Origin of the sequence: Streptococcus oralis Uo5, from assembly GCF_000253155.1 — a bacterium.
Classification (GTDB): Bacteria; Bacillota; Bacilli; order Lactobacillales; family Streptococcaceae; genus Streptococcus; species Streptococcus oralis_L.
Genome location: NC_015291.1, coordinates 635,687 through 1,097,059, shown reverse-complemented (window position 1 = coordinate 1,097,059; position 461,373 = coordinate 635,687). Strand labels below are relative to the sequence as shown.

Here is a 461,373-nt window from a genome sequence, read left to right as displayed (position 1 = left end):
ACATTTTTCGGTCTTTGTCTTGCCTGTATGGGTGTATCCCTTGCAGAAGGTATGTTGATGAACGGTTTGTTCAAATCAGCTGCTCGCCAACCAGACATCATTCCACAATTGCGTAGCTTAATGATCATGGGGATTGCCTTTATCGAAGGAACATTCTTGGTTACCCTCGTCTTTTCATTCGTCATCAAATAGACAAATGGAACGAGAAGAAAAGGGAGGATTCTAGATGGAAGAAAGTATCAATCCAACCATCAATATTGGTCCTGTTACCTTTGATTTAACCATGTTAGCCATGACCTTGTTGATTGTGGGAGTTGTTTTTGGCTTTATCTATTGGGCAAGTCGCAATATGACTTTGAAACCCAAAGGAAAGCAAAATGTACTTGAGTATTTCTATGACTTCGTTATTGGATTTACAGAACCTAACATTGGTAAAAGCTACATGAAAGACTACTCGCTCTTTTTCCTTTGTCTATTTCTATTTATGGTACTGGCAAATAACCTCGGTTTGATGGCCAAACTTCAAACTACAGATGGGACAAACCTTTGGACATCGCCAACTGCAAATCTCCAGTTTGACTTGGCCTTGTCATTTGGAATTATCCTGATGACCCATATTGAAGGGATTCGTCGCCGTGGGATTAAAAAATATCTAAAAGCCTATATCACACCTGGCTTTATGACTCCCATGAATATCTTAGAAGAGTTTACCAACTTTTTATCACTTGCCTTGCGGGTGTTCGGAAATATCTTTGCTGGAGAAGTGATGGCTAGTTTGCTAATCACTCTATCTCATCAAGCTCTATATTGGTATCCAGTTGCTTTTGGTGCTAACTTGGCTTGGACAGCCTTTTCTGTCTTTATTTCCTGCATCCAAGCCTATGTGTTTACCATGTTGTCTTCTATGTACTTAGGAAATAAGATAAATGATGGAGAAGAGTAGAAAGGAGTAACAGATGCACGTAACAGTAGGTGAATTAATTGGTAACTTTATTTTAATCGCTGGCTCTTTTATCCTTTTGATTGTCTTAGTTAAGAAATATGCGTGGTCAAACTTGACAAGTGTCTTCGAAGAAAGGGCAAATAAAATTGCTGCTGATATTGATGGAGCTGAACAGGCTCGTCAAAAAGCAGAAACTCTTGCCCAAAAACGTGAAGATGAATTGGCTGGTAGTCGCAACGAAGCCAAAACAATCATTGAAAATGCTAAAGAGACTGCAGAGAAGAGTAAAGCAGATATTCTGGCAGATGCTAAAGTAGAAGCAGGTCGCTTAAAAGAGAAGGCGAATCAAGAAATTGCTCAGAATAAAGCTGAGGCTTTGCAAAGTGTTAAGGGCGAGGTGGCAGATTTGACGATTAGTCTCGCTGGTAAAATTATCTCAAAAAACCTTGACAGTCATGCTCATAAGGAACTCATTGATCAGTATATCGATCAGCTAGAGGAAGCCTAATGGACAAGAAAACAGCAAAGGTAATTGAAAAGTACAGCATGCCTTTTGTCCAATTAGTGATTGAAAAAGGAGAAGAGGACCGGATTTTTTCAGACTTGGATCAAATCAAGCAAGTCGCAGAAGAAACGGGCTTACCTTCTTTTTTAGCTCAGGTGGCAGTTGATGAGTCTGATAAGGAAAAAACAGTTGTTTTTTTTCAAGACTCTGTCTCACCTTTAATGCAAAACTTTATTCAGGTTCTGATTTACAATCACAGAGCAAATCTTTTTTATGATATCATTGTTGATTGTTTGAATCGTCTTGAAAGAGAAACCAATCATTTTGTAGTCACGATTTCCTCAGCTCATCCTTTAACGGATGATCAGAAGGAACGTTTGCTTCCCTTGATAGAGAAAAAAATGTCTCTGAAAGTACGGAGTATTAAAGAACAAATTGATGAAGGACTCATTGGTGGTTTTGTCATTTTTGCTAATCACAAGACAATTGATGTGAGTATAAAACAACAACTTCGAGTTGTTAAAGAAAATTTGAAATAGAAAGTGGTGTTCTTTTGGCAATTAACGCACAAGAAATCAGCGCTTTAATTAAGCAACAAATTGAAAATTTCAAACCCAATTTTGATGTGTCTGAAACAGGTGTTGTAACCTATATCGGGGATGGAATTGCGCGTGCTCACGGTCTTGAAAATGCCATGAGTGGAGAGTTGTTGATCTTTGAAAACGGCTCTTATGGGATGGCGCAAAACTTGGAGTCTACAGACGTTGGGATTATCATCCTTGGAGACTTTACAGATATTCGTGAAGGTGATACTATTCGCCGTACAGGTAAAATCATGGAAGTACCTGTGGGGGACAGCCTAATCGGACGTGTTGTCGACCCACTTGGTCGTCCAGTTGATGGTCTTGGTGATATCCATACTGACAAGACTCGTCCAGTGGAAGCGCCAGCTCCTGGCGTTATGCAACGTAAGTCTGTATCAGAACCATTGCAAACAGGCTTGAAAGCTATTGACGCCCTTGTTCCGATTGGTCGTGGTCAACGTGAGTTGATTATCGGTGACCGTCAGACAGGGAAAACAACTATTGCGATTGATACAATCTTGAACCAAAAAGGTCAAGATATGATCTGTATCTACGTAGCGATTGGACAAAAAGAATCAACAGTCCGTACACAAGTAGAAACACTTCGCCAGTACGGTGCCTTGGACTACACAATCGTTGTGACAGCCTCTGCTTCACAACCATCTCCATTGCTCTTCCTAGCTCCTTATGCTGGTGTAGCTATGGCAGAAGAATTTATGTACCAAGGCAAGCATGTTTTGATTGTTTATGATGATCTTTCAAAACAAGCGGTCGCTTATCGTGAGCTTTCTCTCTTGCTTCGTCGTCCACCAGGTCGTGAAGCCTTCCCAGGGGATGTTTTCTACCTTCACAGTCGTTTGCTTGAGCGCTCAGCTAAAGTTTCTGATGAGCTTGGTGGTGGATCTATTACAGCCCTACCATTTATCGAGACACAAGCAGGAGATATCTCTGCCTATATCGCAACCAACGTGATTTCTATCACTGATGGACAAATCTTCCTTGGTGATGGTCTCTTCAATGCGGGTATTCGTCCAGCCATTGATGCGGGTTCATCTGTATCCCGTGTAGGGGGTTCGGCACAGATTAAAGCCATGAAGAAAGTTGCTGGTACACTTCGTATCGACCTTGCTTCATACCGTGAGTTGGAAGCCTTCACTAAGTTTGGTTCTGACTTGGATGCAGCAACACAGGCTAAGTTAAACCGTGGACGTCGTACTGTGGAAGTATTGAAACAACCTGTCCATAAACCACTACCTGTTGAGAAACAAGTAACCATTCTCTATGCTTTGACACATGGTTTCTTGGATACGATTCCAGTAGATGACATTGTTCGTTTTGAGGAAGAGTTCCATACTTTCTTTGATGCTCATTATCCAGAGATTTTGGAAACCATTCGTGAAACAAAAGACTTGCCAGAAGAAGCAGTCTTGGATGCTGCGATTACAGAGTTTCTCAATCAATCCAGCTTCCAATAAGAATAGAGGTTTCAGATGGCAGTATCTCTAAATGATATTAAAACAAAAATCGCCTCAACCAAAAATACGAGTCAAATCACTAATGCTATGCAAATGGTATCGGCTGCCAAGTTAGGTCGCTCTGAAGAAGCAGCGCGCAACTTCCAAGTTTACGCTCAGAAAGTTCGTAAGCTTTTAACGGATATTTTGCATGGTAACGGATCTGGTGGTTCAACCAATCCGATGCTCATCAGTCGCCCAGTTAAGAAAACAGGCTATATCGTTATCACTTCAGACCGTGGTTTGGTTGGAGGTTATAATGCTTCCATCCTTAAAGCCGTTATGGAGTTGAAAGAAGAATACCATCCAGATGGTAAAGGTTTTGAGATAATCTGTATCGGTGGTATGGGAGCTGATTTCTTTAAGGCTCGTGGTATTCAGCCAATCTATGAACTACGTGGCTTGGCAGATCAACCTAGTTTTGATGAAGTTCGTAAAATTATTTCAAAAACGATTGAGATGTACCAAAACGAACTTTTTGATGAATTGTATGTCTGCTACAACCATCATGTCAATACTCTCACAAGTCAAATGCGTGTGGAGCAAATGCTGCCGATTGTTGACTTGGATCCAAATGAAGCTGATGAAGAGTATAGTTTGACCTTTGAGTTGGAAACGAGCCGTGATGAAATTCTAGAGCAGTTGTTGCCACAGTATGCCGAAAGTATGATTTACGGGGCTATTATCGATGCCAAGACAGCTGAAAATGCTGCAGGTATGACAGCTATGCAAACGGCGACCGATAATGCCAAAAAGGTCATCAATGATTTGACAATCCAGTATAACCGTGCCAGACAGGCGGCGATTACACAAGAAATTACAGAAATCGTGGCGGGGGCTAGTGCCTTAGAATAAGACTTTACCCCTTGTACGTATCAAAATGAACTTAGGCCCTAGGTAAACTAGGAACCGACAGTATCTTATATAGAATAGGAGAAGGAGATGAGTTCAGGTAAAATTGCTCAGGTTATCGGACCCGTTGTAGATGTTTTGTTTGCAGCAGGGGAAACACTTCCTGAGATTAATAATGCACTTGTCGTCTACAAAAATGACGAAAGAAAAACAAAAATCGTCCTTGAAGTAGCCTTGGAGTTGGGTGATGGTATGGTCCGTACGATCGCCATGGAATCAACAGATGGTTTGACTCGTGGAATGGAAGTTTTGGACACAGGCCGTCCAATCTCTGTACCAGTAGGTAAAGAAACTTTGGGACGTGTCTTCAATGTTTTGGGAGATACCATTGACTTGGATGCTCCTTTCGCTGAAGACGCTGAGCGTCAGCCAATTCATAAGAAAGCTCCAACTTTTGATGAATTGTCTACCTCATCTGAAATCTTAGAAACAGGGATCAAGGTTATCGACCTTCTTGCCCCATACCTTAAAGGTGGTAAAGTTGGACTCTTCGGTGGTGCCGGAGTTGGTAAAACTGTCTTGATCCAAGAATTGATTCACAACATTGCCCAAGAACACGGTGGTATTTCAGTATTTACTGGTGTTGGGGAACGTACTCGTGAAGGGAATGACCTTTACTGGGAAATGAAAGAATCAGGCGTTATCGAGAAAACAGCCATGGTATTTGGTCAGATGAATGAACCACCAGGAGCCCGTATGCGTGTTGCCCTTACTGGTTTGACAATCGCCGAATACTTCCGTGATGTAGAAGGCCAAGATGTGCTTCTCTTTATCGACAATATCTTCCGTTTCACTCAAGCTGGTTCAGAAGTATCTGCCCTTTTGGGTCGTATGCCTTCAGCCGTTGGTTACCAACCAACCCTTGCTACAGAAATGGGTCAATTGCAAGAACGTATCACATCAACCAAGAAGGGTTCTGTAACCTCAATCCAGGCTATCTACGTGCCTGCGGATGACTATACTGACCCTGCGCCGGCAACAGCCTTCGCTCACTTGGATTCAACTACAAACTTGGAACGTAAGTTGGTACAGTTGGGTATCTACCCAGCCGTTGATCCGTTGGCTTCAAGCTCTCGTGCCTTGGCACCTGAGATTGTTGGTGAGGAGCACTACGCAGTTGCTGCTGAGGTTAAACGTGTTCTTCAACGTTACCATGAATTGCAAGATATCATTGCTATCCTTGGTATGGATGAACTTTCTGATGAAGAAAAGACCTTGGTTGCACGTGCCCGTCGTATCCAGTTCTTCTTGTCTCAAAACTTTAACGTTGCAGAACAATTTACTGGTCAACCTGGTTCTTATGTACCAGTAGCGGAAACAGTTCGTGGCTTTAAGGAAATCCTTGAAGGAAAACACGACCAGTTACCAGAAGATGCCTTCCGTGGTGTCGGTTCAATCGAAGACGTCATTGCTAAGGCAGAGAAAATGGGATTTTAAGAGGTGATCTATGGCTCATTTAACTGTCCAGATCGTGACACCAGATGGCCTCGTCTATGATCACCATGCCAGCTTTGTATCGGTACGAACTCTGGATGGTGAGATGGGGATCTTGCCACGACATGAAAATATGATTGCGGTTTTAGCGGTTGATGAAGTGAAGGTAAAACGTATCGATGATGATACTCATGTGAACTGGATTGCAGTGAACGGAGGAATTATCGAGATTGCTAATGATATCATTACTATTGTAGCAGACTCTGCAGAGCGTGCTCGTGATATTGACATCAGTCGTGCAGAACGTGCGAAACTTCGAGCTGAACGAGAAATCGAAGAAGCCCATGACAAGCATTTGATTGACCAAGAGCGTCGTGCAAAAATCGCATTGCAACGTGCTATCAACCGTATCAATGTCGGAAATAGACTATAAAAAAATAACTTGAAACTCAAGTTCTATTTTTTTTAATGTGGAAAGTTGATGCAGACTGCTTCAGGGACATGGAAGTCGTTAGAAAGCTCTGCAAGACGACCACTTTTAGGATTGCGCTTAAAGACGGTTGCGTTATCAGAATCTTGATGAACAGCAATGAGAAACTCTTGATCAGGAGTTAGGTCGAAATCACGTGGATTTTTACCATGACTTGGTACAATCTCTAATAATTCCAAGCTACCATCAGCGAGGATTGTATAGACTGCAATGGAATCATGACCTCGGTTGGATGCATAGAGGTATTTGCCATCTTTTGAAAGACGAATGGCAGCAGTAGCATTAAAGCCTTCGTATCCATCTGGTAAGGTTGAAATAACTTGCATGCGTTCAAATTCACCAACTCCATCATAAATCAAGACCTCTATAGTGCTATTAAGTTCGCAGATGAGATAGGCAATCTTATAGTGGTGGTGGAAAACGATGTGGCGAGCCCCTGCTCCAGCTTGGCTGTGATAAGTGTAGAGTTTATTTAGTTTTCCCTCTAAGCTAACATCATAGGTTGTTACCTCATCTGTTCCTAGATCACATGTGACAAGGTACTGGTCAGGTGTTAGATCCGTAAAGTGTACATGTGGGGAAGCTTGGTTTTCATGAGGACCTTGTCCACTATGCTGATCTAGATCTGTTTGGATGAGGTTACCATCCGTTTGACGTTTATAAACCAGAACTTGACCCTTATGATAGTTGGCCCCATAAACGAGACCACGCTTTTCATCCACTGCCACATAACAATGGGGGGCGCCTTCTTCAACCACATGATTTAGCAAAGTACCATCAGTCTTGTAAGCAGCGATTCCACCTAAGCCATCCTGGCTCCCTACAGTGTATAAGTGTTTCTGCTGGTCAAAGGCAAGGTAGGTTGGACTTGGTTCAGCAGCAAAAAGTTCAAGATTTGCAAGCTGGCCTGTTTCTGTATCAAAATCTGCCTTGTAAATCCCTTTAGATAAGCGACGAGTGTAAGTTCCAAAATAAACAGTTTCTTTCATGTCCATACCTCTTAATAATGATAAGTTCATTATACCACAAAATTGGCAGTCATGAAGCACTAGATTCATCCATGTAAGCACTTTAAAAAAGAGTTATTTTAGTCTAAAAATGGTATAATGAGTGAATGACAGAAAGGATGTATTTATGGAACATAAAGAGAAACATTTTAGCCTATCTTGGTTTTTTAAGTGGTTTTTAGATAATAAAGCCATCACTGTATTTTTAGTAACCTTGTTACTGGGGCTAAACATTTTTATTCTAAGTAAGATTAGTTTTATCTTTTTACCGGTTTTGGATTTTCTAGGAGTTGTCATGTTGCCAGTTATTTTATCTGGTTTACTTTATTATCTCCTCAATCCGATTGTTGACTGGATGGAGAAACACAAGATCAATCGTGTTCTTGCTATCAGTATAGTTTTTGTCATTATTGGACTTTTTATCATTTGGGGATTGGCAGTCGCAATTCCTAATCTGCAACGTCAAGTCTTAAATTTTGCGAAGAATGTGCCGACATACCTGGAAGATGCTGATAAGGTGATCAATGACCTTGTAACCAAACGCTTGCCAGATGATTTTAGACCACAGTTGGAGCAGGTTCTTTCCAATGTTTCTAGTGAGGCGACCATGTGGGCCAGCAAAATCTCTTCTCAAGCTGTTAACTGGGTTAGCGCCTTTATCAGTAGCGTTTCTCAGGTGATTGTAGCGGTCATTATCGTACCCTTTATGCTCTTCTATCTCTTGCGTGATGGAAAAGGCTTGCGAGATTACCTGACTAAATTCATCCCAAACAAGTTAAAAGAACCTGTCGGACAAGTTTTGTCAGATGTTAATAAACAGTTATCAAACTACGTTAGAGGGCAGGTTACAGTTGCTATTATCGTGGCAATTATGTTTATTATCTTCTTTAAGATTATTGGTCTCAGATATGCTGTGACTCTTGGTATTACGGCTGGTATCCTCAATCTAGTACCTTACTTGGGTAGTTTTCTAGCGATGTTGCCTGCTCTGGTTTTGGGCTTAATAGCGGGCCCTGTCATGCTTTTGAAAGTAATTATTGTCTTTATTATTGAACAAACGATTGAAGGTCGCTTCGTTTCTCCGCTTATTTTAGGTAGTCAGCTAAACATCCATCCAATCAATGTCCTCTTTGTTCTCCTAACTTCAGGTTCTATGTTTGGTATTTGGGGAGTCTTGCTGGGAATCCCTGTCTATGCCTCTGCCAAGGTCGTTATTTCAGCTATCTTTAACTGGTATAAAAAAGTCAGCGGTCTGTATGAAGAAGAAGGGGAGGAAATCAAGAGTGAACAATAGTCAACGCATGCTCCAGGCTTTGGATGAACAGGATTTAACCAAAGCAGATCATTATTTTCACAAAGCCCTCGAAACAGATTCAAGTGAAGTTCTTTACGAACTAGCAAGCTATTTAGAGGGAATTGGCTTTTATCCTCAAGCTAAAGAAATTTACCAAAAAATCGTTACAGAATTTCCAGAAGTGAATCTGAATTTAGCAAGCATTGCTAGTGAGGATGGCAATGTTGAGGAAGCTTTTGCTTACCTTGAGGAAATCACACCCGAAAGTGACTGGTACGTGTCGGCCTTGGCCTTGAAGGCTGACCTCTATCAATTGGAAGGATTGACAGATGTAGCGCGTGAAAAGTTACTGGAAGCCTTAAATTACTCAGATGATACCTTATTAGTTTTTGGTTTGGCTGAGTTGGATAGCGAGCTAGGGAATTATCAGGAAGCTATTCAGGGGTATGCTCAATTAGACAATCGCTCTATCTATGAGCAAACGGGTGTCTCAACTTATCAACGAATTGGCTATGCTTATGCCCAGTTAGGTAAGTTTGAAGCTGCAACAGAATTCTTAGAAAAAGCTTTAGAATTAGAATACGATGACCAAACTGCCTTTGAACTGGCTAGCCTTTACTTTGACCAAGAAGAGTATCAAAAATCTGTTCTTTACTTTAAGCAAATTGATACCATTTCACCTGATTTTGAAGGATATGAATATGGTTATAGTCAAGCATTGCACAAGGAACATCAGGTGGAAGAGGCCCTTCGTATCGTTAAACAAGGTTTGGAGAAAAATCCATTTGAAACTCGGCTCTTGCTAGCTGCTTCACAGTTTTCGTATGAATTGCATGATCCTAGTGGTGCTGAGCAGTTTCTCCTTACTGCAAAAGAAGATGCAGAGGATACAGAAGAAATATTTCTTCGCCTTGCAACCATTTATATGGAACAAGAGCGGTACGAAGATATCATCGCTCTCCAAAGTCAAGAACCTGAAAACCTCCTGACCAAGTGGATGATTGCCCGTTCTTATCAGGAAATTGAGGATTTAGATAAGGCCTATGAGTTCTATCAGGAACTATCGCTTGATCTCAAGGATAATCCTGAATTTCTGGAGCAGTATACTTATCTTTTGCGTGAATTGGGGTATTTTGAAGAAGCCAAAGTGCAAGCTGAAGCTTATTTAAAACTCATTCCAGATGATGTTCAGATGCAAGAACTCTTAGAAACACTTTAAGGATTTCTGATTTTTGTAAAATCTTGTTAACAGAAACGAATGACTTTAAATGAATGATTTGAAAGACCTCATAGGTCTTTTTTTTACTAATATAATATAAATGTTAGAATTTCTTATAGCTAATTTAGATGAAGTTTTGAACGATGAAAGCCTGCTACACCCTATAAAATAAGAGTTTAAAGGTATGATTTGAACATCGAACTACTATGAAATACTTGACAAATTTATATAAGAATATATAATAATAAATAGGGGAATCTATCCCCAAAAATAAAGGAGGCAAATGTTGTGAAAAAGATTAATAAAAAACTTTCTCATGCATTCATGGCACTATTGTTAGTAGCTTCAGTATTTATCCCAGTACTAAGAACTAGCAATGTGGTTAAAGCTGCTGAACTACCATCTAGTAGCTATACGCTAACGACAGTACCGACAATTAACAATAATAAGTTAGTTGACGGTGCAGAGTATGGTGAAGGGAAATTTTACCTTCAAACCACTTACAAATTCGACAACTCAACAACGTTGAAGAATGGTGACTTTATGGTTTATAAAGTTCCAAATGAATTCAAAATTGAATCAGATTCAACTACTGAAATCTTTGGTAACGATGGAGTCACTAAGGTTGCTGAATTAACGACAAATAAGTCTGCAAATACAGCGACTGTAACGGTAAGTAACGAAGATTATTTTGCTAACTTACCTGAAGAGAAACAAATTTCGGCCTTATTTACTGTTGTATGGGCTGATAATGTTGAACTCAATAAATCTTATCCAATCGACATTCCTGGAGCAGGAGTATACAATTTGACTCGTATTGTTCCAGATGAGGATCCAACAGGATTTACTAAATGGGGAGTTCAAGATACGAACGATCCAAATTATATTAATTGGTATATTCGCGTAAACAAATATGCTAATCCTTATGAAGGTGTTTCGATTCAAGATACAATCCCTGAAGGACAAGTATTAGCTAGTGAGATTACAGGTTACTACTTTACTGAATGGGGTAAGGATGAGCATCATCCTCTTTTGAATCCAAGTCACATTGTTGTTCAAGATTCTAATCACTTCACTATTACTCCAAATGGTAATGGTGATCTAACCAACCAAGGTTTGTATGTAGTTTATAAGACTCGTATCACCGCACCAGTTGATAATACAACAAAGAAAGCTTTCAATAACGTTAAAATTACGACTTCAACTGAAAACTTTGATGTAGAAGGTTTTGCACCATTAACTACAACTGAAGGTATTAGTTCAGGTTCACGCTCTACAGAAGTTTCATTTGAGGTTTCTAAGCAGTTAAAAGGAAAAGACTTAGCTGCTGAAGAATTTAGCTTCCAACTACTTGATCCAAACGGATTAGTTGTTGAAACTGTTAAGAATGATAAAGATAGCAAAGTGAAATTTAAAGCCGTTAAATTCTCTACAGTGGGTACTTATAAGTATCAAATCAAAGAAGTTAATGATCAAAAACCAGGTTTTGCTTACGATGATAAGACTATTAACGCAGAAGTTACTGTAACAGATGTTTATGGTGAGAAGTTTGCAAGTGTTAAATATGACAATAAAGTTTTTGTAAATTCGTATTCTGTTAAATCTGCAACAACTTCAATTACTGCTATAAAAGTCCTAAATGGTAAAACTCTTGAGGCAGATAAATATGAATTTGAATTGAAAGAAGGCGACAAACTTGTAGCTACAGCTAAGAATGCTGCAGACGGAACAGTTGCTTTCCCAGCGATTGAATACACTGCTGCAGGAACTTACACATACACGATCACTGAAAAAGATGGTGGTGAAACTGGTGTAACTTATGATAAAAATGCTTATACAGTAACAGTAAAAGTTGCAGACAATGGTCAAGGTCAACTTGTAGCAACAGTTACAGGTAATAATCCAACCTTCACAAATACTTATGCTGCTGAGACTCCGGGATCTTCTGATAACAAACCTAAACAACCAGAAGAAAATAAAGAACTACCAAATACTGGTACATCTGAAATGACTATGTTGCTTACTGTTGTAGGAGTAGTACTTGCATTTGGTTCCATTCTCTTATTCCGTTTCAAAAAAGTTAAATAATCTAGTTGAAAAATTTTGATGCCTTTGCTATGGCATCATCAAAGAGCCACTTGTATGGATAGTAGAAATGATACTATTCTTATAAAGTGGTTCTTTTTTATATCTCTAGAGGTATGAAGTGAATGATAGAAAACAGCGTTCTGTATCAATGAAATCTTTATAGATATTTGATAAAAAAATTTTTATTATTGTTCTCTCAGAATTAGAAGTTAAACCTATATTTTCGTCCAGAATCCTTATAATTCTTCTAATTTTTTAAGATGATATTTCGCACGGATTTCTTAGATAAAAGTGTATAGTTCAAGAATTATAGAATTTTTTTACAAAAAACCTTGCAAAATTGTTTATTTATGCTATAATAGGAACAATAATTTTTAGGAGGTGCAGTATGTCTTATATGTTTGAGATATTACCAAGTTTATTGAACGGTGCAAGTATGACTCTTCAGGTCTTTGCTCTGGTTTTAATTTTTTCAATTCCTTTAGGTATTGTCGTTGCCTTTGCTTTGCAAGTTCGTTGGAAACCCCTCCATTATCTAATTGACCTTTATATTTGGGTGATGCGAGGGACTCCCTTGCTCTTGCAATTAATCTTTATTTACTATGTTCTCCCTAGCATTGGGATACGTTTAGATCGTTTGCCTGCTGCTGTGATTGCTTTTGTATTGAACTATGCAGCCTACTTTGCTGAAATCTTTCGTGGTGGAATTGAAACCATACCCAAAGGGCAGTATGAAGCCGCAAAAGTGTTAAAATTTAGCCCCTTTTCTACAGTTCGCTATATCATTCTTCCTCAAGTGACAAAGATTGTCTTACCGAGCGTCTTTAATGAAATTATGAGTTTGGTCAAGGATACTTCATTGGTCTATGCTTTGGGGATTTCAGATTTGATTTTGGCAAGTCGGACAGCAGCCAATCGAGATGCTAGTCTTGTTCCTATGTTCTTAGCCGGGGCGATTTATTTGATTATGATTGGTCTTGTAACCATTGTAGCGAAAAAACTTGAGAAGAAGTACAGCTATTACAGATAGGAGGATTGCTATGTTAGAATTACGAAACATTAACAAGGCCTTTGCTGGCAAACAAATCTTAACCAACTTCAGCCTATCTATTCCTGAAAAGCAAATCCTCGCAATCGTAGGTCCATCAGGAGGCGGAAAGACAACCCTATTACGTATGCTAGCTGGACTGGAAACCATCGATTCTGGGGAAATCTACTATAACGGCGAATCGCTAGCTATAGACGAACTAGAAAAGCGCAATCTTCTTGGATTTGTTTTCCAAGATTTTCAACTCTTTCCGCATTTGTCAGTTCTAGATAACTTAACTCTGTCGCCCATAAAAACGATGAGCATGGAGAAGGAAGTTGCTGAGAAGAAGGCGCGTGGTTTGTTAGAACAGCTTGGGTTAGCTGGGCACGCAGATGCCTTTCCATTCTCACTTTCAGGTGGGCAAAAACAGCGGGTGGCCTTAGCGCGTGCCATGATGATAAACCCAGAAATTATTGGATATGATGAGCCTACATCAGCCTTAGACCCAGAATTGCGATTAGAAGTAGAAAAACTTATCCTTCAAAATAAAGAGCGTGGGATGACTCAGATTGTTGTAACCCACGATCTTCAGTTTGCGGAAAACATTGCTGATCAGATCCTTAAGGTTGATCCAAAGTAGGAGTAGGAGGTGCCTATGAAGAGAAAGAAAATTGCCCTTGTACTTGCTCTGTTCTTTAGCTTCTTCCTGACGGCTTGTACGCAGAAGGCAAGTGATCCAAATCAGGATAATTGGGCCAAATATCAAAAGCAGGGAAGCATTACTATTGGCTTTGACAATACCTTTGTTCCCATGGGATTTGAGGAAAAGAATGGCCAGTATGCGGGCTTTGATATTGACCTAGCCCAAGCTGTCTCTGAAAAGCTAGGAATTAAGATTAAATTTCAACCCATCGACTGGGATATGAAAGAAACCGAACTACAAAACGGTACTATTGATGCCATCTGGAATGGCTATACAGCTACAGATGAACGGAAAGAGAAGGTTGCTTTTACCATTCCTTACATGGAAAATCAACAAGTTTTGGTCTCTAAAAAGTCTCAAAATATCCACTCAATTCAGGCTATGACTGACAAAGTTCTAGGGGCCCAGGCAGGATCTTCTGGCTATTTGAATTTTGAAGGACAACCCGAACTACTCAAGAATCGAGTGAAAGACCAGAAGGCTAATCAATACCAAAGTTTCAATGAAGCCTTGATTGATTTGAAAAATGATCGGATTGATGCCTTGTTGATTGACCGGGTATATGCCAATTATTATCTCCAGTCTGAAGGAATATTAAATGACTACAATGTCTTTTCAGCTGGATTTGAAAGTGAAGCTTTTGCAGTGGGTGTTAGACCTGCTGATAAAACCTTGCTAGCTGCTCTGAATCAAGCCCTTGTATCACTATACCAAGAAGGAAAATTCCAGGAAATCAGCCAGAAATGGTTTGGGGAAGATGTAGCCACCAGTCAAGTTAAAAATCAAGAATAAGAAAAGAGATTGAGTTTTTCTCAGTCTCTTTTTGAATCGAAAATCCCCTGGCAAGTACCAGAGGATAAGTGCTTATTTCATTGTCGGGAAAAGCAATACATCACGGATAGTAGTTGTATCAGTGAGGAGCATGCAGAGACGGTCGATACCGATACCCAAACCACCTGTTGGTGGCATACCGTATTCAAGAGCCTCGATGTAGTCGTAATCGATACCTGTTGCTTCATCATCACCAAGTTCTTTAGCTTTAGCTTGAGCTTCAAAACGGCTAAGCTGATCGATTGGGTCGTTCAACTCGGTAAATGCATTACCGTATTCCTTAGTCATGATAAAGAGCTCGAAACGGTCAGTAAAGCGTTCGTCTTCAGGATTTTTCTTAGCGAGTGGAGACACAGCTACTGGATGTCCGTAGACAAAAGTTGGTTGGATTAAGGTTTCTTCAACAAATTCTTCAAAGAAGGCATTGATGATGTGACCAACTTCAGTGTAATGTTTTTCAACTGGAACTTTCTTCTCAGCAGCGATAGCTTTAGCTTCCTCGAAAGTCATGTCTTGCCAGAAGTCTACACCAGTAATTTCCTTGATAGCATCTACCATGTGAACACGTTTAAATGGTTCGTTGATTTTGATTTCAGTCCCTTGATAGTTTACTGGACCATCCCCCTTAACTGCCTTAGCAGCGTGTTGGATGATACCTTCCGTCAAGTCCATGATATCTTGGAAATCTGCATAAGCTTGGTAAACCTCGATAGAAGTAAACTCAGGGTTATGAGTGGCGTCCATTCCTTCATTACGGAAGATACGGCCAATTTCATAGACACGTTCCATACCACCAACGATGAGACGTTTTAAGTGAAGCTCAGTCGCGATACGGAGCACCATGTCAATGTTTTGGGCATTGTGGTGAGTGATAAATGGACGAGCAGCAGCACCACCAGCCTCATTATGAAGAACAGGTGTTTCCACTTCAAGGAAACCTTTTTGATCAAGATAACGACGGATTTCAGAGATGATTTTTGAACGAGTGACAAAGCGTTCAAAACTTTCACGGTTAGAAATCAAGTCAAGGTAACGTTTACGGTAAATTGTTTCAACGTCAGTCAAACCGTGGAATTTCTCAGGAAGCGGGCGAAGTGCTTTAGACAAGTGAGTGATGTGAGTTGCCTTGATAGAAAGTTCTCCCATATCTGTACGCATCACTTCACCTTCGACACCAAGGAAGTCACCGAGGTCAGCCTTTTTAAAGATTTCGTAGTTTTCTTCACCGACTTCGTCTTTACGAACGTAGATCTGGATTTGACCTTCTCGGTCTTGAAGATGGGCAAAGCCAACTTTTCCTTTTCCACGTTTAGTTACTAAACGTCCAGCGATAGTAGCAGTTTCGTTTAAATCATGTAATTGTTCTTTATCAAGTTCTGCAAATTTGTCTTTTAGTTCTTGAGAGTTAGCAGTACGTTCAAAACGTTTTCCGAAGGGATCGATTCCTTGTTCACGGAGCGCAGCCATTTTTTCACGGCGAACGATCTGCTGGTCATTTAGTTCTTCCATATGTTCTGTAGACATGGGTTCCTCCTAATTTTACTCAAAATTTGATACGATGAGTCATTTTTTTCGATACTCCCATTTTATCATAAATAGCAGAGAAATTCACGGATATTCTTTGAAAACTAAAAAGAACTTGACTATTAAGATCAAGTTCCATTATTTTCTTTGATAGGAAGTGTCATTCCATCTTTCCAGAGTGAAGGATTCAAAATCATTGGTCTCTAAAACTGTCAGACTAGCATTTGCCAAGCCCCCATCTTTGCGAAGGTGAGCCTCTTTATAACCTAATAGAGTGCGTAGACTAGCAGTGAGATTTGCCCCATGCCCGACAATCAAAATTCTTTCAGCCGGACTTTCTTTCAGAGATTTGATAAATCGAATAGTACGCTGAGTCGTAGAGTAGAGAGATTCGGCTTCAAACATCCTCGTATCAAACTGGGCCAGATTAGAGCGAAAGGCCTTGATTTGTTGTGGGTAGATGGCATTGAGCGTAGCGATTTTTAATCCCTCTAGTTTTCCAAGTTGCCATTCACGTAGGTCAGGAATGCTTTTTAAAGGACAAGGGGCCTGGAGTTGACTTTGGATAATTTCAGCAGACTTAACTGCTCTGGGTAAATCACTAGAATAAATCGTATCAAAAGGAATTTCCTTGAGATACTGCCCCAGTTGTTTTAAAACGTCAATGGACTCTGGAAGAAGGGGAGAGTCGCCGCTAGCACCTTGAAAACGTCCTTCAAGATTCCAGACAGTCCGACCATGACGGACAAAATAGAGTTTCATCAGTTGTTTTCCTCCAAGATGTCAGCAAAGTCCGCTTTTACAAAGCTGGCTAAGTCTTGAGGTCGGATGATGATACTGTGCCCGACTTCTCCAGCAGAGACAATCATTTTGTCTAAATCCAAAGCAGTCTGATCAATAAAAATGGGATAATTATGTTTTTGGCGAATGCCGACGGGGTTATTAGCCCCATGAATATAGCCTGTCGTTTTTTCTAGGTCTTTTTGAGGAATCATGCTTACTTTTTTATTACCAGAAACCTTTGCTAGTTTTTTCTCAGCGAGGTGTGCTGTTATGGGAACGATTCCGATGATTGGCCCCGTTTTGTCTCCTAATAGAGCCAAGGTTTTAAAGATGTGAGTTCGATCATATTCCGAAGGAAGTTCTCCCTCAAGCGCGTTGATTTGAATACCAGTATGGTCAATACCCGCCTTGGTCAAGATTTGTTCGACCAAGGTTTTTTTAATCTTAACTTTCTTTGCCATTATTTATACTTATCCTCCAATTGACTCATCCAGATACCAAGCCAAATGCCAAGTGCAAAGAAGAAGGCGATGAGAACATAACTCACGATAGAAAGTCCAGTGTATTGGATACTTTCAGCACTTCCAGCATTTGGAATCAAAATCAAGAGGGTGCTTGATAGCACAATTCCAATAATAAAGTGATAAACACGGGAGTGGTAGTTGTTCAAGGCATGGTCCATTAATTTTGAAAAAATGATGAGGGTTGCACCTGCACCAATTCCGATAGGAAGAAAAGTACCGAATAAATCAAAGGTCTTAAAACCAGTTAGCATTGGAGCGTACAGCCCTAAAATCAAGAGTAGATTTGACGGACTTAAACCAGGCACCAAGACACCTAGAGCTAAAAGAGCACCCGCTAAGATGAAACTAGCGAAACTAGCACTGAGAGAACCAACAACAAAGTTTAGCGCGTAGAGTCCTAGGCCTGAAAGGATAAAGGTAGTCCAGAACCAGACTAGGTCAATCTTGTCACGATCAGATTCTCGAGTAGATTCTTTAAGGAGGCTAGGAACTGTACCGATGATAGCTCCAGCAAAACTCCATAAAACATAGACTTGGTAATTTTCTAGCAGATACTCGATTGGATAAGAAAACAAACCAATGCCTAGCAACATCCCGATTGCTACTGGGATAAAGTATAGGACATTCTCTTTAAAATCCTTAAAGGGATGAGCCAGAAAGCTAATCATTCGCTCGTAAATTCCCAAAATAGCTGCTAAAACACCGCCAGAAATTCCGGGTAGGATAAATCCTAAGGCGATGACGATTCCTTTAATAACTCTTGCAATCCATGAAAACATCATAAAATCCTCAACTTCATAAAATTCTTTCTCTATTCTATCAATTATAACACAGACGAGAAGAAAATGAAAAAACAAGTGAAAAAGAGAGCAATTTTCACTTGTCTTATGGTCTTAAAAATAGTTTTCTGAAGGTTTCTTCTTTTTCCTTCAAGGTAGAAATGAGATTAATATCTAAATGATGTTCAAATCCAGCAATTCTTCCTTTTGAAGTATATTGATGGAGGTCATAGTCTAAATCAGTATTAGGCGTGGTTTCAAAGTAACCTGAATCTGTTCCATAAGATGGAATCCAGACAGCAGAGAACTTATCTGTATTGATACTATGCTCTTGCATGAAATAAACACCAATGTAAATTCCGATATTTTTAGCGCCAAGAGCTTCTAGTTTAGCTCGAAAAGCTTCAACACCTTCGTTCATATCAGACATTGTTTTTTCTTCAACATCAAGCCAGTAGTAACTAGGGTTGTATGGAGAAGCAGCATTGTAGAAAACCTCAGCAGCTTTTTCCATTTCTTCCTTGCTGGGGCTAGCTAGATAGGCATAAACAGCAACTGGAACATTCCGCTTTTGAAATTCTGAAATGTGATTTTTATAGGCTTTATCGACACCATTGGCATGGGCGGCATTATTTGTTTCAGTATGCTGAGCCCCATTGTGGACACGAACAATAACACCAGAAATATTTTGAGACAAGGTATCGTAGTTGATTTCCTCAGGTCTTTGCCAACCAGAGACATCAATGATAGGCTTGTCAAGATTATGCAAGGCCTGATTTTCAACCTGGACTGCATTGGGTTTTGACTTGACAGGATGGTCTTCATAAGTTGGTCTATTGAGGATCAAAATAGCTATAAATATAGTAAATAAAGTAAAAATAATAGCTGGATGAATCTTTTTTCCCATATCTAAATAGTTTAACGTAAATAGATAAAAAAAATACAAAGAAAACATCGAAAAAAGTGAATAAATGGGCGTCTTTTCCCTATTTCTCTGTTTGTTTACTCCTAAGAAACTAAATTATGGTATAATATAAGGGAATTTCTAGAGAAAAGAGAAGATTATGTCAAATTATGCCATTATTTTAGCAGCGGGTAAAGGTACTCGCATGAAATCAGATCTTCCAAAGGTACTTCATAAAGTAGCTGGAATTTCGATGTTGGAACATGTTTTTCGTAGTGTTGGTGCTATTCAACCTGAAAAAACAGTCACTGTAGTTGGTCACAAGGCTGAGCTAGTTGAGCAAGTATTGGCAGGTCAGACAGACTTTGTTACCCAATCAGAACAACTAGGAACTGGGCATGCTGTCATGATGGCGGAGCCTATTCTCCAAAATCGTACTGGCCACACCTTGGTTATCGCTGGGGATACTCCTCTGATCACAGGTGAAAGTTTGAAAAACCTCTTGGATTTCCATATCAACCACAAAAATGTGGCAACTATTTTAACAGCTGAAGCAGCTGATCCTTTTGGATATGGTCGAATTGTCCGCAACGATAACGCAGAAGTTCTTCGTATTGTTGAGCAAAAAGATGCCTCTGACTTTGAAAAGCAAATCAAGGAAATCAATACAGGAACTTATGTATTTGACAATGAACGTCTTTTTGAAGCTCTTAAAAACATCAACACCAACAATGCCCAAGGTGAGTACTATATTACTGACGTGATTGGTATTTTCCGTAATGTGGGTGAGAAGGTTGGGGCCTATACTCTCAAGGATTTTGATGAAAGTCTTGGGGTAAATGACCGTGTGGCTCTTGCGACCGCGGAAGCAGTGATGCGTCGTCGTATCAATCAAAAGCACATGGTTAATGGTGTTAGCTTTGTCAATCCTGAAGCAACTTACATTGATATTGATGTCGAGATTGCACCTGAAGTCCAAATCGAAGCCAACGTTACCTTGAAAGGTCAAACGAAGATTGGTGCGGAGACTATTTTAACAAATGGAACTTATATCGTAGATAGTACCGTTGGAGCTGGGGCCGTGATTACCAACTCCATGATTGAGGAAAGTACAGTTGCAGATGGCGTAACTGTCGGCCCCTATGCCCATATCCGTCCAGGTTCAAGCTTAGCTTCCCAAGTTCACATTGGAAACTTTGTTGAAGTAAAAGGATCTTCAATCGGTGAAAATACCAAGGCGGGTCATTTGACCTATATAGGAAACTGTGAAGTGGGTAGCAACGTTAATTTTGGTGCGGGAACTATTACAGTCAACTACGATGGCAAAAATAAATACAAAACTGTCATTGGCAATAATGTCTTTGTTGGATCAAACTCAACTATTATTGCTCCTGTAGAACTTGGGGATAATTCTCTGGTTGGAGCGGGATCAACCATTACCAAGAATGTTCCTGCTGATGCCATTGCTATCGGCCGTGGACGACAAGTCAACAAAGATGAGTACGCAACACGCTTACCTCATCATCCCAAGAACCAGTAGGAGTTTGTCATGGAATTTGAAGAAAAAACGATTAGTCGGAAGGAAATCTATCAAGGTCCTATTTTCAAACTAGTACAAGATCAGGTGGAACTACCAGAAGGAAAGGGTACTGCCCAACGTGACTTGATTTTTCACAATGGAGCTGTTTGTGTACTAGCTGTGACAGCTGAGGACAAAATCGTTCTCGTTAAGCAATACCGAAAGGCTATCGAGGCGGTTTCTTATGAGATTCCTGCTGGTAAACTTGAACTTGGTGAAAATGCTGATCCAATGGCGGCGGCACTTCGTGAATTGGAAGAAGAAGTTGCCTACACGGCTAAGTTAGAACTATTGTACGATTTTTATTCTGCGATTGGATTTTGTAATGAAAAACTAAAACTCTACCTCGCTAGTGATTTGGTCAAGGTGGAAAATCCTCGCCCACAAGATGATGATGAAACCTTGGAAGTCCTAGAAGTAAGCCTAGAGGAAGCCAAGAACCTGATCCAGTCAGGTCATATCTGTGATGCCAAGACCATTATGGCGATCCAGTACTGGGAACTACAAAAGAAATAGAGGAGAAACCCATGGGAAAACCTTTATTAACAGACGAAATGATTGAACGTGCCAACCGAGGTGAGAAAATCTCAGGACCACCTCTTCAAGATGATGAGGAAACAAAGATCCTACCAACGTCTTCACAACATTTTGGTTATTCACGCTCTAGAGACCACGGTTTTAGTCAAGATACCTTAACAATCGAAGTAGAGCCAACGATTCATAAGAGTCGCCGCATTGAGAATACCAAGAGAAATGTTTTTAATTCGAAACTCAATCGTATCTTGTTTGCAGTCATCCTACTTTTGATTTTGTTAATTTTAGCGATGAAACTCTTGTAATTGAAAGGACTTGAAATGAAAATTGGAATCATTGCTGCCATGCCAGAAGAACTCGTATATTTAACTCAGAATTTGGATAAACCTCAAGAAGTCCAAATTCTCGGAAATACTTACTACACTGGCTCTGTTGGCAATACAGAAGTCGTTCTAGTTCAGAGTGGGATTGGGAAGGTCATGTCGGCTATGAGTGTAGCTATTCTAGCTGACCATTTTCAGGTAGAAGCTATCATCAATACAGGATCAGCAGGTGCTCTTGCCGAAGGGATTGCTGTTGGTGATGTCGTGATTGCAGATAGACTAGCTTACCATGATGTGGATGTGACTGCTTTTGGTTATGCTTATGGCCAAATGGCTGGTCAACCTCTTTACTTTGAATCTGATAAGAAGTTTATCGCTAGGATTAAAGAAAACTTATCTCAGTTAGAACTGACCTGGCATCTAGGCTTGATTGCTACAGGAGATAGCTTTATAGCTGGGGAGGATAAGATTGCTAGTATCAAATCCCACTTTCCAGATGTTTTAGCTGTTGAAATGGAGGGTGCAGCCATTGCTCAAGCGGCTCAGGCCCTTGGCCTACCTTTCTTAGTCATTCGTGCTATGAGTGACAATGCCAATCACGAAGCTTCTATCTCATTTGATGAGTTTATCATTGAAGCTGGACGTCGTTCTGCCCAAGTCTTACTAGCCTTTTTAAAGGCCTTGGATTAAGCGGAAATTTGACAGTTTATCTAGCTTATGATAAGATTTAAATAAAGAAAAGCTAGAAAACGTTTCAGAGGATATTATGAGTATTGAAATGACCGTCAGTGAGATTGCAGAGGTCTTAGGATTATCTCGTCAAGCAATCAACAATCGTGTCAAAGAACTTCCAGAAGAGGACACGAAAAAAAATGACAAAGGTGTAACTGTAGTTACTCGAAGTGGCTTAATCAAGCTAGAAGAAATCTACAAAAAAACGATTTTTGAAGATGAACCAGTCAGTGATGATGTCAAACAACGCGAACTGATGGAAATCTTGGTCGATGAGAAGAATGCTGAAATTCTTCGATTGTACGAGCAACTCAAGGCCAAGGACCAGCAGTTGACAGAAAAAGATGAGCAGATGCGCATCAAAGACCGTCAGATTGCAGAAAAGGACAAACAGTTGGATCAACAGCAACAGTTAACTCTTCAAGCTATGAAGGATCAAGAAACCTTGAAACTCGAGTTGGACCAAGCAAAAGAAGAAGTCCAAGCAACCAAAAAAGGCTTTTTTGCTCGCCTTTTTGGAGGAAAATAAAGAAGCTGTTTGGGTTACTCACTAACCTAATGGCTTCTTTTATTATTTATAGTTTAGTTTGGGTAGTAATTGAGGTAAATAATGGAAAAATTAAGAGATTATATCTCCTTTGATTTGGAATTCAATCAACACGAGGGGGTTACCCATTTAATTCAAGTATCGGCAGTCCGCTTTCAAGATGGACAAGAAAGTGCTGCTTTTGATTCTTATGTTTATACTACAGCCCCTTTAAAGAGTTTTATCAATGGTTTGACTGGAATCACAGCTGAAACCTTGAAAGATGCGCCAAAGGTAGAACAAGTTTTAAAGGACTTTCAAGCATTTGTTGGTGACTTACCTATCGTTGGTTACAATGCAGCTAAGAGTGATTTGCCTATTCTCTTGGAGCACGGTATTGATTATCGTGACCAGTATAAGGTTGATCTATATGAGGAGGCTTTTGAACGCCGTAGTTCTGATCTACACGGCATAGCCAATCTTAAATTGCAAACTGTAGCGAATTTTTTAGGATTTCACGGGAAGTCTCATAATAGTTTAGAAGATGCCCGCATGACGGCGCGTGTTTACGAAGCTTTTTTGGAATCGGATGAAGGAAAGCTATTAATAGATGACCAGAGTAGTTTTTCTATGAATAATCCTTTCGGTGGCTTAGATTTATCCCAATTTTTAGACTAGGAGTGCCTATGAAACCTGAAAAACCTAAAAAGCTAGGTTTTAGGAAGATATACTATAACCTAGATAAGATTTTATTTCTATTTTTCTTGATATTTATGATGGTTGAGTTTGTCTGGCTACCATTGAATTCATGGATTGCTGGCATGCTTCTGAGACAAACTGGTTACTTGTTTATCTCCTACAATAACTTTTGGGCGATTATACAAGGCTCGCCTTTTATCAGTTTAGCCTTTCTTATCTTAATTGCAATCAATCTCCTGGTTGCCTATTTCCAGATCTGTCTTTTGTTTATCGGGGCTCGTCACCTTCTCTATCATGAAAAGAGAACTTTAATTGAGTACAGTAGAAAAGTATTTCACCAGAGCTTTCTATTCGTTAAGCGATTGAGCTTTTGTAAGATGGCTTTTGTCTTTTTTTACATTGCTATGCTTTTCCCGTTCATCCGTAAGATCTTAAAAATCTATTACCTCAACAAAATTATTATCCCGGATTTTATTGTGAATTATTGGGAAGGTAAGCATTGGCTGGTAGGACTGATTTTCATAGCATCCGCTTGGATCTTACTCTATATTTCTGTCAGATTTATGTTTGCCCTGCCTAAGATTCTCTTTGAAAGAAAGACAGTAAGAGAAAGTGTGAAATATAGTCTCCAAAAGACGAAGAAAAACGTTCTTTTCTTCTCTTGGCATCTTTTACTCATTATCATTAAAACCTATTTCTTCTTCTTTGGTTTGTTAATTCCCTTGCTTTTTGCGCAAGCAGTGATGGATAATCTAACTCAAAAAGAATCCTTGATTCTCGGTGTGATTAATTTTGTCTTGATTAAAAATTTCCATTATATGACTCTGACTTATTTCCTAGTGAAGTTTGTTTCCTTCCTGACAGGAGAAGAGCTAGAGATCATGCCAAGGCGAAAGAAAGATCATCTGATGAGATGGGGTGTTATGGGGTGTGCAAGCATCTTCTTTGCGATAGAAGGCTACGTTTATCTGGAATCTCCGGATACCAATACACCTTTAGTGATTTCGCACAGAGGAGTAAGTAATAAAAACGGTGTTCAAAATACTGTGCAGTCTTTAGAAAAAACAGCTCAACTAAAACCAGATCTCATCGAAATGGATGTTCAGGAAACGAAAGACGGTCAGTTCGTGATGATGCACGATGCCAACCTCAAAAATTTAACAGGTATTAATGCTACACCGCAAGATTTGACTCTGGATGAATTAACAAATACAGATATTTACGAGAATGGTTATCAAACAAAGATTTCAAGCTTTGATGTCTATTTAGAACGAGCAAATGCTTTAAACCAAAAATTGCTGATTGAGATTAAGACCAGTAAAAAAGATAGTCCGCAAATGATGGACCATTTCCTCGAAAAGTATGGGGCGACTATCAAGAAATATGGACATCAGATGCAATCACTAGACTACCATGTGATTGATAAAGTGTTGACTTATGATTCTGAAATTCCAGTTTACTTCATTCTCCCCTATAACAGTATCTTCCCAAGAACCAAGGCAACGGGTTATACTATGGAGTACTCAACTTTGGATGAATACTTTGTCAATAAACTCTGGACAACTGATCAGAGACTCTATGTTTGGACCGTAAATGGTTCGGAGGCATTTGATAAAGCTGTTCGCCTCGGCGCAGATGGCATGATAACTGATGATCTTGAAATGGTCCAGTCACAAGTCACAACGGCTCAAGACGATCCGGAATATACGGAATTACTCTTAAAGAAAGCAATGGAATTCTTTGACTTCTAATAAAAAAAGAGAAACATCTGTTTCTCTTTTTTTGTGGATTAGAAAGGCAATTTTCCAGCGAAAGCTCCTAGTTTCTTCTTAGTCGTTTCATCAATTTGTTCAAGAGCAGCGTTAATTGCTTGCGCAGTCATGTCAGAAAGGGTTTCGAGATCTTCTGGATCTACAACTGCTGGGTTGAAGTCAATGCTGACAACTTTTTTGTCTCCAGTTAGGGTTGCTTGGACAAGGTCCTGAGCTGATTTTCCAACAAATTCCATGGCAGCGAGTTCTGCTTGGCTCTGTTCCATTTGTTTTTGAAGTTTTTGTGCTTGGCGCATCATGTTTTGCATGTTTATCATGGCGGTTTACAGTTTCCTTTTTCTATTATTTTCCTTTTTTATTTTATCAATTTTAGGTGCAAAAGTCTATTATTTGTTTAATTCATTAGATATATGAACTTTTATAATGAGTCCCTTAAACAACTTTTAAGAAATTTACTATGCACACCTGGTATTCTTTGCGAAACAAATAAATTTCATTTAAGTTTTCTTTAAGGATTCTATTATATTCTAGAGAACTCTATGTTAACCGAACGTTAAGCAGGAAATATAGAGGATAACCTAATTTTATTTCTTAATTTGTTATGGTCTGTCCAGATTTAGTAACACATTGTTCACTTTTTACGATAAATAGTGTGTTAGTTCAACTAAATGGTGCTCTATCTTTTCTTCATGATGGAGGCAGATTGTGATATAATAGATGGTAATGAGTTTTTTAGAATAAACTAAAGGAGAATATAAATGATCTATGCAGGAATCCTAGCCGGAGGAACTGGCACACGCATGGGAATCAGTAATTTACCAAAACAATTCTTGGAGTTGGGTGATCGACCTATTTTGATCCACACAATCGAAAAATTTGTTTTGGAACCAAGTATTGAAAAAATTGTAGTTGGAGTTCATGGAGACTGGGTGTCACACGCTGAGGACCTAGTTGACAAGTATCTTTCTCTCCACAAGGATCGCATCATCATTACCAAAGGTGGGGCTGATCGCAATACCAGTATCGAGAAGATTATAGAAGCCATTAATGCCTATCGTCCAATCACTCCAGAAGATATCGTGGTTACCCACGACTCTGTTCGCCCCTTTATCACACTTCGCATGATTCAGGATAATATCAAACTTGCTCAAGATCATGATGCGGTTGACACAGTAGTAGAAGCGGTTGATACCATTGTTGAAAGTACCAATGGTCAATTTATCACTGATATTCCAAATCGTGCTCACCTATATCAAGGACAAACACCTCAAACCTTCCGATGCAAGGATTTCATGGACTTGTATGGATCCCTATCTGATAAAGAAAAGGAAATCCTGACGGATGCATGTAAGATTTTTGTTATCAAAGGGAAAGACGTTGCCCTAGCTAAAGGGGAATATTCAAACCTTAAAATCACAACTGTGACAGACTTGAAAATCGCGAAAAGCATGATTGAGAAAGACTAAGGCTATGATTAATCAAATTTATCAACTGACAAAACCAAAGTTTATCAATGTAAAATACCAAGAAGAGGACATTGATCAGGAGAATCATATCCTGATTCGTCCAAATTATATGGCGGTTTGTCATGCGGATCAACGTTACTATCAAGGGAAGCGTGATCCAAAGGTATTGGCTAAAAAGCTTCCTATGGCCATGATTCACGAGTCTTGTGGAACTGTTATTTCAGATCCGACTGGGACTTATGAAGTCGGTCAAAAGGTGGTCATGATTCCAAATCAACCGCCTATGCAGAGTGACAAGGAGTTCTACGAGAACTACATGACAGGAACCTACTTCCTATCTAGTGGCTATGATGGCTTTACGAGAGAATTTGTCTCTCTACCAAAAGATCGTGTTGTGTCTTATAATGACATTGAGGACACAGTTGCAGCCATTACTGAGTTTGTGAGTGTTGGTATGCATGCCATGGATCGTTTCTTGCATCTCGCTCATAGTAAGCGAGAGCGTATCGCTGTTATCGGAGATGGTAGTTTGGCCTTTGTTGTTGCAAATATTATCAATTATACCTTGCCAGAAGCAGAGATTATCGTCTTTGGTCGCCATTGGGAAAAACTAGAGCTCTTCTCTTTTGCAAAAGAGTGCTACATTACGGATAATATCCCAGAGGATTTGACCTTTGATCATGGATTTGAGTGTTGCGGTGGCGATGGTACAGGTCCGGCTATCAATGACTTGATTCGCTATATTCGTCCACAGGGAACGATTCTCATGATGGGAGTGAGCGAATACAAGGTTAATATCAATACACGAGATGCTTTGGAAAAAGGATTGTTATTAGTGGGATCGTCTCGTTCAGGACGCGTCGATTTTGAGAAGGCCATTCAAATGATGGAAGTTAAAAAGTTTGCGAATCGTCTGAAGAATATCCTTTATGTTGAAGAGCCTGTGAGAGAAATCAAGGACATTCATCGTGTCTTTGCTACAGACCTTAATACTGCTTTCAAAACAGTATTTAAGTGGGAAGTGTAGAAGATGGAGGTTAATTGTGGAGAAACTCATCAAAGAAAAAATTTCTTCTTTACTATCTGATGAAGAGGAAGTACTCAGTGTTGAACAGTTGGGAGGCATGACCAACCAAAACTATTTGGTTAAAACAACCAACAAACAGTATATTGTGAAATTTTTTGGTAAAGGGACTGAAAAACTCATCAATCGTCAAAATGAAAAGTACAATCTTGAACTTTTAGAGGATTTAGATTTAGATGTTAAAAATTACCTCTTTGATATAGAGTCAGGGATTAAAGTAAATGAATACATCGAATCGGCAGTAACTCTTGATTCAACATCTATCAAGTCCAAGTTTGAAAAGATTGCACCAATTTTACAAACCATCCATGCTTCAGGGAAAGAATTAAGAGGAGAATTTGCTCCCTTTGAGGAAATCAGCAAATATGAATCCTTGATTGAGGGACCTATCCCTTATGAAAACTATGAAGCTGTAAGAAAAGATGTATTTTCACTAGAAAAGAGATTGGCTGATTTGGGTGTTGATAGAAAGTCCTGTCATATCGATCTGGTACCAGAAAACTTTATCGAGTCACCTCAAGGTCGCTTGTATTTGATTGACTGGGAATACTCTTCTATGAATGATCCAATGTGGGACTTGGCAGCACTTTTCTTAGAGTCTGAATTTACAAAGCAAGAGGAGGATGATTTCCTTTCCTACTATGAAAGTGAAAAAACGCATGTATCACGTGAGAAGATTCGTATCTATAAAATCTTGCAAGATACTATCTGGAGTTTGTGGACAGTGTACAAAGAAGCTCAAGGAGCTGACTTTGGAGATTACGGTGTCAACCGTTACCAAAGAGCTGTCGAAGGTTTGACTTATTATGGAGGTTAGGATGAAGAATAAAAATGGTGTTTCTTTTGGTCTGCTCTCTGGTATCTTCTGGGGATTAGGTCTAACGATTAGTGCTTACATCTTTTCAATTTTTACAAATCTTTCACCTTTTGTGGTGGCTGCTGCTCATGATTTCTTGAGTATCTTTATCTTGTTAGCTTTTCTTTTGGTAAAAGAAGGAAAAGTTCGCCTCTCGATTTTCTTAAATATTCGAAATGTGAGTGTTATAATCGGAGCTTTACTAGCAGGACCAATAGGTATGCAAGCCAATCTTTATGCGGTTAAATATATTGGTAGTTCTCTAGCTTCATCCGTATCAGCTATTTACCCAGCAGTTTCAGTTTTACTGGCCTTCTTCATTTTGAAACACAAGGTTTCAAAGAATACAGTATTTGGTGTTTTCTTGATTATTGCAGCGATCATTGCTCAAACCTACAAGGTTGAACAAGTTAACTCGTTTTACATTGGAATTCTTTGTGCCCTTGTCTGTGCAATTGCCTGGGGGAGTGAAAGTGTTCTCAGCTCCTATGCTATGGAAAGTGATTTAAGTGAAATTGAAGCCTTGTTAATCCGACAAGTAACCTCATTCTTGTCCTATCTTGTGATTGTGCTCTTTTCACACCATTCATTTGCAGAAGTGGCAGATGGGCAGTTACTAGGCCTCTTGCTTGTCTTTGCGGCCTTTAACATGATTTCCTACTTAGCTTATTATATCGCCATTAATCGCTTACAACCTGCGAAAGCGACAGGTTTGAATGTGAGCTATGTAGTTTGGACTGTCTTATTTGCAGTTGTTTTCTTGGGTGCACCGCTAGATATGCTGACAATCATCACTTCACTTATTGTTATGGCTGGTGTTTATATTATTATTAAAGAATAAAGGAGATTCGTGTGAAAGCGATTATTTTAGCGGCGGGCTTAGGAACTCGTCTGCGTCCTATGACTGAAAATACCCCAAAAGCTTTGGTTAAGGTTAATCAAAAACCCTTGGTAGAATACCAAATCGAGTTTTTGAAAGAGAGAGGAATTGATGAGATTATCATCGTTGTCGGTTACCTCAAGGAACAATTTGACTATCTAAAAGAAAAATATGGTGTCCGTTTGGTCTTTAACGACAAGTATGCTGATTACAATAACTTTTACTCACTTTATCTAGTAAAAGAAGATTTGGCTAACAGCTACGTCATCGATGCAGATAACTATCTTTTCAAAAATATGTTTCGAAACGATCTTAAACGTTCTACCTATTTTAGCGTTTATCGTGAAGACTGTACCAACGAGTGGTTCTTGGTTTACGGTGATGACTACAAGGTTCAAGACATCATTGTTGATAGCAAGGCTGGTCGCATTCTGAGCGGAGTTTCATTCTGGGATGCACCAACTGCTGAGAAGATTGTTGGCTTTATTGACAAAGCTTACGAAAGTGGTGAATTTGTTGATCTCTACTGGGACAACATGGTTAAGGATAATATCAAAGAATTAGATGTCTATGTCGAAGAATTAGAAGGAAATAGCATCTATGAAATTGATAGTGTAAAAGATTACCATAAATTAGAAGAGATTTTATCTACTATTAAGTAAGGAAATAGAAGAAGGCTTGGGCCTTCTTTTTTTGTGTATTTTATAACAAGAATGTTTGATATTGATTGTATTCTTTAAATGAAAACAAAAAATTAACAAAAAAAATAGAACAAAAATAAAAACAAAAAATTATTGACAACGATTTCATATAGTGTTATACTTATTACATAAAAGATAATTGAAAGAAGGGAAAATGTTATGGGATTAGATCAGTTCTTTGACAAAGACCTGGTGTTTTGCTTAGAAGCGGATAATCAAGAACAACTCTTTGATCAGGTAGCAAGCTTGTTGGAAGAACGAGAAATTGTAACTCCAACTTATCGTGAAGCCTTGATCACGCGTGAAAAGTCATTTCCAACTGGTTTAGATATGGAATTTCTAGGTAAGGACTTGCCAAATGTAGCGATTCCTCATACAGATATTGTTCATAATCTAGCTGAGAAAGTAGTGGTTGTTCGATTAGAAAAACCAGTAACTTTTCACAATATGATAGCTCCTGATAAGGAAGTAGAAGTATCCCTACTCTTCTTTATCATTAACAACTCAAGTTCAAGTCAAACAAATATTCTGGCTCAGTTGATGGACTTTTTCACAGGAAATGGACATCTGGAAGATCTATCAAAAATTTCCGAACCAGAAAAACTTTATGCTTATATTGCTGAAGCAACAGCTTAATCTTGTCTATTAAAATATAAAATCGGAGGAAATCCAAATGATTAAAATTCTTGCTGCCTGCGGTGCAGGTGTTAACTCAAGTCACCAAATTAAAAGTGCTCTAGAAGAAGAACTTTCAAACCGTGGTTATGATGTTCACTGTGATGCAGTCATGGTGAAAGATGTAAACGAAGACCTTATGAAAGGTTACGATATCTTTACACCAATCGCTGCAACTGACCTTGGTTTTGAACCAGGTATTCCAGTAATTGAAGCTGGACCAATCTTGTTCCGTATTCCAGCGATGAGCGCTCCAGTATTTGACAATATTGAAGCAGCTATCAAAGAGCACGGACTAAGCTAATTTATTCTTTATCTTGTTAACATTCATAGAACTAAAAAAAACGGGAGGAACTATTATGGATGTCATTATCGAACTAGCCAATAAGCTGTTCAAACCTATCTTGGATATGGGTGGACCAATCATCATGCTGATCATTTTGACAGTATTGGCCCTACTTTTTGGAGTGAAATTCTCCAAAGCGCTTGAAGGTGGTATTAAACTTGCCATCGCTCTTACTGGTATTGGTGCCATCATCGGTATGCTCAATGGAGCTTTCTCAGCATCACTTGCGAAATTCGTTGAAAACACTGGTATCCAATTGAACATCACTGACGTTGGTTGGGCACCACTTGCTACCATCACTTGGGGTTCTGCATGGACACTTTACTTCTTGCTTGTAATGTTGATTGTCAACGTTGCGATGCTTGCAATGAAGAAAACAGACACACTTGACGTTGATATCTTCGATATCTGGCACTTGTCAATCACTGGTCTTTTGATTAAATGGTACGCAGACAACAATGGAGTTAGCCAAGGGGTTTCACTTTTCATCGCAACTGCAGCAGTTGTCCTTGTAGGTGTTTTGAAGATCATCAACTCTGACTTGATGAAACCAACATTCGACGACCTTCTTAATGCACCAAGTTCATCACCAATGACTTCAACACACATGAACTACATGATGAACCCAGTTATCATGGTTTTGGATAAGATTTTTGAAAAATTCTTCCCTGGCCTTGATAAATATGACTTTGATGCTGCTAAATTGAACAAAAAAATCGGTTTCTGGGGATCTAAATTCTTCATCGGTTTCATCCTAGGTATTGTTATCGGTTTGATGGGTACTCCACATCCTGTTGAAGGACTTAAAGATGCTGCAAACTGGCAAGAAGTTATTAAAGGTTGGTTGTCTCTTGGTTTGACAGCCGGTGTGGCTTTGGAACTCTTCTCACTTATCGGATCTTGGTTCATCGCAGCCGTAGAACCACTTTCACAAGGTATTACAAACGTTGCTACTAAACGTCTTCAAGGACGTAAATTCAACATCGGTCTTGACTGGCCTTTCATCGCTGGTCGTGCTGAAATCTGGGCTTGTGCTAACGTACTTGCTCCAATCATGCTAGTAGAAGCTGTGCTTCTTTCAAACGTCGGAAATGGTATCTTGCCACTTGCAGGTATCATCGCTATGGGTGTGACTCCAGCTCTCTTGGTTGTTACACGTGGTAAATTGCTCCGTATGATTATCTTCGGAACACTCTTGTTGCCACTCTTCCTTCTTTCAGGTACTCTAATCGCTCCATTTGCAACAGAACTTGCTAAAGGTGTAGGTGCCTTCCCAGAAGGTGTGAACCAATCTCAATTGATTACTCACTCAACTCTTGAAGGACCAATTGAAAAACTATTTGGTTGGGCAATCGGTAATGCTACAACAGGTGATATCAAAGCAATCCTTGGTGCAGCAGCCTTCCTTGTATTCTATGTAGGTATCTTTGCTTGGTATAGAAAACAAATGATCAAACGTAACGAAGAATACGCAGCAAATGCTAAATAATTCGCTCCTATAAAATGTAAATTGTGAAAACTAGGTTGTTAATTTCCTACATTGGGAGTGGCAACCTAGTTTTTTATATAAAAATCTAAAAATAGTTGGAGAACATTATGGTAATTGAAATCAAATCAGACCAGTTAACGGTTCAGTTTAAAACCTTAGGTGGCGCCTTGTCGTCAATCAAGGACCGAGAAGGCATTGAGTATTTGTGGCGAGGAGATGCCACTTACTGGAGTGGACAAGCGCCAGTACTTTTTCCAATCTGTGGCTCTTTAAGAGAAGATACAGCCTTCTACAGTCATGCAGATGGAACAGAGACGAAAGGAAACATTCCTCGCCATGGTTTGGTCCGTAAAAAAGAATTTGAATTAGTTGAACAGACAGAAAACAGTGTTACTTTTGCTATCGAAGATGATGAGAATACTTATCAAAACTATCCTTATCATTTCCGCCTTGAAATCACTTATCTAGTGACTGGCAAGACTGTTCGTACTCAATACAAAGTCTTCAATAAAGAAACTAGCAAGGTCATGCCATACTTTATTGGTGGACATCCAGGCTTTAATTGCCCTCTGCTTGATGGCGAAACTTATGAAGACTACTATTTAGAGTTTGAGAAAGAAGAGACTTGCTCTGTTCCCCGTCCTTTCCCAGAAACAGGAATGTTAGACTTCCAAGATAGAAGTCCATGGTTGGATTCACAAAAGGAAGTGGACCTCAGTTACGATCTGTTTAGTATTGATGCAGTGACTTTGGATGAGTTGCAATCCAGAACAATTGCCCTTCGTTCTCATAAACATGAGAAGGGATTAAAAGTACATTTCCAAGAGTTTTCAAATCTCATCATTTGGTCAACTTTGAATAAGGGACCTTTCATTGCCTTTGAACCTTGGTCTGGCTTGTCAACATCTCTTGAAGAAGGAGATCATCTAGAAGATAAGAAGAATGTTTGTCTCCTAGAACCTGGTCAAGTAGATCAGATTGGCTTTGATATTGAAATATTTTAGATAAAAAACCACAAAAACAAACATTTACTGTTGACTTTTTCTATAAATAGGAGTATATTATGTTTGTAAACAACAAATGATGTTTGTAACAAACAAATAATCACTTGTTATATTCTCTATCGCAGAGAAAGTTTCTTTCTAGGAACTTGATTTCCTGGACTTGGATAAGGTGATATTCATCTCATTCAATCAAATTTGTCACTAAACTGCTAGAAAGTCTTTTGTAGGTAAACTGCTAACTATAAAAGTCTTTACTAGCCTAGAAAAATAAAAAGGAGTATACAATATGTCTATTGTTATCGGTGCAGATGCTGCAGGTTTGAGATTGAAAGAAGTTGTGAAAGACTTCTTGGAAAAAGAAAACTTCCACGTTGTGGATGTTACAGCTGAAGGTCAAGACTTTGTTGATGTGACTCTTGCTGTTGCTGCAGAAGTAAACAAAGAAGAACAAAACCTTGGTATCGTGATTGATGCTTATGGGGCTGGTCCATTCATGGTCGCAACTAAAATCAAAGGAATGGTTGCCGCAGAAGTATCTGACGAACGTTCAGCTTATATGACTCGTGGACACAACAACTCACGTATGATCACTATGGGTGCACAACTTGTTGGTGACGAATTGGCCAAAAACATTGCTAAAGGTTTTGTTAATGGTAAATACGATGGTGGTCGTCACCAAATTCGTGTTGATATGTTGAACAAAATGTGCTAATTAGATTACAGTAAGAAAGGTAAGTTAAAAATGAGAATTGCAATTGGATGTGACCACATCGTAACAGATGAAAAAATGGCGGTTTCAGAATTTTTGAAATCAAAAGGATATGAAGTCATCGACTTTGGTACCTATGACCACACACGTACTCACTACCCAATCTTTGGTAAAAAAGTTGGTGAAGCCGTTACAAGCGGTCAAGCTGATCTTGGGGTATGTATCTGTGGTACTGGTGTTGGTATCAACAACGCTGTAAATAAAGTTCCAGGAGTTCGTTCTGCCTTGGTTCGTGATATGACAACAGCTCTTTATGCAAAAGAACAATTGAACGCCAACGTTATTGGTTTTGGTGGTAAAATCACTGGTGAATTGCTCATGTGTGATATCATTGAAGCTTTCATCAATGCTGAATACAAACCATCAGAAGAAAACAAAAAATTGATTGCGAAAATTGAGCACGTTGAAACTCACAATGCTCATCAAGCAGATGCAAACTTCTTTACAGAATTCCTTGAAAAATGGGATCGCGGTGAATACCACGACTAAGAGGTGACGCATGATTTTAACAGTCACAATGAATCCATCCATTGATATTTCTTATCCTTTGGATGAATTGAAAATTGACACTGTCAACCGTGTGGTGGACGTGACCAAGACAGCTGGTGGTAAAGGGCTCAATGTTACACGAGTTCTTTCAGAATTTGGTGATTCTGTTGCAGCTACTGGTTTGGTCGGTGGTAAACTTGGTGAGTTTTTAGTAGAGCATATCGATGATAAAGTAACGAAACGTTTCTTCTCCATTCAAGGAGAGACTCGTAACTGTATCGCTATTCTACACGGTGAAAACCAAACAGAAATCCTTGAAAAAGGTCCCGAAGTTCTGGAACAAGAAGGGCAAGATTTCTTGGCTCATTTCGAAAATCTTCTTGACACTGTGGAAGTAGTAGCCATCTCTGGTAGTCTTCCAGCTGGGCTTCCAGTTGACTACTATGCAAGCTTAGTAGAACTTGCTAATCTCGCAGGAAAACCAGTTGTTCTAGACTGCTCAGGTGCTGCCCTTCAGGCGGTTCTTGAATCACCACATAAACCAACAGTAATCAAACCAAATAACGAAGAATTGTCTCAGCTTCTAGGCAGGGAAGTTTCTGAGGATTTAGATGAATTAAAAGAAGTTCTTCAAGAGCCTTTATTTGCAGGGATTGAGTGGATTATCGTTTCACTTGGTGCAAATGGTGCTTTTGCAAAACATGGTGATACTTTCTACAAGGTAGATATTCCAAGAATTCAGGTAGTTAATCCTGTCGGATCTGGAGATTCTACTGTGGCAGGGATTTCGTCAGGACTTCTTCATAAAGAATCGGATGCAGAACTCCTCATCAAGGCAAATGTTCTTGGTATGCTCAATGCTCAAGAAAAAATGACAGGTCATGTCAATATGGCCAACTATCAAGGTCTATACGACCAACTAATCGTAAAAGAGGTATAAAATGGTTTTAACAGAAAATAAACGCGCTTGCTTGCAAAAACTTTCAGACGAAAATGGCATTATCTCAGCTCTTGCCTTTGACCAACGTGGTGCTTTGAAACGCCTCATGGCTCAATACCAAACAGAAGAGCCAACAGTGGCTCAAATGGAAGAACTCAAAGTATTGGTAGCAGATGAATTAACAAAATACGCATCATCTATGCTCCTTGACCCTGAGTATGGACTTCCAGCTACAAAAGCGCTTGATGCCAACGCCGGCCTTCTCCTTGCTTATGAGAAAACTGGATACGACACAACTAGCACCAAACGCTTGCCAGACTGCTTGGATGTTTGGTCTGCAAAACGCATCAAAGAACAAGGCGCTGATGCTGTCAAGTTCTTGCTTTACTATGACGTAGATAGCTCTGACGAACTCAACCAACAAAAACAAGCTTACATCGAACGCATCGGTTCTGAGTGTGTGGCGGAAGACATTCCATTCTTCCTTGAAATCTTGGCTTACGATGAAAAGATTGCGGACGCAGGTTCTGCAGAATACGCCAAAGTGAAACCACACAAGGTTATTGGTGCTATGAAGGTCTTCTCAGACCCACGCTTTAACATCGATGTCTTGAAAGTAGAAGTTCCAGTCAATGTTAAATACGTTGAAGGCTTTGGTGATGGTAAAATCGTGCATACACGCGAAGAAGCAGCAGCTTTCTTCAAAGCACAAGATGAAGCGACTAACTTGCCATATATCTACTTGAGTGCAGGTGTATCAGCCAAACTCTTCCAAGAAACACTTGTCTTTGCCCACGAATCAGGCGCAAACTTCAACGGCGTTCTTTGTGGCCGTGCAACCTGGGCTGGATCAGTTGAAGCCTACATCAAAGACGGTGAAGCAGCAGCTCGTGAGTGGTTGCGTACAACTGGATTTGAGAACATTGACGAACTCAACAAGGTTCTTCAAACAACAGCGACTTCATGGACTGAACGTGTATAAGTTTTCCCCCTAATCTTAGGAACATTGATCTAAAAAAAATTAAAAAAAGTTGAATGTAAAGGTTTACAAAAAAACTTACTTGTGCTATACTTAAATCACAAGTTAATACAAGGTGAGTGTTACTAAGTAATATTAGGCATGATCACAGGTGGATTAGAAATCAAAAGATTTTCTAGTTCATTTGTGGTCATTTTTTATACTCATATACCTTTAAGATATAAAAGGAGGTTGACATGTATCGAATTCTAAATCCAATGAATCACAATGTTTCACTTGTCAGAAATGACAAAGGAGAAGAGGTGATTGTAATTGGTAAGGGGATTGCATTCGGAAAGAAGAAGGGGGACTTAATTGCTGAAAATCAGGTTGAGAAAATCTTTCGGATGAAGACAGAAGAGTCCAGAGAAAATTTTATGGCTCTGCTCAAAGATGTTCCGCTGGATTTTATCACAGTGACTTATGAGATTATTGATAAGCTTTCTAAGAAATATCATTATCCGATTCAAGAGTATCTCTACGTAACCTTGACAGATCATATTTACTGTTCTTACCAAGCTCTAACACAAGGACGGTACAAGGATAGTAATCTGCCAGATATTTCCAATAAGTATCCTGTCGCTTTTCAAATCGCAAAGGAAGCTTTTGAAATCTATCGTCAGAAGTTGACAGATCATTTCCCGGAGGATGAAATTATTCGGATTGGTTATCATTTCATTAATGCCGAAGGTGAAAATGAAGTGGAACTTGTGGAGTCGATTGATAAGAGGAAAGAAATTCTCAGGAATGTCGAAGAAGTACTAAAGAGTTATGCAATTCAACGAACCAAAGAGAATAATCATTTCTATGATCGTTTTATGATTCATTTGAATTATTTCTTGGATTATTTAGACAGATCTAGAGATGATAACCAATCACTTCTGGATATGGAAGATCATATTAAACAATCCTATCCAAAAGCGTTCGAGATTGGTTCTAAGATCTATGATGTGATTACGCAACATACGGGTCTTGATTTGTATAAAAGTGAACGAGTTTATCTAGTTCTACATATCCAACGTTTATTGTCATAAAAATTTAATTAAAAATACATAAGGAGAATTCTATCATGAATAGAGAAGAAGTAACATTGTTAGGTTTTGAAATTGTTGCCTATGCTGGCGATGCTCGATCAAAACTATTGGAAGCTTTAAAGGCTGCTGAAGCTGGCGATTTTGCGAAAGCGGATAGTTTAGTTGAGGAAGCTGGTGGCTGTATCGCCGAGGCTCATCACGCGCAAACAAGTCTATTGACCAAGGAAGCCGCTGGTGAGGATTTGGCCTATAGTGTAACCATGATGCATGGTCAGGATCACTTGATGACAACCATCTTGCTCAAAGATTTGATGCACCATTTAATCGAACTCTATAAGAGAGGAGTTAAGTAATGAATAAATTAATCGCATTTATCGAGAAAGGAAAACCTTTCTTTGAGAAATTATCTCGTAATATCTATCTTCGTGCTATTCGTGATGGTTTCATTGCAGGTATGCCTGTTATTCTCTTCTCAAGTATCTTTATCTTGATTGCCTTTGTTCCTAACTCATGGGGCTTTAAATGGTCTGATGATGTTGTTAATCTCCTCATGAAACCTTATAGCTATTCAATGGGGATTCTAGCTCTCTTGGTAGCTGGTACAACAGCTAAGTCATTGACCGACTCAGTAAACCGTAGCATGGAGAAAACCAATCAAATCAACTATATGTCAACATTGTTGGCAGCGATTGTTGGTTTGTTGATGTTAGCAGCTGACCCGATTGAAGGTGGTTTTGCGACAGGTTTCCTTGGGACAAAAGGTTTGCTTTCAGCCTTTCTTGCTGCCTTTGTAACCGTAGCAATCTATAAGGTTTGTGTTAAGAACAACGTCACTATTCGAATGCCTGACGAAGTTCCACCCAATATCTCACAAGTCTTTAAAGATGTGATTCCATTCACTCTATCTGTTGTTTCTCTTTACGCCCTTGATTTACTAGCTCGTCATTTTGTTGGAGCAAGCGTAGCAGAATCAATCGGTAAATTCTTTGCACCATTATTCTCTGCAGCTGATGGCTATCTTGGTATTACCATTATCTTTGGTGCCTTTGCCTTCTTCTGGTTTGTTGGTATCCACGGTCCTTCAATCGTCGAGCCAGCAATCGCAGCTATTACCTATGCAAATGCCGAAGTAAACTTGAACCTTCTCCAACAAGGTATGCACGCTGACAAGATTCTTACTTCTGGTACACAAATGTTTATCGTTACCATGGGTGGTACTGGTGCGACACTGGTTGTTCCATTCATGTTCATGTGGTTAACAAAATCAAAACGAAATCGTGCAATCGGACGAGCGTCAGTAGTTCCAACCTTCTTTGGTGTAAATGAACCAATCTTGTTTGGTGCACCACTTGTCTTGAACCCAATCTTCTTTATTCCATTCATCTTTGCGCCAATCGCAAACGTCTGGATCTTTAAATTCTTCATTGAAACGCTTGGCATGAACTCATTTACTGCCAACCTTCCTTGGACAACACCAGGTCCGCTCGGTATTGTTCTCGGTACAAACTTCCAATTCTTGTCATTTGTACTTGCTGCTTTGTTAATCCTTGTTGACGTAGCCATTTACTATCCATTCCTCAAGGTTTATGATGAACAAATCCTTGAAGAAGAACGTTCTGGTAAAGCCAATGATGAATTAAAAGAAAAAGTAGCTGCAAACTTCAATACTGCCAAAGCAGATGCTATTCTTGAAAAAGCTGGTGTAGAAGCAACGCAAAACACAATTACTGAAGAAACCAATGTCTTGGTTCTCTGTGCAGGTGGAGGAACAAGTGGTCTCCTTGCAAATGCTCTAAACAAAGCAGCTGCGGAGTACAAGGTTCCTGTTAAAGCAGCAGCTGGTGGCTATGGTGCTCACCGTGAAATGTTGCCTGAGTTTGATCTGGTTATCCTTGCTCCTCAAGTTGCTTCAAACTTTGAAGACATGAAGGCCGAAACCGACAAACTTGGTATCAAACTTGCCAAGACAGAAGGTGGGCAATACATTAAATTGACTCGCGATGGAAAAGGTGCTCTTGCCTTTGTTCAAGCGCAGTTTGAAGAATAAAAGGTAAATAGCAAAGAAGTGAGATGGCGGAATTCCTCCCAACTCTATCTCCATCTCATTTCTATTTCTTGAAAGGTGAATCAAATGACAAAAACACTTCCAAAAGACTTTATTTTTGGCGGGGCAACAGCAGCCTATCAAGCAGAAGGTGCGACCAATACTGATGGTAAAGGACCAGTTGCCTGGGACAAATACCTCAAAGATAACTACTGGTACACTGCTGAACCAGCCAGTGATTTCTATCACAAATACCCAGTTGACCTCAAACTTGCAGAAGAGTATGGTGTCAATGGTATCCGTATTTCAATCGCTTGGTCACGTATCTTTCCAACTGGTTATGGGAAGGTTAATGACAAGGGGGTTGAGTTCTATCATAATCTATTTGCAGAATGTCACAAACGGCATGTTGAGCCCTTTGTAACTCTTCATCACTTTGATACGCCAGAAGCACTTCATTCAAATGGAGATTTCTTAAACCGTGAAAACATTGAACACTTTGTAGACTACGCGGCTTTTTGTTTTGAAGAATTCCCAGAAGTCAACTATTGGACAACCTTTAATGAAATTGGGCCGATAGGAGATGGTCAATACTTGGTTGGAAAATTCCCTCCAGGTATTCAGTACGACCTTGCCAAAGTCTTCCAATCTCATCACAATATGATGGTGTCGCATGCGCGTGCAGTAAAATTTTTCAAGGATAAGGGATATAAGGGTGAAATTGGTGTGGTTCATGCACTGCCTACTAAGTATCCTCTGGATCCAGATAATCCAGCAGATGTTCGTTCAGCCGAGTTAGAAGATATCATTCACAATAAATTTATTTTGGATGCGACTTATCTAGGACGATATTCCGAAGAAACAATGGAAGGTGTCAACCATATCTTAGCAGTCAATGGTGGAAGCTTAGATCTGCGTGAAGAAGACTTTGCAGTCCTAGAAGCAGCAAAAGACCTGAATGACTTCCTTGGAATTAACTACTACATGAGTGATTGGATGCAAGCCTTTGATGGTGAGACGGAAATCATCCACAATGGAAAAGGTGAAAAAGGAAGTTCTAAATATCAGATTAAGGGAGTTGGACGTCGAGTGGCGCCTGACTATGTCCCACGTACGGATTGGGATTGGATTATCTACCCTCAAGGTTTGTATGACCAAATCATGCGCGTAAAGAAAGATTACCCAAATTACAAGAAGATTTACATCACAGAGAATGGTCTCGGATACAAAGACGAGTTTGTGGATGGAACAGTCTACGATGATGGGCGGATTGATTATGTTAAGAAACATATGGAAGTGATTTCAGATGCAATCTCTGATGGAGCCAAAGTCAAAGGCTACTTTATCTGGTCGCTAATGGATGTCTTTTCTTGGTCAAATGGCTATGAAAAGCGTTACGGTCTCTTCTATGTTGATTTTGAGACTCAGGAGCGCTATCCAAAGAAATCGGCTCACTGGTACAAGAAACTAGCTGAGACACAACTTATTGAATAAAATTCAACAAAAATTCCCCGCCAAAAGGCAGGGGAATTTTTATGGTTTTGATAAAAGAATGGTTGTTTGTTTCGACAGGTCTTCAAATGTCTCCTGACTCAGTTTGGAATCTGAAACGATGGTATCAATTTCTGAGATATTGTAGAAATTGTAAAAATCAAACTTATTAAACTTACTGTGGTCTGCCAGTAAGTATTTTTTATTGGCATTGTTCAAGGCGATTCGTTGTACCTCGCCCTCTTCTTCACTGAAAGTAGCAATTGCCTTATCCTTAATACCATTACAACTTACAAAAGCTTTAGAAAACTGAAGGTTGGTCAAATCCTGCAAGGTGAGTGTTCCTACAAAAGCACCAGTGATAGAGCGATAATTTCCGCCAATCAAAATCAAATCTGTTAGTTTTCGTTCGTTTAGGATGAGAAAGACAGGAAGACTGTTTGTTACAACACGAATATTATCAATTGGGAGCTCACGAGCAAAACATTCTAAGGTTGTTCCTGGCCCGATAAAAATGGTTTCACCTTCGTCAATCAAATGACCCGCAAAACGGCTAATTTCTTGTTTTTCAGCAATCTGCAAGCCTTGTTTTTCAACGTTTGAGCGTTCGTTGTTTAAGAGAGAACCTGTACGAAGTTTTTCAGCACCACCATGCACACGAACCAGCAAATCCTTATCTGCCAATTCTTGTAAGTAGCGACGAGCTGTCATGTCTGACACATCAAGACTCTCCATAATCTCTTTTACAGTAATGGTACCTTTTGTGTTTACTGCTTCTAGAATACTATCTAGTTTTTCTTGCTTTAGCATCCTTATCACCTCGATTTCTACTATTATTATCTTACCATAAAACGCTCAATCAATCAAATAGAAAAAACAAAAACAAAATATCATGGTTGTTTTAAACAAACCATGATATTTTGAATGATTGATCAAATTAGTTCAAACCGTAGTTGTAATCCTCGTCTTGCATGGCTTCAACTTCACCAAGGAGGTAACCATTTCCGACTTGAGAGAAGAAGTCGTGGTTAGAAGTTCCTGTTGAAATACCGTTCATGACGATAGGATTGACATCATCTGCTGAATCAGGGAAGAGTGGATCTTGTCCTAGGTTCATAAGAGCTTTATTGGCATTGTAACGAAGGAAAGTTTTAACTTCTTCGGTCCAACCAACACCGTCATAGAGACTTTCAGTATAACCTTCTTCGTTCTCGTAGAGAGTATAGAGCAGGTCGTACATCCATTCTTTAAGTTTTTCTTGCTCTTCTTCAGGCAATTCATTAAAACCAAGTTGGAATTTGTAACCAATGTAAGTTCCGTGAACAGATTCATCACGGATGATCAGTTTGATGATTTCCGCAACGTTGGCCAGTTTGTTGTTACCAAGATAGTAAAGTGGTGTAAAGAAACCTGAATAGAAGAGGAAGGTTTCAAGGAAGACACTGGCAACCTTCTTTTCAAGAGGCGTACCATTGAGGTAGATCTCATTGATAATTTCTGCTTTTCTTTGTAGGTAAGGGTTGGTGTTGGTCCATTCAAAGATTTCTTCAATCTCAGCCTTGGTGTTTAAGGTAGAGAAGATAGAAGAATAGGATTTTGCGTGGACAGATTCCATAAATTGGATGTTGTTAAAAACAGCTTCCTCATGCGGTGTACGGATGTCGGAACGAAGAGCCTGAACCCCTGTTTCAGATTGCATGGTATCAAGAAGCGTTAAACCACCAAAGACTTTTCCTACCAAGTCTTTTTCCTTGTTTGATAGTTTTCTCCAGTCATCAAGGTCATTTGACAAGGGGATACGCGTATCAAGCCAGAATTGCTCCGTCAGCTTTTCCCAAGTTGATTTGTCGATGACATCTTCGATGGCATTCCAGTTAATGGCTTTGTAGTAAGTTTCCATTTGAAATCTCTTTCTGTATGTAATTATGCGATGATAGAATCTTCTCTATTTTATCATAGTCTGAGAAGAGTATCGCACAAAAAGTCGGAAGACCGACTTTTTAGTTTTTCATAGTATTTAAGATACTTATCAAGTTTTGTCTGGTGGGTAACTTAATCAGTAGTCTGAGAAAATGTGGTTGCCTCAGATAAAAATTAAATCACACAGCTTTCACATTGGTTAGCACCGACTTCTCCACCGTCGTCTGTAAAGGTACGGACGTAGTAAATAGACTTGATACCCTTGTTAAAGGCATAGTTACGAAGGATAGACAAGTCACGTGTGGTTTGTTTATTTTCTTTCTTCCATTCGTAAAGACCTTTTGGAATGTCACTACGCATGAAGAGAGTGAGTGAAAGTCCTTGATCCACGTGCTCAGTCGCAGCCGCGTAAACATCAATCACCTTACGCATATCCATGTCATAAGCAGAAGTGTAGTAAGGAATAGTATCTGTTGACAAGCCTGCAGCAGGGTAGTAGATCTTACCGATTTTCTTCTCTTGACGTTCTTCGATACGTTGTGTAATCGGGTGGATAGAAGCAGAAACATCGTTGATGTAGCTGATAGAACCATTTGGCGCTACAGCTAGACGGTTTTGGTGGTAAAGTCCATCTGCTTGAACCTTTTCGCGAAGTTCAGCCCAATCAGCAGCACTTGGAATAAAGACATCTTTGAAGAGTTCTTTAACACGGTCTGATTTTGGAACAAACTCGCCTGTCACATACTTGTCAAAGTAGCTACCGTTAGCATAGTCTGATTTTTCAAAGTTGTGGAAGGTAATACCACGTTCGCGAGCGATATTGTTTGACTCCACTAAGGTCCAGTAGTTCATAAGCATAAAGTAGATGCTTGTAAATTCAACTGACTCAGGAGATCCGTATTCGATGAGTTGTTGGGCAAGGTAACTGTGAAGTCCCATAGCACCAAGACCAAAGGTGTGAGCCAAACTGTTTCCGTGGTCGATAGTAGGGACAGCTACGATGTGTGAACTATCTGTAACGAAAGTAAGGGCACGAACCATAGCGCGAATAGAACGACCAAAGTCAGGTGAAGTCATCATGTTGACCACGTTTGTTGATCCAAGGTTACATGAAACGTCCGTTCCCATTTGAAGGAATTCTTGAGCATCGTTGATCAAGCTTGGTTCTTGAACTTGAAGAATCTCAGAACACAAGTTACTCATGATAATCTTTCCATCTACTGGATTAGCACGGTTGGCTGTATCAATGTTGACGACATAAGGGTAACCAGATTCTTGTTGCAATTTAGAGATTTCCGTTTCCAAATCACGCGCCTTGATTTTTGTCTTGCGGATATTTGGATTTGCTACTAATTCATCATATTTTTCAGTGATGTCGATGTAGTTGAACGGTACACCATACTCAAGCTCTACAGAGTAAGGGCTAAAGAGATACATTTCTTCATTTTTACGAGCTAATTCGTAGAATTTATCGGGTACTACAACACCAAGTGAAAGGGTCTTCACACGAACTTTTTCATCAGCATTTTCTTTCTTAGTGGAAAGGAAGGCGATGATATCTGGGTGAAAGACGTTGAGGTAGACAACACCAGCACCTTGACGTTGACCAAGTTGGTTTGAGTAGGAGAAACTGTCTTCGAAGAGTTTCATAACTGGAACGACACCAGAAGCTGCTCCTTCATAACCTTTGATAGGAGCTCCAGCTTCACGAAGGTTGCTGAGGGAAATTCCCACACCACCACCGATACGTGAAAGTTGAAGAGCAGAGTTGATGGAACGTCCGATAGAGTTCATGTCATCAGTTACTTGAATCAAGAAACAAGATACCAACTCCCCACGACGAGCACGACCTGCGTTTAAAAAGGAAGGAGTAGCAGGTTGGTAGCGTTGATGGATGATTTCATTGGCAATATCAATCGCAACAGCTTCATCACCATCAGCAAAATAAAGTGCGTTAAAGAAGACACGGTCTTCCATGCTTTCAAGATAGTATTCCCCATCGTTAGTCTTCAAGGCATATTGATTGTAAAACTTATAGGCAGCCATGAATGATTTGAATTGGAAGTTTTGGTCTTTGATGAATTGATGCAATTCTTCCAAGAACTCTGGACGGTACTTCTTGAGAAATGCAGTTTCGATGTAGTTGTGTTCAATGAGGTAGTTGATTTTATCAGTGATTGAATCAAAAACCATGGTATTTGGTACTACATTTTCTTTAAAGAAGGCATCCAAGGCTTCTTTATCTTTATGAAGCATGATTTGTCCATTAACAGGACGGTTGATTTCGTTATTGAGACGGAAGTAGGTCACGTCCTCAAGATGTTTTAATCCCATAAAATTTCCCTTATCTAACTACAAAAGAAAGGCTTCTAAGTTAGCCCTAGAAGCAATCTCTTCTGGATGATGTACTAAGATTATGCTAACTGTTTTAGTTTTCCTGGTTGGAAACCTGAAAAAACTTCAGTTGGTGTTTGGATAATAGGAGCTGCGCTGAAACCGAGCTCTTTAACTTGATCGATGTACTCAGGTTGCTCATCAAGATTAATCTCACGATAAGCCACATTGTTGCTGTCCAAGAAACGCTTGGTCATCTTACATTGGACACAGTTGTTTTTAGAATAAACGGTTACCATTTTCGTAACTCCTCTTTCAAAATTGATTACTTTCTTAGTATATCAGAAAAAAAAACTTTGTCAAACTTTTTAAACTAAATCTTGTGCTAAAAAGTTACAGTTTCAAAAACAAAGCACAAGATATAGTGTTTTGTCAGAGTGTAAAATTGGGTTTTCATTGAACTATCAAAGTTTATCAAAACAAAAAAACTATATACTGTATATTGGTAAGATAAATAGAAGATTTTCAGCAAGTTATCAGAAAGGAAATAGAAGAAAGTCCATAAAACACTTGAAAAATTATCTAGAAGGTGATATAATACAGTCTTGTAAGGGTTATCACATATAATCCAAAAAAGAAATAACTAAAGGAGAGTCAAACTATGGCTTCTAAAGATTTCCACGTAGTGGCAGAAACAGGTATTCATGCACGTCCAGCAACATTGTTGGTTCAAACAGCTAGCAAATTTGCTTCAGATATCACTCTTGAATACAAAGGTAAATCAGTAAACCTTAAATCTATCATGGGTGTTATGAGTCTTGGTGTTGGCCAAGGTGCTGACGTTACAATTTCAGCTGAAGGTGCAGATGCTGACGACGCAATTGCTGCTATCACTGAAACTATGGAAAAAGAAGGATTGGCATAAGGAAAATGACAGAAATGCTTAAAGGAATCGCAGCATCTGATGGTGTTGCAGTTGCAAAAGCATATCTACTCGTTCAACCGGATTTGTCATTTGAGACTATTACAGTCGAAGATACAAACGCAGAAGAAGCTCGCCTTGATGCCGCTCTACAGGCATCACAAGACGAGCTTTCTGTTATTCGCGAGAAAGCAGTAGGTACGCTCGGTGAAGAAGCAGCTCAAGTTTTTGACGCTCACTTAATGGTTCTTGCTGACCCAGAAATGATCAGCCAAATCAAGGAAACAATCCGTGCGAAGAAAGTGAATGCAGAAGCAGGTCTGAAAGAAGTAACAGACATGTTTATCACTATCTTTGAAGGCATGGAAGACAACCCATACATGCAAGAACGCGCTGCGGATATCCGCGACGTGACAAAACGTGTATTGGCAAACCTACTTGGTAAAAAATTACCAAACCCAGCTTCTATCAATGAAGAAGTAATCGTGATTGCGCATGACTTGACTCCTTCAGATACAGCTCAATTGGACAAAAACTTTGTTAAAGCTTTTGTAACAAACATCGGTGGACGTACAAGCCACTCAGCTATCATGGCGCGTACGCTTGAAATTGCAGCAGTATTGGGTACAAACAATATCACTGAAATCGTTAAAGACGGTGACATTCTTGCCGTTAACGGTATCACTGGTGAGGTTATTATCAACCCAACTGATGAGCAAGCGGCTGAATTCAAGGCTGCTGGTGAAGCGTATGCGAAACAAAAAGCTGAATGGGCTCTCTTGAAAGATGCACAAACAGTAACTGCTGATGGCAAACACTTTGAATTGGCTGCCAACATCGGTACTCCAAAAGACGTTGAAGGTGTCAATGACAACGGTGCTGAAGCTGTTGGTCTTTACCGTACAGAGTTCTTGTACATGGATTCTCAAGACTTCCCAACAGAAGACGAGCAGTACGAAGCTTACAAGGCTGTACTTGAAGGAATGAACGGTAAGCCTGTTGTTGTTCGTACAATGGATATCGGTGGAGATAAGGAACTTCCTTACTTCGATATGCCTCACGAAATGAACCCATTCCTTGGATTCCGTGCCCTTCGTATCTCTATCTCTGAGACTGGAGATGCTATGTTCCGCACACAAATCCGTGCCCTTCTTCGTGCGTCTGTTCACGGTCAATTGCGTATCATGTTCCCAATGGTTGCGCTCTTGAAAGAATTCCGTGCAGCGAAAGCAGTCTTTGACGAAGAAAAAGCAAACCTTCTTGCTGAAGGTGTTGCAGTTGCGGATAATATCCAAGTTGGTATCATGATCGAAATCCCAGCAGCAGCAATGCTTGCAGACCAATTTGCTAAAGAAGTTGACTTCTTCTCAATTGGTACAAACGACTTGATCCAATACACAATGGCAGCAGACCGTATGAACGAGCAAGTTTCATACCTTTACCAACCATACAACCCATCAATCCTTCGTTTGATTAACAACGTTATCAAAGCAGCTCACGCTGAAGGTAAATGGGCTGGTATGTGTGGTGAGATGGCTGGTGACCAACAGGCTGTTCCACTTCTTGTCGGAATGGGCTTGGATGAGTTCTCTATGTCAGCAACATCAGTACTTCGTACACGTAGCTTGATGAAGAAACTCGATACAGCTAAGATGGAAGAGTACGCAAACCGTGCCCTTACAGAATGCTCAACAATGGAAGAAGTTCTTGAACTTCAAAAAGAATACGTTAATTTTGATTAATCGAAAAGTCCTTGCAACCCAGTTGCAGGGATTTTTTTAAGAACTTTCAAGAAAATCTTTCTTATATAAACTCCATTCTAGAGAAAGTAGCGGTGAAGAATAAAAAATACTTAACTGGTTCATAAAATTCTTGACAAGTTGCAAATTTAGGAGTAAACTATTAACCAGTTAAGTAATAGAGAGGAGTTTCTGCAATTTAGAAATGAATTGCAACTAGAAATATCAAAAAAGAAAGTGAGTTTCGATGAAAATTAATAAAAAATACCTTGCTGGTTCTGCGGCAGCTTTAATTTTAAGTGTTTGTTCTTACGAGTTGGGACTGTATCAAGCCAGAACAGTCAAAGAAAATAATCGTATTTCCTATATAGATGGAAAACAGGCTGCGCAAAAAACAGAGAATCTGACTCCTGATGAGGTTAGCAAGAAAGAAGGCATCAATGCGGAGCAAATCGTCATCAAGATAACAGACCAGGGCTATGTCACTTCACATGGTGACCACTATCATTATTACAATGGCAAGGTTCCTTATGATGCCATCATCAGTGAAGAGTTGCTGATGAAGGATCCGAACTACCAGCTCAAGGACGAGGATATTGTCAGTGAAATCAAGGGCGGTTATGTGATCAAGGTAGATGGAAAATACTATGTCTACCTTAAGGATGCAGCCCATGCAGATAATGTTCGTACAAAAGAAGAAATCAATCGGCAAAAACAAGAACATAGTCAGCATCGTGAAAGAGGGACTTCAGCAAACGATGGTGCGGTAGCCTTGGCACGTTCACAGGGACGCTACACCACAGATGATGGTTACATCTTTAATGCCTCTGATATCATTGAAGATACTGGTGATGCTTATATCGTTCCTCATGGCAATCATTACCATTACATTCCTAAGAGTGAGTTATCAGCCAGCGAATTGGCTGCAGCAGAAGCTTTTCTATCTGGTAGAAGTGGCCAATCAAACACGCCTACTTATCGCCGTACCAATAACAACAGTGCTAGTAGCGATGTAGATAGATGGACCCCATCCTATAATAACCAAGGCAGTGGCTATACGAACACGAACACATCTAACAACGGTAGCGACGATAGCCAAGCAAGTCAAAATGATGAGGATATTGATGGCCTTCTGAAACAACTTTATGCCTTGCCACTCAGCCAACGACACGTAGAATCTGATGGCCTTGTCTTCGACCCAGCACAGATTACAAGTCGAACAGCTAGAGGAGTTGCTGTGCCTCATGGGAACCATTACCATTTCATTCCTTATTCACAGATGTCTGAATTGGAAGAACGAATCGCTCGTATTATTCCTCTACAGTACAGTTCGAACCATAGGGTGCCGGATTCAAGACCAGAACAACCAAGTCCACAACCGACTCCGGAACCTAGTCCAAGCCCGCAACCTGCACCAAATCCTCAACCATCTCCAAGCAATCCAATTGATGAAAAATTGGTTAAACAGGTGATTCGAAAAGTAGCTGATGGCTATGTATTTGAGGAGAATGGAATCTCTCGTTATATTTCTGCCAAGGAACTTTCAGCAGAAACTGCTGCAGCCATTGATAGTAAACTAGACAAGCAAGAAAGTTTGTCTCATAAACTCGGAGCTAAGAAAACTAACCTCCCATCTGCTAATCGAGGATTTTACAATAAGGCTTATGATTTACTAGCAGCAGTTCATCAAGACTTACTTGCTAATAAAGGGCGTCAAGCTGATTTTGACACTTTGGATAAACTGTTGGAACGTTTAAATGATGAAAGCAGTGATAAAGTCAAGTTGGTGGATGATATCTTGGCCTTTCTAGCACCGATTCGTCATCCAGAACGTTTAGGAAAACCAAATGCGCAAATTGCCTACACTGATGATGAGATTCAGGTAGCCAAGTTGGCAGGCAAGTATACAACAGAAGATGGCTATATCTTTGATCCTCGTGATATCACCAGTGATGAGGGGGATGCCTATGTAACTCCACATATGACCCATAGCCATTGGATTAAAAAAGATAGTTTGTCTGAAGCCGAAAGAGCGGCAGCCCAGGCTTATACTAAAGAGAAAGGTTTGACTCCACCTTCAACAGACCATCAGAATCCAGGAAATACGGAGGCTAAAGGAGCAGAAGCTATCTACAACCGCGTGAAAGCAGCTAAGAAGGTGCCACTTGATCGTATGCCTTACAATCTCCAACATACCGTGGAAGTTAAAAACGGTAGTTTAATCATTCCTCATTATGATCATTACCATAACATCAAATTTGAGTGGTTTGACGAAGGACTTTATGAGGCACCTAAGGGGTATAGTCTAGAAGATCTCTTTGCGACTGTCAAGTACTATGTCGAACATCCAAACGAACGTCCGCATTCAGATAGTGGTTGGGGCAATGCAAGTGACCATGTCCAAAGAAACCAAAATGGTCAAGCTGATACCAATCAAACGGAAAAACCATCAGAGGAGAAACCTCGGACAGACAAACCTGAGGAAGAAAAGCCACGCGAAGAGAAGCCTCAAAGTGAGAAACCAGAATCTCCAAAACCAACTGAGGAGCCGGAAGAAGAATCACCAGAGGAACCAGAAGAACCTCAGGTCGACACTGAAAAGGTTGAAGCGAAGTTGAGAGAGGCTGAGGAGCTACTTGCAAAGATCCAAGACCCCATTATCAAGTCCAATGCCAAAGAAACTCTCACTGGCTTAAAAAATAACCTGCTATTTGGTGCTCAGGATAACAATACCATTATGGCTGAAGCTGAAAAGTTGTTGGCTTTATTAAAGGAGAGCAAGTAAAGGTAGTAGCATTTTCTAACTCCTAAAAACAGGATAGGAGAACTAGAAAAGATTAATCGAAAATGAGAGCAGAATGTGAGTTCTAGTTCTCATTTTTTTCATGAAAATGTGCAAAATATCTTGACATATAGTGTAAATAAAGATAAACTATTTACTAGTTAATTAAATGGTTAAATACTAGTTAAGGAGTAATGATGAAAAAAAGAACATTTCTATTATTAGTGGCAAGTCTGCTGGTTCTTGTCTTAGGAGCATGTGGTCAAAAAGAAAAACAAGAAGCAAAAGGGATGAAGATTGTAACAAGTTTTTACCCAATCTATGCCATGGTAAAAGAGGTATCAGGGGACTTGAATGATGTACGGATGATTCAGTCAAGTAGTGGGATTCACTCCTTTGAACCGTCAGCAAATGACATTGCTGCTATTTATGACGCGGATGTCTTTGTCTACCATTCTCATACGCTCGAATCTTGGGCTGGAAGTCTAGATCCTAACTTGAAAAACTCAAAAGTTAAGGTTTTAGAAGCTTCTGAAGGAATGACGTTGGAGCGTGTACCAGGTTTGGAAGATGTTGAAGCTGGTGACGGTATCGATGAAAAAACACTCTACGACCCTCACACTTGGTTAGATCCAGAAAAAGCAGGTGAAGAAGCTCAGATTATCGCTGACAAACTTTCGGAGATTGATAGTGCTAATAAGGAAACGTATCAAAAGAATGCTAAAAACTTTATTGCTAAAGCCCAAGAATTGACTAAGAAGTACCAGCCTATTTTTGAAAAAGCGAGTCAAAAGACCTTTGTTACACAACACACAGCCTTTTCTTATCTCGCTAAACGCTTTGGTTTGAAACAACTTGGTATAGCAGGGATTTCCCCTGAACAAGAGCCAAGTCCGAGACAACTAACAGAAATTCAAGAATTCGTTAAGACCTATAAGGTTAAAACCATCTTTACTGAGAGCAATGCTTCTTCTAAAGTCGCTGAGACCTTGGTCAAATCAACAGGAGTTAGCCTAAAGACCCTCAATCCTTTAGAAGCAGATCCTGAAAATGACAAAACTTACTTAGAAAATCTTGAAGAAAACATGAATGTTCTTGCAGAAGAATTAAAATGAGGAAATTATGAAAATCAATAAAAAATATCTAGCAGGTTCTGCGGCAGCTTTAATTTTAAGTGTTTGTTCTTACGAGTTGGGACTGTATCAAGCTAGAACAGTCAAGGAAAATAATCGTGTTTCCTATATAGATGGAAAACAACCGAGTCAAAAGGCAGAGACTTTGACACCTGATGAAGTCAGTAAAAAAGAAGGTATAAATGCTGAGCAGATTGTCATCAAGATCACGGATCAAGGTTATGTGACTTCTCACGGAGACCATTATCATTACTATAATGGTAAGGTCCCTTATAATGCTATCATCAGTGAAGAGCTACTGATGAAAGATCCGAATTATCAGTTGAAAGATTCAGATATTGTCAATGAAATCAAGGGTGGTTATGTGATTAAGGTAGACGGGAAATACTATGTTTACCTGAAAGATACGGCTCATGCGGATAATATTCGAACAAAAGAAGAAATTACTCGTCAGAAACAAGAACATAGTAGTAATCACGGAGGAGGTTCTAACGATCAGGCAGTAGTTGTAGCCAGAGCTCAAGGACGCTATACAACAGATGATGGTTATATCTTTAATGCATCTGATATCATCGAAGATACGGGCGATGCTTATATCGTTCCTCATGGTAATCACTTCCACTATATTCCTAAGAGTGACTTGTCTGCCAGTGAATTAGCTGCTGCTCAAGCCTTCTTATCTGGTAAAGGTGGTCAAACAAGCTCAGTTGGGTATCGTCCGTCTACAAATTCTTCTAGTAGCTCATCAGATGCATCGAATAGTAGTTCATACGGACAAACAAATTATAGTAAAGTTGAGACAAATATTAGAGGATGGGCTCCAAGTGTTAGCTCACAAGTGGATAATAGTTATCAAGAAAGTCCAAGTGAAGATGTATCTAGTCTCTTGAAACAACTTTATGCCTTGCCACTTAGTCAACGACACGTGGAATCAGATGGACTAGTCTTTGATCCAGCGCAGATTACAAGAAAAACTGCGAATGGTGTTGCAGTGCCACACGGAGATCATTATCACTTCATCCCTTATTCTCAAATGTCTGACTTAGAGCAGAAGATTGCGAGAATGATTTCTGTAAAAGGACAAAATAACGGAAACAACAGGCCAGTAAATACTCAAAAGCCAACAAACAGTACAGTTGAGCATACATTTTTAGGAAATTCAATTAAGGCTTATGGTAAAGGTCTGGATGGCAAACCATACGATACTAGTGATGGATATGTATTCAGTAAAGATTCTATCTATTCAGTTGATAAATCAGGCATTATAGCAAGACATGGAAATCATTTCCATTATGTGGGATTTGGAGAGTTAGAACAGTTCGAATTAGATGAAGTTAGCAAGTGGATGAAGGAAAAAGGCCAACCTAATGAGAGTGTTATTCCTTCAGAGAATATGGATAACAAAGAAAAACCAAAATTTGATTCAAAAAAAGTGACTGGTAAAGTGACTAAAGATGGTAAAGTAGGCTATGTTCTTAAAGAGAACGGAAAAGAATACTTCTACTCTCGAGATGAACTTGATCTTACTCAAATTGCTTTTTCTGAACAAGAACTCATGCTTAAGGATCGAGATCATTATCGTTATGATATAGTAGACACAGGGATCAAACCGAGATTAGCTGTAGATGTCTCAAGTTTGCCGATGCATGCAGCGAATACTACCTATGATACTGGAAGTTCATTCATTATTCCACACATTGATCATATTCATGTTGTGCCTTACTCATGGTTAGAGCCCGATCAAATTGCGACTATTAAATATGTCATGCAACACCCTGAGGTTCGTCCTGAAGTTTGGTCTAAGCCGGGTCACGAGGATTCAGGTTCCGTTATTGCTAATGTGACTCCTCTTGAAAAACGCGCTGGAATGCAGAATTGGCAAATTATCCATTCTGCTGAAGAAGTTCAGAAAGCTCTAGCAGAAGGTCGATTTGCAACTCCAGATGGTTATATTTTTGATCCGAAAGATGTATTGGCAAAAGAAACTTTTGTATGGGAGGACAAATCATTTAGTATTCCAAGAGCTGGAGGTGGTTCATTGAGAAGTATCACTAAATCCGACTTATCAGAAGTAGAATGGAAACAAGCGCAGGACTTAATAGCCAAAAGAATGAAAGAAAAGGAATCTAAAACTGAAACGTCTACGCGTCCTAATGAAGAATTAAAACCTGATTCAAACAATACTGAAAACAGTGATAAGAATAAGACTACTGTAGATAAAACTGAGGAGCAACCGAAGAAAAATATAGGGGAGAATGAGACTGGTACAACCAACGAAATTCCTTCAAAAAATAAAGAAATTTCCAAAGAAGAAAATGATGATGATTTACCAGATTATGGGTTAGATAAAGTAACTTTAAATGAACATATAGAAAAGTTAGCGAAAATTGCCCAAATTGATCCTAAGTTTCTAATCTTTCAACCAGAAGGGGTTCAGTTTTACAATAAAAACGGTGAATTAGTGATGTATGACATTAAGACACTAAAACAAATAAAACCTTAAAAGATTTTTATTAGTTATAACTATTCGAAAGGATATTGTTCTATTTTTGATAGAATAATGTCCTTTTCTTTGTTAAAAAAGCTGGGGGTTTCTGTCTTAAAAAAATGAATCAAAGAGTCCTAAAACAGTGATTTTATTTTTGGCGATTAAAATCTTGACTTATTAAATAAAAAAGATAAACTATTTACTAGTTAATTAAATGGTTAAACACTAGTTAAGGAGTTATGGTGAAAAAGAGAACGATTTTAGTATTGATGACCAGTGTATTGGTTCTAGTATTAGCTGCTTGTGGTCAAAAGGAAAGTCAGACAGGTAAAGGGATGAAAATTGTGACCAGTTTCTATCCTATCTACGCTATGGTTAAGGAAGTATAATGAGGAGATGATGAAAATGAAGAAGAAATACCTTGCAGCAGGATCGGCTCTTGTCCTTTCCCTAAGCCTTTGTATCTATGCATTGAACCAACACCAGGTAGAAGGAAACAAAGATAATAACCGTGTGTCTTATGTCGATGGGAAGCAAGATTCTCAAAAAACAGAGACCCAGACACCAGATCAAGTTAGCAAAAAAGAAGATATTCAGGCTGAACAAATTGTCGTGAAAATCACCGATCAAGGTTATGTGACTTCACATGGTGATCATTTCCATTATTACAATGGTAAAGTTCCTTTTGACGCGATTTTCAGCGAAGAACTGTTGATGAAAGATGCCAATTATCAACTGAAAGACGCTGATATTGTCAACGAAATCAAAGGTGGCTACATTATCAAGGTTGATGGTAAGTATTATGTCTACCTTAAAGATGCGGCTCATGCTGATAATATTCGTACGAAGGAGGAAATTGAGCGCCAAAAACAAGACCATACTCACGACGCACCAACTTCTAATAGTGCAGTGGCGCTTGCTCAATCTCAAGGTCGCTATACAACTGATGATGGCTACATCTTTAATCCTTCTGATATTATAGAAGATACTGGTGATGCTTATATTGTCCCTCATGGTGGACATTACCACTACATTCCAAAGAGTTCCTTGTCTGCTAGCGAATTGGCTGCTGCCCAAGCCTACCTCTCTGGAACTAGAAAACAAGCAAGTGTGACTGACTATCGTCCTAGTCCAAACGAAACTGGTCAAACTACCAACCCAAGTCAACAGGCTGAAACACCAAGTAATCAAGCTGAGAGTCTTCAGAGTCTATTGCAGCAACTCTATGCACTTCCAAGTACTCAACGTTATGCTGAATCAGATGGCTTGATTTTTGACCCTGCTAAGATTTCAAGTAGAACGCCAAGTGGCGTAGCGATTCCACACGGAAATCACTATCATTTCATCCCATATACAAAGCTTTCTGCCTTGGAAGAAAAGATTGCTCGAATGATTCCTTTATCTAGCGACAGTGGGAAACCAACACCTTTGGAAAGTCCAAGCAAACCAGCAGAGCATCCAGCTCAGCCAAATCATTCTCATGACCAAGACGGTGACCATGGAAGTCAAGGGACCAATCATGAAGATCATGACCATGATGGAGAGGAGCATGACCATCATCATGGTGAAGAACATGATCATGGCTTTGCAGCTGATCGCGTTATCAGTGAGGATGAGCAAGGTTTTGTAGTTTCTCATGGAGATCACGCTCATTATTTCTTTAAGAAGGACTTGACTGCAGCCCAAATCAAAGCTGCCCAAAATCACTTGAAAGAAAATCATCAGCCTCAGCACGTTCAACCACTTGCAAAGACTGTGGAAAGTTTCTCAAGAGATGCTAGCGATGAAGAAAAAATCAAGTATATCTCACAGACCTACGGGGTTCCGCTCGAAGCGATTCGTATTTCAAATGGATTCTTTGTCTTTGGAAATCCGGATCAAGCCTATGATCCAACCCATATCCATCCCTATGCTGTTCGAAAAGAACATGTTCGTATTCCTCTCCAAACTGGGAATCCAGAACTGGATTTCCTAAATGAACTGTATACGACTGCACTACGTGATGGGGTGTCTCCTTATAGTTTGCAAGTAGAAAATGGTAGTTTTGTGATTCATCACGGAGACCACAATCACTACATCAAGGTTCAAACTAAGGGCTATGAAGTAGCTTTGAAAAATAAGATTCCGGCCCTACAATCGACCTATCAACCTGGAGCATTTGATGAACAAACAGTTCTATCTAAGGTGGATCAACTTTTAGCAGATAGCAGAAGTCTCTACAAAGACCAGCCAATCATGCAGAGACGTGTTGAACTTGCTTTGGGGCAGTTCACCGAAAATATGAAAAAACTGGCAACAAACTCAACTGCTGGATACCTAGCAGCCTTGGATCTCTTCGATAAACAATACATCCATGTGGATCAAAGTGTGGCACCGGTTGAAACTTCCCCTTTAGATAAGAAGTACCAAGCCCTTGTAGATAAGATCAATACACTGGATACAGATACTTATGGCTTGCCTAAGAAAGATCTTTTGGTACATTTGCAGGAAGCAAAACTAGCACAGGATGAGGCAGAGTTGGCTGCCATTGAAGCAAAACTGCAAGCCTTGCAAGATTTCCGAGATCGGACAGGGGTTACAACAGTAGAGTACATCAAGTATTTCTATGAACATGTGTCTGATGGTCGTTTGAGAGAAGAACTTCGGAACCGTGTTGCCAAGTTGACATGGGAACTTTACCAGTCACAATCTTTCCTCAAAGCAACCGACTTGAACAAGTTATTCCCAACTATTTACCAAACTAAGCTAGAAGTAGAAGAAGCTCTCAAAGAAGAACCCGTATCTACAAAAGCTGGTAAGACTATTCTAGATACGGAAAAAGTAGATAGTCAAACTGCTAAGACAGCCATCTATGAATTCTTAAAAGAACTCTACGGTGATTTTATGCCAGAAGAGCGGGTTAGCCATGTTAAGAAGGAAGAAGTGGATACTCTCCTAACTAAAGCTGCTCAACTCCTAGCACGTGTCAAAGAAGATGGTGTCAAACAATCCCTAGCTGAAGAAGCAGCTAATATCAAAGCAGCTACTGAAAAGGAAAATGCAGACCTTGACGAAGCTAAAACACAACTTGAGGATCTTTTAAATCGTATTGCAGCGACTATCCAACGAGAGAAAAAAGAAGCGGAACAAGATCCACAAACGGTGATTATTTACCAAAAACTCTATAATGTCTTGCTCTCTCTTCACAAGTACTTAGAGGATAACAAAGGAACAGATGCTGACTTTGAACGTGTTGATGCCCTATTTGATCAACTTGCAGCCAAAAGCAGTGATAAAGAAGGCCTCCTCACTCTAGCTAAAGAAATCATTAGCTTGAACCAGGAACTCCGTTCAAAAGCAAGTAAAACTGATAGCCAATCTAAGTCTGAGAAAGACAGTGAAACAGCTGCTTCTAAACCAACAGAAAAGCAGGCGCAAAGTGAGTCTGAGACAAGTGCTCAACCAAATGAATAAAAAGAAAGGCGAAGTAGCTGAGCTACCTCGTCTTTTTTAGTCTTTATAAGATACAATGCCAATGATGGTATCCACCGCACGCTCCATAGTTTGAAGGCTGACGTATTCAAAACGTCCATGCATGTTTTCACCACCAGCAAAGATATTTGGAGTTGGAATTCCCATAAAGGAAATCTTAGACCCATCAGTCCCACCGCGAATTGGTTCGATAATAGGCGTAATCCCTAGATCTTCCATAACAGCTTTAGCAATAGTAATAGGTGTCATGTCTTTCTCGATGACTTCCTTCATATTGTAGTACTGGTCTGTCAGAGTTAGGGTCACGCGATTATTCCCAAGCTCTTGATTCATCTTGTCAGCAATAGACTGCATAGCTGCTTTACGTGCTTCAAAGGCATCCTTTTCAAAATCGCGAATGATGTAGCTTGCACGCGCCTCCTCGACACTACCTGACACATCCATAAGATGATAGAAACCTTGGTAACCATCTGTCAGTTCAGGTCGGTCATTCTCTGAAAGTTGATTATGAAAATCAATTGCTAGCTGAAGGGCATTGACCATCTGACCTTTAGCAGTACCAGGGTGAACATTGCGTCCTTGGAAATGTAGTTCAGCGGCAGCTGCTGAGAAAGTCTCGTACTGAAGTTCTCCTAGCGGACCACCATCAACAGTATAGGCAAAGTCAACGTCAAAGTCAGCTGCATCAAATTTATTGGCACCAACGCCAATTTCTTCATCGGGGCCAAAACCAACACGGATTTCACAGTGTTTGATTTCGGGATGAGCAGTCAGATATTCAATAGCAGTCATAATTTCAGCAATCCCTGACTTGTCATCAGCCCCCAGCAAGGTCGTGCCATCAGTTGTGATAAGCGTTTGGCCTGGATATTTCTCAAGGCTCTTGAAATCAGCAGGATCGAGTTTAAATCCAGAATCACCCAAGTCGATAACTCCACCATCGTAATTTTCGATGACTTGCGGATTAACTCCTTCAGAATTAAAATCAGCGGTATCCATGTGGGAGATGAAGCCAATCTTGCGTGTCAAGTTTGGATCGTTAGCTGGTAAGGTACCAATCGCAAAACCATTTGGAAGGTAGTAGACGTTTTGCAGACCGACACGTTTCATTTCAGGAATAAGAACATTGGTCGCAAAATCAACCTGGCTTTGCGTACTTGGAGTAGTAGTAGAGTGTTCATCAGAACGCGTATTGACCTTAACGTAGGTCAAGAAACGATCTAAAAGGTTCGGATAAGTCATAAAAACTCCTTTAACAATCATAAAATAGAATGCAAATTTCGGAAAAAACCTTATTCTGAAAATTTCATGAATTTTGAAAAAATATAATAATTCAAATTCAATAGACTTTTAAATGAAATCTTGGATATTTTAGATTAAAATATATGCATCGATATTTTATGAGATTTTTTTATTTCTTTTTTCATTTTACCATAGAATAGTTTGAAAGACAAAGAAGAATCATACCCTTTTATTAATTAACATAATATAAAATTAATCATATTAATTGACACTGCGTGAACTTTATTGTACAATTATCTTGTAAATGTCCTAGATTGATATAGTAACAATATTAGTACATTCTAGTTAAGGAGAATAAAATGAACATTCGCTTCGATTTTAAGAAAGTTCAAATTATTGCGCGCCGTTTAGTTACACTGTTAGCTATTCTGTTTTTGTGTGCTCCGATAAGTCTGTTAAATGCAGATTCTACTACAGAACCTCAGACAACTCTTCATAAAACGATTACTCCGATATCAGGACAGGATGACAAGTATGAGTTGTCATTGGATATCACTTCCAAACTGGGAACGGAGACCCAAACGGATCCCTTGGATGTTGTTTTAGTAGCAGACCTCTCAGGAAGTATGCAGAATCAGGATGTTCAATCTTTTGATGGCCGGACGATCAGTCGGATTGACGCATTGAAAAATACTCTAAGAGGAACGAATGGTCGTAAGGGCTTAATTGATACCATTCTATCCAATTCCAATAACCGCTTATCTATGGTAGGATTTGGTGGGAAAATTGACAATAAAAAGGTTGATCAGTATTGGGATGGAAATAAATGGAGACTTTTTAGACCATACTGGCCCTATGAACGGATGACAAAATACTATGATGGTGTTTCACCATGGGATGATGCTAACACGATTTTAGGATGGAGTAACAATGCTCGTGCTGCTAAAACAGCGGTATACAACATGAGTATTGCAGGAGGTAATTCCATTGGTACTGAGTCAGGGATTGGTACTGGGACCAATATTGGGGCTGGATTAACCTTGGCCAATCAGTTAATGGGAAGTGCAAGATCTAATGCTAAGAAAGTCGTTATTTTGCTTTCAGATGGCTTTGCGAATATGGTCTACGATGCCAATGGTTACACTATATATAACTACAATAACGAGGATCCTAATATCGAAACAGCTCCCCAGTGGTTTTGGGATAGATTAAATAATAATTTAAATAGTCTATCATATAGCTTGGCTCCAACACTTGATGGTTTTTATTCGATTAAATTTCGTTATTCAAACAATGTCGACAGTATTACCAGTCTGCAATATTATATAAGACAACATAATGCCTCCATTCCAAATGAAATATTATCTGCAAATGATGAAGACCAGTTACGGGACAGTTTCAAAAATATCACTGATAAGATTCTGCCACTGGGAGTCCACCACGTGACCATCAAGGATGTTCTTTCTAAGTATGTTCAGTTATTACCTAATGGATCTTCAGAGTTTCGTGTCGTTAAAGAGAAAGATGGTAGCAGTGAAACATTAACCGAAGAGCAAGTAACTTTTGAAACCAAGACAAGTTCAGAAGGTTTAGTGGAGGTTACAGCTAATTTTTCTCCTAATTATTCCTTGGAAGATGGCGCTAGATATGTACTAAAATTTAAAGTTACATCTAGTCAAGATGCTTTGGATGCCATTGCTGGTGATAAGAAGATAGAGGCTGGTGATGCTGAAGGTTCTGATGTCAATAAACTCTATTCCAATAAAGGTGCCAGTGTCACCTATTCCTATGGAATAGGCACCTCCCAAACCAAGACCAAAGAATACTCTGACAACCCAACATTTAAGCCTTCGGATCCATTAACGGTACCAGTGGAAGTTGAATGGCAAGGTGTGACGGGTGCGAGAACTGTTATTACAGCTGATCAACCGAGTAATGTTGAGCTGAAACTGGTTCAAAAGAACAAGAACGGAGGTCCTGATAATCAAGACTATCGAAAGACCAATGTGAATGTTAGTAAAAACGTATCTAATGAAACGAGGAACTTTGAAAAAGTTGCCAAAGGATATCAATACGATTTAATTGCACCGGACGTCCCAGCCTTTACCAAAGAAATAAAAAATGTTGGTACAGAAACTAAACCATCCTTCAAGGTAATCTATAAACAATTGCCAAGTCTGACGATTAAGAAAGTGTTGGAAGCAGAAAACAACTTGAACAAGGAGTTTAGGATTAAGGTAAAACTAACCTCTCCTGATTCTAAGCCATTGAATGGAACTTTTGGCGAGATAACTGTTGTGAATGGAGAAGCGGAGATCCGTGTCGAAAAACGAAAGCGTTGGAAAGGTATTCTAAGCTATCTTCCTCGGGGAACCCATTACAAAGTTGAAGAAGAAGCGGCATCGACGAACGGTTACCACGTTACATATGAGAATCAAGAGGGCGATCTGAATAAAGACGAAACCAGTATTGTCACGAATCACAAGCTTCCAAGTTTATCCGTTACAAAAAAGGTTACTGGGGTATTTGCCAATCTATTAAAATCCTTCAAGATTACGATTAACATAAGGGACGCTCAGAACAGCCCACTGAATGGAACCTATAATGCAACGGTGAATAATAAAAGAACCCCTCTGCAATTTACGAATGGTCGAGCGTCTATTGATCTCAACAAAGACCAAACCATAAAAATTGATGGACTTCCACTCAATAGTCACTATACTATTGAAGAGGAATCAAACTCTTCGCGTGGATATCAGGTATCTTATGAAAATCAAGAAGGCAAGCTAGATGGGGATAAGTCCGCGACAGTCACGAATAATAAGAATAGCGTACCTGAAACCGGAGTTGACTTCCTCAGCAGTACACTCGTGTTAGGAATAATCCTTCCTCTAGGAGGTATCTTCTTTACAATCCTACTCGGCTATCTAGTGGTACATAGGAGAAAATAATGCTACTTAAAAAGAAACATAAGAAAACAGTAACACAAGTCAATCGGGATAAGTCTCCGCCGAGTGTATGGGGAGATATCCTCTACTTAGTCAGTAAGCTTCTGATGGTTGGGTTTGTACTGGCCACGCTTTACTTTTTTGTCTTTGGACTATTGAGATATAATGACGATGGCATGAAACCAGCCTTAAAAGATGGCGACTTGGTTGTCTACTATAGGTTGGATAAACGTTATTCGATTGGTGATCTGCTCGTCTATAGTTATAAGGGCAAGGAAAGAGTGGCGCGTGTCATAGCAACCGAAGGAAGTACGATCGATATAAACGAAAATGGTCTCATCATCAATGGTTCTCCTCAACAAGAGCAGGATATCTACAAAGAAACGCTGCTCTATAAGGAAGGGGCTACCTTCCCAATGAAAGTCCCAGCAGGACAACTCTTTGTCCTCGGAGACAATCGAACAACGGCTGTAGATAGTCGTGCTTTTGGAACCATTCCTATACAGGATACCCATGGCAAGGTGGTAACAGTCCTAAGGCGACGGGGCTTTTGATGACAATTTATGAAAAAAGAAATTTAAAAATAAAAGGAATAATCATGAAAAAAACATTTTTGAAAAAATTAGTTACTGCAAGTATTGCAGCTGTAACCGCCTTGTCGGTCTTTAGAGGAGTGCCAACATTTGCGGATGAAAACTCTGATGCAACCGCAATGTCCAATGGAGAAACAAATGCACAAGTATCCATTAACAAGGTGTTGAATATTGCAGAAGGAATCACTACACCACTAGCTAACTTTACCTTTACTTTCACTCCGAAAAACGGTAACTCGAATAACGGAGTACCATATGAAACAATCAATGCTTCAAACGGTCAAATAGCAGATAAAACAATTAATTATTCTGAAAGAGATGTTTTGCAACCAAATCAAACTAGTATTAAGAAAGAAACTGGAAATATTTTTGCAAACGTGACTTACACACACGCTGGAGAATATGTCTATACTGTAGCTGAAAAACAAAATGACGGTTGGAGAGCAATTCAAAGAGGTGATGATGCAATTGACTCAATGACATATGATAATCGTAGCTATGAAATGCATGTTATTGTAAAAAATAAATCAACGAGTGGTGTGTATATCTCATCTGTGTACTTTAAACAAGAAACAACAGGGGCCACAGCTAAAGTGAAACCATCTGAAAAAGGGCCTACTTACAAATATGATTTGTTCACAAATATCTATCGTAAAAATGCTGGTAAGATAACAGATCCAAATCACCCCCATCCTAATAATCCGCACCTTGCGAAGTTTAATCCTAAAGTTGACTCATTAGTAATTAAAAAAGTTGTTTCAGGAGGAACTGCAGATAAATCGAAAGATTTCACTTTCAAGCTTACTTTCAAAAAAGCATCTACTGAAGATAGAACATCTATTGTAGGAAAAATCGGGAATGTTTCTAAAACTTTCGAATACGGAAAAGAAACAATAATTACACTACACCATGATCAATCCTTAGTATTTGATACAATCCCAGCAGGTACTCGTTATAAATTGGTTGAAACAGGATCTCAGGGCTATACAGCTTCAGCTGCTTATTGGGAAAATGGAGTATCTAAAACTCAAGCAGGCAGAATTTCAGCTGATTTGACTCAAGATAGTATTTTAGTTGGCGAAAAACGAAATGAAAACACAATCACCAATAGCGTTCAAGACGTTACCCCTACTGGTCTCTTGATTGACAACCTTCCTTTCATCTTGATGATTGGTCTTGGTTTGGCTGGATTTGTTGTTTTGTCTAAAAAACGCAGACAAGCTTAGGCAACTGGTTTGAATTATGAAAATCAAGCGTGAGAAACCAAAAAGGAGTTTGTCTAGGCGTCTGGTCCTTGCTGTAGATGCATTGATGAATCATATCTTGCTCCTCTTGACAGCCTTAGTCTTTCTCTTTGGTTTCTACGCCCTTTGGGATGCCAATCAGGTTTATTCTCAGGCTTCATCAAGTGAGTATGAGGCCTATAGACCAGTAAGTACTACTGAGAAGGATGAGCTTGCTAGTTTTTCTGGCTTTCACAAGCTACAGCAAGTCAACCCAGAGGTTCTCGGTTGGATCAATGTCTATGGCACCAATATTGACTATCCCTTAGTCCAAGCTAAAGACAATGAAAAATACTTGAACAAGGATTCCAAGGGAGAATTTGCAGCTACAGGGGCTATTTTCCTTGAGGCTCGAAATGAATCCAAGTTCGAGGACTTTAATACCATCATCTACGGACACCATGTAGAAAATGGGGTTATGTTTGGAGATGTAGCAAAGTTTTCTGATAAGGAATTTTTTGACCAGCATCGCTACGGTAGTATTTACTATAATGGCGTTGAAAAAGGTCTTGAAATCTTTGAAATGCTCGAGGTGGACGCCTATGACTTTAACATCTACGATCCAGGTATTAATGGGGATGATCGGCGCCAAGAATATATCGATCACTTACTCTCGGTTGCCATTCACAAACGAGACATTACACTGGGGCCAAATGACCATATCATCCTTCTCAGTACCTGTTTCCTAGACGTAACAAATGGGAGACATATCGTAGTTGCCAAGATTACGGATACGGTTCCAAAGAACACCTTCCATACGAAAAAATCAAAACCATTCCCTTACAGCGTCTTTGATGATTCGTCGCTCGGACGATTTCTCTCATCGATTCCTTTGTGGATATGGTACATCATCTTGTTTATCTTGCTCTTGCTATTGATCTTCTTGCTCATCATCCTCTACTTAATCTTGCGTCGTAGAAGAGAAGCAAAGGAAGAAGGAGCAGATACCATTACTGACTAAACTACCAATAAAAGAGAAAGGGACAGCCTCTCTTGCTCTTTTATTTTCAAGGCTAGAAAGGAGAAAGAAGGAAATATGAAAACAAGTACGAGTCGCAAAGTTATAAAGGTCATTCTATCCCTCTTTCTAGTTTTTTTCTGTCTTTTTACAGCTGATAGAGTCCTTGCGAGTGACTACGATCATTATAATCCCATTGAAAAGGATGCCAGCAGTACGGGCTTTGAAACCTTGCAGCACCTCAACAAGGATGTTTGTGGTTGGATTAGCCTTGATGGGACCAAGGTAGACTATCCCCTCTTGCAGAGTCAGGACAATGTCAAATACCTTGACCGCAATGCTTTTGGCGATTATACTGTGTCAGGGTCTATTTTTCTAGACTATCGTTTTAACCCCAACTTTACCGACTTTAACACCATCATTTATGGTCACTCCATGGCTTCTGGAGCTATGTTTGGTGAGATACAAAAGTTTGCTAACCAAGAGTTTTTCGAAAATCACCGTTATGGCTCTATCTACTACAATGGTCGAGAACGTGGTCTTGAGATTTTTGGGATTTTAGAAGTGGACGCCTATGACACGGAGATTTACCGAACCTTGAGTTCCAATGACGAGGAACATCAGGCATACTATCAGTATTTGCTAAGTAAAGCCAAGTACAAGCGGGATGTCTCCTTGACTTCAACGGATAAGATTGTTTTATTAAGCACCTGTTTCCTTAACATTACCAACGGACGACATATCCTATTAGCTAAAATAACGGATGCACCAGTAAAAGCTGCACAGGATAAAAGTGGAGAAGCAGTAGGGACACGCTATTTTGACCAAGGAATTCCAACGCATTGGATTTATATCCTTGCCTTTCTTCTCCTGATTATCGTTATTTTACTCCTTGTTGTTATCATCCTAATCATGAGACGAGATAAAAAGACTAAAGAACAAAAGAAATAGTAGACGTCGGAAGCGTTTACTATTTTTCTCTTTCATGATAGAATAGATAGTGAAAATAATATCATAAGGATGATAACATGAAAAAAGCAATATTAATGATGACCTTTGGATCTCCAGAGGAGATTAGTTTTGAAGGAGTAGCAGAATTTTTTACAAACATTCGTCGTGGAGTTAGACCCCAAGACCACGAGATCCAGACTCTCTATGACAACTATGTCCTTATCGGCGGGACACCCTTGCAGCGGATTACACGTGAGGAGGTTGATTTAGTCAAGGAACATTTAGGCGAGGAGTACGGTATCTACTTTGCCAACAAATTTTCTCGTCCCTTTATTCCAGACGTGATCAAGCAGATGGAAACTGATGGTGTTGAAGAATGTATCTGTTTGATTTTGGAACCTCATTATTCTTTTTACTCAGTCATGGGGTATGAAAAGTTTCTGGAAAGCCAGCAGATCCGATTTTTAGTCATTAAGGACTGGTATCAACAGCAGCCTTTGCTGGACTTCTGGACAGATGAGATTAGAAAAATTTTACGAAATGAGGTGGGGGAAGAATCGTTCAAGGTAATCTTTTCAGCACACAGTGTTCCCATTTTTGCCTTAGACTATGGAGATCCATATATCGATCAGATTTTCGATAATAGCAAGCTAATCGCTGAACAACTCGGCCTAACAGCCGACCAGTATACCAATACTTGGCAGAGCGAAAGCGATATTGGAATCCCTTGGATCAAGCCAGATGTTTTAGAATATTTACGAGAACAAAAGCAACATCCCGAGCATTATATTTTTGTCCCGATTAGTTTTATCAGTGAGCACATCGAAGTCCTGTTTGACAACGATGTAGAATGTTATGAGTTGTGTCAAGAATTAGATGTCACCTACCATCGCCCACCTATGCCCAATACGGATATCCGTTTAATTGACGCATTAGTTGCTACTGTAAGAGCGAATGAAGACAAAGAATTTAAAGCTTTTCTCCCAGAAGAAGAAACTTTTGATGAGTTAGCTCCTTCGGCAACTACCAAGGATATCATGGAGGAGACAGACGACCTTCAGATGCCAGAATTTGTCAAAAAACTCATTGAGAAAAAAGGTCGTGAAAATGTGAAGATGCCTTACTTGATTAAGAAAATGCTCGAAAAGGCTGGGAAGTTACCAAAAGAGTAAAGAAAAAAGGATTTAGCTTTAAGCTAGATCCTTTATTTGTTTTATTTTTTTCTCAAGAAGAGCTTTGATTTCTTGAAGAACTTCAAGTTCAGTTGGAGCAGCAGGTGCTTCCTCAACCACTTCCTCTTTCTTACGAAGGTTTTGAGCTTTTTCAATACCTTTGATAACGAAGAAGAGAACTGTACCCACAACAAGGAAGTTGATAACAGCGCTTAAGAATTTACCATATGTAACACCATTCCATGCAAGTTCAGCGATGTTTTGTACTTGCGCAGCTTCCAAGGCTGGGTTTAATAGGAGTGGAGTGATGATATCATTAACAAATGAAGTAACGATAGCACCAAAAGCAGAGGCAATGATCACACCGACAGCAAGGTCAACGACATTACCACGAAGCAAGAATTCTTTAAGATCCTTTAACATTTTCATAAATTCCTTTCCTAATTTTCTAATTTATTATATCCTAAATTGTGACAAAAAGCAACTTGAACGCTCAAAGTGCTCAGTTACCCCCTTTAAAAATATAGATTTTACTGAAAATATAGTTTAAAATGATGATCAAAATTTGTGCTAGGATAGTTTCAATCATATTAACCCTATCTATATTCTGTTCGACAAACTGGCCAATAACATCAGGAAAGGTTGTAACAAAGATATAAGTTAAAAGAAGGTCCAGTCCAAGAGTAGAGAGACGGGCTAAGAAAAATTTAACTAGTCGAATTGGCCAATTCTTCCTCTCTTGTTTAAAAACAAATGTATCATTAGTGATAAAGGCAAAAAGAATCCCGATAATATTTGCGAGGGCAGTTGCGAGGATTTCCTGGTGGCTGATATGGTAAATAACCAAACGTGATACAATAGAAACCAGAGTAGTAGCACCACCAAAAAATAGGTAGGAGAGGATTTCGTTATCAAAGAAAGCTTTTATTAGTTTTTTCATGATTTTAGTATAGCATAAAACTGGCTAATGTGCTATACTAGTAAGGTTGATAACCTCAACCCTTGGTGCTTAGCTTCTTTCACCAAGCATATTTTACGCGGGAAACCGCTAAAGGAGAAAACATGAAAAAATTAACTGTTCGCGACATGGCAGATATTGCTATTGTTGCTGCTATTTATGTAGTTTTGACTATTACGCCACCAATCAATGTTCTTAGTTTTGGGGAGTACCAGTTCCGTATTTCAGAAATGTTGAATTTCTTGGCATTTTACAACCCTAAATACATCATCGGTGTGACAATTGGATGTATGATTGCTAATTTATTTAGTAGTTTTGGATTAATAGATGTCTTTGTTGGTGGAGGTTCTACCCTAGTTTTCCTAAGTCTAGGTGTATGGCTCTTTGCAAAATACAGCAAAGATTACCTCTTTAACGGATTGATTCGAAAAGATCATTTCTTCTTTTCAATCCTCTTCTCCATTTCAATGATTACCATTGCAGCCGAACTTCATATCTTGACAGAAGCTCCCTTCTTCTTCACATGGTTCTCTACTGGAATTGGTGAGTTTGCATCACTCATCGTAGGTGCTATTTTAATCGGAAAATTAGGACGCCGAATCGATCTAACAAGATAAGAAGTTTATAAGCTAGATTCTTGCTAAATCTAGCTTTTTTCATTCCATAAAATTAAAAGAGAGCGCTTGACAAGAACATAGAACTATAGTATACTTTTTAGGTAAGCTGATTTAGCTCAGTTGGCAGAGCGCATCCATGGTAAGGATGAGGTCGCCGGTTCAATCCCGGCAATTAGCATGATAGAAACGAAATAACCTTGGGAAACCAAGGTTATTCTTGTACACTTGTATAAATGAAGTTAAAGCGTTTTGGCTGTTGACAAAAGTGACTCTATCTAGTAGAATAGTAGATGCGATGAGTCGATAGGTAGTCTTCGGACTACTATTGAGCATAAGGAGGTCATAACGCAGGAGCGGACCTTGATGAGTTGTGTGAACCTGCTCATCACATGAAGATGCCTCTTAGTCCCTGGTCAATGACTAGGGATTTTTAATTTTCAGAAAATATAGCCCAAAAATGCTTTTCAATTTCTTGAAAAAGTAGTATAATACATCTATTATAGAAATTTTTAGAAAATTCCGAAAGAGGTTATTTATGGGATATACAGTTGCTGTAGTCGGCGCGACAGGTGCTGTCGGAGCTCAGATGATAAAAATGTTGGAAGAATCAACACTTCCAATCGATAAAATTCGTTACCTTGCTTCTGCACGTTCAGCAGGCAAAACTTTGAAATTTAAAGACCAAGATATTACGATTGAAGAAACGACTGAGACAGCTTTTGAGGGTGTTGATATTGCACTCTTCTCAGCAGGTGGTTCGACATCAGCTAAGTATGCACCATACGCAGTGAAAGCTGGAGCGGTAGTAGTAGATAACACATCTTATTTCCGTCAAAATCCAGACGTACCTTTGGTTGTCCCAGAGGTCAATGCTCATGCACTTGATGCCCACAACGGGATTATTGCCTGCCCTAACTGTTCAACAATCCAAATGATGGTGGCTCTTGAGCCTGTTCGTCAAAAATGGGGCTTGGACCGTATCATCGTTTCAACTTACCAAGCAGTTTCAGGTGCTGGTATGGGAGCAATTCTTGAAACACAACGTGAACTTCGTGAAGTCTTGAATGACGGTGTGAATCCACGTGATTTGCAAGCGGAAATCTTGCCTTCAGGTGGTGATAAGAAACACTATCCTATCGCTTTTAACGCTCTTCCACAAATCGATGTCTTTACTGACAATGATTACACTTACGAAGAGATGAAGATGACTAAGGAAACGAAGAAAATCATGGAAGATGATAGCATCGCAGTGTCTGCAACATGTGTGCGTATTCCAGTCTTGTCAGCTCACTCTGAGTCAGTTTATATCGAAACAAAAGAAGTGGCTCCAATCGAAGAAGTGAAAGCAGCTATTTCAGCCTTCCCAGGTGCTGTTCTTGAGGATGACGTAGCTCATCAAATCTATCCGCAAGCTATCAATGCTGTTGGTTCACGTGATACCTTTGTCGGTCGTATCCGTAAAGACTTGGATGCAGAAAAAGGAATCCACATGTGGGTTGTTTCAGATAACCTTCTCAAAGGTGCTGCTTGGAACTCAGTTCAAATCGCAGAAACGCTTCATGAGCGTGGATTGGTTCGTCCAACAGCTGAGTTGAAATTTGAATTAAAATAGTCATATCGTTTAGGAGTTCAGATGAACTCCTTCTTTGAAATAGAGAGGTGTTTCTCATGTCTTATCAAGATTTAAAAGAGTGTAAAATCATCACAGCCTTTATTACCCCTTTCCATGAGGATGGCTCCATCAACTTTGATGCCATTCCAGCCTTAATTGAGCATTTATTGGCCCATCACACAGACGGCATTCTTCTAGCTGGAACGACTGCTGAGAGTCCGACTCTGACCCACGATGAAGAGTTGGAGCTATTTGCGGCTGTACAAAAGATTGTCAATGGACGTGTTCCTTTGATTGCAGGTGTAGGTACCAATGATACACGTGACTCGATCGAATTTGTCAAAGAAGTCGCAGACTTTGGTGGCTTCGCTGCTGGACTTGCTATCGTACCGTACTACAACAAACCTTCTCAAGAAGGGATGTACCAGCACTTTAAAGCTATTGCGGATGCATCAGATTTACCTATTATCATTTATAACATTCCAGGACGTGTGGTTGTCGAATTGACTCCAGAAACCATGCTTCGTTTGGCTGACCATCCAAATATCATCGGTGTTAAAGAATGTACCAGCTTGGCTAATATGGCTTATTTGATTGAGCACAAGCCAGAAGAGTTCTTGGTCTATACTGGTGAGGATGGAGATGCCTTCCATGCCATGAACCTTGGTGCAGATGGGGTTATTTCTGTTGCATCTCATACAAATGGGGACGAAATGCACGAAATGTTTACTGCCATTGCAGAAAGCGACATGAAGAAAGCTGCAGCTATTCAGCGTAAATTCATCCCTAAGGTTAACGCCCTCTTCTCTTATCCAAGTCCTGCTCCAGTTAAGGCAGTTTTGAACTACATGGGATTTGAAGCTGGACCAACTCGTCTACCTCTAGTTCCAGCACCAGAAGAAGATGCCAAACGCATTATCAAGGTTGTCGTAGATGGCGACTATGAAGCGACTAAGGCAACTGTAACTGGTGTTTTAAGACCAGATTACTAATAACTACAATAAAATCCATGACCGCAAGAACGATCATGGATTTTTCTTATTTTCCTAAACAGAATTGGCTAAAGAGTTGGGTAATGAGTTCATCAGGTGCTGCATCACCAGTAATTTCTCCGAGAATTTCCCAAGTACGAGTTAAGTCAACCTGAAGAAGGTCGACTGGCATACCGAGTTCTAGTCCTTCATTAACTGCTTGCAAGCTTTCAACAGCCTTCTCAATTAAGGAAATATGACGAGCATTAGATAAGTAAGTGGCGTCTTGCTCAACCAAACCAGCATTTTCAAAGAAGAGGTTGTTAATGCGTTCTTCAATCTTATCAATGTTTTGATTTTTAAGAACTGAAATACGAATGACATCTTCTGGAATTTCAGAAGTTTCAATCGCTTCTGGCAGATCAGTCTTGTTAAGAAGAATAATGCGATTAGTGTCTTGACTGATTTCTAGGAGTTGGCGGTCTTGAGCGGCCAGTGGTTCACTGGCATTTAGCACTAGTAGAACTAGATCAGCTTCCTTGAGGGCTTTTTTCGAACGCTCGACTCCGATTTGTTCGACGATGTCATCTGTTTCACGGATTCCAGCTGTATCAATCAATTTTAGAGGAACGCCGTTGATGTTGACGTATTCTTCGATAACATCTCGGGTAGTACCAGCGATATCTGTAACGATGGCCTTGTCCTCACGCAAGAGGTTGTTGAGGAGGCTGGATTTCCCAACGTTGGGGCGTCCGATGATGGCAGTTGAAATTCCCTCACGGAGGATCTTACCGCGACGGGCTGTTCTAAGGAGATTGGTTAGCAATTGTTCAAACTCCCTAGTCTTCTCGCGGACAACAGCAGTAGTAGCTTCCTCAACATCATCATACTCAGGATAGTCGATATTGACCTCAACTTGGGCAAGTGTATTGAGGATTTCTTGGCGAGTATTATTAATGAGGTCAGAAAGGGAACCATCTAGTTGTTTGACAGCAATGTTCATAGCCTTGTCAGTCTTGGCACGGATGATGTCCATCACCGCCTCAGCTTGCGTCAAGTCTACACGACCGTTGAGGAAGGCGCGCTTGGTAAATTCACCAGGTTCTGCTAAGCGAGCTCCTTCTCGGATAGCTAGCTGGAGAATTTCATTGGTGACGGCAATCCCACCGTGGGTGTTAATCTCGATAATATCCTCACGAGTGAAGGTCTTTGGAGACTTCATAGCCCCAACCATAACCTCGTCCATGACCTTACCAGTTTGAGGATCAACGATGTGGCCGTAGTTAAGAGTATGGCTGGCAACCTTACTCAAATCCTTGCCTTTAAAAATCTTTTGCGCAATAGCAAAACTATCTGTTCCGCTCAAACGGACAATACCAATGGCCCCTTCACCTAGTGGAGTAGAGATAGCAGCGATGGTATCAAATTCACGTGTAATCATACTAATTCCTTTTGTATTTCTTTTCTTAGGATATGTATCCAAACATCTCTTCAAATTGTAACAAATTTAGGTTATTTCTTCAATGGATGCTACTTGGAGATTGAAAAAGCCTAAGCAATTCTGCTTAAGCTAGTTTATTTGGTGCGCATTTCCCCTTGTGGGAAGTAAGTTCCTTCTGGCATGTCGTTGATGATGACATGAACGGCTGATTGAGGTGCTCCAGTATTACGGACAACAGCTTCCGTTACTTCCTTAGCAAGAGCTTTCTTTTGCTCGAGCGTGCGTCCTTCAAATAAATCGATGCGTACAAATGGCATAATAGCTTCCTCCACTAGTTTTTGATTTCTTCTATTTTACCACATTTTGCCGTTTAAAGCTTCAGAAAATTATGATATACTAGAATGTAGCAAAAATTTAGAAATGGACGTGAAATAGAAGCATGGCACAGTTGTATTATCGTTATGGGACTATGAACTCTGGTAAGACGATTGAGATTCTTAAGGTAGCCTATAACTATGAAGAGCAAGGAAAAGGTGTTGTCATCATGACCTCTGCTCTGGATACACGTGATGGTGTTGGTTATGTATCCAGTCGGATTGGTATGAAACGCCCAGCAATTGCGATTGAGGAAACAACGGATATCTTCGGCTATATCCGAGATTTACCTGAAAAACCTTACTGTGTGTTGGTCGATGAGGCTCAATTTCTCAAGCGTCACCATGTTTACGATCTAGCTCGTGTTGTTGATGAGTTGGATATACCTGTCATGGCTTTTGGTTTGAAAAATGACTTTCGCAATGAACTGTTCGAAGGTTCAAAATACCTCTTGCTCTTAGCAGACAAGATTGACGAAATCAAGACTATCTGTCAGTATTGTAAGAAAAAGGCGACTATGGTGTTGCGTACGCAGGATGGTGTGCCAGTCTATGATGGTGAACAAATTCAGATCGGTGGCAATGAAACTTATATCTCAGTCTGCCGTAAACATTATTTTGCCCCTGAAATCAATAAGGAGAATGAAGAAAAATGAACATCTATGATCAACTACAAGCTGTAGAAGACCGTTATGAAGAATTAGGAGAATTGCTGAGTGACCCAGATGTCGTCTCAGATACCAAGCGTTTCATGGAGCTTTCGAAAGAAGAAGCTTCTACTCGTGATACGGTAACTGCCTACCGTGAATACAAGCAAGTCCTTCAAAACATCGTTGACGCCGAAGATATGATTAAGGAATCAGGCGGAGATGCGGACTTGGAAGAAATGGCCAAGCAAGAACTCAAAGATGCCAAGGCTGAAAAAGAAGAATACGAAGAAAAACTGAAAATCTTGCTCCTTCCAAAGGATCCAAACGATGATAAGAACATCATCCTTGAAATCCGTGGGGCAGCTGGTGGAGACGAAGCAGCCCTCTTCGCTGGAGATTTGCTAACTATGTACCAAAAGTATGCGGAAGCTCAAGGCTGGCGCTTTGAAGTTATGGAAGCCTCAATGAACGGCGTCGGTGGTTTCAAAGAAGTGGTTGCTATGGTTTCTGGTCAGTCCGTTTACTCTAAGCTTAAGTATGAGTCTGGTGCACATCGTGTGCAACGTGTCCCTGTGACAGAAAGCCAAGGCCGTGTCCACACCTCAACAGCGACAGTTCTAGTCATGCCTGAAGTGGAAGAAGTAGAGTACGATATTGATCCAAAAGACCTTCGTGTTGACATCTACCACGCATCTGGTGCTGGTGGTCAGAACGTCAACAAGGTTGCGACTGCCGTTCGTATTGTTCACTTGCCGACCAATATCAAGGTTGAAATGCAAGAAGAGCGTACCCAGCAGAAGAACCGTGAAAAGGCTATGAAAATCATCCGTGCGCGTGTTGCTGACCATTTTGCTCAGATTGCACAAGACGAACAAGACGCTGAACGTAAGTCTACTATTGGTACTGGTGACCGTTCAGAACGTATCCGTACTTATAATTTCCCTCAAAACCGTGTCACAGACCACCGTATTGGCTTGACCCTCCAAAAACTAGATACGATTTTATCTGGTAAATTGGATGAAGTTGTGGATGCCTTGGTGCTCTATGACCAAACACAAAAATTAGAAGAATTAAACAAATAATGAAATTAGCTCAATTATTTTCAGATTTTGAAGAAGCGTTGATAAGACAAGGAGAGGAAGCAGAAAGCCTCTCTTTTGTCTATCGTAGCTTAAAAAATCTCTCTTTTACAGACTTTGTCTTTGCCCTCCAGCAAGAGGTAACAGAGGAAGAAAACCAATTTGTAGAAGAAATTTATCAGCAGTTAGCGGCTCACAAACCAGCACAGTACATCATCGGACAGGCAGATTTCTTTGGAATGCAGTTAAAAGTAGATGAGCGGGTTTTGATTCCTCGTCCAGAGACAAAAGAGTTGGTGGAGCTTATCTTGGCAGAAAATGCTAAGGAAAGTCTTAAGATTCTAGATATCGGGACTGGAAGTGGTGCCATAGCCCTTGGATTAGCTAAAAACAGACCGGATTGGTCAGTGACAGCAGCAGATATTTCACAAGACGCCTTAGAGCTTGCATCAGAGAATGCTAGAAATCAAAATCTTAATATATTTTTTAAAAAATCTGATTGTTTTGCAGAAATTTCTGAAAAATATGATATAATTGTATCCAATCCACCCTATATCTCTCGTGAAGATGAGTCAGAGGTCGGTTTGAATGTTTTGCATTCGGAGCCTCATCTAGCTCTCTTTGCAGATGAGGATGGCCTAGCTATTTACCGCAGAATTGCGGAAGATGCAAAAGACTATCTCACAGATGGTGGTAAGATTTACCTTGAAATTGGATACAAGCAAGGTCAAAGTGTTCCTGATCTTTTTAGGAAAAATCTTCCTGAAAAAAGAGTACGAACACTCAAGGACCAATTTGGTCAAGATAGGATGGTTGTAGTTGATGATGGACAGGATTAGACAAGAGTTGGAAAAGGGCGGAGCTGTTGTTTTGCCTACAGAGACAGTTTATGGTCTCTTTGCTAAGGCCTTAGACGAAAAAGCTGTCGACCATGTTTACAAACTCAAACGTCGTCCCAGAGACAAGGCACTTAACCTCAATGTTGCTTCTCTAGAGGACATCTTGCACTTTTCAAAGAATCAGCCAACTTATCTACAAAAGCTTGTAGAGGCCTTTTTACCGGGTCCCTTGACCATTATTCTCGAAGCCAATGACCGAGTTCCCTATTGGGTCAACTCTGGTCTTGCAACTGTCGGATTTCGGATGCCGAGTCACCCCATTACACTTGATTTGATTCGAGAGACAGGTCCTTTGATTGGGCCGTCTGCCAATATTTCAGGCCGAGCAAGTGGAGTGGCCTTTGCTCGAATTCTAGAGGATTTTGACCAAGAGGTTCTGGGTCTGGAGGACGACGCTTTTCTAACTGGACAGGATTCGACTATTTTGGATTTGTCTGGAGACAAGGTGAAAATCTTGCGCCAAGGAGCGATTAAGCGAGAAGATATTCTTGCACAGTTGCCAGAGATTTCTTTTGAGGAGGAATGAGATGCTAAGAGATTTGCAAGAAACAGATGTGAATGCTATATGTGAGATTAACCAAGAGGCTTTGGGCTATTCTTTTAGTCCAGAGGACACAGCTAGTCAACTAGCTAGACTGTCTCAGGATTCTCATCATTTCCTACTTGGCTATGAGGATGAGGTCAGCCATGTCCTACTTGGATATGTCCATGCTGAAGTTTATGAATCCCTCTATTCCAAAGCAGGATTTAATATTTTAGGCTTAGCGGTTTCGCCTCAAGCACAAGGGCAAGGTATTGGTAAAAGCTTACTGCAAGGGTTGGAAGACGAAGCAAAAAGACGCGGTTATGAGTTTATCCGCTTAAACTCTGCCGATCACCGTCTGGGTGCTCATGCATTTTATGAAAAAGTTGGTTATACTTGTGATAAAGTGCAGAAACGGTTTATTCGCATCTTTTAGTTTATTTTCTTATTTGAAAAACAAACTAAAAGACCAGTCACACTATAAAGGAGAAGACCTATGATTTTTGATAAAGACGATTTTAAAGCATACGATGCTGATCTCTGGAATGCTATTGCCAAAGAAGAAGAACGCCAACAAAACAATATCGAGTTGATTGCTTCGGAAAACGTGGTTTCCAAGGCTGTTATGGCAGCTCAAGGGTCTATCTTGACAAACAAATATGCCGAGGGTTACCCAGGACGCCGTTATTATGGTGGAACGGATGTAGTAGACGTGGTAGAAACTCTAGCTATTGAACGCGCGAAAGAAATTTTCGGTGCTAAATTCGCCAATGTCCAACCTCACTCAGGAAGCCAAGCCAACTGTGCGGCTTACATGGCCTTGATTGAGCCAGGTGATACGGTTATGGGAATGGATTTGGCTGCTGGTGGGCACTTGACCCACGGAGCTCCTGTTAGCTTCTCTGGTCAAACCTACAACTTTGTTTCTTATAGTGTGGATCCTGAAACAGAACTCTTGGACTTTGATGCTATCTTGAAACAAGCCCAAGAAGTAAAACCAAAACTAATTGTAGCTGGTGCTTCAGCCTATTCTCAAATTATCGATTTCTCAAAATTCCGTGAAATTGCAGATGCCGTTGGTGCTAAGCTCATGGTCGATATGGCCCATATCGCTGGTTTGGTGGCAGCTGGACTTCATCCAAGCCCAGTGCCATACGCTCATATCACTACAACAACGACCCACAAAACTCTTCGTGGACCGCGTGGTGGCTTGATTTTGACAAATGATGAAGATCTAGCTAAGAAAATCAACTCAGCTATTTTCCCTGGTATTCAGGGTGGTCCTTTAGAGCATGTTGTGGCGGCTAAGGCGGTTTCCTTCAAAGAAGTTTTGGACTCAGCCTTTAAGGAATATGCTGCTAATGTCATCAAAAACAGCAAGGCTATGGTTGAAGTCTTCTTGCAAGACCCTGATTTCCGTATCATTTCTGGAGGGACTGAAAATCACCTCTTCCTTGTTGATGTCACTAAGGTTGTAGAAAACGGAAAAGTTGCTCAAAACGTACTGGATGAAGTTAATATTACCCTAAATAAAAATTCAATCCCTTACGAAACTTTGTCACCATTCAAGACAAGTGGAATTCGTATCGGAGCAGCAGCCATCACTGCACGCGGATTTGGTGAAGAAGAAAGCCGTAAAGTGGCTGAACTCATCATTAAAACCCTTAAAAATGCAGAAAATGAAGCTGTCTTAGAAGAAGTGAGAAGTGAAGTCAAAGCGTTGACAGATGCCTTCCCACTATACGAGGACTAATACTTTTATGGACATTTATATTAAGAAAGCCATTATCCATCAGTTCAGTCCGGATGATACCGAGCTGTTTCTAGCGGATAAATTTCTCAATATCACTCCAAAAATCGAAGAATACCTGCGCAAAAAAATCGAACGTGTGTATTCAGATGAAGCAAAGACTGGGATTTTCGAAGAAGAAAATCCCTTCTTCAATCACATCACAGAAGATTTGTTGGAGACATCAGTGACACTGGCTAATCTCTGGAAAGAGGAGTTCAGCATTTCAGAAAATCTCAAGACCAATGACTTGGTTTTTGTTCAGTTTTCTAAAGAAGGCGTAGAACATTTCGCTTTTTTGCGAATTGCTCTGCGTGAGACCTTGACTCACCTTGGTGGAGAAGTTGATAACCCAATCAAGCTAACTCAGAATAACCTACCTGGATTTGGAACGGGGGCTGATGAGGCCTTGGTGGTCAATCTTCAAAGTCGCAAGTACCATCTCATCGAAAAACGCATCAAGTATAATGGGACTTTCTTGAATTATTTTTCAGAAAATCTCCTAGCTGTTGCTCCCAAGATTTCACCCAAGAAATCTATCAAGGAACTGGAAAAAACGGCTCAGAGAATTGCAGAGTCCTTTAACACAGATGATTTTCAGTTTCAATCCAAGGTCAAATCAGCGATTTTCAACAATCTTGAAGAAAACAATGAGTTGTCTCCTGAGAAATTGGCTAACGACCTTTTTGATAATAATCTGACAGCTCGCTTGAGCTTTATCGACCAAGTCAAGGAAGCTGTACCAGAACCAGTCCAGTTTGATGAAATTGATGCCAGTCGTCAGCTCAAGAAATTTGAAAACCAAAAACTTTCCTTGTCAAATGGAATTGAACTCATCGTTCCCAATAACGTATACCAAGACGCCGAGTCTGTTGAGTTTATCCAAAATGACAATGGAACCTATTCTATCTTAATCAAAAATATCGAGGATATTCAAAGTAAATAATGTTTAAATTTATAAGAAGAGTGCTTGTGCTAGCAGTCTTCCTTTTAGCAGGATACAAAGCTTATCATATCCATCAGGATGTTAAACAAGTCATGACCTACCAACCCATGGTTCGAGAAATCTTGAGCGAAAGAGATACTCCAGCCAATGAAGAGTTGGTGCTCGCTATGATTTATACTGAAACGAAGGGAAAAGAGCGGGATGTCATGCAGTCTAGTGAGTCTGCTAGTGGCGCCACCAATACCATCAAAGACGATGCCTCTAGTATTCGCCAAGGGGTTCAGACTCTAACAGATAATCTCTATTTGGCACAGAGCAAAGGAGTAGATGTCTGGACCGCCGTTCAAGCCTATAATTTTGGACCTGCCTATATCGACTTTATCGCTCAGAATGGCAAGGAAAATACACTGGCCCTAGCCAAGCGTTACTCCCGAGAAACGGTCGCTCCAATCCTTGGTAATACTACAGGGAAGACCTACACCTATATCAACCCTATTTCTATCTTTCACGGTGCCGAACTCTATGAAAATGGTGGAAATTATTACTACTCGAGACAGGTTCGCTTTAATCTCTATATCATGAAATTCTTTAATTTCTTTTAAACATCTGGTTTGACCAGGTGTTTTTCACTATAAGCTTTCTTTAAGATTGTTTTATTACCCTAGAAAGGTAAAGGAGGGAATACCCTATGAGAAAGAAACTCTTTCTAACAAGCGCTGCAGTTTTGTGGGCTGTAACAGCTATGACAAGCGTCCACGCAGCAACCGATGTTCAAAAAGTAATCGATGAAACCTATGTACAACCAGAATATGTCCTAGGTTCTTCTCTATCTGAAGACCAAAAAAACAAAACTCTTAGCAAACTTGGCTATGACGCATCAAAAAGACACTAAAGATATCAAAACTATGACACCCGATATCTATTCGAAAATTATGAATGTGGCTAATGATGCTAGTCTACAACTCTATTCATCGGCTAAGATTCAAAAGCTGGGTGACAAATCACCTCTAGAGGTCAAGATTGAAACGCCTGAAAATATCACCAAGGTGACGCAGGATATGTACCGTAATGCAGCGGTGACGCTGGGAGTTGAGCATGCCAAAATCACAGTTGCAGCCCCTATTCCAGTTACAGGTGAGAGCGCCCTAGCTGGGATTTACTACTCGTTAGAGGCCAATGGTGCTAAAGTACCGCAAGCCAATAAAGACCTGGCCCAAGAAGAACTAAAAGCCTTGTCCGATATCAATGCTGAAAACAAGGACAAGTCAGGCTACGATGCCAATAAGCTCAATGTGGCTTTGGCAGATATCAAGGCAGGAATCGCAAAGGCAAAAGAAGCCAAAGGAAATCTGACAGAAGAAGATGTCCGCAAAATTGTAGAAGACACACTAAAAAACTACAAACTCGATCAGGTTATAACAGGAAACCAGGTCAATATCATCATCAATTTTGCACTCAACCTCTCAAAGAGTGACATTTTGAACAATGCTGATTTCACTAAAACCCTAAATGACCTCAAGGAAAGTATTGTATCCCAAGCTGGAGATAGTTTTAAAAATATCAATCTCAACTTTGATGCAAATAAAGCGCTAGAAGAGGGGGGCAACTTCTTTAGCTCTCTTTGGCAAGCCATTGTCAACTTCTTCAAGAGTTTTGGTGCTTAGGTCATTTCATGATATAATAGATGGTAACAGAAATGTTGCCGTCTTTTTTGTCGGCCGATAGAAAGTGAAAAATATGTTAAAGAAAAATGATATTGTAGAAGTTGAAATTGTTGATTTGACCCATGAAGGTGCTGGGGTTGCCAAGGTAGAAGGTTTGGTTTTCTTTGTAGAAAATGCTCTACCAACTGAGAAAATCCTCATGCGTGTTCTTAAGGTCACTAAAAAGATTGGCTTTGGGAAGGTTGAAGAATACCTTGTTCAGTCAGCTCATCGTAACCAAGACCTTGACCTAGCTTATCTACGTTCAGGTATCGCTGATTTTGGGCATCTTGCCTATCCAGAGCAGCTCAAGTTCAAAACCAAGCAAGTCAAAGACAGTCTCTACAAGATTGCTGGTATTATAGATGTAGAGGTTGCTGAAACACTTGGTATGGAGAATCCTGTCAAGTATCGAAATAAGGCGCAGGTGCCTGTTCGTCGAGTGAATGGTGTCTTGGAAACTGGCTTTTTCCGTAAGAATTCGCACGACCTCATGCCTCTTGAAGATTTCTTTATCCAGGATCCTGTCATTGACCAAGTCGTAGTAGCTCTTCGAGATTTGCTTCGTCGCTATGATTTGAAACCTTATGACGAAAAGGAACAGTCTGGCTTGATTCGGAACCTAGTGGTGCGTCGTGGTCACTATTCAGGACAAATCATGGTTATCTTAGTGACTACACGTCCTAAAATTTTCCGAGTGGAGCAGTTGATTGAACAACTTATCAAGCAGTTCCCAGAGATTGTGTCTGTCATGCAAAATATCAATGACCAGAATACCAATGCGATTTTTGGTAAGGAGTGGAAGACTCTTTATGGTCAAGACTATATTACGGACCAGATGTTGGGAAATGACTTTCAGATATCTGGGCCAGCCTTTTACCAGGTCAATACAGAAATGGCAGAGAAACTTTATCAAACAGCTATTGACTTTGCGGAGTTAAGAGAAGATGATGTGGTGATCGATGCCTACTCAGGGATTGGAACGATTGGATTATCCGTTGCCAAGCATGTCAAAGAAGTCTACGGTGTTGAAGTGATTCCAGAAGCAGTAGAAAATAGCCAGAAGAACGCAGAATTGAACGGTATCTCAAACGCCCACTATGTATGTGACACAGCTGAAAATGCCATGAAGAACTGGCTCAAGGAAGGTATCCAACCAACCGTCATCTTGGTTGACCCACCACGCAAGGGCTTGACCGAGAGCTTTATCAAAGCAAGCGCCCAAACAGGAGCAGACCGCATCGCTTATATTTCATGTAATGTCGCAACCATGGCGCGTGATATCAAACTCTATCAAGAATTGGGATATGAGTTGAGGAAAGTCCAGCCGGTGGATTTATTCCCACAAACGCATCACGTTGAGTGTGTAAGTTATTTAGAGAAATGTAGTTAATCCACTCGCTTTTTTATTTCAAAGCGAGATGCTTCAAAACTCCACTGGAGTCTTGAACATATATAAAAATAAAGTTATTGTGTGACTGAAATAATCAGGCACTTGGATAGAATAGAATCGAAAGGACTATTTGATGAAAAAACAACCGCAAATAATGGAAAAGGAACGTTTGGGAGCCTTTATTGACGCTGTGTTAGCCATCGTTATGACTATCTTGGTTTTGGAGCTGGAAAAGCCAAAAACCTTTGATTTACAAGGACTATGGGAGCTTAGAACCAATTTTCTTGCCTACGGTATTTCTTTCTTTTGGCTGGGAGCTATGTGGGTCAATATCCATTCTTCTTCGCATCTCATTAAAAAAGTTAGCCAAAAAACAGTCTGGGCAACCATTATCATGCTCTTTTTCTCCTCCCTTTTTCCCTATACTACTCAGCTCATAGCAACCCATTTCGACAATGGTAGCATGCAAGCATTCTATGGGGTAATCGTTCTACTCATTAGCTTTTCAGTATTATGGTATTACCGTACCTTGGATGAAGTGAATGATATAGCTGAGATGCATGCGTTAAGACGAGGACGAAAACGTTGGATACGATGGGATATTGGTATTAAAATGTTAGGGCTTATCTTGTCTCTGACAATCTTCCCAGCAGGAGTAGGACTGTCAGTCCTAGTAACACTTTTGTTTATTGTTATCCCGAGACAATTTAAAGTCTAATCATTTAATCGACTCATCTGTTTTATTCGGGACTTAGTTGACTGCTTCCGATTCTGAGATTTTTGAATTTGTATTGATAAGCATTGCATTCAATACTTTTCTATAGGAATTCACTGAAATAACAGTCAAGACATATGATGTGTGTGACTCAGCTTGTACAAGTTGAGATAGTCAGGAATTTGAATAATTTTTTTGTAACAGTTATAATGACAATTATGAATAAACTTGTTTAAACTTTATGTCTCTTTAGAAAGTGTGTTAACTTGAAAGAACAAATTTTTTTGATGGGTGGGAATCCCCCAATAACGAAATATAGCATTGTTGAAAAAATTGTATCATCAAGCAAGATTGAAAGAATTGTTATTTTTACAGTTTTTCGAGATAATTGGCAACCCTATATGAAAAAGTACACGGAAGCTTTCCAAAGTCAATTTCCTAATCTAAACACTGATTACTTACTTTTGGACATTGAGCAGATTAATTTTGATAGCTATTTAGATGCTGATCTAATTATCATCGGTGGTGGAAATACGGAAAAATATATAGCTACTTATGTCAATCAGGAGTTCAAAAATTATATCGATCATATGCTTAATAAAGGGGCAAAAGTTATAGGGTTTTCTGCAGGAGCCCTATTATTAGGAGAAAAAGTCTATGTCTCACCTAATGATAATTCAGAACATCAGATAAAGATAAAAAATGGATTAGGAGTCTTTAGTCAGTTTTTAATTAGTGTTCATTATGATTCATGGAAAGATAAAGCAAATAAGGATAGAGCTGAAGAACTTGTTGATGTTCCCATAATTCCACTAAATGATCATTCCTGTCTTGTATTGGATAAACTTGGAAATATCATAGAGAAAATTGACTAGTTTTAATCATGCGAATCTGAATCTACGAAACTAAAGTATTGACGAAATGAATAATGAAAAGCCTTGATTGTAAGGCTTTTTTGTGTTTTTGTGATAGAATATAGGTAGTTATAAATCGAGAGCAACTAAGAAGCAGTAAAAATATTATTCATAAAATAATCAAGATAAGGGCGATAAAATGACAGAAATTGACAAAAAAGAAATTAAAAAATTATCTTTGTTTTACATTTGGAATTACTTATATAGCTTGGGGGATTCTTGCCATCTTTACGCAATCTCATATTTTTGGATTAGAAACGATTATAGGAAGAACATTACATATAGTAGGTGCACTTGGTCCAGCTATTGCAAGTGGCTTTTATTTAAAAAGTAATAATATAAAATTTAAACATTTTTTATTTAATAAGATAGAAAATAGTAGTATTTATTTCATTTATCATATGTTAGCAATTTTGATACTATTTTCTGTATCTTCCTTAGAATTAAACGGAGTATCAATTTATCTGATGCCATTATTCTTTATACAACTAATTTTTTTTGGTGGTGGACATGAAGAATTAGGATGGAGAGGTATATTACAACCCTTACTTGATAAAAAATATACTTATTGGCAATCTAATTTGATTGTAGGATCAATTTGGGGGATTTGGCATCTGCCTTTATGGTTTATAGTTGGAGAAAGTCATCAAGGATTTCCTTTTATTTTATTTTTTATATATACATTATTTTTAAGTTTTGTTTTAGGGCTTCTTTACCGTCAAACGAAATCTGTTGGATACTGTGTATTATTTCATGCGTTCGCAAATTTGCTAAATCTCTATTTTGTGTTAAAAATTAATCTTATTTTTATTATCATTTTTATTGGTTATTTGATTTATACTATATTGGCGAGTAATAGAATTAGTAAGGAAACAACATTTTAAAATTTAGATCAGGATATCCATTATTGAAAGTAACGTGTGGTCATTCTAGATAATCAATGTTAGGGACTTTTCTATTTGATGAGACATCACTGCTTGTTCAAACTGGTTTAACAAGTATTTATCTAGTGAAAGCCCTACAGTAAGGAGTTTAAACATGAAATTCCATGAATTTGGTGATAAGAATTTGCCTCCTATTTTACTAATACATGGTGGTGGCAGTTCTTGGTGGAATTATCTTCGTCAAGCACGAATCTTGTCAAAAGAATACCGTATTATTCTACCAACTTTGAATGGCCACGGCGAGGAATATCAACTTGATTATGTTTCTACTGAAGATTCTGCTTTGGAGATTCTAGACTATATCAAAGCAAACTGTGGTGGGAAATTGTTTGCAATCGGTGGTGTTTCACTTGGTGGTCAAATTGCCATTGAGCTTTTGTCTTTAGACAGTGAAATTGCTGAGAAGGCCATCATAGATGGAAGCCTCTGCATTCCTCAACCAAGGTTAGCTAAAATCAGCATCTTTCTAGTGTCTCTATTTGGTAAACTGATGTTCAATAAATTCTCTTGCAAACTTCACTTAAGCATGATGAACAAACTCTATCCTAAACTGGCTTATCCAGAGGAAATAAAAGCTTATTATTTGGAGGATTTGCCAAGGACCCCTGTCAAAACATTGGTGACCATTTACAAAAATTATATGGGATGTTACAAGCTGAAAGATATGATTTCTGCTAGCAAGGCTCAGGTTCTGTATATCTATGGTGAAAAAGAATTGAACTGTGTGAAAGAATCAGCGAAATTATTTCATCAGCTACATTCAAATACAATTTTGTATGAAGCAAAGGGCTATAACCACGGCTATTTATCAGCTTACCTGCCTTATGAGTGGATTGATTTGGTGGTGCCCTTTTTAAAGAGTGACTCATTAGAAATGTGTAACGAATCTGATATGCCATAAGGAGGAAACGGATGCTAGGAGCAATAGTTGGAGATATTGTAGGTTCAGTTTACGAATGGAACAATATCAAAACGAAGGATTTTCCTTTATTTTGTGATGATTGTTTTTTCACGGATGATACGGTAAGTCCGAACCACTGAGTGTGTGAGTTTGTTAGTGAAACATTTTTAATATTTATAAGATTTAAAGTTGATTACAAAAAGGGAGTATTATCATGGGAATATTCGATGATTTTGAGTACAAAGAAAACTACCTAGATGAAGAAAAAGTAATTGAAATACTTAAAAAGATTTTAAGAGCAATTCATCTAAATAATTATAGAGATATTTTGGATTGTGTTGATGGTTCAGAAGTTGATGATGTAAGAGAGTTACTTGAATATATTGACGATTCATTACAATTAAATGATTTTGATAAAATTGATGAATATGGTGTAGATTGTAATTTCCATCCGAATTATGAGTACTCCCAACTACAAGTTTATGAATTTAATGATCAAACTGGCTTTGTTGTTGAATATGAGATGACCTCCGATTCTGAATTAGTAGATTTAACCCTACAATTAGAATTTTTATACAATAATGATGGTTACAAAATAACTTCTATAGATGTTGATCCTGGATAAACCGCACTTAATTATCTTCGTTATATAATAAATGCGTATATTAAGGCTAGATAATTTGATTGTAAGTTGCTTAAAATATCGGTTAGTTTTTCAAATATTGGGAAAATGAAAGATGTATCTATTGGAATTGTACCAAAATGATTATTCTAAAGATTTTGTCGTGTTTGATTCTTTAGAAGATGGAAAAGACTTTGTTTCTCACTGATGATACGGCAAGTCCGAACCGCTGAGTGTGTAAGTTTGTTAGTGAAACGTTGCTAATCCTCAAAATAAAGAAACTAAAACTCCATTATTTTGAGATGAAAACCTAAACTGACTTTAAGGAGTGTTATATTGATAGAAAGCAGACCTGAGTTTGATAAAATCACATCCTTTGATGAATTTAATAAATACTATTGGTATCGTGATGAACTTTCACAGATATGCCAGTCATTAGGACTTGAAAATAGAGGTACAAAACAAGAACTCAATGATATTATTGAGCAGTACTTCAATGGGAATTTGATTAAAAAATCATCAGTAAAAAGGAAAAAGAAACGAGTAGAAGTCGTTACTTTAGATACGCCCTTACTTGAATGTGGATTCTCCTTTAATGCAAACTTTAGAGAATATTTCTCAACTTTAACAGGTGTTTCGCCCTTTAAATTTACTGCTAATATGGCCACCGCTTGGAGAAAAGTAAAAAAAGTAAATGATTTGAATTTTACAATCCAAGACATGCTAAAAGTTTATGATGGAAATTCAGATTATGCCAAGTATGATCATTCGGTTTGTCAATGGAACCAATTTTTAAAGGACTTCTGTGCAGACGAAAATAGTCGTAACTACTCAAACAAGTTAAAAGTAGCTTCTATTCTTTGGAAAGAAGTTAGAAATTCGAGTAATGAAAAAATTTATTCAAAGAATCTTTCGACTGAATATGCTGATAGAATAAAAGAGTATAGGAAGTAGAAAAGTTAGTCTAAACCAATAGTTCACAAGGAGGAATGCCATGCTAGGAGCAATTATTGGAGATAAGGAAAAGGCCTATTCCTATCTAGACGAGCCGTTAAAGAATGTCATTGAACGATGGGATCTTTTCTTAGCAGGAAAATGATGGTTTAGTTAAGTAGAAAGGTGGCATCTATGGAATTAATTGATAAGTATAAAAAAGAAAAGGTTATAGACGTTATCACAAATATTTTAAAGGCTATTCACCTGAAAAAATATGAAGACATTATGAACTATGTCGATGAGTCAGAGATTGACGATTTAAACGAATTCTTTAGTTATGTTGAAAAGACATTAGAATTGAATGATTTTGACACGATTGATGAGTATGGTGTGGAGTGTCATTTCAATCCGCCTTATGAGTACTCTCAATTGGAAATTTATGATTATGATGACCAGACTGGGTTTGCTGTTGATTATGATTTGACTTCAAATTCTGAATTAGTAGATATGAGATTGCAAATAGAGTTTCTATATACCGATAGTGGCTATACAGTAAGATTTCTTAATGTCGATCCTGGTTAGGAGAAGTTTAACAAGCAATATCCTTAATACACTATTTATACAGGCATTTAAGATTTTCTTGAATGTCTTTTTTCTACAAGAGTAAGGTCAAAGCTTTTAAACTATCAAGTTTTCCTATCAATAGGTCAATTGTCTTTAAATGCATTTTATGAATGAATCTAAATGGTTATAGAAAGTCATTTTCAGCGTGTTCATGCTATAATAGTTTTAGACTTTTTATTTTTGGAGATATAAATGAAAAAATATAAGCATTTATTATGGCTTTCTGCCTTGATCATCATACTGATATCACTATTTTCACTGAATGGGTGTAGTTTGGGTGGTGAGACCATTCCCAAAAACAGAACAAAAGAACAGTACGAATTTGAAAAAACGTTTGAACCTATGTTTAAATTTTTAGAACAAGACAAGAAAGATTTTACGGGATTAAAGGCATACACTAGTAGAATTTATATAAAAAATCAAGATGAAGTTAAAAAATACGAAGTGGATTTAGATATCACTCAAGCTGATATTAAAGGTGATTATACAATAACAATTGGGGAGAATAACGAAACTGTTCCGGTTACATATTCTAATGGGAAGTTAAATTATGGGTCGGAGGTAACTCCTTTATATGATGAAGAAATTCTTAATCTAGTGGTACAAAGAGATTTCTTTACTTCTCTAGATGTAAAGGAGACTTTTAAGAGTGCAGAAACAGAACTTCGTGAGATTGTATATCAGCCAGAAAATAACTCTGACCTCTATAAACATCTAAAAAGCAAATATGATTTACCAGAGGAAACAACATGTATAGTATTAGTAAATTATTCCAGCTCAACTATATATAGAGTAACTATTCAACTAAAATCTAATCAAAAGATTGTGCAAATTAGTAGTGTTATTTTTGAAAAAGAATGAGGTGTTCATGAACGAAATTGAAAAAAGCAACCGCCGAGTCGAAGTGTCTGCAGTATTATCGAAAGTAGTGTTGAATTGGAAATGAAATATTGTAAAGTGTTTGCGAAATTGAATCAAGATTTGTTAAATCAATTCAGAAAGTGTTTGGGTGGTAAATGTGGAATTAAAATTTAAATATTCGAATATAGCAGTTTTTAGAATCGTTGAGTTTAAGAATAAAAGTTATATATTAGATCCTACCACTATAAAAGGCAAATCCTATTTCTTCGGTTCACTTCCGAAAGAGGTTACCGCTGAAATGGTTGAGCTATCTCCATCTAATGATAGTTTTAGAATAAAATCGAAGACACCAATAGGCGCATCTACTGCTCTAGTTATCATGATTCAGCCACTTGTTGGCATCTCTCATACGCTGATGAAAGATGCCTTTATTAGCTGGGGAATCAATCAGCAAATTTTAATGAAAGTAGTGTTATTTGCTTTCTCTGTATTTTTGTCTTATCTTATGGCTGTCTTTTATGAAAAAAGTGCGGTAAGAAAGTTTGAATCAAGAGTTCCCCAAAATAGTAAACGTCGTCGACTTGTTTTTGAACCCAAAGGTAAACGAATAATTGATTGGTTGTTTTTCACACTTGGAATTAACATTATATGTTTGGCATTTTTTATAGGACTTGACAGTGGTTATGAAAGTGCTATATTGGTTATAAATGGCATAATTTCGTGGTGGTCCTTTGTACTATTAAGAATGCCACAAATCCCAGACTACTATAAAACACTAACATTAACTGAAATTGAAGAGCTATAAATATAGAGTGCCGAGAAGTTGGAAATAGTATTGATTCAGGTATTAAATCAATTCGGGAGGTAATTTTGGAAATTAATGTTAAAGAAACGAAGTATTTTTGTCATCAACTTGTAGAACTAAATGGGAAAAAATATATATTAGATGCAAGTTCAATGACTCCCAAGTTCTACTATTGGGGTGTTCCAACGGACGAATTAACGGTTGAGATGACGGAACTTAACAGTGAGGATATCAATTTTAGTACCCCGATTAATAAGTTTAAAGCTTCATATGTGGCAATCATGGTTCAACCACTTGTATGGATTGTTTATTCTTTACTTAAAACTTTTTTTAAAGAGTACAATATTAGCCAACAGATAATTTTAAAATTAGTAGTATTTTGCGTATCTATACTGTTCCCTTACTTGATTTTTTATTTTACAAGAGAGAAAGAACGTAATAATGTTAAAGCTTTACTGCCTTCTTCTAGTAGAAAATATGAGATGATTTTTAAACCAGTATCTGCAAGAAGACAAGTTTTTGATGCCTATATTTTTACTGTTCCTATAATAGCTTGTTTGGCACTTTATTTGTCTATTAATGATGGAGGAGAAGGTATTGTTCTCGTTATCAATAGTATTGTCTCATTTTTTCTTCTATCATTTTTATTTGGAAAGATTCCCATTCTTTCCGCTTATAAGATTAGAAACGTCACATTTGAAGGAATTAGAGAAATTAAATAAGGCCTTTGATTCAGGTAGTAAATCAATTTAGAAAGTGTTTGGGTGGTAAATGTGAAAATTAATTTTAGAGGATTAGATGTTGCTTATTTTGATGTGTTAGAGATGGGAGAGAAAAAGTACGTTCTTGATTCCAACTCTACAACACCAAAGAGTTATTATTGGGGACTTTCCCCTGAAACCCTTGAAGTTGATTTGATAGAACTTGATAGTCAGAATAAAAATTTTGATAAGAAAATTAAGATGGGACCCTCAGGAATGCGTATGGTATCTATTGGTTTTGGTCTTCTTTCGTATGAAGTAGTAACATCAATTTTTAGATATTATGATATTAGTCATAATCTATATTTAAAAGTATCTTTATTTCTCATATCTATTTTGGTAGCCTATATTGTCTATCAAGGTATTTTAATCAAATCAAGGAAGGAGATTTCAAGTCGTTTATCGCAGGAAAAGAAGAGGTTTAAAATAGTCTTTCAGAATAATAAGAAAAAAAGACAATTCCATGCCTATCTATTTCTCATTTTACATACAATTGCTTTCTCTATTTATATGGGACAAGATAATGGAACAGAAGCTGCAATTCTAGTGTTGAATGGTTTGTTGGCCTATCTATTTATTTGGATTGAATCTGGCGTTATTCCATTGACTTATGCTTATCAAAAGAAATACCTAGAATTTAAAGAACTGAAAAAGCCATAATGTAACTTATAACGAAATTCAGAAAGTGTTTGGGGGATAATTTTGGAATTAAAATTTAAAAATTCAAGCATGATGTGCTTTCAAATTGTTCAGATAGATAAAGAATCGAAGAAGTATGTCATGGATACAAGTACTATAAGGCCCAAGAGCTACTATTGGGGATTAAAATCAGATACGATTACAGTGAACATGGTAGAGATTGAAAAGAATAATAACCAGTTTGCAATTAAACCTAGAAGACCTGTAAATGCGACAATGGTGGCCATTATCGTTCAACCAATCGTCAAGGTTAGCTATGATGCGCTGAAAAAATTTTTTATTCACAATAATATTAGCGAGCAAATATTATTAAAGTTATTACTCTTTGCAATTTCTATGCTGATTTCTTATTTTGCAATTCTGATTTCATTAAAGTTATCCCATAATAAAGCAGATAAATGGATTCCTCAAAACAGCAATAAATACACAGTGACCTTTACAACTATTAAAAAAAGTAACGGAGGAGTATATCCTTTGGTTGGAGCAATTGCCCTTTGTTTACTTTTCTTTCTTGGTTTGAATAATGGAACAGAAGGGGCTTTTTTGGTAATCAATGGAATCATATCGTTATTCTTTTTCATGTTTACTCTAGGAAGTTTTCCAATCGCTCATCCATACAAGCATGGTCAAATTGAGGTTGAAAAGATTGAGAAAATATAGAATAAATGATATTGGAAATAGTATCGATTCAGGTATTAAATCAATTCAGAAAGTGTTTGGGTGTTGAATGATGCATTTAAAGTTTAAGAATGCTAATACGATGGCGTATAGCATTGTAGAAATAGAAAATAAAAAGTATCTTATGGACTTAGGTTCAATGAAAGGGAAACGCTATTTTCTCGGATTGATGCCTAACTCAATCACTCTTGATATGATTGAGTTAACTCCCTCTGATGATAGTTTTGAAATTAAGTCTAAACCAAAGATAGGAACAACTACTATATCTATTATGGTACAACCATTTGTAGCTCTACTATATAGAGCTATGGAATCAGCTTTTATTAGTATGGGATTGAGTCAACAGATATTTATGAAGAGTATACTATTTTTCTTGTCTATGATTCTTGCATACTTAGGAGCTGTTTATTATGAAAAAAATTCTCGACATAATGCATTATCAAGAATACCAGAGAAAAGCAAACGTTATAGAGTCAAGTTTAAACCAAATGGTAAAAGAAATCCTGTATTATTGTTCGGCTTTTTATTGAATATTATTTGTTTTGGTATTTTTTATGGGCATTAATGATGGTGCTGAAGGAGCAGTTTTAGTTATAAATGGATTGCTATCAACATTTTTCTTTTTTATAGCTAGAATGCCGACAATTAGTTCTTCATGTAGGAACAAGGAATTAATACCAGTTGAAATAGAGGAAATCTAATAGTATAACTTCGAAAATAATAACATTTTTTGTGAATCTAGATAATAGGAGACATTATGTTTAAATCTAATAAATGGCTGTACTTTTTGTTATCCATTCCATTTCTGCTTCTTTTTTTAACATTTCTAAGTTATGGGAATTTTCTTCTTAACAATAACGGAAGATTTGTACATGAGCATGAAAAGACTATCAAGAGTGCGCTTATTACCTACCTGGAAGATGAGGAAAGACAATCTATAAAGTCTCTTAAAATTCTACCAAATACTGCTAGAGGAGGGTATGATAATGGTGGTGATGTGGGTGGAAGTTACCATATTCAATTTTCAGCCTATGTCAACGATAATCCTAACCAGTCTTTAAAAGCGGAGTTGTATTTTCCAGATGCGAGCATTTCACCTTTTACTTTGATCAAACCCGACCCTTTTAAAGATAAAAAGAAGATGTCACGATGGTTTATAGGTGAGATTGAGTTGTCAGACGACCCTTCTTGGAGAAAGGAGTAAAAATGAATTATTTAGAAATACGCAAGAAATATGGATTTTATAGAAAAGTCGTGATTGTTTTGGCTGTTATTCTCAGTCTTTTTGTAGCTTGGATGGTGAAAGATCGGACCAATCAAACCCTTTGTGTTTTATTCATAAGTGTACTCTTATTTCTTTTCATAGCACTAATCAGAAGAGGTTATTTAAGGAGTAGTACTAAGTTACTGCATATGGACTTAGATTTACTATCATGGCAGCAATACATTGAGTTGAAGAAAAGTGCAAAAAGAGCTATTATAAAAATGGATGCGACACTAACATCTGTTGGGTATTCCTATATGATTGGTGATTTCGATGCTGCCATTAAGGAGGCTTCTGAAGCAATGACTGATCAAAAACTGAAGCCGAAATATAGGGATTTCTTTGAGAGTTACCTCGTTCGCTCGACAGTTCTTGCAAATCCTAACCTGACCAGGGACCAGCTTAATCTTATACTAAACAAAATGTCCATATCAGATCTTTCTTTAGCCGAGAAAACAAAAAGCGTGAGTATCGCACTTTACGATTTAACAATTGCTCATCAATCCAATGATTACTTTGAAGACTTGGAAAACGAATTTAAATATCAACAATTGGAAATCATTTACTATCAAGCCTTGAACTCTAAATTAAAAGGAGATATGACTAGGGCGAATGAGTTGTTTAAGAAACTCGCTCAAGAAGATGAACAGCTCTATATCGTCCAGAAGTCTAAAGAATTTTTAAAAAGTTGAATCTATTAATTAGCGATGGATAAGTACAGAAAAGGATAAAAAAGATTAAGTGTGAAATCAAATAAATTATTGCTAATAAACGGAGTTATTTCTTTAATTGGAGCTTTAACGATTACTTACCTTTCTTCTAAAATGTGGAAATTTGAAATCATTTACTGGGTGATACCTAAGCTTGTTAGACTTTCTAGTTGGGATGGAATCTACTTTTCAACTTGTTTAATATTGCTGTTTTTTGGTTTTGTAGCATTCCTTCTTCATGATGAGGAATCAAAAGTCAATAAGAAGACTTATCAGTTTCTTTTGATTGCATCTATTATTGGTTTTATTCCGATATTAGCTGGATTTTCCAGTGTGTTCGCATTTGTTTCAGCTATTTTATACTTAATGGATTATATAAAATTGTCGAAAAAGTAAAGTAGCGGATTGCTAACAATAAGTATTTATTCTTGTTTAAGTTGAGGTTAGTGCTTGATACATTAACGTCTCTATTCTAGTTAATGGATTCGATTTTTCAAGCATTTGGATGGCGTTTACGTAACTCAAGTGATATAATTAGTTACTAGAATTTTTGTAACTATTAAAGGAGTATTATCAATGAAAAAAGCAATGTTAATTATCAACCCTACCTCTGGTGGGGAGAAGGCTTTGGATTATAAGGTCAAGCTGGAGAATAAAGCCAAAGATTATTTTGAGCATGTGGAAACCAAAATTACCGAAAAAGCGTTGGATGCAACACACTTTGCTGAGGAAGCGTCTCGTGAGCAGTACGATGCAGTGGTTGTTTTCGGTGGAGACGGGACTGTCAATGAAGTCATTTCGGGTATTGCTGAGAGAGACTACATTCCTAAGTTAGGGATTATCCCAGGCGGTACGGGTAACCTCATTACGAAACTGTTGGAAATCAATCAAGACATCGATGGTGCGATTGATGAACTCGATTTTAACTTAACCAACAAGATTGATATCGGTAAAGCAAATGATAACTATTTTGGTTATATCTTTAGTATCGGTTCTCTTCCAGAGGCGATTCACAATGTTGAAATCGAGGATAAGACAAAATTTGGTATCCTTGCCTATGCTGTAAATACCATGAAGTCTGTTATGACGGATCAGGTCTTTAACATTAAGGTCGAGACAGAAAATGGAAATTATGTTGGTGAAGCTAGTCATGTTTTGGTTCTCTTGACAAATTACTTCGCTGATAAGAAAATCTTTGAAGAAGATAAAGATGGCTATGCCAACATTTTGATTCTAAAAGATGCTTCTATATTCTCTAAATTATCTGTTATTCCTGACTTACTAAAAGGGGATGTTGTCGGCAATGATAATATTGAGTATATCAGAGCGCGTAATATTAAGATTTCTTCAGATAGTGAATTGGAGTCAGATGTTGACGGCGATAAATCGGATAACCTACCTGTTGAAATCAAAGTCCTAGCTCAGCGGGTAGAAGTATTTTCAAAACCGAAAGAGTAGAAAGTAAAAATTAGTTTATTTTTCACTGCGAAATCGAGTTTCATATCAATGATTGGAGGAGGAATGAATTCTCTATTTGATGAATTTCGAACAATTTGTTCTCATTTAAACCAAGTTGGAATCACACCGACGCTCATGGGGTCTTTGGGTTTTGAATACCGTTCAAATGAAGAATGGCAGCCGTCTGACATTGACATTCATGTGCCTGGTGACCCTAGAGGCTGGGAAGCACCCGATCATCTCAGAATTTATGACTGGGAGAAGATAATGAAAGTGATGAAAGGTTTAGGCTACGTTTTAATAGATATTCATGAGCATGAATTCCAAAAGGATGGTCTGAGTGTTGAGTTTGGAAGTATTGATTCTTTACCAGATTTTGCAGGGGTTTCGGAATCAGATATAGAGTTGATTCATCTCGAGGACATCACGTTTCGCGTTCCAAGTTTAGAACAGTATTTAAGTATTTATAAGTCTTCTTCCCAAGATTCCTATCGAAATAACCACAATAACAATAAGGATTTTAAAAAGATAGAGTGGCTGGAAAGACAGTTGTAAATCATCAATCAGAAAGTAGTAGGTATTAAGTCTTACTGCTTTTTTATATTCTCAAAAACAATTCACTCGAAACTACGGACAAGCCTTGCAAATAAAATACGAAAGTAGTATACTAGAATCACAATTATGAAAACGTTTGCGCCGCAAATGCAACCAAGTAAATCAGGAGACAAATACAATGGAATTAACAGCCATTTACCACAGACCAGAGTCGGAGTATGCTTATCTTTATAAAGACAAGACAATGCACATTCGTATCAGGACCAAGAAAGACGATATTAAAAGCATTAGCTTACATTATGGAGATCCTTTTATCTTTATAGAGGACCGTTATGAAGATAGTAAGGAGATGAGTAAAGTAACTTCTGATGCTTTGTTTGATTATTGGCAAGTGGAGATTTCAGTTGGCTATGCCCGACTCCAGTATCTCTTTGAACTTAAAGATAAGCAAGGTCAGAGTATTCTGTATGGTGATAAGGGATGTGTTGAAAACACACTAGAAAACCTTCATCATGAAGGAAATGGCTTTAAAATTTCTTATATCCATGAGATTGATGCTTGCCATGTTCCTGACTGGGTGGCCGATACAGTTTGGTATCAGATTTTCCCAGAACGTTTTGCTAATGGGAACCCTGAGATTTCACCTGAAGGTGCGCTAGCTTGGGATTCCTCTATCAAACCAAAGACGAGCGATTTCTTTGGAGGTGATTTACAAGGTGTTATTGACCATCTGGATTACTTGCAAGATTTGGGGATTACAGGACTTTATCTCTGTCCGATTTTTGAATCCCCAAGCAATCACAAGTACAATACGACGGATTATTTCGAAATTGACCGTCATTTTGGAGATAAGGAAACTTTCCGTAAACTGGTGGACCAAGCCCATCAGAGAGGCATGAAGATCATGCTGGACGCTGTTTTCAACCATATTGGGGACAAATCGCCACAATGGCAGGATGTTCTCAAACATGGTGAAGATTCTGTTTACAAAGACTGGTTCCATGTTCAAGAGTTCCCAGTGACCAAGGATAAGCTGGGAGATCCAAGAAAACTCCCTTATCATACCTTCGCTTTTGCCAGCTATATGCCCAAGCTCAATACGGCCAATCCTCAAGTGAGAGACTATTTGCTAAGCGTTGCGACCTACTGGATTGAAGAGTTTGATATCGATGCATGGCGCTTAGATGTGGCAAATGAAGTCGACCACCAATTTTGGCGAGATTTCCATAAGGCTGTCTTGGCTAAAAAGCCTGACCTTTATATTCTTGGAGAGGTCTGGCACACCTCCCAGCCCTGGCTAAATGGAGATGAATTCCACGCAGTCATGAACTATCCTCTCTCCGACAGCATCAAGGATTATTTCTTGCGAGGGGTTAAGAAGTCCCATCAATTCATCGATGAGATCAATAGCCAGTCTATGTACTACAGACAGCAGATTTCGGAAGTGATGTTTAATCTTCTAGATTCTCACGATACGGAACGCATTTTGGCAACAGCCAAAGGAGATGTTCAACTTGTTAAGTCTGCCCTCGCCTGCCTCTTTTTACAAAGAGGGACACCGTGTTTCTACTATGGAACTGAGTTGGAGTTAGGTGGAGGGCCAGACCCAGATTGTCGTCGTGTCATGCCTTGGGAACGTGTTTCTGATAGCAATGACATGCTTAATTTTATGAAGAAATTGATTCAGCTTCGCAAGAGTGTCTCAGATATAATCCAGCATGGGACCTATAGACTGAAAGAAATCAAGCCGAATGTGGTATCTCTGGCATGGGATTATGATGGACACAAAGTTCAAGCTATTTTTAACCAATCAAGTGAAAACTATCTTGTAGGTCGTGATACTATAGCGCTGGCCAGTCATTGCCAAGAATTGGACCAGCAACTGGTGATTTTGCCTAAAGGTTTCGTCATTCAATAAAAAATAGGATTAAAAAGACTGTAATGAATGGGTGATTCGTGCAGTCTTTTTTTGACTTATGTAGTATAATAAAGCTAGGTCACCGATTACTAGCTGAATGATTAGTGAATGCTATTTAAATGAAAAAGAGGCTTGTAGTCTAGAAGGAGAATTGCATGAAACGAACGAGAAAAGTAGTAGCCTTTGGACTGTGCTTGCCCTTATTATTTGGATTGGCTGCTTGTCACCAAAATAATACGAGCACTGAAGCTGGAAATCAGACACAAGCCAGCTCAGATAAAGTTCCTTGGACGGCTTCATATACCAATCTGAACAATCAGGTCAGTATCGAAGAGGTCAAATCTCTCTTATCAGCGCACTTGGATCCAAATAGTGTTGAGACATTTTTCAATCTTGTCACAGACTATAATGCGACTGTCGGCTCTACTGGCTTAAGTGGAAATTTTGCCTCCTTTACGAAGACAGAATACGATGTAGAGAAAATCAGCAGTCTCTGGAATCAAAAAAAGGGTGACTTTGTCGGGACCAACTGCCGTATCAATAGCTATGCGTTATTAAAAAATTCAGTCACGATCCCAAAACTTGAAAAGAATGACCAGCTACTTTTTGTGGATAACGATGCTATTGATAAGGGAAAAGTATTTGACGCGAAAGATAAGGAAGAGTTTGATATTCTATTTTCTAGGGTGGAGACGGAAGCGACAACGGATGTAAAAGTTCACGCGCAGAAGATGGAGAAATTCTTCTCCCAGTTTCAATTTAATGATAAAGCTCGGATGTTGTCTGTTGTGTTACATGATAATTTGGATGGAGAGTATCTTTTTGTTGGACACGTTGGTGTTTTAGTGCCAGCTGATGATGGTTTCTTATTTGTAGAGAAACTGACTTTTGAAGAGCCTTATCAAGCTATTAAGTTCGTGAGCAAGGAAGATTGTTACAAGTATCTATCCACCAAATATGCGGATTATACAGGTGATGGACTGGCCAAGCCTTTCATTATGGATAATGAAAAGTGGGTTGAAGGTTATTAAGATAGGCAAAGGAGAAGTAATATGAAGACAGTAATAGCGCTTTTAGTTCTCATTCTTATCGGATTCTGGGCTATAAACATTCTCAAGCCTCGTAAGTCAAATAAAAAGGGAAAATTTATAGGTTATACTCAGCGCTATGATATTGACGGAGAGGGATACCAGTCAGAAGTCTGGGAAGTGACAGAAGATGAGGATTTGAAATAAAGAGGAGAGTCCAAAAACAGTATTATGCCTTTTCAAGAAAGGTAACTAGTAAAATCAGTGCTATCCTAAGAAACGAATAGGAGGAAACATTATGGGAATGATTGCTAATTATCGATATCTATCTGAAAATGAATTAAGGCAAATAGTGCCAGATTCTCGTCAGGAAGAGGAAGTGCTTGACTTAGTAGAGGATTCTACTAAGGAAAATGAGACGTTGATAGATATTGACAAAATGTGGGACGCCATACTCTTTGTTATGACAGGCTTTAGTAGTTCAGAATTTATGGATGACGACCCCTTGAGAGAAGCTGTCTTGGGAGTGACTCCTTTAGAAAATGTATCGGAGTATATAGCCTATACTGAACACTCAAAGATAGCTGAGATTGTTCAAGCATTAGAGAATTTTGACATGGATAGGGCTCTGGCTGATTTTAGCATGGAAGCATGCAAGAAGGCAGATTTGTATCCCGATATTTGGGATTATCTTGAAGAAGAGGAAGAAATCAAGGATGATATTCGAACCTGTTTTGTAAAAATGAAGGACTTTTATAAGAAAATCTTAACTCTCAAAGGAAATGTCTTAGTAACTATTCGTTAACTACTTTTACCAACTGTTAGTCAGGTGCGTGATGAATGCACATGTAGAAAATCATACACCTGATGACTTGTCTGGTGAAGAAAATATTCCACAGTATAGTTGGACGGAATAGATAGAAATTGGTTATAGAATTTGTAAGCATAATAGATTTTAAGCTTTAAGATGGAGGACTAAAGAGATGGGAAGAATTGAATGGGAAAATGCCAAGACACGTTTAGATGCCTTACTTGTCATTGATGAGTATCGAACAGATCCAAATGAGACCTGGCTTCGATTGATCGTTAAGACTGAGGGAAGCTATGGGGCTCGTTACCTTATCGACAATGGCTCTGGTGATTCTCTAGATGTGATTTTGACTGATAAAATGATCCTCATAAAAGGTTTTGATCATGAAAGTAGTTTGAGTCAATTTGCTGCGAATGAGTGGAATCAAGACATCATAGACGGATTTTATAAAGGACTGGATGAAAAGTATCAAAACCTATACTCAGAAGAACAAAAAGATGAAACAACCTTCTTTATCTGGTATGATGGACAAGAGCATCAAAATACCTACCAAGATCAGGACGGTGGTGAATGGTTATTATCCTACTTCTTTGACAGTTTTGAGCGATTTCATGAGTTTGTGACGGATTACTATTCAATTACCGTAGATGAGGACTTACTTAGAAAACTTTACAATCAAGGACAGCTTTCAGAAGTAGAATTGGAGCAGTTGATTCCCACTTCCTAGCTGGAAATATTTATGAAATCTGATGAAAAGAATTGATTTTCAATATCAAGTTATACTTTAAGATTATTGAAGCAGCTAATGGTTGTAGTTTCTTTTTTCTTATGCAGATAACGATTTAAAACGATTTCTTTTTATTGTTGAAAGATATTTCGCGAACAAAAAACAAGATTATTAAAAAAAGTTTAACAAAATCCTTTACAAGCTCTTATAAACATGATATAGTTATAAGGCTTAGAAAATGAGATGATGTTTTCTAGCAAATATAAACCCGAGTAAAAAATGCCTACGGACAGGCAGGGTTGAATGCCGAAGCGTGGTTAAAAAGCCACATTATTGATAGGGTTAAAAGCCTACTTTTATAAGTTGATGTTAGGACGCTTGTCCTAATTCATAAATTTTAGTGTGGTGAAAGCACACGTCATCTTGTGAAACGATCAATAAAGTACGTAATATTTGCTACTAGAGAGTTAGGAAACATCAGGAACAGACATACTCAACAGAAACCAAAATACACACGTCAGAAGATTGCAGAGCAGGTGAAAACCTGCTCTTTTTTCATAAGTCAACCTTTAGTCGCCTTTATCTTCTTGAGGCACTAAAAATATGGTAAAGGAGTATGTCTTGAAGAAGTTAGATCAAAACCAAGCCCCAATTTATGAGGCCTTGGTGAAGTTACGCAAGAAAAGGATTGTTCCCTTTGATGTGCCAGGTCACAAGCGTGGGCGGGGAAATCCGGAACTTGTCGAACTGTTAGGGGAAAAATGTGTTGGCATTGATGTCAATTCGATGAAACCCTTGGATAATCTTGGTCATCCCATTTCGATTATTCGTGATGCGGAAGAATTGGCTGCAGATGCTTTTGGAGCAGCCCATGCCTTTCTCATGATTGGTGGAACAACTTCATCGGTGCAGACTATGATTCTTTCCACCTGCAAGGCGGGAGATAAGATTATTCTGCCACGTAATGTTCATAAATCTGCTATCAATGCGCTGGTTCTATGTGGTGCCATTCCCATCTATATCGAGATGAGTGTAGATCCTAAAATCGGAATCGCTTTAGGTCTTGAAAATGACCGTGTTGCACAGGCCATTAAGGAACATCCAGATGCTAAAGCTATCCTAATCAACAATCCTACTTACTATGGGATTTGTTCAGACCTCAAGGGTTTAACGGAAATGGCTCATGAAGCTTGCATGATGGTTTTAGTAGATGAAGCCCATGGAGCGCATTTGCATTTTACAGATAAATTGCCACTATCCGCTATGAATGCTGGGGCGGATATGGCAGCCGTTTCTATGCATAAGTCTGGCGGAAGTTTGACTCAGAGCTCCATCCTTCTTATCGGGGAGCAGATGAATCCTGAGTACGTTCGTCAGATTATCAACCTGACCCAGTCTACATCTGCCTCTTACCTACTTATGGCTAGTCTAGATATTTCTAGACGAAACTTAGCCCTTCGTGGCAAAGAGTCTTTTGAGAAAGTCATTGAGCTATCCGAGTACGCTCGTCGTGAAATCAATGCTATCGGTGGTTACTATGCCTACTCAAAAGAGTTAATAGACGGAGTGTCGGTCTGTGATTTTGACGTGACCAAGCTGTCCGTTTATACTCAGGGTATTGGCTTAACAGGGATAGAGGTTTATGACCTCTTGCGAGACGAATACGATATTCAGATCGAGTTTGGGGATATTGGCAATATATTGGCCTATATTTCAATCGGTGACCGCATCCAAGACATTGAGCGTCTGGTTGGTGCTTTGGCGGATATCAAGAGACTCTACTCGAGAGATGGGAAGGACTTGATTGCTGGAGAATATATTCAACCCGAGTTGGTCCTGTCTCCTCAGGAAGCCTTTTATTCAGAGAGAAGAAGTTTGACCTTGGATGAGTCTGTTGGACAGGTCTGTGGGGAATTTGTCATGTGTTATCCTCCAGGAATTCCAATCCTAGCACCAGGTGAACGCATTACACGAGAAATTGTGGATTATATCCTGTTTGCCAAGGAACGTGGTTGCTCCCTCCAAGGAACGGAAGATCCAGAGGTCAATCACATTAATGTTATTGAGAGAAAGGAGAACTAGATGGATTTATGGTTTTCTGAAGTTCATACTCCAGATGTGAAACTGTCCCTGAGAACAGCCAAGCAACTCTACGCTGGTAAGAGTGAATGGCAGGATATAGAAGTCTTAGACACGCCAGCTTTTGGAAAGATATTGATCTTAAATGGGCATGTCTTGTTTTCAGATGCAGATGATTTTGTTTACAATGAAATGACCGTCCACGTACCCATGGCTGTCCATCCTAATCCAAAGAAAGTATTGGTTATTGGGGGTGGCGACGGCGGTGTTGCCCAAGTATTAACGCTCTATCCTGAACTGGAGCAAATCGATATTGTGGAACCAGATGAGATGTTGGTTGAGGTCTGTCGTGAGTATTTCCCAGATTTTGCTGCGGGGCTAGATGACCCTCGTGTTACCATTTACTATCAAAATGGACTACGATTTTTGAGAAACTGTGAGGATGATTACGATATCATTATCAACGATGCGACAGATCCATTTGGACATACGGAAGGGCTCTTTACCAAGGAATTTTACGGTAACAGTTACAGAGCTCTCAAAGAAGATGGCATCATGATCTATCAGCATGGGAGTCCCTTCTTTGACGAGGATGAGTCAGCTTGCCGAAGTATGCACCGCAAGGTCAATCAAGCATTTCCAATCAGTCGGGTTTATCAGGCCCATATCCCAACCAGTCCAGCGGGCTATTGGTTGTTTGGATTTGCATCGAAAAAATACCACCCTGTCAAAGATTTTGACAAGGAAGGCTGGAAAAAACGCCAGCTTTTCACAGAATACTATACTGCAAACTTACATGTGGGAGCCTTTATGTTGCCCAAGTATGTTGAGGACATTTTAGAAGAAGAGGAAGGAAAAAAATGAGTCGTTTACTAATTATTGGATGTGGGGGCGTTGCCCAAGTTGCTATTTCAAAGATTTGCCAAGATAGCGAAACCTTTACAGAGATTATGATTGCTAGCCGTACCAAGTCAAAATGTGATGACTTGAAGGCTAAACTGGAAGGTAAAACAAGTACAAAGATTGAGACAGCTGCCCTTGACGCTGACAAGGTTGAAGAAGTGATTGCCTTAATTGATAGCTACAAACCAGAAGCTGTTTTGAACGTAGCTTTACCATATCAAGATTTAACAATTATGGATGCTTGCTTGGCAACAGGTGTCCACTATATCGATACCGCCAACTATGAGGCTGAGGACACAGAAGACCCAGAATGGCGTGCCATTTATGAAAATCGCTGCAAGGAACTTGGTTTTACAGCTTACTTTGACTACTCATGGCAATGGACATATCAGGAGAAATTCAAAGAAGCGGGCTTAACTGCTCTTCTCGGTTCTGGTTTCGACCCAGGTGTGACCAGTGTCTTTTCAGCTTATGCTCTCAAACACTATTTTGATGAAATCCACTATATCGACATTTTAGACTGTAATGGTGGTGACCACGGTTATCCATTTGCAACAAACTTTAACCCAGAAATCAACCTCCGAGAGGTTTCTGCGCCAGGTTCTTACTGGGAAGATGGAAAATGGGTCGAAGTCGAAGCTATGTCTATCAAGCGTGAGTATGATTTCCCTCAAGTTGGACAGAAAGACATGTATCTCCTTCACCATGAAGAAATTGAATCATTGGCCAAGAACATTCCCGGTGTCAAACGGATACGTTTCTTTATGACCTTTGGCCAATCTTATCTAACGCACATGAAATGCTTGGAAAATGTCGGACTCCTTCGTACGGATACCATTAACTTTAACGGTCAAGAAATTGTACCGATTCAATTCTTAAAAGCCTTGCTACCTGATCCTGCTAGCCTTGGCCCACGCACTGTTGGAAAAACCAATATTGGATGTATCTTTACAGGTGTCAAAGATGGTCTTGAGAAGACTATCTATATCTACAATGTTTGTGACCATCAGGAATGTTACGCAGAAGTTGGTTCACAGGCAATTTCATACACAACAGGAGTTCCAGCCATGATTGGGACAAAATTAGTGATGAATGGTACTTGGAAACAACCTGGAGTTTACAACCTTGAAGAATTGGATCCAGATCCATTCATGGAAGCTTTGAATGAGTACGGCTTGCCTTGGGTTGTGGTAGAAAACCCGCAAATGGTGGACTAATGAAGTTAGAACAAGTACCCACACCAGCCTATGTCATTGACTTAGGAAAATTAGAAGCCAATTGCCGTATTTTACAGCAAGTTCAGGAAGAAGCGGGCTGCAAGGTTTTACTGGCCCAGAAGGCTTATTCTCTTTATAAAACCTATCCCTTAATTAGCCAGTATCTCTCTGGTACAACGGCTAGTGGTCTCTATGAGGCTAAACTAGCACGAGAAGAGTTCCCAGGGGAAGTCCATGTCTTTGCGCCAGCTTTCAAGGAATCAGATATGGAAGAGTTACTTCAGATATCAGATCATATCGTCTTTAATTCGGAGAGACAGTTGCGTAAATACGGTTCTCGTTGTCGAGAGGCTGGTATCAGTGTTGGTTTGCGCCTCAACCCTCAATGTTCAACTCAAGGAGATCACGCGCTCTATGACCCTTGTGCTCCGGGATCTCGGTTTGGAGTTACTTTAGACAAGATACCGAGTGATTTGCTGGACTTAGTAGATGGTCTTCATTTTCATACCCTTTGTGAGCAGGGGGCAGATGATTTAGAAACAACTTTGAAAGCTGTAGAAGCGCAGTTTGGACCTTATTTATATAAGGTCAAATGGCTCAATATGGGTGGAGGACACCACATAACGAGAGAAGACTATGATGTGGATTTGCTGATTTCTGAAATCAAGCGTATCCGAGAAACTTACAATCTTGAAGTCTATATCGAGCCGGGTGAAGCTATTGCGCTCAATGCGGGTTATCTAGCAACGGAGGTATTGGATATTGTAGAAAACGGTATGGAAATCTTGGTTTTAGATGCCTCTGCAACCTGCCATATGCCTGATGTACTTGAGATGCCCTATCGTCCACCTTTGAGAAATGGATTTGAGGCTCAGGAAAAAGCCCATACCTATAGACTTTCTTCCAATACCTGTCTGACGGGTGATGTGATAGGCGATTATAGCTTTGAGAATCCAATCCAAATCGGTGATAGACTTTATTTTGAAGATATGGCTATTTACTCTTTTGTAAAAAATAATACCTTTAACGGTATTGGCTTGCCAAGTCTCTATCTCATGGACGAGCGAGGTGACTGCAGCTTGGTCAAAGCCTTCAGCTATCAAGACTTTAAAGGGAGATTATCATGATGGACAGTCCAAAGAAATTAGGCTACCGTATGCCGGCAGAGTATGAACCACACCATGGCACCATCATGATCTGGCCGACTCGACCAGGTTCATGGCCCTTCCAAGGAAAGGCTGCCAAAAGAGCATTTAGCCAAATTATCAAAACCATAGCCGAAGGGGAAACCGTTTATCTCTTGGTGGAGCAGGACTATCAATCTGAAGCCCAATCCTATCTCGGAGACAAGGTCGTTTATCTAGATATTCCTACCAATGATGCCTGGGCCCGTGATACTGGTCCGACTATTCTCGTCAATGATAAAAGAGACAAGTTGGCAGTCGATTGGTCTTTCAATGCCTGGGGTGGAGCAGTCGATGGTCTTTATCAAGATTATGAAGATGATGACCAAGTAGCTAGTCGTTTTGCTCAGGCCTTGGAAATGCCTGTTTACGAAGCTAAACCTTTTGTACTGGAAGGTGGCGCGATACACAGCGATGGTCAAGGAACCATTCTCGTGACTGAAAGCTGCCTTCTGAGCGCTGGTCGCAATCCTTATCTCAGTAAAGAGGAAATCGAAAACACCTTATTAGAGTGCCTTGGCGCTGAAAAAGTTATCTGGCTTCCTTATGGTATTTATCAGGACGAAACCAATGAACACGTTGACAATGTTGCAGCCTTCGTTGGTCCTGCAGAGCTTGTTCTAGCTTGGACAGACGACAAAAGTGATCCTCAGTATGCTATGTCTGCAGCCGACCTTGAGATTTTAGAAAAGGAAACGGATGCAAAAGGTCGCACTTTCACTATTCATAAGCTTCCTATTCCAGCTATTCGTCAGGTTGTCACTAAGGAGGATTTACCAGGTTATACCTATGAAGATGGGGAAGAGGAGCGTTATGAGGGCGAGCGTCTTGCAGCTTCCTATGTCAATTTCTATATTGCCAACAAGGCTGTCTTAGTTCCACAGTTTGAGGATGTTAACGACCAAGTAGCCCTAGATATTCTCAGCAAGTGTTTTCCAGACCGTAAAGTTATCGGAATACCAGCCAGGGATATTCTCTTAGGTGGTGGCAATATCCACTGTATCACCCAACAAATCCCAGAATAGGAGAAAAAGATGAGAAATGTAAGAGTTGCAGCCATTCAGATGCAATGCGCTAAGGATGTGGCAACAAATATCCAAACCGCAGAGCGTTTAGTACGTCAGGCTGCAGAACAAGGCGCACAAATTATTCTTTTACCCGAATTGTTTGAACGTCCCTATTTCTGTCAGGAGCGTCAGTATGACTACTACCAATATGCCCAGTCAGTGGAAGAAAATACAGCCATTCAATATTTTAAATCGATTGCTAAGGAACTAGAAGTTGTTTTACCGATCAGTTTCTATGAAAAAGATGGCAATGTCTTGTATAACTCTATTGCTGTCATTGATGCTGATGGGGAAGTGGTGGGCGTTTATCGGAAGACCCACATACCAGATGACCATTATTATCAAGAAAAGTTTTATTTTACGCCTGGTAACACTGGCTTCAAGGTCTGGGATACTCGCTACGCTAAAATTGGGATCGGCATCTGTTGGGATCAATGGTTCCCCGAAACAGCGCGCTGTCTTGCATTGAATGGTGCTGAATTGCTCTTTTATCCAACAGCTATCGGTTCGGAACCTATTTTGGATACAGACAGTTGTGGTCACTGGCAACGTACTATGCAAGGGCACGCAGCAGCAAATATTGTTCCAGTCATTGCAGCCAATCGTTACGGTTTGGAAGAAGTCTCTCCTAGTGAGGAAAATGGTGGACAGAGTTCCAGTCTTGACTTCTACGGTTCGTCCTTTATGACGGATGAAACAGGAGCTATTTTAGAGAGAGCTGAAAGACAAGGAGAAGCAATTCTGTTAGCGACCTATGACCTTGACAAGGGAGCAAGTGAACGCCTCAACTGGGGACTGTTTCGAGATAGAAGACCAGAAATGTACCAACGAATTACGGACTAGATGGTAAATTTCATAATAAACTTTTGATATTCACGCCTGTCTTACAAAAATGTAAGATAGGCTTTTTAAATGTAAGATGGGTGTACGATTATACGTGAAAATGTATGCTATACTCTATGTAGATTAAAAAGAAAGAGGTTTATTATGAAAAAATGGAATGCGACGCAGTTGAAGTACCTGATGGCGGCAGTAATGGTTCTAGACCATATCCCTCATATCACCGGAATCGTTTCTCCTCTGTGGGAAGGTATCTTTCACGCCTTGACCCGTTGTGTAGGAGTTTGGTTTGCCTATATGGCTATGGAAGGATTCATTCATACTCGGAATTTGAAAAACTACCTCATCCGCCTTTGGAGTTGGGCGATTATCATGTTTGCTGGAAATAGCCTACTAAATGCCCTATTTGCATCCAAAGGAGTAATGGTAAATAACAACATTTTCCTGACTTTGGCCATCGGTGTCACCATGCTTTGGATTGGTTTTCCCAGAAAAGAGTTGGATAAAAAGGAGAAGTTGTGGCGTCGGATTGGAGTTGCTGGGCTCTTGATTTTCGGTTGTCTTTTTACTGAGGGTGGTATTACTATGCTACCATTTCTCTTGATTAGTTACTCTTGTCGAAATCGCAAGGGATTGCGAAATCTCCTATATGCTTTTCTCTGGGCCTTTCTGTTAGTGACTTCCATCCAAATTTACGACACTTGGCACCAAACACTGGGAATGATGCTTTTCAATTCTGACTGGCTCTTTGTCACCGTCTTTCCTTTTATGGCCTTGTATAATGGACAGCGAGGAAAAGAAACCAGTTGGAGTAAATATTTTTTTTATATTTTCTACCCAGCTCATTTATGGATTATTACCCTGATTGCTTATTGGGTTAAGTAGTAAAAAAGCAAATAGCAGTAATTTCTGTCTATTTGCTTTTCTTTTTTATAAAATATACTTCTCAATGGCACGTGCAACACCATCTTCTTCATTGCTGGTTGTGACGTCATTGGCTAAGGATTTGACATGGTCGCTAGCATTTCCCATAGCAATGCCAAGTCCTGCAAACTGGAGCATTTCGATATCGTTATTAGCATCACCCATGGCCATAATTTCTGAGGGCTCGATCTTCAAAATCGCAGCTAGTCGAGAAAGAGCAGTAGCCTTGGTAGTTCCAAGTGGCATGGCTTCATAAATGACAGGCTGCGAACGAACGCCGCTAAAACGTTGGCAGAGCTCCTCAGCAAAGCGTTGCTCAAAATCGTCTGTTTGTTCTTTGTTGCCCAAAAACATGCCTTGGAACATACGATATTTACCACTGGTGGCTTCCTCAAGTGAAATTTCAGTCAGGTCTGAAAAGACTAGTTTTGCATCATTTTGAACGATTTCATTTGGCTTGCCACCAAGAACAAAATAATGTTCTTCATCAAAGAGAGTCAACTGGACGTCGCTTTTTTCAGCTAGGTCATAGAGGTATTCAATATCAGCTGGGCTGAGTTCTTGCCAGTCCACTAGACTCCAGTCACTGGTCTGGTGAGTTGAACAACCATTATTGACGATGACGTACTCGTTCTGGAGGTCAAGACCTAGTTTTTTATAGTAGGGGAGGACACCGAAAAGAGGGCGACCTGTACAGAGAACCAGTTTGACACCTTTTTCAATGGCTTGGTGAATGGCAGTAATGTGGGCTTGAGGGATTTCCTTGGCTTCATTGAGGAGGGTTCCATCCATATCCAAGGCTAGTAGTTTAATCATAAGACTTCCTTTTCTATGTGTTTTGCTTTTATTATAGCATATAGACTATAAAATGTCTGACAGAATTGTAAAATTCGGCTTTCCTTTTCTTGAAAAACAAAATAAATTCTTATATAATATGTATACTTAATATTTAAGGAGAAAAAATGCCACAATATCAGTTTAATTCAATTTATAAAAACGATGAAACAGAGTCTACAGGTCTTCTTTTCATTAAAGTTTACAACAAATGGGAAAGTAATTTAAAAAGAGTTTTGAAATCGGTTGGCCTCACTTTGCCTCAATTTATCGTTTTAACCTCGCTCTTGTTTTTGAACAATAGAGAGGAATATGTAACGCAAGTTGATATTGCTCGTTTCACCGGTATGGATGTCATGACGGTTTCCCAGATTGTTAGACTACTGGAGAAGAAGGACTACATTAGACGTGATCAACATCCAAAGGATAGTCGGGCAAAACTGGTCTCAGTGACGAAGTCTGGCGCGGAGAAGGTCAATCAAGCTTTACCCTTAGTAGAAGGGATTGATGAAAAATTTTTTGAAAAACTATCTAACGATAGAGAATGTTTTAATCGTATGTTAGTAGTGCTGGAGGATAAAAATGCCTAGATATTGGGTCGGAGTTGTTTCAAAGAACCATGTTTTAAGAGGAGTTGAGGGAAATTTTTGTCAGGTCTGTCATGGAAAGGGAGGCCCCTTAAATCGTATGAAAAAAGGTGACTATCTTTTATACTATAGTCCAAAATACGATATGAATGGTCAAGATAAGTTACAGGCTTTTGTGGCCGTAGGTAAAATTATAGATGACAAAGCCTATCAAGTAGAGCAATTTGAAGGATTCTTTCCCTTTAGACGAAATGTCGAGTATTATCTACCAGTCAAAGATTGTTCCATAGAAATAGCTAGACAACATCCTGAATGGAGAGACTATACTTCTCGACTTCGTTATGGACATTTTGAAGTTTCCAAAGACTTTTTCCTCCATATTTTTCAGCATATGAAAATGGATGATGAAGTATGATTGATTTGCTAGTTAAATGATTATCAACAAGAATTTTGGATTTGGACTGTGAAGCGAACTTTGCTATAATAGAGTAAGAAACTTTGATAAAGCAAACGAGGCTGAGATGAAATTACTTTATACTGATATTCGGACTTCTTTGACAGAAATCTTGACCAGAGAGGCAGAAGAGCTAGTTGCTGGGGGCAAGCGGGTCTTCTACATCGCCCCCAACTCTCTTTCATTTGAAAAAGAACGCGCCGTGCTGGAATGCTTGTCCCAGCAGGCTTCTTTTGCGATTACCGTCACGCGTTTTGCTCAGATGGCTCGTTACCTGGTTTTAAATGATTTGCCTGCCAAGACCAGTCTTGATGATATCGGGCTTGGGATGGCTTTTTATAAATGTCTTGCAGAACTCGATCCTAAAGAATTGCGAGTTTATGGTGCCATTAAGCAGGAACCTCAATTTATCCAGCAGTTGATTGAACTTTATCATGAGATGACGACTGCTCAGATGAGTTTTTTGGACTTGGAAAGTTTAACAGATGAGGATAAGCGAGCGGATTTACTCTTGATTTTTGAGAAAGTGACTGCCTATCTCAATCAAGGTCAGTTGGCTCAGGGAAGTCAGTTGGCCCATTTGATTGAGGCTATTGAAAATGGCAAGGTAAGTAGTGATTTTAGTCAGCTTGCTCTGGTCATTGGCGGTTTTACCCGTTTTTCCGCCGAAGAAGAGCGTGTAGTGGATCTGCTCCATCGAAAAGGTGTCGAGATTGTCATTGGTTCTTATGCAAGTAAGAAGGCCTATACCAGTCCTTTCGCTGAAGGGAATCTCTACCAAGCCAGTGTAGAATTTCTTCATCATTTGGGGGCAAAATACCAAACACCTGCTCAGGATCGTTCTCAGACTCATGAGAAGATAGATAGTTTTGACAAAGCCTCTCGTTTGCTGGAGTCTTCTTATGACTTTTCAGAGCTGACTTTGGAGATCGATGAGAAGGACCGAAAAAACCTGCAAATCTGGTCTTGTTTGACACAAAAGGAAGAGTTGGAATTAGTAGCCCGTAGCATTCGTCAGAAATTACATGACCATCCAGAACTGAGTTACAAGCATTTTCGCATTCTCTTAGGGGATGTGGCTTCTTACCAGTTATCACTGAAAACCATTTTTGACCAGTACCAGATTCCTTTCTATCTTGGTAGAAGTGAATCCATGGCTCACCACCCTTTGACTCAGTATGTCGAATCTATTTTGCGTTTAAAACGCTACCGTTTCCGTCAGGAGGATTTGATTAATCTCCTCAGAACTGGTCTATATACTGACCTTAGCCAAGCGGATATTGATGCTTTTGAGCAATATCTCCGCTATCTTGGTATCAATGGCTTGCCAGCTTTTCAGCAGACCTTCACAAAATCTCACCACGGAAAATTTGATTTAGAGCGTTTAAATGCTCTTCGTCTGCGAGTTTTGGAGCCACTTGAAACCATATTTGCCAGTCGAAAACAAAAGGCTGAAAATCTCTTGCAAAAGTGGAGTATTTTTCTAAAAAATACTGCTTTAAGCAAGCAAATGCAAGACTTGACAGCTACTATGGAAGCTCTAGAACAGGAAAGACAAGCTGAAGTTTGGAAAGCCTTCTGCCATGTTTTAGAACAATTTGCGACGGTTTTTGCTGGTTCACAAGTTAGTCTGGAGGACTTCCTGGCCTTGCTTCATTCTGGGATGAGCCTTTCTCAGTACCGTACTATTCCAGCAACAGTGGACACAGTTCTGGTGCAGAGTTATGATCTGATTGCCCCTCTGACCGCTGACTTTGTCTACGCTATTGGGCTGACTCAGGATCATTTACCAAAAATTGCGCAAAACACCAGTCTTTTGACAGACGAAGAAAGACAAAATCTAAACCAAGCGACTGAAGAGGGAGCGCAATTACTGATTGCAAGTAGCGAAAATCTCAAGAAAAATCGCTATACCATGCTTTCTTTAGTCAATGCTGCTCGTAAGCAGTTGGTGTTATCCGCTCCAAGTCTTCTCAATGAAAACGAAAGCAAGGAATCTGCTTATCTTCATGAACTGGTGAGTTTTGGATTTAGAAGAAGAGAAAAGACAATGAACCATAAAAATCTTAGCAAAAAAGATATGGGTTCATATCACAGTCTCTTGTCTAGTCTGGTTGCCTACCATCAGCAGAGCGAGACGAATGATACTGAGCAAGATTTGACCTTTGTTAAGGTTCTGGCGCGTGTGATGGGTAAAAAACTAGATCAAAAAGGCCTTACAAATCCAGCACTCCCAACTAGCCCAAGCAGCAAGCCATTAGAGAAAGAGACCTTGCAGGCTCTCTATCCCGCTGACAAAGAGTTTTACCTGTCTACGTCTGGTTTGACTGAGTTTTACCGCAATGAATACAGTTATTTTCTCCGTTATGTCTTAGGTTTGCAGGAAGAATTGCGGCTTCGTCCAGATGCTCGCAGTCACGGGAATTTCTTGCACCGCATTTTTGAGCATGCCTTGAAACTACCTGCTGAAAATCCATTTGACCAGCGTTTGGAGCAAGCTATTAAGGAAACCAGTCAAGAACGGGAATTTGAAGCCATTTATCAGGAAAGTTTGGAAGCTCAGTTTACCAAGGAAGTTCTGGTTGATGTCGCGCGGACAACTGGTCATATCCTTCGTCATAATCCAGCCATCGAAACCATCCAAGAGGAAGCAACATTTGGTGGCAAGGATCAAGCCTTTATTCAATTGGATAATGGTCGCAGTGTCCATGTGCGTGGCAAGGTTGACCGAATCGACCGTTTGAAAGCTGATGGAGCACTGGGAGTGGTAGACTACAAGTCTAGTTTAACTCAGTTCCAGTTTTCGAATTTCTTTAATGGCCTCAATTCCCAACTGCCAACCTATCTTGCTGCCCTTAAGGGAGAAGGAGAGCAAAACTTTTTCGGTGCTATGTACCTAGAAATGGCTGAACCTGTCCAATCTCTGTTGAACGTTAAGAGTTTGGCTGGAGCAGTAGCAGAAGCCAGCAAGTCAATGAAATACCAAGGGCTCTTTTTAGAAAAAGAAAGCAGTCATTTGGGTGAGTTTTACAGTAAAAATAAAGCCAACCAGCTGACTGATGAGGAGTTTCATCTCTTGCTAGACTACAATGCACATCTTTATAAGAAAGCAGCAGAGAAGATTTTAGAAGGACAGTTCGCCATCAATCCATACACAGAGAACGGCAGAAGTATTGCCCCATACGTCCAGCAACATCATGCAATTACAGGATTTGAAGCCAATTACCATTTGGGTCAAGCACGTTTCCTAGAAAAGTTACACCTAGCGGATGGCAAACGACTGGTCGGAGAAAAACTCAAGCAAGCTTGGTTTGAGAAAATGAGAGAGGAGTTGAATCGATGAAGCCCATTTCCTTTTTTACTGAGGAAGAAATTCAAAAACTGCAAGAAGCAGAAGCGAGTTCGAGCAAGGAACAGAAGAAAACAGCCGAGCAAATCGAAGCCATATATACTGCAGGGCAAAATATTCTGGTCTCAGCGTCTGCTGGTTCAGGGAAAACCTTTGTCATGGCAGAACGTATTTTGGATCAATTAGCGCGTGGTGTCGAAATTTCTCAACTCTTTATCTCGACCTTTACCGTCAAGGCTGCTACTGAACTTAAGGAACGTTTGGAGAAAAAAATTAGCCAACAAATCCAAGAAAGTAACGATGTTGATCTCAAACAACACTTGGGACGTCAGTTGGCAGACCTGCCAAACGCTGCCATCGGAACCATGGACTCTTTCACACAAAAATTCCTTGGCAAACATGGCTATCTGATTGATATCGCACCGAATTTCCGTATTCTACAAAATGAAAGTGAACAGTTACTCTTAAAAAACGAAGTTTTTCATCAGGTTTTTGAAGCCCATTACCAAGGTGAAAATAAAGAAAACTTTAGTCGCTTGGTCAAGAACTTTGCTGGACGAGGTAAGGATGAACGAGGTCTGCGCCAGCAAGTCTACAAAATCTATGATTTTCTTCAATCCACCAGCAGTCCACAAAAATGGTTGAGTAACTCTTTCCTCAAAGGATTTGAAACAGCTGACTTTGTAATTGAAAAAGACAAACTAACTGAGCAAATAAAGCAGGCGCTTTGGGACTTGGAAAGTTTCTTCCGTTATCATCTGGATAACGATGCCAATGAGTTTCCAAAAGCTGCCTATTTAGAAAATGTGCAGCTGGTTCTGGATGAAATTGGCTCCTTAAATCAAGAGTCCGATAGCCAGGCTTATCAAGCTGTGCTTGCGCGTATTATCGCCATCTCTAAGGAGAAAAATGGTCGATCTCTAGCTAACTCCAGTCGTAAGGCCGATTTGAAGCCACTGGCTGATGCCTATAACGATGAGAGAAAGGCCCAGTTTGCTAAACTAGGACAACTGGCGGACCAGATAACCATTCTCGACTATCAAGAACGTTATCATGAAGATACTTGGGAGCTAGCTAAAACCTTCCAAACCTTTATGAGTGATTTTGTGGAGGCTTATCGTGAATGTAAACGCCAAGAAAATGCCTTTGAATTCGCTGATATCAGTCATTTCACCATTGAAATTTTAGAGAATTTCCCACAAGTCCGCGAGGCTTATCAGGAGAGATTCCACGAAGTCATGGTTGATGAGTATCAGGATACCAACCACATTCAAGAACGAATGCTGGAATTGCTGTCGAATGGTCACAATCGCTTTATGGTGGGAGATATCAAGCAGTCCATCTACCGTTTCCGTCAGGCAGATCCCCAAATTTTCAATGAAAAATTTCAACGCTATGCGCAAAATCCTAAAGAGGGTAAGTTGATACTCCTCAAGGAAAATTTCCGTAGCAGTTCAGAAGTGCTGTCAGCAACCAATGATATTTTTGCACGCCTTATGGACCAAGAGGCCGGCGAAATCAACTATGACAGTATGCACCAGCTTGTTTTTGCCAATACCAAACTGACTCCCAATCCAGACAACAAGGCAGAATTTCTCCTCTACGATAAGGGAGACAGCGGGCAAGAGGAGGAAGAGAGCCAAACAGAAACGAAACTCACTGGGGAAATGCGTCTGGTCATCAAGGAAATCCTGAAGCTTCATCAGGAAAAAGGCGTTACCTTTAAAGAAATAGCCCTTTTGACTTCCAGTCGCAGTCGAAATGACCAGATTCTACTTGCCCTGTCTGAGTACGGAATTCCAGTTAAAACCGACGGTGAGCAAAACAATTACCTCCAATCCCTAGAAGTACAAGTTATGCTGGACACACTGCGTGTCATTCACAATCCCCTGCAAGACTATGCCTTGGTTGCTCTGATGAAGTCTCCTATGTTTAGTTTTGACGAGGACGAGTTGGCACGCTTGTCCCTTCAGAAAGTAGAAGATAAGGTCCAAGAAAATCTCTATGAGAAACTGGTCAATGCTCAAAAACTGGTAACAAACCAGAAAGAGTTAATTCATACAGCTCTAGCTGAAAAACTAAATCAATTCATGGATATTTTGGATTCTTGGCGCTTATATACCAAAACTCACTCTCTCTATGACTTGATTTGGAAGATTTACATCGACCGTTTTTATTATGACTATGTTGGGGCTTTGCCGAACGGACCTGCTAGACAGGCCAATCTCTATGCCCTAGCGCTACGTGCTGACCAGTTTGAAAAGAGTAATTTCAAGGGCTTGTCGCGTTTTATACGTATGATTGACCAAGTCCTAGAAGCCCAGCACGATCTCGCAAGCGTAGCCGTCGCACCGCCTAAAGATGCCGTGGAACTTATGACCATTCACAAGAGCAAAGGATTGGAATTTCCTTACGTCTTTATCCTCAACATGGATCAGGACTTCAACAAGCAAGACTCGATGTCAGAAGTTATTCTCAGTCGTAAAAATGGGCTTGGTGTCAAATACATTGCCAAGGTAGAAACAGGAGCAGTGGAAGCACACTATCCTAAAACCATCAAACTCTCCATTCCTAGCCTAACTTATACGCAGAATGAAGAAGAGCTGCAATTGGCTAGCTATTCAGAGCAGATGCGTCTGCTGTATGTTGCCATGACACGGGCTGAGAGAAAGCTTTATCTTGTCGGTAAGTGCTCTCGTGAAAAACTGGAAGCCAAGGAATATCCAACAGCTGAAAACGGAAAACTAGATAAACATACCAGACTTCAAGCTAAGAATTTCCAAGATTGGATATGGGCGATTAGTAAAGTATTTGCTAGAGACAATCTCAACTTTAGCTATCGTTTTGTTGGTGAAGACCAGTTGACTAGAGAAGCTATTGGTCAGTTGGAAAACAAGAGTTCTCTACAAGATAGATCTCAAGCAGACAATCGCCAGTCAGAAACCATTAAAGAAGCTTTGGAAATGCTGAAAGAGGTGGAAGTTTATAATACTCTTCACCGTGCAGCCATTGAGCTACCTAGTGTTCAAACCCCAAGCCAAATCAAGAAATTCTACGAACCTGTTATGGATATGGAAGGTGTTGAGATTGCAGGTCAAAGTCAGTCAGTAGACAAGAAAATCAGCTTTGATTTACCAGATTTTTCAACTAAAGAAAGGGTGACAGGAGCTGTGATTGGTAGTGCAACCCACGAACTGATGCAGAGAATTGACCTTAGTCAGCAACCAACACTTGCCACTCTGACAGAAACTCTCAAACAAGTTCAGACTAGTCCAGCTGTTAGAAAAAAGATCAATCTTTCTAAAGTCCTAGCTTTCTTTGACACACCACTTGGTCAGGAGATTCTCGCTAATACTGACTATCTCTATCGTGAGCAACCTTTTTCCATGCTCAAATGGGACCAAAAGAGTCAGGGAGACTTTGTTGTTCGTGGAATCTTGGATGGCTATCTGCTTTATGATGATAGAATCGTTCTTTTCGACTATAAGACAGACCGCTATGATGAGCCAAGTCAACTCATTGAACGCTATCGTGGGCAGTTAGCGCTCTACGGAGAAGCTTTATCACGAGCCTATTCGATTGAAAATATTGAAAAATACTTGATCTTACTTGGCAAAGACGAGGTTCAGGTTGTAAAAGTATAATCTAGAAAGGAAACCTCATGCCACTTCCAGTTAGAAAATCTCTGCACGATGCGGTTTTACAGGCTTCAAAAGCCGATACTTGGGATCAAGCTACCAAGGAATGGAATGAAGTTTCCTTGATTTTTAATGGCATTGGTCGTAGTAATTGCGTCTGTGGGAATGCCATTAAATACGCCTACGAACTCTTTAACGGAGTTACAGGTCAACGCCTCTTTCCGATTGGCAGCGATTGTGTTCGTCATTTTCATCGACTGACTTTAGACCAGCAACTGGCAGAGGAAGAAAAACTACTCAGAAAAGTTGAAAACCTAACTAGAAAAGCTCAGAAAAAGGGAAAAATCAAGGTCAATAAAGTCGATTTTGACGAACGACTTCTAAAATGGTTTTGGGAAAAAGGTGTTTTCAAAGCCAATCGTGGCAATCAATTTGCACCTGAGAAAGATTACCAGCTTTTCCTAGAAGTCTTTCAAGGTGGAAGTTGGACCAAGGCAGACCCCAAAAAGAAGGCGCGTCTGGAAGAAGTCCTTGAAAAGTGTATCAAACCCTTTCTACTTGGGAAATCTGATGATCAACTCTACCTTATCAAGCTAGGTAAGGAGAAAATAGACTACGAGCAGCATTTACGGATTCAGGCAGAGAAAGAACGTAAGAAAAGAGATAAAATCGCCAAGCAATACGCTGACAATCTCATCCTAGCCATGGGGCCCGCTGAACGCGCCTATCAAGATTATTTTGGCTTTACAGAAACTCTCACCCAAGAAGAACGAAAGTGGGAAAAAATCCTCTTTGGTAAGAATAGAGAAGAACGGGCTATCAAGGCTAAACAAAACCAGAAAGAGCTGGAAAAAGATCAGCGGATTGCAAATCAAGATCCCATTGAACGAAAGCAGAAGCAGACTTGGCTTCTTAATTCCTATTTTCGGGATTTGCCTGATGAAAAATCCAGATTTTCTCGGCTTCTATTAGAATATCGAAAAAGTGGAGAAGTACGCTTTTCAGATGAATACTTATCTGAGCATCTCATCGATTTTTTCTACAAGATGAAAGCCTTTGAGTTTGAAATTGCACCAGAACAAGTCCGCGATTTTCTAACAGAATGCCTTCAGGCAGAACATCTATCATCTGCACAAGAAAGCTGGATTAGAGGGATTTTGACAAACTGCCTTCACCCATTTTTAGATAGGTTACTCATATAGAAAAAATCCTACCTTGTCTATGCATGGTAGGATTTAAGTATCACCAAATATGTACTGGTAAAGTTGGACGACTTTCTGAAAACATTGTGTGTCCATTCTTGTTATTTTTTGAGCATTACGCATCCGAAAATCAAAGGTATACAGTTGAAATGGATTGACAGCGCCATCTACCTTGTCCGATGAGACAGGAACGAGCAAGCCTTTTTCTGCCAAACGACGTTGGCCGTGAGTGATAGGACAGACAGCCACAAATCCAGTTTGCAAGGCATATTCTCTCCTAGAAACTACCAAGGCAGGTCGCCTTTTCTGAATCTCCCGACCGACTGATGGATCAAAGTCCAGCCAAATGATATCCTGCTTTTCAGGAATATACTCAGATTTCGCTATCAAGTGATCTTACCCCTTCAAAATCATTTGTCATTCTCAAATCAGTAATCCCATCAAAAGGATCTTTCAGTTTTGGAGCTAAGACAATGACTCCGTCAATCCCTTTGTAGACAACCATTTCTTGACCTTCTGTCATACCTAAATTTTTAGGAATGGTCACAGTGAGAGAATTCCCTACCTTCCGAGTCTTTACTGTATTCATTGCTCTACCTCCACGAATTAGTATACACTAAGTATATACCTGTTAGCAAAAAAAGTCAAGTAAATCCTGACTGGCATCAAGGATGTTTCGCACCTATACTATTTGTCATTTATTGTGGTCAAAGCCTGTGCAAAAGTTCCTCATTTATGATAGAATAGGTAGTAAGAAAGAAAACGTTTTTACTACGTTTTTTTTAGTCGGAAGGGGAAAATATTATGGCTACTATTCAATGGTTTCCGGGTCACATGTCTAAGGCTCGGCGGCAAGTTCAGGAGAATTTAAAATTTGTTGATTTTGTGACGATTTTGGTGGATGCTAGGCTACCTTTATCTAGTCAAAATCCTATGTTAACTAAGATTGTTGGGGATAAACCAAAGCTTTTGATTTTGAATAAGGCAGATCTGGCTGACCCCGCAATGACCAAAGAATGGCGTCAGTATTTTGAATCACAGGGAATCCAAACTCTGGCTATCAACTCCAAAGAGCAAGTGACTGTAAAAGTTGTTACTGATGCCGCTAAAAAGCTCATGGCTGATAAGATTGCACGCCAGAAAGAACGAGGTATCAAGATCGAAACCTTGCGGACCATGATTATCGGAATTCCAAATGCCGGTAAGTCAACTCTCATGAACCGTTTGGCTGGGAAAAAGATTGCGGTTGTAGGCAATAAACCAGGTGTTACCAAGGGGCAACAATGGCTTAAAACCAATAAAGACCTTGAAATTTTAGACACACCAGGGATTCTCTGGCCTAAATTTGAAGACGAAACCGTTGCTTTGAAACTAGCCTTGACTGGAGCCATTAAAGACCAGTTGCTTCCTATGGATGAAGTGACCATTTTTGGTCTTGATTATTTCAAAAAACATTATCCAGAAAAGCTAGCTGAACGCTTCAAACAAATGAAGATAGAAGAAGAAGCACCTGTTATCATCATGGATATGACACGTGCCCTTGGTTTCCGAGACGACTACGACCGCTTTTACAGCCTCTTTGTAAATGAAGTCCGTGATGGAAAGCTCGGTAACTATACCTTAGATACATTGGATGACATCGATGACGACGATTAAAGAAATCAAAGACCTTCTTGCCACTGTCAAAGAATTAGACAATCCCCTTTTTCCTGAACTGGAAAAAGATCCTCGTTCTGGAGTTCAAAAGGAAATCAACAAGCGTAAAAAAGCCATTCAGGCTGAACTGGATGAAGACCTTCGCCTAGAAACTATGCTTTCCTATGAAAAAGAACTGTATAAGCAAGGATTGAGCCTAATTGCAGGTGTTGACGAGGTCGGCCGTGGTCCTCTGGCTGGCCCTGTAGTTGCTGCAGCTGTTATTTTACCTAAAAAATGTAAGATTAAAGGCCTCAACGATAGTAAAAAAATCCCCAAAAAGAAACATCTGGAAATTTATCATGCTGTTCAAGACCAAGCTTTGGCAATCGGTATTGGTATCATGGATAATGAAGTCATTGACCAAGTCAATATCTATGAAGCTACTAAACTAGCTATGAAGGAAGCAATCTCCCAGCTCAGTCCGCAACCTGAGCACCTCTTGATTGATGCCATGAAACTGGAGTTGCCGATTCTTCAAACAGCAATCATTAAAGGAGATGCCAACTCCCTCTCAATCGCAGCCGCATCTATAGTAGCCAAGGTGACACGGGATGAATTGATGAAGGAATATGACAACCAATATCCCGGCTATGATTTTACAGCTAATGCAGGTTATGGAACAGCTAAACATCTAGAAGGACTAGAAAAACTAGGTGTCACCCCAATCCACCGAACCAGTTTTGAACCAGTCAAAACACTGGTTTCAACTAAGAAAGACAAGTAAGAGGAAATGATTATGGAGGATCAGTCAGAAACACTCAGTTCCAAGAAAGAATTTGCCTTTGCCTCAAGCACCATATTATCCCAAGTTGGACGAGGAATCATTGTTGGTCTCGTCGTCGGGCTAATCGTCGGATCTTTTCGTTTCTTAATCGAAAAGGGTTTCCATCTGATACAAGGACTCTATCAAGATCAAGCGCACTTAGTGCGCAATCTTTTTATCATTGGCCTATTTTACGTAATAGTTTGCTGGCTTAGCGCGAAACTAACTCGGTCAGAAAAAGATATCAAGGGTTCAGGAATTCCTCAAGTTGAAGCTGAACTAAAGGGACTGATGAGTCTCAACTGGTGGAGTGTCCTCTGGAAAAAATATATCCTAGGTATTCTTGCTATTGCCAGTGGCCTTATGCTAGGTCGAGAAGGGCCAAGTATTCAACTTGGAGCAGTTGGTGGTAAAGGCATAGCCAAGTGGCTCAAATCTAGCCCAGTAGAGGAACGTTCCCTGATTGCCAGTGGTGCTGCTGCAGGATTAGCCGCTGCCTTTAATGCACCGATTGCAGGTCTCCTCTTTGTTGTAGAAGAAGTCTATCACCATTTTTCACGTTTTTTCTGGGTCTCGACTCTAGCAGCCAGCATCGTAGCAAACTTTGTCTCATTACTCATATTTGGTCTAACACCCGTACTGGATATGCCAGACAACATTCCTCTCATGAACCTAGACCAGTATTGGATTTACCTCCTTATGGGAGTTTTTCTCGGGCTCTCTGGTTTTCTCTATGAGAAAGCTGTACTCAATGTTGGTCAAATTTATGACTGGATTGGTCAAAAAATCCATTTGGATAGAGCTTATTATCCAATCCTAGCCTTTATCCTTATCATACCAGTCGGGATTTTCTTGCCACAAATTCTCGGTGGTGGAAATCAGGTCGTTCTTTCCTTGACTGAGCAAAATTTTAGTTTTCAAGTACTATTAGCTTACTTTTTGATTCGCTTTGTTTGGAGCATGATTAGCTATGGAAGTGGCCTCCCAGGAGGAATTTTCCTACCCATTTTGGCGCTCGGTTCCTTACTTGGTGCCCTAGTTGGTGTCATTTGTGTCAATCTTGGGCTTGTCAGTCAGGAACAATTCCCTATATTTGTCATTCTGGGAATGAGTGGCTACTTTGGGGCAATTTCCAAGGCTCCCTTAACCGCTATGATACTTGTTACTGAGATGGTAGGGGACATTCGAAACCTCATGCCACTTGGCTTAGTGACCTTAGTCGCCTACATTGTTATGGATCTGCTCAAGGGTGCTCCAGTCTATGAGGCCATGCTCGAAAAAATGCTGCCAGAAGAAGCGACAGATGAAGGAGAAGTCACCCTCATTGAAATCCCTGTATCAGATAAAATAGCAGGAAAACAGGTTCACGAGCTCAACTTGCCACATAACGTACTCATCACCACCCAAGTCCATAATGGCAAAAGCCAAACCGTTAACGGCTCAACTAGAATGTATCTGGGTGATATGATTCACCTAGTGATTCCAAAAAGTGAAATTGGAAAAGTCAAAGATTTGTTGTTGTAGATGATATTTACATAATATAAATTATGTAAATCGAGATTGTAATTTAATACTTTTAAAAACCGTTTTCAGCAATGAGATCGGTTTTTACTTCTTATATAGTTAAAATTAATTTAAAATATTGTATAATAAGAAAAAGGAGAAAAGCTTAAATGAATATTTCCAGCAATAAAAAAAGATATATAAAACTACTAATCGTTTTGTTACTCGTAGCCATCACAACAGGAGGTGTTTTTATGTTTAGCATGTTAGGGAAGTCTCAAGAGGAACGTCGAAATAGAGAGTATGAAGTTAGTTTGGTGAATGCCTTAAAGAATTCATATGAAGGGATAGAAGAAATCAAAATTTCCAATCCAACATATACGAACCCTCCTGGTGACTGGTCTTGTAAGGTTGATATTTTGTTTGAAGATGGGGAAAAAATATTCTATGGAATTCCACATAACTTAGATGAGATAGAAAATTACAATGGTAGTATGACTTATGGACAGCGAGATTTTCTTAACCGAAGAAAAGGAATAACGACTAATACAGTTACAGTTACATACTCTAACAAAGAAAGAAGGGAACAGTAATAGTATTTAATTATACTGATATTCAATTGAATATTTTAAACCAAGATTTTGCTATTTATATTGTAAATGAAGAGTTTTCAAGTAGAAAAAGGAGGAAAGCTTAAATGAACATTTCCAGCAATAAAAAAAGTCATAAATGGCTATTAATCGTTTTGTTACTCGCAACCATCACAGCAGGAGGTGTTTTTATGTTTTCTATGTTTGGGAAATCCCAAGAAGAGCGTCGGAATAGAGAGTATGAAGTTAGTTTGGTGAATGCTTTAAAAAATTCTTACCAAGGTATTGAGGAGATTAAGATTACGAAACCTGATTATACAAACCCACCGGGATCATGGTCTTGTGATGTCGAAATTAAGTTTATTGATAAAAAAACTCTTAAATATGGGATTAATCACCATTTAAGTTATAAAACCAATTATGGTGGTCGTCAAGAAACAAACGAAGATTGGCAGTATTTAGAAACTCATAAAGGGCAAACTTTAAAGTCAGTGAAAATTACTTATTCTGATAGTGAGCAAGGAGAACTATGATGAATTTCCAATATACTGATGAACACTTGAATAATTTAAACCAAGATTATGCTGTTTATAGTGTGAACGAAGAATTTTCAAGGAGAAAAAGGAGAAAAGCTTAAATGAACAATTCCAGCACTAAAAAAAGTTATAAAAGTCTACTAATCGTTTTGTTACTCGTAGCCATCACAGTAGGAGGTCTTTTTATGTTTAGTATGTTAGGAAAATCTCAAGAAGAACGTCGAAATAGAGAATATGAAGTTAGTTTGGTTGAAACTTTAAAAAATAGTTATGAGGGTATTGAAGAAATTAGATTTTCTAATGCAAACTACACAAATCCTCCAGGAAGTTGGACTTGCGTAGTTGAACTATATTTTAACGAGAGAAGCATAAAATATAAAATTAATTATTCAAAAAAAGATAAACGTATTTCTGATGTATCTTTAGAGAGAGAGAATAGAAAAGAGGACCGAGAATTTTTAAATAGTCACTTGGGTAAGACTAGTAAACTCACAAAAATTATTTATTCAGATGGTTCAGAAGGAGAATATTAATGGTATACACTTATACTGATAAACAACTCAATGAATTAAATCACGGGAAAAATGTTTATAGTGTAAATTTTGAATATGCTGAAAGGGAAGTTGAAAAGAAAGTTGTAGCCAAAACAAATGATAAGTTATCTTCGGATGAAACTAACACTATAACCACCTCAGATGGTCAAGAATTCCGTGTTGTTGCCACTAAGTCTCACAAAGAAACAGGTTTTGATGGACTAGCGGTTGCACCAATAGTCAACGGTGAACCAGATTATAAAAGTATAGCTGTGATTGCTGCGGGAACGGACCCTGGGAGTCCTACTAAGATTGATGTCGGAACAGCAGTTGCAGAAAGAGAGTCAGGTTTATCCCCTCAATATTATGTAGCAGACCGATTTGTAAAAAGAATTATGGATGACCCTAAATATGAAGTTAGTCAACTTTCTGGTTATTCACAAGGATCTTATATGCTAAAGGTAGGAGCTAAATACCACATACCTACGACAACCTTCAATGCCTGGTTTTTTTATCGTTCACTTTCTAATGAAGAAAAAGCATTTATTGATAAAAATCCAGCCATGTTTATAGATTATAGAAGAAATTATGATCTTGTTGTGTTTGGAAATGATTTCAACCATCCTGAATTATTCAATAAATCATTTTTAGAAATGCCTGATACCATATATTGGCTTGACGGAACTAGCCACAATATAGGTGACTGGGAGTTTGATCCTGTAACTGGTCAACTTGTAGATGGTAAAGGTGGGAAACCCTTAATCAGTGGCGTTTATCGAGCCTATGCCAACAGTCTCCGAGGAATGGCTCATTACAAGGACTTGAAGTCAAAATGGTCATCAGGTGGCATTAGTAGCTCTGAGGAAATATACTTAGATGCAGTTCAGGGTTCTATCTTATCATCATCTACGGCTACGGCAGCAAGAACTGGAGCTGATGAAGTGAGCGCCTTAGCCAAAAAAGCCAATCAAGAATTACAAGAAATTTGGTCAAAAATCGACTTTACGAGCTACACAGCATTAGCTCCCTATGAGGTTGATGCCATTTTTGCTAGTCAAGGCATCACTCAAGCACAGTTTATTGATACGTTTCTGACAGAAACAAATCAAACAGCCACTAAGATGAATGCTTCCGCCCAAGCATTTGAAAATTTGGATAAACAATTACAGGAAGTCATCGAAAAAACAGTAGCAACAGATAAGCAATTAGCCAAGGAGTTTCGACAATGGAAAGAAAAGATGTAAAATGGGAGGAAATAAAAGAGAAAGAAAGAGAACTATTTACTCTAGAAGACCAATATTATCAAGAAAAGAAGAAACTCGATAACAAAGCCCTTGATCTAGACGAACGAAATGCAAACTTAGAAAAACTAATTTCCGAAGAAGTTGATAAAATGTATCATATTTTGAGAAAATTTTCGTCAACGACTGATGATGTTAGAGACTATTTTATAGAAATAGAAAATTTGAGACACTTTTCGAATCAAGTATACAGAGATTGTAGGATTAAACTCGAAGATGAGCGAGAAAAATACGATAACGAGTTTCGCAAAAAAAGAAATGATTTAGACGAAGAATTTCACAAACTAAGGAGAGATTATGCAAGCACCAATGAATGAATACTACACAGATGAAGAATACCAGTATGCACTGAAACAAATGTATCGAATGATGGAAAGAAACCGAATCATTACGGAAGCAAAGTTAGCGATAACAGCAAAAAATAAATTAAAAGATAACTTTAATAAGGCAGCTAAGAAAATTGCTACAGAAACCAAATCAACCATTACAAGCATAAACAACCAGATGGACACTGCAATTCAAGGTAAAGTTCGCAAGAATCTTGAAGAAAAGATTCCGAATATGTTGCTCAAGTATGATGAAATTTAACAAAGGGTTCAAGATAACTGGGAGATGTTAGGCTTCAGTTTTAAGTTTCTTATTACATCTTTCCGAAAAACTATAATTTTCTTGAAAAATATGTAAGTCTATGCTATACTACTAGTAGACTTAATTATGGAGAAAATACATGAAACGTGAGATTTTACTAGAGCGAATCGACAAACTAAAACAAATAATGCCCTGGTATGTTCTGGAATACTACCAATCTAAGCTTGCTGTGCCCTACAGTTTTACAACCTTATACGAATACCTCAAGGAATACGATCGATTTTTCAGCTGGGTTTTGGAGTCTGGAATCTCAAATGCGGATAAAATGGTCGATATTCCTTTATCGGTCTTGGAAAATATGTCTAAAAAAGACATGGAGTCCTTTATTCTATATCTTCGTGAACGACCTTTGCTGAATGCTAATACAACTAAACAAGGTGTCTCTCAGACAACAATCAATCGCACTTTGTCAGCACTATCTAGTCTTTACAAGTATCTAACCGAGGAAGTCGAAAACGACCAGGGGGAGCCTTATTTCTATCGTAATGTAATGAAGAAAGTTTCAACCAAGAAAAAGAAAGAAACACTTGCTGCCAGAGCTGAAAACATCAAGCAAAAACTCTTTCTAGGTGATGAAACAGAAGGTTTTCTGACTTATATTGACCAAGAGTACCCACAACAACTCTCAAATCGTGCTCTCTCGTCATTCAATAAAAATAAAGAACGTGATTTAGCCATTATTGCCCTTCTCTTGGCGTCTGGTGTCCGCCTATCTGAAGCTGTTAATCTGGATCTAAGAGACCTTAATCTCAAAATGATGGTCATTGATGTCACTCGAAAAGGGGGCAAACGTGATTCTGTCAATGTCGCAGCCTTTGCCAAGTCTTACCTTGAAAATTATCTCGCCATTCGAAATCAACGCTATAAGACGGAAAAAACAGATACAGCGCTCTTTCTGACCTTATATCGTGGTGTTCCCAATCGTATCGATGCTTCCAGCGTCGAGAAAATGGTTGCTAAGTACTCTGAGGACTTCAAAGTCCGTGTAACTCCCCACAAACTACGGCATACCCTGGCAACTAGGCTCTATGATGCAACTAAATCGCAAGTTTTGGTCAGCCATCAGTTAGGTCATGCTAGCACACAAGTCACTGACCTCTATACCCATATCGTCAATGATGAACAAAAGAATGCTTTAGATAGTTTATGATTGTTACATATTATAAATTATGTAAAGCAACTATCGCTAAAAAACGAAAGACCAATTCCTTTATCTTTCGTTTTTTAGCTATTTAAACTCAATCCAGTAGTTACGGTGTGGCTCTATAATTACTGGTTTACCCCAAAAGGCTTGAAGATGGGCTAGATTTACTGGGTTTACAGGTTTTTTTGAATCATTGTACTGATCAGCACTCTCTTTAGTTAGAAAACATTTTACTGCTTCATAAGAAGTTCCATCAGATGATTCTCTTTCGATTCCCATATACGAAATTTCGCCACCATTTTTAAGATCATCAGTCAACAGTTTACCAATAAAGAACACTGTCTTATCTTTCATAAGTTCATAAGCCTTACTATTTTCCAGTCGGTTATTTGCTGCAGCATACATAATACAAAAACTATCAACAATATCTTTCAAAGGCATTAAGTCTTCTTTGTTTACATTGATTTCATCGGGCAGAAGACCGCCAATTATAATATTTTGGAAATAGGCTTGCTGGATTACATTATCTAAAGCCATTCCTAAAGGTATTTGAACAGCTTGGTATCCTAAAGGCTGAAGCTCTTTGTATTTCTTATCATAATGTTCTTGTGTGATGCTTATATTTAAACTTTCAGTTTGAGAAATTTCCGTATTTCTATAAAAAGCAACAACATTGCGGTCTAACTGTTCAAATAGGTTAAGTTTTTCTACTGGAATTTCTAACATAATGAATAACTCCTTTCATTTTTCATCACTATTATAATCTAATCAGCATGATTCTTAAGTTTAACCCTAATAAAAGAATCCATCATAAATGGATTCTTTTTCCTTACCCCACTACTGCTTCAGCGATTTCTTCACGGCTGATACCAGCAAAATAGCGTGTGATGTCAATAGTTTCTAAGGCCTTAAGGACATCTTCGCGTTCGTATTTCATGCCACGAAGGACATCTTCTACAGCTGCAACGTCTTCGATACCAAAGAAGTCACCATAAATCTTGATATCTTGGATTTTTGATTCAATGACGTTGGCAAAAACTTCAACCTTACCACTAGTGAATTTTGTTCCCCGACGAACGTTAAATTCAGGTGATTTACCGTAGTTCCAGTCCCAAGTGCCGAACTTGGTATCCTTGATGCGATTGATTTCAGCCAATTCTTCTTCTGAAAAAACGTATTCAGTCATCTCTGGGTACTCTTTTTTCATGTATTCCAATAGTAAATCACGGAATTCTTCAACTGTGATTTTTTCTGGTAATTCATTGATAATATTGGTAACACGGGCACGGACGGATTTCACACCTTTTGATTCAAATTTATCTTTTGAAACCTTGAGGGCGTTTGCTAGGACTGACAAATCAACGTCAAAGAGCAAGCAACCGTGGTGCATGATACGCCCATTGATATAGGCTTGGGCATTTCCACAGAATTTCTTACCGTCAATCTCAAGGTCATTACGGCCTGTGAACTCAGCTTTAACGCCTAGTTGAGCTAAGGTATTGATAACTGGAGTTGAGAAGCTCTTGAAGTCAAAGGCCTTATTTTCATCTTCTTTTGAAATGATGGTGTAGTTGAGATTGTTTAAATCGTGATAAACAGCCCCACCACCACTGATACGGCGGACTACCTCAATACCATTTTCGCGAACATAATCACGGTTGATTTCTTCGATAGTGTTCTGGTGACGCCCAACAATGATAGATGGTTTGTTAATCCAAAGTAGGAAGATTTGATCCTCATCCAAAAGATGTTTAAAGGCATATTCTTCCAAGGCAATATTAAATGCAGTGTCGTTTGAATGATTGATAATATATTTCATAGTATTTCCAAAAAATTTAATTTTTAAATTCTGTTCATAGCAATCAAATTTTCTAAAGTGGTAAAAGAAATGTAACGTGTTATCGTTACATTTCTCGGAAAAATTGAGACAAGAGGCTCAATTTTTAGGCATGGAACTCTAATAGAGGTCGCTGCCGTCCGTACTACTTTAAGAAAATTTAGTTGAAACTCTTATTTATTTTTTCTTAGGTGAATGGATAGCCATTCCTAGAACATCTGCAAATGCTTCGTACATCACTTCAGAGTAGGTTGGGTGTCCGTGGATGGTTTTCAGCATTTCTTCAACAGTGATTTCCATTTCGATAATGCTTGACGCCTCGTTAATCAATTCTGCGGCTGCAGGACCAATGATATGCACACCAAGGATTTCTCCGTATTTCTTATCAGCAATAACTTTTACGAAACCTTGAGCCGCATCTGATGCAATAGCACGTCCGTTAGCCGCAAAGTTGAACTTACCGATAGCAACATCGTATTTCTCACGAGCTTGTTCTTCAGTCAAGCCTACTGCTGCTACTTCAGGAAGAGTGTAGATAGCTGCTGGAGTCAAGTTCAACTTAGCAACAGCATGATTTCCTTTAAGGGCATTTTCAGCGGCAACTTCACCCATACGGAAGGCTGCGTGCGCCAACATCTTAGTACCATTGATATCACCTGGTGCGTAAATACCCGGAACAGAAGTTTCCATATATTCGTTGACCTTGATACGTCCACGATCCAATTCAAATTCAACATCGCCAATACCTTCAAGATCTGGAACACGACCGATTGAAAGAAGGGCTTTATTTGCAATGATATCGTCTTTTCCTTCAACTTTAATACGAAGTTGACCATTTTCCTCGATGATTTCTTGCAGTTTTGTACCTGTTAAGATGGTCATTCCTTTACGTTCAAGGATCAAGCGAAGATTCTTAGACACTTCCGCATCCATAGCTGGAACGATACGGTCCATCATTTCGATAACAGTCACTTTTGAACCAAATGTCATGAAGGCTTGACCGAGTTCGATACCGACAACTCCACCACCGATGATAACAAGGCTTTCTGGAACTTCGTTCATTTCAAGAATGTCGTCGCTTGTCATCACAAGTGAAGATTCCATACCAGGAACGTTGATCTTGCTGACTTTTGAACCACCAGCAAGGATAATTTTCTTGGTTTCAAGCAATTCAGAACCATTTACCAAGACATTCTTATCTTTAGTGATAGTACCAACACCCTTATGAACAGTAACTCCGTAACTACGCAGAAGACCTGCAACACCACCTACCAAGGTATTGACAACTTTAGATTTAGTTTCTAAAAGTTTATCCATATCAACAGTGAAGTTTGGATTTTCAATGACGATACCACGATTTGCTGCATGACCGATATTTTCGATGATTTCAGCATTGTGAAGGTATGTCTTAGTTGGGATACATCCACGGTTCAAGCAGGTTCCACCTAGTTCAGATTTCTCAACAAGGGCAACCTTACCGCCGAGTTGGGCAGCTTTAATGGCAGCTACATATCCAGCAGGACCTCCACCAATTACAACGATATCAAAGGCATCATCGCTCTTACCATCGTCGTTTGAGGCACTAGCTGCAGGTGCAGGTTTTGATTCTGGCGCTGCCACTCCAGTTGTTGGGATGTTTTCCCCTTCTTCACCAAGGTAACCGATAACTTCTGTAACCGGAACTGTTTCACCATCTCCTTTGAGGATGGCAATCAAGTATCCATCTTCTTCGGCTTCCAATTCCATGCTGACTTTGTCAGTCATAATTTCCAAAAGGATTTCTCCTTCTTTTACAAATTCTCCGACTTTCTTATTCCATTGGACGATTTGTCCTTCTGTCATATCCACGCCGGCTTTTGGCATAATTACTTCTAAGGCCATGTCTTACTTCCTTTATCTAAAACTCTAAAATAACAATAGCTAACTTAAACCAACATTGAGATTGGGTTCTCAATTAAGGTTTTCAAGTCTTTCATAAACTTAGCACCAGCCATACCATCTACAACACGGTGGTCAATGGTTAATCCTAGGCTCATGATAGGACGAATAACAATCTCACCATTGACAACTACAGGTTTCTCTACTGTTGAGCTCACCCCGAGGATAGCTGAGTTTGGTTGGTTAATAATCGGGCCAAAGGACTGAACGCCAAACATTCCCAAGTTACTAATTGTGAAGGTTGAATTTTGGAGTTCGCTTGGAGCCAATTTACCATCCAAGGTACGACCAATGACATCCTTGAAGGCTACAACCAGCTCTGAAAGACTCATCTTTTCAGCATTGTAAACAACTGGTGTCATTAGACCATTATCCATCCCAACTGCCATAGCAAGATTGACATAATTATGAGTGATAATGGTCTTGCCATCTTCAGTCAATGAAGCGTTGATGTAAGGGTGTTTCATCAATGTCTTCACAACAGCGAGAGAAAGAAGGTCTGTAACCGTTACTTTCTTACCAGTTGCTTCCATGATTGGATCAAGGACCTTCTTACGAAGAGCCAGCATTTCAGACATATCGACATCATAGTTTAGCGTGAAGGTTGGCGCAGTTAGGTAGGATTCAACCATACGTTGGGCGATAACCTTACGCATTGGTGTCATTGGAATACGCTCAATCTCACCATAAGGAGTGATAGTGTCTGGAACTTCTTCCACTTTTTCAATCTGAGCAGGAGACTTGATGGTGTCGTTTTCGATATTTTCAGGAAGCAAGGCCAAAACGTCCTTCTTCATGATCTTACCACGATGACCCGTTCCTTGGATTTCCTGCCAAGCAATGTTATGTTCGAGGGCAATTCGTTTTGCAAGTGGCGAAATGCGAACCACGTTTGTGTCTTTATAAGTTTCCACGTCTTCTTTGTGGACACGACCGTTTGCACCTGAGCCAGAAACGTCGTAGAGGTTGATACCTAGTTCATCCGCTAACTTTCTAGCCGCAGGAGTCGCTCTTAGCTTGTCATCAGCCATGACCTCTCCAATTCTATTTATGATACTAAGGGCGTTTAAAAGCGACCGAAAAATATGAAATCTACGCAGACTTCGATGAAGTCAAGGAGATTTATCTTTTTTCCGAGCTTTTAGCCCATGTTCAACTCTACAAGTAACTTGGACACGGAACGTGACTCAAATTACTACGGTTGCCGCTATCAGGCGGTCAACCTTGTAGACTTACTAATTCATTCGTCGAATATTATCGATTCGACTCACTCATGTCGCAACTCTTCAAATCACTTGAATACAACACATGTCTTAAGTTACTAAAGTTAAAAATCTCTAAAATCTTACATAATTCAATTTATGTAAGATTATTCTTTGTTATAGGTTTTACGGATTGCATCTTTGATGCTTTCAACTGTTGGAATCATTGCATTTTCTAGGTTTTGTGCGTAAGGCATTGGCACATCTTCTCCTGCGCAACGGCGGATTGGCGCATCTAGATAGTCAAATGCTTCTGATTCTGAAATAATTGCTGAAATCTCGCCGATATAGCCACTTGTTTTGTGGGCATCGTTGACCAGAACAACTTTACCAGTCTTCTTAACTGAGTTGATGATGATATCCTTATCAAGTGGAACAAGGGTACGTGGGTCCACAATTTCAACTGAAATTCCTTCTTCTGCCAATTCTTCAGCAGCTTGAACCACACGTCGAAGCATTTTTCCGTAAGTAACAACTGTTACATCTGTACCTTGGCGTTTGATTTCCCCAACCCCAAGTGGGATTGTATAGTCTGGATCAACTGGCACTTCCCCTTTTTGGTTAAATTCTGACTTGTACTCAAGGATGATAACAGGGTTGTTATCACGGATAGAAGACTTGAGAAGTCCTTTCATGTCAGCAGGCGTACCAGGCGCTACAACCTTTAGTCCAGGAATGTGAGTGAACCAAGACTCTAAAGATTGTGAGTGCTGGGCAGCAGAACCAACTCCGTTACCAGCTGCACAGCGGACAGTCATTGGAACCTGACCTTTACCACCAAACATATAACGTGTTTTAGCAGCTTGGTTGACGATATTGTCCATGGCAATAACCGAGAAGTCCATGAAGGTCATATCGACGATTGGACGAAGTCCTGTCATGGCTGCTCCTGCTGCTGCTCCAGAGATAGCAGCTTCAGAAATAGGACAGTCACGGACACGTTCTGGACCAAATTCTTCGAGCATTCCAACAGAAGTTCCGAAGTCTCCTCCGAAGACACCGACGTCTTCTCCCATCAAGAACACATTTTCATCGCGACGCATTTCCTCAGACATAGCAAGGATAATGGTGTCACGGAACGACATTGTTTTTGTTTCCATTTTATCTCTTTCTCCTTAGTCTGCGTAAATATCTTCAAATGCGGATTCTAGTGGTGGGAATGGACTTTCTTCTGCAAATTTAACAGAAGCTTCCACTGCTTCCTTGACTTGTGCTTGAATTTCTTCCAATTCTTCTGCACTCGCAATATTATTTTCAACGAGGTACTTGCGAAGGTTTTCGATTGGGTCTTTTTGTTTCCACAATTCCACTTCTTCACGCGTACGATATTTACCAGGGTCAGATGATGAGTGACCAAGCCAGCGATAGGTTACACTTTCGATCAAAACTGGTCCATTGCCACCACGAACATGGTCTACGGCTTTCTTAAATCCTTCATAGACATCGATGACATTGTTTCCATCTTCGATAAACATTCCAGGGATTCCATAAGCAGCACTACGTTGATGGATATGCTCCACATTGGTCATTTTCTTGATATCCGCAGAGATCCCATAACCGTTGTTGATGCAGTAGAAAATGACTGGTAGGTTCCAGATAGAAGCCATGTTCACTGCTTCGTGGAAAACACCTTCATTGGTCGCGCCATCTCCAAAGAAGCAAACGACAATTTTTCCAGTGTTTTGCATTTGCTGACTGAGGGCTGCACCAACAGCGATTCCCATACCACCACCTACGATACCATTGGCACCGAGGTTACCAGCATCAAGGTCAGCAATATGCATGGAACCACCTTTTCCTTTACAAGTACCGGTGTACTTACCAAGGATTTCTGCCATCATTCCATTGAGGTCAATTCCTTTGGCAATAGCCTGTCCATGGCCACGGTGGTTGGAAGTAATCAGATCATCTGGATTAAGAGCCAGCATCGCTCCGACGTTAGCTGCTTCCTCTCCGACAGAAAAGTGAGTCATACCGGGAACTTTCCCCTTTTTCACTAACTGAGCAATTTTTAAGTCCATGCGACGGATTTCTTCCATCTTACGGAACATCTCTAGCAAAAGATTCTTATCTAAAGTTGACATAATCTTGCCTTTCTAACTTTGTTCTTACCTTACTATTTTACCTTTTTTAGTATACACTGTCAAAGTATATGGCTAATAAAATTTCACAATATAAAAAAATAAATCCCTGTTAAAACAGGGATTCCCTCTAGTTAGAGCGTTTTTTCACAAAGTTCTTTTTCAGGATATTTCCCAAAAATTAGCTCAATTTTTTCATTACGGTTTTCAAACGCCATTGATACAAACAACCAGAAACAATCAAGCTGGCAATTAACCCAATCCAGTAGGCAAATGCCCCTAAGTCAGTTGCTTGATCTAGTAGATATCCTAGTGGTATCGCTACTCCCCAATATCCGATTAATCCAAGATAGAAAGGAACGATAGTGTCCTTATAGCCTCTTAAAATTCCTTGGAGAGGAGCCGCAAAGGTATCAGCTAACTGAAAAAAGAGACTGTAGGTTAGAAATACAGCAGTTGTTTCAATGAACTGAGGGCCATTTCCATATAGATTTGCTACACGATCTCTAAAAATGTAGAGAAAGGACAGGGTAAGACCTGCAAACATAAGGGCGGTTACTCTTCCCAGACGAGCATAGGTTTTTGCATCCTCAAAACGTTTGGCCCCCACCTCGTAAGACACAACAATCGCCATAGCAGAGGAAATACTCATAGGAAAAGCATACATGAGACTCGAAAAATTCATAGCTGACTGGTGACTGGCGATGATAAGCGATGAAAACTTAGCCATGATTAGTCCAACCACAGAGAAAATGGCTACTTCAGCAAATACGGTTCCCCCGATTGGTAGACCTAATCGAACACCTTCCTTGATTTTATCTATATTAAGTGGAATCCGTTTTTCAAGATGTAACGTTTTTAATCTTTCCTGTTTGAACAAAACAAGAATAGAAATCCCCAATAAAACCCAATAGGCTAGGGAAGTTCCTAGCCCTGCTCCTGCGCCACCAAGCTCAGGAAAACCGAAAGCTCCATATATCAAGAGATAGTTAAAACCACTATTGAGCGGAAGTAATAGGAGCATGAGATACATCGATAGCTTGGTCAATCCAAGAGAATCCAACAAAGAGCGAATGACACTGAACAGCAACAAGGGAATAATCCCGATAGACAGGTACCAAAGATAGGAAACTGCAACTGCCGCCACTTGAGCTTCTAGTCCGATGTTGTTTAAGACAGGTGGCGCTAAGAATACTACCATTCCAAGCAAGACCAAAGACAGTCCGAAAGCTAAGTAGATGAATTGGTAAAAATCAGATGCCACTTCTTCCTTTTTGCCCCGTCCCAGATGATGGCCTATGATGGGAACCATGGCCGAAACAATCCCTGTTAAAAAAGTAAAGAAAGGATTCCATAGACTCGTTGCAGTTGATACACCTGCCAAGTCCATAGTATTGTATTGCCCAGTCATGGTTGTATCAACAAATGAGGCAGAATAATTGGCAAACTGGTAAATCAGGATAGGGAAAAATATCTTAAGAAATAAGACAAACTTATCTTTAAATTGATGGGTTGGATACATATACGCTCTCTATTCTTATAGTTTATAGAGCAGAGTCCCATCTAGTTTTGGTAGACGATTTGTCCCTTACAGATGGTATATTTAACCTGCCCTTTTAAAGTTTCACCAATAAATGGTGAATTAGCTGCTTTTGAAGCAAAGTGGGAGTCCACAAGGCGGTCAGTCTTAGCATCAAAGATAGTGATATCCGCTGGACCATTCTCAGCCAAGTAACCAGCTTCAAAGTTGTAAAGTTTGGCTGGATTGACAGTCATTTTTTCAAGCAATTCCATCAAGCTTAGCTCACCAGCTTCCACCAAATAAGTCAAACCAAGAGAAAGAGAGGTTTCCAAACCTGTCATACCAGATGGTGCTTTAGTGATATCTTCTACATTTTTCTCGTCTGCATGGTGAGGCGCGTGGTCCGTTGCGATAACTGTGATAACACCTGACTTGAGACCTTCGATAACGGCACGACGGTCTGACTCCAAACGAAGTGGAGGATTCATTTTGGCATTGCTTCCTTGAGTTAAAAGAAGAGCTTCTGTCTTAGAGAAATGCTGTGGCGCTACTTCTGCTGTGACCTGTGCTCCCAAACCTTGAGCGAATTCCACTACCTTGACACTTTCTTCCTTAGACAAATGCTGGATGTGAACATGGGCTTTGGTTGCATAGGCAATCATAACATCACGCGCAATCATAGCGTACTCAGCCACCCCAGTCGCTCCACAGATATGAAAATGTTCCTTAGCGATGTTTTCGTTAAATCCAAGAATCCCATTCAAACCTGGATCTTCCTCATGAAGACTAATAAAAGTATTAAGTTTTTTAGCTTCTTCCATGGCTTCCTTAACCACTTTACTGCTCTCAAGCGGAATACCGTCATCAGAAAAACCAACCGCACCTGCTTCTAAGAGCGCCTTAAAATCTGTCAAGTCTTGGCCATTAAAGTTCTTGGTAATAGTCGCAACTGTCTTGACATTAATTTTTTCCTTGGCAGCTGACTGTAGAACTTCTTGAAGAGTCTCCGCATCTGAGATGGTTGGACTAGTATTAGCCATCATGACAACCGTTGTAAAACCACCTGCAGCAGCCGCTAGTGCCCCAGTATGAATATCCTCCTTGTGGGTTTGACCAGGTTCACGGAAATGAACATGAATATCAACTAGTCCAGGCGCAACTACAAGACCAGTTGCGTCAATGACCTCTGCACCTTCTTCACTAATTTGTGGTGCAATTTTAAGAATTTTACCGTCTTCAACCAAGACATCACAAACCTGATCCAAACCAGACTTGGGATCCATGACACGACCATTTTTGATTACTAGCATCCGCTTTCTCCTTTATTCATAGAAATCAACTTGGGTATCCAATAATTTATCCCCATCATAAACAAACTTAGCTGAAAAGAAGGGTTTATCTTCTAAAAGCCACTCAACAAAGGTGTGGTCACCCTCCCAAGTTGGCTTGCTCAAAACTTCATCATAGGGAACCCATTCTAAGGTTCCCTCATTGCAGTCAATCAAGTCACCCTCGAACTCTGTCACCTTAAAAACATAGGTGTACCAGTCTAAATCTGGCGTGAATTCTGGAAAAGTGATAACACCTTTTAGAACCGGCTTGGCTTTGAGGCCTGTTTCTTCTAGGATTTCACGCGCCGCGCACTCCTGAGGTGTCTCCCCTCGCTCTAGTTTACCACCCACACCAATCCATTTGCCTTCATGAACATCATTGGGCTTCTTATTGCGATGGAGCATGAGTAGTTCTTTTCCGTTATCAATGTAGCAAATCGTCGCTAACTGAGGCATATTCTCTCCTTATCTAAGCCAATCGATTGGCTCTTGTCCTGTCTCTGTTAAGAATGCATTGGCCTTGGAAAAAGGCTTGGAACCCCAAAATCCTCTATAAACCGATAACGGACTAGGATGGGCTGATTCGATAATCAAGTGGTGAGGATTGGTAACCAAGACCTTCTTCTTACGTGCATAAGCGCCCCAGAGCACAAAGACTACAGGTCTGTCTAGATTATTGACCACCTGAATCACAGCATCAGTAAAGGGCTCCCATATTAGCCCAGAATGACCATTGGCTTGCCCAGCAGGAACCGTCAAGCAAGCATTGAGAAGTAAGACTCCCTGCTCAGCCCAAGACGTCAAATCATGTGATTTCTTAACGCCGATATCATCTGACAATTCTTTTAAAATGTTTTGCAAGGACGGTGGAGCTGGGATAGAGTCAGGTACAGAAAAACTCAAACCCTGCGCTTGACCTGGCCCGTGATAAGGATCCTGCCCTAGAATCACCACCTTCACTTCTTCAAGCGGTGTAGTCAAGAGAGCCTGAAAAACTTTTTCCTTAGGTGGATAAACAGTTCCCTGAGCATAGACCTGGTTCATAAATTGATTGATTTTCCCGAAATACCCTTCAGGTAATTGCTCCTTAATCAAAGCATGCCAAGATGAGTGTTGCATATTTTTCTCCTTTACCGTATCCATCTAAAAGCACGTTTTAATTCATCTATACCGTTCTCAAAAAAGCATAGACCATGTGCAAGTATGATTTTATCCGGTTTCCAGTTTAACATACGGGAAAAGGAAACCTTTGCTTCCCTTTGTCTTCCTAAAAAAGTCATCCGATAGTCAATAGGAGTTTGACCATCAGGGGCTGTTACACGAGCTAAACGATAAATTTTTCTTCGGATTGGACTAGCTATCTTTTCCGGTTCAAAATTCTCTATAAGGTCCGTTACAATGAGTGTTTTAGTTGATTTATGAAAAAACACCACTTCTTCAATCACAGAACTTCCCTTAAAAATAAGCTGATCAATCTCATCAGACCATAGGTCAGGAGCCTTATCTGTTAAGGGAGCATTGAATACCACCTTGATATTCTGACTTTTCGCTCTCTCTTCAACTCCTGGACTAGACCATGTTTGCGCATGAGGATATCTTTTTTTCCAATCTGCAATATAGGCGTAGTGAATCTTATTGGGTGAAATCAGGTAAGCGACTTTGCCCAAAGCATCCAGTTCAGTAAACAGTTTCTCGTTTGGCGCAATCGGAGAGTGAATCCAAAGTTTGCCATCATTTAACTTAATCACCGTCATACGTGTCTGAAAAGGAAGGTTGAAGATCTTCATGTCCATTTGAATCAAATCACCATCTGCTATCCAGATATTTTGATCAACTTCCTTTAGTGTATACAATGGTTCATAAAGAGAAAGTTCTGGTCTTGACATCGTTTACTATTCCTTTGTTTTTACTGCCTCTATTATAGCAAAAAGTGGCTATGGAAACCACTTTTTACAGTTCTTACATATACTGTTATCTATCCTACTATTTGACATGAGTGTTCACAGTATCAATCAGCCATTAAAAACTTTTCGATTGTTTCAATAGAATAGGAAAGTTGATTATTTACAGACTTCATCCGTTCAAAATTTGCGTCCATATAGTAGAGTTCAGATAAGCCACCCCTAGGAAGAAAGAGTGAATAGTGGATATTCATCTTCTCTCGAGTACTTAACTCTATATGATTGCTTATGAAATACTTTAACTCTTTTAACGAATTTACTTGAGCAACCACACCTTTTAACTGATACTGCTCAATGAGGTTTAGTAAGTTATCAATCTCTTCAATGACTTTTGTTTCCATATCATCCCCTCTTAGGAAAAGCACTACATAGCATCCAAACAATCCAGCAAGTCTTGGTAAGAATGAACTTCATAAGTTAGCTGAGCTTGTGTCTTGTTTTCCAGATGATAGGGATTGTACCAGACAGTATCGATCCCAGCATTATTGCCACCTTGAATATCAGCTGTTAGGGAATCTCCAATCATCAGCGTCTTTTCTTTACTAAATCCAGCAATCTGTTGACCAATTTTTTCATAAAATTGTGCGTCAGGCTTTTGTGTTTGTAATTGCTCGGAGATAAAGACTTGGTTAAAATAAGGTGCCAGACCCGATTGAGCCAAACGTCCCGTCTGAATGGCAGTGATTCCATTTGTCGCAGCGTACAGGTCATAATCACGCTCAATAAGACTGTCCAAAAGTTCATGAGCCCCCGAAAGAGTTTGCCCCTGCTGGGCGAGGTAAAATTGGTAACGCTGGGCAAGTAATGCACCGTCTTTCTCCAGCCCAAAATGGGCAAATAAACGAGAAAAGCGCGTGTTAACCAGTTCTTGTTTACTGATTTTCTTTTGCTCCAAGTCCTTCCAGAGAGCCTTGTTCATAGGAACGTAATAGTCTTTGTAGGCTTGGATATCCGCAACTCCTTCTTCTTTTAGAAGTTGCGTCAGAGCCACATCCTCAGCAGTATCAAAATCAAGCAAGGTGTGATCTAGATCAAAAAGTAGAAATTTGTAGGGCAATTTGAAGTTTTCCTTTCTAAGCTAAAACAAGTTACTTGTATTTATTAGGGAAATACTCTTTTTCCAACTGCCATAAATACTGGTCAATCTCTTTAAGATTAAATTCTTCTAATCCGTAGTATCCTCTAAAAGCAATAATTATATTTTTAAATTTTTGATAATCTTTTAGGTCTGAATTCTTAAATTTAGAAAATTTATCTGTTTTTCTAAAGTATTTCAATACCTTTTCTACATAGCTATCATAGATAGGGTATTCTTTAGGGTTATGATGGGAACAGTATTTGGTAGAAAAAGAATAGAACTTTCTAGTTACACCATTGATCGTAACACTTTGAATTTCATTGACTAAAGTTACATCACCTTGTCTCAACCTCTTGTCAATTTTAAGACTCAGAATATGCTCTGCAACTGGATAAACTGAAAAAATATCTTTAAAATCAATTGCACACTCTGGACTGTACACTAAAATAATATGCCTTATTTTGTTCTCATCAAATCTAACATCTAACTCTATGCCCGGAAAATAAAAAAATTTATTGGTTTACTTGAAATCGCATTATATTCATTGATATCAAATTTATTATGATTCGTAATCGCACATAATCCAACGTTATTTTCTTGAATTTTTTCTATGAATTTTTCTGCATCTATTACTCTCGACGCTCCATCACCTTTTTTACATTTTTGTGTATGTAAATGTATATCTTATTTTTTTCATTTTTGCTCTTCTCACAACCTTGTTTGATTCATATATTAATTTTGAAAGTTCATATTTTTTATGCCTCATACTCTCCCGTAGCCTCTTTTATCATCCCATCATGCCAATCTACAGTCTCTAATGGCATTTCATGGTATTTATCAAAGACTTCATACAAATACTTATACTTGATCTTATTTTCAATTATCTTCTTGAGAGAATCAGTATCCATTGATATAATCTTCATGCCTGTGATAGTCCCTTCATCTCTAGTATATGGAATTATCTTTCTATATCTAAAATCTGAAATCACATTTTTATCTAAGTGTGTGCTTACAAACAGGCTGTAATCAAATGGATTATTAAATCTAATCCTATAATCTCCTAAATGTCTTGAAACAGGCTCCATTTCCATTCTTCTTTGATTATTCCCATCTGCAAGCGTTGCTTCAAGCAATAATGAATGTTTCGGATAAGAAGTACAGGCTTCGTATTCATAAATGATATCTGCATAACCTCCAGCCGCATGTGTCTTAGGTAACAGATTAGCTTCTAATGACAATTTCATAAAATCCAATATATTTCCTTTTCTTTCGCTGACTTTGTACCAAATAATTCCTAATACATATTCGAAAATAGTTGGGATAGCCGCCTCGTCTGTTACTAGCTCTTCTATTCTCTTATCATTACGTTTCTCAAAACAATTTAACAATTCTACAAGTATGGAATCATTAAATTTTTTGTCTATTAAAGCATTGAATCTTCTGTAACGTTCATCGTTTACATATGCTGCCGCCTGTTCAGATGACTTGATTTTGATGCCTAAATCCGCACTTAATGTCTGATAAACCTTATTGATATCAACATCAAACGCACTTGAAATTTCAATCAATGTGATGCTCTGTGTTAATGTATCACATCTAGTAAAAGCTTCTGTATACAAATCTTCCATTATTTCTTTGAAAAAATATTTCGGGAGCATATCTAATTTGATTAGTTGATCTTCAAAGATTAAGGTATCTGTAATATTAAAATATCTTCGATTCAAATCAAAGTAATCCGATAAGGTTGCCATCGCTTTAAATACATGCAGATACTTAAAGAAAACCTCTTTTAATTCTCTTTCGCTTGAGCAATTTAAAAATGGACACGCAGACAAAATAGAGGATTTCCCATTTTTTCTTATTACACTAATGTTCGTTGTCCTAAATAATAAACTCCTCCATAATGTTCCGGGCTTTTGATTGATGCTCTTAGCAGAATTTAATAGTGCTTCATAATCATCCCCGTTATCAAGAAAGATTTTCTTAATATTCTCATACAATCTATAATAAGGCTTATCATAATTTCTGCTTTTTCGATTCATGCCAATGAGGCAAATCAATTCTTCATCAACTGCATGATCAATGAATTCTGAAAGTGCCTCTTGGTAATTCTCCATAACAATCAATCTTTCGTATATCACATCTTCTAATGTGATTTTTTCTTCCCTATATAGCCGGATGCTTTCGATAATTTCTTCAGCACTCTCTCTATCATTAATCAGAGGAATAAAATAAGTAAACTCATCATAAGTCAAAAAATCAAGTTCCAATAAAGTTTTTAAGGTAACCAAAAAAGGTCTTACAATATTGTTGTTCACATTTATCGTAGTCTTTAATAATTGCTTCAAATACACGAAGCTATCGCTGTCCAAATTAAAGAAATTATTGGTATCAAAAGCTCCTTCTCTTGCAATATTTAGAAGTTCTTTACCTGCATCTGTAATTAACCTATCCGGAGTAATCAAGCCTATATCAACTAAACCCGATGTTTTTTCTCTGGCGTCTTTATCTTTTCTTCTGGCATCTCCATATAGAAATTCTCGTTCTTTCATAAAATCATAATACTCTTCTTGCAGAGTATTATTCCAATTCCAAGCTGATTTAATTGATACAGTTTTATAAAATTCTTCTAATAACAATAATTGCTCTTCAATCTTTAAATTTAGTTTTGCAGTTCTAAAACTTGTAGTTCCTATAACCCAACAAAAACTTTGATATGGAATACTTTTATTTACCATTTACTCATTCCTCCAATCAACTGGATAATTAGTAATCAAAACTTCTTCAGACATACTATTCTTATTTTTTCTGTGATAACTGCTATTTGAATAACTTTTATTCAGATGATTGCAGTAATACCCCTTACTTTCAATCCAATTATATAAAATATCATTTCTTTTATTTTTACTTTCCAAAACATTAGACAAAGCAAAATTAAAGCCTTTTTCATTGGCTTCGTCCAAAAATTCAAGTAAAGCTTTTTCTTCTATTTCAGTCCACATTCCATTTTCATTATATGTTGCATTTGTAATCAAATAAGGTGGATCACAATAAATAAAAGTCTCCTGAGAAAAACCATCTAGCGAAATTTCTCTAAAATCCTTTTTCATAAACTGGACATCTTTACTTTTTAATTCTTCAGAAAATAATACAAGTTTACTTCTCATTTTGGAATTAAAATCTCTCTTACCTACCGGAAGATTAAAAAGTCCCTTTCGATTAAACCTAATCTGATTATTAAAAGAAAACACCATAAGTACATATAGCATTGGATAATCTATTTCTCCAGCAAGAACTTTAGCATTAAAATCATCTCTTAACTTGAGAAATCTTCCTTTATTGTATTTGGCTAAGCCTCTACTACTATCACAATCATAATAGGAATACCCATGTAATGATGTATTGGATAAATTATACGCCTCAATAATATTGTCTATTTGTTTTAATAAAGCATCAGTATTAGTGTCTTTTATAAATTCAATTAAATCTATCAAATTCTCATTCGTATCATTAAAAATAACTTTTGAAGAAGATGAATTTATTCCAACATTTCCTCCTCCGGCAAACAAATCTAAAAATACTTCCTTTTCATCAAATAAAGGTTGCAACTGTTCTAGCAACTTAAATTTTCCACCTGTATAATTAAACGGGCAAGGTATATTCATTTTCTTTTTTTCTTCGCTAAACACTTCACATAAAAATAGTCTTTCTTTATTATCTTTTATATCTGATTTCCCAGTCGAAAAACTCTTGTAGTCTGATTCAAATATAATAACTTTCCCCTTTTTACTAAGAATTCTCATAATATCTTCATCTGATATTTTCGCATTCGACCTATCATTTCCCTTGTCAGACATATTATTATATGAAAGTAAGATATACTTTGTATCAGCCCTTTCAATAAGTTCTTCAAATGCTTTTGTAGCCGTAATCATGCAGTAATCACTTTTAAGTGAAGCCCTATCCATCTTTCTTGCAACCCCATAAACTTCAGGTTTTTTCCATCTTGCCACATTTTCAAGTAAATGATATGCATCACAATACTGCCTTGAATTATATGGAGGATCCAAGTACAACAAATCACCCCTAATACTTTTAATAAGTTTATTTGCATCTAAGTTATAACAAATATTATTAGAATTTACCGTTTCTTCAGGTAATAAAACATTCAATACTAATTTTTTCTCAAAATCAACATTTTTTCTATATGCATCGTAGTGTCCAACTGTGTTTGCAATCTTATCCATTGCATATAGAAGCGATGTAATCAATATTGCATATTCCTTAAAATTTATTTCTTTATTTTTATACTTTGCCTCTATATCTTCTCTTATATATCCTATCTTGCTACAATCATCAGCAGAAAAGAATGTATCTGCAAAATTTTCTCGCATATAATTATTTTCTTTTGTTTTAACTTGATTATAGTCGTATATAAGCTCAATTATCTTTTTGCTTGAATATTTTTCATATCCAAACCATGCATAATTGGAAATATAATTACTATAAAGTAAATCATTTGTGATAAGCATTTTATCCTTAAAAGTATTCGCAACTGCACCGGTTCCACTAAATATGTCAATAACAATATTTACACCTTTACAATTTTCATCAACTGTTTTTCTTATAAAATCGGAAAGAGAATATTTATTTCCTAAATATCGTCTATTGTTTATGAATGACTGCTTTAGTCCTAATTTAGATATTAAAAAATCTGTGTCATCCTTATCCTGTAAACCATCTATCTGCAAAAATCTTTTTATAATTTCAACTGTATTTTCATCCCAAAAGTACCTTCCTGTATCACTTCCCGGGATTAAAATATTTTTTTTATCTATTAATTTATATAAATATGACTTAGAAATGTCTAATTCTTTTATTACATCAGTAACATTAAGACTTGCCATCTTTATTCCTCCTTGCCACATTTTAATCTATTTAGTAGACATTATAGCATATTTCACCCATTTTTTCTATATTTTTATTAAAAAATCAGATGCTATTTGCATCAAAAAATGGAGAGTATCAAATTTATAATACTCTCCATGTATCACTATAGCTCCATATCGTTACTCATACTATGACTCTGCTCAATTGTTTTATCTATTTTCCTTTTATATTTCTTAATTGCTCCAATAACTGATTCGTTTTTTTCTGTTTTATCCCTTCCAAGATACTTATTCATGTTATTTTTCAGATGTTCCAATTCCTCATACTGAGAGGCTAATGAATTATGTTTCTTGGTAAGGTCAAATTCCTTATGAGCATTTTTTCTGCTGCAAAGATGTGTGGTAACATAGATTTCATCATCGGTTTTATCTCCGTTACAGATGTAATCTATCGCCTTTTTAAGAGTTGTTTTAATCGGATGTATCTTTGTAACAGCCATTATCCTACCCACTCTATGACGGCCTTAAATTTTAATTTTTGTAGGATTCTAAAGCTAGAATAAATCAAAAATCACGAGAATGAAGCTATTCGTAGCTTAGAAGAACCTTTTCTAAACTTCATACTCACTTTAACTAGTAGGACTTACAATTTTTCTGATGAGCTTTAAGTTTTTTGATAGCCCAATCATAGTGACTGGAGGTGCTACTGACAAAGTAGGAACCTAGACTTGTCCCTCCCGTCCACTTATAGACACCTTTGTTAAAGAGTTGGTCATTGCTGAAGTCTTCCATCAACTCTAAAACCTCTTTATGTGATTTATTGAGGAGTTTGGTCGCTTCTTCTAAGGACGTTCTCTGGTGCTTTTTCCAAAAAGCGACATTCATTTCCCCATAAGTTTTCCAATTATAAGGCTCAGGGAGAAAAGGTCTCTCATGATCTGTTTGGTTAGAATGTACCCAGGTCAAAAGTAACTGCTGCCATTCATAGAGATGGATCAGGACATCCCGTAGATTTTTATCTCTTTTCCAGTGAGCTTCTTTTTTCTTTTGGTCTTTTGAAAAATCAAATGGAATCATCAACTCTTCCTGACTCAACTGAGAAATGAGGAGATTAAGTTTTTCATAGTTTTCCTTAGAGGCTAACACTAGCTCCTCTTTTGTTTTTGGTCTAGGCATAGGCGTTCTCCCTTCATTTTCTAGTAGGTTGAGGTATTTTCTTATTTCATTATACCATAATCAAAAAGCAGTTCTTCATTTTACGAACAACTGCTTTTACTAACTATTCTTTTATGCTTATAGTCACTACTTTACATATAAATCTTTAAAGAGACCGTCCACTTCTGCTATCTGATAGAGTAAGCGGGATAGTTCTTGGTAATCTTCTTTTAAACATGAAAGGTGGGCTTGACCAAATAGAGTAGCCAATTCTTCTTTTAACCTTGCTCCTTCTGGATCATGGTTTTTTAAGAACTTACTGAGGTAGAGATTTCGAACAGCTGCAAGTTTAAAGCTGAAATACTGATGCAATTGCTTTTGCTCCGTATTTAAGCCGTTTTCAGCAACTGCTTTTGCATAACATTCCAAAACACCGTTTTGACCATTCAGATATCGTTTTTTCATAACCCTCGCCGTTTCCTGATAGATTTCAGTCTGACTAGGACTCTTTACCTTCCTAAAATTTCCCCACATGGAGTAAGATCCACGCTTATAGTCAATAGCCTCCGCCTTCCAAGCTTCTAATATGTCATTAAAAGCAACCTTCATACAGGCAAAACCAGCTGGATCATGCAAATAGAGATACTGATCATCAATGTCATACACGGTTACGAAGTGATCCACACCATAAAGAATTGTGTGATTGGGATTGTAGGTCAGATGCCCCATATCAAGAGGTCCCAGTACGACAGGTCCATTGGACAGAAGTGTTTCCAACTTTCCTTTAACCTCTTCCAAATCTACTTCCAATCCATCCTTTAGATAGAAGTCCTCATAGTCAAACCCAAGTATTTTTAAGGAATGAGAGATGGAAAGGTCTGGCATTCCATTATCAAAGAATACTAGAGGGTGCTCCTCATCTTCCTTTACGATACTAGCGCCATTTCCCATCACCATAATTGCCTCTAAAAAATCTGCTTTAAAGTCATAACCATAGGTTTCTAGTGCCATTGCTAATGAATAGCTATAGCAAAGTGACACATCTCCAAAATACATCTGCATATTCATGCCTCCTTATCTTCTATGAGACTATTATACCGAGATAACGTCACTCATACCCCATTAAATCCAAACAAATAATATGGGGTTTTGTGATCTATAGGCATGAACTTCAACAAGAAAACTGGCTGTTTCTCTCAACAACCAGTTTTCAATTTTTAAGCTAATTCTTGACTGTTTTTCTTATGAAAGAAAAGCGAGACGATAGCCAAAATAGCAAAGCCTAGGCCAACATACCAGTAGGGCTGATCTAAGGTCGTTGAACGACCTGATAGATTGACAATTCCTCGAAAGAGCATTCCAGCCGTTAGGACTGCAACTGCCGAGTTCCACAAGTTTAGACTGAGTCGTGCTAAATTTGGAATGATTTTCAACAAAATTGCTAAAATGATACCTCCTACTAGAGGGACTACAAAGAGATAGTGCATATGAAGCGAGGTCTCCCCAAAACTAAAGGACTCGTAGATACGGCTAAATGCAAAGAAGAAAATAGTGAGAAGGCTATAGCCAACGAGTGTCTTTTTGAGGCGTTTGTTTTTGATTTTAGTAACCGATGTAGACAATATCACTCACCGCCCTTTCTGATATCTTGCTTCCACCTGTAGTCGGTTTATTGATTACCTGACCGTTAAAGTAGAGAGTTGAGGATCCACCACCATCAAGATTATAGGCTGTCTTCACTCCGTAGGATTTCATCACTTCTGCCATCTGGTAAAGTGACAAGCCCTTGCTTTCAGAAGTACGACCATCCGAAACGATGATGATGTAGTGATTTTCATCGATAATCCCGATAGCTGTACGAGGATTGGATGACATGGCCTGACCGACTTCTGTATTGGTATCAACAGATATTTCTCCATTCTCAACTAGAGACGGACCAAATGCCAGTAGATTGACGACACCATCCTGAACCAACTGATCGGCTGAAACTTGGTCCTCGTAGATGATTTTAAAGGAGCCGTCCTTGTAAATGGCAAGGTCACCGTTACTAGCGTCTTCACGGACACTGTCCCGATAGACAACTCCATTACGGATAACATAACCAGAACTATTGGCTCCATAGTAGTCACCGTTGACAGCTAGAATAGCATTGTTTTCAGCAGCCGTTACAGAGGTTTTAGCTGTGACGTTGGTTCCATAGGAGTTTTGAGCTAGAGCTGTTTTTAGATAATCCGATGAACTGAGGGTTATATCTGCCACATAGACTTGCGTTTCATTCACAGTCTTTTCAGTGAGGGTGACACTGATATTTCCATCTGAATAGCTAGTATCCGTCACTTGAGCATTTTTTGCTGCCTGACTTGCTGCTGCGGTGTTAGAGGTTGAGCCGGTATTAGATACAGTGGAAATCGTTTCAGAGAGTACAAAGGTTTTCAACATCGAATAGGTAAAGGAGCTTGTCAGGAGCAAGCCCAAGACCGAGGCGTATAGATAGGGTTTCTTTAAAACTTTCATAATGGGCTACAGGTCCTTTCTTTGAAAATAAAGCGAGTTTGAACTGTCCAAGAGAGAATAAAGAGCATGATTCCGACAAGAATTTTCGCAATCAGCAAATTGACTCCAAGACCTGAATTAAAGAGGCGAATCAGGATGGTGTCTAAGATAAAGAGGCCAACAGCTAGTCCAAAATAGCCTGATCCTGTTTTAAAACTGCTCGCCTTGTTCTTGAAGACCAATTTTTTGTTGGTAGAAAAGTTAAAGATGGAGCTAGTCACACGTGCCAAACCATTTGAGAGAAGAACACGCAGACCTGTCGGAATAAAGCTCAAGCATAGAATAGAGAGAGCGTAGACCACATAATCTACGATAAAACTACTAAAAGACGAGAGCGCAAACTTTAAAATATTTTTATAAATCATCAAGCCATCCCGAATAGGTCGGAAGTGAGAAGCCTCATTGTCGTTGATATAGACTGTTTCAATCGGAACATCTAAGATTGGGTAGACTTGACTTGCTTCGAGGAGCATGTTCATCTCGTATTCATACCGTTGTCCTTCTACCTTGAGCATAAAAGGGATCATATCCGTTGAAAAGGCACGTAATCCTGTCTGTGTGTCGGATACAGCGACACCCGTTTGCAGTTTAAACAAGATACGAGTCAAGCTATTTCCAAAGCGACTACGCAAGGGAACCTTGCCAGTAAAGGCACGGACACCAAGGACAAGTGTATTAGGATTTTCATTTGATTTGGTCAAGCTACGAAAGATGTCCCAGATCCTGTGCTGTCCATCTGCGTCTGCTGTAACCACAGTCCCTGGCTTATTGAGAGACTGAATGTGCTCAAAGGCTGTTTTCAGAGCTTGCCCTTTTCCTTGATTGACCTGGTGGCGAAGGACCGTCACAAAATCCTCCGCTTGAGCAAAAATGTCTTGGCATTCTGCCGAACTTCCATCATCAATGACAATGATGTAAAAATCGCTCTTATTGTGAATCTTTTCAATCAATTTGATGAGATTGTAGTCAGGTTCGTAAGCTGGGATAACTAGATAGTTCATATTTACACCTCTTTCTTTGATGATTGGAAAAGTATACAAGTAAATGCTTAAAAATTCCTTATACTTAAATTAAAGTAAAATCAGATTTATTGTTTTTCTCATAAATTCGTGCAATCAAAGAAAGAAAAACTCTGTAAAAGCTATCTTCTACAGAGTTCGATTTGCATCTTTATAAAATGTCAGAAAATGATCTAGTACTTAATCACTGGTATCCAGAGTTCCATTTGATAGTCAGGTGACGACATGTCACCTTCGGTATAGACTTCGAAGTCTGGTGAGCCTGAGTGGCGATAGCCTGTTTCAGGGAAAAAGACCTCCAAGACATATTTCCAAGCATTGTGAATGCTAGCTGGTATAGGGCCTTTGACTGGGACTATAGCATATTCAGCTTCTGCGATATCTTTGATGAACAGACCTAGTTCTTCTGCTTTAGCTTTATCCGTCACATCATAAGCAGCCATATAGTTGATGATTTCACCTTCTTTGACTTCCGAGCAGACACCGAAGGATTGGCCACTGCCTAGACTCTCTAGGCTTTCCAAGCTGTGATTGTTATAGAGATTCTCCCAAGCAGACGGGCATTTGCTATTGTCAATAGCTTCCAATAGGACACCTGCAATGGTAAATGCAGGCTTCTTTTGAATCTTGATATCCATGTTCTTTCCTCCTGTAATCTTTAAGGATAATTGAAGTCTAGGAAAAACCCGATAAGGTTTTCCATTTCGAACTTCTGAGGGTGTTGCCCCATGGAATTTCTTGAAGGCTGCGCTGAAGGAATCCGCAGATTCATAGCCGTACTTCATTGCTATGTCAATGACTTTCTCAGAGCCTTCCCGCAAGTCTGTCACAGCTTCTGACAACCTGCGATTGCGTAAGTATTCTGCTAAAGTCATATCTGCTAGGATGGAAAAAAGCCTGCTAAAGAGAGCATAAGAATAGCCTGATAGCTGCTGGAATTTCTGCAAATCCACTTCTGCGTCCAACTTACTTTCCAGATATTCCATGGTTCGATTGAATTGATGCATCATATTCTTTTTCACCTCACAAAAGATACTAAGACCGTTAAAAGCAAAGTGAAAATTGGAAAATTGACGGAGGGGCTCCTGCTCCGAAAAAATTTCATCTTTTTCACACAGCTTTTAGGCCGTGTTCAATTCTAACTATAGTCTAACAGATATAAGATACTTCCGCCCCAGAATTTTTGTACAAGATTTAAAGGTGTAAAATCTATAACTTATCTTTTAATTTCTCAACAAAGAGATAGGCTGCTGGGCAGGTCAAGGTATTCTTAATCGTCAAATGATTAATTTGATGGATCTTTTTCCGGTCTGTATGGGGGAACTCACGACAGGCCTTGGGACGAACATCATAGATAGAGCAGAGATTATCTCCTCCTAGAAAGGGGCAAGGCATGGATTTGAAAACCTTATCTCCATCTTCATCCACCTGCAGAAATTCCGCTTCAAAAGCTGGTAATTTCATCTTAAAGTACTTGGCAATACGGGTGATGTCTGCCTCTTTAAAGTCTGGTCCCAAAGTCTTGCAACAGTTGGCACAGGCAGTACAATCAATCTCAGCAAAGACTTCTTGGTGAATCTGCTGCGCAATCTTATCTAGATTCTTTGGTGGCTTTTTCTTTAGATTAGCTAACACTTTACGATGCTCCTTCTGCTTTTGCAGTGCTAGTTGGTGGTAATACTCAATATCAATCTCTTTAGACATAATTTCTTCCTAATACAAGTGTTTTTGTCTATTATACCATAAACACTGTCCCTTTTATGCCCCTCGAATAAAGAAAAAGCCCTTCGGAAAAAATCCGAGGGGCTAATAACGTTGTTAAATCAACGATTATTTTTTAAGGTTGTAGAATGATTTCAATCCACGGTATTCAGCTACTTCACCAAGTTGGTCTTCGATACGAAGCAATTGGTTGTATTTAGCGATACGGTCTGTACGTGAAAGTGAACCAGTCTTGATTTGTCCTGCGTTTGTTGCAACTGCGATATCAGCGATTGTTGAATCTTCAGTTTCACCTGAACGGTGTGATACAACGGCAGTGTAACCAGCTTCTTTCGCCATTTCGATAGCGTCGAATGTTTCAGTAAGAGTACCGATTTGGTTAACTTTGATAAGGATTGAGTTAGCAGCACCTTCTGCAATACCTTTTTCAAGGTAAGAAGTGTTTGTTACGAAGAAGTCGTCACCAACCAATTGAACTTTACCACCAAGACGTTCAGTAAGAGCTTTCCAACCGTCCCAGTCGTTTTCGTCCATACCATCTTCGATAGTGATGATTGGGTATTTGTTTACCAATTCTTCAAGGTAGTCGATTTGTTCTGCAGCAGTACGTACAGCAGCGCCTTCACCTTCGAATTTAGTGTAGTCGTAAACTTTACGTTCTTTATCGTAGAATTCTGATGAAGCACAGTCAAATCCGATAAATACGTCTTTACCAGGAACATATCCAGCAGCTTCGATCGCAGCAAGGATAGTTTCAACACCGTCTTCAGTTCCTTCGAAACGAGGAGCGAATCCACCTTCGTCACCTACGGCAGTTTCCAAACCACGTGATTTAAGGATTTTCTTAAGTGCGTGGAAGATTTCAGCACCCCAACGAAGAGCTTCTTTGAATGATGGTGCACCAGCAGGTACGATCATGAATTCTTGGAAAGCGATTGGAGCGTCAGAGTGAGAACCACCGTTGATGATGTTCATCATTGGAGTTGGAAGAACTTTAGTGTTGAATCCACCAAGGTAGCTGTAAAGTGGGATTTCAAGGTAGTCAGCAGCAGCACGAGCTACAGCGATAGACACACCAAGAATTGCGTTTGCACCCAATTTACCTTTATTAGGAGTACCGTCAAGTGCGATCATAGCACGGTCAATAGCTTGTTGGTCACGTACATCGTAGCCGATGATTGCTTCAGCAATGATGTTGTTTACGTTGTCAACAGCTTTTTGTGTACCAAGACCACCGTAACGAGATTTGTCACCATCGCGAAGTTCAACTGCTTCGTGTTCACCAGTAGAAGCTCCTGATGGAACCATACCACGTCCGAAAGCACCTGATTCAGTATAAACTTCTACTTCAAGTGTTGGGTTACCGCGTGAGTCTAGGACTTCGCGAGCGTAAACATCAGTAATAATTGACATTTTTTACTCTCCTTTGAGTTAAATTTTTTACACCTCTATGATACCTTAAAAATAAGCGTTTTTCAAGAAAAAACGTTATCTTTGTGCAAATTTTCCTTAACTTTATAAAGTAATCGCTTTCTTTTGTCTGTTTTCTTGCGATTTTTGTGATATACTGTTTTTATGACAGATATATCAAAACAACTACTAGAAAAAGCTCATGGTGGGCCGAAATTAAACCCAGATGAACAACGCCGCTATCTCGGGACTTTCGAGGAAAGAGTTCTTGGCTACGCTGATATTAATACTGCCAATAGTCCTGAATTAGAACATGGATTTTTCTCTATTTTAGAGGGTTTTCAAGAAAAGGTAGAGATACTTTTTGTGAAAATCTCACCAAGTATCGAGTTTGACAAACAGGTCTTTTACTTAAGACAAGCAAAGGAAAGCAACTGTCAGGCGACTATTGTTTCAGACGATCATATCACCTCTCCTTTCGGTCTTGTCATTCATACAAATGAACCTGTTCAAGTAGATGAAAAGGACCTCAGACTTGCTTTCTCAAGCCTCTGGGAGGAGAAAAAGACAGAGGTTCCTAAAAAATCTATCTGGAAAAAATGGTTTGGTTAATGATTTCTCAAATTTAACAAACGACCAATATTAGTAGCTGCGTGCTCCAAATAGAGACTTGCATTTTTCAGACTGTCTTCCAAAGGTTCACTTTTCTCTAGGATAGAGAATACTGCTTGTATATTTTCGAATGGTAGGGGAGGCAAATCCTCGGAAAGACTACCACAAATAGCAATAACAGGAACTCCGTTAGGGGTTCTTTTTGCTACTCCCATAGGAGCTTTTCCAACAAAGCTTTGACTGTCCAGTCTGCCTTCTCCAACGATAACTAAGTCAGCACCTGCAATCTTCCTGTCAAAGCCAATTAAATCCAAGCAAGTATCAATCCCAGATACGATACAGGCCTCAGCAAAGGCACAGAGCCCAGCCGCAATCCCACCGCCGGCTCCTGCTCCATTGAGAGACAGGGTTGATGGTGAAAATTTTTCATAGAACTCCTGTATAGCCAGATCTACTGTCTCAAACAAAGCAGGATCCAAGCCCTTTTGTTTTCCAAATGTATAGGTCGCCCCTTGATGACCACATAAAGGGCTCACGACATCTGCTAAAATGCGGATTTTCACATCTTCAGGAATCCTATACAACTCGCTGTCTGAAACTGACTCAAACTCAAGCAAAGTCTGACCGCAAGCTGGCAATTCTTTTCCATTCTTATCATAAAAGTGATAACCCAAAGCAGCTGCAATGCCAATGCCACCATCATTACTTGCCGTACCACCTACACCGATATAGATTTCTTTCATCTCTTGATCAACGAGATGGCGGATCAACTCTCCAATACCTCTAGTTTGAATGTGAAGAGGATTTCGTTTCTCCTGCGGAATCTTCCCAAGACCAACCAAATCAGCAACTTCAAAGAGCGCTATTTGACCTTTTTGAAAGTAGCGCATTGATTCTTTTTGGCCAAAAGGTCCTGTCACCTCTTGCCATTTTTCTTCGAGTTCAAGAGAATGTCGGATAGCGTCTACAGTTCCTTCCCCACCATCACCAACAGGACAGAACAGACATTCTACATCCGATATTGACTGTTCGAATCCTCTTTTCATAGCTTGAGCGACCTCTTCTGCCGTCAGACTTTCTTTAAAAGAATCGGGTGCAATTACAATTTTCATAGTTCCCTCTCATTCTAAGAAATCAATCAAAGGTAGAACTTCTAAAAGATCCCTCGTATCTATATGACAAGCTATCTCTGTTTTTACGACCTCTTTGGCACAAAAGGCTATTCCGTGACCTGCTGATTTCAACATTAATAGGTCATTGGCACCATCACCTATGGCAATCGTTCTTTCTTTGGGAAGTCCTAATTCCTTTCTCCATTTCTCAAGAGTAACTTGTTTTACTTGACCTGTCACAATTTCACCAACTAGTCGACCTGTTAAAAATCCGTCTTTGACTTCCAACTGGTTGGCGGAGAAATAGGAGATACCAAGGGATTTTGCTAATCTCTCAACTATTGGTGCAAATCCACCAGACACTAGACCGACTAGGATGCCCTTCTTTTGAAGTATGGAGATAAATTCTTGAGCATTCTTGGACAGATGAATGGATTTGAAGACAGTATCAAAGACTGAAATCGGAAGACCTTCTAACAAAGCCACTCTCGCTCGTAAGCTTGTTTCAAAGTCCAGTTCGCCTCGCATTGCCTGGCTTGTAATCTGCGATATTTCTTCTTCGCAACCTGCTTCTTTTCCTAAAAGATCAATCACCTCTTCTGCTATCAGGGTGCCGTCAACGTCCATGACACACAAGCCTTTTACTTGAGACATAAGCTTTCCTTTCTAAACAGCCCAAAAATCGTATGAAAGAATCATACGATTTTATCTATTAGTTGACTAAACTATGGTACAAGTCCAGGTAAGATTTGCAGGCTGTATCCCATGAGAAATCACATTCCATAGCTTGTTTTTGTAGATTTCTCCAAACTTCCGTCTGATACTTATAAACATCCAAGGCTGTTTGGAAACTCCAGTTAAGCCAGTATGGTGTTAAATTGTCAAAGCTAAATCCAGTACCATTTCCTTCGATTGGATTGAAGGATTGAACCGTATCACGCAAACCACCAACCTCATGAACCAATGGTAGAGTTCCATAGCGCATCGCCATCATTTGAGACAAGCCACATGGTTCAAAACGACTTGGCATGAGGAAGAGATCACAAGCTGCGTAGATTTCTTGAGCAAGTTTGATGTCAAAAGTGATATTTGCTGATAGCTTGTCAGGATAGACTTGAGCAAACCATGAGAAGGAATGTTCAAAAGCCGGGTCTCCTGTTCCTAAAAGGACTATTTGAACGTCCTCCTGTAAGAAACGATGCAAGCTTTCTACAACGACATCAAAACCTTTTTGGCGGGTCAAACGAGAGACAATCCCAACTAGAGGAACATCTGCTCGCACAGGTAGACCAACTCTCTCTTGCAATTTTGCTTTGTTTTGTGCTTTTCCAGACAAATCTTCTTTATCAAAATGATAGTCTAAAAGAGCATCTGTCTCTGGATTATAGAGATCTGCGTCAATACCATTGACAATACCTGAAACCTTTCCTGACTCCATGCGAAGAATCTGGTCCAAACCGCAACCAAACTGACTGGTCATAATCTCATGCGCATAGCTAGGAGAAACGGTTGAGACACGATCCGCGTATAGGATACCCGCTTTCATCCAGTTGAGACAATCATTCCAGCGAAGCGTTCCATCAGCATAGCGTTCAAATCCAACACCGAACAAATCCCACAACATTCCTTCAGAAAATTGACCTTGGAATTCCAAATTATGAATGGTTAAAACGGTTCTGATTCCTTGATATACTTGAATCCAATGGTACTTTTCTTTTAACAAGAAGGGAATCATTGCTGTGTGGTAATCATGAACATGGAGAAGGTCAGGGATAAAATCGATGCGTTCCATGGCTTCAAGAGCAGCCAGTTGGAAAAAGGCAAAGCGTTCACCATCGTCAAAATCACCGTACACATGTCCACGGAAGAAATAATATTGATTATCAATGAAGTAGAAGGTTACGCCATTCAAAACCGTTTTCTTAATACCACAGTACTGTCTACGCCATCCTACACTAACTTCAAAGTGGAGAACATCCTCGATCTGGTCACCAAACTTAGCTTCTACCATATCATAATAAGGCAAGAAAACTGCAACTTCGTGCCCCGCTTTTACAAGTGATTTGGGAAGTGCGCCAATGACATCGCCCAAACCACCTGTTTTTGAAAAGGGTGCTCCTTCTGCCGCTACAAATAAAATTTTCATGAATAAATGTCCTCTGTTACTGTTTCACCCTTCTTCACTACAACTGGATGTTCTGCTGTTCCTCGAATGACAACACCGTCCGCAACTTCAACACCTTTGTCTAGGATGGCATATTCAACTTGAGCACCTTGACCAATCACAACTCGAGGGAATAAAATGCTGTCTTTCACCACACTATCTTTATGAACATAAATGTTACGAGATAGGACTGACTGAACTACTTCACCCTCAATGATACTACCAGAAGCAAACTGAGAACTTCTTACTTTTGAAGTATTCGCATAGTAGGTTGGTTCTTCATTCTTAACTTTTGTATAAATCTTTTGATTTGGTGAGAAAAGAGAGTAGAATTTTTTAGATTCAAGCATATCGATGTTTGCTTGATAATAGGACTGAACAGAATGAATGTTCGCTAAGTAGCCTGTGTATTCGTAAGCAAAAGCTCCTTCTTTTGCAGCTAAATCACGAAGAACATAGCGTAACTTTTCAGGATATTCTTTCTGAGCCTCTTCTTCAAGTCGTTCAATCAACCAAGGAGTATCCACAACAAAGATATCTGTAGACATGTTGAAGAGTTCATCCGTAGATTTGTTATCAAATAGTTTGTGCGAACGAACATGGTCAGTTTCATCAATTTCCAAGATAGCATTCACATCAGAAATGTCTTTCTTCGGAAGTTTCTTATATACAACTGTGATTGGACCTTTCGTTGTATTGTGTAGGTGGAAGACTTGATTCAAGTCAATATTCACCAGCACATCGCAGTTAATCGAAACAGTTTGGTTTGAACCTGAACGTTTCAAGTAGGTAAGAAGCTGTTGGTAATACTCTTTTCCAACCGTACTGCTTTCAACACGAGTATTGTAAATTCCTAGATAGTAGTGACTTAGAAGGGTGGACAAGCCCCACTCACGACCTGAACGGATATGGTCGAAAACTGAGCTGATATTATCTTGTTGGAAAATACCAAAGATACTACGAACACCTGCATTTGCAAGACTGGAAAGGGGGAAGTCAATCAAACGGTATTTCCCACCGAAAGGTAAGCTAGCTACCGGACGGTGTTCTGTTAATGTTGACATATCATGAAAACCAACTGTGTTTCCTAAAATGGCTGAATATTTATCAATCTTCATCTGTTGCTACCCCCACTACTTCATTGTATCCTACTACTTGTACTTCGTCAGTTCCGTCAATCTCTACGCCGTCTGCAATAATGGCACCTTCACCAATAATAGCACGAGTAATCTTTGCTCCATGGCCAATAATAGCCCCACTCATGATGACAGAATCAACGACCTCAGCACCTTCACGTACTTGTGCTTCTGTTGAAAGAATCGAACGTTTAACCGTTCCATCTACAAAACATCCATCTACGACCAATGAATCTTCAACGTGTGCATGCGCACCAAAGTAGTTTGGTGGTGAGATCAAGTTTCTTGAGTAAATTTTCCACTGACGATTGCGGCTATCCAAAGCATTTTCTGGCGAAATGTACTCCATATTGGCTTCCCAAAGTGACTCAATCGTACCAACGTCTTTCCAGTAGCCATTAAATTCATAAGCATAGACACTTTCACCAGACTCGAGATAGTTAGGGATAACGTTCTTCCCAAAGTCTGACATATCCACATTGCTCTTTTCAGCAGCAACAAGCATATTGCGAAGTCGTTTCCAGTCAAAAATATAAATCCCCATCGAAGCCTTTGTAGACTTAGGTTGCGCAGGTTTTTCTTCGAATTCAACGATACGGTTATTGGCATCTGTATTCATGATACCGAAACGGCTAGCTTCTTTGAGAGGTACGTCTAGGACAGCTACTGTCAAACTGGCATTGTTATCCTTATGGGACTGAAGCATATCATCATAGTCCATCTTGTAGATGTGGTCACCAGAAAGAATCAAAACATACTCAGGATTAACGCTGTCGATGTAGTCAATGTTTTGGTAGATAGCGTGACTAGTCCCTTCAAACCAACGGTTTCCTTCGCTGGCTGAATAAGGTTGTAAAATAGAGACACCTGAATTGATACCATCCAATCCCCAGCTAGAACCATTTCCAATATGGTTGTTCAAAGCAAGAGGTTGGTACTGAGTAATCACACCAACATTATGGATTCCAGAGTTTGCACAGTTGGAAAGAGCAAAGTCAATGATACGGTAGCGCCCACCGAATTGCACTGCCGGTTTGGCAATGCTTTGAGTGAGTTTTCCGAGACGTGTTCCTTGCCCACCCGCAAGGATCAAAGCTAGCATTTCATTCTTCATTTTCTACTCCTTTATAAAGTCATATGAACGTTAAAATCGAAAGAAGGTCGGAAGTCAAACTTTTTATAAAAATAATAGGAAATCCATTTCTCTTGTGTTTCAAGTCCAATACAAGTACATCCGTTTTTAAAATCTAAAAAATTATAATCAACAGCTCATTATTCTTTTTTCTTAGCTGGTTTCAAACGACGCTTGATCTTCCAGATGCTTGCTCCCATGGCAGGCAAGGTAAAGGTCAAAGTCTGCTCATAATCTTTCCATAAGCCTTCTTGAGTCTGAACTGTTTGATTGTGCTCTTTCCACACACCTCCCCATTCTTCTAATTCTGTATTCCAAACTTCTTCGTAAATACCTGCAACAGGTAAACCAATCGTAAAGTCCTTACGTTCAACTGGTGCCATGTTAAAGACACAGACTAACATTTCGTCTTTCTTGCCCTTACGAATAAAGGAAAGGACACTCTGATCTCTATTATCAGCATCGATAATCTCGATACCATCATAACTAGTATCAATTTCCCACAGACAGCGATGGTCTTTATAGAATTGATTGAGTTGTGAAGTGAAATGCTTCATCTTGGCATTCATCGGATCTTCTAGATTAGACCATTCCAACTGCTCCTCAGACTTCCACTCTAGGAATTGCCCGTACTCACTACCCATGAACAAGAGTTTCTTACCTGGATGACAAATTTGATAGGTGTAGAGGTTGCGCAGACCAGCGAACTGATTGTAGCGATCTCCCCACATCTTATGCATCATACTCTTCTTACCATGAACCACTTCATCATGTGAAAAAGGTAGGAGATAGTTTTCATTGAAAACATACATAAAGCTGAAAGTCACCAGATTAAAGTCATACTTACGATAAATCGGATCTTCCTCGTAGAAACGGAGAATGTCGTTCATCCAGCCCATATTCCATTTATAGTCAAATCCAAGGCCGCCCATTTCTTTCATACCAGTAATCTTTGTTGCTGATGAACTTTCTTCTGCAATCATCATGATATCTGGATGAGCTAACTTGATCACTGTGTTCAACCGTTGAAGGAAATAATAACCCTCGTAGTTAAGGTTTCCACCATCTTTGTTTGGAGTCCAAGGAGCATTATCATAATCTAGATACAGCATATTGCTCACTGCATCGACCCGAATACCATCTAAGTGGTAAGAATCAATCCAAAATTTAATACTTGAAATCAGGAAAGACTGGACCTCATTTTTCCCGAGGTCAAAATTCAGCGCACCCCAACCATAGTTATGAGCCTTGTTGTGGTCTTGGTATTCAAAAGTTGGTGTACCGTCATAATATGCCAATGCATCATCATTAATAGTGAAATGACCTGGAACCCAGTCGACGATAACACCGATATTATTTATATGACACTCTTCAACGAAATCTTGGAATTCCTCAGGTGTACCATAGGAATGTTCAAAAGCAAAGTAACCCATAAGTTGATAGCCCCAGCTCAATCCAAGTGGGTGAGCCATTAAAGGCATGAACTCAATATGTGTATAGTTCATCTCAACTAAGTATGGAATCAACTCGTCTTTCAGTTGCGAAAAAGTATAGGGACTTCCATCTGGATTTCTCTTCCAAGATCCTGCATGGGCTTCATATATATTAACTGGTCTCTCGAAAAATCCCAGACGTTTGCGACGTGCTAGCCAAAGGCCATCTTTCCATTTCTTTTCACGGATATTGGTCAAAACAGCTCCTGTACCCGGTCTAGCTTCAAAATAAACTGCCAACGGATCGATCTTCATAATCTGGTGACCATTTGCACGCGTGATATGATATTTATAAATCTGACCTTCCTGAGCTTGACTCGTAAAGACTTCCCAAACACCTGCTTCATTACGAACCATGGGAATCTGATTCTCAACCCAATCGGTAAAATCACCAACTAGATGAACTGCTTGTGCATTTGGGGCCCAAACCCTAAAGGTATAGCCTATTTCTCCGTTTTTCTCCTCTCTATGCGCTCCTAAATAATGCTGGAGGTGAAAGTTCTCACCTGTAGTAAAGGTTCTTAATGCTTCTTGATTATTCATTCAATCCCCTTTCTTTTGTAAGCGTTTTCTATAATTCTATTATACACTCTTTTAAGATAACTTTCAAGTAATTTACGAAGGAAATCATATTTTTTTATGAAAGTCTTCAAAAAATTACCTAGCATTTTAAAAAAGATATCCAGAAAATAGAACACGAAACAATTTCCATATATTTTTTTATTATAATACCAGAATATTCGTTTTTTATCAATTTTCTACTGTATTTTTTTAAAAAAATAAAACCAGGAAGTTATTTTCCTGATTTTATAAATTATCTCACATCAAAAACAATGGATTTAACATTTGTCATCGCTTCGATACTATATTTAATTCCTTGCACTCCTGCACCAGAACCTTTTACACCAAGGAATGGGAAATTATCTGGTCCACGTTGTGTTTTATTATTAATATGAACGGTACCAACTTCAAGTTTCTCAGCAATTTCAAATGCCTTCTTAAAGTCATTTGTAAAGACTGAAGATTGAAGACCGAATTCTGATTCATTAGCAATTTCAAGTGCTTCATTGGCATCTGCAACTCGAATAATTGGGAGAACAGGTCCAAATGGTTCTTCCCAGGCTAATTTCATGTCTCTTGTGACATAATCAAAAAGTCCTGGCCAAATGAGATTATTCTCACGTTTGATTGGGCTGAGCGCTTTAGCACCCTTTTCTTGAGCGTCTTCAATCAATCCCCAGATGAAATCAGCTGAAGCATTATCAATAACAGGTGTGATATCTGCATTGTCAAATGGATCACCGACCGTTAGCTTAGCAACTTCGGCTTGGAGCAATTCAGCCAATCTGTCTGCTACGCTTTCCACAACCAAAACACGTTTGATAGCAGTACAACGCTGACCAGAGTAGCTAAAAGCACCACCTACGATTTGCTTAGCTGCATTTTCTAAATCTGCATCTTCTAAAACAATTGCTGCATCTTTTCCACCAAGCTCCAGCATAATCGGGCGCATACCAGCTAAACGACCAATACGCTCCCCAATCGGTGTTGAACCTGTAAAGTTAATGAAGTTCACTTCCTTGTGTTCGATGATGTAGTCTCCGATCTCAGAACCACGTCCAGTGATGGTGTTAAAGACACCTGCTGGGATTCCTGCTTCGTCAAATGCTTTAGCCAGCAAGAGACCAGAAATAGATCCTTGTGTTGGTGGTTTGAACATAACGACATTTCCTGCAATCAAAGCCGGAGCAATCTTAGATCCAGAAAGGTTGACTGGATAGTTAAATGGTGCAATAGCTAGGACGACTCCAACTGGCTCACGACGGACAACGGCTAGTTTATTTTTACTTGCAGCTTCAAAACCCCCACCTTCCATAGCTTGTCCAGTGATACGGAGGCCTTCCTCAGCAGCAAAACGAATCAATTCTGCTGTACGTACTACTTCTCCAATGGCTGCTTTAATCCCTTTTGCAACCTCTTTGGCAAGAATGGTACCAATTTTTTCTTTATCACGTTCCAAAATGTCTGCTGTCTTATGCAAATAAGCTGCACGCTCAACTGGTGCTAAATCACGCCATGCTGGGAGAGCTGTACGCGCTGCTTCCATAGCCTCATCTACTTCAGCCTGACTCATAGCGGGTACTGTCCCCAGTTTTTCCTGATTGATGGGAGAATAGATGGCAATCTCATTCTCTGATGATTTCCATTTTCCATTCACTAAATTCTGATAATTTGTCAAATTCTCTTCCTCCTGAAAATGATTAAACCTTATTTTATCAAATTTTCAGAAAATTACAACCCTTTTTAGAAAATATTGATATTTTTTTCACAAACTTGATTCTTCAAATTATTTGAAATTTATTCCTAATAGATATTGGTTTTTCAATAAAAAACAAAAAAGGTCTAGATTTAACTAAACCTTTTTGTAGTATTTACTATGAGAGCACCTTCAAGACTGCAACGCTAATATCATCAATAACATTAGACTCTTGAGAACGACTATTGGACACAAGCATTTCAAGATTTCCTGCATTTTCAAAGTAGAAGGAAGTTCCCTTGGCATTGAATACCACCAATAAGTGCTCTGCTCCACCGTGAATTTCGTAAACAATCCATCCACTATTTTCAGCAGCTGTATGGACGAAGACATGACGATAAACTTCTTCGTATGTAGGATAAGAGAAAGCACGCCTTTGTGTTTTTAGGCGAATAATCTGGCGAATAAAGTCAATGCTCTCTTGTCTCTCATTGATTAAATCCCAGTTGACCTGGTTGACACTATCTGGAGCATTGTAACTATTCATGGCCCGTTCTCTATCTGCCGGAGTCAGCTCGCCATTTTCTCCTGTAGCAAGGAGTTTGGTGCGACCAAATTCTTGCCCCAGCTCTATAAAGGACATCCCTTGCATAAGAATGCTCATCGCTGTTGCTGTCTCGACCTGACGCATAATCTTATCTGAACTGTGATCTGGGTGAAGGGTTGCTAACAAATCATGCAAGTTGTAATTATCATGGGCTTCCACGTAGTTAAGAACTTGGTTTGGACTAAGATATGAACCCAACTCTCGGCTACCAAGAATAGCTTTGGCTACAATCGGTTCTGTAGCTGCACCACTTACAAATCCTGACTTGATTGCACCATAAACTTCTCCTCCTTTGATGGCATCACGCTGATCATCGTTGAAGAAGCCGATATTTGGCATTTGGTAGGCATTGTCCTTCTTGGCCTTGTCATAAGGTGCAAGACCTGTTCCCATATCCCAGCCTTCTCCATAAGTTATAATACGGGGATCAACCTCATCTAGCGCCCAACGAATTGCCTGCATGGTTTTGACATCGTGAATTCCCATCAAGTCGAAACGGAAACCGTCAATATTGTATTCTTTCACCCAATAAAGGAGTGAGTCAATCATATACTTGCGGTACATTTCGTGTTCGCTTGCGGTTTCATTTCCAACACCTGTGCCGTTTTGGAAGGTTCCATCTGGATTCATACGATAGTAATAATCAGGGACAGTTGTTTGGAAAGGTGCATCAACCGTTGAGAAGGTATGGTTGTAAACGACATCCATAATAACACCGATTCCCGCATCATGATATGCCTGAATCATGGTTTTAAGGTCTCGAATAACCTGTCCAGGATCATCTAGATTGCTAGAGAAACTTGGTTCAGGAGCATTGTAGTTTTGAGGATCATAGCCCCAGTTATAGGTTATATTCCCGTCCTCGTCGTATTCCTTATGACGATCAAAGATTGGTTGGAGCTGAACATAATTACAGCCGAGTTCTTTGATATAGTCAAATGCTGTTGCTTGACCATACTGGTTAATCGTTCCTGTCTGCGCAGCCCCAAGGAAGGTCCCTCGAAGGTTTTCTGGAACTCCAGATGTCGGCGATTTTGTAAAATCACGAATATGCATCTCACAGATAACGGCTTTACATGGATTTTCCAAACGCCAAGGGGCGTCTGTCCCATGTTTGACTTTAAATCCTTCAACCTGTCTATCTTGCTGAGAGAGGATTACAGAACGTTTCCCATCAGGACTTGTAGCGATAGTGTATGGGTCTCGTATCAAGGTCTGGTGGTGCGGAAACTCAATCTGATACTGATAGGCTTTACCTGCAAGATTTTCATCCAGGTCTACACTCCAAACACCAATGGTATTGTACTTATGACTATATGAATAGCTATTCCCACGCTCAAGATTAAAGGTTTTCCAAATCGGCGCGTCGTTACTTGTATTTTCATAAACGACCACTTGAACTGCTGTAGCTGTTGGAGCCCAGAGTTTAAAGCTTGTCTGGTAGTCAGAGATACTATAACCCAACTCTCCTTGGTATCCCCAATGGTGATCAAAACTTTCACTGTGAAAGGCTTTATCAAAAGCAAACGGGTTTCGATCTTTATAGCAAGGACTTGCAATGGCTGGATTTTCAGAATAATAAACCGTCTCATCACCATCCAAAATCCAAACCTCAGTCAACAGTGGATAGTAGTTAAACCGTAGGAGATAATCTTTTGTCTTTCCATCTATTTCGACAGAAAAGGTCAGAGTATCGAGCCTTTCTGTACTTGTGACTGTAAAGGAGAATTTTGCTCCAAAATAGTCATTTTCATAATACAAATTTTCTTTAACATCTGCCTGTTTTCTACTGAATGAACAAGCATCATAATCCCCATTCTTTCGGTGAAAATGGATGACTACAGGGTATCTATACATTTCTTTTCCTAATTTCTAATTTTAATTTTTAAGTCATGCTGAAGAATTTAACGGGAATTTCAGCACTATAGAGAATAGTTTTAATAGATATAAAAACACATCAGGAGAGATAGTTTCAGACTATCTAACATCTAGTTTTCGACTATTCTTTACAAACCTTCTAGCCAAGCTTCATCTCGAACTTCGATACCAAGTTCTTGTGCTTTTTGGAGCTTGCTTCCTGCATCTGCTCCTGCTACGACAAGATTCGTTTTCTTAGAAACACTGCCTGTGACTTTGGCACCCAGACTTTCGAGTTTGCTTTTGGCTTCTGAGCGCGTGAGACGTTCCAATTTTCCTGTTAATACAACTGTCAAACCTGACAAGGCCGCATCTGCTACTACTGTCTGCCCCTTGTAGTCCAGATTGACTCCAGCTTCTTTCAACTCATCTAAGAGAATCTTCGATCCTTCTGTAGCAAAATAAGTCTGAAGGCTTTGAGCAATCACACTACCCAAGCTTTCAATACTTGCTACTTCCTCAGGATCAGCTTGGGCTAGATTTTTAATAGAGTGGAAATGTTGGAGCAAGAGTTGGCTAGCCTTGCTTCCGACATGGCGAATTCCCAGACCAAACAAGAGTTTTTCAGCAGAGTTTTCCTTGGATGCTTGAATGGCCTGATACAGTTTAGAAGCAGACTTTTCCTTGACACCTTCTAAAAGGAGGAAATCTTCTTCTTTCAAACGATAAATATCTGCCACATCTTTGACTAAATTGGTAGCAAAAAGCTTTTCAACGATAGATGGACCAAGTCCTGTAATATTCATGGCATCTCGAGAGGCAAAGTGAATCAAGCCTTCCATGATTTGAGCAGGACAACGAGGATTGATACAACGAAGAGCCACTTCATCTTCAAAGTGAAGCAACTGGCTATCACAACTTGGACAGTTTGTTGGGATATCTAGTTTCTCTTCAGAAATCCGCTTAGACTCTACCACACGCAAAACAGCAGGAATGATATCTCCAGCCTTATAAACGATAACTGTATCATCTTTGCGGATATCTTTTTCAGCGATATAATCTACGTTGTGAAGAGTTGCACGGCTTACGGTTGTGCCAGCAAGCTGAACAGGTGTTAGATTGGCAGTCGGGGTCACAACACCCGTACGACCTACTGTCCAGTCAACTGAAAGGAGCTGGGCTTCTTTTTCTTCAGCGGGGAATTTGTAGGCGACTGCCCACTTTGGAGCCTTAACGGTAAAGCCAAGTTCTTCTTGACCTGCTAGGTTGTTGACCTTGATCACCACTCCATCAATGTCATAAGGCAGATTATCCCGTTCTTGTTCAACTTCTTGGATGAAGTCCCATATCTCATCTATGTTTTCAGCCAGAATTCGTTTAGGATTAACTACAAATCCAAGCTGTTCAAGGTGCTTCAAGACCTTTTCTTGGCTGTCACGAGTTGAAGGGCTAGCTTCTTGATAGAGGAAAGTTGCAAGATTGCGTTTGGCTACTACTGCTGTATCCAACTGACGGAGGGTTCCTGCAGCTGCGTTACGAGGATTGGCAAATTCAGGCTCACCATTTTCTTGGCGAGCTTGGTTGACCTGGTCAAATGAAGCGCGTGGCATGTAACACTCTCCACGAACAGTGATATCAAGTTCTTCTGGCAAGGTCAAAGGAATGTCCTTGACACGCTTGAGGTTCTCTGTGATATTTTCACCAACAGAACCATCCCCACGTGTCGCACCGACTACCAAAATTCCCTTTTCATACGTAAGCGAGATAGACAAACCATCGATTTTCAGCTCGCAAATATAGGTCGGTTGGGGTAACTCCTTGCGAACACGCGCATCAAAAGCTTCTAACTCTTCACGTGAAAAAGCATCCTGCAAACTATAAAGAGGATACTGATGACTGTATTTTTCAAAACCATCTAAAACCTTACCACCAACACGATGGGTCGGACTGTCCGCTAAAACTTGATCTGGATAGGCGGCTTCCAACTCGACCAACTCTCGGTAGAGGCGATCATACTCGCTATCTGAAACCGAGGGATTGTCACTCGTATAGTACTCGGTCGCATAGCGGTTAAGTAAGGCAACTAACTCATTCATTCTTTCATTCATAATCCCATTTTACCACAAAGCAAGCCCTCCTCACAATAGAGAAGGGCTGAAAAATGGTTCGTAGTGAAATATTTTCTAAAAAAAAGAAATTATAACTCTTTTTTAAAATGACTTCGCACATAAACGAGGGATAAACAAGCCAGGAAAATAACCCCACTTCCAATGATCAGAAAAGAAGAGAGATGTACACTTGGCAGCACTGTCATAAAGCCTTTTGCAATCGGCATAAATAGGATGGCTAAGGTAAAAATTGTGCTTAGCACTCTCCCCAAGTATTCCCCCTCAACCTTGGTTTGCACCTGAGTAAAAAAGTGAATATTAAAAATCGTCATAAACAGTTCACAAACTAAATTTCCAGAAAAGGAAAGAAAAGTTGGCAGTGGTAACCCCATCATAAAAACTCCAACTCCAGTCAAAGCCAATAGAATCAAAAGATTATAGACACTTGCCTTTATTTTACTAGCTAGAAGAGCTCCGATAATCGAACCAATAGCGCCCATAGTCAAAATAGTTGCATAAGCTCCTTCTACCCCGTATAGTCGATTTGAAAAAGGGAGAAGAAATTCAAAAGCTGCAAAAAAGAAATTAACGCTGGAAGCGACTAACAAAAGGAAAAAAATTTCTTGCTGGCGCCAAATATAGCGAATCCCTTCTTTCATATCAGCAAAAATATTTTTCCAGCTGAAAGTCTTTTTCACTTGTTCCTGAGTCTCTTTTTTGGGAAGAAAAGCTACTAATGTAAATGCGATGAAAAAACTAATGGCATCTAAAACAAGCGTCATATGGAGACTGGCAAATTGTAAAACGAGGAAAGAAAGTACAGGGGAGCTAACACCTACAACCTGCAAAACGAGCTCTAAGCGTGCATTATAGGTCACAATCTCGTCTTTCTCTACAACCTCAGTTATAATGGCTTTATTAGCCGTACGAGAAAATGCAAAGGCAACCGCTTGAACAATATTGGCAAAAATCAAGGCAGCAATCATCAAGCTATCATTTCTGATGAAAGAAATAGCTAAACAGAGAATACCACAAACCAGGTCTGTCGTCATCAAAATTTTGCGACGCGAAAAGCGGTCTGAAATCACTCCGCCAAAGGGATTGACCAGAATCGATGTAACTAACTCGGAAATTTGATAAATCCCAAGAACAGTCTGTCCTATCGTTCCCATTGATGCCAACCAAACACTGTTTCCATAATCATAGAGCATATTTCCTATCTTATTAATCGCACCACGACTAATCAACTGGATTGCATGTCGATTCATATAAAAAGCTCCCCTCAAATTTTGAAACTATTGTATCAAAACTGAAAGGAGTCTCTTTATTTTTCCCTTATTTGGGAAATTTAAGGATTTACAAATTTTTCATAATGTTCCTGATAGTAAGCCACTTGCTCTGGAAGTCCAAGTACATCAAAAATATGCATGGATTCCTGCATCTGACTACAACCTTCTGCTTTCAAGTCTCTCTGGTAGAGGGCGAAACCCTTGAGATAATGGAAGATATTGCGCTCATAAAGCTTGATACCATTTCCAATTAACTTCTCCACATAGCCCTCAAAATAGTCCGCATCCGCAAAGGAACGGTTCTCCAAACAATGCTGGTAACAGTTAAGAGCTAGAATCAAAACGAGTTTTCGATGGCGACCAATTTCTTTATAGTACTCCTCTCGTTCCATGACTTCTCTGCCAATACGAGCCACATAGTCCACATTGTAGAAAGTATAGAGATTCCCGAAAAGAATTAACTCATACATAGTCCATTCTTCTGTTTGGAAAAGATAATCCGCCACCTTATCCAGATCACTCTGTTCCATACTGTAACTAGTATCTCTTTGACAAATAAGACCTTGTAACAGAATCCAATTCAGCTCAAAATAGAGGGGATTGGTCGAACTCTTTGCTTTCTCAAGTTGTTCCTTTTGAAGCTTTTGAAAACCTGCAATATCATTTGAATAGTAAAGCGGAATAATCTGTGCCATCAAGGCAACGTGTTCATGATTTTGAAAATCCCTAGCCTTGTCCATGAAATTTTCAATGGTCACATGAATATTATCCAAAATCTCAAAGAAACGGGAAACTGCTAGATCAGACTCCCCAAGTTCGAAGCGCGATAACTGAGAGGTCGAACATGATTCACCTGCCGCCTCTTTTAAGGAGTACTTCCCACTTGTTCGAAATTCACGAAATACCTTTCCAAGATGTTCCATTTCTTACACCTGCTCCGATAATTCTTCCCACTCAAGCATAGCTTCTTCCTGACGATGGCTGATTTTATCCAGTTCAGCCTGCAATTCCATGAGCTTTTCAGCATCGTTGGTTTCCAGCATTTGTTCAGAAATGGCTTGACTTTGAGTTTCTAACTCTTCGATTTCAGCCTCTAAACTCTCGATTTGTCGCATGAGCTTACGTGCTTCTTTCTGACTTTCTTTCTGAGTCTGGTAGTCATTGACTGGGCTCGGTTCTTTTGCTTGATTGCTAGTTGAAGCTTCTTCTGTCTGAATCGCTTCTACTTCTGCTTTCTTCTCAACATAGTAGTCATAATCTCCCAAGTAAAGAGTCGAACCATTCTCAGACAATTCCAAAACATGAGTGGCTACTCGGTTGATGAAATAACGGTCGTGGCTGACAAACAGAAGGGTTCCATCAAAGTCAATCAGGGCATTTTCCAACACTTCCTTGCTATCAATATCCAAGTGGTTGGTCGGCTCGTCCAAAATTAAGAAATTGTTGTTTTCCATTGAAAGTTTGGCAAGAAGCAAACGAGCTTTCTCGCCACCTGACAACATTCCGACTGACTTTTTAACATCATCTCCTGAGAAAAGGAAGGCTCCAAGGCGGTTGCGGATTTCAACTTCTGGTGTCAGTTTAAAATCATTCCAAAGTTCATCGATTACAGTATTACTTGGTGTTATCTTACTTTGAGTCTGATCATAGTAGCCAACCTCAACATTGGCACCAAAACGCTTCTCTCCTTTGATAAAGGGAATCTGATCCACAATAGACTTGATAAAGGTTGACTTCCCAATGCCGTTTGGTCCGACAATCGCAACAGCGTTCATCTTACGAAGGTCTAGGTTGATAGGTTCTGACAATATTTCCCCATCATAGCCAATAGCTGCATTTTCAACGGTCAAAACGATATTTCCTGACGTTTTTTCAGACTGGAAGGTCATATTGGCTGATTTCTTACCAGCTTCAGGCTTGTCCAAACGCTCCATTTTTTCTAGTTGCTTGCGTCGAGATTGGGCACGTTTAGTCGTTGAGGCTCGGACTAGATTGCGATTGACAAAGTCTTCCAGAGCAGCGATTTCCTTCTGTTGCTTTTCATAGTTTTTTGCCTCAGTAGCTAGCTTTTGCTCCTTCAACTCAACAAAACGAGAATAATTGCCCACATAACGATCCAAGGAATGCTTGTTCAAATCGAGTGTAACCGTCGCAACCTTGTCCAAAAAGTAACGGTCGTGACTGACAATAATGAGTGCACCGCTATAGTTCACCAAATAATTCTCTAGCCAGGCTATGGTTTCGATATCCAAGTGGTTGGTAGGCTCGTCCAAGACCAAGAGATTTGGCTTTTCAAGGAGCATTTTAGCCAGTGCAAGACGAGTATTTTGACCACCTGAAAGCTCAGCAATTTTCATCTGCCACATAGACTCGTCAAACTTGAATCCATTTAAGATAGCACGGATATCAGCTTCGTAGGTGAAGCCACCAGCCTGACGGAAATTCTCTGATAAACGATCATAATCCGCCATCAGTTTATCCAGATCTTCACCAGACTTTTCACCCATCTCCAGTTCCATCTGACGAAGTTGCTTCTCAGTCCGACGCAAGTCATCAAAGACGTGAAGCATTTCATCATAAATAATATTTTCAGACTCAAAACGGCTATCTTGGGCTAGGTAAGACAGAGAAACATCTTTTTTCTTATTGATTTCTCCACTAGTTGGCTCCTCTTCCCCAACCAAAATCTTCAAAAGTGTGGACTTACCAGCACCATTTTTCCCAACAAGAGCAATTCGGTCTCGTTCATCTACCTGCAGGTTTATATTATCAAACAAAAGCTCTCCTGCAAAAGAACGTTCAATTTTATTGGCTTGTAAAATAATCATACCTCTATTTTACTATCTTTTTCTCTTTTGCACAATTGCAATGAAAAAAGTTCGAGTCATAAACCCGAACCTTTCATCTTAGTATCCAATGCCTCCACGGAATGTGCGAGCCATATCTTTCAATTCATAGTTTTAGAAGAGGTATCGATGGTCCATTTTCCATCTTTCTTGGTCATTTTAATTTCATAACCCTCTTTCTTCATGTTATCACTAGTGTCTAGAGGAGTTGAATCAAATTGACTCGGTGCATTTTCTAAAATGTATTTTTCACCAGCTTTCATAGCTTCAGAGTAGTTGCTATATTTACCTTTGTTTTCTTCGTAGAACTTACGGCTCAATTCATAAACATTCAAGTTATCCAAGTCGATTGTTTCTGGTCTAACATAAACAACAGCATAGTCTGGCAAGTATGTCTTCACCTTGTAATCAACTTTTGCTCTCTTAGCATTTGCTTTGATGTAAGCATCTGCGAATGTTCTAAGTTCTGAATCAGACGGTTTGTAGTTATAGAAGCCTTTTCCGAATGATTCTGTAAATTTCTTGATAAACTCTTCTTTATCAGCTTTCGCATCGTTTGTGAATTCAGCACTATTATCAGAAGATTTTTTATCATCAGCAAGCGCAACAACTTGTGACTTATTATCAGTAGCACTTAGGTTCGTTCCACCACCAGAACTTTCCCCATTAAGGTAAACAGCATCGACATATTTTTTCATTACATCTTTCGCTTCATCAATATTGTCTTCATACTGACTTGGATCCACCTTGATTGCTACATCGTTATTCTTTTTAGAATTTTCTTTGATGTCATCGTAAAAGCTAGGTGCAAAGTGAAGTTCATACTTAGCATTCTTATCGACTTCATACACTACATAACCAGCAACGCTCTTTCCTTTAGAAAGACTGTCACCATATGACATAAATTTAGTTTTACTGTCGCTTTCATAAACTTGAATTGGTTGTAATTTTTCATCCTTTTCATTGTATAGCGTGATATCTTGGCTAGTAAAACTAAACTGTTTATCACGATTGTTCTTGATTTCGACTTGAAGTGCAAGGTATGTTGATGATGAATCCTCATCTTTAGGCAATACATACATACCGTCTTTTACAGAAACCTCAAAGTTAGAGTTTGAAGCCGTACCATTGTCGCTTGCTTTTTTTTGAGCTCCACAGGCAACCAGTGCTAAAGCTGATAAAAGCAAGGCAGAATGCTTAAGAATTTTTTTCATAATGAATTCTCCTTTAATGATTTACTATATTTTACCATACGTAGAATAAAAATCAAAACAGAAACCAGAATTTTTCAAAATATCTTAAATTTATAGACTTTTAACTTAAATTTTTCTATCTGTTCATTTGATACATTAAAGGATTCTTTATAAAAAGAATAGAATATAACAATATTGACGATTTACTTTATTTAAAAATCCCACAAAAATACTATAACTTTTAATATTTTTAAAAATTAGATAATTGATTTTCATCCCTAACTTAGTATAAGTAAGCACAGTACTCACCATTTTCCCGCTAAAGTGCATAAGTAAATTTCCTACATTTTAAGTTATGCTAACGTTTTACTAAAATGTCAAATCGTGATATAATGAAAGCGATTAAAGCAAATAAACAAAGGAGACACTCTATGACTTACCAAGAAAATTATCAAAAATGGGTCGATTTTGCTGACCTTCCAGACTACCTTCGTCAAGATTTGGAAAATATGGACGAAAAAACTAAGGAAGATGCCTTTTATACCAATCTTGAATTTGGTACTGCAGGTATGCGTGGTTTGATTGGTGCTGGTACAAACCGCATCAACATCTATGTTGTTCGTCAAGCAACTGAAGGTTTGGCTCGTTTGATTGAGTCAAAAGGTGGAAATGAAAAAGAACGTGGTGTGGCAATTGCCTACGATAGCCGTCACTTCTCACCTGAATTTGCCTTTGAATCTGCGGCAGTTCTCGCCAAACACGATATCAAATCTTACGTTTTTGAAAGCCTTCGTCCAACTCCAGAACTGTCATTTGCAGTTCGTCACCTCAACTGTTTTGCAGGTATCATGATTACTGCCAGTCATAACCCTGCTCCATTTAACGGTTACAAGGTTTACGGAGAAGACGGTGGACAAATGCCTCCACACGATGCAGACGCTTTGACTACTTATATCCGTGGAATCGAAAATCCATTCGCTGTGGAAGTTGCCGATGTAGAAGCTGAAAAAGCTTCTGGCTTGATTGAAGTTATCGGCGAAGCTGTTGATGCAGAATACCTTAAAGAAGTTAAAGACGTAAACATCAACCCAGCCTTGATCGAAGAATTCGGTACAGACATGAAGATTGTCTACACACCACTTCATGGTACGGGTGAAATGTTGGCTCGTCGTGCCCTTGCCCAAGCAGGATTTGACTCTGTTCAAGTTGTTGAAGCACAAGCAACTGCTGATCCTGACTTCTCAACTGTAAAATCTCCAAACCCAGAAAGCCAAGCAGCCTTCGCCCTTGCTGAAGAACTTGGTCGTCAAGTTGGTGCAGATGTGCTTGTTGCAACTGACCCTGACGCTGACCGTGTTGGTGTTGAAGTTCTTCAAAAAGATGGAAGCTACCTCAACCTTTCAGGTAACCAAATCGGCGCTATCATGGCTAAATACATCTTGGAAGCCCACAAAAATGCTGGAACTCTTCCTGAAAATGCTGCTCTCTGCAAATCAATCGTATCAACTGACTTAGTAACCAAGATTGCTGAAAGCTACGGCGCAACCATGTTCAACGTTTTGACTGGTTTCAAATTTATCGCTGAAAAAATTCAAGAATTTGAAGAAAAACACAATCACACTTACATGATGGGATTTGAAGAAAGCTTCGGTTACTTGATTAAGCCATTCGTACGCGATAAAGATGCTATCCAAGCCGTTCTTGTCGTTGCTGAGCTTGCTGCCTACTACCGTTCACGTGGTTTGACACTTGCTGACGGTATCGAAGAAATCTACAAAGAGTATGGTTATTTTGCTGAAAAGACTATCTCTGTTACCCTTTCTGGTGTTGATGGTGCAGAACAAATCAAGGAAATCATGGCTAAGTTCCGTAACAATGCTCCGAAAGAATGGAACACAACAGCTATCACTATCGTAGAAGACTTCAAGGCTCAAACTGCTACTGCTGCTGATGGTACTGTTACGAACTTTACAACTCCTCCAAGTGATGTTTTGAAATACACACTTGCGGACGGTTCATGGATTGCAGTTCGCCCTTCTGGTACTGAACCAAAAATCAAGTTCTACATTGCTGTTGTGGGTGAAAGCAATGAGGATTCACAAGCTAAGATTGCCAACATCGAAGCAGAAATCAATGCGTTTGTAAAATAAAAATCTATAAAAGATGAGACCAACCAATCTCATCTTTTTTCGTATCAAATCTAAGCATTTTTAGAAACTTTATGGCATACTAGACTTATCAATGAAAGCGAGGTAATCTCATGGAACAATTTTTAGAAAACATCAAAGACCTTGAAGTCACTACAGTTGCGCGTGCGCAAGAAGCTCTTGATAAAAAAGAAACTGCAACCTTCTTTATCGGTCGCAAAACTTGCCCTTACTGCCGTAAATTTGCTGGCACATTGGCAGGTGTCGTAGCTGAAACTAAATCCCACATCTACTTCATCAACAGTGAAGAACCAAGTCAACTCAATGAGTTGCAAGCATTCCGCTCACGCTACGGAATTCCAACCGTACCAGGCTTCGTTCACATTGCAAATGGCCAGATCAATGTCCGTTGCGACTCTTCTATGTCAGCACAAGAAATCAAGGACTTTGCTGGATTGTAAAAAAACAATAAAAGAAGGCACTCGCCTTCTTTTATTATATATCTGTCAATGGTGTTGCGGTATCTGGAGAGGTATCATAAACCTTAAAGTCTACTCCGACTCCCAGATCAGCCTGGGCTAACTGATTGACCATAGTCATATGAGCCAGCTCCTTGATATTGTTCTCTTTGGACAAATGCCCAAGATAGATTTTCTTTGTTCGATTTCCCATTGCACGAATCATGGCTTCAGCACCGTCCTCGTTAGAAAGGTGACCGAGATCAGATAGAATTCGCTGTTTGAGACGCCAAGCATAAGATCCAGCTCGTAAGATTTCCACGTCGTGGTTCGACTCGATAAGATAACCGTCAGCATTCTCAACAATCCCTGCCATACGATCACTAACATAACCTGTATCGGTCAACATGACGAAGCTCTTGTCGTCTTTCATAAAGCGGTAAAACTGGGGTGCTGCCGCATCATGGCTAACCCCAAAACTCTCAATATCAATATCGCCAAAGGTTTTGGTTTTGCCCATTTCAAAAATATGCTTCTGCGATGAATCCACCTTACCGAGGTACTTGCTATTTTCCATAGCCTGCCAGGTTTTTTCATTGGCGTAAAGGTCCATACCATATTTGCGAGCCAATACACCAACTCCATGAATATGATCTGAGTGCTCATGCGTAATCAGAATCGCATCCAGATCTTCTGGTTTGCGATTGATTTCGCTCAAAAGACTGGTGATTTTCTTACCAGACAAGCCTGCATCCACTAAGATTTTCTTTTTTGGAGTTTCCAGATAAAAGGAATTTCCACTGGAACCTGATGCTAAAATACTGTATTTAAAGCCTTTTTCACTCATTCTAGTCTTCTATTTCGTCCTCCCATATTTCTTCTTTTACGGCATCCTTATCATAAGGGAGCACTATGGTAAAGGTCGATCCCTTACCGTATTCACTTTTGGCCCATATAAAGCCATTGTGTTGTTTGATGATTTCTTTTGCGATGGCTAGACCTAGACCAGTTCCACCTTGAGCCCGGCTTCTTGCACGATCCACACGGTAGAAGCGGTCAAAGATCTTCGGCAAATCTTGCTTTGGAATACCTAGACCTTGGTCTTTGATGGATAAAATCATCTGGTCATCAGTGGTCTTCATGCTAACAGTAATTTTGCCGCCATCTGGTGAGTACTTGATGGCATTGTTAAGAATATTATCAATCACCTGAGTCATCTTATCGGTATCAATCTCAATCCAAACTGAATTAATTGGATAATCTCTAACAAGTTCATATTTTTTCTCTTCATCCTGGCTCCTCATCTTATCAAAGCGGTTGAGAATAAAGGTGATGAATGCTGTAAAATTAATCAATTCCACATCTAGCTGACTTGTCGTATTATCAATACGAGAGAGATGCAAGAGATCTGTTACCATCCGCATCATACGGTTGGTTTCATCGAGTGAAACCTTGATAAAATCAGGTGCAACAGGATCATACAGAGCTCCCTCGTCCAAGGCTTCAAGATAAGATTTAACACTGGTCAAAGGAGTTCGCAACTCGTGACTCACGTTCGAAACAAAGAGTCTTCGCTCACGCTCTTCCTTCTCCTGTTCGGTCGTATCATGTAAAACGGCAACCAAACCAGAGATGAAACCTGACTCACGGCGAACCAGAGCAAAACGGACACGAAGGCTCAGGTATTCACCATTTACATCCTGGGAGTCAATCGTCAACTCAGGAATCTGTGTAATCAGATCACGCAGCTCATACTCATCTTCTATCTTAAGCAATTCGAGGATGCTTTTATTCAGAACATCTTCTTTCTGCACTCCGAGCTGTTTCTTGGCCATATCGTTGATCATAGTAATCTGGCCGCGGCGATTAGTCGCAAGAACGCCATCTGTCATGTAAGAAAGAATACTGTTCAATCGTTTACTCTCTTGTTCCAGATTTTCTTGGGTCAAACGAATAACTTCTGACAAATCGTTCAGATTATTGGTGATATTGGTGATTTCTGTACTTCCTTGCAAGTCCAAAACTTGAGAATAATCACCTGCAATCAAGTCCTTCACCTTTTGATTTATCTCCTTTAGACGGATATTATCCCGACGATTTTCCAGTAACAGCAAGGTCACTACCAAGATAAAACCAAGTAAAATCAGGATAAAGATAAAATCGCTGGTCAGAATAGTTTGTCTAATATCTTCAATCATTATTTCTCATATAGTAGCCAACACCACGACGTGTGAGAATGTACTCTGGGCGACTTGGAGTGTCTTCTATTTTCTCACGCAAGCGTCTAATGGTCACGTCCACTGTACGAACATCACCAAAATAGTCATAACCCCATACAGTCTCAAGCAAGTGTTCACGTGTAATCACTTGACCAATATGAGACGCCAAGTGATACAAGAGTTCAAACTCACGGTGGGTCAAATCTAATTCCTCACCATATTTCTTAGCCACGTAAGCATCTGGAACGATTTCCAAATCACCAATTTGTAAAGGTTGCGTCTTCTTCTCATCGGACTCTTGGCTATCCACAGAAACTATGTCTGTACGACGAAGCAGAGCCTTAACACGTGCTTGCAACTCACGGTTTGAGAAAGGTTTTGTAACATAATCGTCTGCACCTAACTCTAAACCAATAACCTTGTCAAATTCGCTATCCTTAGCTGATAGCATGATAATCGGCACGCTACTAGTCTTACGAATAGCTTTAGCAACTTCTAAACCATCAATTTCAGGTAGCATCAAGTCGAGGATAATAATATCTGGTTGCTCTGCTTCAAATAGCTCGATTGCCTCACGACCATTGAAGGCTGTAACAACTTCATAACCTTCCTTGGCCATATTAAACTTAATAATATCTGAGATTGGTTTCTCATCATCAACAATTAATATTTTTTTCATTTTATCACCTTTTCTCTATCTATTATAACAAAAAAATTCAAAGAAGGCACAAATGGCTACTGTAGGCCTTCATCTTCAAAAGTTGTTTTATAAGCCTGCCAAATTTTTTGTTGAGGTTTCGCAAGTGGATAATCAGAAAACTCTTGAGGAGAAACCCAACGAATTTCTCTGTCTGAAAACTGTTTTGTTTCTGTCACCTGACCAGCTAGGATTTGAATGTGCCATTTCCGATGACTAAATACATGCTTGACCTGGTCAAATACTTGCTGGGACCAATTCACTTCTAAATCATAATCCTGCTCAAAGTTTTCTTGAGGGCTTGGTCCAAATGCTCTGCTTTCCTCTTTGACTTGTGAAAAGAGATCTAGCTGATCGTCATCACTTGAGAAATCATCAACTTCGATCAAGGGGAAATGCCAAAAACCGGCTAGCAGTTTCTCGCTTTCATTTTTCTCTAGTAAAAATTGTCCTTGGTCATTGCGTACAACCAAAGCCTTGAGATAAATTGGCAGGGGCTTTTTCTTGGGTTCTTTAATCGGATAACGACCCATGGTCCCATTCTGATAGGCTGCGCTAAAGTCCTTAACAGGACTTTCTTCTGGTCGAGGGTTAACTGGAGCCTCTATGTCAGAACCTAAATCCATCAGAGCTTGGTTAAAATCACCTGGTCGTTTCGGGTCAATCAAGATTTCCATCATAGCTTGGAAAATCTTTCGATTGCTGGGAACTCCGATATCATGATTAACCTCAAACAAGCGTGCCAAAACTCGCATGACATTGCCATCGACCGCTGGCTCAGGCAAATTAAAAGCGATACTGGAAATAGCTCCCGCAGTATAGGGGCCAATCCCTTTCAGGCAAGATATTCCTTCATAGGTGTTTGGAAACTGACCACCAAAGTCAGCCATAATCTGCTGGGCTGCAGCCTGCATATTGCGCACTCGAGAATAATAACCCAAACCTTCCCAAGCCTTCAGCAGACGCTCTTCAGGGGCATTGGCCAGACTTTCAACAGTTGGAAACCAGTCCAAGAATCGTTCGTAGTATGGAATAACTGTATCCACCCTGGTCTGCTGGAGCATGATTTCAGATACCCAGATGTGATAAGGATTTTTACTTCTCCGCCAAGGTAGATCTCGCTTGTTTTCATCATACCAGTTGAGGAGTTTTTCACGAAATGAAATGACCTTCTCCTCTGGCCACATGACGATACCGTATTCTTTCAAATCTAACATATATCTAGTATAACATAGAAGCTTCTAACTGTCCTTTTCTCAGTACTAAAAAGCCTCTTCCCATGGGAAAGAGGACTAAATCTTATTGATGAACTGCTTGAGCTGCTGTGATAAGGGTCAGCTTGTAAACATCATCTGCATTACATCCACGAGAAAGGTCGTTAACTGGTTTGTTCAATCCTTGCAAAACAGGTCCGACAGCCGCAAAACCACCGAGACGTTCAGCCATCTTATACCCAATATTTCCTGCTTCGATACCTGGGAAGACAAAGACATTTGCTTGACCAGCTACATTACTTCCTGGAGCTTTAAGAGCTGCAGTTTCAGGAACAAAGGCAGCGTCAAATTGCAACTCACCATCAATCTCAAGGTCGGGACGCAAGTCGTGAGCAATTTTTGTAGCTTCCACTACCTTATCAACACTTTCACCAAAACCTGAACCTTTAGTAGAATAGCTTAGCATAGCAATTTTAGGTTCAATACCAAACATTTTAGCTGTGATTGCTGAATTGATCGCAATTTCAGCCAAAGCTTCTGCATCTGGATTGATGTTAATGGCACAGTCTCCAAATAGGTAACGTTCCGTACCACGAACCATGAGGAAAGCACCTGAAGTACGAGTTACGTTTGGACGAGTTTTAATGATTTGTAGGGCTGGGCGAACTGTTGAAGCAGTTGAGTGAATTGCACCAGATACCATACCGTCAACCAAGCCCAAGTAGACTAGCATCACACCAAAGTAGTTGACATCATCAACCAAAACTTTGCGCGCTTCTTCTTCAGTCATTTTGCCCTTACGACGCTCTACCAAGGCAGCAACCATTTCTTCAAATTGAGGATAATGTTGGGGATCAATCACTTCATAACCATCTATGATCCCTTCGATTTCAAGATAAATTTTAATTTTTTCAGGGTTTCCGAGCAAAACAGGAATTACTTCTGTTTCTTTTACCAAGCGTTTTGTTGCTTGAAGAATACGTGGCTCTTCCCCTTCAGGGAGAACGATACGAGCATTTTTGCCAACCAGGTTGGCTTTGAGACTTTCAAAAACTTCCATGAGTTTTCTCCTTTAAGAAAATAAATTATACTCCAAATAAGTTTTAAAGAGTATTAGTTGATAACTGAGTAATAAGATTGCTGAAATCATCCGGTAAGGGGCTTTCTAGTTGCAAATCTTGCTCTAGAAAGGGATGATAAAAAGATAAATAATGGCAATGCAAGGCCTGACGCTGAATCCCATCGTCTAAGCTTCCTCCATAGAGATCGTCTCCTAAAAGAGGAAAACCGATGTGAGAAAAATGCACTCGGATCTGATGAGTTCGTCCAGTATGCAGGCGAATATCGACTAGGTGAATATTTCTATAAGACACTACAACTTTGTAAGACGTATGGGCGTACTTCCCACCTTTGGCAACCCGTCTCGTGATAATGGAATCTTCATCACGCGCAATCGGGGCGATAATCTCCCCTTCAGGCTCCAAGACACCAGCTCCTTTAACTAAAGCAAAGTAACGTTTTTCGATAGACTTTCGTTGCAGTTGCTTGTCTAAACGTGCATGAGCGTAGCCGTGTTTGGCAAAAAGCATCAAACCAGAAGTATCTCTATCAAGCCTAGTCACGATGTGAACTTGCTGATTTTCATATTCCTGTTTAACATAGTAGCCCTTGATAAAATTGGCAATGGTATTGGAATGATTGACACTGGGGATAGATGCTACTCCATAAGGCTTATTTAAAACCAGAAAATGATCATCCTCATACAAGATATCGAGTGGTCGATCAATAGCTTCAAGGCTCTCAAATCCTTCCTCTGCTGGAATGTCGATGGTAACCCTATCTCCAATATCTAAGAGATAAGTCGCATTTTGAGGTTGGCCATTAACCAGAATAGCCCCACCTCGAAACTTAATCTTAGCCAAAAGTCCCTTAGAAACCTCATGTTTCTTGAGGAAGGTTTTGACTTTGACGTGCTCATCTGCGAGAAATTCGAACCTCATTCATCCACCTCGCCAATGAAGGCATCTTTGACACGATTCCAGAAACTAGTGTGGCTTGGAGTCGCTACGAAGTGAATCTTATGATGGTCAATTTGATACTCAATCCGTTCAATATTACGGAAGGAATAGACGCTGTTATCGACTGATATCGTGTGGTAATCATTGCGTGTCGGTAAGAGTTCAATCTTATCTTTTTTTGGAATGATGATCGATGATCCCAAAGTGCGATAGACTCGATTGTTAAGACTCGCTATCTCCGTCAACTGCAAGGCTTCAATGGTAGGATGCAAGACAGCTCCACCCAAGGATTTGTTGTAGGCGGTACTTCCCGTCGGCGTTGAAACAGTCACTCCATCTCCACGAAATCTCTCAAACGGAACATGGTTAATGATGATATCCGCAACCATGGTCCGATCTGATCGACGGATACTGGCTTCATTTAAAGCACGGAAGATTTTCACTTCTCCATTTTCAAGCGTTACCTTAACATTCAAGACTGGATAAGAAACTTTGGCTCCAGTATCTAGTAAAAGATTGGTCACCAATTGATCCAGCTCAAAATCACGATAATCTGTGTAAAATCCCAAATGCCCTGTATGAACACCTACAAATCGAACCTTGTCTAACTGATTCTCATACTTGTGAAAGGCAGACAAAAGCATCCCGTCACCACCAATGGAAATGACGATATCGGGATTGGTACCGTTCAGTATAAAATGTTGTTTCTTTAGTTTTTCCCTTAGCTCATGCAAAACCTTCTGACTCTGTGGTTTTCTATTTGCTATGAGGTCAACTCGTTTACCTGTATTCTTCATCTGTATCGTCACTATTTCCTACACCATCGTTTAGTTTTCTGCTCAATGGATCAAAGAGAGCCTGCGCTTCCTGGATATCATCACGAATCTTACCCATTTCTTCATCCAGTTGATAGGCTATTTTCGCTGTGATTTCCAGTCTTTTCCTGATTTCTTCTGGAAAATCGCCCTGATATTTATAATTGAGCGAGTGTTCAATCGTAGCCCAGAAATTCATGGCTAAAGTCCGTATTTGAATCTCCGCCAAAATCGTCTTCGCTCCGTTAATCGTATCAACCGTGTATTCGACAACCACGTGATAAGAACGATAACCTGAAGCCTTACGATGAGTGATATAATCTCGTTCCTGAACGACTCTCATATCTTGGCGTTTACGTAGAATCTCAACTACTTCTTTGACGTCATCAACAAACTGGACCATGACACGTAAACCAGCAATATCTTGCAGATCATGTTCCAGACTTGCATAAGTGATTCCTCGACGAGCCATTTTTTCTCCGATACTTTCAATCGGTTTGACACGACCCGTTACAAACTCAATCGGAGAATGCTTGTTTTGCTTACGATACTGTTTGCGAATTCCCCGAAGTTTGATCTTCAACTCACCTACAGCCTGAATGTAAGGATCTAAAAATTCTTCCCATTCTATGGTCATACTCTCTCCCTTGTAATGTTTGATTGCTCTGTCGAAAATCTTTGATTTTTTCAGTACATTCGTATACAATAAATACATTGTCCATTATACCATAAATCGCTTTCAAAGATATAGAAAAGGTTGAAAAAATGAAACATTTAGAAATAGAATTGAAAACACTTCTGAAAAAAGAGGAATATGATCATCTAAAAAAACAGTTTTCCCATATCCAACCCGTCCTTCAGAAAAACTACTACATTGACACACCTGATTTTCAATTACGTGAAAAGAAGGTTGCCATGCGCATTCGCACTTTTGCAGATTGGGCGGAATTGACCTTGAAAGTGCCTCAAACTGTAGGAAATATGGAATACAACCAGAAACTAACTCTTCCAGAAGCTAAATCATACCTAGAAAAACAAAAACTACCTCAAGGGCTCGTTCTAGAGAAGCTCGCTAAGATTGGCATCGAAAGCCATGATTGGCTTGTTCTAGGCTGTCTTTCAACTCTACGTTATGAAACGAAAACAGAAATTGGCTTAATGGCCTTAGATGAAAGTCAATACTTTGACCAGACGGACTATGAACTGGAGCTTGAAGTCACTGACCATGAAAAAGGAAAAACCGATTTTCAGAAATTTTTAGATGAAAATCAGATAACTTATCAGAAAGCTCCATCAAAATTAATTCGTTTTATTAAAAGCATGAAAAAAAGCTGAAATAATCTCCTTTTTTTGGTAAAATAGAAAAGATAAAAATAAAAGAATCTGGCTTTGAAAAACAAAACTTTCTCAAAGAAGATTCATAAAGTTTACAGAGGACGGTCTATAATGTCAGATAGAAACAACATGAAACTTTTCACCCTAAACTCTAACCATGAAATCGCTCAAAAGATTGCGGATACAGTTGGTGTACCTCTTGGGAAATTATCCTCTCGTCAATTTTCTGACGGCGAAATCCAGGTCAACATTGAAGAAAGTGTCCGTGGTTACGATGTCTACATCATCCAGTCAACCAGCTACCCTGTTAGCAACCACTTGATGGAGTTGTTGATCATGGTTGACGCTTGTGTACGTGCAAGTGCTCATAGTATCAACGTTGTCCTTCCTTACTTTGGTTATGCGCGTCAGGATCGTATCGCTTCTTCTCGCGAACCCCTCACTGCGAAACTGGTTGCCAATATGCTTGTCAAAGCTGGTGTAAGCCGTGTTCTAACGCTGGACCTCCACGCTGTTCAGGTCCAAGGTTTCTTTGATATTCCTGTAGATAATCTTTATACTGTTCCTCTATTTGCTAAGCACTACTGTGATAAAGGACTTCTTGGCTCTGATGTTGTTGTTGTCAGTCCAAAGAACTCTGGTGTTAAACGTGCACGTAGTTTGGCTGAATACCTTGATGCTCCTATCGCTATCATTGACTACGCCCAAGACGATTCTGATCGTAACGAAGGCTATATCATTGGGGATGTTGAAGGCAAGAAGGCTATCTTGATTGACGATATCCTAAATACTGGTCGTACTTTCTCTGAAGCAGCTAAAATCGTTGAACGTGAAGGCGCAACTGAGATTTATGCAGTATCTAGTCACGGTTTATTTGTTGAAGGGGCAGCAGATCTTCTTGATGCTACAAACATCAAGGAAATCCTTGTGACAGACTCCGTAGCGACCAAAGAAAGAACTCCAGAAAATGTATGTTACATTACTGCTAGCGAATTAATCGGAGATGCTATCGTCCGCATCCATGAAAGAAAACCAGTCAGCCCACTCTTTGCTTACAACAAAAAGAAATAAGGTGATTCTTTGATTTATTTGGACAATGCTGCTACGACTCCTATGTCAGCAGTAGCTATTTCTTGCATGACCAAGGTCATGCAAGAAACTCATGGTAATCCTTCTAGTATTCATGGTCATGGTCGGCAGGCTGGTAAACTCTTGCGAAAAGCTCGTCAGGACTTAGCCCACTTACTAGGAACCAAACCTCAACATATCTTTTTCACATCTGGCGGTACAGAAAGTAACAATACAGCCATCATTGGCTACTGTCTCCGTTATCAAGAACGTGGAAAACATATCATCACGACAGCTATTGAACACCATTCTGTGCTTGAGACTATTGATTATCTGGTGCAACATTTTGGCTTTGAAGTGACCATCATCCAACCAGTAAATCAAGAAATTACTGCCCAGCAAATTCAAGAAGCCTTACGTGGCGACACCATTCTCGTTTCCACCATGTATGCTAACAATGAAACTGGAAGTCTCTTACCTATCGCTGAGATTGGACATATTTTAAAAGACCATCCTGCTGCTTATCATGTAGATGCTGTTCAAGCTATCGGAAAAATTCCTATCCATCCCGAGGAATTGGGAATTGATTTCCTCAGCGCTTCTGCCCACAAATTCCATGGACCAAAAGGTGTCGGCTTTCTTTACGCATCTACTGGAGACTTTGATTCCTACCTTCACGGTGGGGACCAAGAACAAAAAAAACGGGCTGGAACAGAAAATCTCGCTGCCATTGTAGGCATGGTCGCTGCTCTCAAAGAGGATTTAAATGACCAACTTGAGCATTACCAAAAACTAAGCGCACTTAAATCTACTTTTTTAGAAGAAATTGCAGGTCTCGATTACTATCTCAATGAAAGCAACCACCAACTTCCTTATGTTGTCAACATTGGCTTTCCTGGTCAAAAAAATGATTTGCTCTTGCTACGGTTAGACCTTGAAGGAATTTCAATTTCTACCGGTTCAGCTTGTACTGCTGGTATTGTGCAAACCAGTCATGTGCTTGAAGCATTTTATGGGTCTGATTCGCATCGTTTAACAGAATCTGTCCGTATCAGTCTTTCTCCTCTTAACACTGAGGAAGAATTGAAACAACTCGCACAAACCTTAAAAAATATTATTGGAGATTAATCTAATGGCATTCGAAAAAACCATTAAACTACAAAACTGCCGCTACGACTACACACTTAGCCCAACTGTCAAAAAGTTCACACTGAAAGATAATACTTTTTTTGAAACAAAAGTTGGAAACTTCGAACTGACTCGGCTACTTGAAAAAGTACCCAACAGTGGTGAAGGCTTCAAGCTAAAAATCATCATCAATAAAGACCTTACAGGTGCTAAACTCAACATCACAGACAAGTCTGGTCTTCGTTTGGTCAATATCTTTAAATCAGAAGACCACCACATTCATCAGGAAAAATTCTACTTCCTCATGGACAGTTTAGTAGAACGCGGTATCTTCACTAAAGAAGAAAGATAATTGACTATGTATCGACTTACCTATCAAGATAACTATCACGTAGAACGTATACTTGAATATAAGGATTACGAAGAGCTCATGTTATCTCTATCAGGCTGTGTGACCCTACCTGATACTCTCCTAATCAGCTCCTTAACGCTGAATGATAAGGTGATTTATCAAGGATTGGTTGGCGATCTCTACCGTTTTCTATCACAAGCTCATTTTTCAGATAAAAACTAAGAAATTTCTTAGTTTTTATTTGTTTTTGTTGATTTTTTCACAATGTTTCTATAAAATAGAAGAATAGAAAGGTTGTGATTTTGTGAAAGATAAACAGTCTGCTATTCCAAAAGCAACAGCAAAAAGACTCTCACTTTACTATCGAATTTTCAAGAGATTTCATGCAGAAAAAATCGAACGTGCCAACTCCAAGCAAATTGCAGAGGCTATCGGTATCGATTCTGCGACCGTCCGTCGTGATTTTTCCTACTTTGGTGAACTAGGTCGTCGTGGTTTTGGTTACGATGTCAAAAAATTGATGAATTTTTTTGCTGATCTCCTAAATGATAACTCAATTACAAATGTTATGTTGGTTGGGATTGGAAATATGGGACATGCCCTTCTCCACTACCGCTTTCACGAGCGTAACAAGATGAAAATTATCATGGGCTTTGACCTAGATGACCATCCAGAAGTTGGAAGCCAGACACCTGATGGGATTCCAATCTATGGTATCTCACAGATTAAAGAAAAAATCAAAGAAGCAGATGTCAAAACTGCTATCCTAACAGTTCCAAGTGTTCAATCACAAGAAGTTGCCAATCTTTTGGTTGATGCAGGTATAAAAGGTATTCTCAGTTTTTCCCCTGTTCACCTTCACCTCCCAAAAGATGTGGTCGTTCAGTATGTCGATTTGACAAGCGAACTCCAAACCCTCCTCTATTTTATGCGTAAAGAGGATTAGAAAGCGAAAGCATTTATGAAAAAACCAGTTATTGGGATTACAGGAAATGAAAAAGCTCATCCAGATGATGACATCATGATGAGCTATGCAGCAAAGGGCTTTGTTGAAGGAGTCAAGGACGCTGGCGGAATTCCAATCATCCTACCGATTGGTGATCAAGAAATGGCTGCCTATTACATCAGTATCATTGATAAGCTCATCCTGACGGGTGGGCAAAATGTTGATCCAAAATACTATGGTGAACCAAAGGCTATTGATAGTGATGACTACCACCTTCAAAGAGATATTTTTGAACTAGCACTTATCAAAGAAGCGATTAAACAAAAGAAACCAATTTTCTCTGTTTGTCGAGGTACTCAACTTTTCAATGTCGCTATGGGGGGCACGCTTCACCAAGATATCGAGGAGCATTGGCAGGACTGTTCAGCCGAATACACGACCCAACGCCTCGTAACGGAACCTGATACCATTCTCCGAGAAATCTATGGAGAAATCTCTCACATCAACTCCTTCCACCACCAGAGTATTAAAGATCTAGCTTCAAATCTTAAGGTTGTAGCACATGATCCTAAAGATGGAATCATTGAGGCTGTGACAACTACGGACGGTTTCCCTTATCTTGGTGTTCAATGGCATCCTGAATTTTTATTTGAAAATCGCCCCAAAGATAAAACGCTATTTGACTATGTTGTTAACGAACTCTAGGACTTATAAATAGGTTATTAAAACATGAATGAAATTAAAATACCTTCTACTCATGAGATTTTGAGAGATATAGAAGCTAATGTTTTCATATCTTATAAGGAAAAGGAAGCTAATCTTTTCTTATCAAACAATGAAAAAGAAATAACAGTTTGCTTTCATCTTTCTAATCTCTATAGACTTTTAACAGCGGAAAGTTACCAATCTTTTTCTGAGAATAAAGAGAATTTCGATAAACTATCTCAAAAAGAAAAAGAAAAACAGCTGAAAGAAATGTCTAAAAAGGCAAAACTATTTTGTAAAAAGGCAGATGCCAAACTAAAAAGTAAATTTCGTTCAAGTCTTTACTTTTACAGAGATATTCTCATTCATAAAAAAAGATATTATAAAATCGAAGATTTCAATGCGATTGTCGACTTTATCGTTCAAGAAAATTTACTTGTACCCACGATAAAACCTCTTCCTGTTATCAATATGGCAGAAGTAGATTCCTATGTTTTAAAAGTGATTGAGTAAGATCATGTGTAATCTTAAATCAAATCCGTCTTTTCGCGGTAACTAAAGTAATCAGAGTGAGAGACAATCAAATGGTCCAAGAAAACAATTCCCATCAATTCGCAGGCTTCCTTGACTAGTTTAGTGACATGGTCGTCGTTTCGACTAGGAGATACAGCACCTGATGGATGATTGTGAACGAGTATCACTGAGGTAGCCATATGCTTCAAAGCATAGTGAAGGATTTCCCTCGGTTCAGCAATGCTGCGTGTCGCGGATCCGATAAAGATGGTCTGTTGATGAATGATTTGATTTTGAGTATTGAGATAGAGCGCCACTAGGTGCTCTTGTTTTTTGTCGCCAAGTTCCTGTTGCATTTTCTTGGCTAGCTTTTGACTACTGAGAATACTTTCCATCTCAAGGGTTTCATGTTTATGAATACGATGCCCCAGTTCAATCACTGCTTGTAGTTCAATGGCCTTAATCCGTCCAATACCAGACAGACTCTGCAATTCCTGCAGGGTCATATTTTTCAGATCAGTTAGACTGTTAAGACTATTCAAGACTCTCTGGGCAATTTCAAAGACATTAGCCTGACGCGTTCCTGTTCTGAGCAAAATAGCTAACAACTCTTGATTGCTTAGAGCCTCTACTCCTTCTTTAACTAGTCTTTCTCTAGGCAAGAGCGAATCTTCTTGGAATGAAATACTGTACATAAAAATCCTCCTCACTTTATTATTCGTGAGGAGGATGAAAAATTAGATTTTTTTCTCAATTGGAGCAACGCTGGCTAGGAGTTTTTTAAGTCCTACTTCTGGGAAGTTAATTTTCAGTTCCTGAGTATCACCGCTACCAGAGACTTCCAGAACAGTTCCCTCTCCCCATTTCTTGTGAAGAGCAATATCTCCGATAGACCAGTTGGTATCGCTTGAATCTTTTTTATTTCCGGATGTAAACTGTCCAAATGGGAGAGCACTTGACTGGATAGAGCTTGGTGCAGCATTGCGTTTTCGTTCTTGAAGGGCCTGGGCTAGGCTCATACCTTGACCGAAGGCCACGCCACCACTGCTATAAGATGCCTTGAAGCTGGTATTAGCTGGACGGGCCAAGCCTTGATAGTCAAGTAAGTCCGAACTGATTTCATTGATGAAACGTGTTGGACGATTGTAGTTGGTACGCCCAAAAAGCAAGCGAGAGTTGGCATTGGTCAGATAGAGGATTTTTTCAGCACGTGTGATACCTACATAGGCCAAACGGCGTTCTTCTTCTAGCTCATCTGGATCTTCAGCTGCACGGCTAAGCGGAAAGACATTCTCCTCCATCCCAATGATAAAGACAACTGGGAACTCGAGTCCTTTCGCTGCATGGAGGGTCATCAAGGTTACTTCTGATGTCTCCTGACTGCCCGAATCCGTGTCCGCAATCAAGGCTAAGTCATTCAAGAAACGACTGAGTTTATCTAAACCTGTTTCTTCTTCTTGACTATCAGGATTGTCATCAAAGTTCTTGGTAACAGATAGGAACTCTTCGATATTTTCAACCCGCGCCTTGCTTTCCAAGGTTGCCTGAGCATTAAGAATATCGACATAACCTGTTTTTTCTAGAACAGCCTCCACCAGCTCGGTGATGGTTAATTGGTCCAGTTGCTCCCGAAAATCCAGAATCATATTGGCGAACTCCCAGATAGACTGAGCTGCCTTACCCTTGATTCCTGATAACATGATATTTGCTGAAGCATCCAGCATAGACATATCTTGCATATTCGCAAAGTCGCGAATTTTCTCAACGGTTCCTGGGCCGATTCCGCGTTTAGGTTCGTTAATAATGCGCTCAAAACTGATATTGTCACTCAGATTGGCAATGAGATTAAGGTAGGCGATAATATCACGGATTTCCTTACGGCTGTAGAACTTGGTCCCGCCGACCATAGTATAAGGAATATTGGACTTTAGGAGGGCCTCCTCAATAGTACGGGATTGTGCATTAGTCCGATAAAGAACTGCAAAATCCTTGTGGAGGAAGTTTTGACTACGACCAAGCTCATCAATGGTTTTAGCTACAAAGATAGCCTCATCCTGTTCGTCATTTGCGCGATAGTAAATAATCTGCTCTCCATCCGCATTCTGAGTCCAGAGATTCTTGGGGCGGCGATTTTGATTATTTTTGATGACATCGTTGGCTGCTTGGAGAATGGTTTTTGTTGAACGATAATTTTCCTCTAACAAAACAACCTTGGCGTTAGGGTAATCTTTCTCGAAATCCAAAATATTCTGCATATCAGCCCCACGCCAACCGTAGATAGATTGGTCTGCATCACCGACCACGCAGATGTTTTTAAAGCGTGAAGCCAAAAGTTTGACCAGTTGGTACTGTGCATGGTTGGTATCTTGGTACTCATCAACGTGAATGTACTGGAACTTCTGCTGATAGTAGGTCAGAACATCAGGATTCTGATCAAAGAGACGCAGAGTCAGCATAATCAAATCATCAAAGTCAACAGACTCAGACTGGCGAAGCTCCTTCTGATAAGCCGTATAACACTGGGCCACGATTTGCGTATACATATCACCAGCTTGAGCAGCATATGCGACATCATCAATCAGGTCATTCTTAGCATTGGAAATGGTTCCCAAAATGGTCCGTTCATTCCATTTTTTAGGATCCAAGTTTAACTGCTTGAGAATGCGTTTCATGAGGGTTCGCTGTTCTCCGGGATCTACTATGGTAAAATTGCGGTTGTAGCCAATATGATCTGCATCGCGACGCAGGATACGAACACACATGGAGTGAAAGGTCGCAATCAGACAGTCCTGAGTAGCTGGATTGAGCCCATAGGCACGCTCCTTCATCTCACGCGCAGCCTTATTGGTAAAGGTAATGGCCAAGATATTCCAAGGATTAACCATTTTTTCATCAATCAAGTAGGCGATTCTGTGAGTTAAAACACGAGTCTTACCAGAACCGGCTCCTGCCATGATTAACAAGGGCCCTTCTGTTGTTTGCACCGCCTCAGCCTGACGGTCATTCATTCCATTTAATAATGCGTTCATCTTCTCTTCCTTACTCTTGAAGTCAATGTTTCTATTATATCAAAAATCATGGAAAATATCTTTACCTAGACTGATTGTGTCTAGAAAACAAACCTTTCATCAACTGAAGACAACTCCTCATATCTAGACAAGAAAATGAGTTTGGAAAGCTTTTCCAAACTCATTTAAAATAATCTATATCATTAGAACAAGCCTAGGACCGTTCCATCACTTTCAACATCCATATTAAGAGCGGCTGGACGTTTTGGAAGTCCTGGCATGGTCATAACATCACCAGTTAGGGCAACAATGAAGCCTGCACCTAATTTGGGTACCAATTCACGGATGGTAATTTCAAAGTTTTCTGGAGCTCCAAGTGCATTTGGATTATCAGAGAAACTGTACTGAGTTTTAGCCATACAGATTGGCAATTTGTCCCAACCATTCTGAACGATTTGGGCGATTTGCGTTTGAGCTTTCTTTTCAAAGTTGACTTTTGTACCGCGATAGATTTCAGTAACAATCTTTTCAATCTTTTCTTGGACAGAAAGGTCGTTGTCATAAAGACGAGTATAGTTGGCTGGATTTTCAGAGATTGTCTTGACAAGTGTTTCGGCAAGTGCTACACCACCTTCTGCCCCATCAGCCCAGACACTTGCTAGTTCAACTGGCACATCAATAGAAGCACAAAGTTCTTTCAAGGCTGCAATTTCAGCTTCTGTATCAGTGACAAATTCATTAATCGCAACAACTGCTGGAATACCAAACTTACGAATATTTTCAACGTGGCGTTTCAAGTTAGCAAAACCTGCGCGAACTGCTTCTACATTTTCCTCTGTCAAAGCATCTTTAGCTACACCACCATTCATCTTAAGGGCACGAAGGGTTGCGACGATGACAACTGCATCTGGAGATGTTGGCAAGTTTGGTGTCTTAATGTCAAGGAATTTCTCAGCACCAAGGTCCGCACCAAAACCAGCTTCAGTAACTGTGTAGTCCGCTAAGCGAAGGGCTGTGCTTGTTGCCAAAACAGAGTTACATCCATGAGCGATATTGGCAAATGGACCACCATGTACAAAGGCAGGTGTACCGTAAATTGTCTGAACCAAGTTCGGTTTGATAGCATCTTTCAAAATCAATGCTAAAGCCCCCTCAACCTGCAAATCACCAACAGAAACTGGCGTACGATCGTAACGATAGCCAATAACGATATTCGCCAAACGACGTTTCAAGTCCTCGATGTCCGTTGCCAAGCAAAGAATGGCCATGATTTCTGAAGCAACGGTAATATCAAAACCATCCTCACGAGGAATACCGTTTAGAGGACCACCAAGTCCAACGGTCACATGACGAAGGGCGCGGTCGTTCAAGTCCACTACACGTTTCCAGAGAATACGACGTTGGTCGATTCCCAGCTCATTTCCTTGGTGCAAGTGATTGTCAATCAAGGCAGAAAGAGCATTGTTAGCAGTTGTAATGGCATGCATATCCCCGGTAAAGTGAAGGTTGATGTCCTCCATTGGCAACACTTGGGCATAACCACCACCGGCTGCACCACCCTTAATCCCCATTACTGGTCCAAGAGATGGTTCGCGAATAGCAATCATGGTTTTCTTGCCGATTTTGTTTAAGGCATCAGCAAGACCGATGGTAATGGTTGACTTTCCTTCACCCGCTGGTGTTGGGTTAATAGCAGTAACCAAGATCAATTTTCCAACTGGATTGCTCTCAACTGCACGAATTTTATCAAAGCTAAGCTTAGCCTTGTACTTTCCATACAATTCCAAATCGTCGTAAGAAATACCCAATTTCTCTACAACATCAACGATCGGCTTCAACTCAATACTCTGTGCGATTTCAATATCTGTTTTCATTCAAAACTCCTCTAACCTCTAATGTGATAATTCATTATAACACAAAACAAGATTTTTAACATCCATAAACTCTCTAAACGTTCGTAAATATCCTGGATTTCAAGATTTTTAGAGCCCTTTGAAAAATTTTATATGGCTTTATAGTTTTAGACTATAAAGAATGTGAAAATAATCTAGTCAAGAAAAAAATTATCAATTTCAGACAAATCATGGAGAATTTTATTATCTTCAATTTCTAAACTTTCTGCCATCTCAATAGAGTAGTCAAACCTAAGTTTAGTATTTATTGACAAATCAAACGAATATGCTTGTATTTCGCCCAATTTTTTATACTTTTCTATAATTTCGTTGTAAATGACAAGATAATTTTCGTCTAAAGTTTTTATGTAACTATTCAGATTTTCTTTGTAATCTTGAATTATCCTTTGTTCTCTTTCATTTAATATTCCCTTACCTATCTCCCAAATTATTGAAGTAGATATTGAACCAACTACAGAACCAAGAACAGGTATTGGAATCATGATCTGACCAATACAAGCACCAATTGTTGCAAAGGAAGCATCCATTACATTTAATGTCAAAAGATTCATAAATTCATCTTGGGTTATTTCTGTAGATCTATACTTTAGAATAATGTCTATCATTCCATAAGTTGCCATAACTAAAGCACTAGCATTTGGAGCACTAATACCAAAGACATTTGTTAATCCGTAAATGGAATAACCAGATATTGCCCCCTTTACAACTCCTTCAGCTGTGTCCAATCCACAATCTAACCAATCTGATTGTCCGAATTCAAAAATATTTTTTCCTTCTTTGTATTTCCCATACACAGTCGACATTAATGCTAAACCACCCTGTAAAAAAGCTGCGTTTCTTGCAACCTTGTTAGCTTCTTTTAAATTTGGTAATGCATGTTTTTGGGCAACTAATCTTTTTTTATTTAATTCTTGTTGTTTTAGTCTGACTGTTTTACGAATATTCTTCTCTTCAGAATCTATAAGAGAATGAATTGAATTTTTTTGAGCGTCTTTATAATCTAGAGCAGAGGATTTCATCCAATATTTGTATGAAGTAAGTCCCTTGCTTTCAGTGATATCATTAATCATTTGGCGTATATCCGTAATTTGTTTAATGGATAATCTCTTGCCATTCAATTCAACTTCTTTTGCTCCAGCCATTATTTTTTCAAATACTTGAACGTGATCTTTTGGAAACATCATTTTCATTTTTGAACTGTAATGAAACGATTGAGCTAGTTCATCACGTAAATTACCATAAAACTTCATTTGAATGATATTTCTACCAATTAATAAATCGGCTGGTCCATTATCATTCAATACTTTGACAATAGGATTTAACCCTTCAATGGCTCTCCTCGCATTTACAATCCCTGCTTCTGCAAATTCAGCGATAAAGCCGTGACCACCATAATCTCCTCCACGCTTCTTTAAAATAACGTCTTCAATATTTTCTCTCGTATAGTTTAAAATCTTTGAGGCATTGTCCTTGTTTAAGATGACTCTGCGTGCTTCATCCTCTATGATTTTCATAGCATTATGTAAATCTTGAATTCTCAAGTTATTTAAACAATTGACATATGCTCCAATACCTTGGTTAAAAGCTTGATTAATAATTTGGTTACTCATTTATTCTAATTTCCTTATTTACCATAGCAGTCAATGATAGAGTTGAATTCACTAAAGCACCTGCTTGATATTTTTCATCTTCTGTAAATAAGCTATAGTCCATTCCAGTTAAAGATAAATTGGCTAAATAAATTCCTTCTGTTTGTTTTTCTGTTAGTTCTATTAATTCCGTAACTTCTAATACTTTTTCTTTAAGTTGTCGAGCCAACAATTCTACCTTTTTCTGTTCCTCTATAGCTTCTTTTGCAACTTCTTCATTTTTCCTATTAGCTACAACACCAGCGCCTACAGAAGCGGTCAACATAACTCCTGCAATTCCCCAACCAACGGGACCAGCCAATGCTAAAAATGCCTTTCCCGCTGCCATTCCACCTCCACCAGCTACTACACTTCCACCACCTAACCAAGCTATTGCTGCACTTTCTGCAGCTGCACCTGAAAGAGTAGAAATAGCAGTTCCTGTTGATGCGACACCAAAAGTAGTTGCGACTCCCATAGCCGCAGTAGGACCTAAAGTTGCAACTGTGACTCCTAAAGCACTTAAAGAAGCTGTAGCTGCAGTACTACCACTTGCTAATTCAGCTTCCTTAATTGACTGTGAAATAGCAATTTGCTTATCTTCAAAATTCTGAATTTCAACATCAATTTCTTCTAATTTTGTTTCAAACTCTTTTGGTTTATTTGCTAGTTTATTAATTCTTTCTTCAACAATTTTCACAACTTTGATAGCTTTATCCCTAACCTGATAAAGCTCTATTGATTTATTAGCCAAGTTATCAGCTTCCTCATTATAACAACTAATAGCTTCATTATATCCATCAAGAGCTTCTTGTCTTAGTTTAGAATTAAAAAGATCTACTGATTCAATTTGTTCTTTTGTATTATGCGCAATTTTCCCAGCTTCGTTAAATGTATCAGTAGTTACGTTTGTTACCTGATGTGCTACATCTCCAGCAACTCCAACAGCTTTCTCTGAGACATCTGATAAAACATTGCCAACTTGGCTTGAGACTTCACCTATAGTTTTTACAGATTCAGTAATAACTTCTCCAGTAAATTTACTCGCTTCATTTAAGGCGTCGCTAGTAGCAGAACCGACATCATTCAATACTTTACCAGCTTCCTTTGCAATGTTGTCTGCAAATTTAAAAAAATCCATAATAATACCCCTTTTAATTTACTTAAATTCATTATCTTATTTATTACTATAAATGTCAATAATAATATATTTTTCTTTTGAATGCTTTCATTTTACTTACCGTTTATTTTTGTGTAAAATAGTCCTATGAAAATTTTAGTCACATCGGGCGGTACCAGTGAAGCTATCGACAGTGTCCGCTCTATTACTAATCATTCTACTGGTCGCTTGGGAAAAATCATCACAGAAACCTTACTTGCTGCGGGGCATGAAGTTTGTTTGATAACGACAAAACGAGCTCTTAAGCCAGAACCTCATCCCAACCTAAGCATTCGAGAAATTAATAATACCAACGACCTTCTAGTTGTGACGCAAGAACTTGTTAAGGAATATCAGGTCTTAATCCACTCAATGGCTGTGTCTGACTATACTCCTGTTTATATGACAGGACTTGAGGAAGTTCAGGCCAGCTCCAATCTAGAAGAATTCTTAAACAAGCAGAATCATCAAGCTAAGATTTCTTCAACTGATGAAGTTCAGGTTTTGTTCCTTAAAAAGACTCCAAAAATCATCTCTCTAGTCAAGGAATGGAATCCTGCCATTCATCTGATTGGCTTTAAACTGCTGGTTGATGTCTCTGAAGATTATCTCATTGAGATCGCACGAAAGAGTCTTATCAAGAACCAAGCAGACTTGATCATTGCAAATGACCTGACTCAAATCTCAGCGAATCAGCATCAAGCAATCTTTGTTGAAAAAGAGCAACTCCAAACCGTTCAAACCAAAGAGGAAATAGCAAACCTCCTTCTTGAAAAAATTCAAGCATACGATTCATAGAAAGGAAAGCCATGGCAAATATTCTCATCGCAGTGACAGGTTCCATTGCCTCCTATAAATCAGCTGACCTAGTTAGTTCCTTGAAGAAACAAGGCCATGATGTCACTGTCATAATGACTCAGGCTGCTACAGAGTTTATCCAACCGTTGACACTACAGGTCCTCTCTCACAATCCTGTCCACCTTGATGTCATGCAGGAACCCTATCCTAATCAAGTCAATCATATCGAAATAGGCAAAAGAACTGATCTTTTTATCGTAGCCCCTGCTACTGCTAATACCATCGCAAAGTTAGCCCATGGATTTGCGGACAACATGGTGACAAGCACAGCACTTGCCTTGCCAGAACATGTCAAAAAGTTAGTCGCACCAGCCATGAATACAAAAATGTATGACCATCCAGCAACTCAGGCTAATCTAAAAACATTAGAGACCTATGGTTATCAGATTATCTCTCCAAAAGAATCTCTACTAGCCTGTGGCGATCACGGCAAAGGCGCCCTAGCTGACCTGAATACTATTTTAGAAAGAATAAAGGAAACCCTCGATGAACAAACGCTCTAACATTGCTCCAATTGCTATCTTTTTTGCAGTTATGCTCGTTATCCACTTTTTGAGCTCTCTCCTATTTAATCTTTTCCCATTTCCAATTAAACCAACTATCGTTCATATTCCAGTCATTATTGCTAGTATCATCTATGGTCCTCGCGTTGGAGTTACACTTGGTTTTTTGATGGGACTGCTAAGCTTAACGGTAAATACGATTACGATTCTACCAACCAGCTACCTCTTCTCACCTTTCGTACCGAACGGAAACATCTATTCTGCGATTATCGCTATTGTCCCTCGCATTTTGATCGGTCTGACACCTTACTTGGTTTATAAATTATTAAAAAACAGAACGGGTCTCATCTTTGCTGGTGCTCTCGGTTCCCTTACAAACACCGTCTTTGTTCTTGGGGGAATCTTCTTCCTTTTTGGAAATGTCTTCGACGGCAATATTCAAAAACTCCTGGCAACCGTTATTTCTACAAACTCAATTGCCGAGCTTGTCATTTCTGCCGTTCTAACAGTAGCAATTGTCCCACGTCTCGAAACCTTGAAGAAATAAAAAAACAACTCCACTTTCATCCTGAAGGTGGAGTTTAGCTTTTAAAACATGAGAAACATCAATAGAATGTGAAAGCCAAAGCGCAGAAGTTGATGCGAAAGCGGTGTAGGTTGCTGACTTTTCTGGCTATCCAAGTATAGGGTTAGTGATAGTAAAACCAAACCAAATGCAATCACCAATCTGACGAAATAAGCAATTTCTAGTATTGCTGCCATCAAAAGAAAACCTAATAAAGGAAGGCTAAAGAGTGAAACAGCCAGACTGCTTGCTAATAGAGAGAGTATCGAAAGGACTAATAAACTATAAACTAGGAAACGAGTCCAACCTGAGACTACTTTCCCTTCGCTTTTCTGTTTTGACATTATCACGATTACCACGATTAGGTAAACAAAAAGTATCATCACGATTTCTCCTCAGTTCCTATTATTCTTTATCACATTTTAACCAAATTTTCCTGAAAAATCAATAATACTTCTTGACTTGATTGGTAATTTATTGTACTATACTTGTGTATATACAGATAAATGGAGGTTCTTATGGATATACGGAAAAAAACGCAGTTTATGACTATGACTGCCTTACTCACTGCAATAGCGATTTTGATTCCAATCATTATGCCTTTTAAAATCGTTATCCCACCGGCTTCTTACACCTTGGGAAGTCATATCCCCATCTTTATCGCCATGTTTCTTTCGCCTTTGATGGCTGCTTTTGTGATTATTGCTTCTAGTCTTGGTTTTCTGATGGCAGGTTATCCGCCTGTTATTGTACTTCGTGCCTTCTCTCACATTGTTTTTGGTACTTTGGGGGCTTTGTACTTAAAGAAATTCCCTGAAACCTTGGATAAACCAAAGGCATCTTGGATTTTTAACTTTGTTTTGGGTGTTGTTCATGCTATCGCTGAAGTAATAGCTTGTATCATCTTTTATGCTACTTCAGGGACAAATGTTGAAAATATGTTTTATGTTCTCTTTGTCCTAGTTGGTTTTGGCACAATCGTTCATAGTATGGTAGACTATACATTAGCACTAGCTGTCTATAAAGTGCTTCGAAAACGTCGCTAAAAGGAAAAACTATGACAAAGGATCGCAAACAAGCTCTTCTCAAACTGTTAAAAGAGGCACCAAAAGCTCTCAATGGTCAAACCTTGGCTGAACACTTTCATGTTACGCGCCAAGTCATTGTACAGGATATCGCTATTCTCCGAGCAGATGGAGCTCCTATCCTATCCACCAATCGTGGCTATATCTACAAAGAAAATGATGCCAGCCCCTACGTTCACAAACTCTTTAAAGTGAAACATGAATTGGAAGAAATTGGTCAGGAACTTCTAGCTATTGTAGATAATGGCGGACGCGTTCAAAATATCTTAATCGATCATCCCGTTTATGGCGAAATTGAAACCCTACTCAAACTCACCTGCCGCCGAGATGTCCAGCACTTTCTGGAACAAGTCGAGAATTCAGACTTTAGACCCCTTTCTGAATTGACAGACGGCATCCATTACCACCTTGTTGAAGCCGAGACACAACAAGACCTCCACTATATCGAGGAGACCTTGGATCAGTTAGGTTATTTAGTAAAAGACTAGAAAATTTCTTTTTCCCAGCCGTCCTCTGTACGGTGGCGATAGAAGAACTCAGACTTGTCAGGTGCTTCCATCATTTCCATCAAAGGCAACATATCATAGGCCAGATCCAAGTTTGGAATCTGGTCTTTTTGCACCCAACATACTTCTCCTTCTTCTGAAGATTGGAGATTTCCAGTAAACTCTGTCGCTTTATAGCAAACGACGATGTAGCGCCCACCTGTATCTAAGGGCCAGTTTTTAATGCCGACTAGTTGTGGATTCTGAATCGTTAGACCTGTTTCTTCATAAATCTCACGAATGACAGACTCGGCAAAAGCCTCGCCATTCTCAACATGTCCTCCTGGAAAGGCATAGCCAGACCAGCGATTGTTTTCGGGTGAACGATACTGCATCACCACGCGCTGGGTTTCGAGGTCTTCAATCAGACAGATGTTGGTTAAAATAGTTGCTTGGGCACGGGACATAGATTTGCTCGCTTTCTAAGTTATTAAAATGTATCTTCGTTATATTCTACTTCTGACTTCATGATAAAGGGATTGATCAATTCATGATGTTCATAAGTAGTACGGGCCAAAAAACCTCTAGCAATGATGATTTCCTTATCTTGTATGCGATAGTCTATATTGATAGGGATGGCTGGATCCGAGATAACTGATAAAACAAAGAATGCTGCAAACCAAAGGTAAAATGTCACCAATCCACTAAATATTTGAAAAATAAGGTGATACCATTGAAAATCTCTTGTTCTATAAAAGATTCTCCAGGGGTGGATTAGGAAGGTTAAACAAAGAATAAAAAACCAACTATTCCACAAAATCGGAGTAAAAGATAGGCCAAAAACCAACAAGATCAAATGAAGAACCACAAAAGCTAGCAAAGCCAAATAGAGTGTTTTAAATGAAAATAACTTAGTTAGATTTTCTTTTGTCATGATTATTCCTCTTTTTGTCCTTATATTTCAAAATGACCATTAATATCGCTGGAATGATGAAAAAGATTAGATAGGTAGTAATTGGAAGCCAGATGTAGCGATAATCGATAGATAATAGGGAAGGAATTTTTTTAACATTTCTCCCTTTCACCCCAACAATTAAGTGGAGGAGAAAAATAGGTCCGTTTATGAATAGAAAAGTTTCTAAAAATCCTTGTACTGAAGCCTTATTGCTAAAACCATCTCTAAAAATACCTTGATAGAGTGTGTGCACCAAAAAGACAAAATTCATAATAATTGGTAAGAGATAGGACATTTCTTGATATGGTTTCGGGATAAGTGACGTCCCGAACAATACATACATGATACCAAAAATAGATAATAATATTATACCACCATCCATAAAAGAAGAAATCTTTGAATGTCTTTCTATCCACAAGTGGACGTGAGCTATCAAAGAATACTTTTTCTGGATTTTTCTCATTTGTCTGTTCTGTTGTTTGATCTTCTTTGGTTTCTTAATCTTTCGTTCCATTTGCGCCTCCTTCTTCTCTTTTCTATCTGTATAATCAAAAGCAGAATGCCCAGCCCCAAGAAAAAGAAAAATAGATAACTTACAATAGGAACCCAGACATAGGCTGGATCCATAGAAATTATGGGAGGGAAATTCGTTGACTTACGACGTCCTAGCCAATTCAGACCTACCAAGAGATGAAAGGGAAAAAGAAGACCATTGAACCCAATAAATCCCCATGAAAAGTAACGCCATTTCTGAAGTTTATCACTACTAAAACGAAAGACAAGGAAATAGGTTGATAAGATCAGAAGGATAAGATTGAAGCTTAAGGGGGAAAGATAGTTTATGTTCGGTAATAGGTAACTAATGTAAGAGGCGGCAAGAAATGATACAAACATAGATCCAAATAATACACTCGTATCCAAAAGTTGACCAATCCTTCTGTGCCTTTCCATCCAAAGAAAAATCCTCTTAGTCCAAGAAGGCTTTTCTTTTGTCTTGTACTTCATTTGCCTACTCATCTTCATTTTCATCTACTCCTTTTTTTGAGCCTTTAGAGAGAAAGAAGATTGCCAAAGTTAACATCAAGACTAGAAGGTAGATGACAATAGGAAACCAGATATAGGATGACTCCAGTGAAAACAAAGGTGACAGAACGACTCTTCCTCTTTTTCTCACACCAATCAGTTGAAAAATGAAGCTAAGGATATTGATATAAATAAAGGGTTCACAAAATCTTTTAAGAGTCCTTTCTTTTTCAGTTTTCACTGACAAAAAGAGAGCATAAAACCTATTACCCAAGATAAAAAGATTCAATTGCAAGGGAAATAAAAGCTCTCTGTACCGAAAATCAGCTGGAATGCTTTTGTTCTGTGATGTTGTAAATTCTATAACTAGGAACAAGATGATATAAAAGATAATATCAAGCATAAATTTGATAAATCGATGACCTTGTAACCAAAAACGAACAGAATCTAAGCTCGATGACTTCTTATAATTCTTCTCTTTCAAATTCATAATAACTTCTTTCTATTAAAAATATATGCTAAAACGTGATTTTTTGTTCATTGAGTAATATGAAAATAAAATCGCAATTCTACCAGTATTTAAGTCTCAGATTTTGAGGATTTCTTACGTACCATTCTAATTTCAGTGATAGGTTTTCCAAGGTCAAGTATTTTTTCTTGCCCATCAAAAGTAAAACCCATTTTTTGATAGAAAGCAATGGCTCGCTTATTCTCTTTTAATACCCATAAAAATATTTCAGAAAACTGTTCAAGAGTCGTCAGAGCTTCCTTCATTAACTTCTGAGCAATACCTTTTCCATAATAGTCTTTTAAAACATATAAGGCAATAATTTCACCAGCTTGAATAGTCTCATCACGAAAGTTTCCATAACTGATAAAACCAACTACCTTCATGCCATCTATCGCAATCAATGTATTTTTAGGATATTTTTGACTAAAGAATCGACATCTTTCTAATGTCATCGTCTCCTGAAATTCCGCAGGTAAAATGTCATCATAAGCCTCTCTCCACGTTTGCCAATGAACGAAGGATTTACCTTCTATCTCTTCAGGGGTTTCCATCTGTTTGATAGTTAGGTTCATTTATTTTACCCCATTCTTCTCTCAAAATACCATATTTAATACTATCAAAATATTTGCCTTGGTAATAACGAACTTTTGGAATATGAGCTTCTTTTTTCATTCTTAATTTTTCAGCCAATTTCATCATACCAAAATTTCCTGACCAAGTTGTCAAACCAAGATGCTCCAACTCCGAATAATCCTGAAATGTCTGATCTATCCACTGTAGCATAGCAGCTTTTCCAATGCCAGAGTTCCAAAATTTGTTATCATAAATACAAATCCCCAATTCCATCCATCTTGTTTGTTTACATACCCAGTAGCGCGAAACAGTCCCAACTAATTTATCATCAACAAAAATACCAAGGCGATTTGAGTTGTTTAGAGTAGATTCTGATTTTTGGAGTTTAAATTCTTGAAAATTAGGAAAATGCTGATAATCGTCATAATAGGGAGCATCATACTGCTTCCAAATTGGATTAGATTGTGAATAAGCAATTTCCCACAAAGACACCAAATCTTCTTCAATTAGTTTTCTTAAATAAACCATACTATTTTCTAATCCAACGCCTTCACTTCCAACATCATGTCACGTATCTGAGCTGCCAGTTCAAAGTCAAGCACTTCGACAGCTTCTTGCATTTGTTTCTCCAGTTTCTTGACGAGTTCTTTGCGCTCTTGTTTGTTAAGGCTATTGATATCGACTTCCTTATCCTCTTCCTTAGCAACTGCCTTGGTTACGGCAATCAGGTCACGGATTTCCTTCTTGATGGTTTGAGGTATGATACCATGCTCTTCATTATAAGCCATCTGGATTTTCCGACGGCGGGCCGTTTCATCGATGGCACGTTGCATAGACTGGGTCATCGTGTCCGCATACATGATGACATGCCCTTCGCTATTACGAGCAGCACGACCAATGGTCTGGATGAGGCCACGTTCGTTACGAAGGAAACCTTCCTTGTCAGCATCTAGAATAGCAACCAAACTCACTTCAGGAACGTCAATCCCTTCACGAAGGAGGTTAATTCCGACCAAGACATCAAAGACACCCAAACGTAGGTCACGGATAATCTCTGTCCGCTCCAAGGTTTTGATATCCGAGTGCATGTACTTGACCTTGATACCCATTTCCTTGAAGTAGTCGGTTAAGTCCTCTGCCATTTTCTTGGTCAAAGTGGTAATAAAGGTTCGTTCATTCTTTTCAACACGGGCATTGATTTCGCCTAAGAGATCATCTATTTGCCCCATAGTTGGACGGACTTCCACCTCTGGATCCAAGAGTCCCGTTGGACGAATGATTTGCTCAATCACTGTCTCGGTCTGTTCATTTTCATAGTCACCTGGTGTCGCTGAAACATATACAATCTGGTGAACATGACTTTCAAACTCTTCCCGACGGAGAGGACGATTGTCTAAGGCAGACGGCAAACGGAAACCATAATTGACCAACATTTCCTTACGTGAACGGTCTCCATTGTACATGCCCTTAATCTGCCCCATGGTCATGTGACTTTCATCAATCATGATTAAGAAATCATCTGGGAAGAAATCAAGAAGCGTATAAGGAGGCTCTCCTTCGCTACGACCATCCATGTGACGAGAATAGTTTTCAACACCGTTGGTATAACCCATCTCACGCAGCATTTCGATATCGTACTCTGTCCGCTGTTTCAAACGCTGAGCTTCTAGCAGTTTGCCTTCCTTTTCAAAGACAGCCAACTGCTCCTCCAACTCTGCCTGAATCTTAGCAATCGCAACCTCCATGTGGTCATCATTGGTCACAAAGTGAGTGGCAGGGAAAATCGCCAAATGATCCACTTCTCCCAATACCTGACCTGTCAAAGCCTCAACTTCACGGATACGATCAATCTCATCCCCGAAAAACTCTACTCGAAAAGCGTGTTCATCACGGGAAGCTGGGAAAATCTCCACCACATCCCCGCGAACGCTAAATCTTCCCCGTTGGAAATCAATATCATTACGTTCAAACTGGATATCCACCAAATCATTCAAGAGTTTATCACGAGAAATCTCCAGACCTGGACGGAGACTAACAACACTGTCAGCATATTCCTTTGGCGAACCCAAACCATAGATACAAGAGACAGAAGCCACGACGATGACATCATTGCGCTCCAGAAGGGCTGAAGTCGCTGAGTGACGGAGCTTGTCAATCTCATCATTGACTGAGCTATCCTTCTCAATATAGGTATCACTCGAAGGAACATAGGCCTCGGGTTGGTAATAATCATAGTAGGACACAAAGTACTCAACAGCATTTTCAGGGAAAAATTCCTTGAACTCCCCATAGAGCTGACCAGCTAGGGTTTTGTTATGGGCAATGACCAGAGTTGGTTTATTAACTTTGGAAATGACCTGACTCATGGTATAGGTCTTCCCTGTACCCGTCGCCCCCATCAGAATCTGAGCCTTCTCTCCACCCTCGATATTGTCAACCAACTGCTCAATCGCTTGGGGTTGATCACCTGAAGGTTGGTATTTTGATACTAGATTAAATTTATTATCTGTAATTCTATTAATCATGATTGCCTCATCTGCATTTTTCTATCCTTCTATTTTACCATAAATTTACTTTTCAGACTCTTCTCTAAGTTGATAAGAGCGAGTATTTCATGTTACATTTCCTTACATAAAATCCATAAAATTTGCCTTTTCATTCATTTTCTGATATAATGGGAAAATATTCGGAAAAGGAGACTAAAAATGAAGAAAAAAATACTAGCATGTTTGCTCATTTTATTTCCCATTTTCTCACTAGGTATGGCAAAAGCTGATACTGTTAAGATTGTGTCTGATACAGCTTACGCACCTTTTGAGTTTAAAGATTCAGATCAAACCTATAAAGGGATTGATGTTGATATTATCAATAAAGTCGCAGAAATCAAAGGGTGGAACATCCAAATGTCTTATCCTGGCTTTGATGCAGCTGTAAATGCGGTGCAGTCAGGTCAAGCAGATGCTATTATGGCAGGTATGACAAAAACAAAAGAACGTGAAAATGTCTTTACCATGTCTGATACTTATTATGATACAAAAGTTGTCATTGCTACGACAAAGGCAAATAAAATCACCAAATATGAGGAACTTAGCGGAAAAACAGTTGGTGTTAAGAACGGAACTGCCGCTCAACGTTTCCTCGAAAGTATCAAAGATAAATACGGTTTCTCTATTAAAACCTTTGATACAGGTGATTTGATGAATAACAGTCTAAGTGCTGGTGCTGTAAATGCCATCATGGATGACAAACCTGTTATTGAGTATGCGATTAACCAAGGACAAGATCTCAGCATCAATATGGATGGTGAGGCTGTTGGAAGCTTTGCCTTTGGTGTCAAGAAAGGTAGCAAGTATGAACACTTGGTTACCGAGTTTAACGAAGCCCTAGCACAAATGAAGAAAGATGGTAGCTTGGAGCAAATCATCCAAAAATGGACAGCTTCTAAAACTACGGCAAGCCCAACGACAACTACTGCTGCTGGACAAAAAGCTACTCCAGTGAAAAGCAAGTACATTATTGCCAGCGACTCATCTTTCGCCCCATTCGTCTTTCAAAATTCAAGCAATCAATATACCGGTATTGATATGGACCTCATCAAGGCCATTGCCAAAGATCAAGGTTTTGAAATTGAAATTACCAACCCAGGATTTGACGCAGCCATCAGTGCTGTTCAAGCAGGACAAGCAGATGGTATCATTGCTGGTATGTCTGTAACAGATGCCCGTAAGGAAACCTTCGACTTCTCAGAATCATACTACACAGCAAATACGATTCTTGGTGTGAAAGAATCAAGCACCATTGCTTCTTATGAAGACCTCAAGGATAAAACTGTCGGTGTTAAAAACGGAACTGCTTCTCAAACGTTCCTTACTGAGAACCAAAGCAAATACGGTTATAAGATTAAAACCTTTGCAGATGGCGCATCTATGTATGACAGTCTGAATACTGGATCTATTGATGCCGTGATGGATGATGAGCCAGTTCTCAAATATTCTATCAGTCAAGGGCAAAAATTGAAAACACCAATCGCTGGAACTCCAATCGGTGAAACTGCCTTTGCGGTTAAAAAAGGAACAAACCCTGAATTGATCCAGATGTTCAATAATGGACTTGCGAACCTCAAAGCTAACGGAGAATTCCAAAAGATTCTTGACAAGTATCTAGCTAGCGAAACTTCAACTGACTCTACAAGTACGGTTGACGAAACAACTATCTGGGGCTTGCTTCAAAACAACTACAAACAACTTCTTAGTGGACTTGGAATCACTCTTGCCTTAGCACTTATTTCATTTGCAATTGCCATTGTCATCGGTATTATCTTCGGTATGTTTAGCGTTAGTCCATACAAATCTCTTCGTCTGATCTCTGAGATTTTCGTTGACGTTATCCGTGGTATTCCATTGATGATTCTTGCAGCCTTCATCTTCTGGGGTATTCCAAACTTCATCGAGTCGATTACAGGCCAACAAAGTCCAATCAATGACTTTGTAGCTGGTACTATCGCCCTCTCACTCAATGCAGCTGCTTATATCGCTGAAATTGTTCGTGGTGGGATCCAAGCTGTTCCAGTTGGGCAAATGGAAGCCAGCCGCAGTCTTGGTATCTCTTATGGAAAAACCATGCGTAAGATTATCTTGCCACAAGCGACTAAATTGATGTTGCCAAACTTCGTCAACCAATTCGTTATCGCTCTCAAAGATACAACCATTGTATCTGCTATCGGTTTGGTGGAACTTTTCCAAACTGGTAAGATTATCATCGCCCGTAACTACCAAAGTTTCAAGATGTATGCAATACTTGCTATCTTCTATCTTGTAATTATCACGCTTTTGACTAGACTAGCGAAACGCTTAGAAAAGAGGATTCGTTAATGGCAAAATTAAAAATTGATGTAAATGATTTACATAAGTATTATGGAAAAAACGAAGTTTTAAAAGGCATTACTACTAAATTCTATGAAGGAGATGTTGTCTGTATCATCGGTCCTTCTGGTTCTGGTAAATCCACTTTCCTCCGTAGCCTTAACCTCCTCGAGGAGGTAACGAGCGGTCACATCACAGTGAATGGTTATGATCTGACTGAAAAATCAACCAATGTCGACCATGTTCGCGAGAACGTCGGAATGGTCTTCCAACACTTCAACCTCTTCCCACACATGTCAGTCCTAGAAAATATCACTTTTGCACCTATTGAACACAAACGAATGACCAAAGAAGAAGCTGAAAAATTGGGGATGGAGTTGCTGGAGAAAGTCGGTCTTGCAGACAAGGCTAATGCTAATCCAGATAGCCTTTCAGGTGGTCAGAAACAACGTGTAGCTATCGCTCGTGGACTTGCCATGAATCCTGATATCATGCTCTTTGATGAGCCAACTTCCGCTCTGGACCCTGAAATGGTTGGAGATGTACTGAATGTTATGAAGGAATTGGCGGAACAAGGCATGACCATGATTATCGTAACCCATGAGATGGGATTTGCTCGTCAGGTGGCTAACCGTGTTATCTTTACGGCTGATGGTGAATTCCTGGAAGATGGAACTCCAGATCAAATCTTTGACAACCCGCAGCACCCTCGTTTAAAAGAGTTCTTGGATAAGGTCTTAAATGTATAAAACAAAACTGTAAGGTTCTCCTTACAGTTTTCTAATTGCGTATTGGTATTTTTTGTTTTTTTGTAAAATTATGATAAAATAAAAACTATGATAATGAGGAAATCTCATCCCTAGTCCAACTAGGAAAAAATATAGAAATTAGGTAGCTAGATGTCATCAAAGGTTATTGTTACAATTTTCGGTGCGAGTGGAGATTTAGCTAAACGCAAACTCTACCCTTCCCTTTTCAGACTCTATAAATCAGGCAATCTCTCTGAGCATTTTGCTGTTATCGGAACAGCTCGTAGACCTTGGAGTAAGGAATATTTTGAATCTGTAGTTGTCGAGTCCATCCTTGATTTGACAGATAGTACCGAGCAAGCCCAAGAATTTGCTAGCCACTTCTACTATCAAAGCCATGATGTGAATGATACGGAACATTACATTGCTTTGCGCCAATTACAAGCTGAGCTCAACGAAAAATACCAAGCTGAACACAATAAGCTCTTCTTCTTGTCTATGGCACCTCAGTTCTTTGGAACCATTGCCAAGCACCTCAAATCTGAAAACATTGTCGATGGCAAAGGTTTTGAGCGCTTGATCGTTGAAAAACCATTTGGTACAGACTACGAGACAGCTAGCAAACTCAATGAAGATCTTCTTGCGGCCTTTGATGAGGAGCAAATCTACCGTATCGACCATTACCTAGGTAAAGAGATGATTCAGAGTATCTTTGCTGTTCGTTTTGCCAACATGATCTTTGAGAATGTTTGGAATCGCGAACACATCGATAATGTTCAGATTACCTTTGCAGAGCGCTTGGGTGTAGAAGAACGTGGCGGCTACTATGATCAATCTGGTGCCCTTCGTGATATGGTGCAAAACCATACACTCCAACTCCTCTCTCTTCTAGCCATGGACAAACCAGCTAGCTTTACAAAAGATGAGATTCGTGCTGAAAAGATAAAGGTCTTTAAAAACCTCTATCATCCAACTGAGGAAGAATTGAAAGAACAGTTTATTCGTGGTCAATATCGCTCTGGTAAAATCGATGGCATGAAATACATTTCCTATCGAAGCGAACCAAATGTTGATCCTGAATCCACAACAGAAACTTTCGCATCTGGTGCCTTCTTTGTAGACAGCGATCGTTTCCGTGGTGTTCCTTTCTTCTTCCGTACTGGTAAACGTCTGACTGAAAAAGGGACTCATGTCAATATCGTCTTTAAGCAAATGGACTCTATCTTTGGTGAGCCTTTGGCACCAAATATCTTGACAATCTATATCCAACCAACTGAAGGATTCTCTCTTAGCCTAAATGGGAAGCAAGTCGGTGAAGAATTTAACCTGGCTCCAAGCTCTCTGGATTACCGTACAGATGCTACTGCTACTGGAGCCTCACCAGATCCGTACGAGAAATTAATCTACGATGTTTTGAACAACAACTCAACCAATTTTAGCCACTGGGATGAGGTAAGTGCTTCGTGGAAATTGATTGACCGTATCGAAAAACTCTGGGCTGAAAACGGTGCACCACTTCATGACTATAAAGCTGGAAGCATGGGACCACAAGCTAGCTTTGACTTACTTGAGAAGTATGGAGCCAAATGGACCTGGCAGCCCGATATCGCTTATCGTGAAGATGGCCGTTTAGAATAGCAAAAATATCCTGCAAGATTGACTTGCAGGATATTTATTTTGTATTAAATCAAGCCTTCTAAGAGACCCTTCATAAAGTTTTCTGAGTTAAATTCCCCGATATCATCGATTTTTTCACCGAAACCGATTAATTTTACAGGGATATTGAGTTCTTCGCGGATAGCCAGAACAACACCACCTCGGGCAGTTCCGTCAATTTTAGTCAAAACAATTCCAGTCAATGGTGTTATCTTAGAAAATTCCTTAGCTTGTACCAGAGCGTTCTGTCCAGTTGAAGCATCGAGTGCTAAGAAGGTTTCATGTGGCGCCTCTGGAACGACACGCTTGATAATACGGCCAATCTTTTCCAACTCGGCCATAAGGTTGTCCTTGTTTTGCAGACGACCTGCTGTATCAATCATGAGGATATCAATCCCTTCAGCTACAGCACGTTCCATCCCATCAAAGACCACACTTGCTGGATCAGCCTTTTCAGGCCCCGTCACAACAGGAACATCCACACGACGGCCCCATTCAGCTAGCTGAGCCACAGCACCCGCACGGAAGGTATCTGCCGCAACCAGCATGACTTTCTTGCCAGCTTGTTTGTAGCGATGAGCCAATTTCCCGATAGAAGTTGTCTTCCCAACACCATTAACTCCAACAAAGAGCATAACTGTCAAACCATCTTGGAAGTGGATTTGTTCATCGTAGTTGCCATCCTTTTCGTAGAGTTCAACCAATTTCTCGATAATAACACGACGAAGTGCGTCAGGCTTCTTAGCGTTTTCGAGTTTAGCTTCATAGCGTAGTTCTTCTGTTAAGTTTGAAGCGACCTGCACACCGACGTCGCTCATGATGAGCAGTTCTTCCAATTCCTCGAAGAATTCTTCATCGACAGAACGGAAGTTGGCAAAGAAGGCATTCAAACGAGCACCGAATCCTGTACGGGTTTTCTTGAGACTGCGGTCATATTTTTCCTGTACGGTTTCTTCAACCTGAGGAAGTTCTTCTTCTACTACTTCAGAAGCTAGTTCTTCTTCAATTTCTTGGTTCTCTTCTTCTAGAAATTTTTCCGACTCTTGGAATTGTTCCAATTCATCAGATTCTAGCTCAAGCTCTTCCTGAGCAGTTTCCTCGACTGCTTCTGGTTCAATAACTTCTTCTGTCAAGATCTGAGGAATTTCTTCTTGAGCAGGTGTTTTTTCCACTTTGTCTCTTGCTGTCTCTTCCTGAGCAGTTTCTTCGACTGCCGTTTGGTTTTCTTCAACCTCTTCTGACAAATCAAGATTTTCCAGAGCTTCTTTAACAATATCTTCGATTTTCGGCTCTTCTTTTTTTCCGAATAGACGGTCAAATAATCCCATATTCTAGTTCTCCTTTAGCACGTATTCTTCGATAGCCCAGGCAACGGCTTCCTCGTCGTTGGTCATCGGGGTAATCACATTGGCAACTGCCTTAACTGCTGGAACTGCATTTTGCATGGCAACTCCCAGACCTGCCCATTCAATCATGGAAAGGTCATTAGCCTCGTCCCCACAAGCCATGACTTGACTTTGGTCGATTCCTAAGTGTTTAATTAATTTCGCTAAACCTGTTGCCTTGTGGACGTTTTTCGGCGACCATTCCAATAAGAGTTCACGCGATTTGAAGATTTCGTATTGGTCAAACAATTCAGGAGAAATCTGTTGAATCGCTGCATCCAAAGGTTCTTGGGCAAAGGCAGTCACACATTTATTATACGTCATCTGACTAGATAGATCCTCAAAAGCGACAGGTACGAAAGTCAAGGCTGGGTTGAACTTAGCATAGAGACTTTCTTGGTCAGACTGGATTTGATAGACAGTTCCTTCTGAAATAGCATCTAACGGAAGTCCGAGTTTTTCAGTTTCCTCATACAATCGTGCCACATCGTCGATTGAAAAGACGGTTTTATCGAGAATCTCGCCTGTATTTTTCTGTACCAGACCACCATTAAAGGTGATGGTGTACTCGTCCTCCTGACCATCAGTCCCTAGCTCATGGAGAAAGAAATCCATAGCCTTCAAAGGACGACCTGTTGTCAGAACGACCTTGATACCACGATCACGCGCAGCCTTGAGGACCGCCTTGGTACGATCTGTCAGCTTTTTATCCGTTGTCAGTAAAGTACCATCCAAATCAAGTGCAATCAATTTAATATCTGCCATTACAAACCCTCCATATAAGCCATCACTGACTGGTCCTTGTGGTGGCCAATCACTGCTTCTGCTAATTCTAAAATCTCTGGTCGCGCATTTTCAGGAGCGATGGGGTGACCGACAACCTGCATCATGTGAAGGTCATTGAGATTATCGCCAAACGCTATGACCTGATCCATGGTTAGACCAAGTTTTTTTGCCAGCTCAACAATGGCTACACCCTTATCAACATAGTCCAAGACAATATCAATGGATTCAAAACCAGTTGTCATGGCTTTCACACCAGGAACATTTTCGTTGACCCAGGCCTCACCAACTTCTATCGTTTCTTCAGTAAAGTTCGTAGTGAATTTAAAAATCTCATCCGTGATATCTTCCAAACTCGCTACTTTTTGAATATTTTCATTGTAGTGACGGCTAAACATCAGATAGGTCTCATCGACTGTGTCTAATACGTAACAAGCTTTTTTCCCAGTCAAGAGCATTTTACTTTCATCAAAATAGGGTGATTTCTTTAAAGCTTCAAAAGTACTCAAGTAAAAATCCCGAGACATAGTAGCCTCATACATATCCTCGCCATGAAACTCAACATAGCTCCCATTTTCAGCTATAAAAATCACTTCATCACGCACATCCGCAAACAACTTTTTCAGGGACAAGATACCGCGACCTGAAGCCACAGCAAAATAAATCCCCTTTTCCTTGTAGGAAACAAGTACGTTTTTGAGGCGTTTCATATCAAACCGACCCTCTCCATCTAGAAAGGTTCCATCCATATCGGTTGCTACAAGTTTAATCATAAAATCTTTCATTCTCCAATTGATAAATCTATCTTCTATTATACCATAGATAAGTTTAAAAAGGTCCAGTACAGTAGGATAGCACTACTTTTTCGGAGAAACTTCAAAGGGCCTAAAAATTAGAATCGTAGAACTTTTTTCAGATAGTTTAAAAAGTTTGTATTCCCCTACTCTTTTCTCTATAATGAAAAGAAAGGAGATGACTATGACAGAAATAAAACATGAAATTGATGCAAACTTTGCAGGACGACTCAATATTTTAAGAGCGGGCGTTCTCGGTGCCAATGATGGGATTATTTCCATTGCTGGAGTGGTTATCGGGGTTGCTAGTGCAACAAGCAATATCTGGATTATCTTTTTATCTGGACTAGCCGCTATCCTCGCTGGAGCTTTTTCTATGGCAGGTGGCGAATATGTCTCTGTATCCACTCAGAAAGATACGGAAGAAGCCGCTGTTGCTAGAGAGCAATTGCTCTTGGATAAAGACATCGAATCTGCAAAACAATCCCTCTATGCTGCTTATCTTCAAAACGGTGAGTGTGAAACGTCCGCCCAACTCTTGACCAACAAGGCCTTTTTAAAAAATCCCCTCAAAGCCTTGGTTGAGGAAAAATACGGTATCGAGTGCGAAGAATTTACCAATCCTTGGCATGCTGCTATCTCTAGCTTTATCGCCTTTGTACTGGGAAGTCTTCCTCCCATGCTTTCGATCACTGTCTTTCCAAGTGATTATCGCATTCCTGCTACTGTTTTTATCGTTGCCCTTTCCCTTCTCGTCACTGGCTATACCAGTGCTAAACTAGGCAAGGCACCTACGAAAACTGCTATGATCCGTAACCTCTGTATCGGACTTCTCACCATGGGAGTGACTTACCTGTTTGGACAACTCTTCAGCATTTAAGATAAAGAAATACCTCGACCAGCATCGAGGTATCTTTTTTACATTTGCACAATCTTGCGATAGCTTCTTGAGGTAATCATAAAGATTAAGACATAGACAATGAGGAAGATAGCACAGATGGACAGAGTGACAGTCAACATCATAGTCGCATCTAGCACCCCAATGACTTTTAGGATAAGGCTAAGCATATGATAGGCAAAGGCAAGGTGTAGGAAGGCAAAAAGCAATGGAAGGAAGAAAACAGTTAGCACCTGTTTGTTAATCGTTTGCTTGATTTGTTTTTGATCTAGACCGACTTTTTGCAAAATGATAAAGCGTTCGCGATCTTCATAGCCTTCAGAGATTTGTTTGTAATAGATGACGAGAACCGTTCCCACCATAAAGATGATAGAGAGGAAGATACCGATGAAGAATACTCCACCAAAGAGAGCACTCATCTGCGCACTACTATCAGCCAGATTGCTTCCGTAAACATAACTTCCTTCTTTGTTTATTTCTCTATTAAAATTGTTAACGAATTTTGAATAGTCATCTGCAATTTTAAGCTGCTCTTCCTCACTAGCCGTTACATTCATACCACCATAGTATTGATTAAAGATGGAAGAATTAGGATGCTGGTCAAGAAAGGCTTTCAAGTCAGGAACAACCAAATAGTTATAATCCGAAGTTAGAATATTGTACTGATTTGGGACATGTTCAAGAATAAAATCTTTTTTGATTTCTTCTTTGATCGTGTAGGTCTGGTCATTCAGAGTCAGTTCTTTTTGACCTTGAAGTTGCTTGTTTTGAGCAAACAATCCAACTTCCTTACCTGAAAGTGCAAGTTTCTGTCCTGTCATATTCTCATAGTCTTTTTGGTCAAAGACCATAAAAATAGTTTTCGGTTGAACACGATTTTGACCTTTCTCAAAAATTGTCAATTTCGTACCTTCTTGATTTGCCACACCAAAGTTACTGTATGTAAGGACTTCTTTCTTTGTGACAGTCAATCCTTTTTCACTAGCATACTGGCTCAAGAGTTTTTCGATATCTTCTTTTTCAACATTCTGTCCTGTAATCCCAAAATCATGTGGATTCATGACCTTCTTGAAGTTTTCTGATGCCTTAAAGATACTTGTTGCAGCAGACATAGTCACTAAGACCATGGTTGAGAGAATAGCAATCGTCGCCAGACCAACCGCATTTTTCTTCATACGGAAAATGAGATTGGATACGGAAATCATGTTGTTGGGTTGGTAATAATAACGCTTGTTTTTCTTTAAGATTTGTAAGAAAACTGTAATCCCTGCATTGAAGAGAAGATAAGTTCCCAAAATTACTAACAAAACTGCTACGAAGAAAATCAGAACAGCAGAAAGTGGGTTTTCGACTGTTACTGCTAGATAGTAACCCGCTCCCAAACTAATCAGACCTAGAATGGTTTGGACACCTAAGAAACGTCCTTTTTTCTCACCACTGGCCTTCTCACGAGAGAGCTGAAGGGCATTCATGCGTGCGATGCGAAAGGCATTGATAAAAATCAGACCTAGGAAGATAGCTCCAAAGACGATGAGAACTAGGATAAAGACAATTGGTTGGAAAGTCGAAACGAGCTCCACTTTCATCTTCATCAGCTTCAGAAGAAGGGCGAAGATTAGCTTATCAAAGAGAGCTCCTAGACCGAGACCAGCTGTCAAGGTTAAGGAACCAAAAATAAGAAGCTCCTTAAAAACCATACTGATCAAATGGCGCTTTTCGAGACCCAGCATACCATATACACCCAGCTCCTTGGAGCGGTTCTTCATGACAAAACTATTGGCATAAAGTACAATAATTCCAGAAGCGATGGTAACAACCACCATACCGAGGGCAAGCGTCATAGAGATAGTTTCTCCCCCTCGGATCTTGCCAATGTTAGGATTAAGTGACAAAGAGTAAAAAAGATAGGTGATGGTCACTGCTAAGAGAACAGCAAGGGCAAAGGGATAGTAGAGTTTGCGGTTTTTAATCAAGTTAGAAACCGCTAACTTATTGGTTAATCGGAACATACTAATTCACCTCGCTTGCCATAACGGTCAAAGTATCAGAGATTTCTTGGAACATCTGACGCTCTGTCTTATCTCCACGGTAGATTTGGTTGTAAAGAATGCCGTCCTTGATAAAGAGAACGCGCTTGGCCCTGCTGGCTGCTGCGGTTGAGTGAGTTACCATGAGAATGGTTTGCCCGCGCTCATTGATTTCATCAAAAACATCCAAAAGAGCTGCAGATGACTTGGAGTCAAGGGCTCCTGTTGGCTCATCCGCAAGGAGAATTTCAGGTTCAGTGATGATAGCGCGTGCTACTGCTACCCGCTGCTTTTGACCTCCTGAGATCTCGTAAGGATACTTCTCTTGCAATTGGTTGATGCCTAAATTTTCAGCTGTTACCACCAATTTCTTCATCATCTCTGTGATGGGTTTTCGTGATAACACTAACGGAAGCAAGATATTATCCTTAACAGACAGGGTATCTAGCAAGTTAAAGTCTTGGAAGACAAATCCTAACTTCTCACGACGGAAGCTGGAAGCCCGTGAGTTTTTAATAGTTGCTGTATCTACTCCGTTCAAGTAAACTTGACCACGAGTTGGTTTATCCAGCATAGCTAGGATGTTGAGCAGAGTTGACTTTCCTGAACCAGACTCCCCCATGATGGCAACATAGTCACCCTTCTCTACGGTAAAGTGAATATCTTTGAGGGCTTCTACTTGGTTGCCTTGAAAACGAGTTTTATAGATTTTTTGAACGTGTTTTACATCTAAAAGTGTCATGATTTTCTCCTTCTTAATATCCCATCAATTGAAACTGTGCTTTCATCATAGCGCATCCCAGTTGAACACGCTCGATATCTTTTTGACTTGGTTTTCTTGTTTTCTTTTGTAAGATTCTTTTCATGGTTTTGCTCCTTTGTTCTTTATGAGTCTAGTTTATCGCAAAAAAAGATGGCTTGCCATAACCTAACCTTACAAAAGAGACTTTAATCTTACATTTTTGTAAGATTGAAGAATATCAAGCAATTTCGCTATCAATATTTTACCATAAAAGAAAGGCAAGAAGAAAACCCTTGAAGATGCAAGGGTAAGGTTTCACTTCTTTTTCTGACTTCTTTGAGAAATAAGGAAAGTGTCTGTAAACTATTTCAAAATCCAACTCACCAAAACCAGCCATCATTGTCTTCAATGGCTTGGGCTTCCTTACGTTTGCGTGGTCCTGTTCCGTACATTTCGGCTTCGATTTCTTCCTTAGTTGGCAGGATAGAGGCAAGGATGATGTATATTATCACACCAATTCCAAAATTTGCTACAGTAAAAATGGCGAAGAGAAAGCGGACTAAGGTTACATCAAAATTCCACTTGTCTGATAGCCCAGCTAAAACTCCTGACACCATACGATTTCGTCTCATTTTATAAAATTTTGTATTCATGATTGTTTCCTCTTTCGGTATTCTTACAAGTAGTATAGCATGAAACGGGTTCACAAACATCAGTCCTTAGGCCGATTTAAGATGACGAGTTTACCACGGCAGACGCCACAACGATAGCGTTTGGTATCAATCCTACGCTTGCGCTGATAAGTTTGCTGACAGGATTGACACTGATAAACTAGGTAGGTACTTTGGTCTTTCAGAGGTGGGACAAAGCGCAGTCCATCCACTTCTTTCAAAAGTTCCTTGAAATCTCGGTCCTTATGTCGATAACCCTTTTGCTGAAAATAAAGATGGTAGTGACAGAGTTCATGGCGTACGATTTTGCGAAAGACTTCCAAACCTAGTTCATTATAAACCTTGGGATTAAAATCCAAATGCCCATCCTTGGGGAAAAATCGCCCACCTGTCGTTCGCAGACGAGAATTCCACTGGGCTTGGTGGGTAAAAGGTCTACCAAAGTCTTCGAGGGAAACAGACTGAACGTACTCAGTTAGATTCATCTGGAGCGAGGAGCGACAGATTGACTTTTTCACGCTCGGTATCGATTTTCTTAACCCAAACCGTTACCAAATCTCCAACTGACACCACTTGGCTGGGATGTTTGATAAATTTACGACTCATATGGGAAATATGAATCAAGCCGTCTTCGTGAATCCCGATATCAACGAATGCACCGAAGTCAACGACATTCCGCACCACACCTTCCAGTTTCTGGCCGACTTTTAAGTCCTTAATATCCAGTACATCTTGACGGAGAACAGGTGCATCAAAAGAGTCACGGAAATCTCGACCTGGTTTGAGAAGATCGGCAATGATATCTTTAAGGGTTTCTGGGCCAAGATCCAGTTCTTGCGCCATCTCCTTAACTGAAAGGGACTTAAGCTTATTTTGGGCTTCTTCATTCAAGTCCTTGATATCCAAGCGTTTGAAGAGTTCCTTAACCGCAGCATAGTTTTCTGGGTGAACACCAGTATTATCAAGAATATTGCTACTTTCCGGAATACGGAGGAAACCTGCAGCTTGCTCAAAGGCTTTGGCACCTAGACGAGGAACATTTTTGATTTGTGCGCGTGAAGTGATTTTCCCTTCTTCCTCACGGTATTTGACAATATTTTCAGAAATAGTTTTATTGAGTCCAGCTACGTGGGAGAGAAGTGCTGGGCTAGCTGTATTGACATTGACACCAACTTGGTTGACTACGGTATCGACGACAAAGTCCAGACTCTCAGACAGTTTCTTCTGACTGACATCGTGTTGGTATTGGCCTACACCGATTGACTTAGGATCAATTTTAACCAATTCAGCAAGCGGATCTTGCAAACGTCGAGCGATAGAGATAGCAGAGCGTTTTTCAACGGTTAATTCTGGAAACTCCTGACGAGCAAGTTCGCTGGCAGAATAGACTGAAGCGCCACTTTCATTTACGATAACATAGCTGACTTCTGGAAAATCTTTCAGAACTTCCGCCACAAAGGCTTCACTTTCACGACTGGCCGTCCCATTTCCGATAGCAATAATTTCCACGCCATATTGACCAATCAAGTCCGACAAATCTTTCTTGGCTTCTTCAATTTGACGAGCGGAGGCTGGTTTAACAGGATAAATGACCTGGGTCGTCAGCATTTTTCCTGTTGCATCTACGACAGCAAGCTTGGCACCTGTACGAAAGGCAGGGTCAAATCCTAAAACCACGCGCCCTTTCAGTGGAGCAACCAAAAGGAGATTACGCAGGTTGTCTGAAAAGAGTTGGATAGCTCCTTCTTCTGCCTTTTCAGTTAATTCTGTCCGAATGCGTCGCTCGATAGCAGGCAAGACCTTTTTCTTAACTGACTGTTGAACAACTTCATCTATATAGGCATTTTTCACCTTGAAACGAGCAGCAAAGAAAGCAAGAATACGATCCGTCGCATGTTCAAAGCCAACTTTCAAGATGCCTAATTTTTCCCCACGATTGAGAGCCAAGGTACGATAACCCTGCATATTGCCAACAGTCTCTGAAAAATCGTAATAAATCTGAAATACTTGTTTTTCATCAAGACTTGCATCCTTGACCTGCGAAGTGATTTTAGAGTGTCTCAACACTTCCTGATAGGTCATAGCACGTAGATTGACATCTTCCGATAAGGCTTCGACCAAAATATCAACTGCACCAGCCAAAGCTTCTTGACCAGTCGCAAATCCTTCACAGAAAAACTTCTCAGCTTCTTTCTCTAAGCCAGTTACATTTTGCAAAATCAAGCGAGCAAGAGGAAAGAGTCCAGCTTCTCGGGCAATAGTTGCCTTGGTTCGACGTTTTTCCTTATAAGGAAGATAGAGTTCTTCTACATCTGCTAATTTCTCAGCTGCCAAAATAGCTGCTTCCAATTCCTTGGTTAGTTTGCCTTGTTCTTGAATCTTAGCCAAGACAGCTTCTTTACGGTCGTTAAGATTTGTCAGACTTTTATCCAAGTCAATAATGGCCTTAATCGCCACCTCATCCAGACTACCAGTCATATCCTTTCGATAACGCGCGATGAAGGGAATCGTCGCCCCTTCTGCTGTCAAACTTAGAACAGTATCGATTTGCTTTAAGGTTACTCCCAAATCTTGGGAGATTTTTTCATATTTTTTATCCATGAATCTATTATACCACAGAGCAAACAGCAGTCCAAAATGATAATATTTCCATAAACCAAAAAAGGACATCTATATCAAGACATCCTGTGTATTTTACACTAAATCACGTAAAATATTCAAAAGTAATTCTGTTGATTCTTCCAGCTCTTCTGTAGTATAGCTGTTATTTTGATTTTCTGGATGATGTATGATGTTGCGAATTAAGGTTGGAAGAGTTTTTTGCTCTTGTTGAGTATCCCCGTTTTTTAATAAACGATGATAGTCTTTATCTTGAGCTACACCTTTACCTACAAGCCATTTTTCGAATCCTTTCTCGGAGTAATTTTTTTCATCCTCATCAATAGCTTTTGCTTGGATAAATCCATATAGTTCATTGTGAAATTCCACGCTGTTTACTCCAAAAGCAATGTAGTTTATTTCTCCTATTGTCGGTGAGGTGGTTCCGAATAAATTTAATTCCCGCTTATCCGATACAAAATTTACCCCGTCGCCATTCTTGGAAAAAATATTGATTTGCTGAGTTCTACAATCAAACTTTTTTAACAGGTAAGGAGAATGAGTCGTAATAAAAACTTGATACTTTTCAGAAATTTTATTGAGTGAATCGATAAGTTTATCTTGAGCTTTAGGATGTAAAAATGTCTCAGGCTCATCAATAAAAAACATAATTGGCTTAGATAATGTTTCCTCTTCATTATCAAGCACACCAGCATAAACTTGAATTAAGCTTAAAGCTAATGCCCGTTGCATTCCAGTACCTTTTTCTGAAACAGAAGTTGAAATACCATTATCCGAAAGAAGAAGACTACCCGTCTTAAAGAAATTATCAATTTCAGGCAATCCAAAATTAAATTGTACCTAACCATCTCCATACTGCTCTCTCAACACGGAGGAAATTTTAGTCGCAATTCCTTCAAGAATTCTACCCAACCCTTCATCTCCAAAAGTTTTGTTATGAGCATCTTGAAATTCTCTCCAGGTATCGCCTTTTTGAAAATCTTTTGTTATGTCATTAATTATTTTACCTATTATTTTGGTCTTACCAAAATCTTGATAATCTTCATTCCTTATATCCGAATATACAAACTGAGCATCAAATAACGCAGTAATCGTTTTATCAATACCTGTGGGGTTTTCAAACCTCTTTATATCATCTTCCTCGGTTGAATTTGGATTATAAATCCTTACTTTTGAGATATCTAAAGAAACTGTTTTTTTGCCTTGCGTTACTTCACATTCCTGAGACGACCTTAAAACCCTAAGACTATACGTACCATCTTCGTTGTCGATTACATAGTCACTGTATTTATTAAGATTTAGATTTTCATCATTAACTATTTCACTGAGATCTGCACCTTTGAATTCAAGTTCAACAGATATATTTTCAGTCTCATGACCCTGAGTTATAAAATCTAACTTGTTTTTTCCACTCTGAATGAATTCAATTGCTTTAAAAATTGTCGTCTTACCACAGTTATTGTTTCCTACGAAAAAATTTACACCTTCCGAGAATTCAATAACATGCTCTCCTTTAAAACTCTTAAAGTTTACTAGTTTAATTTTAGAAATATACATTTTCTTATCTCCTACTCAAGATATGTATTAAAGTGTCCGTAGTTGTTCCTTGACCTCGTCCTTACTTATCATCTCATTGAAGAACGGCAAACCTACAATACGATAACGATCATCATCAACTAGCGTTCTCGCCTCATCTAGCTCAGAGATTTGTAGCAAGAAATCTTCTTTCCAGCTATCTGTCGCAATTAATTGAGCTCCCTTTGGCTCGATGAAAATCTGCCATGAAGCATTACCAGTCTTCTTGTCGTTCGCAAACATCAGAAAGTCTGGCTCAAAGGCTCGCCCTTTATCGAAGCTATAAATCCGCACGGCTTTTTCATTTCGAAGCAAGTAAATATCCGTCCATTTTTCTTCTAGGTCTGCCATGACATCTTGGAGAGCCTTAATTAAGTATTTTTCTTCATTCGTTCCATAATTGTCATCATAAGCATACCAATCTAGCGCATCTAAATTGACATAAATTCTATTATTCGGATCTTTTTGCGATAGTCCCATTTCTTTATCGCTACCAGATTGAATGGTGTATTTACGCAGGATAGTATCTGCGAACAAGTCTTTGATCTTATACTGTTCAAATTTTTCAGAACCAAAGTATCGCTCTTCGGTCGCAATTAAATCTTTTTCAATGTGATGGAGAAGTTTTTCCGTGATGTATAGTTTATCGTCTGGAGTTAAATCCTCCACTAGTTTGTACTGAGACTCCACTCGCATATCAATATCTGAAAGCATATTGATAAATCCAACAACATTTGACAATCCTACAAAGGCTCTCTGTAGATTATCGAACGAGAACTTTTTATTGCGATTGATAGCCGTTCTGACAATATTGTTGCTGATAACTTTGCCGAATTTGAAGGTAATCGCCTCTAATGATTCCGAAACATAATTTCCTTCATCAAATGCCTCAATATCTCGCACACCGTGGGTTGGGAGTTTGACTTCGAAAGATTTGGGGATGAAATTCGTATCAAATAGACTTCCTTGACGTTGTTCAAGTAGCTGCTCATAAGAGAGGCGTTTATTCATCCAAACGACGCCATCTGTGTAGGTTCGAGTTTTCTTGAAAGACTCCTTAAGTTTGAGCTCACGTTCTTCCAGATTTTGGTCATCATAAATCCCAGATTCGCGCAAGACTTGCTTGAGTTCTGAAATATAGCGAGGGTTGTTCGCAGAATGATAATGAAGTTGTTCAATCACTCGAAGTTCGTTGTTTTCATTCTCATCAAACTTTCGAGTGTATTTTTCATCAAAATTATCTCCAATCACAAAAGGATAATAACGAGCACCACGGCCAATCAACTGCTTCTCGGTATTGGTGGTTTTCCCAGCGACAAATCCGTTTTTTGTAGTCTTACCATCACGGGTGTCATAAAGACGGACGATATCGAAAAGATTGAGAACGTCCCAGCCTTCATTAAGCATATCCACGGCAAAGATCGCACGGATTTCATTTGTTGGTTGTTCCAAGGTATTGAGGAGAGTGAGTCTGTCTTTGTTCTTGTTTTTCCCGTCCACTAATAGCAGACGTTCTTTTCGAAAATCTTCCTGAAGCTCTGCAATCAAGTCAGCATCAGAAATGCCAACTGTCTCGAAGTAAGCAAACACTTTTTTTAAGATACTGGATTTTTCATCCATTTCTGAAACAAGCTCACGTTGCGCTTGAATATCTGCTGGAGTAAGATTTTCGAGCAAGCTTAAAAAAGCATCTAAGTTTTCTTGGCTCTCAGCAATCTTCTGCGATTTGAACATAACCAAAGGTTTCAGATTGATGCCATTTTTTAGCGCTATTTTCTTGCGATATTGGCTGATGATAATAGCCTGCAACATACGATTATTGATTTCGCCATCCACCAGATGAAAGAGAACATCTTTTGAATATTTATCCAGTCGAAATTCCTTCAAATCATATTTGAAAAGTAAGGATTTTTCGTACTTTTGAGCTAAGGTTGGATTTGTTAGGTCAATCGTTGCCGTAAACTCAAAAATACTGGATTTTTTAGCGGTGTTCTGGATAGCTTCAATGGTAGACGTCCAGCTAGTGTTGTCTTTTTTCTCGTTTGTATCCAATCCAGCATTCAAGTGATGGGCTTCATCCGCCAACATGACAACAGAAATATCCTTGAACTGCTCATAAGACAGACGATTTTCTCGTGGCGTATTCAGGTCTTGGTGGAGTTTTTGGATGGTGGTGAAAACGATATTGATACTATCTTCACGACTATCTGAAAAATCCATCACTTCACGAACTGTCACGATTTGCCCGTCCATGACAATCTTGTCCGCAAAAAGGTACTTACCAGAAGAGCTCACCAAGAAATTATCCTTGGTTTTGGTAAGAATATTGTCGTTATTGACAAAGAAGATGAAGTTTCGCTCGCCTTGCTGGTACTTTTCCAAGATAACCGCCGCCATCAAAAGCGTCTTCCCAGAACCAGTCGCCATATTGTAGAGGACTTGCTCTGGAATCGCACGATTTTCATCTGATTTATAGTATAAATAGCGTCCAATCGCTTCCTCTTGATAAAGACGCAAAGAGTGTTTCAGGTTTTTAGTAATGTAATCTGGCAAATCTACTCGAAAGTTTTTGAAGCCTGACCGACTGACCGTATCATAAGTTTCGTAAATGAAAGTCATAGCTTACTGTTCCTTTCCGTAGAAAGCATGATTGAGCTTTTTATCTTGAGCGGAAATCCCGTAATCAATATCGTCAATATCCGAGTAATTCACGTAAAGATTGTTATTATCAATAATCTCAAACATAATTTGCTTTTGTTCTGCTAAGGAAAGCTTTTCGAATTCATTTGCTTTCAGTTTTTTAGGGTCAATGCGATAAGATAAGAAGGAAGATTTTTTCGCAAGCTCAAACAGTTCTAATAATTCTTCTGTCGTTATCGCTTGGATAATGGCATTTTTGAAGTCTTGAGCATCGTTTTTCAATTCAGCATAGACAAAACTTCCACCACCAGTCCAATTGACATCTTTTGAGATTCCCGTTTGCTCACCATTAATTACATTTTTGAGACGATTAACAACTAGTTCTTCAATATAATCCATCTGCTCAATACCAATATACTGACGGTTCATCTTGTGAGCAACTGCAGCTGTTGTTCCACTCCCCAAATGATAGTCGAGAACTACATCTGATTCCTTTGTTGACATTTTTATTATTCGCTGAAGAAGTTTTTCAGGCTTTTTGCCATTAGGTAATTGAACTCCTCCTTCGTTTGCTATCGCTCCTGTTGTTTTTATATCTTGCCAAAAATCGCATGGATTTTTGAAAATATTCGAATCTGCAAAAATAACTTGTAGCCGTGGTTGCTTCGTTTCTCGGTTAAATTCTGTAATATAATAAAAAATTGTTTTTTTCTTAGACAGTGCTGAAGCCAATTGTTGGTCTGGTATACTTTCTAAAGACTTAACAATCTTAGCATAACCAGAAGAGCCTGCAGTTTTGACGATTCTATAACTGTTTTCAAACAACCAATTGTTTTTATCATCCTCGTCTTTAAAGTTCATCTCCTTTATCTTATCAGATAAAGACACTTTTATAACATCTCTAAGTATTTCGTTAGCTTCAAACACTTCTTCATCACTATTTTCATCCTGAGTTTCAATATCTATTAATCTTTGCCTATCAGTAATAGAAAAATTCTCCAAAAATATATTATTTTCATTATCCCAAGTATCTACTCGATACTTATCTATTTCATTGAATTCTCTAAAACCTTCTTTTTTGTACAATAAAATATATTCTTTTAGTTTAGGCATTCTAGATTTAGCGTGATTCATTTTTACACCACTTGCTTCACTCATTTTTACAGCAATACAATTTATAAAATTTTCACTACCAAAAATCTCATCCATCATAACTTTTAAGTATGCTTGTTCATTATCATCGCATTGTACAAATATTAAGCCATCTATTGACAGTAGCTTTTTTGAAATTATTAATCTATTTTTCATAAAAGTTAACCACGATGAATGATTAAAACTATCATTATATCTGAAACTATCATTCCCTGTATTGTAAGGAACATCAATATAAATCAACTTAACTTTTCCAGCAAAGCGTTTTTTCAAACTATGCAAAGCGATAAGATTATTCCCTTTAATGATAAGATTATCAGTATCTTTTATCTCTTCCACGTTATGCTCGCCAGTTTCGTCATAGCGTTTAAAGTTGGTCAAAACCTTATCATCCAGTAAACGATTAATTTCCGTTGGTGCAAGCGTTTCGTTAAAGAAAATCTCTTGACGTTTAGCATCATCCTTAGTCTGTCCACCCTCAAGTATGCAATCTTTGTATGGAAAATTCAATACAACATCATTGTTTTCAGACAGGTACTTCTCACCTGTCGCTAACCCAATTTTAGTTTTATACGCGGTAAAGCTATCTGGTAAGAACTCCTTGTTGTTGAGAAACTGTAAAAAGACATCCTTCTTAAAGACGAGAATACCTGTCTCCAGCTTAGAAAAGAAGTGATTAGAGATTTTTTCATCACTCATCAAGATATTAAGAAGTTCAGGATTATATTGTCTTGCAAGCACTGCTAATTTATTCTTATTGATCACACCTTCCACCATAAAGGTGTCATTTTGTGCCAGAAGGTGTTCCAGTTCTTGTTTCATATAAAGTTTACCTTTCAGTTATAATTTAGCGAAGGACTGATAGGATTCCTTTATTATGAATATAATAAAGGAAGGGTACCCTTCCTTTATTATGAATATAATAAAGGAAGGGTACCCTTCGGGTTTTTCAAATTTTTCTGATTCTATTATAGCATATTTTGAGTCAGTTCTCACAATCTTCTTGTTGCTTACGAACTTCCAATTTCTTCAAAAAACTAGAGAAAGAATCAAGCTATCTCTTTTTAATAATTTTAAGTTAGAATGGAAGCAAGTTGATGAAAAAAATTTCAGATGTTTCATGATTCAAGTAACGATAAAATTCCTAAGATGCACTTGTCTGCTTGAGTATTCAGATGAAGTAAAATCTTTGAAGATAGCAATCAACCTTTTAGCCTGTAATATACTTTCCCCAATAATCCACACTCTAAAACACCATTGTCTGCCCATATATCGGATTTTTCTCCTCAAGATACTCTTTCAATTCGAATTTGGAGATTTATTTCCAGACTGTAAATCTTACATAAAAAAAGCTTGATTTCCTTAACAAACAGAGTAATCCTTCTCGAGTATTAATAAATTAATTAATAAAGAAATTATGAACGACTATAACGTTAAACAGAATTAGTCAAACTTGGCAATAAAATCAACCAACAAAACTTTTGGGCATTGATACCAAAATGGATCTGCACCGAATTTATAGGATGCCTAACAGCAATCAACTTACCAGTGTTTATTAACAATCTAACCGCTAAAAACGGCGTTATTGATTTTGCGGTAATAAGTTTTGAGTAGTTCATCAAACACACTGAAGTTTATGAAATTAACACCACAATAGAAATTAATCAGCAAATAGGTATATTACTGAACAAAAAGTTTGGCTAACTACTCAAAGAAAGTATCAGAGGTATGGATATTATACCATAAGGGACAGCCCTTGTTTCGTCCTACCCTTTTTTACCTCTTTGATTATCAAAATAATCCCTTTTCCACAAAATAATAGTATAATAGAGATAGAATATAGAAAAGAGGTAGGCCCATGGCTGTTAAATTTACAAAAACGGATGATTTGGACAAGATGTTTGAAGAATTCGCAAAACTTCCTGACTTAACACAGGTCACTTTCCCAGATGACAAAGATAAAAAAGAAAAAGTTGAGAAGAAAAAATAGATGACTGTTTTCCAATCTCTTCCTCCTAGTGTATTACAAGCGGGAGCTATTTTTCTCTCCATCATGATTGAAGCCCTTCCTTTTGTCCTGATTGGGAGTCTCATTTCGGGGTTGATTGAGGTCTATATCACACCTGATAAAGTTTATGAGTTTCTTCCTCGCAATCGTTGGGGGAGGATCTTTTTTGGTACCTTCATTGGCTTTCTCTTTCCTTCTTGCGAATGTGGAATCGTTCCGATTATCAATCGTTTTTTGGAAAAGAAAGTGCCCAGCTACACGGCCGTTCCTTTTCTGGTGACTGCTCCCATTATCAATCCTATCGTTCTTTTAGCCACATATTCTGCCTTTGGCAATTCAATAAAACTTGCCTTCTTGCGAGCTCTGGGAGCTATTGTGATTGCTTTGATTCTGGGGATTTTCCTAGGATTTTTCTGGAAGGAACCCATTCAAAAAGAGAATTCTATTACTTGTCACGAACATGACTTTTCACACTTGAGTCCTGCTAGAAAGGTCTTTCAGGTCTTTATACAGGCTATTGACGAGTTTTTCGATATGGGGCGTTACTTGGTCTTTGGCTGTCTCTTTGCGGCTATCGTGCAGGTCTATGTCCCGACTCAGATCTTGACCTCTATCAGCGCAAGTCCAGTCCTTGCGATTCTCTTGCTCATGTTTCTAGCCTTTCTCCTCTCTCTTTGTAGCGAGGCGGACGCCTTTATCGGTGCTTCTCTCCTCTCGAGCTTCGGCCTAGCGCCAGTCCTTGCTTTTCTGGTCATTGGCCCCATGCTTGATATCAAAAATCTCCTCATGATGAAACACTATCTCAAAGCGCGCTTCATCTGGCAATTCATGGGCATCGTGACAGTGCTTGTCTTGCTTTATTCTTACATGATAGGAGTGATGCTATGATCCGATTTCTCATTTTACTGGGTTATTTTGCCCTAACTCTGTATCTGCAGCTATCTGGCAAGCTCAGTCAATACATCAATCTCCACTATTCCTATCTAGTCTATATCTCTATGGTCCTTTCTCTTCTGTTGGCTCTGGTCCAATTCTATATCTGGATCAAGAAAATCAACTCTCACAGCCATTTTGAAAGTCGTCGATCTAGACGAATCAGCATCCTTTTACTGTCACTACCTCTCTTGATTGGAGTTGCCTTTCCGACAGTAAGTTTGGACTCGAGAACTGTATCTGCTAAGGGATACCATTTCCCACTTGCTGAGGGAATCAACACAGCTATTCAGGCAAGTGAAGGCACATCCAGTCAATACCTCAAACCCGATACCAGCACCTATTTTTCCAAATCTGCTTATGAAAAGGAAATGAGGACTACAGCTGATAAATACCTCTCCCAGCAAACCATTCACATCACTGATGAAAACTATATGGAAGTCATGGAAGTTCTCTATGACTACCCTCAAGAGTTTGAAGGAAAGAAAATCGAGTTTACAGGCTTCGTCTATAACGATCCTAGCCATGAAGATAGCCAGTTCCTCTTTCGCTTTGGAATCATCCACTGTATAGCCGATTCTGGTGTATATGGACTCTTGACAAAGGGGAACTCACGCCAGTATCCTGATAATACCTGGATTACCGCTAGAGGAACCCTGACCCTCCATTACCATAAAGAACTCAAACAAAAACTCCCAACACTGGAGGTTGAGAGTTTCACAAAAGTAGACAAACCAGAAAATCCTTATGTATATCGCGTGTTTTAATAAAAAGTAGCCTTTGCAGGCTACTTTTTATTATTTAGCAATTTTCTAACCTCTTGAGCACCAATCTGATCGCCTGCCTTTTCAAAAAGAGCGATAGCTTGTAAAAAATTTTCATGTGATTCTTCAGGATTTTGTATCGAACCAATCTCTCCTAAACCTCTATAAGCACAAGCTTGGGCAATCAAATCATCTGTTTGCAAAGCTTGTTTTAAGGACTGTTCCATATACATGAATGCTTCTGCTACTTTCCCTAGCTTTAATCGTAAATAACCTTGCTCATAATTGTTAACAGAAGATTTGAGGGTATCCTCTGTAAAAGCTTCTTCAATGACTTTTTGCTCTCTTTCGATATAGAAAAGTGCCGTTTGAAATTCATTCATTTCACGATAAACCATGGCTAACTGATGATAGCCTATATGTTCATTTTCTGGGTCACTTTTAGTTCGTGCTAAGTCAATGTAACGCTGATAGATACTTAAGCACTCGTTGTATTTTTGCTCTTCAAGATAAATATACCCCATCAAATTTAACAAACTAAAATCTGTGCAAGTTTCCAATAAAAAATCAGCTTCAACTAATTTTTTAGCCTCATTAATCTTACCCTCAAACAATAAATCCCATGCTTTATTCATACATTTTCTCCTGCATCTTACGTTGTATAGAAATCTATTGACAAATCGCTATCAGACTCGTATTTTTTCCAAGCTAAACTGAAGCCATAATAATCTTCAAATTCAGGGTGCCAGTCATAATAAAGTGGGACACGACTATACTTTCTTGCTACAACTTCGTCTTCAAATTCTGGAGACTCCCCTGCAGTAATACCAAATTGAAAACCATTTAGTTCCCAAGTATTTCCCCAAACGTTTTCATCAGAGAGAACATCAATCCATCTAGAAGCATCAATATCAAAATCTGCACATAATTCCAGTTCATAGAATCTTCTACAGTTAATCTCTGAAGGTTTTATATAAAGGGCGCTATCAACTTGGTATTTTTTATCTTTGACTTGAATCTGTGTGATTTTCATTGGAATCGGAACTCCATTTAATTCTAACCAGAAATATACTAAAGGAGTTTTGATACTATAATATGTTTGCTGAGAGTTGGGGTTAGCGTTTTTAGAGCAAACATCTAGAATTCTTCCTAACTTTTTTAAATTTCTAAAAACGTTTTTCGAAGTGATTGGGTCGAAATGTGAATACCTACGAATGACACGTTTTAACATTTCAACAGAAAAGTGATATCCTTTGGTAAGGCATGATACTTCTGTACAACTAAAGCAGTTTTTTCAGTATTTTCCTTCCCTACTGGGACAATAACAGCGTGCCCAATATGGATATTTGGTTCATCGCAGATATAAGTATAGCCATTCCCTCCCTCCTGAAACTCAACCACAACAAGATTTAACTCTTGATCTGGATCAAAGAGAGGCTCTACCTTTTCTACTTCTTGGCGTTCATAAAAAGTAAAGCGGTCTCCATCCCCGTCTTCACCAAAAACCATGAAACTACCACACTCAGGGCACTTCCACATATAAAAGGAAGCTTCAGAAATATCATTATAAGAAATTTTATTATGGTCGTCAGCTTTATTTATGATTTCTTCAAACAACTCATCCGAATAAACTGAATAAGCATTTGGATCAGGCGCTCTATGGTTGTTCATTGCGTGCCCGCATTTACATGTCCATTTCCCCATAAACAACCTCAGTCATGCCCTAATTCTTCAAGGAAAAATTGATTGAGAGTTTTCCAGTCTTTCTTTTTCTCTGTAACACTTTGAACGTAAGTATCCAGTTCTTGGATATTATCTAAAATATAATCTTGAATTGGCATTATCGGATCAATTTCCATACCTTCAGGCCCATTTATCTTAATGTCTAGCAATCTTGAAACATGCTCCTGCATTTGAGACGGAAGTAATTCTTTGACCAAATCATCAAACAAAATCGGTGGAACAGAATGGTATTTTTCAATCCAGCGACAGGCTAAAATAGGACGCAGCGCATAGAAATACTTTTTAGGTTTGACCTTGTCTCCTGAAAGATACTTATTTGTTTGAGTTCTTGCAGTGTTCAAGTAATGGTGGAGCATTTTTTTCTCAGAAAAATACTGGTTGGCAAGTGGACGTATGCGCTCAATAAAATCCGTTTGTTGATAAACAATTGGTGACTGTAACCATTCAAATAGTGTAGGATTAGACTTATAAAGGAGTTTTAAAGTCTTGTCTAAATCCCAGCCACTCACGTCCCAAGTATCGTCAATTGGTAGCTCGATAACATCACGCTGTTCATTCAAACGGAGATAAAAATCCTGCTTGTGTTTGTAGATAAATCGCACATCAAAGTCACTATCAGGAGACTCAAATCCCCAAGCACGACTACCAGACTCAATAGCCCACAAAACTTTGACATCGAAATCACGCTCAATTTCTGCTAATTTTTCCGGTACCAGAACATTCATTTCTTCTTGCGTTTGCATTTATAACCTCTTATTATTTATGCTGCTTCTCCAGCTCGATCATTAATGAGTTCAATTGTTTGGACAATATTACGAAGTATAGGGAGTTGGTGTTGAAAGAGTAGTTGAACTGAACCATACGATTTAAACGGTTCTTGTGTTAAAACTTTGGTCTCCAAGCAACCATTCTCTACAATGTAATCTACAATCAATTTCACAAAGGAAATCTGCTTGGCATTGAGACTCTCATCCGATAAAAATTTAGAAAAAACTTGATTGGCAGCCTCTCTATCTAAACCAATAATCTCACGAACCAATCTAGGAATTGCCTTATTTTCATAATGTTGTTGGTAATCTGACTTGCTACCTAATTTTTCCCATAGCAATGTTTCAAGTGCAAGTAAATCTTGAGAGGTCAATTTTTCATTATGGTATAACTTAGAAATTGCTTCATCATCTAGATGAGTTTTCAAATAATGTTCAACTTTTTCATTATAAGATCGCAGGTCATTGACTTGTAAATATGGCTTAGTATCATGGACAGTGGAAAGAATGTGATCATCAAAATTGACATAATAGACTTTTCGGCTCGTTTTATCTAAGAATTGCAATAAATCTCTTAGAGAAAGGCGGATTTTTTCAAGTTCAGACAAACTAACTTCTTCCCAAAATTCAGGTTCTTGTACTTTCCTGATAATTTCAGCCTGTGCAAAAACTTGTGATATATTGCCAACCCTGGCAAGAGCTTTAGCTGTTTTCATAACTTGAGATATATGGGCAGTTGCTGGCTTAGCCAACAGTTGTCCTAACTGTATCTGAAACAACCATAAATCAAATCGTCTCGCCATCTCATCCCCTTTATTTTCTTCAAAAAGAAGAGGAGAAAGATTTTTCTGGATTGTTTCACTTGTAACGGTCGTTAGATTTTGCCAATTTTCCAACTTTCTGTAAGTATAAACTGTATCTAAGACCATACGAACCCTAAAGTCTAACTCATTTAAGCTCACCATACGTCCGTGAAGTTCTGTTACGAGTTGTTGACGGTATTCTCTAGCAAACTGATTATCTTGATAATGAAGTCCCTGCAATTCTCGAATCAAGTCCACCTTGATGTTAAACAAACGTTGAGTCAGAGAAACAATGTGACGACCATCTCCTTCTCTTGGATCAGCTTTGAAATATTCAAAATTATCGCCATAATCAAATACCAAGAAATTTTCCTTATCCTGCTCAGGGCCAAATAAATCTTTACAAAGACGGGTTCCACGGCCAATCATCTGCCAAAACTTGGTTTTAGAGCGCACTTTCTTGAAAAAGATTAAATTAACAACCTCAGGTACATCAATACCTGTATCCAACATATCAACAGAAATTGCGATTTGAGGGGGCTTCTCCTTAATTTTAAAATCATCAATTAAGGTTTGATAATGTTTAATGCTATAATCAATCACTTGAGCATAATCGCTTCCTTTTTCAGGATAGCGTTCGTTAAAAATATCTCTGATGTATTCAGCGTGTCGATGGTTCTTAGCAAAGATAATGGTTTTACCAATTTCGTCACCTGAAGCTGTCTGAATTCCCCTTGTCATTAGTTCATCTAGAACAATTTCTACTGTTTTTCTATTGAAAATAGAGGTATTAAAATCCTCAGGATCAATATCTTTCTCAGAACTACCATCTTCAAATTGGCTATCAAAATATTCTTTTTCATCTTGGGATAAATCATCGTAATGCAGACCATCCGTTGGTAGTTTTAACTTAGTTTCAATCGAATGATAAGCTACTAAATAACCATCTTTTACAGCCTCTTCCAAATCGTATGCGTATGTTGGAACACCATTCTCCAAGTTAAAAAAACTATAGGTATTTTTATCCAAATCTTGACGCGGAGTGGCAGTTAATCCTACAATCCTTGCATCAAAATAATCAAAAATTGATTTGTATTTCTGATAAATAGAACGGTGAGACTCGTCAATTATGATGAGATCAAAGTGCCCAACAGTGAAGGGGCGTTGATTTACTTCTTCTTGATCACTGATCGCTCCTATCATAGTCGAATAAGTTGAAAAAACCATACGACTAGATCGAGCACTATCTTTATCCTCTAAGAAATTACAAACTGAAAGATCTGGAAGTAATTTCCTAAACGAATCATAAGCTTGCTTAACTAGGGAAGTTCTATCAGCTAAAAAAAGAACATTTTTTACCCAGTTATGACGCGAAAGGATATCAACTAGGGAAACTGCTGTACGGGTTTTCCCAGACCCAGTTGCCATGACCAAGAGTGCCTGTCTCCGATTATTGGAGAATGCTTCACAGACACTTGTAATCGCATGTTTCTGATAATAACGTCCAGAAATGTCGTCCCTAATTTTGCTAGAAATATCCTCGAGTGGTTTTTGCAAGTGACGTCTGTCCATCAAAAGTTGCAACTCTTCTTGAGAGTAGAACCCTGCAATCTGGCGACGATTAACACCATCAAGTATGTAGTGCTTTAAACCATTGGTAATAAAGCAAATTGGCCGATAGCCGATTTGTTTCTCAAGAGCTTCAGCATATTCCTTGACCTGCACCTCCCCTACTTCTGGATTCACAGATGCCTTTTTAGCTTCAACAATTGCTAGAACTTTCCCATTTTTGCCATAAAGGACATAGTCACAGTATCCAGTTCCTGTACCATGCTTCAAACCATGAACGGCTACCTCAACACGACAGTTTTCCTCAAATGTCCAACCTGCTAAACGGAGATCGATATCTATAAAGAGTTTTCTTGTCTCTGCTTCAGATAGTTGATCGATATGGAAAGATACATCTTGCCGTAGAGCTGCTGTTTCACGTTTTTCAGTATAAGTCTCTTGAACAGCCAAGGACTGACTAGCCATCTGTTCATCAAAATCAGGAAGATCTGGCAAACTGTTTTGTAATTTCGCCATAGTTTGTGGCGTTTCTCGAAACTTGATGTTTGCTGAAAGTGGCAATAACTGCTCGTCGAAATAACGCTCCACAAACTCGTTACTGTAGCAATAATCGATAAAATTGACAAACTGATACAAATGATGCAAAGCCAAAATCGCTTCTCGTTCCTTAATTTCTCCACCATGTGCAGCATGATTTCCCCATCGAATTAAAAGAACAATCTGCCTATGGAGCTCAGGATCCACAATCTCTCTAAAATCATCATCCCATACCAAAGAAGATAAGGTAGCACGATAGGGAGCTTCTAAATATGAATCGTGACTATATATCCAATGAACAGCCTGCTCCAAAGCACGGCGTGCCATAAAAGCAGTAGCTACAGTTGATGTCGCGATCATATTCTCAGCCTCTATACAAGGCTTTGAAAAAGATTCATACTCTTCGTTATTTAAAAGAAAATCAAAATTTCCCATTTTTCTCTCACTTTGAATAAATAGATAGCTATATTATACTAGATTTTAAGCTATTTCTCCACAGTTTTATAACTATCCCACAAGCAAATTGTGATTTGTCGACCTGAGCCACAAAGTCTGCGAATTCGTTTTGGAGGGCTAGAGGGGGGAGGATGAAATCTAATTCACTATATTGTTTTGCATTGATATTTGGTTGTGCAACTGTATTCTGAACTTTAGCAATAAATTCTTTATAGAACTTTGTATTTGTAAAGTGATAAACGAAAACAGGGTTTACTAATGAAAGATTAGGAATTAGTCTAATCAAGTATCCCGCAAATAGTGCTGGACCATACTTCTCTTTCGAATATAAAAAAGTTTTTCCAACTGTAGCTCCGCTTCGAGCGAATAATATATCCCCAGTGTTTAATAAATATTTCTCTTCATAATGATTAGGTGATTTTTTGTCAGGTTTTAAGTTTCCACATTCATCAATATCAGTTATACGAATATATCTTAATCCTGAAAAGTCAATTGCTGATGCCCCTGATCCGTAAGCCAATTTTTCTACTGATATATCCTTTAACTTACATCTTCTCCATCTCATTTCATTAAAAACAGGATCCCCAAACATCTCGTTAAATCGGGATTTGCGGTTAAGAGATGAATTTTTGGTGTGAATGTTTGACATTGCTTTGGTTAACCATGGCATAGGCCAGGGTTGTATCAATTTTGCTGTGACCAAGTAGTTTTTGGACTTGTTCAATAGGCATTCCTTTATCAATAGCCTTAGTCGCTAGGGTTCTTCTGAATTTATGTGGATGAACCTTTTGTATTCCAAGTTTTTGTCCTAACTTTCTCAATCGAATCTCGACACCAGCAATTCCAAGTCTCTGAGCTTTTCCAAGTAGCGTTACAAAAAGAGCTGGATGACTATCTTTTCTATCATTGAGATAGTTTCTTAAATGGATTTTCGTACGAGCATCAAAATATACGGGTCTTTCTTTTTTCCCTTTTCCGAAAACAACGCACTCTCTGTTTTCAAAATCAATATCAGAACGATTCAACTGGACCAGTTCTCCTACACGCATACCTGTTGATGCTAGTAGGTCAATCATTGCCAAATCTCTTAAATTTTCACAATTATCTCTCATAATTTCGAGATGTTCATCCGTATAAGTTTCTTTCACAGTTTGTTCTGTTTTAATTTTTTTAATCCTTCGAATAGGATTCTTGATGATATATTCCTCTTGCTCAAGCCAAGCAAAAAAAGAGGACAATATACGCCGAATATTATCCAAATTCGCCTTACTACAGTCCTTTTCAGACTGATAATTTGCTAAATAACTCCTTAAATCATCTGTTGTCAGTTGTGTCACAGACTCCTTAATATGATGAAATAAATTTTCAATTGTTCTCTGATAATAACGTATTGTTTTTGCGCTACAGCCCTCCACCTGCTTAGCAGTGATGAATAATTGCAACAGATTATTATTCGAATGCTTCTGCTTCTTTTTTCCATCCACTAGATGGCGTTCTAAACTCTCTCGCAATGCTAGTAATTGTTCATTGTTTAAAAAGGGTAACATTTCTTGTATGATAATTGTAACTTTTGATTCCATAAATTCTCACTTTCATTATTACTCATCAATAAAAAGAGACAATATCAGTTTCTGCATTTCAGAATTCTAATATTGTCTGTTTATTTTCTAATACTCATTCAAATCCAACATACTAGCTTATTTTTTCTCTGACAGAATGTTCAGAAACCCATTTAGAATAGCTTATCATTTTTTCATCAGTTAAAGCTTCTACCGCTATAGTCACACACATATCAACCGCTTCTTCCACGGAAACAGCAAAGTGATAACCATTTAATTGTAAAAACTTCACCAAAACAAAGAAAGCTGTTCGTTTATTGGCGTTGGCAAAGACATGCTTCTTTATCAATTGGACAAATAATATTGTTGCTTTATCAAAAATTGTTGGATAAAGAGGTTTGCCAAAAACAAATTGTTCTGGTAAGTTCACAATCATATTTAACGCTGAGGGACTAACTGTTTGAATTTGCTCATTTGGAGAATACCGTTGAATTGCTAAAGCATTGATTTTTTCAATTTGCTTTTCTGTTAGATAGACTGTCATTTTTCCACCAAAGCTTTGAAAACATCGTCGTATTCATCAAAAATTGTATCCAATTTTAAGTTAAAGGCATCATCAGAAACATAAGAGACCTGATGATCCAATTCTTCAGGAGTAAAGATAATTTCGCCACTTGGTAACAATTTTGCTTCGTATTTAACACCACTTGGAATATTGAACTCGCTTGGAATCGTAATAGTGATTGAATTTCCTTGTTTTCTTGTTTTTACGACCATCTGATTTCCTCCTTTGAAGTATTATAACAAATAATTACGGTAATTACAATGATAGTGTAAAACTGCTATTTCATCTAGAATCTTAACCGAAATACTCCTGCATAAGTGATTTTTTCAATGTTTCCAATTCTTCCAGAGATTTTTGAATTGCCAATTGTGATTTGTCGACCTGAGCTACAAATTCTGCGAATTCGTTTTGGAGGGAAAGAGGGGGGATATTTAATTTGAAATTGCTAATGAAATCCTTAGGAATTCTTCTCTGTCCTCCGCTTCCTGTCATCTTTCTCTCACCTTCACGTCTAAATTCCGAGAGCATTGTTACATGGTATAACCATACTGTATTAACTGTGTTCTTGGGTCTAAGAACATGAAATTCAGTTGAACCAAACCCTATACCATTCAATAGCCCAAATAATGGGGCACCTTTCCCATTTTCAAAACATGGTGTAATTTTTGCAACAATTACATCATTATCCTTAAAAAAAGTAAACCCTTTTCGAACATCATCAATATTTCGATTAATAGATAAATTAATTTTCCCATTTTCACTAACGTTTGCCATTGGTATAAACGAAACATCTCCATTAAAGTTTAGTAGCTCTTCCCTTTTATTCGGATTTAACTCAGTGTGGTCTTCTAATTTAGACTGTGGATTTTCGAAAATATCCCCAAACATCTCGTTAAATCGGGATTTTACAAGGTCGGCAAGTTTCTCTATTTGTTTGTTTCGAATTAAGATTAGGTGTTCTAAATCATAAATAGTCTGAGCGATCTCTTTTTGAATTGTTATGTCAAAATCAGGTATTATAATCTTACTTAAAGATTGTCTGGTAATTTGTGGTTGTGCTGATCCAGTTATAACATCATTAAAACCACGATATTGAAGAAAGTAATATAAAAAATCTATCATGATTACTGATTCATCTAAGTCATCAAGTGCCATAGAGTTTCCAGTAACGTAAGAATAGGGCAGTGATTTATTTACTGTACCACAAGTCGCACCACGACAAGTTATACAAAGTGTAGGTTTCTCGTGATTATAATCAGAAAAGTAACCGATTATCCCATTTGCACCAAAAACTGGATATCCATCTTTAACTAATTCATTAGTTGAAATGGTTTTCCACTGTTTAGGTTTACACACATCAATTAATTTCACGCAACCACCTCCTCGAAATATCGGGATTTGACGAGCTCGTTATATTTCTCTGACTGTTTTTTACGAAAATTATAAATCTGCCTTATAGTATCCAGTTTCTTTGATATTATCTTCTGTTCTTGTATATCAGGCAAGAAAAATGAGATATCTTTAATTTTAGCTACTGAAAGATGTTTTACTGTAACAAAAGGCGTCTTATCTTCAATTTCTTTCAAGAATTTAGGAATCAACCAAGATATGTAACCTTCATCTACACTTTTATTCATAATTTTAATTTTACAGACACGTTGATTAAGTAGCGCTAAATCCCCCTCCCATTTTTTCAATATAAAACTGCCATCCATTGTAATCAATAAATCTCCATTTTTAATAAGATATTCTTCGGGATAGGCTCCTTCAAAGTAGGTATCAGAAAAACCTCTTTCTACATCTCGAATTCGTATTAAGGGGAGACCAATTTTTTTATCGTTAAATTGTGATGATTTAAAAGCATAACCAGATAAAATATCACAAACTTCCCCCAACTTCACTTTTTTCATACATCCATCTCCCTACTTGAGTAATTCTTCTAACTCTGCCAAGCCAGCTTGAATTTCTTTTTCTAGATCATTAATTTTCTTTAAGATGACTTCTGTTGGTTCATACTCAACTCTTTCATACTCAATTTCTTTGTATTTATTGATCGATAAATCATAATCATTATCCTTTATCTCATCGACTGGAACAAAGAAAGACTGGTCTGTTCTCTTACGTTCTGCTTCGTTGTCAAGTTGATGGAAACGTTGAGTAATATCTGGAATATCATTATCACTGATCGGTTGTCGTTTATCATCCAAACTTAAACCATCTGCTTTCATATCATAAAACCAGACCTTGTCCGTGCCGCCATTTCCAGTTTTTGTAAAGATGAGAATGGCAGTTGAGACTCCAGCATAAGGTTTGAAAACGCCACTTGGCATTGAGATTACAGCATCTAATTTATGATTCTCAACAATTTCTTGACGAATTCCTTTATGGGCTTTAGAAGAACCAAAGAGGACACCGTCAGGTACGATAACCGCTGCACGTCCCCCTGGTTTCAATGTACGCAAGAAAAGAGCAAGGAAAAGTAATTCTGTTTTTTTTGTTTTTACAGTCGCAAGAAGATCATTTGAAGTTGAATCGTAGTCAAGTGATCCCTTAAATGGAGGATTTGCTAAAACCAAAGTGTACTTATCTGCTTCTTCATTATCTTGAGATAGTGAGTCAAGATAACTAATTTGGGGATTTTCCACTCCATGCAGCATCATGTTCATTGCACCAAGTCTCAGCATAGTTGTATCCGTATCATTTCCATGAAACATATTGTTATGAAAATGGTTGATATTATCTGGATTGGTTTCCCATTCATCTTTCTTACGCTTTAAGTAACGGCTAGCAGAGACTAAGAAACCAGCAGACCCCATAGCAGGATCTGAGATGATATCTTTGATAGTTGGTTGCATCAACTCAACCATCATATCGATGATGTGACGAGGCGTACGAAACTGTCCATTTTTACCTGCTGTTGACAATTTTGATAGTAGATATTCATAGATGTCTCCAATATCATTCACTCCCTGTGTGTCACTATCAAAATCTATATCTGAACCTCTAGTTGGAAATTCGTCTAATATAGAAATAACCTTTTGCAATGTAGCTGGTTTATTAATTTGAAAGATAGCTTCTCGCATATAACGTGAAAAAGCTGTATCGTCAGTATCACCCTTAAGATTCTTAATAAATGGAAAAATCTCCTGAGTCATTAATCGATAAACTTCCTGAGCATCTCCTATATTTTTAAAGGTTGACCAACGGTATTCAGGTTTGTCTTTTGGAAAAATTCCCTCATAAGAAATCCCTAGAAACTCAGCATCGCTTTCGCGTCCAAGTTCGACACTATCCAAATCCTTCATAAACAGAAGATAAGTCAATTGTTCAATATTTGTTAGAGGATTTGCATTTCCTTCAGTCCACAGCATTTCCCACAGCTGATCAATTTTATTTTTTTAATTCGCCTGTAATCATATTAGTCTCTTTTCTTTGGTTTTTAAAATTATGAATATCACTATTTTAACAGATTTTCAATCAAGCTTCAATTATGTTTCTTTCTATTAAAATTTCTTTCAAAAATAAAAAAGCAAACACAAAATATGGTTCACTTTTTTAAACTTTTCTATTCTCCATTCTTCCAGTTTCGAGCAATCTCTTCGTCTTTCTGGAGTTGGTCTACGAGCTCTTCGATGGAGTCAAATTTGACCATATCACGGACACGATCTAGCCAGTAGACCATGACGGTCTCACCGTAAATATCATCTGAAAAGTCAAAAATGTTGACTTCAAAACGTGGCTCTTCTCCATCAAAAGTAACATTTTTCCCAACACTTGCCATTCCACGATATCTCTGACGTTGTACTTCTATATCGACTACATAAACACCGTCTGCTGGCATATAAGTCCGATCTCTGAGGACCAGATTGGCTGTTGGATAACCGATAGTACGCCCACGAGCATTTCCATGAACGACCATTCCACGGGTTGGGAGAGGTGTGCCTAGTAGATGGTTGACTTCCTTGACATCTCCATCAAGAATAGCTTGGCGAATCCGTGTGGAGCTGATCTTGCCCTTTTCGTCCTCGACCGGAGGAACAATGATAATCTCTCCATCAAAATAGTCCTTTAGGTCATCCGCAGTTTTCTTATCTGAGCCAAAGGTGTAATCAAATCCCGCTACGATAATAGCTGGTTTTAAAGCTCGAACATAGGTATCAAAGAATTCTTGACCCGTTAGACTAGCAAATTTGCTACTGAAGTCAAGTAAGAATAGAGCCTCTACCCCATGCCACTTCATCTTGTGCTCCCGTTCCTCGTGATTGACGATATGGAGCATGAGCTCAGGTTGATAAGGTTGTAAGGCAAGTTTTGGCGATTCTGTAAAGGTCATCACGACAACTGGCAGATAATCCTTCATTGAAGCCTTACTAGCCACTTCAAAAAGTTTCTGATGCCCCTTGTGGATGCCATCAAAATAACCTAGTACAAGGACTGTTTTCCCCGGTACTGCAATGTCTTTTTCGTTCTTAATAGGTACTGTTGTAATCATAAAACTATTATATCATAGAGAAAGTCTTTTCGCTAAGAGGAAATCCCAAATGTCGTTTTCTGCGCCTGAACTGACCTTAAGTGAAAATTTAGCACTTTAGTTTTAAAAAATAGCACCTCCTAAGAGATGCTATCATTTGGTAACTAGTCTATTGTTTCTTCTAAATCTTTTAATTTAACCGAAACAATCTTAGAAACACCTGATTCTTGCATGGTAACTCCATAGATAGAATCCGCTGCTGCCATCGTCCCCTTACGGTGGGTCACGACGATAAACTGACTATCCTTGTCAAAGCGGTTGAGGTAATCCCCAAAACGTTTGACATTGGCTTCGTCTAGCGCCGCCTCCACCTCGTCCAAGATGACGAAAGGAATAGTCTTGACTCGGATGATTGAGAAGAGCAGAGCCAGAGCAGATAGGGCTTTTTCCCCACCACTCATGAGGTTGAGAGATTGGATTTTCTTACCTGGAGGTTGGACAGAAATCTCCACACCAGCTGTTAAAAGATCGCCCTCAGTCAATATCAAATCTGCCTGACCACCGCCAAACATCTGTCTAAAGGTCACTTTAAAGGACTCACGAATAGCCTCAAAGGTTGATTTGAAGCGCTCCTTAACCTCATCATTCATCTCTGTGATGGTCTCAAGGAGTAGGTTTTTCGCAGACAAAATATCATCTCGTTGACTATTGAGGAAATCCAAACGGTTGTGGACTTCTTCGTACTGGTCAATAGCGTCCAAGTTGACAGGACCCAGTGAGCGAATAGCTTTCTCAAGATCTTTAACCTCTTGCTCTGCCAGATTGAGATCTTTCAACTCATGTGCTTTTTCTAGAGCCTCGGTGTAGCTGATCTGGTACTGGTCAGTTAATTGACCTTGTAGATAGCGTAAGCGTTCGCTGACCTTTTCTTTCTTGGCTTCAGCACGTGTTTGTTTGCGAATCCACTCTTCATTTTGCTGACGAGCTTGATCCAAATGGCTGGCAATATCATCCAGCTGACCTTCGATATCATCCAACTCAAACTGCTTGCGTATCAAACCTTGTTGGAGGTTTGTTTTCTGAGTTTTGGCCTCTTCCGCCTGCTGACTTAGCAGATCCGTATCCACTTTCTCAAGATTATCAACCTTTTCTTGGAGAAGACGCTGGATTTCCTCTTGTTCAAGATTGAGGTTATCCAATTCCTTACCTAGGCGTTCAATATCAGTCACTTCATACCGCTTTTGTCCTTGCAGTTCTGACTTAAGCAAGCGTGCTTGCGCTACTTGTTCCTGCAAGTTTTGATAGCGTTCTTGAATAGCGTTTTTATTAGACTTAATCTCTTCAATCTCAGCTTCCAGATTTTGCTTTTCACTGGCGATAGTAGCGAGGCGCTCTTGGCATTTTTCCTTATCCACTTGCCAATCTCCTTCAGTAAGGCGATTTAATTCCTCTTCTTGAAGTTTCCAAAGCGTTTCCAGTTCTTCGACCTGCTGATTGGTTTGTTGATAAGCAAGATACAAACCTTGCTCCTGAATACGAGCTTGCTCACCCTGAGATTTGATAGCTTCTAATCTTTCTGCCAATACCGCCATCTCATCTTGCACGGCCTTCAAACTCGCTTCTTCTGAACGCAGACTAGCTTCTTCTTCAGCAATTTCTTTTTGCAATTGCTCCAGTTCTGGCTTGATGAAAATACTGTTATTTTGACGATTGGCACCACCCGCGTAGGAACCACCAGTACGCAACTCTGTCCCATCCAGTGTCACCATACGAACCTGGTAACGAACTTGACGAGCGGCTGCACGCGCATGTTCTACAGTATCAAAAATTGCTGTCGTTGCTAACAAGTTTTTGAAAATAGCTTCTAGTCTCTTGTCAAACGACACCAACTCATCTGCCATGCCAAGGAAGCCTGGACTTGCTGCGATAGCATCTTGATTCTGACTAGAAATCGCACGAGCCTTGATAGTCGTCAACGGAAGAAATGTTGCACGACCGGCTCTGTTGCGCTTAAGGAAATCAATAGCCTTAGTCGCCGCGTTCTCATCTTCTACGATGATGTGCTGACTACTTGCTCCAAGCGCAATCTCCAAAGCAGTTTGATAATGCACATCAAAGGTCAAATGTTCACTAACTGCACCAATAATCCCACCTAGACGGTCTTTTTCTTGGAGAACACTCTTAACACCCGCGTAAAAGTTGCTATGATTTCTAAGGATATTCTCTAAACTTTGGGCTCTAGCCTGCTTGTTTTTGAGACTATCCAGACGGTCAAATAGTTGGCTCTGCTGGGCTTGATAAGAGGCTTTTTGTTCTTCTTGCTCCTTAGCACTAGCTTGGTAGTCAGCCAATAATTTCTGAACCTGCTCCTTGGCAGTTTCAAGCTCAGACTTTTGCTGACTTGCTTTCTCTTTAGCTGTAGCCAATTGTTCTTTCAGTTTCTCAAGTTGCTCTGCTTGTTTTTGAGATAACTGACGGCTGTTCTCTAGTTCATTCTCGATGCGGGTCAGTTGGTTTGAGACATCCGCTTCTTCTTGTAAAAGAGCGACAAAGCGTTCGCGCAAGAGCTCGATCATCTGGTCAGGATCATCAGAAAAAGCTAGCAATTCTGCTTCTAAACGATTGAGTTCCTTGTTATTTTCAGCTAGATTTTCCTCTAACTGTGCCAAGTTCACTTCTTTTTCAGATTTCTCTTTACTTAGAGTCTTTCTCTTATCTTCCAAAGCAGTCAAACGGGCTTGTGCTTCTTGTTGATTGAGGGCTACTTGCTCGGACTCCAGTTTTGATAGGGCTAATTTTCGTTCTAAATCACTTATCAGATTCGTCAGATCCATCAAACTTCCTTGGTCTTTGGATATTTGAGCTTGGAGATCTTGGCGTTTCTTTTTAAGACTTTGATTTTCTTCTTCTAACTCTTCACGCTTTTGATAATAACTAGTCAAAAGTTCCTGAACCTGAGTTAGTTCTTCTTCCGTCAGCTCTAGTTCAGCCTTGTTTTCCTTGATTTGGGCAACCAGTACATCCAAGTAAATCGCCTTACGTTGACCATCCAAGTCTAGAAACTTCCTAGCATTCTCTGCTTGTTTGGCAAGAGGCTTGATTTGATTGTCCAACTCATAGATAATATCCTCTAAACGGTCTAGATTGTCTTGAGTTTGTTGCAGTTTGCTTTCTGTTTCTTTTCTACGAGTTTTGTACTTTAAAACTCCAGCAGCTTCTTCAAAAATGGCACGGCGTTCCTCTGGTTTGGAGTTGAAAATCTCCTCAACCTTCCCTTGGGAAATAATAGAGAAGGAATCACGTCCCAAACCAGTATCCAAGAAAAGGTCATGTACATCGCGCAGACGGACTTTTTTGCCATCAATTCGATACTCACTATCACCACTACGGTAAATATGACGTTCTACCTTAATGACTTGCCCCGCATCCTTGATAAAACCATCTTCATTATCCAAGGTCACGACAACAGAGGCATAATTGAGCGGTTTGCGGCTTTCAGTCCCAGCAAAAATGACATCAGGCATCTTACCACCACGAAGACTCTTGACACTGGACTCTCCCAAGGCCCATCGCAGACTTTCCGTGATATTTGACTTTCCAGATCCATTTGGCCCAACAACAGCTGTCACGCCTTGATCAAAAACGACCTTGGTCTTGTCAGCAAAGGACTTGAATCCCTGAATCTCAATTTCCTTTAAATACATGAATTCAGCCCCTTCTCAACTGCATTTTTTGCGGCCTCTTGCTCTGCCAATTTTTTAGAACGGCCTTGACCTTTTCCAATACTCCTGCCTTCAACCAGGACTTCTACATCAAAAACCTTATCATGAGCAGGTCCCGTTTCAGAGGTCACCTGGTAACGAATATCCACATCGCCATTGACCTGAAGCAACTCTTGCAGATGTGTCTTGTAATCCTTAATCATTTCAAAGTCACCTGCTTCAACCTTGGGAATCATGACCTGATAGATAAACTCTTTTACCCTAGCCACATCCTTGTCTAAAAGCAAAGCACCCAGAAAGGCTTCAAAGGCATCACCAAGAATGGTGTCACGATTGCGCCCACCAGACTTTTCTTCCCCTTTTCCTAGCTTGATAAACTGATCAAACTGGCAATCACGCGCAAAACCAGCCAAACTCTCCTCGCGGACAATCATAGCACGGAGTTTGGACAAATCTCCCTCTGGTTTCTTAGGATATTTTTTATACAGATATTCTGAAATCAATAATTGCAGAACAGCGTCTCCTAAAAATTCCAAGCGCTCATTGTGTGAAATTTTTAAGAGGCGGTGCTCATTGGCATAACTCGTATGAGTAAAGGCCGTTTCTAGTAAGTTTTTGTCTGCAAATTCGATTGCAAAACGCTTCTTCAGTACAGTTTGTAATTCTTTCATACTAACCTCTTTCTAACTGATAACAGTCCTTCTTATTATATCAAAAAAAGCCCCCTGAGTCACTTTAAAACGGGACTAGAGGGGAATTGAGCATTTTTTAAAACAAACTTTTCAATTTTAGGGACAAATTTGGGGAGAAATAAAGAAAAAGCCTTATTTAAGGCTTTCTTAGGCTATTTACATCCACCCTGAGGGAATCGAACCCCCATCTCAAGAACCGGAATCTTACGTGATATCCATTACACTAAGGGTGGAAACTTGTCTTATTATAACAGAAATTTGCTCTAATAACAAGTTTTTTATGGGTGGACTAAGCGTCCATTAGTGGGAAGCATCCCCGTTCCAGATAGAGTTTTTCACGATAACATAATCAACGTGTTTGAGGTCAGCAACCTTGCGTCCACCTGCATAAGAGATAGCACTTTGCAAGTCCTGTTCCATCTCAGTAAGGGTGTCTTGCAAATGCCCTTTAGCAGGCAGTAAGATTCGCTTACCTTCCACATTTTTATATGCTCCCTTTTGGTATTGAGAAGCTGAACCATAGTATTCTTTGAACTGTTCCCCATCAACTTCGATTGTCTTTCCAGGGCTTTCGATATGTCCTGCAAATAGGGAACCAATCATGACCATGCTGGCACCGAAACGGATAGACTTGGCAATATCACCATGAGTACGAATGCCACCATCAGCGATGATCGGTTTGCGAGCAGCCTTAGCACACCAGCGAAGGGCTGCCAACTGCCAGCCACCTGTGCCAAAACCTGTCTTGACCTTGGTAATACAAACCTTACCAGGACCGATTCCAACCTTAGTGGCATCCGCTCCAGCATTTTCCAATTCACGCACAGCTTCTGGTGTTCCTACGTTACCAGCAATGACAAAAGTGTCTGGTAATTCTTTCTTGATGTGTTGAATCATAGAAATCACGCTATCCGCATGACCATGGGCAATGTCAATCGTGATATACTCAGGAGCATCAGCCTTGAGTCGGCTAACAAAATCATACTCGTAGTCCTTAACACCGACAGAAATGGAAGCAATGAGCCCTTGATCGTGCATGCGTTTGATAAAAGGAATGCGCCCAGCCTCATCAAAACGATGCATAATGTAGAAGTAGCCATCTTTAGCCAGTTGCTCTGCTACATTCTCATCCAAAATCGTCTGCATATTTGCAGGTACAACAGGTAGTTTGAAAGTGTGATTTCCAAGTGTGACACTCGTGTCTGCTTCTGCACGGCTTTTAATGACACATTTATTAGGAATCAACTGAATATCTTCGTAATCAAAAATTGGAAATTCATTTAACATATCGATGTCTCGTTTCTTTTATAATGACCTACCTATGCTTGCGCATCCCTACGTCTTTTCCGACGTTTCCTTAATTAATTATAAACAAAGGTACAGTTTTTGTCAAATATTTTTAATAATCAAATTATATTGTTCGGGAATTACTTATATAAATAGCAAAAAAAGCGAAGAGATTACTTTCTCCCCACTTCTTCATCAATAATCGCTTTAAAATTTTCTTCTGAATTTTCCATCATTTTACAAAATGCACTATAGGATGAGGCATTCTGAGGGATTTGGATAGACCACTTCTTCAATTGAGCTCCATAGCCAGCTAGTTTTCCTATTTCACTATTTACTGACTGCTCCATACTAGGAAAAATCAATCCTGCTTTCCAAGTTTTCCCAGCTTCTAAAATATATGAATAGGAAATCAACTGGAACAAGTCCTCGCGATTGATCCCTTTTTCAGTAAACTCCAGTTTTTTATATTTTGCATCTAGAACTATTTTTAACTCTTTATGATAAAAATCTGGAAATACTTTTCTTTCACGATTAGAAAATACTGAAATTCCGTCCGTCTTATCCTTATTTCGTGGATGGATGAAACCTTTTGGCAACAAGGTGTAGACATACTCTTCCCAAAGCCAGGCAACATCAAAGAGAATACCATGTACCCTTTGAGATTGAGGGCCAAGACCATGCTTTTCTCTACTCAGAATCATCAAGCAGAGTTCCTGTAATTTTTTATACTCTCTGAAATAGGCGTGTCGGATGGGTTTGATTTTATTCATTCTGATAATCTTGGCACGATTAGCTAGTTTATAAGCTGGAGTTACACGCGCAATTTCTGTCATATTTTCACGATTACTATCGAGCAGAACTCCGAAACTTTTCTGATTCTTTATGTACTCAATCGTATGTCGAATCAACTGCATGAGTGGATTATCATAAGTAAACTCTCTAGTTGTATAGGCAGTATTTCCCATAAAAGGAACATTTCTTTTAAGATGATTTCCAACATCTATCACTCCCTTTACATGACTGTCGTTATGAGAAAATCTTTGGTATTCCTTATAAAGACCTTTTCGAATTGCAGCTTGTAGATACTTGGGGAAGAGATACATCAAAAGTTGATAGAGCTTATCTTCACGCGACAAAGCTACATCTAAACTAGTGAGATTGATATGAAGAACCTTTTGCAAAAGATAATGTAAAAAATGGTCGTTACTTTCATCAGAAAAACGAGAGGAAATCGTCAATTTTTCCTGACCACACCCCAGAAAACCAATCACATTTCCAGTCTTAATTTCCTGATTGACAGTTTCAAAAATCTTTTGGTCCTTCTCTAAATCAGGAGTATGAGTCAAATCATTTGGAAAAATAAAGATATTATCCTCTCTAGAAAGGTTATCCAGTGTTCTATCAAGAAGAGCTTGACTTAGTTTGGGATATTCTGCGACAAAATCTTCTTTAGCAATTTTATGCTGATTATCAGTTATCCGCATCATTATCACCAGTATCTTGCTGAACTGTTTGCTCGTTATTTGTAAGATCAAATGCTTTTTTCAATGTTGCCAGAGTTTCAGACTCTTCATAAGAACCCCGTAAGTAATCCTCCAAAAGTGGTTTGAGATAATCAGACCAGAGTAATTCATAGTCAAAGTCCACATCCTTCAACTTAAGGAAATAACTTGGACCGATATGATAATGACTATTTAACTCCTGAACTTTTTCGATTTCAGCATTCAAGTTTCTTAGACGAATTTTAGCTTCTTCGGCTTTATCACCAAGCACTTCATCAAGCATACCAAGTTGACTTTCAGCAGTAATTTCAACAAAACGGAAACGACGACGCATAGCAAAATCAAAGGTGTCCACCGAGCGGTCAATATCATTCATTGTTCCGATGATGTAAACATTTTCGGGGATATAAAACTTCTCATCGTTTTCGTGTAGATTGGTATATTGAGTAGAAACACTCCCCTTCTGACCACGATAGCCAGGGTCAATAGAGAAAAAGAGTTCACCAAAAATCTTAGAAATCTCTCCACGGTTGATTTCATCAATGATGAAAACGAATTTCTTGTCTGTGTCAATTTCTGTTGGGGAAACATAGTCTTTCAAACCAAATCTCTTTCTCAATGTTTCTAGGACAGTTTTTCCACCACTTTTGTAGTATTCTTGCTTATTATAATTTTTATCTTTATACAACTCGTAAACATATTTGCGAGGTAGTGACCATCCTGGAACACCACTATCATAATTTACTGACAAATTTTGTCTACTATTAACAGATAAGTAAGATGTTTTTGTTATATATTCTTTTTCTTCAGCAACATTTATATATTCTAAGTAAGAATCCCAAGCCTCATCAAAATTATCTTGTCCTCCAATCAATTGGGCTTCTTTTGCTTTCTGACAAAAATCTTTAAAAATACCGTCCTGTAGCCTAAACTCAATAGATCCATCCCCATTTGATACCGGTCTCAAACCCTCTACAAAATCCGTATAATCATAAGATGGGTGAAACTGTACAAAGCCGATTTGATCTTTGTTGCCATCTGTTAATTCGTTTGCAATATCAATAGCAAGGTGTGTTTTTCCTGTACCAGGTGCACCTCGAAGGATAAGGTTTTTGGATTTTCTTAATATATCTAAATAATCGTTAATATTTTTATTCATAACAACTTTCTCTATATTTTTTCTGTATGTGCCATTTAGAATGGATTTATATAAATTGATACGTTCCTTGTTTCTGTCCCAGTTGATGGTTTGTCTTGCACCTTTTGTACCTTGGTATTCCCATCCACCATCTACTTTCAACCAATTAACACCAATACAATGTTTAAACTTTGATTTTGTTTCATCAAAATAATAAGGTTTCACACATTGACCAATTCCTAAAATTTTCTTAAATCCTGTGGTAGCTATTATGTAATCATCTTTTTTTATGTCATGAGCAAATTTCCAAATAAATTTATCTCTCTGTTTTCCCTGATTCAATTCTTGAGGATTTTTATAATCTAGAATACTAGACAAATTAGAATCAAAATCTATGCAAGCTATATTCTCTTCTTTAAATAAGGACCAGACATTGCCACCACGACCTGCAACTATCATCCAATAATTTACTTTATCTTCCATTTTATAGCTCCTGTTTCACATTATAGGCTGTTAAATTTAATTGATTAATTTCTATAAACATATATTTTATATATAGAATATCATATCCTATAAAAAGAAAAGAATTTCCAAACAAAAAGCCCAGTGTTAGGAGCTTAAATATCTCATAACACTAGACTTCTTTTTTTATCTTAGTAATATTCACCCTGACGGTAGTCCCATGAGTTAAAGGTATCTGACAGGTGCATCATGATTTTATCAATGTCAAGCCCTTTGCGGATAACAACTGGTGCTGGTGAGATTGAACGGTCTCCTCCTTGTTCTGGGATGAGTTTACCATCTTTATCAACCATAGACACCATCACACCTTGCTCGTAGCGAGTTTCAATGGTTTTGTCAGGTTGGATGGATGCTACATAATCGTCAGCTTCGATGACAAGATCCACTGCTCCTTCGATTCGTTCTCCGATTCCTTCCACCTTACCACGGTTTCCTTTTCCAGATGGGTTAGCTGATGAGGCGTATACCATCTTGCCTTCTTCCCAAAGTTTAGCAGCCAACTGTTCACCAGCTTTACCAAACTTGATGACAAAACAGCTAGTACCACGAACGTCTGTCATGAGTTCTTCACGACCATCACCATATGCTTTCAATTTCTCAAAAGCTTCTGGTTTCCATGGAAGGATACAACCAAGTAGGATGTCTTCGTCCCAATGTTTTTGGTAGAAGGCTTCAATTTCTGGATTGAGTTGTGCTAAAGCACGAAGCTCATCCATGCTACCACAAAGTACAACACCTGGTTTGTTACGGTTACGTTCTTTAGCTTCGAATTTGCGTTCAAGACCTGCCTTATCGCTAGTCATGATAATGTATCCGACTTTAGTAGGGCAAACGATACATCCGCCCTCACCTTTTAAAATGTCATAGCCTTCTTGAGAAAGTGTTCCGTTCCATTGAATGTGTTTTGTCATAGTTCTATTTCCTTTTCTATTTTTATTCTATTCTATTCCTGCCAATAGGCTGGGCGTTGTTTTTCATAAGCAGCAATCAAATCTTCGTACTGCAAGGTAATACCGATATCATCCAAACCATTTAAGAGCTTGTGTTTCCATTCACTATCGATTTCAAAAGTGAATTCTCCAACTGGTGAGATAATTTTTTGTTGTTCCAAGTCTACAGTTACCTGGTCGGTCGGTTTGAGTTGGGCTAGCTTTTCTCTAACCTCCCTAGGCTGAACAATAGGCAACATGCCATTATTGAGTTCATTATTGTAATGAATATCCCCGAAAGATCCAGCAATCACGACCTTAAAACCGTAGTCTGCTAGAGCCCAAGCCGCGTGTTCTCGGGACGATCCTGCGCCAAAGTTGTCCCCTGAGATGAGGATACTGGCTTTTCGGTATTCAGGTCGGTTAAAGACAAAGTCTGGATCCTCTGTGTAGTTATCGTCCAGATAACGCCAAGCATACATGAGGTACTTACCAAAGCCTTTCTTATCAATTAATTTGAGAAACTGCTTGGGAAGGATTTGGTCTGTATCAATGTTATCATTCATGAGAGGAACGGTCGTTCCCGTATAAACTGTAAATTTCTCCATATCCTCTCCTTACTGTGCTTCTGGCATTTGCCGAACATCTACGAAGCGCCCTGCGATAGCTGCCGCAGCTGCCATGGCTGGACTGCAGAGATGGGTCTTAGCGCCAAATCCCTGTCTATCTTCAAAGTTGCGGTTACTGGTTGAAGCACAGTGAACGCCATCAGGTACCTTGTCGGGATTCATCCCTAGACACATGGAGCAACCTGGGTCTCTCCACTCAAAACCAGCATCTAGAAAGACTTTGTCCAAGCCCAACTTCTCAGCAGCTCGTTTGACAGGACGAGAGCCCGGAACTACAATTGCTGTTAGATTGGGAGCAATTTTCTTCCCTTTGACAAATCGCGCAGCCAGTTGCAAGTCACTGAGACGAGCATTAGTGCAAGACCCGATAAAGATATAACCTAGTTCAATATCTGCTGGCTTCTGACCAGGCTCCAAGTCCATGTAATTGTAGGCTCGCTCATCATTCATATCCTTAATTTCTGGGAAGCTACTGTCAAAGTCAACCCCCATAGCAGGATTGGTTCCCCAAGTCACCATGGGAGCCAAGTCTGAAACATCCATCTGGATAACCTTATCATAAACAGCATCCTCATCACTAACTAGGGTCTTCCAGTCGGCAACCGCCTCCTCGAAAGCTTCGGGAACACATTCTCGTCCTTTGAGATAATCATAGGTAGTTTGATCTGGATTCATGATGCCCATCTTAGAGCCAAACTCGATGGACATATTGCAGATAGTCATTCGCTCTTCCATGGTCAGAGCATCAATCGCTTGCCCACGATATTCCACCACATATCCTACACCACAGGCAACGCCGTACTTGGCAATCAAGGCGAGGATGTAATCCTTGGAATAGACTCCTTTTTGAGGAACGCCGGTGAATTCTACCAGCATTTTCTTAGGTTTAACTTGCCAGAGCGTCTGAGTAGCAAAGACATGCTCAACCTCACTAGTCCCAATCCCAAAGGCGATGGCTCCGAAAGCTCCGTGAGTAGCTGTGTGGCTATCTCCACAGACGATGAATTTTCCTGGTTGCGTTCGTCCTGTTTCTGGACCTACCATGTGAACAATCCCCTGCTTTTCAGAACCGTGGGCCGCATGTTCAATCCCAAATTCCTCAACATTCTCAGCAAGCTTATCAATTTGAGCCTTAGAAATCACATCTCGTATATCGTAGATATTAACTGTCGGGACATTGTGGTCAAAGGTTCCAAATGTCAAGTCTGGCCGTCTCAATCTGCGACCTGCATCTCGTAATCCTTGAAAAGCTTGGGGACTAGTCACTTCATGAATATAGTGCTGATCCACATACATGAGTTGGGGTTGCCCCTCTTCTCCTGTGATGACATGGCGGTCCCATAATTTATCAAAAATTGATTTTCCTGCCATCCATTACCTCCAAATAAAATATAAGGCTACTAGTGTGGTTACCATCCCGAGAAACCAAACTGTTTTAAAATACCATTTTCTAGTCTTGTGGTGAAAGGTGATTCCTGCCAACCAGGCACCAAAACCACCGCAGACAAGCGCTAAAGTCAATAATATTTTCTCAGGGATGCGCCAAGCACCTCTTCTTGCCTTGAATTTGTCAATGCCATAAATCAAGAAAACCAGCAAATTCCAAATCAAGAGGGCAAGCGTTATTCCTTCATTTATCTTCATAGTCTTTCAATAATGGCTTCCGTCATTACCTTGGTCGAAGCCTGTCCTCCAATATCTCTCGTTAAAATTCCTGCTGCCAAACTGTTCTCAACAGCATGTTCGATACGCTCCGCATCCTCATAACGTCCAAAGCTATCTCTCAACATCATGGCAACTGACAAAATCATGGAGATAGGGTTGGCAATTCCTTGACCTGCAATATCAGGCGCTGAACCGTGAATGGGCTCATAAAGACTTGGACCTTTTTCAGAATGACTGGCTGATGGCATGACGCCAAGTGTGCCTGATAAAACGCTTGATTCATCAGATAAGATATCTCCGAAAAGATTTTCCGTCACAATGACATCAAACTTGGCAGGATTGGTAATCATGAGCATGGCAGCTGAGTCGACTAGCTGGTGTTCCAAGATCACATCTGGAAAATCTTGCGCGACTTCCTCAGCTACTCTCCGCCAGAGTTTTGATGTTGCTAGAACATTTTGCTTATCGATACTAGTAACGATTTTTCTGCGACTTCTTGCAATTTCAAAAGCCTTGCGAATAATCCGCTCTACTTCCTCATAGGAATAGTCGTTGATATCACGCGCTTTGCGCTCTTCAAGGATATGATCCCCAAAGTAAATCCCACCTGTCAACTCACGCACCACGACAAAGTCTACACCAGCAATTCGTTCCGGTTTGAGAGGTGACAAATGCTTGAGACTATCAAAGATTTTTACGGGGCGAATATTAGCATAGAGGTTGAGTTCCTTACGAAGAGCCAGCAAGCCTTGTTCAGGCCGAATCGCTGCGCCATCATACTGAGGACTACCGATAGCTGCTAGGAGAATAGCATCTGCTTCTCTACATGCCTTAAGGGTTTCATCAGGTAAGGGATGCCCCGCAGCATCAATACCTGCACCTCCAAAGGGGCGCCTGTCTATCACATAGTCAAAGCCAGTTTTTTCGGCTAGAGCTTCCAGAACCACTAAACCAGCTTCCATGATTTCTGGACCGATTCCATCCCCTGCTAGTGCTACTATTTTCTTTGTCATAGCCTTCTCCTTTACACACTAGGCATATCTCGGTAGGAAACGCTGCGCCCCATCTCACCTGCATTCTCTTTTTGAACAAAAGTATTGGCATTGATATAGGCAATAGCGGAAGCCTTCAATACATCGAAATCAAGACCTGCTGCGTTAAAGATGGTTTCTGTATCTCTGTTTTCAACAGTGACCAAGACACGAGCCTGGGCATCGATTCCATCCGTTACCGCGTCAATAGTATAGGACACCAAGCGAACAGATTGGTTAAAGAACTTATCGATAGCGTTAAAGATTGCTTCAACGGAACCTTGCCCTGTCGCATTAAATTCGACTTTTTCACCATCCATATTAGCCAGACTAACAAGCGCTTCAATGTCATTGTCCGCATGGGTTTGAAGTTGTAAATCATCAAAGTGGAAGCCTTCTGGATTTTCAACCATGGTTCCAGCTACCAGAGCTCGAATATCTGCATCTGTGATTTCTTGTTTCTTATCCGCTAGTGCCTTAAACTTAGCAAAGAGTGGTTTGATGTCTTCTTCAGTAAAGTCTAGGGCCAAATCTCTTAGTTTTTCAACAAAGGCATGGCGACCAGACAATTTTCCAAGCGGAAGGCTATTGCTCTTAACACCAACCAATTCAGGTGTGATGATCTCATAAGTGAGAGGATTTTTAAGAACTCCATCTTGGTGAATACCAGATTCATGAGAAAAGGCATTACCACCAACGACAGCCTTGTTTTTAGGAACTGGAATACCAGAGAAGCGAGAAACCATTTCTGACGTATTCATTGTTTCATCCAAAACAATATCGCTAGTTGCTTGGAAGAAATCCTCACGAATCTTCAAAGCAACAGCTACTTCTTCAAGAGCAACATTACCTGCGCGTTCACCGATACCATTAATAGTTCCCTGGACACGTCCAGCACCGTGTTTAATTGCTGTCAAAGTATTTGCAGTTGCCATACCGAGATCATCGTGACAGTGGACACCAAAGACAACTTTATGATCTGATTTAATATTTTCAGTCAAGTGATCAAAGATGCGTGCAAACTCTTCTGGAGTCGTAAAGCCAACTGTGTCAGGGATATTGATATAAGATGCACCTGCATCGACCGCTGTTTGAACGACTTGTAAGAGGAAATCCAACTCTGTCCTAGTAGCATCTTCAGGAGAGAACTCGACAACCTCAAACTTAGAACGTGCATAAGAAACATGCTCCTTGATAGCTTCTAAAATCTCTTCCTTGCTCTTATTGAGCTTATACTTGCGGTGAATCGGACTGGTAGCGATAAAGACATGAATTTGTGGATACTTGGCATCCTTAAGAGCCTCATAACAAGCATCAATATCAGATTTTACAGAACGAGCTAATCCTGTCACTGCTGTTTTTTTCATGGCTCTAGCAATTTTTTGAACGGCTATAAATGAATCTGGACTAGCAGCCGGAAAACCAGCTTCAATTACAGAAATTCCCCATTTCTCCAGCTGTCTTGCAATGGAAACTTTTTCCTTTATTGAGAAGTTAACACCAGGTGTTTGTTCCCCATCACGAAGGCTTGTATCAAAAAATTCAACTTTACGCATAAGATTTCCCCTTTTCCAAATGTGGTTTTAAAAAAACATCTCGCTCAGAAGCCCAAGCGAGATGTTGATTTACTCCCGCTTGGTAAGCCAAACAGGACTAATGCTTTTGCACTAGCCCGAGTACCTCAACAACAAAGCAAATTGATTAAACTTAGCTGTTTTCATGTTTGACTTTCTCCTTCGTTTGATGTCTTGTTTAGTATTTTAGCATAGCTAAAAACACTTGTCAAGAAAAAATCCAATATTTTCTGAAAATTTCTTCAGTAAAGAATATTTTGCTAATTGAAAGTGTTTGAAAACTCAAGCGAATTTCTTTATTTTTTCACGGTCAAGTTCCAACTTCTTTCGATAAGTTCTAACACTTCTTCATCTTGCAAACTATCATCAAGCGCCAGACTAAGCCAGTAGCGTTTGTTCATATGAAAGGCTGGATAAATGCCTTTTTTTGAAAGCAAGTCAGCTACTTGGTCGTGTTTGAGGTTGACTGCTTCGACTAGCCCTTCTCTCCCCTTTTCCAGCTTATCCCAAGGAATTCTCATTAAAACAGCATACCATTTTTGATTACCTTCATGGCGTAATACAGCTGTATCAGGCGATTTCTCCCAAAGATACTCCAACTGATTACCATACTTTTCCTGAACTTGAGACATGATACGCTTAGTCTGAGGACAGATAAAATCCTGTACATCAAAGCAAGCCTTCCGAATCTGGTAAAGAATCTCCAAACAAGCCTCACGGACACTTGCAACAAAACTCCCACGCATGCTTTCCATATGAACTTGAGGATAAAGGTCACCAGTCTCCCGATCAAAAACTTGAAAACTCACATTATCAAGAGTGATGGAGATTGTCATGAAAAATTCACCCTGCAAAATCTGGCAACTATAGGTCCAGACTTCTACATTTTCTACAAAACCATAGGCATGAGCTTTTTCTTTATTAAACTGATAGGATTTAAAAATTTCAAACATAAGTGAAAACTGCTACCAAAAGCTAGCAGTTCCTTTCTATTTTTTAAAAGACAACCTTAGTTCCATGCAATTGTGTCACGCCCAGCTGGTCGATAAAGGTTTGACGGTTATCCAAGTCAATCCCCCCACCTGGTAAAATTTCAATTTTACCTTTTGCATGTTCCAAAATTCTGTGATAGTGTTCAAAACGTTTCTCTAGCGAGTCACCAGATACACCAGCACGAGTTAAGATACGAGTGACACCAGCTTGGCTGAGCCAGTCAATGGCTTCCAACTGGTCTTCATCACTCAATTCATCAAAGGCCATATGGAAGACAATTTCCATTCCTTTAGATGCAACAATTAGCTTCTCCAGATTAGCTTTATCCAACTTCTTATCAGCAGTTAAAGCACCAAATACAACACCTTGACTTCCAGCTTGCGCAGTCAAACGAATATCTTCTAGCATGATCGCTATTTCAAGATCAGTATAGACAAAATCGCCACCACGGGGACGAATCATAGTCATGATGGTGGTATCGTAATTAGCTGCCAGTTCAACCGCTGCCTTGGTCACTCCATAGCTAGGTGTTGTTCCTCCTACTGCTAGATTGTCACAAAGTTCGATTCGACGAGCTCCAGCCTGCATTGCTTTTTCAAGCAAGGTCACATTTTCAGCACAAAATTCGTAAATCATTTGATTCTCCTTGATGTTTTCTTTAAATTTATTATATCATATTATTTTAAATATGCTTTCATTTTTATCAAGGCAAATAACTACTATTTTTATCTATTCTTTGTCAGGAATGACTTTAAAGAGATAGTAGGTGATAAAGATAGTCAAGGCTCCCAGACCGATTTTGACTGGCAAAAGAGGGGCAAAATAAATAGAAATCCCCATCAAGATATAGATGGATACGATGATTTTTTTCTTGCGTTCTCGCGCAATAGACTTGGTCTCGCGAAAGTCAGCTACATAAGTCTGATAGAGCTTGGTGTGATAAAGCCAGTCTTCAAAACGCTTAGAAGATTTTGAAAAGCAAGCGATAGCTAACAAAAGAAAGGGCGTTGTTGGCAAGAGGGGCAAGACAACCCCAACAAGAGCCAAGGCTAAAGAAATAAAACCAATACTGAGGTAAATAATACGCATGTCTTCTCCTAATTGAAATAATCTTCTACTAGTTTCCCACAAAGTGAGGAAATTTGTCAAGCTTCAAGTAAAAAGAGCCTGAAATTTATTTTCAGGACTCTTCGTGTTATTTAATTTTCTCTTCTTCGTAGTCGCCATTACTACATACAACCTGTTTACCACCGCCACGGACCTTTTTCTCCACAAGGAAGTGTCCGCATTTTGGACAATCACGTCCAATTGGTTTGTCCCAGGAAGTAAATTCACATTCTGGATAGCGATTGCAACCATAGAAGATACGATTACGCTTGGTTTTTCGTTCGATGATTTGTCCTTGATGACAGCTTGGACACTCGACTCCAATCTCTTTGACAATAGCTTGTGTGTGACGGCAGTCTGGGAAATTGCTACAAGCATAGAATTACCAAAACGACCGAGCTTAATCACCATTGGACTGCCACAAACCTCACAGTCAAATCCAGCTGGCTCATCCTTTATCTGGATTTTTTCCATTTCAGATTCAGCCTTAGCTACTTCTTTAGAGAATGGTTTGTAAAAGGCGTCAATAACACGTTGCCACTGCTCTTTTCCAACCTCGACATCATCCAGTTTTCCTTCCATTTCAGCTGTGAAGGTCACATTGACGATGTCTGGGAAGTATTCAACGATGAGCTTGTTAACAATTTCACCCAACTCTGTTGGTTCAAAACGTTTAGCTGCAAGGCGAACATAATAACGTTTCTGGATGGTTTCAATGGTCGGAGCGTAGGTTGACGGACGTCCAACTCCATTTTCTTCCAAGGTCTTGATAAGAGTCGCTTCCGAATAGCGAGCTGGCGGTTGAGTGAAATGTTGTTCTGGCTTGCTATTGACCTGCTTGACCACATCTCCAACAGCCATATCTGGCAACATCTTGTTCTTGTCAGAGTCATTGTAGATAGCAAGATAACCATCAAACTTAACTTGACTTCCATTTGCCGCAAACTGAACCCCATTTTGAGAAAGCTTAACAGCCATGGTATCAAAGATAGCTCCTGTCATCTGGCTTGCCACAAAACGATTCCAGATAAGGGTATAAAGCTTAAGCTGGTCTTTGTCCAAGTACTTAGCGATGCTTTCAGGTGTGTTAAAGACACTAGATGGACGAATGGCTTCGTGAGCATCTTGAGCTCCTGAGGCATTCTTGATCTTGCTACCATGCTTGGAATACTTGCTACCAAAACGGTCGTTAATGTAGCTTGCCGCTTCATTCTGAGCCACAGGACTGATACGAGTCGAGTCTGTACGCATATAGGTAATCAAACCTTGCACACCTGATCCGATATTGATCCCTTCGTAGAGTTGTTGAGCCACCATCATAGTCTTTCGAGTACGAAAATTGATTTTGTTAGCCGCATCCATCTGCATGGTTGAAGTCGTATAAGGTAGGGGCGCATTTCGTTTGCGTTCTTTCTTATCTACCTGGTCTACTGTGAAATCTTTGCTAGTCAAATGAGACAAGATTTCTTTGACTTCTTCGTTGGTGGTCAATTTCATCTTTTTGCCATTCATACCATAGAAAGAAGCCTGAAATTGCTTGGTCCCCTTCTTAAAGACACCATCAATTGTCCAGTATTCTTCCGGTTGGAAGGCATTGATTTCATTTTCACGGTCAATGATGAGCTTAAGGGCAACAGACTGCACGCGTCCTGCTGATAAGCCCTTCTTGACCTTTTTCCACAAAATAGGCGAAATCGAATACCCTACCAAGCGGTCCAAGACACGACGAGCTTGTTGGGCGTCGACCAAGTCCATATCAATCTTGCGAGGTTCTTTAAAAGCATTTTTCACTGCATCCTTGGTGATTTCATTAAAGACCACACGGTTGGCATCATTCTCATCCAAATCGAGAATATGAGCCAAATGCCAGGAAATCGCTTCTCCTTCACGGTCCGGGTCACTCGCCAGAAAGACTTTATTAGCTTTTTTGGCTTCTTTTTTCAGATCATTGATCAGAGGACCCTTGCCTCGGATATTGATATACTGCGGTTCGTAGTTATTTTCAATGTCAACAGACATACTGGATTTTTTCAAATCTCGGATATGTCCGACACTGGCTAGAACCTTATAATTTCGTCCTAGATACTTCTCAATCGTTTTTGCCTTGGCAGGCGACTCCACGATGACTAGATTTTTTTTAACTGTTGATTTTTTCTTCTTTGTTGCCGTAGCCACACTATCACACCTTTTCAAAGTAATAAACTTTATAAAGTGTAAACCATTTTTCTATAGCTGTCAAGACTTAACTCCTATATATAGTAGAAAAGTTTATCTGAATGAACAATTTCTCCTTAAAATTCAAACTCTGCTAACACATCTTGACCGCTACTAATCAGCTTTGCTCCCTCTTGAATCAGATGGTGACAGCCATCTGAATGGCCATCTAAAATGTTTCCTGGAATAGCAAAAACATCGCGTCCTTCCTCCATAGCTCGCTCACAGGTAATGAGACTACCAGAACGCATTCTTGCCTCTGCTACAATGACCCCTCGACACAGTCCTGCTATGATTCGATTACGAGCTGGAAAGTGAAATTTCAAGGGTTCCTCACCAGGTCCGTATTCGCTAAGTACCAAATGGTGATTACCAATGTGTTCCTGCAAACGTTTATTGGCACGGGGGTAAAAAACATCCAATCCTGTTCCAATGACAGCAATCGTTCTTCCTCCATTCTGGAGTGCAGCCATATGGGCAGCCGTATCAATCCCTTTGGCCAAACCACTGACCACGATTAACTCGTTTTCCAAACCTTGAATGACTTTCTGAACCGACTTTGCTCCCTGACTAGAACATGAACGACTCCCTACAACAGCAACCTTTGGAAATTTCAATAAGTCTAGATTCCCTTTATAAAACAAGAGAGCTGGAGCATCATAAATCTCACTCAAATCCCAAGGATAACAGTCGTCTAGAATCGAGAAGGATGGAAATTTTTGGAACTCCTTCTCCAACTGAACATCATCTATCTGGAAATAGCGTTCCATAAAGACCGCAGGATTACGACACCCCGATATTTCCGCAATGTCACCTAGCAAGAGCTCCTGATCTACAGTCTCGTCATATTCAAGAACAGTTAAAATCTGTTGATTGGTCAGCCCAGCTTTTCTCAATTTGTAAATCTCATAGTTTGTGATTTTCATATACAACTCCATTTCTTTTTCTACTCATCTATCTATTCGTAAAAAACATAAAAAGAAGACCAAGGATCTTCTTTTTTTCATTTATTCAGCTTTAGTAGTTGACCAGCTACTTTCAACCATCGGTAAGATTGTTTTTAAAGTTTCCCCATCTCCTTCAAGTGAAACATAGCGGATTTTACCATCATTTGATCGGAAAACCCAAGTAACGAGGTATTTCCCTGACTTAGCAATTGCATTGACAACATAGGCTTCATAGCCTCCAATGGTCGATTTGGAGCCCCAAACCTTACTGAAATCAGAGCTTTGTTCTTTGGAAGTTAAAATACTAGAAGAGACAGTCACAACATCCAGTTTAGCATATTCTTCTTCACTGATATTAAACTGCTCAGCCTTGAAGGTATTCAGCGTAACAATGTTGATATCTGTTCCATCACTATACTGTATATCATTTCCACCTTCTACTTCATGAAATCGAACCCATGATTTGGGTACCTTGACAAAACCATATTCATTCGAACCGATAATTTGCGTCTCTTCCTTTTTCGCTTCTGAAACGGCAGAGCTAGAGCTACTCGTTTCCTGACTGCTAGAAGAACTAACAACTGCAGACGAACTTTCTTCGGTTGCTGTTTGTGATTTATTGGAGCATGAAGCTAGAAAAATACTAGCAGTAACTACAGTACCTAAAATTAATAATTTTTTCATCCTACCACCTTTCCATCTGCATTATAAGAAAAATAAGGACTTCTGTCAAATTTTAACCTAATCAATTCTGTTAGTTTCCGATTTTATCACTCTCATTTAAAGAAAAAACTCTTGAAAAATTTTCAAGAGTTTTGTTTTCTATTTCTATTCTTCATCCATGCTTAAGACGCTAAGGAAGGCTTCTTGTGGGACTTCTACTGATCCGATAGCTTTCATGCGTTTCTTACCAGCTTTCTGTTTTTCAAGGAGTTTACGCTTACGAGAAACGTCACCACCATAACACTTGGCAAGTACGTTTTTACGAAGGGCCTTGATATCCGTACGAGCCACAATTTTGTGTCCAATAGCTGCTTGAATCGGCACTTCAAATTGTTGGCGAGGGATGATTTTCTTGAGCTTATCAACAATGAGTTTCCCACGTTCGTATGCAAAGTCCTTGTGAACGATAAAGCTAAGGGCATCGACCTTATCACCATTGAGAAGGATGTCCATTTTGACCAGCTTAGATGGACGGTACTCTGACAATTCATAGTCAAAGCTTGCATAACCACGAGTCGAGGACTTGAGCTTATCAAAGAAGTCAAAGACGATTTCAGCAAGTGGAATTTGATAGATAACATTGACACGATTGTCATCAATATAGTCCATGGTCACAAAGTCCCCACGTTTGCGTTGAGCTAATTCCATAACTGCCCCAACAAACTCCTGTGGTACCATGATTTGCGCCTTAACATACGGCTCTTCAATAGTCGCAATCTTGGTTGGGTCTGGAAACTCTGATGGGTTAGACACATCCATAGACTCACCATCAGTTTGGTTAACCTTATAGATAACAGACGGAGCTGTCATGATGAGGTCGATGTTAAACTCACGTTCTAAACGCTCTTGGATAACATCCATATGGAGAAGCCCAAGGAATCCACAACGGAAACCAAATCCCAGCGCCTGCGATGTTTCTGGTTCAAACTGCAGACTGGCATCGTTGAGCTGCAATTTTTCAAGGGCTTCACGAAGGTCATTGTATTTATTTGACTCGATTGGGTAAAGCCCTGCAAAGACCATAGGATTCATCTGCTTATAGCCATCTAGCGGTTCAGCTGCAGGATTGCTTGCTAGGGTCACTGTATCTCCGACACGCGTGTCTTGAACTGTCTTGATAGAAGCCGCAATATAACCAACGTCCCCAGTCGCTAGGAAATCACGCCCTACTGCTTTCGGTGTGAAAATACCAACTTCCGTCACATCAAAAGTCTTGCCATTGCTCATGAGTTGAATCTTATCGCCAGGTTTAACAACTCCGTCCATGACACGAACTTGGAGGATAACCCCACGATAAGCATCATAAACTGAGTCAAAAATTAAGGCCTTGAGTGCTGCCGTCACATCTCCCGTTGGGGCTGGCACTTTTTCAACGATTTGCTCAAGAATTTCTTCTATACCAATACCAGCCTTAGCAGAAGCTAAGACCGCTTCGCTGGCATCCAGTCCAATGACATCCTCAATCTCTGTACGAACACGCTCTGGATCAGCTGCTGGTAGGTCAATCTTGTTAATGACGGGCAGAATTTCCAAATCATTATCCAAGGCTAGATAAACGTTGGCAAGAGTTTGCGCCTCAATCCCTTGGGCCGCATCGACTACCAAAATTGCCCCTTCACAGGCAGCTAGCGAACGCGACACTTCATAGGTAAAGTCCACGTGTCCTGGCGTGTCAATCAAGTGGAAAATATAGGTTTCGCCATCTTTTGCAGTGTAATTCAGCTCAATGGCATTGAGTTTAATGGTAATCCCACGTTCACGCTCAAGATCCATACTATCCAGAAGTTGGGCTTGCATTTCACGACTAGAAACCGTCTCCGTCTTTTCCAAAATGCGGTCTGCCAGCGTTGACTTCCCGTGGTCAATATGGGCGATAATAGAGAAGTTTCGAATCTTCTCCTGTCGTTTCTTTAATTCTTCTAAGTTCATGCTGCTCTTCCTTTCAGGGTATCTATTAATTATAAATTGTTTTTAACATTTTGACAAGACCATACCCTGCTAGGAGTACTAATCTTCGGCAATAAAGCCATCATTTTCGATAAAGTGGTGTTCTGCCATTCCTTGGTCTGTAAAGACGATCCCATGAAGGACACCACCATAGACAGCTCCTCCATCCATGCCAATCTTGCCATCATCTGTTATCCAAAGCTCAGCAGTACCTCGGTCTTGCTTTAGCAAACCATAAACCGGTGTATGCCCAAAGACAATGGTTTTTCCAGTATGATTTTCGGCTTCGTGGAATGGTTTTCTGAGCCAGACTTTCTTGTAATCAGTCGTTTCATGCCAATCATCCAAGGTCAAATCAATACCAGCATGAACAAAGATATACTTGTCTGTCTCTACTACAAATGGCATTTGACGAATAAATTCGACCAAGTCTGCCGCTTCAGTCGCAACACGCTTGGCATCTTCTACGCCATCAACTGGTGCATCCAAGGGACGACATAGGATAGAGTTAATAGTTGTATCTCCACCATTGCGACGATAATGGTCATAGCTTTCTTCTGGGTCATCGAGCCAAGTCAGAAACATATACTCGTGGTTTCCTGATAGACAGATAGCCCCTTGATTGTCGACCAAGTCTTTGACCATTTCTAGAACACGGCGACTATCTTCACCTCGGTCAATCAAATCCCCTAGAAAGAGCAACTGGGTGTGACCATCCCAGGTTTTGAGCAGATCTTCTAGCATACCTGCTTTCCCGTGAACATCTCCAATAACATAATAGTCTGTCATTTATTTCTCCCTCGTTTGCAATAATTCTCTCGCTTGGGTAAGGGCCGCTTCGGTTACATTCTCTCCTGCTAACATCTTAGCAACTTCCTCTACTCGTTCTTCTAAAGTCAAGAGACGAACTGTCGAAACAGTTGAATGTTCGTCACTAATCTTTTCAATAAAGAATTGATAATCCGCGATCGCAATCACTTGTGGAAGGTGAGAAATAGCAAGAACCTGACCATGCTGGCCAATCTTATGAATCTTCTGAGCGATGGCTTGAGCAACACGACCTGAAACTCCCGTATCCACCTCATCAAAGACTATACTGGTCTTACCTTCCTTACGAGAAAAGGCAGACTTGATAGCCAACATCAGACGAGACAATTCTCCTCCAGACGCCACCTTGACCAAAGGTTTAAAGTCCTCACCTGGGTTAGTAGAAATGTAAAACTCAACTGCTTCATTTCCTTCACGGCTGAATTTGCTCTTACTAAAGCGAACCTGAAATTGAGCTTTCTCCATATAGAGGTCTTGCAGTTCTTGTTTAATCTCTGCCTCAAGCTGCTGGGCCAAATCATGGCGAGCTATTGCAAGCTGTCCTGCCAAGTCAACAAGATTGACTTCCAATTTCTTAAGCTCTGCTTCCATGTCTTCGGAGGAAAGGTTATTTCCTGTCAAGAGATTGTACTCATCCGTAATCTTAGCAAAATAAAGCAGGACATCATCCACAGTTCCACCGTACTTACGGGAAATAGTATTCAGAAGATCTAGGCGATTCTCAACCTGCATGAGTCGATTGCCATCAAAATCTAGATCTTCAATAATATCTTCCAAACGCTTTGTAATATCTTCTAAAACATAGTAGGTCTCTGACAGAGAACTTGAAATTTCACGGTATTCAGGGTCGTATTCTTCAACACTTTCCATGTCATTCATGGCTGAACGGACATTAGCAAGACTGGAGAATTCCTCATTGTCCAACATAGTGTAGGCATTGGTTAGCGTATCTGCAATATTCTTATGATTGAGGAGTTTATCTCGTTCTTGGTTGAGAGCCAAGTCTTCACCTGCCTGTAAGTTCGCTGCCTCAATCTCTGCCATTTGAAATTCCAACATCTCAATACGAGCCTTGTGTTCCTGTTGGTTTTTCTTGACTTCTAGAACCTGCTTACGCATTTTGCGATAGGCATCAAAGCTCGTCTGATAAGTCTCCTTCAAGTCCAAGAAAGCTGCATCACCAAACTCATCCAACATCTGGATGTGCAGTTGTGGACGCATTAACTCCTCTTGGTCATGCTGACCATGGATATCCACAAGGTGTTGCCCAATGGCACGCAAGACAGACAGATTGACCATCTGACCATTCACGCGACTAACACTACGACCATTTTGCAAAATTTCCCGGCGGATGATAATTTCATCACCCATTTCCAAACCTTGCTCTTCAAAAAGTTCCTGTAAAAGGCGACTATTTTCAACCGAGAAAAGCCCCTCTATCTCCGCCTTTGGCGCACCATGACGAATAACGTCTGTCGTTGCACGAGCCCCCAACATGAGATTCATAGCGTCGATAATGATAGACTTTCCAGCACCCGTTTCCCCAGTCAAAACAGTCATACCCTTTTCAAAATTGAGCGAAATCGCCTCAATAATGGCAAAGTTTTTTATTGAAATTTCAAGTAACATACTGACCTACCATTTTTTGACTTGTTCAACAATTTCTTCAGCTGCCTCTGCTGTTCTAGCTACAATTAAGATAGAATCATCATCTGCTAGACAGCTAAAAATATGTTCAGAGAATGTCTCAACCAACTGACTCTTCACAAAAATAGTATTTCCAGGAATGACAGAAAGGTTGATCATATTTCCCATTAACTCAGAACTCACAATATTATCCTCAGCCAACTGCAAACTTTTGACGATTGATTTTGGCAACTCATAGATATAGGTGTTGTTCTTCAAAGGAATTTTAACAATTCCAAGTTCTTTGATGTCCCTTGAGACAGTAGCTTGAGTAGCAGAAATACCTGCTTCCCTCAAGTACTCAACAATTTCTTCCTGAGTCCCGATCTGGTAATCCGTAACAAATCTTCTAATTTTTTCAAGTCTCTCTTTTTTATTCATCTTTAAATTCTCTATGTGCTCTCTCTACAACTTTTTCTATTTTGGGGGCAACTTGATTGCTTGCTCCCTCTTCCTTTTTCAAATATGCCAGAAATTCGATGTTTCCATGTCCTCCTTGGATTGGTGAATAGTCTAATCCAACCACTGAAAAACCTTGTTCAACCGCCATAGCAGTGACAGATTCAAGGACAGTTTGATGAACCTTGGCATCTCGAATGATTCCATTTTTCCCTATTTGCTCACGACCTGCTTCAAACTGAGGCTTAACAAGTGCTACCACCTGCCCTTGATCTGCCAAGACACGGTGCAAGGCTGGTAAGATCAGACTGAGGGAAATAAAACTCACATCAATACTGGCAAAGCTTGGTTCCTGCTCAAAGTCAGTCTTTTCAGCATAACGAAAATTAAACTGCTCCATGCTGACAACCCGTGGGTCTTGGCGTAATTTCCAAGCCAACTGATTGGTACCGACATCAACTGCAAAGACTAACTCAGCACCATTTTGCAACATAACATCAGTAAATCCTCCAGTAGAGGCTCCGATATCAATCGTGGTCGCCCCATCCACTGACAAATCAAAGACTTGCAAGGCCTTTTCCAGTTTTAGACCACCACGGCTGACATACTTGAGTTTTTCACCTTTGAGTTTTAGTTCAGTATCATCTGGGATTTTCTCTCCTGGTTTGTCAAAACGCTCCCCATTAAGGACTGCTACGACTAGACCAGCCATGACACCACGCTTGGCTTGTTCACGCGTTTCAAACAAGCCCTGTTTATAAGCTAGTACATCCACTCTTTCCTTAGCCATTGATTCTCAAACTTTCTACTACATTTACAATCGGTTCTGTTTCAAAGCTAGCCTGCTCAGCAATTTCTTCTAATTTAGCCATGGCTTGATTCAGAGTTTCGTTACAAAAGTCAATAGCCTCTTCCAAGCCCAACAAGGCTGGATAGGTTGACTTTTCTGCCTGTAAATCCTTTTGTGGTGTCTTGCCTATTTCCTCAAAACTAGCGGTCACATCCAGTACATCATCTCGAACTTGAAAGGCAAGGCCAATCAATTCACCCACAGTTTTCAGTTTTGCTTGGATTTCTGGTGCTAATTCAGCTATGATAGCAGCTGCTTGGAAAGGATAGGCAAGTAACTTACCAGTTTTATTAGCGTGAATGGTCTGAAGTTCTTCCAAAGACAAATGTTGGTGTTCGCCTTCCATATCTAAAACCTGCCCTGCCACCATGCCTAGACTTCCTGAAGCAAGGGATAGGTTGGCAATCAAGTCCACCTTGATCTGACTTGGCAAATCTGCCTGAGCTATCAAGGCATAGGGATCTAGGAACAAGGCATCTCCTGCCAATATTGCCATCGCTTCGCCAAATTTCTTATGATTAGTCAACCGACCACGACGGTAATCATCATCATCCATGGCAGGAAGATCATCGTGAATCAAGCTCCCTGTATGAATCATTTCCAAAGCCGCAGCCACTTGAGCATGTGCTGGTCTAATAGTAACGTGCAAGGATTCCAGAACCTCTAGCAAGAGAAAAGGCCGAATTCTCTTGCCACCAGCATGAATGGAATAGAGAACAGCTTCTCGTAAACTAGAAGCAAACTGCTGGTCTCCATAAAAATTTTCCAAAGCCGACTCAACAAGAGCTAATTTTTCTTGCTTCTTCATTCAAAATCACTTTCTGTTCCGTCTTCTTGCATGACCTTGACCAAGGTCTTTTCAGCCTTGTCCAAGGTCGCTTGGAGCTCTTTTGACAAGACCATACCCTTTTGAAAGGCAGCAATCGCATCTTCCAGAGCAATTTCACCGTTTTCCAAACTTTGGACAATGCTTTCCAGTTCTGCTAGATTTTCCTCAAATTTCTTTTGTTTTGACATCTTTAACCTCTAATTCTACCTGACCATCTCGCATCAAAAGCGTCACTTGGTCTTTTTTCTTCAAACTCTCAACCGAATCCACAACTGTCTCTTCTTTTTTGACAATAGCATAGCCACGCGCCACAATTCGGCTCGTATCCAACATCAGCAATGCTTCCGAAAGTCGCTTGACCTCAGCAACCTTGGCATCATAAACCAGCGCCATTTGACCACGGAGGAGCTTGTCCAACTGACCTAAACGGTCTTGATAACGCTGGATTTTGGTTATAGGTGATAATTGGACTAGTTGATGCGTCCTTGCTTGGACTAGCTGTTTATTATCAGAAATCCGTGTTCGCAAACTTTGTTTTAATCGCAGTTGTAGTTGATCTAACCGTTGCAAATATCCATCGTACAAGCGCTCTGGCTGTCTAAAGATGACTGACTGACTGCATTTTTTCAGAGCTTCTTGTTTCTTAGATAGGACATTTTGTACAGCTGTCGCCATTCGTTTTTCCTGATTTTGCAAATGGGTCAAGAGATCCAACTTAGTGACAGGTGTTGCCAGTTCAGCTGCAGCTGTTGGTGTCGCCGCCCGACGATCCGCTACAAAATCTGCCAAGGTCACATCCGTCTCATGCCCCACACTAGAGATAACTGGTAAACGAGATTCAAAAATCGCTCGTACCACGATTTCTTCGTTAAAGGCCCAGAGATCCTCGATGGAACCACCACCACGACCAATGATGAGAACATCTAGGTCCTCACGTTGATTGGCACGCGCAATATTTCGAGCAATTTCCTCCGCTGCTCCATCACCTTGTACCTTGGTCGGATAGAGAAGGATATCAACACCAGGAAAACGTCTGCTGACGGTCGTGATGATATCTCGAATAACGGCTCCACTACGACTGGTCACCACACCGATTTTCTTAGAAAATTGGGGAAGAGGTTGCTTGAAGCGTTCTTGAAAGAGACCTTCTTCCGTTAGTTTTTTCTTTAGTTGTTCAAACTGAATCGCAAGCGCCCCAACCCCATCAGGTTCAGCCTTCTCAATGATGATAGAGTAGCTCCCGCTCGGTTCATAAACCTGAACTCGTCCAATCACATTGATTTTCATCCCCTCTTCCAGGTCGAAACCTAATTTCTGATAGATCCCTGACCAGATGGTCGCTTGAATGACTGCGTGGTCATCTTTTAGGGAAAAATATTGGTGAGTAGGTCGTTTACGAAAGTTGGAAACTTGACCAGTTAAATAGACCCGTTCCAAGTAAGGGTCTTTATCGAATTTCATTTTCAGATACTTGGTCAAAGTTGTTACCGATAAATACTTTTCCATCTCCACCTACTATTCATTTTCTTGCTTTTCCATGGGTATTATTATACCAAAAACATGCTTAAAAATCACCTTTTTCCTACCGAAACTAAAGGAAAAATAGAAAAAGGAGGCATAGCCTCCTCATCTGATTATTTACTGTTTCGCGCTTCTTCCAAAATCTTTGCAATCTTGGTGGTCAAAAGGTCGATAGCAACTGTATTGCTGACTCCCTCAGGAATGACGATATCAGCATAACGCTTGGTCGGCTCGATAAACTGGTGGTACATGGGTTTGACCACACCCAAATACTGATCAATAACGCTATCTAGACTACGGCCACGTTCTTCCATATCACGCTTGATTCGACGAATAATGCGCACATCATCATCTGTATCCACAAAAATCTTGATATCCATCAAATCGCGCAGGCGCTTGTCCTCCAAGACCAAAATCCCCTCAACGATAAAGACATCCTGAGGCTCCTGACGATAGGTCTTGCTACTCCGTGTATGTGCTGTATAGTCATAAGTTGGTATGTCCACTGGGCGCCCTGCCAACAATTCCTTAATCTGCTCGATCATCAAATCTGTATCAAAGGCAAATGGATGGTCATAGTTAGTTTTGACACGCTCTTCAAAAGTCAAGTGAGACTGATCCTTGTAGTATGAATCATGCTCAATCATGGAAATCTTTTCATCAGGGAAATGCGATAAAATGGCTCTCGAAACACTGGTCTTACCACCACCAGAACCACCTGTCACTCCGATAATGATTGGTCTATTTTGCATGCTATCCTCCGTTTTTTTATCCGTGGTCTATTCTATCACATTTTTTGCAAAATTTATAGTCTGATTTGGATAGTCTAGGGGAAACAAATCCATCCCCACACTCCAGTTAGACTAGCTAAAAACCTTCCTTGGTTTGTAGAAATTGTCTCGTTTTTCTAGAATGGCTAGCAATTTGTCTCCCTCAAAGGCAGCCAATTCTTGGTCCGTTTGGTCTAGCTCGATAAAACGACCAAAGCGCACTTCTGTAGCCTCTTCTGGAGTTAGGAAAACTTTGACAAGGTCACCTATTCCAATCTCTAGAGGATGGAGAAAGTCCAGCTGACCAGCCTCCACTTTTTCAGCAATTTCGTCCAAGGTAAGAGCATCCTCCAGTTGTAACCCTGCAGCACTCGTCCGTGTCAGATGGGACATATGGGCCGCATAACCAAGCTTCTCTCCCAAGTCAACTGACAAGGTACGGATATAAGTCCCCTTACTGCATTTTACACGAAAAGTAAATCGTGCGAGGTGATTCTCATAAGAAATCGGACTAGTCCGCTCAAATTGATAAATGGTCACCTGACGTTCTGGACGCTCCACTTCCTGACCAGCACGCGCATACTCATAGAGCTTGCGACCATTAACCTTAACAGCCGAATACATAGGTGGAATCTGAGTAATAGGCCCAGTCAGACTCGCAATCGCTTCATCGACAGTGGTTTCATCCAAGGACGACAAAACAGGTGTCTCTGCGACCACTTCTCCACTGGCATCCTCAGTCGTCGTTGAATAACCAAGAGTGATCTCCCCCTCATAGACCTTGCCCTCGTCCTGCATAAACTCGACCATGCGGGTTGCCTTGCCAACTGCAATAGGCAAAACACCCACCACATCTGGATCCAAGGTCCCACCATGACCAATCTTCTTGGTTCCCAAAATCTTACGCAGTTTAAAAACCGCATCATGCGAGGTCATCCCCGCTTCTTTTTTTAAGTTGATAATACCGTTCATTTGTTGCTTTCTAATTCAATTAAAATATGTCGTCTTCAAGAATTGTTACATAATTCTCTTTTGTAGCAAAAGAAAGGTTACTTAAACGTTTTGCCTGATTCATAATAATTTTATCAAATACATTTCTTACAAATCGACCATTTGCATTTTTATTTTCAGAATTGCTACTATGTAATTCTAAATATTTTTTTAATGTTTCTTTTGCAGAATCATGCAAATTGTACTCTTCATTTTTACAATATGAAAGAAAAATGTCAAACATTTGGTCCACAGTATAATCTTCAAACGTAATAAAATAATTAAATCTTGATTTTAACCCAGGATTAGATTCAAAAAATTTTTTCATCAATTCATCATATCCAGCAACAATAACCACCAAATCTTCACGATAGTCTTCTAATGCTTTAGTTAACTCAGTTAAACACTCTCGACCATAACTATCACTTTTATCGTTTTCAGTAATACTATATGCTTCATCAATAAACAATACACCCCCTTTGGCTTTTTGTATCAATCTCTTAACTTTCAAAGCCGTTTGTCCTTGATATTCTGCTATTAAGTCTGTTCTACTTGCCTCAATAAAGTGGCCTTTACTTAATATTCCTAATGACCGATACATATTCCCAACGATTCTAGCCACAGTAGTTTTACCAGTACCTGGATTACCTAAAAACGCCATATGCATCGTTCTATTTGTTTTTTTAAGACCGATTTTTTCTCTACTTTGTTGAACTTTATTAAATGCGACTAGATCTTCAATCTCTTTCTTCACATTTTCTAAACCTATTAATGACTTTAAATCATTTGCTAGTGCTTCAAATGATTTATTTTTTTTTGTTTCTTTCAAAATCAAATAATCTGTATCAATAACTCTAGAGCCAAGATATTTATACAATAATTCCAATATGCTAGTTTGCTTATCTTTCATTTTAGAGAATGTCTCTTTAGTAGTTAAGTTTCCTAATCGTTTTATAAACTCTAAGTCAGCATTTTTAACATTATCAACAATATCTTGAAGAATTGCTTCTAATTCATAAGTACTATTTGTTAAATTATCAATTTTCTTCACTTCTGATTTTAACAGTTTTAAATATGTTTCACTAATCATCTACATTCCTTTAAATAACAGAAATACTACTATTAGAGCGGATAAGATTCCTAAGGTATAGAATCCTTTTCTAAGGAAACTAATCTCTTTTTGTTTTTCCTCTAATTCAGTTTGAAATTTCTCAACTATTAAAGTAATATTTTTACTTTCGTCTATTAATAGAACATTCATCTTATCTATGTCGTTTTTTAGTTCATTTTGTGTTTCTTCAACTTGTAAATGCAAATCGTTAAAACTATTTTCTAGTTTTCCTAAATCATGAAGTCTATCATGGTGTTTCTTTAAAACATCAATTAAATCTTTATTCTGTTTAAAAACATCATCTAATAGTTTTTTATTACCAGTTTGATATTCTTCTATCTCGTGCAATCCCTGTGTAGCTTTATTATTTGCCTCTTTGGCTGCAATCAAAGACTTTGAAATTTTTTGAATATACTCATCATCTAAAAGTTGAAAAGTTTCGTAAATTGTATTAAATTCTTGAATAATCTTTTTAATATGCTTGTTTTGTTCAATCATTCTATTTTGAACAGCATCGGTGAGAGCATTTAAATCCTTGCCAGTAACATCATATTCCGTGTTAATAAATCCAAACATAAGATTATCTTGGGGGACAGTTGGTAAATCTGATTGTTCTGGAATCTCTTCACTAAAAGCTTTTAACGCTTCTTTTTTCTCATTAAATTTTTCAGACTTTACCAAAACCTGAATCTCTAGTTCTTCTGACATAACATTCTCCTATAATAAATCGTTTAATACATTTTGCATTTCTTCAAGTTCACTTTGCTTTTCATCAAAGTACATTTCGTTAGCTAATAATCGCTGTTTGAAATCAATCTTTGAATTAGAAAACTCCTCTTGAACATTACCAAGAAGTTCTCTTAGTTTTTGATGGTTCTTAGCCATCTTACTGAAGATATCATTTCTCTTAACAGCAACATTCTGCTCGGCAACAAAAATTTGAACATCCTGAATTCTTAGCAATTCGTTCTTCTTATCAGCTTGTTGTTTTTGATTTTCCCCAATTAATTTTTTTTTTGAAATAAATTGATCAAGTCCGTTAATGATTATCGCTCCTAAGATTCCAGTTAGTAAACTTGCTAAGAACATCCCTAAAATATTAGCAATTGTTCCTAGAAGTTTTATTTCAAAAGTCATACCTGGTATCTTATTTAAGAACTGTTCAAAATATTCTCCTAAAAACATTGCTCCTACAGCAACTAAACCCGATGTAATAATTTTTGAAATGTGAGCTATCTTAATTGCTGTAGAATGTGTTTGATTTTCTGGGTTAGATAAATAAGAAATGCTTTCTCTGATAGAACCAAATAATTGTTTAATCAAGTTTGGAAGTTTTTGTAATTTCTGGTTAAATGCGCCAATAATTTCTCCAACAATGCTTCCAACAAAACTATCTACACCCACTTTAATAAAATCTTTGATTTTACCAAAAAATGAATGAAGAGCTTTTTTCATTTCCTCCATAAATGTATCAAAAGATTGTTTTTTTGCTTTAAAATACCTCACTAAAGCATTCATTATTTCTTTTAGCATTCCAAATAGAGCTGCAACAAATATAGCTTTTATAGCATCTTTACCAGCTTTATTGGCCATTCTGACAGAAGCTTTCTTTGCAATATCCTTATTAATAGCTTTCTTCGCTGTTTTTTCAGATTTGAGCATTTTCTTCGAATCAGCTGCTAATTTATCATTTAATCTTTTATTATTTTCAGCTTTAAGATTTCGCTTTTCTGCATCTGAGATATTCATCTTATCTATTTTTTCATTTGCTTTTTTAACTTGTTCTCTAAGATTTTTTTCTCTTAGTTCCCTATTTTTTATGTAATCGCTATTGGATTTTGCTCCTTTACTTTTATTAAGAGATTCATTAGTCGCAGATAAATTTTCAGATTTGTTAGCTAAATCAGAAGGATCAATATCTGCTATTTTTCTCCATGGATTTTCAAAAATCTGTTTTCGCGGTACGACGTGATCCAGATTAGCTTTTTCGTTTATTTTTAATTTTTTTCCGGTGTATTCATCCTTCAAGTTTCCTAATTTTTGCTTATGTTTCATTGCCTTATTTGCATCAGTATATCTTTTGTCTTTAACAATCCGATCAGCAATTTCTTTTGTATAGCCATTTGGGTTCTTTTCGTTATATTGCTTTAATAGTGTATCACTTGTCATATCTAAACCAATTTGGTTCCCGAATTGATTCCAAATTTCATCTAAAATAACATCTCCTAATTTATCCGGTGAACTAATTTCTTTACAATCTAGTTCTAATTTCTCAAGATTAGAAAACTCCATTGTAAATTGCTGTTCCAACAGTTCTTCTAACTCATCATAGTTTAAATTTTCGGACTCATTTACTTCTTCAGTATTCAATACTAATAATTCATTTTCCACTGCTTTCTATTCCCCCTTCAACGCTTCAAACTTCGCTTTCATGGTTGGATTTTTCCGGGTCAATTTTTTAACCGAAACATCTTCCAATTTATTGTTAGCGAGGCGGAGTTGGTTTTCAGATGTGGTTAGGAACTTTTTGACCTCTTCCATGCGTTTGATGGCTTTATCAATTTCATCAATAGCTTTTCCAAAGTTGGTTGAAGCAGAGTTGTAGTTTTTGGCAAAAGCTACTTTGAAGGCATCCAAATCTTCCTCAAAATGCGTAATATCGATATTCTGCTCCCGAACAAGCGCTAACTCCTGCTTGTATTTTAGGGAATTAAGTGCAGCATTTCGTAAGAGACCAATTAACTGGATAAAGAACTGGGGACGAACCACATACATCTTTTCATACTCATGACTGACATCGACAATTCCTGTGTTAAAGTAGTCGTTATCTGCTTCTAACATGGTCACCAACACGGCATATTCACAGTTCTTCTCCCGACGATCCTTGTCCAATTCCTTGTAAAAATCTGCATTCTTATGCTTCTTTTCTGTGCCGTCCGCTTCATTTTTCATTTCAAACATGATAGAAATGAATTCTAACCCATTTTCATCACATTCACGGAAGATAAAATCGCCTTTAGAACCACGCGCAGAAACCTTATTATCCTTCTCAAAGTAGGCATTTGGAAAAGCAAAACTACGGACCTTGTTAAACTCACTTTCCGCATACTGTTCTAAACTTTCCCCGATAGCTTTGGTTGATTGTTGAGCTTTGAAATTCTTGTAAAATTCTACTTGTTCACTAGCAGCCTTGAGCTGGGCTTCGTAATTCTGCTTAACAGAAGCCAAAGACAACTCATTTTCCTTTTCTTGCAAGAGGAGCTGATTTTTAACTTGATCCCGTTCTTTTTCTAGGTCAGAAAGGGTCTTTTGCAGTTGATTTTCATGCTCCAAACGCAAGGTAGCCAGTTGGTTTTCCAAGGCCTGCACTTCCTTGTCCTTAGCCAATAAAGCCTCATGGCTTATCTGTTCAACTTCTTTCTTGGCCAACTCTTTCTCTGTATCAAAGTTTTGGATTTGGCTCTGCAATTGCGCAATTTCTTGATCCTTCTGAGCCAGTTTAGACTGTTGCTCATTCATAGCCTTTTGTTCAGCCAAGGCCAGCTCCTGCTTCATTCGATCGTGCAATTCCTTATCAAACTCAGCCGTTCTCACTTGGGATAAAAGTTCGGCATACTGACTTTCATTTACTGTAAAGACTTCCCCACAGTTGGGACATTTGATTTCGTTCATAACTTTCCTCTTTCTAGACTTCTGTAACCATTATATCATGCCTGAGGGAAAATCAAAAACAGCGAGTCGAAACCCACTGTTGATATCTTTTACTTTAAATTTTTTCCAAGGCTAAACGCAAATCTTCAATCAAATCCTCTACATTTTCAAGACCGATAGACAAGCGAATTTGGTTTGGTGTGACACCTGCTGCTTCTAGGTCTTTTTCTGACAATTGACCGTGAGTGGTTGTCGCAGGATGGACAACAAGTGATTTGGCATCTGCTACGTTTGCAAGGTCAGAGAAGATTTCTAAATTATCAATGACCTTGCGAGCCTCTGTCTCTCCACCTTTGACATGGAAGGTAAAGATTGAACCAACACCTTTTGGCAAATATTTCTCAGCCAAGGCATGATAAGGACTGTCAGCAAGTTTTGGATAGTTGACTTTTTCAACCTTAGGATGGTTGACAAGGAAATCAACAATTTTCTCTGCATTTTGCACATGGCGTTCGACACGAAGAGAGAGCGTTTCGAGCCCTTGGAGCAAGAGAAAGGCATTAAATGGTGACAAGGCAGCACCTGTATCACGGAGCAATTGAACACGAACAGCGATAATAAAGGCTGCTGCACCAACATCCCGAGTATAGCTCAAGTTGTGGTAACTTGGATCTTCCTCAACAAATTGAGGGAATTTCCCTGAAGCTGCCCAGTCAAAACGACCGCTATCGACAATAACTCCTCCAATAGTCGTACCATGTCCACCGATAAACTTAGTTGCAGAGTGAATGGCAATATCTACACCGTGAGAGAAGACGTTAATCAAATATGGTGTGGCAAAAGTGTTGTCAGAAACGAGAGGAATCTGGTGTTTATGCGCAATCTCAGCCAATTTTTCCAAGTCAGGAATGTTAATCAAGGGATTCCCCAAGGTTTCAATCAAGACAAGCTTTGTATTGTCATTGATAGCTGCTTCCACTTCCTCTAAATTATCCACATCTACAAAGGTTGTTGTGATTCCATAACGAGGAAGGGTTTCCTTCAAGAGGTTGAAGGTCCCACCGTAAATAGTTGATGCAGCCACCACATGGTCACCTGCGTGAGCAAGCGCCAAAATAGTGTAGGTTACAGCAGCCATCCCTGATGCTGTCGCTAGTGCTCCAACACCACCTTCAAGAGCAGCGATTCTTTCCTCAAAGGCTGCTGTTGTAGGATTGGTGATACGAGTATAAATGTTCCCTGGTTTTCTCAAGGCAAACAAATCGGCACCTTCTTGCGTGTCATCAAAAACGAAGGATGTTGTTTGATAAATCGGTACTGCACGGGATTTAGTCGCTGGATCAACTACTTGTCCAGCATGTAATTGTAGAGTTTCAAATTTAAAATCACGAGTCATATGACGACCTCCAAATAGCTTCATTAGGGATATTGTATCATCTTGGGCTAGTCTTTTCCAATACCGTTTTTCTATATTTTGATATAAGGAACAACTATGACTAGTCTTACACATCAAACAAAAAAGCACGATTCACTCGTGCTCATTTCTTTAATCGACATAAGTATCTTCGTTTTTATTGAGGAAGGCGTAAGGCAAGCCCATCAAGAGACCTCCTCCGATAAAGTTTCCGACAAAGGTTACACCCCAGTGACGAAGAATATTAGGTATGTCAAAGTTAGCAATTGAATCTGCTGCAACACTGAACTTAACAATCGCAAAAGAAGCAAAGTTCGCAGCAATGTGTTCGTTTGTTAAGAATACAAACATGTAAATTGCTGACAAAACAAGCCAAAGTTTAGCTCCACCATCTTTCACCAAAACAAATGAAAGAATGGCAATGTTTACAAAGATATTGGCTAAAATACCTTCAAGTAAGACTAGCTCATTGGAACGACCTAACTTCATCTCTACAACCCCTGAAATGAAGCTATCATGTGTTAGATTTGCGAAGGCTGCAGAATGGGCAAAGCCCCAACCTGCTATCAAAGCTCCGATAAGGTTGAACAAGGTACAGTAAAGTAAAATCTCAGCTGTTTTTCTCCAAGAGATTTTTTTCAAGAAACTACCAGCTGTCAAAAACATCATATTTGAAGTTACCAACTCAGCATTCAAGAAAACAATGTAGGCCAATCCCCAAGCAAAAACAAATGGGAAGAGGAAGCGACCACTGCCTGGTGCGATCTTATTAATCAAGTCAGCCCCAACTGCACCCGCAGCCGTACTAAATGTTAAAAAGGCACCTGCAAACATGGAACGAATTGCATACTTAAACTTGCTTTGACTATAAAGACTTTCTTTCTTCTTACAAGCAAATTCAATCTTTGAGATAAATTCTGAAGAAACCAATAAAAAAACTCCTAAACTTTTATTTGTGATAATTATAACATAATTCTTGTTTTCTAGAAAGCGTTTTCTGTAAATTTCTAAAATATTTATCTTAAAAATCTTTATCCTAAGCCTTCTTATCCTTTTTCATAAGAACTATTTTGATCCTATTTTGTTGACATAAAAAACCAGTGAAATAGCACTTCACTGGTTCATTCATTCTTAATAACGTTGTCTATACGGTTGATTAAAGGCCTTCAAAATATCCTCAGAAGTCTCAGAATAAGCTTTTGATTCTTTAAAGATTCCTTTGACGATTATACGCTCGGTCGCATTATAATCAACACAGGTAACCAAAGTAATCTCTTTTACGCCATCACGATCTTCGATTTCATCTACACGGTCTGGTGTAACACGTTTTACTTCTGTAATCTCATAAGTATAAACTTTATCCTTATCGGTCAGGTAAATTTTCATACCTGCTTTGGCATTGACCAAAGGTGAGAAGAGCATTTGACTGGCATTTTCAGCAGTAAAGATATGGTGACTGGCTAGAGAATAGTTGCCTTCTCCCATTTTTTGGTCTGGTTTCATGGTCCCTGCTCCGTAGAACAGGTTTACATTATCCAACCCTTTGAAAATAGGAAGGTTAATCTCTACTTCAGGAATAGCAATACCTCCAATAACAGGAAGTTTCTGAGCATCCCATTGTGAAGCCAATACAGCTTCGGATGAAATAGACTTAACAGAGTCAAAATCAAAATTTCCCTCGGATTTTAGATTTTCATCTATATTTTCCTTAGTGACTTGATTGACTTGGTATTTATTGGTATTCCAGACCAAAAAGAGATCACGAATCTTTGAATTAAAAATTAAAGCTAGCGATAAAAGAATTAAGAAACCTGCTAAAATATTGATAAATAGATTTCTTCGCTTGTTTTTCTTACTCTTTTTATTTTTCGTTTTTTTATGAGACATTATGCTTCACCTTCTGTTTCAATTTCAGTCCCAACTTCTTCCTTTTCTGCCGCAGCAACCGTTGTAAAGGTCACAATCTTAGCATCCTGATCTAGACGCATCACCTTAACTCCCATAGTTGAGCGTCCCGTTTGTGAAATATTGGCAACATTTGTACGGATCATGACACCTGTATCTGTGATAATCATCAGGTCTTCATCCCCCTTAACAGTGAGGAGACCTGCCAGAGGACCATTCTTCTCAGCAACATTGGCCGTCTTCATTCCTTTACCGCCACGGCCTTTAGTAGGGTATTCAGTAGCAAGTGTACGTTTACCATAACCTTTTTCAGTGATGATAAGGACCTCATCCTGATCAGTGATGACACTAGCACCAACTACAGTATCTCCTTCACGAAGGTTAACTCCTCGGACACCTGTGGCAATTCGACTCATGCCACGAACAGCTGACTGATTAAAGCGAACAGAATAACCAAACTTGGTACCAATGATGATATCGGTATCTTCTTCTGTCAGCAAGACATTGATTAATTCATCCTCATCCTTGAGATTCAAGGCTTTAAGTCCATTTTGACGAATATTTGCAAATTCTTTAACACTGGTTCTCTTCACAATACCGTAACGAGTTGTAAAGAAGAGATAGGCGTCATCACTACGTTCAGACTCAACATTGATGATGGTCTGAATGCTCTCACCTTCGTCCAACTTCAAAAGATTGACAACTGGCAAGCCCTTAGCGGTACGACCGTATTCAGGGATTTCATAACCTTTTAGTCGGTATACGCGTCCTTTATTAGTAAAGAAAAGCAAATGATCATGGGTGCTGGTCGAAACCAACTCACGCACAAAGTCATCATCCTTTACACCCGTACCTTGAACTCCACGACCACCACGTTTTTGAGCAGTAAACTCACCTTGATCCAGACGTTTGATATAGCCCTTGTTAGATAGGGTAATCAAAACATCCGTTTCTTCAATCAAATCTTCATCTTCAAGAGTTAAGACTTCTCCGATCATCAACTCCGTACGACGCTTGTCACCAAACTTGCGTTTGACTTCGTCCAATTCTTCTTTGATAATTTGCGCCACACGCTCAGGTTTGGCAAGAATATCAGCCAAATCTGCAATCAGGGCAATTAATTCGTCATACTCTGACTGAATTTTATCACGTTCCAATCCTGTCAAACGACGAAGACGCATATCAAGGATAGCTTGACTTTGACGTTCAGAAAGCTTAAACTTGCTCATCAACTCAGCTTGTGCTTCGGCATCTGTTTCACTTGCACGGATAATACGAATCACTTCGTCGATATGATCTAGCGCAATTAGAAGACCTTCTAAGATGTGAGCACGCGCTTCTGCTTTTTCTTTATCAAAACGTGTACGGCGAACAACCACTTCCTTTTGGTGCTCGATATAAGCATCCAAAATCTGACGAAGGGACAAGATTTTTGGCACGCCATTTTGAATAGCCAGCATGTTGAAACCAAAGTTGGTTTGCATCTGGGTCATCTTGAAGAGGTTGTTAAGGATAACGTTGGCAGAAGCGTCACGTTTAACCTCGATTACAAAGCGAACGCCTTCACGGTTGGACTCATCACGTACAGCTGTAATGCCCTCAATTCGTTTTTCCTGAACCAAGCGAACAATATGCTCATGCACCTTGGTTTTATTAACCATATAAGGGAATTCCGTTACAACGATACGCTCACGACCCGTCTTAGTGGTTTCAATCTCTGTACGAGAACGAAGGACAATGGAACCTTTACCAGTCTCATAAGCCTTATGGATACCTGATTTTCCCATGACAAGAGCACCAGTCGGAAAATCTGGACCAGGCAAGACTTCCATCAAGTCCTTAGTCGTCACTTCAGGATTATCCATAACCAACTTCACTGCATCAATGGTTTCACCCAAGTTGTGAGGTGGAATATTGGTTGCCATCCCAACAGCGATACCAGTTGCCCCATTGACCAAAAGGTTTGGAAAACGAGCTGGCAAAACCAAGGGTTCACGTTCGTTAGCATCGTAGTTATCTACGAAATCAACGGTGTTTTTATTGATATCACGAAGCATTTCAAGAGCAATCTTGCTCATACGTGCCTCAGTGTACCGTTGCGCGGCTGCACCATCCCCGTCCATAGAACCAAAGTTTCCATGCCCATCAACAAGCATGTAACGGTAGCTCCACCACTGGGCCATACGAACCATGGCTTCGTAAATAGAGGAATCTCCGTGTGGGTGGTATTTACCCATAACATCCCCTGTAATACGGGCTGATTTTTTATGAGGTTTGTCTGGTGTAACACCTAGTTCATTCATTCCGTAAAGAATACGACGGTGAACAGGTTTTAAGCCATCTCGAACATCAGGAAGGGCCCGCGCGACGATAACGCTCATGGCGTAGTCGATAAAGCTGGTCTTCATCTCCTTTGTCAGATTGACATTCACTAAATTTCTATCCTGCATTCATAAATGCCTCATTTCACTATTAGTAACTAGATATATTATACCATAAAGTGTAGATCATTTCAGTCTTTGGAAATCACTAAAACGTTTACATACTTATCCCGAAGGTATATCCGTGACAAAGCTTAGCAAAAGTGATAGAATGAAATCAAATGGGGGTTCCCCCCTTAATAAAATAAAGGAGATGTTTAGACAAATGACAGCAACTAAACAACACAAAAAAGTGATCCTTGTCGGTGACGGTGCCGTAGGTTCATCTTATGCTTTCGCGCTTGTAACCCAAGGAATTGCACAAGAACTTGGTATCATTGAAATTCCTCAATTGTTTGAAAAAGCAGTTGGTGATGCTGAAGACCTTAGCCACGCGCTAGCTTTTACTTCACCTAAAAAAATCTATGCAGCTAAGTACGAAGACTGTGCGGATGCAGACCTTGTAGTTATCACTGCTGGTGCTCCACAAAAACCAGGTGAAACTCGCCTTGACCTTGTAGGTAAAAACTTGGCAATCAACAAATCAATTGTTGAACAAGTTGTTGCATCTGGATTTGACGGTATCTTCCTTGTTGCTGCTAACCCAGTTGACGTCTTGACATACTCAACATGGAAATTCTCAGGTTTCCCTAAAGAACGCGTTATCGGTTCAGGTACTTCACTTGACTCAGCTCGTTTCCGTCAAGCACTTGCTGAAACTATCGGTGTTGATGCACGTTCAGTTCACGCCTACATCATGGGTGAACACGGTGACTCTGAGTTTGCTGTTTGGTCACACGCTAACGTTGCCGGTGTTAAATTGGAACAATGGTTGCAAGCTAACCGTGACTTGAATGAAGCTGACCTTGTTGAACTCTTCATCTCAGTTCGTGATGCAGCTTACTCAATCATCAACAAAAAAGGTGCTACTTATTACGGTATCGCCGTTGCCCTTGCTCGTATCACTCGTGCTATCCTTGACGATGAAAATGCGGTGCTACCACTTTCTGTATTCCAAGAAGGTCAATACGGTGTTGAAAACGTCTTTATTGGTCAACCTGCTATCGTTGGTGCACACGGTATCGTTCGTCCAGTTAACATCCCATTGAACGATGCTGAAACTCAAAAAATGCAAGCATCAGCAAAAGAATTGCAAGCTATCATTGATGAAGCATGGAAAAACCCTGAATTCCAAGCAGCTTCTAAAAACTAATGAAAAGAAGGTTCTCAAACATGGGAGCCTTTTTCTTTTTGTACAGAATCATAACTCAACTTTTCAAATAAACAAAAAAAGCCTATCAACCAAGCAATGAAGATTGATACAATAGGCTTTTTGAAAATTCATTATTTAACAGCGTCTTTAAGAGCTTTACCAGCTTTGAATGCTGGAACTTTAGAAGCTGCGATTTTGATTTCTTTACCAGTTTGTGGGTTGCGACCTTTACGTGCAGCACGCTCACGAACTTCAAAGTTACCGAAACCGATCAATTGAACTTTTTCACCAGCTGCAAGGTATTCAGTTACTGCTGCAAATACAGCGTCAACTGCTGCTGCTGAATCTTTCTTAGTCAATTCTGTAGCTTCTGCTACTTTAGCGATCAAATCTTGTTTGTTTGCCATGTTAACAAATCCTCCAAATAATTTCTAATTAACAAATATAATCATATCCTAAAATCGGCTATAGGTCAAGTCAAAAACACTATTTTGACCATTTTTTCTCTATTTTTTTAGGAATTGTAGCGAATTAGAATCGCCCAAGCATTCTCTCCAGTATGAGTTTGAATAATAGAGCCAGTTTCCAATACAGAGATTGGCTTCTCAACATAAGGTTGCAATAATGCCTTCATCTCATTCGCCCATTCGTTCGTTCCAGCGTAGGAAATTCCAATTTCTGCAACTGATTTTTGGGAAAGAGTCTCGGTTAATTCCTCAAGCCACTTTTTGAAAGTTTTCGCTCCACGTCCTTTGACGATTGGTTGGAGTTCGTGGTTCTTCATCTGCATTACTACACGAATATTCAAGAGTGAGCTTAGTAATCCTGTCACACGTCCAATACGACCACCCTTAACTAAGTTTTCTAGCGTCGAAACACCGATATAGAGTTCTGTATGATTTTTGACGTCCTCTACATGAGCTAAGATCGTTTCTAAGTCTTTACCCTCTTTAGCAAGTTTTGCGGCTTCAACAACTTGGAACTTCAATGCTTGATCTGTAAAGGAACTATCAATAACCGTTACATCAGCAGTTGAGAGACTTGCCCCTTGACGAGCAGCTTCCACAGTTCCAGACAAGGCATGGGACATGTGAATGGCGATAATTTGACTGCCGTCTTTACCTAGTTCTTCAAAGACCTCAGCAAACACTCCTACAGGGGGCTGGCTTGTTTTAGGCAGATTCTTACTTTGTTGCATAAGATGAAGGAATTCTCCCTCTTTCAAATCTGCATCCGAATAAAGCACACTATCAATCATAACTGATAGAGGGACAACAGTGATATTTAATTCTTTAACTACTTCTGGTTCGATAGTAACAGAAGAGTCCGTTACAATTTTTACTTGTGTCATAATTCAATCTTTCTATTCTTCTCAATAGGATTGGGATTTTCTCCTTTATTATATCAAAAAAATGATAAAAAATCATAAGTGATCCGATGAAAAGAACTGAATTTTTGGTATAATCTATCTATAGAAAAGTGAGGAACAGCTATGATTCGAAAACTTCAACCGATTATCACCATTATTCTTGGAGCTGCTATCTATGCCTTCGGTCTTACCTACTTTGTTGTTCCTTATCATTTATTTGAGGGAGGGGCGACAGGTATTACCTTGATTACCTACTATCTCTTTAAGATTCCTGTCTCATTGATGAACCTCTTAATTAATATCCCTTTATTTATCCTGGCTTGGAAAATATTTGGACCTAAGACCCTCTACTCCAGCCTTCTAGGATCTATTTCTCTTTCCGTTTGGCTAGCAATTTTTGAGCGCATTCCTTTGCACATCGACTTGCAAGGTGATCTCATCATTGTCGCTTTAGTCTCAGGAGTCTTATTGGGGGTTGGTTTAGGAATTATCTTTAATGCTGGTGGAACCACTGGTGGCTCTGATATCGTCGCTCGTATCCTCAACAAATACACCAATATTTCGATTGGGAAATTGCTTTTTGGGATTGACTTTTTTATCCTAATGTTGATTTTGATTATCTTCCAGGACCTTCGTCTAGTTACCTATACCCTCTTATTTGACTTTATCATCGCTCGTGTTATCGACTTGATAGGCGAAGGAGGTTATGCTGGTAAAGGATTTATGATTATTACCCAATATCCTGATCAATTGGCCAAAGAGATTAACGATGAACTCGGACGTGGTGTTACCTTTATATCTGGTCAAGGCTACTACAGCAAAAAGGATTTAAAAATTATCTACTGTATCGTCGGTCGGAATGAAATCGTTAAAATGAAAGATATGATTCACAAAATCGACCCTCAAGCCTTTATCACCATCACTGAGGCTCATGAAATTCTGGGTGAAGGATTTACTTATGTGAAAGATTAAAAAAGCTGGGAATTCCCAGCTTTTATTCTTCTTCTGCGAGGGTTGAATGGCGGAACCCATAAGTAAAGTAAATGACTAGACCAACTAGAAGAGCAATGCCAAAGGCGATCCAGGTATCTAGACTATATTGAAGCATAAAGGAAACACAGATAAGAATGGAAAGAATTGGCAAAAGTGGCACCAAGGGTGTTTTAAACTCTCCCTCTTTTGGCATACCCTTATCCTTTCTGAGTTTTATTATTCCATAGGCTAGCAAAATGAGATAAGCTAGCGTACAGATATTTAAGAAGGCTGCAATACTGGCTAGAGGAAAGACTCCTGCAGCAATGGCTGAAGCAACTCCTGTTAAGAGGGTCGCATTTTTAGGAACGCGACTAGTCTTGCTTAATTGTTTGAAACTTTGAGGTAAAAGTCCATCACGTGCTAAGCTATAAATCATCCGAGACAAAGCATAAGTCATGGAGATACATACGGTTATCAGGGTTAGAATGGCTACAAGTGAAACATAATTTGCCGCCCAGCCGATACCAATACTCCGTAATGAAAATGCTACTGCATCGTCCACATTGAGCTTACTGTAGTGAACAATCCCTGTCAATACTAAGGTTACCAAAGCATAGAGAATGGTGACGATTGTCAGAGAAAGGACAATTCCGCGAGGAATATTTTTTTGCGGGCTTTGGATTTCATCAACTGCCATGGAAATAGACTCAAATCCGAGAAATCCAAAGAACATCAAAGATGCACCTGCCATAATCCCAGTGCTTCCTCCATAAATCTGGCCAAAGCCAAAAGGAGCAAAATTCGACCAATTTTCAGGTTTGATGTACCAAATACCAACTAGGATAAACAGGGCGAGAGCAGAGAATTTCAAGACTACTAAAAGCGAATTAAAGCGCAAGGCTGCCTTTGAATTCAATAAGACTACTCCTGTTACCAAAGCAAGCACCAAAATAGGTAAAAGGTCAATATAGGTACCTTGTTCAGGGTTAAAAGTGCCATTTAAGACTTGGGGCATGGAGATCCCATAATTACTGAGTAAGCCCTTAAAGTAAGCTGCCCAGCCAGACGCCACACCCGATATAGCCGTCATGAATTCCATGATGGTCAACCAACCGGCAATCCAGGCTGGCAATTCTCCTAGAATCGCATAGAGGTAACTATAAGCACCACCAGTTGCAGGCACACGAGAGGCAAATTCTGCGAAAAAGAGGGCAGATAGAGAAACACACAGGGCAGAAACCACAATGGAAATCACTAGTGATGGACCAGCTAGGGTGGCTGCTGCTGTTCCTGTAATGGTGAAAATCCCCGTCCCCACCATGGCACCTATTCCTAAAAGAATCAAATCCCACAACTTCAAATGGCAGTGCATCTCTGTCTGTCTCAGACTAACATCCTTGGTTCTAAAAATATTCATACTTCATCTCCACTAAATGTAATTGTTTTATTTTACCATATAAAAGCAGTTTTGTGAATATTTATTAGGTCCTTTTTTGAAAAAAATTCTGAACAGAAGGGATTCCTGTTCAGAATTTGCATTTTTACCCACTGATTCTTTCAATTTGTTACTTATCAAGCGAGTAAGCTCAACAGTATACTCCATTGAAAGTTTTTGGGGATTTGGGATTTTTTAAACTTCAAAATAAGGGAAGGGACGGTCACTATCTAAAGGACGATTTGGAACTTCTTGTTCCAAAATAGCGCGCCAACCTGATACCAATTCTTCAAAAGTCAATTGAGCTTCTGGAGAAGCTGTTGTCAGCTTCCGACCAAACCAAGCCATGGTTGCAGTTTCAAACTGAAGCATAGCGTACTGGATTACTGGTACATTTGCCTCTTCATAATTTTCATTTACTGCACGCGCTACTTCTGCCGCTTGCGGAAGGAGTTGATTGCTGATTTTATCAACAACAGTCGCATCCATCTCTCTCCATGAAAGAAGTTGACCATTTACCTGATAAAAGAGCTCAAAGGTTTCTTGATTTTCTTTGAAATTAGTAAGAACAAAAGCACGTTCTACTGCCTCAGGACCACCAGCAGCTTTTACAGCGTTTATCAAGAGGTTTTGTTCCATTTGTCGCCAATAATCATCTGCTTCTTCTGCTAAATCATTTGTAAAAGGTGGGACAATTTCCTCGACAGGAATTTCGCCTTTATTCGCTTTTTCGACATTACCGAATAATTTTTTTAAAAATCCCATTTGCTTCTCCTTTTGGATCTATCCGACTGAACCTTCCATTTCATAGCTAATCAAGCGGTTCAGCTCAACTGCATATTCCATTGGAAGCTCTTTAGTGAAGGGTTCGACAAATCCCATGACAATCATCTCGGTTGCCTCAGATTCTGACAATCCACGACTCATGAGATAGTAGAGTTGTTCCTCTGAAATCTTGGATACCTTGGCTTCGTGCTCCAAAGCAACTTGCGAGTTGTGAATTTCATTGAATGGAATGGTATCTGACGCTGATAAGTCATCCATGATAATGGTATCACACTCAATGTGAGAGACAGATTTCTTAGAGTTTTTGTTAAAGGTTACTTGTCCACGGTAGTCCACTTTTCCGCCGCCTTTAGCGATAGACTTAGACACGATAGACGAGCTTGTGTGTGGAGCGTTGTGGATCATCTTGGCACCCGTATCTTGGTGTTGCCCAGCATTAGCAAAGGCGATCGAAAGCATGGTACCACGCGCCCCTTCTCCATCTAGGTAAACAGATGGGTATTTCATGGTTGTTTTGGCACCCAAGTTTCCATCGATCCACTCAACAGTCGCATCTTTCAAGGCTTTAGCACGTTTGGTTACCAAGTTATAGACATTATCAGACCAGTTTTGGATGGTTGTATAACGCATGTAGGCTCCGTCCAAAGCGAAGATTTCTACAATGGCTGCGTGCAAACTGTTACTTGAATATGTTGGTGCTGTACATCCTTCTACGTAGTGGACGCTTGCTCCCTCATCAACGATAATCAGGGTACGTTCAAACTGACCTGTATTTTCGTTATTGATACGGAAGTAGGTTTGAAGTGGAATATCTACCTTGACACCTTTTGGCACGTAGATAAAGGTTCCACCAGACCATACTGCTGAGTTGAGAGCTGCCAACTTGTTATCTGTCGGCGGTACCAACTTCGCAAAGTATTGTTTAAACAAGTCTGGGTATTCCTTGAGGGCAGAATCCGTATCTGTAAAGATAATGCCTAACTTCTCAAATTCTTCTTTCATGTTATGGTAAACCACTTCTGACTCGTACTGGGCAGAAGCTCCAGCTAGATAAGCACGTTCAGCTTCTGGAATCCCGATACGTTCAAAGGTTTCTTTGATTTTTTCAGGAACTTCGTCCCAAGAACGGGCTGGTTTATCAGATGGTTTTTGGTAATAGATCAAGTCATCAAAGTCAATCTCTGACAAGTCTGCTCCCCAAGTTTGCATGGGCATTTTCTTGAAGGTTTCATAAGACTTCAAACGGAACTCCAGCATCCACTCAGGCTCACCCTTGGCAGCAGATAATTCACGAATAACACCTTCGTTGAGTCCTTTTCCTGTCGATAGGACAGGCTCTACATCATCATGGAAACCAAATTTATATTCACCAAGGTCAATTGGTTTTGGTTCTACTCTTTCTTCAGCCATAATATCCTTTCTTTCATTCTATATTACTAATGATTCATAAGACAAAAGAAACTTGTCTTACTGTTTTTCTTGATTTTCAATTGTTTTCTTAAGGGCATTCCAAGCTAGAGTTGCACACTTAATCCGTTGTGGGAATTTGGCAACACCTGATAAGAAAGCTGCATCGCCAAGTTGGTCTTGGCGGTCATTTTTTTGCCCTTGAACCATTTCAGAAAAAATGGTCGCAAGCTCTAAAATTTCTTGTTTGGTCTTGCCTAAAACTGCATCTGTCATCATACTAGCAGAGGCAGTTGAAATCGTGCATCCTGAATTTAGAAAAGCAATATCTTCCAAACGGTCCTCTGCGTCAAACTTGACAGAGAGGTTGATAACATCCCCACAGGTTGGGTTATTGAGGCTGATTTGCTCAGCATCTTCCAGCTTCCCTTGGTGATGTGGATTTTTCGAATGGTCTGCCACCACTGCCATATAAAGGCTATCTAGTTTAGAAAGTGCCATTGAAAAACTCCTTTGTCTTTTGTAGGGCATCGACTAGCTTGTCGCAATCTGCCTTGGTATTGTAGATATAAAAACTTGCACGAGCTGTTGCTGGGACTTCCAAATATTGGAGCAAAGGTTGGGCGCAATGGTGACCGGCTCGAACTGCTACTCCTTCATAATCAAGTGCTGTAGCTAGGTCATGGGGATGAAGATCCCCTAGGTTAAAGGCAATGACACCTGAACGTTGAGCCAGGTCTTGCGAACCATAAATGGTTAACCCTTCAATTTCCTGCAATTTTGGAAAGACGTATGCAATCAATTCCTGTTCATGAGATTCAATGGCATCCATACCAATCTTTTCTAGATAATCTACTGCAGCAGCTAGTCCAATTGCACCTGCCATATTAGGAGTACCAGCCTCGAATTTCCAAGGCAATTCCTTCCAACTAGCAGATTGTTCATAAACGAAATCAATCATTTCGCCACCAAATTCTACTGGTGACATTTGTTCCAGATACTTTTCTTTACCATAAAGGACGCCAATACCAGTTGGACCAGCCATCTTATGACCTGAAAAGGCAAAGAAGTCCACATCCAAGTCCTGAACATCAATCTTCATATGAGGCGTAGATTGAGCACCATCCACCACCATGATGGCTCCAACTTGGTGAGCCATTTGTGTGATTTCTTTGATGGGATTGACCACACCCAAAACATTTGAAGCGTGAGCTAGTGAAACAAATTTGACCTTGTCAGTTAATTTTACCTGCAAGTCAGCCATATCCAGAGATCCGTCCTTGAGATAAACATAGACAAGCTCCGCTCCAGTCTTGCGACAAGCTTCCTGCCAAGGAATGATATTGGAATGGTGTTCCATGATGGAAATCAAGACCTGGTCGCCCTCAGTCAAGATTTCTTCAGCATAGCGTGCTACCCAGTTAAGACTGGTTGTCGTTCCTCTGGTAAAGAGAACTTCCTTTGTAGAACCAGCATTGATAAACTTACGTATGGTTTCACGAGCAGCTTCATAGGATGCTGTCGCACGCTCCGCCAAGGTATGAACACCACGGTGAACGTTGGCATTGTCTTTCTCATAATAGCGATTGATTGTTTCAAGAACTGCTAGTGGTTTTTGTGTCGTCGCAGCATTGTCCAGATAGACCAGAGGTTCATCGTTGACAATCTGGTCTAAAATTGGAAAATCCTTGCGAATCGCTTCTACATCTAACATAGGCTTCCCCTTAGCGTTTTGACAATTTTTCTTCGATGGTTGCAATCATTTCGTCACGAACTTCCTTGACTGGAATCTCTACGATAACGGAGCCAAGGAAACCACGAACAACCAAACGTTCTGCAGTTGCCTTGTCCAAGCCACGGCTCATGAGGTAGTACATGTCTTCTGGATCTACCTGACCGATAGACGCCGCGTGACCTGCCGTAACATCATTTTCATCAATCAAAAGGATTGGGTTGGCATCTGAACGCGCCTGATCTGAAAGCATGAGAACTCGGCTCTCTTGTTGGGCATCCGCTCCCTTAGCTCCCTTGATGATGTGACCGATACCGTTGAAGGTCAAAGTTGCTTTCTCAAGAATAACCCCATGTTGCAGGATATTTCCAATAGAGTTGCAACCATAGTTGGTTACGCGAGTGTCAATCCCTTGCACCTGACGACCACTTGAAAGAGCTACAACCTTAAGGTCTGCATGGCTACCATTTCCAAGCAAGTCGCTATCAAAGTCAGCAACGACATTTCCTTCGTTCATGACACCAATAGCCCAGTCAATGCTTGCATCGTTGCCTAGTTTACCACGACGGCTAATGTAGGCAGTGACATTTTCACCTAAACGGTCAATGGCCGCAAATTTCACTTGCGCACCAGAACGAGCAATCACTTCAACTGTGATATTGGCAGTTGCTTTTGCACTACCTCCACCTCGTGACTCTAGACGTTCAAGATAGCTTATTTTAGAGTTTTTACCAGCAATGATAAGGATATGCTTGTTAAAGGGCACATCACTATCACTATCTTGGTAGAAAATTCCTTCGATAGGTTCTGTGATTTCTACATTGTCTGGAATATAGAGAACAGCGCCACTATTAAAGTAAGCTGTGTGGTAGGCTGCCAATTTGTCATCGTCGTACTTAACAGATGACATGAAGAATTCCTCAATAAGCTCTGGAATTTCTTCTAAAGCTGAGTGAAAGTCTGTAAAGATTACTCCTTGTTCAGCCAACTCAACTGGAGTTTGTTCAAAAACAGTCTGCGTTCCTACTTGCACCAATTTCAAGTGATTATCTAGAGCAGTGAAGTCAGGAACATTTGCTGACGGTTCACTTTCTGTAATGGTTCCATCTCCCAGATTCCAACGGTGAAATTTGACACGCTCGATAACTGGTAACTCTAAACTCTCAATCTTATCAAAAGCTTTTTGACGGAGGTCAGCCAACCAGCTTGGTTCAGCGTGCATTTCTGAAAAAAGTTTAATATTCTCTTTAGTCATTTACTTCTCCTAAAAGATACGAGGGAATTACAATTCTTCCTTGTAGTCGTAGCCAAGTTCTTCAGCTAGTTTTGCGTATCCTTCACGTTCCAAACGGGCAGCCAATTCTGGACCACCAGAAAGGACAACACGACCTTCCATCATCACGTGGACCACGTCTGGTGTGATGTAATTCAAAAGACGTTGGTAGTGAGTGATAATCATAGCACCAAAGCCTTCACCACGCATGGCATTGACACCTTTCGATACAACTTTAAGAGCATCAATATCAAGACCTGAGTCAATTTCATCCAAAAGGGCAAATGTTGGTTCCAACATCAAGAGTTGAAGAATTTCATTACGTTTTTTCTCACCACCTGAGAAACCTTCGTTGAGGTAACGCTCTGCCATTTCTTCTTTCATGTTGAGCAATTCCATTTTCTCGTCTAGTTTAGTGATGAACTCACGAACTGAAATCTTTTCATCATCTTCTTTACCAGCATTCATGGCTGCACGAAGAAATTCAGCGTTGGTGATTCCAGGAATTTCAGATGGGTATTGCATAGCCAGGAAAAGTCCCATACGCGCACGCTCGTCCACTTCCAATTCAAGGATGTTTACGCCATCAAACAAGACCTCCCCTTTGGTAACTTCATAGTTAGGGTTCCCCATAATAGCTGCAGAAAGAGTTGATTTACCTGTACCATTTGGCCCCATGATAGCTGCGATTTCTCCTGTTTTCAGAGTCAGATTGACTCCTTTCAAAATTTCTTTTCCTTCAATCTCAACGTGAAGATCTTTGATCTCTAATACTGACATGATAGTTCCTTTCTTTTTCTGGCCTACTTCCTTTATCCTTAAAGAAATCACTTACATTTCTCTAAAAAATACAAGAAAAGGTCCATAAATATACTCTACTAGTATAACAAAAAAAAGCCTAAAAGGCTTTGATTTTGTTTAGAAGCTAGTGACTAATCCTTGCGGTTTAGGTGCTGATCAATGGCATCTACTATTTTCCCCATTACATAACTTAATCTAAAATTTCGAAAAAGTAGAATGGCCCAAAAGGCTGCCATGAAATAGCGACCAGTCATCCAAGCTTCATTAAAAAAATAAGTCTCAGCAGCGGTAAATAGTGCTATCACGATAAATTGTTGTCTAGTCATAGGATTATTGTACCATGAAATCCACTTTTAGTCTTCTTCGACCATGACTTTATCAGCCAGAAATTCAAATCCCTCTGGAATCAGGCTTTCTTCTTCTACCTCTTGATCTGATTGAGAAGACTTGTTTCTAGCTGAAAATGCTGCTCGAACTTCTTTCCATTCCTCTAGGGAAATTGCCAGGATTTCAGGTGAAAATCCAGCCGCCTGGCTGAGAATATTGCCAAACATGGTATTGAGGTTATCCCGTTTCATGGTTTGCCCTGCATTGAAATTAGACTCAAAGGCTAAAATAGCATGGTGTTCGTTTGCCGCAACTGGTTGAGAACCAACAAGCAGAGCCTTATCAGGACCAGCTAAGCTTTCGATCACTTCTCCCCATGCATTCTGGAGGCGAATCAAGTTTTGCCGTGCCAATTCAGGATTTTCAACAGCTTCTTGTAGGATAGCCTGAACTTTATTACGGTCTACTCGATAGACTGTCTTGGAAGTGGCTGGACGACTAGGGATTGGCGCCACTTGTTTAGGCACCGTTTCAACATTTGCAAGTTCTTGTTTAAGACGAGCTACTTCCTGTCTCAGTGCAGAAATCTCACTTTCGACAGCTTCTGAAAGCACTGGTTCGGGCTTAATCTCAGCTAAACGAATGGTCATCATCTCAGCATAAATCTTAGGTTGTAGGCTTGCTTTCATATCTGCCAAGCTCACAGTCGCTATTCGAATCATTTCAAAGAGACTTTCCTGAGAAAGAGCTAGATTGTCCATAAAAACTGGACTATGATGAGTATTTTCGCCACCTGTCTGAACAACCAGTAGATCCCGCAAATACTGCAAGAGATCCGTCACAAAACGAGTCATGCTCTTGCCATTTTCAAACAAAAGATTCAAAGAATCGAGTGCTTTGGGGACATCCTGTTGGGCCAAAGCAGCCACATAGTCATCTAGAGCTGATAGACTAATGGTGCCTGTAATCTCCTCAGAGATAGCTGTAGTTAAAGCATTCCCTTGAGTCAAACTCAAGGCTTGGTCCAGAATAGACAAGGCATCCCGCATCCCACCTTCAGCTCGTCTAGCAATGATTTCCACAGCATCTGGTTCAGAACTGATATTTTCTTTTGACAAAATAGCTTGGATATGGTCCTTAATATCTTGCGTTCGAATTGATTTAAACTCAAAACGTTGGACACGCGATAAAATAGTTGCTGGAATTTTGTGCAATTCGGTGGTCGCCAAGATAAAGACAACATTTTGAGTTGGTTCCTCTAGGGTCTTCAAAAGCGCATTAAAAGCTCCTGTAGACAACATATGAACCTCGTCTATGATATAGACCTTATAACGTGCTAAACTAGGAGCGTAAGTAGATTTATCACGAATTTCACGGATCTCATCGACTCCGTTATTCGAAGCCGCATCCATTTCGATAACATCTTCTAAACTACCTTCTGTCACTGCCTGGCAGATATAACAGTTATTACATGGTTCTCCGTCCACTTGATTCGGACAGTTCATAGCCTTGGCAAAAATCTTGGCTACACTGGTCTTCCCAGTTCCACGAGGGCCCGAGAAAAGATAGGCATGACTAATCTTTTCCTGCTCAACTGCTTGTTTTAGGGTTTTAGCCACAACCTCTTGACCTACCAGTTGTGAAAAAGTCTGGCTTCTATATTTTCGATAAAGTGCTTGATACATTAGGCTTTCTCCTCAAACATCGTAAAGTCCCATTCTGTCTTCTCAAGCAAAATAGCGACAAATTGTTCCAAGTAATCACGGTCAACAGCATTGTAATCATCGATAAGTGAAGAATCCAGGTCTAAAACACCTAGCAATCGACCATTCTTGAGCATGGGAACTACGATTTCACTCTTTGCCATACTATCGCAAGAAATGTAGTTTGGATAGGTACTTACATCGCCAACTAAAACAGTCTCTTGAAACTCAGCAGCTTCTCCACACACGCCCTTCCCGAGCGGAATACGAATGCAAGAAACGCCGCCCTGAAAAGGCCCTAAAACCAATTCGCTACCATCAAACAGATAAAAACCTGCAAATACAGTATTCGGAAAGCGAGATTTTAGAAGGGCACTAGCATTCGAAAGATTGGCAAGAACATTGCTCTCACCTTCAAGTAAATAAGAGAGTTCCTCATTTAACAATTGATATTGTGATTGTTTTTCTGAATCTAACATAGAACTATTATATCAAAAATGGGAAAGAGACAAAAGAAAAATCCCTTGTTTTAAACAAAGGATTTTGTGATTATCAATTTGATTAAAGTTCGATATCACCGAACAAGTCAGCCATTGAGAATCCTGTTTGTGTTTCTGGAAGTTCGAAATCACGTTTTTCTTGACGTTTTGGACGACGTGGACGAGCAGCACGTTTTTCTTCTTTTTGTCCTTCTTCTTGAGCTGGACGCTCTTCAAGAGCTTTGATAGAAAGTGATACACGTTCTGCGTCAGCGTTAACATCAAGGACTTTAACAGTAACTTCTTGACCAACAGTAAGAGCTTCTTTTGGATTTTCGATACGTTTGTGTGAAATTTGTGATACGTGAACAAGTCCATCGATACCTGGCAATACTTCAACAAATGCACCGAAGTCAGTCAAACGTTTAACTGTTCCTTCTACTACATCACCTTTAGCCAATTTTTGCTCAACGCCATCCCATGGTCCAGGTGTTGTTGCTTTAAGTGAAAGTGATACGCGTCCTTCTTCTTCGTTAAGATCAAGGATCTTCACTTCGATTTCTTCACCAACAGTTACAACTGATTTAGGTGATACGTTACGTTCGTGTGACAATTCAGTCAAGTGAACCAATCCATCAACACCACCAAGGTCGATGAAAGCACCAAAGCTAGTGATACGAGCAACTTTACCAGTTACGACATCACCAACAGCCAATTTACCAAATACTTCAGCACGAGCTGCTGCAGTAGCTGCTTCAACAACTTCACGACGTGAAAGGATGAAGCGGTTTTCTTTAGGATCAACTTCCTTGATTTTAGCATCAAATTCTTGACCTACGAAACGCTCAGTGTTACGTACGAAACGAGTATCCAACATTGAAGCTGGGATAAATCCACGAACACCTTCAAATTCTACTGAAAGTCCACCTTTAACGGCACGAGTTCCTTTAACAGTAACAACTTCTTCTTCGCGTCCTACAAGTTTGTCCCATGCTTTGCGAGCTTCAAGGCGTTTTTTAGATACAAGGTATGTTACTGTATCAGTATCTTTACCAACTACTTGACGAAGTACAAGAACATCCAATACTTCTCCTACTTTCACAAAGTCATTGATATCTGCATCGCGATCGTTTGTCAATTCGCGAAGAGTCAAGACACCTTCAACACCAGTCCCAGAGATTGCAACGTTAGCTTGAGTCGCATCAACTGTCAATACTTCAGCACTAACAACATCACCAGGCTCAACTTGGCTAACGCTATTTAGCAAATCTTCAAATTCGTTCATCTAAAAAATCCTCCAACAATCAAGTTTTTCCAAACTTGACATACTTATAATTTTTTTCCTAAGCACCCGCAAAGACATGTTCATATCGTTCACGTCTTTCAATTATAAAAATAAAATACCCTAAGATATTTTTCTTTTTATCTTGAATTTATTACCTAAGAACTGGGGTAGCTGGATTCGAACCAACGCATGAGGGAGTCAAAGTCCCTTGCCTTACCGCTTGGCTATACCCCATTGATGAATGGAGAGAGAGGGATTCGAACCCCCGAACCCGAAGGAGCGGATTTACAGTCCGCCGCGTTTAGCCTCTTCGCTATCTCTCCAATGTTTAACGAGAACTATTATATCATGAAATTTTCAATAAAACAAGTATTATTTTGTCAAATTATAGTTTTCAATCAAAATTTCCACAGCTTTTTCAAGTTTTTTATAAAAACTATCGACATTTCCATTCTTTATGATGGCAAATTGGCTATCTAATTCGGCAATTTCCCCAATAACCTTTTTCCCGATCGTCAAAACGTATCCTTCATAGCTGTCTTTTCCAACAGTCACTTTTGCATCCGTTAATTGAATTTCAATTTTCTTATCTTTTTTACTCATTCTGTACCTCTTTTCACTTTTTCTATTGTACAAGAAAATGCTCAAACTAGCAAGAAAAAACTCCATTTCAGTCCTTACAACTGCTATGGAGTTCTTCTTTACTTCATGTCTTTTAGTCCACTTTGACAATCCATCCTTCAGGTGCATCTACATCACCAAATTGGATACCAGTCAATTCATCATAGAGTTTACGTGTCACAGGACCTACTTCTGTTTCACTATAGAAAACATGGAAATCATCGCCATGTTGGATGCCTCCAATTGGCGAAATAACCGCTGCTGTTCCACAAGCACCTGCCTCTACAAAACGATCCAAATTATCAATTGGAACATCACCTTCAATCGGTGTCAAGCCCAAGCGGTGTTCTGCCAAGTAAAGCAAAGAATACTTGGTAATAGATGGCAAGATGGATGGACTCAATGGCGTAACAAATTCGTTGTTCTCTGTGATTCCAAAGAAGTTGGCTGATCCGACTTCCTCAATCTTGGTGTGGGTAGCTGGATCTAGGTAGATAACATCTGAAAAATTACGTGATTTTGCCATTTTACCTGGTAGAAGACTAGCAGCATAGTTTCCACCTACTTTGGCCGCACCTGTACCATTTGGAGCGGCACGGTCGTATTCATCCTGAATCAAGAAGTTTGTTGGGACTAAACCACCTTTAAAGTAATTCCCAACTGGCATAGCAAAGATGGTGAAAATATACTCTTCTGCTGGTTTAACCCCGATAATATCCCCAACACCAATCAAAAGTGGACGAAGATAAAGGGTTCCACCTGTTCCATATGGTGGGACGTATTCTTCATTTGCACGCACAACTGCTTTACAAGCTTCTACAAACATTTCTGTCGGAACTTGTGGCATCAAGAGACGGTCGCAAGTACGTTGCAGACGCTTGGCATTTTCGTCAGGACGGAACAGTTGAACGCTACCATCCTTGGTACAATAGGCTTTCAATCCCTCAAATGCTTGCTGTCCATAGTGGAGACTTGGAGAAGACTCTGAAATATGCAAGGTTGCATCCTCTGTCAATTCTCCTTGATCCCATTGACCATTTTTGTAGTGAGCGATATAACGGTAAGGTAATTTCATATAAGCAAAGCCAAGATTTTCCCAATCAATTGCAACTGTCATGTGTTTCTCCTTTATACTATTCAAGCTATGTGTTCTATTCTACACTTTTCTAGTAAAATTTCAAGTATTATTTGTAATTTTCTGAAAATTTTTTCAACACAAAAGAAATCAGCCCTCTGGACTGATTTTTTTATGAATTCGCTTTATCCTCTTTAAAGACTTCTTTGAGGTAAGCATCGAAAACTTCTTCATCTGAAATGGTGTCTGAAATAAAGCTTCCATTGCTAGTACGTTCTGACAAGTTGAGGTCTTGCAATCGACTCTCATAGATTGTTCCCTTGTTCGATTGGACAAGGAGCGTTTGATCGTTTTCTTCCATTTCTGTACTAAAAAGATCACCAACGAAACCTTGCTCTGCAACTGCTCCAGCCAAGAAGACTCGGTGCGGTTTGTTTTTCAACTCACGCAAGACTTGTAGGCCTCGTTTGGCACGGCTGGTTGCTGGAATTTCGTCGATAGAAACACGTTTTAAACTACCGCGTTGGGTCAAGAGGTAGAAGGATGAGGTGTTACAGATAAAGGCAGCCTGAAGTGCATCATCTGCTTTCAGGTTCATAGCCTTGACACCCGCAGCCTTGGCACTAACAACCGGAACCTCTTCGATATTAAAACGAAGGGCATAACCATTTTGACTAATCAAGAGAACATCATCCAGTTTGATTGGTGCTACTGCTACAATCTGGTCTGTCTCGTCTTTGAGCTTAGCATACTTAACAGACTTCGACTTGTAGGTCCGCCATGGAGAGAATTCTTTGCGTTCTACGCGTTTGATTTGACCAAGGCGAGTTGCTGCAAAGTAGGTTGTCGCATCATCAAACTGATCCACGACTTCTGCATAAAGGATTTCTTCGTTAGTTTCAAAGTTGGTAATGGTTTGGCTCAAGTGCTCACCGATATCCTTCCAACGAATATCTGCCAATTCGTGGATTGGTCGATAGATGACATTCCCAAGAGTCGTGAACATCAAGAGATGCTGGGTTGTCTTGGCAGATTGAACAAAGATCAAACGATCATCATCACGCTTGCCAATTTCTTCCAGAGTGGATGCTGCAAAGGAACGTGGACTGGTACGCTTGATATAACCTGCCTTAGTCACGCTGACATAGGTATCTTCCTCGGCAATCAAACTAGCTGTGTCAATCTCGATTGCTTTCGCAGTATCTTCCAAAGTACTCAAACGTGGTGTCGCAAATTTCTTCTTGACCTCACGAAGTTCTTTCTTCATGAGATTGTACATAGTCCGTTCATCACTAATGATAGCCGCAAGCATGGCAATCTTTTCACGAAGTTCTGCTTCTTCTTCCTGCAAGACAACCACGTCTGTATTGGTCAAACGGTAAAGTTGCAAGGTCACGATAGCTTCAGCCTGCTCTTCTGTAAACTCATAGCTGACCTTGAGGTTTTCCTTGGCGTCAGCTTTGTTCTCAGAAGCACGGATAAGGGCAATGACTTCATCCAAAATCGAAATCACGCGAATTAAACCTTCAACGATGTGAAGACGTTTCTCAGCCTTTTCCTTGTCAAAGCGTGAACGCGCCAAAATCACTTCACGACGGTGGGCGATATAGCTAGACAGGATTGGGACAATCCCAACCTGACGAGGTGTGAAATTGTCAATCGCCACCATGTTAAAGTTGTAGTTGATTTGCAGGTCGGTGTATTTGAAGAGATAGTTAAGAACGAGCTCGGTATTAGCATCTTTCTTAAGTTCAATAGCGATACGAAGACCGTCACGGTCAGACTCATCACGAACCTCAGCGATCCCTGCCACCTTGTTATTGACACGAACATCGTCGATTTTCTTGACCAGATTGGCCTTATTGATTTCATAAGGAATTTCAGTGATAACGATTTGTTCCTTACCACCTTTTAGCTTTTCAATCTCCGTCTTAGAGCGAACGGCCACGCGCCCTTTCCCAGTTTCATAGGCCTTTTTGATTTCGTCACGGCCTTGGATAATCCCTCCAGTCGGGAAATCTGGTCCAGGCAAGAATTCCATCAGCTTATCCACCTTGGCAGTTGGGTGGTCAATCATGTAGACTGTCGCATCGATAACTTCGGCCAAATTATGTGGTGGAATGTCCGTAGCATATCCAGCTGAAATCCCAGTCGAACCATTGACCAAAAGGTTGGGAAAGGCTGCTGGTAAGACAGTTGGTTCTTTCTCGGTATCGTCAAAGTTCCACGCAAAAGGAACGGTCTTTTTCTCGATGTCCTGAAGGAGATAACCTGCAATCTCAGACAAACGTGCCTCTGTATAACGCATAGCCGCCGGCGGATCTCCGTCCATAGAACCGTTGTTACCGTGCATTTCAACTAGAATCTCACGATTTTTCCAGTCCTGAGACATACGGACCATGGCATCATAGATGGAACTGTCACCGTGTGGGTGGAAATTCCCCATGATATTCCCGACAGACTTGGCAGACTTACGGTAGCTCTTGTCAAAAGTATTGCCATCCTTATTCATCGAATAAAGAATGCGACGCTGAACCGGCTTCAAACCATCCCGAATGTCTGGCAAAGCCCGGTCTTGAATAATATACTTGGAGTAGCGACCAAAGCGCTCTCCCATGATGTCCTCAAGGGACATGTTTTGAATGTTACTCATATAAGATACAAAGCCCGTAAAATGCAAAGTGAAAATAAGAAATTATTACAGTGAGCGATGCTCACAAGAGAATTTATCTTTTTCGCACAGCATTTAAGGCGTGTTCAACTCCTTTCAAAGAATATAGAGTAGGTTTTACATTAAAATTGGTACTTGAGAAAAATATTCTTAGATACTATTTAAGTCATTCACAACACTTATTTAGATTAAGCAAAAACAACTATTTCCTATGGATTATTCTTTCTTCTTTGAAGTGTGTATAAATATTGACAAGGTAAATAAGAAACTATAGCAGTTGATATCAGCAAGATATTAAACATAAACTTTTGCCCTCGAAATAGCTCCTCCCAATGCATTGTATTAAGATAATGAAAAATTAAACCAAATAAATAACAGATACTGATAGGGAAGACTCTCCACTTGATTGATTTGTATAAATAATATAAGCGTATTGAGTGATAGAGCGTGGAAGAAATAAGCATAGGTAAACAAAAAGAAATTAGAAAGAAAGAAAATCTTAAAGCATCATCAAAAAGCTCTGTGCGATCTATGGAAAACAACCAAATATTACACATCGTTATAATAATCGGGAAAAATAAGCCATACACCCTTTTATGTAACTTATTTCTTTTGATAGCTAGAAATATAGAGGACACCAATACTAAAATTTGTACTCCTGGGAATCCCATAAAAAATGTAGCAAATACATAATCTAACATACTAGTTCAACCTTTCCTTAGCATACTCAATCATCTTCTCAGCTACTTCCATATCATAGTCAAATCCCATCTTGTGAGCAAGGAATTGAGCCTCTTGGTGGAAAAGTTCCATGGTAGCAAACAAAGACTGGGTGATTTTATCTAAACTTGAGAAATCAAGCAGATTTGAGAATTGTTTCTCTTTCTCAGCAGGTAAATAGTTAAAGAGATACTTGTAGTTCTTACCGATATCAACTGTTCCCCTATCACTTACTACCTGCCAAGCTAAGACTTTTAGTAACTCTTGCTGACAGATACCATAGAGATGGTCGGTCGCATAGATAACTTGCTTGCGACAGATTCCCTTGACCACATAGGCTGACACCCACCAAAATTCATTACAAGCTTTTTCAAAATCAATCGCACTAGCTGGGCTTGTCCAAAAACGTTGAGGACTCGGGGAATAAGGTTCAAATAATCCCTTCTCATCTTCTAAAACGGTGAACCCAGCCTCACTATCCACCCATTCTTGGATATGATCTTTGGGGCAGAGGGTCAAATCAATCCTATTGCCATCTTCAAAGAGCATGAGATAGAGGCGACGGTGACCAAGCAAGACATGCTGCTCGATAATACGTTTGCCAAACTGGTCCAACCAAGAAAGTTCACTCGTCAGATTATCTAAGTCGTCCACGACATAGACCACGTCGTAATCCTGAAACTCGTCTTTGGGTGCTTTTTTATCAGTTTGTGAACCGGACATGGCGACAGCCTCAACTTGTAAAGTTTTAGCTGTTTGTAAAATCAATCTCAGCATTTGCTCTTGACTTCTATATTTTCTGCGCATATCTTTTATAGAGTTATTTTTCATAACTATCTAGCTCCTCTTGTTTTTGGATGCCTCGTATTCTTTTCTTCTCAAGTTCTCCTACAATGAATTGGATAGTTGAGCAAATCCCTAAAAAAATAAAAATATAACAAATAGATATTATGTTACTTCTTTGGTGTTTTACTATCATTTCCCATAGAACAAATATATTTACCAATGAAAGGAGAAAAATGAAGGTGGCATTCAATCGAAGTACTATAGCAAATTTGCTCTTAAAATGCCTACAATGGATTACGCTCTTATATAGAGTATAAAATGAATAAACAATCATCAAGGGGGCGAAATAGTCATGATAAAACAAAATAAATTTTAACCCAATAAATCTTAACCCATAGTAATAGTTACCTTCCACTGGTATATTTGATAGACAGACACCAATAGTTAAAATGGACAGTAAAAACAGGGATATTGAACGAGCATACTCTTTTCTCCCCAAGTTGGAGATTAAATTACTTATAATTCCAAAAATTACTATGACAACAACGAAAATAGAAATTATAGATTCACTACTCATTACTGAACCTCCATTAGTTCTACATATTATTTACACAACAAATGTGACAATCATTTTTACTTGAACGATGCAACTTTCCTGTATGGTAAAAACATTATCCCTCAAGTAGTATAAAACGTCCCCTAAAGAAACAGGCCTGAGTGATATTTTCCGTTAGATTATTCACGAAGAGTTACTCGTAGTTCAAACCAGTGTCAACTTTTAAAGTTTTAACTGTTCCTAAAATCAGGTCAAGTATTTCCTGGTCAGTTCTCATGTAGTTCATCCTCATCTGAAACATGGTTAGTAAAAGGAGCATCTTCTTTCTTTTGTTGTTGTAGTTTTCGAACTCTTTTTCTTTCAAGCATCCAAAGTAGGAATTGAATTCCTGAAAAAAGGCCTTGCAAGAAAATAAGTATATAGATTTCTTTAATCCCTCTAAATAATACTAAAACATTTACAATTGAGAGTAGAAATATAAGTGCAACGTTAGATATTAAGATTCGTGCAAACTTACTAGGGAAATACTTGACGTGCTTGATACTCTTATAAAGACTAGTAATCGCATACGTTATGCACAGAGGTGCATGAGTATATAAAGAAAATACCCGTACAAATACTCCTAAGTAGGGTTCATCTAAAAATGGATTGAACACTACAAACATTCCTATATTACAAGCCATAAATACTAGGGAACTTAAGGAGCTTGAATATTCTATTTTCTCTTTATTGGAGATTGCATCAAGAATTATCCCAGCAATAACAATAATTTCGAGAAAGAAAAATATCATTATTAAATAACTGTTCACTATTCACTCCCCCTTTGCTTACTGATTTCGTATAGTGTAATGGAGGTAGAGAGGAGGAAGATAGGAAACAAGAATCATCAAAATCATTACCAAGAATGTCAACAGATGGATCTGAACTAAATTTACCACATACCATCCCAGAATACCCACAGATAGGGGACCTAAAATATAGGATAGGAAAATCAAAAAAGCCTTCCACCGTTTTTCCGGATAGACATAACACAATCGAATAAGTGTGTAGACTAAGGCTCCTGCTATCAAAGGAAAACCAATAAACAGCATAATAGCAGTCGCTACTAAAGCACTGGATTCTGAGGGATTCATATTGAATAAAAGCATCAAGATCATAAATAAAGTAAATACAATCGGTGCATATAATCCTTGGAAACTTTTTTTTCGACTATTGATGTAGAATGCAAGAATAGCCGAGGGTAAAGAAACTAAGAAAATCAAACCCAAATAACTTCCAAAAATCGAATGTCCTGAACTATCCATTAATCATACTCCTTAAAACACTGTCGCTTCTTCCAGCGTAAACTTGACATTGTCTTCAATCCACTTGCGGCGTGGTTCAACCTTGTCTCCCATGAGGACATTGACACGGCGTTCAGCGCTTGCTAGGTCTTCGATGGTGACACGGATGAGGGTACGGGTTTCAGGATTCATAGTCGTCTCCCAGAGTTGGTCCGCATTCATCTCACCAAGACCTTTGTAGCGTTGGAGAGTGGCTCCTTTGCCAAATTGCTTGCGGAGTTCTTCTAGTTCTCCGTCTGTCCAAGCATAAGCCACTTCTTCCTTCTTGCCTTTCCCTTTGGACATCTTGTAAAGAGGCGGAAGGGCGATATAGACATGTCCTGCCTCGACTAGTGGACGCATGTAGCGATAAAAGAAGGTTAAGAGGAGGGTTTGAATATGGGCACCATCGGTGTCCGCATCGGTCATGATAATGATCTTGTCATAGTTGGCATCTTCAATAGAGAAGTCTGCTCCGACACCCGCTCCGATGGTATAAATCATGGTATTGATTTCTTCATTTTTGAGGATATCTGCCATCTTGGCCTTGGCTGTATTAATCACCTTACCACGAAGGGGCAAGATAGCCTGGAACTTGCGGTCACGACCTTGCTTGGCAGAGCCACCGGCAGAATCACCTTCGACCAGATAGAGTTCATTCTTGGCAGGGTTTTTAGACTGGGCTGGGGTTAATTTTCCAGAAAGCAAGCCCTTGTCTTTTTTATTTTTCTTACCATTACGGCTCTCATCACGTGCCTTACGTGCTGCTTCACGAGCGTCACGAGCCTTGATAGCCTTGCGGATGAGATTGGAAGCTAGTTCTCCATTTTCCATGAGGAAGAAAGTTAATTTTTCTGCGACAATGCTATCCACAATCGGACGAGCTAGTGGACTTCCAAGTTTGTCCTTGGTCTGTCCTTCAAACTGGAGGTGTTCTTCAGGTACTAAGATAGAAAGAACGGCCGCTAGTCCCTCACGATAGTCTGAACCTTCAAGATTTTTATCTTTTTCCTTGAGGAGCCCAGTCTTACGCGCGTAGTCGTTCATGACCTTAGTAATGGCTGACTTGAGTCCTGTCTCATGCGTCCCCCCATCCTTGGTACGTACGTTATTGACAAAGGATAGAATATTATCTGAAAATCCATCATTGTACTGGAGGGCTACTTCCACTTGGAAACCATTGTCTTCCCCTTCAAAGTATAGGACTGGCGTCAAGGTTTCCTTGTCTTCATTGAGATAAGAAACAAAGTCCTGCACTCCATTTTCATAGTGAAACTCGATCGCTTCTTCTGTTCGCTTATCTGTCAAAGACAAGGTCACATTTTTCAAGAGAAAGGCTGACTCATTAAGGCGTTCTGAAATGGTATTGTACTTGAAGTCTGTCGTAGAAAAGATACTGGCATCTGGCATGAAGGTCACCTTGGTACCTGTCTTCGACTTAGCTGCTGTCCCAACCTTTTGAAGAGTTGTTACTGGTTTCCCACCATTTTCAAAACGTTGCTTATAGACTGTTCCATCACGGGTGATTTCAACTTCCAGCCAACTTGATAGGGCATTAACGACTGAAGATCCCACCCCGTGGAGACCACCAGATGTCTTATAGCCGCCTTGACCGAATTTTCCTCCAGCGTGGAGAATGGTAAAGATAACCTCAACAGTTGGAATTCCCATGGCGTGCATCCCAGTTGGCATCCCACGACCATGGTCTTGAACCGTTAAACTGCCGTCTTTATTAATGGTCACATCAATACGGTCACCAAATCCAGACAAGGCCTCATCGACTGCATTGTCCACAATTTCCCAGACTAGGTGATGGAGACCGGCACCGTCAGTTGATCCGATATACATCCCCGGACGTTTACGGACTGCATCCAACCCTTCTAGCACCTGAATGGCGTCATCATTGTAGTTATTAATATTGATTTCCTTTTTTGACACAAGGAACCTCCTATTTGTTCATCTTTACTATTTTACAGGTTTTCTAGGGATTTTGCAAAGTTTTTCCCATTCAGCTGTCACAATTTCACAGGATATTCTCTGACTTTCTATACCATTTCATGGTATAATAGTTCTATGATGACATTTGTATTATTAATTTTAGCTTATCTGCTAGGTTCGATTCCGTCTGGTCTTTGGATTGGACAAATCTTTTTTCAAACAAATCTGCGTGAACATGGTTCTGGAAACACCGGAACAACCAATACTTTCCGTATTTTGGGTAAGAAAGCGGGTATGGCAACCTTTGTGATTGACTTCTTTAAAGGGACTTTGGCCACTCTACTTCCTATTCTTTTCCACCAACAAGGTGTATCACCTCTTGTCTTTGGACTTTTAGCCGTAATTGGACATACCTTTCCTATCTTTGCAGGATTTAAAGGGGGCAAGGCTGTCGCAACCAGTGCTGGGGTTGTTTTCGGATTTGCGCCTGTCTTCTGTCTCTATCTAGCGATTGTATTTTTTGGAACCCTCTATCTAGGCAGTATGATTTCACTGTCTAGCGTTACTGCTTCTATCGCGGCCGTTATCGGAGTTCTCCTATTTCCACTATTTGGTTTTATCCTAAACAGCTATGACCCTCTCTTCATTTTGATTATCCTAGCACTTGCTAGCTTGATTATCATTCGTCACAAGGATAATATCACACGCATCAAAAACAAAACTGAAAATCTCGTTCCTTGGGGATTGAACCTAACCCATCAAAATCCTAAAAAATAAAACGCCAGTTTGAACTGACGTTTTTTTGTATGCTTATTTTGACTTGATGTAGTTGATACCGTCTGCCTTAGGCGCAACTGCTTTTCCAAAGAAGGCTGCCAAGACCAGGATGGTCAAGACATAAGGCGCGATTTGAAGGTAAACCGCTGGCACTCCTTGTAGGAAAGGTAATTGAGAACCGATAACTGCCAAACTTTGTGAAAGTCCAAAGAAAAGACTAGAAAGCATAGCACCGATTGGGTTCCATTTACCAAAGATCATTGCAGCAAGGGCAATAAATCCAGGACCGACAATAGTTGTCACTGAGAAGTTGACAGAAATTGATTGAGCATAAATCGCTCCCCCAATTCCCCCAAGGAAACCTGAAATAATAACCCCTAAATATCTCATCATGTAGACATTGATCCCCAAGGTATCCGCTGCTTGAGGGTGTTCACCGACAGAGCGAAGGCGAAGACCAAAGCGTGTCTTAAAGAGAATAAACCAAGCAAGGAAAGAGAAGGCAATAGCGATATAACCTAGTAGACTAGTAGACTTGAAGAAGATATCTCCAATCACTGGGATATCAGCCAAAACCGGGAAATCAAAACGTCCAAAAGTCTGGCTTAAGTTATCCGTTTGCCCTTTGTTATAAAGAACTTTAACCAAGAAAACCGCTAGGGCAGGAGCCATCAAGTTCAATACTGTACCACTGACAACATGGTCTGCACGGAAATGAACCGTTGCGACTGCATGGATGAGGGAGAAAATAGCTCCCACGATACCAGCAACTAACAAGGAAATCCAAGGAGTCGCTGCTCCAAGTTGTTCTGCAAACTCAAGGTTAAAGACAACCCCAGAAAAGGCTCCCATAACCATAATTCCTTCAAGACCGACGTTAACGACACCACCTCGTTCAGAGAAAACTCCTCCGATACTCGTAAAAATAAGTGGTGCTGAGTATATCAGCATAGAAGAGACCAAGAGGGTGAGTAATGTTGTAATAGACATCTTTACTTACCTCCTTTAACTTGTTTTTTAGGTTTGACAAAGCGTTCGATAATGTAGTGAACGCTGACAAAGAAGATAATAGACGCTGTTACAATGCTAACAAGCTCAGACGGAACTTGCGCTGCGTTCATACCTGGTGCTCCTACTTGCAAAACTCCAAATAAGAAGGCTGCAAAGAGAATTCCAATTGGTGAATTTCCAGCAAGCAAACTAACTGCCATCCCGTTAAATCCGATAGCTAATGATGATCCCTGAACGTAAACGTTTTGGAAAGTTCCAAGACCTTCGACAGCACCACCAAGACCAGCCAAAGCACCAGAGATAATCATTGATAGGATGATTGTACGTTTTGCTGAAATACCAGCGTACTCTGAAGCATGGGGATTGAGACCAACTGCGCGAATTTCAAAACCGAGAGTCGTTTTCTTGAGCAAGAACCAAATCACACAAACAGCAATGATTGCAAAGAAGATTCCGATATTCATACGAGAATTTCCAGTCAACTCTGATAACCATGGTGTCTGGTATGTAGCATTGGCACTAACACGAATCGTTGAGTCTGTACTTTGCATAATATCTTTAGGAAAGGCATGAATAAAGGCATTTCCCACATACAATACAATGTAGTTCATCATGATGGTCACGATAACCTCTGACGTACCGAGATAGGCTCTGAGGATACCTGGAATCGCACCAACAATTCCACCTGCGATCAAAGCAATGATTACTGTTAATGGAATCAAAACGAGACGAGGCATATCTGGATTTGACAAGGCAAACCAACCACTGAGAATCCAGCCTGCCAAAGCCTGACCAGGAAGCCCGACGTTAAAGAAACCTGCACGACTGGCAACTGCGAAACCTAGACCTATCAAGACAAGAGGACCCATGGCACGGAAAATTTCTCCAATCCCACGGAGGCTACCAAAAGCTGTATAGAACAACTCCTCATAGCCCCAGATAGCATCATATCCGAAGATCCACATGACAATGGCTCCGAGCAAGATTCCTAAGAATACGGAAATCAAGGGAACCGAAATTTGTTGTAATTTTTTAGACATCACTCTTCTCCTTTCCCAAGTTTCCACCTGCCATCAAGACACCAAGTTCTTGTTTGTTAGTTGTTTCTGGCGATACAATACCTTGAATCTTACCATCGTGAATAACAGCAATTCGGTCTGAGACATTTAAAATCTCATCCAATTCAAAGCTGACAACAAGGACAGCCTTCCCGTTATCACGTTCTTCAATCAAACGTTTGTGGATATATTCAATGGCACCGACATCCAAACCACGAGTTGGCTGGCTGACGATAAGGAGATCAGGATCACGATCAATCTCACGAGCGATAATCGCTTTTTGTTGATTCCCTCCTGAGAGTGCAGCTGCAGGGACAAATTCACTGGCAGCACGAACGTCAAATTCTTCCATCAATTTCTTAGCATGTGAAGTGATATTGGCATAGTTCAAGATACCATTCTTGCTGAGTGGTTCTTTGTAGTAGGTTTGAAGAGCGATATTTTCTGAAATCATCATCTCCAAAATCAAGCCATCACGGTGACGATCCTCAGGAACGTGTCCCACGCTTAGTTCTGTAATTTGTCGAGGATGCATCCCCACGATTGATTTGCCTTTTAATTCAACGCTACCTGACTCAACCTTACGAAGACCAGTAATGGCTTGAATGAGTTCAGATTGACCATTGCCATCAATCCCTGCAATACCGACGATTTCACCAGCACGAACATCCAAAGAAAGATTTTTTACTGCTGGTACACCGCGGTTTTCATTGACAACCAAGTCTTTGATAGACAAGACCACTTCTTTGGGTTGTGGTGCCTGTTTTTCCGTTTTAAAGGAGACTGAGCGTCCAACCATCATTTCTGCCAAGTCCGCATTTGTTGCTCCTGCGATTTCAACCGTCTGGATTGATTTCCCTCGACGGATAACCGTCACTCGATTCGATACCGCACGAATCTCATCCAGTTTATGGGTAATCAAAATGATGGACTTCCCTTCTTTGACAAGGTTTTTCATGATTGCCATCAACTCATCAATCTCTGAAGGAGTCAATACGGCTGTAGGTTCATCAAAGATAAGGATATCAGCACCACGATAGAGCGTTTTCAAGATCTCTACACGTTGTTGGGCACCAACAGAAATATCCGCTACCTTAGCAGCTGGATCCACTGCCAAACCATAACGTTCAGAAAGAGCCTTGATTTCTTTAGTAGCACCAGCTATATCCAGAACACCATTTTTAGTGATTTCACTCCCTAAAATGATATTCTCAGCTACTGTAAAAGCCTCAACCAACATAAAATGTTGGTGAACCATCCCAATTCCAAGACCAGCGGCTTTAGATGGTGAATCTAGTTTTACAACTTGACCATTCACCACAATTTCACCACTCGTTGGCTCAAGAAGTCCTGCCAGCATATTCATCAGAGTGGATTTACCCGCTCCATTTTCTCCTAAAAGTGCATGGATTTCACCTTTTCGCAGTTGCAAGTTGACTTTGTCGTTTGCTACAAATTCACCAAACACCTTGGTAATATCCCGCATCTCAATGACATTTTCGTGTGCCATATGCTCTTCCTTTCAGAGGTTTATTTTATTTCAATAAAACCTGCTAATCACATTAACAAGCTCTATTGAGACAAAAATTGCCTCAATTCTTAAAGAAGCGACCAATGGCCGCTTCCTAAGAAATGACTTTTATCCATTATTTTTCAGGAACTTTAATGCTTCCGTCAAGGATTTTAGCTTTTGCATCTTCAACAGCTTTTTTACCTTCTTCTGAAAGGTTTGTTACTGCTAGCTCAACCCCTTTATCTTTCAATGAGTAAACAATCACTTGTCCACCAGGGAATTCACCTTTTTCTGTTTTGTTGGCAATATCTTTTACAGTTGTACCAACTTGTTTCAATGTAGATACAAGAACGAAGTTAGATTCTTTACCATCTTTAGAAGTGTATTTACCTTCTGCTGCTTGGTCACGGTCTACACCGATAACCCAAACTTTTTCGTCTTCGTTTTTGTTTTCATTCAATGATTTTGCTTCAGCAAAGACACCAGCACCTGTACCACCAGCTGCTTGGTAGACGACGTCTGCACCGGCAGCGTATTGAGCTGCTGCAATTGTTTTACCTTTGGCAGCATCACCAAATGAACCAGCGTAGTCAACTTGGACTTTGATAGATGGGTCTACTGACTCAACACCAGCTTTGAATCCAGCTGCAAAACGTGAAATAACTTCAGATTCGATACCACCTACAAAACCAACTTGTTTTGTTTTCGTAGTTTTCGCTGCTGCAACACCAGCAAGGTAAGCTGCTTCGTTATCCGCAAATCTTACGCTCGCAACATTCTTTTGACCTTCAATCACATCATCAATCAAGACATAGTTCAAGTCAGAGTGGTCTTTTGCTGCTTCCTCAACTGCATTGTGAAGGGCAAAACCAACACCGAAGATCAGGTTGTAACTTCCAGCCGCTTGTTGCAAGTTGTTAGCATAGTCTGCTTCGCTTGTTGATTGGAAGTAAGTATAACCTTTATCTTTAGAAAGATTGTGTTCTTTACCCCAGTCTTGCAAACCTTCCCAAGCTGATTGGTTAAATGATTTATCATCAACACCACCAGTATCTGTTACGATCGCTGCTTTGGTCTTCACTTCTGATGAAGATGAAGCTGCGTTACGAGAAGAGCGGTTACCACATGCAGCAAGTCCAACTGCTGCTACTGCAACTAGACCAAGGCCTAGCCATTGTTTCTTGTTCATTACTGAACCTCCTAAATAAGATGTGCAACGATGTTGCAAGTATGGATTATTTGGTCACACAGACCACAGCCACTTCAAGAGTGGCCCAGACTAATTTAAGTCTGTAAATGAGTATGGAAGTAACTCCCCGACCGTCATCTCGACCGTCGATTTATCTTTAGCGACTAAGGTCACTTTTAGATCTTGTTCAAAAAATTCAACCATGACCTGGCGGCAAGCACCACATGGCGAGATGGGTTTTTCAGTTTGTCCGTAGACAATCAATTCTGAAAATTCCCGTTTCCCCTCAGAGACTGCCTTGAAGATAGCTGTACGTTCCCCACAGTTAGTCAAGGGATAACTAGCATTCTCGATGTTCACACCTGTATAAATACTACCATCCTTGGCTACTAAAACAGCTCCGATAGGAAAGTGAGAATAGGGCACGTAGGCATTCTTGCTGGTTTCAATTGCTAGTTCAATTAACTCAGTAGTCGCCATCAGCCAATTCTCCTTTTAAGATTGCTACACCAGCGGATGTTCCAATACGAGTAGCACCTGCCTCCACAAAGGCAAGAGCGTCTGCGTAAGAACGCGCTCCACCAGCTGCCTTAACTCCCATATCCGGCCCGACTGTTTTACGCATTAACTTAACATCCTCAATAGTGGCACCACCAGTTGAAAATCCAGTTGATGTTTTGACAAAGTCAGCGCCTGCTTTCTGGGATAATTGGCAGGCCACAACCTTTTCATCGTCTGTCAACAAGCAAGCTTCGATAATGACTTTCACCAACTTGTCACCACTTGCTTCTACGACAGCACGGATGTCCGATTCAACTAAATCCAGATTGCCTGATTTGAGGGCACCAACATTGATAACCATATCAATCTCATCTGCACCGTTTTGGACAGCTTCTTTTGTTTCAAAAGCTTTCACAGCTGAAGTTGTTGCTCCCAAAGGAAAACCTACTACTGTACAAACTTTTACATCTGAGCCTTCAAGCCCTGTTTTCGCATGATTCACCCATGTGGGATTGACACAAACGCTGGCAAAGTCATACTCACGCGCTTCAGATAGCAAACGATCAATTTGTTCTTGGCTTGCATCTTGCTTTAAAAGCGTATGATCAATATATTTATTTAACTTCATATTCGGATTCTCCCTGGTTTTATGAGATAATTTCTATAATTTCTCGTAAACTTTGCACTCCATCATTTATTTTAACATATTTTTGAAATTCTGTAACTAGTTCAGAAGAAATTTTTCCATTTGTATAAACTTTTGCAACAATTTCACCCTTTTGAACGGAGTCTCCAACTTTCTTTTCAAAAACAATCCCTGTTTCATAGTCCAAGTCATCAGACTTGATTGCACGACCAGCTCCTAGTCTCATGGCATAGAGTCCAAATTCCATTGCAGGAAGAGCTGAAATAACACCTGTATCTTGAGCTGGAATTTCCACCACATGGGCAACTTTGACTGGACGATAAAGATCTTCTAAATCACCGCCTTGTGCTGCTACCATTTCTTCAAACTTAGCCAGTGCTTGGTCATTTTCCAGGTGTTGACGGATTTCCTCGATCGTTTTCTCAACATCAGCCAACCCAAGCATAATCTGCGCCAATTCACAGATAAAGTGGGTAATATCCTGACGGCCTTTCCCTTGTAAAATCTCCAATGCCTCAAGGATTTCAAGACGATTGCCAATGGCTCTTCCCAAGGGCTGACTCATATCGGTAATGACTGCTACCGTCTTTCGACCAACTGCCTTACCAAGATCCACCATGGTTTGAGCCAATTCGCGCGCCTCATCAACAGTCTTCATGAAGGCACCCTCACCGACCGTTACATCTAGCAAAATGGCATCCGCTCCTGCAGCAATTTTCTTGCTCATCACCGAACTCGCAATCAAAGGGATCGTGTCGACAGTTGCTGTCACATCACGGAGGGCATAGAGAAGTTTATCTGCTTTAACCAGCTGATCGGACTGCCCAATGACAGATACACCAATATCCTGTACCTGACGAATGAAATCCTCTTGACTTCTCTCGACTTGATAGCCCTTAATGGACTCCAATTTATCAATTGTCCCACCAGTATGGCCGAGACCACGACCACTCATTTTAGCAACAGGCACACCGAAACTCGCAACAAGGGGAGCCAAGATTAAGGTCACTTTATCACCTACACCACCAGTCGAATGCTTATCAACTTTAACCCCATCAATGGCTGACAAGTCAAACTCCTGACCTGTCTTGACCATATTCATCGTTAGATCAGAAATCTCACGTGTGGTCATTCCTTTAAAATAAACAGCCATAGCAAAAGCAGACATCTGATAGTCTGGAACAGTTCCAGCCACATAGCCTTCTACCAACCATTTTATTTCAGCTGCAGTCAGTTCTTGACCATCTCGTTTCTTTTGGATTAAATCAACTGCTCTCATTCTTTCACACTTCTAAGGATATAGTATCCCTTATCTTTCTTTACGATTTCACAATTTCCAAAAACGTCTTCCATCTTACTTTTAGCACTTGGAGCTCCTTGTTTTTTCTGAATGACGATGGTTAAATCTCCTCTGTCTTTCAAGAAATCTCTGCTCTTTTCAATAATCTCATGAACAACCTGTTTGCCCGCTCGAATGGGCGGATTGGAAATAACATGGTCAAACTTCCCTTCAACTTGTTCATAGATATTGGATTGGAAAATCGTTGCTTCTACTTTATTACGTTCAGCATTTTGTCGCGCTAGATCCAAGGCACGATTATTGATATCGACCATAGTTGCCTGAGCTCCATAAGCCTTGGCTAACGACAAACCCAATGGCCCATAACCGCAACCCACATCAAGGACCGTCTCTCCTTCATTGACCTCTAGACACTTGAGCAAGAGCTGACTCCCAAAGTCAACCATTTTCTTGCTAAAAACACCCGCATCCGTCAAAAAGGTCATGTTTTCTCCCAACAACTCCACTCTCAACTCATGAATGTCGTGAGCAGCGTCAGGATTTTCTGCATAATACATTTTACTCATAAAACTATTTTACCATAATTTGGCTTGAATTGTAAATCGTTTACAAAGTGATGATAAAATGAAAAAGACTGAAGAATCCTAGTCAAAAAACCTTTTCTTCAATCTCTTTCAATTATTAGAAATACATTACAATCTATCAGGAACTACAAATTATCATAGTCAGGAAAAAACAGTTCGTCTGTAATCAGGCACATTTTTATTACTATTTCTTAACCTTAAAATACTTTATTATCAACAAGATTCCCAATATGATGTTTAGATATAAACCCAACTGATAAGTTTGTGTCAAGATTTCCAAGCTTGTCCAAAGTCGTATCAAATCTTCTAGTGACATACGGAATAGATATCCTTCTGTAGCAATCCACAAAATCAAAAATAGATAACTACCAGCAGCAAGCCATTTCGTCCACTGCTTTTTTACTAGCCAAGCAATCAAGAGTGAACAGATAAAGATAACTGTTACAAGGAGATGATCCATTAAGAAGGTAAAACCGTAATAGGTTTCTACAAAGCGTCTACCATTATCCGCATTCGCACCCCTTATAAAAGGTAAGGCAAAACTTAAAATAAAACAGAGTTCCAATAAGTAACATCTCAAGATTTTCATTACATACCTCCTATAAGTTGTGAACCAAAAAGCCCACTTTCAATAACTGATAACTCTTCAGAAACCATTCCCTATCTCATCATTAAATTATTCAACCTCCATCTACCTCTATTATACGATATTGACTTACTACCATCAAGAAACCGCTTTATCTTTTTAGCTTTTTATGGTATGATAAACAAAATATCTAGGGGAAAACAAATGACCAACGAATTTTTACATTTTGAAAAAATCAGTCGCCAGACTTGGCAATCATTGCATCGCAAAACAACCCCTCCCTTGACAGAGGAAGAGTTAGAATCCATCAAGAGTTTCAATGACCAGATTAGTCTGCAGGACGTAACAGACGTCTATCTTCCCCTTGTCCATCTTATCCATATTTACAAGCGCACTAAGGATGATTTGGCATTTTCAAAAGGAATTTTTCTTCAACGCGAAAGTAAATCTCAGCCTTTTATCATTGGGGTTTCTGGAAGCGTTGCTGTGGGGAAATCGACTACTAGTCGCTTGATTCAGATTCTACTATCACGCACTCTCCCAGATGCTACTGTAGAATTGGTGACAACTGACGGTTTTCTCTATCCCAATCAAACCTTGATAGACCAAGATATCTTAAATCGCAAAGGTTTTCCTGAAAGTTATGATATGGAAACCTTGCTGAATTTTCTTGACCGCCTAAAGAATGGGCAAGATGTCGATATTCCTGTCTATTCTCATGAAGTGTATGACATTGTTCCTGGAGAGAAGCAACGTGTCAAAGCTGCTGATTTTGTCATTGTCGAGGGCATCAATGTCTTTCAAAACCCTCAAAATGAGCGCCTTTACATCACTGATTTCTTTGATTTCTCCATCTATGTGGATGCTGCTGTTGAGGACATTGAAAGCTGGTATCTGGATCGTTTCTTAAAGCTGCTCAGCTTTGCCCAAAATGATCCCAACAGCTACTACCACCGCTTTACGCAAATGCCGATTGGAGAAGTTGAAGCCTTTGCACATCAGGTTTGGACCAGTATTAATCTCACAAATCTACAAAACTATATCGAACCGACAAGGAATCGCGCCGAGGTCATTCTCCACAAGACTAAAAACCACGAAATCGATGAAATTTACCTAAAAAAATAATTTCCCCTTGTCAAAACCTAAGTTTTCATATATAATGGTATAGTTAGTAAATATGGAGGTAAGAACATTGGCAAACATTAAATCAGCTATCAAACGCGCTGAATTGAACGTTAAACAAAACGAAAAAAACTCAGCTCAAAAATCAGCTATGCGTACTGCTATCAAAGCTTTCGAAGCAAACCCTTCTGAAGAACTTTTCCGTGCTGCTAGCTCAGCTATCGACAAAGCAGAAACTAAAGGTTTGATTCATAAAAACAAAGCAAGCCGCGATAAAGCTCGTCTTTCAGCTAAACTTGCTAAATAAGAAACAGTCCATAGAGGCTGTTTTTTTGTCCTCTAATCAGAAAAGGTAGAAAATGGAAATAGCAATCATAGGATATTCTGGAGCCGGCAAGTCAACTCTAGCTGAAACGTTATCAAACTACTACTCTATCCCCAAACTGCATATGGACACACTCCAATTTCAACCTGGTTGGCAAGACAGTGACCGCGAATGGATGCTGGGCGAGATGAAAAACTTTCTCACAAAGAATGAATCTTGGGTCATTGATGGGAATTATTCTTGGTGCTATTACGAAGAAAGAATGCAGGAAGCTGACCAAATCATCTTTCTCAATTTTTCACCATTGACCTGTCTCTTTCGAGCCTTTAAACGGTATCTCACATACCGAGGCAAGGTCAGAGAAAGTATGGCTGCAGGTTGTCCTGAACGCTTTGACTGGGAATTTATCCGATGGATTCTCTGGGATGGGCGGACAAAGCATGCTAAAGAACGTTATCAACGGGTTCAACAAACCTATCCAGAGAAAGTAATTGTCCTCAGGTCGCAAAAGGAGATGGACCAGTTCTTAGAAAATCTTGCAAATAACAAGAAAAACCAACGTGCATAACGTTGGTTTTTTGCTTTTACCCAATCACACTTCCGTTTGGTACAGCTGGATCAACTGTGAGAAGGGTTAATTGTCCATCATGTTCAGCTGAGAGAATCATCCCTTGGCTGACATATTTTTTCATCATCTTGCGTGGTTTGAGGTTGGCAACGATTTGGACTTTCTTACCGACCAATTCTTGTTCGTTTGGATAGTATTTGGCAATTCCTGAGAGGATTTGACGATCTTCACCATCACCAGCATCTAGGCGGAATTGGAGCAACTTATCAGAACCTTCCACTTTAGAAACTTCTTTGACCTCTGCGACACGGATCTCGACCTTATCAAAGTCTTCAAACTTGATTTCATCCTTGTTGAGTTTGAGCTCAACTTCATCTGGATTCCATTCTTTTTCGACGGCTGGTTTGTTGCTTTCCATTTGTTCCTTGATATAGGCAATCTCTTCTTCCATGTCGAGGCGTGGGAAGATTGGTGTTCCTTTGGCAACAACAGTCACATCTGCAGGGAAATCTGCCAAGCTCAAGTTTTCTAGGCTAGAAACTTCTGCTAGACCAAGTTGTGCCAATACAGCGCGACTAGTTCCCATCATAAATGGCTCAATCATGTGAGCTACGACACGAAGGCTGGCTGCCAAGTGGCTCATGACACTTGCCAATTGGTCACGAAGGGCTTCATCCTTAGCCAAGACCCATGGAGCTGTCTCATCGATGTATTTGTTAGTGCGAGAGATAAGAGTCCATACTGCTTCTAGGGCACGCGGGTAGTCAACTGCTTCCATGTGTGTATGGTAGTCAGAGATAGATTGCTCTGCTACTTGTGCAAGAGCATTGTCAAAGTCTGTCACACCTTCTACGTAGGCAGGGATTTGCCCATCAAAGTACTTGTTAATCATGGAAACTGTACGGTTGAGGAGGTTTCCGAGGTCATTTGCCAATTCATAGTTGATACGGCCTACATAGTCTTCAGGAGTGAAGGTTCCGTCTGAACCGACTGGAAGGCTACGCATGAGGTAGTAACGAAGTGGATCCAGTCCATAACGTTCTACTAGCATTTCAGGGTAAACGACATTCCCTTTAGACTTAGACATCTTGCCGTCTTTCATGACGAACCAACCGTGGGCAATCAAGCGGTCAGGCAATTTCATATCCAACATCATGAGAAGGATTGGCCAGTAGATAGAGTGGAAACGAAGAATGTCTTTTCCGACCATGTGGAAGACTGTTCCGTTCCAGAACTTGTCAAAGTTAGCATGATCCTCTTGACCGTAACCAAGAGCAGTCGCATAGTTAAGAAGGGCATCAATCCAAACGTAGACAACGTGTTTGGGATTTGATGGGACTGGCACACCCCAGGTAAAGGTTGTACGAGAAACCGCTAAGTCTTCCAAACCTGGCTCAATAAAGTTACGCAACATTTCATTGAGGCGACCATCAGGAGTGATAAAATCAGGATGTGATTTGAAAAATTCAACCAAGCGATTTTGGTATTTGCTGAGGCGAAGGAAGTAAGACTCTTCTGAAACCCATTCAACCTCGTGACCTGATGGAGCAATACCGCCCGTTACATTTCCAGCTTCATCACGGAAAACTTCCGCAAGCTGGCTTTCTGTAAAGAATTCCTCATCTGAAACTGAATACCAGCCAGAGTATTCGCCCAAGTAGATATCATCTTGAGCAAGCAAGCGTTCAAAGACCTGTGCTACAACTTTTTCATGGTAATCATCAGTTGTACGGATGAACTTATCGTATGAGATATCGAGTAATTTCCAGAGTTCTTTGACTCCAACCGCCATCCCATCAACATAAGCTTGAGGTGTGATGCCAGCTTCTTCCGCTTTTTGCTGGATTTTTTGACCATGCTCATCAAGACCTGTCAGATAAAAGACATCGTAGCCCATGAGGCGTTTGTAGCGAGCTAGGACATCACAAGCGATGGTTGTGTAGGCAGAACCGATATGAAGTTTACCAGACGGATAGTAAATCGGTGTTGTAATATAAAAATTCTTTTCAGACATAATTTTTCCTTTCCAGGCTAATGAAACCTGTTTTTCTAACACTTCATTATATCATATTTTTAGTGATTTTCGATAGGAAATTCCATACAAAAACAAGATAGACAAGTGTCCATCTTGTTTTTTTCTGTTCTATATCTTATTCATAACGAAGGGCTTCAATCGGATCAAGCTTAGAGGCTTTATTGGCTGGCAAGACTCCGAAGATCATCCCAACACTGGCTGACACAGCCAGGCTAAAGAGAGCAATTGGGAGGGACACCCCAACTTCGATACCTGCAATCATGTTTTGAAGCAATACTCCGGCTAACATGGTCATTCCAGCAGCAATCCCAAGACCGATGACACCACCTAACAAGGTCAAGATCATGGACTCAATCAAAAACTGAACTAAGATATTAGCCCGTGTGGCTCCAAGAGCCTTCCGCAGACCAATCTCACGCGTACGTTCTGTCACCGAGACCAGCATGATATTCATGACACCTGTTCCTCCAACAAAGAGTGAAATCCCTGCAATGGCACTGATAACAGTGGTCATAAAACCAAATAGTTGTTGTACCTCTTGGAAGGCGGCAGTTGCATCCGCAACTTGGTACTCCCCTTGCTGAAGACCTGCAATCTCAGTCAATTTTCGAGCCAACTCTGGACCCAAGGTCTGTGTTAGACTAGTATCATTGACACGAAAGACGATGTTCGAGATTTCATCAGTATTAAAATTAGCTGCGAGAGAGATATTGGTCGTAATTGGAAGACCACCAATCCCAAAGGCTTTAGCAGTTTTAGCTTCATTGCTTGTATAAACGCCAATCACACGGTAACTAAATTCATTGACAGAGATGACTTGATTAACCGCAGCTTCTGGACTATCAAACAAACTCTTGGCTAATTCTTCATCCAACAAAATCACACTGGCAAATTCCTTGTAGTCTTGCGGTCTTAGACTTCTACCCGCAACGATTTCATTTTCAACTGCGTTCATGTAGGTGCTATTTCCGCCTGTCAGAGTCGCTCGTTCAACTTTCTTATCCTTATAAGATAGGGTGACGTTGGTCGAGTTGGTGACATAGTAACTGTCTACTCCTTTGAGTTTGGCAGCTTCCTTGACCCAGGATTCTAGTGGTTTTGGTGGTTCAACATGAACATCCTCTTCTTTCCCACTGACTGTCAAAGCGGATTGTTTCTGCGTAAAGGAGCCGTCCTTGCTTTTGATAGGAGAGAAAAAGACATGGATATCCTTCTGTGATTTGGTCATGTTTTTATTGACCTGACGAGACATGGAGTCTCCCAGAGCCATGATGACAACGACAGACGAAACTCCGATGATAATCCCAATCATGGTGAGGAAGGAACGCATCTTGTGAGCCATGATGGATGAAAAGGCAAATTTCAGATTCTGCATCTTAGTTTTCCTCCTTTTCTAGGGCACTGTCTGATGAGATAACACCATCACGAATGACAATTTGGCGTGTGGCATAGGCAGCAATTTCAGGCTCATGCGTGACCATGATAATGGTCTTCCCTTCCTTGTTTAACTCCACCAACAGTTGCATGATTTGATTTCCTGTCTTGGTATCCAAGGCTCCTGTGGGTTCGTCTGCTAGGATGATAGAGGGATTATTTACCAAGGCACGGGCAATCGCTACACGTTGCTTTTGACCACCTGATAACTCTGAAGGTAAGTGATGACTACGCTCCGTTAGCTCAACCTTTTCCAGAAATTCCTCAGCCAATTTTCGACGTTTTGAAGCCGAAACTCCAGCGTAAATCAAGGGCAATTCAACGTTTTGAAGCGCATTAAGCTTGGACAAGAGAAAGAACTGCTGAAAGACAAAGCCGATTTGCTGGTTGCGGACCTTGGCCAGTTGTTTCTCTCCAAGGCCTGCAACTTCTTGCCCTTCAAGGTAGTACTCTCCACTGGTTGGTGTATCCAACATTCCGATGGTATTCATCAAAGTGGACTTACCAGAACCGGACGGTCCCATAATGGCGACAAACTCACCTTCTTGAACTTCTAGATTGATATTTTTAAGGACCTGCAGTTCTTGGTCACCATTTCGATAACTCCTGCAGATATTTTTGAGACTAATTAGTTTCTTCATCAGCCTTCACCTCTTTTCCTTCTTCCAAGGAAGATGTTGGATTACTGATGACCTTGGCTCCGTCTGTCAAACCTGAAGTAATTTCTTGGTTGTCTGCGTCCGCATTCCCCAAAGTAACTTCTACCTTCTTCGCTTTTTTCTGGTCGTCAACGAGCCAGACATAGTTTTTGTCATTTTCGGTAACAACACTTGTTAAAGGAACAAGGATGGCCTTACTCTTGTTTTTGACTTCCACACTGACTGAGAAGCCTTGTTTTAACTCACCGATATCGCTAGTCACATCAACAGTATAAGGGTACTTAGATCCAGTATTTCCTCCAAGGGCTGCATTTGCTGCTTCTCCGTTGTTTTTAGGATAATCAGAAATATAGCTAATTTTTCCTGTCCAGCTCTTATCTTGGTAAACCTTCGAAGTAAAGGTAACTTCTTGCCCAACAGAAAGATTAGCAAGGTTGTATTCAGACAACTCCCCTTTGACCTGCAAGTTTTCATTACTTACGACATGTACTACCACTTGGCTATTACCTGTTGGCGATTTGGAAACATTACGATTGACTTCAACTACAGTCCCTTCTAGTGTACTGAGGACAGTTGCAGCATCTAGCTGAGCTTGAGCCTTGTTGAGCTGAGCCACAGCATCTGCACGGTTATCCTTGGCATCACTGATTTGAGAATCAATAGAAGATACTGAAGAAGTCGCTGCTTGCGCTTGTTCTGGGAGTCCAGCTTCTGTTGGAACCTGTGGAGAAGCTGGTGCAGCTGATGCATTTTCACGAGCTTTGTTTAACTCCTCGATATGACGGTCTGCCTTTGCAACTGCACGTTCTGCTGCATCATAGGCAGCTTGAGCATCTGCACTGCTGTATTTGACCAAAGCTTGCCCTTCTTCGACCTTGTCCCCAACCGAAACAAGAATTTCATCTAAATCTCCCTTACTAGCATCAAAATAAACGTATTGTTCATTTTTTGCTGTAACCGTACCTGACAAGAGAACCGATGAAGCAACGGAACCTTCCTTAGCAGTAACGATATGAGAGGTTTCCTCCTTGACTGCTGACTGGGAAGGTTGTCTAAAAATCAAAATTCCCGCAGCACCGATAACAATAGCACTGGCAATACCAATCGCTGTGTATAATTGCCATTTTTTTGTCCTTTTTATTTTTCTTTTCATTTTCAAGCTCCTTTATATTTTTGCCTTACAAAAACCATTATATCAGAAACACCAAGCTCAAACAATAACAGTTCAGATGGAACAAATGATAATTCAGGATCATTATTTCGTTCGGTATTCGTTTATTGGGTTATTGTTCTAGATATATAATACAATATCTTTTTGAATTTGGCAAGAGTTTTTATAATTTTTTTACCGTAGCAGATTTTTGCATTCAAAAAATAAAAACGATAGAATATGACTATCAAAGCTATAAGGAGTTTTCTATGAGAGAATATGATATCATCGCTATCGGTGGAGGAAGCGGCGGCATTGCCACTATGAACCGCGCTGGCGAACACGGTGCTAAAGCAGCTGTTATCGAGGAGAAAAAATTAGGTGGAACCTGCGTCAATGTCGGCTGTGTTCCTAAGAAAATCATGTGGTATGGAGCGCAAATCGCTGAAAGCTTCCACCACTACGGCCCTGACTATGGTTTTACAAGTTCAGATGTTCAATTTGATTTTGCTAAACTTCGTCAAAATCGTGAAGCCTACATCGATCGTGCCCGCTCATCTTATGATGGAAGTTTCAAGCGCAACGGTGTTGATTTGATTGAAGGTCGTGCTCATTTCGTTGATGCTCATACAGTCAGCGTTAATGGTGAATTGATTCGTGCCAAACATATCGTGATTGCGACTGGCGCTCGTCCAAGCATTCCAACTATTCCTGGAGCTGAACTCGGTGGTAGCTCAGACGATGTCTTTGCTTGGGAACAACTTCCTGACTCCGTTGCGATTCTTGGAGCTGGCTATATCGCCGTTGAATTAGCAGGTGTTCTCCACGCGCTAGGAGTAAAAACGGACTTGTTTGTCCGTCGCGATCGTCCCTTGCGTGGTTTTGACAGCTACATCGTTGAAGGTCTTGTCAATGAAATGGAAAAAACAGGCCTTCCTTTGCACACCCATAAGGTACCCGTCAAACTAGAAGAATCAGAGCAAGGTATTACCATTCATTTTGAAGATGGTTCTAATCACACTGCCAGCCAAGTTATCTGGGCTACCGGCCGCCGTCCAAATGTAGACGGACTGGAGTTAGAAAAGGCTGGAGTTACACTCAACGAACGTGGGTTTATCCAAGTGGATGAGTATCAAAATACAGTTGTAGATGGCATCTATGCCCTCGGAGACGTCACTGGTGAGAAGGAACTAACTCCAGTAGCCATCAAGGCTGGACGTACCCTATCTGAACGTCTCTTTAACGGGAAAACAAATGCTAAGATGGACTACACGACTATCCCTACTGTTGTCTTCTCCCACCCAGCAATCGGAACAGTCGGTTTAACTGAAGATCAAGCTATCAAAGAATACGGCCAAGATAACATCAAAGTCTACAAGTCAAGCTTTGCATCTATGTACTCAGCCGTTACAAACCATCGTCAAGAATCTCGCTTCAAACTCATCACCGCCGGTGCTGACGAAAAAGTTGTTGGACTTCACGGACTTGGTTATGGAGTGGATGAGATGATTCAAGGATTCGCTGTTGCCATCAAGATGGGAGCTACCAAGGCAGACTTTGATACTACAGTAGCTATCCACCCAACCGCTTCAGAAGAATTTGTAACCATGCGCTAATTATCACAAGAGACCTCTTGAGGTCTCTTTTTACTTGTAAAATCGGCTGTTACAAAATTGTTACCTTAATTTCAAAAATAGGTTGACTTTTCTTTCTAGATTAGTATAATAGTTACTATAATTTTGAAAAGAGGTTAACAGTTTTGAAAAAAGCTCATATCTATGCTATCCCTGCTATCGGTGCTGCTCTCATCGCCGTATTGGCACAAATCAGTCTCCCTATCGGTCCTGTACCTTTCACTTTGCAAAACTTTGCAATCGGTCTGATTGCTACTGTTTTTAGACCTAGGGAAGCCGTCCTATCTGTAGCTCTCTATCTCTTGCTGGGTGCCATTGGTTTACCTGTTTTTGCAGGGGGAGGAGCTGGATTTCACGTTTTAGTCGGCCCAAGCGCAGGCTATCTTTGGTTCGATCTTGTCTATGCTGGACTTACATCTTATCTCATCCATCAAAATAGTGGCTACATTCGCATTTTCCTAGCCAACCTCTTGGGTGACTCCCTCGTCTTTGTCGGGGGAATTCTCAGCCTCCACTTCCTTGCTGGTATGCCATTCGATAAGGCACTAGCTGTCGGTGTCCTTCCCTTTATCCTCCCTGATCTTGGTAAGGTTATTGCCATTAGTTTCATTAGTCGTCCCCTACTCGAAAGATTGAAAAGCCTTCCATATTTTTCAAGATAAAAGAATAGTCCAGAACCATTGTTCTGGACTATTTCCATTCTAAGAATCAACTGTACACTATTTAGCTACTTGACTATTCTTATACCGGTATGAATATTAATCGTTTTATTCTTCAAATTATAGTTATTCACGATATGCAAAGTAGAAAAGTATTCTAATTGATTCAAACCAAATAAGCTTCCATTGATTTTGGATGCTTAGCAATTGTATACTTTTCAGAAAACGCATTTTCACTGATAGAGCTATATTTTATAAATTATTTGTGATACAATAGAGCTACCTAAAAGATTCAGAAAATTTAATGTTCATTGATTGTTCATATTAACTTGAACATTCTGATTTTTCTTCATTCAAAAATAACTGTAAATAATTATAAACAGAAAGGTAATTCTATGGCAAAGAATACTCGTGAGCTAATCATTAAAGCTCTCATCACACTAGCTAAGAAAAATCCTCAACGTAGTTCTTTTACAATGACTGAAATTGCTGCTGAAGCTGGTATTTCACGACAAGCGATTTATCAAAAGCATTTTAACAACTTTGAAGATATTATCGAATACATTCACGAAGAGACCAATCAGGACATTTTTAACGTCTTTAATAAGTACTGCCCTAGCAATGATGGAGATCCTATCAGCTTTTTAGCAGACCATATACTTCCTCTCATATACGAAAAAAGGGAAGTTGTTAACACCTTGTATACTACACAAGCCGACCCATGTTGGAAGGAATTTCTGCGTGGAACATACTCAGAGTGGGTACTAAAGAATGTCAATTACCAACTGAAATATAATTTTAATAAAGAGGACATCGCTTATATCATTACAACCATGGCAATCTCTTTCATTGAAGTCTGGATTCGTAAAGATAATCCAATTCCACCTGAAGAGTATAGAGAGACTTTCATTCAATTGTCTAAGACTTCTCTCTGTGACTATATTGTGTCCTAAAAAAAGAATCTTGAGTTGCACTCAAGATTCTTTTTATTGTCCCCCTTTAAAGGCATCGACCATTACCTGAAATTCTTCATTGGAAAGCGTGATTCCTTTGCCCATTTTGGTATGGTCGGGGCTCCAAGTTCGAATATCAAACTTTGCTGGTGCTCCATTAAAGCTGACTCTATTTAGTTCTTTTGTCCATCCTTTGTCATTTTCAGACAAGGTGAGCAAGTGTTCTTCTATCTCAAATGTAAATTCTGCCATTTTAACTCCTTTATGTGATATGCTTTCTATAGTCTATTCGTAAAAATCTTGTGGTTTTTAGGAAAATTTTATATAATGTGGATATATAAGAAGGGAGGATTCTATGAGACAGACATTCAAACTAGTTCTAGATAAACTACATGGTTTTCTCAATGGGAATGATGATCATCGTCAAATCGAGGACAACTCCCTCACTGCTATGATTGAACAAGCCATCCAGAAAAAGTCGGCTATTCATGTCATACTTGCTGAGACAAGTTTTACGGGTGATATTGTCAAACACGATGCTAACCGCCAACAAATCATCGTCAAAAATTTTTCAAAAAACGTGACCCGAATCATTCGTATTAGTGATATTAAACGACTTCGTTTTGTTCCCTCAACTGTACAAAAAGCTCAGAAAAGCCTATTTAAGAAAGAGTGAGATGTTCTTTGCATCCCACTCTTTTTCTTAACGGATTTGTTCAAAATGAAGGTGAACTGCGATATGGTCGCCATAACCACTTCTCTCCAAATCGCGTTGCAAGCGATAAGAGATATAGTGTTCTGCGATTGTAATGTAGCCAGCTCCAAGCAAGCGGTGCTCAACCATTGACTGGATCATGCTGATAGTGGCACGTTCTACTTTTGCTTCTTCCAAGTCCAAAACGACTTTTTTAGTAACTTGAGCTAAGTTTTGACGTAGGTCATCAGTCAAAACATAAACTGTTTGGGCTGCTTTTAGAACAGCTTGGTAAATTTTATCTGGATCAAATTCAGCAATTTCTCCATTACGTTTGATTACTTGCATAAAGTTCTCCTTTATTCTTTGTTTTCTTTGATTTCAGCCAGCATCTTTTCTTCTTCGGCTGTTAGTTGATAGTTTTCTAGCAGGTCAGGTCTGCGCTCGTAGGTTTTCTTTAGACTCTCATACAGCCGCCACTGGCGAATCTTTTCATGGTGCCCACTCATGAGCACATCTGGAACCACCATGCCACGATAGTCATAAGGACGTGTGTACTGAGGGTATTCGAGAAGACCTGAAGAAAAGCTATCATCCTGGTGGCTAGACTCCTTACCAATCACTTCTGGTATCAAGCGCACGGTCGCGTCAATCATGGTCATGGCCGCCAATTCTCCTCCAGTCAAAACATAGTCTCCTAGGGAAATTTCATCGGTTACCAAGGTCTTGATACGCTCGTCATACCCTTCATAGTGACCACAGATAAAGATCAGTTCCTCTTCCTGAGCCAAATCCTCAGCGTAAGCCTGATCGAACTGTTTACCTGCAGGATCAAGAAGAATGACACGGGGATTTTTCTTTTCAATAGCATCAAAGGCATCGAAAATAGGTTGAGCCCGGAGTAACATCCCCTGACCGCCTCCGTAGGGCTCGTCGTCAACATGACGGGCCTTTTCAGCGTATTCTCTGAAATTATGATACTGGATATCCAAGAGCCCTTTTTCTCGAGCCTTCCCAACAATCGAGTGTTCCAGCGGAGAAAACATCTCCGGAAAGAGGGTTAAAATATCAATCTTCATCATCTAACCCTTCTAAGATGTCCACATCAACCCGCTTGTTTGGAATATCAACATTGAGAACTACTGGCGGAATGTAAGGTAAAAGCAAATCACGCTTGCCTTTTCGCTTGACCACCCAGACATCGTTGGCTCCCGGTTGTAGGATTTCCTTGATAGTTCCAATCAAGTTGTCTCCCTCGTAAACTTCCAAACCGATAATCTCATGATAATAGAATTCACCATCATCTAAAGAGTTCAAATCTTCCTCAGCGACCTTGAGGCTATAACCCTTGTACTTTTCAATTGCATTGATATGGTACATGTCTTTGAATTTGATAATGTCAAAGTTCTTATGCTTACGGTGGCTAGCAATGGTCACTGTTTGGACAAACTGATCTTTTTCATCGAATAAAGCCAGCTCTGCTCCCTTTTTAAATCGATCTTCTGCAAAATCCGTCACAGACAAGACTCGCATCTCACCCTGCAGACCCTGCGTATTGACGATTTTCCCAACATTAAAGTAGTTCATCTTGTCTCCTGTATCTATTTCTATCCTTTATTTTATCACGTTCCAGGGATTTTCACAAGTTGGATAGATCCTATCTTACAAGGCTACTACTTCTTCAAAAAAATCACCAACTATCTGATTAAACTCTTTAGGATGGTCATTCATCGGTTGGTGTTTGCTGTCTGAAATCGTTACTTGACGCGCATTGGGATTTAGAACAATGATACCATCATAGATTATTTTTAGGTGTTTGGGAAAATCATTTTCGCCTCTTACTAATAGCATTGGAGGATTTCCTTTATATCCTTCTATCTCATGGACTGCCAAGAAACCTGTAATTCCAAGGTTCAAGAAAACATCTCGCCCAGTTTCTATAATTGCCGTCTTGACCAATTCTCTTGTGATAGGGTTATCAGTACACATTTTTGAATTTTTATCAGCAATCACCTTCCAAGGAATCGTCTTGTACATAAGAGAACTATATTTGATTCGACCTCTTTCTTTCTCTGATAGGTAACGATGCTGTCCCCAACTATCTACCATGACCAAGGCTAGGACTCTTTCTGGATGGCGATAGGTATACTCTTGAAGTGGATTTCCTCCCCAAGAATGACCGACCAATATCACCTTATCTAGCTGAAAATAGGATAAAATAGCATCTACATCTTGAACAGCGCCTTCTAAGTCGGGTAGGCCAACTTTCATAGGTGATTCACCCTGCCCTCTAACATTTACAAAGTAAAGGTCAAATCCATCAAAGGCATCATATTGGTGGGCCCACATCTGACTACAGCCACAAGCTCCATGATAAAAAATAATATGCCCTTTACTTGCGTTTCCAAGACGATGATAAACAACCAAATCACAATCTACGACTGCTATAAGGTGACGTTCCAACACCTCGGATTTTCTGTTATAAAAAGCAATAGCTTCAGCAATATCATTTGGCTTCATTTCTACATTCGCTCCTCTTTATCCTGATATCATTCTTTGTATCTATTTTATCATGCTATATTAAAATCGTCGTTTTCTAAACTTAATTTCATTAAAAATTTTGAATTTTCTGCATCATTTAGATAAAGAAAAAGACTGCTAAGCAATCTTTACTTTTTTCTCATCAGATTCATGCCTAAAATTCCAGTAATAATCAGAGCAGCTCCTATCACATGGTAACTATAAATTGGTTCGTGGAGGATAAGAGCCCCAGCTAGAATGGTCAAAACTGTTCCAAGATTGCCAAAGACACTGACGGTTGATGCCCCGAGGCGAACAATAGCATAGATAGAGAGACTACCAGTCACGATAGAGGCTAGTATTCCCAAATAGAGGATGGAAAGCAGATAGGGTACCTGTCCAAGTGGCCCAAAGTAAGATAATATGTTCCCCTCTAGATAGTGAGAGGTCAGACTCAACGTATTAAAGGTGACGAAGCCAACAAATATCACAACAACTGTCATATCCATGGCCCGATAGCGACCTCCTTTAGCCTTGCTGAGGATATTGTTTATCGCATTGGCAAGAACGGATCCCAACATCAAGAGAAAGCCCAAGCTAGCAGTTTCCGTGCTAAAGTTCGCTCCTTTGCTAAGGAAGATGAAAACTACTCCTGCTACGGATAAAATTAAAAAGAACTTTTGCAGCAAACTTGTCTTTTCCTTGAGAAAGACCGATGCCAAAAAGAGAGTAAAAATCGGGACAAGAGCCTGTAAAATTCCCGCTTCAGAAGACGATATATACTGTAAAGCAAAGGATTGGAAAATAAAAAAGAGGATTGGATAGAAAAGACTCATAGGCAGAATAGAAAGAATATCTTTTCTACTTAAACTCACATTGATAAGTTTTGTTTGATGAAGGATGGCCAATACCAGAGCAGCGATTGTATAGCGATGTGCTAAGTTGGTGAGAGGACTGGCATAGCCCAAAGCAATCTTAGTAAATAAAAAAGAAAATCCAATGATCGCTGAAAAGGATAAGGCTGCTAGGTAAGCTTTTGTTTTCTCGTTCATAGATGGTTACTCCCTTTAAAAATAGCTATTCTCAAGATTGATTGACTAGAATTCTTTGAGACTGCCTTTCCATTGTAGCATAGTAAAATCCTAGATGCTATTTCTAGGATTGGTATTTTATTCCTTCTTTCACCGTTTATCTATTACATTAGCTAAAAAGGATTCAGCCAGTCTGATCTGCTTTTCTCGTTCTTTTCTTACAAGTTCTAGCCTGTCTGCCTCTTGGAGATTCCTTACTTTGATAGCATAATCTGCTAATTTCATTGATTTCTCTATACAAGATAGCGTAAGCTAGGAAAAATCTTTCATATCAGTGAAAAGAGGTTACTCCTTGTTTTCTTGGAAGTTTTCCAAAAATCCTTCCAAATCTCTTTCATGTTGGTACTTAATGGCCGCTTTTTTATCTTTATCAAAGATAGTTTTGGTTAGGTCAATATCGTTGATGGCCGCAATTGCGACAGTGTAGTGAATAATATCAGCTAGTTCTTTGGCTAGTTCCTCATTTGAGTCCTGGACACCCTCTTTTCGACCAGAGCGCCCATTCAAGACCTCAGCTACTTCTCCGACTTCCTCCACTAGCTTGATAAAGAGGCCTTCCTCAGTTCGAGACTGTTGGTAATGTTCGAGTAAGTAAGCTTGTAATTGTCTAAAGGTTAAATCCTTCATCTTCTCCTCCTCACAAAAAAACGAGACATCTGTCCCGCTTTTTTTATTTTTCATCGATAACGATTCTTACTTTCTTGTCTTCAGTTGGGACAGAGTAGACAATCGTTCTTATCGCTGAGATAGTGCGACCCTTACGACCGATAACACGACCGACATCGCTTTGGTCAAGATCCAAGTGATACTCCAAAAACTCTGGTGTATCTTCGATCTTGATAGTTAAGGCATCAGGTTGTGAAATCAATGGTTTCACAATCGCAATAATGAGATTTTCAATCGTATCCATCTGTCAACCTACTTTAAACTTATTTTGAGAATTTAGAATCGTGGAATTTTTTCAATACGCCTTCTTTTGAAAGGATGTTGCGAACTGTATCTGAAGGTTGAGCTCCATCAGCCAACCATGCAAGAACGCGGTCTTCTTTCAAAGTTACTTGGTTTTCAGCAACAAGTGGGTTGTAAGTTCCAACTGTTTCGATGAAACGTCCGTCACGTGGTGAACGTGAGTCTGCTACATTGATACGGTAGAAAGGTTTTTTCTTAGAACCCATACGAGTCAAACGGATTTTAACTGCCATTTTTTAATGTCTCTTTTCTTATTTTTTTATTTCGGTGAAATAGCTAAGCTATTTAGCACATGTTCTATTATAGCAGATTTCTGACAGGTGTCAAGAAAAAAACTTGACAGAGTTTTAATTTTTTTAACTACTAGAAATTTTTAGTAAAATCTTTTACATTTGAAATCAAACTCCTTTTAAGGTACAATGGTAGAAATGAATTTTTGAGAGGTTAACAATGAAAAAACTAGCAACCCTTCTTTTACTATCAACTGTAGCCCTTGCTGGATGTACTAGTATCCAACGTGGTCTCCGTGGTGATGAGTATGTCGACTCCAGTATCTCAGCTGAAGAAAGCTCAAAAGCAGCTGCTCAGGCTGCCAAGGATTTGAATGACGCTTTGACCAATGAAAATGCCAACTTCCCTCAACTTTCTAAGGAAGTTGCCGAAGATGAAGCCGAGGTTATTTTACACACAAATCAAGGCGATATCCGCATTAAACTCTTTCCAAAACTAGCACCACTAGCAGTTGAAAACTTCCTTACTCACGCTAAGGAAGGCTACTATAACGGCATCACCTTCCACCGTGTCATCGATGGCTTTATGATCCAAACTGGAGATCCTAAGGGAGATGGTACAGGGGGCCAATCTATCTGGCATGATAAGGATAAAACAAAGGACAAGGGAACTGGTTTTAAAAATGAAATCTCTCCTTACCTATACAATATCCGAGGAGCCCTTGCTATGGCTAACACTGGTCAACCAAACACCAACGGTAGCCAGTTCTTCATCAACCAGAACTCAACAGATATTTCTGCTAAACTCCCTACCAGCAAGTATCCAAAGAAAATCATCGAAGCCTATAAAGAAGGTGGAAATCCAAGTCTAGACGGCAAACACCCTGTCTTTGGTCAAGTCATCGATGGCATGGATGTTGTTGACAAGATTGCCAAGGCTGAAAAAGATGAGAAAGACAAACCAACTACTGCTATTACCATTGACAGTATCGAAGTGGTCAAGGACTACGACTTCAGCAAGAAATAAACAATTTGAATAGAAGGAGATAAGGATATGATTCTGTTTTGGGATTCTAAAGGTTATCAGAAAGATTTGGGACATACGCAAACTGCTATCGAATGTGGCCATTGTAACAATGTTGGTGCTTGGGAAATTACAGAAACCGGACGCAAGTTTACTCTTTACTGGATTCCGCTCTTCCCTTATGGTAAAACTTATTTCGTTTCTTGTCCGATTTGCCACTACGGTAAAGAAATTGAGAAATCTGAAGTTGAAAGCTTTTTAAATTACTAGTCAAAAAAGCCAAGTCATTTCGACTTGGCCTTTTTAGTGCTTTTAAGTTAGCTTGTTAAAGTCCCAGATTTGGTCCATCCAGCCTTCATAAAAGTTTGGTTCGTGACAAACCATAAGAATGCTTCCTTTGTATTCTTTAAGCGCCCGTTTGAGTTCTTCCTTAGCATCCACATCTAGGTGGTTGGTCGGCTCGTCCAGCACTAAGACGTTATTTTCTCGATTCATCAAGAGACAGAAACGCACCTTGGCTTGTTCCCCACCTGATAAGACCTGAATCTGGCTTTCGATATGCTTAGTTGTCAAACCACAACGAGCAAGGGCTGCACGAACCTCTGCCTGATTGAGTGCTGGAAAGGCGTTCCAGACCGCTTCTAGAGGTGTTTGACGATTGCCACCTTCTACTTCTTGTTCAAAGTAACCAAGTTCAAGGTAGTCGCCACGTTCAACTTCTCCAGCGATTGGTGGAATAATCCCCAAGAGAGACTTCAAGAGAGTTGTTTTCCCAATACCATTTGCCCCAATAATGACAACCTTTTGATTGCGTTCAAAGGTGAGGTTTAAGGGTTTGGTAAGTGAACGGTCATAACCAATCTGCAAGTCCTTGGCTTGGAAGATAAAGCGCCCTGGTGTACGAGCTGGTTTGAAATCAAAGGATGGTTTTGGTTTCTCACTTTGGAGTTCGATGATATCCATCTTATCCAATTTCTTCTGACGAGACATGGCCATGTTTCGTGTTGCAACACGCGCTTTGTTTCGGGCAACAAAGTCCTTTAGGTCTGCAATCTCTTTCTGCTGGCGTTCATAGGCTGCCTCTAGCTGAGATTTCTTCATAGCATAAACTTCTTGGAACTGGTAGTAGTCACCAGAGTAACGCGTCAACTGTTGATTTTCCACATGATAGACAATATTGATAACATCATTCAAAAATGGAATATCATGTGAAATCAAGACAAAGGCATTCTCATAGTTTTGGAGATAGCGTTTGAGCCAGTCAATGTGTTCGGCATCCAAGTAGTTGGTTGGCTCGTCCAGCAACAAGATATCAGGCTTTTCAAGGAGAAGTTTAGCCAAGAGTACCTTGGTTCTTTGTCCACCTGACAAGGCTGTTACGTCTGTATCTATACCATAGTCCATGACACCGAGGGCACGCGCCACTTCATCAATCTTAGCATCCAAAGTATAGAAATCTCGACTCTCCAAACGGTCTTGGAGTTCGCCAACTTCTTCCATCAGTGCATCAATATCCGCTCCGTCCTCTGCCATTTCCATATAGAGCTCATTGATACGAGTTTCTGCTTTAAATAGCTCATCAAAGGCTGTACGCAAGACATCACGCACAGTTTGACCTTCCTTTAGCACAGCATGCTGATCCAGATAGCCAGCAGTCACATACTTAGACCACTCCACCTTTCCTTCGTCAGGTAACATCTTACCAGTCACGATACTCATAAAGGTTGATTTTCCTTCACCATTGGCACCGACTAAGCCGATATGTTCTCCCTTGAGGAGACGGAAGGAGACATCTTCAAAAATTGCACGATCACCAAAACCGTGACTCAAATTTTTAACTTCTAAAATACTCATTCTAATTCCTTATCTTATTTTTATGCAGTCCTTTATAGAGGACCCAAGCCAGATAGCCTCCCAGAGTATTGGTCCACAAATCATCAATCTCAAAGACCCGATTAAAGTCGAATAAAAAATCCAAAACTAGTTGCGTACATTCAATTCCTAAGCTCAAAAGAAAACTGAGAAATAGGATTTTTTTGGTTTGTCGCAAGTTTGGACAGAGATAGATCAGTTGAAAGACCAGAGGGAAGAGCAAGAAGACATTTAAAATGTTCTGCAAAAAGATCCAAAGGACTTGTCCCAAACTGGTCACTTCACCCAGATTCCAAAGGGAGTTTAAGGGAGTTAAAAGAAAAACCAGGCGTCCAAAAGTTTGAATACCTGGAGTTTCCACTCCTGTAGGAAGTTGAGGCTGGGGAGTGAAGCAAAAACAGACAATGCATAGGCTGTAAACAGCCACTCCCAATCTTAAGATTAATTCTCTTTTTTTAGTCATTTTATGGATTTACCGCTGCGACTGCCTTCTGGCGGTCACGTTTCATTGTATTGGAGCGTAATTGTCCACAAGCTGCATCAATATCTGTACCATGCTCTTGACGGACAACACAGTTGACCCCTTTTTTCTTGAGTGTATCGTAGAAGGCCATCACGCGCTCTTTAGGACTACGGCTATATTGGTCATGTTCACTAACTGGGTTATAGGGAATCAAGTTTACATAAGACAATTTCTTGATATTCTTGAGCAATTCAGCCAATTCCAAGGCTTGTTCAACACCATCGTTGACTTCATTGAGCATGATATATTCAAAGGTCACACGGCGATTGGTTGTTTCGATATAGTACTCAATAGCTGCAAAGAGCTTTTCAATCGGAAAGGCACGGTTGATCTTCATGATGCTTGAGCGCAATTCATTATTGGGTGCGTGAAGAGACACAGCCAGATTGACCTGTACGCCTTCATTAGCAAAGTCACGAATTTTATGGGCCAAACCTGAAGTTGAAACAGTGATGTGACGAGCACCGATAGCCATCCCCTTGTCATCATTGATGGTACGGACAAAATTCAAAACATTGTTGTAATTATCAAATGGTTCACCAATTCCCATAACAACGATATGGCTGACACGTTCATCCTGACCACGTTCATCAAAGTATTTCTGAACCAGCATAATTTGTGCTACGATTTCCCCGTTATTGAGGTCGCGTTGTTTCTTGATCAAGCCTGATGCACAGAAGGTACAGCCAATATTACAGCCAACCTGAGTGGTCACACAGACTGACAAACCGTAGTGTTGACGCATGAGTACTGTCTCAATCAACATGCCATCTGGCAACTCGAAAAGATACTTAACAGTACCGTCAGCAGACTCTTGTACGATCCGCTGTTTCAAAGGATTTACGACAAACTGGTCATTGAGTTTGGCAATCAAATCCTTGGAAAGGTTGGTCATTTCTTCAAACGACTGGACACGTTTACGGTAGAGCCATTCCCAGATTTGATCTGCTCGGAATTTCTTTTCTCCCTGTTCTAATACCCATTCTTGCATGGTTTGACGTGTTAAACTATAAATAGACGGTTTCATCTCTTCTCCTTATTCTCTATCTATTTCTGACGAATGACAAAATGGCGCTGTCCCTTGTCCTCTTTCTGAGACTTTTGATCCTTATGACGACGTCTATTTCGCTTATCCGCATTTGGTTTTCTCTTGTTTTGCGAAGATTTCTTCCCTCTTCTAGGAAGGTTTTCCTCTTCCTTTTTACGCAATTTCTTGTCAAATGAAGCCCGCTTCGGTGCTTGATTTTCTAGAACAAAATAGGCACAACCATAACTACAGTACTCCAAAAGATAGTCCTGTAAACGACTAATCTTTTCATTTTTTTCCTCTGTTCGGTCGTCTTTGTAAAAGCCACGTAGGCGGAGCTGTTCATTGCTCCAGTCACCCACGACATAATCAAACTTGGTCAACACTTCTGAGAAGCGTTGATTAAAGACTGTCACATCGAAGGCATCCTTGATATTTTCAACCAAGGTAAAAGCAATCCCTTCAGTCTCAACCTTATCCCCATTTACTTGAAATTCTGGGCCAGGAAACTTGTTATAGTTGTATAATTCAGGTGCAATTTCTTTACGCATAGTCTTCCTTTTCCACGATTACTTAACACTCTATTTTACCATAATTTCTAGCAGTTAGCACGTTTCTCATAAAAATGAAAAAAGTCTGACGATTTTGTCAGACTTCTGCTTTATAAAGCAAAAAGAGAAGAATGACTCTTCCCTTCCTATTTTTTATTTAGCTGCTGCATAAAGCTCATCTACTTTGTTCCAGTTAATGACTGAGAAGAAAGCTTTGATGTAGTCAGGACGCACGTTGCGGTATTTCACATAGTAAGCATGTTCCCAAACGTCCAAGCCCAAGATTGGTTTTTTACCTTCTGAGATTGGGGTGTCTTGGTTTGCTGTTGAAGTCACTTCAAGCTTCCCTTCTTTGTTAACAACCAACCATGCCCAGCCAGAACCAAAGCGAGTTGTAGCTGCTGCTGTAAAGGCTGCTTGGAACTCTTCAAATGAACCAAATGTTGCATCGATTGCTGCTGCAAGTTCTGCTGATGGAGCAGTTTTTTCAGGAGTCATCAATTCCCAGAAAAGAGCATGGTTCAAGTGTCCACCACCATTGTTGATAAGCGCTTGACGGATATCAGCTGGGATAGAGTCTACATCAGCAAGCAAAGCTTCAAGGTCTTCACCAATTTCAGGGTGTTTTTCAAGAGCTGCATTTGCATTGTTGACATAAGTTTGATGGTGTTTGTCATGGTGCAAGTGCATTGTTTCTGCATCGATGTATGGTTCCAAAGCGTCGTATGCGTATGGAAGGTCTGGTAAGATAATAGCCATCTGTAATACCTCTTTTTCTTTCTATATGAAAATGATAACGCAATCATCCTCTTTTTTCAAGTTTTTTGCTCAATTTGCCTCTGTCGCAATCTGCAAGAGCGCCTTTTCAAACAAGTAACTTTTTTCATAGACACCTGTTTTAATCTGGTAGTCTGTTTCAATCAAATAAGAAATCGCTCGCTTGAGAAAGGCCAAGGAAATCCCTCTCGAATCTCTCAATGCGAACTTGATTTGATAAGGATTAGGATTGCGTCCCAAATAAGTCCCCAGACTGCTTACAATCTGCGATTCCGACTGACCAGCTTCTGATAAAATCTTCACTTGTGTAAAGGTACGAAACTGTCCTAACATGACAGCTATGAGCTTGATCTCATCCTCCCCTTGCAAGGTCAAATCTCTGACCAAGTCACGGGCCTGATCGATCTTTTTGCCCAAGATAAGCTGAGTCAAATCAAAAATATTGTCCTGCAGAGTCTTTGGAATAGCCTCGACAATATCCTTCTCCTCAATCACGCCGTCTGACTTATAAGACTGCAAAAAAAGGAGATTTTTCTGGATTTCACTAAATTGAAAACCAGATTTGATAAGGAGATTTTCAAAAGACTTTTCTGCAAACTGCAGACCTTGTGTCTGGCTCCATTTTTGGAAATACTGGCGCAATTCTTGTTCTTTGGCTTCTACTGCATCAAAAACCTTGGCATCTCGTTTGAGCAATTTGACCAGCCGTCTCTTACTATCTAACTTTCCTTCAGCAAAAATCAATAACTTGGTTGTTGGCGAAGGGTTATCAAGGTATGCCTCAAATGACTTGAGCTCATCATCTGTTAAAAAACGTTTCTTGGCTGTTGTAATATCGACAAAATGGTCTAATATCACGATTTTCTCATCCGCAAAGAAAGGGAGACTAACCAGCTCCAACTCTAAGTCTTTATAAGCTACTTCTTTCATATCAAAGTAAGCAAAATTGAGATCAGCTGGATCATAACCAATCTGTTTCAACACTTGACTCTTCATAACTTCAAACTGACCCTGGTCTGTCCCAGTAAATAGATTCAAGCTAGATAAATTTGATAGAGATAACTTTCGACTCTCTTCTATGGCTAGCATCTTCTCTCCTTTCTTCTGATTTTTCGATTTAATTTAGTCAATATAGCGCAATTTCCCACGGAAATCTTCTAGTCTCTCGTACCCTTTTTCCGCCATAATAGCTTTCAGTTCATTGGTAATGCGTTCAAAAGCACCAACGCCTTCCTTGTGTAGGGTAGTCCCTACTTGCACCATACTCGCACCGCAGAGGATGTGTTCAAAGGCATCACGACCCGTTAGAACACCACCCGTTCCGATGATTTGGATTTGCGGATTGAGACGTTGGTAAAAGGCGTGCACATTAGCAAGAGCGGTCGGCTTGATATACTCTCCACCAATGCCACCAAAACCATTTTTAGGACGAATAACGACAGACTCGTCTTCTATATAAAGGCCGTTTCCGATAGAGTTAACACAGTTAACAAACTTGAGCGGGTATTTGTTGAAAATAGCTGCCGCTTGATCAAAGTGAACAATATCAAAATAAGGTGGTAATTTGATCCCAAGAGGTTTGGTAAAGTAGGCAAAGACTTCTGCCAAGATACGGTCTGTTGTCTCAAAATCATAAGCAATCTGAGGTTTTCCTGGAACATTTGGGCAAGAAAGATTAAGCTCTGTCAGTCCTTTGAATTCACTCTCTTGAACTTTTTTCAAGATGGTATGTGTTTCTTCTGGAGACATGCCAACTAAAGATAGGAAGAAAGTACGGTTTGGCTCTTTTTCCTGCAAGTCCAAAAGATAGTCCAGATAGTAGTCTAAGCCGTTATTTGGCAAGCCCATAGAGTTGATAGAACCAAGTGGAACATCCTGGTAGCGTGGCTCAGGATTGCCCTGACGAAAGTCCAAGGTCGCTGTCTTCGTGACAAAAGTACCCGCTGCTGAGTTTTTGACCCCTTCAAGCTCTTCTATCGTCATACAAGCAACTCCCGCCGCATTCATCAAGCAATTGTCAAACTCAAAGCCAGCTATTTGTGTTTTCGTTGATACCATGATTCTGATCCTCCAGATTCCTTTTATTTCTAATATTATACCATACTTTAAGATTTTCTCTTTGAGAAACTAATTTCTATATAAAACGTTCGGTTTTATAAATTGAAAGAATTTTTTGAAAATTTCTGTTTTTTCTTTACACTCAAAAAAAATTCTGCTATAATGGCTCATGTAATAAAATATAACAACAAAAGGAGAACGATATGACATCTGCTAAAGACTATATCCAAAGCGTGTTTGCAACTGTGAAAGCTCGTAATGGGCATGAGGCTGAATTTCTCCAGGCGGTTGAAGAATTCTTCAGCACTTTGGAACCTGTATTTGAAAAACATCCCGAGTATATCGAAGAAAACATCTTGGCACGTATCACTGAGCCTGAGCGCGTAATTTCTTTCCGAGTTCCTTGGGTTGACCGTGATGGAAAAGTCCAAGTGAACCGTGGTTACCGTGTTCAATTCAACTCAGCTGTTGGACCATATAAAGGCGGACTTCGTTTCCACCCAACTGTAAACCAAGGGATCTTGAAATTCCTCGGCTTTGAACAAATCTTTAAAAACGTCTTGACTGGACTTCCAATCGGTGGAGGTAAAGGTGGATCAGACTTCGATCCTAAAGGGAAGACTGATGCTGAAGTGATGCGCTTCTGCCAAAGCTTCATGACTGAATTGCAAAAATACATCGGACCATCTCTTGACGTACCTGCTGGTGATATCGGTGTTGGTGGACGTGAAATTGGTTACCTTTACGGGCAATACAAACGTCTTAACCAATTTGATGCGGGTGTCTTGACTGGTAAACCTCTTGGATTTGGTGGTAGCTTGATTCGTCCAGAAGCAACTGGTTATGGTTTGGTTTACTATACTGAAGAAATGCTCAAAGCTAATGGTAACAGTTTTGCTGGTAAGAAAGTGGTTATTTCAGGTTCTGGTAACGTAGCTCAATACGCTCTTCAAAAAGCGACTGAACTCGGCGCTACTGTTATCTCTGTATCTGACTCAAACGGTTATGTCATCGACGAAAATGGTATTGACTTCGATCTTTTGGTTGATGTTAAAGAAAAACGCCGTGCTCGTTTAACTGAGTACGCAGCTGAGAAAGCAACTGCTACTTACCATGAAGGTTCTGTATGGACTTACGCTGGAAACTACGACATCGCTCTTCCATGTGCGACTCAAAACGAAATCAACGGTGAAGCAGCTAAACGTTTGGTTGCTCAAGGCGTTATCTGTGTATCTGAAGGTGCTAACATGCCTAGTGACCTTGATGCGATTAAAGTCTACAAAGAAAACGGAATCCTTTACGGACCTGCCAAAGCCGCTAACGCTGGTGGTGTAGCTGTATCAGCGCTTGAAATGAGCCAAAACAGCCTTCGCCTTTCATGGACTCGTGAAGAAGTTGATGGACGCCTCAAAGACATCATGACCAACATCTTCAATACAGCTAAAACAACTGCTGAAACATACGGACTTGGTACTGACTACCTTGCAGGAGCAAATATCGCTGCCTTCGAAAACGTAGCAAACGCTATGATTGCCCAAGGTATTGTTTAATTAGTCGATACATCCTATCGGAGGACAAATGATGAACTTACGGCCAATGGAAGTGAGAGACAATCCAGCTGTAGCGCAGCTCATTCGAACTAGTCTTGAAGAATTCGGGCTTGACAAACCAGGAACTGTCTACTTTGATTCTCATCTAGATCATTTGGCCGACTATTATCAACAGCAAGAGAGGTCAGCTTACTTTGTTCTGGAAGATGAAGGTCAGCTGGTTGGCTGTGGTGGCTTTGCACCTGTGTCTGATAAGATTGCTGAATTACAAAAACTGTATGTCACTAAAAATAGCCGTGGCAAAGGTTATTCCAGCAGGTTGATAAAGCGGATATTCCAGGAAGCCCGTCTGGCTGGTTATGAACAGCTTTATCTAGAAACCTCTACTGAACTGGCTACTGCTGTGGCCATCTATCAGCACTATGGTTTTACAGCATTGCAAGAACCACTTTCTAACGCCGCCGGCCACCCAGCTATGAATATCTGGATGATAAAATCTCTCTCATCAGGTGAATAGATGGCAGTATACTATGGTCGACTTGAGGACATCAGTATCAAGCTCCTCAAGACAGCTAAAACAACTTTTAAAAATGTAGCCAAGGCTATGATAGTAAAGGTATTGTTTCAGCACTATCACACTAGAATAAATCCGACTGCTTATAAAAGCAGCCGGATTTTTATATATCTAATTTTTCAAAAAATTTGCCTGCAGACTGCTTTTCTTTTAGCTTCTCAAGCAGCTCATTTTCCAGAAAACGACTTAGTTCGTCAAAATATTGACAAACCTTAAAAACAGTCTCTCTGTCCAACTGACCGTAAACTAGTTCGTAATAGTCCTTATTATGCTGCCAGTTCTGGTCATAGTTGATATCTGTCCGTTGATAGTAAACGATGTTTTGCTTCGGTGTCAGGTAAATCTTCTGTGTTAGAATGCTTTTCTGATCTTTAGATAACTTGCTACGGCTGAAAATCTTAACACCTTGAAAAATCTTACGCTCATGAATTCCTTGATCTGTCAGCTTCAATTCAATTCTTTTATAGTGCATACTATCACCTCCTGAAATCACCTACATTATATCATGTTCTGGCAAATTTTCAAACAAAAGTGTCATTTCCAAAAGTCTTTCGTCGCCTCTAAAATCTCTTCTGTTGGTGTTACTGTGGCCTCAACAATGCTCTTGCCTGTCCTTTTCAGATAAGCTTGTATCAGATGATAGCCATAAGCATAGCCTGCAGCATAAGGCATTCCAACTGGCATCTGACCCTGTATCTTAGCTATTTCATCACCGTAGAGATATGGTGCCATTTCCGCCATCCCCGTTAGCTGAAGCTGACTTGAGATGATGGGCTTAATCTCTTCTAACTGCTCTGGACTGGTTGAAGTGACCCAAGGCCCAATGAGATCTTTGCCATAGAGCTCAGCAGCAAAAGACTCTGCCAATCCTTCACTGACTACCCAGTCTGCTAGTGTCGTCTGCTGGTTCCATTTGATAAATTGGAAACGGACATTGTGATTGCACTCGTGAGCCAACGCAGCCTGCACACGTGGTAAAGTATAGTCATTTGGTAGCAGACTAAGCATGAGGTAGCCTGGAATTCCGCCATCTCCGCTATAACCCTTATTGAGCTGTAGCATAGGTTTTTCTGGATTGCCCAATAAAATAGTAAAATGGTAATCCTCAACATCTAAGTCATAGCCAGCCTGCTCAAAAAGACCAATACTCCTTTTGATGGTATCCTGGCAGTCCTGCCAGAGTTGATCAGAGCTCAGAGAGTCGATAGCTGGTCTATCCTTTTCTGATAGAGTTCCGGGCAACTGATTCATAAAGCCAAGTAGGAATAGAGCATCAAATCCTCCAGGGTACTTTGCTTTCAAAGGGATGTGTTGCGTTTGGTATTTCATTGCAAAAGGTGCTAATATTTTAGCTCGAAAGCAACCTTCTCTTTTTTCTAAAGGAAGCTCGAGCATCTCTTGGTAAACTTTATCTGAACGAATCATATTGATTTTCATAGTAATCTCCTTTCTTATCTACTATTAGTATAATCCCTTCCCTAAGGTCAGGGTCAAGAAGAAAATTGAAATTATATCAAGATTTTAGTAACTGTTAAGAAAAATGATGTACTAGGTCTTGCGTATCAGACTATAATATCTAAGTAGTTTTGCCATTCTAAACAGAAAAAACCGCTACTCCTAAGAATAGCGGTTTTATATGTTTTTTAAGCTACTAATGTAGTTGCTCTATTATTTAAGAGTAACTGAAGCTCCAGCTTCTTCCAATTTAGCTTTGATTTCTTCAGCTTCTGCAGTTGGAACGCCTTCTTTGATGACACCTGGTGCACCATCAACAAGTTCTTTAGCTTCTTTAAGTCCAAGACCAGTGATTTCACGTACAACTTTGATAACGCCAACTTTTTTGTCACCAGCAGCTGTCAACTCAACGTCAAATGAGTCTTTAGCAGCACCAGCGTCAGCAGCACCAGCTGCAGCAACAGCTACAGGAGCAGCTGCAGTTACACCAAATTCTTCTTCGATAGCTTTTACAAGGTCGTTCAATTCAAGGATTGAAGCTTCTTTAATTTCAGCAATAATGTTTTCAATGTTCAATGCCATTGTTATTTCCTCCAAATAAGTTTTTAATTTTATAATAGTTTTTTCGTAGCTAAGCTACGCTGCGTAGCTTAAGATTAAGCTGCGTCTTCTTTGTTGTCTGCAACCGCTTTGACTGCAAGAGCAACGTTGCGCACTGGCGCTTGAAGTACAGAAAGGAGCATAGAAAGAAGTCCTTCGCGGTTTGGAAGAGTTGCAAGAGCAACGATTTCTTCTTTAGATGCGACAGCGCCTTCGATTGCACCACCTTTGATTTCAAGTGCTTCAGCGTTTTTAGCAAAGTCGTTCAAGATTTTCGCTGGTGCGATAACATCTTCGTTAGAAAATGCTACTGCAGATGGTCCAACAAATACTGATGCAAGATCTTCAAGACCAGCTTTTTCAGCTGCACGACGCAAGATTGAGTTTTTAATGACTTTATACTCAACTTCGCTTCCACGAAGCTCACGACGAAGAACTGTATCTTGCTCAACTGTCAAACCACGAGCGTCTACAACGACGATAGATGCAGCAGCTTTCATTTTTTCAGCTACTACGTCAACTAGTTCCGCTTTTTTAGCAATAATTGCTTCACTCATTAGTGTGTTCACCTCCGTAATTATTTTGCTTGGGGAATTTTTCCAAAAGAAAAACGCGCCCAAACCTAGACACGAAAGTACAATACGCTTCTTTTTACATGATACGTTTTGTCCTCGGTAGGATATTTATGAGTCGAGCTCCCCTACTGTCTTAGGCAGTTTTTTCAAACCATATATAAGTATAGCATAGACAAAAAAAGAATGCAAGATTTTTGCAAACTTTTTTTGAAATTTTTTTAAATCTCTACTGTCAAAACTTTGCCTTGCTTAACCACCTGTTCTCCAGCGATATAAACATCATCAACATCACTGGATTTGACTGCATAAACGAGGTGAGAGAGCATATTTCCCTGAGGTTGGAGATGGATTTTTCCTTGTGGTTGAATCACGAGAAAATCTGCTTGCTTGCCAACTTCCAGACTTCCTATCAGGTTTTCCATTCCAAGAACCTTAGCACCTTCTATCGTCAGAGCTTTGAGAGCTGTTTCGATAGGAAATTGGCTGGCATCTCCACTTTTCATCTTCTGAAGAAGGGCTGCGGTCCGTCCTTCCTCAAACATATCTAGATTATTATTGGAAGCAACCGAGTCAGTCGCAATTCCGACTGCTACTCCTGCTTTTTGAAGTTGGATGATGGGAGCAATCCCTGAGGCTAGTTTGAGGTTACTGATAGGATTGTGGGCGACAGCCACTTGAGAGGTTGCCAAACGTTCAATTTCTCTCTCGTTTAATTCGACCCCATGAGCAAAGACAGACGGATGATCTAAGTAACCTAGTTCTTCTATAAATGCGAGGGGACGTTTGCCGTATCGTTTCAGGATAATTCCTGATTCCTCCTGGGTCTCCGCTACATGGATATGGATAGGAATGTCTAGCTCTTTTGCCATATCTAAGCTCGCTTCCAGCAAGTCTCTACCACAGCTATACGGAGAATGTGGAGCTACCATAACCTTGAAATTTGGATTTTCATATCCTAAGATTTCCTCTATAATGGCACGTGTTCTGCTTATGGTCTCAGCAGTTGTTTCTGTCTCTGAAGAAAAGAGGGTCGGTGAGAAATAACAACGCATCTTGGAAACCTTGACTGCCTGATAAATCTGTTCGATATCCACACCATTGGGATTATACATATCGTTGAAGGTTGTTGTCCCTGACTGGAGCATCTCCGTCAGAGCTTCTTTGACTGCCTTGGTAGTCATATCGGGAGTAAATCCTGCTTCTGCTGGCCAGATATAGTCATTGAGCCATTCATGGAGATTGCTGTCATCCCGAATCCCTCGCAAGCCTGTCATAGCAGAATGGGTATGGCAATTAACCAAACCAGGTATGATCCAGGCTCCCTGATAGTCTATAATCTGCTCAGCTTGCTCTAAAATATCTGACTCATCTTGGCCGACATAGACGATTTGAGAATCCTTAACAACCAAGATACCATCCAGATAGACATGGAAATCTTGGTCACAAGTCACAATATTTACATGCTGATAGACTTTCATTGGTTTTCTCCTTCTAAGGCCTTGATTTTTTCTAGCTATTGTAACAAAAAAGTCACCCGAAGGCAACTTTTAGTATCATTAAGATTTTAAAATAGATAGGAATGGCTTATTCAGAGCTAAAAGCTGAAGCTTTTTGCATCTGGTAATATTTGCCCTTTCTAGCCATGAGATCCTGATGGTTACCTTGCTCAACAATATCACCATCTACCAAGACAAGAATCAAATCCGCATCCTGAATAGTTGACAAACGGTGAGCAATGATAAAGCTTGTGCGCCCCTTCATGAGTTTGGCAAAGGCATCCTGAACTAGCACTTCTGTCCGTGTATCAATGGAAGAAGTCGCCTCGTCTAAGATAAGAATCTTAGGAATAGCTAGAAAGACTCGGGCGATGGTTAAGAGCTGGGCTTGGCCGACAGAGAGAGATTCTCCTGCATTTTCCAACTTAGTATCGTATCCCTGCGGCAACTGTTGGATGAAAAAGTCTGTATTGGCTGCTTTGGCAGCAGCAATCACCTGCTCCCGACTGGCTTCAGGATTTCCAAAGGCAATATTGTCATGAATGGTCCCTTGCTTGAGCCAGGTTTCCTGTAGCACCATACCAAACTGCTGTCTCAATGATGCTCGGGTATAGTCATAAATCGAGTGACCGTCTAGCAAGATATCTCCCGAGTTAATAGGGTAAAAACGCATGAGGAGATTGATGAGGGTTGATTTGCCAGCACCTGTAGGACCAACGATGGCCACCTTGCTACCAGCAGGAATATCAATGGATAAATCCTTAATCAAAACCTTCTCAGGATGGTAGCCAAAAGAAACATGTTTAAAGGAAATAGCTCCCTTGACTTGGTCACTGGTCAAAACTTCCTTACCTGTTTCAGCAACCTCAGGACTTTCTAAGACAGCATAGACGCGCTCTGCACAAGCGAGAGCACTTTGCAACTCAGCTAGAACTGAAGAAATATCGTTAAAGGGCTTGGTGTACTGCTGAACATAGTTCAAAAAGGTCACTAAACGTCCGATAGTCAAGGTTGAGCCCATCATGATACGATAAGCTCCCACTCCAGCTAAAAGCGCGTAAATGAGCGCATTGACAAAGCGAGTCGAAGGATTGACTGTTGAAGAATAAAAGATGGCTGACTGAGAATAGCCTGCGTAGTTGGCATTCGCCTCATGCAATCTTTGGATAAACTCTCCTTGAGCATTAAAGGACTGGATAATGGTCTGTTGGCTAAGCGACTCTTCAATCAACTGAGTCTGAATCCCCCTCGTCTCTGTTTGCTTCTGGAAGAGGTGATAAGATCTCTTGGCAATAAAGCGTGAAATCACCATGGACAGTGGCGTCAACAGCAAGACCAAGAGGGTCATGAGGAGATGAATTTGGAGCATAGCTAGAATACTGACTAAAATCATCAAGACACCAATGAAAAATTGGTTAAAAATCATGGTCAAGCCAGCCGCCAACTGTTCGATGTCCGTGGTTACACGACTAACCATCTCCCCGCTACCTTGTCTATCCACAAAGGCAATCGGTAAACGATGGAGCTTATGGATGATTCGCTCTCGCAAGTCTCTGGTATAAGAGAAGATTAGACGATTATAGAGGAGAGGATTGGCCCATTGTACCAGTGTATTTCCTATTACCACCAAGATCATCTGGAGAAAAATCTGCCAAAAAACTGGTGAAGAACCAGCCACCAGGACCTGATCAATGACCTGCCCAATCAAGATAGGTAGATAAATTGATAAGCCAACTTGGGCAATCGTTCCTAGAAAGGCTAGGAAAAGGAGGAAGGGATGGCTTGCTAAATCCTTAGCCAAACGTTTGAGCGTCTGGTTTGCAGTTTGTCGTCTCATGCTCTTCCTCCTTTCCATGTTGGGATGCATTGATTTCGCGATAGACTTGGCTAGTTTTTATCAAGTCATCGTGCTTGCCAATAGCTAGTAGCTCACCTTTTTCCAAAAGGAGAATCTGGTCAGCCATCTGTAAAGTTGAGGTTCGTTGAGAAATCAAGATTAAGCTCGTGTCTGGCAAATTTTCTCGGATAGCTTTCAACAGCTTGGACTCTGTGATGGTGTCGAGAGCTGAGGTCGCATCATCTAGGATGAGAAATGGAGCTTGGCGCAAGACTGCTCGGGCGATAGACAGACGTTGTTTTTGCCCACCTGAAAAATTTCGGCCTCCTGCTTCAACTAGGGCATCCAAAAGTCCTTCCTTTTCACTGACAAAATCCTTAGCTTGCGCAATCTCCAAGGCCTGCCAGAGTTCTTGGTCAGATACTTCTCGATTGAAACCCAAAGTCAAGTTGGAACGAATAGTTCCTTTAAAGAGTTCGACCTTTTGGGGCACATAGGCAATCCAAGACCGCCACTGCTCAAGATTACGAGGACTACGTCCATTTCGATAAAGGTCAATGCTCCCCTTGTCTACTGGATAGAGTCCAAGTAAGACTTGCACCAAGCTTGATTTACCAGAACCCGTTCCCCCAATGATACCAAGGATTTGCCCCTGCTTCATATCAAAGGAAATGTCTCTCAGAGAAGGCTGGGCCGCATCAGGATAGGTAAAGGTCAATTCTTGGACTTGTAAAACTTGCTCGCTGGTAACTATCTTTTGTTCTAATTCTGAATGAATATCTTCTGGAGCCTCGTCAAAGACTTCCTCGATTCGCTTGGCTGAGATATAGGACTGGTTGAGGGAATTGATCAGCATGGCGAGCTTAACCAATTCCACCAAAATCTGCAAGAGGTAGTTGATAAGAGCAATCAGGGCACCTTGACTGAGTAAACCTCCTTGAATTGAAATATATCCCTGCCAGATGATGACGAGAAGGGTTCCATTAACAATCAGATAGGTCAGAGGTGTTAACAAACTAGACCAGAAACCCGTCTTTTCTTGCAATCTAGCATAAACTTGGTTAAGGGTTTGAAAAATTTGTAACTCTCGTTTTTCCTGACCCAAAGCACGAATAACTCGCATCCCTTGCAATTGCTGGCGCGTTTCCTGAACCAGTTGGTCTGTTTTCTTTCTGAGACTACTGTAGAGAGGATTGACCATTCGAGAGAGACCGACAATAACGATTGTCAAAAAACCAACCATGACCAAAAACCAAAAAGTCAGCTCAGCTGAGATGCGATAGGCCATAAAGATTGCACCAAAAACGATAATAGGCGCTCGCAAAAAGAGGCGCAGGAATTGATTGATACCAGTCTGTATCTGGTAGGTATCAGAAGTCAAGCGGGTCACCAAGCTAGAAGTTGTCAAACGGTCTCTGCTGTTCTTAGATAAAGAAAGAATATGACGATAAAGGTCGTCTGTCAGTTCTTTGGCAAAACCAACCGCTGCCTTGGCTGAGTAAAACTGAGCTACCAAAGCCACTAAAACGCCAATCACTGCAAAGATAAGGAGTAGGCCAATCTGAATCCAGAGGTGCCCTTGATATGCCTGAGGTAAAGACTGGTCAACAATCCCAGCAATTACCATGGGAACCAAGAGCTCAAAAACAGCTTCAAGCAACTTGAACAAGGGAGCTAAAATGGATTCTTTGATATAGGGTTTGAAGTAAGATAGTAAGTGTTTCATAGATCCCTTCTATTCTTATTCTGGAAATGAAGAAAGTGGGAAGCGCCCACCCTCTCTGTTTATTTGTTTAAGTATGGCAATAAATAGCCGTATCCTGCTTCTTCCATCTCATCCTTGGCTACAAAACGCAAGGAAGCCGAATTGATACAGTAACGGAGGCCACCTAACTCACGAGGTCCATCTGTGAAAACATGCCCCAAGTGAGCATTTCCTGACCGAGAACGAACTTCGATTCGCTCCATTCCATGACTCAAATCCTTGTAGTAGTGAATCAACTCCTTAGAAATCGGACGACTAAAACTTGGCCAACCACAACCTGAAGCAAACTTATCCTTGGCAAAAAAAAGTGGCTCGCCAGTCGTGATATCTACATAAATCCCTTCTTCAAAGGTTTGGTCATAGGCATTACTAAATGGAGCCTCTGTAGCAGCTTCTTGGGTGACACGATAGGACTCTTCAGTTAAACTGTCCTTTAACACCTCTTGACTAGGCTTTTCATAGTTTGCCACATCAATCAATGGCTTCTCAGCATCGGTCACATCGATATGACAGTAACCTGAAGGATTCTTCTTAAGATAGTCTTGGTGGTAGTCTTCCGCCAGAATATAGTGGCGAAGTTTCTCCACTTCTACTGCAATCTTTCGACCTAGCATGCGTTCCTGCTCCTGCACCACAGTGTAGATAGCTGGCAAGTCTGCTTCATCTTGGTAATAAATCCCCGTTCGATATTGACGACCACGGTCATTCCCTTGCTGATTGATAGATAAGGGATCGATGACTCGGAAATAATAGAGCAAAATCTCTCTGAGTGACACTGCTTTCTCATCGTAGATCACTTGAACAGTCTCTGCATGGTCTGTTTCCTTGAGCAGCTGGTAATTGGTCGTTTCGACCTGCCCATTAGCGTAGCCGACACTGGTTGCTAGTACTCCAGAAATACGGGAAAAATATTCCTCTAAACCCCAAAAACAACCACCTGCTAGATAAATTTCTGCCATCTTTATTTCTCCTTTATCAAGTTCTTTGACTAGACTTCTTTTCAAAAAAAGGACAGGAAGCCCTCTGTTCAAGAGTTTCCCCATCCTATCTTCTATTTCTTTACTTTGTTTCGACACGGACACCTTGGGTGTCAACTTTCAAATCATGAAGTTTGCCTTTGAAAGACTGCTTTTGCAATTCTGCCTTAATCTTCGGCATCTTGTCGTGAGAAGCCAAGACCATAACTGTCGGTCCGGCACCAGAGAGATAGGTTGCATAGGCACTATTCTCTTTGGCTACTTGCTTAATCGTCGCAAATTCTCTCACTAGGTCCTGACGATAGCGCTCATGGAAGAGGTCCCCCTCGATTGCTTGCCCAGCAGTCACCATATCTCCTGCTAACAAGGCTGCAACGGCCACATTGGCGATAGAACTAGCTGCAACAGCTTCCTTGTAGGACAATTTCTTAGGAAGGACACCACGACTGTCTCGGGTACGCAGTTCATAGTTGGGAATATAAGCTAAAAAATCACACTCTGGGAAGTCTGCTACGATAGCAGAAACTTCTCCGTCAACAGAGCTCGCAACAACAAGATTACCATAGATAGCTGGAGCCACATTGTCAGGATGCCCTTCAATCTTGGTCGCCAGCTGCAATTTTTCATGGTCAGATAAGTTGAGATTGCCCAGTTGGTTAGCCAGTTCAATTCCAGCAACGATAACCGAGCTAGAAGAACCCAAACCACGCGCCAAGGGAACATCACTGGTCATTTTCAAGCGTCTCGGTTGCAAGTCAGGCGCAATTTGCAAGGCAATCTTAAGCAAAAGATTACGCTCGTCATGGGGAATCCATTTGCCAATCTGGTGTTCAATCAACCACTCATCCCGTTCTTCACAGACCTCAATTTGAAGATACTTGGTAACAGCTACACCGACCGAATCAAAACCTGGCCCAATATTGGCACTGGTTGCAGGTACAATAATCTTCATCCTATTCTCCTAACACCTTGAAGGTATTCAAGAGGTCAAATTCTGAAGCTTTGGCCAACTCAGCTGAAACATTCTCAAGTTGTGCTTTATTGATCTTATGTGTAATAATGACGACACGCGCCTTGTCACCCTCTTTGCCATCTTGGAGGATTTGCTTGAAGGAAATATCTTGAGCGTTGAAAATCTCAGCCAATTTCAAGACCTGACCTTTTGAGTCTGGAGCCAAGATTGAGAAGTAGTAATTAGCTTTGACATCTTCTGGATTAGCCAAGACCAAGTCACGGCTATATTCGTTGAAGTCTTTACCAATAGTACCATCATTCAAGCGACGAACGATACGGACAATGTCCGCTACAACACTTGTTGCAGTTGGTTTTTGACCCGCACCTGGTCCGTAATACATAGATTCACCAATACCGATAGATTCTACAAAGACTGCGTTCATTACCCCATTCACACTGGCAAGTGGATGTGCTTTAGGTAGGAAGGTTGGAGTCACTTCTGCAGCAATACCTGAAGGAGTTTCCTCGATAGAACCAACCAATTTCACTACATAGCCCAAGTCTTGAGCTACAGCTACGTCTTCTGGTGTGATGTTACGGATTCCCTTGTGGGCTACATCGTCAAAGGCAACCTTCATACCAAAAGCAAACTGGCTCAAAATCACCATCTTGTAGGCTGCGTCAATCCCATCCACGTCATTTGTAGGATCGCTTTCTGCAAAACCTAATCTTTGTGCTTCAGCCAGAGCATCATCGTAAGACCAGCCTTCTTCGACCATCTTGGTCATCATGAAGTTGGAAGTTCCGTTAACGACACCAAGAACGCGCGTAATTTTGTCAGAAGCTAATGAATTTGCCAAAGTACGAAGAATTGGAATCCCACCAGCTACTGCCGCTTCGTAGTAAAGTGCTACATTATGCTCTTTAGCGATTTCTAACAATTCTGTACCATGGACAGCCAAAAGGTCCTTGTTAGCAGTAACAACGTGTTTCCCAGCTTCTAAGGCACGAGTGATAAAGGTCTTAGCTGGTTCGATACGCCCCATCAATTCCACTACAATGGTAACATCTTTGTCTGCTAAAATATCATCTACATTGGTCACAAAGTTAAAGTCATTCCCTGCTGCAAGCAAGCGATTCTTTTCATCTTCATCCTTGACCAATACCTTGGCTACTTCAATCTCAGAATGAGCTGATTGGATGATTTTTTCTCCATTTTCCTTTAGGAGGAAAGGCACGCCACTTGCAACGGTACCAAATCCAAGTAAAGCAATTTTAACTGTCATGTTTGTCTCCTAGAAATTTTCTGATATAGCCATTATAACAGAATTTTATGAAAATTCCTATTATAGTAAATCACTATTTCAGTCTAGTAAAGAAAAAACGAATCCCATGATTCGTCTTTCTTGATAAATGAAAATTGATTTTAAAAATTATGAATGAATCTTTTGCAAATTAAGAACTGCATCGTGATTGATCAAGATTTGCCCATACTCTTGCAAAACTGAACGACTGATGTCACTATCATCTGCAAATTCACGCATACGAGCCAAGAGCCAAGCCGGATATGGACTTGGATGATTTTCCACATCGACTAAGATTGTCAAATAGTAGTGTCCATTCATCTTATAGAGTTCAGATGTTTCCATCTGGTAGTTAACCGTCTTTGCAAAAGAAACCAAGTCAGCTAACTTCGCAAAAGAAAGGATGTAGTAGATGTAAGGTTCTTTCTTATTCTCAGTCTCCTTGTCTGCCTGCTCTTGCTCTTCTTCCTTTGCTTCGACCTGCTCTAGAGATTGGATGGCCTCAATATCGTCCTTGGTTTTATCTGCAATGCTCTTTTCCAAGGTTTTGAGAAATTCATCCGGCGACATTTGGGCTAATTCTTCCATGTCTGGTAGATCCGCCAAATCTTCAAAATCCAAATTTTGGTCAATCTTGGACTTGGTCACAAAGACGTCGACCTTATCAGGTTTTGGCGTCACGCGGAAACTCAGCATGCCACTATCCAAGAAATTGTCTGGCATCTCTAACTCATCTAAAATAGCATAGAAAAACTCTTCGGTTTTTTCCTGAGGAACGAGAAAGTCTGCAATCTCCATTCCCCGATCCATCAAATCATCTAAAGTCATCGTGATTTTCAGTGTTGTATCACTAATTTGTTTCATCTTCATATCTAGTAACCTCATACTTTCAGTCTATCTATTATACTAGATTTTTACGATTTTATCAAAAGAATGAAGCGAGAATGTGATATAATACTAGATATGATTTTAGATTTAAGAAAGAAAGTTCAATGAAAAATATAAAAGTAAATGCCTTAGCCAGCTTGCTGGTCAATATTCTCAATATCGTTTTTCCACTGATAACCAATCCTTATCTGACGCGGATTCTCAGCAAATCCAATTACGGTTATTTCAATACAGCCAATACCTGGGCAAGTTTCGTTATTCCACTAGCTGCCTTTGGAATATACAACTACGGGATTCGAGCTATCAGTAAGGTCAAGGATGACAAGAATAAAATCAACTACGTCTTTTCTAAGTTGTTTTATATCTCGGTTTTCACCTCTCTCCTGACGACAGGTATCTACTTCCTCATTATCTTCTTTGACACCAGCATTGAGAATCTGAAAGTCCTGTACTACATCCTAGGGGCCCAAGCACTCTTCCAATTTCTCAATATCGAATGGATGAACGAAGCGTATGAAAATTATTCCTTCATCCTCTATAAGACATTGATCATCCGGATTGCCATGCTGGTCGCTATCTTCACCTTTGTTAAAACGGCAGATGATATCGTTCCTTATGCTATCGTTATGACAGCAACCACTATCTTCAACTACCTGCTCAGTTTTCTTTGGATTAAGAGAGAAGTTTCCTTTGTTAAGATCGGTCTTGTTGAATTAGTCAAAGCATCTAAACCGCTCTTGACCATGCTACTCTTAGCGAACGCTAACATGCTCTATACCTTGCTTGATAGAATGTTTATCACCAAGGGACCAGATGAAAACTACATTTCTTATTACACCATTGCTTCTAGCATCGTTATGTTGATTGCTAGTGTCTTGAGTGGAGCTATCAACGTTAGCATTCCACGACTCGGCTACTACCTCGGTAAGAAAGACTACAATTCTTATAAAAATCTTCTGAATCAAGGAGCTGCTCTCTTCTACTTCCTCATCGTTCCAACCAGTATTGGGATTATGGTATTAGGGAACTACGCGGCAGTTATCTACTCTTCTGAAAAATACCTCGAAGCTGGAATCGTGACTAGTGTCTTTGCATTTCGTACCATCATCTGGGCTATCGAATTGATTCTTGGTAAACAAATTATCTTTATCAATGACCACGAAAATCGCTTAACAGCCTTCTACTTCCTTGGTGGCGGAGCCAATATTCTCTTCAACTGCCTCTTGTATTTCAATAATATTTTCGCACCAGAGTACTATATCGCTACGACCATTCTTGCGGAGACTATCGTCGTTCTCCTGGAAATACGCTTTATCCAGAAACACCAACTGATTGATTTGAAAGAAATCTTTGCTACTCTGACACGTTACACTATTGTATCCCTTGGATTCATCCCTATCTATTTTGCGTTTAAATTTCTTTTCCAAATCAACTCTTATACGGTCAACTTCAATATGGTTCTCATGGTTCTGTCTACCGTAGCAACTTGTGGTATCTATTACCTCTTGACCCTCTTTATCACCAAAGACAAAACACTCCACTATGCACTGAACCTTGTACTTGCTAAATTAAAACGAAATTAAAAAATCCCCTACTGATAAATTAGTTGCCAGTAGGGGATTTCTTCTTTATTCTTTTTCTTTCTTTTCAGAAGCGTTGGCTTCTAGATTTGAATCTTGTTTAGGTTGTTCAACAATAGAGGAATCAGCTTCTTGTTTCTGTTCTGGCTTGACTGCCTCGCTATCTACAGCAGCAACAGCCTGTTTCCAGATACCTTCTTCGTTTACTTTGTAACCATCAGGTGTTGTTGCGTTCTTCAACAAAGAACCATCAGCTTGGAAATAGTACCAATTACCATCAAGCTGTTTCCAACCTGTTTGCATAGCTCCGTTCGGACCAAAATAGTAGGTCTGAGCATTCACCGTATGAAGACCGACCAACATGGTTCCACTTTCTTTTTCAAGATAATACCACTTCTTTCTTTGATAGCGGAAGCTAGGATGGAAGATTCATCCTAGTAGCAACTTTTCTAGCTTCTTTCCGTCATTATAAGACAAAAAGAGGGAAGGATAATCCTGTTTGTTACACTAGAGTAGGGACTAGAGTTAACAAGGAAGAACTTCACCATCCCCTCTTTTCTTGTATTTCCAAGTTTACTTTTTCAAAAGTACTTTAGCCAAATTAGCATCTTTTTGTTTGTAAATTGGATTTTCTTTCCAGTTGTAGTGGGTGTTAGGGATTTCAAAATCCTCCCCATACAAGTGACTGATGTAGTCTCTTGTATTTTCTGGAACTTTTACTAGAATCTCTTTAAAACTGCATTCAGTTAGTGCTGTAAAGGGCAATTCATAGTGGTAGACTTCATATCTTGTAGGATTTCCCAAGGCATTTGTCATGTAGAAAATAGTATCTGAGGAGATGGCATCCTCCTTTTTATCATAGACAATAAAATCCACATTGAGACCCTTGTAACTATAGGATAATTCTACAAGCTTATCATTGTAATAGAACTCTTTTGTTCTGACAAAGCCTTTCTCCAAAAGAACTTTCTCATCCCTTAAAAAGGCTTCATAGTCTGGGATAATAATCCCAAAGTCCATATCTAAATCATGCGGAATCAAATCATTTTCCCTGTAGAAACCAAGTAAAGTCCCAAAGTCTAACCAGATATCATAGGTTTTCAGATTCGATTGATAGATTGCCTTTAGAATATCTTCAAAATTTTCTTTGAGCAAATTGCTTCTCTTTGAATCCAAGTCGATATTGGCTTTTTTATTTAAACTCTTGATAATAGGCAGGTTTTTAACCAGGTCTTTCTTATCTCCTAAGAGGCTGGCTAAACTTCTTTTTAACCATTGTAACACCTTCTATCCCTCCTTTATATAAGCGAGGAAGTCATCATGCTTCACTCGTTTTTCTAGAGGAGGAATTTCCATAAAGTCATCTCCGTAGATGGCAGAAAGGATTGGCTGATAGGCCTCAGGAATTTTGTAAACTCTATCTTCAAATGGACTGTCAATCGTCGTATCCAAGAAGGACTTGTCAAACTTCGTAGAAACTCTTTTGTTCTCCATGAGGTAGTCAATGAAGTCTCCATCTTTTTCTTGCATTGATAGGGTATTCATCTTTTGGTTCCAAGTTTTGACACGAGTCAGACGAAAAACAAGGACAAGTAGATATCTGAAAACATTCTTGAGTTTCGCATTCTTATTATGAATGCCATAAAGGGTATAGACTGATAAACGACGGTAAGTATCTAGTTTTACCATGTCCTTGTTAACATCAGCATAATAGTCAAATGGGAAAACATCCACACAAATCCCTAAATCAATATCATTTTCGATATAGTTGTTATCATAGACAGTTCGCGCATCATAGACTCGATAAAATGGGTAAGGGTAGCGAGCGTCATTTTCCCAAGAAACAACCTTGTAGACAGGATCATTATCTTGCAAAATAGCTTGATACAATTTGTCGTATTCATCGCGTTTCAAAGAGATATCAATATCGTCATCCCAAGGAATGTAACCCTTGTGTCTCACTGCTCCCAGCAAGGTTCCATAAGCCAGTGAATAGTTGATGTTCTCTTTTTGACAGAGATTGTGGATGTAATCCATGACATCTAGTTCAACTTCTTTGATTTCTGCTTCGTCTAGCTTTCTGTAGCCATCTCTTTTTTTATAGAGAACAGAAAAATAGTAACCTGAAATCACAAACAAGATACAACCCTGTAGAGAAATTCCATAGAAGGTTGAACTCAAGAACAAGTTAGAAATGAGAATAACAACAGTCATCAACAGAATGGTGATCAATTCATGATTGTGGCGACCTTCTTGAAGGTCTTTTTTATATTTCTTAAGACTTGAAATGATGAAGGAAAGCATAAAGATAGCCATAGGGATAAAACCTGTGATACCATCATAGAATAACAACTCAAGGTAGCCGTTGTGAGTAAGATAATGTTGTTTGATGATATAGGCAGAAGCATCATATTCTTTACCTAACTCATACCAGTTTCCTCCTGAATATCCAAACAGAGGACGTCTAGGGATAAAGGAAGCTGTTGACTGCCAAATGGCAAAACGGTTATTGGAGATATTCTCTTCACTTGTGTCAGTTCTCTCAAGAGAAAGATTATTGTCTCCATTTTGTCCATTTTCTTGGTTCTTTTGGATTTGAGTTGAGTGAGCTTTCAAGTATATATCGCTACTATATTTGATACCATTATAGCCGACAAATACCAATCCTACTGTCACTAGAACAGTAAGAAGTGACTTAGTTTTTTTAGACCAGTTAGCCGTCATCAAAGCATATAAGAAAGCAACGACTACCAAACAGATATAGGTTGTCCTTGAACCTGACAGTACAATATAAGCAAAATTTAGCAGAATTGATGAGATAGCCAGAGTTTTAAGGACTGTATTGTAGAGTGACAAGCGCATCCACAAATAAATAATCACCATCAAAGAAATAATAGAGAGATAGTTGGGACTGGCCAGAATCCCAAATAGACGAGACTCTACAAATCCTTGGCGGATCAATAAGCCCTTGTAATCCAATACGCGGTAGCCCTGCAGCATGAAGAATTGCCAAATTGATACAAATACACCTATAGTATTTGCAACAGTGATAACTGAAAAGAATACATCAAAGAGGGCACGCGCTTTTTTCACTGTGAAAGACTGAAAGGCTGGATAAAGTGCAAAGAAATAGATGAAAAAGACAACTAAATTCTTTATATTAGTTGAAAATCCATACTTGACAACTAAGGCAGCTGTCAGGATATTCATTAGAAAAAAGAGAATCAAATACTCAATTTTTCGGACATTCAGATAGACTTTTTTGATAAAGAAATTATAAAGTCCCAACAAAACACCCATGAGGGTCATGCCAAGAGTGACAAATTTATTGGCCGAGATTGGCTGAAGTGGAACAATCAAGCCTGCCATACAGTAAAAAGATATAACTGATAAAAATAGCAAATTGATTTTAAAATAGTTTTTTTCAATAAATGAAATCATTTTTTCTCCTAACGCTTAGTTTGTGTAAGCAAGATTTTCGTATACAATTTTCGACTCAAGAACAAAGCTAAGAAACTCACTTTTCTTGCTCTTGTAAAACGACTATCTGAAAGAATGTACTTTGTGTTTTTCTTTAGATAGGCAATCAAACGGTCTTCTAAGGCCTTATCCTTAAAATCTGCATCAATCAAGAGCCTATCCAATACATAGAAGTAAGCCCAGTTTAAACGCATGGTTGCAACATCTGCTAGTTCAGGATAATTCTCTCTGATAATATTTGCGTTTTGCTCATAAGCCTCAATAACGTTTAAAAATTTCAAGGAGAATTTTTGAGTCGTGATACTATTTTCACGGTGAACATAATAGTATTTTTTTTCATTTGTTGCAACAATCCTGCGACATTGATGAATCAAGGCAATCATAATAAAGGCATCTTCTGCTATTTTACCAATTTCAAATCGTAGTTGTTCAAAGAGTTCTTTTTTATAAAGTTTGTTGACAGCTGTGACCGAGAGGATTTTAGCTTCCATGACCATTTTAATGGCCTCTTGGGGAGTTAATTCCCAAGTCTGAATCGCTGCAACTTGCTTTTCTGGAATTTGGTGATAAACATCATAATGTCCACACATAGAAAGATCAGCATCGGATTCTAGCATTTGGCGGTAAAGAGTCTCATACATATCTTCGTCAATGTAGTCATCACTATCGATAAAACCGATCAAATCAGAACTTGCCTCTTCAATCCCTCTATTTCGAGCATCAGACAAGCCACCGTTTTCCTTGTGAATGACACGAATCCGTTGATCTCTTTGAGCTAATTGATCACACAGTTCTCCACTATTATCCGTCGAACCATCATTGACAAGAAGAATTTCCAAGTTGGTATAGGTCTGTTCTAAAATGGATTCGACACACTTCTCCAGATAGGCTTCTACATTGTAGACCGGAACGACAACGCTTATTTTTTCTCCCATCATGCTCCATATTCTCCCTTGTACTCTGTGTAGCTCTTGTCCATGTCTGCTATAATGGCGTCATGATGCGGTACTTGCTTGTCCGCTGGCGGCGGTGTCATATAATCCCCAAAAGCAGTGCTGAGATAGGCATCATAGCCAACTGGTATGGGCATCTCTGTTCCTTCAAATGGTAAGAAAAGATTGTCTTCAAAGGATGCGATTGGGTATTTGTTTCGCATGTAGCCAGGACCCGAGCATAATTCCGTGATTCCATCGCTCTCAGCCAGACCATACTTGGTCATTTCTTTTTCAGCTTTTTTCCAAATGTGATAACGTAGAGATTTTGGAGTTAAACCTAGTAAAATACGACTTCCCCATTTCATGACTGCACCATGCTTTTCTGGGATAGTTTGCGCACAAAAGAGTGAATAAATCAGGGCCCAACGAACTTGTTTCTTACGCTCAGCTGGATTTTTAGGATAATAATCTAAAGGTAAAACATCCAAGGCCAAACCGTGTGGTAAATCCAAATCCTTCTGATAAGGCTTGATACAAGTAGTTTCCTTATCACGAATGGTAATAAAAAGGTTACGGTCTACAAAATCTTTGTTACTCTTTGACAAGAAATAACGCTCATCTGCATAACGTGGCCACAGCTCTGCTAATTTTTCATAGTCCTTACGCGGCATGAAAAAGTCTAAATCATCATCCCAAGGAATGAAGCCATTGTTCCGAAGGGCACCAATAGCCCCTCCGCCACAGAGATAGCACAACAAATCATGTTCTTTACAAAATGCGACGAAATATTCAGCCATTTCCAGACTACGAGCCTGAATCGCTTTCAAATCACTCATGTCTCTCCTCTTCTGTACAATAACGAGTTATATCGTTTTATTATACCATAAAAAAGCCCTAAAAATCCATCAGATACTAAGAAAAATCAAAGCCTAAACCACTTTTTTACTAGTGATTCAAACTTTGATTTCTTTATAGTATACTATCTCATTCCCATTTGGGCGAGTTTGGTCTGGTATTTATTTTGATCGACTAGAAGTCCTTGTCCACCATAGATATCATAAGCGTCTACCCAGTCACCAAGTTCTGGTACGGTGAGTCTTTCAATGCCATTTTGAGCACCTTCTAGGACAGATAAGCCATTGGTCAACAAGAAGCTATATGGTAGATTTGTTGAGGTCATGCCAAAGACTTTTCCAAGTGCCTCTGATCCCGTAAAGAGCTTGGTTGGATCTTTGATTTGCTCAAGAACTGCTGACATGACTTGTTGCTGACGTTTGGTACGGCCGTAGTCTCCCTCGTCATCATCACGGAAGCGAGCATAGTTCAGCAAGGTGGATCCATTCATCTGCTGTTTTCCAACTTTGATGGTTTGGGTTGGGGACTCTGTCTCTGTTGCATGAAGGTCATCTCCAACTGTGGCTTCTGTTAAAGGTTGACCATTCAATGTTGAGAATTGGGCATCAATCGTTACTCCGTCAGGGAAGAGGGTATCAATAGCTGTTGCAAAGGCCTGGAAGTCAACTAGGGCATAGTACTTAATATCCAAATCAAAGTTGTCTTTTAGAACCTTGCGGACCATTTCAGCACCTTTTTGCCCTTCTTGTTCCCCAAGTTCATAAGCAACGTTTAGTTTGTTATCCGTCTGTTTCTGGCCATTTACAATCTTACTGTACCCGTCGATATAAACCAAGTTGTCACGCATAAAGCTGACTAGTTTGATCTTCTTATCCGATCCACTGACATTCAGTACCATGATTGTGTCGGTACGGGTTTCTGCACTATTTTGACCGATACGGCCATCTGTCCCCATGACTAGGATATTCACACCGTCTTTGGTATCCTGACCGTTAAAGACCTCTACTTGAGCTGCCTTGGCGTCAGCTGGCTTATTTGTTGGATTGGCTGCTGACTGGAACCCTCGAAGAAACATAAAAATCATACCTACAACTACACATGTAATCAACAGCAAGAACCAAGTCAGTATTCGTTTGAAGCGAATTCTTCTCTTTTTCTTTTTGACTTTAGGTTGAGGAGCTACCTTTTCACGTTTCTTAGACCGGCTTCTACTGCCATAAGTCGGAAGATCAATATCTCTACCCCAAGATTCTTCTTTCTCTTCTTGTTGGAAATGGTGAACTTCAGACTTGGGACCTGCCATCTTCTGTTGCAGATAGTCAAACTCCCTCCGTTCACGGTCGTTGAGGTAATGAATATTTTTGAAGAGATAGTCATAACGTAACTGCTCGTGATGACTTAAAGGATTTTCTTTGCTCATTGACTCTCCTTTTCTAAATCAGTTATGGTAAAAATCGGGTAGGTTCCCAGTATCTTGTGCTGAATTCCAATGGATGCTAGTTCCTGTCTGGCAAAATGAACCAGTTCTTTATCACTATAGTCTACATCGATAATGAAAAAGTATTCTCCTAAGGCTGTTTTAAGGGGGCGACTTTCAATCTTTGTTAAGTCAATCCCTCTCCAAGCAAAAGTCGAAAGTGCCTTGTAAAGAGCACCAGGTAGATTGTCTGGTAAGGTCAAGGCCAAACTCATTTTTTCAGCTTGCGAGTTAAAAGGAATCATCGGTATCTCTGCCCCTAACACCCAAAAACGTGTGAAATTGGCTTCCATTTCCTGAATATCCTCTGCAATTAATTCCAAGCCATATTCTTCAGCTGAACTTTTAGGAGCAATAGCTGCATAAGGCTGATCTGGATGTTCTGAAATAAATCGAGCTGCATAGGCAGTACTAGCGGTTACCTCTATTTTAGCATCTGGATAGTGTGCATCAATGAACCTCTTTCCTTGAGCCAGAGCCTGAGGATGAGAAAAGATTTTCTCAATTTTTGAGTAACCTGGAACCACCATCAACTGCTGGTGAATAGGCTGGACGATTTCTGCAACTGCTTGGATACGAGCCTGATGAAAAAGGTAATCCAAGGTTTCATGAACACTACCCTCGATAGAATTTTCAACTGGCACCACAGAATAGTCCACTAAGCCCTGTTCATAGGCCTTGATAACATCTGTGATATTAGCAAAAGCCTGCAATTCCTCTTTGGGAAAGGCTGTCTGCACAACATGATGCGAAAAAGATCCCTTGGGACCTAGATAGGCAATTTTCATCTCAGTTCCTCTATAATTTCCTCTGGGCTTAGCTTGGTCACATCCAGAACTTGACTGGCTACTTCCTCATACCAAGCTTGTCTTTCATGGAAAATAGCTGCCAGTTCTTCCTTGCTATTATTTAGAAAAAGGGGGCGCTGATTGTCCTTATCAGCTGCGATACGTTGGTAGAGGGTTTCAAAATCTGCTTTTAGATAGATGTTTTCAGGATTGGTTTTGAGCAAGTCACGATTTCTCTGAGAAATGACGACTCCTCCGCCAGTTGACACAACTCGGTCCGTTTTTAGTAAGTCAGCTAGAACTTCTGACTCTACTTGACGAAAGGCCACTTCTCCTTTTTCAGCGAAGAAATCCGCAATGGACATGCCCAAACGTTCCTCGATTAAGGCATCCATATCGATATAGTCTGGGTCCAAGCCTCTAGCAATTGTCGACTTGCCTGCCCCCATAAATCCGAGTAATACCTTAGCCATGAATCAAAGTCTCCAAATCATCAAAGAAGCTAGGATAACTGGTATTGATGGCTTCAGGACGGTCAAGTTCCACCTCTCCATCAACAACCAAGATGGCTGCAATAGCTGTCATCATTCCAATTCGGTGGTCACCAAAGGTATTGACTCTAGCGCCATGAAGTCTTGATTTTCCTTTGATAATCATCCCGTCTGCTGTCGGAGTGATATCCGCCCCCATGCTATTTAAAGCATCTGCCACCACCTGAATGCGGTCAGTTTCCTTGACCTTGAGTTCCTCAGCATCCTTAATAACTGTTACACCTTGGGCTTGCGTCGCTAGAAGGGCAATAATGGGCAATTCATCAATCAAGCGGGGAATCAAGGCTCCACCTATCTCCGTTCCTTTTAGGTCTGAAGACTCGACAGTCAAGGTAGCAGATTTAGCGATTGGATCAATTTCAGTTATTTCTAGTTTTCCTCCCATGGCACGAATGACATCAATAATACCAGTACGAGTTTCGTTAATCCCCACATTCTGCAGCACCACACGAGAGTTTGGAACAATCAAACCTGCGACCAACCAAAAGGCTGCACTGGAAATATCTCCTGGCACAACTACCTTTTGTCCTGTAAGTTTTTGTGGTCCTTGAACTGTGATTTTTTTTCCATCCACACTTAAATAACCACCAAATTGCTGAAGCATATCTTCAGTGTGGTTGCGAGTACATTCTTTCTCGATAATAACGGACTCCCCCTGAGCCTGCAAGGCTGCAAACATCAAGGCTGACTTAACTTGTGCAGAGGCGATTGGCAACTCATAGTGAATCTGTCTTAAATTTTTCGTCCCTTTTAGGCGAAGAGGGGGTAGGTCTCGCTCCGTTTGCCCCGAAATGCTAACGCCCATTTTTTTCAATGGAATCGTCACACGATCCATAGGACGTTTAGAAAGACTATCATCTCCAAACATCTCTACTTCGAAGTCTGCACCAGCAAGGACACCTGAGATCAGGCGAATCGAGGTTCCAGAATTCCCCATATCAAGAGCATTTTGCGGAGCTTTTAAGCCATCCATTCCAACACCTTGAATGGTAATAACCCCATCTTTATCCTCAATTACAACACCAAGGTCACGAAAGACCTGCATGGTTGAAAGTACATCCTCTCCACGTAAAATATCATAAACCTTGGTCTCACCCTCAGCCAAACTCCCAAAAATAATGGAACGGTGGCTGATAGACTTGTCACCTGGAACGCGGATACTGCCATGTAAGTGGCGAATGTTTGTTTTTAGTTTCATAGTTGACCTCATACTTGCAATACTTTTTCTTATTTTATCACAAAAAAGCCAGAAATTCCTGAAATTTCTGGCTTTTATACAGATAAAATACTATTTCAATAATTCTGAAACAGGTTCAAAGACAATTTTTTCAATGTCTGAAAGGTAAATAGACAATTGTTGTTGTTTGGCAAAGAAATCTGACAAAAGAGCGTTCTCTTGGATTTGCTTACTAAAGGACTGCATCTTTTCTTGGAAAGAAGCATCTGGCATTTGTCCCGTTTGCGCCATGACTTGGATTTCTTGCTGGAAGGCAAGGTAATCTGCAAAAATCTTGCTGGCTTCCGTATCAGCTTGGATGGCATCTTTAGCTGCTTTAACAGTCTTGTATTCTGGTAATTCGCGTAAGCCGCGACTAAGTTCATTTGCACTATCGTAAATATTTGACATGATTTTCTCCTTATTTGATGACGACTGTGTAGTCCGTATTTTCTGTAATTAAGCGTTCAGCTCGCTCTAAGTCTTGAGAATTTTTAAAGGAAATTTGTAGAATCCCGTGAACATCTTCACGGTTTTCTTCGTTGATGTGGATATTAACCAAAGAAGTCCCACGAAGTAATTCCAAAATCCGCAAGATAACATCTTCTTCATCGGGAACATCGACATAGAGGTCATAAGAACTGTCCACACCACCACGCTTATGGATTTCCATGGCCTGACGTTGCGCACGCGCTTGGTTGAAAAAGTTCCAGATTTGCTCTTCATCTCCCTTGCTGATGGCTTGTCCAACCTCATCTAGGCGCTCCTTGAAATCCGCAATTCGATCTAGAATAGTCTCACGATTGGACAAGAGAATGGAAGTCCACATACCTGGCTCGCTTTCCGCAATGCGAGTCATATCTCGAAAACCACCCGCCGCAAAGCGCCTTGCCATCTCATGTTCTTGAGCATAAACTGCCGTCTGCTCCATAAGGCTGGAAGCCAGAATATGAGGAAAATGGCTAATCTGAGAAGTCACCCGATCATGCTCCTTGGCATCAATCTCGATAAAACGAGCATGAAGGCCTGAAAGCAGATCCTTCATTTCCTCAAGTGTGTCAGGACTTGTCAGGCTCGAAGGTGTGAAGATATAGTAGGCATTTTCAAAGAGATTAACATCCGCAGAGGCAGCCCCTGTCTTGTGGCTACCGGCCATGGGATGGGCCCCGACAAAGCGAACAGGATTGCCAGCTAAATGTTCCTCCGCCGCATCCACGATGGCTGACTTGGTCGAGCCTGCATCCGAGATAATGACGCCTTCTTTCAAGTCTAAATCTGCCAACTCCTTAATAAAAGCAATGGTCTGCTTGATTGGCAAGGTCAGGATGATGACATCTGCTAGGGGAGCGAAACTGGCAAAATCATCCGTCGCACGGTCAATCATCCCCCGCTCCAAGGCAATGTCTCTCGAAGCCTGACTGCGATTATAACCCAAAATTTCATAATCAGGATGATCACGCTTGATACCGAGTGCCATCGAAGCACCAATCAAACCGAGACCTGCGATATAGATGGTTTTTGCCATAAGGACTCCTTAATAGTTCTTTGTATAGTCTCGGTGCTTGGCAACTGCCTCTTTTAATTCCTCTAGATTGTCAGATGAGAATTTTTCAAGGATTTCTTGTGCCAGAACCGTTGCAACAACGGCTTCCATGACTACACCTGCTGCTGGAAGAGCGGTTGGATCACTTCTCTCCACGGTTGCCTTGTATGGTTCGTGAGTCTCAATATCCACACTCATCAATGGTTTGTAGAGAGTGGGAATGGGTTTCATGACACCTCGAACAACGATGGGTTGCCCATTAGTCATACCACCTTCAAAACCACCTAGATTATTGGTACGACGAGTATAGCCGTCTTCTTTAGACCAGAGAATTTCGTCCATGACTTGGCTACCTTTAAGGTAACCTGCCTCAAACCCAAGACCAAATTCCACCCCTTTAAAAGCATTGATAGAGACAACTGCTTGGGCCAGTCTGGCATCCAATTTTCGGTCCCATTGGACATAGGAGCCAAGGCCAACTGGAACACCTCCGACGACTGTCTCCACAACCCCACCGATGGTATCACCGTCACGTTTGATTTGGTCAATATAGTCCTTGATTTCTTGTTCTCGTTCTTGGTTGACAATAGAAACTTCAGACTGGGCAGTTCGTTCCTTAATCTCAGCGATTGTCAGATTTTCAGGTACATCGATTTCCTTGCCACCAAAAACCACGACATGGTTGGCAATCTCCATATCTAGCTCAGCTAAGAGACGTTTGGCTACTGCCCCAACGGCTACTCGCATGGTTGTTTCACGAGCGGATGAGCGCTCCAAGGAATTACGCAAATCATCAAAACGGTACTTGATACCTCCAACCAAGTCGGCATGACCTGGTCGAGGATGAGTGATTTTCCGTTTGCTTTTTAGGCGGGCTTCAATGTCCTCAGCAGACATGATATCCAGCCATTTTTGGTGGTCTTTATTGACGACATCCATGGTAATAGGAGCCCCAGTCGTCTTCCCATGGCGGACACCCGAAGTAAAGACAACCTGATCACTCTCAATCTTCATACGACCACCACGTCCGTATCCGCCCTGACGACGTTTCAAATCCTCATTGATGTCCTCTGCTGTCAAAGGAAGTCCAGCTGGAATTCCCTCGATAATTGCCGTCAGACGGGGGCCGTGTGATTCTCCCGCAGTTAAATATCTCATAGGTTCTCCTTATTTTACCAAGTAGTCTTTCATCTCTTCTAGGGAAACAGAGTGAATAGTCGCCGAACCAAGCTCTGGTACCAAGACCAATTTCAAGGTGTTGCCACGTGCCTTCTTGTCATGAGTCAAAGCCTGATAAAGCTTGTCAACATCCCAGTTTTCATAGTCAACAGGTAAGCCAAATTTCTGGCACATCTCTGTGATGGACTGGGTTATGCCAACTGGCATAAGGCCTTTTTCCTCAGCAACCTTGGAAATCTGAACCATGCCCATGGCCACAGCCTCTCCATGCATGACCTTGCCATAACCGGCAGTCGCTTCGATAGCATGGCCAATAGTGTGGCCAAAATTGAGGTAAAGGCGAACACCGTTATCCAACTCATCCTCAACCACCATCTTGCGCTTAACCTGACAAGAATGTTCTATCAAAGTCTCTGCATGTTCCAGAATACTCTCAACAGAACCATCCAGCTCCGTTAAGAGAGCCCATAGTTCTGGATCCTCAATCAAGCCGTACTTGATAACCTCACCCATTCCTTCAATCAACTCTCTTTTCCCGAGTGTTTCAAGGACAAGCGGGTCAATCAGAACCCCATCTGGTTGGGCAAAAGTTCCCACCATATTTTTAGCAAAAGGAGTATTGACACCTGTCTTACCACCGATAGAAGAATCAACCTGAGCAGTCAAACTAGTCGGAATCTGAACAAAGTGAATGCCCCGCATATAGGTAGAGGCCACAAAACCAGCTAGGTCCCCAACGACACCACCACCAAGAGCCACAATCCCATCGCTACGAGTCAACCCCTGCTTAACTAGAAATTCATAAACCTTCTGAACAGTTGTTAAATTCTTTCGTTCTTCGCCTTCTAAAAAGTCAAAAACAGCTACCTGAAAACCAGCATCTTCTAGGCTGAGTTTAACCTTCTCTGCATAGAGAGAGGCTACATGGTTATCTGTCACAATGACTATCTTTTGAGGTTGCCAGAGTTCTCGCAACCATTGACCAGCCTGGGCCAGATAACCTTTTTCAATCTGAATATCATAAGGATGATGTGGAATATCGATTCTGATTTTCATAGTAGGGTCTCCTTTTCACTATTTATATTTTTCTGTTAAGGACTGCCAAATTTCTTCTGTTGGCATTTCCTTACCTGTCCACAGTTGAAAAGCCTCAGCAGCTTGGTAGAGCAACATTCCTAGACCATTGACCGCTGGATTTCCCTGGCTTCTAGCCCATTTCAAAAATGGCGTCTCAAAGGGTTGGTAAATAATGTCTGCCACCAAGAGAGCCTCTGGTAAGACTATGCTTTCAGGAACTGGGGATGATTTGCCATCCATTCCCACACTAGTCGCATTGACGAGCAGGTCCGCCTTGGCAATCTTTTCTTGCAGTTCAGAAAGATCTTCTAAAGCATACAAGTCCACTTTAAAACCTGTTTGCTCCTGCAACTTGTCTAGGTAAGGTCTTGTTTTTTCCATGGAAACTGAACGAACAAAAACTGAAATCTGACTGACGCCATCCAAAATGGCTTGTGCCAAGATTGATCTGGCCGCACCACCTGCGCCCAGAATGGTCATCTTTTTACCTGAAATTGTAAAAGAAGGCAAGCTCTTAAAAAATCCCTTGCCATCTGTATTATATCCAATTAAAGTGCCATTATGATTGACAACAGTATTGACCGCCCCAATCAAACGAGCCTCATCACTCAACTCATCCAGAAAAGGAAGTACTTGCTCCTTATAAGGCATAGACAGGTTGATTCCAAACATCTGATAACGGCGAATATTGGCGACTGTTTCTGCCAAGTCACCCGCTTCAATCTCCCAAGCCACATAGACACCATTGGTAGCTGTCGCCTCAAAGGCCCTATTATGGATGAAGGGTGAAATAGAGTGTTTGATGGGTTTTGCAACAACTGCAGCTAAACGCGTATAGCCATCAAGCTTCATCCAAAATCTCCCTAATTTTTTTCATGTTTGATAGAGAAATCTGACCTGGGGCACTCGCTTCATCCAGACTAGCAAATGACCAACTCGAACCCGTCACATCTGAAGTAATGCGTGATACCTTGCCCATTTTCCCCATGGAAATGGTTACGTATTCTTGCTCAGGATTGAGTGTTTTAAATCCTCGTGTGTAGTTCATCAGGTCTAAAACATCCTGCTCCGTATGGGCCATAACTGATACCTTGACTACTTTTGGAGAGAGACTGGTCAACTCAGACAAAATCTCCATCATGTTTTCAGGTGTCTCCTGGAAATTATGATAGCTCAATACGAGATTTGGAAAATCCAACATTTCCTCAAAAACATCCTTGTAGCTGAAGTACTCAAAATCCACATAGTCTGGTTGATAAAGTTGAGTGACTTCCTTGATGATTTGAACATACTCCTCAGAGGACAGTTCGATTTCTCCTCCCTCAGCGCGAGTCCGAAGGGTAAAGACAAGTTCGCGTCCTGCAAATTTCTCAAAGATAGCGGGTGCTACCTGTAAAATAGCGTCCTTTGTAAGAAAGTCCGCACGCCACTCAATGATATCGGCCTCTTCATACCTAGTGGCATCCAGTTCTTGCGCTTCTTCTAAACTTCTTGGCATTACTGAAACGATTAATTTCATCTACTAACCTTCATACTAATCACCTTGAGGTAATTACTGCTTTCATCTTTTTTATTATAGGCAAAGTCTGCTGGAAGACCATATTGGTTTAAAATCTGATACCTTCTTCCTGCAAAACCTTTATCAATTTGTTCTGTAAATTTCTGGCGGGAAACATTGGCAGCATTAGTACTGGCAATGATAATCCCTCCCGGATTTAAAATCTCTAGACTCTGGGAAATCAACTTGTGATAGTCCTTAGCTACAGAGAAAGTTTGTTTTTTATTTCGAGCAAAACTCGGCGGATCAAGCACAATCACATCATAGGTCAAGCCTTTTCGCTTGGCATACTTAAAGTACTCAAAGACATCCATGACGATAAAACGATGATTGTCCGTGCTGAGTCCATTTGCTTGAAAATGAGCCTCTGACAGCTCTCTAGACCGTTTGGCCAAGTCGACAGAAGTCGTCTCACTCGCGCCTCCCATAGCTGCAGCAACTGAAAAGGCAGCCGTATAGGAAAACATATTGAGCAAGGATTTGCCCATGGCTAGACCGTCAACCAGACTCCCACGAACCTCGTGCTGGTCTAGGAAAATCCCTGTCATCAAGCCATCATTCATAAAGACTTGATAGAGTACGCCATTCTCAAGAACAGTAAAATCATCTGGCGCTTCCTCACCATAAACATAAGCAGACTCATAGTCTAGACCTTTATAACGAATCTTTTCATAAGCCCCCAAAACCTCAGGAAAAACTTCCTTAAAAGCCTTTACTATCTGCTCACGAATCTGGTAAACAAAGGAGTTGTACCAAGAAAAGACAGCATAATCTCCATAGAGATCAACAGTCAGACCACCAAAACCATCCCCCTCTTGGTTAAAAAGGCGAAAGGCAGTAGTTAAGTCATCTTGATAATAAGGCTTTCTAACTTCCTTGGCCTTACAAAACAGAATTTCAAAAAAGGCTTGATTGAAACGAACCTTTTCCTTGCTGATGAACCAACCGATTCCCTTGTTCTGCTGAGAAAGATAGGCGCTCCCTAAAAACTTTCCGTCTTGACTAAGAACTTCTACTGCCTGATCCGTCAGTTCAATATCTGTTAAATCACTCGCTTCCAAAAGAACTAGACCCTTAGCTAGCTTTTTTTCAACACGTCTGCTGACCCTAATTCTATTCATAGCTACTATTATAGCAAATTTTGTGACAATTCTCAAAATAGAAAGCGTTTGTCCATTCTTACTTTAGTTTACTAAGTGTCATTTTTGTTCAAATAAGTTTATGCCATTTACTTTTTCACCAAAACATCCTCTCCCTTGTAGTAGAAAGAGAGGTTCTATTCGCTAAAAATAGACAATTTCAGAAATGAGTATAGAATCTTGCGCAAACGTTTGCCTAGTTCTAAACTTTATGGTAGAATAAAACACAACATTGATAAGCAAGAGGAAAAACAATGCAAAATCAGACACTTATGCAATACTTTGAATGGTATCTGCCTCATGACGGCCAGCACTGGGCTAGACTAACAAATGACGCAGAGCACCTAGCAAACCTTGGTATCAGCCATGTCTGGATGCCACCTGCCTTCAAGGCAACCAACGAAAAAGATGTAGGCTATGGTGTTTACGATCTTTTTGACCTAGGCGAATTTCACCAAAAAGGGACTGTCCGTACCAAGTATGGGTTTAAAGAAGACTATCTTCAGGCCATTCAAGCCCTAAAGGCACAGGGAATTCAACCTATGGCTGATGTGGTGCTCAATCACAAGGCTGCTGCCGATCATATGGAAGCCTTTCAGGTTATTGAAGTGGATCCTGAGGATCGTACTGTTCAACTAAGCGAGCCCTTTACTATCAACGGCTGGACTCACTTTACTTTCGATGGCCGCCAAGATATCTACAATGACTTCCACTGGCACTGGTACCACTTCACAGGTACAGACTATGATGCCAAGCGCCGTAAGTCTGGCATTTACCTGATCCAGGGGGACAACAAGGGCTGGGCAAATGAGGAATTGGTCGATAACGAAAACGGTAACTACGACTACCTCATGTATGCTGACCTAGACTTTAAGCATCCTGAAGTCATCCAAAACATCTATGACTGGGCTGACTGGTTCATGGAAACGACTGGTGTGGCTGGTTTCCGTTTGGATGCCGTTAAGCACATCGACTCCTTCTTTATGGGCAATTTCATCCGTGATATGAAGGAAAAATACGGTCAAGATTTCTATGTTTTTGGGGAATTTTGGAATCCAGACAAGGAAGCCAATCTAGACTATCTTGAGAAAACAGAAGAACGTTTTGACCTTGTCGATGTTCGACTCCACCAAAACCTCTTTGAAGCTAGTCAGGCTGGAGCAAGCTACGACCTTCGTACTATCTTTACTGATAGCTTGGTTGAACTCAAGCCTGACAAGGCTGTCACTTTCGTTGACAACCATGATACTCAACGAGGACAGGCCCTTGAGTCTACTGTTGAAGAATGGTTTAAGCCAGCAGCCTATGCCCTTATCCTTCTTCGTGAGCAAGGTCTTCCATGTGTCTTTTATGGAGACTATTACGGCATTTCAGGGCAATTTGCTCAACAAGATTTCAGAGAAGTTCTTGATCGTCTCCTAACCATCCGAAAAGACATGGCCTATGGAGAGCAAACAGACTACTTTGACGATGCCAACTGTATCGGATGGGTACGTTCAGGTGCTGAACATCAATCCCCAATCGCTGTCCTTATCTCAAATGACCAAGAAAACAGCAAGGCTATGTTTGTCGGGCAAGAATGGGCTGAACAAACCTTTATTGACCTCCTTGAAAATCATCCAGCACAAGTTACAATCAATGCTGAAGGTTATGGAGAATTTCCAGTAGCAGCGGGTTCAGTCAGTGTCTGGGCGGCAAAATAAATCTATCAGTTACAAGCCAGATCCAACCGGATTTGGCTTTTTTGCAATCACAAAAAGACCTACCCTAATGGATAGATCTTCATTGTCTTATAATTTACCTGCTACTGCATCCAACAAGTCTTGGATTTTCGCTTGGTTGCTTCCTCCTGCCATGGCCATGTCTGGTTTACCACCACCACGTCCATCGACGATTGGAGCCAATTCTTTGACAAGGTTTCCTGCATGCACATCTTTTGTCTTGCTAGCTACAAGAACGTTCACCTTGTCACCGATGGCTGCGACAAGAACAAGCACATCAGAGTAGTCTTTTTGTTTCCAGTTGTCCGCAAAGGTACGAAGGGCACCTGCGTCTGATACAGAAACCTGGCTTGCAATGTAACGGTGACCATTTGCTTCATTCACATCCTTGAAGACATCACCTGCGGCGGCTGCTGCTGCTTTTTCCTTCAATTCTGCATTTTCTTTTTGCAATTGGCGGAGTTGCTCTTGAAGTCCTTCGACTTTGTGAGGTACTTCCTTGAGTTGAGGTGCTTTCAAGGTTGCTGCTACTGCTTTCAGAGCATCTTCTTGTTCGCGATAAGCTTCAAAGGCTTCCTTACCAGTTACTGCCAAGATACGGCGAGTTCCTGATCCGATTCCTTCTTCTTTGACAATCTTGAAGAGACCAATCTCAGAAGTGTTGCCAACGTGGGTACCACCACAAAGTTCCACTGAGTAGTCACCAATGGTTACAACACGGACTTCCTTACCGTATTTCTCACCAAAGAGGGCCATAGCTCCCATTTCTTTAGCAGTGTCAATATCTGTTTCAATAGTCTCTACTGCAATTGCTTCCCAGATTTTCTCATTGACTTGCTGTTCAATGGCGCGCAACTCTTCAGGAGTTACGGCTTGGAAGTGAGTGAAGTCAAAGCGTAGGAATTCTACTTCGTTCAGAGATCCTGCTTGAGTTGCATGGTGGCCAAGGATATTGTGAAGAGCCGCATGGAGCAAGTGAGTCGCTGTGTGGTTTTTCATGACACGGTGACGGCGATTAGTATCGATTGCCAAGGTATATTCTTGATTCAAAGCAAGTGGTGCAAGAACTTCGACAGTATGAAGAGCTTGTCCGTTTGGTGCTTTTTGCACGTCCGTTACAGTCGCTACGACATTTCCTTTAGCATCCAAGATTTGACCGTGGTCAGCTACTTGTCCACCCATTTCAGCGTAGAATGGAGTCTCTGCAAAGATAAGAGAGGCAGTTCCTTCAGATACAGCTTCTACTTCAGCATTGTCCGCTACGATAGCCACCAACTTAGAAGGCAATTGGCTGGCATTGTAGTTGAAGACACTTTCCACTGTAATGTTTTGAAGGGTTTCATTTTGCATTCCCATTGAGCCACCTTTGACAGCTGACGCACGCGCACGTTCTTGCTGCTCTTTCATGGCTGCTTCAAAACCTTCACGGTCTACAGTCATCCCAGCTTCTTCAGCGATTTCTTCTGTCAATTCAACTGGGAATCCGTATGTATCGTAGAGTTTGAAGACATCTTGCCCAGCGATAACAGATTGACCTTTTTCTTTCAAGTCAGCTACGATGCCTTGGGCAAAGTGTTGACCTGAATGAAGGGTACGGGCAAATGACTCTTCTTCGCTCTTAACGATTTTTTCGATAAAGTCACGTTTTTCAAGCACTTCTGGGTAGTAGCTTTCCATGATTTTTCCAACAGTTGGAACGAGTTTGTAAAGGAAAGGCTCGTTGATACCCAATTTTTGACCGTGCATAGAAGCACGACGAAGCAAACGACGAAGAACATAACCACGACCTTCATTTCCAGGAAGGGCACCATCACCGATGGCAAATGAAAGAGAACGGATATGGTCAGCAATGACCTTGAAGCTCATGTTGTCGCCATCTTGGTCGTAGACCTTACCAGATAATTTCTCAACTTCACGAATAATCGGCATGAAGAGGTCCGTTTCAAAGTTTGTCTTAGCTCCTTGGATAACGGCCACCAAACGCTCCAAACCAGCGCCCGTATCGATGTTTTTATGTGGCAATTCCTTGTACTCGCTACGAGGAACAGCAGGGTCAGCGTTAAATTGTGACAAAACGATATTCCAGATTTCGATGTAACGGTCGTTTTCGATATCTTCTGCAAGCAGGCGAATACCGATGTTTTCTGGGTCAAAGGCTTCTCCACGGTCAAAGAAGATCTCAGTATCAGGTCCAGAAGGTCCCGCACCGATTTCCCAGAAGTTATCTTCGATTGGAATCAAGTGACTTGGGTCCACTCCTACTTCAATCCAGCGGTTGTAAGAATCCTTATCTTCTGGATAGTAGGTCATGTAGAGTTTATCAGCTGGAAAGTCAAACCATTCTGGGCTTGTCAAAAGCTCATAAGCCCAAGTGATGGCTTCATCACGGAAGTAATCCCCGATAGAGAAGTTCCCCAACATTTCAAACATGGTATGGTGACGGGCAGTTTTTCCGACATTTTCGATATCGTTGGTACGGATAGCTTTTTGCGCATTGGTAATACGTGGATTTTCAGGGATAATGGTTCCGTCAAAGTATTTCTTAAGGGTTGCTACCCCAGAGTTAATCCACAAAAGAGTTGGGTCATTTACAGGAACCAAGCTGACTGATGGTTCTACAGAGTGGCCTTTGCTTGCCCAGAAATCTAGCCACATTTGGCGAACTTGAGCACTAGATAGTTGTTTCATAATATCTCCTTATTACTTGTTTAATTTGATTGGCTTTCCAGCATCTCCACATAGTCAATCGCGACACAGAGGGAAATGACTAGGTCTGCATAAGAGTCTTCATAGACGGTTACGGTGTAAGTTGATGTCAAATGGAAAATCTCTTTCCGAATCTCGGCAATCACTTGGTCGCGGTCATCCAACAATTTGAAATTCAAATCCCAGATATTGCCCTCGATACGAAGCCCCAGATTGTCAAACTCATACTTATCTCGAAAGAAGGTCAACTTCTTACGAATGACGAAATTGGAACCATTTCGTAGCTGAATAGTAAAGCGAGGAAGCAAGGTGAAAAATTCTTTACTAATCTCACTGATTTGCTCACCATAGGCGTCATAGATGGTAAAGGTCTTAGGAATTTGGAAGAAAGAGCCCTCCACCTGATAGTTTACCACACCTCTATCATCCTTGATATCGAAGCGTTCGCCCCCAAGACGAAACTTTTGTTTCACGAGAAATGTCTTCATAAACACCTCCAAAAATCAAAAGACAAGCTCACATCACGAAGGGCGAAAAACCGCGGTACCACCTTCATTCAATGAACTTGTCATTCTCTTATTCTTATGCAATTGTCTGATTGAGTAGCATGACTTCCTACCTTAGATGGCTCGCAGCACCGCCATTTCTCTGAACTAAGACAACTGAAAATCAATTCTCAACTTTCTTATTATATCGTTTTTGGAGGAGTTCGTCAAGGTTGATGACAACGAATCATAAACTTCTGCATTAACCTCTTAATTTATCTAGATCTACTTTGTGATGTTTGAGTATTATTGGGCTTATAAATTGAAATTTTAATTCGTGTACGTTTCAAATCAACTTTCTCTCCAGCTTTTGGAGTTTGAGATACTACTGTTCCTTCAGCAGTACCCTCAGGAGCACTGCCTACTTCCACTATTTCAATATTGGCCTCTTTAACACCAACAATTTGAGTCAAGTTATTCTTAGTAAATTCCAGGCTTGATCCAATATAATTAGGCATTTGAACAGTTACTGCCTTCTTGGCTACTGTCAAGACAATTTGTGTCGCCTTACTGAGATCATAAGTAGTTCCTTCAGACAGACTTTGTCTCAAAATGGTACCTGGCTCCATTTCAGTAGATTCTTCTTCTTCAATCTTAATAAGATTTTCAGGAACTTTTTTCTCCTTGAGTTCAGCAACCACATCTGTTGATTTTCGGCCAATAAAGTTTCCAATATATACTTTTGAAATCTGTGAACTAGAACTGGCAGATGTTGTCGATGATGTTTGTTTATCTTGAGATTTATTACCACCAAGAGATGCTTGCTTTGTAGAACTTGTGGAGGTTGAAGATACAACATTAGAACTATTATTCAAAATAGCAGTTTTATCTTCATTATTTTTTTGCTCGGAGTAAATAAGATGTACAATGCAACTACTATAAAAAATAAAAAAACAAAGAATAAAAGGAATAAAATACATCATTCTTCGTCTTTTTTCATTTTGTCTATTAATTTCTTTAACTTCTTCTAGATTGGCTATTTCTTGACTCAACATCTCTTCAAGTAGAACTAACTGTTGTTCATCTGTAGCTTGTGCCATCTGTAATTTAATTTGATAAATTCTATTTTCGTAGAAACGTTCCTCCTCCCTCTCACCTTGACGTTCTAATATGATATTTTGTTCTTTTAGTTCTGAAATCTCTAAATCTTTAAATAATCTATCTGAATTACCAGTTGCAAATTTTTTCGCCATTTTCTTGCCTCCTAATTGGCATTATAACCATGTTCCTTTGATTTTAATACTTTCTTCCAATATCTTTCACGTTGGAGTGCCTTTTGTTTCCCAACTTCATTCTTTGGAAAAATCTCTAATAAACTATATTGGAAATACTTTTTAATATAGCTGATTCCATATTTTTCGACTATTTCACACAATCTTTTATTCGGATAACGATTTTCTTCCATTTCGGATTTATCATAACCTTCACTTAAGTATGCAGACCATCTTCCATAGACTCCATTATCTCCATAAGCAGAACCGACATAGAGCTTTCCTGTCTTAGCATCAGTAATGACATAAACACCATAAACAGCTGATAGATATTGTCTCCAAGAACTATTCGACCAATTTTTCTTTTAATTCTTGATAAGAAAATGAGATGTTTTCATAACCAGGAAAATGAGACGTTTGATTAAAATAGGAAATACTGCTTACAGATTCTACTACAACTGATTCAATTATTTTAGGATTAACATAAAACCATGATTGACCTGTATTAGTATGATTGACCAAAACTTTTTCTATAAACTTATCATACTCTTTCAATCGTTCAGCTAAAGCGAACTTAACATGATGGTTCCCATAGGTCACTTGCTTTATCTGACTATTCGTTTCTTTTATAAGATAGGCACCAACAAAAAGCCATCTATGATACTCTACTTCTATAAATTGAAACTGAATTTCATTTCTACGATTTCGACTTTTTTTATCTGATCCATTACTTAAAATCCATGGTAAAAAATCTTCAGATCCACTGATATAATCATCAACAAAACTATAATCATCCCAATTCTTGTTAAATCGTAATTTAATACGATATCCCTTGTACTCCGATTGTGACAATAACTCATTAAATCTAAAAATATCCTTCAAATATATCTTTTCATTCATATTGTATTTCTCTTTTATTTATACGGAGAACTTTGCATAATCTCTCTCCTATATCATTATACAGAAGGTCTTAATAACGGTCAAGAGCTTAAATATTTTTTCAAAGGTTTATTAAGAATTGAATTTTTCAATTTCATGCTGACACTTCCATCTGATTCAAAAAAACGAACCAGCTTGACTGATTCGTTTTCTTACATTTAATTCCTACTTCCGATACATTTTAAATTGTAGGAAGAGGTCGCTGTATTTTCCTGTCCATTTATGGTCAAATTTCTCATAAACTTCTAGGTGTTTCATGGTATCAGCATCAGGATAGAATGATTTATCTTCCTTGGTCTCCTCTGGGAGCATTTCCTTGGCTGGTAGGTTTGGTGTTGAGTAGCCTACATACTCCGCATTTTTCAGAGCATTTTCGGGTTTCAACATAAAGTTGATAAAGGCATAGGCAGCATCTTGGTTTTTCACGGTTTTTGGAATGACCATGTTATCAAACCAGAGATTGCTGGCCTCAGTCGGAACGACATACTTGAGGTTAGGATTTTTCTCCAACATCTGCCTAGCTTCCCCAGAGAAAGTCACACCGATAGCGGCGTTGTTCTGAATCATGTAACCCTTCATCTCGTCCGCCACAATTGCCTTGATATTTGGAGTCAGTTCGTAGAGCTTATCCACTGTCTCTTCCAGCTGCTGAGGATCCTTGGAGTTGAGACTGTAACCGAGTGAGTTAAGCCCGAGTCCCAGCACCTCACGCGCCCCATCAAAGAGCATGATGGAATCCTTGTATTCTGGTTTCCAGAGGTCATCCCAATGCTCAGGTGCCTCCTCCACCATGGTTTCATTGTAAACAATTCCCAAGGTTCCCCAGAAGTAAGGAATGGAGAATTTATTTCCCGGGTCAAAAGACTGGTTGAGGAACTCTGGTCCGATATTCTCGATGCCTTCAATTTTTGAATAATCAAGCGGAACTAAGAGGTCTTCGTCCTTCATCTTGTTGATCATGTATTCACTTGGGATGGCAATATCATAGGTTGTTCCACCCTGCTTGATCTTGGTATACATGGCTTCGTTGGAGTCAAAGGTCTCGTACTGGACTTGGATCCCTGTTTCTTCTGTGAATTTCTCCAAAAGTTCTGGATCAATGTAGTCTCCCCAGTTGTAGATAACCAGTTTTTGGCTATCTCGACTGTTGATTTTACTATCTAGATGAGACGCAATCCCCCACAAGACAAGGATAATCGCTGCAATTCCTGCTAAAAATGAATAGAGTTTTTTCATGCTTGCTCCTCCTTCTCACGTGAGATAAAGTAATAACCTACAACTAGGATAATACTAAAGAGAAAGACAAGGGCAGACAGTGCATTGATTTCTAACGAGATTCCCTTACGAGCGCGAGAGTAAATCTCGACTGACAGGGTTGAAAAACCATTTCCCGTTACGAAGAAGGTCACGGCAAAGTCATCCAGCGAATAGGTGAAAGCCATGAAATAACCTGCAATGATAGACGGTGTCAGGTACGGAAGCATGATTTCTTTAAACATCTGAAACTGGCTGGCACCTAGGTCATAAGCCGCGTGAATCATATCATCATTCATTTCCTTGAGGCGAGGCAAGACCATCAAGACTACGATAGGGATGGAAAAGGCCACGTGACTAGATAGAACCGTCAAAAATCCAAGTGAAAACTTAAGCTGGGTAAAGAGAATCAAGAAGCTGGCACCAATCATAACGTCAGGCGCAACCATGAGGATATTATTGAGTGATAAAAAGGCTTCTTGGTATTTCTTACGAGACTGGTAGATATAGATAGCACCAAAAGTCCCGATAATGGTCGCAATCAAGGCTGATAAAAAGGCCAAGAAAAAGGTTTGGGTGAGGATCAACATGAGGCGACCATCACCAAACATGGTTTTAAAATGGCTCAAGCTAAAGCCTGTAAAGCTGTTCATATCATCGCCAGCATTAAAGGCATAGCCAATCAAGTAAAAAATCGGCAAATAAAGGATGATAAAGACAAAGGCTAGGTAGAGATTGGCAAATTTTTTCATCGTTCTCTCCTTTCCTTGGTCACCCACATGGTGAGAAACATGGTCAGGATGAGGATCACACCGATGGTAGAACCCATACCGTAGTTGTCATTGGTTAGAAAGTTCTGCTCAATAGCCGTTCCCAGCGTGATAACGCGGTTCCCACCAATCAAACGTGTCAGCATGAAGAGACTCAAACTAGGGATAAAGACAGACTGAACCCCACTTCTCACCCCGTTCATAGAAAGGGGGAAGATAACATGGCGGAAAGTTTCCCACTTGGTCGCACCGAGGTCATAGCTGGCATTGATGAGATTGTTATCCATATCATCCAAGACATTGAAAATCGGCAAAATCATAAAGGGAAGCTCGATGTAGCTTGCGACAAAGATAAAGGAGAAATCCGTAAAGAGCAATTGCTGCGAACCGATTCCGATAAATTCCAAAAATTGGTTAATAGAGCCATTTTGACCAAAAATTCCGATAAAGGCATAGGCCTTAAGGAGCAGATTGATCCAGGTTGGCAAGATAATCAGCATGAGCCAGAGTTGACGGTGCTTGAGACGAGTCAAAAAGAGGGCTGTTGGATAGCTGATGAGCAGTGTTACCAAGGTGACAATCCCTGCATAAAGCACAGAGTTGAAGCTCATTTTGAGATAGGTCAAGTTTTGTGACGCAAAGTAGGATTTATAGTTTTCTAAACTAAACTGCCCTTCAATGTTGAAAAAGGATTGACCGAAAATCAAGACCAAGGGTGCGAGAACAAAGAGGGCAATCCAAAGCATGTAGGGCACTACAAAGAGTTTAGAGGTTGTTTTCTTCATCTCTTTCCTCCTCGATCGCGTTAATCAGACCTGCTTCTTGCTCTTCGATTTCTACGTATTCTTCGATACGAGCATCGAACTCTTCTTCGGTTTCGTTGAGACGCATGATGTGGATGTCTTCTGGTTCAAAGTCCAGACCGATTTCCTCACCCACAATGGCCTTACGAGTCGAGTGGATCATCCATTCATTTCGGAGTTCGTCATAGGCGATAATCTCATAGTGAACTCCACGGAAGAGCTGGGTATCAACCTTAACTTGGAGCTTGCCTTCTTCTGGAAGAGTAATGCGCAAGTCCTCTGGACGAATGACAACCTCAACAGGCTCATTTGGCTTCATCCCCCCATCGACCGCTTCAAAGCGTTTGCCATTGAACTCAACCAAATAGTCTTCAATCATGGTCCCTGGCAAGATGTTGGACTCACCGATAAAGGTGGCAACAAAGTGGTTGATCGGCTCATCATAGATATCCACAGGCGTTCCTGACTGCACAATCTCGCCATCATTCATAACGAAAATCCAGTCACTCATTGCCAGAGCTTCCTCCTGATCGTGAGTGACAAAGACAAAGGTAATCCCCAATCGTTGTTGCAGTTCACGCAGTTCGTACTGCATGTCTGTTCGCAATTTCAAGTCCAGCGCTGACAAGGGCTCGTCCAACAAAACCACACGAGGTTGGTTGATAATGGCACGGGCGATAGCCACACGCTGACGTTGTCCTCCAGAGAGTTTACGGATGGAACGTTTTTCATAACCTTCCAGCTGAACCATCTTGAGAACTTCCGCTACACGCTGCTCAATTTCTTTCTTGCCGACTTTACGCAAGCGGAGTGGAAAGGCAACATTTTCAAACACATTCATATGTGGAAACAAGGCATAGGATTGGAAGACCGTATGGACGTCTCGCTTGTTGGTTGGAATGTCGTTGATCCGTACCCCATCCAGTAAAATATCCCCTGTCGTCGCATCCAGTAAACCTGCAATGATGTTCAGTATGGTTGATTTTCCTGAACCAGATGCGCCTAAAAGAGTGTAGAACTTCCCTTCTTCCAACTCAAAGTTAATGTCTTTAAGAACCTTGGTATTGCTGTCTTCAAAAACTTTAGAGACGTTTTTGAATTCAATAATTGGTTTTTTCAATTCCTCTAAATTCCTTCTTCTTCGTAAATTAACAGATTGGGACCTTGTTAGAATGCTAGACACAAGCGTAGGAAATAAAATGACCTAAACCTCATTTAGCGATAAAATCCCAATCTTTGAATGCTATGTAAAAATAATGTTATTCGTGTTCACCCAGGATACGAACTTCTCGCTCTAAGGTAACACCTGAATGTTCTTTAACTTTTTCAATGACAGACTCAATTAAGTCTTCATAATCTCTTGCAGTTCCATCGGCTACATTAATCATAAAGCCTGCATGTTTTTCTGAGACTTCGACACCACCGATACGGTAGCCCTTCAAACCAGCTTCTGAAATCAATTGTCCTGCAAAATGCCCGACTGGACGCTTAAAGACTGAACCGCAAGATGGGTATTCTAAAGGTTGTTTGAGTTCACGTAGGTGCGTCAAGCGATCCATCTCTTGCTTGATAACTTGATGATTTCCTGGGGCTAGGGCAAATTTAGCTGACAAGACAATGGCCCCAGAATCCTGAATAGCTGAATGGCGGTAACCAAAAGCCAAGTCCTTGACTGACAAGGTCTCGATTTCCCCTTCCTTGGTCAAAACTTGACAAGACTGCAAGATATGAGCAATCTCACCTCCGTAAGCACCCGCATTCATAAAGACAGCTCCACCGATGCTTCCAGGAATCCCACAAGCAAACTCAAAACCAGTCAAACTATGACGAAGGGCAATACGTGTCGTTTCAATCAAGTTTGCTCCAGCTTCTGCTTCGATGGTATAGCCATCAACCGAAACGTTATTAAGCTTATCACACAAGATGACAAAACCACGGATTCCACCTTCACGAACGATGATGTTACTAGCATTTCCTAGCACCATCCAAGGAATATTCTCTTGATTGGCAAATTGGACGACACGGGCCATCTCATAGCGATTGCGTGGCAAAACTAGATAATCCGCTCGACCTCCTACCTTTGTATAGGTATAGGTCTTCAAAGGTTCCTTAAAACGAATATCGATTCCTTCTAAGATTTCAAGCATTTTTTCTTTTACTAACATGTCACTCTTCCTTTTTCAAAATTCATTCCATTATACCATTTTTAGAGACATTTGACGACCATAAAAAGAGCTTGTTTTATCATTACATAAAAAAAGAGGTCACCCCTCTTTTTATGATTTTTTCCAAAATGTAGATTTTGTCAGCCAGATAAAGACTAAAAGTTCTACGAGAAGAACAAACTCAACTAGAAGCGGATTTGCAATCCATCCCACTTGAGATAAGGCTGGAGCCAAGTCAAACAAGGCATGCAAACCATAGGCAGCAAGGAGGTAGATCCATTTCTTTTGACGAACACTTTGATAGACCCAGATGGAAAGACCAATTTGTAGAACCAGAGCAAGCACACGCTCAACTCCTAGTAAATAAACCTGCCATACAGAAAGAGACTGGACCGTTTCGAGTGTAGTCTTTGGAAGGAGATTGGCTACATCAGTATTTGAAGACTGAATGAGTGAAAAGAGAATCAAAAGACTGATCAAGCTTCCCATTCCGAGATAGAGCATTTCCAAGCCCCCATGTCCCAAACCATAGGCCAAAGCATCTCGATCTTCTAGCTTTCTCTTTTTCTCCAACCATTTAAAAAAGACAAGACGAGCTGTTTCCTCAAAGAGGGCCGCCATGGCGATTCCATAAAGCACATATAAGAAAGGCTGCTCCTGCATAAGCGGAATGATTCCATCTTTTTGCGGATGGAGTATCAGAAGGTGAACCATCTTCTCTAACACTTGAGAAGAAACAAAAAATGCGATTGCCCCCAAGCCCATCACTGCAAGAGAGATTTTAAACCGTTTTTTGGCATACCAAGTTCCACATACTAGAATGAGAACTAAAGCGATCATGGTAAGGATAATATGTACTGTCATCTTTTTCTCCTATTCTGACTTATCAATATCTTTCTTCATCTCGTCAACGTTAAATTTGGCAAATAAATACTGGCGATCTTGGACTGGAAAACGTTGGTCCAACTGGTCGACTGCCCCAACCTCGATCATTCCTTCTTTGATAACAAAGTCCATCACATGCCCACCAAAGGTCAAATCATCTGAGATAAAATGCAAATGATAGCCTGCAACACTCACCCCATGGAAAATCTCAGGTGTCCAAAATCCAACAATGGTTCCCGATACATTTTCACGGCTATATTCAGGTTGGTGAGTCGCGACATCAGCAAACTTGGTATCAGGTGTGGATTTAGGAATCATACGTACGTGCATTTGTGAAAATTCGCCATGAATCTTGATGGAACGAAAGAGATTCTCCCCATCATAGTAGGACTCAATTCGCTTTTCCAATTCCTTGTCCGTCATCTCAAAGCGCTGACGAAAAATCACTTCTGCCTGATGAGGAACCACTGCTGCATAGGGAATAAGAGCATCCGCTGCCACCTCAACGATTTCAGGCGTTTGACCAGACCCCTTGGCTTGATAAGCCTTGCCATCAAGGACGATCAACTCCCCATCAATCGAATCAAGGGTTCCCAAACCAAGGTCACCATGTTCCAGCAATTCTCCCACTGTCATGGTTCCACCATAGAGACCTGCCATTAGGGCACCTAAAGTATTGTATTGAAATAATTTAACCGGTTCCTGCACTTTTCTATCCATTCTCTTTCTTATCTTCTGTTCAATGAATCATCATACTTTCTAAGTATACCACATTTGCTCCTAGTTGTGAAAGGGGGAATGCTTTTCCCATTGCCAAGTAGGCAAAAAAAAGGTACAATGTAACAAAATCAACGGAGGTCTGGAATGAAGAAAGAAAGTAAATACCAAGCAGTCGTTTCCTTTCTCAAAAAAGGGATCGAATCAGGAAAATTTCCAACAGGTAGCCGGCTACCCTCCATCCGTCAACTGAGCCAAGACTTCCACTGTAGCAAGGACACAGTCCAACGAGCCCTACTGGAATTACGCCATGAACAATACCTCTATGCCAAGCCCCAAAGTGGCTACTATGTTCTAGAACAAGGACAGCACCAAGACTTGGAAATCGAAGTCACTGACGAACATGCCAGTGCCTATGACGACTTCCGACTCTGCGTCAACGAAACCCTGATAGGTCGAGAAAACTACCTCTTCAACTACTATGATAACCAAGAAGGCCTTGAGGAACTCAGACAATCTGTCCATCAACTTCTTTTCAACCAAGCCCTCTACTGCAAACCCGATCAACTGGTTCTGACTTCTGGTACCCAGCAAGCTCTCTTTATCCTTTCTCAGATTGACTTTCCGAGCAAGGGAGCGGAGATTTTGGTCGAACAGCCGACCTACCACCGGATGAATCGTCTCTTGGTCGCTCAAGGATTAGCCTACCAGACCATTGAACGCCGTATTGATGGCATTGACCTTGAAGAACTGGAAGAACAGTTTAAATATGGGAAAATCAAGTTTTTCTACACCATTCCTCGCTTCCACTATCCCCTAGGTCATTCCTATTCTGATCAGGAAAAAAAGGCTATTCTGGATCTAGCAAACCAGTATGGTGTATACATCGTAGAGGATGACTATTTAGGGGACCTAGATCCTAGGAAGGGCCAAACCTTCCACTATCTGGATACTGAAGATCGGGTCATTTATATCAAGTCCTTCTCAACCAGTCTCTTTCCAGCCCTTCGTATTACCGCTCTCATTCTCCCAAATGCCCTAAAAGAGGCCTTTGTTTCCTACAAAAATATCCTGGACTATGACAGCAATCTCATCATGCAAAAGGCTCTTTCTCTTTACATTGATAGCCAGTTATTTGAAAAAAATCGACTGGCCAGACTGAGCCTTCAAGAGAACTATCAGGTTCAGATTAAGGAAGTGCTTGAAGAAAACTCCTGTCCCTTGCCCCACTATCCTCTACACGATGGCCTTTTGCTTGATTTGAGACACTATCCTAAGATTGCTAGTTTAAAACACAGCTCACTCAAACTAGACTTTTTTGAGGAGGCTTATTTGGATACCTGCCCTTATCAGTTCGCCAAAGTTACTCTTGAAAATCTAGAAGAGCTATTAGAATACATAAAAACAGAGTTGGATTAAAGTCCAACTCTGCTTTTTCTTATTGTTCAACTTCTGTTAGTTTCGCTGCTTTTTCAAGATAAGTTTGATAGGTTCCGTCATCTTTCAGTTTTTGGATAACCTTATCGACTACAGCTTTCAAGTCTGACTGATTCTTCTTGATAGCAACGGCATTGGCTTCGCCATCTTTCATCGTCAAGTTAACAGATGCAACGACAAGATCTGAATTTTTACCTGCGTAGCTAAGAGCAACTGGTTCATCCATATGAACAGCATCCACTTTTCCAGCCTGCAATTCATTGACGGCTTCACCCATATTGGCCAAGGATGTCAACTGGGCATTTGGCAATTGTTCCTTGACCATGGTTTCTGGCACAGTTCCCTTTTGAGCTGCGATATTGGCACTTGCGAGGCTTGTAAGATCCTTGTATTTGTCTAAATCGGCTTTTCTAACCAAGAAACTCATTTTGTTTTCATAGTAAGGGATTGAAAAGTCAAAGACTTCCTTTCTTTCATCTGTAGCACTAATTCCTGCAATGGCCAAGTCAGCCTTTCCAGTTTGAAGACTGGTCAAGACATTGTCAAAACTCATGCTAGAGATTTCAAGTTTAACCCCAAGCTCATCCGCAATCGCTTGAGCCATATCAATATCTGCCCCAACCACTTGGTTTTTACCATCTACCAAGGCTTGGAATTCAAACGGTGCATAGTCTGGACTGGTCGCAACGACTAGCTTTCCTTTTTGTTTAATAGCGTCCACAGCAGACTGGGAACTATCTGTTCCTGACTGGCAAGCTACCAAAACCATGCTGGCAAGCATGCTACAAACAACTAATATCCATTTCTTGAATTTCATAAATAAACGACCTTTCTGTTAATTCTGAATAATTATAACTCTTTTAAAAATAGTTGTCAACCCTTTTAGAGATTTTGATTATAAAACTATTCTTTTCATAAAAAAGAAGACTGATTTATTTTAATCAGCCTTTTCTTCTGTATATTTAAACCGTTTCTTATAGTTCCACAATCTTACCCGTTTCAAAGTAAACAACCCATTCACAGATATTCTTTGCGTAGTCTCCGATACGTTCCAAGAAAGAAATGACCTGGAAGTAATCACGGCCTGTAACGATAGCTTCAGGATTTTTCCTAATTTCTTCTGTAGCCAAATCTCGGATGCTATCAAAGTAATGGTTGATTTTTTCATCCATCGCCGCTACTTCATAGGCTTGATCCACAGAACCGTTGAGATAGAGATCTAGAGCTGCTTCGACGAAGTTTTTCACGTCGCGTCCCATCTTTTTGATTTCTTCTTCAACAGAAGGGATACGTTGCTCCCCCTTCATACGAATAGTCGCCTCAGCGATAGACACTGCATGATCTCCCATGCGTTCCACGTCTGACACTGCCTTGAGAACGGTCAAGACGGTACGAAGGTCTTGCGAAACAGGTTGTTGGAGGGCAATCATTTCAAATGATTTCTTTTCCAACTTCACTTCATATTCATTTACTTCTGCATCGTCTTCGATGACTTCTTTTGCCAAATCACGGTCATGCGTAACAAAGGCACGCACTGTACGATTGATCTGCGAGAGCACTTCTTGTCCCATGGCATAGAACTGGTTATGCAATTTCTCCAAATCTTCTTCAAATTGAGATCGTAACATCATTCAACTCCTTATCCAAATTTTCCTGTAATATAATCTTCTGTTTCCTTGTTTTGCGGGTCTAGGAACATCTTCTTCGTATCGTTAAACTCGATTAAATCCCCATCTAGGAAAAATCCTGTTTTATCAGAGATACGTGAGGCTTGTTGCATCGAACGCGTTACCAAGAGCATGGTGTATTTATCCTTCAGACCATACAAGGTTTCCTCAATCTTACCTGCAGAAATAGGATCCAAAGCTGAAGTTGGTTCATCTAAGAGGATGATTTTGGGACTGGTTGCTAAGACACGAGCAACACAAACACGTTGTTGTTGTCCACCTGAGAGACCAATGGCCGAATCATGCAAACGATCCTTTACTTCATCCCAGATAGAAGCGCGTTGCAAGGCCTTTTCTACTGCTTCATCCAAAACATGTTTATCCTTAACCCCATTGATACGTAGCCCATAGACAACATTTTCGTAGATAGACATAGGGAAGGGATTGGGCTGTTGAAAGACCATCCCAATTTCCTTACGCAATTCAACCGTATCGGTACGGGGGCTGTAGATATTGTGACCATTATAGACCACTGATCCAGTTGTTGTCACCTCAGGATTTAGATCGCCCATGCGGTTGATGGCTTTGAGCAGGGTGGACTTTCCTGATCCAGAAGGACCAATCAAGGCTGTTATTTCCTTAGGTTGGAAAGAAAGGGAAACACTATTCAAGGCCTTCTTTTTATTGTAATAAACGGACAGGTCTGACACCTGTAAAATCGCTTCTGACATACCGTTTCCTTTCTAACCAAAGTGTCCCGTTACATAGTCATTGGTTGACTGTAACTTAGCATTTTGGAAAATATTGGATGTCTTATCATACTCAATCAAATCACCCAAGTAGAAAAATCCAGTGTAGTCACTTGCACGCGCAGCCTGCTGCATACTGTGGGTAACGATGATGATGGTAAAGTCCTTCTTCAATTCCAACATGGTTTCTTCCAGTTGGGCTGTCGCAATCGGATCCAAGGCTGACGCCGGTTCATCCATCAAGAGGATATCTGGCTTGACAGAGATAGCGCGAGCGATGCAGAGACGTTGTTGCTGACCACCAGAAAGCATCAAGGCTGATTTGTGGAGGTCATCTTTGACCTGATCCCAAAGGGCAGCCTGTCTTAGAGAGGTTTCTACAATTTCATCAAGGACTTTCTTATCCTTAACTCCTGCACGTTCATGAGCAAAAGTGATGTTGCGATAGATAGACTTAGCAAATGGATTTGGACGTTGGAAGACCATTCCGATATGCTTGCGCATCTCATAGACATTGATTTCTGGACGGTTGACATCAATCCCTCGGTAGAGGATTTGACCTGTGACCTTGGCAATATCAATGGTATCATTCATCCGATTGAGACTGCGAAGATAAGTAGATTTCCCTGACCCAGAAGGACCAATCAAGGCTGTAATTTTATTTTTTTCAAATTGCATATCGATGCCCTTGATGGATTCATTTTTACCATAGTAAACATGTAAATCCTTAGTAGAGAGGGCCACTTTTTCTTCAGGGAAAGTGATGATATGCTTTTCATCCCAGTTATATTTTGACATGGCTTCTCCTTTAGGCAGCGGTTAATTTCTTGTGTAAATAGCTTCCGAGTTTGCGTGCCCCAAAGTTAAAAATCAAGATAAAGATGAGAAGCACGGCGGCAGAACCAGCAGATACGATGGTAGCATCTGGAATAGTTCCTTCGCTATTGACTTTCCAGATGTGGACAGCCAAGGTTTCTGCTTGACGGAAGATTGAAATAGGACTGGTAACACTGAGGATATTCCAGTTAGACCAGTCAAGGGCTGGAGCGGATTGTCCTGCCGTATAGATAAGAGCAGCGGCCTCACCAAAGATACGACCAGATGCCAAGACAACACCCGTTACGATACCTGGAAGGGCTTCTGGAATGACGACATGGACTACAGTCTCCCAACGAGAAATTCCAAGAGCTAAGCCAGCCTCACGTTGTGTATGGTGAACATGTTTTAAACTGTCCTCAACATTTCGAGTCATCTGAGGGAGGTTAAAGACCGTCAAGGCCAAGGCACCTGAAATGATTGAAAATCCATACTCAAACTGGACTACAAAGATCAAGTAACCAAAGAGACCCACAACGACTGATGGTAGAGAAGACAAAATCTCAATACAGGTACGAATAAAATTGGTCACAGGCCCTTTTTTGGCATACTCAGCAAGGAAAACACCAGCTCCCATAGATAGTGGAACTGAAATGATCAAGGTGATGACCAAAAGGAAGAAGGAATTGTAGAGCTGAATCCCGATACCCCCACCTGCTTGATAAGAGGAGGATTTCCCAGTCAAGAAAGACCAAGAGATATGCGGTAACCCTCTCACCAAGATATAGAGAATCAAAGATGCCAAAATGGTCACGATGATACCCGCGATGGTATAGAGGACAGCTGTTGCAAGTTTATCTAATTTCTTAGCGTGCATAGTTTTTCTTTCCTCTTTCTTTCGTAATCAATTTAATCACACTGTTAAAGGCCAAACTCATCAAGAGCAATACCAAGGCCAGTGACCAGAGAACGTTATTATCAACCGTTCCCATGACGGTATTCCCAATTCCCATAGTCAAAACAGAAGTCAAAGTTGCAGCTGGTGTTGTTAGCGATGTTGGGATAACTGCTGAGTTTCCGACAACCATCTGAATAGCAAGGGCTTCACCGAAGGCACGCGCCATCCCAAAGACCACTGCAGTGAAAATACCTGAACGTGCTGCTTTCAAGGTCACACGCCAGATGGTTTGCCAACGAGTGGCTCCCATAGCTAAACTAGCTTCACGGTAATGACGAGGAACAGCACGCAAGCTGTCTGTTGTCATAAAGGTTACAGTTGGTAGGATCATGACAAAAAGAACGAAAATCCCTGACAAAATCCCAAAACCAGTTCCACCAAAGACGCTACGAACAAAAGGCACCACAACTTGCAAACCGATAAATCCATAGACGACTGAAGGAATACCGACGAGGAGTTCAATGGCTGGTTGCAAAATCTTTGCACCCTTTGGTGAGACTTCTGTCATAAAGACTGCAGCTCCGATAGCAAAGGGTGTTGCGATCAGGGCTGATAAAATCGTCACAATAAAGGAACCCAAAATCATCGGAAGGGCACCAAATTGTTTTCCTGAAGGATTCCAAGTTTGTCCAAAGAGGAAATCAAAAATGTTCACTCCATTGACAAAGAAGGTCGACAAGCCTTTTTGGGCTACAAAAATCAAAATCATCGCCACAATGATAACAATCAAAGAAAGGCAAGTGAAGGTCAAACCTTTACCAAACTTCTCAAGGCGAGAGTTCTTTGAAGGAGAGAGTAATTTTTTAGATAATTCTTCTTGATTCATTATTGACCTCCTTCTACTGCTGTAACGGTACCTGAAGCATCCTTTTGGACTTTCATTTCATTGATGGAAATATAGCCCATCCCCTTAACAATTCCATTTTGAGCTTCATCTGAGAGTACGAAATTCAGGAATTCAGCAGCTAACTCATTTGGCTGACCAAGTGTGTACATATGTTCATAAGACCACAAAGGCCAGTTGTTGGTCGTTACATTCTCAGATGTAGGTTCATATCCATTCAGTTTCATGCTTTTCACGGAGTCATCTACATAGGCAAAAGCCAGGTAAGAAATGGCTCCAGGCGTTTGGGATATAATCGACTTGACCATCCCGTTAGAATCCTGCTCTTGGCTCTGCATAGCAGATTGGCCATTCATAACCACCGTATCAAACGTCGCTCGTGAACCAGAACTTGCTGCTCGGTTGATGATTGAAATGGCCAGGTCTTTGCCCCCAACTTCTTTCCAGTTGGTCACTTCACCTGTAAAGATTTTGCGAAGTTGCTCGGTTGTGAGATTTTCAACATCCACTTCTTTGTTTACAATCACTGCAAGACCAGCCACTGCAACCTTGTGGTCTACTAGAGCTGAAGCATCGATTCCTTCTTTTTCCTCTGCAAAAACGTCAGAGTTCCCGATGTCTACTGCTCCAGACTGGACTTGAGATAGTCCTGTACCCGATCCACCACCTTGAACATTGACTGTTTTTCCGATGTTTCTAGAACCAAATTCATCTGCTGTCGCTTCGACAAGAGGCTGAAGAGCTGTTGAACCAACGGCTGTCATGGATTCTCCACGATCAATCCAGCTAGCACATCCTGCTAGAGAACCTGCCATCAAAAGAGCTGCAAGAGACATGACGAGCTTTTTTCTTTTTTTCACTGTTATTCTCCTTGAACATAATGATAAATGTTCTGATTTCTTCCGTTTGTTCTGATCATCCAATTATCATCAATGGTTGTCTCACTTTATTTTATCTAGTCATTCTTAGGAGCGGACAATTCCATCGTATAATATAAGCAATAATGAAAGACTATCAGAAAAAACTCATACTTCCACTATAACATAGAATAAGCTCTTTGACTAGCTTTTTCACCTGAATCTGAGCCCTTTTGGATAATAATTTTTCAAAACATTTCCCGTTACCTTGGCAAAGCATAATCCGTTTCCTTGAACTACAACTTGATACCATCCATTTGGTCGAGCTTCAGACAATTGAACAGTCTCACCAGCCACATATTTTACAAAGTCCTCATCATTGATTTCGACCCTTTGTTTTACTTGGCTTGGTTTCAAGGCTAATCCCAGAGCAAAACTTGGTTCGAAGCGTTTCTTCTTAAAAGTCCCCAGATGGAGGCCATTTCTAGCAATTTTGAGTTTTCCTAGATCAGGTAGCATCTCTGGCAAAAGATAGAGCTGATCTCCAAAAGTTTGCAAGATACCAGTTAGATTGACCCGCAAGTGTTTTTGGGCAAATTCTTGCCACAGAGCCAATTGTTCACGACTGAGATTGCTTTTGCTAGCTTTGAATTTAGGTCCCGAATTTTCTCCCTTAAACTGCAAATGGGCAACAAACTGACCTTCTCCTTTGAAATGATGAGGATACATCCGCGCAGTTTCAGGAAGATCAATTCCTGCTACCATACCGTTCACATGCTCGACTGGAAGCAGTTCAAATTCATAAGTATCCAGCAACCAGTGGATGATTTCTTCATTTTCCTCTGGCGCCCAGGTACAGGTCGAATAGACCAAACGGCCACCTTCTGCAAGCATGGTCACTGCATCTTCTAAAATTTCCCTTTGGAGACTGGCACATTGGCTAGGATAATCGGTACTCCAATAATCCATGGCATCTGGCTGCTTACGGAACATCCCTTCACCCGAGCATGGGGCATCAAGAACAATCACATCAAAGTAACCTTTAAAAACCTTGGCTAAGCGGCCAGCAGATTCATTGGTCACGACAACGTTTGTCGCTCCAAATCGCTCCATATTTTCCACTAAAATCTTAGCACGCTTGCTTGAAATTTCGTTGGAAACAAGGACTCCCTGATTAGTCAGATAAGCTGCTAGTTGGGTGGATTTCCCACCTGGTGCTGCAGCTAAGTCCAAGACCTTCATACCAGGGCTTGGTTGAGCCACCTGGGCCACCATTTGGGCTGCAGGCTCTTGTGAATAAACGAGACCTGTCACGTGCTCTGGTGACTTCCCTGAGACCTTACCATAGTGTCCCCAAGGTGTATGGGGAATGGCATCTGCAAACGACAATTGACTTTCTTTTAAGGGATTAACCCGAAAAGCCGATACTGCTTCCTGTTTAAAAGAGGCAAGAAAATCTCTTGCCTCATCTTCTAGTATCGCTTCATATTTTTCAACAAATCCTTTTGGAAATTGCATTTAGTTTTCTTTCCTTTCGTAGATATAAGACTGAATCTCTTCTTGCATCTCGATTGGCACCATCATGACAGGCTGACGCGTTTTAAAATCAGCTGGCTCACCTGATACTGTAAGAAGACGATACCCCAGACTTTCCCCTAAGATACTGGCCGCAGCGTAATCCCATGGCTGCAAGTAGGTAATATAAGTCAGAAGACGACCCGATAAAACCTTGGCAAAACTAATGGCCGCACTGCCGTAAACACGGACACCCAATGCTGCTCGACCCAAATCACCCAAACCCCACTCATTGGTTTCAAACATACCTGAGTTACCGGCAACTAAAAATTCTTGAAGAGGTTTCTTTTTAAAAGTCGGTAAGGGATCATTATTACGACAAGGAGGAAAGGCACCACCACCATGGTAACAATCACCTTTCATGACATCATAGATGACACCAAATTTGCCCACACCGTCCTCAAAATAAGCCAACATCACGGCAAAATCTTCCTGCTGAGCGACAAAATTATTGGTACCGTCAATGGGATCAATCACCCAAACAGAACCTTGACCGACTGCAGCACGTAAACAACCCTCTTCCGCGCAAATCAAGTCCTCAGGATAGGAGGACTTGATCCGATCAACCAAGAGTTGCTGGACCTCCTTGTCCAAACGTGTCACCAAGTCAGTAGGGGAAGACTTGCGCTCAACCTGCAAATCTTCTTTCATGTGAGCCAAAATATAGGCAGCAGCTTCCTGCACAATCTGTTTGGCAAATTCAAATTTAGTTTCCAAGAGAAATCTTCCCTTCTCTTTTTTCTTTTGCTAATTGAACCGCATGATAGAAGGAATAACCGCTAGCCGTTTCAAATTCGCGGCCTAGGCGCTTTTCTTCACTTTTGCTCGGAACCACAGACTTAAATTCCTTATAAGAATCTAGCAGTTTTTTAGCTTCTACCTTATCTTCATAAGCAGCTTCAACATCATTAAAAAAAGAAAGCACTGAAGCAAGTTCTTCAGTGCTCCACGACAAATCTAGTGGGTAACTATACTGTTTGTTCATCTATCCAATACCAGCTCTCAATGTTGCTTCTTTCAATTCTTGTTTACGGTAACTACGAGGGAGAAAAGCACGAATCTCATCTTCATTAAAACCGATCTGCATGCGTTTGGTATCTATAATAATTGGGCGACGCAAAAGACTAGGATATTGCTCAATTAACTGAAGCAACTCCGATACCGAGATACTCTCTACATCAATATCTAATTTTTGGAAGATTTTTGAACGAGTTGAAATGATGTCATCAGTACCATTTTCGGTCAAGGAAAGAATATGTTGTAATTCTTTTCTTGTTAAAGGACTAGTCATAATATTATGCTCTTGAAAGGGCACTTTATGCGTCTCTAACCAAGCCTTTGCCTTACGACATGATGTACAACTCGGTGATAAAAATAGTGTAATCATGCTTTTCTCTTCTTTAATCTATACTTACTATTTCTATTATACAAAAAAATAAAGCGCTTGACTAGGTATTTTTAGAAAAAAAGCCTATTTTTCATAGAAAATAGACTCTTTTCTGTAAAAATTACCTGTTTTACAAGTTTATCTTTAGGATAACCTAACAATATATAGGGAGCAGAGTAACTTCTCTCGTTTTTTATTAAAAATACAGAATTTTATCTACTTTTTCCTTGAAGCCTCGACAAGAAGGAAACCAAACATTCCTTCATACAAAGCAAAGAAAAGTAAAAAGGCATGGAGAAAGAAAGTCTCTGGCAAAATCCAAATAACGGGATCCTTTGCTGGATCAAAAAGCCAAGTATCATCTCCCACAAAGAGAATCTGATGGAAAAGAGTAAAGAATTGCTCAAAACCAATCAACACTCCCACAAGCCCAATGACCAGAGGCAATAGCACTAAAGTCAGAATACTTTTACGATATAGGGGCAAAAAGCCTTTTTTCACAATCTTTCTAACAAAGAAATAGAAACTTGGAAGTGTCACTAGGGCAACTAGCTGAACCAAGTGGAAGAGATTCTTCACCACCGCAAAGTGGTGTAGACCAGCCTCTGACGAACGAAAATCTGGCATCTCTAAGACCTGACTAAAGGGATTGGTCAGGTAATTCATCAAGATATGAAAATTGTACTGAATGGTTTCTGGCTTTAGATAGACTCGATTCGCTAAGTTCAGCCACTGAATCTCCATGGGATAGAAAATCCAAGCCAGATAAATGGTTAAGAGGATAGACAGGGAGAGAAGAAAGAGCATACTTCCCCAAAAGGTCAGTTTAGTTTTCATCAAAATTCCACTCCGCAAGACTAGAAAGGACATGAGTTGGTGCGATTGGCAGGTTCCCCACTTCTTCTGCTTTGGTAAAACCTGTTGTCACCAAGAGAGTTGGAATGCCATTGTCAATCCCTGCTCGAATATCTGTCAGGTAGTTGTCCCCAACCATGAGCAATTCTTCTCTTTTCAAGCCCAAGTGCTCAACTGCCTTGTCCATAATGATAGCATTTGGTTTCCCGATATAAACTGGTTTCACTCGTGTTGCTACTTCAAGAAGTGTAATTAGTGAACCAGCACCTGGCAAAAGACCACGTTCCGTCGGGATATTGAGGTCAGGGTTGGTTCCGATAAAGTGAGCACCCTTTTGGATAGCTAGAGTTGCTGTGGCAAATTTTTCATAGTCGACTTGCCAGTCCAGTCCAACTACCACATAGGCAGGATTTTCCTTGTCTTCGACATAACCAGCTGCCTGAATGGCATCCTTGAGTCCTGCTTCTCCGATGACATAGACTGTCTTTTCCAGTCCCAAGTCATTCATATAGTCGATGGTTGCCAAAGTTGCCGTGTAGACAGTTGATAGAGGCGTATCAATATTAAAATTTTGAACCAACATCTCTTGAACACTCTCTGGAGTTCGGGTTGTATTGTTGGTTACAAAGAGATAGGGAATTTCTCGCTTCTGCAATTCATGCACAAAAGCCTCTCCCGCTGGAATCCGGTCTTTCCCTTTGTAAATGGTCCCGTCTAAATCAATTAAATAACCTTTATATGTCATCTCTCTTTAGTCCTTTTTTATTTCTTGCCAAGTAATCATAGCTTGGGCATTGATCTCGCCATCACTGATAATCTCATGCTTGCTTTCTAGTCCCTTGAGTTCATAAGCTGAAGCAATCATGCCACCTGGTCGCACTTCTTTGACATATTTGAGATTGATTTTCTTTGGAATATACTTGGTCAAAAAATCTGCTCCCATGACCTCAAAAATCCAATCCAAATATTTACTATTATTAACATGACCATTCATATCCAAGTCGTAAAAACGAACATGGTAGTCTTTACTGAACGGATTTTCTAGATTTGTATACTTTGGCCCACGGATGAGTTTTTTATCAAACTCAGACTGGTAAGGCGCAACAATCTCCGGTTCGACAGCATGAACTTTACGACTGTCTCTGTCCATAAGAACAAAGGTTGCTACCATGCGAATGATTTCTTGACCTGCTTCATCATAGATAGTGAAACGGCGGTAGCAAAAAAGACGATTGTAAGTCAATGCTTCCGTTTCAATCGTAATCTCCTCAGCAAAGCGAGGCAAGCGTACCACGTCAATCGCATAGTCTGTAATTATCCAGACCAGATTGTAGCGTTCTAACATATCCTTGTCGCTAACTCCCAGCTCAATGGACTGCATACCTGATACTTGCAAGGACAGCAAAATCACATCTGGAAGTTTGATATGACCGTTCATGTCCGCCATATCAAAAGGAATTTTCATTTTCATTTGATAAGTTAAGCCCATTGTTCTACTCCAAAATAAATCGTTCTGCTACAGTGTCTCCTAAAAAGAGACCTCTCTTTGTCATTCGGACACGATCACCATCGATCTGCATAAGACCTTGTTGAACCAAGTCTCTGATGATTTTTCCATATAGTTCATCAAAGGACCGTCCGAATTTTTCCTCAAATCTAGCCATAGAAACCCCAGATTTCTTGCGGAGTCCCAAAAACATTTCTTCTTCCATCTGCTCCCTTTGACTCAGGTGTTCTTCTGTTATCCGAGCATTTCCTGCCTCTACCGCATTGAGATAATGGCGGATAGGACCGTGGTTTTTATAACGTACCCCGTTCACATAACCTGACGCACCCGCACCGATACCATAATATTCAGCATTGTCCCAGTACATGAGATTATGGCGACTTTCAAAGCCAGGCTTAGAGAAATTGGAAATCTCATAATGCTCAAAACCAGCTCGCTCAAGCTCTGTAATGATGTATTCAAACATTTCAGCTTCTAGCTCCTCCTTAGGCAGAGGCAGTTTCCCACGTCGCATACGGTTCATAAAGACCGTATGGTTTTCCAAAATCAAGCTATAAAGGCTCATATGGGGAATATCAAGCGATATAGCCTTAGCTACATTGTCCTTGACCTGAGCCATAGTTTGACCAGGTAGAGCGTAAATCAAATCGATGGAAATATTATCAAAACCAGCGAGTTTGAGGCGGTCAATATTTTCATAAATATCCTTCTCCAAGTGACTACGCCCAATCTTTTTCAGCATTTTGTCATCAAAAGTCTGCACACCTAAAGAAACACGATTGACTGGCGACTGTTTCAAAACCGCAATCTTATCCACGTCTAGATCTCCTGGATTGGCCTCAATGGTCAACTCTTCTAAGACTGACAAGTCCAAGTTTTTGGTCAAGCCATTCAAGAGCACTTCTAGTTGCGGAGCTGACAAAGCTGTTGGTGTCCCACCTCCAATATAGAGAGTTCGCAACTTTTGGATATCATAAGAACGAAACTCTTCTAGCAGATGCTCCAAATAACTATCTACTGGTTGATTCTTAATAAACACCTTTGAAAAGTCACAATAATAACAAATCTGTGTGCAAAAGGGGATATGCACATAGGCTGACGTTGGTTTTTTCTGCATATTATTTATTATACCACAAAGACTGCTTTCCAGATAAAAATCACCATCTCCAGAACCAGAGATGGTGATACCTTATACTTCAGTAATATCAATGATGATTTCTTCTTGGTCTTCAGCAACATCGGGAGTTGCTGACTGTTCTTGCCATTGCTCCTTGAGATTGTTAAAGGTTTCTTTTGATGCTTCTGTCGCTTGTCGTGCACATGTTTTGGCTTGATCAAGGACACTTTCAAAAGTAATTTCACCAGATTCTACTTGTTCCTTTGTTCTCAGCACAAAGTCCGTTGCTTGTTCTTTCACTTCTGTCAATTTCTCACAGACTTGCTCTCTAGCATATTCTGGATCTTCTCTCAAATCATCTAGAAAATCCTGAGCTTGACTACAAACTTGCTTACCCTTGTCACTCGTCAAAAACAAAGCAAGAGCTACACCTGAAACAGTTCCTAAAAGGATAGAGGATAGTTTTCCCATAAGATTTCTCCTTTTTTATTTTTTGAAAAATTTACTTGCGACACGAAGAGCGGACAAGCCTGCACCTGTTTTAATGGTCTTTGAACCAGCTGATGAAGCTTTTTTGCCTAAAACACGTGCATGTTGGTTGAGATCAGATACTGACTCAGATAAGTCAGCCACCGCCGTAAAGAGTGGATCAATCGTCGCAACCTTAACATTGATATCGTCAACCAAGACATTAACTTTTACCAACAATTCATTGGTATGATGCAAGGTAACGTCCACATCTGAGCTCAACGTTTTGATGGTTTTCTCCGTCTCATCAATCATACGACCTGCTTTTTGAATCGTGATTGTCAAATAGACTAAACAGACAATCAAAGCAATCGCAACAAGTATATATGCAACTTCTAACATTTATTTTTCCTCCTCTGTATGATAGAAAGGGGCTTTCTTTCGATTTTGATAAAGTATGATAAAAATACCGAGTCCGATAAGGACAACTGATAACCATTGGGAAACTCGCAGACCAAAGAACATGAGACTATCCATCCGCATCCCTTCGATAATCATACGACCAAAGCCATACCAAATCAAGTAGAAAGCAGTGATATGACCACGTCTGATTCCCTTTAATTTTCGTCTAAAAATCAAGATCAAAGCAAATCCAATCAGATTCCAAACCGACTCATATAAGAAGGTTGGCTGACGGTAGCTACCATCAATGTACATCTGGGCACGGATGAAGCCCGGCAAATAATCCAGATTATCTACCGCTGCACCGTAGGCTTCTTGGTTAAAGAAGTTCCCCCAGCGCCCTAAACTCTGGGCAACCATGACGCTCGGTGCTGCAATATCTAAGAAATCCCAAGTATTAATCAACTTTCTATCTGCAAAGATATAAAGAACAATAGCGCCCGCTATCAAACCTCCGTAAATGGCCAAACCACCATTCCAGATGGCGATGATTTCACCTGGATTTTGCAGATAATAATCTAAGCGAAAGAGTACGTAGTATAGTCTAGCACCTAAAATTGCAACTGGAAAAGCAATCAGAATAAAATCTAAAATATCATCTGACAGAATTTTCTTTTTAGGAGCTTCTTTCATAGCAAGATAGACTGCCAGAACCAAACCAGCTACAATACACAAAGCATACCAACGAATAGCAAAGGGACCAATTTCAAATGCGACTGGATTAATCATGTTTCACCTCATTTTGAGCGATTAGATTTGTCAAGCGTTCTTCAAATAAACGCGTCGCATCAAAGCCCATTTCTTTAGCACGGTAGTTCATGGCAGCCGCCTCAATAACAACGGAGATATTTCGTCCTGTTTTTACTGGAATGCGGATACGCGGAATCGTTACACCAGAAACTTCGAGTTCTTCGGCATTGTTTCCTAGACGGTCAAAGGTCTTATGCGTATCATAATTTTCTAGATAAACTGCTAACTGAACTTGTGAAGAATCTTTTACAGCACTTGCACCATAAAGACTCATGATATCGATAATCCCAACTCCACGAATCTCAAGTAAATGCTTCAAGATTTCAGCAGGTTCGCCCCAAAGAGTCATCTCATCCTTAGAATAAATATCTACACGATCGTCTGCTACTAGACGGTGTCCACGCTTCACAAGCTCAAGACCTGTCTCGCTCTTACCGATACCACTATCCCCTTGGATCAAGACACCCATGCCATAGATATCCATCAAGACACCATGCACACTGGTACGTTTAGCCAAACGGGAATCAAGGTAGCTAGAAAGTTCTCCAGATAAACGGCTGGTTGCTGTTCGGCTAGTTAAAATTGCAATCTTGCATTCTCTAGCAGCCCTTAACATTTCCTCTGGAACTACCAGACCACGAGCCACGATAACCGCAGGTGTTTCAGGTAGAAACATTTTCTTCAAAACTTGATAACGGTTCTGGGCAGGCATGGCAACTAAATAGGACCACTCCTTCATCCCTAACAGCTGAATCCGTTCTGGTGTATAGTAATCAAAATAGCCCGTCATTTCAAGACCAGGTCTCATAATGTCCGCAGTATTGATTTCTTTTTCAAGTAATTCGCCTTCACCATAGACAATATCTAGTCTGAGCTTTTCAATTACTTCTCTTACTAAAACCGACATAATTTCCTCCTTCAATCGAGTTCTCCTTACTATTATATCAGATTGTAGGTGGAAGTTTCCTTTTTTTGCAGGATTTACAGTATTTATTTGATGTTGCTTGGGAAAAGATTTGACTAGGAAGTCTTTTCCTACTTTTTCAAATTAGCCGAGACAAATCTACTGCAAATCGGTCAACGTCTATCACCAAGTCCCTTCCAGATTTTTCTAAGTAAATTCTTGGAAGACCTTTTGTTAACATTCTGTTTGCATCAACCATATCTTGAGAATAAGTATAGAACTGTTGACCTTGTGGAAACTGATTTCGAACTTGCCATTCTTCAAAGTCCCTCAAAAAAGTCTTATGAGACGGTATGCTGACTTCTTCGAACAAGGAATGGTCAAAAAATCGTATCAATCGATATAGACCATGGATCTCATCCGCAAAGCACTTATCAATCTTTTCATAGGGGAAGCCTCGTCTCTGATAAGCTTGGCATAAACTTTGTAAGGACGCGCTTAATGCAACTGCATCTTTTCTTGCCAAACTTATAAAATACCGAACAGAAAATTCTTCCATACCAGTTCGTTTTTTCTTCCCTAAAAACTGTTGTGCACGCAAGAGAGACTCGGATAATCTTTCTTCATCTTGATAATAAAGAGCGTATAAAATATTAATCACATTTTCTGGATAATAGATTCCTTTCAACAAGGGTAAATCTTTGGGGATGAATGATGGAATGACTGAAAAATCGTTACAAGCAAAAGAGGTAAACAAGCCTTTCAAAATCCCATCTGTGTAGATGGTTCCACTTGCCAACAAACCACCTCTCAACAACCCGGTTCTTCCTGTTTGCCATAGAGCGTTGTTTAACTGCTTATAATCCCCATCTAAAAACGCCGCATAATAGGCAAAATATTTAATATCATCTAGCAATAAGCTACTGTACAATTTTACTCTTAAAACCTTGTCAGACAATACTTTTGAATCGGTCAAATACTTTTCAAAAATTCTTTGGTTTGACTCTTCAAATTCCTTCCAATCTATCGGATCAGCACAATAACCCCAATCTTCCAAGTGATTTTCACGCATCTTTTGATATTCTTTTATATACTCTCTCATAACAATTTATTCCTCTAAACATTGTGCAAAAAAAGACTAGACAAGTCTAGCCTTTCATTTCAAATTAGAATTTTTTACGTTTACGAGCTGCTTCTGATTTACGTTTACGTTTTACAGAAGGTTTTTCATAGAATTCACGTTTGCGTGTTTCTTGAAGAGTACCAGCTTTAGTAACCGCACGTTTGAAACGACGAAGTGCATCGTCAAGAGATTCATTCTTACGTACTACTGTTTTAGACATTTTTTTCACTCCCTTCAAGTTCAAGATCTATTCCATTTTACACGCAAAATGAATAATTGTCAAGAGGAAACCTACATTTATTCCTATTTCTCAGTGTATTAATTACTTTCTTACCCATACTTTATCAAATCCACCGATTTTTACATCAAATCATACAACTTTGTTACTGCTTGTTCAAAAGCTTCAATATATTCCCAATATTCATCAGGAAGATTTGAAATCTTACTCAAGTCATTGCTATCAAAATGATATACCAGATGACGAAGAATTTGATTTTCAATAAAATGCAAATCCCTCATCTGATCTATACTAATAGAATCGAGCTTTTCTACGTAGCGACATAAATCAGCCAGCGAGTCCGAATCAAATACTTTTTCCTCGTGTAAATAATAGAGAAAGCTTTTGTTTTCAGCTTTTTTATTATCTTCTATCAAATTCCTATTCTTCGTATTCATTCTAATTCCTCCTGTAAAAGATTTTAAAAAAGCTACTTTTTAACAAATCCTTTATGAATTTTATAAAGGATCCATGATCCCTTTCTTTGACTAGTTACGAGCTCAAAGCCTACTGATAACAAAAATCGTCTAAATGCTTCTTCACTTTGGACCTCTGGTAAAAAGTAAGACAACTTGTTATATTCACAAGCCAGTAAGAGCATCCCGTCTGATTTGAGTATTCTTCGAAGTTCCATAAAAGAAGCATCTAGATTCTGCCAATGAAAATAAGGTTTGAAAGGCTGTGATTAAATCAAACTTCGAGCCCCCTCTGAATAACTTTATTATACCACTTTAGTAGAATTGTGAACAATTGTGGCAAAATAATTAAACGATTTTTAAACCAATTACCAAAAAGAGAGAACCATTTGGTTCTCTCTTTCTGTTAGACTGACATCTTCTTAGATAGCAATGAATGTAATCATTTCAATCAAGTATCTAAAACAACTTACTTGATGACTTTCGCCACTAATTATTCTTCCTCAGATTTTTTTCTTTGAGCTAGAGAAATTAATCCCATACCTGATAAAGCAGCCAATAGACCAGCTGTCAAGTGAGATGTCTCCTCAGAACCCGTATTTGGAAGAGTTTTAGCAGTTCTTTCTTCTGTAATATCTTGTTGTTCTGGATTTTCAACGACAGGAAGTTCTACTACGGTTGGAGTATAGAATCCTGAAATGATATTTCCATTACGGTCTTTACGGATCACTTTCACACCTTTGGCTTGTCCTACAAAGTCTGCCTCTGGAGTGAAGGTGACGGTGCCATCTGGTGAGATTACATAAGTTCCTTGACCTGGAACGACTTTTTCAGTTGTTCCATCTTCAAAGGTTGGCGGAACTGTCAGATCGACATCACCTGTAAAGTTTGGTTTACCAGTCTGAGTTTGACCTTTAAGACCTTCTGATGTCGCATCACTCACTTGTGTTTGTCCAAGGACAGTTGGTGTGTAGTGAGCAGTAACTACATTTCCATACATATCCAGACGTTTCACAACCAATCCTTTAGCTGTACCAACAAAGTCTGGTTCTGGAGTAAAGGTAATCTTACCATCTTTATCAATTGTATAGCTTCCTTCACCCGGAACAATCATAGTCGTGCTACCATCCTCAAATGTTGGTGGTACAGTCGAATCGATATGTCCTTCAAACGTTGGAGTTGCCACTTGTGGTTGGCCTTTTGCTCCTGTAGAAGTCGTGTCATGACCAGTAGATGGATCTACAACTGTTGGACGATAGCTTGCAGTAACTGGAGTACCGTTCTTATCCTTGCGGACAATCGTTACGCCTGTTCCTTTTCCTACAAAATTAGCTTCTGGAGTGAAGGTGACGGTGCCATCTGGTGAGATTGCATAAGTTCCTTCACCTGGAATCACTTTTTCAGTTGATCCATCTTCAAATGTTGCTGCCACTGTTTCATCGATTGGAACAAGCGGATTACCACCTTCAAATGTTGGCGTACCCGTTTGAACAAGCCCCTTAATGTTCACTGAAGAAGTATCTTTACCAGTTGGTGTTACCTTAGTAAACTCTGGACTGTAAGTCGCAGTGACTGGGGTGCCATTCTTATCCACACGTTTGACTGTGACTGGATCTGGGTTTCCGACAAACTGTTTGTCTGGAGTGAAAGTTACCGTTCCGTCTGGGGCAATCGTGTAAGTTCCTTGACCTGGAATAGATTTCTCTTTGCTGCCATCTTCAAAAGTTGGCTCAACTGTTTCATCAATTGGAACCAGTGGATCGCCACCTTGGAAGCTTGGAGTGCCTGTTTGTGGAAGGCCTTGAGGGCCTGTGCTGGTTGCGCCAGTTCCTGTAGGAGTTACTTTAGTGAACTCTGGACTGTAAGTCGCAGTGACTGGAGTACCGTTCTTATCCACACGCTTCACTGTAACTGGAGCTGGGTTTCCGACAAACTGCTTGTCTGGGGTGAAAGTTACAGTTCCGTCTGGTGCAATCGTGTAGGTTCCTTGACCTGGAATAGATTTCTCTTTGCTTCCATCTGCGAAGGTTGGCTCAACTGTTTCATCGATTGGAACCAGTGGATCACCACCTTGGAAGCTTGGAGTTCCTGTTTGTGGAACACCCTGAGGACCTGTGCTGGTTGCGTTAGTGCTGGTTGGGGTTACCTTAGTCACTGTTGGTTTATAATGTGCTCGGTAAGGAACACCGTTAGAATCATTTACTTGGACAGTAACTGGGTCTGGGGTACCAACAAAATTTTTGTTAGGTTTGAAAGTGACTTGACCAGTGTTAGGGTCTAACTCATAAGTTCCAACTGACTGACCATTGGATGTAGCAGGAACTGAGTTACCAATAATAGGTTGGCCGTTAGCATCCACAAAGGTCGCAGGACGTGAAGCATCTGGAGTCACTGGCGTTTTATCTGGATCGCCATCATTAAAGATTAGATTTTTGTTTTGTTCTTGACCTTGAACACCAGTTGATTCATATGTTGGTATCTTTCGAACAGTAGGAATGTATCGACCATCCATATTGTTCAAAATGTCATTCTTATTTGGATTTGATGCATCAGTTGATTGCCAGTTAGTTGATGAACCGTTTGAGTCTGTACGACGAATATTAATCCCTTCAGCAGTTCCTGTGAAGTCTGCATTTGGTGTGAACGCTACATCGATATCATCTCCATTAGTAGTCACTACATAGGTTCCTTCCGGACGCACATAAGTATTGCCGTTTGTTGGAGTCAATACATTTCCTTGATTATCCAAAATCTGTGGCGCTTGGCTACTCATGCTAGCATTAGTTACAAAGTCTGAACGATCTGGTCCTTTAGGTGTGAAGTGAACTGTAGCATTTTGTGTTTCACCTTGAAGACCTGTTGTTTCTTTCTTTTCACCTTGAGGTGGATAAGTACGACGAACCAACATGTCCTCTACTTCACCACTAAATGCCATCCCGGTAGGCTTCTCAATATCACCTGCATTAGTCGCAATACGCACACGCATTCCAAGTTGGTCAACTAAGCCACCACTAAGACTCGGAATTGCATTAAATGTTAAAGTGTGATCTCCATTAGCAGTTATTTCTTTAACTACACTGCCTTCATTATCATCAAATTTCCCATTATTATTGAAGTCCACCCATGCTTTGACATATGCTTTAGCATTACCATTTGGATTAGCCTTAATCTTAAGAGTATAAGTGCCATTCTTAGCTTTATTTAAATCCAAAAGGTCGTTAGTATTGCTATATTGATCAGCAGTTAGCAATTGCTGTGAACCTTCATCTGAAACATCCTCACGATCATCAGAAGTCCAGTTATTTTTAGAATCCACATCGATATCTGCTTCTGTAGAACCTAAGTAAGGTTGCTTTATTTGAGCATTTGTTATCGAATCGCGTGTAGAGATAGTATGGTGAGCTTCACCGTAACTTTCTGGCGCATCACCACCATCAACTACCAAGAATCCCATCATAAGTGCCTGTTGCCCTGCGGTCGCAACATAAAAACCTACCTCAGAAGCCCCACGGGTCATTACAACTGGCACTGCTTTACTTGCTGAAACTATTGGTCCAAATACTTGACTACCTAGACCACCTGTAACTGTATCAGGACTCAAAAACTTATTCCAATCGACAGTCTTATCTTTTAGGATTAGTAGACCACCTCTTGTTGTCTTGTCAGCCTGCTTAACAAGTTCTTCAGTCGTAACAGTGTAAGGACCTTTTGCACGAGGACCTTTCATCCATTCTCCTACGTATTCCCAACCTTCACCGTTAGTGGTAAAAATACCATATTCACCAGGGTTAGCATCTTCTCCATCAGCCATAACAACTGCTGGTTTTACTTTTTTACCACGATAAGTGGCTTCTATTTTAAATTTAACCCCCCAGTTTACACCATCAACTGGTACGATAATTTGTGTTTTATGGCCTTTTGTATCAAAACCTTGTCCACCAATAGTACTCCATTTATCTTGCGCTTGACCTGATACAGGAGGTGGAGTTTTTCCATAATCTTTCCAATTTTTTAAATAATTGTTTGTTGCATTTGGATCATAAGTTCCAGCAGATGAAGTTCCTTCAACCCGTTTTTTATAGATTTCAGTTGATTGAAATGGTTTGAGCTCTGTAACGGTAAGTGTCACTACATAGCCAGGCGAAATTTCCTTCGTATAAGTAGTTCCAATCTTAAACCCTCCCTGAGGATCTAAGTTTTTCAAGCTTGCTGTATCAGAGAAATCAATCCAGTTAATTTGTTTTGCTAATTGTGTACTTTCTTTCTTCTCTGATTCAGACAATTCTGGTTTAGATGTACGTGGTACAGGAGTCGCATCGTCCGCACCTGCATAACTAGCTGGTGCAACTGAAGTTGCCTGGGTATCACGACGAACTCTACGAGAACGTGTAGATTGTTCAGTAGCACTAGACGACTCAGTGGGTTCAGCAATTATTGGAGCAACTGTAGTTTCTGGTTTAGCACTCTCAATAGATTTATCTTCTGGAGAAGTAACTGGTTTCTCAACAGGAGACTGTGATGTTTCAGAGATAACCGATTGGTCATTGTTCTTTTTATCAGCAGGCTCTGCTCCAGAATTTGAAGTTGCTGTTTCTTTAGTTGGTTGAGAGGATTCTACTACAGATGGTGTTTCAGACTTTTCTGATGTTTTAGAATCTGTAGGTGATATAGAAGTCCCCGTTGTTTTATCAAGGTTTGTTTTAGCTACCTCGTTTAAAGAGTTTGTCACACTTGTCTCATCAGCACTAACTTGTGTAGCTGCTCCCAATAGAACCAAGGTGGACAAGAGCACAGAACAAACACCTACATTTAGTTTTCGAATAGAAAACTTATGAAGGCGTGGATTAAATAAATCTTTCCCCATTATAATCTCCTTAATTATAATTTTATAACTTAGAATATTATACAACTTTTTTTACAGCTTCGCTACTAAGTAAACTTAAAAAATTTTAGTTATTATTTAAATTATAAAAGAAAAAACAACGTATACTTAATTTTAGTTATTATCTTATTATATTTTTCCTGAATTAAAATTTATATAATTTCTTTATTCAAATATTTTATAGATTAAACCGAAATTTGCAAAATTTCACTTCTAGCTTATAAGCATCAAAAAACCACTCACTCCGAAGAGCAAGTGGTTCTTGTAATTTTTATTTTTCGAGTAAGCTGAGCGCTTCTGCATCAGCGATAATCGTCACATCAGGGTGGTTTTGTAGGCTACTTGCTGGGAGATTCTCAGTCACTGGGCCTGATACTGTTCCAGCAATGGCCTCTGCTTTCGACTCACCATAAGCAAAGAGAATAATTGACTTTGCATCCAAGATGTTTTTAATCCCCATTGAGATGGCTTGAGTTGGAACGTCTTCAATCTTGTCAAAGAAGCGAGCATTGGCTTCAATTGTAGACTGGTCTAGGTCTACAAGGTGTGTCTGGCTATCAAAGGCAGTTCCTGGCTCATTAAATCCGATATGTCCATTGCGACCGATTCCCAAGATTTGAAAATCAACTGGATGGTCAACCAAAATTTGGTTGTAGCGTTCTACTTCAGCTTCAGCATTGTCCTTAATCCCACGAGGCAAGAAACTTTCTTTAAATGGTTTTTGGTTGAATAAGTGTTCTTGCATAAAGTGGCGGTAAGACTGAGGATTGTCTCCGTCAAGTCCTACATACTCATCAAGGTTTACACTGGTTAGATTTGAAAAATCAAGGTCACTCTCAACGATTTCCTTGTAAAACTCAAGCGGACTGCTCCCTGTCGCAAGTCCTAATGTTTGAGCACCATTGGCCAATTTTTCCTTCAAAATCTCAAAAGCAACTTTTCCACCTTCAACTTGATTTTCAACTTTAATAACTTTCATCTTTTCATCCTCCGTTTTAATCTATATTCATTATATGGTATAGACCAATTTTTGTCAAGTGAAAACGATTTAATTTCTAAAAAAAGAGCGCCCAAACTTGAAACGTGTTATAATGGATAAGATTAGAACTTAGAAAGAATGATGAAAAAAATGAATACTGCTGATTTTGATTTCCACTTGCCAGAGGAATTAATTGCCCAAACGCCCCTTGAAAAACGAGATGCCTCCAAACTCCTTATCGTTAATCGTGAAACGGGAGAAATGAAGGATAAACACTTCCACTCTATTATCGATATGCTGGAACCTGGTGATGCTCTTGTCATGAATGACACCCGTGTTCTCCCTGCCCGCCTCTATGGTCAAAAGGAAGAAACTGGAGGCCATGTGGAGCTTCTCCTACTCAAAAATACCAGTGGAGATGAGTGGGAGGTTCTCGCCAAACCTGCCAAACGCCTCAAGGTTGGTTCTCGTGTCAACTTTGGTGATGGTCGCCTCAGCGCTGTCATCACGGAAGAATTGACCCACGGGGGCCGCATTGTCCGCTTTGAATACCAAGGAATTTTTCTAGAAGTCTTGGAAAGTCTCGGTGAAATGCCACTACCACCCTATATCCACGAAAAACTAGATGACCGTGAACGTTATCAAACGGTCTACGCTAAAGAAAGTGGCTCTGCTGCTGCACCGACTGCTGGACTGCACTTTACCAAAGAACTGCTAGCAGAAATCCAAGCCAAAGGTGTTCATCTAGTCTATCTCACTCTCCATGTCGGACTCGGAACCTTTAGACCCGTTTCTGTAGACAATCTAGACGAACATGAAATGCACTCCGAATTCTACCAGCTTTCTGAGGAAGCAGCAGCAACTCTTCGCTCTGTTAAGGAAAATGGAAGTCGCGTCATCGCTGTCGGAACCACTTCTATCCGCACATTGGAAACTATTGGTTCCAAGTTTAATGGGCAAATCCAAGCAGATTCTGGTTGGACCAATATCTTTATCAAACCTGGTTACGAATGGAAGGTCGTGGATGCCTTTTCAACCAACTTCCACCTTCCCAAGTCAACTCTTGTTATGCTAGTTTCTGCCTTTGCTGGTCGTGACTTAGTCCTAGATGCTTATCACCATGCCATCCAAGAACGCTACCGCTTCTTCAGTTTTGGAGATGCCATGTTTATCTATTAAGAAAATCCCTATTAGGAAACCTAATAGGGATTTTTCTAATTATTCCATACTAAACTTTGGATCTTTCAAGCTCTGAACACTGGCATTGATAACTGCTCCGATAATCAAAATCTTTGCAATGAGAATAAACCAGAACATCATGACTACCACGATAATGGAACTGAAAAATCGAACGTCAACCAGATGATTGACATAACTATTGACGTAGACAGAAAAGATATTCAATAAAAAGATAAGAGTTAGCAAGACAAAGACACTTCCTGGTAAAACATAGCGAATTCGTGGTGCTTTTACTTTTGGAAGGAAGTAATAAATCATAACCAGAATGGCAAAGATCAAGGCATAGACCAGAGGGCCTGTAAAATCTTGCAGGTAGGAAAATAGCGGACTATCTGATTGCCAGTAAGTTTTGAGGAGGTTGAGCAACATACGACCAAACATACTCAAAAATAAGGCTAGGGCAAAAAGGATCTGCAAGCCGAAACTAACAAGTAAACTCATCAACTGATGGGAGATAATTCCTCGACTCTTGGTCACTCCATAGGCTTTGTTAAAAGCTTTTTGAAGGAAATCCATTGATTTCGAAAAGGTCCAGAGTGCAGATAAAACGGCAAAACTCAGCAAACCAGTCGATGGTTGAGTCAGAACTTCTCGGACAATCTTGGCGACCACATCATACACCGTATCAGGCAAAAATTCCTTGATTGTCAGTAAGAAATTTGAGACCGGAATCTGAAAATAAGGCAAAATATTGACCATTATCATTAGCAAAGGAAAGATTGAAATCAACCAATAGTAGGCAACCGCAACACTGGTCAACTCGCTATCAGATGCTTGATAATAATGCAAAAAAGCTTTTAATAAGGGCCTGTCCATCAGCTCTTTCCACCACTTTTTCATGTTCCATCCTCCGTCATTTTCTTCATCATTTAAGTTCTTCTGATTAAATCTAGCATATCATAAGGCAAGGTATTTGCGGCCTCTTTCAGAGAATAATTCTCTAAATTATTAACATTTTGGCGTAGTTTTTTGGCATACTTGGCTGTTATCAGTTTAGCTTCTTCGTATTCAAAGATTGCCTTACGTTCGAGATAGTAGCCTCGTAGCATTTCATCGATATTGTTTGGCTTGATGCGATTGATAACCCGCTCAACAAAAGCACCACTTCCGATAATGGCCGTCTCGCGTAGACGAGACTCTTGCATAAAGCTAATCAAAGAACTCTTGTAAACCCCTTTGAGGTTTTCCAAACTCTCGATAATCAGCTCTGTATTCTCTAAATACAACTCTGCAATCTGATCATAGTCAACTGCTAGTAGTTTACGCGATTCTTCATTCATCCAACTACGGAAATTTTTGCCAAAGGTAAACATTTCATGGAGTAGAAAGCGCAGTATCCGTAAGGAAACTAGGAAGTAATAAGTCACTCTAGAAGCGAAATTCCGATTGATACTCTGCTCCATGTTTTTTAGGTAACGTTGGTAAACTCGATAGCCACGCTCACTGATTCTATTTTCCTCGTAGGCTTGCTCCAAACCATCACTCTCAATACTCAAGATAAGAAGTTTGAGAGACTCCCAGTCCTCTTGGACTCTCTTATTTTCCAGACTAAGGATGAGGTTTTCAATCCGACCATGATAATTATCAATAGCTGCATAAAGAGGGAGTTTGTTCTTGTGATGGTCCAGTTCTTTTTCTAATTCTGCAGCTACATCATTCAAAATCGCAATATGCATCAAATGGTCCTTGCTTTCCTCTTGTTCCTCAGATAAGTGAGGGAGAACCAGTAAACCTGTTAGAAAGCTCAATAGTGTAACGCCTGCTACAAGAAAGAGCAACAGAGGATATTCCTGCTCCAAATGACTTGGTATGAGGAGAATGGTCGCGATAGATACTGTCCCTTTAACACCAGAGAAAGTCAAAAGAAGCATATCTTTCATGTACTTATGAATCTTTTTCTTGAGTCGACGGGTCCTCACAAAGTAAAAACCAGCAATCATGACAAAACGGATTGCAAAAAGCAAGAAGGTCAGAACGACAACTGAAATCAGTAAAAGAAGGGGATTGTAGAGAGAATTAGACAAAATTGGCTCCGCAATCAACTCTAACTCCATTCCCAAGATAACAAAGACTGATCCATTTAGCATAAAGGTCACGGTATGCCAGACGGTCTCCGTTACGGTGTCAACTTGAGCCTCAAGGAGCGTAATTTTCTTAAAGCGACTGGCCTTCAAAATACCTGCAACCACTACTGCGATAATCCCTGAAACATGAAACTCTTCTGCGATAAAAAAGGTCATGAGTGGTAAACTTAGCTCTAGCAATAGTTCACTAGCTATGTCTATCGCTCGCACACTCAATAAAAAGGTATGCAAGAAACGATTGACCATAGCCGTCACAAAACCGACTACAAAACCACCAAGGATAGAAAGTGCTAGGGAAGTTCCTGCTTGGCTGAGAGAAAAAGTTCCTGTTGTCCAAGCAGCAAGAGCCATCTGAAAGGCAACCAAACCAGAAGCGTCATTTAAGAGCCCTTCCCCTTTTAGGATATTGGAAACCCGTTTAGGAAAACGAAAACGTTCAGAAAGAGACGCAAAGGCAACCAAATCTGTTGGGCCAAGTGCCGCTCCAACTGCTAAACAGGCAGCCAAAGGAAGAGTCATCCAAAGGAAGTGAGCCATGCCCCCTAAGCTTAAGGTCGAGATAAAAATCACAGGGAAGATCAGAAAGACGACAATCCGCCAATGCTTCAAAATGGACGTAATATCCGCTTCTTCTGCCTCCCGGAAAAGTAAGGGACCAATAACCATGGCCAGAAACAGCTCTGTATTGAGATGAAAGTCCGCATCGGGAACAAATAAACCAATCCCAATCCCCAAAAGAATTTGTACAAGAGGAAGGGGCAAAAAAGGCAGAAGTTTATTGGTCGTAGTTGAAATGATTAAGACAAATAAAAATAGAATCAAGTAAATGAGTAATTCCACACAATTCCTCCTTAATCTTTTTTACAACAAGATTCAAAAATCTCCTTTTGCTCTTGGATTTTCTGATCAATCTTAGAACAGTCTTTGTGCTCAATTTTTTTCTGGCATCGTTCCATTTCAAGAGCCACTAATTTTTTCTTGATTTTAAGCATTTTCTTGCTCATATGTGCTTCGTCGAGCACCCCGACGGCTCGCTCGTGATGCGTTGACTCGACAAAATTATGGCGCATTGCCTCAAGCTTCTCACGAAGGTATTGTTTATCCATGTCTATACCTTTCTAATTTTTCAATCATAACTAAAAACGGTGGATTGTTAACTTGGTTGAGTGTCCGATAAATGGTAGCTGTATACTCTTGTTGGTTCAACTGGCTAACAAAATCCAATACAGCATCCCTCTCGGTGTCTCCTCCTTCATGACCATAGTAGATCATGATAGCAATCCGTCCTCCTTTGACAAGCAAATGGCAAAGCTTTTCTAAGGCTTCGATAGTAGTCTGAGGTTGAGTGATGACGGATTTGTCAGCAGAAGGCAAATAACCCAGATTAAAAATCCCTGCCTTAGCTTCTGTCACAAACTGGTCAAGCGTCTCATGCCCTTGCAAGATTAACTGGGCATTTGTCATTCCAGCCTGATCCAAACGCTCTTGGGTTTTCTCCAAAGCCTTGTCTTGGATATCAAAGGCATAGACTTGCTTGGCTAGCTTGGCTAAAAAAAGGGTATCATGACCATTACCCATGGTCGCATCCACTACGATATCCTCTTTTGTCACAACTTCCGCCAAAAAATCATGTGCCATCTCAAGTGGTCTTTTCATTTTTAAAACTCCTGCTTAACAGCCTTGCATCCTTGCACACTTCCACGACGGCGCATCTCAGTTTCAATAGCATTTAGCACTTCCCATTTATTGAGGCTCCACATGGGACCAATCAGCATATCTCTAGGCGCATCTCCTGTGATTCGATGGATGACGATATGCTTGGGAATGATTTCCAGTTGGTCACAGATAACCTTGACATACTCATCCTGACTCATCAGTTGCAAGCGTCCTTCGTGGTAATCTCGCTGCATCCGTGTATTGGTCATGAGGTGAAGCAAGTGCAACTTAATTCCTTGAATATCATTATCCGTAACACAGCGGCGGACATTTTCAATCATCATCTCATGAGTCTCACCGGGCAAACCATTGATCAAATGGGAAACAATCTCAATCTTGGGATATTTCCTCAAGCGTTTGACCGTTTCCACATACAATTCATAAGAATGGGCACGGTTAATCAGGTCAGAGGTTGCTTCAAAGGTTGTCTGTAAGCCCAATTCTACCGTCACATGCATTCGTTCCGATAACTCAGCCAAATATTCGATGGTTTCATCGGGTAAACAGTCTGGCCGTGTTCCGATATTGATTCCTACTACACCTGGCTCGTTGATAGCCTGCTCGTAACGCTCCCGAATCACTTCCACCTTTTCATGGGTGTTTGTAAAGTTTTGGAAATAAACTAGATACTTTTTAACATCTGGCCACTTGCGGTGCATAAAGTCAATTTCCTTATAAAATTGCTCACGGATAGGAGCATCCGGTGCTACGATGGCATCTCCAGAACCTGAAACCGTACAAAAAGTACAACCACCATAAGCTACAGTTCCATCCCGATTGGGACAGTCAAATCCCGCATCAATAGGAACTTTAAAAGTCTTTTCTCCAAAAAGTTTTCGATAATAATCATTCAAGGTATTATAAGATTTCATAACTTTCATTATAACAAAAAACACCTACAATCTCAAAAGCCTGACTTTCCAACAAATTCCCTTGTTTCTCATTTCCTTTAGCGTTTTTTTATGATACAATATGGGTATGATTTTAATGAAAATAGCATCTATTTTATTATTGATATTAACCTTGGTGGTTTGCTTTATTGTCACCAAGCTTTTCGGACTTAGGAAAATAGGATTTAATTTCGCGGATCTCGCTTTTCCACTTTTGGTATTCGAGTACTATCTGATCACTGCTAAAGCCTTTACCCACAACTTTCTACCGCGACTTGGAGTCGCACTTTCTCTCCTAGCAATCCTCCTTGTAGTCTTTTTCCTTGTCAAAAAACGAAGTTTTTATTACCCTAAATTCATCAAATTCTTCTGGAGAGCCGGTTTTCTCCTTACCTTAATCATCTACATAGCTATGATTGTCGAATTGATGATGCTCCCATAAAAAATATTCCCTCAGACAGCTGTCTAAGGGAATGTTTTTATCTTCATACTTACTTTCTAAGCTCTACCAAGATACTTTTTCTTATTTCCTAAATGTCAAGGCGTAGAATTTGCCATCCCAAAGAAGTTTCATTTCCTTTTCCTTAACTTCGCTTGGAACAGCATTCTCAATTTCACTCAAATCAACAGTAGCGTCTTTAAAATAATCCTTACTAAAATGATTTTTCTTATATTGCTGATCCACATAGTCAGCCGTCTCATCTGCAATTAAAATCTTAGTCCCTGGCTTCGCCACTCGTAGCATTTCCTGCATAGCCTTGGCCTTATCATTGAAAAAATTGATTCCGCCAATATGGTAGACAATGTCAAAACTATTATCCGCAAAGGGTAGATCCTCCGCGCAAGCATGGAAAAGTTGCAGATTGGTCTTGTTGGCGCAAGATTTCTGGCATTTTTCTAGCATACTGATAGAAATATCTACCCCTACAAAGTCTAAACTTTTCAGGTCAATTGTCTCAGGAATATAACGGAGGTCTTGACCAGTCCCGATAGAGACATAAAGAACAGATAAATTATCTTTCCATTCTATTTCCTCCATCAGATCCCTTCTCAACTTATCAATCGCCTTTCCATGGAGAAGTGGTCCTATCCATTTCTCACTCATATCGTACCAGCGAGCCATACGGTTATACATGGTCATGTATTTAGCATTATCTCCAGATAGATAATCTGGATTAAGAGACAGATAGATATCGCCATCTTTTTGAAAATTTTCTACCTCCAAACCTGACTTCAATTTATCTTGTAATCTTGTTCCAATCATATGCAACATCTCCTTTTTTATTTGTCACCTATTATAGAGGATTTTCTCGCAAAAACAATAGCTTTTCAGTAAGTGGCAACTATCCACTTGTATCCGGTAGTAGAACCAGGGTCAGTTACAAAAAAAACAAGTGCCAATTTCCATTGACACTTGTTTCCACTTTTAAACTGTCTTGCAAAATTTCGTGAAAGATACCGTTTAAAAAACTTAATCTTCTTTTTTGCGTCTTGCCAAGAATCCTGTTCCCAATCCAAGAAGGGCGATTCCAGCTACTAGAGCCACTTGATTAGACTCGCTTCCTGTATTAGGCAATTCCCCACCTTTTTTAGGCTTACCTGGTTCATTTGGTTTGCCAGGTGTTGGTTTTTCAGGAGTGTGCGTATTTGTAATGTTGTAACCTTCTACTGAAGCTGTATAACCATCTGGAACATTCACTTCTTCAACAGCGTAGGCAATCTCCTTACCTTCTTGATAACGATCAAGACCTGTAAACTCATAAGTCCAGCCACTTGTTTCTGACACTGTAGCTGTCTGACCAGTTTCCTTGCCATCTGCAAGAAGTTTTACGGTGATAGATGCTGGACGGATGCCATCTTTGTTATCTTCATCTTTCCAGATCTTATGACCTTTTACAGCTGTTTTTTCTGGAGTATGTTCGTTGGTAATGGTGTACTTGCCATCCTTATCTGTAGTGATGGTTGCTTTGTATTCTGTCATAGCAGTTTCTTTGACAGTGTACTTGATTTCCTTACCATTCTCATACTTAGGAAGCTTTTTAGATTCGAACTTCCAACCAGTTGCTTCTGATACTTCAATTTCTTGAACAACTTCTTTATCGTTTTTAAGAATTTGAACTTTCACAGATCTTGTACGTTTGCCGTCTTGGTTGTTGTTATCTTTCCAAACCTTAGTTCCGGAAAGAACTACTGTTTTTGGTGTGTAATTGTTTGTAACTACTTGACCAGTCACAGAAGATTCGTAACCAGCTGGCACGTCTACTTCCTTGATAGAGTAAGTGATTTCTTTACCAGCTTCGTATTGTGGAAGATTTGTGAAGGATGCTACCCAAGTGTTATCATCAGTCTTTTCCTTAGCTGTTAAGGTCAATTTCTTACCTTCAACGGCTACTGGATCTGCATTTCCTACTTTTTTATAAAGTTGAACCGTTACGGACTCAGGACGTTTGCCGTCTTGGTTGTTCGCATCGTTCCATACTTTTGTTACCTTGTAGTCAATTTCTTTAGGAGCATATTTGTTTGTGATGGTAAAGTCTGTAATAGTCGCTTCGTATTCTGCTACGGCTTCTTCTGTTACAGTGTATTTGATTTCTTTACCAGCTTTATATTTTGCTAATTTTTCGAATGTAGCAGTCCATGTTCCGTCTGCGGCTGCTTGAACTTCTTTCGAATCGACTTTCTGACCGTCTGCTAAAAGATTGATTGTAATCTTGGTTGGACGTTTGCCGTCTTGGTTGTTCGCGTCATCCCAGTTCTTAGTTGCTTTTACAACAACTGTTTCTGGTGAATAGCTATTTGTGATAGTGAATCCTGATGCAGCGTCACCAGTAACTTCAGAAGTGTATCCAGTAACAGTTACTTCTACTACTGTGTACTGGATAGGTGTGCCGCCTTTATCAGCATCAAGGTTTGTGAAGCTTCCAGCCCAACCATTTGCTTCAGTCAATTCAAGTGTTTTTCCAGTATCTTGGCCATCTGCAAGCAATTTAACTGTGACAGAAGTTGGACGTTTACCGTCTTGGTTGTTCTCGTCCTTCCATACTTTCTTCACAGGAACTTCCGTTTTTGCTGGAGTGTAAGTATTCTCGAAAGCTTTTTCATCATCGTAAGAAACAGTTGCTTCAAGTGCACCTTTGCCCTTATCTACTACAGTAACTGTAGCCGTGACAGTTTTAGTGTCGTACTTGATGCTTGTATCACTGCCAGCTTTTTCAGCAATTTTAAAGGTATAAGTCCCTGCTTTGTCGAATTCCAATTCTGAGAAAGCAATGTTTCCGTCTTTGTCATTCTTCACAGTTTCTTTCACCTTACCATCTTGGTCTGTTAAAGTGAATTCAAACTCTTCAGCCTTCAACTCACGTCCTGTAAGTTTTTTATTAGCTTTAATCTTAACTTTAGCTTTGCTACGTTTATTTGTAACTGTTTTGATAGCTCCATCTTGTCCAACAGTCATCTCAAATGGAGTAGGATTCAACTCATATCCCTCAGGAGCTTCAATCTCGGTTACTGTAAAGTTCCCTTTCTTGATATCACTTTCTGAGTAAATAGATGACTCAGCAATTCCGTCATCATTTGTCGTTACAATTTCCTCTTTAGCCGTAGCTCCTGCCGGAGGAGTAATCTTGAATTTTGCTCCTTTTAGACGGTCATGAGTCAGCTCGTCGACCTTGTAAAGAATGATACGGTAACCAGTTTCTAACTGAATTGTACCACCAGAAGCAACGACTGAGTTTCCGATTTGCTTAACGACTGTCTTATTACTATAGTCGTCATATGTTAGAATCTGGTCATCACCCTTCATTTCAGCATTGTTTTGGACTTGCGTGCCATCAGCTGGAGCACTTGTTTTATAATTAATTCGAAATGCTGCTGGTTTACCGTTCTTCGCAAGAATTGAAGATGCATTGTTAATTGTTAAAGTAAATTCTGTGTAAGAATCATTCCATTTTACTTGGTAATCCTTACCAGCTTCTAAAACCACCTCATCTTTAAAGTAATAAGATTTATCGTACCAACCTGCCGTAACTTTAAATGTTTCAGGAATCATCTGCATCGGTGAGGCATTTGGGTCAACCCAGTCATGAATTTCAATTTTGTTATAGGCAGCTTGTTTAGGATTAGCTCGAACATACCAACTGTGTAAATATTGTCCACTCTTATTTAGAGCACTAGATGTCCAATCCTCTTTGTAAATCAGACCATGATACTTACTGAAATTAGCACGTCCAATTCCTTCAGAATAATCAGAGGCTTCCCCTTTTTTGACCTTAATTTGATGGGTAATTTCATTTATAGTTTCCGTCTTATCAAAACGGAGCGTTTCATTGCTTAATTCATTTTTAGAACTAAAACCAACAAAGAAATTCCCTTTAACGTTTTGGACTTGATAGCCACCTTTTTTCTCAAGATAGGTTTTCAGATTTTTTAATGTAATAGTCGCCTTACCACCATTATTATCCCCGTTTGATACAATTTGAGTTTCTCCGATAACGAGATCTGTTTCCTTATCTTTTAAATCAAAAGTTTCATTTCTAACAGTTAAAGGGCTCGGAACAGTAAAGGTAAAGGTATCACCGTCCTCTAATTTACCATCATAGGCGCTCAAATCGTAATCAACAGTGAATTTATAATTTGAGTAGTTATGATGTTCAGGAGAAAGTGTATAAACACCATTCGCATCTGGTTTTATAAACTTACCATTATCAACCTCCCAAATTCCAATATTACTGATAACGTTCTTCAGTTCCTTTGCTTGAACTGAATTTGGAGCAAAGATTATCCCTAGCAAACAGGCCAGAGAAGTTAGGATGGGTAACCAAAATTTCTTGTTCTTCATAATCTTCCTTTCTAAATTACCGAAAACATTAAAACGACAAACTATGATTATAAAATCTCAACACTCATCTCCTTTCGAATTCGTTGAAATCCATGAGGGTTATTGAATAAGTTACATCATATTAACATGTTTCATAACTATATGTGAGTGCAATATTTATCATATTTGTTCTATTTTTAATATAGAAACCTCCTTTAGTTTCATTATAAAACAAAATTAACTTTTTTTGTAATATTATGAGGTTATTGCCTTTTGAAAATATTGACACAGTGTAAAATTACTGTCATAAAAATTAATTCTTTCATCACACTGAAGTTTCTTTAAGTTTAGTGTACACATACGAACAACTTCTCTTTTAAACAAACAGAAAGAAACATTGCACAAAACATTCCATTTATTTATAAGTTTGATACACCTTAATAATTATCCAAACTATTTTATATAAGTAAAACTCAGAAGAAATCTAGTAATAGTCATATCCCATCCTGATAAATAGTTTAATTTAGCATATTTCATTATTCTGAACCATAAAAAAAGACCAGGGGGTTATCCCTGATCTTTCTTTACTGTACTTATTGGCTACTAAATGAGATTAGTCTTCTTTTCTTCGTTTAGTTGCTACAAGACCTGCACCTAAAGCTAGAAGAGCTAAACCTGCTGCTAATGCAGCTTGTCCAGATTCACTTCCAGTGTTTGGTAGGTTAGGATTTTCTGGTTCAGTTTGGTCCGTTACTACTAACTTACCATCCTTGAACTCAACCTGATTTCCACTAGCATTTACCACTGTTACAGTTCCGTCGTAGTTAACTTGGAATGTAATATCTGTTACTGCTAAGTATCCAGTTGGAGCGGCTTCTTCATGGAAAGTATATACTCCCGGAGTCAAATCAAGTACATGTGATTGATTGGCTTTTGAAGTCCATTCAGCCACAGGATTACCTGCAACTTTTTCTCCTCGGAAAATTTGGATTTTTGCACCCGCGATTTCTTCACCCGCTAGGTTTACCTTACTGAAGGTGATCTTACGTGGAAGGTCATCGTCTTTATCCGTTACTGTAACAGTTGAGCCGTTGGTTACAACTTTGTTTTCTTCACCCTTAGAGTCTTTCTCACCAACGTTTGTCACTTCCACTGTGCCGTCGTGTTTGACTTGGAAAGTGATGTCCGTTACTTTGAGGTAACCAGTTGGAGCGGCTTCCTCATGGAAGGTGTAAGTACCTGGGGCCAAGTTGAGCTCTTTAGACTTACCAGCTTCAGATGTCCAGCTTTCTACGGCTGTGCCTTCTGCCTTGTCGCCCTTGTAGATCTTGATTTGAGCTCCTGCAATTTCTGTACCACCAAGGTTAACTTTACTGAAAGTAATGGCTTTGGGAAGGTCATCGTCTTTATCCGTTACTGTAACAGTTGAGCCGTTGGTTACGACCTTGTTGTCTTCACCCTTAGAGTCTTTTTCACCAACGTTGGTCACTTCCACTGTGCCGTCATGTTTGACTTGGAAAGTGATGTCCGTTACTTTGAGGTAACCGGTTGGAGCGGCTTCCTCATGGAAAGTATAAGTACCTGGAGCCAAGTTGAGATCTTTAGACTTACCAGCTTCTGAAGTCCAGCTTTCTACGGCTGTGCCTTCTGCCTTATCGCCCTTGTAGATCTTGATTTGTGCGCCTGCGATTTCTGTTCCACCAAGGCTAACCTTGCTGAAGGTAATCTTACGTGGAAGGTCATCATCTTTATCAGTGACTTTGATTGTTGAACCATCGGTTACGACAGTATTGTCCTCGCCTTTAGCATCCTTAGTACCAACATTCGTCACTTTAACTGTTCCGTCATAGTTAACTTTAAAAGTGATATCCGTTACTTTGAGGTAACCAGTTGGGGCTGCTTCCTCATGGAAAGTGTATGTACCTGGTGCCAAGCTCAATTCTTTAGACTTACCAGCTTCTGAAGTCCAGCTTTCTACGGCTGTGCCTTCTGCCTTATCGCCTTTGTAGATCTTGATTTGTGCTCCTGCGATTTCAACCCCACCAAGACTAATTTTACTGAACGTGATTTTACGAGCTACATCGTCATCTTTATCAGTAACTGTCAGAGTTGAATTTTGGGCTACAACACGATTGTCTTCACCTTTAGAATCTTTTTCACCTACTTTTGTCACTTCAACAGTACCGTTAGGTTTAACTTGGAAAGTGATATCCGTTACTTTGAGGTAGCCAGTTGGGGCTGCTTCCTCATGGAAAGTGTAGATGCCTGGTTCAAGATTCAGTTGCTTAGGTTGGTCAGTTGAAGTCCAGCTTTCTACGGCTGTGCCTTCTGCCTTGTCGCCCTTGTAGATCTTAATCTGTGCACCAGCGATTTCATTCCCTCCAAGGTTTACCTTACTGAAGGTAATTGGTTTTGGACTAGTATCCTCTTTATCGGTAATAGTCAGAACTGGACCAGCTGCAAGAACAGTGTCATCAGCTCCCTTATTCTTAATAGTGATAGAACCGTCAGCATTAACAGTAAAAGTAATATCTCCTACAATTTGATATCCCTCTGGAGCATCGAACTCTCTTAGAGTGTAGGTCCCTGGTGCCAGCTTAATCACTTTAGAAGTGTCAGCTACAGTAGTCCAGTCTGCAACAGGTGCCTCTTCAAGATTGACTGTATCTCCACTATAGATTTTCAGTTCCGCTCCTGGAATTTCTTTTCCATTTGGATCCACCTTTTTGAAAGTAATCTCTTTTTCAGTTGGAGTCTTCGGAGGTGTCTTCTTATTTTCAATTCGACGTTCTACTGATTTGTCTGAACCAAACTCATCTGGAGAAATTTTAATATCTTCAGTTAATTTGTCATAGCCAAGAGGAGCAGTTACTTCACGAATTGTATAGTTGTCTCGCAACAATTTGCCTACACTAGCGTTACCATCAGAATCTGTTGTCAATCGTCCAACAACAGCTTGGTTACGATCACGAATTACTTCAAAAACTGCACCTTGCAAAGGTTGGCCTGCTTCGTCTACCTTATGAATTTTAATGGTGAAAACATATCCTTCCGCAACACCACCTGCAATCTGGTAGGTACGTGTGCTTGTTGATTGTTCATTCTCACTACCATTGTAGCTCATGTTGGCTACGTTCGTGATTTCCTCACCATCAACTAGATCATAATTCGCTTTAGCTCGATACTCGATCATATAACCAAAACCATTAGTATCTCCTAAAGGAAGGGTGAAACCATCACCATTCGCATTTACCACTAGTTGGTTTTTAAAGGTTTCGGTCATATCCTGAGCATTAGTCCATTTCCAGTCTCCGTTATTCCAACTCCAATCTACTTTGTAAATACGAAAAGTATCTGGTAGGAAGGTCATATTTGGAGAAGAGAAAGCATCTTTGATAGTGACATCACTGTAGTTCGCCATATTGCGGTTTACAGTAATGTTATAACGGATTACATTTTTCTCGTCATCCTTGTATTGGAAGGAACTCTTTTCAATTTTAGAGTCGTATTTCCCTGGAGGGCCGTTGTAACGGATTTTCCCTGCAAATAGAACTCTATGGCCTACTGTAACGTTAACATCAACGTCTTTTTCTTCTGAAACAACGTCATGGTCAACTCGGACATAGACAAAGAATTTCCCCCTAACGCCAGAATTATTCTCAACAAACTTTGTGTAAGTTAGAGTAATTGTTTTGCTAGCTGCATCTAAACGACCAGTAGCTACAAGATTGTTAGAAGCATCTCGTAATTCAATGTCTGAAGAGTTTGAAAATGTAATCTCTGATGGCAATTGAAGTGTTGTTGTATCACCTTCATGCACCGTATTATCTGGCAAAACAAAATCTGCAGTAAGACGGAATTCTTGCCAAATATCCAACCCTTGCGTTAAAGCTTCACCAGATCTGTTTTCAACACCAACACTAGTGATCACATCATTATACTCTGTCGCATGTACTTGCGTCAGAGGGGCAAATGATTGGAGAATAACTCCCAAACAAAGAATAAGGATCTGAATCCAAGATCTTATTTTCTTGTTCATTTAATCTTCCTTTCTTATAATATTCAGTTGTAAATGTACAATGTAATAGTAAACTAAATGATTGTCCCCAACTAATCACCATTCTCCTTTTTCAAGCGAAAATTATTAGCCACATTACATCCACATTTTATCATACTATGAAGAAAAAGGCTAGAACTATCAAGCAAATTTTTATAAAAAAAATCCAATTTCTTCTTACAGGTTGAAATCGACTTTTTCACATCCGTATATTAACCGCTTTGTATCTTTTCTTCTCCTATCATCGAAACAAAATCTGGTATATTTTACCGCCATTTTTTAAAAAATAAGTTCATCTCGTTTTCGATACCAGATAGTGTTTTTATCATTTTGGTTATCTAATTTCATAAACGTTAAATTTCTCTAGAGAGAATGCTTCTACCCATTAAAAAGACCAGGTTTCCCTGGTCTTTCTGAGATACATTTAGAAGAAAAACTTATTCATTCTAGTCTTCTTTTTTGCCTTTAGTGGCTACTAGTCCTGCACTCAAACCAAGAAGAGCTAAGCCTGCTGCTACTGCTGCTTGACCTTCTGCACTTCCTGTATTTGGTAACTGCTCTTTTTGAACCTGACCAGCTGCACTTGAAGCGATTTCTTTTGTATCTGTTTTTTCTGATACTTGTGGTTTTGTAGACTCTTGCGGTACTGGTTTAGTCGTTTCACCAGCCGTACCTACTTCTACGATGCGATCCTGAGCCACGACTTTATCATAGCTTTCTTTTTCAGTTCGCTTGCCATTTTCAACTTCAATCAAGTGAACACGGATACCTTTTTGTCCTTCTTGGAGAACACGGGTTTGACCTGCCGGAAGCTGATCATTCTTTTGTTCCTGAACCTTGAAATCAATTGTTTCTTCTTCGATTACAAGTTCTGGTCTGTTAAGGACAAGGTTCTTCACTTCATCTTCTGGAAGGGAGGTTCCTGGTTTAGTTCCAACCAAGACGATGCGGTCTGTCGGAGCCTCTACCACTTCACGGAGTTTTTCTTCCTTACTTCCACTAGGATTAACCGCTGTGAAAATCCGTTCCTTACCAACTTTTCCTTCTTGTTCTACACGTGTTTCACCTAGATACAGTGTTGAATCCTTTTTCTCAACTGTCTTGTAAGCCAAATCTTTTTCAACAAATTCGAGTTTTGGAAGATCTTCTTGTACAGCAGCAACTGTCTTCTCAGAAACTGGGTTTTCCTTAGTCAACTGGATACGGTATTCCTTGACTTGTTTTCCACTTTCTGAAACAAGGCGAACAAGTACTGGAAGGCTATCGTCTCCGCTATCTACAACTGTTGAAGCTACTTGATTACTTTCTTCGACTGAGACTTTTGGACGTTGACCTTTATAGGTGATTTGGTAGTCTTGACGATCTTCAGCGAAGTCAGGAAGTTCGTTTCCATCTACAAGAATCTTCGATTGAGTGCTTTCTTGAGGCAATTCACTCGGTGCAAGGAAGGTCATCTCAATCATCGCAACACCGCTCTTGTCAGCTTTACGCTCCATACGCCATCTCATGGCTTTGGCTTTGACAGCTTTAAATGTTACGTTGATTTCATCACCAGCTGCGATGTCTTTATCCGCACGATAAGACACAGTTTCCCAATTTTCTGGATTGTTGAATGGATGGGCTGCATCGTAGGCTTGGTAGTTTGAATAGTAGGTAGGCACTTCAAACTCTGGACCGACATAGCGTTCTAAAACGAGTTTAGATGGTGCATCCGTACCACTATCTGCAAAGAAGTGAAGTTTGGCTTGAGCAACAGTCCGTTCGACAATCTTACCATTTTCACGGAAGATTACACCTGCTGATACTTCTGGATTAGAAGATGGTGTTGGAGACCAGTTTGTCCAACGACGACTCTCATCCTGATTACCATCATTGATGTAATCAATTCTATCTTTTGAATTCTTGTCAATATCATTAGTAGCAGAGGCAAATGCACGGTTTCCATTTTCATTGTAGTTAGGGTTATCTGAGAGAGACTCGCCTAGTTTGTCTGTCACTCGTACAGTGAACTCAGCAACAAGATCACTACCAAGGACACGACCTCGAACGGTAAATTGACCTGCTTTTGTCAGATTTTCTGCTGGGACTTCTTCCCATTCAACTGCCAAGTCTTTTGTTTCGTAACCGTCTTTACCTGTGAAGTAAACAGGAACCTTAGTTGGTAATTCAAGCGGTTGCCCTACTTGTAGCAAGCGAGCTTGTTTGACCGTAGCAACTGGTTTACGAGAGAGCAAATCTTTATTGCTTGTAAAGTGTAGACGGTATTCTCCTAGGATGTCACCATTTTCAGCCTTCGCGATAACACGAACTGGCTCACCTTCACGAACACTTGGAACGACGGTAGCGAGACCATTGTTGCTAACACTTGCTGTTACTGCAGGAACTTTTCCATCTACAGACTCAAGGTAGTAGTCTGTCAAATCAGGGTTAAAGTTTGCTAAATCTTTACCGTCAACTTGGATTCTTGTTTGTCCTTGTTTGGCTGCCGCAACTTGTTTCGCAAAAATTTGTACTTCTGTGATAGACGTTCCTTTCTTGCTATCAAGTCGAACCATACGAATGCGAACCGCATAGGTCTCAACTTTATCAAAGCTGAAATGATTCATTTCTCCAGCTTTTAATTGAGCTGGTGCTTTGAGATTGCTTACCTCTTTCCAGTTTGCAGGATCGTTAAAGGCATGGTTTTCCTCACCTACAAAGCTAGGGTTTTTAGGGGCTGTTGGAACGGTCTTACCGACATAATATTCAATCACATAAGACTTCGGTACACCAACTCCGTGGTCTTCGTGGAATCCGACACTTAGATTATCAACTGAACGTTTGCTCAAAATACCTGAATCTCCGAATAGGACACCAACTGAAGCTTCTGGATTAGTACGGTTCCAGTTTGTCCAACGGTTAGCTGGGCGGTCATTAAAGGAAATCAATTTATCGTTGACGTTTGAAACAGGATCAGTTGGATTTGAGTCTGAAGCAAAGGCAAGTGGCAATTCTGAACCGGTCCATTGGTCAGAAATATTTGCTCCTTTCTCAGTTTGAGCAGATACGCGAACATGAAGTTTAGTTGTTAATTGCGTACCTTCTAGGCGACCATTAACTGTAAAGACACCTTCCTTGGCGTATTGCTCTGGACGAATCTTATCCCAAGTAACCTTAGCTGATGAAACGTGACCATTTGAATCATAGGTACGAACACTTTCTGGTAATTGTGGTGCTTCTGCGATTGGAGTTGTCACACTAACTTCTTCAACTGAAACGATGCCTTCTACAGAGACTTTTGCACGCGCCTCAAGGTCAATACCTTCAACTTTACCTAGAACTTCAAAGGTTTGATAGTGATCAAGTTTTTCTTTTGGAATGGCTTGCCAAGTGACTTTGTGGGCTTTAGGGAAACCTTTGTCATACTCAACTGTTACTGTTGCTGGAAGACTTGGTTCCTGATGCAAGTCAGTCACTACATTCACTGGACGGATAGATTGCGCAATCTTCTTCTCAGTATTGGCCTGGATCGTGAGATCGATCTGACCTCTAGCCCCCTCATATTCTGCTTTGAGAGTGACTGTTCCTGGCTTATGCAACTCAAGCATTCCTTTACGAACCGCGACTTCCCCTTCACCACTTGTAGAGAAGTTCACCTTATCTGCTGGTAGAACTGCTTGTGTTCCGTCTTGATAGTGTGCAAGGACAGACAATTTCACTGTTTGGTCTTCTTTAAGACCGTCAGCTTGCTCTACTTGTAGGCTCAAATGGTCAATTTTTGGTGCTTCTTCGAGGAATTGAATTGCATACATTTGAAGAGGGCCACCATCATTTGGTTGAACAAAGATGCTTGCACGCATGCCGTTTGCTGCACTTGCTTGCACCACTGTAACAGCTGCATTTTCAGCACTTGCTACAACTTCTGGCAAGGATGCACCGTAAGCAAGAGTTCGATATTGCATTGGATTTTGGCTAGTAAGACCAGCGACAGACTCGCCACCAACCGTTACAGTTGGTGCTACAGGTGCTGCGGCCTCACCTTCTTCTACTACAAGGGTAGCGTGAATAGTCTCACCACCCAGTTGGCCAGTCATTTGAATACGTGATCCTGCAACTGACAGTTTAGCTTTATCTGCTTCCGCAATCTCCCACTTATCAACTTCGTATTCTTGTACGCTTCCATCCGTTACAGCAATAGAAACGTATTTGTCAACAGCGCTCAAGTCTGTTCCTGGAGCAACACGCTTAACAGTTGGAAGCTCATTTGCAATTGCTAGAATTTCGACACGGGCCTCAACTTCGCGTCCGTCTGCCATACCTTTAACAGTCACAACTCCTGCTTGGCTCACATCAACTGAAGACCAAGTTACTGGACGTTTTTCACGACTGCCATCACTGTAGATAAAACCAACTGTCTTCGGCATTTTTGGCTCTTTCTCAATAACAGTACGTACTTTTGGTACTTCTGTTCCGAGAACGGTCTTTTCTTGGTCTTCTTTTTTACCAGTAAAGACCGTTACTTGACTAGATTTCAAGAGATCAGAGTGGGCAGTAAGGGTGAATTTCCCTGCTTGCTCAGTTGATTTGACAATGGCAACACCTTTACCGTTAAAGGCTCTACGGATCCAAGAACCGTCTGGTTGCGCCTTGTAGCGTTCACGGCTGGCTTGTTCCCCGTTGTCTACACCGACTAGTTGACCTTGTCCATGCAATTGGAAACGAACCAAATTATTGGCAGTTGGTACCACATTTCCTTCACTGTCTACGATTTCGTAGTAGATGTAAGTCAAGTCTTTTCCATCTGCTGCGATTGCGTGTTCTTCCTTGATGAGACGAACACCTGCTGGTTGACCTGCAGTGGTAATCTTGTCACGTGCAATTTCTTTCCCAGCTTCATCACGAGCTACTGCTTCTAAAGTACCTGGTTGGTAAGCAACCTTCCACTCAAGATAGAGTTCCTTAGCATTGGCACCTTCTTGGTAAGTCCGCCCATCGCTAGTTTGTTTTTTGTTGAACTTCTTAACTCCGAGAGATTGACCGTTCAAGAACAATTCTACGCTAGCAGCATTAGAGTATGCGCGAACTGGAATCTTGCCTTGTGCATCTTCTACTTTAGAGGCCAAGTCTCTATTCTCCCAGTTCCAGTGAGGAAGGAGGTGAACCATTGGTTTCTTCTTAACAGAAACCCATTGGCTTTGGTAGAGGTAGAAGTCATGTTTTGGAATACCGGCTGTATCTACGATTCCAAAGTAAGAACTCTTAACTGGTGTATGGTTTTGGTTGTGCCATGGTGTAGGCTCCCCGATATAGTCTGTACCGGTCCATATAAATTGTCCTGCGTAACCAGCATTGTCTCGGTCAAAAGTCCATGAAGCGGTTGCAGTTTTCCCCCAACCAACACGGTCATTTCCATAATCGGACTGTTCGTAATTACGATAAGCTTGGTTGCTATGTACCAATTCTTGGTCAGGACGATAATAGCTACCGCGTGTACGGGTTGCTGAAGATGTTTCTGAACCGTAAATCAACCAGTTTGGATGTTTCGCACGAAGTTTCTTGTAGTTATCTTCTGAGTAGTTAAAACCAACTGCATCCAGTTCATTAGCAATTTTCTCATGATCACCGCTACCATCACCAAAACGGAACTTATCTGCTCCCATGGTAACATAACGTGTAGTATCAACATCTTTAATCACTTTTACTAAGCGTTTAACCGTTGCAAGAGAGTGAGCATTACCATTGGCTTCACCGATTTCGTTTCCGATAGACCACATGAAGACAGCTGGGTTGTTTTTATCTCTTTCGACCATGGTACGAAGATCATAGTCAGACCATTTTTCACCTTTTCTAGCTTCTGGGTGAGTGGCATCTTTTTCAAAGAAACGTCCGTAATCATAAGGTTTCTTGCCACCATACCAAGTATCAAAGGCCTCTTCCTGAACAAGCAAACCAAGTTCTGCTGCGATTTGCAAGGTCTGTGGACTTGCAGGGTTATGAGTTGTACGGATGGCGTTAACGCCCATCTCCTTCATTTGTTTGAGACGACGGTATTCTGCCTTATAGTTTTCTTCTGCTCCAAGCGCTCCATGGTCATGGTGCAAGGAAACACCATGGAATTTAATGCGTTCACCATTCAAAGAGAAACCTTCATTTGGAGTCCAGTGATAGTAACGGTAACCAAACAAATCTTTCTTAGCATCAACCAATTGACCGTCACGGTAAACACGCGTAATCAATTCGTACAAGGCAGGTTTGTCATTTAAAACGGTCCAGAGTTTTGGTTGTTCAACTTCTAAAATCGCATCAAGGCTTGTTGATTCATGTGCTTTCAAGGTACGGCTCGCTGTACGAACCAAGCCTGTTACAGCCTGACCACCACGTTCAACGATTTGATACTCTGCTACAAGTTCATGGTCTTTATCGTCTGTATTGACGATTTTGCTGGTCACATACGTTTCAACCTTGCCATGTTGCTGTTGTTCTAGCTTTGGTGTTAAGATGGTTGTCCCATTCTTCTCAACATGAACTTTATCTGTCATTTGCAAGGTCACATCACGGTAGATACCGCTACCTGAATACCAACGGCTACTTGGTTGTTTGTTGACAGCATGGACAGCAATCACATTCTCACGGCCATCTTTGTGAAGGTATTTAGTAATATCGTATGAGAACTGGTTATAACCATTTGGATAATGTCCCACTAACTGGCCATTGACATAGACTTGAGAGTCCATGTAGACACCATCAAAGGTCACTCGAACATTTTTCTTGAGATCTTTTTCATCAAGTTTAAAGGTCTTGCGATACCAAGCTTCACCACCATTGAGCTGTCCACCCTCGTTTTGAGCAGGTGACTGATGGTCAAAATCATTAAAGATACTCCAGTCATGTGGAAGATCTAATTTTTGCCATGTTGATACATCGGCATCTGATTTCACAGCTTCTTTAGGATTCGCATTGAGTTTAAAGTGCCAATTTTGATTAAAATTCACTTTTCTATCTTCAATCATTTGATTCACTTCTTCATTTGTCGCAGCTTTCAAATCTTCCTTGACAGGCTTTTCTTGACTTGAAGCTTGAGATTCTACCTTTGGAGCTGTTTCTTCAGGTTTTAGTGACGCTTTCTCCTCTTTTGGAGCTACAGGTTCATCTTCTTTCTTCTCTGGTTTGCTTGCTTCAATTGGAGCAGCTTGACTTTGATCGACACTTGCAACATCCTTGTGCTCTGCTACAGTTTGATCTTCTTTTTCCTCCACTGCCGGACTTTCCTCTTTTGCTTGTTCCACAGTGTGAGCGATAGGAGTTTCATCGGCGAAAACTGGTGATTCTCCAATGACACTTCCTCCAAATAGAACCGCACAGGTTCCAATCATGACAGAGCAAGCGCCTACGGCAAACTTACGAATGCTGTAGACTCTTTTACGATTCCAATGGCCTTTTTCCATAAAATCCTCCTTTAGTAACCGCTTCCATTTCATTGTAAGCGTATTACTTTTTCATAGTCTTTTACCCTTATTTTATAAAATAATATAGGAAATTTCAATACCCTAAACACAAAAAATCATATTTTTGATTGTTTTTTCTAAAATTTGTAGAAGATTCCAAAAAAGTGAATGTAGATTTAGAACAAAAACAAACATTTTTTGACACTCAGTTAAATATTATAAAAAAGTTCCTTTTGTAAGGAACTCCTTTTACTTATAATTAAAGATTCCCCCTGCCAACTTATCAGCTAGCTTGGGAAAGAGGGTATAAAACTTATGGGCTAGATTCAACAAAACTGGGAGATTGAGTTCCCGTTTGTTTTTTCCTATGATTTTGACAATCTTTCTAGCCACTACATCTGGTTCTAAAAGAAAGCGGTCAACCGACTTGAGGTAGCTGCCATCTGGGTCTGCCTGGTCAAAAAAGGCAGTACGAATCGGTCCTGGATTAACCGTCGTTAGATAGACACCATAGGGCATGAGTTCGAGGCGCAGAGCATTTGAAAATCCAATAGCCGCAAACTTGGTCGCTGAGTAAAGACTGGACTTAGCAGTCGCAATTAATCCTGCCATGCTGACGATATTGATGATATGCCCTTTTCGAATCTCCTTCATACGAGAAGCAACCAAACGAGACAGATTAATCAAAGCAAAGGTATTGACCTCGAACATCTGGTGAATGTCTTTGTCAGAAATCTTGTCAAATTCTTCAAAAATCCCGTAACCAGCGTTGTTAATCAAGACATCAAGCTTGCCATAACGGAGATAGAGGTCAGCTACCAGAGCTTCTAGGGCCGAGTCATCAGTAATATCGATTTCAATCCATTCCACATTAGAATGATTTCCGTAGAGTTGGGCTAATTTTTCCTTGTTTCTACCTAGTAAGATGAGTTGGTCATTTGGCAAGAGTTTGACCATTTCTTGGGCTAGGCCACCGCTAGCCCCAGTGATGATGATGGTGCGCATCTCTATTCCTTTCAAAGTTTTGGTCAATTAATGAAATCTTTTTCCAGCTAAATAATGAGCATAGGCTTGATCAATGACAGGAGCAAACTGATGATAATCCTCCCAGCTACCTAAAAATTCTAAAGGTAAGTCATACAAGTCATAGACTACAAATTCGGAATAATCATCCATATATTGATGTTCATAATAGTCATTTACAAAAGCCTGAAAATCCTTTGTAATATCCATTGTTCCCAGTTTACCATCGCACCAGTCTAAAAGATAATCAACACCCAAAGTTTGCTCGTTTTTTACACTTTGGAATACCGTTTCTTCATCAGGAGACATCATTTCTTTGGCATCATGCTGGATGAGCCAAGTAACGAAAAAACCGATATGATTCACAGCCCAACGATAAATCTCCCGATAATCTTTTTGAGTTAGCTCTTCTTTTTGTAATGAATAGCTGTGCAAGTAGTTAGTTAATGCATTCTCAAAATACCAATCCGCTTTATCCAATAAACGATTTTCAACAGTCATCTTATTTCCCTCTCAACGAACTATAACATTATAACTCAACCTCTTCCAAGTCTTTGACGACATGGACATTTTCAAAGACACTAGCAGCATCTTTCTTAAGCTGACTAATATCCTTTGATAGGAAGCGGGCACTGATATGGTTGAGCAAGAGGCGTTTGACTCCTGCTTCTGCCGCTACTTGTGCAGCTTGCATATTAGTTGAGTGACCGTGATTGCGGGCAATTTTTTCATCACCCTTGCCATAAGTTGACTCATGGACAAGGACATCAGCATTGACAGCTAGATGAACACTGGCATTGGTTTTGCGGGTGTCACCAAGTATGGTGATAATCTTACCAGGACGGGGAGCTGAGATATAGTCTGCCGCCTTGATTTCAGTCCCATCTTCTAGAACAACATCCTGACCGTTTTTGATTTTTCCAAAAAGCGGGCCAAATGGAACACCAGCAGCCTTGAGTTTTTCAGCATCCAAGGTCCCTTCAAGATCCTTTTGCATGACACGATAACCAACACAGAAAATAGTGTGATCCAGCTCCTCTGCATACACAGTGAATTTATCGGTCTCAAGGATTTTCCCTAGAGAATTTTGATCAAACTCATGGAAATGAATGCGGTAAGGTAGACGAGAACCGGACACACGAAGACTGGTTAAGACAAAGGACTTAATACCTTGAGGTCCATAAATATCCAAATCTGTCTGCTCTTCATTAGCCTGAAAGGCACGACTAGAAAGGAATCCTGGTAAGCCAAAGATATGGTCTCCATGCAGGTGAGTGATAAAGATTTTGCTGACCTTCCGTGGTCGAATCGTGGTTTCCAGAATGCGATTTTGCGTTCCTTCTCCACAGTCAAAGAGCCAAACTTCGTTAATCTCATCCAAGAGTTTCAGGGCGAGACTTGAAACGTTGCGGGCTTTAGAGGGCTGACCGGCCCCTGTTCCTAAAAATTGAATATCCATTCGATACTTTCTAATTAATCAATATATAACATAGCTGTGCGATTTTCCGATCGGAAATAGCGACTGCCAGAAAAAGCAACAGCTTCTTGCAGTAAATCCTCTTGGCTGTAGCCTTTGAGACGCTTGCGACCATCTGCTAAACTTTCTAAATCAGTCAAAGCTGTGAGATTCTTCACGCTAACAACTTCCTCAACTCCAGCATCCTTCATGTAAATCTTTCCAGATTCTTCAAAGACGAGTTGATGAGGGAAAATTTGCGCAATCTCAAAAAGCAAGTCATCCGAGATTTCCTCTTCATTTTCAGAGAAGATCCGCCCCAGTCCCTCACTCTCATAGCAAAATCCAAAAGATTTACCCGACAGGTTCAGACGAATAAAAGGCTTATTTTCAAAGGTGAAACTTGGTTCAACATTGTAGAGATTTAGTTCCTGACTGAGTTCTGAAAAATAATCCGTCGCAGCTTCAGGACTCTTTTTCTGGTAGAGTTCAGCAAAGTAGGCATTGACTACACTCGGAGGAGGTGTGATGAGAGCTAACTGCTCCTGCTCTGTTTTGCCAGCTAGAAGCTGACCCAGATAGACCTTATCCAGACTTGTATAGCCCCCATATTTTAGAGCCAACTGTTTGATATCAGTCATAAAATTCCTCTAACCTCCATTTATTTTTCTCGGAAATGTAGCCTGTAATGACTTCACCGTCCTCCTGATAATCGCGTTCTTCCAGAATCGCAACACTTTCTAAATCATGAATCCTGTAGGACTTTGAAAAAGGCACGCGTAGAGTAAAGGCTTCAAAAATTTCCTTAATCTTATCTAGCAATAATGCTTGCAAATTCTCACGACTATCCTTAGACTTGGCAGAAATGAGGGCATAAGGTGTTTGGGTAGGCGTGAAATCCTCCACCAAATCCGCTTTATTATAAAGGGTCAAATGAGGAATATCTTCCATGTCCAAATCTTTCATGATAGACAGAACCGTTTTTTCATGCTCCTCGTGATATGGATTACTGGCATCGATGACATGGACCAGGAGATCCACATGCTTGCTTTCTTCCAAGGTTGACTTGAAACTGGACACCAATTCAGTCGGCAAATCTTGGATAAACCCAACAGTATCAGTCAAGGTAACCTGTAGATTGCCTCCAAGATGGATACTCTTAGTCGTCGCATCCAGAGTCGCAAAGAGTTCGTCTGCTTCGTACTGGATCTTACTGGTTAAGGTGTTCATGATGGTTGATTTCCCAGCATTGGTGTAGCCAATCAAACCAATCTTAAAGGTACTCGACTCCAGACGTTTTTCTCTGACTGTCGCCCGATTTTTCTCAACCACCTTAAGCTGGCGCTCGATATCTGTGATTTGGTTGCGAACACTACGACGGTTCAGTTCCAGCTGGCTTTCACCTGGACCCCGGGAACCAATTCCCCCTGCCTGACGGCTAAGCATAATTCCCTGACCAACCAAGCGAGGTAAGAGGTATTTGAGTTGGGCAAGGTGAACTTGGAGTTTCCCTTCGTGGCTACGAGCCCGCATGGCAAAGATATCCAAAATCAACTGCATACGGTCAATGACCTTGACACCCAGAACTTCTTCTAGATTAACATTCTGCCGTGGAGTCAAGCGATTATTGACGATGACAGTAGTAATTTCCTCAGCATCCACCATTCGAGCAATTTCTTCCAACTTACCAGAGCCGACAAAGGTCTTGGAATTATATTTTTCCCGTTTTTGTCTATAACTATCGACTACGACTGCTCCAGCTGTCTTAGCCAGACTGGCCAACTCTTCCATGGAGAGGTCAAAATTGTCCATGCCCTGTAATTCCACACCAATTAGCAGGACACGTTCTTCTTTTTTCTCCGTTTCAATCATCTAAAAACTCCTCAATCTGGCTTAAAATACGGTCTTGCACACCAGACTCTCCTATCTGATAAAAGGTGACCTGCATGCGATTACGGAACCAGGTCAACTGACGCTTAGCAAAACGGCGGGTCGCCTGTTTGAGACTCTCGCTTGCTTCCTCAAGAGTTTGCTCCCCACGGAAATAAGGAAAGAGTTCCTTGTAGCCAATGCCTTTGGCTGCCTGCACATCTGGATAATGGTCAAAAAGCCACTTGGCCTCATCCAAAAGTCCAGCCTCAAACATGAGGTCCACGCGATGGTTGATACGCTCATAGAGTTGACTGCGCTCATCATCCAAGCAGATAATCAGTGGTTCATAAGGACTTTCTTGATTTTCCAAATCCTGACCAAAATGGACAATTTCCAAGGCACGCATGGCACGACGACGGTTAAACTGGGGAATTTCAAGGCCTGCTTGCTTCACGAGATGGGCTAATTCCTCATCTGAATAAGGATCCAAACTAGCCCGATAGGCAACAATCTCCTCATGAGGTGTTTCCCCACCTAGATGGTAGCCTTCCAGCAAGCTTTGGATATAAAGCCCTGTTCCACCAGCAATAATGGCTAGCTTGCCACGGCTTTGAATATCCTCAATAGCCTTTTTAGCTTCTGAAACAAAATCAAAAGCCGAGTAAGACTCGGTCACCTCTCTGACATCAATCAAATGATGAGGAACAGCTGCTTGCTCCTCTGGACTAGCCTTGGCCGTACCAATATCCAACCCTCTGTATACTTGCTGACTGTCACCACTGACCACCTCGCCACCAAAGCGCTTGGCCACTTCGATAGCAAGGGCTGTCTTCCCAACAGCAGTCGGTCCAACAATCACAATTATTTTTGTTTTCATCTTTTTTCCTTGAAAAATTTCCATTTTTTCGTTACTATTATTATATCACAAAAAGGTCAGTCAGAAAAATGCTACCACTTGAGGAGCCTGGCTGATCGGGAAGATAAAGGAGGAAGACTCATGGCTAAAGGATTCGCTAAAGGTCTTGTAACAGGTGTCGCAGGAACTGTCGCTGCCGTTGCAGGTGCAGTATACGCAATTAAAAAGAAAGTGATTGAGCCAGAAGAGCAAAAAGCAGCTTTCATCGAAGAAAACCGCAAAAAAGCAGCTCGCCGCCGCGTATCACATTAAGCAACAAAAGAAGTTGAGATTTCTCAACTTCTTTTTATTTTCTTTTATACTCAATGAAAATCAAAGACCAAACTAGGAAGCTAGCCGCAGGTTGCTCAAAGCACTGCTTTGAGGTTGTAGATAAAACTGACGAAGTCAGCTCAAAACACTGTTTTGAGGTTGTGGATAGAACTGACGAAGTCAGTAACCATATCTACGGTAAGGCAACGCTGACATGGTTTGAAGAGATTTTCGAAGAGTATTAAATAGCTAGATCAAACTTCAGCTGTGGCTTAACCGGATCATAGTCAACTAACTCAAAGTCCTCCGCTTTGATATCAAAGAAATTGGTCCCATCTGGAACATTTAAAACCAAACGAGGTTGGCAGTTTGACGGCTTACGACGAAGCAATTCCTCTGCTTGTTCAAACTGGTTATCATAGATATGGAGGTTATTGATGAAGTAGAAGAACTTCCCAACCTTCCATCCAAAATGCTTGGCAATCATCATCTGAAGAGCCACATACTGCATAGCATTGATGTGGTGAGCAACTAGCATGTCATTCGAGCGCTGGGTCAAAGTCGCATCCAGATAGATATCCCCATCAACCCGACGGACATCAAACATAGTCTGGAAAGCACATGGAAGAAGGCCATCAGTTGCCTCAAAAGCCTCATAATCCCAGAGCGAGATGATATTTCGACGGTTCCAAGGGTTTTCTTCCAACTGCTTAAGTATCTTATTGATGATATCGTGTTTCTTAACGACTGCCCCATAGCGCTCACCAATGGTTCCCGTATCTCCTACTTCCCAGTCATTCCAGTAGTGAACATTGTACTTGTCATTGAGCACCTCTAAGCTATTAGACTGGTCTTGGTAAATCCAGAGCACTTCCTTGATGGCAGATTTGATGGCAATCGGGCGCAAGGTTGTGATGGGAAATTCGCCCTTAGATAAATCATACTCGGCAAAGGAACCCGTTACGTACTTGGAGTTGGCAACAGTCCCATCCTTGTACTTGGGACGAGCTTGCTCTGAAAAGACACCGTCTTTGAGGATTCGTTCAATATTTTCTTTAAAAATCGTATCTGCTTTTGTCATTTACTCTCACCTCATTTATTGTCCTAACTAGTATAGCATAAAAAAAGAAAGGAGGAAAATCACTGGCTTTAAAGTAGTGTTTTTCTCCTTTTATTATCTTATTGCAATACAAGTGATGCTGCTCCAATAACTCCAGCGTCATTTCCTAGAGTTGCAAGAGCTAGTTTAGTTGTTGTGCGTACTTGTGGGAAGGTATTTTCGTCATAAACCTTTTGAACACCTTGTAGAAGGAATTCTCCCGCAGCTGACACCCCACCACCGATAACGATTGTTGAAGGGTTGAGGATTGAGCCGATGTTGGCACAAGCGATTCCCAAGTAACGTGAGAAGTTACGGTAAACGATCAAGGCAAGGTCGTCTCCCTCTTTTGCCAAGTCAAAAACAGTTTTGGCAGTTACTTCTTCTCCATCGTCGATCAAGCGTTTCAAGGCCGCATCGCCCTCGTATTCATCTGCATATCGACGAGTCAAGTTGACAATCCCTGTTGCTGAAGCTACTGTCTCCAAACAGCCCTTCTTACCGCAAGTACATGCGATTGGTTGGTCAAAGTCAACAGTGATGTGACCAAGTTCTCCTGCCGCACCAGCAACACCGTGAAGTAATTTGCCTTCTGCCACGATACCACCACCAACACCTGTACCAAGTGTCATAAAGACAACGTCTGGTTGGTTGTCACCAGCACCCATCCAGCGCTCACCAAGAGCAGCTACGTTGGCATCATTGTCAATGAAGAACGGAATCCCCAAGGCTTTTTCAATCTTTTCTTTAATTGGTTGAAGGGTTTTCCAGTTTAGGTTGTAGGCACCGATAACAGTCCCTTTTTCACGGTCAACCACACCAGGTGATCCCATTCCAATACCTCGGAAATCTGTAGCAGACAATCCAAGCAAGTCCAAACGATGTTGAATAGACTCAATCATATCATCTACGATATGGCTTCCCTCGTCCAAAATATTGGTCTTGATAGACCATTTTTCTTGGATTTCTCCCTCTTGAGTTAAAATCGCAAACTTGATAGATGTTCCACCAAGGTCAATCCCTATAATCTTTTGACTCATCGTCTTCTCCTTTTTAATTGAAAATGCTTACAGATATAGTATAACAAAAAGATTTTTACTATGCAAAGCTTTGCATGATAAAAGTTACATATAACAATTAATAACTATTTATCACCTAGTTTTTGAATGGCGTAGTTGGCTTCTTCTTTTGTAAATTGTCCAATCCAAGGAGAAGTTAGCCTCTCATAAATTTTTGTCTTTGATAAATTGGTCTTCTTTCGGTATTCTCTTGCTCGAATTAAGGCATTTGCTTTGTAATCTGCATTCAAGTGATCGATGGCATACTGCACTGCTGAACTTGAAAAACCATGCCACGTTAATTGGTCATAGAGAGCTTTTTTTGACATATGTAAAGACGAATTATAGCTTTTCGCTTTACTTAAAGCAGCATTGTACGGGTTCCCATCTGCCGGTTTTGGTTGCCGCACACCATCGTATCCTACATAGTAACGGCCACCATCTACCCATTTATTCGTCACCATATAACCATCAGAATCGACATAGTAACGGCCACCATCTACCCATTCATTCTTGGCCATCTTTCCATCTGATTTGAGATAATATTTACCTACCCATTTATTGCGAGCAGAGCTTCCTTCTGCTGTTAGATAATAATATGAATCATAGTTTTTATCATAAATCCAGTCACTTTTAACCATTTTTCCATCAGAATCAACATAATAACGACCACCATCTACCCATTCATTTTTAGCTCTCTTTCCATCTGATTTGAGGTAGTAATTTCCTACCCAGCCAGACTGAACTTTAGATTGTGATTTATCCTGTTTAGGAGTTGTTTCTTTAGCTTTTTCAGCCGGTTTTGGTGCTGGTGTTTTTGGTTTCTCAGCAGGTTTTTGTGCTGGTGTTTTCGGTTTCTCAGCGGGTTTCGGTGCTGGTGTTTTCGGTTTCTCAGCAGGTTTTTGAGCTGGCGTTTTCGGTTTCTCAGCTGGTTTTGGTTGCCACACACCATCGTCTCCTACATAATAACGACCACCATCTACCCATTCATTTTTGGCCATCTTACCGTCTGATTTTAGATAGTAATTACCTACCCATTTGTTGCGAGCGTAGCTACCTTCTGCGGTTAGATAATAATAGGATCCATAGTTTTTGTCATAAATCCATTCACTCTTAGCCATTTTACCATCTGATTTAAGATAGTAATTGCCTACCCAAGCATTTTGGACATAGTTTCCCGAAGCATTTAGATAGAAATAAGAATTAGCTTTTTTATCAAAAATCCACTTATTAGTAACTTTAGTACCATTTTCATAGTACGATGAGCCTACCCAACCAGACTGAGCTGTAGATTTGGACTTATCCTCTTTAGGACTTGTATTTTTAGGTTTCTCAGCAGGTTTTTGAGCTGGCGTTTTCGGTTTCTCAGCGGGTTTCGGCGCTGGTTTTGGTTCTGGTTTCGGTGCTGGTGTTTTTTGTTTCTCAGCAGGATTTTGCGCTGGCGTTTTCGGTTTCTCAGCAGGATTTTGCGCTGGTGTTTTTGATTTCTCAGCAGGATTTGACGCCGAAGTTGTATTCTCTTTTACAACCTTACCATTTTTAGATGCATCCTTTTCTTGAGCAGAAACATGCTGAGCCGAAAAAGGAAAGTCTCCAGTTGTATCCGCAAATGAAATAAGTCCCAGTGTTGCAGTTGCTAAGCTGGTTACTAAAATTTTTTTTGATTTTTTCATAAAAATCTCCATTATTTTTAATGATTTATACTTATAGTATACCATATATTTAATTTTGCTTTCAAATCAAATATTAAATATTAACAAATAAATCTAAAAATTAATTAAAAAATTTATAATTATATCACTTCCAACTCATACAAGCCTCTGACCGCGTTACAGCCATAGATAGTTTCCGCTTGCTCCAAGTCTGGCACAGTCAAGACTTTTTCCTCTACCTGTCCTGTTTCTAGCAAATGCTGACGGTAAATTCCTGGCAAAATTCCAAGTCTGATAGGCGGTGTGTAGAGTTTACCATTAATTTTTAAGACCAAATTTCCAATAGAGGTCTCAAGCAATTCTCCTGCTGCATTATGGTAAATGATTTCTTGTTTATCTAGATTTAAATGCGGTCTATGAGTTGTTTTAAAGTAGGTAAACGCTTGATTCAAATCTGCTTCTTGCAGACAAAGTTTAGCTTTGCAGAAACTTGGACTGAGGGGTGCTAAGAGTTGGCGACTGAGTTCTATCTCTCCAGATTTGCTGAGGATTATTCGCAAACGGTAGTCTTGGTGGGAATCACAAGCTTGACACTCTTCCTCTATCTTTTGTCTCAGGTCTTCCGGATTAAAAGGATAGGAAAAATAACGACTAGCCTTTGTCAGTCTTCCCAGATGTTGATTTTCAAAAAGCAGTTGTTTTTGGTTGATTTTCCCAGTAGTAATCAGTTTGAAACGAGCTTGTTTACGATAGAGAACAGCCGCCTTTTGATGAACTTCATGGTATTCAGATTCCCAAGTGCTATCCCAAGTAATCCCTCCGCCAACTCCATAGATTGCTTGACCCTTGTGAAGTTGAATGGTTCGAATGGCGACATTAAAAATCCGTCGCCCATTTGGAAGCAAGAGAGCAATCGTTCCGCAGTAGACTCCGCGTGGTTGAGGCTCCAAGTCCTTGATGATTTCCATAGTCGCAATTTTCGGTGCTCCTGTGATGGATCCACATGGAAAGAGCGAACGGAAGATTTCAACTAGGTCAACATCCGGTCGTAACTGACTCTTGATGGTCGAAGTCATCTGCCAAACGGTCGAATACTGCTCCACTTGGCACAGACGCTCCACATGCTCACTGCCCACTTCAGAAATACGGTTCATATCGTTGCGCAAGAGGTCGACAATCATCATATTTTCAGACCGATTTTTAGGATCCTGTTCTAGCCAACTAGCTTGGGCAAGGTCTTCTTGGTCAGTCACTCCCCGCTGGGTTGTTCCCTTCATTGGACGAGTCGTTAATTCTCGGTTATTTTGCTCAAAAAAGAGCTCTGGGCTCATAGAAATCACTGCCATCTCGTCATGTTCTACATAAGCATTGTAGCCCGCCTCCTGCTCTACCACCATACGATTGTAGATGGCAAAAGGATTGGCACTTAAGTCCTGCTTGAGTTGGACGGTGTAGTTGACCTGATAGGTGTCTCCCTGACGCAAATGATGGTGAATCTGGGCAATAGCCTTTTCATAGTTCTCTGCAGATGTTTCTTCCTGCCACTTTGAAGGCAGATCTACTTCCTCATAAGTCAGAGGAATAGGGGATGTTTCCACCCTATCGTGAACGGTAAAATATAGCAGATACTCTGCCAGTAAAGGAGCTTTATGAACTGCTAATTTCTCCTCAAATGCAGGTGCAGCCTCGTAACTGACATAGCCCACCACATAATAACCTTGCTCTTGGTAGCTCTCCACCTGTGCCAGCAAGTCCGCCACTTCTGATAAATCTCTCGTTTTTAACTCTTTGATAGGCTGAGTGAAGGTGTATCTCTCCCCCAAAGCCCTAAAATCAATCACTGTTTTTCTATGCATATCTTAAGTATAGCACAAAATAGCCGACCTAGAACAGCTAAATCCAGCTTTGTTTACTGATTTCTATAACGGAAAAATCTTCTCTAAGTTTTTTTTCTACTTTTTGACAATTCTCCATCAGATAGCACCCCTTCTTCTTTTAAAAATTGGTCTTATTTGGAGCACTTTACACAAAAGTTCAACAAAAAAGAACAGAGGAAGTCATGGTATCTATACCATTGTTTCCTCTGTCTTTTGCTTTTCTTCTGTTGCTACAGAATGATTTTACGACTTTCTAATAGAATCTTGCGGATAATGCGCACGCGCACCTCCGATTAATTTTGGACGACTAACTAGAGCCGTTACATGGGCATGCCCAATTTCACGCAGTACGGGGCGAATCGGAACCTGAACATGCTTGACATGCATGCCAATCGCAGTATCTCCGATATCCAATCCAGCATGGGCCTTGATAAATTCGACCTCAACTGGATCCTGCATAAACTTGAAGGCTGCCAACTGACCTGAACCTCCTGCATGAAGAGTCGGAAGGACGCTAACGACTTCCAGACCAAACTGCTCTGCCAGCTGACGTTCAACGACGAGGGCACGATTAACATGTTCACAACCTTGAACAGCTAGATGAATTCCTTTTTCCTCTAGGATATCTAGGATGGTTTTCACGATGATTTCCCCAATTTCTTGACTGGATTTCTTGCCAATCTGACCACCCATCACCTCACTAGAAGAAAGGCCCAAAACAAAGATAGCTCCTTGCTTCAAATTGGCCTTGTCTATTACATCTTCTACAATCTGGCTTGTTGCTTTTTGAATGTCTTTTTCCTTCATACTTGATACCTCTTTTGTCACTATCTATCATATCTTTTTTTACTGATTTTATCAAGGCCAACTAATCATTCTGATTTTTAAAAGTAAAACTCCCAGAGTGAACTGGGAGTTAGCTAGTTTCAATTTTATTGATGCATATTTCAACTGTCGTCCCTTTTTCGGGTGCAGAATTGATCTTCATCTGGTAATTGTCTCCAAAATGAAGTTTGAGTCGTTGGTTGACATTTTGAAGACCAACTCCCCCACGTTTGAGCTGACTTTGACTACTATCGCCAGCGGCTTGGAAACCAACACCATCATCCTCAATGCGGATGACAAGCCCTGAATCCTTTTTCTGGACGGAAACTTTAATATGTCCCTGTCCATCTTTCTCCTTGATACCGTGATAAAGGGCATTTTCTACAAGGGGTTGCAGCACCAGTTTAGGCAAGACTAAATTATCAAAGTCAGGATCTTCAGCAATTTCATACTCCAACTTATCCCCATAGCGTTGCTTCTGGATAAAGAGGTACTGGCGGACATGATTGATTTCATCAGAAAGAGAAATCAAATCCTTTCCTTGATTGAGCGCCAAGCGGAAATAGGTTGCCAAAGACTTGGTCACCTGAACCACTCGCTGACTATCCTGAAATTCAGCCATCCAGATGATAGTATCCAAGGTGTTATAGAGAAAATGCGGATTAATCTGGCTCGACAGGGCTTGAAGTTCATACTGACGGGTCGCTTCTTCCTGCCTGCGAATAGCTGCCATCAGCTGATCAATCTGATCCAACATGGCATTAAACTGGCGAGTCACTTCTCTCAGTTCATAGGCACCAGTTTCTTTGGCACGCAGATTTTGAGCACCAGAAGCAATTTCCAGCATGGTTTCTCTCAAGTCATTCAGAGGAGCAATCCAGCGTTTAAGACTGAACCACACCAAGCAGATACAGGCAAGAAGAGATAAGGCACTAGCAGCAAGAAAGGTCCACATGAGTTGGCTCCGAACCTGGTCTAACTTCTCCAACGAAGACACGCCTATAACCGTCCAATCAGTCCCTGCAATCTGTTCCTGACTAACGTAGGATTGATGGTCCAGCGTATAGCCCTGTCCCGTCTCAATGTAGGGTTTCATGGCCTCCATTTCACTCGCTGAGCTATAGACAGTACGTTCAGGATGGTAGACAAATTCATGCTTCTCATTGATGATAAAGGCAAAGCCCTGCTGGCCCAACTGGAGTTGGTTGAGATAGGCTTCCAGAGTTTCATAGGAAATATCCAAGCGAAGCACACCAAGATTGGCTCCCTTTGCATCAACAAGTTCCTGAGTGACAGAAATAACCCACTGACTATCTGATTTACGAGCTGGTGTCAAAACTGGCTTAGCTCCCTGATGGATAGCCTTTTGGTACCAATCCTCAGCCATCATATCTGAGGAGGTTTTCATCTGCACACTGTCATCTGTGGAAATAACCTGACCGGATTTAGTGACCAGTACCACCGTTTTCAAGTCCTGATCTGCCTTTAAGATAGTCAAAAACAGATCTCGGATTCCTTTGACCTGGTCTTGGTTAGGATTCTCAGCATAGGCTAAGACATCCTTCTGCTGGGTCAAACTGGTAGAGGTGGTTTCTAATTTTTTGATATAAGACTGAATAAAGTGGCTAGTTTGGCTAATGGTCGTTTGGCTATTACCCTCAATCGTATACTCAATGGCTGATGAACTCGATTGATAGTAGAAAGTCCCAACCACAGCTAGGAGAATGAGAAAGACCAGAAAGATAGAAATAACCATTCTGACTAAAAGAGAAGAACGCTTCATCGACCTTCTCCCTTCTTAAACTGACGAGGCGTCACACCTGCAATCTGTTTAAAACGTTGAGTAAAGTAGTTCATATCTTCAAAACCAACCTTTTCGGCTATCTCATAAATCTTTAAATCCGTGGTCAGAAGCAAGAGCTTGGCTTGTTTGACACGCTCTCTCACCAGATAATCCTGAAAAGGCAGCCCCAACTCTTTCTTAATTAAGGAACTCAAATAAGTCGGACTAAAACCTAGGTCACTGGCCAAAGACTTTAAACTAAATTGACTATCAGCCAGATGAGACTGGATTTTCTGGGCCAGGTTTCCTTCAAACTTATCGGTCAGTAAATCTTGTAACTGCTCTTCCTTTTCTTCCTTGTCTAGTTTTTGCTTGATTTTCCCCAACATTTCCTCAATATCCTGACGAGAAAAGGGCTTGAGCAAGTAGTCATCTACACCGAGTTTGACAGCAGACAAAGCATAATCAAAATCATCGTAACCCGTCAAAAATACCAGATGCACCTGGGGATAGGTTTCTCGGACCAGCCTGGCCAACTGGATGCCATTTAGCTGAGGCATGTTGATATCGGTTAAAATGATATCTGGCACCTGCTTTTGAATCAAGTCCCAAGCCTGTCTTCCATTTTCAGCCTGACCGATGATTTCCATATCGTAGGCTGCTACATTGACCAGCTTGGTCAAGCCTTGTCTTACCAGATACTCATCTTCTACGATTAAGATTGTGTAGGTCATGCTCTGCTCCTTTACCACTTACTAGTATCAGTATAGCAAAATTCTCCTCTAACTGCTTAGGAAAGACTTCTTAATCGACATAATCTAATAAATAGGCATAGCCTTTTTCTGCCATTTGGTCTTTGGGAATAAAGCGGATAGAGAGACTATTGATACAGTAGCGTAAGCCACCCTTGTCCTGAGGCCCATCTGTAAAGACATGACCAAGGTGAGAATCTCCAACTCGGCTTCTCACTTCCATGCGCGTCATATTGTAGGACTTATCTTCCTTGTAGGTAGCAACATCTGGACTGATTGGTTGAGTGAAACTAGGCCAGCCACAACCAGACTCAAACTTGTCCTTTGATGAAAAGAGGGGTTCACCAGTTGCGACATCCACATAGATACCGGATTCAAATTTATCCCAGTAGCGGTTTGAAAAAGCTCGTTCTGTTTGATTTTTCTGGGTAACGGCATACTCCTCAGGCGACAAGGTCTTCTTCAACTCCTCATCACTTGGTTTAGGATATTTGCTGGCATCAATGACGGGATAGGCAGCCTGATTAACATTGATATGACAGTAGCCATTTGGATTTTTCTTGAGATAGTCTTGGTGGTAATCCTCCGCCACCACAAAATTCTTCAAGTTTTCCTTTTCAACTGCCAAAGGTTGGTCGTATTTCTTAGCCACCTCATCAAAGACTTGATTGATTACTTCCAAATCCTTGTCATCTGTGTAATAAACGCCGGTACGGTACTGAGTCCCTACATCATTTCCTTGTTTATTTTTGCTGGTTGGATTGATAATGCGGAAGTAATGAAGCAGAATTTCCTTGAGGGAAATTTGATTGGCATCATAGGTGACATGGACAGTCTCCGCATGACCTGTTTGATTGATCAATTCGTACTTGGTTGTTTCCCCTCTACCGTTCGCATAGCCTGAAACGGCATCTGTCACTCCAGGCACGCGTGAGAAGTATTCCTCCACTCCCCAGAAACAACCTCCAGCTAGATAAATTTCGTGCAAGTCTGCGTCTTTACTCACTTCTGTTTTTTTCACTGTTTTTCCTCCTTGACTAACTGATGCTTTCTCAATTTGCGAGCTATCTGTCTGCCCTGCATTTCGCATCAATAGAAAATAGAAACCGGTTATGGCTAGGAGAATGACCCCTGCCAAGACAAAAAGTTTTACTTTATCATTCATAGCCTTTCTCTACCCCATTTCTTTCAATTCTTTCAAAATCATATCCTTATCCATAAAACCTGGTTGCGTTTTGACCAGCTTGCCTTCCTTGTCTATAAAGGCTTGAGTCGGGTAAGAACGAACACCATAACTTTCCAAAAGTTTGCCTGATGGATCAATTAGAACTGGAAAATTTTTATAATCCAATCCCTTATACCAGTTCTTAAAGTCAGCTTCAGATTGTTCTCCCTTGTGGCCTGGTGACACCACTGTCAAAACCACATAGTCATCACCAGCATCCTTAGCGATTTCATCGGTATCTGGAAGACTGGCTAGACAGATGGAACACCAAGAAGCCCAGAATTTGAGATAAACTTTCTTGTCCTTGTAGTCAGATAAACGATAGGTCTTGCCATCTACACCTGTCAGTTCAAAATCAGCGACTTCCTGACCCTTAGTGGCAGTTTGTGAACTAACTTGTTCTGTTTTGGTTTGCTCCTTCATAGTAGACTCGTCTGCCATATTTTCAGCCGAACAGGCTGCCAAGCAACAGATTGAGCCTACCCCAAGGAGACATGTTTGCCATTTTTTCATTTCTTTTTCCTCTCTATTCAAATAATGTAGTCAAAATGGAAGCATTTCCCAAAAGCACCAAGATTCCCATCACGATAATGAGGAAACCACCCACTTTTTTGAGGATTCCGAGGTAAGGATGCAGTTTTCGGAAATGTTTCAAAACATAGCTGGAGGCGAGAGCTAGGACTAAAAATGGTAGCGCCAATCCCAGCGTATAGACCAACATGAGACCAGCTCCCTGCCAAGCTCCTGAACCACCTGAAGCCGCCAAAGCCAAAACAGAGCCCAGAACTGGCCCCACACACGGCGTCCAAGCAAAACTAAAGGTCAACCCCAGTAAAAATGCCTGACTATAGCCGTTACCCTTTTGCCCCTGTCTCTTTAATTGTAGCCTTCTTTCCTTGTAGAGTCCCTGCAAATGTAAAACATCCATCTGGTGCAAGCCCAAGAGAATGATAATCGTACCCGTCACATACTGAAACCAAGAAGCATACAGCAAATTGCCTAAAAAACCAGCTCCATAGCCCAGTAAGATAAAGATAAAAGAGATCCCCGCTATAAAGGCCATAGTTCGCAATAAACTAACAAGTGAGATTGAAAATTTTCCGCTGGAAGCCTGAGAACCATCTTTGTCATCAAGTAAGACCCCCGCATAGACAGGCAACAAGGGTAAAATACAAGGAGAAAAGAAGGAAAGAATTCCAGCAAGAAAAACACTGATAAAAAAGATTACATTGTCCATTGCCTTCCTCCATTCTTTGATTTGATAGGTCTATTATAGCTCCAAAACTCTAGAAAAAACAGGGACAATGATAGGAAAAAATAGGAATTTAATCAGTTTATTTAGAAATCTTGCACAAAAAAAGCCAGACAAGGTCTGACTTTGATAGAAACAGCAAAGAGAATCACCTGTCTTCCCTGCTTATCTGGTAATAAATAAGGTCCGCAACGTAATCTTTTCTCTCCACACCATTGGCAATAGTTTTTAGATAGGACATTCCAGCCTTCTCCATCACACGGCCTGAAGCTGGGTTAAGACTGGCGTAACGAGCTCTGACTTTTTGAAAGCCTGCTTGAGTAAAACAGAAGTCTAGCACAGCTTTCAAGGCCACCGTCATCATACCTCGGCCCCAAAAGTTTTTTCCTAAAACATACCCAATTTCACAACTTAAATCTTCCTCGTGCATTTCAATGATACTGATATCTCCTATCACTTGCTCCGGGTTTTCTTTGAGACAAATGGCCCATTTGTAATAGTTGGGATTTGCATAGGAGGCAACCCAATTTCGAATCGAGTTCCGAGTCACCTCAACATCAGGATGAGGATTCCAAGTAACATAGGTCAGATTCTCAGCAGATGAAGCCCAATTTTGAAACATGGCTTCCGCATCACTCTCCACAAATCTTCTCAAAATCAAACGTTCTGTCTGTAATATTTGCGTACCGATTGCTTTCATAATGTTACCTCGCTTTCTAAGCTTAAGGCTCAGGGTAAAAAGACTATACTCAGTAACAGCTAGGAAACAAGTGTTTTATCTAGTCCCTTGACGCAGTCGCTGTCTGGTTTGAAATGCGCTTTACCAAGCTTTTTCAAACCTAGTCATCGTTGCGGGGGTGAGACAAGGAAAATCGAACTCTTCGAGTTACCGATTTCTGTCTCATTTTCTTATTTCTAGACTCGGGCTAAAAACCTCCACTGGAGGTTATTCTTGCTTCCCAGTTTCTAGACAAGAAGCTAAAAAGGTCCCCCGGACCTTTTTACTCCCAAAAGTCATCAAATACGGTGATTGGTAGGTGGCGTTTGTGTTGGCCTTTGTGCCACCAGTTTTCGATAGTCGCTTGGGCTTCTGGACTGATGGTTTTGCCTTCAAGGTAGTCATCAATTTCTGCATAAGTGACTCCAAGAGCTACTTCGTCTGCAATACCTGGTTTTTCTTCTTCCAAATCTGCTGTTGGGATTTTTTCATAAAGGGCTGGGTCTGCACCAAGTTCCTTCAAGAGTTGTTTCCCTTGACGTTTATTGAGGCGATAAAGAGGGAGAATGTCTGCACCACCGTCACCAAACTTGGTAAAAAAGCCTGTGATATTTTCCGCGGCATGGTCTGTTCCAATGACCGCTCCGCTATGGGCACCTGCAAGGGCATATTGGGCAATCATACGACTACGAGCTTTAATATTGCCCTTGTTAAAGTCTGAAACAGGACTTCCTGTCGCTTCAACTGCAGCTGCCATGGCATCAGCTGATTCCTTGATATTCACAACCAAGCTGACATCTGGCTGGATGAAAGCAAGAGCTTTTTGAGCATCTGCTTCATCAGCTTGCACTCCGTATGGCAGGCGGACAGCGATAAATTGGTAGCTGTCATCTCCTGTCTCAGCTCGCATTTCTTCCATCGCTAATTGTGCCAAGCGCCCTGCCAAGGTTGAGTCTTGTCCTCCAGAAATCCCTAGTACAAAGGTTTTAAGGAAAGGGTGTTTTTTCAAGTATCTCTTTAAGAAATCAATCGAACGACGAATTTCTTCCTGGGCATCAATCACTGGTTTGACGCCCAGTTGCTGGATAATGGTCTCTTGCAAACTCATTCTTCTTCTCCTTCACCAAGAGCTTCTTTGCGCATCTTGTCAATCAAGTCCATTTTGTCCTGCCAAATATCACGCGCCAAATCCACTGGATAGTGTTGCGGATTGAGTACCCGTTTGTACTCATCCCAAAGTTTGTCAAATTCCTTACGAGCATAGGCTTGAATGTCAGTCAAACTAGGCAAATCGTAAACTAATGTTCCTTCTTTAAAGATATCCACCAAGAGAGGAACAGCATCAAAATTACGAACGGTCTTTTTGATGTAGGTATAAGTTGGATGGAACATCTTGATTTCTGTCATGTCGCTCACATCCACACCGTCATAAGTAATGTAGTCGCCTTCTGACTTGCCTTTTTCACGACTGGTAATGCGCCATACCTGCTTCTTACCTGGCGTCGATACTTTTTCCGCATTATTAGACAGTTTGATGGTATTGCGCATCTGACCATTCCCATCTTCGATCGCAACAATCTTATAAACTGCCCCAAGAGCTGGCTGATCATAGGCTGTAATCAGCTTGGTACCCACACCCCAGACATCAATCTTGGCGTGTTGCATTTTGAGGTTAAGGATGGTATTTTCATCGAGGTCATTGGAAGCGTAAATTTTGGCATCTGGATATCCAGCCTCATCTAACTGTTGGCGAACTTTCTTGGAAATATAGGCTATATCCCCTGAGTCGATACGAACGCCTTTAAAATTAATCTTGTCTCCCAGTTCACGAGCTACCTGAATAGCAGCTGGCACACCGATGCGAAGCGTATCATATGTATCTACTAGAAAGACACAGTCACGATGGGTTGAAGCATAGGCCTTAAAGGCCTTATAGTCGTTTCCATAAACCTGTACCAAGGCATGAGCATGAGTCCCCAATACTGGAATACCAAAGAGCTTCCCTGCTCGCACATTGCTAGTCCCGTTGGCTCCACCAATCACGGCTGCGCGTGTTCCCCAGATAGCTGCATCCATTTCTTGCGCACGACGTGTCCCGAATTCCATCAAAGGCTCATCTTCAATGACTGAACGAATACGTGCTGCCTTAGTCGCTATCAAGGTTTGAAAGTTAACAATGTTTAAGAGAGCCGTTTCGACCAATTGGCATTGGGCTAGAGGTCCTTCCACCTGCACAATCGGCTCATTAGCAAAAACCAAGTCCCCTTCCTGAGCAGAACGAACCGTTAGTTCTAACTTGAGATTTCGTAGGTAATCCAAGAATTCTCCATGATACCCAAGCGACTCCAAGTAGGCAATATCGCTATCTGAAAAGCGCAAGTCTTTAAGATAATGTACAATTCTTTCCAAGCCAGCGAATACTGCATAGCCGTTCTGAAAAGGTTGCTGGCGGAAATAAACTTCAAAGACCGCCTTTTTATTGTGAATTCCTTGGTCAAAGTAAACTTGCATCATATTGATCTGGTACAAGTCCGTGTGCAATGTCAAACTATCATCTGGATACATCTGTTTTCCTTCTTCCTACTTTACAAAGGTATGAACGTATTCTACCACTTTCACACCATCCGATAAATTAGTACTATTATAACACATTTTACCGAGATTGATAAAAAGATAACAAGCTATTCTCCACTCTCCAGTTCATCCATATCTCGCTCAAACTTTTTTTGAGCCCATTCACCATAACTTTTAAGGCCGAGATTGCCGATAAAAACCCAAGGAAGGTAAATCAGATAAGTAATAACCCAAGCAGACAAATATTTAACGTTCAGAGGATTGTGCTGATAAATTTCGATATTGAATTGATAATTCTGCAACATCAAAAGAGTCGTAATAGCGAGAGTTACCAGCAAACACCCTACAATCGTAAAATGAAAACGACTATAGTAGGTCACTCCAAGTTGTCGTGCACGATTGAAAAAGAAGAAAATTCCTAAAAGAAGGGTAACCAGAAGAATATTAGAATTAAAAAGAGCAGGTGCTAATACAGCCACCAAATAACTTAACAGAATGAGCCCGATAAACACATTAAAAGACTCTGTCCCAGCTTTGTTAATCAGTTGTTCTTCTCTTTCGTCTAATATTTGATAATAAAAAAATCTATTTTTCATCTTCTTCCTCCCAAAATAATTGATCCAAAGTTTTGCCTAAGCATCTGCAAATAGACTGACAAAGGAAAAGACTAGGATTGTATTTCCCTGCTTCTATCAAGCCTATAGTCTGCCTAGTAACACCCACAGCCTCTGCCAAATCCCCTTGTGTTAAATCACGCTCCACCCGAGCTAATTTTAATTTTAAGTTTTTAGCCACTAGCATCCTCCTTCACATTTTTAAAAAGTTGCGCTTCTTTTAAAAACATTATACCATATATCTAACTTAATGCAATATATAAATGTCATTTTGTAAGATTTTTCTAACAAAAAACTCTCTATCACAAAAAATAGAGAGTGTTATCTTTAAATATAGGATTTCAAAATATCGATGACATCACTTCTTTTCTTGACCTGATAGGTCTTGATTCCTAGACTTTCAAGCTAGAGCTTAGTCATAGTTCTTGTAGTCCATTTGACATAACTTTTATATAAAAATCCACCATATTTAAAACTACGGCTTATCTTTAAAATTCAAAATTACTTTTCTTTATCTAAACCAGAAATATATAGTAAACCCAATAACAATTTAATTTCTTGAGTTTTTTTCATCGCTTCTACCTTATTAATTATTCTAGGCCCTCCATGAGTTGATAAATTCAAAAACGCTACAAAACCTTCACGTTCTTCTTTACTATTAATTGAAGAGAGCAACGCTGACAGTACTCTTTTATCCGCATCATCTAATGAGCTATCTTTAATGAGAGTATTACCCACTTCAATAACTTTATTATAGTTTTTCAACAAGCTTTCTGTCTTATCAATGTTTTGATTATCTAAAATATCGTTAACAACTATTTCTATCAATGTCCTATAAGATACGACTGGTACAAAACTATAATCTTCAATTTTAAAAATTTGATTAATCTCTCTTATAAAGCTAGCAATATCTACTCTGAAGTTGACTTCTTTACTGATTGGCATCGTAACTAAATCAGCTTCAGCCATACTTTTTGGAATATCAAAGCTATCTTCCTCTACTTTAAATGTAAAATCAGCTTCATGAATTTTTTTAGTCTTCTTGTCAGATATCTTGATTGATATTGTGTTTTCATTCACACGTCCAAAATTAATTATTCCTTTGCCTTTGTTAAAATTAATTGTAGAATTATTTTTGGTATCAATTTCAAAAATTAATCCCTCATCTTCCTTACCAAAACTATTTGTAAAAGTAAAAAGATTATCAAGATTATAGTCCATCCCTCTTTTCAAAATACTTTGCTTTTGGACAATTTTAGGCTGGTTGGTATCTTTTAAGATTAGATGCAGAGTTTCAATAACGTTTTCTGTCTCTGTAACGATTTTCCACTGACCTTCAATTTCCTTATTAAAAGATTTTTGTTCTTTACCATCTAATACTATTTTCGTTGAATTTTTTAACAAATCATCAAAATCCGTTATTTGCTCACTGAGATTATCTATTCCAATCCATGATTCAACAGTCCCTAAATTATCTTCGTGTTTAACCTTAGGGATAATGGTGAGAATTTTTTTATTGCCAAATAAAGTACAGTTTATTTGATTTGCTGTTAAATCCTTTTGGAATTCAATAAACCGCTTTAACTTGAAATCTTCTTTGATGTACTTCTGAAGGTTATCAAGATTCGAAGTTTCTGCTTCGGGAATTTGTTTTTGAATGAATGCATCCAAGTCTCTTAATTCATTTTTTAACGAACTACCAATTTTTTGAGTTTCCTCATTTAATTTTTCAATAAATCGTGTAATTTCATCTGTTAGCTCACTTTGGGCAAATTGAGTTCTATCAGAGTTAAATTGTATTGAAGGGTCACTAGACTTAATTGAAATATATCCAATTAATTGTTTTAATACTTCACTATATTTTTTAGTTGTCATCAACTCTGTATTAAACAAAGTATAATTGTTAAATAAGTTATTATTGATATAAATTAGAGGAGTCAACTCGTTAGTATTAGGATTATAAAACAACGAGTTAATGTTACTCTTCCCATTCGCCTTCAAAGAATAAGCAACTAAATCCATATCAATAGAATATTTACTGGAATTAAAGGTAATTTTTTCCGAATATATATCTTTGATTTTCTTTACTAAAAATAATCTCTTGACTATCAGAAGAATATCGTATTCTAAATAATTGTTGTGAGCTATTTTGTTCTCTTAATTGAATTTTATAATCGGTTGATTTAGACTCCCCATCTACACTAAAGTTTATGATAAAGTTTTGGTCAGCAGAAATTTTACCATCTTGTATTTTATCATCAATAAAAGAATTTAAAATCTTATTACGTATTTTTTCTTCACTAAAATACTTACTTAAAGTCTCTACATTGTAATCATCAATTTCAATTTGGATTAATGTACCTCTAAAACTATCAGAATTTGAAACCGTAATATCTAACTGTTTATCTGTTATATTATATTCGGCAACTAGAGAATCAAAATCTGCGGCAAATTCTGATAATTGACCATTTTGAGCTGTTTTCCATGATACTCTTTTTCCAAATTTAAAAACGGATAAAAAACCTAGACCTTTTGATCCCTGTGTTAACCGTCGAGTCTCACTGTCATACGGTATAGCTTTCCCATATTTTTTATCACTGCTAGAAATATGAAATAATTTTTCAATTCCCTCCTTATCCATCCCCTCACCATAATCTCGAATAGTTAGTTGCTTTGTCTTTGAATCTAAGACAATATCCACTTTAGGTGATTTAGCATCATAGGCATTTTTTATCAACTCATTCAAGGCTATAATATTATTGGGAATTTTTTCTGACAATTCACTCAGTATATTACCTGCTACAGTAATAGGTACCTGTTCAACATTATTAGACATCTAAATCTCCTTTATTTTTCTTAATATCAGGACATATTCTTGACTCATTGATTCCACTGATTTATCTTTTACATTCGATAACCTTCTCGGCATTCTCTTAATAGGTATATTTCTTGTAATAGATGCTTCTAATTCAAATCCAATACTCTCAAAATATTCTTGAGTAACTTTAGATAATGGAACCATTTTATTATCAACTCGCCGATTGCCTAAAGTTAAAACAATTCTTTTGTTCTTTTTTATAATTCGTCCCATTTGTCCCATTACATCCAAATAGTCAGTTATAAAATTCATAACTTTTTTTCTCTTATCCGTGGCTATACTTTCAACATACTTATTTAAACAATCTGATTGATAGTTTTGTTTAATTCTTCTAATTCTCCCCCCTAAACTATTCGAGTCAATACTTGAATAATTATCTATTAATTTCTCGTCAAAACTTTCCATATCTTTTCTGTCTATCCAGTAAATTGGTAACATAGAATACTGTCCATATGTTACAGTAGTTGAATTATCTCCATAAGGAGGAGAAGTTACAATCAAATCGACAGAATCGCTCTTCATTCCAAATAAAATATCTTCCGATTTTCCTATTTTTAAATCAATTTTTTTACTTCTGTTATAATCAGGTAAAAATTGACAGTATTCGTTAATGCTCTTTATAAAATCTTCAACGATGTGGTTTTCCATCTTTTCAATAGCGCTTTGCTCTTTTATATGCAATTTAAATGTTGAACTTCTTGTATTACTGTATTTTTTTAAAATATTAATTAAACACACCCAATAATACTGTCTTACGTATCTGTATTTTTCTCTCTGAATAGCACTACGAATTTTACTAAACGTTATTATAAAATCTTTTCGATACCATTTTTCTATATTATAAAAATAGTGTTTGTCAAATTCAAAACTATCACTTTTTAAAAATTTCTCAATCCTATTATTTGCTATATCTATATATTTTTTGTTAACGCCTTGCAACTTAACTTTTGTAATAAGATTAGCTAAAGGGTTAATATCTATGCCAATCGGAGAAAGGTTATTCTTTTCACCCTCCACTAGTGTTGTTCCAGAACCATGAAAAGGATCAAGAATATTTGTAATAGATAAATCTTCACTTTTAATTAATTTAATTAATTCATATTGCATATCTGGAACCATCGTAGCTGGATAAGCACTAATTTTATGTATACCTGAAGCAGTTACATTTTTAAAGTCCCAGTAATCAATTTCTTTTTCTTTTATTTTATCTACTAAATTCGACTTCAACAATTTAGCCCCCGACTAATATTTTTCTACTATGCACCCTAAGTATAGCATAGAATTTTTTGGACGTAAAGAAATAATATAATTAATCTGTTTAGGAAAATTGAATTGATCTCTATTAACAAAAAACTCTCTACCATCTTACATGATAAAGAGTATTCGTTCTTTTTTGATACTTAGCTAAGTTTCTCTCCAAAAGAAAGAAGTCTAGGTCACAAATCCTTTTGGTAATAGTATCTTTGCCCTGTGTAGGGATAGTCTTGCAAGGTAAAGACTTCCTTGTAACCATGTCTTTTATAAAAATCTGGTGCTTGAAACTGGTAAGTATTCACGAAAGAAAAACGACAGTTTCGATTCTTGGCTTCATTTTCAGCTCGCTGCAATAGTTTTGAGCCAATTCCTTGTCCCCGTAATTCCTCTTTCACAAACAAATATTCGATTTCCAGCCAATTTCCGAAAGTCTCAGCTACTAAGCCCGCCATGAGATTGCCCTTTTCGTCTTCGAGATAAAGATTCAGTGGCTCGCTCTCAGCCTCTTCTCTTTTGGAACGATTATAAGCACGAATCAAATCCCCTATTTCTTGCGCTTTATGCGATTCCTTATTTTCCAATCTAACGTGCATTCAAACCTCCTAATAAACTGCTACAGCTTGATTATAATCCTATTTCAATAGACTGTCAAACTAGAAAAACTCACCAAACAGAGTTGATGAGTTCATGATTTATTTTCTAAATTTCCACTGACTATAAATCCCAAAAACAAGGATCCAGATGGCAGAACCAACTGCCCCCATGAAGGTAGACTCTTGCAAAAAGAGAGTCACGAAAACAAAGACAAAAAAGAGAATGGTTAGGGGATTAAGCAAGCGATACTGAGGCATAAGGTAGCCATCAGCCATGAAGTCTTGTGACTTGCGGTATTTGAGATGAGCCACCATAATCAAGATATAAATCGCGATGTAAACACCTGATGAGGATGCGGTGATCAAAGCAAAGGCATCTGAAACACCTGGTAGCACGTTGATAAAGGCAGCCAGAGCAATCAAGATCGCTGAGGCGATGATGGCATTTTGAGGTACATTGTGGCGAGAAAGGGTATCGACCTTGATGGCCTTTAAGAAACGATTTGGCGAATCATGGGCAATCTGATATAAGTGTCTCCCTGTTGAGTAGAGAGTTGAGTTAAGAGCAGACGCCGCTGATGTCAAGACAACAAAGTTGATTAGAGCCGCCGCCCACTTGATCCCCGCCAGTTCAAAGACCGTTACAAATGGAGAATCTGAAGAATTAAGATAAGACCAAGGAATAATGGCCATAATCGCAATGAGAGCTCCCCCGTAGAAGAAGATAATTCTGAGAGGAATTTCCTTAACAGCTTTGGGCAAGACCTGACGAGGGTTCTTTGTTTCAGAAGTTGTTACCCCGATAAACTCAATCATCAGATAGGCAAAAAATACCATTTGAAAGGCCATGACAAAGTTCATAACTCCGTTTGGAAAAAGAGAGAACTGGTCGCTGATATTTGCCAAGCTTGCAACACCATGCGGTGTCTTAAAGCCTGTCAAAACCATAAATACCCCAGTGGCAATCATGGCTAAAATCGCCACAATCTTGACCATAGCAAACCAAAACTCGACTTCGCCAAAGAGCTTAACTGCAATCAGATTGACCAAAGCCAAAATCGTTAAAAAGACAAGCTGAATCATCCAGCTAGGCCATGTGGGAAACCAGAAGCGGACATAGTCTGAGATGGCAGTGATTTCTGCCATACCGATAAAGACAACTGACAACCAATAAGACCAAACTGAGAAATATCCCCAGCCTTTCCCCAAATGACGGGTGATAAAGTTGATAAAGGTATGTTGTTCTGGATCCTGATACAGCATCTCCCCAACAGCCCTCATCATCAAAAACATAAAGGCTCCTGTAATCATGTAAATCAGAATGATCGAAGGTCCAGTAAGGCTGATAGAGCGACCAGCGCCTAGGAAAAGTCCTGTTCCGATTGTTCCCGCAATAGCCATCACCTGAACATGGCGATTGGTTAATCCACGCTCCATTTTATTTTTCTTCTTATTTGAACTCATATAGTCTCCTATTTATCCAAAAAACCAAAAAGGAGTTGAGCAAGGTAAAACCTTCACTACTCCTTTTTCATCCTATTTAGGCTGTTTTCTCAACCTTTAAGATTTTGACATCATAGCTACCAACTGGTGTTTCAATCGTTGCAGTATCGCCAGTCTTCTTGCCAATCAAAGCACGGCCAATCGGACTTTCATTTGATACTTTACCAGCAAAAGCATCTGCACCAGCGGAACCGACGATGATGTAGACCTCTTCTTCGTCTTCACCGACTTCTTGGATTGTTACTGTCTTACCGATTGCTACCTCATCTTGGGCAACTGCATCGCTATTAACAATTTCAGCATAGCGAATTTTTGTTTCTAGACTTGAAATTTGTCCTTCAACAAAAGCTTGTTCATCTTTCGCTGCTTCATACTCACTATTTTCTGAAAGGTCTCCATAGGAACGAGCAATCTTGATACGCTCTACGACTTCAGGACGACGGACGAGTTTCAACTCCTCTAATTCTTTTTCTAGTTTTTCCTTTTCTTCAAGGGTCATTGGGTAAGTTTTTTCTGCCATTTTTTTAACTTTCTTTTCTATTTACTTTTTTAAAACAAAATTATGTGGAAACCACATAATTTTAGTTTGAACTACTTGCTTGAGGTAACTTGCTATTGATATGCTCTGCAACGTTTTGATCATGTTCTTCTTTTGTTGTTGCAAAGTATACTTTACCATCTTCAACATTTGCTACAAAGTACAAGTACTCACTCTTTGTCTGGTTTACACTTGCTTCAATCGCATCCGAACTTGGGCTATCAACCGGTCCAGGCATGAGACCAAGATGTGTGTAAACATTGTATGGTGAATCAATCGTTGTATCAATTCCAGCGTCATCTGCTAAACTAATTTTTTGACCAAGTTTTCCTTGAGCATATAGGATAGCGATATTACTTTGAAGTGGCATACCAGCATTCAAGCGGTTATAGAAGACACCTGCGATTTTCTTGCGGTCCTCGGTCTTAGCACCTTCTTTTTCGACAAGAGAAGCAATGCTGAGCAATTCATTAACTGTCAGATTCTTTTCTTTGATCGTAGCGTAATATGGTGACATAGCCTTATCCATAGCAGCCACCATCTCATCAATCAAACTTTCAACAGTTGTACTGTCTTTGATCGTATAGGTCGCTGGGAAAAGGTAGCCTTCAAGACGATAACGAACGCCACTGTCTTTTGTTGGAAGACTTCCAAGTAGGTTTGGATACTTGGCTACTAATTGTGAGATAAAGGTCTCATCTTGAGCTTTTGCCAAGAAAGCATCCGCAGTAAGAGGTTCTTTAAATTCACCTTGAAGTTGTCCTACTGTTTGAGCGATTTGCTCTAATGTATAGCCTTCTGGAATGGTCAAGTTTGCAAGAACAGGTGCCTGAGCTTCAGGAGTCCCACCTTTTTGCAATTCTTGAATCAACTCATCCGTACTCATACTCTTCTTCAAGTTGTAATAACCTGACTTCAAGTTAGCATGGCTATAGTATTTAGCATAAAGACTAAAGATCAGTCCATGTTTAACCAAACCAGATTTTTCCAAGGTGCTTCCAATTTCTTGAACATTTGCACCGTCTGGGATTTGAACCGTTACGTAATCCTTAGAGCTTGCATCCACAGGTTTCAAGGAATCTTGAACGTAACCATAACCAAAGTAACCACCAACTGCAACGAGTACTAGGAGAACTAGAACTGTTACTAGGCAACCTTTAGCTTTTGATTTTTTCTTTTTCTTAGTTGATGTTGCACCTTGACGACGACTACGACGTGGAGCATCAGCTAATCCACTGCTAGATTCTGTAGAAACAGGCTCAACTCTTTCAGGCATTCCTGGAGTGATTTCCTCTTTCTTGTCTTCTGTTTTATAGGTTACGGCAACCTTAGTCGGAGTATCGTTAAATTCTTTTTCTTCGGGTTTAAGCTCAACTGGTTCTACCTTAGGTTGAACGGGTTCCACTACAGGTTCTTCAGCCAGATGAATAGGCTCTACTAGAGGTTCTTCAGATTCTACAACTTCAATCTTGTCGATGATTGGCTGTCTAATCTCTTTCTCTTCTTGTCCATCCGTTTCATCAGTTCTAGCACTTGAAAGTGGAGGAACACTTGGTGCATTTTTTAGGATTTTATCGACAACAGATAGGGAATCAGCCATCAACTCTTCTGTTGATGTTTCTGGTTCAAGATCTGAAGGAGTTGCTGAACTAGCTTGGGATGAAGAAGCCGTCAGATTTGGAATCTCTACTTCTTTCTCTCTTCTATCTTGTTCTTTTACTCTTTCTAAATCACGTAGAATCTGCTCTTTAAAGCTTAATTTTTCTTCTTCTCTTGATTTTTCAGTCAAAAGCATTACCTCCTTGTTGACAATCCATAATATTATATCTTAAAAGTCGTAGAAAAGCAACCAACTAGGGCATTCCCTAGCTAGTTTTATTGATTTTCAGGCTGCCAGACCATATCATACCATGTTTCCCCAGCAAAGTTTGACTGGGATATTCCTTCATTAACAAAGCCGTGCTTTTCATAATAGGCGATAAGGTAATCATGACACGTCAGATTAATGCCCTCTCGCTCATGTTCTAAAGCGACTTCTTTCAAAGCCCTTAATAGTCTTTTCCCCACTCCCAAAGCTTGTGCTTCCTTGGCAATAGATAGGCAAGTCACAGAAATATAACCTCCAGGTTGATGGCTATAGTCTTTTATTTCTTCTGTAAAGGACTGATCATGTAGATGGCGGTGTGGGACGACTGGACCTTCGATATAACCAAGAATATGCCCCTCTTTTTCAGCTACCAGAAAACTGGTCTGAATTTCCTGCAAATGGGCCTCAAAGACCGAACGAGGAATGGCTTCCTCCAGTGAAAAATT

428 protein-coding genes, 4 tRNA genes, 14 pseudogenes, 1 riboswitch and 1 other annotated feature (2 of these 448 only partly in view) are annotated in these 461,373 nt (G+C 40.1%); of the genes and pseudogenes, 155 read left to right on the top strand and 291 right to left on the bottom strand.

Annotation, left to right across the window (positions count from 1 at the left end; genetic code table 11):
• The 8 genes from SOR_RS05500 to SOR_RS05465 form a co-directional block, all read left to right on the top strand.
• Positions 1–192 carry the 3' portion of a F0F1 ATP synthase subunit C gene (locus tag SOR_RS05500; RefSeq protein WP_001054556.1) on the top strand. It extends 9 nt beyond the left edge of the window, so the window shows 192 of its 201 coding nt (coding positions 10–201); its start codon lies beyond the left edge, outside the window; the stop codon is at positions 190–192.
• A 34-nt stretch (positions 193–226) separates the two neighbouring features.
• A complete protein-coding gene (atpB, locus tag SOR_RS05495; protein ID WP_000392869.1) occupies positions 227–943 on the top strand; it encodes a F0F1 ATP synthase subunit A in 717 nt (238 codons plus the stop codon).
• A gap of 13 nt (positions 944–956) precedes the next feature.
• The gene (gene atpF / locus SOR_RS05490) at positions 957–1,451 is read left to right on the top strand and encodes a F0F1 ATP synthase subunit B (RefSeq protein ID WP_000558542.1); all 495 of its coding nucleotides are present in this window, start codon (positions 957–959) and stop codon (positions 1,449–1,451) included.
• Positions 1,451–1,987 (top strand): F0F1 ATP synthase subunit delta, encoded by a 537-nt coding sequence (locus SOR_RS05485; protein ID WP_000358988.1) that lies wholly within the window; start codon positions 1,451–1,453, stop codon positions 1,985–1,987. The genes atpF and SOR_RS05485 overlap by 1 nt, the downstream gene beginning before the upstream one ends.
• 14 nt (positions 1,988–2,001) lie before the next feature.
• Positions 2,002–3,507 (top strand): F0F1 ATP synthase subunit alpha, encoded by a 1,506-nt coding sequence (atpA, locus tag SOR_RS05480; RefSeq protein ID WP_000996617.1) that lies wholly within the window; start codon positions 2,002–2,004, stop codon positions 3,505–3,507.
• A 15-nt stretch (positions 3,508–3,522) separates the two neighbouring features.
• The gene (locus SOR_RS05475; RefSeq protein WP_000301230.1) at positions 3,523–4,401 is read left to right on the top strand and encodes a F0F1 ATP synthase subunit gamma; all 879 of its coding nucleotides are present in this window, start codon (positions 3,523–3,525) and stop codon (positions 4,399–4,401) included.
• Positions 4,402–4,488: 87 nt separating this feature from the next.
• On the top strand, positions 4,489–5,895 hold the full coding sequence (gene atpD, locus SOR_RS05470) for a F0F1 ATP synthase subunit beta (protein WP_000094372.1): 1,407 nt from the start codon (positions 4,489–4,491) through the stop codon (positions 5,893–5,895).
• Positions 5,896–5,905: 10 nt separating this feature from the next.
• Entirely contained in the window at positions 5,906–6,325 is a 420-nt protein-coding gene (locus tag SOR_RS05465; protein WP_000940836.1) for a F0F1 ATP synthase subunit epsilon, read from the top strand.
• A gap of 32 nt (positions 6,326–6,357) precedes the next feature.
• Here SOR_RS05465 and SOR_RS05460 read toward each other — a convergent pair whose 3' ends face one another.
• Positions 6,358–7,371 carry a lactonase family protein gene (locus tag SOR_RS05460; protein WP_000665597.1) on the bottom strand — a complete coding sequence of 338 codons (1,014 nt, stop codon included), beginning with the start codon at positions 7,369–7,371 and terminating at the stop codon, positions 6,358–6,360.
• A gap of 145 nt (positions 7,372–7,516) precedes the next feature.
• Here SOR_RS05460 and SOR_RS05455 point away from each other — a divergent pair, with 145 nt between their 5' ends.
• The 6 genes from SOR_RS05455 (at position 7,517) to SOR_RS05430 (ending at position 14,515) form a co-directional block, all read left to right on the top strand.
• Positions 7,517–8,683, top strand: coding sequence for an AI-2E family transporter (locus tag SOR_RS05455; RefSeq protein WP_013670236.1), 1,167 nt, complete (start codon positions 7,517–7,519; stop codon positions 8,681–8,683).
• Positions 8,673–9,902 (top strand): tetratricopeptide repeat protein, encoded by a 1,230-nt coding sequence (locus SOR_RS05450; RefSeq protein WP_001065975.1) that lies wholly within the window; start codon positions 8,673–8,675, stop codon positions 9,900–9,902. The genes SOR_RS05455 and SOR_RS05450 overlap by 11 nt, the downstream gene beginning before the upstream one ends.
• 288 nt (positions 9,903–10,190) lie before the next feature.
• The gene (locus SOR_RS05445; RefSeq protein WP_000723548.1) at positions 10,191–11,990 is read left to right on the top strand and encodes a Spy0128 family protein; all 1,800 of its coding nucleotides are present in this window, start codon (positions 10,191–10,193) and stop codon (positions 11,988–11,990) included.
• A 388-nt stretch (positions 11,991–12,378) separates the two neighbouring features.
• Complete coding sequence (locus SOR_RS05440; RefSeq protein ID WP_000121157.1) at positions 12,379–13,020, top strand: amino acid ABC transporter permease; 642 nt, start codon at positions 12,379–12,381, stop codon at positions 13,018–13,020.
• Positions 13,021–13,030: 10 nt separating this feature from the next.
• Positions 13,031–13,660, top strand: coding sequence for an amino acid ABC transporter ATP-binding protein (locus tag SOR_RS05435; RefSeq protein WP_000891736.1), 630 nt, complete (start codon positions 13,031–13,033; stop codon positions 13,658–13,660).
• Positions 13,661–13,675: 15 nt separating this feature from the next.
• The gene (locus SOR_RS05430; protein ID WP_000823411.1) at positions 13,676–14,515 is read left to right on the top strand and encodes an amino acid ABC transporter substrate-binding protein; all 840 of its coding nucleotides are present in this window, start codon (positions 13,676–13,678) and stop codon (positions 14,513–14,515) included.
• 72 nt (positions 14,516–14,587) lie between these two features.
• Here SOR_RS05430 and lysS read toward each other — a convergent pair whose 3' ends face one another.
• The 5 genes from lysS to SOR_RS05405 all read right to left on the bottom strand — a co-directional run bounded on the left by lysS (position 14,588) and on the right by SOR_RS05405 (position 19,071).
• Positions 14,588–16,078, bottom strand: coding sequence for a lysine--tRNA ligase (gene lysS / locus SOR_RS05425; protein WP_000102431.1), 1,491 nt, complete (start codon positions 16,076–16,078; stop codon positions 14,588–14,590).
• A 138-nt stretch (positions 16,079–16,216) separates the two neighbouring features.
• A complete protein-coding gene (locus SOR_RS05420; protein WP_000780823.1) occupies positions 16,217–16,840 on the bottom strand; it encodes a histidine phosphatase family protein in 624 nt (207 codons plus the stop codon).
• Complete coding sequence (locus tag SOR_RS05415; protein WP_001085906.1) at positions 16,840–17,322, bottom strand: aminoacyl-tRNA deacylase; 483 nt, start codon at positions 17,320–17,322, stop codon at positions 16,840–16,842. The genes SOR_RS05420 and SOR_RS05415 overlap by 1 nt, the downstream gene beginning before the upstream one ends.
• Positions 17,322–18,164 carry a DUF368 domain-containing protein gene (locus SOR_RS05410; protein WP_013670235.1) on the bottom strand — a complete coding sequence of 281 codons (843 nt, stop codon included), beginning with the start codon at positions 18,162–18,164 and terminating at the stop codon, positions 17,322–17,324. The genes SOR_RS05415 and SOR_RS05410 overlap by 1 nt, the downstream gene beginning before the upstream one ends.
• Before the next feature lie 106 nt (positions 18,165–18,270).
• Entirely contained in the window at positions 18,271–19,071 is an 801-nt protein-coding gene (locus SOR_RS05405; RefSeq protein WP_013670234.1) for a glycoside hydrolase family 25 protein, read from the bottom strand.
• A 157-nt stretch (positions 19,072–19,228) separates the two neighbouring features.
• Between SOR_RS05405 and glmU the strand changes: the two genes are divergently transcribed.
• From glmU to SOR_RS05370, 7 genes are all read left to right on the top strand, one after another.
• Positions 19,229–20,608, top strand: a complete 1,380-nt coding sequence (gene glmU / locus SOR_RS05400) for a bifunctional UDP-N-acetylglucosamine diphosphorylase/glucosamine-1-phosphate N-acetyltransferase GlmU (RefSeq protein WP_000073756.1) — start codon at positions 19,229–19,231, stop codon at positions 20,606–20,608.
• A gap of 9 nt (positions 20,609–20,617) precedes the next feature.
• Positions 20,618–21,163: an NUDIX hydrolase gene (locus SOR_RS05395; protein ID WP_000393795.1), complete on the top strand. Its 546-nt coding sequence runs from the start codon at positions 20,618–20,620 to the stop codon at positions 21,161–21,163.
• An 11-nt stretch (positions 21,164–21,174) separates the two neighbouring features.
• Complete coding sequence (gene macP, locus SOR_RS05390; protein WP_000517872.1) at positions 21,175–21,486, top strand: cell wall synthase accessory phosphoprotein MacP; 312 nt, start codon at positions 21,175–21,177, stop codon at positions 21,484–21,486.
• A gap of 15 nt (positions 21,487–21,501) precedes the next feature.
• Positions 21,502–22,194: a 5'-methylthioadenosine/adenosylhomocysteine nucleosidase gene (locus tag SOR_RS05385; RefSeq protein WP_000689809.1), complete on the top strand. Its 693-nt coding sequence runs from the start codon at positions 21,502–21,504 to the stop codon at positions 22,192–22,194.
• A 76-nt stretch (positions 22,195–22,270) separates the two neighbouring features.
• Positions 22,271–22,765, top strand: coding sequence for a chromosome segregation protein RocS (rocS, locus tag SOR_RS05380; protein ID WP_000021250.1), 495 nt, complete (start codon positions 22,271–22,273; stop codon positions 22,763–22,765).
• Positions 22,766–22,846: 81 nt separating this feature from the next.
• Positions 22,847–23,440, top strand: coding sequence for a 3'-5' exonuclease (locus SOR_RS05375; RefSeq protein ID WP_000413636.1), 594 nt, complete (start codon positions 22,847–22,849; stop codon positions 23,438–23,440).
• 8 nt (positions 23,441–23,448) lie between these two features.
• Complete coding sequence (locus SOR_RS05370; RefSeq protein WP_000801713.1) at positions 23,449–25,212, top strand: glycerophosphoryl diester phosphodiesterase membrane domain-containing protein; 1,764 nt, start codon at positions 23,449–23,451, stop codon at positions 25,210–25,212.
• Between the two features lie 38 nt (positions 25,213–25,250).
• Here the strand turns inward: SOR_RS05370 and SOR_RS05365 are convergent, their stop codons facing one another.
• Positions 25,251–25,550, bottom strand: coding sequence for a YbaB/EbfC family nucleoid-associated protein (locus tag SOR_RS05365; protein WP_041170816.1), 300 nt, complete (start codon positions 25,548–25,550; stop codon positions 25,251–25,253).
• Positions 25,551–25,991: 441 nt separating this feature from the next.
• Between SOR_RS05365 and SOR_RS05360 the strand changes: the two genes are divergently transcribed.
• The 17 genes from SOR_RS05360 (at position 25,992) to lacG (ending at position 41,522) form a co-directional block, all read left to right on the top strand.
• Complete coding sequence (locus SOR_RS05360) at positions 25,992–26,699, top strand: IspD/TarI family cytidylyltransferase (RefSeq protein WP_000638517.1); 708 nt, start codon at positions 25,992–25,994, stop codon at positions 26,697–26,699.
• Positions 26,700–26,703: 4 nt separating this feature from the next.
• On the top strand, positions 26,704–27,726 hold the full coding sequence (locus SOR_RS05355; RefSeq protein ID WP_000609913.1) for a ribitol-5-phosphate dehydrogenase: 1,023 nt from the start codon (positions 26,704–26,706) through the stop codon (positions 27,724–27,726).
• A gap of 16 nt (positions 27,727–27,742) precedes the next feature.
• Positions 27,743–28,600, top strand: coding sequence for a phosphotransferase family protein (locus SOR_RS05350; protein WP_000413086.1), 858 nt, complete (start codon positions 27,743–27,745; stop codon positions 28,598–28,600).
• Position 28,601: 1 nt separating this feature from the next.
• The gene (locus SOR_RS05345; protein ID WP_000791841.1) at positions 28,602–29,480 is read left to right on the top strand and encodes a DMT family transporter; all 879 of its coding nucleotides are present in this window, start codon (positions 28,602–28,604) and stop codon (positions 29,478–29,480) included.
• An 11-nt stretch (positions 29,481–29,491) separates the two neighbouring features.
• Positions 29,492–30,181, top strand: a complete 690-nt coding sequence (locus SOR_RS05340; protein WP_000643951.1) for a sugar phosphate nucleotidyltransferase — start codon at positions 29,492–29,494, stop codon at positions 30,179–30,181.
• A gap of 198 nt (positions 30,182–30,379) precedes the next feature.
• On the top strand, positions 30,380–30,856 hold the full coding sequence (locus SOR_RS05335; RefSeq protein WP_000522014.1) for a PTS sugar transporter subunit IIA: 477 nt from the start codon (positions 30,380–30,382) through the stop codon (positions 30,854–30,856).
• Positions 30,857–30,893: 37 nt separating this feature from the next.
• Positions 30,894–31,199: a PTS sugar transporter subunit IIB gene (locus SOR_RS05330; RefSeq protein WP_000590563.1), complete on the top strand. Its 306-nt coding sequence runs from the start codon at positions 30,894–30,896 to the stop codon at positions 31,197–31,199.
• 55 nt (positions 31,200–31,254) lie between these two features.
• On the top strand, positions 31,255–32,730 hold the full coding sequence (locus tag SOR_RS05325) for a PTS galactitol transporter subunit IIC (RefSeq protein WP_000382516.1): 1,476 nt from the start codon (positions 31,255–31,257) through the stop codon (positions 32,728–32,730).
• Positions 32,731–32,837: 107 nt separating this feature from the next.
• Positions 32,838–33,734: an aldose 1-epimerase family protein gene (locus SOR_RS09960; protein ID WP_000234159.1), complete on the top strand. Its 897-nt coding sequence runs from the start codon at positions 32,838–32,840 to the stop codon at positions 33,732–33,734.
• A 286-nt stretch (positions 33,735–34,020) separates the two neighbouring features.
• A complete protein-coding gene (lacA, locus tag SOR_RS05315; protein WP_000029277.1) occupies positions 34,021–34,446 on the top strand; it encodes a galactose-6-phosphate isomerase subunit LacA in 426 nt (141 codons plus the stop codon).
• 30 nt (positions 34,447–34,476) lie between these two features.
• Complete coding sequence (lacB, locus tag SOR_RS05310) at positions 34,477–34,992, top strand: galactose-6-phosphate isomerase subunit LacB (RefSeq protein ID WP_001216921.1); 516 nt, start codon at positions 34,477–34,479, stop codon at positions 34,990–34,992.
• A gap of 10 nt (positions 34,993–35,002) precedes the next feature.
• Positions 35,003–35,932 carry a tagatose-6-phosphate kinase gene (locus SOR_RS05305; protein ID WP_000604256.1) on the top strand — a complete coding sequence of 310 codons (930 nt, stop codon included), beginning with the start codon at positions 35,003–35,005 and terminating at the stop codon, positions 35,930–35,932.
• 1 nt (position 35,933) lies between these two features.
• The gene (gene lacD, locus SOR_RS05300) at positions 35,934–36,914 is read left to right on the top strand and encodes a tagatose-bisphosphate aldolase (protein ID WP_000244540.1); all 981 of its coding nucleotides are present in this window, start codon (positions 35,934–35,936) and stop codon (positions 36,912–36,914) included.
• Positions 36,915–37,147: 233 nt separating this feature from the next.
• Entirely contained in the window at positions 37,148–37,984 is an 837-nt protein-coding gene (locus SOR_RS05295) for a PRD domain-containing protein (protein WP_000285729.1), read from the top strand.
• Between the two features lie 35 nt (positions 37,985–38,019).
• Positions 38,020–38,337, top strand: a complete 318-nt coding sequence (locus SOR_RS05290) for a PTS lactose/cellobiose transporter subunit IIA (protein WP_001078319.1) — start codon at positions 38,020–38,022, stop codon at positions 38,335–38,337.
• Positions 38,337–40,031 carry a lactose-specific PTS transporter subunit EIIC gene (locus SOR_RS05285; RefSeq protein WP_001037307.1) on the top strand — a complete coding sequence of 565 codons (1,695 nt, stop codon included), beginning with the start codon at positions 38,337–38,339 and terminating at the stop codon, positions 40,029–40,031. Before SOR_RS05290 ends, SOR_RS05285 begins: the two co-directional genes overlap by 1 nt.
• 84 nt (positions 40,032–40,115) lie before the next feature.
• The gene (gene lacG, locus SOR_RS05280) at positions 40,116–41,522 is read left to right on the top strand and encodes a 6-phospho-beta-galactosidase (protein WP_000169307.1); all 1,407 of its coding nucleotides are present in this window, start codon (positions 40,116–40,118) and stop codon (positions 41,520–41,522) included.
• Positions 41,523–41,561: 39 nt separating this feature from the next.
• Here the strand turns inward: lacG and SOR_RS05275 are convergent, their stop codons facing one another.
• The 4 genes from SOR_RS05275 to nrdH form a co-directional block, all read right to left on the bottom strand.
• Positions 41,562–42,329 (bottom strand): DeoR/GlpR family DNA-binding transcription regulator, encoded by a 768-nt coding sequence (locus SOR_RS05275; RefSeq protein WP_000917583.1) that lies wholly within the window; start codon positions 42,327–42,329, stop codon positions 41,562–41,564.
• 127 nt (positions 42,330–42,456) lie between these two features.
• Positions 42,457–43,419: a class 1b ribonucleoside-diphosphate reductase subunit beta gene (gene nrdF, locus SOR_RS05270; protein WP_000451380.1), complete on the bottom strand. Its 963-nt coding sequence runs from the start codon at positions 43,417–43,419 to the stop codon at positions 42,457–42,459.
• A 194-nt stretch (positions 43,420–43,613) separates the two neighbouring features.
• Complete coding sequence (gene nrdE, locus SOR_RS05265; RefSeq protein WP_000523279.1) at positions 43,614–45,773, bottom strand: class 1b ribonucleoside-diphosphate reductase subunit alpha; 2,160 nt, start codon at positions 45,771–45,773, stop codon at positions 43,614–43,616.
• 80 nt (positions 45,774–45,853) lie between these two features.
• On the bottom strand, positions 45,854–46,072 hold the full coding sequence (gene nrdH, locus SOR_RS05260; protein WP_000259239.1) for a glutaredoxin-like protein NrdH: 219 nt from the start codon (positions 46,070–46,072) through the stop codon (positions 45,854–45,856).
• 362 nt (positions 46,073–46,434) lie between these two features.
• Here nrdH and SOR_RS05255 point away from each other — a divergent pair, with 362 nt between their 5' ends.
• The 7 genes and pseudogenes from SOR_RS05255 to SOR_RS05225 all read left to right on the top strand — a co-directional run bounded on the left by SOR_RS05255 (position 46,435) and on the right by SOR_RS05225 (position 58,290).
• A complete protein-coding gene (locus SOR_RS05255) occupies positions 46,435–46,698 on the top strand; it encodes a phosphocarrier protein HPr (RefSeq protein ID WP_000146948.1) in 264 nt (87 codons plus the stop codon).
• Positions 46,699–46,703: 5 nt separating this feature from the next.
• Entirely contained in the window at positions 46,704–48,437 is a 1,734-nt protein-coding gene (ptsP, locus tag SOR_RS05250) for a phosphoenolpyruvate--protein phosphotransferase (RefSeq protein ID WP_041170815.1), read from the top strand.
• A gap of 244 nt (positions 48,438–48,681) precedes the next feature.
• Complete coding sequence (locus SOR_RS05245) at positions 48,682–51,219, top strand: pneumococcal-type histidine triad protein (protein WP_000700235.1); 2,538 nt, start codon at positions 48,682–48,684, stop codon at positions 51,217–51,219.
• Between the two features lie 194 nt (positions 51,220–51,413).
• Complete coding sequence (locus tag SOR_RS05240) at positions 51,414–52,331, top strand: metal ABC transporter substrate-binding protein (RefSeq protein WP_000747424.1); 918 nt, start codon at positions 51,414–51,416, stop codon at positions 52,329–52,331.
• 7 nt (positions 52,332–52,338) lie between these two features.
• Complete coding sequence (locus SOR_RS05235; RefSeq protein WP_000700249.1) at positions 52,339–54,852, top strand: pneumococcal-type histidine triad protein; 2,514 nt, start codon at positions 52,339–52,341, stop codon at positions 54,850–54,852.
• A gap of 224 nt (positions 54,853–55,076) precedes the next feature.
• Positions 55,077–55,223, top strand: a pseudogene (locus SOR_RS05230) (adhesion protein); the annotation flags it as partial.
• A 19-nt stretch (positions 55,224–55,242) separates the two neighbouring features.
• On the top strand, positions 55,243–58,290 hold the full coding sequence (locus SOR_RS05225) for a pneumococcal-type histidine triad protein (RefSeq protein WP_000731457.1): 3,048 nt from the start codon (positions 55,243–55,245) through the stop codon (positions 58,288–58,290).
• A gap of 36 nt (positions 58,291–58,326) precedes the next feature.
• Here the strand turns inward: SOR_RS05225 and pepT are convergent, their stop codons facing one another.
• On the bottom strand, positions 58,327–59,550 hold the full coding sequence (pepT, locus tag SOR_RS05220; RefSeq protein WP_000222022.1) for a peptidase T: 1,224 nt from the start codon (positions 59,548–59,550) through the stop codon (positions 58,327–58,329).
• A gap of 359 nt (positions 59,551–59,909) precedes the next feature.
• On the opposite strand from pepT, the gene pitA reads away from it, so the two are divergent.
• The 6 genes from pitA (at position 59,910) to hemH (ending at position 67,455) form a co-directional block, all read left to right on the top strand.
• A complete protein-coding gene (gene pitA / locus SOR_RS05215) occupies positions 59,910–62,501 on the top strand; it encodes a PI-2 pilus tip adhesin PitA (RefSeq protein ID WP_001026093.1) in 2,592 nt (863 codons plus the stop codon).
• On the top strand, positions 62,501–63,052 hold the full coding sequence (gene sipA / locus SOR_RS05210; RefSeq protein ID WP_000924790.1) for a PI-2 pilus system signal peptidase SipA: 552 nt from the start codon (positions 62,501–62,503) through the stop codon (positions 63,050–63,052). Before pitA ends, sipA begins: the two co-directional genes overlap by 1 nt.
• Positions 63,052–64,317, top strand: a complete 1,266-nt coding sequence (locus tag SOR_RS05205) for a DUF7601 domain-containing protein (protein WP_002882385.1) — start codon at positions 63,052–63,054, stop codon at positions 64,315–64,317. Before sipA ends, SOR_RS05205 begins: the two co-directional genes overlap by 1 nt.
• Before the next feature lie 16 nt (positions 64,318–64,333).
• Positions 64,334–65,335 carry a class B sortase gene (gene srtB / locus SOR_RS05200; protein WP_000695092.1) on the top strand — a complete coding sequence of 334 codons (1,002 nt, stop codon included), beginning with the start codon at positions 64,334–64,336 and terminating at the stop codon, positions 65,333–65,335.
• 75 nt (positions 65,336–65,410) lie between these two features.
• Positions 65,411–66,283, top strand: a complete 873-nt coding sequence (gene srtB / locus SOR_RS05195; protein ID WP_000858437.1) for a class B sortase — start codon at positions 65,411–65,413, stop codon at positions 66,281–66,283.
• Positions 66,284–66,360: 77 nt separating this feature from the next.
• Positions 66,361–67,455, top strand: a complete 1,095-nt coding sequence (gene hemH / locus SOR_RS05190) for a ferrochelatase (protein WP_013670233.1) — start codon at positions 66,361–66,363, stop codon at positions 67,453–67,455.
• An 18-nt stretch (positions 67,456–67,473) separates the two neighbouring features.
• Here the strand turns inward: hemH and mscL are convergent, their stop codons facing one another.
• Positions 67,474–67,878, bottom strand: coding sequence for a large conductance mechanosensitive channel protein MscL (gene mscL / locus SOR_RS05185; RefSeq protein ID WP_041170813.1), 405 nt, complete (start codon positions 67,876–67,878; stop codon positions 67,474–67,476).
• 79 nt (positions 67,879–67,957) lie between these two features.
• Positions 67,958–68,395: a GtrA family protein gene (locus SOR_RS05180; protein WP_000733464.1), complete on the bottom strand. Its 438-nt coding sequence runs from the start codon at positions 68,393–68,395 to the stop codon at positions 67,958–67,960.
• A 28-nt stretch (positions 68,396–68,423) separates the two neighbouring features.
• Positions 68,424–68,520, top strand: a riboswitch (PreQ1 riboswitch).
• On the opposite strand from SOR_RS05180, the gene SOR_RS05175 reads away from it, so the two are divergent.
• The 4 genes from SOR_RS05175 (at position 68,518) to dapA (ending at position 71,634) form a co-directional block, all read left to right on the top strand.
• Positions 68,518–69,030, top strand: a complete 513-nt coding sequence (locus SOR_RS05175; RefSeq protein ID WP_000737305.1) for a QueT transporter family protein — start codon at positions 68,518–68,520, stop codon at positions 69,028–69,030. It overlaps the preceding riboswitch by 3 nt.
• 105 nt (positions 69,031–69,135) lie before the next feature.
• Positions 69,136–69,208 (top strand) — tRNA-Thr (locus SOR_RS05170).
• Positions 69,209–69,565: 357 nt separating this feature from the next.
• Entirely contained in the window at positions 69,566–70,642 is a 1,077-nt protein-coding gene (locus SOR_RS05165; protein ID WP_000542492.1) for an aspartate-semialdehyde dehydrogenase, read from the top strand.
• Positions 70,643–70,698: 56 nt separating this feature from the next.
• Positions 70,699–71,634 (top strand): 4-hydroxy-tetrahydrodipicolinate synthase, encoded by a 936-nt coding sequence (dapA, locus tag SOR_RS05160; protein WP_000121603.1) that lies wholly within the window; start codon positions 70,699–70,701, stop codon positions 71,632–71,634.
• 46 nt (positions 71,635–71,680) lie between these two features.
• Here dapA and mnmE read toward each other — a convergent pair whose 3' ends face one another.
• Both mnmE and SOR_RS05150 read right to left on the bottom strand, forming a co-directional pair.
• Complete coding sequence (gene mnmE / locus SOR_RS05155) at positions 71,681–73,054, bottom strand: tRNA uridine-5-carboxymethylaminomethyl(34) synthesis GTPase MnmE (protein WP_000632742.1); 1,374 nt, start codon at positions 73,052–73,054, stop codon at positions 71,681–71,683.
• 134 nt (positions 73,055–73,188) lie between these two features.
• Complete coding sequence (locus SOR_RS05150) at positions 73,189–73,371, bottom strand: 4-oxalocrotonate tautomerase (protein WP_001117401.1); 183 nt, start codon at positions 73,369–73,371, stop codon at positions 73,189–73,191.
• A 122-nt stretch (positions 73,372–73,493) separates the two neighbouring features.
• On the opposite strand from SOR_RS05150, the gene SOR_RS05145 reads away from it, so the two are divergent.
• The 42 genes and pseudogenes from SOR_RS05145 to SOR_RS04945 all read left to right on the top strand — a co-directional run bounded on the left by SOR_RS05145 (position 73,494) and on the right by SOR_RS04945 (position 108,516).
• Positions 73,494–74,084: a thymidine kinase gene (locus tag SOR_RS05145; RefSeq protein ID WP_000068127.1), complete on the top strand. Its 591-nt coding sequence runs from the start codon at positions 73,494–73,496 to the stop codon at positions 74,082–74,084.
• On the top strand, positions 74,081–75,160 hold the full coding sequence (gene prfA / locus SOR_RS05140) for a peptide chain release factor 1 (RefSeq protein WP_001028812.1): 1,080 nt from the start codon (positions 74,081–74,083) through the stop codon (positions 75,158–75,160). Before SOR_RS05145 ends, prfA begins: the two co-directional genes overlap by 4 nt.
• The gene (prmC, locus tag SOR_RS05135; RefSeq protein ID WP_000761856.1) at positions 75,160–75,996 is read left to right on the top strand and encodes a peptide chain release factor N(5)-glutamine methyltransferase; all 837 of its coding nucleotides are present in this window, start codon (positions 75,160–75,162) and stop codon (positions 75,994–75,996) included. The genes prfA and prmC overlap by 1 nt, the downstream gene beginning before the upstream one ends.
• Positions 75,980–76,582, top strand: a complete 603-nt coding sequence (locus SOR_RS05130; protein ID WP_000969273.1) for an L-threonylcarbamoyladenylate synthase — start codon at positions 75,980–75,982, stop codon at positions 76,580–76,582. The genes prmC and SOR_RS05130 overlap by 17 nt, the downstream gene beginning before the upstream one ends.
• Position 76,583: 1 nt before the next feature.
• Entirely contained in the window at positions 76,584–77,015 is a 432-nt protein-coding gene (locus SOR_RS05125; protein WP_000942958.1) for a GNAT family N-acetyltransferase, read from the top strand.
• Between the two features lie 60 nt (positions 77,016–77,075).
• Complete coding sequence (gene glyA, locus SOR_RS05120; protein WP_000575504.1) at positions 77,076–78,332, top strand: serine hydroxymethyltransferase; 1,257 nt, start codon at positions 77,076–77,078, stop codon at positions 78,330–78,332.
• Between the two features lie 7 nt (positions 78,333–78,339).
• Complete coding sequence (locus SOR_RS05115) at positions 78,340–79,314, top strand: nucleoid-associated protein (protein ID WP_000356119.1); 975 nt, start codon at positions 78,340–78,342, stop codon at positions 79,312–79,314.
• The gene (locus SOR_RS05110) at positions 79,314–79,916 is read left to right on the top strand and encodes a lysozyme family protein (RefSeq protein ID WP_013670231.1); all 603 of its coding nucleotides are present in this window, start codon (positions 79,314–79,316) and stop codon (positions 79,914–79,916) included. Before SOR_RS05115 ends, SOR_RS05110 begins: the two co-directional genes overlap by 1 nt.
• A gap of 86 nt (positions 79,917–80,002) precedes the next feature.
• Positions 80,003–80,978, top strand: a pseudogene (locus SOR_RS05100) (DUF1002 domain-containing protein).
• Positions 80,979–81,051: 73 nt separating this feature from the next.
• Positions 81,052–82,410: a 23S rRNA (uracil(1939)-C(5))-methyltransferase RlmD gene (rlmD, locus tag SOR_RS05095; RefSeq protein ID WP_000914614.1), complete on the top strand. Its 1,359-nt coding sequence runs from the start codon at positions 81,052–81,054 to the stop codon at positions 82,408–82,410.
• Between the two features lie 154 nt (positions 82,411–82,564).
• Entirely contained in the window at positions 82,565–83,128 is a 564-nt protein-coding gene (locus tag SOR_RS05090; protein WP_033630185.1) for a TMEM175 family protein, read from the top strand.
• A 263-nt stretch (positions 83,129–83,391) separates the two neighbouring features.
• Positions 83,392–84,000: a Type 1 glutamine amidotransferase-like domain-containing protein gene (locus SOR_RS05085; RefSeq protein WP_000662944.1), complete on the top strand. Its 609-nt coding sequence runs from the start codon at positions 83,392–83,394 to the stop codon at positions 83,998–84,000.
• 178 nt (positions 84,001–84,178) lie between these two features.
• A pseudogene (locus SOR_RS05080) lies at positions 84,179–84,923 on the top strand (lysostaphin resistance A-like protein).
• A 154-nt stretch (positions 84,924–85,077) separates the two neighbouring features.
• Positions 85,078–85,884: an alpha/beta hydrolase gene (locus SOR_RS05075; protein WP_000668465.1), complete on the top strand. Its 807-nt coding sequence runs from the start codon at positions 85,078–85,080 to the stop codon at positions 85,882–85,884.
• Positions 85,885–85,895: 11 nt separating this feature from the next.
• Positions 85,896–86,024, top strand: a complete 129-nt coding sequence (locus SOR_RS10270; RefSeq protein ID WP_000900071.1) for a hypothetical protein — start codon at positions 85,896–85,898, stop codon at positions 86,022–86,024.
• 74 nt (positions 86,025–86,098) lie between these two features.
• A complete protein-coding gene (locus SOR_RS05070; RefSeq protein WP_000510789.1) occupies positions 86,099–86,509 on the top strand; it encodes a DUF7668 domain-containing protein in 411 nt (136 codons plus the stop codon).
• 333 nt (positions 86,510–86,842) lie between these two features.
• Positions 86,843–87,460 (top strand): SAP domain-containing protein, encoded by a 618-nt coding sequence (locus SOR_RS05065; RefSeq protein WP_000573121.1) that lies wholly within the window; start codon positions 86,843–86,845, stop codon positions 87,458–87,460.
• 174 nt (positions 87,461–87,634) lie between these two features.
• Entirely contained in the window at positions 87,635–88,024 is a 390-nt protein-coding gene (locus SOR_RS05060) for a DUF7668 domain-containing protein (protein WP_000419017.1), read from the top strand.
• Between the two features lie 234 nt (positions 88,025–88,258).
• Positions 88,259–88,927, top strand: coding sequence for a hypothetical protein (locus SOR_RS05055; RefSeq protein ID WP_000760102.1), 669 nt, complete (start codon positions 88,259–88,261; stop codon positions 88,925–88,927).
• A gap of 148 nt (positions 88,928–89,075) precedes the next feature.
• Positions 89,076–89,732 carry a DUF443 domain-containing protein gene (locus SOR_RS05050; protein WP_000248458.1) on the top strand — a complete coding sequence of 219 codons (657 nt, stop codon included), beginning with the start codon at positions 89,076–89,078 and terminating at the stop codon, positions 89,730–89,732.
• A 65-nt stretch (positions 89,733–89,797) separates the two neighbouring features.
• Positions 89,798–90,454, top strand: a complete 657-nt coding sequence (locus SOR_RS05045; protein WP_000405223.1) for a DUF443 domain-containing protein — start codon at positions 89,798–89,800, stop codon at positions 90,452–90,454.
• Between the two features lie 42 nt (positions 90,455–90,496).
• On the top strand, positions 90,497–91,153 hold the full coding sequence (locus SOR_RS05040; RefSeq protein ID WP_000248556.1) for a DUF443 domain-containing protein: 657 nt from the start codon (positions 90,497–90,499) through the stop codon (positions 91,151–91,153).
• Positions 91,154–91,195: 42 nt separating this feature from the next.
• Positions 91,196–91,852 carry a DUF443 domain-containing protein gene (locus tag SOR_RS05035; protein ID WP_000420677.1) on the top strand — a complete coding sequence of 219 codons (657 nt, stop codon included), beginning with the start codon at positions 91,196–91,198 and terminating at the stop codon, positions 91,850–91,852.
• Between the two features lie 100 nt (positions 91,853–91,952).
• On the top strand, positions 91,953–92,435 hold the full coding sequence (locus tag SOR_RS05030; RefSeq protein ID WP_232501611.1) for a DUF443 domain-containing protein: 483 nt from the start codon (positions 91,953–91,955) through the stop codon (positions 92,433–92,435).
• Positions 92,425–92,571 (top strand): hypothetical protein, encoded by a 147-nt coding sequence (locus SOR_RS10340; protein WP_013670223.1) that lies wholly within the window; start codon positions 92,425–92,427, stop codon positions 92,569–92,571. Before SOR_RS05030 ends, SOR_RS10340 begins: the two co-directional genes overlap by 11 nt.
• A 56-nt stretch (positions 92,572–92,627) precedes the next feature.
• A complete protein-coding gene (locus SOR_RS05025) occupies positions 92,628–93,074 on the top strand; it encodes a hypothetical protein (protein ID WP_013670222.1) in 447 nt (148 codons plus the stop codon).
• A gap of 2 nt (positions 93,075–93,076) precedes the next feature.
• On the top strand, positions 93,077–93,826 hold the full coding sequence (locus SOR_RS05020) for a hypothetical protein (protein WP_001108324.1): 750 nt from the start codon (positions 93,077–93,079) through the stop codon (positions 93,824–93,826).
• Positions 93,827–93,877: 51 nt separating this feature from the next.
• Positions 93,878–94,240: a hypothetical protein gene (locus SOR_RS05015; protein ID WP_000841303.1), complete on the top strand. Its 363-nt coding sequence runs from the start codon at positions 93,878–93,880 to the stop codon at positions 94,238–94,240.
• A 180-nt stretch (positions 94,241–94,420) separates the two neighbouring features.
• The gene (locus SOR_RS05010; RefSeq protein ID WP_000710095.1) at positions 94,421–95,302 is read left to right on the top strand and encodes a diacylglycerol/lipid kinase family protein; all 882 of its coding nucleotides are present in this window, start codon (positions 94,421–94,423) and stop codon (positions 95,300–95,302) included.
• Positions 95,303–95,365: 63 nt separating this feature from the next.
• The gene (locus tag SOR_RS05005; RefSeq protein ID WP_001086577.1) at positions 95,366–95,857 is read left to right on the top strand and encodes a hypothetical protein; all 492 of its coding nucleotides are present in this window, start codon (positions 95,366–95,368) and stop codon (positions 95,855–95,857) included.
• Between the two features lie 178 nt (positions 95,858–96,035).
• Positions 96,036–97,775: a glycoside hydrolase family 13 protein gene (locus SOR_RS05000; RefSeq protein WP_000423953.1), complete on the top strand. Its 1,740-nt coding sequence runs from the start codon at positions 96,036–96,038 to the stop codon at positions 97,773–97,775.
• A gap of 155 nt (positions 97,776–97,930) precedes the next feature.
• Positions 97,931–98,806, top strand: coding sequence for a DUF4300 family protein (locus SOR_RS04995; RefSeq protein WP_000831838.1), 876 nt, complete (start codon positions 97,931–97,933; stop codon positions 98,804–98,806).
• Between the two features lie 21 nt (positions 98,807–98,827).
• Positions 98,828–99,010: a hypothetical protein gene (locus tag SOR_RS04990; protein WP_000859476.1), complete on the top strand. Its 183-nt coding sequence runs from the start codon at positions 98,828–98,830 to the stop codon at positions 99,008–99,010.
• Between the two features lie 91 nt (positions 99,011–99,101).
• On the top strand, positions 99,102–99,608 hold the full coding sequence (locus SOR_RS04985) for a YfbM family protein (RefSeq protein ID WP_000525336.1): 507 nt from the start codon (positions 99,102–99,104) through the stop codon (positions 99,606–99,608).
• A 178-nt stretch (positions 99,609–99,786) separates the two neighbouring features.
• A complete protein-coding gene (locus tag SOR_RS04980; protein ID WP_000532577.1) occupies positions 99,787–100,341 on the top strand; it encodes a hypothetical protein in 555 nt (184 codons plus the stop codon).
• A 621-nt stretch (positions 100,342–100,962) separates the two neighbouring features.
• On the top strand, positions 100,963–102,423 hold the full coding sequence (locus SOR_RS04975; RefSeq protein WP_041170811.1) for an aminotransferase class I/II-fold pyridoxal phosphate-dependent enzyme: 1,461 nt from the start codon (positions 100,963–100,965) through the stop codon (positions 102,421–102,423).
• Positions 102,424–103,284: a polyamine aminopropyltransferase gene (speE, locus tag SOR_RS04970; protein WP_000366713.1), complete on the top strand. Its 861-nt coding sequence runs from the start codon at positions 102,424–102,426 to the stop codon at positions 103,282–103,284. It abuts the gene before it with no gap.
• A complete protein-coding gene (locus SOR_RS04965; protein WP_000088680.1) occupies positions 103,281–104,540 on the top strand; it encodes a saccharopine dehydrogenase family protein in 1,260 nt (419 codons plus the stop codon). The genes speE and SOR_RS04965 overlap by 4 nt, the downstream gene beginning before the upstream one ends.
• Complete coding sequence (gene nspC, locus SOR_RS04960) at positions 104,540–105,667, top strand: carboxynorspermidine decarboxylase (RefSeq protein ID WP_000764387.1); 1,128 nt, start codon at positions 104,540–104,542, stop codon at positions 105,665–105,667. Before SOR_RS04965 ends, nspC begins: the two co-directional genes overlap by 1 nt.
• The gene (gene aguA / locus SOR_RS04955) at positions 105,664–106,749 is read left to right on the top strand and encodes an agmatine deiminase (protein WP_000969470.1); all 1,086 of its coding nucleotides are present in this window, start codon (positions 105,664–105,666) and stop codon (positions 106,747–106,749) included. Before nspC ends, aguA begins: the two co-directional genes overlap by 4 nt.
• A gap of 9 nt (positions 106,750–106,758) precedes the next feature.
• Positions 106,759–107,634 (top strand): N-carbamoylputrescine amidase, encoded by an 876-nt coding sequence (gene aguB / locus SOR_RS04950; RefSeq protein WP_001246736.1) that lies wholly within the window; start codon positions 106,759–106,761, stop codon positions 107,632–107,634.
• A 144-nt stretch (positions 107,635–107,778) separates the two neighbouring features.
• On the top strand, positions 107,779–108,516 hold the full coding sequence (locus tag SOR_RS04945; protein ID WP_000759204.1) for a TraX family protein: 738 nt from the start codon (positions 107,779–107,781) through the stop codon (positions 108,514–108,516).
• Positions 108,517–108,561: 45 nt separating this feature from the next.
• Here the strand turns inward: SOR_RS04945 and SOR_RS04940 are convergent, their stop codons facing one another.
• Positions 108,562–109,371, bottom strand: coding sequence for a Cof-type HAD-IIB family hydrolase (locus SOR_RS04940; RefSeq protein WP_000593595.1), 810 nt, complete (start codon positions 109,369–109,371; stop codon positions 108,562–108,564).
• A gap of 146 nt (positions 109,372–109,517) precedes the next feature.
• Here SOR_RS04940 and SOR_RS04935 point away from each other — a divergent pair, with 146 nt between their 5' ends.
• The 5 genes from SOR_RS04935 (at position 109,518) to SOR_RS04915 (ending at position 118,619) form a co-directional block, all read left to right on the top strand.
• Positions 109,518–109,979 (top strand): MarR family winged helix-turn-helix transcriptional regulator, encoded by a 462-nt coding sequence (locus SOR_RS04935; protein WP_001136805.1) that lies wholly within the window; start codon positions 109,518–109,520, stop codon positions 109,977–109,979.
• Positions 109,972–110,391 carry an EVE domain-containing protein gene (locus SOR_RS04930; protein ID WP_001138488.1) on the top strand — a complete coding sequence of 140 codons (420 nt, stop codon included), beginning with the start codon at positions 109,972–109,974 and terminating at the stop codon, positions 110,389–110,391. Before SOR_RS04935 ends, SOR_RS04930 begins: the two co-directional genes overlap by 8 nt.
• A gap of 106 nt (positions 110,392–110,497) precedes the next feature.
• Positions 110,498–113,773 carry an ATP-dependent nuclease subunit B gene (gene rexB, locus SOR_RS04925; protein WP_000772384.1) on the top strand — a complete coding sequence of 1,092 codons (3,276 nt, stop codon included), beginning with the start codon at positions 110,498–110,500 and terminating at the stop codon, positions 113,771–113,773.
• Entirely contained in the window at positions 113,770–117,423 is a 3,654-nt protein-coding gene (addA, locus tag SOR_RS04920) for a helicase-exonuclease AddAB subunit AddA (protein ID WP_000802714.1), read from the top strand. The genes rexB and addA overlap by 4 nt, the downstream gene beginning before the upstream one ends.
• Positions 117,424–117,440: 17 nt before the next feature.
• Entirely contained in the window at positions 117,441–118,619 is a 1,179-nt protein-coding gene (locus tag SOR_RS04915) for a hypothetical protein (protein ID WP_001130898.1), read from the top strand.
• Positions 118,620–118,652: 33 nt separating this feature from the next.
• Here SOR_RS04915 and SOR_RS04910 read toward each other — a convergent pair whose 3' ends face one another.
• Both SOR_RS04910 and mazE read right to left on the bottom strand, forming a co-directional pair.
• Positions 118,653–119,009, bottom strand: a complete 357-nt coding sequence (locus SOR_RS04910; RefSeq protein WP_000560808.1) for a type II toxin-antitoxin system PemK/MazF family toxin — start codon at positions 119,007–119,009, stop codon at positions 118,653–118,655.
• Positions 118,993–119,208 carry a type II toxin-antitoxin system PemI/MazE family antitoxin gene (gene mazE, locus SOR_RS04905; RefSeq protein ID WP_001098942.1) on the bottom strand — a complete coding sequence of 72 codons (216 nt, stop codon included), beginning with the start codon at positions 119,206–119,208 and terminating at the stop codon, positions 118,993–118,995. The genes SOR_RS04910 and mazE overlap by 17 nt, the downstream gene beginning before the upstream one ends.
• A 215-nt stretch (positions 119,209–119,423) precedes the next feature.
• On the opposite strand from mazE, the gene ylqF reads away from it, so the two are divergent.
• The 10 genes from ylqF to xerS all read left to right on the top strand — a co-directional run bounded on the left by ylqF (position 119,424) and on the right by xerS (position 127,341).
• Entirely contained in the window at positions 119,424–120,275 is an 852-nt protein-coding gene (gene ylqF / locus SOR_RS04900; protein ID WP_000201305.1) for a ribosome biogenesis GTPase YlqF, read from the top strand.
• Positions 120,262–121,041, top strand: a complete 780-nt coding sequence (locus SOR_RS04895) for a ribonuclease HII (protein ID WP_000207514.1) — start codon at positions 120,262–120,264, stop codon at positions 121,039–121,041. The genes ylqF and SOR_RS04895 overlap by 14 nt, the downstream gene beginning before the upstream one ends.
• 12 nt (positions 121,042–121,053) lie before the next feature.
• Positions 121,054–122,604 (top strand): ClC family H(+)/Cl(-) exchange transporter, encoded by a 1,551-nt coding sequence (locus tag SOR_RS04890; RefSeq protein WP_000390111.1) that lies wholly within the window; start codon positions 121,054–121,056, stop codon positions 122,602–122,604.
• A 149-nt stretch (positions 122,605–122,753) separates the two neighbouring features.
• Complete coding sequence (locus tag SOR_RS04885; protein WP_001027474.1) at positions 122,754–123,176, top strand: hypothetical protein; 423 nt, start codon at positions 122,754–122,756, stop codon at positions 123,174–123,176.
• 104 nt (positions 123,177–123,280) lie between these two features.
• Positions 123,281–123,706, top strand: a complete 426-nt coding sequence (locus SOR_RS04880; protein ID WP_001027476.1) for a hypothetical protein — start codon at positions 123,281–123,283, stop codon at positions 123,704–123,706.
• A gap of 104 nt (positions 123,707–123,810) precedes the next feature.
• The gene (locus SOR_RS04875; protein WP_001066116.1) at positions 123,811–124,242 is read left to right on the top strand and encodes a hypothetical protein; all 432 of its coding nucleotides are present in this window, start codon (positions 123,811–123,813) and stop codon (positions 124,240–124,242) included.
• Positions 124,242–125,486, top strand: coding sequence for a hypothetical protein (locus SOR_RS04870; protein WP_000263210.1), 1,245 nt, complete (start codon positions 124,242–124,244; stop codon positions 125,484–125,486). Before SOR_RS04875 ends, SOR_RS04870 begins: the two co-directional genes overlap by 1 nt.
• Complete coding sequence (locus SOR_RS04865; protein WP_000439962.1) at positions 125,468–125,860, top strand: hypothetical protein; 393 nt, start codon at positions 125,468–125,470, stop codon at positions 125,858–125,860. The genes SOR_RS04870 and SOR_RS04865 overlap by 19 nt, the downstream gene beginning before the upstream one ends.
• Positions 125,841–126,131: a hypothetical protein gene (locus SOR_RS04860; protein WP_001148765.1), complete on the top strand. Its 291-nt coding sequence runs from the start codon at positions 125,841–125,843 to the stop codon at positions 126,129–126,131. Before SOR_RS04865 ends, SOR_RS04860 begins: the two co-directional genes overlap by 20 nt.
• A gap of 139 nt (positions 126,132–126,270) precedes the next feature.
• Entirely contained in the window at positions 126,271–127,341 is a 1,071-nt protein-coding gene (gene xerS, locus SOR_RS04855) for a tyrosine recombinase XerS (protein WP_000817865.1), read from the top strand.
• A 78-nt stretch (positions 127,342–127,419) separates the two neighbouring features.
• On the opposite strand, the gene SOR_RS04850 is transcribed toward xerS, so the two are convergent.
• From SOR_RS04850 to eno, 25 genes and pseudogenes are all read right to left on the bottom strand, one after another.
• Complete coding sequence (locus tag SOR_RS04850) at positions 127,420–128,061, bottom strand: hypothetical protein (RefSeq protein ID WP_000890070.1); 642 nt, start codon at positions 128,059–128,061, stop codon at positions 127,420–127,422.
• A 103-nt stretch (positions 128,062–128,164) separates the two neighbouring features.
• Complete coding sequence (locus SOR_RS04845) at positions 128,165–129,154, bottom strand: lipoate--protein ligase (RefSeq protein ID WP_000873982.1); 990 nt, start codon at positions 129,152–129,154, stop codon at positions 128,165–128,167.
• 195 nt (positions 129,155–129,349) lie between these two features.
• A complete protein-coding gene (gene lpdA, locus SOR_RS04840) occupies positions 129,350–131,053 on the bottom strand; it encodes a dihydrolipoyl dehydrogenase (RefSeq protein WP_001162904.1) in 1,704 nt (567 codons plus the stop codon).
• Between the two features lie 44 nt (positions 131,054–131,097).
• Positions 131,098–132,141, bottom strand: a complete 1,044-nt coding sequence (locus SOR_RS04835) for a dihydrolipoamide acetyltransferase (protein ID WP_000752727.1) — start codon at positions 132,139–132,141, stop codon at positions 131,098–131,100.
• 338 nt (positions 132,142–132,479) lie between these two features.
• Complete coding sequence (locus tag SOR_RS04830; RefSeq protein ID WP_000448724.1) at positions 132,480–133,472, bottom strand: alpha-ketoacid dehydrogenase subunit beta; 993 nt, start codon at positions 133,470–133,472, stop codon at positions 132,480–132,482.
• A 15-nt stretch (positions 133,473–133,487) separates the two neighbouring features.
• Positions 133,488–134,456, bottom strand: a complete 969-nt coding sequence (locus SOR_RS04825; RefSeq protein WP_000105368.1) for a thiamine pyrophosphate-dependent dehydrogenase E1 component subunit alpha — start codon at positions 134,454–134,456, stop codon at positions 133,488–133,490.
• Between the two features lie 178 nt (positions 134,457–134,634).
• Positions 134,635–135,975, bottom strand: a complete 1,341-nt coding sequence (locus tag SOR_RS04820; RefSeq protein WP_000283622.1) for an MATE family efflux transporter — start codon at positions 135,973–135,975, stop codon at positions 134,635–134,637.
• Between the two features lie 41 nt (positions 135,976–136,016).
• Complete coding sequence (locus SOR_RS04815) at positions 136,017–137,285, bottom strand: dihydroorotase (RefSeq protein ID WP_000960226.1); 1,269 nt, start codon at positions 137,283–137,285, stop codon at positions 136,017–136,019.
• Between the two features lie 12 nt (positions 137,286–137,297).
• Positions 137,298–137,762 (bottom strand): NUDIX hydrolase, encoded by a 465-nt coding sequence (locus SOR_RS04810; protein ID WP_001135768.1) that lies wholly within the window; start codon positions 137,760–137,762, stop codon positions 137,298–137,300.
• Positions 137,763–137,771: 9 nt separating this feature from the next.
• Complete coding sequence (locus SOR_RS04805; RefSeq protein ID WP_001164856.1) at positions 137,772–138,425, bottom strand: uracil-DNA glycosylase; 654 nt, start codon at positions 138,423–138,425, stop codon at positions 137,772–137,774.
• 11 nt (positions 138,426–138,436) lie between these two features.
• Complete coding sequence (locus SOR_RS04800) at positions 138,437–139,192, bottom strand: DUF4336 domain-containing protein (protein WP_000089458.1); 756 nt, start codon at positions 139,190–139,192, stop codon at positions 138,437–138,439.
• A gap of 122 nt (positions 139,193–139,314) precedes the next feature.
• The gene (locus SOR_RS04795) at positions 139,315–139,608 is read right to left on the bottom strand and encodes a hypothetical protein (RefSeq protein ID WP_000448757.1); all 294 of its coding nucleotides are present in this window, start codon (positions 139,606–139,608) and stop codon (positions 139,315–139,317) included.
• A 23-nt stretch (positions 139,609–139,631) separates the two neighbouring features.
• On the bottom strand, positions 139,632–140,324 hold the full coding sequence (gene pynA / locus SOR_RS04790; RefSeq protein ID WP_001146408.1) for a pyrimidine 5'-nucleotidase PynA: 693 nt from the start codon (positions 140,322–140,324) through the stop codon (positions 139,632–139,634).
• 31 nt (positions 140,325–140,355) lie between these two features.
• Positions 140,356–140,754, bottom strand: a pseudogene (locus tag SOR_RS04785) (hypothetical protein); the annotation flags it as partial.
• A gap of 346 nt (positions 140,755–141,100) precedes the next feature.
• Positions 141,101–143,083, bottom strand: a complete 1,983-nt coding sequence (locus SOR_RS04780; protein WP_000247594.1) for an AlwI family type II restriction endonuclease — start codon at positions 143,081–143,083, stop codon at positions 141,101–141,103.
• Entirely contained in the window at positions 143,084–145,252 is a 2,169-nt protein-coding gene (locus tag SOR_RS04775; protein WP_000157686.1) for a Dam family site-specific DNA-(adenine-N6)-methyltransferase, read from the bottom strand.
• A gap of 146 nt (positions 145,253–145,398) precedes the next feature.
• Positions 145,399–145,734, bottom strand: a complete 336-nt coding sequence (locus tag SOR_RS10335) for a hypothetical protein (protein ID WP_013670218.1) — start codon at positions 145,732–145,734, stop codon at positions 145,399–145,401.
• 133 nt (positions 145,735–145,867) lie between these two features.
• Positions 145,868–146,410: a ClbS/DfsB family four-helix bundle protein gene (locus SOR_RS04765; protein WP_001137901.1), complete on the bottom strand. Its 543-nt coding sequence runs from the start codon at positions 146,408–146,410 to the stop codon at positions 145,868–145,870.
• A 126-nt stretch (positions 146,411–146,536) separates the two neighbouring features.
• Positions 146,537–147,451: a cysteine peptidase family C39 domain-containing protein gene (locus SOR_RS04760; protein ID WP_001178526.1), complete on the bottom strand. Its 915-nt coding sequence runs from the start codon at positions 147,449–147,451 to the stop codon at positions 146,537–146,539.
• Between the two features lie 155 nt (positions 147,452–147,606).
• On the bottom strand, positions 147,607–148,011 hold the full coding sequence (locus tag SOR_RS04755; RefSeq protein WP_013670217.1) for a hypothetical protein: 405 nt from the start codon (positions 148,009–148,011) through the stop codon (positions 147,607–147,609).
• Positions 147,992–148,903 carry a phosphodiester glycosidase family protein gene (locus SOR_RS04750; protein ID WP_000866189.1) on the bottom strand — a complete coding sequence of 304 codons (912 nt, stop codon included), beginning with the start codon at positions 148,901–148,903 and terminating at the stop codon, positions 147,992–147,994. Before SOR_RS04750 ends, SOR_RS04755 begins: the two co-directional genes overlap by 20 nt.
• A complete protein-coding gene (locus SOR_RS04745) occupies positions 148,900–149,943 on the bottom strand; it encodes a bifunctional glycosyltransferase family 2/GtrA family protein (RefSeq protein WP_001108586.1) in 1,044 nt (347 codons plus the stop codon). The genes SOR_RS04750 and SOR_RS04745 overlap by 4 nt, the downstream gene beginning before the upstream one ends.
• A 191-nt stretch (positions 149,944–150,134) precedes the next feature.
• Positions 150,135–150,971: an AraC family transcriptional regulator gene (locus SOR_RS04740; protein ID WP_000972226.1), complete on the bottom strand. Its 837-nt coding sequence runs from the start codon at positions 150,969–150,971 to the stop codon at positions 150,135–150,137.
• A gap of 199 nt (positions 150,972–151,170) precedes the next feature.
• Complete coding sequence (locus SOR_RS04735; protein WP_000031476.1) at positions 151,171–151,665, bottom strand: YkgJ family cysteine cluster protein; 495 nt, start codon at positions 151,663–151,665, stop codon at positions 151,171–151,173.
• 126 nt (positions 151,666–151,791) lie between these two features.
• On the bottom strand, positions 151,792–153,096 hold the full coding sequence (gene eno, locus SOR_RS04730) for a surface-displayed alpha-enolase (RefSeq protein WP_000022821.1): 1,305 nt from the start codon (positions 153,094–153,096) through the stop codon (positions 151,792–151,794).
• A gap of 162 nt (positions 153,097–153,258) precedes the next feature.
• Between eno and SOR_RS04725 the strand changes: the two genes are divergently transcribed.
• Positions 153,259–153,705 (top strand): DUF1694 domain-containing protein, encoded by a 447-nt coding sequence (locus SOR_RS04725; protein ID WP_000129879.1) that lies wholly within the window; start codon positions 153,259–153,261, stop codon positions 153,703–153,705.
• On the opposite strand, the gene SOR_RS04720 is transcribed toward SOR_RS04725, so the two are convergent.
• The 13 genes and pseudogenes from SOR_RS04720 to SOR_RS04660 form a co-directional block, all read right to left on the bottom strand.
• Positions 153,702–154,817 carry a glycerate kinase gene (locus SOR_RS04720; RefSeq protein ID WP_000706406.1) on the bottom strand — a complete coding sequence of 372 codons (1,116 nt, stop codon included), beginning with the start codon at positions 154,815–154,817 and terminating at the stop codon, positions 153,702–153,704. The genes SOR_RS04725 and SOR_RS04720 overlap by 4 nt on opposite strands.
• A 9-nt stretch (positions 154,818–154,826) precedes the next feature.
• Complete coding sequence (gene serB / locus SOR_RS04715; protein WP_000084491.1) at positions 154,827–155,471, bottom strand: phosphoserine phosphatase SerB; 645 nt, start codon at positions 155,469–155,471, stop codon at positions 154,827–154,829.
• A 58-nt stretch (positions 155,472–155,529) separates the two neighbouring features.
• Positions 155,530–156,963, bottom strand: coding sequence for a glycogen synthase GlgA (glgA, locus tag SOR_RS04710; RefSeq protein ID WP_000697274.1), 1,434 nt, complete (start codon positions 156,961–156,963; stop codon positions 155,530–155,532).
• The gene (gene glgD, locus SOR_RS04705) at positions 156,960–158,099 is read right to left on the bottom strand and encodes a glucose-1-phosphate adenylyltransferase subunit GlgD (protein ID WP_000687046.1); all 1,140 of its coding nucleotides are present in this window, start codon (positions 158,097–158,099) and stop codon (positions 156,960–156,962) included. The genes glgA and glgD overlap by 4 nt, the downstream gene beginning before the upstream one ends.
• Positions 158,089–159,231, bottom strand: a complete 1,143-nt coding sequence (locus SOR_RS04700) for a glucose-1-phosphate adenylyltransferase (protein ID WP_000787250.1) — start codon at positions 159,229–159,231, stop codon at positions 158,089–158,091. The genes glgD and SOR_RS04700 overlap by 11 nt, the downstream gene beginning before the upstream one ends.
• A gap of 158 nt (positions 159,232–159,389) precedes the next feature.
• Positions 159,390–161,285 (bottom strand): 1,4-alpha-glucan branching protein GlgB, encoded by a 1,896-nt coding sequence (gene glgB, locus SOR_RS04695; RefSeq protein ID WP_001064531.1) that lies wholly within the window; start codon positions 161,283–161,285, stop codon positions 159,390–159,392.
• Positions 161,286–161,556: 271 nt separating this feature from the next.
• The gene (locus SOR_RS04690; RefSeq protein WP_000186346.1) at positions 161,557–162,981 is read right to left on the bottom strand and encodes an NADP-dependent glyceraldehyde-3-phosphate dehydrogenase; all 1,425 of its coding nucleotides are present in this window, start codon (positions 162,979–162,981) and stop codon (positions 161,557–161,559) included.
• A gap of 196 nt (positions 162,982–163,177) precedes the next feature.
• Positions 163,178–165,463, bottom strand: a complete 2,286-nt coding sequence (pulA, locus tag SOR_RS04685; protein ID WP_000286537.1) for a type I pullulanase — start codon at positions 165,461–165,463, stop codon at positions 163,178–163,180.
• Positions 165,464–165,612: 149 nt separating this feature from the next.
• Entirely contained in the window at positions 165,613–167,571 is a 1,959-nt protein-coding gene (gene ligA, locus SOR_RS04680) for an NAD-dependent DNA ligase LigA (RefSeq protein WP_001005755.1), read from the bottom strand.
• Between the two features lie 89 nt (positions 167,572–167,660).
• On the bottom strand, positions 167,661–168,839 hold the full coding sequence (locus SOR_RS04675) for an MFS transporter (RefSeq protein WP_001079359.1): 1,179 nt from the start codon (positions 168,837–168,839) through the stop codon (positions 167,661–167,663).
• Between the two features lie 80 nt (positions 168,840–168,919).
• The gene (locus tag SOR_RS04670) at positions 168,920–169,783 is read right to left on the bottom strand and encodes an Rgg family transcriptional regulator (RefSeq protein ID WP_000400529.1); all 864 of its coding nucleotides are present in this window, start codon (positions 169,781–169,783) and stop codon (positions 168,920–168,922) included.
• 3 nt (positions 169,784–169,786) lie between these two features.
• Positions 169,787–171,688, bottom strand: a complete 1,902-nt coding sequence (abc-f, locus tag SOR_RS04665) for a ribosomal protection-like ABC-F family protein (RefSeq protein ID WP_000584836.1) — start codon at positions 171,686–171,688, stop codon at positions 169,787–169,789.
• 78 nt (positions 171,689–171,766) lie between these two features.
• A pseudogene (locus SOR_RS04660) lies at positions 171,767–172,920 on the bottom strand (DUF4352 domain-containing protein).
• 410 nt (positions 172,921–173,330) lie between these two features.
• On the opposite strand from SOR_RS04660, the gene SOR_RS04655 reads away from it, so the two are divergent.
• Complete coding sequence (locus tag SOR_RS04655) at positions 173,331–175,049, top strand: phospho-sugar mutase (RefSeq protein ID WP_000222129.1); 1,719 nt, start codon at positions 173,331–173,333, stop codon at positions 175,047–175,049.
• Between the two features lie 110 nt (positions 175,050–175,159).
• The gene (locus tag SOR_RS04650; protein ID WP_000434657.1) at positions 175,160–175,507 is read left to right on the top strand and encodes a thioredoxin domain-containing protein; all 348 of its coding nucleotides are present in this window, start codon (positions 175,160–175,162) and stop codon (positions 175,505–175,507) included.
• Between the two features lie 34 nt (positions 175,508–175,541).
• Here the strand turns inward: SOR_RS04650 and SOR_RS04645 are convergent, their stop codons facing one another.
• The 8 genes from SOR_RS04645 to SOR_RS04610 all read right to left on the bottom strand — a co-directional run bounded on the left by SOR_RS04645 (position 175,542) and on the right by SOR_RS04610 (position 183,104).
• The gene (locus SOR_RS04645) at positions 175,542–176,351 is read right to left on the bottom strand and encodes an MBL fold metallo-hydrolase (RefSeq protein WP_001290609.1); all 810 of its coding nucleotides are present in this window, start codon (positions 176,349–176,351) and stop codon (positions 175,542–175,544) included.
• A gap of 1 nt (position 176,352) precedes the next feature.
• A complete protein-coding gene (gene vicK / locus SOR_RS04640; RefSeq protein WP_000568722.1) occupies positions 176,353–177,702 on the bottom strand; it encodes a cell wall metabolism sensor histidine kinase VicK in 1,350 nt (449 codons plus the stop codon).
• Entirely contained in the window at positions 177,695–178,402 is a 708-nt protein-coding gene (yycF, locus tag SOR_RS04635; RefSeq protein WP_000722055.1) for a response regulator YycF, read from the bottom strand. The genes vicK and yycF overlap by 8 nt, the downstream gene beginning before the upstream one ends.
• A 56-nt stretch (positions 178,403–178,458) precedes the next feature.
• Positions 178,459–179,637 carry an A/G-specific adenine glycosylase gene (gene mutY / locus SOR_RS04630; RefSeq protein WP_000886156.1) on the bottom strand — a complete coding sequence of 393 codons (1,179 nt, stop codon included), beginning with the start codon at positions 179,635–179,637 and terminating at the stop codon, positions 178,459–178,461.
• Positions 179,638–179,719: 82 nt separating this feature from the next.
• Positions 179,720–180,694: a phosphate acetyltransferase gene (gene pta / locus SOR_RS04625; protein ID WP_000451575.1), complete on the bottom strand. Its 975-nt coding sequence runs from the start codon at positions 180,692–180,694 to the stop codon at positions 179,720–179,722.
• A 43-nt stretch (positions 180,695–180,737) separates the two neighbouring features.
• The gene (locus SOR_RS04620; protein ID WP_001210021.1) at positions 180,738–181,634 is read right to left on the bottom strand and encodes an RluA family pseudouridine synthase; all 897 of its coding nucleotides are present in this window, start codon (positions 181,632–181,634) and stop codon (positions 180,738–180,740) included.
• Positions 181,631–182,449 carry an NAD kinase gene (locus SOR_RS04615; protein WP_000799065.1) on the bottom strand — a complete coding sequence of 273 codons (819 nt, stop codon included), beginning with the start codon at positions 182,447–182,449 and terminating at the stop codon, positions 181,631–181,633. The genes SOR_RS04620 and SOR_RS04615 overlap by 4 nt, the downstream gene beginning before the upstream one ends.
• Positions 182,433–183,104 carry a GTP pyrophosphokinase gene (locus SOR_RS04610; RefSeq protein WP_000151550.1) on the bottom strand — a complete coding sequence of 224 codons (672 nt, stop codon included), beginning with the start codon at positions 183,102–183,104 and terminating at the stop codon, positions 182,433–182,435. Before SOR_RS04610 ends, SOR_RS04615 begins: the two co-directional genes overlap by 17 nt.
• A gap of 128 nt (positions 183,105–183,232) precedes the next feature.
• On the opposite strand from SOR_RS04610, the gene SOR_RS04605 reads away from it, so the two are divergent.
• From SOR_RS04605 to SOR_RS04570, 8 genes are all read left to right on the top strand, one after another.
• On the top strand, positions 183,233–183,802 hold the full coding sequence (locus SOR_RS04605; RefSeq protein ID WP_000681309.1) for a CYTH domain-containing protein: 570 nt from the start codon (positions 183,233–183,235) through the stop codon (positions 183,800–183,802).
• 111 nt (positions 183,803–183,913) lie between these two features.
• A complete protein-coding gene (locus SOR_RS04600) occupies positions 183,914–184,873 on the top strand; it encodes a ribose-phosphate diphosphokinase (RefSeq protein ID WP_001283843.1) in 960 nt (319 codons plus the stop codon).
• A 9-nt stretch (positions 184,874–184,882) separates the two neighbouring features.
• Positions 184,883–185,998 (top strand): cysteine desulfurase family protein, encoded by a 1,116-nt coding sequence (locus SOR_RS04595; RefSeq protein WP_000639673.1) that lies wholly within the window; start codon positions 184,883–184,885, stop codon positions 185,996–185,998.
• Positions 185,999–186,002: 4 nt separating this feature from the next.
• Positions 186,003–186,350, top strand: coding sequence for a DUF1831 domain-containing protein (locus SOR_RS04590; RefSeq protein WP_000863522.1), 348 nt, complete (start codon positions 186,003–186,005; stop codon positions 186,348–186,350).
• A gap of 6 nt (positions 186,351–186,356) precedes the next feature.
• Positions 186,357–186,572 (top strand): DUF4649 family protein, encoded by a 216-nt coding sequence (locus SOR_RS04585; RefSeq protein WP_000286091.1) that lies wholly within the window; start codon positions 186,357–186,359, stop codon positions 186,570–186,572.
• Positions 186,573–186,654: 82 nt separating this feature from the next.
• Positions 186,655–187,296, top strand: a complete 642-nt coding sequence (locus tag SOR_RS04580; RefSeq protein WP_000653412.1) for a redox-sensing transcriptional repressor Rex — start codon at positions 186,655–186,657, stop codon at positions 187,294–187,296.
• Between the two features lie 15 nt (positions 187,297–187,311).
• Complete coding sequence (locus tag SOR_RS04575) at positions 187,312–188,001, top strand: gamma-glutamyl-gamma-aminobutyrate hydrolase family protein (RefSeq protein ID WP_000743313.1); 690 nt, start codon at positions 187,312–187,314, stop codon at positions 187,999–188,001.
• 24 nt (positions 188,002–188,025) lie between these two features.
• Complete coding sequence (locus SOR_RS04570) at positions 188,026–188,514, top strand: hypothetical protein (RefSeq protein WP_001002679.1); 489 nt, start codon at positions 188,026–188,028, stop codon at positions 188,512–188,514.
• Positions 188,515–188,528: 14 nt separating this feature from the next.
• Here the strand turns inward: SOR_RS04570 and radC are convergent, their stop codons facing one another.
• The 5 genes from radC to SOR_RS04545 form a co-directional block, all read right to left on the bottom strand.
• On the bottom strand, positions 188,529–189,209 hold the full coding sequence (gene radC, locus SOR_RS04565) for a RadC family protein (protein WP_000286944.1): 681 nt from the start codon (positions 189,207–189,209) through the stop codon (positions 188,529–188,531).
• Positions 189,210–189,251: 42 nt separating this feature from the next.
• A complete protein-coding gene (gene pcrA, locus SOR_RS04560) occupies positions 189,252–191,543 on the bottom strand; it encodes a DNA helicase PcrA (protein ID WP_000992898.1) in 2,292 nt (763 codons plus the stop codon).
• A gap of 182 nt (positions 191,544–191,725) precedes the next feature.
• Entirely contained in the window at positions 191,726–193,396 is a 1,671-nt protein-coding gene (locus SOR_RS04555) for a formate--tetrahydrofolate ligase (RefSeq protein WP_000845256.1), read from the bottom strand.
• 173 nt (positions 193,397–193,569) lie between these two features.
• A complete protein-coding gene (locus SOR_RS04550; protein WP_000070721.1) occupies positions 193,570–195,045 on the bottom strand; it encodes a hypothetical protein in 1,476 nt (491 codons plus the stop codon).
• Positions 195,038–196,204 carry a hypothetical protein gene (locus SOR_RS04545; protein ID WP_000345293.1) on the bottom strand — a complete coding sequence of 389 codons (1,167 nt, stop codon included), beginning with the start codon at positions 196,202–196,204 and terminating at the stop codon, positions 195,038–195,040. Before SOR_RS04545 ends, SOR_RS04550 begins: the two co-directional genes overlap by 8 nt.
• Positions 196,205–196,330: 126 nt before the next feature.
• On the opposite strand from SOR_RS04545, the gene coaB reads away from it, so the two are divergent.
• Genes coaB through SOR_RS04530 form a run of 3 tightly spaced genes read left to right on the top strand, consistent with a single transcriptional unit; the run spans position 196,331 to position 198,130 of the window.
• Positions 196,331–197,020, top strand: coding sequence for a phosphopantothenate--cysteine ligase (gene coaB / locus SOR_RS04540; protein WP_000699515.1), 690 nt, complete (start codon positions 196,331–196,333; stop codon positions 197,018–197,020).
• Positions 197,021–197,031: 11 nt separating this feature from the next.
• A complete protein-coding gene (coaC, locus tag SOR_RS04535) occupies positions 197,032–197,583 on the top strand; it encodes a phosphopantothenoylcysteine decarboxylase (RefSeq protein WP_001274055.1) in 552 nt (183 codons plus the stop codon).
• Positions 197,567–198,130: an ECF transporter S component gene (locus SOR_RS04530; RefSeq protein ID WP_001042716.1), complete on the top strand. Its 564-nt coding sequence runs from the start codon at positions 197,567–197,569 to the stop codon at positions 198,128–198,130. Before coaC ends, SOR_RS04530 begins: the two co-directional genes overlap by 17 nt.
• 41 nt (positions 198,131–198,171) lie before the next feature.
• On the opposite strand, the gene SOR_RS04525 is transcribed toward SOR_RS04530, so the two are convergent.
• Positions 198,172–198,531: a hypothetical protein gene (locus SOR_RS04525; RefSeq protein WP_000600202.1), complete on the bottom strand. Its 360-nt coding sequence runs from the start codon at positions 198,529–198,531 to the stop codon at positions 198,172–198,174.
• A 135-nt stretch (positions 198,532–198,666) separates the two neighbouring features.
• On the opposite strand from SOR_RS04525, the gene SOR_RS04520 reads away from it, so the two are divergent.
• Positions 198,667–199,194, top strand: a complete 528-nt coding sequence (locus SOR_RS04520; protein WP_000354644.1) for an ECF transporter S component — start codon at positions 198,667–198,669, stop codon at positions 199,192–199,194.
• A gap of 11 nt (positions 199,195–199,205) precedes the next feature.
• Positions 199,206–199,721 (top strand): transcription repressor NadR, encoded by a 516-nt coding sequence (locus tag SOR_RS04515; RefSeq protein ID WP_000159159.1) that lies wholly within the window; start codon positions 199,206–199,208, stop codon positions 199,719–199,721.
• Here the strand turns inward: SOR_RS04515 and SOR_RS04510 are convergent.
• From SOR_RS04510 to uvrB, 7 genes are all read right to left on the bottom strand, one after another.
• On the bottom strand, positions 199,718–200,185 hold the full coding sequence (locus SOR_RS04510; RefSeq protein ID WP_000085294.1) for an 8-oxo-dGTP diphosphatase: 468 nt from the start codon (positions 200,183–200,185) through the stop codon (positions 199,718–199,720). The two genes, SOR_RS04515 and SOR_RS04510, sit on opposite strands and share 4 nt — an antisense overlap.
• 23 nt (positions 200,186–200,208) lie before the next feature.
• Complete coding sequence (locus SOR_RS04505) at positions 200,209–200,652, bottom strand: hypothetical protein (RefSeq protein ID WP_000159688.1); 444 nt, start codon at positions 200,650–200,652, stop codon at positions 200,209–200,211.
• Positions 200,630–201,187, bottom strand: a complete 558-nt coding sequence (locus SOR_RS04500) for a hypothetical protein (RefSeq protein WP_000439990.1) — start codon at positions 201,185–201,187, stop codon at positions 200,630–200,632. The genes SOR_RS04505 and SOR_RS04500 overlap by 23 nt, the downstream gene beginning before the upstream one ends.
• A gap of 495 nt (positions 201,188–201,682) precedes the next feature.
• A complete protein-coding gene (locus SOR_RS04490; RefSeq protein WP_001049352.1) occupies positions 201,683–202,186 on the bottom strand; it encodes a hypothetical protein in 504 nt (167 codons plus the stop codon).
• Between the two features lie 89 nt (positions 202,187–202,275).
• A complete protein-coding gene (locus tag SOR_RS04485) occupies positions 202,276–202,779 on the bottom strand; it encodes a GNAT family N-acetyltransferase (protein WP_001054578.1) in 504 nt (167 codons plus the stop codon).
• Positions 202,745–203,308 carry a GNAT family N-acetyltransferase gene (locus tag SOR_RS04480; RefSeq protein ID WP_000262761.1) on the bottom strand — a complete coding sequence of 188 codons (564 nt, stop codon included), beginning with the start codon at positions 203,306–203,308 and terminating at the stop codon, positions 202,745–202,747. Before SOR_RS04480 ends, SOR_RS04485 begins: the two co-directional genes overlap by 35 nt.
• 8 nt (positions 203,309–203,316) lie before the next feature.
• Positions 203,317–205,305, bottom strand: a complete 1,989-nt coding sequence (gene uvrB / locus SOR_RS04475) for an excinuclease ABC subunit UvrB (protein WP_000610418.1) — start codon at positions 205,303–205,305, stop codon at positions 203,317–203,319.
• Between the two features lie 180 nt (positions 205,306–205,485).
• Between uvrB and SOR_RS04470 the strand changes: the two genes are divergently transcribed.
• From SOR_RS04470 to zwf, 3 genes are all read left to right on the top strand, one after another.
• The gene (locus tag SOR_RS04470; RefSeq protein WP_000726960.1) at positions 205,486–207,651 is read left to right on the top strand and encodes an ABC transporter substrate-binding protein/permease; all 2,166 of its coding nucleotides are present in this window, start codon (positions 205,486–205,488) and stop codon (positions 207,649–207,651) included.
• Entirely contained in the window at positions 207,651–208,391 is a 741-nt protein-coding gene (locus tag SOR_RS04465) for an amino acid ABC transporter ATP-binding protein (protein WP_001096337.1), read from the top strand. Before SOR_RS04470 ends, SOR_RS04465 begins: the two co-directional genes overlap by 1 nt.
• A 150-nt stretch (positions 208,392–208,541) precedes the next feature.
• On the top strand, positions 208,542–210,029 hold the full coding sequence (gene zwf, locus SOR_RS04460; RefSeq protein ID WP_000096120.1) for a glucose-6-phosphate dehydrogenase: 1,488 nt from the start codon (positions 208,542–208,544) through the stop codon (positions 210,027–210,029).
• A gap of 44 nt (positions 210,030–210,073) precedes the next feature.
• On the opposite strand, the gene ftsY is transcribed toward zwf, so the two are convergent.
• Genes ftsY through SOR_RS04445 form a run of 3 tightly spaced genes read right to left on the bottom strand, consistent with a single transcriptional unit; the run spans position 210,074 to position 212,988 of the window.
• Positions 210,074–211,375 (bottom strand): signal recognition particle-docking protein FtsY, encoded by a 1,302-nt coding sequence (gene ftsY / locus SOR_RS04455; protein WP_000522277.1) that lies wholly within the window; start codon positions 211,373–211,375, stop codon positions 210,074–210,076.
• A gap of 3 nt (positions 211,376–211,378) precedes the next feature.
• A complete protein-coding gene (locus tag SOR_RS04450; RefSeq protein WP_000763419.1) occupies positions 211,379–212,197 on the bottom strand; it encodes a Cof-type HAD-IIB family hydrolase in 819 nt (272 codons plus the stop codon).
• On the bottom strand, positions 212,197–212,988 hold the full coding sequence (locus SOR_RS04445) for a Cof-type HAD-IIB family hydrolase (protein WP_013670212.1): 792 nt from the start codon (positions 212,986–212,988) through the stop codon (positions 212,197–212,199). Before SOR_RS04445 ends, SOR_RS04450 begins: the two co-directional genes overlap by 1 nt.
• Before the next feature lie 205 nt (positions 212,989–213,193).
• Here SOR_RS04445 and SOR_RS04440 point away from each other — a divergent pair, with 205 nt between their 5' ends.
• Positions 213,194–213,889 (top strand): VIT1/CCC1 transporter family protein, encoded by a 696-nt coding sequence (locus SOR_RS04440; protein WP_000136034.1) that lies wholly within the window; start codon positions 213,194–213,196, stop codon positions 213,887–213,889.
• Between the two features lie 38 nt (positions 213,890–213,927).
• On the opposite strand, the gene SOR_RS04435 is transcribed toward SOR_RS04440, so the two are convergent.
• From SOR_RS04435 to SOR_RS04400, 8 genes and pseudogenes are all read right to left on the bottom strand, one after another.
• Entirely contained in the window at positions 213,928–215,916 is a 1,989-nt protein-coding gene (locus SOR_RS04435) for an ABC transporter permease (RefSeq protein WP_000489344.1), read from the bottom strand.
• A 1-nt stretch (position 215,917) separates the two neighbouring features.
• Positions 215,918–216,676 carry an ABC transporter ATP-binding protein gene (locus SOR_RS04430; RefSeq protein WP_000173376.1) on the bottom strand — a complete coding sequence of 253 codons (759 nt, stop codon included), beginning with the start codon at positions 216,674–216,676 and terminating at the stop codon, positions 215,918–215,920.
• Between the two features lie 380 nt (positions 216,677–217,056).
• Positions 217,057–217,329: a PspC domain-containing protein gene (locus tag SOR_RS04425; protein WP_001092797.1), complete on the bottom strand. Its 273-nt coding sequence runs from the start codon at positions 217,327–217,329 to the stop codon at positions 217,057–217,059.
• Positions 217,330–217,388: 59 nt separating this feature from the next.
• Positions 217,389–217,832, bottom strand: coding sequence for a SprT family protein (locus tag SOR_RS04420; protein ID WP_001054541.1), 444 nt, complete (start codon positions 217,830–217,832; stop codon positions 217,389–217,391).
• Positions 217,819–219,948 carry a Tex family protein gene (locus SOR_RS04415; protein WP_000359113.1) on the bottom strand — a complete coding sequence of 710 codons (2,130 nt, stop codon included), beginning with the start codon at positions 219,946–219,948 and terminating at the stop codon, positions 217,819–217,821. The genes SOR_RS04420 and SOR_RS04415 overlap by 14 nt, the downstream gene beginning before the upstream one ends.
• 93 nt (positions 219,949–220,041) lie before the next feature.
• Positions 220,042–221,523, bottom strand: a pseudogene (locus tag SOR_RS04410) (AAA family ATPase).
• A 27-nt stretch (positions 221,524–221,550) separates the two neighbouring features.
• The gene (locus tag SOR_RS04405) at positions 221,551–224,160 is read right to left on the bottom strand and encodes a DEAD/DEAH box helicase family protein (RefSeq protein ID WP_000142845.1); all 2,610 of its coding nucleotides are present in this window, start codon (positions 224,158–224,160) and stop codon (positions 221,551–221,553) included.
• 3 nt (positions 224,161–224,163) lie between these two features.
• Positions 224,164–226,155 carry a DNA methyltransferase gene (locus SOR_RS04400; RefSeq protein ID WP_000806988.1) on the bottom strand — a complete coding sequence of 664 codons (1,992 nt, stop codon included), beginning with the start codon at positions 226,153–226,155 and terminating at the stop codon, positions 224,164–224,166.
• A gap of 1,036 nt (positions 226,156–227,191) precedes the next feature.
• On the opposite strand from SOR_RS04400, the gene SOR_RS10405 reads away from it, so the two are divergent.
• From SOR_RS10405 to SOR_RS04380, 3 genes are read left to right on the top strand one after another with little or no spacing between them, the layout of a single operon-like run.
• Complete coding sequence (locus SOR_RS10405) at positions 227,192–227,323, top strand: SPJ_0845 family protein (RefSeq protein WP_000268696.1); 132 nt, start codon at positions 227,192–227,194, stop codon at positions 227,321–227,323.
• The gene (locus SOR_RS04385; RefSeq protein WP_000215683.1) at positions 227,324–228,229 is read left to right on the top strand and encodes a permease; all 906 of its coding nucleotides are present in this window, start codon (positions 227,324–227,326) and stop codon (positions 228,227–228,229) included.
• Positions 228,226–229,041 (top strand): TIGR03943 family putative permease subunit, encoded by an 816-nt coding sequence (locus tag SOR_RS04380; RefSeq protein ID WP_000617819.1) that lies wholly within the window; start codon positions 228,226–228,228, stop codon positions 229,039–229,041. Before SOR_RS04385 ends, SOR_RS04380 begins: the two co-directional genes overlap by 4 nt.
• Positions 229,042–229,061: 20 nt before the next feature.
• On the opposite strand, the gene SOR_RS04375 is transcribed toward SOR_RS04380, so the two are convergent.
• The 48 genes and pseudogenes from SOR_RS04375 to gyrA form a co-directional block, all read right to left on the bottom strand.
• On the bottom strand, positions 229,062–229,673 hold the full coding sequence (locus SOR_RS04375) for a tetratricopeptide repeat protein (protein WP_001030548.1): 612 nt from the start codon (positions 229,671–229,673) through the stop codon (positions 229,062–229,064).
• Positions 229,674–229,690: 17 nt separating this feature from the next.
• Positions 229,691–230,742, bottom strand: a pseudogene (locus tag SOR_RS10330) (hypothetical protein).
• Between the two features lie 8 nt (positions 230,743–230,750).
• Entirely contained in the window at positions 230,751–231,524 is a 774-nt protein-coding gene (locus SOR_RS04365) for a nucleotidyltransferase domain-containing protein (protein WP_001194455.1), read from the bottom strand.
• A gap of 17 nt (positions 231,525–231,541) precedes the next feature.
• Positions 231,542–234,892 (bottom strand): DEAD/DEAH box helicase family protein, encoded by a 3,351-nt coding sequence (locus SOR_RS04360; protein WP_000526248.1) that lies wholly within the window; start codon positions 234,890–234,892, stop codon positions 231,542–231,544.
• A gap of 28 nt (positions 234,893–234,920) precedes the next feature.
• Positions 234,921–235,583, bottom strand: a complete 663-nt coding sequence (locus tag SOR_RS04355; RefSeq protein WP_080568302.1) for a restriction endonuclease subunit S — start codon at positions 235,581–235,583, stop codon at positions 234,921–234,923.
• The gene (gene xerA, locus SOR_RS04350; RefSeq protein ID WP_000444451.1) at positions 235,528–236,493 is read right to left on the bottom strand and encodes a site-specific tyrosine recombinase/integron integrase; all 966 of its coding nucleotides are present in this window, start codon (positions 236,491–236,493) and stop codon (positions 235,528–235,530) included. Before xerA ends, SOR_RS04355 begins: the two co-directional genes overlap by 56 nt.
• Positions 236,494–236,605: 112 nt before the next feature.
• Positions 236,606–237,016, bottom strand: coding sequence for a type II toxin-antitoxin system death-on-curing family toxin (locus SOR_RS04345; RefSeq protein ID WP_000219496.1), 411 nt, complete (start codon positions 237,014–237,016; stop codon positions 236,606–236,608).
• Positions 237,013–237,249: an AbrB family transcriptional regulator gene (locus SOR_RS04340; protein WP_000260600.1), complete on the bottom strand. Its 237-nt coding sequence runs from the start codon at positions 237,247–237,249 to the stop codon at positions 237,013–237,015. Before SOR_RS04340 ends, SOR_RS04345 begins: the two co-directional genes overlap by 4 nt.
• Positions 237,250–237,331: 82 nt before the next feature.
• Positions 237,332–238,408: a restriction endonuclease subunit S gene (locus tag SOR_RS10465; RefSeq protein ID WP_000766526.1), complete on the bottom strand. Its 1,077-nt coding sequence runs from the start codon at positions 238,406–238,408 to the stop codon at positions 237,332–237,334.
• An 11-nt stretch (positions 238,409–238,419) separates the two neighbouring features.
• A pseudogene (locus tag SOR_RS10460) lies at positions 238,420–238,947 on the bottom strand (restriction endonuclease subunit S); the annotation flags it as partial.
• A gap of 12 nt (positions 238,948–238,959) precedes the next feature.
• A pseudogene (locus tag SOR_RS04325) lies at positions 238,960–240,454 on the bottom strand (type I restriction-modification system subunit M).
• Between the two features lie 148 nt (positions 240,455–240,602).
• On the bottom strand, positions 240,603–241,529 hold the full coding sequence (locus SOR_RS04320) for a bifunctional riboflavin kinase/FAD synthetase (RefSeq protein WP_000633643.1): 927 nt from the start codon (positions 241,527–241,529) through the stop codon (positions 240,603–240,605).
• 143 nt (positions 241,530–241,672) lie between these two features.
• Positions 241,673–245,212 (bottom strand): chromosome segregation protein SMC, encoded by a 3,540-nt coding sequence (gene smc, locus SOR_RS04315; protein ID WP_000280907.1) that lies wholly within the window; start codon positions 245,210–245,212, stop codon positions 241,673–241,675.
• Positions 245,203–245,901 (bottom strand): ribonuclease III, encoded by a 699-nt coding sequence (gene rnc, locus SOR_RS04310; protein ID WP_000661474.1) that lies wholly within the window; start codon positions 245,899–245,901, stop codon positions 245,203–245,205. Before rnc ends, smc begins: the two co-directional genes overlap by 10 nt.
• A 182-nt stretch (positions 245,902–246,083) precedes the next feature.
• A tRNA-Arg gene (locus SOR_RS04305) sits at positions 246,084–246,155 on the bottom strand.
• 67 nt (positions 246,156–246,222) lie between these two features.
• Complete coding sequence (locus tag SOR_RS04300; protein ID WP_000931151.1) at positions 246,223–247,209, bottom strand: GMP reductase; 987 nt, start codon at positions 247,207–247,209, stop codon at positions 246,223–246,225.
• 173 nt (positions 247,210–247,382) lie between these two features.
• On the bottom strand, positions 247,383–248,696 hold the full coding sequence (locus tag SOR_RS04295) for an McrC family protein (RefSeq protein WP_001223057.1): 1,314 nt from the start codon (positions 248,694–248,696) through the stop codon (positions 247,383–247,385).
• Positions 248,683–250,335 (bottom strand): AAA family ATPase, encoded by a 1,653-nt coding sequence (locus SOR_RS04290; protein WP_000389725.1) that lies wholly within the window; start codon positions 250,333–250,335, stop codon positions 248,683–248,685. Before SOR_RS04290 ends, SOR_RS04295 begins: the two co-directional genes overlap by 14 nt.
• A gap of 170 nt (positions 250,336–250,505) precedes the next feature.
• Positions 250,506–251,285, bottom strand: a complete 780-nt coding sequence (locus tag SOR_RS04285; protein WP_000160506.1) for an L-threonylcarbamoyladenylate synthase — start codon at positions 251,283–251,285, stop codon at positions 250,506–250,508.
• 32 nt (positions 251,286–251,317) lie between these two features.
• Positions 251,318–251,911: a 3-isopropylmalate dehydratase small subunit gene (gene leuD / locus SOR_RS04280; RefSeq protein WP_000410641.1), complete on the bottom strand. Its 594-nt coding sequence runs from the start codon at positions 251,909–251,911 to the stop codon at positions 251,318–251,320.
• 9 nt (positions 251,912–251,920) lie between these two features.
• The gene (gene leuC, locus SOR_RS04275; protein WP_000907572.1) at positions 251,921–253,303 is read right to left on the bottom strand and encodes a 3-isopropylmalate dehydratase large subunit; all 1,383 of its coding nucleotides are present in this window, start codon (positions 253,301–253,303) and stop codon (positions 251,921–251,923) included.
• 3 nt (positions 253,304–253,306) lie between these two features.
• The gene (locus SOR_RS04270; RefSeq protein WP_000700093.1) at positions 253,307–253,576 is read right to left on the bottom strand and encodes a DUF1294 domain-containing protein; all 270 of its coding nucleotides are present in this window, start codon (positions 253,574–253,576) and stop codon (positions 253,307–253,309) included.
• Positions 253,573–254,610: a 3-isopropylmalate dehydrogenase gene (gene leuB / locus SOR_RS04265; protein ID WP_000162532.1), complete on the bottom strand. Its 1,038-nt coding sequence runs from the start codon at positions 254,608–254,610 to the stop codon at positions 253,573–253,575. Before leuB ends, SOR_RS04270 begins: the two co-directional genes overlap by 4 nt.
• A gap of 11 nt (positions 254,611–254,621) precedes the next feature.
• Positions 254,622–256,184, bottom strand: coding sequence for a 2-isopropylmalate synthase (locus SOR_RS04260; RefSeq protein ID WP_001233219.1), 1,563 nt, complete (start codon positions 256,182–256,184; stop codon positions 254,622–254,624).
• A 314-nt stretch (positions 256,185–256,498) separates the two neighbouring features.
• Positions 256,499–257,155 (bottom strand): MmcQ/YjbR family DNA-binding protein, encoded by a 657-nt coding sequence (locus tag SOR_RS04255; RefSeq protein ID WP_000461567.1) that lies wholly within the window; start codon positions 257,153–257,155, stop codon positions 256,499–256,501.
• A gap of 43 nt (positions 257,156–257,198) precedes the next feature.
• Positions 257,199–257,831 (bottom strand): copper homeostasis protein CutC, encoded by a 633-nt coding sequence (locus tag SOR_RS04250; protein ID WP_000638803.1) that lies wholly within the window; start codon positions 257,829–257,831, stop codon positions 257,199–257,201.
• A 93-nt stretch (positions 257,832–257,924) separates the two neighbouring features.
• Positions 257,925–258,284: a YbaN family protein gene (locus tag SOR_RS04245; RefSeq protein ID WP_001220358.1), complete on the bottom strand. Its 360-nt coding sequence runs from the start codon at positions 258,282–258,284 to the stop codon at positions 257,925–257,927.
• A 106-nt stretch (positions 258,285–258,390) separates the two neighbouring features.
• Positions 258,391–260,477 (bottom strand): annotated as a pseudogene (topA, locus tag SOR_RS04240) (type I DNA topoisomerase).
• A gap of 116 nt (positions 260,478–260,593) precedes the next feature.
• Complete coding sequence (gene dprA / locus SOR_RS04235; protein WP_000705338.1) at positions 260,594–261,442, bottom strand: DNA-processing protein DprA; 849 nt, start codon at positions 261,440–261,442, stop codon at positions 260,594–260,596.
• 81 nt (positions 261,443–261,523) lie between these two features.
• Positions 261,524–262,147: a hypothetical protein gene (locus tag SOR_RS04230; protein ID WP_000734757.1), complete on the bottom strand. Its 624-nt coding sequence runs from the start codon at positions 262,145–262,147 to the stop codon at positions 261,524–261,526.
• Between the two features lie 144 nt (positions 262,148–262,291).
• The gene (gene lepA / locus SOR_RS04225; RefSeq protein ID WP_001047198.1) at positions 262,292–264,115 is read right to left on the bottom strand and encodes a translation elongation factor 4; all 1,824 of its coding nucleotides are present in this window, start codon (positions 264,113–264,115) and stop codon (positions 262,292–262,294) included.
• 78 nt (positions 264,116–264,193) lie between these two features.
• Entirely contained in the window at positions 264,194–264,922 is a 729-nt protein-coding gene (locus tag SOR_RS04220; RefSeq protein WP_000133316.1) for a metallophosphoesterase family protein, read from the bottom strand.
• Positions 264,923–266,590, bottom strand: coding sequence for a DNA repair protein RecN (gene recN / locus SOR_RS04215; RefSeq protein ID WP_000923555.1), 1,668 nt, complete (start codon positions 266,588–266,590; stop codon positions 264,923–264,925).
• Between the two features lie 6 nt (positions 266,591–266,596).
• Positions 266,597–267,028 carry an arginine repressor gene (locus tag SOR_RS04210; RefSeq protein WP_001034410.1) on the bottom strand — a complete coding sequence of 144 codons (432 nt, stop codon included), beginning with the start codon at positions 267,026–267,028 and terminating at the stop codon, positions 266,597–266,599.
• On the bottom strand, positions 267,021–267,836 hold the full coding sequence (locus SOR_RS04205; protein WP_001041062.1) for a TlyA family RNA methyltransferase: 816 nt from the start codon (positions 267,834–267,836) through the stop codon (positions 267,021–267,023). The genes SOR_RS04210 and SOR_RS04205 overlap by 8 nt, the downstream gene beginning before the upstream one ends.
• Complete coding sequence (locus tag SOR_RS04200) at positions 267,829–268,704, bottom strand: polyprenyl synthetase family protein (RefSeq protein ID WP_000743840.1); 876 nt, start codon at positions 268,702–268,704, stop codon at positions 267,829–267,831. Before SOR_RS04200 ends, SOR_RS04205 begins: the two co-directional genes overlap by 8 nt.
• Positions 268,701–268,913, bottom strand: a complete 213-nt coding sequence (locus tag SOR_RS04195; RefSeq protein ID WP_000043224.1) for an exodeoxyribonuclease VII small subunit — start codon at positions 268,911–268,913, stop codon at positions 268,701–268,703. Before SOR_RS04195 ends, SOR_RS04200 begins: the two co-directional genes overlap by 4 nt.
• Positions 268,891–270,231 (bottom strand): exodeoxyribonuclease VII large subunit, encoded by a 1,341-nt coding sequence (gene xseA, locus SOR_RS04190; protein WP_000417479.1) that lies wholly within the window; start codon positions 270,229–270,231, stop codon positions 268,891–268,893. Before xseA ends, SOR_RS04195 begins: the two co-directional genes overlap by 23 nt.
• A gap of 128 nt (positions 270,232–270,359) precedes the next feature.
• Positions 270,360–270,998 (bottom strand): uridine kinase, encoded by a 639-nt coding sequence (gene udk / locus SOR_RS04185; protein ID WP_001181369.1) that lies wholly within the window; start codon positions 270,996–270,998, stop codon positions 270,360–270,362.
• A 111-nt stretch (positions 270,999–271,109) separates the two neighbouring features.
• The gene (truB, locus tag SOR_RS04180; RefSeq protein ID WP_001013284.1) at positions 271,110–271,988 is read right to left on the bottom strand and encodes a tRNA pseudouridine(55) synthase TruB; all 879 of its coding nucleotides are present in this window, start codon (positions 271,986–271,988) and stop codon (positions 271,110–271,112) included.
• Between the two features lie 19 nt (positions 271,989–272,007).
• Positions 272,008–273,096 (bottom strand): AAA family ATPase, encoded by a 1,089-nt coding sequence (locus SOR_RS04175; RefSeq protein ID WP_000622663.1) that lies wholly within the window; start codon positions 273,094–273,096, stop codon positions 272,008–272,010.
• The gene (locus tag SOR_RS04170) at positions 273,097–273,825 is read right to left on the bottom strand and encodes a hypothetical protein (protein ID WP_001288180.1); all 729 of its coding nucleotides are present in this window, start codon (positions 273,823–273,825) and stop codon (positions 273,097–273,099) included.
• 9 nt (positions 273,826–273,834) lie between these two features.
• Positions 273,835–275,508: a phage tail family protein gene (locus SOR_RS04165; protein ID WP_000426758.1), complete on the bottom strand. Its 1,674-nt coding sequence runs from the start codon at positions 275,506–275,508 to the stop codon at positions 273,835–273,837.
• 6 nt (positions 275,509–275,514) lie between these two features.
• Positions 275,515–276,789 carry a DUF2130 domain-containing protein gene (locus SOR_RS04160; RefSeq protein ID WP_001002601.1) on the bottom strand — a complete coding sequence of 425 codons (1,275 nt, stop codon included), beginning with the start codon at positions 276,787–276,789 and terminating at the stop codon, positions 275,515–275,517.
• Positions 276,790–276,883: 94 nt separating this feature from the next.
• Positions 276,884–278,164 (bottom strand): O-acetylhomoserine aminocarboxypropyltransferase/cysteine synthase family protein, encoded by a 1,281-nt coding sequence (locus tag SOR_RS04155; RefSeq protein ID WP_000196320.1) that lies wholly within the window; start codon positions 278,162–278,164, stop codon positions 276,884–276,886.
• Between the two features lie 150 nt (positions 278,165–278,314).
• Positions 278,315–279,112, bottom strand: coding sequence for a formate/nitrite transporter family protein (locus SOR_RS04150; protein ID WP_000254772.1), 798 nt, complete (start codon positions 279,110–279,112; stop codon positions 278,315–278,317).
• 201 nt (positions 279,113–279,313) lie between these two features.
• Positions 279,314–280,069, bottom strand: a complete 756-nt coding sequence (locus tag SOR_RS04145) for a class A sortase (RefSeq protein ID WP_000018510.1) — start codon at positions 280,067–280,069, stop codon at positions 279,314–279,316.
• Entirely contained in the window at positions 280,069–282,537 is a 2,469-nt protein-coding gene (gene gyrA / locus SOR_RS04140; RefSeq protein ID WP_001154051.1) for a DNA gyrase subunit A, read from the bottom strand. The genes SOR_RS04145 and gyrA overlap by 1 nt, the downstream gene beginning before the upstream one ends.
• 196 nt (positions 282,538–282,733) lie before the next feature.
• Here gyrA and SOR_RS04135 point away from each other — a divergent pair, with 196 nt between their 5' ends.
• Positions 282,734–283,720 carry an L-lactate dehydrogenase gene (locus SOR_RS04135; protein WP_000127489.1) on the top strand — a complete coding sequence of 329 codons (987 nt, stop codon included), beginning with the start codon at positions 282,734–282,736 and terminating at the stop codon, positions 283,718–283,720.
• 131 nt (positions 283,721–283,851) lie between these two features.
• Here the strand turns inward: SOR_RS04135 and SOR_RS04130 are convergent, their stop codons facing one another.
• Together SOR_RS04130 and SOR_RS04125 are read right to left on the bottom strand one after the other, a co-directional pair.
• A complete protein-coding gene (locus tag SOR_RS04130) occupies positions 283,852–284,127 on the bottom strand; it encodes an HU family DNA-binding protein (protein WP_001284636.1) in 276 nt (91 codons plus the stop codon).
• 107 nt (positions 284,128–284,234) lie between these two features.
• Complete coding sequence (locus SOR_RS04125) at positions 284,235–285,071, bottom strand: DegV family protein (protein ID WP_000195455.1); 837 nt, start codon at positions 285,069–285,071, stop codon at positions 284,235–284,237.
• 141 nt (positions 285,072–285,212) lie between these two features.
• On the opposite strand from SOR_RS04125, the gene SOR_RS04120 reads away from it, so the two are divergent.
• Entirely contained in the window at positions 285,213–286,061 is an 849-nt protein-coding gene (locus SOR_RS04120) for a YitT family protein (protein WP_000619787.1), read from the top strand.
• Positions 286,062–286,083: 22 nt separating this feature from the next.
• Here SOR_RS04120 and SOR_RS04115 read toward each other — a convergent pair whose 3' ends face one another.
• The 20 genes from SOR_RS04115 to parE form a co-directional block, all read right to left on the bottom strand.
• Positions 286,084–287,481 carry an APC family permease gene (locus SOR_RS04115; protein WP_001020294.1) on the bottom strand — a complete coding sequence of 466 codons (1,398 nt, stop codon included), beginning with the start codon at positions 287,479–287,481 and terminating at the stop codon, positions 286,084–286,086.
• A gap of 213 nt (positions 287,482–287,694) precedes the next feature.
• A complete protein-coding gene (locus SOR_RS04110) occupies positions 287,695–288,264 on the bottom strand; it encodes a hypothetical protein (protein ID WP_000506264.1) in 570 nt (189 codons plus the stop codon).
• An 18-nt stretch (positions 288,265–288,282) separates the two neighbouring features.
• Complete coding sequence (gene sufB, locus SOR_RS04105; RefSeq protein WP_000797070.1) at positions 288,283–289,695, bottom strand: Fe-S cluster assembly protein SufB; 1,413 nt, start codon at positions 289,693–289,695, stop codon at positions 288,283–288,285.
• A 57-nt stretch (positions 289,696–289,752) separates the two neighbouring features.
• Positions 289,753–290,193: a Fe-S cluster assembly sulfur transfer protein SufU gene (gene sufU, locus SOR_RS04100; protein ID WP_001218483.1), complete on the bottom strand. Its 441-nt coding sequence runs from the start codon at positions 290,191–290,193 to the stop codon at positions 289,753–289,755.
• Positions 290,180–291,406 (bottom strand): cysteine desulfurase, encoded by a 1,227-nt coding sequence (locus SOR_RS04095; RefSeq protein ID WP_000887694.1) that lies wholly within the window; start codon positions 291,404–291,406, stop codon positions 290,180–290,182. The genes sufU and SOR_RS04095 overlap by 14 nt, the downstream gene beginning before the upstream one ends.
• Before the next feature lie 10 nt (positions 291,407–291,416).
• Entirely contained in the window at positions 291,417–292,679 is a 1,263-nt protein-coding gene (gene sufD / locus SOR_RS04090) for a Fe-S cluster assembly protein SufD (RefSeq protein ID WP_000159657.1), read from the bottom strand.
• A gap of 27 nt (positions 292,680–292,706) precedes the next feature.
• Positions 292,707–293,477, bottom strand: coding sequence for a Fe-S cluster assembly ATPase SufC (sufC, locus tag SOR_RS04085; protein ID WP_000114489.1), 771 nt, complete (start codon positions 293,475–293,477; stop codon positions 292,707–292,709).
• A 152-nt stretch (positions 293,478–293,629) separates the two neighbouring features.
• On the bottom strand, positions 293,630–293,824 hold the full coding sequence (locus SOR_RS04080) for a DUF3272 family protein (protein ID WP_000198269.1): 195 nt from the start codon (positions 293,822–293,824) through the stop codon (positions 293,630–293,632).
• Positions 293,825–293,851: 27 nt separating this feature from the next.
• Positions 293,852–295,510, bottom strand: coding sequence for a DNA polymerase III subunit gamma/tau (dnaX, locus tag SOR_RS04075; RefSeq protein ID WP_000283840.1), 1,659 nt, complete (start codon positions 295,508–295,510; stop codon positions 293,852–293,854).
• Positions 295,510–296,007, bottom strand: coding sequence for a GAF domain-containing protein (locus tag SOR_RS04070; RefSeq protein WP_000887143.1), 498 nt, complete (start codon positions 296,005–296,007; stop codon positions 295,510–295,512). Before SOR_RS04070 ends, dnaX begins: the two co-directional genes overlap by 1 nt.
• An 82-nt stretch (positions 296,008–296,089) precedes the next feature.
• Positions 296,090–297,292: a 30S ribosomal protein S1 gene (rpsA, locus tag SOR_RS04065; RefSeq protein ID WP_001001617.1), complete on the bottom strand. Its 1,203-nt coding sequence runs from the start codon at positions 297,290–297,292 to the stop codon at positions 296,090–296,092.
• Between the two features lie 162 nt (positions 297,293–297,454).
• A tRNA-Gln gene (locus SOR_RS04060) sits at positions 297,455–297,526 on the bottom strand.
• 8 nt (positions 297,527–297,534) lie between these two features.
• Positions 297,535–297,615, bottom strand: a tRNA-Tyr gene (locus SOR_RS04055).
• A gap of 49 nt (positions 297,616–297,664) precedes the next feature.
• Positions 297,665–297,895 carry a DUF2969 domain-containing protein gene (locus tag SOR_RS04050; RefSeq protein WP_000037107.1) on the bottom strand — a complete coding sequence of 77 codons (231 nt, stop codon included), beginning with the start codon at positions 297,893–297,895 and terminating at the stop codon, positions 297,665–297,667.
• A 112-nt stretch (positions 297,896–298,007) separates the two neighbouring features.
• Complete coding sequence (locus SOR_RS04045) at positions 298,008–299,030, bottom strand: branched-chain amino acid aminotransferase (protein ID WP_000214920.1); 1,023 nt, start codon at positions 299,028–299,030, stop codon at positions 298,008–298,010.
• Between the two features lie 130 nt (positions 299,031–299,160).
• Entirely contained in the window at positions 299,161–301,641 is a 2,481-nt protein-coding gene (parC, locus tag SOR_RS04040) for a DNA topoisomerase IV subunit A (RefSeq protein WP_013670203.1), read from the bottom strand.
• 720 nt (positions 301,642–302,361) lie between these two features.
• Positions 302,362–303,210 carry an aminoglycoside 6-adenylyltransferase gene (locus tag SOR_RS04030; protein ID WP_000794839.1) on the bottom strand — a complete coding sequence of 283 codons (849 nt, stop codon included), beginning with the start codon at positions 303,208–303,210 and terminating at the stop codon, positions 302,362–302,364.
• Between the two features lie 777 nt (positions 303,211–303,987).
• Positions 303,988–304,530: a hypothetical protein gene (locus SOR_RS04020; protein ID WP_232501614.1), complete on the bottom strand. Its 543-nt coding sequence runs from the start codon at positions 304,528–304,530 to the stop codon at positions 303,988–303,990.
• 18 nt (positions 304,531–304,548) lie between these two features.
• Positions 304,549–305,025: a hypothetical protein gene (locus SOR_RS09950; protein ID WP_000378452.1), complete on the bottom strand. Its 477-nt coding sequence runs from the start codon at positions 305,023–305,025 to the stop codon at positions 304,549–304,551.
• A gap of 12 nt (positions 305,026–305,037) precedes the next feature.
• Complete coding sequence (gene parE / locus SOR_RS04010) at positions 305,038–306,981, bottom strand: DNA topoisomerase IV subunit B (protein WP_000037299.1); 1,944 nt, start codon at positions 306,979–306,981, stop codon at positions 305,038–305,040.
• A gap of 135 nt (positions 306,982–307,116) precedes the next feature.
• Here parE and plsY point away from each other — a divergent pair, with 135 nt between their 5' ends.
• The gene (plsY, locus tag SOR_RS04005; protein ID WP_013670200.1) at positions 307,117–307,758 is read left to right on the top strand and encodes a glycerol-3-phosphate 1-O-acyltransferase PlsY; all 642 of its coding nucleotides are present in this window, start codon (positions 307,117–307,119) and stop codon (positions 307,756–307,758) included.
• Positions 307,759–307,791: 33 nt separating this feature from the next.
• Here the strand turns inward: plsY and SOR_RS04000 are convergent, their stop codons facing one another.
• The 9 genes from SOR_RS04000 to SOR_RS03960 form a co-directional block, all read right to left on the bottom strand.
• Complete coding sequence (locus tag SOR_RS04000) at positions 307,792–308,748, bottom strand: ABC transporter permease (RefSeq protein WP_000029133.1); 957 nt, start codon at positions 308,746–308,748, stop codon at positions 307,792–307,794.
• 2 nt (positions 308,749–308,750) lie between these two features.
• Positions 308,751–309,809, bottom strand: coding sequence for an ABC transporter permease (locus SOR_RS03995; RefSeq protein ID WP_000038682.1), 1,059 nt, complete (start codon positions 309,807–309,809; stop codon positions 308,751–308,753).
• Entirely contained in the window at positions 309,802–311,337 is a 1,536-nt protein-coding gene (locus SOR_RS03990; RefSeq protein ID WP_000929840.1) for an ABC transporter ATP-binding protein, read from the bottom strand. Before SOR_RS03990 ends, SOR_RS03995 begins: the two co-directional genes overlap by 8 nt.
• Positions 311,338–311,473: 136 nt before the next feature.
• Positions 311,474–312,529, bottom strand: a complete 1,056-nt coding sequence (locus SOR_RS03985; RefSeq protein ID WP_001036156.1) for a BMP family lipoprotein — start codon at positions 312,527–312,529, stop codon at positions 311,474–311,476.
• Between the two features lie 90 nt (positions 312,530–312,619).
• A complete protein-coding gene (locus SOR_RS03980) occupies positions 312,620–313,009 on the bottom strand; it encodes a cytidine deaminase (protein ID WP_000246104.1) in 390 nt (129 codons plus the stop codon).
• Positions 312,996–313,658: a deoxyribose-phosphate aldolase gene (gene deoC, locus SOR_RS03975; RefSeq protein WP_000773704.1), complete on the bottom strand. Its 663-nt coding sequence runs from the start codon at positions 313,656–313,658 to the stop codon at positions 312,996–312,998. Before deoC ends, SOR_RS03980 begins: the two co-directional genes overlap by 14 nt.
• Before the next feature lie 19 nt (positions 313,659–313,677).
• A complete protein-coding gene (locus SOR_RS03970) occupies positions 313,678–314,955 on the bottom strand; it encodes a pyrimidine-nucleoside phosphorylase (RefSeq protein WP_001202927.1) in 1,278 nt (425 codons plus the stop codon).
• Positions 314,952–315,542 carry a class I SAM-dependent methyltransferase gene (locus SOR_RS03965; protein ID WP_013670199.1) on the bottom strand — a complete coding sequence of 197 codons (591 nt, stop codon included), beginning with the start codon at positions 315,540–315,542 and terminating at the stop codon, positions 314,952–314,954. The genes SOR_RS03970 and SOR_RS03965 overlap by 4 nt, the downstream gene beginning before the upstream one ends.
• Positions 315,543–315,744: 202 nt before the next feature.
• Entirely contained in the window at positions 315,745–316,149 is a 405-nt protein-coding gene (locus SOR_RS03960; RefSeq protein WP_000698668.1) for a hypothetical protein, read from the bottom strand.
• 201 nt (positions 316,150–316,350) lie between these two features.
• Here SOR_RS03960 and coaA point away from each other — a divergent pair, with 201 nt between their 5' ends.
• The 3 genes from coaA to SOR_RS03945 all read left to right on the top strand — a co-directional run bounded on the left by coaA (position 316,351) and on the right by SOR_RS03945 (position 318,161).
• Positions 316,351–317,271 carry a type I pantothenate kinase gene (coaA, locus tag SOR_RS03955; protein WP_000180519.1) on the top strand — a complete coding sequence of 307 codons (921 nt, stop codon included), beginning with the start codon at positions 316,351–316,353 and terminating at the stop codon, positions 317,269–317,271.
• Between the two features lie 67 nt (positions 317,272–317,338).
• The gene (gene rpsT / locus SOR_RS03950) at positions 317,339–317,575 is read left to right on the top strand and encodes a 30S ribosomal protein S20 (RefSeq protein WP_001274000.1); all 237 of its coding nucleotides are present in this window, start codon (positions 317,339–317,341) and stop codon (positions 317,573–317,575) included.
• A gap of 52 nt (positions 317,576–317,627) precedes the next feature.
• Positions 317,628–318,161, top strand: a complete 534-nt coding sequence (locus SOR_RS03945; protein WP_000401465.1) for a DNA topology modulation protein — start codon at positions 317,628–317,630, stop codon at positions 318,159–318,161.
• Between the two features lie 16 nt (positions 318,162–318,177).
• Here SOR_RS03945 and metG read toward each other — a convergent pair whose 3' ends face one another.
• The 4 genes from metG to SOR_RS03925 all read right to left on the bottom strand — a co-directional run bounded on the left by metG (position 318,178) and on the right by SOR_RS03925 (position 323,442).
• A complete protein-coding gene (metG, locus tag SOR_RS03940) occupies positions 318,178–320,175 on the bottom strand; it encodes a methionine--tRNA ligase (RefSeq protein ID WP_001291355.1) in 1,998 nt (665 codons plus the stop codon).
• 136 nt (positions 320,176–320,311) lie between these two features.
• Complete coding sequence (locus SOR_RS03935; RefSeq protein ID WP_001180394.1) at positions 320,312–321,571, bottom strand: ABC transporter permease; 1,260 nt, start codon at positions 321,569–321,571, stop codon at positions 320,312–320,314.
• Between the two features lies 1 nt (position 321,572).
• Positions 321,573–322,271, bottom strand: coding sequence for an ABC transporter ATP-binding protein (locus SOR_RS03930; protein ID WP_000733798.1), 699 nt, complete (start codon positions 322,269–322,271; stop codon positions 321,573–321,575).
• On the bottom strand, positions 322,255–323,442 hold the full coding sequence (locus tag SOR_RS03925) for an efflux RND transporter periplasmic adaptor subunit (RefSeq protein WP_000823296.1): 1,188 nt from the start codon (positions 323,440–323,442) through the stop codon (positions 322,255–322,257). Before SOR_RS03925 ends, SOR_RS03930 begins: the two co-directional genes overlap by 17 nt.
• A 266-nt stretch (positions 323,443–323,708) precedes the next feature.
• Here SOR_RS03925 and gor point away from each other — a divergent pair, with 266 nt between their 5' ends.
• The 3 genes from gor (at position 323,709) to SOR_RS03910 (ending at position 326,685) form a co-directional block, all read left to right on the top strand.
• Entirely contained in the window at positions 323,709–325,055 is a 1,347-nt protein-coding gene (gene gor, locus SOR_RS03920) for a glutathione-disulfide reductase (protein WP_001209554.1), read from the top strand.
• Positions 325,056–325,198: 143 nt separating this feature from the next.
• Complete coding sequence (locus SOR_RS03915; protein ID WP_000709018.1) at positions 325,199–325,735, top strand: biotin transporter BioY; 537 nt, start codon at positions 325,199–325,201, stop codon at positions 325,733–325,735.
• 392 nt (positions 325,736–326,127) lie between these two features.
• Positions 326,128–326,685, top strand: a complete 558-nt coding sequence (locus SOR_RS03910) for a TetR/AcrR family transcriptional regulator (RefSeq protein WP_001107628.1) — start codon at positions 326,128–326,130, stop codon at positions 326,683–326,685.
• A 33-nt stretch (positions 326,686–326,718) separates the two neighbouring features.
• On the opposite strand, the gene SOR_RS03905 is transcribed toward SOR_RS03910, so the two are convergent.
• Positions 326,719–326,937, bottom strand: coding sequence for a YdbC family protein (locus tag SOR_RS03905; protein ID WP_000807420.1), 219 nt, complete (start codon positions 326,935–326,937; stop codon positions 326,719–326,721).
• Positions 326,938–327,040: 103 nt separating this feature from the next.
• Between SOR_RS03905 and SOR_RS03900 the strand changes: the two genes are divergently transcribed.
• The gene (locus SOR_RS03900) at positions 327,041–327,361 is read left to right on the top strand and encodes a eukaryotic translation initiation factor 4 gamma (RefSeq protein ID WP_001250032.1); all 321 of its coding nucleotides are present in this window, start codon (positions 327,041–327,043) and stop codon (positions 327,359–327,361) included.
• 27 nt (positions 327,362–327,388) lie between these two features.
• Here SOR_RS03900 and SOR_RS03895 read toward each other — a convergent pair whose 3' ends face one another.
• The 9 genes and pseudogenes from SOR_RS03895 to rpsP form a co-directional block, all read right to left on the bottom strand.
• Positions 327,389–327,727 carry an ATP cone domain-containing protein gene (locus SOR_RS03895; protein ID WP_001196045.1) on the bottom strand — a complete coding sequence of 113 codons (339 nt, stop codon included), beginning with the start codon at positions 327,725–327,727 and terminating at the stop codon, positions 327,389–327,391.
• A gap of 11 nt (positions 327,728–327,738) precedes the next feature.
• A complete protein-coding gene (gene trmD, locus SOR_RS03890) occupies positions 327,739–328,458 on the bottom strand; it encodes a tRNA (guanosine(37)-N1)-methyltransferase TrmD (protein WP_002882191.1) in 720 nt (239 codons plus the stop codon).
• Positions 328,448–328,966, bottom strand: coding sequence for a ribosome maturation factor RimM (rimM, locus tag SOR_RS03885; RefSeq protein ID WP_001105874.1), 519 nt, complete (start codon positions 328,964–328,966; stop codon positions 328,448–328,450). The genes trmD and rimM overlap by 11 nt, the downstream gene beginning before the upstream one ends.
• Before the next feature lie 75 nt (positions 328,967–329,041).
• Entirely contained in the window at positions 329,042–329,899 is an 858-nt protein-coding gene (locus SOR_RS03880) for an alpha/beta fold hydrolase (protein ID WP_000803910.1), read from the bottom strand.
• Between the two features lie 149 nt (positions 329,900–330,048).
• Positions 330,049–330,951, bottom strand: a complete 903-nt coding sequence (locus tag SOR_RS03875) for a DMT family transporter (RefSeq protein WP_001003365.1) — start codon at positions 330,949–330,951, stop codon at positions 330,049–330,051.
• 129 nt (positions 330,952–331,080) lie between these two features.
• A pseudogene (locus SOR_RS10390) lies at positions 331,081–331,206 on the bottom strand (putative immunity protein); the annotation flags it as partial.
• Between the two features lie 69 nt (positions 331,207–331,275).
• A complete protein-coding gene (locus tag SOR_RS03870) occupies positions 331,276–331,617 on the bottom strand; it encodes a MazG nucleotide pyrophosphohydrolase domain-containing protein (protein ID WP_000654121.1) in 342 nt (113 codons plus the stop codon).
• Positions 331,618–331,660: 43 nt separating this feature from the next.
• On the bottom strand, positions 331,661–331,900 hold the full coding sequence (kphA, locus tag SOR_RS03865) for an RNA-binding protein KphA (protein ID WP_000379617.1): 240 nt from the start codon (positions 331,898–331,900) through the stop codon (positions 331,661–331,663).
• Between the two features lie 19 nt (positions 331,901–331,919).
• Entirely contained in the window at positions 331,920–332,192 is a 273-nt protein-coding gene (rpsP, locus tag SOR_RS03860; RefSeq protein WP_000268760.1) for a 30S ribosomal protein S16, read from the bottom strand.
• 217 nt (positions 332,193–332,409) lie between these two features.
• On the opposite strand from rpsP, the gene SOR_RS03855 reads away from it, so the two are divergent.
• On the top strand, positions 332,410–333,216 hold the full coding sequence (locus SOR_RS03855) for a peptidylprolyl isomerase (RefSeq protein WP_000731935.1): 807 nt from the start codon (positions 332,410–332,412) through the stop codon (positions 333,214–333,216).
• A 27-nt stretch (positions 333,217–333,243) separates the two neighbouring features.
• Positions 333,244–333,483, top strand: a complete 240-nt coding sequence (locus SOR_RS03850) for a zinc-ribbon domain-containing protein (protein WP_000600211.1) — start codon at positions 333,244–333,246, stop codon at positions 333,481–333,483.
• A 42-nt stretch (positions 333,484–333,525) separates the two neighbouring features.
• On the opposite strand, the gene SOR_RS03845 is transcribed toward SOR_RS03850, so the two are convergent.
• The 7 genes from SOR_RS03845 to SOR_RS03815 form a co-directional block, all read right to left on the bottom strand.
• Positions 333,526–335,067 carry an ABC-F family ATP-binding cassette domain-containing protein gene (locus SOR_RS03845; RefSeq protein WP_000025369.1) on the bottom strand — a complete coding sequence of 514 codons (1,542 nt, stop codon included), beginning with the start codon at positions 335,065–335,067 and terminating at the stop codon, positions 333,526–333,528.
• Position 335,068: 1 nt separating this feature from the next.
• Positions 335,069–335,548, bottom strand: coding sequence for a VanZ family protein (locus SOR_RS03840; protein WP_000163107.1), 480 nt, complete (start codon positions 335,546–335,548; stop codon positions 335,069–335,071).
• Between the two features lies 1 nt (position 335,549).
• Positions 335,550–336,635, bottom strand: coding sequence for a dual-specificity RNA methyltransferase RlmN (gene rlmN / locus SOR_RS03835; RefSeq protein WP_000804762.1), 1,086 nt, complete (start codon positions 336,633–336,635; stop codon positions 335,550–335,552).
• 20 nt (positions 336,636–336,655) lie between these two features.
• Positions 336,656–337,186, bottom strand: a complete 531-nt coding sequence (locus SOR_RS03830; protein WP_001224376.1) for a YutD family protein — start codon at positions 337,184–337,186, stop codon at positions 336,656–336,658.
• Between the two features lie 153 nt (positions 337,187–337,339).
• Positions 337,340–337,945 (bottom strand): superoxide dismutase SodA, encoded by a 606-nt coding sequence (sodA, locus tag SOR_RS03825; RefSeq protein ID WP_000974728.1) that lies wholly within the window; start codon positions 337,943–337,945, stop codon positions 337,340–337,342.
• Between the two features lie 69 nt (positions 337,946–338,014).
• Complete coding sequence (gene holA, locus SOR_RS03820) at positions 338,015–339,052, bottom strand: DNA polymerase III subunit delta (protein WP_000879666.1); 1,038 nt, start codon at positions 339,050–339,052, stop codon at positions 338,015–338,017.
• 33 nt (positions 339,053–339,085) lie between these two features.
• Positions 339,086–340,021 carry a dihydroorotate oxidase gene (locus SOR_RS03815; protein ID WP_000255171.1) on the bottom strand — a complete coding sequence of 312 codons (936 nt, stop codon included), beginning with the start codon at positions 340,019–340,021 and terminating at the stop codon, positions 339,086–339,088.
• 203 nt (positions 340,022–340,224) lie between these two features.
• Between SOR_RS03815 and gdhA the strand changes: the two genes are divergently transcribed.
• Both gdhA and SOR_RS03805 read left to right on the top strand, forming a co-directional pair.
• On the top strand, positions 340,225–341,571 hold the full coding sequence (gdhA, locus tag SOR_RS03810) for an NADP-specific glutamate dehydrogenase (RefSeq protein ID WP_000199516.1): 1,347 nt from the start codon (positions 340,225–340,227) through the stop codon (positions 341,569–341,571).
• Between the two features lie 31 nt (positions 341,572–341,602).
• Entirely contained in the window at positions 341,603–342,088 is a 486-nt protein-coding gene (locus tag SOR_RS03805; RefSeq protein ID WP_001053564.1) for a GNAT family N-acetyltransferase, read from the top strand.
• Between the two features lie 160 nt (positions 342,089–342,248).
• Here the strand turns inward: SOR_RS03805 and SOR_RS03800 are convergent, their stop codons facing one another.
• The 11 genes from SOR_RS03800 to mecA form a co-directional block, all read right to left on the bottom strand.
• Entirely contained in the window at positions 342,249–342,617 is a 369-nt protein-coding gene (locus SOR_RS03800; protein WP_000559012.1) for an EXLDI protein, read from the bottom strand.
• Between the two features lie 62 nt (positions 342,618–342,679).
• Entirely contained in the window at positions 342,680–343,582 is a 903-nt protein-coding gene (locus SOR_RS03795; protein WP_000700626.1) for a DUF2268 domain-containing putative Zn-dependent protease, read from the bottom strand.
• Between the two features lie 231 nt (positions 343,583–343,813).
• Positions 343,814–344,182: a 50S ribosomal protein L7/L12 gene (gene rplL / locus SOR_RS03790; RefSeq protein WP_001196964.1), complete on the bottom strand. Its 369-nt coding sequence runs from the start codon at positions 344,180–344,182 to the stop codon at positions 343,814–343,816.
• Between the two features lie 74 nt (positions 344,183–344,256).
• Entirely contained in the window at positions 344,257–344,757 is a 501-nt protein-coding gene (gene rplJ / locus SOR_RS03785) for a 50S ribosomal protein L10 (RefSeq protein WP_001287274.1), read from the bottom strand.
• Positions 344,758–344,795: 38 nt separating this feature from the next.
• Positions 344,796–344,931, bottom strand: a sequence feature (ribosomal protein L10 leader region).
• A gap of 62 nt (positions 344,932–344,993) precedes the next feature.
• The gene (locus tag SOR_RS03780) at positions 344,994–346,253 is read right to left on the bottom strand and encodes a TRZ/ATZ family protein (RefSeq protein WP_000870433.1); all 1,260 of its coding nucleotides are present in this window, start codon (positions 346,251–346,253) and stop codon (positions 344,994–344,996) included.
• A 106-nt stretch (positions 346,254–346,359) separates the two neighbouring features.
• Positions 346,360–348,108, bottom strand: a complete 1,749-nt coding sequence (locus SOR_RS03775; protein WP_001254283.1) for an ABC transporter ATP-binding protein — start codon at positions 348,106–348,108, stop codon at positions 346,360–346,362.
• Positions 348,065–349,834: an ABC transporter ATP-binding protein gene (locus SOR_RS03770; protein WP_000681680.1), complete on the bottom strand. Its 1,770-nt coding sequence runs from the start codon at positions 349,832–349,834 to the stop codon at positions 348,065–348,067. The genes SOR_RS03775 and SOR_RS03770 overlap by 44 nt, the downstream gene beginning before the upstream one ends.
• 59 nt (positions 349,835–349,893) lie before the next feature.
• Complete coding sequence (msrB, locus tag SOR_RS03765; protein ID WP_041170845.1) at positions 349,894–350,832, bottom strand: peptide-methionine (R)-S-oxide reductase MsrB; 939 nt, start codon at positions 350,830–350,832, stop codon at positions 349,894–349,896.
• Positions 350,833–350,932: 100 nt separating this feature from the next.
• Positions 350,933–351,802 carry a homoserine kinase gene (thrB, locus tag SOR_RS03760; RefSeq protein ID WP_000692415.1) on the bottom strand — a complete coding sequence of 290 codons (870 nt, stop codon included), beginning with the start codon at positions 351,800–351,802 and terminating at the stop codon, positions 350,933–350,935.
• A gap of 1 nt (position 351,803) precedes the next feature.
• Positions 351,804–353,090 carry a homoserine dehydrogenase gene (locus tag SOR_RS03755; RefSeq protein ID WP_000216341.1) on the bottom strand — a complete coding sequence of 429 codons (1,287 nt, stop codon included), beginning with the start codon at positions 353,088–353,090 and terminating at the stop codon, positions 351,804–351,806.
• Positions 353,091–353,237: 147 nt separating this feature from the next.
• A complete protein-coding gene (gene mecA, locus SOR_RS03750) occupies positions 353,238–353,978 on the bottom strand; it encodes an adaptor protein MecA (protein ID WP_000782701.1) in 741 nt (246 codons plus the stop codon).
• A gap of 122 nt (positions 353,979–354,100) precedes the next feature.
• Here mecA and SOR_RS03745 point away from each other — a divergent pair, with 122 nt between their 5' ends.
• Entirely contained in the window at positions 354,101–355,579 is a 1,479-nt protein-coding gene (locus SOR_RS03745; protein ID WP_000789712.1) for an oligosaccharide flippase family protein, read from the top strand.
• Between the two features lie 45 nt (positions 355,580–355,624).
• Here SOR_RS03745 and SOR_RS03740 read toward each other — a convergent pair.
• The 16 genes and pseudogenes from SOR_RS03740 to SOR_RS03665 form a co-directional block, all read right to left on the bottom strand.
• A pseudogene (locus SOR_RS03740) lies at positions 355,625–355,969 on the bottom strand (N-acetylmuramoyl-L-alanine amidase family protein); the annotation flags it as partial.
• A gap of 180 nt (positions 355,970–356,149) precedes the next feature.
• Positions 356,150–356,860 (bottom strand): LicD family protein, encoded by a 711-nt coding sequence (locus SOR_RS03735; protein WP_000942449.1) that lies wholly within the window; start codon positions 356,858–356,860, stop codon positions 356,150–356,152.
• 3 nt (positions 356,861–356,863) lie between these two features.
• Positions 356,864–359,017, bottom strand: a complete 2,154-nt coding sequence (locus SOR_RS03730; RefSeq protein WP_000622810.1) for a LicD family protein — start codon at positions 359,015–359,017, stop codon at positions 356,864–356,866.
• A gap of 8 nt (positions 359,018–359,025) precedes the next feature.
• Positions 359,026–359,994, bottom strand: a complete 969-nt coding sequence (locus SOR_RS03725; protein WP_000971803.1) for a glycosyltransferase family 2 protein — start codon at positions 359,992–359,994, stop codon at positions 359,026–359,028.
• Positions 359,991–360,827, bottom strand: coding sequence for a LicD family protein (locus SOR_RS03720; RefSeq protein ID WP_001281451.1), 837 nt, complete (start codon positions 360,825–360,827; stop codon positions 359,991–359,993). The genes SOR_RS03725 and SOR_RS03720 overlap by 4 nt, the downstream gene beginning before the upstream one ends.
• Before the next feature lie 143 nt (positions 360,828–360,970).
• Positions 360,971–362,266 carry an LCP family protein gene (locus SOR_RS03715; RefSeq protein ID WP_000032322.1) on the bottom strand — a complete coding sequence of 432 codons (1,296 nt, stop codon included), beginning with the start codon at positions 362,264–362,266 and terminating at the stop codon, positions 360,971–360,973.
• Positions 362,263–363,111 carry a prephenate dehydratase gene (gene pheA / locus SOR_RS03710; protein WP_000686432.1) on the bottom strand — a complete coding sequence of 283 codons (849 nt, stop codon included), beginning with the start codon at positions 363,109–363,111 and terminating at the stop codon, positions 362,263–362,265. Before pheA ends, SOR_RS03715 begins: the two co-directional genes overlap by 4 nt.
• A complete protein-coding gene (locus tag SOR_RS03705) occupies positions 363,108–363,584 on the bottom strand; it encodes a shikimate kinase (RefSeq protein WP_001151356.1) in 477 nt (158 codons plus the stop codon). The genes pheA and SOR_RS03705 overlap by 4 nt, the downstream gene beginning before the upstream one ends.
• Positions 363,577–364,860, bottom strand: coding sequence for a 3-phosphoshikimate 1-carboxyvinyltransferase (gene aroA, locus SOR_RS03700; RefSeq protein WP_000769901.1), 1,284 nt, complete (start codon positions 364,858–364,860; stop codon positions 363,577–363,579). Before aroA ends, SOR_RS03705 begins: the two co-directional genes overlap by 8 nt.
• A gap of 90 nt (positions 364,861–364,950) precedes the next feature.
• Positions 364,951–365,289: a YlbF/YmcA family competence regulator gene (locus SOR_RS03695; protein ID WP_000065985.1), complete on the bottom strand. Its 339-nt coding sequence runs from the start codon at positions 365,287–365,289 to the stop codon at positions 364,951–364,953.
• Between the two features lie 10 nt (positions 365,290–365,299).
• Positions 365,300–366,403, bottom strand: coding sequence for a prephenate dehydrogenase (locus SOR_RS03690; protein ID WP_001140467.1), 1,104 nt, complete (start codon positions 366,401–366,403; stop codon positions 365,300–365,302).
• 9 nt (positions 366,404–366,412) lie between these two features.
• On the bottom strand, positions 366,413–367,579 hold the full coding sequence (aroC, locus tag SOR_RS03685) for a chorismate synthase (protein WP_001269855.1): 1,167 nt from the start codon (positions 367,577–367,579) through the stop codon (positions 366,413–366,415).
• Positions 367,580–367,588: 9 nt separating this feature from the next.
• Positions 367,589–368,656 (bottom strand): 3-dehydroquinate synthase, encoded by a 1,068-nt coding sequence (aroB, locus tag SOR_RS03680; protein ID WP_000702177.1) that lies wholly within the window; start codon positions 368,654–368,656, stop codon positions 367,589–367,591.
• A gap of 18 nt (positions 368,657–368,674) precedes the next feature.
• Positions 368,675–369,529 carry a shikimate dehydrogenase gene (locus SOR_RS03675; protein ID WP_000762461.1) on the bottom strand — a complete coding sequence of 285 codons (855 nt, stop codon included), beginning with the start codon at positions 369,527–369,529 and terminating at the stop codon, positions 368,675–368,677.
• Entirely contained in the window at positions 369,519–370,196 is a 678-nt protein-coding gene (gene aroD / locus SOR_RS03670; protein ID WP_000767782.1) for a type I 3-dehydroquinate dehydratase, read from the bottom strand. The genes SOR_RS03675 and aroD overlap by 11 nt, the downstream gene beginning before the upstream one ends.
• On the bottom strand, positions 370,193–371,356 hold the full coding sequence (locus SOR_RS03665) for a class I SAM-dependent rRNA methyltransferase (protein ID WP_001079987.1): 1,164 nt from the start codon (positions 371,354–371,356) through the stop codon (positions 370,193–370,195). Before SOR_RS03665 ends, aroD begins: the two co-directional genes overlap by 4 nt.
• 272 nt (positions 371,357–371,628) lie before the next feature.
• On the opposite strand from SOR_RS03665, the gene SOR_RS03660 reads away from it, so the two are divergent.
• The gene (locus tag SOR_RS03660) at positions 371,629–373,077 is read left to right on the top strand and encodes an alpha-amylase (RefSeq protein WP_001181029.1); all 1,449 of its coding nucleotides are present in this window, start codon (positions 371,629–371,631) and stop codon (positions 373,075–373,077) included.
• A gap of 87 nt (positions 373,078–373,164) precedes the next feature.
• On the opposite strand, the gene alaS is transcribed toward SOR_RS03660, so the two are convergent.
• The 12 genes and pseudogenes from alaS to budA all read right to left on the bottom strand — a co-directional run bounded on the left by alaS (position 373,165) and on the right by budA (position 385,093).
• The gene (gene alaS, locus SOR_RS03655; RefSeq protein ID WP_000811706.1) at positions 373,165–375,783 is read right to left on the bottom strand and encodes an alanine--tRNA ligase; all 2,619 of its coding nucleotides are present in this window, start codon (positions 375,781–375,783) and stop codon (positions 373,165–373,167) included.
• Positions 375,784–375,803: 20 nt separating this feature from the next.
• Positions 375,804–376,289, bottom strand: coding sequence for an LURP-one-related/scramblase family protein (locus tag SOR_RS03650; RefSeq protein ID WP_000847079.1), 486 nt, complete (start codon positions 376,287–376,289; stop codon positions 375,804–375,806).
• 272 nt (positions 376,290–376,561) lie between these two features.
• Positions 376,562–377,017, bottom strand: a pseudogene (locus SOR_RS10110) (PASTA domain-containing protein); the annotation flags it as partial.
• 533 nt (positions 377,018–377,550) lie between these two features.
• The gene (locus SOR_RS10325) at positions 377,551–377,859 is read right to left on the bottom strand and encodes a GIY-YIG nuclease family protein (protein ID WP_232501620.1); all 309 of its coding nucleotides are present in this window, start codon (positions 377,857–377,859) and stop codon (positions 377,551–377,553) included.
• A 43-nt stretch (positions 377,860–377,902) separates the two neighbouring features.
• Positions 377,903–378,457 carry a hypothetical protein gene (locus SOR_RS10320; protein ID WP_013670195.1) on the bottom strand — a complete coding sequence of 185 codons (555 nt, stop codon included), beginning with the start codon at positions 378,455–378,457 and terminating at the stop codon, positions 377,903–377,905.
• Between the two features lie 204 nt (positions 378,458–378,661).
• Positions 378,662–379,732, bottom strand: coding sequence for an ABC transporter substrate-binding protein (locus SOR_RS03635; protein ID WP_000737935.1), 1,071 nt, complete (start codon positions 379,730–379,732; stop codon positions 378,662–378,664).
• The gene (locus SOR_RS03630) at positions 379,729–380,502 is read right to left on the bottom strand and encodes an ABC transporter permease (protein ID WP_000712716.1); all 774 of its coding nucleotides are present in this window, start codon (positions 380,500–380,502) and stop codon (positions 379,729–379,731) included. Before SOR_RS03630 ends, SOR_RS03635 begins: the two co-directional genes overlap by 4 nt.
• On the bottom strand, positions 380,499–381,305 hold the full coding sequence (locus tag SOR_RS03625) for an ABC transporter permease (RefSeq protein WP_000754115.1): 807 nt from the start codon (positions 381,303–381,305) through the stop codon (positions 380,499–380,501). The genes SOR_RS03630 and SOR_RS03625 overlap by 4 nt, the downstream gene beginning before the upstream one ends.
• The gene (locus tag SOR_RS03620) at positions 381,286–382,443 is read right to left on the bottom strand and encodes an ABC transporter ATP-binding protein (RefSeq protein WP_000742907.1); all 1,158 of its coding nucleotides are present in this window, start codon (positions 382,441–382,443) and stop codon (positions 381,286–381,288) included. The genes SOR_RS03625 and SOR_RS03620 overlap by 20 nt, the downstream gene beginning before the upstream one ends.
• Before the next feature lie 139 nt (positions 382,444–382,582).
• A complete protein-coding gene (gene murB, locus SOR_RS03615; protein WP_000960417.1) occupies positions 382,583–383,488 on the bottom strand; it encodes a UDP-N-acetylmuramate dehydrogenase in 906 nt (301 codons plus the stop codon).
• 111 nt (positions 383,489–383,599) lie between these two features.
• Entirely contained in the window at positions 383,600–384,352 is a 753-nt protein-coding gene (locus SOR_RS03610) for a YhfC family intramembrane metalloprotease (protein ID WP_000215869.1), read from the bottom strand.
• A 9-nt stretch (positions 384,353–384,361) separates the two neighbouring features.
• A complete protein-coding gene (gene budA / locus SOR_RS03605) occupies positions 384,362–385,093 on the bottom strand; it encodes an acetolactate decarboxylase (RefSeq protein WP_000375405.1) in 732 nt (243 codons plus the stop codon).
• A 144-nt stretch (positions 385,094–385,237) separates the two neighbouring features.
• Here budA and SOR_RS03600 point away from each other — a divergent pair, with 144 nt between their 5' ends.
• Positions 385,238–386,509, top strand: a complete 1,272-nt coding sequence (locus SOR_RS03600) for an aminotransferase-like domain-containing protein (RefSeq protein WP_000712275.1) — start codon at positions 385,238–385,240, stop codon at positions 386,507–386,509.
• Between the two features lie 19 nt (positions 386,510–386,528).
• On the opposite strand, the gene SOR_RS03595 is transcribed toward SOR_RS03600, so the two are convergent.
• From SOR_RS03595 to SOR_RS03480, 25 genes and pseudogenes are all read right to left on the bottom strand, one after another.
• On the bottom strand, positions 386,529–387,344 hold the full coding sequence (locus SOR_RS03595; protein ID WP_009013941.1) for an ABC transporter substrate-binding protein: 816 nt from the start codon (positions 387,342–387,344) through the stop codon (positions 386,529–386,531).
• Between the two features lie 157 nt (positions 387,345–387,501).
• Positions 387,502–388,155 carry a phosphate signaling complex protein PhoU gene (gene phoU, locus SOR_RS03590; RefSeq protein ID WP_000946469.1) on the bottom strand — a complete coding sequence of 218 codons (654 nt, stop codon included), beginning with the start codon at positions 388,153–388,155 and terminating at the stop codon, positions 387,502–387,504.
• A gap of 11 nt (positions 388,156–388,166) precedes the next feature.
• Complete coding sequence (gene pstB, locus SOR_RS03585; RefSeq protein WP_001287327.1) at positions 388,167–388,925, bottom strand: phosphate ABC transporter ATP-binding protein PstB; 759 nt, start codon at positions 388,923–388,925, stop codon at positions 388,167–388,169.
• A gap of 12 nt (positions 388,926–388,937) precedes the next feature.
• A complete protein-coding gene (pstB, locus tag SOR_RS03580) occupies positions 388,938–389,741 on the bottom strand; it encodes a phosphate ABC transporter ATP-binding protein PstB (protein ID WP_000049851.1) in 804 nt (267 codons plus the stop codon).
• Between the two features lie 10 nt (positions 389,742–389,751).
• Positions 389,752–390,636 (bottom strand): phosphate ABC transporter permease PstA, encoded by an 885-nt coding sequence (pstA, locus tag SOR_RS03575; RefSeq protein WP_000543055.1) that lies wholly within the window; start codon positions 390,634–390,636, stop codon positions 389,752–389,754.
• The gene (pstC, locus tag SOR_RS03570) at positions 390,626–391,543 is read right to left on the bottom strand and encodes a phosphate ABC transporter permease subunit PstC (RefSeq protein WP_001070951.1); all 918 of its coding nucleotides are present in this window, start codon (positions 391,541–391,543) and stop codon (positions 390,626–390,628) included. Before pstC ends, pstA begins: the two co-directional genes overlap by 11 nt.
• Positions 391,543–392,421 carry a phosphate ABC transporter substrate-binding protein PstS gene (locus tag SOR_RS03565; protein ID WP_000746364.1) on the bottom strand — a complete coding sequence of 293 codons (879 nt, stop codon included), beginning with the start codon at positions 392,419–392,421 and terminating at the stop codon, positions 391,543–391,545. The genes pstC and SOR_RS03565 overlap by 1 nt, the downstream gene beginning before the upstream one ends.
• A gap of 210 nt (positions 392,422–392,631) precedes the next feature.
• Positions 392,632–393,936 carry an RsmF rRNA methyltransferase first C-terminal domain-containing protein gene (locus SOR_RS03560; RefSeq protein ID WP_001160294.1) on the bottom strand — a complete coding sequence of 435 codons (1,305 nt, stop codon included), beginning with the start codon at positions 393,934–393,936 and terminating at the stop codon, positions 392,632–392,634.
• Entirely contained in the window at positions 393,937–394,710 is a 774-nt protein-coding gene (locus tag SOR_RS03555; protein ID WP_000448236.1) for an inositol monophosphatase family protein, read from the bottom strand.
• Positions 394,700–394,978 (bottom strand): UPF0223 family protein, encoded by a 279-nt coding sequence (locus tag SOR_RS03550; protein ID WP_001041959.1) that lies wholly within the window; start codon positions 394,976–394,978, stop codon positions 394,700–394,702. Before SOR_RS03550 ends, SOR_RS03555 begins: the two co-directional genes overlap by 11 nt.
• On the bottom strand, positions 394,979–395,380 hold the full coding sequence (locus SOR_RS03545; RefSeq protein WP_000631261.1) for a Spx/MgsR family RNA polymerase-binding regulatory protein: 402 nt from the start codon (positions 395,378–395,380) through the stop codon (positions 394,979–394,981).
• Positions 395,381–395,596: 216 nt separating this feature from the next.
• The gene (locus SOR_RS03540) at positions 395,597–396,217 is read right to left on the bottom strand and encodes a TIGR01906 family membrane protein (RefSeq protein ID WP_000850621.1); all 621 of its coding nucleotides are present in this window, start codon (positions 396,215–396,217) and stop codon (positions 395,597–395,599) included.
• Positions 396,207–396,980: a TIGR01457 family HAD-type hydrolase gene (locus SOR_RS03535; protein WP_000221323.1), complete on the bottom strand. Its 774-nt coding sequence runs from the start codon at positions 396,978–396,980 to the stop codon at positions 396,207–396,209. The genes SOR_RS03540 and SOR_RS03535 overlap by 11 nt, the downstream gene beginning before the upstream one ends.
• Positions 396,981–396,986: 6 nt before the next feature.
• Positions 396,987–397,724, bottom strand: coding sequence for an acyl-[acyl-carrier-protein] thioesterase (locus SOR_RS03530; RefSeq protein WP_000524789.1), 738 nt, complete (start codon positions 397,722–397,724; stop codon positions 396,987–396,989).
• Positions 397,725–397,728: 4 nt separating this feature from the next.
• A complete protein-coding gene (hemW, locus tag SOR_RS03525) occupies positions 397,729–398,859 on the bottom strand; it encodes a radical SAM family heme chaperone HemW (protein ID WP_001170093.1) in 1,131 nt (376 codons plus the stop codon).
• A 72-nt stretch (positions 398,860–398,931) separates the two neighbouring features.
• On the bottom strand, positions 398,932–399,330 hold the full coding sequence (locus SOR_RS03520) for a YtxH domain-containing protein (protein ID WP_000517403.1): 399 nt from the start codon (positions 399,328–399,330) through the stop codon (positions 398,932–398,934).
• 15 nt (positions 399,331–399,345) lie between these two features.
• A complete protein-coding gene (locus SOR_RS03515; protein ID WP_000895024.1) occupies positions 399,346–399,729 on the bottom strand; it encodes a DUF948 domain-containing protein in 384 nt (127 codons plus the stop codon).
• On the bottom strand, positions 399,730–400,518 hold the full coding sequence (lgt, locus tag SOR_RS03510; RefSeq protein ID WP_000609708.1) for a prolipoprotein diacylglyceryl transferase: 789 nt from the start codon (positions 400,516–400,518) through the stop codon (positions 399,730–399,732).
• The gene (hprK, locus tag SOR_RS03505) at positions 400,511–401,446 is read right to left on the bottom strand and encodes an HPr(Ser) kinase/phosphatase (RefSeq protein ID WP_000115192.1); all 936 of its coding nucleotides are present in this window, start codon (positions 401,444–401,446) and stop codon (positions 400,511–400,513) included. The genes lgt and hprK overlap by 8 nt, the downstream gene beginning before the upstream one ends.
• A 136-nt stretch (positions 401,447–401,582) precedes the next feature.
• Positions 401,583–402,545, bottom strand: coding sequence for a hypothetical protein (locus tag SOR_RS03500; protein WP_001209615.1), 963 nt, complete (start codon positions 402,543–402,545; stop codon positions 401,583–401,585).
• A 64-nt stretch (positions 402,546–402,609) separates the two neighbouring features.
• Positions 402,610–402,786: a 30S ribosomal protein S21 gene (rpsU, locus tag SOR_RS03495; RefSeq protein WP_000048054.1), complete on the bottom strand. Its 177-nt coding sequence runs from the start codon at positions 402,784–402,786 to the stop codon at positions 402,610–402,612.
• Between the two features lie 140 nt (positions 402,787–402,926).
• Positions 402,927–403,241: a hypothetical protein gene (locus tag SOR_RS03490; RefSeq protein WP_001093354.1), complete on the bottom strand. Its 315-nt coding sequence runs from the start codon at positions 403,239–403,241 to the stop codon at positions 402,927–402,929.
• A 32-nt stretch (positions 403,242–403,273) separates the two neighbouring features.
• Positions 403,274–403,538: pseudogene (locus SOR_RS10455) on the bottom strand (class I SAM-dependent methyltransferase); the annotation flags it as partial.
• Positions 403,539–403,752: 214 nt separating this feature from the next.
• The gene (locus tag SOR_RS03485; RefSeq protein WP_000513886.1) at positions 403,753–408,123 is read right to left on the bottom strand and encodes a GEVED domain-containing protein; all 4,371 of its coding nucleotides are present in this window, start codon (positions 408,121–408,123) and stop codon (positions 403,753–403,755) included.
• Positions 408,124–408,412: 289 nt separating this feature from the next.
• Positions 408,413–409,120, bottom strand: a complete 708-nt coding sequence (locus SOR_RS03480; RefSeq protein ID WP_000864600.1) for a glucosamine-6-phosphate deaminase — start codon at positions 409,118–409,120, stop codon at positions 408,413–408,415.
• A gap of 150 nt (positions 409,121–409,270) precedes the next feature.
• Between SOR_RS03480 and queA the strand changes: the two genes are divergently transcribed.
• Complete coding sequence (queA, locus tag SOR_RS03475) at positions 409,271–410,299, top strand: tRNA preQ1(34) S-adenosylmethionine ribosyltransferase-isomerase QueA (RefSeq protein ID WP_041170844.1); 1,029 nt, start codon at positions 409,271–409,273, stop codon at positions 410,297–410,299.
• A gap of 39 nt (positions 410,300–410,338) precedes the next feature.
• Here the strand turns inward: queA and SOR_RS03470 are convergent, their stop codons facing one another.
• From SOR_RS03470 to mnmL, 5 genes are read right to left on the bottom strand one after another with little or no spacing between them, the layout of a single operon-like run.
• Positions 410,339–411,199, bottom strand: coding sequence for a YihY/virulence factor BrkB family protein (locus SOR_RS03470; protein ID WP_000759520.1), 861 nt, complete (start codon positions 411,197–411,199; stop codon positions 410,339–410,341).
• A 29-nt stretch (positions 411,200–411,228) separates the two neighbouring features.
• On the bottom strand, positions 411,229–413,283 hold the full coding sequence (locus SOR_RS03465) for a cation:proton antiporter (protein ID WP_000421614.1): 2,055 nt from the start codon (positions 413,281–413,283) through the stop codon (positions 411,229–411,231).
• A gap of 11 nt (positions 413,284–413,294) precedes the next feature.
• A complete protein-coding gene (locus SOR_RS03460; RefSeq protein WP_000361093.1) occupies positions 413,295–413,549 on the bottom strand; it encodes a hypothetical protein in 255 nt (84 codons plus the stop codon).
• The gene (gene mnmM / locus SOR_RS03455; protein ID WP_000828416.1) at positions 413,542–414,099 is read right to left on the bottom strand and encodes a tRNA 5-(aminomethyl)-2-thiouridylate-methyltransferase MnmM; all 558 of its coding nucleotides are present in this window, start codon (positions 414,097–414,099) and stop codon (positions 413,542–413,544) included. Before mnmM ends, SOR_RS03460 begins: the two co-directional genes overlap by 8 nt.
• A 2-nt stretch (positions 414,100–414,101) precedes the next feature.
• Positions 414,102–415,040: a tRNA modification radical SAM protein MnmL/YtqA gene (gene mnmL, locus SOR_RS03450; RefSeq protein ID WP_000867035.1), complete on the bottom strand. Its 939-nt coding sequence runs from the start codon at positions 415,038–415,040 to the stop codon at positions 414,102–414,104.
• Positions 415,041–415,131: 91 nt separating this feature from the next.
• On the opposite strand from mnmL, the gene SOR_RS03445 reads away from it, so the two are divergent.
• Complete coding sequence (locus SOR_RS03445; RefSeq protein ID WP_000525394.1) at positions 415,132–415,491, top strand: DUF3397 domain-containing protein; 360 nt, start codon at positions 415,132–415,134, stop codon at positions 415,489–415,491.
• Positions 415,492–415,572: 81 nt separating this feature from the next.
• On the opposite strand, the gene SOR_RS03440 is transcribed toward SOR_RS03445, so the two are convergent.
• From SOR_RS03440 to miaA, 10 genes are all read right to left on the bottom strand, one after another.
• Positions 415,573–416,313 carry a class I SAM-dependent methyltransferase gene (locus SOR_RS03440; RefSeq protein ID WP_000580495.1) on the bottom strand — a complete coding sequence of 247 codons (741 nt, stop codon included), beginning with the start codon at positions 416,311–416,313 and terminating at the stop codon, positions 415,573–415,575.
• Positions 416,314–416,520: 207 nt separating this feature from the next.
• Positions 416,521–419,886, bottom strand: a complete 3,366-nt coding sequence (locus tag SOR_RS03435; protein WP_000791201.1) for a Cna B-type domain-containing protein — start codon at positions 419,884–419,886, stop codon at positions 416,521–416,523.
• 592 nt (positions 419,887–420,478) lie between these two features.
• Entirely contained in the window at positions 420,479–423,904 is a 3,426-nt protein-coding gene (locus SOR_RS03430) for a SpaA isopeptide-forming pilin-related protein (RefSeq protein ID WP_001035134.1), read from the bottom strand.
• Between the two features lie 464 nt (positions 423,905–424,368).
• Positions 424,369–431,346 (bottom strand): LPXTG-anchored adhesin/beta-galactosidase BgaA, encoded by a 6,978-nt coding sequence (bgaA, locus tag SOR_RS03425; RefSeq protein ID WP_000410697.1) that lies wholly within the window; start codon positions 431,344–431,346, stop codon positions 424,369–424,371.
• Positions 431,347–431,595: 249 nt separating this feature from the next.
• The gene (locus tag SOR_RS03420; RefSeq protein ID WP_001259146.1) at positions 431,596–432,351 is read right to left on the bottom strand and encodes an SDR family NAD(P)-dependent oxidoreductase; all 756 of its coding nucleotides are present in this window, start codon (positions 432,349–432,351) and stop codon (positions 431,596–431,598) included.
• A gap of 27 nt (positions 432,352–432,378) precedes the next feature.
• Positions 432,379–432,870 carry a DUF7832 domain-containing protein gene (locus tag SOR_RS03415; RefSeq protein WP_000215493.1) on the bottom strand — a complete coding sequence of 164 codons (492 nt, stop codon included), beginning with the start codon at positions 432,868–432,870 and terminating at the stop codon, positions 432,379–432,381.
• A gap of 28 nt (positions 432,871–432,898) precedes the next feature.
• Positions 432,899–433,828 carry a ribonuclease Z gene (gene rnz / locus SOR_RS03410; RefSeq protein ID WP_000354323.1) on the bottom strand — a complete coding sequence of 310 codons (930 nt, stop codon included), beginning with the start codon at positions 433,826–433,828 and terminating at the stop codon, positions 432,899–432,901.
• Between the two features lie 14 nt (positions 433,829–433,842).
• Positions 433,843–434,466, bottom strand: coding sequence for a hypothetical protein (locus SOR_RS03405; protein ID WP_000129680.1), 624 nt, complete (start codon positions 434,464–434,466; stop codon positions 433,843–433,845).
• Positions 434,459–435,697: a GTPase HflX gene (gene hflX / locus SOR_RS03400; protein ID WP_000573179.1), complete on the bottom strand. Its 1,239-nt coding sequence runs from the start codon at positions 435,695–435,697 to the stop codon at positions 434,459–434,461. Before hflX ends, SOR_RS03405 begins: the two co-directional genes overlap by 8 nt.
• A complete protein-coding gene (miaA, locus tag SOR_RS03395) occupies positions 435,690–436,574 on the bottom strand; it encodes a tRNA (adenosine(37)-N6)-dimethylallyltransferase MiaA (RefSeq protein ID WP_000850166.1) in 885 nt (294 codons plus the stop codon). The genes hflX and miaA overlap by 8 nt, the downstream gene beginning before the upstream one ends.
• A 120-nt stretch (positions 436,575–436,694) precedes the next feature.
• Here miaA and SOR_RS03390 point away from each other — a divergent pair, with 120 nt between their 5' ends.
• Positions 436,695–436,865 carry a DUF3042 family protein gene (locus tag SOR_RS03390; RefSeq protein WP_001051782.1) on the top strand — a complete coding sequence of 57 codons (171 nt, stop codon included), beginning with the start codon at positions 436,695–436,697 and terminating at the stop codon, positions 436,863–436,865.
• A gap of 241 nt (positions 436,866–437,106) precedes the next feature.
• On the opposite strand, the gene SOR_RS03380 is transcribed toward SOR_RS03390, so the two are convergent.
• From SOR_RS03380 to SOR_RS03270, 23 genes are all read right to left on the bottom strand, one after another.
• On the bottom strand, positions 437,107–437,946 hold the full coding sequence (locus tag SOR_RS03380; RefSeq protein WP_000158629.1) for a thymidylate synthase: 840 nt from the start codon (positions 437,944–437,946) through the stop codon (positions 437,107–437,109).
• 98 nt (positions 437,947–438,044) lie between these two features.
• Positions 438,045–439,004 (bottom strand): ROK family glucokinase, encoded by a 960-nt coding sequence (locus SOR_RS03375; protein ID WP_000078549.1) that lies wholly within the window; start codon positions 439,002–439,004, stop codon positions 438,045–438,047.
• A 104-nt stretch (positions 439,005–439,108) separates the two neighbouring features.
• On the bottom strand, positions 439,109–440,695 hold the full coding sequence (locus SOR_RS03370; RefSeq protein WP_000748601.1) for an Ltp family lipoprotein: 1,587 nt from the start codon (positions 440,693–440,695) through the stop codon (positions 439,109–439,111).
• A 119-nt stretch (positions 440,696–440,814) separates the two neighbouring features.
• A complete protein-coding gene (pabB, locus tag SOR_RS03365) occupies positions 440,815–442,530 on the bottom strand; it encodes an aminodeoxychorismate synthase component I (RefSeq protein WP_013670191.1) in 1,716 nt (571 codons plus the stop codon).
• Positions 442,531–442,794: 264 nt separating this feature from the next.
• A complete protein-coding gene (locus SOR_RS03360) occupies positions 442,795–443,358 on the bottom strand; it encodes a TIGR01440 family protein (RefSeq protein WP_000659496.1) in 564 nt (187 codons plus the stop codon).
• Positions 443,359–443,467: 109 nt separating this feature from the next.
• The gene (locus SOR_RS03355) at positions 443,468–445,159 is read right to left on the bottom strand and encodes a cache domain-containing sensor histidine kinase (protein ID WP_000831106.1); all 1,692 of its coding nucleotides are present in this window, start codon (positions 445,157–445,159) and stop codon (positions 443,468–443,470) included.
• The gene (locus tag SOR_RS03350) at positions 445,156–445,893 is read right to left on the bottom strand and encodes a response regulator transcription factor (protein WP_000222602.1); all 738 of its coding nucleotides are present in this window, start codon (positions 445,891–445,893) and stop codon (positions 445,156–445,158) included. Before SOR_RS03350 ends, SOR_RS03355 begins: the two co-directional genes overlap by 4 nt.
• A gap of 70 nt (positions 445,894–445,963) precedes the next feature.
• Positions 445,964–447,076 carry a peptide-methionine (R)-S-oxide reductase MsrB gene (gene msrB / locus SOR_RS03345; protein WP_000998582.1) on the bottom strand — a complete coding sequence of 371 codons (1,113 nt, stop codon included), beginning with the start codon at positions 447,074–447,076 and terminating at the stop codon, positions 445,964–445,966.
• Positions 447,077–447,085: 9 nt separating this feature from the next.
• Positions 447,086–447,649 (bottom strand): redoxin family protein, encoded by a 564-nt coding sequence (locus tag SOR_RS03340; protein WP_000759245.1) that lies wholly within the window; start codon positions 447,647–447,649, stop codon positions 447,086–447,088.
• Between the two features lie 13 nt (positions 447,650–447,662).
• Positions 447,663–448,373 (bottom strand): thiol-disulfide oxidoreductase-associated membrane protein CcdA2, encoded by a 711-nt coding sequence (gene ccdA2 / locus SOR_RS03335; protein ID WP_000370903.1) that lies wholly within the window; start codon positions 448,371–448,373, stop codon positions 447,663–447,665.
• A 163-nt stretch (positions 448,374–448,536) separates the two neighbouring features.
• A complete protein-coding gene (locus tag SOR_RS03330; RefSeq protein WP_000643817.1) occupies positions 448,537–449,088 on the bottom strand; it encodes a GNAT family N-acetyltransferase in 552 nt (183 codons plus the stop codon).
• Positions 449,089–449,389: 301 nt separating this feature from the next.
• On the bottom strand, positions 449,390–450,214 hold the full coding sequence (nadE, locus tag SOR_RS03325) for an ammonia-dependent NAD(+) synthetase (RefSeq protein ID WP_000058057.1): 825 nt from the start codon (positions 450,212–450,214) through the stop codon (positions 449,390–449,392).
• On the bottom strand, positions 450,211–451,671 hold the full coding sequence (locus SOR_RS03320) for a nicotinate phosphoribosyltransferase (RefSeq protein WP_000283150.1): 1,461 nt from the start codon (positions 451,669–451,671) through the stop codon (positions 450,211–450,213). Before SOR_RS03320 ends, nadE begins: the two co-directional genes overlap by 4 nt.
• 116 nt (positions 451,672–451,787) lie before the next feature.
• Complete coding sequence (locus tag SOR_RS03315) at positions 451,788–452,276, bottom strand: DUF6773 family protein (protein ID WP_000797140.1); 489 nt, start codon at positions 452,274–452,276, stop codon at positions 451,788–451,790.
• Positions 452,266–452,475, bottom strand: coding sequence for a helix-turn-helix transcriptional regulator (locus SOR_RS03310; protein ID WP_013670190.1), 210 nt, complete (start codon positions 452,473–452,475; stop codon positions 452,266–452,268). The genes SOR_RS03315 and SOR_RS03310 overlap by 11 nt, the downstream gene beginning before the upstream one ends.
• 320 nt (positions 452,476–452,795) lie before the next feature.
• Positions 452,796–454,169, bottom strand: coding sequence for a hypothetical protein (locus SOR_RS10310; RefSeq protein ID WP_041170808.1), 1,374 nt, complete (start codon positions 454,167–454,169; stop codon positions 452,796–452,798).
• A gap of 169 nt (positions 454,170–454,338) precedes the next feature.
• Positions 454,339–455,130, bottom strand: a complete 792-nt coding sequence (locus SOR_RS10305) for an ATP-binding protein (protein WP_013670188.1) — start codon at positions 455,128–455,130, stop codon at positions 454,339–454,341.
• Positions 455,131–456,399, bottom strand: a complete 1,269-nt coding sequence (locus SOR_RS03295) for a DNA methyltransferase (protein WP_125825821.1) — start codon at positions 456,397–456,399, stop codon at positions 455,131–455,133. It abuts the gene before it with no gap.
• Between the two features lie 209 nt (positions 456,400–456,608).
• Positions 456,609–457,019, bottom strand: a complete 411-nt coding sequence (locus SOR_RS03290; protein ID WP_000558472.1) for a GNAT family N-acetyltransferase — start codon at positions 457,017–457,019, stop codon at positions 456,609–456,611.
• Positions 457,020–457,118: 99 nt separating this feature from the next.
• A complete protein-coding gene (locus SOR_RS03285; protein ID WP_000097710.1) occupies positions 457,119–458,483 on the bottom strand; it encodes an amino acid permease in 1,365 nt (454 codons plus the stop codon).
• 76 nt (positions 458,484–458,559) lie between these two features.
• Positions 458,560–459,042 carry a transcription elongation factor GreA gene (gene greA / locus SOR_RS03280; RefSeq protein ID WP_000818765.1) on the bottom strand — a complete coding sequence of 161 codons (483 nt, stop codon included), beginning with the start codon at positions 459,040–459,042 and terminating at the stop codon, positions 458,560–458,562.
• A gap of 61 nt (positions 459,043–459,103) precedes the next feature.
• Positions 459,104–460,855: an endolytic transglycosylase MltG gene (mltG, locus tag SOR_RS03275; RefSeq protein ID WP_000927564.1), complete on the bottom strand. Its 1,752-nt coding sequence runs from the start codon at positions 460,853–460,855 to the stop codon at positions 459,104–459,106.
• An 80-nt stretch (positions 460,856–460,935) separates the two neighbouring features.
• Positions 460,936–461,373 carry the 3' portion of a GNAT family N-acetyltransferase gene (locus tag SOR_RS03270; protein ID WP_000702416.1) on the bottom strand. The gene runs 60 nt beyond the window's last position, so 438 of the gene's 498 nt are visible here — the last part of the coding sequence; its start codon lies off the right edge, out of view; its stop codon occupies positions 460,936–460,938.

Coding starts and splice junctions, on each gene's coding strand:
- SOR_RS05455 (WP_013670236.1), top strand. CDS start 7,517: ATGGAACATAAAGAGAAACATTTTAGCCTATCTTGGTTTTTTAAGTGG.
- SOR_RS05055 (WP_000760102.1), top strand. CDS start 88,259: ATGAAAAAATATAAGCATTTATTATGGCTTTCTGCCTTGATCATCATA.
- SOR_RS04220 (WP_000133316.1), bottom strand. CDS start 264,922: ATGACAGACTATTATGTTATTGGAGATGTTCACGGGAAAGCAGGTATG.
- SOR_RS04860 (WP_001148765.1), top strand. CDS start 125,841: ATGCAAGCACCAATGAATGAATACTACACAGATGAAGAATACCAGTAT.
- SOR_RS03490 (WP_001093354.1), bottom strand. CDS start 403,241: ATGAATACGAAGAATAGGAATTTGATAGAAGATAATAAAAAAGCTGAA.
- SOR_RS05370 (WP_000801713.1), top strand. CDS start 23,449: ATGAAACCTGAAAAACCTAAAAAGCTAGGTTTTAGGAAGATATACTAT.
- nadE (WP_000058057.1), bottom strand. CDS start 450,214: ATGAGTTTGCAAGAGACCATTATCCAGCAACTGGGCGTCAAACCAGTG.
- SOR_RS04120 (WP_000619787.1), top strand. CDS start 285,213: ATGATTCGAAAACTTCAACCGATTATCACCATTATTCTTGGAGCTGCT.
- mazE (WP_001098942.1), bottom strand. CDS start 119,208: ATGAATACAGTAAAGACTCGGAAGGTAGGGAATTCTCTCACTGTGACC.
- SOR_RS04260 (WP_001233219.1), bottom strand. CDS start 256,184: ATGCGTAAAGTTGAATTTTTTGATACAAGCCTTCGTGATGGGGAACAA.
- msrB (WP_041170845.1), bottom strand. CDS start 350,832: ATGGCAGAAATTTATCTAGCAGGTGGTTGTTTTTGGGGTTTAGAGGAA.
- SOR_RS04435 (WP_000489344.1), bottom strand. CDS start 215,916: ATGTTCCGATTAACCAATAAGTTAGCGGTTTCTAACTTGATTAAAAAC.
- SOR_RS04775 (WP_000157686.1), bottom strand. CDS start 145,252: ATGGCAAGTCTTAATGTTACTGATGTAATAAAAGAATTAGACATTTCT.
- pstB (WP_001287327.1), bottom strand. CDS start 388,925: ATGTCAGAAGCGATTTTACAGGTGTCAGACCTGTCCGTTTATTACAAT.
- SOR_RS04965 (WP_000088680.1), top strand. CDS start 103,281: ATGAGTCGTTTACTAATTATTGGATGTGGGGGCGTTGCCCAAGTTGCT.
- pcrA (WP_000992898.1), bottom strand. CDS start 191,543: ATGAACGCATTATTAAATGGAATGAATGACCGTCAGGCTGAGGCGGTG.
- ccdA2 (WP_000370903.1), bottom strand. CDS start 448,373: ATGGACAATGTAATCTTTTTTATCAGTGTTTTTCTTGCTGGAATTCTT.
- SOR_RS04545 (WP_000345293.1), bottom strand. CDS start 196,204: ATGGATTTTTTTAAATTTGCAGACAACATTGCAAAGGAAGCTGGTAAA.
- SOR_RS03995 (WP_000038682.1), bottom strand. CDS start 309,809: ATGTCTAAAAAATTACAACAAATTTCGGTTCCCTTGATTTCCGTATTC.
- srtB (WP_000695092.1), top strand. CDS start 64,334: ATGAAAATCAAGCGTGAGAAACCAAAAAGGAGTTTGTCTAGGCGTCTG.
- SOR_RS04885 (WP_001027474.1), top strand. CDS start 122,754: ATGAATATTTCCAGCAATAAAAAAAGATATATAAAACTACTAATCGTT.
- sodA (WP_000974728.1), bottom strand. CDS start 337,945: ATGGCTATTATCTTACCAGACCTTCCATACGCATACGACGCTTTGGAA.
- SOR_RS03730 (WP_000622810.1), bottom strand. CDS start 359,017: ATGATTTCATTTATTGAAAAAAACTATTTTAAAATCAATTTGCTATTT.
- pabB (WP_013670191.1), bottom strand. CDS start 442,530: ATGCATAGAAAAACAGTGATTGATTTTAGGGCTTTGGGGGAGAGATAC.
- ptsP (WP_041170815.1), top strand. CDS start 46,704: ATGACAGAAATGCTTAAAGGAATCGCAGCATCTGATGGTGTTGCAGTT.
- SOR_RS05405 (WP_013670234.1), bottom strand. CDS start 19,071: ATGGGAAAAAAGATTCATCCAGCTATTATTTTTACTTTATTTACTATA.
- mltG (WP_000927564.1), bottom strand. CDS start 460,855: ATGCTTTTGACTGAAAAATCAAGAGAAGAAGAAAAATTAAGCTTTAAA.
- SOR_RS03780 (WP_000870433.1), bottom strand. CDS start 346,253: ATGAAAGTCTATCAGCATGTAAATATTGTGACTTGTGACCAAGATTTC.
- SOR_RS03600 (WP_000712275.1), top strand. CDS start 385,238: ATGAAGAAAGAAAGTAAATACCAAGCAGTCGTTTCCTTTCTCAAAAAA.
- ftsY (WP_000522277.1), bottom strand. CDS start 211,375: ATGGGATTATTTGACCGTCTATTCGGAAAAAAAGAAGAGCCGAAAATC.
- SOR_RS03470 (WP_000759520.1), bottom strand. CDS start 411,199: ATGAAAAAGTGGTGGAAAGAGCTGATGGACAGGCCCTTATTAAAAGCT.
- SOR_RS05465 (WP_000940836.1), top strand. CDS start 5,906: ATGGCTCATTTAACTGTCCAGATCGTGACACCAGATGGCCTCGTCTAT.
- SOR_RS03960 (WP_000698668.1), bottom strand. CDS start 316,149: ATGAAAATCTTGAGATGTTACTTATTGGAACTCTGTTTTATTTTAAGT.
- SOR_RS03720 (WP_001281451.1), bottom strand. CDS start 360,827: ATGAGTGATTTGAAAGCGATTCAGGCTCGTAGTCTGGAAATGGCTGAA.
- SOR_RS04810 (WP_001135768.1), bottom strand. CDS start 137,762: ATGCCTCAGTTAGCGACGATTTGCTACATTGATAACGGAAAAGAACTA.
- SOR_RS05430 (WP_000823411.1), top strand. CDS start 13,676: ATGAAGAGAAAGAAAATTGCCCTTGTACTTGCTCTGTTCTTTAGCTTC.
- kphA (WP_000379617.1), bottom strand. CDS start 331,900: ATGGATACGATTGAAAATCTCATTATTGCGATTGTGAAACCATTGATT.
- SOR_RS05375 (WP_000413636.1), top strand. CDS start 22,847: ATGGAAAAATTAAGAGATTATATCTCCTTTGATTTGGAATTCAATCAA.
- SOR_RS04590 (WP_000863522.1), top strand. CDS start 186,003: ATGGCATTCGAAAAAACCATTAAACTACAAAACTGCCGCTACGACTAC.
- SOR_RS04670 (WP_000400529.1), bottom strand. CDS start 169,783: ATGGAACATCTTGGAAAGGTATTTCGTGAATTTCGAACAAGTGGGAAG.
- SOR_RS04380 (WP_000617819.1), top strand. CDS start 228,226: ATGATCCGATTTCTCATTTTACTGGGTTATTTTGCCCTAACTCTGTAT.
- SOR_RS03795 (WP_000700626.1), bottom strand. CDS start 343,582: ATGAAAATCAATATGATTCGTTCAGATAAAGTTTACCAAGAGATGCTC.
- SOR_RS04145 (WP_000018510.1), bottom strand. CDS start 280,069: ATGTCTCATAAAAAAACGAAAAATAAAAAGAGTAAGAAAAACAAGCGA.
- SOR_RS03440 (WP_000580495.1), bottom strand. CDS start 416,313: ATGATTGGAACAAGATTACAAGATAAATTGAAGTCAGGTTTGGAGGTA.
- SOR_RS10305 (WP_013670188.1), bottom strand. CDS start 455,130: ATGTCTAATAATGTTGAACAGGTACCTATTACTGTAGCAGGTAATATA.
- SOR_RS03540 (WP_000850621.1), bottom strand. CDS start 396,217: ATGAAAACTAAACTGACCTTTTGGGGAAGTATGCTCTTTCTTCTCTCC.
- murB (WP_000960417.1), bottom strand. CDS start 383,488: ATGTTAGTAAAAGAAAAAATGCTTGAAATCTTAGAAGGAATCGATATT.
- sufC (WP_000114489.1), bottom strand. CDS start 293,477: ATGTCAGTATTAGAGATCAAAGATCTTCACGTTGAGATTGAAGGAAAA.
- aroC (WP_001269855.1), bottom strand. CDS start 367,579: ATGAGATATTTAACTGCGGGAGAATCACACGGCCCCCGTCTGACGGCA.
- SOR_RS05285 (WP_001037307.1), top strand. CDS start 38,337: ATGAATAAATTAATCGCATTTATCGAGAAAGGAAAACCTTTCTTTGAG.
- SOR_RS04130 (WP_001284636.1), bottom strand. CDS start 284,127: ATGGCAAACAAACAAGATTTGATCGCTAAAGTAGCAGAAGCTACAGAA.
- SOR_RS04830 (WP_000448724.1), bottom strand. CDS start 133,472: ATGGAAACAAAAACAATGTCGTTCCGTGACACCATTATCCTTGCTATG.
- SOR_RS04610 (WP_000151550.1), bottom strand. CDS start 183,104: ATGACCATAGAATGGGAAGAATTTTTAGATCCTTACATTCAGGCTGTA.
- prfA (WP_001028812.1), top strand. CDS start 74,081: ATGAACATCTATGATCAACTACAAGCTGTAGAAGACCGTTATGAAGAA.
- SOR_RS04870 (WP_000263210.1), top strand. CDS start 124,242: ATGGTATACACTTATACTGATAAACAACTCAATGAATTAAATCACGGG.
- SOR_RS04555 (WP_000845256.1), bottom strand. CDS start 193,396: ATGAAAACAGATATTGAAATCGCACAGAGTATTGAGTTGAAGCCGATC.
- SOR_RS03985 (WP_001036156.1), bottom strand. CDS start 312,529: ATGAACAAGAAACAATGGCTAGGCCTTGGTCTAGTTGCAGTAGCAGCA.
- pta (WP_000451575.1), bottom strand. CDS start 180,694: ATGGAAGTTTTTGAAAGTCTCAAAGCCAACCTGGTTGGCAAAAATGCT.
- hemW (WP_001170093.1), bottom strand. CDS start 398,859: ATGCAGAAAAAACCAACGTCAGCCTATGTGCATATCCCCTTTTGCACA.
- SOR_RS04375 (WP_001030548.1), bottom strand. CDS start 229,673: ATGAATAAAGCATGGGATTTATTGTTTGAGGGTAAGATTAATGAGGCT.
- SOR_RS03380 (WP_000158629.1), bottom strand. CDS start 437,946: ATGACAAAAGCAGATACGATTTTTAAAGAAAATATTGAACGAATCCTC.
- SOR_RS03415 (WP_000215493.1), bottom strand. CDS start 432,870: ATGACTGTTGAAAATCGTTTATTGGATAAAGCGGATTGGTATTTTGAG.
- SOR_RS05420 (WP_000780823.1), bottom strand. CDS start 16,840: ATGAAACTCTATTTTGTCCGTCATGGTCGGACTGTCTGGAATCTTGAA.
- SOR_RS04300 (WP_000931151.1), bottom strand. CDS start 247,209: ATGTTAAATGAATTTCCAATTTTTGATTACGAAGATATTCAGTTGATT.
- udk (WP_001181369.1), bottom strand. CDS start 270,998: ATGCAAAATAGACCAATCATTATCGGAGTGACAGGTGGTTCTGGTGGT.
- SOR_RS03635 (WP_000737935.1), bottom strand. CDS start 379,732: ATGAAAAAACTCTATTCATTTTTAGCAGGAATTGCAGCGATTATCCTT.
- SOR_RS09960 (WP_000234159.1), top strand. CDS start 32,838: ATGGTAATTGAAATCAAATCAGACCAGTTAACGGTTCAGTTTAAAACC.
- alaS (WP_000811706.1), bottom strand. CDS start 375,783: ATGAAACAACTATCTAGTGCTCAAGTTCGCCAAATGTGGCTAGATTTC.
- SOR_RS04745 (WP_001108586.1), bottom strand. CDS start 149,943: ATGAACTATCTAGTTATCCCAGCTTACGAACCTGACTACAATCTCATC.
- SOR_RS04600 (WP_001283843.1), top strand. CDS start 183,914: ATGTCAGATAGAAACAACATGAAACTTTTCACCCTAAACTCTAACCAT.
- SOR_RS03390 (WP_001051782.1), top strand. CDS start 436,695: ATGGCTAAAGGATTCGCTAAAGGTCTTGTAACAGGTGTCGCAGGAACT.
- SOR_RS04510 (WP_000085294.1), bottom strand. CDS start 200,185: ATGTCCCGTGCCCAAGCAACTATTTTAACCAACATCTGTCTGATTGAA.
- addA (WP_000802714.1), top strand. CDS start 113,770: ATGAAGCCCATTTCCTTTTTTACTGAGGAAGAAATTCAAAAACTGCAA.
- rpsP (WP_000268760.1), bottom strand. CDS start 332,192: ATGGCAGTTAAAATCCGTTTGACTCGTATGGGTTCTAAGAAAAAACCT.
- glgD (WP_000687046.1), bottom strand. CDS start 158,099: ATGAAGATTGATAAATATTCAGCCATTTTAGGAAACACAGTTGGTTTT.
- SOR_RS04340 (WP_000260600.1), bottom strand. CDS start 237,249: ATGGTCGTAAAAACAAGAAAACAAGGAAATTCAATCACTATTACGATT.
- SOR_RS04945 (WP_000759204.1), top strand. CDS start 107,779: ATGAAAAAATGGAATGCGACGCAGTTGAAGTACCTGATGGCGGCAGTA.
- SOR_RS04765 (WP_001137901.1), bottom strand. CDS start 146,410: ATGCCTAGACCAAAAACAAAAGAGGAGCTAGTGTTAGCCTCTAAGGAA.
- SOR_RS03355 (WP_000831106.1), bottom strand. CDS start 445,159: ATGAAGCGTTCTTCTCTTTTAGTCAGAATGGTTATTTCTATCTTTCTG.
- leuD (WP_000410641.1), bottom strand. CDS start 251,911: ATGGAGAAATTTACAGTTTATACGGGAACGACCGTTCCTCTCATGAAT.
- SOR_RS05115 (WP_000356119.1), top strand. CDS start 78,340: ATGGACATTTATATTAAGAAAGCCATTATCCATCAGTTCAGTCCGGAT.
- SOR_RS03350 (WP_000222602.1), bottom strand. CDS start 445,893: ATGACCTACACAATCTTAATCGTAGAAGATGAGTATCTGGTAAGACAA.
- SOR_RS04615 (WP_000799065.1), bottom strand. CDS start 182,449: ATGAAGAATACAGGTAAACGAGTTGACCTCATAGCAAATAGAAAACCA.
- SOR_RS05255 (WP_000146948.1), top strand. CDS start 46,435: ATGGCTTCTAAAGATTTCCACGTAGTGGCAGAAACAGGTATTCATGCA.
- SOR_RS05240 (WP_000747424.1), top strand. CDS start 51,414: ATGAAAAAAAGAACATTTCTATTATTAGTGGCAAGTCTGCTGGTTCTT.
- SOR_RS05330 (WP_000590563.1), top strand. CDS start 30,894: ATGATTAAAATTCTTGCTGCCTGCGGTGCAGGTGTTAACTCAAGTCAC.
- SOR_RS03630 (WP_000712716.1), bottom strand. CDS start 380,502: ATGAAAAAATTTGCCAATCTCTACCTAGCCTTTGTCTTTATCATCCTT.
- SOR_RS04995 (WP_000831838.1), top strand. CDS start 97,931: ATGAAACGAACGAGAAAAGTAGTAGCCTTTGGACTGTGCTTGCCCTTA.
- metG (WP_001291355.1), bottom strand. CDS start 320,175: ATGTCTGAAAAGAATTTTTATATTACAACACCGATTTACTATCCGTCT.
- SOR_RS05475 (WP_000301230.1), top strand. CDS start 3,523: ATGGCAGTATCTCTAAATGATATTAAAACAAAAATCGCCTCAACCAAA.
- SOR_RS03945 (WP_000401465.1), top strand. CDS start 317,628: ATGGAAATAGCAATCATAGGATATTCTGGAGCCGGCAAGTCAACTCTA.
- SOR_RS04500 (WP_000439990.1), bottom strand. CDS start 201,187: ATGGAACGAAAGATTAAGAAACCAAAGAAGATCAAACAACAGAACAGA.
- SOR_RS04210 (WP_001034410.1), bottom strand. CDS start 267,028: ATGAATAAAAAAGAGAGACTTGAAAAAATTAGAAGATTTGTTACGGAT.
- SOR_RS03290 (WP_000558472.1), bottom strand. CDS start 457,019: ATGCACGTTAGATTGGAAAATAAGGAATCGCATAAAGCGCAAGAAATA.
- SOR_RS03855 (WP_000731935.1), top strand. CDS start 332,410: ATGAAAAAACTAGCAACCCTTCTTTTACTATCAACTGTAGCCCTTGCT.
- SOR_RS04740 (WP_000972226.1), bottom strand. CDS start 150,971: ATGATGCATCAATTCAATCGAACCATGGAATATCTGGAAAGTAAGTTG.
- SOR_RS05090 (WP_033630185.1), top strand. CDS start 82,565: ATGGAAAAGGAACGTTTGGGAGCCTTTATTGACGCTGTGTTAGCCATC.
- SOR_RS03445 (WP_000525394.1), top strand. CDS start 415,132: ATGGGTATGATTTTAATGAAAATAGCATCTATTTTATTATTGATATTA.
- SOR_RS05415 (WP_001085906.1), bottom strand. CDS start 17,322: ATGGCAAAGAAAGTTAAGATTAAAAAAACCTTGGTCGAACAAATCTTG.
- aroD (WP_000767782.1), bottom strand. CDS start 370,196: ATGAAATTAATCGTTTCAGTAATGCCAAGAAGTTTAGAAGAAGCGCAA.
- mutY (WP_000886156.1), bottom strand. CDS start 179,637: ATGTTAGATTTGAAAGAATACGGTATCGTCATGTGGCCAGAGGAGAAG.
- SOR_RS04760 (WP_001178526.1), bottom strand. CDS start 147,451: ATGCAGATGTATTTTGGAGATGTGTCACTTTGCTATAGCTATTCATTA.
- SOR_RS03625 (WP_000754115.1), bottom strand. CDS start 381,305: ATGAAGAAAACAACCTCTAAACTCTTTGTAGTGCCCTACATGCTTTGG.
- greA (WP_000818765.1), bottom strand. CDS start 459,042: ATGGCAGAAAAAACTTACCCAATGACCCTTGAAGAAAAGGAAAAACTA.
- xseA (WP_000417479.1), bottom strand. CDS start 270,231: ATGGAAAAGTATTTATCGGTAACAACTTTGACCAAGTATCTGAAAATG.
- SOR_RS03895 (WP_001196045.1), bottom strand. CDS start 327,727: ATGCAAGTAATCAAACGTAATGGAGAAATTGCTGAATTTGATCCAGAT.
- SOR_RS04425 (WP_001092797.1), bottom strand. CDS start 217,329: ATGAATACAAAATTTTATAAAATGAGACGAAATCGTATGGTGTCAGGA.
- SOR_RS03910 (WP_001107628.1), top strand. CDS start 326,128: ATGGCAAAGAATACTCGTGAGCTAATCATTAAAGCTCTCATCACACTA.
- SOR_RS03850 (WP_000600211.1), top strand. CDS start 333,244: ATGATTCTGTTTTGGGATTCTAAAGGTTATCAGAAAGATTTGGGACAT.
- rplJ (WP_001287274.1), bottom strand. CDS start 344,757: ATGAGTGAAGCAATTATTGCTAAAAAAGCGGAACTAGTTGACGTAGTA.
- SOR_RS05485 (WP_000358988.1), top strand. CDS start 1,451: ATGGACAAGAAAACAGCAAAGGTAATTGAAAAGTACAGCATGCCTTTT.
- SOR_RS04895 (WP_000207514.1), top strand. CDS start 120,262: ATGACGACGATTAAAGAAATCAAAGACCTTCTTGCCACTGTCAAAGAA.
- gdhA (WP_000199516.1), top strand. CDS start 340,225: ATGACATCTGCTAAAGACTATATCCAAAGCGTGTTTGCAACTGTGAAA.
- SOR_RS04385 (WP_000215683.1), top strand. CDS start 227,324: ATGACTGTTTTCCAATCTCTTCCTCCTAGTGTATTACAAGCGGGAGCT.
- SOR_RS03370 (WP_000748601.1), bottom strand. CDS start 440,695: ATGAAAAAATCAAAAAAAATTTTAGTAACCAGCTTAGCAACTGCAACA.
- SOR_RS03595 (WP_009013941.1), bottom strand. CDS start 387,344: ATGAAATTCAAGAAATGGATATTAGTTGTTTGTAGCATGCTTGCCAGC.
- SOR_RS03725 (WP_000971803.1), bottom strand. CDS start 359,994: ATGATGGGAGAAAAAATAAGCGTTGTCGTTCCGGTCTACAATGTAGAA.
- SOR_RS04000 (WP_000029133.1), bottom strand. CDS start 308,748: ATGTCTATTACAACATTACTCACCCTCTTGGTCTCTTCTATGCTGATA.
- SOR_RS05385 (WP_000689809.1), top strand. CDS start 21,502: ATGAAAATTGGAATCATTGCTGCCATGCCAGAAGAACTCGTATATTTA.
- zwf (WP_000096120.1), top strand. CDS start 208,542: ATGTCATCAAAGGTTATTGTTACAATTTTCGGTGCGAGTGGAGATTTA.
- SOR_RS05295 (WP_000285729.1), top strand. CDS start 37,148: ATGTATCGAATTCTAAATCCAATGAATCACAATGTTTCACTTGTCAGA.
- SOR_RS03545 (WP_000631261.1), bottom strand. CDS start 395,380: ATGATTACACTATTTTTATCACCGAGTTGTACATCATGTCGTAAGGCA.
- lacB (WP_001216921.1), top strand. CDS start 34,477: ATGAGAATTGCAATTGGATGTGACCACATCGTAACAGATGAAAAAATG.
- SOR_RS10335 (WP_013670218.1), bottom strand. CDS start 145,734: ATGGCTGTTACAAAGATACATCCGATTAAAACAACTCTTAAAAAGGCG.
- SOR_RS03420 (WP_001259146.1), bottom strand. CDS start 432,351: ATGCGCACCATCATCATCACTGGGGCTAGCGGTGGCCTAGCCCAAGAA.
- SOR_RS05335 (WP_000522014.1), top strand. CDS start 30,380: ATGGGATTAGATCAGTTCTTTGACAAAGACCTGGTGTTTTGCTTAGAA.
- SOR_RS04820 (WP_000283622.1), bottom strand. CDS start 135,975: ATGTATCCAACCCATCAATTTAAAGATAAGTTTGTCTTATTTCTTAAG.
- SOR_RS03430 (WP_001035134.1), bottom strand. CDS start 423,904: ATGAACAAGAAAATAAGATCTTGGATTCAGATCCTTATTCTTTGTTTG.
- SOR_RS04835 (WP_000752727.1), bottom strand. CDS start 132,141: ATGGCTGATGACAAGCTAAGAGCGACTCCTGCGGCTAGAAAGTTAGCG.
- SOR_RS10340 (WP_013670223.1), top strand. CDS start 92,425: ATGGGCATTAATGATGGTGCTGAAGGAGCAGTTTTAGTTATAAATGGA.
- SOR_RS04345 (WP_000219496.1), bottom strand. CDS start 237,016: ATGACAGTCTATCTAACAGAAAAGCAAATTGAAAAAATCAATGCTTTA.
- SOR_RS04530 (WP_001042716.1), top strand. CDS start 197,567: ATGAACAAACGCTCTAACATTGCTCCAATTGCTATCTTTTTTGCAGTT.
- SOR_RS04515 (WP_000159159.1), top strand. CDS start 199,206: ATGACAAAGGATCGCAAACAAGCTCTTCTCAAACTGTTAAAAGAGGCA.
- trmD (WP_002882191.1), bottom strand. CDS start 328,458: ATGAAGATTGATATTTTAACCCTCTTTCCGGAGATGTTTTCTCCGCTG.
- abc-f (WP_000584836.1), bottom strand. CDS start 171,688: ATGATTATTTTACAAGCCAATAAAATTGAACGTTCTTTTGCAGGAGAG.
- SOR_RS03830 (WP_001224376.1), bottom strand. CDS start 337,186: ATGCGTAAAGAAATTGCACCTGAATTATACAACTATAACAAGTTTCCT.
- rnc (WP_000661474.1), bottom strand. CDS start 245,901: ATGAAAGAATTACAAACTGTACTGAAGAAGCGTTTTGCAATCGAATTT.
- SOR_RS03330 (WP_000643817.1), bottom strand. CDS start 449,088: ATGAAAGCAATCGGTACGCAAATATTACAGACAGAACGTTTGATTTTG.
- yycF (WP_000722055.1), bottom strand. CDS start 178,402: ATGAAAAAAATATTAATTGTTGATGATGAGAAACCAATCTCAGATATT.
- rpsU (WP_000048054.1), bottom strand. CDS start 402,786: ATGTCTAAAACAGTAGTACGTAAGAATGAATCTCTTGACGATGCACTT.
- SOR_RS03815 (WP_000255171.1), bottom strand. CDS start 340,021: ATGGTATCAACGAAAACACAAATAGCTGGCTTTGAGTTTGACAATTGC.
- SOR_RS04200 (WP_000743840.1), bottom strand. CDS start 268,704: ATGAAGAAGCAAGAAAAATTAGCTCTTGTTGAGTCGGCTTTGGAAAAT.
- pulA (WP_000286537.1), bottom strand. CDS start 165,463: ATGTATAGATACCCTGTAGTCATCCATTTTCACCGAAAGAATGGGGAT.
- prmC (WP_000761856.1), top strand. CDS start 75,160: ATGAAATTAGCTCAATTATTTTCAGATTTTGAAGAAGCGTTGATAAGA.
- smc (WP_000280907.1), bottom strand. CDS start 245,212: ATGTATTTAAAGGAAATTGAGATTCAGGGATTCAAGTCCTTTGCTGAC.
- SOR_RS03805 (WP_001053564.1), top strand. CDS start 341,603: ATGAACTTACGGCCAATGGAAGTGAGAGACAATCCAGCTGTAGCGCAG.
- SOR_RS04420 (WP_001054541.1), bottom strand. CDS start 217,832: ATGAATCTAACTGAGTACGTTCAGTCTGTTTCCCTCGAAGACTTTGGT.
- truB (WP_001013284.1), bottom strand. CDS start 271,988: ATGAACGGTATTATCAACTTAAAAAAAGAAGCGGGGATGACCTCGCAT.
- SOR_RS04430 (WP_000173376.1), bottom strand. CDS start 216,676: ATGACACTTTTAGATGTAAAACACGTTCAAAAAATCTATAAAACTCGT.
- gor (WP_001209554.1), top strand. CDS start 323,709: ATGAGAGAATATGATATCATCGCTATCGGTGGAGGAAGCGGCGGCATT.
- serB (WP_000084491.1), bottom strand. CDS start 155,471: ATGTCTCAAGTAAAAGGCTTGTGTGTCATGGACGTTGACGGCACCCTG.
- SOR_RS03550 (WP_001041959.1), bottom strand. CDS start 394,978: ATGAACAAACAGTATAGTTACCCACTAGATTTGTCGTGGAGCACTGAA.
- SOR_RS04505 (WP_000159688.1), bottom strand. CDS start 200,652: ATGACAAAAGAAAATCTAACTAAGTTATTTTCATTTAAAACACTCTAT.
- SOR_RS04110 (WP_000506264.1), bottom strand. CDS start 288,264: ATGGGATTTTTAAAAAAATTATTCGGTAATGTCGAAAAAGCGAATAAA.
- SOR_RS05235 (WP_000700249.1), top strand. CDS start 52,339: ATGAAAATCAATAAAAAATATCTAGCAGGTTCTGCGGCAGCTTTAATT.
- SOR_RS04290 (WP_000389725.1), bottom strand. CDS start 250,335: ATGGAAGATAAAGTAAATTATTGGATGATAGTTGCAGGTCGTGGTGGC.
- aguB (WP_001246736.1), top strand. CDS start 106,759: ATGAGAAATGTAAGAGTTGCAGCCATTCAGATGCAATGCGCTAAGGAT.
- SOR_RS04650 (WP_000434657.1), top strand. CDS start 175,160: ATGGAACAATTTTTAGAAAACATCAAAGACCTTGAAGTCACTACAGTT.
- SOR_RS04415 (WP_000359113.1), bottom strand. CDS start 219,948: ATGGATAAAAAATATGAAAAAATCTCCCAAGATTTGGGAGTAACCTTA.
- SOR_RS03980 (WP_000246104.1), bottom strand. CDS start 313,009: ATGGCGACTACTGAGTTAATTGAACTAGCAATTGAAACCAGCAAGAAT.
- lysS (WP_000102431.1), bottom strand. CDS start 16,078: ATGTCTACAGAACATATGGAAGAACTAAATGACCAGCAGATCGTTCGC.
- SOR_RS03520 (WP_000517403.1), bottom strand. CDS start 399,330: ATGGGAAAACTATCCTCTATCCTTTTAGGAACTGTTTCAGGTGTAGCT.
- lacG (WP_000169307.1), top strand. CDS start 40,116: ATGACAAAAACACTTCCAAAAGACTTTATTTTTGGCGGGGCAACAGCA.
- SOR_RS03880 (WP_000803910.1), bottom strand. CDS start 329,899: ATGAAGCCAAATGATATTGCTGAAGCTATTGCTTTTTATAACAGAAAA.
- recN (WP_000923555.1), bottom strand. CDS start 266,590: ATGTTACTTGAAATTTCAATAAAAAACTTTGCCATTATTGAGGCGATT.
- SOR_RS04485 (WP_001054578.1), bottom strand. CDS start 202,779: ATGAACCTAACTATCAAACAGATGGAAACCCCTGAAGAGATAGAAGGT.
- SOR_RS04080 (WP_000198269.1), bottom strand. CDS start 293,824: ATGACTAGACAACAATTTATCGTGATAGCACTATTTACCGCTGCTGAG.
- nrdF (WP_000451380.1), bottom strand. CDS start 43,419: ATGGAAACTTACTACAAAGCCATTAACTGGAATGCCATCGAAGATGTC.
- SOR_RS03905 (WP_000807420.1), bottom strand. CDS start 326,937: ATGGCAGAATTTACATTTGAGATAGAAGAACACTTGCTCACCTTGTCT.
- holA (WP_000879666.1), bottom strand. CDS start 339,052: ATGCTAGCCATAGAAGAGAGTCGAAAGTTATCTCTATCAAATTTATCT.
- sufD (WP_000159657.1), bottom strand. CDS start 292,679: ATGACTAAAGAGAATATTAAACTTTTTTCAGAAATGCACGCTGAACCA.
- SOR_RS04295 (WP_001223057.1), bottom strand. CDS start 248,696: ATGCGGATAACTGATAATCAGCATAAAATTGCTAAAGAAGATTTTGTC.
- SOR_RS03665 (WP_001079987.1), bottom strand. CDS start 371,356: ATGAATAGAATTAGGGTCAGCAGACGTGTTGAAAAAAAGCTAGCTAAG.
- lgt (WP_000609708.1), bottom strand. CDS start 400,518: ATGATTAATCCAGTCGCATTTGAAATTGGTCCCTTTGCTATTCGTTGG.
- SOR_RS03930 (WP_000733798.1), bottom strand. CDS start 322,271: ATGAAGAAACTAATTAGTCTCAAAAATATCTGCAGGAGTTATCGAAAT.
- SOR_RS04815 (WP_000960226.1), bottom strand. CDS start 137,285: ATGCTAGTAATCAAAAATGGTCGTGTCATGGATCCCAAGTCTGGTTTG.
- xerA (WP_000444451.1), bottom strand. CDS start 236,493: ATGGAATCAAAAGTTACAATTATCATACAAGAAATGTTACCCTTTTTA.
- SOR_RS04805 (WP_001164856.1), bottom strand. CDS start 138,425: ATGCAACACTCATCTTGGCATGCTTTGATTAAGGAGCAATTACCTGAA.
- SOR_RS04365 (WP_001194455.1), bottom strand. CDS start 231,524: ATGCAAACGCAAGAAGAAATGAATGTTCTGGTACCGGAAAAATTAGCA.
- SOR_RS10310 (WP_041170808.1), bottom strand. CDS start 454,169: ATGACAACTAAAAAATATAGTGAAGTATTAAAACAATTAATTGGATAT.
- SOR_RS04585 (WP_000286091.1), top strand. CDS start 186,357: ATGTATCGACTTACCTATCAAGATAACTATCACGTAGAACGTATACTT.
- dprA (WP_000705338.1), bottom strand. CDS start 261,442: ATGAAAATCACAAACTATGAGATTTACAAATTGAGAAAAGCTGGGCTG.
- SOR_RS04320 (WP_000633643.1), bottom strand. CDS start 241,529: ATGATTACAACAGTACCTATTAAGAACGAAAAAGACATTGCAGTACCG.
- SOR_RS03650 (WP_000847079.1), bottom strand. CDS start 376,289: ATGAAGACATTTCTCGTGAAACAAAAGTTTCGTCTTGGGGGCGAACGC.
- SOR_RS04155 (WP_000196320.1), bottom strand. CDS start 278,164: ATGACTCGTGATTTTAAATTTGAAACTCTACAATTACATGCTGGACAA.
- SOR_RS04570 (WP_001002679.1), top strand. CDS start 188,026: ATGAATGAAATTAAAATACCTTCTACTCATGAGATTTTGAGAGATATA.
- SOR_RS03755 (WP_000216341.1), bottom strand. CDS start 353,090: ATGACAGTTAAAATTGCTTTACTTGGATTTGGTACCGTTGCAAGTGGC.
- SOR_RS04930 (WP_001138488.1), top strand. CDS start 109,972: ATGCCTAGATATTGGGTCGGAGTTGTTTCAAAGAACCATGTTTTAAGA.
- SOR_RS05360 (WP_000638517.1), top strand. CDS start 25,992: ATGATCTATGCAGGAATCCTAGCCGGAGGAACTGGCACACGCATGGGA.
- atpB (WP_000392869.1), top strand. CDS start 227: ATGGAAGAAAGTATCAATCCAACCATCAATATTGGTCCTGTTACCTTT.
- SOR_RS03285 (WP_000097710.1), bottom strand. CDS start 458,483: ATGAGTTCAAATAAGAAGAAAAATAAAATGGAGCGTGGATTAACCAAT.
- parC (WP_013670203.1), bottom strand. CDS start 301,641: ATGAGTAACATTCAAAACATGTCCCTTGAGGACATCATGGGAGAGCGC.
- SOR_RS04520 (WP_000354644.1), top strand. CDS start 198,667: ATGGATATACGGAAAAAAACGCAGTTTATGACTATGACTGCCTTACTC.
- nrdE (WP_000523279.1), bottom strand. CDS start 45,773: ATGGGATTAAAACATCTTGAGGACGTGACCTACTTCCGTCTCAATAAC.
- SOR_RS05410 (WP_013670235.1), bottom strand. CDS start 18,164: ATGTTTTCATGGATTGCAAGAGTTATTAAAGGAATCGTCATCGCCTTA.
- SOR_RS04270 (WP_000700093.1), bottom strand. CDS start 253,576: ATGAAGATAAATGAAGGAATAACGCTTGCCCTCTTGATTTGGAATTTG.
- SOR_RS05145 (WP_000068127.1), top strand. CDS start 73,494: ATGGCACAGTTGTATTATCGTTATGGGACTATGAACTCTGGTAAGACG.
- SOR_RS03900 (WP_001250032.1), top strand. CDS start 327,041: ATGAGACAGACATTCAAACTAGTTCTAGATAAACTACATGGTTTTCTC.
- atpD (WP_000094372.1), top strand. CDS start 4,489: ATGAGTTCAGGTAAAATTGCTCAGGTTATCGGACCCGTTGTAGATGTT.
- SOR_RS03530 (WP_000524789.1), bottom strand. CDS start 397,724: ATGGGCTTAACTTATCAAATGAAAATGAAAATTCCTTTTGATATGGCG.
- rimM (WP_001105874.1), bottom strand. CDS start 328,966: ATGAACTACTTTAATGTTGGGAAAATCGTCAATACGCAGGGTCTGCAG.
- rplL (WP_001196964.1), bottom strand. CDS start 344,182: ATGGCATTGAACATTGAAAACATTATTGCTGAAATTAAAGAAGCTTCA.
- SOR_RS04720 (WP_000706406.1), bottom strand. CDS start 154,817: ATGAAAATTGTAATTGCACCCGATTCTTTTAAAGAAAGTCTGACGGCA.
- SOR_RS05325 (WP_000382516.1), top strand. CDS start 31,255: ATGGATGTCATTATCGAACTAGCCAATAAGCTGTTCAAACCTATCTTG.
- sufU (WP_001218483.1), bottom strand. CDS start 290,193: ATGGCACTTTCTAAACTAGATAGCCTTTATATGGCAGTGGTGGCAGAC.
- lepA (WP_001047198.1), bottom strand. CDS start 264,115: ATGAACTTAGAAGAATTAAAGAAACGACAGGAGAAGATTCGAAACTTC.
- SOR_RS05305 (WP_000604256.1), top strand. CDS start 35,003: ATGATTTTAACAGTCACAATGAATCCATCCATTGATATTTCTTATCCT.
- mecA (WP_000782701.1), bottom strand. CDS start 353,978: ATGAAGATGAAACAAATTAGTGATACAACACTGAAAATCACGATGACT.
- SOR_RS10270 (WP_000900071.1), top strand. CDS start 85,896: ATGCTAGGAGCAATAGTTGGAGATATTGTAGGTTCAGTTTACGAATGG.
- SOR_RS04850 (WP_000890070.1), bottom strand. CDS start 128,061: ATGTTAGAAATTCCAGTAGAAAAACTTAACCTATTTGAACAGTTAGAC.
- radC (WP_000286944.1), bottom strand. CDS start 189,209: ATGTACAGTATTTCATTCCAAGAAGATTCGCTCTTGCCTAGAGAAAGA.
- lacD (WP_000244540.1), top strand. CDS start 35,934: ATGGTTTTAACAGAAAATAAACGCGCTTGCTTGCAAAAACTTTCAGAC.
- SOR_RS04160 (WP_001002601.1), bottom strand. CDS start 276,789: ATGAACGAAATCAAATGTCCCAACTGTGGGGAAGTCTTTACAGTAAAT.
- SOR_RS03535 (WP_000221323.1), bottom strand. CDS start 396,980: ATGACATATAAAGGTTATTTAATTGATTTAGACGGGACCATTTACAAA.
- SOR_RS03715 (WP_000032322.1), bottom strand. CDS start 362,266: ATGAGCAAAGAAAATCCTTTAAGTCATCACGAGCAGTTACGTTATGAC.
- SOR_RS04405 (WP_000142845.1), bottom strand. CDS start 224,160: ATGACTTTCATTTACGAAACTTATGATACGGTCAGTCGGTCAGGCTTC.
- plsY (WP_013670200.1), top strand. CDS start 307,117: ATGATGACATTTGTATTATTAATTTTAGCTTATCTGCTAGGTTCGATT.
- SOR_RS04750 (WP_000866189.1), bottom strand. CDS start 148,903: ATGAAAGTTTTAAAGAAACCCTATCTATACGCCTCGGTCTTGGGCTTG.
- SOR_RS05395 (WP_000393795.1), top strand. CDS start 20,618: ATGGAATTTGAAGAAAAAACGATTAGTCGGAAGGAAATCTATCAAGGT.
- SOR_RS04605 (WP_000681309.1), top strand. CDS start 183,233: ATGAAACATTTAGAAATAGAATTGAAAACACTTCTGAAAAAAGAGGAA.
- SOR_RS04255 (WP_000461567.1), bottom strand. CDS start 257,155: ATGTTTGAAATTTTTAAATCCTATCAGTTTAATAAAGAAAAAGCTCAT.
- SOR_RS03840 (WP_000163107.1), bottom strand. CDS start 335,548: ATGACTAAAAAAAGAGAATTAATCTTAAGATTGGGAGTGGCTGTTTAC.
- SOR_RS05010 (WP_000710095.1), top strand. CDS start 94,421: ATGAAAAAAGCAATGTTAATTATCAACCCTACCTCTGGTGGGGAGAAG.
- SOR_RS04125 (WP_000195455.1), bottom strand. CDS start 285,071: ATGACACAAGTAAAAATTGTAACGGACTCTTCTGTTACTATCGAACCA.
- SOR_RS04250 (WP_000638803.1), bottom strand. CDS start 257,831: ATGATTTACGAATTTTGTGCTGAAAATGTGACCTTGCTTGAAAAAGCA.
- mnmL (WP_000867035.1), bottom strand. CDS start 415,040: ATGAAAGTTATGAAATCTTATAATACCTTGAATGATTATTATCGAAAA.
- SOR_RS05060 (WP_000419017.1), top strand. CDS start 87,635: ATGGAATTAATTGATAAGTATAAAAAAGAAAAGGTTATAGACGTTATC.
- SOR_RS04575 (WP_000743313.1), top strand. CDS start 187,312: ATGAAAAAACCAGTTATTGGGATTACAGGAAATGAAAAAGCTCATCCA.
- SOR_RS03705 (WP_001151356.1), bottom strand. CDS start 363,584: ATGGCTAAGGTATTACTCGGATTTATGGGGGCAGGCAAGTCGACAATT.
- SOR_RS03360 (WP_000659496.1), bottom strand. CDS start 443,358: ATGAAGGAAAAAGACATTCAAAAAGCAACAAGCCAGATTGTAGAAGAT.
- hemH (WP_013670233.1), top strand. CDS start 66,361: ATGAAAAAAGCAATATTAATGATGACCTTTGGATCTCCAGAGGAGATT.
- coaC (WP_001274055.1), top strand. CDS start 197,032: ATGGCAAATATTCTCATCGCAGTGACAGGTTCCATTGCCTCCTATAAA.
- SOR_RS04845 (WP_000873982.1), bottom strand. CDS start 129,154: ATGAAATATATTATCAATCATTCAAACGACACTGCATTTAATATTGCC.
- SOR_RS05030 (WP_232501611.1), top strand. CDS start 91,953: ATGGCGTATAGCATTGTAGAAATAGAAAATAAAAAGTATCTTATGGAC.
- SOR_RS03925 (WP_000823296.1), bottom strand. CDS start 323,442: ATGAAAAGAAAAATAAAAAGGACAAAAAAATGGCAATTATACACAGCG.
- SOR_RS03560 (WP_001160294.1), bottom strand. CDS start 393,936: ATGCAATTTCCAAAAGGATTTGTTGAAAAATATGAAGCGATACTAGAA.
- SOR_RS04735 (WP_000031476.1), bottom strand. CDS start 151,665: ATGTCTAAAGAGATTGATATTGAGTATTACCACCAACTAGCACTGCAA.
- rlmN (WP_000804762.1), bottom strand. CDS start 336,635: ATGAAACCGTCTATTTATAGTTTAACACGTCAAACCATGCAAGAATGG.
- SOR_RS04985 (WP_000525336.1), top strand. CDS start 99,102: ATGGGAATGATTGCTAATTATCGATATCTATCTGAAAATGAATTAAGG.
- SOR_RS03480 (WP_000864600.1), bottom strand. CDS start 409,120: ATGAAAGTTATTAAAGTTGAAAATCAAGTTGAAGGTGGAAAAGTTGCT.
- SOR_RS04655 (WP_000222129.1), top strand. CDS start 173,331: ATGACTTACCAAGAAAATTATCAAAAATGGGTCGATTTTGCTGACCTT.
- SOR_RS04400 (WP_000806988.1), bottom strand. CDS start 226,155: ATGAAACAAGAACTGGAACACCTTCTGGCACAAAATGACACCTTTATG.
- bgaA (WP_000410697.1), bottom strand. CDS start 431,346: ATGGAAAAAGGCCATTGGAATCGTAAAAGAGTCTACAGCATTCGTAAG.
- SOR_RS04355 (WP_080568302.1), bottom strand. CDS start 235,583: ATGCCATGGTTAACCAAAGCAATGTCAAACATTCACACCAAAAATTCA.
- coaB (WP_000699515.1), top strand. CDS start 196,331: ATGAAAATTTTAGTCACATCGGGCGGTACCAGTGAAGCTATCGACAGT.
- SOR_RS03970 (WP_001202927.1), bottom strand. CDS start 314,955: ATGAGAGCAGTTGATTTAATCCAAAAGAAACGAGATGGTCAAGAACTG.
- SOR_RS03515 (WP_000895024.1), bottom strand. CDS start 399,729: ATGTTAGAAGTTGCATATATACTTGTTGCGATTGCTTTGATTGTCTGT.
- vicK (WP_000568722.1), bottom strand. CDS start 177,702: ATGATTGAAGATATTAGACAAACTATTCTGACCAGCGATTTTATCTTT.
- SOR_RS03935 (WP_001180394.1), bottom strand. CDS start 321,571: ATGCAGAATCTGAAATTTGCCTTTTCATCCATCATGGCTCACAAGATG.
- SOR_RS04700 (WP_000787250.1), bottom strand. CDS start 159,231: ATGAAGAATGAAATGCTAGCTTTGATCCTTGCGGGTGGGCAAGGAACA.
- msrB (WP_000998582.1), bottom strand. CDS start 447,076: ATGAATGATAAAGTAAAACTTTTTGTCTTGGCAGGGGTCATTCTCCTA.
- lpdA (WP_001162904.1), bottom strand. CDS start 131,053: ATGGCCTTAGAAGTAATTATGCCAAAAGCCGGCGTGGATATGACAGAA.
- SOR_RS04465 (WP_001096337.1), top strand. CDS start 207,651: ATGGCAAAATTAAAAATTGATGTAAATGATTTACATAAGTATTATGGA.
- nspC (WP_000764387.1), top strand. CDS start 104,540: ATGAAGTTAGAACAAGTACCCACACCAGCCTATGTCATTGACTTAGGA.
- sufB (WP_000797070.1), bottom strand. CDS start 289,695: ATGGCTGAAGAAAGAGTAGAACCAAAACCAATTGACCTTGGTGAATAT.
- SOR_RS03875 (WP_001003365.1), bottom strand. CDS start 330,951: ATGAACGAGAAAACAAAAGCTTACCTAGCAGCCTTATCCTTTTCAGCG.
- SOR_RS03435 (WP_000791201.1), bottom strand. CDS start 419,886: ATGAAGAACAAGAAATTTTGGTTACCCATCCTAACTTCTCTGGCCTGT.
- SOR_RS04800 (WP_000089458.1), bottom strand. CDS start 139,192: ATGTCAAGACCAGAACTTTCTCTTTATGAACCATTGTATACACTAAAG.
- SOR_RS05175 (WP_000737305.1), top strand. CDS start 68,518: ATGAAAAAATTAACTGTTCGCGACATGGCAGATATTGCTATTGTTGCT.
- SOR_RS03320 (WP_000283150.1), bottom strand. CDS start 451,671: ATGTATCCAGATGATAGTTTGACATTGCACACGGACTTGTACCAGATC.
- SOR_RS04675 (WP_001079359.1), bottom strand. CDS start 168,839: ATGAATCGACATGCAATCCAGTTGATTAGTCGTGGTGCGATTAATAAG.
- SOR_RS05365 (WP_041170816.1), bottom strand. CDS start 25,550: ATGATAAACATGCAAAACATGATGCGCCAAGCACAAAAACTTCAAAAA.
- mscL (WP_041170813.1), bottom strand. CDS start 67,878: ATGTTAAAGGATCTTAAAGAATTCTTGCTTCGTGGTAATGTCGTTGAC.
- SOR_RS04440 (WP_000136034.1), top strand. CDS start 213,194: ATGACAGAAATAAAACATGAAATTGATGCAAACTTTGCAGGACGACTC.
- mnmE (WP_000632742.1), bottom strand. CDS start 73,054: ATGATTACACGTGAATTTGATACCATCGCTGCTATCTCTACTCCACTA.
- aguA (WP_000969470.1), top strand. CDS start 105,664: ATGATGGACAGTCCAAAGAAATTAGGCTACCGTATGCCGGCAGAGTAT.
- SOR_RS03770 (WP_000681680.1), bottom strand. CDS start 349,834: ATGAAACACTTACTATCTTACTTCAAACCCTATATCAAAGAATCCATT.
- phoU (WP_000946469.1), bottom strand. CDS start 388,155: ATGTTACGATCTCAATTTGAAGAAGATTTGGAGAAATTGCATAACCAG.
- SOR_RS05290 (WP_001078319.1), top strand. CDS start 38,020: ATGAATAGAGAAGAAGTAACATTGTTAGGTTTTGAAATTGTTGCCTAT.
- aroB (WP_000702177.1), bottom strand. CDS start 368,656: ATGAAAATCAGAATCGATATTCCACATCATCCTTATGATATTCAGATT.
- SOR_RS03870 (WP_000654121.1), bottom strand. CDS start 331,617: ATGAAGGATTTAACCTTTAGACAATTACAAGCTTACTTACTCGAACAT.
- SOR_RS05460 (WP_000665597.1), bottom strand. CDS start 7,371: ATGAAAGAAACTGTTTATTTTGGAACTTACACTCGTCGCTTATCTAAA.
- SOR_RS04095 (WP_000887694.1), bottom strand. CDS start 291,406: ATGTTAGATGTAGAAGCGATTCGCAAGGATTTTCCAATTTTAGACCAG.
- SOR_RS04115 (WP_001020294.1), bottom strand. CDS start 287,481: ATGAATATTTTTAGAACCAAGGATGTTAGTCTGAGACAGACAGAGATG.
- SOR_RS05440 (WP_000121157.1), top strand. CDS start 12,379: ATGTCTTATATGTTTGAGATATTACCAAGTTTATTGAACGGTGCAAGT.
- SOR_RS09950 (WP_000378452.1), bottom strand. CDS start 305,025: ATGGATAGTTCAGGACATTCGATTTTTGGAAGTTATTTGGGTTTGATT.
- SOR_RS03610 (WP_000215869.1), bottom strand. CDS start 384,352: ATGACAGTACATATTATCCTTACCATGATCGCTTTAGTTCTCATTCTA.
- SOR_RS04780 (WP_000247594.1), bottom strand. CDS start 143,083: ATGGTAAATAAAAGTATTCCATATCAAAGTTTTTGTTGGGTTATAGGA.
- deoC (WP_000773704.1), bottom strand. CDS start 313,658: ATGAAGTTAAATAAATATATTGATCATACGCTTTTAAAGCAAGATGCA.
- pstA (WP_000543055.1), bottom strand. CDS start 390,636: ATGCACGCTAAGAAATTAGATAAACTTGCAACAGCTGTCCTCTATACC.
- SOR_RS05205 (WP_002882385.1), top strand. CDS start 63,052: ATGACAATTTATGAAAAAAGAAATTTAAAAATAAAAGGAATAATCATG.
- hprK (WP_000115192.1), bottom strand. CDS start 401,446: ATGTCGGTTTTAGTAAGAGAAGTAATTGAAAAGCTCAGACTAGATATT.
- SOR_RS10320 (WP_013670195.1), bottom strand. CDS start 378,457: ATGAATGAAAAGATATATTTGAAGGATATTTTTAGATTTAATGAGTTA.
- glgA (WP_000697274.1), bottom strand. CDS start 156,963: ATGAAAATTTTATTTGTAGCGGCAGAAGGAGCACCCTTTTCAAAAACA.
- SOR_RS03990 (WP_000929840.1), bottom strand. CDS start 311,337: ATGGCACACGAAAATGTCATTGAGATGCGGGATATTACCAAGGTGTTT.
- SOR_RS04620 (WP_001210021.1), bottom strand. CDS start 181,634: ATGAGGTTCGAATTTCTCGCAGATGAGCACGTCAAAGTCAAAACCTTC.
- SOR_RS04285 (WP_000160506.1), bottom strand. CDS start 251,285: ATGACAAAACACATTCAATGGAACGGAACACTTTCTCAAGAAGGCTAT.
- SOR_RS04480 (WP_000262761.1), bottom strand. CDS start 203,308: ATGGTTTATTTAAGAAAACTAATTGAAGAAGATTTGGTGTCTTTGTGG.
- budA (WP_000375405.1), bottom strand. CDS start 385,093: ATGGATAGAAAAGTGCAGGAACCGGTTAAATTATTTCAATACAATACT.
- SOR_RS03800 (WP_000559012.1), bottom strand. CDS start 342,617: ATGCACTATAAAAGAATTGAATTGAAGCTGACAGATCAAGGAATTCAT.
- leuC (WP_000907572.1), bottom strand. CDS start 253,303: ATGGCAGGAAAATCAATTTTTGATAAATTATGGGACCGCCATGTCATC.
- SOR_RS03775 (WP_001254283.1), bottom strand. CDS start 348,108: ATGAGACGACAAACTGCAAACCAGACGCTCAAACGTTTGGCTAAGGAT.
- SOR_RS05075 (WP_000668465.1), top strand. CDS start 85,078: ATGAAATTCCATGAATTTGGTGATAAGAATTTGCCTCCTATTTTACTA.
- SOR_RS05070 (WP_000510789.1), top strand. CDS start 86,099: ATGGGAATATTCGATGATTTTGAGTACAAAGAAAACTACCTAGATGAA.
- SOR_RS03340 (WP_000759245.1), bottom strand. CDS start 447,649: ATGAAAAAATGGCAAACATGTCTCCTTGGGGTAGGCTCAATCTGTTGC.
- SOR_RS04245 (WP_001220358.1), bottom strand. CDS start 258,284: ATGCGTATTATTTACCTCAGTATTGGTTTTATTTCTTTAGCCTTGGCT.
- SOR_RS03965 (WP_013670199.1), bottom strand. CDS start 315,542: ATGAGTAAAATGTATTATGCAGAAAATCCTGACGCTGCTCACGACATT.
- SOR_RS04135 (WP_000127489.1), top strand. CDS start 282,734: ATGACAGCAACTAAACAACACAAAAAAGTGATCCTTGTCGGTGACGGT.
- coaA (WP_000180519.1), top strand. CDS start 316,351: ATGACCAACGAATTTTTACATTTTGAAAAAATCAGTCGCCAGACTTGG.
- pitA (WP_001026093.1), top strand. CDS start 59,910: ATGAACATTCGCTTCGATTTTAAGAAAGTTCAAATTATTGCGCGCCGT.
- SOR_RS03690 (WP_001140467.1), bottom strand. CDS start 366,403: ATGGCAAAAACCATCTATATCGCAGGTCTCGGTTTGATTGGTGCTTCG.
- pepT (WP_000222022.1), bottom strand. CDS start 59,550: ATGACTTATCCGAACCTTTTAGATCGTTTCTTGACCTACGTTAAGGTC.
- SOR_RS05000 (WP_000423953.1), top strand. CDS start 96,036: ATGGAATTAACAGCCATTTACCACAGACCAGAGTCGGAGTATGCTTAT.
- mnmM (WP_000828416.1), bottom strand. CDS start 414,099: ATGAAAAGACCACTTGAGATGGCACATGATTTTTTGGCGGAAGTTGTG.
- SOR_RS03500 (WP_001209615.1), bottom strand. CDS start 402,545: ATGAGAGAGTATATAAAAGAATATCAAAAGATGCGTGAAAATCACTTG.
- SOR_RS04875 (WP_001066116.1), top strand. CDS start 123,811: ATGAACAATTCCAGCACTAAAAAAAGTTATAAAAGTCTACTAATCGTT.
- SOR_RS04825 (WP_000105368.1), bottom strand. CDS start 134,456: ATGTCAACTTTAGATAAGAATCTTTTGCTAGAGATGTTCCGTAAGATG.
- SOR_RS04865 (WP_000439962.1), top strand. CDS start 125,468: ATGGAAAGAAAAGATGTAAAATGGGAGGAAATAAAAGAGAAAGAAAGA.
- SOR_RS05110 (WP_013670231.1), top strand. CDS start 79,314: ATGTTTAAATTTATAAGAAGAGTGCTTGTGCTAGCAGTCTTCCTTTTA.
- rocS (WP_000021250.1), top strand. CDS start 22,271: ATGAGTATTGAAATGACCGTCAGTGAGATTGCAGAGGTCTTAGGATTA.
- SOR_RS04470 (WP_000726960.1), top strand. CDS start 205,486: ATGAAGAAAAAAATACTAGCATGTTTGCTCATTTTATTTCCCATTTTC.
- leuB (WP_000162532.1), bottom strand. CDS start 254,610: ATGACAAAGAAAATAGTAGCACTAGCAGGGGATGGAATCGGTCCAGAA.
- dapA (WP_000121603.1), top strand. CDS start 70,699: ATGTCTTATCAAGATTTAAAAGAGTGTAAAATCATCACAGCCTTTATT.
- SOR_RS04645 (WP_001290609.1), bottom strand. CDS start 176,351: ATGAGTGAAAAAGGCTTTAAATACAGTATTTTAGCATCAGGTTCCAGT.
- SOR_RS03675 (WP_000762461.1), bottom strand. CDS start 369,529: ATGAAGCTTGATGGCTATACGCGTTTAGCTGCAGTTGTTGCAAAACCC.
- nrdH (WP_000259239.1), bottom strand. CDS start 46,072: ATGGTAACCGTTTATTCTAAAAACAACTGTGTCCAATGTAAGATGACC.
- glgB (WP_001064531.1), bottom strand. CDS start 161,285: ATGAATAATCAAGAAGCATTAAGAACCTTTACTACAGGTGAGAACTTT.
- SOR_RS05245 (WP_000700235.1), top strand. CDS start 48,682: ATGAAAATTAATAAAAAATACCTTGCTGGTTCTGCGGCAGCTTTAATT.
- SOR_RS05165 (WP_000542492.1), top strand. CDS start 69,566: ATGGGATATACAGTTGCTGTAGTCGGCGCGACAGGTGCTGTCGGAGCT.
- hflX (WP_000573179.1), bottom strand. CDS start 435,697: ATGATTGAAACGGAGAAAAAAGAAGAACGTGTCCTGCTAATTGGTGTG.
- SOR_RS05020 (WP_001108324.1), top strand. CDS start 93,077: ATGAATTATTTAGAAATACGCAAGAAATATGGATTTTATAGAAAAGTC.
- lacA (WP_000029277.1), top strand. CDS start 34,021: ATGTCTATTGTTATCGGTGCAGATGCTGCAGGTTTGAGATTGAAAGAA.
- ylqF (WP_000201305.1), top strand. CDS start 119,424: ATGGCTACTATTCAATGGTTTCCGGGTCACATGTCTAAGGCTCGGCGG.
- SOR_RS03375 (WP_000078549.1), bottom strand. CDS start 439,004: ATGAGTCAAAAGATTATAGGGATTGACCTTGGTGGAACATCTATCAAG.
- eno (WP_000022821.1), bottom strand. CDS start 153,096: ATGTCAATTATTACTGATGTTTACGCTCGCGAAGTCCTAGACTCACGC.
- SOR_RS04490 (WP_001049352.1), bottom strand. CDS start 202,186: ATGAATTTGAAAGAGAAGAATTATAAGAAGTCATCGAGCTTAGATTCT.
- thrB (WP_000692415.1), bottom strand. CDS start 351,802: ATGAAGATTATTGTACCTGCAACCAGTGCCAATATTGGGCCAGGTTTT.
- SOR_RS03660 (WP_001181029.1), top strand. CDS start 371,629: ATGCAAAATCAGACACTTATGCAATACTTTGAATGGTATCTGCCTCAT.
- SOR_RS04170 (WP_001288180.1), bottom strand. CDS start 273,825: ATGTCAGAAGAACTAGAGATTCAGGTTTTGGTAAAGTCTGAAAAATTT.
- SOR_RS03845 (WP_000025369.1), bottom strand. CDS start 335,067: ATGAGTATTTTAGAAGTTAAAAATTTGAGTCACGGTTTTGGTGATCGT.
- SOR_RS04990 (WP_000859476.1), top strand. CDS start 98,828: ATGAAGACAGTAATAGCGCTTTTAGTTCTCATTCTTATCGGATTCTGG.
- miaA (WP_000850166.1), bottom strand. CDS start 436,574: ATGAAAACAAAAATAATTGTGATTGTTGGACCGACTGCTGTTGGGAAG.
- ligA (WP_001005755.1), bottom strand. CDS start 167,571: ATGAATGAAAGAATGAATGAGTTAGTTGCCTTACTTAACCGCTATGCG.
- SOR_RS05125 (WP_000942958.1), top strand. CDS start 76,584: ATGCTAAGAGATTTGCAAGAAACAGATGTGAATGCTATATGTGAGATT.
- SOR_RS03485 (WP_000513886.1), bottom strand. CDS start 408,123: ATGGGGAAAGATTTATTTAATCCACGCCTTCATAAGTTTTCTATTCGA.
- SOR_RS03405 (WP_000129680.1), bottom strand. CDS start 434,466: ATGACTGATATCAAACAGTTGGCTCTAAAATATGGGGGCTATACAAGT.
- rexB (WP_000772384.1), top strand. CDS start 110,498: ATGAAATTACTTTATACTGATATTCGGACTTCTTTGACAGAAATCTTG.
- SOR_RS04050 (WP_000037107.1), bottom strand. CDS start 297,895: ATGAGTAAAAAAGATAAGAAAATTGAAATTCAATTAACGGATGCAAAA.
- SOR_RS04205 (WP_001041062.1), bottom strand. CDS start 267,836: ATGGCTAAGGAAAGAGTGGATGTACTAGCTTATAAACAGGGCTTGTTT.
- srtB (WP_000858437.1), top strand. CDS start 65,411: ATGAAAACAAGTACGAGTCGCAAAGTTATAAAGGTCATTCTATCCCTC.
- pstB (WP_000049851.1), bottom strand. CDS start 389,741: ATGTCAAAATATAACTGGGATGAAAAGCATATCATCACTTTCCCTGAA.
- SOR_RS05435 (WP_000891736.1), top strand. CDS start 13,031: ATGTTAGAATTACGAAACATTAACAAGGCCTTTGCTGGCAAACAAATC.
- rnz (WP_000354323.1), bottom strand. CDS start 433,828: ATGGATATTCAATTTTTAGGAACAGGGGCCGGTCAGCCCTCTAAAGCC.
- SOR_RS05025 (WP_013670222.1), top strand. CDS start 92,628: ATGTTTAAATCTAATAAATGGCTGTACTTTTTGTTATCCATTCCATTT.
- macP (WP_000517872.1), top strand. CDS start 21,175: ATGGGAAAACCTTTATTAACAGACGAAATGATTGAACGTGCCAACCGA.
- SOR_RS05355 (WP_000609913.1), top strand. CDS start 26,704: ATGATTAATCAAATTTATCAACTGACAAAACCAAAGTTTATCAATGTA.
- SOR_RS05225 (WP_000731457.1), top strand. CDS start 55,243: ATGAAGAAGAAATACCTTGCAGCAGGATCGGCTCTTGTCCTTTCCCTA.
- SOR_RS05345 (WP_000791841.1), top strand. CDS start 28,602: ATGAAGAATAAAAATGGTGTTTCTTTTGGTCTGCTCTCTGGTATCTTC.
- SOR_RS04915 (WP_001130898.1), top strand. CDS start 117,441: ATGCCACTTCCAGTTAGAAAATCTCTGCACGATGCGGTTTTACAGGCT.
- SOR_RS04360 (WP_000526248.1), bottom strand. CDS start 234,892: ATGGGAAATTTTGATTTTCTTTTAAATAACGAAGAGTATGAATCTTTT.
- SOR_RS04795 (WP_000448757.1), bottom strand. CDS start 139,608: ATGGAAACAAAAGTCATTGAAGAGATTGATAACTTACTAAACCTCATT.
- aroA (WP_000769901.1), bottom strand. CDS start 364,860: ATGAAACTAAAAACAAACATTCGCCACTTACATGGCAGTATCCGCGTT.
- SOR_RS04980 (WP_000532577.1), top strand. CDS start 99,787: ATGGGAAGAATTGAATGGGAAAATGCCAAGACACGTTTAGATGCCTTA.
- SOR_RS04230 (WP_000734757.1), bottom strand. CDS start 262,147: ATGAAAAAATTATTAATTTTAGGTACTGTAGTTACTGCTAGTATTTTT.
- SOR_RS04445 (WP_013670212.1), bottom strand. CDS start 212,988: ATGATTAAACTTGTAGCAACCGATATGGATGGAACCTTTCTAGATGGA.
- pstC (WP_001070951.1), bottom strand. CDS start 391,543: ATGAATCAAGAAGAATTATCTAAAAAATTACTCTCTCCTTCAAAGAAC.
- SOR_RS04880 (WP_001027476.1), top strand. CDS start 123,281: ATGAACATTTCCAGCAATAAAAAAAGTCATAAATGGCTATTAATCGTT.
- SOR_RS04525 (WP_000600202.1), bottom strand. CDS start 198,531: ATGATACTTTTTGTTTACCTAATCGTGGTAATCGTGATAATGTCAAAA.
- SOR_RS05180 (WP_000733464.1), bottom strand. CDS start 68,395: ATGAAAAAACTAATAAAAGCTTTCTTTGATAACGAAATCCTCTCCTAC.
- SOR_RS04045 (WP_000214920.1), bottom strand. CDS start 299,030: ATGACAGTTGCAATTGATTGGGAAAATCTTGGCTTTGCTTATATGAAA.
- rpsA (WP_001001617.1), bottom strand. CDS start 297,292: ATGAACGAATTTGAAGATTTGCTAAATAGCGTTAGCCAAGTTGAGCCT.
- SOR_RS04175 (WP_000622663.1), bottom strand. CDS start 273,096: ATGATTAGTGAAACATATTTAAAACTGTTAAAATCAGAAGTGAAGAAA.
- SOR_RS04890 (WP_000390111.1), top strand. CDS start 121,054: ATGGAGGATCAGTCAGAAACACTCAGTTCCAAGAAAGAATTTGCCTTT.
- SOR_RS03745 (WP_000789712.1), top strand. CDS start 354,101: ATGAAAAATATAAAAGTAAATGCCTTAGCCAGCTTGCTGGTCAATATT.
- SOR_RS03315 (WP_000797140.1), bottom strand. CDS start 452,276: ATGAAAAATAGATTTTTTTATTATCAAATATTAGACGAAAGAGAAGAA.
- SOR_RS04725 (WP_000129879.1), top strand. CDS start 153,259: ATGACAGATATATCAAAACAACTACTAGAAAAAGCTCATGGTGGGCCG.
- glmU (WP_000073756.1), top strand. CDS start 19,229: ATGTCAAATTATGCCATTATTTTAGCAGCGGGTAAAGGTACTCGCATG.
- SOR_RS03695 (WP_000065985.1), bottom strand. CDS start 365,289: ATGTCAAATATTTACGATAGTGCAAATGAACTTAGTCGCGGCTTACGC.
- SOR_RS04450 (WP_000763419.1), bottom strand. CDS start 212,197: ATGGCAGATATTAAATTGATTGCACTTGATTTGGATGGTACTTTACTG.
- queA (WP_041170844.1), top strand. CDS start 409,271: ATGAATACTGCTGATTTTGATTTCCACTTGCCAGAGGAATTAATTGCC.
- SOR_RS05150 (WP_001117401.1), bottom strand. CDS start 73,371: ATGCCATTTGTACGCATCGATTTATTTGAAGGACGCACGCTCGAGCAA.
- speE (WP_000366713.1), top strand. CDS start 102,424: ATGGATTTATGGTTTTCTGAAGTTCATACTCCAGATGTGAAACTGTCC.
- uvrB (WP_000610418.1), bottom strand. CDS start 205,305: ATGATTAATAGAATTACAGATAATAAATTTAATCTAGTATCAAAATAC.
- rlmD (WP_000914614.1), top strand. CDS start 81,052: ATGTTAAAGAAAAATGATATTGTAGAAGTTGAAATTGTTGATTTGACC.
- SOR_RS03460 (WP_000361093.1), bottom strand. CDS start 413,549: ATGGATAAACAATACCTTCGTGAGAAGCTTGAGGCAATGCGCCATAAT.
- SOR_RS04550 (WP_000070721.1), bottom strand. CDS start 195,045: ATGAGTAACCAAATTATTAATCAAGCTTTTAACCAAGGTATTGGAGCA.
- SOR_RS04195 (WP_000043224.1), bottom strand. CDS start 268,913: ATGTCAAAACAAAAGAAATTTGAGGAAAATCTAGCAGAACTGGAAAGC.
- SOR_RS04030 (WP_000794839.1), bottom strand. CDS start 303,210: ATGAAAAATAACTCTATAAAAGATATGCGCAGAAAATATAGAAGTCAA.
- pheA (WP_000686432.1), bottom strand. CDS start 363,111: ATGAAAATTGCCTATCTAGGTCCCAAGGGATCTTTTTCGCATCATGTT.
- sipA (WP_000924790.1), top strand. CDS start 62,501: ATGCTACTTAAAAAGAAACATAAGAAAACAGTAACACAAGTCAATCGG.
- gyrA (WP_001154051.1), bottom strand. CDS start 282,537: ATGCAGGATAGAAATTTAGTGAATGTCAATCTGACAAAGGAGATGAAG.
- SOR_RS05275 (WP_000917583.1), bottom strand. CDS start 42,329: ATGCTAAAGCAAGAAAAACTAGATAGTATTCTAGAAGCAGTAAACACA.
- xerS (WP_000817865.1), top strand. CDS start 126,271: ATGAAACGTGAGATTTTACTAGAGCGAATCGACAAACTAAAACAAATA.
- SOR_RS05005 (WP_001086577.1), top strand. CDS start 95,366: ATGAATTCTCTATTTGATGAATTTCGAACAATTTGTTCTCATTTAAAC.
- SOR_RS04070 (WP_000887143.1), bottom strand. CDS start 296,007: ATGTTAGATTCAGAAAAACAATCACAATATCAATTGTTAAATGAGGAA.
- SOR_RS10405 (WP_000268696.1), top strand. CDS start 227,192: ATGGCTGTTAAATTTACAAAAACGGATGATTTGGACAAGATGTTTGAA.
- SOR_RS04935 (WP_001136805.1), top strand. CDS start 109,518: ATGCCACAATATCAGTTTAATTCAATTTATAAAAACGATGAAACAGAG.
- atpF (WP_000558542.1), top strand. CDS start 957: ATGCACGTAACAGTAGGTGAATTAATTGGTAACTTTATTTTAATCGCT.
- SOR_RS04940 (WP_000593595.1), bottom strand. CDS start 109,371: ATGATTAAACTACTAGCCTTGGATATGGATGGAACCCTCCTCAATGAA.
- glyA (WP_000575504.1), top strand. CDS start 77,076: ATGATTTTTGATAAAGACGATTTTAAAGCATACGATGCTGATCTCTGG.
- dnaX (WP_000283840.1), bottom strand. CDS start 295,510: ATGTATCAAGCACTTTATCGAAAATATAGAAGCCAGACTTTTTCACAA.
- SOR_RS05130 (WP_000969273.1), top strand. CDS start 75,980: ATGATGGACAGGATTAGACAAGAGTTGGAAAAGGGCGGAGCTGTTGTT.